Genomic DNA, 374147 nt, shown 5'->3' with positions numbered 1-374147 from the left:
CGTCAAAACTTCTCTTGAGAGATAATAGTTGCGTTGTGAGCGCCATGCAGGGTTCCTGCCATAGGGTTCCTGGCATGGCGCGACCTCAAAGCGAGTCCATCGTCAGGCATGGCTCGACCGTTCGGCGAGAACGCCGCGTCCGATCAGCGATGTCAGAGATGGAGGGGTCGCGAGGTCAGCGCGTACTCGGCGCTCCGTCACACGCGGGAGGCTGGGTGTCCGACGGATTTAAAACGGCATCGTTGGAATGGGAAACCTGTTTCAATACCGCGTTCTGTCCGTAAGACATGATACCTCCCCGTCCTGCCGTGATTGCTCACGGCAAGGTCCTGCGTGTCCTGAAGACATCCGCGGCTAAAGTCGCCGATGTCCTGCCCGTCTGCACTGTTCGTTCGCCCGGCTTCGCCAATCACGCGTGTCGGGGTAGTCTCAAGATGTCTCTCGTTTGCGCTTGGATCTCGCTTGGAGACATTCAGACAAAGAGCTACCATTCCCATGTTGCTATGGGTTTTGAACCGACAATCGCTTGTTGAAGCGTCGCCAACGTGCACACCGCCGCCGATTTGCACGCTCGCCCCGTTTCCAAAACCGCGCTGGTCTCAAGATCGTGGGCGCCGCGAACGACTTAAGGAATACACTAAGCGGAAAGACTCGCAACGAAATTGATTCACACTCGATGCATCAAAAAACTTGACCAGCGTTAACGCCGCGCGCGACTTGTGCACAGGCTCGTGACCAAGTTTTTGGATTCGTGCACAGAATCGAAAATGCGCCGCGTCATGTGACAAATCCTCGTCACAGCCAAAAATTTTTTACAGAATCGTCACGCGCGCGACGTGCAGACGAATTTTTCAAATGCTTGCGATCGCTATGTCGATAAGTGATTAGCGAGACACCGTTTTTTGAGTCTCGTTTCACAGGGTAACTCCATCGCACGATGTGTCCCGGTGAAACTACGGTGTGCAGAACCTGGCGCGCGTGCAGGTGCGAGTTGGGCCCGCCTCGCAAGGGTTTTTCGCAGCGCAGCGCAGCGAAAGTTTCCGCTGTTGCAATATCACCCGCAACGAGGCTGGAGGTAAAATTGCGGAACGCATCATAGTGCGGAGATGCAAATCCTCCAATCGAGGATTGGCGCGTGACTGCTTGCGTGAATATGACAGGCAGCAAAAAGCCCGGCGCGAGGCCGGGCTGATTGACGAACGTGATGTCGAGCGGATCAACCGATCGGATGATTGCAACCAGTCGCTTGGCGAGCCTGGTCAGCGAACTTGCTTCGCCAACTTACTTGGCGAGCTTGGCGATCTGCGCGGTGAGCCGCGAGACTTTGCGGCTGGCATTGTTCTTGTGAATGATGTTGCGCTGCGCGGCGCGCATCAAGGCGGGCTCGGCATTCGCCAGCGCCTTCACGGCGGCGGCGCGGTCGCCGGTCTTGATGGCTTCCTCGACGTTGCGCACGGCGCCACGCATCTGGGTGCGGCGCGACTTGTTGACGGCGGTGCGGCGGGCGATCTTGCGCGTCGCTTTCTTGGCGGAGGTGGTATTGGCCATGGTCTCAATGTCCTTTGCGGGTACCGGTCGCGTCTTGGTCGGGTAGCGCCGGCTTGCTTGACCGCGTAATCGACGCTCGGATTTAGGGTGTTCGGTTCAAGGCTGTTCCCGGAACATGAGGCCTCAAAGAGCCTGCAACTGCTCAAAGAACAGCGGCGGCAGGATTGCGCCCGCCGCCAGTTGGCGCCCTTATAGAGAGGGTCTTTGGCACCGTCAACGCTTTCAAGACCCGGAAAACCGGCTCTGGCGGCCTGAATGGGTGCCGTAACGCCCTGAAGAGGTTGAATTTCTGCCGTCGCCCGGCTATTGGCTGGCGGCGTTTCTTTGGGTCCTCCGACCGGACGACCATATAAGGTGAGGCATGATCCGCGGCTTTTTCCGACTGATTGGGCTGTTGCTGCTCGCCGGCGGGTTCATCTTCATGGTCTATGACGGCGCCCGCTGGGTGGCCGACCAGACCCTCAAGTTCACCCGGTTCGGCCAGTTCTGGAACGACATCAATCAGGCCAGCCAGTCGGCGTTCCGGACCTGGGTCGAGGCCAAGGCGCCCTGGCTCTGGACCTCGGTGATCCGCCTTGTGCTGGATCAGCCGGTGTTTGCCGTCCTCGGCATCCTGGGCATCCTCCTGATGATCCTGTTCCGCCCGCGCAAGCCGCTGATCGGCTATTCCCGGGACTGAGTCCCGCGCGCGGCGCCGCGTAACAAGGCTGCCCCTTCGCGCGTAAACGCCTATATTCCCACCTGATCGCGAGCACGCCGCCTGAGCGCCTGGCTTTTCGAGTCGGCACAAGCGACGGACAGCTCGTTCTTCGGAGATCCGACCATGCTGTTCATGCGCAAGACCACCGCATTGCCGAGCGCAACTGAGGCGCTGCCGGGCCGTGCGCAAGCCATCCCGACCGCGAGCACCCATTTCGTCAACGGTAGCAAGTTGCAGCCGCCTTATCCCGCCGGCCTCGAGCAGGCGGTGTTCGGGCTCGGCTGCTTCTGGGGCGCCGAGCGCAAGTTCTGGGAGCTTGGCGATGGCGTTTACACCACCGCCGTCGGCTATGCCGGCGGCCACACGCCGAATCCGACCTATGAGGAGACCTGTTCGGGACGCACCGGCCACACCGAAGTGGTGCTGGTCGTGTTCGATCCGAAGAAGGTCTCCTACGAGAAGCTCTTGAAGACGTTCTGGGAGAGCCACAACCCGACGCAGGGCATGCGCCAGGGCAACGACGTCGGCACGCAGTACCGAAGCGCGATCTACACTTACTCGGATGCGCAGAAGAAAGCGGCCGACGAGTCGAAGGCGCTCTACCAGAAGGCGCTCGCGGCCAAGGGCCTCGGTGCCATCACCACCGAGATCGCGCCCGCCGGCGCATTCTATTTCGCCGAGGACTACCATCAGCAATATCTGGCGAAGAACCCCGCCGGCTATTGCGGCCTCGGCGGCACCGGCGTGTCCTGCCCGATCGGCGTCGGTGTGAGCGCGTAAGTCAGCTCCGGACTCGCTGCACCTCTCCCGCTTGCGGGAGAGGTCGGCGTGCCCGGGCGATGCGAAGCATCGTCCCGCGCGCCGGGTGAGGGCTCTATCCCCTGGGGGACTGTCCCGTTGTGGAGACACCCTCTCCCCAGCCCTCTCAGCGCGAGCGAAGCTCGTCGCGCCCCGCATCCGCCTTCGCCAAGGCTTCGGCGGACAAGAGCGGGAGAGGGAGCGCAGTGTGCCCGTTGCTCGCGGCGCTCCAGCCCCCTCAACGCTTTATTAACCATAACCGGTGCATCACTGGAGCCGTCTCGTTTCGAGGGATAGGTCCGGTGCCGGTTGCACGCGCGTTTCGATGGTCGATGTTGGCAGCGTCCGCCGCGCTTGCCCTTGGCGGCTGCATGCAGACCGCCGGCCCCGTCGCGGTGATGCAGCCGCGCGCCGATCTCGATTCGATGGCCTACGGCCAGCCCTACAACGCGCCGCAGCCGGTTGTCGTCGCCGACGGTGGCGGCGCCATCGGCGCGCTGCGCAACTCCTTTGCCTCCGCGCCTGCGCCGATGCCGGTCGGCTACGCCGCGCCGATGGGAGCGCCGGTCCGTTATGACGCCTCCTACCATCTCGATGCCGGCGACAAGCTGCGCGTCGTGGTCTATGGCCAGGAAGGTCTCACCAACAGCTACGCGATCGATGCCGGCGGCTCCATCACCATGCCGCTGATCGGCGCGGTGCCGGCCCGTGGCCGCACCACGGCGGGCCTCGCCGGTGAAATCGCCGCGCGCCTGCGCAACGGTTACATCCGTGAGCCCTCGGTCGCCGTCGAGATCGAGGCCTATCGCCCGTTCTTCATTCTCGGCGAAGTCTCGGCGCCCGGCCAATATCCCTACGTGCCGAACATGACGGTCGAAAGCGCCGTCGCCATCGCCGGCGGCTTCTCGCCCCGCGCCAAGCGCGACGTGGTCACCGTCACGCACACCGAAGCCGGCGGCTCGATGCGCGCCGTGGTTCCGCTCGGCACGCCGTTGGCACCGGGCGACACCGTGTTCGTCGGCGAGCGCTGGTTCTAGCTCTCTCGTCATTCCGGGGCGCGCGTAGCGCGAGCCCGGAATCTATTTCTCCACCATCTCTGACGCACGGTGGATTCCGGGCCTGCACCGCTGCGCGGCGCATCCCGGAATGACGGCAGGGATGATGTCGTCGACCTCGCGACCTATCTCCTGAAATCCAGCCGCCCTTCCGGAAAACATCCGTCGATGCGCGCGGCATCGACCACGCGCCCGACCCACGGCCGCGTGATCGCAGGGTTGGTCAGGTTGATGTACTTGCCAACCAGGCGATCCGCGCCCTCGCGCGCCGCATCGATCAGCCCGTGTCGGCGGCCATTGTCCCAGTCGAAACGCAGATAGATCCGGTTCTCCGCAACGCGAACGTCGGCGCGGCCCCGCTTCCATGTCTCCGGCGTGTCGCCGGCAATGGTTGGATCAGCGCCGCCGTTCCAGCGGCTTGCCCAGATGCCTTCAAGCGGATCGGCGCGCGAAGAAATGTCTGCCCAATGCGCCGCATTGCCGTCGGCTGCATCGCCGGAAAGCGTGGCGGCCGCGGCGTAGCTCATGACGTCAGAATCGTCCGGACCCGGGACGTCCATCGTGCCGAAAGGATTGCGGATGACGCGGTTCGTGTTGATCTGCTGCATGACGATCTCCCGGCGTGTGTTGGCTTGATCGGCCAGCTCTATCGCCGGGGGGGCAAGGTGCGGCCACCCGATTCCCGCTCTCTCCTCTGGTCATTCCGGGGCGCGCGTAGCGCGAACCCGGAATCCATCGCGCCACCATTTTCTGCGGCCCGATGGATTCCGGGCCTGCACCGCTTCGCGGCGCATCCCGGAATGACGGATGAGAGATGTGCGCCTTACGTCAAATGCTCCGCGAAGAATTCCATGCTGCGTGGCCAGGCGATGTCGGCACTCGCCTTGTCGTAGCTGGCGCGCTCGTCGCAATGAAAGCCGTGCTGGGCGCCGGGATAGATGAAGACCTCCACGTCCGGCCGTTTCGCCTTGACGGTCTCGACGTCGGTCAGGGGAATGCCGGCATCCTTCTCGCCGAAATGCAGTTGCGTCGGCACCTTCGGCGTCTCGTCGGCAAAGCGCACGACCGCGCCGCCGTAATAGCCGATCGCCGCCTTCAGGCCCGACAGCCGCGTCGCCGCGACGAAGGCGACGCTGCCGCCGAGGCAAAAGCCGATGATGCCGACCGGTCCGACGCCCTTCACCGCATCGATCGCGGCTTGGGTGTCGCGCAGCATCGCGGCCCAGTCGGGACTGGCGACGAACTTGCGCGCCTCGGCGATCTCGTCGGGCGTATAGCCCGACTGGAAATTGGGCGAGGTGCGGTCGAAGATCGACGGCGCGATCGCGACATAGCCTTCGCTCGCCAGCCGATCGCAGACCGAGCGGATGTGATGATTGACCCCGAATATCTCCTGGATCACCACCACCGCGCCCTTCGGGTTGCCTGCGGGATCGGCGCGATAGCCGCCCAGCTGGAAATTGTCGGAGGCCGTCAGTCTGATGTCTTGTCCCACGCGGGTTGTCCTTCTTTGTTATTGCGAACTCAGCTCTCTCCCCTCATCCTGAGGAGCGCGCCCTTCGCGCGCGTCTCGAAGGATAGAGGCCGAGCTGCGAGAGGCGGGCCTGCATGGTTCGAGACGCGCGTTCCGCGCTCCACACCATGAGGGGTGACAGTTATTCCCACATCCAGTTCTCGCCGTAGTCCTCCTTCCATCCCGCCAGCCGTCCGTGGCGGAATTGCAGGAACAGGCGGTGGCGGTAGGGGATCAAGCCGCTGCCGCCGATGTTGCGAAGCGCGAGGTAGATTTCGTTGCCGGGACGTCCCCGCACATATTGCAGCGGCTGCCCCAAAGCGCGTGCGGATTGCTCGGCGTCCATGCCGAAGGCGAGCGGTGTGTTGTTCGATAAGGTCGCGACGAAGGGCCGGCGCGGCGGCACGGTGCCAAACGGTTCGGCCTGAACAGGCGCCGAGAAAAGTGTCGCCACGACGCCCGCAACCAACATCGCTTGCTTCATCGGCTCAAATCCTCGTTCGGCCGGCCTATTGCGGCAAGTTCTTCAGGAAAGGCACGACCGCGTCAACAAAAGCCTTGGGCTGATCGATGTTGACGGCGTGTCCGGCGGCGGGGATCACGACCTTTTGTGCGCCGGGGATCTTGGCCGCCATGTAGTCGGATGCGGCCAGGAACGGCGTGTCGTCGGCGCCGACCACGATCAGCGACGGCACCGTGATATCGGGAAGTAGCTCGATCACCTTCGCATCGCGCTGGGTCAGCATGCCGCGTGCGGCGAGCGCCAGCCCGCTGGCGTTGCGATGACTAGCGGAGGCGCGCTCGCGCGTCGCCGCCTTCAGCACGTCGAGACCTTCGCGCTCGAGCCTGTCGGCGGTGGCAAGCGCCCGTGCGTTCCAGGCCTCGCGCGCATCGTCCTTCTTGAAGCCCGGGCCGGTGTCGATGATCAGCAGCGCGCGGACGCGTTGCGGATAAGCGCGCGTGAAGGCGAGCGACATGTAGCCGCCGAGCGACAGCCCGCCGATGACGGCGCGCTTCGAGCCGACGGCATCGAGGATCGCCGCCATGTCGCCGACGGTGAGCGCTTCGCTATAAGCCTTGGGGTCGTCGGGATAGTCGGACTGGCCGTGGCCGCGCATGTCCCACAAGACAAGCTTGTGGTCCTTCGCCAGCGCGTCGACCTGCTCACGCCACATCGCTGAGGTCGATGAGTAGCCGTGCGTGAGCAGCAGCGGCGGCCCGTCGCCATGGACCTCGTAATAGATTCCGACGCCGTCCCGATCGATCTTCGGCATTTCTCCCGCCTTTATTGTTTGTTTCGTCGCGGCCATCCTAGCCGCCGGGTTACCTCGAAGAAACCGCCTGAAGGCGATGGCATGCATGCTTGACGCGAGGTCTGCCGCTTTCCTTTGCATCATGCGCGCTGCGTCAGTTCCGTTCTCGCAACGCACAACATGCAAAGGCCGAGATGGCTTCGATCAATTCCAGATTGCATTTGCCTCTGCGGCGGAACGCGATCATTCTTGCGATCAAGGTCGACGCCAGCCCGGTGGGCGTCCGCCAATACAAGTTGCCGCCGTAAGCGGCTTCATGCACCGGCAGGGGAAGACGCCTATGCCAACTCTCACCATCAACGGGCGGAGTCTGTCCGTGGATGCGGCGAACGACACGCCGCTCCTCTGGGCTATCCGCGAGCAATTGCAGATGACCGGCACCAAGTTCGGCTGCGGTGCCGGCCTGTGCGGTGCCTGCACCGTGCACGTCAACGGCGAAGCCGTGCGCTCGTGCCAGACCATGGTCGGCGATGTTGCCGGCAAGAAGATCACCACCATCGAAGGCCTCTCCGCCAAGGGCGATCATCCGCTCCAGAAGGCATGGATCGCCGAGCAGGTTCCGCAATGCGGCTACTGCCAGTCCGGGCAGATCATGCAGGCAGCCTCGCTGCTCGCGAAGAATGCCAATCCGACCAAGGAAGAGGTCGTCGCACACATGGACGGCAATCTCTGCCGCTGCATGACCTATTCGCGGATCCAGAAGGCAATCATGCGTGCTGCAACCGAGATGCGCACTGCATCCGCCTCCGGCAATGAGCGGAGGCCCACATGAATAAGCACGTGAACAACGTCGCCCCCGGGACGACCGATCTCAGTCGCCGCTCCTTCCTCGTCGGCGCCGCCGCGACCGGCCTCGTGCTCGGCTACGCCGGCGTGCCGGGCGTCGGCGAAGCGCTTGCTGCGCCTTCGAACTTCGAGCCGAGCGTCTGGTATGCGATCTCGCCTGACGGTCTCGTCACCGTGACCTGCGGCAAGGCCGACATGGGCCAGCACATCGCCTCCACCATGGCGCAGATCGTCTGCGAGGAGCTGGGCGCGAAATGGAGCGACATGCGAGTGCAGCTCGCCTCCAACGATCCGAAGTTCAACGATCCCGTTCTGGGGGCGCAGATCGCCGGCGGCAGCTGGTCAACCATGATGAATTTCGAGGCGATGAGCCGGGCGGGCGCTGCCGGCCGTATCGCGCTGACGGAAGCGGCGGCCGCAGCCATGGGCCTGCCGCCCTACTTCAAGGACCAGCTGGTGGTGCGCGACTCCATGGTCTCGCATCCGAAGTCGAAGAAGCAGATGTCGTTTGCCGACATCGTCAAGAGCGGCAAGGCGACCAAGACCTTCACGCCGGACGAGCTCAAGGCGATCAAGCTGAAGACGCCGGATCAATACACCATGATCGGCGTGTCGGTGCCGCAGCTCGACATCCCCTCCAAGACCAACGGCACCGCCAAGTACGGCATCGACGTGATGCTGCCGGGCATGGTCTACGGCAAGGTGGTGACCCCGCCGGTGCGCTTCGGCGCCACGGTGAAATCGGTCGACGACAGCGAAGCAAAGAAGGTGCCCGGCTTCATCAAGGCCATCATCCTCGACGACAAGACCGGAACCACCTCCGGCTGGGTGGTCGCAGTGGCCGGCACCTATGCCAACGCGCGCAAGGCGGCGGATGCGCTGAAGATCGCCTATGACGGCGGTCCGAACGCCAAGCTGTCGAGCCAGTCGCTGCTCGACGAGGCCAAGCGGCTCCAGGGCCTCGAGGATTCCGGCCAGTTCTTCGTCAAGGACGGCGATCCCAATGCGGCCTTCGGTTCGGCGGCCAAGGTGGTGGAGGCCGAGTACACCACCAGCATCAACATCCACGCGCCGCTGGAGCCGATGAACGCCACCGCGGAGTTCAAGGGCGACATCCTGCACATCTATTCCGGCAACCAGTTCGCGACGCGCTCCGGCGCGATCGCCGCGGGCGCGGCCGGGATCGATCCGAAGTTCGTGGTGATGCACCAGCATTGGCTGGGCGGCGGCTTCGGCCGGCGTCTCGATGCCGACATGATGATTCCGGCCGTGCAGGCGGCAAAGGCGGTCGGCAAGCCGGTGAAGGTGATCTATTCGCGCGAGAACGACATGACGATGGATTTCTCGCGTCCGCTCACCTACCAGAAGGTGAAGGCCGGCGTGGACGGCGACGGCAAGCTCATCGCGCTCAGCCACGACGTCGTCTCCGCCTGGCCGACCGCGCGCTGGGGAATCCCCGATTTCCTGACGCCATCGGTCGACAAGAAGGGGCCGCTCGACAGCTTCACGGTGAACGGTGCCGACTTCTTCTACACCGTGCCCAACCATTATGTGCGCGCGATCAAGAACGAGCTCGCGCACAATGCGACGCCGTCCGGGCAGCTTCGCTCGGTGGCGCCCGGCTGGACCTTCTGGGCGGTCGAAAGCATGATCGACGAGATCGCGGCTGCGACCGGCAAGGATCCCGCGCAGTTCCGCATCTCGCTGCTCGACGGTGCCGGCAAGAACGACGGCGGCGCGCAGCGGCTGCGCAACACGCTGCTCGCCGCGATGGGACTGTCCGGCTACGGCACCAGGCAACTGCCGAAAGGCGAGGGCATGGGCGTCGCCTGCGTCTCGTCGCAGGAGCGCGCGACCGCAAGCTGGACGGCGTGCGTCGCCCATGTCGCGGTGGCGCCGTCGGGTGAGGTGACCGTGAAGAAGCTCACGGTCGCAACCGATGTCGGCACCCAGGTGCATCCCGACAACATCCGCGCCCAAGTCGAGGGTGCGGCGCTGTGGGGCCTGTCGCTGGCGATGTACGAGAAGGCGACGCTCAAGGGCGGTGGCATCGAGCAGACCAATTTCGACAGCTACACGCCCTTGCGCATGAGCCAGATGCCCGAGGTCGCGGTCACCGTGATCGCCAATGGCGAGAAGGCCACCGGCGTCGGCGAGCCGGCGGTGACGGTGATCGCCCCCGCCATCGGCAACGCCATCTTCAATGCTTCCGGCGCCCGCGTGCGCGCGCTGCCGATCACGGCCGAGGCCGTGAAGGGCGCAATGAAGGCGTAAGCCGGTCGAAGGCTGCCAGAGATCATCCGCCGGAGGGCAACTTCCGGCGGATTTGTTGTTATGCGGAACGCCGCATCCACATATTCGCTGTCATGCCCCGCGCAGGCGGGGCATCCAGTACGCCGCGGCCTTTCCGTATCCTCACGCTGCCTCTGGAATACTGGATCACCCGCCTTCGCGGGTGATGACAGTGGGACCCAAATTCCCCTTTATCTTCAATGGCCGTTCTACTGTGCATGGGGTTGTTTTTGACTGTTTTGCAGTTCCCGTCTCGGGAACAGAAATCCGTAAAATTGCGCGCAATTCCGGAAGGTTCCATTGAGCACGCCTCTTAAGGGCCGGAGAACCTGATCCGGCTTAGGCTTTCGCCCGAAACACTCCCGTTCTCTTGGGGAAGCCATGAACGCCTCAGTGAAACCCGCCGCCAAACGCCGGCTTCTGCTCGCCTCTGACCGGAGCGACGAGAGCACCGAGCTTGCCAGCATCCTGAAGGCGGTCGGCGACGTCTCGACGGTGACGACCCAGGACATCCCCGAGAAGCCCTCGCGCGATCTCTCCGGCCTCGTGGTCGACATCAATCTGCGCTCGCCCGAGAGCGTGCAGCGGGTGCGCAACAAGCTGCGCGGCGATGCCTATCGTTCGATGCCGCGGCTGTTCGTGCTCGCCGATGCCCTGCACCACGGCACCATGCAGGCCTGGGCGCTGGGCGCCACCGACACGATCTCGCGGCCGCTTCAGGCCGACGCGATCCTGCAGCGCATCCGCGCCGCGTTTCCCGACACCGCCACCTATGACGCGACCGATCGCGGCAAGACACTCAACCGCGGCGTCGAGGCGGCGCACGCGGTGCTCGCCAAGATGTTCGAGAAGCTGCCGCTCGGCGTGCCCCTGACCTTCGACGACGTCATCGCCGCCGAGAGCAAGATCCTGAAGGCGATGAAGCACTCCTCGCTGCGCGAGTGGCTCACCACGGTCGGCTGCCACCATGTCGGCAGCTATCGCCACTGCCTGTTCGTCACCGGATTTGCCGTCGCCTTCGCGCAGCATCTCGGCATGCGCGAGGACGACCAGCGCCGCCTGACCCGTGCCGCGCTGCTGCACGACGTCGGCAAGGCCTTCGTTCCTTCCGCGCTGCTCGACAAGCCCGGCAAGCTCACCGACGAGGAGATGGACGAGGTCCGCCAGCATCCGCGCCGCGGCTATGACGCGCTCGCAGCCCAGGGCGGCTTCCCGCCGGAGATGCTCGACGTCGTGCTGCATCACCACGAATTCCTCGACGGCAGCGGTTATCCCAACGGCCTGTCGTCGAACCAGATCAGCGACATCGTGCGGCTGACGACGATCGTCGACATCTACGCCGCCCTGGTGGAGAAGCGCGCCTACCGCATGCCCTTCACCCACTCCCGCGCCTTCACGATGATGGAAGGCATGGGCGGCAAGCTCGACCAGCAGCTGCTGCAGGCGTTCAGGCCCGTGGCGCTGGGGTCGTTTTGACTTCTTGACGAGTCATTCCGGGGCGCGCGCAGCGCGAACTATGGTGCGCAGTTGCGCACCTGAGAATCTCGAGGTTCCGGGTTCGGTGCTTTGCACCGCCCCGGAACGACTGTGGTCACCCCACCATCTTCCTCAGCTCCGCCTTCGCCACCTTCTCTAGCGTCGAGCGCGGCATGTCGTCGACCAGCCTGATCTCGCGCGGCACCTTGAAGTCGGCGAGGCCTTTGCGGCAGGCGGCCATCACGCTGTCATGCAGGTCCGGCGCTGCGCCCGCGACGCCGCCGTGCGGGATGATGAAGACGACCGGCACCTCGTCCAGCATCGGGTGCTTCTTCGCCACCACCGCCGCCTCGCGCACGCCGGGGACGAGCGCGATCACCTGCTCGATCTCGGAGGCCGCGACGTTCTCGCCGCCGACCTTCAGCATGTCCTTGGCGCGGTCGCCGAACCTGATGAAGCCGTTCGCCAGCCGCTCGACGCGGTCGCCGGTGAGGAAGAAGCCGTGCGCGTCGAAGCTCTCGCGCGTGGCTTTCTCGTTGTGGAGATATTCGGCGAACAGCGACAGGCCGCGGATGCCCTTGATCGAGAGATTGCCGGTGTCGCCGACCTCGGTCGGCCGTCCGTCATCGTCGGTGATCCGGATCTGGTACTCAGGCGCGGCGCGGCCGATCGACATCGGGATGTTGGGCTGATCGACCTCGCCGACGATGCCGTGGGTGATGGTCTCGGTCATGCCCCACCAGCCGATGATCTTGACGCCGAACGCGGCAAAGGCCGGCGGCTCGTTGACGGCGCTGCCCCACAGGCGGAATTTGTGGTCCTTCGGGATCTCCTGCTCGAGCAGCGCCTTCATGCAGAAGGGAATGGTCGAGGTCCAGGTCGAGCCGTGCTCGCGCGCGACGCGCCAGAACCGGCTTGCGGAGAAGCGCGGCTGAATCACGCAGGTCGCCCCGACCCAAAGCGTCGCCAGCATGGAGTAGGCCAGCGCGTTGGTGTGAAACAGCGGCAGATAGGCCTGGTGCACGTCGCCGGCGTGCAGATCCTCATGCGCGGCGTTGACCTTGGCGCCCCACAGCGCGTTGGCGTGGGTCCACAGCACCGCCTTCGGCCGCGATGTCGTGCCGGAGGTGTATTGCACGCTGCACGGCGCGAGCGGATCGGCCACGCGCCTCGGGCGGTCGGCGCTGTCGGCGAACAGCGCCTCGAAGCTGTCGCCGTGCGCGACGGGCTGTGCCGGCGCCGCGCCCGCATCGTGCGAGGTCACCGCGATCCAGCGCAGATTGCGGCAGTGCTTTGCAAGGATCTCGGCGTAGGACGGTTGCGTGATGGCGGCAACCGCGCCGCAATGATCCGCAAAATATTCCATCTCGGCCGGCGCCGAACGCGTGTTTGTGGTCACTGCGATGGTGCCCAGCTCGACGCAGGCAAACCAGGCCAGCAGCGCCTCGATGCAATTGTCCAGGTGAATGAGCACATATTCGCCCGGCCTGACGCCGCGCTTCGCCAGCCCCGCCGCGAGCGCGCCGACCCGCTCGTGAAACTCGCCATAGCTCCAGTGCCGCGCCGGCGCGTCGAACGGCGCCCAGATCAGGAACGGATGTGAGCTGCGCACCTCGGCGCGCATCTTCAGGAGCCAGGGCACATCCAGCCCGTCAAACGGGCCCACGATTCCGGCTGCGGTCTGTTGATTGGGCATGCGTCCTCCCGTGCAGCCTGCATCTTGATGGCGGCTGCCTTTTGATTATTGCGTCTTCCTGCCACCGGACGGCGCGGGGAGCAAATCGGGGGCGGTGTGCGCTGTGCAGTGGCCGCGCGCTCGTTCTCTCATTCGTCATTCCGGGATGGTCCGAAGGACCAGACCCGGAATCTCGAGATTCCGGGTTCGATGCTTCGCATCGCCCCGGAATGACGAGTCTAGTTTTCGTACGACGAGATCTCGATCAGGCTGCCGTCCGGATCCCTGCAATAGACCGAGCGCAGCGTGCCGCGGGCGCCCTGCTTGGGAACCGGGCCCTCCTCGATCGCGACGCCATGTGCCTGCAAATGCGCCACCACCTCGTCGGGCGCGGCGGAGGTGAGGAAGCACAGATCCTCGCTGCCGGCGGTCTGGTGATCGGCGGTGAACCACTCGACCTTGTCGGCATCGCGCGGCCGGACGTTGATCTTCTGGTTACCGAATTGAAGGGAAGTCCGCGGCGCTTTGCCGCCGCCGGGGTCGAACACCTTGACTTCCATGCCGAGAATCTTGCGGTACCACTCCGCGGTCACCGCGACGTCGGCGACGTTGATCACGAGGTGATCGAGGGCCTCGACCTTGACCGGCATGCCTTATCCTTTCGTCGCCATGTGCGTTGCGCACTTTCCGCGTGCTTCCGGCTTTGTTACAACGCCGCCGACGACGCTTTCAAGATATCTGGCTTTCAAGAACAACACGTTGGGAGAACCCTTGAAATGATCACTCGCCGTACCGCGCTGGGCCTGCTTGCCGCCACTCCTCTTGCAGCCAGCCCGCTGTCGAAGGCCCTTGCCGCCGATTATCCGGCTCGCCCGGTGAAATGGGTGGTCGGCTATCCGCCGGGCGGTGCCACCGACATCCTGGCACGGCTGATCGGCCAGCGGCTGTCGGAAAAGCTCGGCCAGCAATTCGTGATCGAGAACAAGCCGGGCGCCGGCAACAATATCGCCACCGAATCCGTGATCAATGCCGAGCCCGACGGCTACACGCTGCAGCTGGTCAATCCGGCCAACTACATCAACGCCTCGCTCTACACCAACCTGAAGTTCAACTTCGTGCGCGACATCGCGCCGGTCGCCTCGTTCCAGCGCGTGCCGAACGTGATGACCGTGAACAAGGACGTGCCGGCCAAGACCGTCGCCGAGTTCATCGAATACGTGAAGGCCAATCCCGGCAAGGTCAACATGGCCTCGTCAGGCAACGGCACCTCGGTGCACCTGTCCGGCGAGATGTTCATGGCGATGACCGGCTGCAAGATGCAGCACGTGCCCTATCGCGGCGCGGCGCCCGCGATCACCGACATGCTCGGCGGTCAGGTGCAGGTGATCTTCGACAACATGCCCTCGATCATCCAGCACATCCGTTCGGGCAGCCTGCGTGCGATCGGCGTCACCACCGCGCAGCGCTCGCCGCAACTGCCCGACGTGCCGGCGATCGGCGAGACCGTGAAGGACTACGAGGCGAGCGCGCTGTTCGGCATGGGGGCGCCGAAGAACACGCCGAAGGAAATCATCGCCAAGCTCAACGATGAGATCAACACGCTGATGAAGGAGCCCGACATGACCAAGCGTCTGGTCGAGCTCGGCGGCGAGCCGCGGGTGCAGACCCCCGAGGCGTTCGGCGAGGAGATCAAGGCCGAGACCGAGAAGTGGAAGAAGGTCGTCGAGTTCGCCGGCCTGAAGGTCGAGTAGCGATCTTGTGATGATCGGAATTGGAGCCCTGCCGTTCGGCAGGGCTTTTTTTCTTGCGCGCGTTGTCTCGTTGATCTGGAATAAAGCGGCCCGGCGAAACCTGATGATGTATGGCGCCGTATCTGGCGCCGTGAAGAGAGGAGTTGGGACATGCGCAAGACGCAACTGGTCCTGCTGACATTGGGTGCGACGGCCCTTGCCGGTGTCGTCACCGTCACGCCCGCCGCGGCGCGCGACTATCCCTGGTGCGCCCAGGGCGGCGAATATGATTATCCCGGCGAATGCGCCTACAGCACCTACGAGCAGTGTCTGGCCAGTGTGTCCGGCCGGCTATTGTACTGCGGCCCCAATCCGCTCATGGCCTATGGCCAGGTGCCGCAGCGCCAACCGCAGCCGCGCCGGCGCACGCGGCCCGTCGCGCCGTACTAGCCGCACGAAGTCATCGCGAAGCCCGCAGCGGCGCATTTTCGCGTGATCGCTCCGGAATAAACTGGCTCCGCGAGCCTTTCTCTCTGTGAGGTCGCATGTCGCGCGGCGAACATGGGAGGTCGGTCATGCGCAAGGCGCAATTCGTGCTGGGCACCATGGTCCTTGTGTGGCTCGCCGGCGGCAGCCCGGCGCGGGCGGACTATGCGTGGTGCATTCAGGATTCGGAATATGGCTATCCCGGCGACTGCTCCTATCAAACCCGGGAGCAGTGTCTGCTGAGCGCCTCAGGCCGCAAGGGCTTTTGCGGTCAGAATCCCGCCTTGGTCACGCGAGCGCCACCTCAGCCGGCTCCGCGAGCCCGGCACGCTCCGCCATACTAGCGGCGCCTCTCATTGACGTCTGCCTGATCACCTGATTGTGCAGATCCGGGCGCGCGGGTTCCTGCTTGACGCCTTCTCGTTCACGTCTATACTAAACCACATGGTTAAGTATCAGGACGAGACGCTGGACCGGACCTTTGCGGCGCTATCCGACCCGACGCGGCGTGCGCTTCTCGCCCGCCTCGGCGAGCAGGACAGCTTGTCGGTGAGCGAGCTGGCCGCGCCGTTTCCGGTCTCGCTGCCGGCGATCATGAAGCATCTCGATGTGCTCACGGACGCAGGCCTGATCGTGCGCGAGAAAACCGGTCGCACGGTCTCGTGCCGGCTCACCGCGCAGCCGATGGAGCAGGCGATGAACTGGCTCAATCGTTACGCGCAGTTCTGGTCCGACAATCTAGATCGTCTTGCCGCCTTCGTGGAGGAAGAGACATGGCCAACACAGCCGTCAACGCCGATTCCCGCAGCGCCGAGCGCCCGGCAGAACGTCCAAGCGAACGTCCAAGCCTCACGCTCACGCGCCGGCTCCGCGCGCGGCCGGAAAAAGTCTACGCCGCCTGGACGCAGGCCGCGCAGCTAGCGCAATGGTTCGGGCCGCCGAACATGAAACCGGCGACGCTGACCGCCGAGCTCGACGTTCGCAGCGGCGGTCGCTACCGCATCAGCTTCGTCAGCGACGACGGCGAATATTTCGAGGCCGGCGGCACCTATCGCGAGGTCGTGCCGAACGAGCTTTTGGTCTTCACCTGGGCCTGGCACTCGACGCCCGAGCGCGAATCGCTGGTCACGATCTCGTTCAAGCCGGATAGCGCCGGCACGCTGATGATCTTTCATCACGCCCAGTTCTTCGACGAGGCCGCACGCGACAACCATCGGCGGGGCTGGAGCTCGTTCCTCGACAAGCTCGATGCCTTCGTCGCCTGATTTCTGTCAGAGGAGACCGTCATGCAACCCCATCAGATCGTTTCGCGCGAGCAATGGATCGCGGCTCGCAAAACCCTTATGGCGCATGAGAAGGAGCTCACAGCGGCGCGCGAGCGCCTCGCCGAGGAGCGCCGCGCGCTGCCCTGGGTCAAGGTCGACAAGGATTACGTGTTCGACGGACCGAACGGCAAGGTGACGCTCGGCGATCTCTTCAAGGGGCGTCCGCAGCTCGTCGTCCAGCACGTGATGTTCGCGCCCGACTGGGAAGCGGCCTGCAAGAGCTGCTCGTTCTGGGCCGACGGTCTTGATCGCATGGTGCCGCATTTGGCCGCGCGCGATACCGCGACGGTCGCAATCTCGCTGGCGCCGATCGCAAAGCTCGAGGACTTCAAGGCGCCGATGGGGTGGACCTTCGACTGGGTCTCGTCGGGAAGCAACGACTTCAACCGGGATTACGGCGTGACGTTCTCGCCGGAGCAGATCGCCACGGGCAAGCCGATGTACAATTTCGGCACCACGAAGATCTACGGGCCGGAGCTGCCGGGCATCAGCGTGTTCTACCGCAACGAGGCCGGTGAGATCTTCCACACCTATTCCTGCTTCGCCCGCGGCCTCGACATGATGAACGCCGCTTATCAGTACCTCGACCTCACCCCGCTCGGCCGTCACGAGGAGGGGCTGCCCTATCCGATGGACTGGGTGCGCCTGCGCGACCAGTACGAGCCGCAGGCGACGAAGGGTGCGTGCTGCCACGGGTGAGGGGGGCGGGTACGCCCTGCCCACATCAAAGGTGTCATCGCCCGGCTTGACCGGGCGATCCAGTACTCCGAGAGGGGAGTGATAGAGACGAGAGGCCGCAGCGTACTGGATTCCCCGCCTTCGCGGGGAATGACAGCAGTGGTCGGCGCGGCAGCTTGCCTTGCTCGTGAGGGCTACCGCTTCGCGTCGGCCTGCTCCGTCGCGTTGCACGAGATCAGCATCGTATAGGGCCGCGCGTTGCCGGCGATGTCGGTGGTCTTGAGCTCGGCCTTAGGCTCGGCGGTCTGATAGGGCACCACGGAATTGTCGAGGAAGTCGCGCAGCACGCCGGTCTTGATGGCGAAGTTGATGTTCTCGGGAATGTTGCCGGTCGCTAGGGCGATGCGGAGCGCGTCGACCTTTCCGGTAACGACGCCCACGATCTGCCCGGTGGCGTCGAACAGCGGGCCCCCGCTGTTGCCGGGCTGCACTGGCGCACTGATCTGCAGGAAGCGCGTGTCGTTGCGCATGCCGCTGAGTGAGCTCACGATACCGGTCGTCACGGTGAAGTCCGAGGTCAGCATTCCATGGTAAGGAAAGCCGATCGCGATGACGGAATCGCCGGAGCGGATCGAGCGGTCGCGGATACGGGCAAAGTCCTTGAAAGCCGCCGTCGACGGCGCCTGCAACAAAGCGAGATCGTTGTTCGCATCGCTGGACACGACGCGCAGCGCCATCGAGGCCTCGCCGGTGAGGTTGCCCTTGATGTCGCCGACGCAGCCGTCGATCACATGGTTGTTGGTGACGACGTGGCCGTTGGCGCTGACCACGAAGCCGGTGCCGCTCTTGGTTCGAGCAGATTTGCCGCCGGTTGCCGGTGATGCCTGCTTGTCCGGCGCGGTCTGCGGCTTGGCGGCAATCTTTGTAAAATCGCCGGCCTTATCCAGGCCGTCGGCTTTGACTCTGGTCACACAATTGGTAATCGCAGCCACCAAAGGCGCAGTCGACGTCAGGCTGAACTGAAAGGGCGTACCTCTCGCCACCGCCACCATCAGACTCGCCTTCTGGAGCGCGCGGGCGACGTTGGTGGGCAGAACTGCCGAGACCATCACCTCCGAAAACGCGGTCGCGAAGAGTCTCACCTCGGCCTGACCGTCGAAGGTTACGTCGATCGTGAGGTTCTCACCCTTCTTGAAGCGAAATGCCGGATTGGCAAAGCCGAGCAGCCACGAGCTGTTTGCATCCTGGCCAACAAGCAAGGTAACGCCGTTGGCGTAAGGTGTGCTTGCGGCGCAGTGAGAGAACGCGCCGGTCGAATCATTGGAATAGGCGCCACCGTTCCAGTTGCCGACGCGGATCGTGCCGAAAGGCCCCGCCGCATGGGCCACACCGGCCAGGACCATCTGTAGCACGCACGCAACAACAGTCGTCTTGAACATCTCCACGCCCCCGGAACGCTATTGGCTCGTCTTATCCGGCCGGTCCCCATTGGTGCAACCGGCAGTTGTTCGGTTGGGGCGTGTTTCCTCGGGGCAGCCTTCGGGCTTGCGCTTACTTTGCAATGCTATATACTTTGCAATGCAAAGTAACGGATCCCGACAAGCGGGGTCGAGCGAGGTTCTGGCGTTGCCGATGCGCGATCTCGACAAGGCACTGGCCGACATCGTGGCGATCCGCAGCCAGATTGCGGCCGGCACGGCGTTCCGCGGCTACGGCCCGGCAACCATGGTCGCGACCGGCGGTGTCGCGCTGGTCACGGCAATCCTGCAATTCTGGCTGCTCGGCGACCCCACCGGAGAGCCGCTCGGCTTTTTCTTCGGCTGGTTCATTGCCGCCGTGGTCTCCGGCCTGATGATCGGGATCGAGATGCGCGCGCGTTCGCGCCGCCATCATTCCGGCCTTGCCGACGCCATGATCCACCAGGCGGTCGAGCAGTTCCTTCCGGCAGGCGTCGCCGGCGTGCTGCTTGCGGTGGTGATGTGGAAGTTCGCGAGTGAGACGCTGTGGCTGTTGCCGGGTCTGTGGCAGATCCTGGTGTCGCTCGGCATCTTCGCCTCCATTCGCTCGCTGCCGCGCACCGTCGCGCTCGCCGGCGCCTGGTATTTCGTTTCGGGTTTCGCGGTCGTGGTGCTCGCGAGCCAAACCCACACGCTGTCGCCGTGGACCATGGGCCTGCCTTTCGTGATCGGCCAGTCGGTGATGGCGGGCATTCTGTATTTTGCGTCCGGAGATCATGATGTCGAAGACTGACAGCGCGCCTTTTTCCTATGAAGGGCTCGACCGCGTCATCCACGAGAAGGCGAGGCTCGGGCTTCTGACCTCGCTGATGGCGCATCCGAAGGGGCTGGCGTTCGCCGACCTCAAGCAGCTCTGCGGCCTTACCGACGGCAATCTCAGCCGGCATCTCGCCGTGCTGCAGGAGGCCGGCCTCGTCGAGGTAACCAAGGGCTATGAGGGCAATCGCCCGCACACCACATGCCGGCTGACCAGGGCAGGCCGCCGCCGCTTCCTCGACTATCTGGCCGTGCTCGAGCGCCTGGTGCGCGACGCCGCCAAGGCCGCCGGTCGCGAAGCGCCGCCGCTCGGCCGTCTCGGTATCATCTCGACCTGATCCTCCCCTTTTTTGACCGGAGACTTTGCAATGCAAAGTGACATGACCTCTCGCAGCGAGAAGCTTCACGTCGGCATCATCATGGACGGCAACGGCAGATGGGCGACGCGGCGCGGCCTGTCGCGGCTGCGCGGCCACGAGGCCGGCGTCGAGACGATCCGCCGCATCGTCGAGGCGGCGCCCAAGCAGGGCATCGGCACGCTGACGCTCTATGCGTTCTCGACCGACAATTGGCGAAGGCCGAAGGCCGAGGTCGCAGCGCTGATGACCCTGCTGCGCTTCTATCTCGCCAACGAGGTGCAGAGCCTGGTGAAGAACGGGGTGCGTCTCACCGTGATCGGCCGCCGCGACCGGCTGCCTGACGGCATCGCGAATGCGATCGCGCGGGCCGAAGCGGCCACCGCCCACGGCAGCACGCTTCACCTGCGCATCGCCGTCGATTATTCCGCGCGCGATGCCATCCTCAACGCGGCGGCGAAGGCGGCGGCGCTGACCAGCCTCACCCGCGAAGCGTTCTCGCAGCTCGTCACCGGCGAGGCCGGTTTGCGCGACGTCGATCTCATCATCCGCACCTCGGGCGAGAAGCGGCTGTCGGACTTCCTGCTGTGGGAAGGCGCCTATGCCGAGCTGCACTTCACCGAGCGGATGTGGCCGGAATTCGATGCGGGCGATCTCGCCGAGGCGCTCGCCGCGTTCCACGGCCGTGAGCGGCGCTTCGGCGGCCTCCAGGCGATCATGCCCGAGGAGGTGCCGTCACTCTCGCGGGTATGACGCCAAGGCGGGGCAGAGCAAGGGTCTCCGCAGCAGTCACGCACGAATGTCTTCGGGTTCAGTCGGGGGATTGGGCTTCTTCATAGAAGTGGGACGGACGATCACGCCAACCAAAGCGGGAGCGAAAGTCCATGCGTGTTCTTCTTGTCAACGTGCCTCATCCCTCGATCGGAAGCCGAATTCCCGATGATCATCTTCCGCCGCTGGGTTTGCTCGCGATCGGCGGACCGCTGATCGACGACGGCCATGCGGTGCGGCTGATCGACGCCGAATTCGGCCCCATGTCGATCGCCGAGGTCGTCAGCGAAGCGACGGGCTTCGCCCCGGATGCCGTGCTGTTCGGCCATTCCGGCTCGACTTCCGGACATCCCGTGATCGCGGCGGTTGCTTGTGCCCTGGTGAAGGTCATGCCGCGCGTGCTGATCGTCTACGGCGGCGTCTTCCCGACCTACCATTGGCGCGAAATTCTGCACGATGAACCCTATGTCAGCGCGATCGTGCGCGGCGAAGGTGAAGAGACCGCGCGGCGCCTGATGCGCGCGCTGGAATACGGTCGCGATCTCGCCGACATAGCCGGCATCGCGTTCCGCGATGTCTCAGGTCCCCGCGCGACGCAGCCGGCGCCGGTGATCGCAAACCTCGACGCCTGTCGCATCGGCTGGGAATTGATCGATCATGCGCGCTACAGCTATTGGGGCGGCCTGCGCGCCGTGGTCGTCCAGTTCTCGCGCGGCTGTCCGCATCTGTGCAACTATTGCGGCCAGCGCGGGTTCTGGACGCGCTGGCGTCACCGCGATCCGGTCCGCTTCGCCAAGGAGCTTGCGCGCCTGCATCGCGAGCAGGGGGTCAAGGTCATCAACTTCGCCGACGAAAACCCGACCGTCTCGAAGAAAGTCTGGCGCGCGTTCCTCGAAGCGCTGATCGCTGAGAACGTCGACCTCATCCTGGTTGGCTCGACTCGCGCCGACGACATCGTGCGCGACGCCGACATCCTGCATCTCTACAAGAAGGCCGGCTGGCAGCGCTTCCTGCTCGGGCTTGAAAATACCGACGAAAGGACCCTGGAGTTGATCCGCAAGGGCGCGACGACGGCCGTCGACCGTGAGGCCATCCGCCTGCTGCGGCAGCACGGCATTCTGTCGATGGCGACCTGGGTGGTCGGGTTCGAGGAGGAGACCGATCGCGATCACTGGCGCGGCTTGAAGCAGCTGCTTGCCTACGATCCCGATCAGGTTCAGCTGCTCTACGTCACGCCGCATCGCTGGACGCCTTACTTCCGTCTCGCGGCCGAGCGCCGCGTGATCCAGCCCGATCGCCGGCGATGGGACTACAAGCATCAGGTGCTCGCCACGCGCCATATGGCGCCGTGGCGCGTGCTGGCCTGGTTCAAGTTCACGGAAATGGTGTTGCAGTGTCGCCCAAAGGCGATCTGGCGGGTGCTGTTCCAGCGCGACGCAGGCCTGCGCCACGCCATGCGCTGGTACACGCAGATGGGCCGCAGGGTCTGGCCGCACGAGATTCTGGAATTCTTGCGTGCACGTCGATTGAAATGGGGGCCTTCGGTCAGGGAGTTCTGGGGTGCTCCGCAGGACGACGAGGAGCAGTCGATGACAGCCACGCGGCCGGAGCGCCGCGTCGGGAGGCGAGAGGCCGCGTGACCGCGGCCTGAAGACGATCGCGCCCGCTTCGACGCTTTCACCCTCCCGTGTGTGACGCGGGGCACAGGGAGACGAGCTGTTCGTTTTTAGCCGCATGATTGGCAGCGATGTCCAAGCGCTGCGTGCACGGCCTCGGCTAGGTGTGCGGTCCACGCAACCTGCCGAGAGCGTCACGCATGCTACAGTTGTTTCCGGGGGCCGTCGTCGCGCCGGTTGAACTGGCCGAAGCGAAGGGGATGGTCTGCATCAGGACCGCCAGTGCGTCCGATGTGGAGGACCTGTCGGTCTATTTCGCCGGCCTGTCCACGTCATCGCGCAACAAGCGTTTCATGGGTGCGCGCGCCGACCTCGCCGTGGTCGCGGCCGAATGCGTGGCGAAGGCCGACCGTCCCGGTCACTTCACCTTGCTGGCCGAGTTCAGGCAGGAGGGGCAGCGCAACATCATCGGCGAAACGCACTACGCCTACGATGCGGCCGCACGGCACGGCGAGTTTGCCATCTCGGTCGCCGACGCCTTCCAGCGCCTGGGCCTTGGCCTCCAGATGATGACGGCGATGGAGACGCGCGCGATCGATCTCGGCCACGAGATGATCGCCGGCGAAACCGCGCGAACGAATGCTGAAATGCGCGGCCTGGCGAAGAAGGCCGGGTTCAGGGATACCGGGCTCGGCGACTGGCAGTCGGTTCACCTCGCAAAGCACCTGTCGCGATAGCTCTACGCAGGTCGAATTGCCGCGTGGCACGGATCGTGCTCTAGTAATCCCGGCAATGGGTATCCCCAGCGATGGGAGCTTTCGGCGATGCGCGCAGTCCTGGATTATTGCACCGGCGGAACGGAGCGGCAGGTTGCGGCCGGTACGGTCGTCGTCACTGAGGGCGGCACCAGCGGCCATCTCTATGTGCTGATGCAGGGCAAGCTCGAGGTGCTCAAGGGTGAGATGGTGGTCGCCACCGTCACCGAGCCGGGCGCGGTGCTGGGCGAAATGTCGGTGCTGCTGGGCCAGCCGCACACCGCGACGGTCAGGGCCTGCTCCGATGCAATCGTCTACGAGTTCGAGGATGCCGCCTCGTTCCTGAAGCAGGAGCCGGGGGTGGCGCTGCTGATCGCGAAGATGCTGGCGCAGCGGCTCAACGTCGCCAACACCTATCTTGCCGATCTCAAGCGGCAATATGCCGGCCACGGCACGCATCTGGCCATGGTCGGCGAAGTGCTTCAGAGCATGATCAACCTGCCGCCGCTTGAGGTCTCGCCAGGCTCGGATCGGCAATCCGATCCAAGAATGTAAGCCAGTCCGGCGGTGCCTCGACCAAGGCCGCCGGCCGCTTCAGCGGCGCGTCGAGATCGATCCATTGCGCCTCGCCCGCCGCCAGCCAGAACGCCTTGTTGGCATCGAGATCCAGCACGATATGCGTCGGCGGCCGGCCCGGTTGCAGGCCCGCGTTGAAGACCCAGGTCTGGCCCAGCCGGTCGAACCACGAGCCGTCGGTGATGAAGGGCGACTGATGCACATGTCCCGAGATCACCATCGACGGCTGATACTGCATGATCCACTGCACCACCTCGACATCGCCGAAGAAGCGCTTGCCGCCCCAGCTCGTCGGCGAATTCGCCGGCGGCGCATGATGCGCCCAGATCCAGCGCTGCGGCCGGCTCGCCGCGGCATCGCGGAGCTGTTCGGCGATGCGCTGCTTGACCAGCGGTCCATCCCACCACGGGCACACCGTGAACAGGGTGTCGCCGATGGTGAGGCTGTCGCCGTCGCAGGCGATCCCCAGCTCGCGCACCTCCGAGATCCAGCGCGAGATCTTCTCGCCTTCCGCGTTGCGCTCGTCGAGGTCGTGATTGCCGGAGCAGATGATCACGCGGGTCTTCCCGGCAAGCAGCGCGAGGTATTTCTTCACCACCACGATCTGCGCGCGAAAATCCACCATCGAGCCGATATCGAGCGCATCGCCGGCGAAGATCACCAGGTCGAATTGCGGCGCCGCGCTGACCAGCCAGTCGAACTGCGGCAGCGCGTAGTGCAGGTCAGCCACGACCAGGCAGCGCATTTGAAATCCGTTCGCGATTGAAATTGTCTGGGAATTCCAAAACGGCAAAAAGCAAGAAGCAGACCAGCACGGCCGCCCCCTCGCGTCAATCCAATGAGCCGGAGCATGCCGCGGCGTATCGCGGCATGCAGGGCATCGGGCGTCGCAGGTCTGGACCGGACCATCGAATTCTGCTGTCGTGGCATATCCTCAATCGCTCGTGTCCGCATGACCCCGTTCAAGACCATTCGTGCCCGCGCCGAGAAGCGCAAGGGCGGCCCCAAGGCGCTGGACAGGCTGATGCCCGACAAGCCCGACCTCAAGCGTCTGGCCAAGCTCGGCGACGACCGCATCCTCGCCGAGATGACCCGGCGGGTGTTTTGCGCAGGGTTTGCCTGGAGCGTGATCGACTCGAAATGGGACGGCTTTGAAGAGGCCTTCCTGCATTTCCAGCCGGCCAAGCTGACCTTCCAGCCGGAAGACTATTGGGAAGGTCTGCTGCGCGATGCGCGCATCGTGCGCAACGGCGCCAAGATCATGTCGGTGCGCGACAACGCCGCCTTCGTCCAGGCGATCGCAAAGGAGCACGGCAGCTTCGGCAAGTTTCTGGCGAAGTGGCCGTCGTCCGACGAAATCGGCCTGCTCGATCTCCTCACCAAGCGCGGCAGCCGGCTCGGCGGCAATACCGGCCAGATGCTGCTGCGCTTCGTCGGCTGGGACGGTTTCGTCACCTCCAGGGATGTCGTGGCCTGCCTGCGCGGTGCCGGCCTCGATATCGGCGAAGAGGTGAAGTCGAAGGGCGATCTCGCAAAAGTGCAGGCGCAGTTCAACGCGTGGGCCGAGGAGACCGGTCTGCCCTACACATATCTGTCACGCATCTGCGCGCTCTCGGTCGGCGAGGTCAGGAGCGAGTAACGGATCAAAAGGCATCAGGAGAAGCCTATCAGGCTGCCCATGATTTGCTCGGCGACGGCGCGGACCGCGACATCCGGATCGTCGAAGCTGCCGATTAAAGCCGCTCACAGGCAGATCGTGGACATCGTGTGGCGAACCCGTGCCGTGAGCGCGGCGGATGAAGCTCGCGATCACGAAATACATTTCACCGGAACATTTGTGCGCAGCACCCGTTCGGGAATTTGAGCCAGGCGACACAGGCGCAGGGAACGCCCGTCCTAGCTCAACTCAATGAAACCCGGCACGACAGAAACGGAGCAGCCCATGAAGCTCACATCCGAACAGGTGAAGCAGACCGTCAACCAACTCGGCGCCCAGGTGCTGCCCGACGAGCATCCCGCCATGCCGCAGCTCAACAGCATGTTCGGCGAGCACACCTTCTTCGTCGACGAGACGGGCCTGAAGGTCCTCGAGCCGACCCCGTCGCTTGGCGCCGAGCGCCAGACCGGCGAAGTCGTCAGCCTCGCCGACTGGAGCGATGCCGACCTCACGCGCCTGATGGCCCACGAGCCGGAGCCGACGGGTGTGATCGTCGTGTTCGAGCACGTGAGGCATTGACCATTGCTGGTCGTGAAGGAAGATCAGATCGGCGGGGGAGACTCCCGCCGTGAAGGTGTGGCGCCGTCAATCGATACGGCCGCCTTCATGCAGCCCCGAGCTTGAGATTTTCGCGATAGCGTGGGCGCTTTTCGCCTCAGGTCGCATCAATAAACGCCGCAGCGTCTGGCAAGGGCTTTTACTGGCGGTATGGCCGACGCGTCGGCGATATAATTCGCCTCCATCCATCCATGGAGGTCGAGATGCATCGTGCCGTTCCGATGCTTGCCACATTTTTATCCGTTGTATTCTCGGGGCCGGCCCAGGCCGCCGAGGCGGATCGTTACTGCCTGCGTGGTCGCAACTGGGGCTTTCCGGGCAATTGCCAGTTCGCCACACGCCCGCAATGTCTGGCTGCCGCTTCCGGCACGAACGCATATTGCGGCATCAATCCACGCTATGCCGCTCCGCGGCGGCGCTGATCACCCTCAGAGATAAACCGTTCTGCGGTTATCTGCGCGGCAGACGCGTCCAATCAGGAAAGGCACGCTCAGATGCGAAAGCTTGCACTGTTCGTCATCCTGCTCGCGTTCGCGGGAATGTTCCCTTCCAGCGAATCGTATCCTCAGAGCGCGCTTCGGGGTGCGGTCATCGGCGGTGCCGTCGGTGGTCGTCGCGGCGCTGCGATAGGAGCTACGGCCGGAGCGATCGCCGGCGCCCACCGGCGGCATCGGCATTGGCATAGATATTATTGGCGGAACGGCAGCTGCTGGTACCGCTCGAGCAGCGGAAGATCGCACCGCGTGTCGCATCGGTACTGCCGTTAAGTGGAGCGACGGATCGAGAACGGTAATTCAACGAGGGGATTGCAATGTTCTTCGTTCAAGAGGGATTCACGTACCGAAATTTCCTGATGGACATGATTGCGATATTCGCATTCGTCGTCTGGTTCTGGCTGCTCATCGTCATCTATGGCGACCTGTTCAGGCGCCACGACATCTCCGGGTGGGGCAAGGCACTATGGGTGCTCGCGCTGGTTCTGACCTCCTACCTCGGCATCTTTGCATACCTCATTACGCAAGGGCGAAGCATGGCCGAACGTAACGCCGAGCAAGCTCAGCGGGCGCGCGAGGAGTTGCGGCACATCGTCGGCTTCAGCGTTGCAGACGAGCTTACCAAGCTTGATCAGCTCAGAAAGGCGGGATCCGTAACGGATGACGAGTACAGGCGGCTTCGCACCAGGCTGGTTTCCTAGCCGTCGTTGCGCGCGGCACATTCGAAAGCGATTTTTGAAAAATCCCGTCACCGACCATCAGGTTCAGATACCGAAAGTCAGCTGCGGCTCCGGATCATCCCCGTCCTGGAGGGCAGACAGCGATACGCCCAACAGCCTGACGCGCTTGGGCAGCGGCATCTCGACTTCGAGCAGGCCGCAGGTCAGCCGCTCCAGATCGTCCCGGCCTGCAACCGGTGTTGGTGCGGACCTGCTGCGTGTGATGATCTCGAAGTCAGCAAATTTGATCTTCAAGGTGACGGTGCGGCCGCGATTGCCGGTCGCCTCGCAATGGCGCCAGACCTTGTCGACGAGAGGCTTGAGCGCGGCGACCAGCGCGTCGAATTCGTCGAGGTCGGCCTGGAACGTGGTCTCCGCGCCGATCGACTTGCGGATCCGGTTGGCCCGCACCGGACGTTCGTCGACACCGCGTGAGATCCAATAGTAATAGGCACCCGCCTTGCCGAAATTCGCGTTCATGAACTCCAGCGTCTGGTTACGCATGTCGCGACCGGTAAATATGCCGAGCGCGTTCATCTTCGCACTGGTCGCCGGGCCTATCCCGTGGAACTTGCCGACGGGCAGCGCCTCGACGAAGGCGGGTCCCATCTCCGGGGAGATCACGAACTGGCCGTTGGGCTTGCGATGATCGGAGGCGAGCTTGGCCAGAAACTTGTTGTAGGAGATGCCCGCCGAAGCGTTGAGCCCCGTCTCGGCCTTGATCTTCTCGCGGATCCGCAGCGCGACGTCCCGTGCCAGCGGAATGCCTTGCAGGTTTTCCGTCACGTCGAGATAGGCCTCGTCGAGCGACAACGGCTCGATGATCGGCGTGTGCTCGGCAAAGATCTCGCGGATCTGCCTGGAGATCGCCTTGTAGACCTCGAAGCGCGGCCTGACGAAGATCAGGTCGGGACATTGCCGCTTCGCCGTCACCGACGGCATGGCAGAGCGAACGCCGAACTTGCGGGCCTCGTAGCTGGCGGCCGCGACGACGCCGCGTTCGGCGGAGCCTCCGACCGCGACCGGCTTGCCGCGCAGCTCCGGATTGTCGCGCTGCTCCACGGACGCATAGAACGCATCCATGTCGATATGGATGATCTTGCGGACGGGCGAGGTTTCGCCCGTCACCGTGCCGGAATCGCTCATGGAGAGATGATACAATCGTGCAAGGAGAAGCGCGAGGCGATCGATGCTTTTCGCGCCTTACGCAGCCTGGGTCGCGTTGGCCGGCCTGCTCAATGCGGCCATCTGGCGTTTGAATTGAGGCGTTCAGTCTCGACCAGGTTCAAAGAACAGTCTCAGGCTTGTGAGTGGCAAGCAGGGGCACGCGATCTAATATGAGGGCGCGGAGGACAATCCATGCAATACAGCTCCGAGCTCATTCGCACGATGCGTCAAGCGCTGGAGACCGTGATGGCGAGCGTACCGGCCCATCAATCGGTCTTCGGTCTGAAAGCGGCTGTGGCCGAATGCATCCTGAAGGCCGCCGCACACGGCCAGACGTCCTACGACGGCCTGGTCGCGTCCGCCTCGGACCAGATCCAGACGATGATCTCGATGCTCAGCTAGGCGCTGGCGTGAAGACGGCGACAAGGCTGGCGCACCCGACACGATTCGAACGTGTGACCTTTGCCTTCGGAGGGCAAGGGTGATCAGATTGCGCTTGCTTACCTGAAATCCCTTGGAATTGATGACGCCTGGATATAGGCTAAATCAGCCTGATCTTGGGGGCTACGGTCGTTACCGCAGATTTCCCTCGCTTTCCGGCTCCTGCTTACCCGGTGCTTACCCGAGGGAAAATTGCCAAAGCTTACGAAACGCGCGGTCGATGCTGCGCAAACGATGGGAGCTGACGTCTTCCTCTGGGACGACGAACTGCCGGGCTTCGGGCTGCGTGTGAAAAAGAGCGGCGCCAAATCGTTCCTGGTGCAGTATCGCAACGCCAACGGCCGCAGCCGACGGTTAACCTTGGGCCGGTACGGTGTCCTGACCGCCGAAGAGGCTCGTAGAGACGCTAAGCTCGCTTTGGCGGATGTTGTCCGGGGGGCAGATCCCGTAGAGAGCAAGAAGCTCGCCCGCGGCGCCATGACGGTGGAGGAGCTTTGCAGGGAGTACTTGGAGAAGGCCGAACGCGGCCTGATCCTCACCCGGCGGGGCGAGACGAAGAGCAAGACGACCCTGTACAGTGACAAGGGGCGTATCGAGCGGCACATCATCAAGCTCGTCGGCAAGAAGACGGTGAAGGGCTTCACCTCCATAGACGCCAAGGGCCTTCAGCGCGACATTATCGCCGGCAAGTCCGCCGCCGACGTGAAGACCAAGACTCGAGGTCGCGCGATTGTGACGGGCGGGAAGGGGACCGCGGCTCGCACGATGGGTCTCCTCGGCGGGATATTCAGCTACGCGGTCGATGAAGGTTACCGATCGGACAACCCGATCAACGGCATCAGACGGCCGAAAGATCAAACCCGGGAATGGCGTCTGGACGACGTCGGTTATCGTCGTCTCGGGAAGTGTCTCACCGCGGCTGAGGCAAACGGCGAGCACTGGCAGCGCATCCTCGCGAGCCGCACGTCTGCGATGACGGGTTGCCGTCTGGACGAGGTGGAAAGCCTTCTGAAGACGGAAGTCGACCCAGTCGGGATGGCTCTTCGTCTGGGAGACAGTAAATCCGGAAAGAGCATTCGCCCAGTGGGGCCGGCCGTCATTGCAATCCTGAAGGTAGCGATGGCTAGGTCCAAGTCGAAGTATGTTTTTCCTGCCATCACAACCGAGGCGAAACACCACACAGGCTTGACGCGATGGCTTCAGAAGGTGTCGGGGAGGGACGTGCCTGGCATCACCAGCCATGGCTTGCGACATTCATTCAGTTCGACTGCTGACGATCTTGGCTATTCACTTCCAACCATCAAAGCCTTGGTAGGTCACTCTCGCGCAAGCGTGACCGAGGGCTACATTCACAAGATCGACTCTGCGTTGTTGGCTGCGGCGGACAAGATTGCGCGCCACATCGACGATGCCATGACGGGAAAGAAGTCGAGCAAGGTCGTCCAGTTGCGATCAGCCTCACCATCATCCGCGCGCGGCTAGGTTAACCCCTGCGGTCTGCAGAAGGCACGTCGAGTATGGCTCGCAAGAAATCAACCCCTGGAGTTGCCAAAACTGTACGGGACGTGGATCTATGCCTTCCGAGGGCCATACGAGACCGCGATTTGCAGGCTCTTTTTGAAGCATATGGTTTGACGTCCACTGAGCAGGATCAAGTGGCCGTCTTTCTGAAGACGCTTATCGATGAGTTTAAAAATGAAATGACTAGAATTCGCGGACAGCGGACGCGTGATGATGATCGCAAGCATCTAACGCGCGCGAAAGATTACCTATCGAAAGCGAAATATTACCTCGATGCTTGCGGCCTGATTGGCCGGACAATGACTCGTGACAGCATATCAGATTTAGGACAAATGCTGACTGCCGGGTGGATCAGCCACGCATCCCCGAAGTTTGGGCTTCCAAAGGAATCTTACAACATCGCCTCAAGGGGCCGAGAACTTCCTCGCGCCGAACGGGTTTATATTGAGGAGCATACTCTTCAGCATCGTCGCTTATTTGCTCGCAGCGAGAACATATCTCTTGTCTCTGCTGTGTTACGCGAGATTCAGTCTTCACTTGATGAGGCGCTTCGGCGAGGCACAAATCGCGGTGGCAGACGCGAAGCGGTTTTTCGATACTATTTTGTGTTGAACCTTGCCGAGGTGTGGAAGCAGATTGGGCGGGTCCTTCGGACTGCAGGAGATTTTCAGTTTCCGCAATTTTGCGAAGACGTTCTGGGTTACATCGGCTGGCCGACATCTGGGCTAAGAGCGATTGTTCGTAAGGCAGTCGCACATTCTATGTCGCGTCCGTAACCGATTGAAATTTGCGCACGGGTTACCGACCGGTCCTTCAAGATAGTGATTTATGTTTCCTCGCATAGACGGAGATTGTTCCGTGAAGATGCGAGGTGCAGATGGATACCGTCCTCAAGGGTTCGGCTAGACTGGGCCGTCTGCTAAGACGGACGGATGCGGCCAAGTATGTAAACGACACCTATGGAATCCCCTGTTCGCCAAAAACACTGGCAAAAATTGCTTGTGTAAGCTCGGAAGGGCCGCCCTTTCGGCTTGCAGGTCGCACGCCGTTGTATCCAACGTCTGGCCTCGACGAATGGGCGCAGGGCAAGATCGGGCCGTTAGTTCGGTCAACGTCTGAGGTCCACCGCCCGTCATCTCGCAAGGCCCGCGAGTGATGACCGAGGTCGTCATCATCGTTTCGCCGGCCTTCGATCGTCGCGGTAAGCGCCGTCATGACCGATTCGACGCCCGCGTCGAGGATACCGACGAGGTGATATGCCTGGGCACGCGACAACCTGTGTTGGATGGCAGCCGAGTTCTTCTCGACAAAGGGCATAGCCCTTCCACCGTAATCCGCATGGCGTACGCACATGCGCCAGCAGTGATTACCGGTTGGGCAATCATCGGCGAGGCCGCTCAGTATGACGTGATGGGGGAGAAGTTTGTCCGGCGAAAGACCACTGCAGGGTCTATGCCGAGCGCGCCCATCCAAATCGACGTATCGGCTGGGCCGAGAGAGCCTTCGGCAAAATGGCGGCCGCACGGGCTCGGCAGGACGAGTCGGCTCGATTTACGGCCGCATCGCCGATCACCTCGCCACCGACAGCACTGCTTGTCCCCGTCACCGTCATAGAAAGAAAATGAAAATGCCGACGTGAGAGGAAGCTCACGCCGGCGAAATGTCGTCCCTCAACCGCAAAGCAGAGACACAACAATGCGGAAGATACCGCGCAATCGGATACCGCGCAATCGGGTACAAAGTCAGTCCTCTTTCGATCTGACTCCTCTCGGCCAATATGCAGCCAATCGCGACGCCGCCGTCCTAACGCCGGGCGGGCGATATGTTCAGCGCCGCAGCTATGGCTTGCCAGCGAACCTCGCGAATTTATATGCCGCCATAAACGGCCTCGGCGAGGTGTGATGACCCGATCGATTTGTATACCGAGGCGGCAGAATGACAAACCGGCGTGACTACCATCAGCGCACCCGAAAAGACGTGCGAGCACGCGGGCGCTTTGTCAGTCTTACGGAACATATGCTCGGTTCGGCGGCGTGGCAGGCGCTCGACGGCAACTGCAGAGCGCTCTACGTTGAGCTGGCGAGGCGTTACAGGGGCCCGAACTCTAACAATGGTAAGATCCCCTACAGCGTTAGAGAAGCCGCCAAGGCGCTTAACGTCGGACGTAGTACGGCCCAGCGCTGCTTTCAGTGCCTAGTTGCCCATGGCTTCATTAGGATAAGCAAGAGAAGCGGTTTCAGCATGAAGGGCCGCGTTTCAACTGAATGGCTACTGACAGAGTTTCCGGATGACACTCAAACCACGCTTATGACAGCGAGCAAGGATTTCATGAGATGGAGACCCGATAATTCATTTCACAGTCCCATGTCAGACACTAACAGTCCCATGCCAGGGCCATGAATGGCCCTCAGGCGGGACCGTGTTGCGTAGGCGTCACTTTTATGGTGCTCAGACGGGACTGTGATGCTGCATTCATCACTTTCACAGTCCCACCACAAGGACACTACTCAATTTACCATGTGGTGTGTCTTGTTTAAGCTGGGCTGGATCAACGATGGCCACACCGATTCCGATGCTGCCGACCGCACGCGCCATCACCGCCAATGTCACCAGAATGGGCTTCGCCGCCGACCTTATCCTTGATTGCGGTCGCATGGCAGCCGCCGCGAGCGGGTTTGCTCTTCAGAGGTGCAGAACAACCGGCGCCTTTTGCGAGCCGTAGTATCTTCGGATCATTGGAGCTACAAACGCGCCCGGGCGCTGATCATGCGCAAGATGGCTGCCACGACGATACCTTCTCCTATGACATGCTCGCCGAGCTAGGACACGGCTACAATCCCCATCTTGATCGTCTACGCGCTGATCGTGCGTCTTACTCGCCGACGCACCCGATGACGCCGACGCCTATGATCTGGTGCTCACCCCCGCTGGATGAGTTGCGGAGCATCGACCTCGAAAGTCATACTGAAGTTCAAGGAGCGACCGACCGGTTGATGGCGGAGGAAGTGTGTCGGGCAACGTCCCTCGATGCCGCCGCTATGTTTCCCCGCTCTGGCAGTATTTTACCGGAATTGAGGGTGGGCAATACCTGTGTTGATTGAGCGTCAACCGAACATTTGAGGGCTCGGCACGAGCCGTCGCTCGATCATTGAACAACCCTCTAGACTCACCACTCTTGTAAGTTGTAAGCAGGGCATGTTTCAAGATTGTTGGATTGGGGGATAAAAGTGGCTGAAAAATCCAAAATACTGCTCTCGCTTGGCGCAGCGCTTGCGTCACTTACCGGTCTCTCGGTGCAGGGCGCGGAAGCGAAGCCGGCGGTCCTCAATGACGAGGTAACGCCAGTGAAGCAAGATTTGCATGCGAAGCCAGCGCCGAACGCTCACTTTCAGGTGGGCGAGGATCTTCTCGGGTTTGTCATGACGAAACAAGCTGACGGGACGATTGTCGCGGGCCACTCATCGCACGCATCGCACGCATCCCATTCGTCACATGCCTCTAGCCGCTAGGGATCTTGCGGCGACTCCGGTCGAAGTAGCTGTCGATTTCGATTCAAGCGTCCAAAGCCTCGGGGCTTTGGACGCGGCGATCTATCGTCTGATCGGAACGGCGACTTGCCGGGTTGAGCGGGTCGGCGAACGCTATGTCTGCCGCCTTGCTCCCACCGCTAATCCGCAAAAAGGCGCGCCATTAAGTCCGGACGACCTGAAGGAACGGTTCCTAAACCTGGTCGCCGACGAGAATTTGCGGACTCGCGTGGCTGAGAAGACCGATGGCATCCGGAACGTCATTCTTGCACTTGCCTTCGGGTCGTTGGCCGCTACCCAAAATGATGCGGGATAAAGTCCAGCCGGAGCACCATGGCACGTTTCTTACCTCCTGACGCCTTCAGCGCGGCGACAGAAGATCTTTCGTTGCTGCCATTCAATCTTGAGCGCATCGGAACACGCCAGTATCTCGTCGCCAACATAGTCGGCGATTTCATTCGCCTGACTGAAGATGAGCTGAACAGGCTAGTCGACCTTCGGATACGACCCGGCGACGGCCTCTACGAAAAGGCCTACGCGGCTCATCTGGTCACCAGGACCAACCAGAAAGCGCAACGGCAGCTTTTAGCGGCTCGGTTGAGAAGCCGGATGTCGTTCCTGCAACACGTAACCCCGCTGCATATTTTTGTCGTAACGCTACGGTGCGAACACTCTTGCCCGTACTGCCAGGTCTCGCGCCAAAGCACCGACCGCTCGCGCTTCGACATGAGCGAAGAAACCGCGATGCGTGCACTCGACATAGCGTTCGCCAGCCCAACGACACGGATCAAGATTGAGTTTCAGGGTGGAGAACCGCTTCTCAATTTTCCGCTGATCAGAAAGATTGTTGCCGCTGCGCAGCAACAGTCCGGCAAGAAGCTCGACTTCGTCATCGCCTCAAACTTGGCCTTGTTGGACGACACCGTTCTCGATTTCTGCAAAGAGAACAACGTACTGCTCTCAACCTCCCTCGACGGTCCAGCCGATCTGCACAACAAGAACCGTCCCCGACCCGGTGCAAACAGTTATGAACTAGCTGTTGCTGGAATCCGACAAGCCAAGGAGATTCTAGGTCCCGACAGGATCGGGGCCTTGATGACTACCACGGAGGCGAGCCTCGACCGCGTCGATGAGATCATCGACGAATATCTCCTATTGGGGCTGGATGGCATCTTCCTGCGCCCGCTTTCTCCGTTCGGATTTGCGATCAAAACGAAGCAGTTCGCCAAGTACGACGCGCAGAAGTGGCTTGCGTTCTACGAGCGGGGATTGCGCCGAGTTCTGGAGATTAACCGACAAGGTACCCCGTTCCGGGAGTTTTATGCGGCATTGCTTCTCACACGGATGCTCTCGGATCGCCCGATTGGTTACGTAGATTTGCGTAGCCCGGCCGGCGCTGGCCTTGGCGCGCTGGTCTACAACTATGACGGCAGTGTTTTCGCTTCGGATGAAGGCAGGATGCTTGCCGAGACGGGTGACGACGCTTTCCGGCTCGGTCACGTCGAACACGACAGCTACAATTCTCTCATCCTGTCGGACAAGCTAATTGGCGCGATTTCGTCGTCACTGACCCAGTGCGCGCCCGAATGTTCAACTTGCGTGTATGAAAGCCACTGCGGTGCGGATCCTGTCTATCATCACGCCACGCAGGGTGATGCGTTGGGAATTAAGCCTCTGTCGGCGTTTTGCGCCCGGCAAAAAGGCATCATGAGCCTGTTGTTAGATATTCTGGAGAACTCTCCGGAAGATGCTGCCATATTGCGACGGTGGGCCGCCGCATGACCCTTCTTCTCTATGGCGCAGCCTACCAGAGCGTTGGATTTTCCTCTGACACGGCGCGATCGGTCCTTAGGCTCCGGTCGGTCGACAGTGCCGCCGAACGTCATGTGGCGGATTTTGCGCTCGCCAGAACGCCAGACGAAATCCGGCGCGCGATAGAAGCCAATTGGCTGTCCATCTTTGTCGTCTCCGACGGTGCGATCGACCTACCCGGCACGTTCAATGGCCGGTTACTCGCGGTGCCGCCAAAATATGACTATCTCGCGGATGGCGACGTCATCGGCTTCGACCATGCATCGCGGAAATTCCGTACGTTGTATCGTCGGAATTCCGCGCACAACTCGTTTTTGGTTACGGAGCGGTGCAACAATTACTGCCTGATGTGCTCGCAGCCGCCGAAAGATGTCGATGACCGGTGGATTCTCGACGAAATCAAAGAAAGCTTGCCTCTTGTTTACCCAGCAACCCGTGCCCTGACATTCACTGGAGGAGAGACGCTGTCGGATTGGCAGAACTTCATTGCTGTCCTGAAAGAATGCCGCGACCGGCTCCCGGCGACCGCCATCCAAGTGCTCACGAACGGCCGCGCATTCGCGAACTCGCAAATCGTGGACGCGTGGAGGGAGATTAGCCATCCGAATCTGATGGCGGCCATCCCGGTCTATGCGTCGGTCGATCATATCCACGATCACGTCGTGCAAGCCAAGGGCGCATTTGATGAAACGATTCTTGGCATTCTGAAACTTAAAGATCGACGTCAACGGGTCGAAATTCGGATAGTGCTTCACGCATTGACGGTGCCGATGATCTCCGAGACATGCCGCTGGATTGCTCGCAATCTCCCGTTTGTTGATCATGTAGCGTTAATGGGGTTGGAGAACACAGGGTTTGCTATCGCAAATGATGACCTACTCTGGGTCGACCCAATGGATTATCGGGATAGCTTGGCGGACGGCGTGGACTTTCTCAATGCCGCAGGCGTCAAGGTGTCGGTTTACAATTTGCCACGCTGCGTGCTCAGGCGGTCGGTATGGCCTTACGCTGTTCAATCGATATCTGATTGGAAGAATGGCTATGTTGAGCAATGTAATCTTTGCACGGAGAAGCCTCGCTGCAGCGGATTCTTCACCTCAGGCCGTCCTCGGCACAGTCGCGGGATTGTCGCGATACATTGAGCGATTTCCAATGAGATTCTTATCTCTTTTGCTTCTTTCTCAAATCTTCATTGCCTTCGAGATCGTGCCATCGCGCGCAGAAGAGACGAGCAGATTTCGGTGCGCGAACCGGGACACATCTAACTCGAAGGTTTATCGTATTATCCAATACGTTGGGAGCGATCAAAAGTTTGGGGCAAGTTGGGGAGAAGAATTTAGAGAAGGGCAATATGCATCTTGCGGCTTCACCGACGGCCGCAAATTTCTGCTGACCGACATGAATTTGTACGTCGATAGATCGGGCGTAGCCGATAAAAGTGTCATGGTCTACCGAGGCACGGGAAACCATTGCTCAGAAGGAAAATTGCTGATCTTCAACGACCGCACAAACGCGGTCATGGTTTTGAAGGTTCATGATTTTAGTGCAGAAAAGTACCAATGTTCAAACCGGTAGCCAAGGCTCATCAAAACCCATTCCGTGGCAGAAGCTATGGTGGCATGGATGCTCGTTTAGGCTCGCTCTTCAAGATTTAGTGCGAGTGATAGCGTAACCGAATCTCCGACGCGGGGAAGAATAGGTACAGACAAGATCTTCAAATTGCTCTTGGCTCACGATTTGACGTAACCTAGCGTCAGAGTTCGTAACGAAGCATTTTCCGCCAGCTGATGCCGATATTCGTATGCCAGACATGAGACTGATCAGAGGGCCCGTAGCGGCGGTAACGCCGCGGCCGCCGGGATGGCCTTCCAAGCCCGCGGCAGGGAGGAAATGGAGCCGAAGGGGTGGGGCTGAGAATGAGATTGCTTCGCGGCACGGCCGGCGAACGGCAACGCCCGGTTAAACGCGGGGATTACGATTTCCAGCGGTTCTAGCAATCGAATGACGTGACTGCGGGAAGTGGGGGTATTGAAGCCTTGCCTGGTAAACCCGATCTGGACCCAGCTCTTATGGAACCCAAGCCCACAAAGCTTGTGGCGCCATCGAAATTTTCGGCCTGCTTGAATGCTCTGGGGACTTATAGCACCGAGCAATTCGTATTGCGTCTCAGTCCACGGAATCATCGACTGATCGACGAAATAACAAATGGTATCTACCCGCTTAGTGAGCTTTCTTTCGATACGATCCAAGCGTTTTCGACGTATCTTCACGAAACCGTTCACTGGTGGCAGCATGTGGGTTCGACATGTGGTCTCGTGCTTAGCTTGCAGTACCCTGCACAGGCGCACCAGAATTCGACCCAGCTTGAGCGAGCCATTGAGCATGTAGGCTTGAAAAAATCTCTAAAAAAATGGGCGGAGGATGCTGCGCGACGGGGAATGACCGTGGCTGAGCCCGGTCTTCGCGCTGCTAACATCGCAGTCAACAACGCGCTCGACGCTGAATTCTATAAGATTGTTACCATCATCCCAGAAACCGTTTCTGAATTGTTGGACGACCCCTATTTTGAAACGGTCGGCCATTGCTATTGGATGGCGTATGGCCATGCAGTCGGTCTTCTGTCATCGACGGTAGATCGAAAATGGAAGCATCTGCCAGATGCCCGCGAATGGGACGACCGATTTCGTGAATTGCGGGAAGCGAAAGTCGAAGGTTGGGCACGAAACGAGCCATTCAGGATTTCGCCGCTAGGACTGCATGCTCTTTTTGAGGGTCAGGCGCGAATGATCCAATTGCAGTATTTGACCGTTGGCCTGTCCAATCCGCCGACGCTTGAGGAGTTGCGGAAGTGGGGCTACTTTGAAAAGGAGTATGGGCAAGCATTCAACGCGTTTCTAACCATTCTCGCCGCGCCGTGGCCAAAACTGGTTGGCGATCCGCTCGTCGCACTTTTTCTGCTCATCATCGACGTTGCTATAAATCCAACGGCCGGATTCCCGCTTCAGATTGAAAGCTACGAGAACTTCATTTTCGATGTCGACCCCGGGATACGCTTCATCCGACTGAGCCAGGCAGCAAGAAGCCGGCCGGAACTCTTCACTAAAATCATTGATTATTCCCGTGAGGAATACATGGAGGTAGCTACCGTACTGACGGAGGCGTGCGAATACGACCACCCTGCAATCGGCTTGCAAGCAGTTATCGCTTGGGCCACAGATGCACCCGGCGTCAAGAAAATCCTGCAGGAAATGGATACGTTCAGATTCGAACCCGAAAATATTGTTGTCCGTGTACTGTTCTCTCACTTCGTCAAGTTTTGCCAGGATAGGCTGGCGAGACCGGAGTTCTTTTGCTGGCCCGGCGCATGGATGACCGGGGAGCGCGCCGATGAGAAAACCCAACGGTTATTTCTTCAACATCTTTCTCTCTTCACCGACAGGGAGGACGACGATGGAATATTCCCGAGGATGATACCGGGTAAGGAGGAGGAAGCGCTCGTCGAAACGCTGAGTACGTTCTTTGCGAACGTCGTCATCTACGATATTACACGACAATGGATCTTAGAGGACGGTCCTTTTCGATATGACTATCGTTGGCTTTCGCAAAAGCATCCAGTCCAAGAAATGAGTAACTTTGCCAAGGCTGGATTTCAGAAACTGTACGGCGCGAACCCAGACGACTTCGATATCTTAGCGAGCTAGGGTGCGAGGCTTGGTCTCACGGACCAACATCCGCAACACGTCCTCGTCGCACTGGCGCGGCTGGCTGAAGCCGGGAATTCGAAGGTCTTTATCCCAGCGATCCGGCAATCCTCCGCTACATAGCGGACACCGCCATAGGTCCGTAAGTGCGTCCGGCGGCGGCGCTGTCCACCAACGTGAGCGGATCGGCGGTTAGCACGCGCGAGCCTGAGTCGGGGAACGAGAAGGGTTTTTCGAGCCAAAGCTATGCCCAGAATGCGAAGCATCCGGCGATCTCAGCGCCGGCAGCCGCTCAATAGGAAAGCTGTGCCAGCAAACCGCCAGTTGACTGCCGGTTCTCCTTCGATGACCGGGCACTGATAGATCCGCATGGCTTCGTGGTGATTGTAGTTGGTCTGCTGCACCGCGCTCTTAGCGTAGGTGAGCTCGCAGTTGATGGCGTGGCCGAGTCCCCAGATCACGCCACCCTGCACCTGGTTCTCGAAATTGACGGGATCGACGACCTTGCCGACGTCGACCGCGACCCAGACCTTGTCGATCCTGATTTGCGCAGACTGCGATGAAGCGCTGAAGATCAACGCATTGGTGATGTCGCCCGGCCTTCTGTGGCCGAACCGTCCGCTTTATGCCGGATTGCGGTATAGTTTCCTCCCAACAAAAAATGAGAGGAAACCATGGCAAGTGCAATGACCTTTCCCCACAAGCAAACCCTCAACCGTCGCAACATCGTCAAAGGTGCTGCGGCGCTGGCCGCGACGGCGGTGAGCCTCAAAGCGGCCTCTGCGGCGACCGTGACGCCGTTGGGCCAAACGGGCGCTCCGACAACGGCGAGCGAGCCGTTGCCCTTGGGGCCGCTGCCCGGCGGCCGCTATCCGGACTCCCATCTGGAATCTGCCAAGAAGGGGCCACCATCGTTCGGGCCCCCCGATTTCCCAGCCTTCGCCGGCACTATGGCGGTTGAGCGCGTCGCAACCGGGTTCCGCTGGGCCGAGGGCCCGGTCTACTTCGCGGCCGGGCGCTACGTGTTGTTCAGCGACATTCCCAACAACCGCATCATGCGCTTCTGCGAGGACGACGGTCACCTCAGCGTCTATCGCCAGCCTTCGATGAACTCGAACGGCAACACCATTGATCGGGAAGGACGCCTGATCACCTGCGAGCATAGCGGCCGACGGGTCACACGAACCGAACTGGACGGATCGATCACGATTATCGCCGATAAATATAACGGCAAGAGGCTGAACTCGCCGAACGACGCGGTTGTCACGTCCGATGGCGCGATCTGGTTCACCGATCCCGTCTACGGCATCGGTGGCTATTATGAGGGTATCAAGGCCGAGCCCGAGCAAGAAAAGCACAACGTCTATCGTGTTGATCCCAAGTCGGGGGACGTCAAGGTCATCGTCGATGACTTCGTGGAGCCCAACGGCATTGCACTCTCGCCCGACGAGAAGAAGCTGTATGTGATCGATACCGGCTTCACGGATGGGCCGAACAACCCATCGCATATCCGCGCGTTTGACCTCGATGTCGCTGCCGGGAAGGCGTCGAACAGCAAGGTCTTTGCGGACATGCCCAAGACCAGCATTACCGACGGGGTACGCACTGACACCGAGGGGCGTGTTTGGTGCTCAGTGGGTTGGGGCGATCCGAATGAGGACGGCGTGCGTTGCTATACTCCCGCCGGCGAACTGCTCGGCAAGATCCACATACCCGAAACTGTCGCCAATCTGTGCTTCGGCGGTCAGCAACGAAACCGGCTTTACATCTGCGGCTCGACGTCGCTCTATGCCGTCTACACCAGTGTGCAGGGCTCTATGAAGCCGTGAGGCCAGCGATAACCCGATCAATCTTAGAAAGAGAGCCGCCCCTGGGCGGCTCTTAGGTTTTGCGTAGGTCTTGCGCTGATCAGATCCCAGGCATGTTCGAGAGGCATTAACTGCAATGACCGCGAATTAGGAATACGAGACTGGATGATTTTTGTCGCCTCTGGCTTGACGCCGCAACTAGAGCACAAAATAGCCAGTACGGGTGGTATTCTCTTCTAGGCCGCTTTACTGACTATGTCCGGTCTTGGCCCTCAGCGACCGAAATCCATGTCCGCTCGCACGTCAGCATTCAGGGCAAGAGCGGACTCCCTTTCCGCTAAGGGCGCACAGAGTGTTGTGCGCTGCACTAGCTGGGGAAAGCCCTTCGAAATATTCCGGACGGCACCGACGTTTGAAGTTAACTTCAACAATCGAGACGGCCGGTTGCGGCCTTCGGGTAATGGGGGAAAGGTCTTGGCATTAGCCGATTTGTCCGCGGCAGCTGTTCTCGCAGCGCTCGGCGAGTTCGACGAACTCGGCCGGGAAGCATTTTTGAAGAAGTACGGTTTCGGGAAGTCGCGGGGATATTTCCTCGAACACAACGGCAAGCGATACGACAGCAAGGCCATTGCCGGCGCTGCTCATGGGAAGTTGGGTCAACGCTTCGAGGCTCTTGCCTCCGCTGATTTCTCAGGGGGAGATAAGACGGTCGCCAAACGGTTCCGCGAGCTAAATTTCGTCGTCACCGAACCCTCGGATGTACAGCCCATCGGTATCCCATTCGAAGTTGGTAACCTCTATCACCGTCAGCGCGACATCCATCAGATTTTCGGTGGACAGGAGCGGGGCGGCATCGCAACGCCGGCCGACTGTCCGTTCGTTTTCCTGTTCACCGGCGAGTCCGGGGAGCAGTTTGGCTATTCCGATGGTTGGCGATCGGACGGGATCTTTGCCTACACGGGCGAAGGTCAAAAAGGTGACATGACGTTCGTTCGTGGTAACCGCGCCATCAGGGATCATCTGGCCGATGGTCGGGACCTCCTGCTCTTTGAGGCGACAAAAACTAAGGGCATTTACCGGTTTGTGGGGTGTTTTGCGTTTGCCGGATGGGAGACCATCCAAGCACCTGACGGTTATGGCCAGCTCCGAAGCGCAATTGTCTTCGAGCTTGTTCCCGTCGCCGACGCTGATTCCGTGCCAGCCGCCGAGAAGGACGAGGTTGATCTCAAGACCAAATCTCTGGCTGAACTCCGCGCGTTGGCTCTTGCTGCAGCAACGATCCCAAAATCGCCATCGAAGGAATCGCAGCGAACTTACTACGTCCGCAGCGCGAAAGTGAAAGCGTACGTTCTCAAGCGCGCCAACGGTCATTGCGAAGCTTGCAGGAAACCAGCGCCATTCCTTCGGAAGGATGGCAGTCCGTATCTGGAGCCGCACCACATTAGGAGGGTGGCGGACGGTGGGCCGGATCATCCCAAGTCGGTTGGGGCGATCTGTCCAACCTGCCATCGACTTATTCATCACGGAGAAGGCGGTTCGAAGCTAAACGTCGAATTGGAGCAGCACGTCTTGAAGATTGAGCAATCCCAAGATTTGGGCGAGGCTCCAGAGTAGCGCGACCAAGAGGCAGCACAGCGCTGGTCTTTGATTTTGGAGATATCGGAAATCGTGACCAGTGGACATGACCGCTTCTGATGCTGTGGCCGGCTCCTCCAACCGGCACGCGAGCGCGTCGATAGGGGACGTGCTGATAGCCAATTCGGTTGTCCGCTTTCGGACGTTAGAACGGAAAAACCCGCGACACGTCACTACGTCGGCTGTTGTCTCGAACATGGATCGGATAATTTCGTGATAAGCATGGATAAGGATAGCGAGACGCCCGATGCCCAAACTATCGAAACCGAAGCACGAAATTATCGCCAACGCCCTTGCGTCAGGGAAGAGCCAAGCGGAGGCCTACCGGGCGGCCGGTTACGTCTATAAACCAGCGAATGCGAGTAGGCTCTGTAGGAATCCGTCCATCGAAGCACGAGTTCGAGAGATCATAAGCGAGCGCGCCAACAGCGAGGCCGAGGCACGAGAAATCGGAATAGCGCGAGCCGCTCTTACGGAAGAGTGGATCATTCTCCGACTGAAGCATGTTATTGATTTGTCGATCCGCGGGCTCCCGGTATACGACCGGCATGGCGGCGCGATAGGAATCTTCAAGCCCGATCTGGATGCTGCCATAAGCGGGTTGAAGCTGGCCGCGAAGATTGCGGGACTTCTTGTTCACAGACATGAGATTGACCAGCCTGGAGTATTCGCGCGAATGACGGATGCAGAGCTGAACCAAGCGTTGTCCGAACAGTTCAAAGCGCTCGGTCTGTCCGAGCGTTCATTGGTGGAGATTCGGGCATCTGTTTTTGCTGAATGATCGGCAGCATCTAAAGGCGTGCGGCGGTTCAGGTTGGAGCGTGACGCACGTCCGTCGCCGACCATTGAAAGCGGAAGGGGGCTGGGCGACGGACCTGCGACATATGGCAGCCCCATAGAGCGTCCTGTGGTGGTGCCCTCTAGTGCAGCCGGCCGCATTGGAAATGAGCGACGGGCGAGGCTCCCAAAGGCCATAGAACCGGGATCGGGTCGCTAGCAAAAGAATCGGGAGACCGCGCCCAGACCTTAGCCATTAAACCCAGCGAACATTCAACAGATCGTGTTGGAAACAAATACACAGCACATCAAATGATAGGCCATGCGAAATCGAACGACGCCTAGTCAACGCAGGAAAAACCTAAGGTGCGGAGCTGTTTGTTACCCGTGAGAAAAAGCCGTAGCGAGCGAATAGGGCTTGGAGAAAGCTGCTTGTTACCGTGAGAAAAATCACCCACATTCACCTATCAGGCTGCACGTTCGAGAATTCGCTTCACGCTTTTCGCATCTATCTTTGCCAGGCCGAACTCTTCCGACCAGATCGCGGCGATCTCGCGAAGGCTCTTGCCTTCAGTCTGCAAGGCCTTCCCGCGAGTCAGTGCAGCCTGCTCAGCAGCGTTCGGCACAAGGCGCCTGTCCTTGCCCTCGCCCTCGACGTTGAAGCCGAAGGGCCGCTTGCCGCCGTTGAATAGGCGCTGCGAAGCACGGTGCTGCTTCACGTCGCGCACGCGCTCGCGGATCCGATCGCGCTCATTCTCGGCCACCGCCGAGAGGATAGTGAAGACCAATTTGCTGATGCCGTTGCCGGTTACATCACCACCGAGGTCGATCATGTGCAGGGCGACCTTGTCAGCCTTCAGCTGCTCTAGCGTACCAAGCGCGTCTGCGGCCGATCGGAAGGCCCGATCCAGCTTGGCGGTGATAACCACGTCGCCGGCCTGCAGCGTCGCAAGCAACCGCTGCCCCTCGGGTCGATCGGCAAGCGGCACGGAGCCCGACACACCGGCCTCGACGAAGAACCCGGCGACCGACCATCCCTTCATCATGGCATACCCGGTGATTTGCTGACGCTGCGTGTCCAGAGAGAGGCCCCCGTTGGCCTGCTCGGCGGTGCTGACCCGGCAATATCCGTAGACCTTCACGGCGTTCTCTGTGGCTTTGCTAAAGCAATGCCACATAATGGGCAATGCCACAGGGAAAATCAAGCGTTCCCCGGCTGGCGCTACCGGAAAAGCTCAAGGGGCGATCAAAGCGTCTTGCCATTGGGCTCCCTAGCGCTAAGAGGCCGACCGAGCCTTTCCGCTACGGCCGTTTGAGAAAGCCCCAGCAGGCTCGTATTGAATTTGCGCAAGAGCGTCGTTCTGTGAGGCCATCAGACCTGTGTAGCGATACATGCGGAGACGTGGACGCGAGACGGGGACCTGATACAACTTCTCGAATCACGGGGAGGAGTAGCATGGCGATTCCGCGTAGCGACAGGTCCCCGGCCGATGCATGCGGAGTTCAAATTGACGCAGACACGAGCCAGCAGACCAGCCAAGCGGCGGGGAGGAGGGCAATCGTCGATCCGAGACGATCTCTGGAAGGCGATGATGGATTTAAGCGGTCGCCAGTACGTCTGGGATCAGCCAGAAGGGATTGCACGCCCGGCCCGGTCGGATGACAAGCCGCCATATTTTCCAACCATGACGCGAACAGAACTCGCGAAATGGCGTGCTGAATTCGCGCAGAGCGTTACGGGTGGTTTGAGCGCGGACCAGAACGCGCTCGTTCGTCGTTGGGCGAAGGAGAACTTGCGTACTGCCGCCCTTCCGGCCCAGCTTCAACCACGCTGGAACCGTGAAATGACAAGACGGGTCCGACGGCGGCTTATGGATTTTTTCAGTTCCATACGACGTGCCACCGAGATTGATTTGCAAGACGCATCAACGACTGCGGATCGAGAGCCAGAGCCCGTTGATGAGATTGCCGCCGCGCGCGACGCAGGAGACTTTTTTTCAGTTGGCGAACTGCTGGCGACCAAATTGCACTCAGCTGACGCGCAAGCCGCCGGCCCTCTTCTAGCCCGCATCGCCGCCGCGTGGGCCGCTCCAAAAGGACCCCTTGTTGAGGTCACATCTCCAGTCGACCTCTTGGCCCGACTGGGGTCAATCTCCGAAGAAAATGCTGCCGCGGCTCTAATAAATGCAGTTCGGCGGTTACCTCGAGGAGCGAAGGATGATCTTCCTGTTGGCATTGGTGATCTCGCCTACCGTCTTCGCGACGCGATTGCTCGAATTTATGGTGTTGTGGACCAGAGATCGCCCACAAACGCCTGCGCAGCAGCAGCAGCAAAGGTCGAAGCCGCGCTCTACGATTTCGAGTCGTCAGTCCAACGGTTTTTGCGCACGAGCCCGGAGACGGCGAAAGGAAGTTCTGTCGAAGTGCTGAAGAAGCTGCACCCACTGCAGCCAATGCTTGTCCCTGCTGAACGGGAATTCCTCCATGACCTGGAGGTTATCATAGGTCCTGCTTTTCGGAGGCTGTTCGAGGCGTACGAGCGCAACGATGATGCGGAGGTCTTGAGAAGGGCCCCCGAATTCCTTGCGAACGTCAAGAGCCACACTCCCGTAGCCTCCGATCCACGTTTTCGCAGCGGGGCCTGGAACTCTACGGTTGCTCCTATTCTGGGCCATGTGTCCGGCCTAGTGACAGAAGCCATGTCGCGCGGTGAAGTTGCGCTTGCGCCAATCCTTAAGCTTCGGAATGGCACGACCAAGGCCGACCTTAGGCATCCCAATCGCCCTATCTATCTTTCGTTTGCATTGCGCAATTCTGGTCGCGGACATGCGCACGACGTGTCGCTGCGAAGCGGTCCTGCAGAACCTTCCGCGCCGCTGACGTTAGTCGAGCCCGCGGCGCCATTCGATGTTGCTCCAGGAGGAGAGCAGCTCGTCCGATTGAAACTCATCCTTTCTTCCTCGACGTCACACGTAACAGCCCCAGTCACTTGGCTATGCCAAACCTCCACAGAAAAGGAGACCAGCTTCGCCGACAAGATTAATGTGAACCAACAGGTCACAGAGCCGAACTGGGCGGAGCTTATCACGAGCCCACCTTACAGCCTAAATCCGATCAGACGTCCCGATCGCCTCTATGGGCGCGATGCCACCCTACAGTCCCTCATCCTTGCCGCGATGTCAGGCGCTTCGAAATTTGTGTGGGGACAAAAGCGGATTGGAAAGACCTCGCTCCTGCAAGTGCTGGCAACAAAATTGTCAGATATGCCCGATACCAAATGTGTATTATTCAGAATGGGGGAAATCGGCTCCCTCCACGAGGGCGAACTCGCACGGTTGATCGCACAGCGTCTCGCGGGTGAGAGTGATGCGGCGTCTGTGCCTCCGGCGTCGGAGTTCGGTGCTGGCATGGGCAGACTGGTCCCGTTTGTCGAAGGGCTTGTCGCGAGAACACCCAAACGCAAGCTTGCGGTAGTGATAGACGAATTCGACGACCTGGATCCCACCTTTTATACTGGAGAACGCGGTAAGCAATTTGTGAAGTCACTCCGCTCGCTTTCGGAAGTGGGCGTTACCTTCTTTTTCGTCGGAAGTGAACGAATGGAGGCGATCTTCACCCGCCACCAAGCGGACCTCAACAAATGGACGAATGTGAAGCTGGACCGAATCGATAGTCATAGCGAATGCCGCTCGCTTATTATCAATCCCGTCGCAGGCGAACTCGAATTTTCCGATCAGGCGGTTGATTTCATTATCGACTATTGCGGTGGAAATCCGTTCTACATCAACAATTTCTGCTATCAGATTTTCGAGCGCTGTCTCCAGGAGCATCGAACCTTCGTCGATGACAATGATACCGACGCTGTTAGGCATCAGCTACTGCGCGCGTTAGGTGCGACCAACTTTTCGCATTTCTGGGAGGACAATCCGCTGTTGACGGCCGAGGAACGCCGCAAAGCTAGCGCTGAAAACTGCATCGCGCTGGCCTGTATCTCCATACTTGGCGGCCGCTATGAGGATCAGGATGAGCTTCTAGAGGCGCAGCATGGATTGTCGCTGTCGGCCGCGCTGACCGCTTCGGACATCGAGCTAAGCCGCGCGTGCGCGAGGTTAACTGCTAGAGGGATACTGTGCGCCTCCCAGAAGAGTAGCGAATACTCTCTCGCGCTCAAGATTTTTCGAGAATGGCTTTCCGAAAATGCCGTCTCCAAACTTGTTCCTATTTGGATCGAGCACAAGGAAAACGAGCGATCTGCTGCGCTCGCGGAGCCGGTAAAAGCCGAGATGTCAGAGGTGGCGTCCGACTTGTCGGGTTTTGTGATCGCCGAAGATGATATTCTGGCTGTCTCGCAGCGTCTCATGTATTGCGGGCGTCAAAAGGATGTTGCGGAGCTGCGTTCTTGGTTGCGCCAATTCGATGACGATGCGCGGATCGAAGTGGCCTTTCTTCTTCTGAAAAGACTGGCCGATAAAGGCTTCATAAATGAAGGCATGAAAAGCCTCGCGCTCGGCAAATTGGATGAGATCATCAAATCAAGACGGCTTGAGGTGGGTGGTGGAGCATGGAAAATTGAACGCGGTCGTTTCGACAATCTGTGCCTAACATACGTAGACTCAGAGCTTAAGAGCGGCGCAAGTACCACCCGCGACTTGAAGAACATGCTGCGTCCGGGCAAGAGCGGTCAGACTTCCGAGATTGCAACGTGGATGCGCACTCACATTGAAGACGACCCCATGGTCGTCGTTGTGGATGACTTTGCGGGTAGCGGCGCGACTTTAGCCAAAGGAATAGAACGCTTTCGCAATCAGACCGATCGCGCACTTTGGCGTAGATACTGTGACGAGGGCCGGATTTCAGTTGTCATAATGTTCGCGTTCCCAGAGGCGATAGATCACGTCCGAAAAAGATGCCCGGGGATACACGTGGTACCTGCAAACATCCTCGGCGACGAATTGCGAGCTTGTGGAGAGGATGCAGACATTTTCGAAGGCGAAACTGAACTTCGGTTTGCAAGAGATGTTTTGCTTCAGATTGGACGAGAACTCTACCCCAGCGCGCCGCTCGGCTTCGGTGACATTGGTGGGCTGGTAGCCTTCCACAATACAGTACCGAACAATACGCTGCCGATTTTTTGGAGCAATGGCCGCGTGGGAGACAAGGAGTGGAAACCCATCTTCCCGCGGCCCTGAGCGCACTATGCAGAACGTGCCGCTACCGCACACTCGACCGCATCGACCACCCAGGGAAACTCAAGCAACACACCGTCCCCCGTGGTCTTCACGAGGCGACCGCCGTGTTTTGCCACGAGGGCGTCGGGAACCTTGCGGTGTTCGCGGAGTGTGCGGGCGGTGCCGACCTCGTCGAGCCCCATGAGCCGCGAGTAGTCCAGCCACGTCGGCCGCAACTATTGCTGCCAATCTGCGTCCGACACGAACTGGCTGCTTTTGCTTCATGGCCAAGCTGCCCCGGCGACACCATCCTTGCCCGGATGCCGCCTGTCGCCAGTCTGGGCCCAAGGGTTGGCCTCGTCAACAAATGGAACCGTTGGTCTTTCAAGGTCCCGCTTGATCAGCACTTGAGCCATCGAAGGCGCTATGGCCGACATCCTGAGCTTGAGCGGGCCAGACCGCCAGCGTGCGGTTGATGCCGTTATTGCAACCAACCCCTCTCAATTGGTCAGGGTACCGGCGCGCCATCTTCTGCGCGGTGACGTGACCGGGTCCGGGGAAGTCGTCCTTAGCGTCAGCGCTGGCGCCCGCACTCCGCGCGGCATGGTCGACGTTCTCTTGCAGAAGGCCGAACGCAAGCGAGCGGCCATTTGGAACGCCAAGACTATCATCGGAGTTCGCCGCGGCGCCGCGGTACCCGTCCAGCACCGGCGGGACGGATGCAGATGAAATTCCGCTGTCTGACCGCCTCCCGACATTCCACGAGCTGGCAGCGTTTGATGCCGGTAAGGCATGGGGCCGTCTGACCGTCGAGCAGCAGCGGGAAATCGGTATCCTCACCCTGCGCTTCGGCACAGTCGGGCAGTGTGAGGTGATTTCCACGAAACGATTGAGGGCGCCCGCAACGGTTTCTCGTCGAGCCATTGGACGCCCCAGGTTCAGGCGACGGCTGTTTGGCCGCGCCTGCATATTGGTTGAGAGCGCTGCCCGCGCCGCATTCGAAGCACTCTGCGAACACTTCGATCCCCTTTGGCCCCAACTGTTTGGTTGGCAAGCTCGAAAGGAGGTGAAGCAACCCTAGACCCGCCTGAACAGCGCGAAGGCTAAGCGAGGGCGGAACCTACCGCTCGGTCGTTCGCGAAGTGATCCAACTCCCATCAGCAGTGAGAGACGATATGAGCAACGCGGTATCAATCGCGAGGCAACGGGCGCGCATCCACACGTTGTCACTCTCAATTTGCGAACCAGATGCAATTCGCTACCGCACCATCGAAGTCGAAGCTCAACTTACTAAGTACATTTGGTGGCTTCGGTAGGCCATTAAACGCAATATTTTGAATTGCCGAGACTCCGCCTGAAAGTGTTTCCTCATAGTAGCAGCGCTGAAAGTTCGGCGTGGCCGTATCTCTCAACTCGAAATTCCAAGCAGTGACCACGCTCCCCGAGGCAAATCTGACAAAACGAAAGACAGTATAGCGCGTCGACGGCAACTCCTTGCTGGTGCTGATCGCGTCGACTTGCAATTGTTCCTTGCTCGGCTGAGGGACGTCGACTTTGAAGTCGCCCACAATTTTGATAGTCGTGTCGGGGGCAAGCCTCACTGTCGTGGAAGGATCTAGACTAACGGTTTGCCCGTCCGCGACGTGAAGCTCGGCTGTAGGCGCGAGCGTCATCGTTCCGCCAACGATAGTTTTGACTTGCGCTCTCGAAATACCCTCCGTCACGGCGGATGCTATCTTGTTGGCCGCGGCCTCGGAAGACGTGGTTTTGCTATATCCGAAGAAGGCAAGGCCGATCCCAACTCCCCAAAGTGCAGCACACAGACCAAGTCCAGCAGCATTAAGTCCGAACGCCTTCGCGCGAGCTATGCGCGCCTCAGCACCAATTCGCGCATTAAGTGTAGAGGAAAATCCTGCGAAATCGAATGACTCAGAAACGTCATTCATTTAAGCGTCCTTTCGGAACCAAACGCACCTTGCAAACGCGGCAGCAAGGTCAAATTTTGGAGGCACTTTGTCTTTCGTCATTAAGCCGTCGTCGCCGATATCGATTTTTAATGACACATCGGAGCTGTCGCCGCGCTCTGTAAAATAGCAATACTGATTGGTCGGTTCTTTTTGTGTGCTCGTGAGAAAGCGCCACCCCGTGGATACGGTGCCGCTTTGGAACGGCACAGATTTAAATATGGTGTAGTTCGTAATCGGCTGCGCTTTCGGCGCGGCTTTTGGCGTTGGCTGTGCCGGCATGGCAGAAATTGTAGGCAGTTGAATCCGCATGCTGCCCTCCGCTGTAACCTTAGCAGATGGATCTAGCTTCAGTCGCGACTCCTGAGACAGCGCAACTTTCTGGTCAGGCGCGAGCCGGATCTCCGACGGATGTATATCAACATTACCTACAGCTTGCCCGCGCAACTCAACTTGGGACAACGACTTTGAAATCGCCGCGGCAATCTTGTCGGCAGTCGTACGAGAGTCCGCGACGTATGAATAGCCAACAAACGCCGCTGCGACGGCCAAGCCCGCCCCCAGCCCTGCTAATCCAACGCCGATCGACTTTCGAAAGAACGATTGCCCGTCGATATATTTCAACTCAGCGCTGATACGCTCATCAAGTGAGTTGGCCAGATTAGCATTCAATCGCGATGAGAGTATTTTCACTGTGCGGACGCTTTCGGAGCTGCACTATCCTTCATTGCGGCATTGACAGCTTCGCGCGCCTCCTGACGTAGCGCAATTAGGAGTGGGCCGAACAGGTACGTCATGGCTTCATCAGGTAGCTCGATACTTGGATCTGTATCGGTAGTCTTGATCCGCCTCACGGCCGTCATGGCAATCAAGGTCGAGGAAAAAGCCGCGGCGATCGAAGATACAAAAATGAGATAGAACTCGACTCTCTTTATCTGGTCAGGAGTCACACTATTCGGGTCTACGCCGAAGATCATTGCCGCCAATGAATGTAGCTGGCTTTGAAAAATGGATTCACGATTCTCGGTCGCCACCTTCGAGATCTGCTCTTGTGTCTCACGCAATCCCTTGTCGTTGCCCGCCTTCGTATATTGGTCTTGCGCTTGTTTAAGCACAGCCTCCGCATCGTTTGCCTTGGTGCGTGCAATCGAAATCTCCGAATCTAGCCTCTTGATCAAAGGATTTTCTCGGCACACCTGTCTCGTCGAGGGGGGTGTCCCAGGCGGAGCGGCAGGGTTTGGAGCTACGGTCACAACGGCGCAATCCGCTGGCTTCTGCTGCGCGAGCTGAGATTGAAGAGACAGTACAGCAGACGCTGCAGCGTTCCGCTCCCGCTCCCGACGATCCATTTCCTCCCTTGCCGCTTCGATCTGGCTCTTGAACTGCTGCTGTCTGTCTTCAAGCTCTTTGATCAAACTATCTTTCTTATGAGTGTCCTCGAGCCGTGGTGTGAACGATGAGGCCCCGATTGAATAAAGCGAGTTCGAAGTCACCGCGACAGCACAAAGAACACCAAGAAGCGATGCGAGCTTTATGTTCCATGATGTCTGCGTGCGTACTGCTATAGCCAATGGCACCCGCGCCAATTCAACCATCGCCATGGCGATAGGAAACAGCATGGCTTGGATAATCTTCGCCGCAGCCGCATCGGGCAACTGGGCGACCATCAAAAGCGTATTTGTAAGAATGAGGCCGATGATTACAAATTCGACAGCAAATGCTAAGACGATCTGCTTCACATTGATCGAATAGCCTCGCTGACGATCTCGTGCAGCACGCAATTCACTGCGTGTGGGCGCCTCTCGTGGCGCCACATCGAGCACCCCTTCGCTGCCACGAACACGACCAGCTAGAACGTTCATGATGCGTGCCTCACCCCACTCGGTCAGCTTAGATCAATTCCCACAACTTCCGCTAGATCGACTAAGAGACGACGCTCGGCGGACAACACCATCAACGAAATCCACCACATGTAGTGGGTGTGGATGAGTTCAGCCGCTATTTATGATCGCTTGCGTTATCTGAGCACGCGGTTGGCCTGCCACCAGCTTTCAAACATGCGCGGTACTGCCAAGGCTCAACAAAGCTGCCAGACCATATTCCGCGCTCGCCTTTCTCAGCAGCGCGCTGGGCGTCCGCGTACCTGCCTTTCGAGTACAGTGGCCAGTCGAGCGCATGCCCATTAGCGACTAGCCACTGTCCGATATCAGGTCCCGGCTCCCCGAGCTGGCACGTCGCCACGGTTCGTCCGTATTGGTCTCGATCAATGGGGGTGCATTGGACCGGCCGCCTGATGGCCCAGAGCAGTCCTGCAAGCGCCGCGGCCGCTGCACGTCCGCACTGGTAGAGGTCGCTGTCGTCGCTCCTGCAAAGCTGCGTGCTTTCGGGCGCGTCGATTCCCCAGAGCCTGATGCGGCTGCCGCGGACCTCGATCGTATCGCCGTCGATCACGCTGGCTTGCCCGATCAAGTCATCCGCTTGGGCTGCGAGAGCGGCCAGAACAGAAATGGCAAGCACCACCCAGAAAATTCGATTTATTGCGAGTTTCGGAGGAATTTTTTGTCCTTTGAAATCAGGCCCCTGGGGCGATTCTGACGTGAAAAAAGTCTTCCATTTATGGAGTGGGTAAGTTCGGGGGCTTTTCATCCGGCCGAACCGCGGAATAGCTTTTTTTGAAGCTCGAAAGTAGGAGGCTGGGGCCCCAAAATGGGTGGGGGTACCTCTGAAAAAAATCAGTGCTTTGCTTCTTCATCCTCACTCGGCGCCGCCTTTCTCAAGACGGGCTCGTCTGGATTCATTCCGCCGTTCTTGGCTTCCGCGCGTCTAGGTCGCCACTTCGCTGTGCGGCCTCATCTACAGACGCTGAATAGTAGCGGACAAACCTGCTCTTCTGCGAGCGCGCAAAGAGGTCGTTGAGGGACCCGACATAGGGGATATGGGCCATCATTCTTACGCAGAAGAATTTATTCTTCCAGCGAAGTTTCATCGGGCCGATCATCTTGATCTTGGCTATCTCCTCTCTCAGTTTGCTTTCTGAGATGGGCTCATCTTCCGCTTCGCTCATCATCATGAGCGAAATCTTCCGTATTGCGCTTCCTACATCGTTTGCGTAGTCGTCCGTGAAGAAGGACTAAGCCACTGATCGGGAATCTCGATTTGGGCTAAGGGGCATTTCCAGATTGCAAGGTTTTGATGCTTTGGGCGTCAGAACCTTGCGATTTGGTTTTCGTGGATTCCCTCGAAGCGGGAAGCATGATTCCTTGTCTGCATCGGAGGGAACGATGCGGCCGAAGAAGCACAAGACGACGGGATCGAACGATCTGTTCCGGGCTCGGCTCGACCAGATCATCAATATGAAGCACGAGCTGGTTCTGCTCGCCGGCAAGGTCGATTGGGACTGGATCGACGGCGAGATCGCGCCGCTCTACAGCGAGAACGGCAGGCCCGGGATCGAGACGCGCTTCATGATCGGTCTGCTGTTGCTCAAGCACATTTACGGGCTGTCCGATGAGGAGGTGTGCGAGCGCTGGGTCCATGACCCATACTTCCAGTTCTTCACCGGGGAAGAGTTCTTTCAGCACACGTTCCCGCACGAGCGCTCGGACCTGAGCCATTGGCGCAAGCGGCTTGGCGACAAGCTGGAGTTGCTGCTGGCCGAGAGCTTGCGGGTAGCGCACGAGGCCGGTGCATTACGCAGCCAGGACCTCAAGCGGGTTACGGTCGACACCACGGTGCAGCCGAAGGCCATCACCTTTCCGACCGATGCCAAGCTGCTGCATGCGGCCATCAAGGGGCTCAACCGCCTGGCGATCAGGCACGGCGTCAGGCTGCGGCAATCCTATGCTCGCATCGCCAAGGCCGCCGCGATGATGGCCGGCCGCTACGCCCATGCCAAACAGTTCAGGCGGCATCAGCGGCAGTTGCGTATCCTGCGTAGCCGGCTGGGCCGGATCATCCGCGACATCCGCCGCAAGATCGAAGGCCAGCCAGCACTGGAGCAGGCGTTCGCCCTCCCGCTCGGCCGGGCCACGCAGATCCGCTCGCAGCAGCAGCGCCAGCGCGGCTGGAAGCTCTATTCCTTCCATGCCCCGGAAGTGGAGTGCATCGGCAAGGGCAAGGCCAGCGCGCCTTACGAGTTCGGCGTGAAGGCCTCCATCGTCACCAACAACCGCCGGGCTCCCGGTGGCCTGTTCGTGCTGCACGCCAGCGCACTGCCCGACAACCCCTACGACGGTCACACCTTGCGGGACGTCATTGACCGCACCGAGACACTCACCGGCTGTCCGATCGAGCGGGCCTATGTCGACAAGGGATACCGCGGCCACGACGCACAAAATCCCCGTCGCGTCTTCATCTCCGGCCAGAAGCGCGGCGTTTTCGGTGTCATCAAGCGCGAGCTGCGCCGCCGCTCCGCCATCGAGCCCATCATCGGACACCTGAAGGCGGAAGGCCACCTCGGGCGCTGCTACCTCAAAGGCCGCGCCGGCGATGCCGCCAACGTCGTCCTCTCAGCCGTCGGACACAACTTCCGCCGCATCCTCGCCTGGCTGAGATATCTCTTGTGCCTGTTCCTGGCCCAGCTATGGCGCACGCTCGCCCGGCCAGCCTCGATCAATCCGGCTTCTTAACGGACGACTGCGTAGCGAGCGGCCTCGATCATAGTGCAGGTAGCCATGACGATTAGACCAGCCGCGCAAAACATTAGCGCTTGCCACGTGGTTACGCGCAGCTCATTCCGTGGCGTTACAATGACGAGAATAACTAAAACGACGATGAATGCCTTCGTGAAGCTGAACAGGCGAAGCCACCATATCTTATAGTTGGTGGACTCTCTAAGCAAATTGCCGACCCTTTCTTCTAAGAAGGCTTGGAATTCGAAAAAGCTGAATTTCTTGTGATAAAATCTCCAAGCACCTGAGATCAACGATCGATGCTTCAGGGTCGAGTATGTCGCATCATAATTCATGCCGATCGGGATCAGCCGGCCAAGGAACAGGACTACTCTATACAGAATGTCCAATGAACTTAGCCCCACAACGAGCGCGGCGCCGAATAACGCATTCTGTACGTTCTTCTCGTCGAACTGGGTGCTTGCTTTCGCTATCGGCAAGCTGAGATCCAAGGAGAAGATGCCGCTGTTAGCCACGAAGCCTTCGATGAGGTGATAGTAGTAATCGCCGGAAACGAGTCGAATGAATAGTGCCAGAAAGATTGCAAGCACGATTCGACCAGCAAAAAAGTTTACGAAAGCGAGAACAGATTTTTCAATTTTATCAACTTCAAGCATGATCCGTCCCTAGCTGCGCTTGGACTTTTTCCTCAACCTGACGCCGGCTCCGCCTCCATTCTCTGGAATGAACTCGACGCCGGCCCTTTCGAGGGCTTTGGCGATAGCTTCGATTGTTTCTTCCGCGACTTTGATTGGACCGCCTGCCTCTGCACGTTTCAATGTCGGCACGGATACGCCCGCGGCCTCGGCGACTTCCGGCTGAGACAGGCCGGTCAGGGCACGCGCCGCTCTCAATTGAAAAAAATCCACCATGATGGACGCCGACAACTTTTCCAGTTGCGGTAAGAGCTCCAACGGCTTGCCTGAGCCGCTGGTCATTCGGAGGAAGTTCGCCGCAAATCTGCGAAGCTCACGGTTCAACTGGTTGTGAACCCGTTGTTTCCTGATTTCCGCTTCGGACTGCTCGCTTACGACACGCAACACCATTGCCCGGCGCTCCCCACAGCTCGCGCATGATTCCCCATCGCGGGCGCCGGAGCAACAGCAATGGGCGGCTCCTTCTGGAGCCGCGTAGGGTCGGTGGCGTATTTCACTTCTTCGATCCGGTCTTGGCAATCTCGATTGTCCGATATGCCGCCGCCACCCTGGCCGATACGACCAAGGGGTGCTCGCCTCCGGCTTTCGCGATGGATCCTTGCATCGTAGATGCATCAACCGCTGAAATCGCAAGGGCCTTACGAGCGCTCAGCAGTTCACGATCGGCAAAGGTTACCCTGGCGAACTTGCTCAGACCTGCATCTCTCATCCTCTTCCCTGCTGACGCCGTAATCATGGTGAGCGCCAGATTGCGATTGTCGCCGACGATATTGAGATCTGAGAGACAGAGCAGGGAGCATTGCTGGCCATCAGCAGTTACCGCGCAACTCGCCCTGGTAAACCCGATGAGTGTCGCAAAATCGCTCGACACCTGCGACGCCACTCGCTTTCCGACGGCTTCGTCGCAGTCGCCGAACGCCGGCACTATCGAAAGTATGGTAGCTACCGCTGCAAAGCCGGTTCGGGTCATCTGTTCCTGCTCTCCTTAGCGGTGATCCGAAAGTTGGATCGCGAAATGACCTGGTCAGCCCATGCGCACGTACCGGTCCCGCAGGACTTTCGTAGAATCCCGGGTTCCGGATAGGCGACTTCCCACCTAAACGTATAGGCCGATCCTTGCCGCGCTTATTCAAAAAGCTCCGCACAATCGTGAGAGGCGCATTGTTTTCAAATTTCATTGCAAGTGCCGGGAGGAGATAGCTCAGGGCCTCGTCCGAAATGCGATGCTTGGGGATATGCTGGTGGCAAGCGCGGATGAATCTTCCTTGGTCGTACTGCCGGACGAGGCACACTTCCTTGCTCTTTAGGTCGGGGCATAGTTCGAAGGTTTCGCTCATCATTCGACCCCAGCGATGCGGCGGATCGTTTGAGTGTCGCCACAAACTAACAAAGGAATTTGAGGCAGCCACAGCGCGTTACCGCGCCGCCAGTGGATCCAAAACTCGACATACTTCTTCCCCATCGCCTCGACCGCTAACCCGTCCTTGTATTTGGCTTGGACCCTGAGTTCCTTTTCTTCACTAGGCTTGAGCATGAAGGGCTTGAACGCCTCTTTGCCCAGTTGGCCTCGAACGATGCTTTCAACTTTCCCGCCGTCGGCGAGGAAATATACGCCCTTGCGCTCCGTGGCGTACGTGATCAACACGTCATAGTTTGTCGTGTTCTTGATCCGGACTAGGACGAGTGTATTGCCGAAGGAATTTTGCGTCGTAAGTGAGCCAACCGGCCGCCCCTTGTAGAAGCGGTCCCCAAATGATGCGAGGCCTCCGAGCAGGCCTACCACGCCTCCAACCATGCCAATCATGGCTGGCCATCCCAAGGGTTCTGCCATCTGCTCTCCGAGACTTTCTCCGAAAGGTCATAGCCAAAGAGACGGGTGAAACGAAAGTTCTAGCTTGATTGCAGCACAAGTGACGCGCAACGTACAAGTGCCTAGCTGATGCAGGCCCAGGACGCCGATGCGCGACGAACTGAGGAGGCGCGTTCTTGACGACGATCAGGCTTAAGCACGATTGGGTACTCGGCGACCGGCTCGGGGCCGGCGGCTTTGGTCAGGTATTCGCCGCTGAAAATCAGGACGGTCTGAAAGCCGCAGTGAAGCTCGTACCCAAAGTGCCCGGCGCGAGCAGAGAGCTGTTATTTGTGGATCTAAAGGGCGCGCGCGGGATCGTTCCGGTAATTGATAGCGGCGAACAGGATGAGCATTGGGTCCTTGTTATGCCGCGGGCCAGCAAATCCCTGCGCGAACATTTGGCAAGCGCCAAGGGGCCACTCAGCACGGCAGAAGCGACGTCTATTTTGATCGACGTCGCTTCTGCCCTCGCAGACCTGAATCGTAGGGTTGTCCATAGAGACCTGAAACCCGAAAATGTCCTCTATCTAGATAGCAAGTGGTGCCTTTCGGATTTCGGCATTTCAAGATACGCCGAAGCGACGACGGCAGCCGACACTCAAAAGTATGCTCTTAGTCCCCCTTACGCGGCTCCAGAACGATGGCGGGCCGAGAGGGCAACTGGCGCTGCTGACGTCTATGCATTGGGGGTTATGGCGTTTGAAATGCTCGCTGGCCGTAAGCCATTTCCGGGCCCTCACATTGAGGACTATCGAGAGCAACACCTTCACGATGAACCACCGTCGATCGACGCAGGGACACCGGTTCTGAAGGCCGTTGTTACGGAGACGCTGTTTAAGGCTCCCGGCGCTCGGCCTTCACCTGCGAATTTGCTTGCTCGACTGACACGATCACAACAACAACGCTCTGGCGGTCTAGCAAGGCTTAGCGAGGCACATCTTGGCGAAGTTGCCAAACAGAGCGAAGCGGAGCGGCAGGCGTCCGCGGCACGCTCGGTGGTTGAGCAACGTGCCGAGCTGTTTCGTGGCGCTTCCGCGCTCATCAATGCTGTCTACGGGGAATTGTCCGCCTCCATCTTGGAGGCCGCGCCAAGTGCTAGAAAGGGAAAAGGCGGAAAAAGGAACGGCATGACCATAGCGCTCGGTACAGCTCAGCTTGAGCTAGTGCCAGTCGTTAACACGCCGCCCAATCCTTGGGATTGGAGAGATGCTCCCGCATTCGATGTCATAGCTCAAGCTGGCGTCATCCTTCGCGTTCCGCGGGATCGATATGACTTCGAAGGACGAAGTCACTCGCTTTGGTACTGCGATGCCTTTGAAGCGGGTCGATACGAATGGATCGAAACTGCCTTCATGATTTCGCCCATGGTGCCAAAAATGACCACCATGCGCCCCTTCATGGCGGATCCTGGAATCGAGGCGGCCAAGGCTCTGGGGGCTGGAATGGCCGAATATCAACTGGCTTGGCCAATTGAGCCCCTGGACTCGGATGCATTTATCGATCGCTGGGCCAATTGGCTCGCTGATGCTGCGCAAGGTCGGCTGCAAGCTCCTTCGGCGATGCCGGAGAAGCCTACTCCTCGAAACTGGCGTCAGAAGTGACCACACTCGTCCGAGACGAGGCTTCGACGAAGACCGTTAACCGGTACAGAATCGGTGTGGGATTTGTTGATTGCTTGTCAAGGAACTTTGTGCATATATGAGCCATTAACTCGGTCGACGCCTACAAGCCTCTGATTCCAAAGAGACTTTTTGCTCCAAAGAAATCGGAATCTTTTCAGAGTCTTAGGGCGCGACGTGGGGGCGAGTTTAGGAGCTGATCCATGGGAACCGCGCTGGCAACGATCTTTGATTCGGACGTACAGGTTCACACGTCCTCACATGGCGACGCAGCAACTGGACTTAACTGGGACCTCCCCGACCAGGACAAGCGTACCATCGACGAAATCGAGTCGAACATCCGCTCTGCTGAACAGATGAGTGGCCGCCTCGTCGCCGGCTGATGGTGACGAATGGCGATCCGCGTTGTTGAGCTAGTAGACGCCCAACATTGGACCGATCTGGAGTCTTTCCTCGGTGCGGGGCAAGGCAACCCGCATATTACCGCGAACATCATCAGACATCTTCGAGAGCTGAATGCGCTTTCGGCACTGGTTGATGACGACTACATCGATCGCGATTTCAGCGAAGCGTTTAGTGCCTACTACGCCAAAACCTTCAAAAGGCACTCAAAGGTCTGCAAGCGCATTCTGTTCTTCTCTTGCGATCTGGGCGCGCTTGCATCGCAGAATATGGAGGCAGCTGCGAGACACCTCGAGGCGTTGAACGAGCATTTTCTCGGGTTCATCGTTCTTCGACCGATAACGAAGGCTCCTGTAAGTCAGGCAATCCTCAAGCCCCCGCCAGCTCCTGCGGGGTACGAACGCCATTTGCTCGTAAAAGCGAAATACACTGCTCACATTCTTGGCGCGGAATTGTCTGTTGAAGCAGTCCCTATGACGCAACAAGACTCGCGTGTTGGCGCATGCGCTCAAGCGAGTATCTGGGTTAGCGCTCGCCACATCCATGCGCGACATCGCGGTCCGTGGCTTTCTACAGTAAGCATCACGGATGCTGCTATCGTGCGGTCTGAGTCGCAAATAAACTCGACTTTGCCGGCTGGATCAGAGTTTCTCACAGTCAATAACACCGTATCGGCGCTTCGAGCTGCAGGTCGCGAACCGTTGATCTATGCGGCGAGCGTCGACTCAAAAGGAAGTTTACAGTGGGGCGCTCTGCGACCGAGAGAGATCATCAACCGTTATGTAGACTCAGGTATTCCAGTTTCTGTCTGGCTCGCATCTCCGGGCGACCTGATCTCGCACAGCATCGTGGCAACGGGACAAGTGCTTTCGCCGAATGCGCCAGGGGCGCTACCAACGCGGCCTACACGCGCTGAATATTGCGCGGCCTATCTTGTAAATGATGATCAGCGAGGATCTAACCTTCGCCTCTCCACGACGCCGGGCGGCTCGATCGCCGAGGTCTCGCGCAATGTTCTGGACAACACAGTTGTCCTCATAATTCCGCTACCATCGAAAGTGTACCTGCCCGCCGAGACGGCAGAGACAATTGCTTGGGCGATGATCGATCTATACGCCAACGATTGGTCATCTCATAAAGGGGCAAATGCCGGTAAGCTAGGTGCTTCGGAAGCGCTGGGCGACCAGGTCATTGCGGCAATTTCGTCGAACACGTTGGTGGCAAGAACCTATTTGACCTACGGATGGAAGTACAAGCATCGCGCCATCCGGAACAACCTCAGTGAACATGTAAAAAAAATTGTAAGGGGCCTCGATGTGCCTCGATACGTGTACGTCACGGAGTTCTCTCTGACATCACAGTTGGACGGCCGGCCGTTGCCAAAGCGTCGGATACTCGCGCACGTCGTCGTAGACGCTACTGCAAAGCATCACGACTTTGAGGCCGCGTTGCTCTTCCACGCGCCTGGTCTGTGCCTCTGGCACAGCCACGGATCAATGAACGACCTGGTTCGCTATGTCGTGGCGACGGCTGACGACAAGGAGTACTTCCCCAAGGTTCGCGGGGATGTGGAATTCGCTTCGTTCTACGCAACTTAGATGTCACGAGCCCTGTCAGGGCGCTTACCCAGTGCTTACCCGGTGCAGAGCGTGAGCGTCGCGAAGTGTAGGAAGTCCTTGATTTTGCTGGCGCACCCGACACGATTCGAACGTGTGACCTTTGCCTTCGGAGGGCAACGCTCTATCCAGCTGAGCTACGGGTGCAGTGGGCCTCATTTAGCCGATTGGCGAGGGGTGGGCAACCGCTTCCGCCGTGTTCGGCCACGTTGATTTGCGGGCAATGCGGCCAGGAACCGGCAGGCTGTCGCAGCCAAGCCGTATTGCCGCATAAAGCGCCTGGTCGGCCAGGCCCAGCAGCCGGTCGGGGGTGCCGTCGGCCTCGCCGGGAATGTGGCTGGCGACGCCGACGCTGAGTGTGACGTGGTCGCCGGCTTCCTGGCGCTATGGGCGATCCGCAAGGCCATGACGGCGATGCGGATCTCGCCATCTCAGGCCACCGCCGCCACCGGAACGGCGTGGCTCGGGCCGAACAGCTTTCGCACCTCGCTGGCGGGCTTCGGCGCGCTGAACAGATAGCCCTGCATCTCGGTGCAGCCGAGCGCGCGCAGCAGCTCGCGCTGGGCCTCGGTCTCGACGCCCTCGGCGACCGTGGTCATGTGGCTCGCGGCGGCGATGTTCACCACCGCCTGCACGATCACGGGCGCGCCGCTCGTCTCCGCGATGTCGGCGACGAAGCAGCGGTCGATCTTGATCTTGTCGAACGGGAAGCGCTTCAGATAGCTCAACGAGGAGTAGCCCGTGCCGAAATCGTCGAGCGCGATCCGCACGCCGATCGCGCGAAGCTGGTGCAGGATCGCGAGCGCCGCCTCGTCGTCGCGGATCAGCACGGCCTCGGTGATTTCGAGCTCGAGCCGGCGCGGATCGAGTCCGGAGGCGGCGAGCGCGCCGGCGATCCTGAGCGCCAGCGTGTCGCATTTGAGCTGCACCGGCGAGACGTTGACCGCAACCCGCACATGCGCCGGCCAGGTCGCGGCTTCGTTGCAGGCCATGCGCAGCACCCAGTCGCCGAGCTCGTTGATCAGGCCGGTATCCTCGGCGATCGGAATGAACTCCGCCGGCGAGATTCCGCCGCGTTCGGGATGGCGCCAGCGCAGCAGCGCCTCGCAGCCGGAGACCTCGCCCGAGCGCAGATCGACCAGCGGCTGATAGTGGATCTCGAAGCCGCCGTTCACCAGGGCCTGACGCAGATCCTGCTCCATGGTCAGGCGCGCCTTGGCGCACGCGTCCATTTCCGGCTCGAAGAAGCGGTGGGTGCGGCGTCCCTCGGCCTTGGCGCCGTACATCGCGAGGTCGGCGTTCTTGATGAGTTGGTCGAGATCGTTGCCGTCCTGCGGCGCCAGCGCGATGCCGATGCTGGCGTCGGTGGAGAGCTGGTGGCCGAGACAGTGATAGGGCTGCCGGATCGCCTCGTAGATCCGCGTCACGAAGGACAGCACGTCGGCACGGGACTGGATTCCGGTCTGGATCACCGCGAACTCGTCGCCGCCGAGCCGCGCGATCAGGTCGCTCTTCTTGAGGCAGCCACGGAGGCGGGTGGCGATCGCCTTCAACAGCTCGTCGCCGACGTGATGGCCGAGCGAATCGTTGATGCCCTTGAATTCGTCGACGTCGATGTAGAGCAGCGCGAACTGCCCGCCGTCGGCGACCTTCGCCAGCTCGCGTTCGATCTGCTCGCGGAACAACGTACGATTCGGCAGGTCGGTCAACGCATCGTAGTGCGCCATATGCGCGATCTTCTCGTGGGCGCGCCGCCGCTCGGTGACGTCCTCGACAACATTGATGATGTAGCGCGGCTCGCCGGACTTGTCGCGAATGCCGATCCGGGTCGAGGTGATGTAGCGCCGTCCGATGGTCGGGGTGCTCCAGATGTGCTCATCCAGAAATAGTCCGTCCGGCGATTGCAGCAGCTTGTCGTCGTCCCGGGTGATGATCTCGGCGGCGTCCGTCGGATAAAGGTCGAACGCGGTCTTGCCGACGATCGTCTCGGGGGCGGTGACGAGTTGCTCCTCGGCCACCTCGTTGGCCAGGAGGTAGCGCCGCGTGTGGGCGTCCTTCACGGTGATGCGCGAGGGAATATGGTCGATGATCTCGCGCAGGAAGGTGTGGTTGCGATCGCGCTCCTGTTCCAGGTTGCGGCGCTCGGTGATGTCTTCGATCGTGGCGACCCATCCGCCCTGCGCGAGCGGGGTGTTGATGACCTGGAAGGCGCGGCCGTTGGCGATCTGATGGGTTCTCGTGGAGACCGTGCCTTCGGCGACGGTCCTCATGACGTCGTCGCAAAATTCCTCGACGTCGCCGTCGAACGCGTCACGTTCCTTGCGATGGTACATCGCCTCGCGGATGTGACAGCCGGGCTTGATGACGTCGTGGGAGAGGCCGAACATGTCGGCGTAGCGGCGGTTGCAGGTGACGATGTATCCGGCGGCGTCGTACAGGATCAGCCCTTGCGACATGTTGTTCAAGGCCGTGTCGAGCCGCAGCCGCTCCGCTTCGATTCCCTCCTGGGCTTCGCGGTTCTGCCGGTTGATCTGGCGGATGATCAGAAAGAGGATCAGCGCGATCACCACGGCCGAAAGCGCGGCCGTCGTGACCATGAAGCCGGTCTGCTGCCGCCAGTCGGCAAGCGCCGCCGCCGTGGTGTTGGTGGCAACGATGACCAGCGGGAAATGGTTCAGCGACGCGGCTGAGCCAAGCCGCTCCTCGCCGTCGACCGGGCTCCTGACGCGAAGCGTTTGATGGCCGCCCTCGGTCAGCACCTTGTGCATCAGCGGCGCGGTCTTGAAGCTCCTGCCGATCAGCTCCTCGACATGCGGATATCGCGCCAGCATCTTGCCTTCGCGATCGAACAGCGAGATCGCCGTGCCTTCGGCGAGCGCCACGGATGCGAAATAGTTCTGGTAGCTGTCCGGATCGATCCGCCGGACCATCGCACCGACGAAGGTGCCGTCCGGCAGGCTCAGCCGGCGTGCGACGACCGTGGTCCATTTGCCGATGATGAAGCTGCGGACGGACTCCAGCAGCACCGGTTCGGCCATCGGGTCCGATTTGAAGGTCTGGAAGTAGGCGCGCGAGGAGATGTTGATCTTCGGCAACGGCTGGGCCCGCGACCAGTTGATCAGTTCGCCGTCGGCATCGTAGATCGCGATGTCTCCGAGATAGGAGACCGAGCTGACCTTGCTGCGCAGCATCTGGTTTGTGGCAGGTCCGTACATGCGCTCGCGGAACATCCCGGGCGAGGCGATGCCCGGCAGGTTCATCTGCCCGATCAGATCGGCGGCGACGACGTCGGAATCCTCGAATTGCTGATCGAAATGCCGCGCGATCAGCTGCACTGTGTTTTCCAGCTCGCGCTCGCGGTTGGTGAGGGTTCGCTCGCGGAATTCGCCGACGGCCATGGCGGTCACGGCGAAGATCCCCGCGACCAGCAACACGCCGCACAGGGTCAGCCACAGGACAGGACCACGCCGCGCCAAGGCCGCCCAGCCGTTCTTCGCGGCTAAGGACATTCCGGCTGCCACCGTGGAAAAGACCTGGCGCATTCCCCCTCCCTGGAGGAACATGAATACACCGCACAAATGGCCCAAACCTTAGGAAAGCCGGTTACCTGAGCATTAATGCGGTTGCACGGCCAGGCCGCATGCAGCTGGGCGGGAATCGCTCCGCGGTTGCGCGATGCGCGTAACAATCGCTGCGCTGCATCACTAACGGCAGCTTAATGCGAGGCGCCCGCGCTCTTGTCGCCGCCGCCACTGCGCAGCCGTCCGACCACGCCGGTCGGGAAGAAATAGACGCTGGCAATGAACAGCAGCCCGAGCCACAGCAGCCAGCGGTCGGGATGCAGAAGTCCCGGCAGCAGCGGCAAGCCGGCTTCCGACGCCGCCTTGGAGGCGACGCCCATCAGCGACTGGAGATAGTTCTGCGCGAGGATGAAGATGGTGGCGCCGATGATCGCGCCGTAGATCGTGCCCATGCCGCCGATCACCACCATCAGCAGGATGTCGAGCATGATCGAGAAGCTGAGCGAGGTGTCAGGGCCGGCGTAGCGCAGCCACAATGCGTTCAGGATGCCGGCGCTGGCGGCGACGAGGGCCGCGAGGCAGTTGGCGTAGGTCAGGTGGAACACGGTGCGGAAGCCGAGCGCCTCGGCGCGAAAACGGTTCTCGCGGATCGCCTGCAGCACACGGCCGAACGGCGAGTTCACCACGCGCAGCAATGCGAGGATCATCAGGGCCGAGATGGCGAGCACGAGGTAATAGGTGAGAATGCGGCCGTTGACCTCGAAGCCGAACAGGTTTCTGGAGATCAGCACCGTGCCGGGGCGCAGCAGTTCGGGCAGCTGGAAGCTGCGGCCATCCTCGCCGCCGGTCAGCCAGGACAGCTGCGAGGCCAGCACCTGGAAGGCGGAGGCGACCGCCAGCGTGATCATGGCAAAGAAGATCGCTGCGACCCGCAGCGAAAACAGTCCGATCGCGAGCGCGAGCAGGGCCGCCAGCGGCAGGCCGACGACGATGCCGGTTGCGACCGCGGCCCAGTTCGGACCCATCCCGTACAGCGCGATCGCGATCGCGTAGCTGCCGATGCCGTAGAACATGGTGTGGGCGAACGACACCGAGCCGGTATAGCCGAGCAGCAGGTCGTAGGAGGCGACCAGCGCGGCGAAGACGCAGATCTTGGCCGCAACGTTCAGCGCCTTGGCACCGGGAAACAGGAACGGCGTCGCCGCAAGCGCCAGGATGATGAGGACGAGGACGAGCGTGAGAACGCGGCTGCGCGGCGGATCGCCTGAGAGGATCATCATCGGCTGGTCACCGCATAGAGGCCGCGCGGCCGCCACATCAGAATGGCGACCATCAGCAGGATGTTGGAGACGAGGGCGAGTTTCGGCACCAGGAAGCCGCCGTAATTGGCGACCATCGCCACCAGGATCGCGCCGATGAAGCAGCCGCCGATCGACCCGAGGCCGCCGATGATGACGACGATGAAGATCAGCACGGTGAGGTCGTCGCTCATGGAGGCGTGGACCTGCTCGCGATAGAGCGCCCACATCACTCCGCCGAGGCCTGCGAGCGCGGAGCCCGTCATGAACACGCCGAGGAACAGGCGGCGGATGCGATAGCCGAGCGCCTCGACCATCTCGCGGTTCTCGACCCCGGCGCGGATCAGCAGGCCGAGCTTGGTGCGGTTGAGCACGAGCTGGATCGCGATGAAGACGGCAAGGCCGATCAGCGTCGCCAGCACGCGGTACTTGGCGATCGCGACGTCGCCGAGGATGAAGGAGCCGCGCAGCGAGGTGGGCAGCGGCATCGGGATGATCTGCGGCCCCCACAGCGCATAGAGCGTCTGCTCGGCGACGATCAGGCCGCCGGTCGTCATCAGGATCTGCTTCAGATGCTGGCCGTAGACCGGCAGGATCAGCACGCGCTCGACGACCAGGCCGAGCGCGCCGGACACCGCCATCGACAGCAGCGCAGCCGGCGCCAGCACCGCGAGGTTCATCCAGAGCGAATCGGCCTGAATGGACGCCGCAAACGGTGCCAGCACCAGGGTTGCGACATAGGCGCCGACGGCGATGAAGGCGCCATGACCGAAATTGAGCACGTCCATCAGGCCGAACACCAGCGTCAGCCCGGAGGCCATGATGAAGATCATCATGCCCATGGCGAGGCTCGCGGCGGTCAGCGTCAGCCAGGTGCTGGGCGAGCCGACCAGCGGGATCACCAGGAGGGCGAGCGCGATCGGCAGCAGGATCGGCGCGATGTCGCGCTTCGGCTTCGGCAGCGGATCGTTTGCGGCAAGTTCTGTCACTGATGCGCCTCCAGGCTCAGGCCGAGCAGCCGCTCCTGCAGCGGCACGTCGGCGGCGAGCGCCGCCATCTCGCCGCGATGAACGATGGTGCCGTTGTCCATGACCAGCACGTTGTCGCCGAGCTCGCGCGCGGCAAAGAAGTTCTGCTCGACCAGGAGAATGGTGGCGCCCTTGCGCTTGATCTCCTTCAGGCACTCGATCAGCGCCATGACGATGGCGGGCGCCAGCCCCTTGGTCGGCTCGTCGATCAGCAGCAGCTTGCGCGGCTCGATGATGGCGCGCGCGATCGACAACATCTGCTTCTGCCCGCCCGAGAGGCTTCCCGCGCGCGACAGCCAGAACCGGCGCAGCGCCGGGAAGAAGCCGAAGATCCAGTCGAGCTGAGCGTCGTCGAGCGGCCCGTCGCGGGCCGCCAGCACGAGGTTCTCCTTCACCGTGAGATCGGAGAACACCGCCATGCTCTCGGGCACGTAGCCGACGCCGAGCCGGGCGATGTCGGGCGTGGCGCGGCTCTCGATGCGCATCCCGGCGAGGCTGATCTCGCCCTTCGAGGCCTGCCACAGGCCCATGATGGTGCGCAGCGTCGTGGTCTTGCCGGCGCCGTTGCGGCCGAGCAGCATCGTGGTCTGTCCTTGCGGGACGACGAGATCGATGCCCTGGAGGATGTGATAGCGGCCGATATGGGTGTGCACGCCGGAGAGTTTCAACAGCTCGGTCATGCTGCGCTCTTCGGTGCGATGCCGAGATAGGCCTCCTGCACGATCGGCGAGGCGATCACTTCGGCAGGTACGCCGTCGGCGACGAGCTGGCCGTTATGCAGCACGATGATGCGGTCGGCCAGCGAGCGCACCACGTCCATCTTGTGCTCGACCAGGAGAATGATCTTGCTCCTGTCCTGCTTGAGCTGCGCGATCAGGTTGAGCACGACAGGCACCTCGTCGATGCTCATGCCGGCGGTCGGCTCGTCGAACATGAACACCTTCGGCTCCAGCGCGATCATCAGCGCCACCTCCAGCTTGCGCTGGTCGCCATGCGACAGCGCGGTTGCGGCGACGCCGCGGCGGCCACCGAGCGCGACCTGGTCCAGGATGGCGTCGGCGCGCGCGATCAGGTCGCGGCGGACCATCCACGGCTGCAGCATGTCGTAATGGGTGCCGTTCGCCGCCTGTACCGCGAGGCGGACGTTCTCTTCCACGGTGAGGTTCGGAAACAGGTTGGTGAGCTGGAAGGCGCGTCCGAGGCCCGCGCGGGTGCGCAGCGGCGCGGAATGCTGGGTGATGTCGGTGCCGTCGAACAGGATGCTGCCACTCGATGCGCGTAGCTGGCCCGAGATCAGGTTGAAATAGGTGGTCTTTCCGGCGCCGTTCGGCCCGACGATGGCGGTGAGCTCGCCGGGGCGGAACGTACAGGAGACGTTGTTGACCGCGACGTGGCCGCCGAAGCGGATGGTGAGGTCGCGGGTTTCGAGAGAGAGCGTCATTCGATGTTTCGACCGAGTTTGGCGAATAAAATGGAGATGTATCCGCGATCACGCTGCGCTCCCTCCCCCGCTTGCGGGGGAGGGTTGGGGAGAGGGTGTCTCAGCAATCGAGAACCCCCGAGCGAGAAGAGCCCCCACCCGGCCTCCCCCGCAAGCGGGGGAGGTGAAGCAAGAAAGCTCAGCGCTTGTTGCGGACGGGAACGTCCATGTCTTCGATCTTCAGCTCGCGCACCGGCTCGAGCACGGCCCAGGCGACGTTCGGATCGACCTTGACCTTGAAGTGATACATGCTCTGGAGCGCCTGATGGTCGTCTTTCCGGAACACCATCTTGCCCTTCGGCGTGTCGAACTCCAGGCCTTCCATCGCCGTGATCAGCTTCTCGGTGTCGGTCGACTTCGCCTTGGTGACGGCGGCGACGACGGACATCGCGGCGGCGAAGCCGCCCGCGGTGAAGAAGTCCGGCGGCGCGTTGAAGCGCTTCTGGTGCTCGGCGACCAGCCAGTCGTTCACCGGGTTCTTCGGGATCTCGTAGAAGTAGTAGGTGGCGCCTTCCATGCCGGGCAGGCCCTTATAGGCGGCGAGTGCCGGCAGGATGTTGCCGCCGGTGGAGAGCTCGATGCCGTAGCGCTTCGGATCCATGTCCTGGAGCTTGGCCAGCGGATTGCCGGCGCCGGCCCAGATCACCCAGATCACCTTGCGGCCCGGCTTGTCCTTCAGCGCGTCGAACAGGCGCTGGCCGACCGCGGTGAAGTCGGTGGTCGAGGTCGGGGCATATTCTTCGGCGGCGAGCGTCGCGCCGGTCTTGGCGAGTGCCTCCTTGAAGGTGGCGACGCCGTCGCGGCCGAAGGCATAGTCCTGCGCCAGCGTTGCAACGGTGACGCCCTGCTTGCCGATCGCGACCGCATTCGAGATCGCGTCCTGCGAGGAGTTGCGCGCGGTGCGGAAGATGTAGCGATTCCACTTCTCGCCGGTAATCTGGTCCGCGACCGCCGGCTCGACGATCAAGATCTTCTTGTTCTCCTCGGCGACCGGGAGAATGGCAAGCGCTGCGGCCGACGATGTCGTGCCGATCGCGATATCGGCCTTGTCGTCCTGATAGGCTTCCGCGAGCGCGGCCTTGGAGAGATCGGGCTTGCCCTGGTCGTCCTTGGTGATGACGACGATCTTGCGGCCGTCGAGCGTCATGGTGCCCTTGGTGGCGTATTCAAAACCCATCTGCAGGCCGGTCTCGGTCTGCTTGGCGTAGGCCTCGAGCGGACCGGTCTTGCCGTAGATCAGCGCGACCTTGAGGTCGTCGGCCCGAGCGGAGGTGCCCGCGGCGAGGGCGAGGATGGTTGTTGTTATGATGAGTGATCGACGCACGATGGTCCCTCCTGATTCAAAGTTTCTCGGTAACAGCGAGTTGCACAACGTTACGAACATTGCAATTCATCCTTCCGGCGGACTGCGCCGGCACATGAGCATGCATCATTTTTAGGCCTGCCGTGTCACGCGCGTGTCGCCTGATGCGGCGGGTCTGCCGGCAGACTCGATCTGCCGCCAGTACGACTGTGCCTCTTCCGCGCTCTCGAAGATGTGCGGCGCGACGCCGCGCTTCTCCAGGGCTTCGCCGAGCTTGATGCGCAGGAAGCCGGACGTGGTGTAGCGCGACACGCCGGAATAGAAGCGGTCGACGAGGCTGCGCACCATGGCCGAATAGTCGTCCATCAGCTCCGGCAGGATCGAGAAGTTGTCGTAGTTGACGATGGCGTAGACCCGGCGGCCGAGCGGGGCGAGCTTCGCCTCGACGAGCGCCGCGATCGCATCGATCTCGGCCTTGCTGCGCAGCGGATAGCGTTCCAGGTTGACGAAGAACAGGTTCTGCTGCTCGTCGAGCGTGAAGCGCTGGTCGAGCGGAATGGTCAGCAGTCGCTCGCGCAGGTCCATGGGGCCGTCGCGGAAGATGCGGGTGTCCATCAGGATAGGGTCGCGCGGGATCAATGGCTTGAAATCCATCAGGCGCAGGATGTCGCGCTCGATGTCGATGCCGGGCGCTATTTCCATGAGCTCGAGCCCGTCGGGCCGCAACGCGAAGACGCAGCGTTCGGTGACATAGAGCACGCGCTGCCCCCGTGTCGCGGCGAAGGGGCCGCTGAAGGTGACGTGCTCGACGCTGTCGACGAATTTACGAGACCTCGCCTCGTCGAGGATGGCGAGCTTTCCGTCGTTCACCGCAATGCGCTGCTTGCCGGCGCCGAACGTGCCGACGAAGACGACCTCCTTGGCGTTCTGGCTGATGTTGATGAAGCCGCCGGCGCCCGCGAGCTTCGGCCCGAACTTGCTGACGTTGAGGTTGCCGGCGCGGTCGACCTGGGCGAGCCCGAGGAAGGCGGCATCCAGGCCGCCACCGTCGTAGAAGTCGAATTGATACGGCTGATCGATCACCGCCTGGGTGTTGATCGCCGCGCCGAAATCGATCCCGCTCGCCGGGATGCCGCCGATCACGCCGGGCTCCGCCGTCAGCGTGATGAGATCGATGATCCGCTCTTCATTTGCGACCGAAGCGATCCCTTCGGGCATGCCGATGCCGAGATTGACCACGCTATTGGCCTTGAGCTCGAGCGCGGCGCGCCGGGCGATGATCTTGCGCTCGCTGACCGGCATCACGGGCAGGGAGGCGGCGCGGACCCGGATCTCGCTCGAGAAGGCCGCATTGTATTGCGTGCCGAAGGTCTGCCAGTGGTTCTCAGGTCTCGCCACGACGACGCAATCGACGAGGATGCCGGGAATCTTGACCTGGCGCGGATTGAGGCTGCCGCTCTCGGCAACGCGCTCGACCTGGGCGATGACGATGCCGCCGGAATTATGCGCCGCCATGGCGATCGCGAGCGCCTCCAGCGTCAGCGCCTCCTTCTCCATGGTGAGATTGCCGTCGGGATCGCCCGTCGTGGCGCGGATGATCCCGACTTGAATCGGAAACGTCCTGTAGAGCAGGCATTCTTCGCCGCCGATCTTGATCAGCTCCACCATGTCCTCGGTGGTGCGCGCATTCAGCTTGCCGCCGCCATTGCGGGGGTCGACGAAGGTGCCCATGCCGACGCGGGTGATGTGGCCGGGCCGGCGCGCGGCGATGTCGCGGAACAGATGCGTGATGACGCCCTGCGGCAGGTTATAGGCCTCGATCTGATTGGCGATCGCAAGCTGCTGGAGCTTCGGGGCAAGGCCCCAGTGCCCGCCGATCACGCGCCGGACCAGGCCTTCATGCGCGAAATGATTGAGGCCGCGATGCTTGCCGTCGCCCTGGCCGGCCGCGTAGACGAGCGTCAGATTGCGCGGCTTGCCCTGCGTGTAGGGCGCATCGCCCTCGTGTGAGAGATAGAGCTCCTCCAGTGCGATCGCGATCTCCTCGGCAAAGCCGATGCCGACGAAGCCGCCGGTCGCGACGGTGTCGCCGTCGCGGATCAGCATGACCGCTTCGGCCGCCGTGACGACCTTGCCTTTCTCGGAATTGCGCAGATAGGGCAGAGCTGGATGATGGCTCACGGCGTTCCTCCCGATCCCTGGACGGTATGCCGTCGTTGCTGTGCGTCGATCCTAGCGCGGGGAGCAGGCCCGGAACAGGCTGCTCCTCGCGACAAGAGGTATCGTCAGGACGTTCAGGACTGCACTATCTTGCGTGTTTCGGTGGCGAAATAGACCGACACGACGGTGATGATCGCCAGCGCGATCATGTAGAGCGAGATCGGCCAGGTTGCCGGCGCGTACGCCGTCATCAATCCCGTCGCGATCAGCGGCGACAATGCGCCGGCGAAGATCGAGGCGAGGTTGTAGCCGAGCGAGACGCCGCTATAGCGCACCTTGGTGCCGAACAGCTCCGACAGGAAGCTCGCCTGCGGGCCGTACATCGCGGCGTGACCGACGGCGAGGCCGAGCACGATCGCGATCCAGGCATATTGCGGGTTCTTGGTCGAAAGCAGCATGAACAGCGGGAACGACATCAGCGCCGAGAACACCGCGCCGAAGATGTAGATCGGCCGCCGCCCGAGCCGGTCGGAGAGCGCGCCGAAGGCGGGAATGGTGAAGGTCTCGATCGCCGCGCCGATCAGCACGCCGTTGAGCATGTCCTGCTTGTTCATGCCGAGCGATTGCGTCGCATAGGCGAGCACGAAGGTCGCGTAGATGTAGAAGAAGCCGTTTTCGGCAAAGCGCGCGCCCATCGCGAGCAGGATGTTCTTGGGATACATCCGGATCGCCTCGAGGATCGGCATCTTGACCTCTTGCTTGGTGTCCTTGACCTTCTGGAACTCCGGCGATTCCGCGATGGTGAAGCGAATCCACAGGCCCACGAGCACCAGCGCGATCGAGAACAGGAACGGGATGCGCCAGCCCCAGGAAAGAAGCTGTGCGTCGGTCAGCATCGCGGACACCACCGAGAACACCAGCGTGCCGAGCACGAGACCGAGCGGCGCCCCGAGTTGCGGCCAGCTGCCGTAGAATCCCTTCTTGTCCGCGGGCGCATGCTCGACCGCCATCAGCACCGCGCCGCCCCATTCGCCGCCGAGGCCAAAGCCCTGGATCAGCCGGCAGGTCACCAGCAGGACCGCGGCCCAGATGCCGGCGGTCTCGTAGGTCGGCAGGAAGCCGATCGCGGCGGTCGCCGCGCCCATGATCAGCAGGGTCAGATAGAGCATGGTCTTGCGGCCGATCTTGTCGCCGTAGTGGCCGAACACGACGCCGCCAAGCGGACGCGCGATGAAGCCGAGCGCGTAGGTCGCGAACGCCAGCAGCGTTCCCATCATGGGGTCGAAGGTCGGGAAGAACAGCTTGTTGAAGATCAGCGCCGCGGCGGTGCCGTAAAGGAAGAAGTCGTACCACTCGATGGCTGTGCCGATCAGGCTCGCGGTGGCGACGGTCACGTGCGAGGGCTGTCTCGCCTCAAGCTGATGGACTGAGATCGCTTCACTCATCTTGCGTCCTCCCTGGTTGCGAATGCGCATGTGCAGCATGCGTCATTGTGCAGGGCGAAGAGCAAGCTCCGCGCCAGATGCCGCAGGTTTGCGCAGAATGGCTGAAAACCCAGCAGTTTCAGCGCCCGCCCCGGGACAGAGCGGCAGCGCGCCGTGTCTGGAGTCCGAGACTCCGGACACGCGATGTCTCGCAACTCAGACGGATGCGGCTCCCGAGGCGAGGCCGAACTTGGCGAGCTTCTTGTAGAAGGTCGCGCGCGAGATCTGGAGCATCTTGGCGGCCTCCGAGATCTGGCCGTTGCTGGCGGCGAGCGCCTGTTCCAGCGTGTGCTTCTCGAACTCGGCCTCGGCTTCCGCATAGGGCAGGACGAGGCCGGCCGGCCGCGATGGTGCCGTGGGCACCGTCTCCGCGCCGACGGGGAGAATGCGATCGAAATCGTCGCTGGTGAGGCGTCCCGAATCGCTCAGGATCAGCGCGCGTTCCAGGATGTTGCGCAGTTCGCGGACATTGCCGGGCCAGCCATAGCGCGCAAGCGCAGCCAGACCGCTCGGCGTGATCCTGGCATTGAGGTAGTCGCCGGATGCGCTGATGTCTTCGAGCAGCCGTCCGCAGATCTCGGGCAGGTCGTCCAGGCAGTGGCGCAGGGGCGGCAGCTCGATCGAGAGCACGTTCAGCCGGTAGTAGAGATCCGCCCGGAATGTCCCCTCGCTGACCCGCTTGTGCAGGTCGACATTGGTGGCCGCAATCACGCGCACGTCGACCCTGGTGACCTTGTCGGAGCCGAGTGGCTCGATCTCGCGCTCCTGCAGCACGCGCAGCAGCTTGGCCTGCAATTGCAGCGGCATCTCGCCGATCTCGTCGAGAAACAGCGTGCCCCCGTCGGCGATCCGGAATTTTCCGTCGCGACCCTTGCGGTCCGCGCCGGTATAGGCGCCCGGCGCGGCGCCGAAGAACTCCGATTCGATCAGCGTATCCGGGATCGCCGCGACGTTGACGCTGACGAACGGCTTTTCGGCGCGGGCGGAGGCGTTGTGGATGGCCTGCGCCAGCATCTCCTTGCCGGTGCCGGTCTCTCCGGTGAGCAGAACGGTGACGCTCTGGCGCGCGGCGCGCGCTGCAAGCTCCTTGGCCTGTGCGATGCCGGCGGTTGCACCGACATAGTCGTCGAAAGTGAACCGGGCGGCGCGCGCATGCGACAATTGCCGCCGCGCCAGCCGCAGATCGTTTTCGAGCTGGGCGACGCGACCGAGCAGCGGCTTCAGGCCCTCGAGGCGGTCGTAAAGCACGAAGCCGATCGCGCCGATGATATTCCCCTTCTCGTCCTCGATCGGCATGCGGGTTACGACGAGTTGCTCGCCGCCGAGCTCCATGATGTCGAGGATGATCGGTTCACCCGTTTCCACGACCCTGCGCATCAGGCTGTTGGGGATGACCTCCTCGATCGGGCGGCCGAGCGCCTCGGATTCGTGCGAGAGGCCCATCGCAGTGACGTATTTTTCGTTGACATACACCACGCGTCCGCTGCGATCGATCGCGATGGCGCCCTCGCACAGATGCTCCAGCCGCTCGAACAGCGTCTCCATGGCGCGTGCGCGGATATAGGCGGGATCGCTGACGACGGAAGAGGGACCGGACATGGCGTGCCTCGCGGGAAGCCCGCCTGTTTATTACCAAAAGGGCAGCAATTTCAAAGGGGAGAATTGGCGCTGGCTTCGCGACCCATTCTCGGTCGTCGTCCTGGACAAGCGAGCAAAGCGAGCGCCGATCCAGGACCCATTACCCCAGGAAGCTGTTTGGCGAAGACTCGTGGTCACCATCCCGCGCCACGGCACCTGCCTGGGGTAATGGGTCCTGGCCTTCGCCAGGACGACGGCGGTGTTTGTTGCGCCGCTGTCGCCCTACCGCCGATACCCGCCCGCCCGCGAATAGCCGTGTCGGTTCTGCTGCATCGGGCGGCTGGCCACGCTGGCGCGGGACTCGCTGGCGACGGGTGTTGCGAGCTTCAGCTCCTCCAGGAAGATCGGCCGCGAGAAATAATAGCCCTGCGCGTAGCGGATCTTGGTCGCGGCCTGCAGGTAGGCGAGCTCCTCGTAGGATTCGAGGCCCTCGGCGATCACGGTCATGCCGAGCGCTTCGCTCAAGGATTCGATCGCGCGCAGGATGCCCTGGCTGCGCGGCCGCTTATGGATGTCGGTGATGAAGGAGCGGTCGATCTTGATCTCGTCGGCCGTGATGTCGGCGAGCGCCGAGAGCGAGGAATAACCGGTGCCGAAATCGTCGATCGAGATGCCGACGCCGAGCTTGCGGAACATCGGCAGGATTTCCGACTGGAAATGGCTTTTGGCGACGAAGGCCTCTTCCGTCAGCTCGATCATGAAGCGTTGGGGAAAGCCGGTGTTGTCCAGCGCCTGCGCGAAGCTGCGCATGAACTCGGGATTGCCGGCCTGCCTGGCGGCGACGTTGATGCTGATGGAGGCGTCCGCGCCGAACGTGTCGTTGATCAGGTCGATCGACTTGACGATCTCGGCGAGCACGAGATGGGTCAGCTCGTCGATCAGTCCGAGCTCGCCGGCAAGGTTGATGAACGAGCCCGGCGCCTGGATCACGCCTTCGTCGTCGCGCAGCCGCACCAGGGCCTCGATGCCCTTCACGGCCTGCGTGCGGATGTCGACCTTGGACTGGAACGCGCAGCAGAAGCGCTTCTCCAGGATGGCGAGCCGCAGCGACTGCTCGATCTTGGTGCGCGCCAGCGCCTCGCGCTCCATGCTGGCGTCGAAGAAGGCGGCCGATCCCTTGCCGTCGTTCTTGATGCGGTACATCGCGATGTCGGCGTTCTGACGCAGCATCTCGAAGCTGCTTCCGTGATCGGGATAGATGCTGATGCCGACCGAGGTCGAGGCGAAGACCTCCGAATGGTCGATGAAGAACGGCGCGGTCAGCCGCTCCAGCGTCGCTTGCATGAATTCGGCGACTTCCTCCTGGCCCTGGATCGGGGAGAGCAGCAGCAGGAATTCGTCGCCCGAGATGCGCGACAGCATGTCGGAATCGCGCAGGTCGCGCCCGAGCCGCTTCGCCAGCTCGACCAGCAGCGCGTCGCCGACGGCGTGGCCGTAATAGTCGTTGATGTGCTTGAAATTGTCGACGTCGAGAAAGGCGAGCGCGAAGCGCTCGCCGCCATCGCGCGCGAGCAGGTTGTTGGCGCGGTGCTCGATCACGCGCCGCGAGGGCAGGCCGGTCAGCTCGTCGAAATAGGCCGAGCGGAACAGCTGGTCCTCGAAATTCTTCTGCTCGGTGATGTCGGAGGAGGCGGAGATCAGGAGCTCTCGTCCGGCGAGGCGAACGGGGCGATGGGTCGTGAGCAGCACCTGGCGCGCCGCGCCGTCGTGCAGGGCTTCCTCGGTGACGACCGCCTGGCCGGCGCTCAGCGCCCGGCGGCAGGCTTCCCGGCGCGGCGTCAGATCGGGCGAGGGACGGCTGCCGTCCATGCCGAGCTGCGCCGCTGCGGCATCGTTAACCAGCAGAAGCTCGCCATGGGCGTCCTGAACGGTCAGGCCGGCCGGCAGCATTCTAACGATTTCCTTGAGGAATCCGAGTTCGGCTTCGCTCGCGCCGGAATATCTGTTGTCGTTCATAGAAGTCATGAATCTTGTTGTTTCAGCGCGCCTTTGCAATGGACGCGATCTTGCGTGGTTCCCTCTTAAGTTTGGTTAAGGGGTCCGGAGAAATACGGTGGTGTCTTGCGGCGATGCGGCACGCGCGCCGATCGTCATTAACAGAGGGTCAATGCGCCCAGCGAAATCGCGAGCGGAGCGCGCGGGTCTGCTTTCGCTTTAGCGGCTTTCGCCTTGGGGGATGCGGCATTGCATGATGCAATGCAGCCCGGTCTTCAGATACGAGATCTCGGTCCTGCCATCGAAGGCGGAAAGCGCCGATTTCAGCAGCTTGGTGCCGAAGCCAGGCTCGGACACCTTGTCCACGGTTGGCCCCTCGGTCTCGTCCCAGGTGATGGTCAGGCGATCGTCGCTGACGGTCCACGACACCTGCAGCAGACCGCGCGGCGCAGAGAATGCGCCGTATTTGCCTGCATTGGTAGCGAGCTCGTGAAACATCAATGACAGCGTGACCGCGAGCTTCGCCGGCAGGAACAGCCGGTCGCCGTTGAGGGTGAAGCGGACGTGGCCGTAGGGGCCGAGCTCCGAGATCAGGAGATCGCGGATGTCGCAGCCGGCCTTGTCGATCCGCGAGATCAGATCGTCGGTTGCGGCCAGCGATCGCAGCCGCGGATCGACCCGGGCCCAGACCTGCGGCTGGTCATGCAGCACCTGGTGAATCACGGCGTGCACTGTCGAGAGCTTGTTCTTCAGCCGGTGCTGGAGCTCGTCGACCAGCAGCTTGCGATAGTCTTCTTCCTCGATCAGGCGCTTGGAGATCCGGCGCTGCTCCGCCAGCATGGTGCGGTAGTGCTCGACGCCCCAGATGGTCAGCGCGCTCACGGCCCAGTAGAGCGCCAGCAGGGCAAAACGCGCGCGATCGGCAAGCGCATCGCTGAAATTCACGACGACGCCGAGCACGCCGCCGACGATCGCCGTCACGATGCCGATCCGGAAGCCTCCGAACGCGGCGGCAAAGAACACGGCCGGAAAGTACGGGGTGAAGTAGACGTCGGGCCGCACTTGCGCGAGGCCCCAGCGCGCCAGCGTCGCAACGAGCAGGCAGGCCACCGCAAAGGCAATGCTCAAGCCGAGCGACGGAGGTGCCGCGCCCTGCCAGCCCTTGCGGAATTCGTCGATCAGCTTCTCCATGCGCCGCCCGGTTGCGAGGTGCGTTCGTTGCGAATGTTACGCATCTCGCCAGCGCAAGCAAAGCTTGCCTTGTCGGGAGCCGGCAGGAATAGTGACCGTCGCGGTGCCGACTGTCGCGGCGCCGTCGTCGATCGGTATCCGCCATTTGGCGTCAAGAGGTTCGAAAACAGGGACATTCCATGGGCAGGCTGGACGGAAAGGTCGCGGTGATTACGGGTGCGACGAGCGGGATCGGATTGCGGACCGCTGAAGTCTTCGTTGCCGAAGGTGCCAAAATTGTGATCGCGGGGCGGCGCCTACCGGAAGGCGAGGCGCTGGCGAAGCAGCTCGGGGCCAATTGCATCTTCCGCCAGACCGATGTGACGGTCGAAGCGCAGATGCAGGCGCTGATCGCGCTCGCGGTAGACAAATTCGGCCGGATCGATTGCCTGTTCAACAATGCCGGCGGGCCGGCGCAGACCGGCGGCATTGAGGGCCTCGAGGTCGAGCGCTTCGACGCGGCGATGGCGACGCTGGTGCGCAGCGTCATGCTCGGCATGAAGCACGCCGCGCCCTACATGAAGAAGCAGGGGTCCGGCAGCATCATCAACAATGGCAGCATCGCTGGCCGGCTCGCCGGCTTCTCCTCGTCGGTGGTTTACGGCGCGGCCAAGGCGGCGGTGATCCATCTCACCAAATGCGTGGCGATGGAGCTCGGCGAATCCAACGTCCGCGTCAACTCGATCTCGCCCGGCGCGATCGCGACCGGCATTTTCGGCAAGGCGCTTGGGCTGGCGACCGACGCCGCGGAGAAGACGCCGGCGGTGATGCGCGAAGTCTACAAGACCGCCCAGCCGATCCCGCGCGCCGGCATTCCCGACGACATCGCCCATGCCGCGGTGTTCCTGGCGAGCGACGAATCCAGCTTCATCAACGGCCACGACCTCGTCATCGACGGCGCCATCACCGGCGGCCGCAACTGGAGCCAGCAGCAGCAGGGGTATGTGGCGCTACGCAAGGCGTTCGATCAGGGGGCGTAAGGCGGCCCAGCTATTTGCTGTCATTCCGGGGCGCACGAAGTGCGAACCCGGAATCTCGAGATTCCGGGTTCGCACTTCGTGCGCCCCGGAATGACGGTGTTTGTCATCACACCGCCTTCACCCGCACCTTCAACCCGTCCCGCGGCTTCGGGATCGGCCACATCTGCCAGTCCGGCTTGTAGCCCGGCGCCAGCGACACCTCGATGTTCTGCAGGAAGTGCCGGGCAAAGCATTTGGCCTGCATGTAGGCGAAGTGCAGGCCGAGGCACATATGCGCACCGCCGCCGAACGGCACCCAGGCGAAGCGGTGGCGGTTGCGCTGGGCCTCCTCGGTGAAGCGCAGCGGATCGAAGCGGTCCGGCTCCGGCCAGATGTCCTTCATGTGATGCGTATAGAGCGGATTGACGCCGACCGCGGTGCCGGCGGGAATCCTGAAACCCTTGAAGGTGAAGTCGCGCATCGCGCGGCGCGGCATCGACGGCACCGGCGGCTTGATCCGCAGCGCTTCCTTGAACGCCATTTCGGACAGCGGCATCTTCTCGAGATCGTCGAAGCTGCTTGGCGCGCCCGGGGCGAGCCCGAGCGCCAGAACCTCGGCGCGCAGCCTGTCCTGCCAGTCCGGGTTTGCGGCGAGCTCGCCGATGAAGGAGGTGAGCGACGAGGTCAGCGTGTCGTGCGCCGCCATCATCAAAAAGCTCATGTGGTCGATGATGTCCTGCTCCGACAGCAGCGCACCGTCCTCATGGGTGGCCCGGCAGAGCTGCGAGAACAGATCATCGCCGCCGTGATTGCCGCGGCGGAGCGGAATCTGCTGGCGGAAATAGGCGACGATGCGCTTGCGGCCCGCGACACCGCGCGCCATCTGCGTGCCGGGCAGGGGACGGCGGATCGGCGCGACGGCGGCCGCGACCATGTCGACGAAGGCGCGGTTGATCTCGTCGACCTCCGGCCCGATATCGGCGCCGAGAAAGGACGCGGCGGCGAGATCGAGCGTGAGCTGCTTCATCGCCGGATAGAGCTGCATCTCGCCGGGCTTGGCCTTCCACTGCGCGACGCGCGCGGAAATGCCGCGGTCGAGGTCGCTGAGATAGGATTTCATCGGTCCGGACTTGAACGCGACCGACAGCGCCTTGCGGTGCAGCCGGTGCTCGTCGAAATCGAGCAGCATCAATCCGCGCGGAAACAGCAGGCCGAGCACCTTGTTCCAGCCGTGCGTCGACGAGAACAGTTTTTGCTGGTCGAACATCACGAGCTCGTTGGCTTCGGGTCCGAGCAGCACGACATTGGTCTCGCCGAAGACATGGGTGCGGTAGACCGGGCCGTATTTGGCGCCGTTCGCCTCGATATGCCCCTTGGGGTCGGCCAGCACCTGGAAGGTCTTGCCGATGACCGGCCAGCCCTCGTCGCCCGGGATGTGCGTCAGCTCGTTACGCCTGGGGGCGGTGAACTGAAGCGCAGGGGCGGCCACATTCTGCATCGACATGACGAGTGCTCCGGTTGGCTGACCGAACGGACATCGCGCGACCGCAACTTTATTGCGGCCTGCGCCAGCTGACCGGGGCAGCATAGCACAGGGCGATATCGCTTGCTTGACATCGTGGTTACACGTGTAACGCCAACGAGCCCTACCGCTTCGCCGCTTCCTTCTGCAGATCCGGGGCGTTGACGGCGGGAATGGCGACGCGGCCGGGTCCGGTGACCTTCAGCGCTTCGGCAGCCTTCTCGTTCTCCATGATCTTGGCCATCACGGCCTGGCCCGCGCGTTCGAAGATCGCGCGGTTCTCGATCACGAATTTTTGCGACTTGCGGAGGCCATCGATATAGCCGTTGATCTCCGGCACGACATAGCGCGCGACCAGGTCCCAGCTCCGGCGCGTGTTCTCCGGGTTGGCCCAGTCGTGCACGAAGCCGATCACGGCGCCGACGCCGCCGGAGACCTGCATCACGTTCTTGATCATTTTCACGAGGTCGTCGGGCGTGCCGATGACGGAGGCGGCGCCCTCGACGAAGGCGGTCTTGTCCACGGCTTCGTCGGGCGAGGTGAACGCGGTGAGGCCCGGCCGCTGCAGCGTGCCGACATTATATTCGTTGTGCCAGCGCATCAGGCCGGCGCCGGCCTCGCGGCGGGCCTGCTCGCGGGTCTCGGCGACGTGCCAGGTCAGGAGCACGCGCCAGTCGGCGCGATTCACCGTCGTGCCGTGCTTCCTGGCGGCATCCTCGGCGAACTGCCATTGCTGCTGGAGCGACATCAGGCCCTGTGTCGTCATCGAGCCCAGCGAGATGATGCCGATGCCGTATTTGCCGGCGAGCGTCATGCCGGAGGGCGAGATCTGCGAGGCGACCACGAACGGCATTTCCTCCTGCAAGGGCAGGAGCTGGAGCGCGGCATCGTTCATGGTGAACCAGTCGCTCCTGGCGGTGACGCGCTCGCCGTTGAACAGGCGGCGGATCACGCCGATCGCCTCGTCCTGGCGGTCGCGCTGCGTCATCGGGTCGATGCCGAGCGTGTGCGCGTCGGAGGCGAGCGCACCGGGACCGGAGCCGAAGATGGCGCGGCCGCCGGTCATGTGATCGAGCTGCACCATGCGCTGGGCGACGTTGAAGGGATGGTGATAGGGCAGCGACACCACGCCGGTACCGAGCCTGATCCGCTTGGTGCGCTCGCCGGCCGCGGCCAAAAACATCTCGGGCGAGGCGATCATCTCCCAGCCGGAGGAATGGTGCTCGCCGCACCAGAACTCGTCATAACCGAGCGCGTCGAGCTGCTCGACCAGGTCGAGGTCGCGCCGGAACTGGAGCATCGGATGCTCCCCGATCGGGTGATGCGGGGCAAGGAAGGCTCCGAACTTCAGGCGCGCCATGGCGTTCTCTCCGGCTGGATTTTTTGTTTGTTGAGACGGTGAGGCTACGTGCCCGATGGCGCGAACGCAATCGCGCGATGTCCCGCGCGGCGGAATGCAGGCATGCGCTCATCTTCTCCCTCTCCCCGCTTGCGGGGAGAGGGTCGGGGTGAGGGGGAGTCTCCGCGGGGACGGAGGCAGTGGGGTTTCGAGATGCCTCACGCCGTCATTGCGAGCGCAGCGAAGCAATGACGTGTCGAGGGGGCGTCGTTCCAATGGACAGTCGACTCGCGGAGACTCCCCCTCACCCGGAATTCAAACTGCGTTTGAATTCCGGCCTCTCCCCGCAAGCGGGGAGAGGCGAAGGAAGATCACCGCGTCATCCTGTTCCACGCATCCAGGCCGGCGATCTTGTACGCCTCCGCCAGTGTCGGGTAGTTGAACGTGTTCTGGATGAAATAGTCGATGCCGCCTTTGAGGTTGAGCACGGCCTGGCCGATATGGATCAACTCGGTAGCGCCTTCGCCGAGGATGTGCACGCCGAGCAGGCGGCGCGTCTTGGTCGAGAAGATCATCTTCATCATGCCGCTGTTCAGCCCCATGATGTGGCCGCGCGAGGTCTCGCGGAAGCGGGCGATGCCGACCTCGTAGGGAATGCCGCGCGTGCGCACCTCTTCTTCGGTGAGGCCGGCGGTCGAGATCTCCGGCACCGAATAGATGCCGTCGGGAAAGAACTCCGGCGGCGCCAGGGGCTCCATGCCGAGCGCGTGACAGGCGGCGACGCGGCCCTGCTCCATCGAGGTCGAGGCGAGGCTCGGAAAGCCGATCACGTCACCGGCCGCGTAGATGTGGGGCACGCTGGTCTGCAATGTCACGGGATCGACCGTGATGCGCCCGCGTTGATCGACGGCGATGCCGGCGGTCTCGAGGTTGATGCTCGAGAACCTCGACCTCGTGATCGAGGGTTTTCTGCAGCCGCGTCATCAAATCGCTTGCCGCGATGTCCTGCTTCACCCGGTAGGAGCGGCCGTAGAAGCCACGCTCGCGCCAGCCGGACAGATTGAGCACGGTCTCGCGCAGGGTTTTGGAGGGAATGGTGCCGGTGTGGACGGAGACGCCGCCGACCCGCCGGCCCTTCTCCACCACCAGCACCGCCTTGCCGAGCTTGGCGCATTGCACTGCGGCCCGGCGCCCCGACGGGCCCGAGCCGATCACCACCATGTCGTAGTCGTACATCGGAAGACTTCCGAACCCCGCGAGACCAGCGGGAACCGACATGCAGCAATCGGGCCAAGGCGGCAAGAAGGCGGCAAGTCCTACCTCGGAGGTAATCGCGCCGATGACGCCGATCTGCGAGCATCGCGCGCAAATAAATTCCGGAAGGGCCGCGCGCCGATGCATCAAACCGTCACAAAGCAGATCGATTCGTCGCGCCGCTGGTGGGTGCTCGGCATCGTCGTCGCCGCCCAGTTCATGTTCGGCGTCGACGCCTTCATCGTGAACGTCGCCATTCCGACCATCGCCGTCGATCTGCACGCGACGCCAGCGCAGATCGAATCCGTCATCGCGATCTATCTGATCGCCTATGCCACGCTGGTCGTCACCGGCGGCAGGCTCGGCGACATCCACGGGACCAAGAACGTATTCCTGGCCGGCGTGCTCGGCTTCACCCTGACCTCGCTGTGGTGCGGGCTGGCGCAATCAGGCGCGGAGCTGATCATCGCGCGGCTGGCGCAGGGCGCCACCGCCGCGCTGATGGTGCCGCAGGTGCTGGCGACGCTGCATCTGTTGTTCACCGACGGCCAGCGCAACCGCGCCTTTGCCGTCTACGGCATTGTGCTCGGGCTTGCGGGCGCCGCGGGCTTCCTGCTCGGCGGGCTTCTCGTCACGCTCGATCTCGCCGGCACCGGCTGGCGCTCGGTGTTCTTCGTCAACGTTCCCAGCGGCCTCGTCATCGCCGGTGCTGCCTGGCGCATCATGCCGTCGGTGCCTCGCCGGGCCGGTACGAAGCTCGACATCAAGGGCAGTGTTGTGCTGTTCGCAGGGTTGTTGTGCCTGATCGGTCCGCTGCTGTTCGGCCACGACGTCGGCTGGGCGCCGTGGCTGTGGGCGGCGATGGCGATCGGCGGGGTGATCCTCGCGCTATTCCTGAAGCTCGAGCACGCAGTCGGGCGCGCCGGCGGCATGCCGCTGATCGATCTCACGCTGCTGGCGGATGCGGCGTTCCTGCGCGGCCTCGGCGCGGCCTTCTTTTTCTTCGTCGCCAATCTCTCGTTCTATCTCGTCATGACGCTGTTCATGCAGCGCGGCCTGAAGATCCCGCCGCTCGAAGCCGGCATGGCCTTCATTCCGCTCGCGTTCGCCTTCATCGTGGCCTCGCGTCACAGCGGTGTGCGGGCGCGCCATCGCGGCACCAAGGTGTTGATCGAGGGCTGCGCGCTTCAGATCGCGGGCCTCGCCGCGCTCGCGCTTGTTGTAGTCGATCTCGATGCGCCGACGCCGATCGGGCTTGCGCTCACCATGATCATCTTCGGCTACGGTCAGGGCCTGGTGATGGCGCCGCTGTCCGGCGCGGTGCTTTCCACCGTGAAGCCCGTCGCCGCAGGCTCGGCGTCCGGCATGTACGGCACCATTGCGCAGATCGGAAATGCGGCCGGAGTGGCCGCAATCGGCGCATTGTTCTTCGCCCTCGAAGCTCTGCAATCACCGCGCGCAGGATTTCTCGTCTCGCTCGCGCTGTTTGTGACATTAATAATGATCTGCGCCGCATTTCTGGCGTGGATGCGCCGCGCATCTGCACGAAGTTGAGGCATTGCGGTTAATGCGTGCGGTTTCTCCGTGAATTTCTGGTAATTGACAGCACACACACTTTTCATTTTGCAGTGCAGCAACTATCTGGTTTGGGTGGACGTTGAACGTCGCCTGCCAGGAGTTGCCGTGTCGCTTGCCAGAAATATCGATCTCTTGAGACGCCTGCCGAAGGTGGATGGTCTGCGCTTTGCCGACTTCGGCCGCAGCGCGGATGCGCCCGGTCCATTGCAAGAGGTTGCGGACTTCGGTGACAATCCCGGCAATCTTCGCATGTTCGCGTTCGCGCCGGCGCAGTTGCAGATGCCGCGCGCGCTCGTCGTCGTGCTGCATGGCTGCGGACAGACCGCAGCGGCTTACGATCTCGGCGCGGGCTGGTCGACGCTCGCACGGCACTACGGCTTCGCGCTGCTGATGCCCGAGCAGCAGCGCGTCAACAACGGCAACACCTGCTTCAACTGGTTCAATCCGGAAGACACTGCGCGCGACAGCGGCGAGGCGCGCTCGATCCGCGAGATGATCGCGCATATGGTCAAGACGCACCGCATCGATCCCAGGCGCGTCTTCATCACCGGCCTCTCCGCCGGCGGCGGCATGACGTCCGTGATGCTCGCGACCTATCCGGAAGTCTTCGCGGCCGGCGCGGTGATCGCAGGCCTGCCCTATGGCATCGCCTCGAATTTGCGCGAGGCGCTGGACGGCATGTTCCATTCGCCGGCGCGTCCCGCGCGCGAGCTCGGCGATCTCGTGCGCAACGCTTCCGATTATCGCGGCCCCTGGCCGAAGATGTCGGTGTGGCACGGCAGTGCCGACCGCACCGTCAATCCCGGCAATGCCAACGAGATCGTCAAGCAGTGGCTCGACCTGCACGACCTGCCTGACGTGCCGATGGCCGAGACCAATGTCGACGGCTATCCGCGCCAGGCCTGGTGGAACAAGGACGGTGAGACGCTTGTCGAGTCCTACGCCATCACCGACATGGCGCACGGCACGCCGCTCGGGCTAGCCGACAACGACCAGCGCTATGGCGTCGAAGGCGCGTTCCTGATCGAGGCCGGCATCTCCTCGTCCTACCACATCGCAAAGTTCTTCGGCCTGACCGGCTGGATTCCGGACGCGGCGAAGAAGAAGGCGGAGGCAAAGCCTGGAGCGCCGAAGCCGGCGCTGACGCCAGCGCCGCATCTGGCCCGCTCGATCCGCGACGCGGTCGCCGAACCGCCGGCTGAGCCGAAGCGCGAGGACGCCCGCGGCTTCGACCTCGGCCAGATCATCACGCGCGCGCTCACCGCCGCGGGGTTGATGAAGTAGCTCAGCCCTCACGCGTCGTCCCGGATCTGCGCTTACGCTTGTCCGGGATGACAGCTCTGTTTGTGGCGACGCCGCTGCATCGCTGAATAGAGCTTACATCTCGCCGGTGATGAACGGATTGGTCATCCGCTCCTGGCCGATGCTCGAGCCGGCGCCATGGCCGCAAATGAAGCCGACATCGTCGCCGAGCGGCAACAGCTTGGTCTTGATCGAGCTGATCAGCGTGGCGTGACTGCCGCCGGGCAGGTCGGTGCGGCCGACGGAGCCTGCGAACAGGACGTCGCCGACATGGGCAAAACGTAATTCCTTGTTGAAGAACGCCACGCTGCCGGGCGAATGGCCGGGGCAGTGCAGAATGTCGAACTGCAAGCCGCCGATCGACACGGTGTCGCCCTCCTCTAACCAGCGGTTCGGTGCGAAGTTGCGCACCCCGGTCATGCCGAAGCGCGCGCCGCTCTCCACCACATTGTCGAGCAGGAACTTGTCGGCTTGATGCGGTCCCTCGATCGGCACCTTCAGCGCATCGCGCAATTCCGCGGCGCCGCCGACATGGTCGATATGGCCGTGGGTCAGCCAGATCTTCTCCACGGTGACGCCGGTCTGCTTGATCGCCTCCAAAATCTTCGGCACGTCCCCGCCGGGGTCGATCACCACGGCCTTCTTGCCGGGTTCGTCCCAGATGATGGTGCAGTTCTGCTCGAACAGCGTCACGGGGACGATGATCGCGCCGGCCTTGGCTTGCGAGGACTCTTGCGAGGATCCTTGGGTATCATTTTGCTCGGTCATGGCGCCACAATGCCGATTTTTGCCATGCCGCCAAGCAAAAGATTCGTGGCCCGGCCCCGGAACAGCCGCCTCGGCCGTCACACGGCCGTCCCAATTGGCCTGCTGGTTTGAACCGGGGCGTTGCTTCCGCGTTCTCTCGCGCGAGGCGGATTTTCGGGTGGGTTCTCCGACATGGCACAGGGCGAGGTGAATTGGTGGCGCGACGGCATCTTCTACCAGGTCTATCCGCGCTCGTTTCAGGACAGCGACGGTGACGGCGTCGGCGATCTCGCCGGCATCTTGCGGCGGCTGCCTTATGTGAAGTCGCTCGGCGTCGACGCGATCTGGCTGTCGCCGATCTTCCCCTCGCCGATGGCCGATTTCGGCTACGACATTTCCGACCATACCGGCATCGATCCGCTGTTCGGCACGATGGCGGATTTCGACGCGCTGCTCACGGCCGCGCATGAGCATGGTCTCAAGCTGATCCTCGACCTCGTGCCCAACCACACCTCGGACCAGCATCCCTGGTTTGTCGAGAGCCGGTCCTCGCGCGACAATCCCAAGCGCGACTGGTACGTCTGGCGCGATCCGGCGCCCGATGGCGGCGTGCCGAACAACTGGCTGTCCGAGTTCGGCGGCAGCGCGTGGCAGTTCGACGAGACGACGGGTCAATATTACTATCACGCCTTCCTCGCCCAGCAGCCGGACCTCAACTGGCGCAACCCGGACGTCCGCGCGGCGATCTACGACGCGATGCGGTTCTGGCTGGACAAGGGCGTCGACGGCTTTCGCGTCGACGTGATCTGGCACCTGATCAAGGACGCCGAATTCCGCGACAATCCGCTCAATCCTCACTACGTCGAGGGCCGTCCGCCGAACGAGAAGATCCTGACGCAATATTCCACCGACCAGCCGCCGTTCAACTTCGCGCTGCTCTCGACGTTCTGGAGCGCGCGCTCGATCGAGACGATCATCGACGACTACGAGAAGGCGCTGCCGAAAGGCGCCTGGCCGAACTGGGTGCTCGGCAATCACGACCGCCCGCGGGTCGCCAGCCGTGTCGGGCCCGAGCAGGCCCGCGTCGCCGCCATGCTGCTGCTGACGCTGCGCGGCACGCCGACGCTCTATTACGGCGACGAGATCGGCATGCATCAGCTCGCGATCGCGCCCGAGGACGTGCGCGATCCCTTCGAGAAGAACGTGCCCGGCATCGGCGTCGGCCGCGACGGTTGCCGCACGCCGATGCAGTGGGATTCCTCGAACTTCGCCGGCTTCTCGAACGTCAGGCCGTGGCTGCCGCTGCCTGAGGATCATATCCACGAGAATGTCGTCAATCTCGAAGCCGACACGCGCTCGATCCTCAGCCTGTACAGGCGGCTCATCGTGCTGCGAAAGAGCAGCCCGCCCCTGGTGGCCGGCAACTATCATCCGATCGCTGCGCAGGGCGATCTCCTGATCTACCGCCGCGAGGCCGAGGGCAGGGCGGTGATCGTGGCCCTCAATCTCGGCCCCGACCCGATCGCCGTCACCACCAGCGCGATCCGCTTCGGCAGCGAGATCCTGCTGTCGACGTTCCTGGATCGTGAGGGTGAGCGGCTGGAAGGGGTGCTGGATCTGCGCGGGAATGAAGGGGTGATCGTGCAGCCGCCCTAAAAAGTAGGGCGAGGCGACAGCGTCATTCTCCAACGTCGTCCTGGACAAGCGAAGCGCAGATCCAGGACCCATTACCACAGGACGCAGTGTGGCGGAGGCTGGTGGTTATCAGCTCACGCGCCAACGACCTCTTGGGGTAATGGGTCCTGGCTTTCGCCAGGACGACGGCGGAGTGTGTGGATGCACCTACCCCGGATGCTTGTTACCCGCAGTATCCCCGTCGATATCGCTCCGCTTCAAGAGATAATCCAACCCGCCGACCCGATACCAGCGATAGCCATACGGCTCCAGCACGACGCGGTGCTGGCCGCGCTTGTCGGCGTGGCTGTGGTCTTCCGCGAGCAGATTGATCAGGTGCGCGCCGGCATCATCAGGCAGCCCCGTCGAGAACGCGATCTCGCGTGGCTTCTCATCGAGATTGTGCACGAACAGCACCGAATTGTTGCGCCAGTCATAGCGCATGATGAAGACGGCCGGATCACGCGTCGCAATGACCGCGAAATCGCCCCAGCCGATCTCCGGCACCTCCTTGCGCATGCGGACGATGCGTTCGGTCCAGTTCAGCATGGAATTGGCATCGCGCCGCTGCTTGGCGACGTTGACGTGCGGAAAGCCATAAGGGCCCTTGTCGATGACGGGACAGGCCGGCTTGTCGTTCTTGGTGAAGCCGCCATGCGGCTCGGTCGACCATTGCATCGGCGTGCGCGCGCAATTGCGCTCCGGCAATGAGAGATCGTCGCCCATCCCGATCTCGTCGCCATAGCGGATCACGGGCGTTCCCGGCAGCGTGCACATCAGGCTGTAGGCAAGCTCGAGCCGCCTGCGGTCGCCGCCGAGCATCGGCGCGAGGCGGCGGCGAATGCCGCGGTCGTAGAGCTGCATGTCCTTGTCGGGGCCGAAGCTCTTGAACACGGTGTCGCGCTGCGCCGGGGTCAAGCGCCCGAGATCGAGCTCGTCGTGATTGCGCAGGAACAGGCCCCATTGCGCCGAGCCCGGCCGCGGCTTGGTCGCCTTCAGCGCCTTTGCCAGCGGTCGCGAGTCGGCCGACGCCAGCGCATAGAACAGATGCTGGTTGACGTGGAAGTTGAACATCATGTGCATGCGGTCGGCATCGCGGCCGAAATATTCCATGTCGGTTTCCGGCAGCACATTGGCTTCGGCGAGGATGATGGCGTCACCCTGGCGCCATTGCAGGAATTCGCGGAACGCGCGCAGCATGTCGTATTGCTCGACCGGCTTCTTCACCTTGGCGCCCTTGGTCGCGATCACGAAGGGCACGGCGTCCATGCGGAATCCGGAGACGCCGAGCTGGATCCAGAAGCCCATGATCTTCAAGATCTCGGCCTGCACGTGCGGGTTCGAGGTGTTGAGGTCGGGCTGAAAATCGTAGAAGCGATGAAAATACCAGGCGCCGGCGTCCTTGTCGCGCGTCCAGGTCGATTTCTGCACGCCGGGAAACACCATGCCCTTGTTGGCATTGGCGGGCTTCGTGTCGGACCAGACGTACCAGTCGCGATAGGGCGAGTTCTTGTCGCGCCGCGCGTCCTTGAACCAGCGATGCTGGTCCGAGGTGTGGTTGACGACGAGGTCGATGATGATGCGGATGCCGCGCTGCTTGCAGCCATGGGCGAATTCGACGAAGTCGCCGAGCGTGCCGTAGCGGGAATCGACGCTGTAATAGTCGGCGATGTCGTAGCCGTCGTCGCGGCCGGGCGAGGTCTGGAATGGCATCAGCCAGATCGTGGTGATGCCGAGGCCGTGCAGATAGTCGAGCCGCCGCAGCAGGCCCTTGAAGTCGCCGACGCCGTCGCCGTCGGCATCCATATAGGTGCCGACGGACAGGCAGTAGATCACGCCGTTCTTGTACCAGAGATCGTCGATCATGCGCGAGCGGCCTCACAGGTCCCGCCGGGGTGCGGCGGCTGCGTGATAAGTGCGAGGGCAGGGGGAGGTTCCTGCGCCACCGTCGTCCCGGGGCGCGCGAAGCGCGAGCCCGGGACCCATAGCCACAGGGAGTAGTTTTGCGAAGACTCGGAGTTACCTGTCCTGCGCCACAACCGCTCCCTGTGGTTATGGATTCCGGGCTCGCGCCAAGCGGCGCGCCCCGGAATGACGGGTGGAATGGAATCGGCTAAACTCGCGCCATGGACAGCAGCGCCCGCAACATCGCCCTCGTGCCGCCGCCGGACCGCCGTCAATCCGAGACGGCGCTGGCGATCGCGCGCGGCACGGCGCGGCTGCTGCGCTCGCTCGGATTTTCCTGCATCAGCGAATTGCCGCTGCCGTCGGGCCGGCGCGCCGATCTGGTGGCGCTGAACGAGCGCGGCGAGATCTGGATCGTCGAGATCAAGTCGTCGGTCGAGGATCTGCGCGCCGATCAGAAATGGCACGAATACCGCGCCCACTGCGACCGGCTGTTCTTCGCCTTCACGCAGGACCTGCCGTGCGAGATCTTTCCGCAAGGCACCGGCCTCATCATCGCCGACGCCTATGGCGCGCATCTGCATTGCGAGGCGCCCGAGCACAAGATCGCGGCCGCCACGCGCAAGCAGATGACGGTGCGTTTTGCGATGGCGGCGGCTTTGCGGATCAACCGGCTGGTCGATCCGCAGGGGCACGCGGATTTCTGGGAATGAGTCCGTAGGATGGGTAGAGCGAAGCGAAACCCATCACTTTCGGTCAGGTAAGCAAGGCGGTCAGGTAAGCAAGGAAGGTGGGTTTCGCTTCGCTCTACCCACCCTACGAAACCGTTACCGCGGCGCGCGCTTGGCCAGGATCCGCTGAAGCGTCCGGCGGTGCATGTTGAGCCGCCGCGCCGTTTCCGAGACGTTGCGGTTGCACATCTCGTAGATGCGCTGGATGTGTTCCCAGCGGACGCGGTCGGCGGACATCGGGTTGGTCGGCAGCTCGGATTTCTCTGCGCTGGTCGACAGCAGCGCGGCGACGACGTCGTCGGCATCGGCGGGCTTGGAGAGATAATCGATCGCGCCCATCTTCACCGCGGTCACCGCGGTGGCAATGTTGCCATAGCCGGTCAGCACGATCGCGCGTGCATCCGGGCGCTTCTTCTTCAGCGCCGAGACCACGTCGAGGCCGTTGCCGTCGCCGAGGCGCAAATCAACCACGGCGAATGCCGGTGCCGCCTTGCCGATCTGTGCGAGACCGTCCGAGACGGTGTCGCACGATGTCACCGCAAAGCCGCGGGTCTCCATCGCACGCGACAAGCGCTCCAGAAACGGCTTGTCGTCCTCCACGATGAGAAGCGAGCGGTCGGTCTGTTCGTTCAGTTCGGCGATGGCGTTCAAGGTTTCGTCCTCTCTCCTGCGCATCCACATATGGCGTCGCAAACGGGCGGCGCCAAGGCCGCCAATAGTCGATCAGCCGGCCTGTGCGACGCAAGGTCGCGGCCTATCCTATTGTTTCTTCAAGCGTCTCGATAGCCTCAAAACGCTGTCGCGGCCACGTTATCTGGACCACCGCGCCGTGTTCCGGAAAGATCCGGTTGGTAAACGAGACCTTGGCGCCGGTGCGTTCGAGCAGGGTGCGCGCGATGAACACGCCAAGCCCGAGGCCGCGCCGTTCGCCGCCGGCGTCATCCGGGGTGCGCCGCCGCGACAGATAGGGCTCGCCGATCCGGTTAAGGATATCGGGCGGAATGCCGGGGCCGTCGTCGGAGATCAGGAGCTCGATCGTGTCCTTGTTCCACCAGGCGTTCACCTCGACGGTGGTGTGGGCGAAATCGACTGCGTTCTCGACGATGTTGCCGACGCCGTAGAGGATCGCCGGGTTGCGCGAGCCGACCGGCTCGGCGAAGGCGGCCACCGCGATCCGCACCTTGATGTCGACGCCGAAATCGCGGTGCGGGGCCACCACCTCCTCGATCAGCTCCGACAGCTTCATGCGGTCGAACGGCGCGCCGGTGGAGGAGAGCTGGGTGATCTTGCTAAGGATGTCGCGGCAACGCTGGGTCTGCTCGCGCAGGGTTTTCAAATCGGCGGCAAAGATCGGGTCCTTCACCGTCTTTTCCAGCTCGCGCGAGATCAGGAAGATCGTCGCGAGCGGCGTGCCGAGCTCGTGCGCGGCCGCGGCGGCGAGGCCGTCGAGCTGGGTCAGATGCTGCTCGCGCGTCAGCACCAGCTCGGTCGCGGCGAGCGCATCCGCGAGCTTGCGCGCCTCCTCGGTGACCTGGAACGAGTAGAGGCTGGTGACGCCGATCGCGAGCACGATCGAGAGCCAGACGCCGACGAGATAGATCGGCGGCAGCACCAGCGGATCGTCGGAATCCCAGGGCAGCGGCAGGTGGAAGAAGAACAGGACCGAGGCGCAGGCGACCGCCAGCACGCCAAGCCCGAAGGTGAAGCGGGCCGGCAGCGCGGTTGCCGAGATCAGCACCGGTGCGAGGAACAGGAACGAGAACGGGTTCTGGAGCCCGCCGGTGAAGAACAACAGGCCGGCCAGCTCCACGATGTTCAGCGCAAGCAGTCCGGCCGCCTGCATCGGCTCCAGCCGCTGCAGCGGATTGGACACGGTCTGGAGCGCCAGATTGAGCGAGGCCGACAGGGCGATGATGCTGACGCAGGGGACGATCTCGACGTTGAACTCCAGCCCCTGCGCCACGATGAAGATCGCGGCGAGCTGGCCGAGCACCGCGAGCCAGCGCAGCCGCAGGATGGTGTCCAGGCGGATATGCCGCTGCGCGGGGCGAAAGTCGGAAGCGGCAATTTCGGTCATGTCGGCCAATGTGGCGGTGCCTTCTGGTCACGAACGCGCGGCTGGTGGAACCACCCGGATTACAAGCCTTGCGCTGTCAGCTGCAATAGCAGAAGAACGGCTCAGCATGACCGGGAACGACAAAGCTTCAAGTCCGCCGACTGTCGCGGAGCGCAGCTCCTCTGCGGCAATTGCGGTCGATCACCTCGTCAAGGTCTACAAGCAGACCCGCGCCGTCGACGATATCTCCTTTTCGCTGCCGCGCGGCAGCATCACCGGGCTCCTGGGCGGCAACGGCGCCGGCAAGACCACGACCATCGCGATGATCATGGGCCTGGTGCTGCCGACCTCCGGCCGCGTGCAGGTGCTCGGGCATAAGATGCCCGAGGAGAGCGCTTCCGTGCTGGGGCGGATGAATTTCGAAAGCCCCTATGTCGACATGCCGATGCGGCTCACGGTGCGGCAGAACCTCACCATCTTCGGCAAGCTCTATGCGGTGAAGAATCTCGCGGGCCGCATCGCCAGGCTCGCCGACGATCTCGACCTCACCGAATTCATCGACCGTGCCAACGGCAAGCTCTCCGCCGGCCAGAAGACCCGCGTCGCGCTGGCGAAAGCGCTGATCAACCAGCCCGAGCTGCTGCTCCTGGACGAGCCGACCGCCTCGCTCGACCCTGACACCGCCGATTGGGTGCGAGGCCATCTGGAGCGCTATCGCAAGGAGAACAACGCCACCATCCTCTTGGCCTCGCACAACATGCTCGAGGTCGAGCGTCTGTGCGACCGCGTCATCATCATGAAGCGCGGCCGCATCGAGGACGACGACACGCCGGAGGCCATCATGGCCCGCTACAACCGCACCACGCTGGAGGAGGTGTTCCTGGACGTTGCGCGCGGCCGGGTGAACGGAGCTCAGGAGGCGGCACGATGAGGGAGTCCCGATCTTTCGGTCCTAGCCCGGATGGATTCCGTCATCCCGGGGCGCGACATAGTCGCGAGCCCGGGATCCATAACCACAGGATTGAATTTGGCGAAGACTCGGGGTTACCGGCCTCGCCCCACAATCGCCGCCTGTGGTTATGGATTCTCAGATGCGCAATTGCGCATCATAGCTCGCGCTCCGCGCGCCCCGGAATGACGAAGCTTCATCCGGGCTGCACGGTGCCGCGATGACTGACATCACCCTCCATCGCGGCATCTCCATGCAGCGCATCGGCGCGATGATCCTGCGCTACTGGTACCTGTTGATGTCGTCCTGGCCGCGGCTGCTCGAGCTGCTCTACTGGCCGGCGCTCCAGGTCATCACCTGGGGCTTCCTGCAGCTCTACATCGCGCAAAACGCCAATTTCTTCGCGCGCGCCGGCGGCACGCTGATCGGCGCCGTCATCCTCTGGGACATCCTGTTCCGCGGCCAGCTCGGCTTCTCCATCTCCTTCCTGGAGGAGATGTGGGCGCGCAACCTCGGCAACCTCATGATGAGCCCCCTGAAGCCGATCGAGTTTCTGCTGTCGCTGATGATCATGAGCCTGATCCGGCTCGCGATCGGCGTGATCCCGATGACGCTGCTCGCGCTGTTTTTGTTTCACTTCAACGTCTACGCCCTCGGCCTGCCGCTGATCGCGTTCTTCTGCAATCTGATCTTCACCAGCTGGTCGGTCGGCATCTTCGTCTCGGGACTCGTGCTGCGAAACGGTCTCGGCGCCGAGAGCATCGTCTGGACCCTGATGTTCGCGATCATGCCGCTCGCCTGCATCTACTATCCGGTCAGCGTGCTGCCGGTCTGGCTGCAAGCTGTCGCCTGGACGCTGCCGCCGACCTACGTTTTCGAGGGGATGCGGGCGCTCTTGATCGAGAACACCTTCCGCACCGACCTGATGCTGGAGGCGCTGGCCATCAATTTAGGGCTGCTGATTGCATCTTTTTGGGCATTCCTTGCCCTTTTGCGCAGCGCCAGGAAGAACGGCTCGCTGCTGTCCAGCGGCGAATAGTTTCACTTTCCCGTGGATTCAGGCTGATTTAACCGTCTCCGCCACGTAGATGTACGGGGACGGTGCATTGACGCAATATTACGCATTCGGCAGTATGCTGCGATGCGAAGAGGGATATAGCGATGCCTATTGGTGAGTTTGGCGGCGCGCCGCCCCTGGCTGCAGAAGGCAGTCCGGTCCTGACGACGCCGATGTACTGGATGTACGAGATGGCCCACGCCTCTCTCAATCCGGCACGTGCGGTCACCGACGCGACCAAGTTCCTGTTTCAGAATCCCCTCAATCCCTGGGCGCGCACCGAGGTCGGCAAGTCGGTCGCCGCGGCCTGCGAATTGTTCGAGCGCACCACGCGCCGCTACGGCAAGCCGGAATGGGGCCTCAACGACACCGAGGTCAACGGCATCCGCGTCCCCGTCGAGATCCGTTCGGTCTGGGAAAAGCCGTTCTGCCGGCTGCTCTACTTCGATCGCAAGTTCACCCGTCCGCTGCGCAGCCCGCAGCCGCGCGTGCTGATCGTGGCCCCGATGTCCGGCCACTATGCGACGCTGCTGCGCGGCACGGTCGAGGCGTTGCTGCCCGCGCATGATGTCTACATCACCGACTGGGCCGATGCCCGCATGGTGCCCCTCAGCGACGGCCGCTTCGATCTCGACGACTACATCGACTACATCATCGAGATGTTGCACGTCCTCGGCGGCAACACCCATGTCATGGCGGTGTGCCAGCCCTCGGTGCCCGTCGTCGCCGCCGTTTCGATCATGGAAGCGCAGCGCGATCCGTTCGTGCCGACCTCGATGACCCTGATGGGCGGCCCGATCGACACCCGCCGCAATCCGACCGCGGTGAACAACCTCGCCCAGGAGCGCGGCATCGACTGGTTCCGCAACCACGTCATCACCAAGGTGCCGTTCCCGCATCCGGGCATGATGCGCGACGTCTATCCGGGATTTTTGCAGCTCAACGGCTTCATCAGCATGAATCTCGACCGGCACATGGATGCCCACAAGCAGCTTTTCGCCCATCTGGTGAAGGGCGACGGCGATCTCGTCGACAAGCATCGTGAGTTCTATGACGAATATCTCGCGGTGATGGACCTCTCCGCCGAGTATTACCTGCAGACCGTCGACACCGTGTTCGTGAAGCACGCGCTGCCGAAGGGCGAGATGACCCATCGTGGAACCCGCGTCGATCTCTCCAAGGTCAAGCGTGTGGCGTTGATGACGGTCGAAGGCGAGAACGACGATATCTCCGGTCTCGGTCAGACCGAAGCAACGCACACACTGTGCCGCTCGATCCCCGATCATCGCCGCGTTCATTACGTCCAGAAGGGCGTCGGCCATTACGGCGTGTTCAACGGCTCGCGTTTCAAGTCGGAAATCGTGCCGAGGATTCACGACTTCATGGTCTCCGCTGCGAATCCGAGCTCGTTGCAGGCTCTCGCGGCCGAATAGAGCGTTTTCGAGCGAAGCGGGACCGGTCCGCGCAAAGAAAACGCGTCAGAAGTGGAATCGAGAGCCATCTCCGTTCGATCACATCGGAGCGGACATCGCTCTCGACGCGTTTTTCGGCTTTCCCGTCGAAAATTCGGGTGCTGCCGGAGGTTCCGGCAGGGCTTGGTTCCCTCCAGATTCGCGGTATTTAGGTAGCTTTATAGGAGTGAGTCAGCCCTCACCCCTTGGGGGTGTCGCATGCGTCCGGAGGGGGCGAAAAAAGCGGGTTCCAACCCCAGTCTGTAGGGTCTCCCGGACGCCAGACCCCTGTATATTGGGCAAATGATTTGTTTTTGCGCCGAGCGCTTTCCCTGGCGGCGGTTATGGCAGAATCCGGGCGAACTCCTGCTCCCCGGACTGACAGACATGGCCACTCGCGCACTCCTCTATCGGCGGCCCCACGAGCCAAAGACCCTCGTCATCACCCATGGATCGCAGTTTTTTGCGATTCGGCTGCGCCGGCACAGGCGTGCGCGCCGCTACACGCTCAGAATTCATCCGAGCGATCGCGAAGCCATCCTCACCATGCCGCCGCGCGGCACGCTCGCCGAAGCAAAAGACTTCGCGCAGCGTCACGGTGCATGGATTGCGGCACGTCTCGGGCGTTTGCCGAAGGCCGCGCCGTTCCAGCCTGGCACAGTGATACCGCTTCGCGGTGTTCCCCATCGTATCGTTCATCGCGCCGGTGCGCGCGGCACGGTGTGGACCGAAGTGCGCGACAGCGGTGAACGCATTCTCTGCGTCGCCGGCGGCGTCGAGCATGCTGACCGCCGCGTCCATGACTTCCTCAAGCGCGAGGCGCGCCACGATCTTCAGCGTTCGGCCGAAGCCTATGCCGCCGAGCTTGGTGTCAGGGTCAAGCGGCTGTCGATCCGCGACCAATCCAGCCGCTGGGGCTCCTGCACCTCGGCCGGCTCGCTGTCGTTCTCCTGGCGCCTGATCCTCGCGCCGCCCTTCGTGCTCGACTATCTCGCCGCCCACGAGGTCGCCCATCTCGTCGAGATGAACCACTCGGCGCGGTTCTGGCGCGTGTGCGGCAAGGTCTGCCCCTCGATGGAGCGCGCCAAGAAGTGGCTCGACACGTGCGGGAACGACCTGCACCGGTACGGGGTCGAGGATTAGCGTCGGCTGCTAACCAAATTGGAGCTGTCATCGCCCGCGAAAGCGGGCGATCTAGTATTCCGAGGCGGTTGTTATTGAATCGAGAGGCCGCAGCGTACTGGATTGCCCGCTTTCGCGGGCAATGACGGCGGAGAGTGGGGCGACGTCAGCGCCTTGCGCTACGGCTTTTGATTTGCCCGACGTATCAATGACCTCGCACAATCCACCCAGCATCACGCCGCCAATCACCGGCTACTGTGCATGGGGTTGTTTTCGCAGTTTTTGTTTTGAGGTCATGGAGACCTCAAGCCGAACCTATCGATTGCCGCCAAACAGCCGGTCCATCAGCCAGCCATCCAGCCCCGCCGCCGCTTCCGGCCGCGCATTGGCGCGCGTCGGTGGCGGGCGATAGCCGCCATTGCTCGCCGGCGCCGGTCCGGGCGCGGCCGCCGTCGGCGGCGACACCTGCGATGCCGCCTGCGCGAGGTTCGACAGGCCCCAGCTCGCTTGCGAGTTCGGCAAGTTCGCGACCGGCACGCCCTCGTGCGCGGTGCGCATGAAGCGCGACCAGACTTCGACCGGCAGGCCGCCGCCGGTGGCCTTCTTGGTCGGCGCGTTGTCGTCATTGCCGAGCCAGACGCCGGTGACGAGGTTGGCGGTGTAGCCGATGAACCAGGCGTCACGGTAATCCTGGCTGGTGCCGGTCTTGCCGGCCGCCGGCCAGCCGGGGATCTCGGCCTTCTTGGCGGTGCCTGATATCAGCGTTTCCCGCATCATTGAATTCATCATGCCGACATAGCGCGGGTCGATCACCTGGTTGCGCTCGTCGGGCTGGCGCATGTAGAGCAGCTTGCCACTGAGCGTCCTGATCCGCGTGACGACATGCGGCGTCACCGCGAAGCCGCCATTGGCGAAGGGCGCATAGGCGCCGACCAGCTCGACGACCGAGACTTCGGAGGTGCCGAGCGCGATCGAGGCATTGGGCTCGAGCTTCGAGGAGATGCCGAGCCGGTGCGCGGTGCGCACCACGTTCTTCGGCCCGACCTCGAGGCCGAGGCGGATCGCGACCGTGTTGAGCGACATCGCCAGCGCCTGGGTCAGCGTCACCGCGCCGAAATATTCATGGGTGTAGTTCTCAGGTCTCCAGCCCTTGACCTCGATCGGCGCGTCCTGGCGCACGGTATCGGGCGTCAGGCCCTGCTCGAGCGCGGTCAGGTACACGAACGGCTTGAACGAGGAGCCCGGCTGGCGCTTGGCGGTCACCGCGCGGTTGTACTGGCTCTCGGAATAGTTCCGCCCGCCGACCATGGCGCGCACGGCGCCGTCGGGCGTCATCGCCACCAGCGCGCCCTGGCTGACATTGAACTTCACGCTCTTGGCCGCGAGTTCGTCGATGATGGCGGCTTCCGCCACGCCCTGCAGCTTCGGATCGATCGTGGTCTCGACCTTGATGCTCTCGTCGATCTGGCCGACGAGGTCGTCCAGCACCTCGCCGATCCAGTCGGCGACGTAATTGACCGTGCCGGCGCCGACCGGCTTCACGTTGTAGGAGGGATGGCCGATCGAGGCCTGCGCCTGCGCTTCGGTGATGAACCTTGCATCCGCCATCGCCGTGAGCACGATTTGCGCGCGCGCTTCCGCGCCTTCCGGGTTGCGGTTCGGCGCAAGCCGCGAGGGCGATTTGACGAGGCCGGCCAGCATCGCGGCTTCCGCGATGGTCACGTTCTTCGCCGACTTGCCGAAATAGCGCTGCGCGGCGGCCTCGACGCCGTAGGCGCCGGAGCCGAAATAGACGCGGTTGAGATAGAGCTCCAGGATCTCGTCCTTGGAATGCTTGCGCTCCAGCCAGATCGCGAGCTCCGCCTCCTGCAGCTTGCGCTGCATGGTGCGCTCCTGGGTCAGGAACAGGTTCTTCGCGAGCTGCTGCGTCAGCGTCGATCCGCCCTGCGACACGCCGCGATGGAGCACGTTGGTGACGAGGGCGCGCAGGATGCCGACGGGATCGATGCCGAAATGCGAATAGAAGCGGCGGTCCTCGATGGCGATGAAGGCCTTGGGCAGGTATGGCGGCAGATCCTTCAGCGCGACATTGGCGCCGGCCATCTCGCCGCGCTGCGCCAGCATGCTGCCGTCCATGCCGACGATCTGGATCGTCGGCGGACGCTTGGGAATCTCCAGCGACTGGATCGGCGGCAGATGGGCCCCGACATAGATCACGACGCCGACCACGGCGATGGCGCCCCACAGGCCCACCACCGCGCCCCAGTAGACCAGGCGGCCAAGGCTGGCGCCGATACGCGACTTCGACCGGCGCTTGGCGCCGCTGCGGCCGGCCGGTGGCTTCCGCTCGCGCGGCGGCTCGTCGCCGGAATCCTCAGCTTTGCGCTTGGCGGATGATTTCGCTGACTTCTTCGGTTTGTCCTCGCCGCCCGGGACGCGGTCGGCCGCGGTCAGGCGCAGGTCGGCGAGCGCCGCGGGCAAGCCGAACAGCGGCTCCTTCCGCCCACCCTTTTTCTTTCCCCACGCCATACGCAAAACGCCCGGTCAGCCCGCCCCGCCGCACGCTAGCGGTCGCTGTTTAAGGCCCGGTTACCCAGGCGTTAACGCGCGATTAGGAGGTGCGGCATTCGTCCGCCGCAGTTCCGCTGATCGGACGGCGAAGCTAGGATCGCCGCCACAAAACAAGAGGGAACACACGAGGGAGTACCTATGGGCCACATCGATCCGACCAAGGAGATTTTCGCGCAGTTCCGGGACAACGATCGCCCGGGCCCGATCCACATGCTCAATCTGGTGCGGCTGCGCAAAGACGCCGTCTACCCGGACGGCCGCAAGGCGAGCGGCGCGGAGGCCTACGCGGCCTATGGCCGCGAGAGCGGCCCGGTGTTCGAACGCCTCGGCGGGCGCATCGTCTGGCAGGGCAGGTTCGAGCTGATGCTGATCGGCCCGCAGGAGGAACGCTGGGACCATTGCTTCATCGCCGAATACCCAAGCGTCGCCGCCTTCGTCGAGATGATCCGCGATCCCGTCTATCGCGAGGCGGTGAAGCACCGCCAGGCCGCCGTGGAGGATTCGCGGCTGATCCGGCACGCGGTGCTGCCGGTGGGGAAGAATTTTGGCGAGGTGCCGACTTGAGAGCCGCGGAGCGACACTCTCTCTGCCGTCACGGCCGGGCTTGACCCAGCCATCCACGCCTTCTTGTTCAGTCATTCCGGGGCGGCTCGAAGAGCCGAACCCGGAATCTCGAGATTCCGGGTTCGATGCTGTCGCATCGCCCCGGAATGACAGCGGAGGAAACTAACCCGCCGGCCCCGCATCCTCCAGGATCGGGCCGAACAACTCCCAGCGCTCGCCGTTGAACTTCATCATCTGAAGCTGCTTGTTGACGCGGTAGTCGGTCGGCGAGGTGTTGGCCTTGATGCCCGGCAGCGCGATGTCGCCGGTCACGTCCTTCAGCGACGCCGCCTGCTTCATGACGTTCTCGCGCGTCAGGTTGTCGCCGCACTGCTGGAGCACATGGGCCAGAAGCTGCGCGGTGCCGTAGCCGTAGGTGTTGAAGTTCGAGTCCTTGTCGCCGTCCGGGTAGTATTTCGCCATGAAGTCGAGATACCGCTTCATGCCGGCATCGTCCTTCCAGGTCGGATCGAGCGGGTCCTTGCCGTAGTTGACGCTGATGACGCCCTTGGCGGCATCGAGCCCTGCCGGCTTCATCACCGCGCCGACCGAGGTCGCGTTGATGTCGACGATCTGCACCGGATGCCAGCCGAGCTCGGCGATCTTCTTGATCGCCTGCGCCGCCTGCTTCGGCGTGGTCGCGCTGAAGAACAAATCGGCGCCGGCATCCTTGATCTTGAGGATCTGCGAATCGACGGTCGGGTCGGACACCTCGTAGGACGCCTCCGTCACGATCATCTTGGCAGCCTTGTCGCCGAGGCCGGCCTTGATGCCGTTCAGATAGTCCTTGCCGAGGTCGTCGTTCTGATAGAGCACGCCGATCTTGGCGTTCGGATGCTCCTTCAGGATGTATTGGCCATAGATGCGGCCTTCGACGAAATAGTTCGGATTGTAGCCCATGGTCCACGGGAAGTTCTTGGGGTCCGTGAACTTCGAGGCGCCGGTGGCCGCGAACAGCTGCGGCACTTTCTTGGAGTTGAGATATTTCTGCACGGCCGCGTTCGACGGCGTGCCGATGATCTGGAAGGTGAGCAGCACCTCGTCGCTCTCGACGAGCTTGCGGACCTGCTCCACCGCTTTCGGCGGCGAATAGGCATCGTCGTATTGAATCAGATTGATCTTGCGGCCGTTGATGCCGCCCTGGTCGTTGATCATCTTGAAGTAAGCGGCCTGGGTCTTGCCGATCGACGCATAGGCCGACGCTGGCCCCGAGAACGGCACGGTCTGGCCGACCTTGATCTCGGTGTCGCTGGCGCCCGGATCATATTTTTTCTGGGCATTGGCCGCAGAGACCGACAGCGCCAGGGTCAGTGCCGTTGCCGTGGCCAGATGCAGCATTCCATTCCTCATTCGCAATTTCCTCAGCTTGTTATTGCCGATGATCTGCCGGACGCACTGTTGCGCGCCCGGCGCCATCGCTGCCGGGGAGTGTGGAGGAGGCGTTGCTGCAACGCAAGGCGGGGATGTGCCCGCAGTTCGTAGGGTGGGCTGCGGTTCGCCAACCCACCCTGTGACGTCTCCGAGTCGCTAGCCCGACGGACCGTTGTCCTCGATGATCGGTCCGAACAGCTCCCAGCGCTCGCCGTTGAACTTCATCATCTGCATCTGCTTGTTGACGCGGTAGTCGTTCGGCCCGGTGTTGATCTTGATGCCGGGCAGCGCGAAGCTCGGGGTGAAGTCCTTGATGTTGGCGACCTGCTTCATGACGTTCTCGCGCGTGAGGTCGTCGCCGCATTGCTTCAGGACCTGCACCAGCAGCTCGGCCACCGAATAGGCATAGGTGTTGACGGTGTTGAGCTTGTCGCCTTCCGGGAAGTACTTGTCCATGAAGGCGAAGAAGGCCTTCACGCCCGGATCGTCCTTCCACTGCGGATCGCTGGGTTCCTTGCCATACTGGGTCGAGATGATGCCCTTGGAGATCTCGAGGCCGGCCGGCTTCAGCGTCGCCGAGATCGGGCTCGCATTGATGTCGAGGATGTGCACCGGCGTCCAGCCGAGGTCGGCGAGCTTCTTGATGGCCTGCGCGGCGAATTTCGGCGTCGAGGCATCATAGAACAGGTCGACGCCCATCGACTTCAGCTTGACCACCTGCGAATCCACGGTCGGATCGGTGACCTCGTAGGACACCTCGCCGACGATCATGCTGGCGGCCTTGTCGCCGAGGCCGCTCTTGAGTCCCGCGAGGTAGTCGCGGCCCATGTCGTCGTTCTGGTAGAGCACGCCGATCTTGGCGTTCGGATGCTCCTTGAGGATGTACTTGGCGTAGATGCGCCCCTCGGACACGTAGTTCGGATTGTAGGCAATGGTCCAGGGATAGTTCTGCGGATCGTTGAAACGCGCCGCGCCGGTCGAGGCCAGCAGCTGCGGCACCTTCTTGCCGTTGAGATATTTCTGCACGGCGGCGTTGGCCGCGGTGCCGATGAGCTGGAAGGTGAAGAGCACCTCGTCGCCTTCGACCAGCTTGCGGACCTGCTCGACGGTCTTCGGCGGCGAATAGGCGTCGTCATACTGGATCAGGTTGATCTTGCGGCCGTTGATGCCGCCCTGGTCGTTGATCATCTTGAAGTAGGCGGCCTGGGTCTTGCCAATATTGGCATAGACGGAGTAGGCGCCGGAGAACGGCACGGTCTGGCCGATCTTGATCTCGGTGTCGCTCGCACCGGTGTCATATTTCTTCTGTGCGATGGCTTGGCTGGCGGAGAACGCGAAGGCGAGCGCCGCCGTGGCAGCCATGAAGACTCTGCGATTGCTCATGTTGGGTTGTTCCTCCTGACGGAATTTTCGGCCGATGGTCTTTTCCGTTGGTTGCAACGGTCGCCATCGCTGCCGAAGAGTGTGGAGGAACGTTCGCCGCCGCGCAAGGATCGCGGCACTGCGCCGTAGCGTCTCAGGCCAAGGATCTTAAGGCCAAAGATCCTGGGCCAAGGATCTTAGGCCAGCGGTCCTAGGCCAGGAACAATGCCACCAGCGCGATCGCCGCCGGCAGTGCCTGCACGAGCAGGATGCGCGTGCTGACGGTCGCCGCGCCATAGGCGCCGGCCACGATCACGCAAAGCAGGAAGAACGCCTTGATCTGGAATGCAAAGGCCGGGTTGCCGTGAAGCAGGCCCCAGATCAGGCCGGCGGCAAGGAAGCCGTTATAGAGGCCCTGATTGGCAGCCATCACCTTCGTGATCGCGGCCTTTTCCGACGTATTGCGAAAGACCTTCAAGCCCTGCGGCTTGTCCCAGAGAAACATCTCCAGGATCAGGAAGTAGGCGTGCAGTGCGGCGACCAGCGCCACCAGGATATTCGCGATCAGACTCAAGTTGAGCTCCCCCAAAGCGTCAGCTTTCGGGTGGACGGTAGCACGCCCGGCATGGCAAGTGCGATCCCATGATTTGAAGTGATGGAGTCGCAATGGCCGCTCGATCAACCAGCCTGCCGGAACGCTTCGGCCTCGATCGTCTGGCGACGCCGATCGGAACCGCCCTGCTCGTCACCGATGCCGAGGGCGCCTTGCGTGCGCTCGACTGGGACGACTACGAGCACCGCATGCGCGAGCTGCTGCGCCTGCACTACGGCGCGGTGGATCTGAGCCAGCGCTCCGCGCCGGCAGCGATCAAGGCCGCGCTGTCGGATTACTTCGCAGGTAACCTCGGAAGGCTATCAGCGATCGCATGGCGCATCGCCGGCACACCGTTCCAGCAAAAGGTCTGGACCGCGCTTGCGCAAATCCCCGCCGGCACCACGATGAGCTACGGCGCGCTGGCCGCAAGGATCGACATGCCCAGGTCCATTCGCGCCGTCGGCCATGCCAACGGCTCCAACCCGATCAGCGTGGTGCTGCCCTGTCACCGCCTGATCGGCGCCGACGGCTCGCTGGTGAAATACGGCGGCGGGCTCGAGCGTAAGCGCTGGCTGCTGCGGCACGAGGGAGTGGAGGTCTAGGTTCTCACTCCCGTGGTCATTCCGGGGCGCGCGTAGCGCGAACCCGGAATCCATTTATCCGCGTCACCAGTGGCTCGATGGATTCCGGGCTCGCCGCTGCGCGGCGCCCCGGAATGACGAGGGGAGAGAGGTGCGCGCGACCGCCGTCACGCCGCGGGCTGAACCGCCTTGTCGCCGGCCATCACGTGGGTCAGCGCGCTCTTGATCGCGGACTGGCGGGTCGGCGCGTTGATCTGCGCGCCGAGCAGGTCGGTGACGTAGAACACGTCGCGCGCGCGCTCGCCAAAGGTCGCGACGTGGGCGGAGGCGATGTTCAGATTGAGCTTCGAGATCGCGGTGGTGAGCTCGTAGAGCAGGCCGGGCCGGTCGAGGCCGGATACCTCGATCACGGTGTAGCGGTCGGACCACTGGTTGTTGATGGTCACTTCAGGCTCGATCACGAAGGGCCGTGCCTTGCTGCGCACCGTGCGCCGCGCCACCACCTCGGGCAGGCGCAGCTTGCCTTCCAGCACGTCCTCGATCATCTCGCCGATACGGGTGGCGCGCCTTCCCTCGTCCTCGTCGCGGTCGTATTCCCGGGAGATCGAGATCGTGTCGAGCGCGCGGCCGTCGGTCGTGGTGTAGATCTGGGCGTCGACGATGTTGGCGCCGGCGGAGGCGCAGGCGCCCGCGATGATCGACAGCAGCCAGGGATGGTCGGCCGCGAAGATAGTCAGCTCGGTGACGCCGCGCACCTCGTCGAAGCCGACATTGATCGCGAGCTTGTGGCCGGCCTGCTCGCTGGAGCGGACGAAGCGCGCGTGGCGGATCTTGCGCGGCAGCTCGACCTTGAGCCAGTAGGCCGGGTAGTGCCGGGCGATATAGGCGTCGAGCTCGTCCGCCGGCCATTCGGCGAAGGCGTTGCGGAATTCGGCGTATGCGGCCGTGAGGCGCTTGCCGCGGTCGACTTCCGAGAAGCCGCCGGTCAGCACCGGTTCTGTCTCGTAGTACAGTGAACGCAGCAGCTGCGCCTTCCAGCCGTTCCACACGCCGGGACCGACGCCGCGGATGTCGGCGGTAGTGAGGATCGTCAGCAGCTTCATCTGCTCGACCGACTGCACCACGGCAGCGAAATTCTCGATCGTCTTGCGGTCCGACAGGTCGCGCGACTGCGCGACCGTGGACATGGTCAGATGCTCCTCGATCAGCCAGGCCACGAGCTCGGTGTCGGCCGGGCTGAAGCCGAGCCGCGGGCAGAGCCGCCGCGCCACCTTGGCGCCGGCGATGGAGTGATCCTCCGGCCGGCCCTTGGCGACGTCGTGCAGGAGCGTCGCGATGTAGATCACCGAGCGATGCTCGGGCCGGATCTTGCGCATCAGGTCGCTGGCTACGGCGAATTCCTCGATGCCGCCGCGCTCGATGTCCTGGAGGAAGCCGACGCAGCGGATCAGATGCTCGTCGACGGTGTAGTGATGATACATGTTGAACTGCATCATCGAGACGATCTTGCCGAAGGCCCGGATGAAGTGGCCGAGCACGCCGGTCTCGTTCATCCGACGCAGCACGATCTCCGCGTTGTCGGAGGTGAGGATCTCCATGAACAGCCGATTGGCTTCGGGGTTCTCGCGAAGCTGGGCGTTGATCAGGCCGAGCGAGCGCGTCACGTCGCGCATCGCATCCGGGTGGAAGGCGAGGTTGTGCTTCTGCGCCAGGCGGAAGATGCGGATCAGGTTGACCGGATCGTGCTTGAAGACGTCGGGCGCGGCGACGTTGATGCGGTTGTTGTCGACGATGAAGTCGTCGCTGTCAGGCACGCGCCGCTTCGCGGGGGTCGGGCGCAGCCGCGCCATCATCCGGCTCAGGACCGGCGCGGGCTTGGCCTGCTGGTCCTCGAGCTTGGCGCAGAGGATGGCGGTGAGGTTGCCGACTTCCTTGGCGACCAGGAAGTAGTGCTTCATGAACCGCTCGACGTCCTGCATGCCGGGATGCGAGGTGTAGCCGAGCCGGACCGCGATCTCGCGCTGGAGATCGAAGGACAGGCGCTCTTCGGCGCGGCCGGAGTAGAAGTGCAGGTTGCAGCGCACCGACCACAGGAAATCGGCGCAGCGGCGGAACGTGCGGTATTCCTGCGCGTCGAACACGCCGCGCTCGACCAGCTCGTCGGTGTCGCGGACGCGGTAGACGTATTTGGCGATCCAGAACAGCGTGTGCAGGTCGCGCAAGGCGCCCTTGCCGTCCTTGACGTTGGGTTCGACCAGGTAGCGCGACTGGCCGCCGCGCCGGTGCCGCTCCTCGCGCTCGGCGAGTTTTGCGGTGACGAATTCGGACGCGGTGCCCTGCACCACTTCCTTGTCGAAGCGTTCGACCAGCTCGTCATAGAGCGGCTGGTCGCCGGTCAGGAAGCGCGTCTCCAGGATTGCGGTGCGGATCGTCATGTCGCCGCGCGCCTGCCGGATCGACTCGTCGACCGAGCGCGTGGCGTGCCCGACCTTCAGCCCCATGTCCCAGAGGCAATAGAGGATCGCCTCGGCGACCTGCTCGCCCCAGGCGGTCTGCTTGTAGGGCAGGATGAAGAGCAGATCGATGTCCGATTCCGGCGCCATCAGGCCGCGGCCATAGCCGCCGGTCGCGACCACCGCCATGCGCTCGGCGCCGCTCGGGATCGGCGAGCGGTAGAGATGGCGGGTCGCCGCCGAATAGAGGATGCGGATGATCTCGTCCTGCACATGGCACAGCCGCTCGGCGCAGCGACGGCCATGGCGGTCCTTCAGCAGGATCGCCTGTGCGGCGGCGCGCGCCGCGATCAGCTCGGCCTTGAGCAATTGCGCCATGGCCGTGCGGAACGCGTCCTCGCGTCCCTGGTGCTTTTCGGCAAGCGCATCGACCGCGGCGGTGATCCGCGCGGTGTCGAAGCGATCGTCCACCTCTTGCTTGTGCTCTGTCGTGACGCTGTCCATGTCACACCGGATATAAGAGGTGACAGGCGCTGTCACCCGCCATTCGCTGGCAATAGTCGTTCCATGCTTGAAAAGCCCGGCATCGGGCAAAGTTGTTCTCGGGCGACCCGCTTTCAAGGGAGGGATTTTCTCGTTGACCTCTAGGTATAACTCATTGAAAAACAATGAAGTTTTTGAGGAGGGCGGGCATGACCAAGGTGACACGACGCATTCTGCTGGTGGGCGCGATGGCGCTCGCCATGACCCCCGCGGCGCGGGCGGCCGATCCGCTCAAGGAAATCCGCATCGACTGGGCGACCTACAATCCGGTGTCGCTGGTGCTGAAGCAGAAGGGGCTGCTGGAGAAGGAGTTCGCCAAGGACGGCATCACCATCACCTGGGTGCAATCGGCCGGCTCCAACAAGGCGCTCGAATTCCTCAATGCCGGCTCGATCGATTTCGGCTCGACCGCGGGCTCGGCGGCGCTGGTGGAGAAGGAGTTCGCCAAGGACGGCATCACCATCACCTGGGTGCAATCGGCCGGCTCCAACAAGGCGCTCGAATTCCTCAATGCCGGCTCGATCGATTTCGGCTCGACCGCGGGCTCGGCGGCGCTGGTGGCGAAGATCAACGGCAACCCGATCAAGTCGATCTATGTCTATTCGCGTCCCGAATGGACCGCGCTGGTGACGGGCAAGGAGTCCAGGATCGCAAGCGTTGCGGATCTCAAGGGCAAGCGCGTCGCGGTGACGCGCGGCACCGATCCGCACATCTTCCTGGTGCGCGCGCTGCTTGGCGCCGGCCTCACCGAGAAGGACATCACGCCGGTGCTGCTCCAGCACGCCGACGGCAAGACCGCGCTGATCCGCGGCGATGTCGATGCCTGGGCCGGGCTCGATCCGATGATGGCGCAGGCCGAAGTGGAGGAGGGCGCCAAGCTGTTCTATCGCAAGGCGGACGCTAACACCTGGGGCATCCTCAATGTGCGCGAGCAGTTCCTGAAGGACTATCCGGACGTGGCCCGCCGCGTGCTCGCCACTTACGAAGAGGCGCGCAAATATTCGCTGGCGAACTATGACGAACTGAAGAAGACCTTCATCGCCGTGACGAAGCTTCCCGAGGCCGTCGTCGACAAGCAGCTCAAGGAGCGCACCGAGCTGACCCACAGCCGCATCGGCTCGCCCCAGCGCGAGTCGATCCTCGCCGCCGGCCTGGCGTTGCAGCAGGCGGGCGTCGTCGACGCCAAGGTTGACGTGAAGGCGACGCTGGATGCGCTGATCGACGACCAGATTCCGCTGCCGACGAATTAGTCGGCAGGAAGAGGCAGCCGCGCGTGCATCAAGCTCCGCCGTCGTCCCGGCCTAGTTGCGCAATTGCGCACGGGGGGCCGGGACCCATCACCACAGGGAGTGGTTGTTGCGCGAAGGCGGTCATTCCGAATCCCCGTAACCACTCCTCCCCGTGGTTATGGATCCCGGATCGGCGCGCGCTTGAGGCGCGCTTGTCCGGGACGACGGTCGTGGGTGTGGCGACACTGTTGCATTCCCTCACAAGACGCGCTTGCTATGGCCATGATCTCCGACGCGCCTGCCTTGCAACGATCCTCTGAACCGGCCGAGGGCGCCGCCGCGCCCTCGCGCATCGCGCGTTACGCGCGGCCGGTGCTGGGTGTGCTGTTGCCGCTCGCGCTCGCGCTCGGCTGGGAGCTCGTGGTGTGGTCCGGCTGGTCCAACGGCCGGCTGGTGCCGCCGCCCTCGCGCGTCTTTGTCACCATCACTGACCTCGCCCGCTCCGGCGAGCTGGTCCGTCACATCGCCGCGACGCTGTGGCGTGTCGGCCTTGGCTTCGCGTTCGGAGTGGTCGCCGGCACGCTGCTCGGCGCGATTTCCGGCTATTGGTCGCTGGCGCGCCGGCTGCTCGATCCGACCGTGCAGGCGCTGCGCGCGATACCCTCGCTGGCCTGGGTGCCGCTGTTCATCCTCTGGCTCGGTATCTTCGAGACATCGAAGATCGCGCTGATCGCGGTCGGCGTGTTCTTCCCGGTCTATCTCGGCGTGATGGGTGCCATCCTCTCGGTCGATCGCAAGATCGTCGAGGTCGGGCGCACCTTCCGCCTCTCCGGCCCGGCGATGATCCGCCGCATCCTCTTGCCCGCGGTGCTGCCGGCCTATGTGGTGTCCTTGCGCGTCGGCCTCGGTCTCGGCTGGATGTTCGTGGTGGCGGCCGAATTGATCGGGGCGTCCGAAGGTCTCGGCTATCTCCTGCTCGACGGCCAGCAGCTCGGCAAGCCCGCGCAGATCCTCGCCGCGATCGTGATCTTCGCCATGCTCGGCAAGCTCACGGACTGGCTGATCGAGGTCGGGTCCGCGCCCTTCCTGCGCTGGCAGGACGGCTTCGGGCGTCCCAGGGGAGCGTAACGCGATGCTCGCGCTCGACAGGGTCAGCAAGACCTATCCCAACGGCGTCGAGGCGCTGGCGCGTTTCTCGGCCGCGATCCGCCAAGGCGAGATCGTCGCCATCATCGGCGGCTCCGGCTGCGGCAAATCAACATTGCTGCGCGCCATCGCCGGCCTCGATCGCGCCAGCTCAGGCACGGTGACGCTCGACGACGAGGCGATCGCCTCGCCGCATGCCAAGATCGGCATCATCTTCCAGGAGCCGCGGCTTTTGCCCTGGCTCGGCGTCGCCGACAATATCGGCTTTGGACTTGCCGATCTGCCCGCGGCCGAGCGGCGCGAGAAGGTGGCGCGCGCGCTCGCGCGCGTCGGGCTCGCCGACAAGGCGCAGGCCTGGCCGCGCGAGCTCTCCGGCGGGCAGGCGCAGCGCGTCGCGATCGCCCGCGCGCTGGTGCCGCAGCCCGAGGTGCTCTTGCTCGACGAGCCGTTCACCGCGCTCGACGCATTCACCCGCAGGGATCTCCAGGATCATCTGCTCGATCTCTGGGCCGACACGCGCCCGACCTTGATCCTCGTCACACATGACGTCGACGAGGCCGTGGTGCTGGCAGATCGCGTGCTGGTGATGCGGCCGCGGCCGGGCCGCCTGTTCGACCAGATCGAGATCAATCTGGGGCGGCCGCGCGACCGCAATTCGCCGCTGTTCGAGAACTTCAAGCGAAGTGTGCTGACGTCACTCGACCGTTCGCTCGACCGCAGCGTGCCCGACCGTGACGCAACCCAGGGTCCCGGTCAGGCCATGTGGTGGTGACAATTTCTCCTCAAGCCGGTACATCGAGGGGCGATTTTTCCGGGAGAGAACGAAAATGGACGCTGCCCAACTGCGCCAGATGCAGGCCCCGATCAAGGAACGCTACAAGACCGATCCCAAGACCGCGCTGATCACGTTGAAGGCCAAGGGCTCGACCGACAGCGACGGCATCGCCTGCAAGGTCGAGACCGGCCGGGCTATCGCGCTTGCCGGCCTGCATCCGGCCACCGGCGGCTCCGGCCTCGAACTCTGCTCCGGCGACATGCTGCTCGAGGCGCTGGTTGCTTGCGCCGGCGTCACGCTGAAATCGGTTGCGACCGCGATCGAGGTGCCGCTCAAGACCGGCAACGTCTATGCCGAGGGCGATCTCGATTTCCGCGGCACGCTCGGCGTCGACAAGGAGACGCCGGTCGGCTTCGCCGAGATCCGCCTCCGCTTCGAGGTCGACACGCCGGCGCCGCAGGACAAGCTCGATCTGCTGCTCAAGCTCACCGAGCGCTATTGCGTGGTCTACCAGACCATCAAGAACGGCCCGAAGGTTTCGGTGTCGATGCAGCGGATGTGAGGCGCGAGAGTCGCTGCTCTACAATTGGTGTCGTTCCCGCGTAGGCGGGAACCCATAACCCCAGGCCGTCGTGATTTCGGACGGTCGTAGCTCCAGCTCTCGAATCACAACGCCCTGTGGCTATGGATTCCGGGTTCGCGCTTCGCGCGCCCCGGAATGACGGACAGAATGCCTTCCTTCCGGATCTGCGCTTCGCTTGTCCGGCACGACAAACAAAAAAATGTCCCCCGAGCTCCACTTCATCCTCTTCCTGCTCCTGCGCATGGCGATCGCGGCGGCGTTCGTCGTGACGGCCTCGATCATCACCGAACGCTCGGGTCCGGTGATCGGTGCGCTGATCGCGACCCTGCCGGTCTCGGCCGGTCCGTCCTACGTCTTCCTCGCGATCGACCATGACGCCGCCTTCATCGCGCAGGGCGCGCTGGCGAGCCTGCCGGTGAACGCGGCGACCATCTTCATGTGCCTCACCTATGTCGTGCTGTCGCAGCGGCACAATCTCGCGGTGAGTTGCGGCAGCGCCGTCGCGGTGTGGATCGGGCTGGCCTCGATCATCCGCCAGTTCGACTGGTCGCTCACCGCCGGGCTTGCCGCCAATCTGATCGCATTCGGCATCTGCATTCCGCTGCTCGCAGGCTATCGCCACGTGAAGATGCCGCTGGTGACGCGGCGCTGGTACGACGTCCCGATGCGGGCCGCGCTGGTCGCGACCCTCGTCGCCATCGTGGTCTCGACTTCCAGCTGGGTCGGCCCCCGTATCAGCGGCATCATCGCGCTGTATCCCGTGGTGTTCTCAAGCATGATGGTGATCCTGCATCCGCGCATCGGCGGCCCGCCGACCGCCGCCGTACTCGCAAACTCCGCCTGGGGCCTGCTCGGATTCGGAATGGCGGTCGCCGTCATGCACGTCGCGGTGGTGCAGTTCGGCCTGGCCGTCGGCTTGAGTCTTGCGCTCGGTACCTGCGTCACCTGGAACCTGACGCTGTGGGGGATCGGCCGGCGCGCGATGCGCAAGGCTCGGCAGAAGCCGTGAGACCACGGATGAACGCGAGATGACGTCGAAGACATATCTGCGGCTAGTTCATTCGAGCAATCAGCGCGGCGTCCCGCAAGCCGTTGAATGACAAATCTCATTTCAAATTCGGGCCGAGACCGCCGCGGGGCGCCGTGTGCACCGGCGATTTTCCCCGGCTGCTGCTTTCCGACATTTCTATTAGAACTTTGTTCGAGCTTTTCCCGTACGAATCAACTTGCATACCCGCGTCCGACACCGCCCGCGTATATTTTGGCGGATCTCTATTCAAGCGATCGGACCTGCGGGAACCGCTGATTGGAATACGGCATCGCTGCCGCGCGGTCACATCCCCCTGGTTCCGACGGGCACGTCCCGATCGGTGTTATTTCGAGATGGAGATTCTTTGATGTTTGGTCGCAACTCCCGCAGTGATGCAGACGCACAGCTCGCCGCGATCGGCCGGTCGCAGGCCGTGATCGAGTTTGCGATGGATGGCACGATTCTTACGGCCAACCAGAACTTCCTGAAGGCGCTCGGCTACTCCATCGACGAGATCAAGGGGAAGAAGCACGCCATGTTCGTGCCGGCCGATCAGCGCGACAGCGCCGAATACAAGGCGTTCTGGGCGCAGCTCAACCGCGGCGAGCCGCAGGCCGCCGAATTCAAGCGAATTGCCAAGGGCGGCCGCGAGGTCTGGATCGAGGCGTCCTACAATCCGGTGCCCGACAATGCCGGCAAGCCGGTCAAGGTCGTGAAGATCGCGACCGACATCACCGCCAAGAAGGTCCGCGCCATGACGGAAGCCTCCAAGGTGTCCGCCATCAGCCGCGCCCAGGCCGTGATCGAGTTCAAGCTCGACGGTACCGTCGTCACGGCCAACGAGAATTTCTGCAAGGCGCTCGGCTATTCGCTGGCCGAGATCGAGGGCAAGCACCACAGCCTGTTCGTGGCTCAGTCCGAGCGTGACGGCGGCGCTTATCGCGAATTCTGGGCCGCGCTCAACCGCGGCGAATACCAGGCCGGCGAGTTCAAGCGCATCGGCAAGGGCGGTCGCGAGGTCTGGATCCTCGCCTCCTACAATCCCCTGCTCGACGAGAATGGCAAGCCGTTCGGCGTCGCCAAGTTCGCGACCGACATCACCGCGGAGAAGCTGAAGAACGCCGATCTCGCCGGTCAGATCGCGGCGATCGACAAGGCGCAGGCGGTGATCGAGTTCAACATGGACGGCACCATCATCACCGCCAATGCCAACTTCCTCGGAACGCTCGGCTATTCACTCGCCGAGATCAAGGGCCATCATCACAGCATGTTCGTCGAGCCTGCCGAGCGCGACGGCGCGGCCTATCGCGAGTTCTGGGCCGCGCTCAACCGCGGCCAGTACCAGGCGGCGGAATACAAGCGCATCGGCAAGGGCGGCAAGGAGGTCTATATTCAGGCCTCCTACAACCCGATCCTCGATCTCAACGGCAAGCCGTTCAAGGTCGTGAAATATGCCACCGACACCACGAAGCAGGTGCTCGTCCGCATGGGCAACGAGCGTGTCCGCGGCATGATGGAATCGGTCGCCGCGGGTTCGGAGGAACTCAACGCCTCGGTGCGGGAGATTTCCGAGGCGATGACCAAGTCGCGCGAAACCGCGATGAGCGCGGTGGATCAGGTCGCCGCCGCCGACGCCCAGGCGCAGCGCCTCACCGAGGCCGCGCAGGCGATGAGCGGCATCGTCGAGATGATCAACAGCATCACCGGGCAGATCAACCTGCTCGCGCTCAACGCCACGATCGAATCCGCGCGCGCCGGCGAAGCCGGCCGCGGCTTTGCCGTGGTCGCCTCCGAGGTGAAGAGCCTCGCCAACCAGGCCAAGCAGGCGACCGACAAGATCGGCCAGGAGATCGGCAGCCTCAACGGCATCTCCGGCGACGTCGTCAGCGCGCTCGGCTCCATCAAGCAGGCGATCAACAATGTCAGCGAATACGTGACATCGACCGCCGCCGCCGTCGAGGAGCAGAGCACGGTCACGAACGAGATGTCGACCAGCATGCAGCGCGCCGCGGCGGAAGCGGCCGCGATCGCGGCGCGGGCGTAGGGCAGTATCGTAGGGTGGGCAAAGGCGCGCGCACTTCGCGCGCCGTGCCCACCATCCATCCGCGAATTCGTCGTTGCATGGTGGGCACGCTACGCTTTGCCCACCCTACGGCGCCGTTACTGCTTCGGCAGCTTGGCCTTCAACGCATACAGTGCATCGAGCGCTTCGCGCGGAGACATCTCGTCGGGGTGCAGCGCCTTCACCGCGTCCATCAGCAGCTCCGCCTCGCTCGGCGGCGCGGCTTCCGCGGCGGCGCGTGAGGGCACGGCGAACAACGGCAGATCATCGGCGAGGGCCCGCGCGGTCTGGCCGCGATCCTGCGCCTCGAGTTTCGCCAGCACGGATTTGGCGCGCGTGATCACGGCCGGCGGCAGGCCTGCGAGTTTTGCCACCTGGATGCCGTAGGAGCGGTCGGCCGAGCCCGGCAGCACCTCGTGCAGGAACACGACATTGCCCTGCCACTCCTTGACGCGCACGGTGGCGTTGAACATCCGCGGCAGCTTGGCCGAGAGCGCGGTCAGCTCGTGATAATGCGTCGCGAACAGCGTGCGGCAGCGGTTGCTCTCGTGCAGATGCTCGATCGCGGCCCAGGCGATCGAGAGGCCGTCGAAGGTTGCCGTGCCGCGGCCGATCTCGTCGAGGATCACGAGCGCGCGCTCGCCGGCCTGGTTCAGGATCGCCGCGGTCTCGACCATCTCCACCATGAAGGTGGAGCGGCCGCGCGCGAGATCGTCGGCGGCGCCGACGCGCGAGAACAGGCGATCGATGATGCCGATGCGGGCGCGCGTCGCCGGCACGAAGCTGCCGATCTGCGCCAGCAGTGCGATCAGCGCGTTCTGGCGCAGGAAGGTCGATTTACCAGCCATGTTGGGACCGGTCAGCAGCCAGAGCTGGCCGGACTTTTGCGCGGGCGCCGGCGAGAGATCGCAGGCATTGGCAATGAACGGCTCGCCGTTGCGCTTCAGGGCCTGCTCGACGACGGGATGACGGCCGGCTTCGATCGCAAAGCCGAGCGAGGAGTCCACTTCCGGCCGCACATAGTTCTCGTCGACTGCAAGCTTGGCCAGCGAAGTCGCAACATCGAGCAGCGCAAAGCCTTGCGCGGCGGCGCGCAGGTCGTCGCTGATCTCGAGCGCCTTGGCGCAGAGCCGCTCAAAGATCTCGAGCTCGAGGCCGAGCGCGCGGTCGCCGGCATTGGCGATCTTGGCTTCGATCTCGCCGAGCTCGGAGGTCGTGAAGCGGATCTGGCCCGCAAGCGTCTGGCGATGGATGAAGGTCGCGTTGAGCGGTGCCGACATCAGCTTGTCGCCATGCTGCGCGGTGACCTCGACGAAATAGCCGAGCACGTTGTTGTGCCGGATCTTGAGGCCTTTGACGCCGGTGTCGTCGGCGTAGCGCGCCTGCATCGAGGCCACCACGAGGCGCGAGGCGTCGCGCAGGTTCCGGGCTTCGTCGAGCGCGGGCTCATAGCCCTGGCGCACGAAGCCGCCGTCGCGCTTGATCAGCGGCAGTTGCTCGTCGAGCGCTGTCGCAAACTCGGCCGCGAGCTCGCGCGATGGTCGCGTCAAGGCCGCCATCACCGCCGCGATCTCCTGCGGCGGCTGGTCGAGTTCGCCGAGCCGCGCCAGCACCTGGTCGGCGGCGATGATGCCGTCGCGCAAGCCCGCGAGGTCGCGCGGTCCGCCGCGGCCGACCGAGAGACGGGCCAGCGCCCGCGACATGTCGGGCGCGCCGCGCAGGATGCTGCGGATGTCTTCGCGCGCGGCGGAATCGGCAACGAAGGCGCCGACCGCGTCGAGCCGCCGCGCGATCGCCGGCGCATCCGTCAGCGGCGCCGCCAGCCGCTGCGCCAGCAGGCGCGAGCCCGCCGAGGTCACGGTGCAGTCGATCGCATCGAGCAGGGAGCCGCGGCGCTCGCCGGCGAGCGTCCGCGTCAGCTCGAGATTGGCGCGCGTGGCCGGATCGATCGCCATGGTCGCGCCCGAGGCTTCGCGCGCGGGCGGTGACAGTGGCGGGTGCCTGCCGACCTGGGTGCGGTCGACATAGGTGACGGCGGCGGAAGCGGCCGTCGCTTCGAGCCTGGTCAGCTGTGCCAGCCCGTCCATGGTCGCGACGGCAAAGTAGTCGCACAGCCGCTTCTCGGCGGTGGCGCCGTCGAAGACGTCGCGGGTCAGCGGCGTCACCGCCGGCAATTCGCGCAAGGTCTGTCCGAGCTCGTTGTCATTGTAGAGCGCGTCGGTGACGATCGCCTCGTTCGGATTGATCCGCGCCAGCGTTGCGGCGAGCTCGCCGCCCGAGCATTCCGTCACCATGAATTCGGCGGTCGAGATGTCGATCCATGCGAGCCCGAAGCGGTCGCCGCCGGTGGACGAGCGGGCGCGCGCGATCGCCAGCAGGTAATTGTTGGCGCGCGCATCGAGCAGCGTGTCCTCGGTCAGCGTGCCGGGCGTGACCAGCCGCACCACGCCGCGGCGCACCACGCTCTTGTTGCCGCGCGCTTTCGCGGCGGCGGGATCCTCGGTCTGCTCGCAGACCGCGACCCGGTGGCCGGCCGAGATCAGGCGGTGCAGATAATCCTCGGCGCGCTCGACCGGAACGCCGCACATCGGGATGTCCGCGCCCTGGTGCTTGCCGCGCTTGGTCAGCACGATGCCGAGCGTCTTGGAGGCGATCTCGGCGTCCTCGAAGAACAATTCGTAGAAGTCGCCCATCCGGTAGAACAGCAGCAGGCCCTGATGCGCCGCCTTGATCTCCAGGTACTGTTCCATCATCGGCGTGACGCGCGCGGCGGCTTCCGCCTGCGGCGCGGGCGTTTCGTCGGGCGGCGGTACGGGTATCGGCTGTTGCATCGTCATGGGCGGCGCAACCTACAAAATTTCGTCCCGCGCTCCTATCGGTTTGGCCGGGGAAGGGAGGTTTTCCACGCTGTCCGCACTGCGGCATGCGTGGCAGGCGTGCACGCCCCTCGGAACACGCGCGTATCAGTCAATTGACCTGCCGCGGGCGCCCTCCTAAAACTCCGCCGGAATTGAAGAATTTGGCCGGACCGCGGCATTCAGGGAGAACAACGATGCGTGACGTCTTTATCTGCGATGCCGTGCGGACCCCGATCGGCCGTTTCGGCGGCTCGCTCGCCAAGGTGCGTGCCGACGACCTCGCCGCCGCGCCGATCAAGGCGCTGATGGCCAAGCACCCCAATCTCGATTGGGCGCAGGTGGACGAGGTGTTCTTCGGCTGCGCCAACCAGGCCGGCGAGGACAACCGCAACGTCGCACGCATGGCGTTGCTGCTCGCAGGCCTCCCCGACTCGGTTCCCGGCCAGACCCTGAACCGCCTGTGCGCCTCCGGCCTCGATGCAGTCGGTGCCGCCGGCCGCGCCATCCGCTCCGGCGAGATCGAGCTCGCCATTGCCGGCGGCGTCGAATCCATGACCCGCGCGCCCTTCGTGATGGGCAAGGCGCAGGAGGCCTTCTCCCGCTCGGCCGAGATCTTCGACACCACCATCGGCTGGCGCTTCATCAATCCGCTGCTGAAGGCGCAGTACGGCGTCGATGCGATGCCGGAGACCGGCGAGAACGTCGCCGAGGAATTCCAGGTCTCGCGCGCCGACCAGGACGCCTTCGCCATCCGCTCGCAGCAGCGCGCAGGCGCCGCGATCGCGGCCGGCTATTTCGCCGAAGAAATCACGCCGATCAGCATTCCCGGCGGCAAGACCGGTCCGATCACGGTGGACAAGGACGAGCATCCGCGTCCCGAGACCACGCTGGAAGGTCTCGCCAAGCTGAAGCCGATCGTGCGCAATCCCGGCACGGTCACCGCCGGCAACGCATCCGGCGTCAACGACGGCGCGGCTGCGATGATCCTGGCGTCCGAAGCTGCCGTGAAGAAGCATGGCCTGACGCCGCGCGCCCGCATCCTCGGCCTCGCCTCGGCCGGCGTGCCGCCGCGCATCATGGGCATTGGACCCGTGCCTGCGACCCGCAAGCTGATGGAGCGGCTCGGCAAGAAGATCAGCGATTTCGACCTGATCGAGCTCAACGAGGCCTTCGCCTCGCAGGGCATCGCCTGCATGCGCCAACTCGGTGTTGCCGACGATGCCGACTTCGTCAATCCGCATGGCGGCGCCATCGCGCTCGGACATCCCCTCGGCATGAGCGGCGCGCGCCTGGCGCTCACCGCCGTGCACGGCATGGAGAAGCGCGGCGGCAAGCTCGCGCTCGCCACCATGTGCGTCGGCGTCGGCCAGGGCGTTGCCGTGGCGATCGAGAAGCTGAACTGACGGGACGCTGCGCGTCCCGTCATCCCGGAGCCGCTCGTTAGAGCGGAATCCGGGATCTCGAGATTCCGGGTTCAGCCCTGTCGGGCTGCCCCGGAATGACGGGCGACCGGGAGGCAAGCATGATGATCGAACGTGAACAGGACGTCACGGCCGCGGCACTGGCGGTGATGGAGCGGACGTCCGATCCGCGGCTTCGCCAGATCATGGTCTCACTGGTCAAGCACCTGCACGCCTTCGTCCGCGATGTTCGCCTGACCGAGGCGGAATTCCGCGACGCCACGGCGATCGTGGCCGAGCTCGGCAAGCTGACCACCGATACGCATAACGAAGTCGTGCTGATGGCCGGCTCGCTCGGCGTCTCGCCGCTGGTGTGCCTGCTCAACAATGGCGATCAGGGCAATACGGAAACCGACCAATCGCTGCTCGGACCGTTCTGGCGGTTGAACTCGCCGCGGGTCGAGAACGGCGGATCGATCGTTCGCTCCGAGACCCCGGGTGCGCCGCTGTTCGTCAGCGGCCGCGTCGTGGACAAGGATGGCCGTCCCGTCACTGGGGCGGAGGTCGATGTCTGGCATGCCTCGCCGGTCGGTCTCTACGAGAACCAGGACCCCGAGCAAGCGGACATGAACCTGCGCGGCAAGTTCACGACCGACCAGGACGGGCGCTTCGCCTTCCGTTCGGTGATGATGGTTGGCTATCCCATTCCGACCAGTGGTGTGGTCGGCCGCCTGCTGAAGGCGCAGAGCCGGCATCCCTATCGTCCCGCGCATCTGCACGCGCTGATCTTCAAGCCCGGATTCAAGGTGCTGATCTCGCAGGTCTACGACCCCGCCGATCCGCATATCGACAGCGACGTGCAGTTCGGGGTGACGCAGGCGCTGATCGGCAAGTTCCTGCGCCACGATACGCCGCATCCGACCGCGCGCGACGTCGCGACGCCCTGGTACTCGCTCGACCACACCTACCGGCTCGAGACCGGCGAGGCCGTGCTGCCACGTCCGCCGATCAAATAGGGCGCGCCTGTGCCATGTGCCGGCGCAAAGAGGCCGCCAAACCCGCTTCCCCCAATTAGTTATATCCTATAATGATTGGCGGAAGTGTTGACCGGCCGGACCGAAAATGGCCGGGGGAGGAGTTCGCCAATGACATTCATCTATCCCGTCGATAGCAACAAGGCGCATCCGCTGCCGCTGTCGCCCGAGTACAAGAGCTCGATCAAGCGCGCACCGAACAAGCCCTTGATCCCGATGCGCCACACGCTGTCGGAATTGACCGGCCCGGTCTACGGCCACGAGACCGTGCGCGAGGGCGACAACGATCTCACCACACAGCATACCGGCGAGCCGATCGGTGAGCGCATCATCGTGCACGGCCATGTGCTCGACGAGGACGGCCGCGGCGTGCCGAACTCGCTGGTCGAGATCTGGCAGGCCAATTCCTGCGGCCGCTACGTCCATGTCCGCGACCAGCATCCGGCGCCGCTGGATCCGAACTTCACCGGCGCAGGCCGCACCCAGAGCGATGCCTCCGGCTACTACCGCTTCGTCACCATCAAGCCCGGCGCCTATCCGTGGGGCAATCACCACAACGCCTGGCGTCCCGCGCACATCCATCTCTCGGTGTTCGGCCATTCCTTCGTCACGCGCCTGGTGACGCAGATGTACTTCCCGGCCGATCCGCTGTTCCCGTTCGATCCGATCTTCAATTCGGTGCCGGACGAGAAGGCGCGCGCGCGGATGGTTTCGTCGTTCGATCTCGAGAACACCCAGCCCGAATGGGCGCTGTGCTACCGCTTTGACATCGTGCTGCGCGGCAAGAACGCCACGCCCATGGAGAGCCACTAAAGTGCAGGATTCTGTGAAGCCCGAGGGGATCACCCCATCGCAGACCGTCGGTCCGTTCTTCAAATACGGCCTGACGCCGACCGGCGACTACGCCTGGAACGACGCGTTCACCAACTCGACGCTGACGCCCGACGTCACGGGCGATCGTGTCCACATCGAGGGCCGCGTGCTCGACGGTGACGGCGTCGCCGTGCCTGATGCCATGCTGGAGATCTGGCAGGCGGATGCTCAAGGGCGCTTCGCCGACCCGCAGGACAAGCGCGCGCTGCCGAATGCCAGCTTCCGCGGTTTCGCCCGCTGCGGCACCGACAAGGACGGCAATTACGCCTTCGACACCGTCAAGCCGGGCGCGGTGCCCGATCTCGACGGCAAGCTGCAGGCGCCGCATATCCTCCTTGCGGTGTTCGGCCGCGGCATGCTGCGGCATCTCTACACCCGGATCTATTTCAGCGACGAGGCCGGCAATGCCGCCGATCCCGTGCTGGCGCTGGTGCCCACTGAGCGCCGCGCCACGCTGATTGCGACGCGCGAGGCGGGGAAGGCGGTCTATCGCCTCGACCTGCGTTTGCAGGGCGACAACGAGACGGTGTTCTTCGACGTGTGAGGCGGCACGCGTGGCGGCGATATCGACGGCCGGCACGCGTTTCTCATCCAGCGCAACCGAGTCGGCTGCTGCTCCGCATCGGGCCTGAGTCGTTTCTCTTCGCGCCGTGAGTCGGTCTCGCTGCCTGAAAACCGACCGTTCGACATCCAATTCCCGTAATTTTCCGGTCTCCGCGGAATACAATTTCCGCGCGAAGCAATCCCGTGTTTACCGCAATCGTTTAGGGTCCGTTCGGATTTCGACCAGCGGCATTGGATTGTTCCATGAAATTTCGTCTCTCGCTTTCTTCTGCGGTCATTGCATTCGGGATCGTTCTCGCCATCGGCTTCACGGCGGTCGTTTCCACCAGCCTCTACGCCCTGCGCGAGCTCAAGGTCGGCGGTCCGCTCTATTCCGACATCAAGCTGGGCAACGACCTCATCGCGGACATCCTGCCGCCGCCGGAATATGTCATCGAGGCCTATCTCGAAGCGACCCTCGCCATGCGCGAGCCGGATCAGCTGGCGGCCCATGGCGAGCGCCTGGTCCAGCTCCGCAAGGATTACGACGAGCGCAAGGCATTCTGGATCGCCTCCAGCCTCTCGGCCGATCTGAAGAACGCGCTGGTGTCGAAGTCCGATGCCGAGGTGCAGAAGTTCTGGAAAGTCCTGTCCGATCAGCTCCTGCCGGCCCTCAAGGCCAAGAACAGCGCCGCTGCCGAAGGCGCCTACGCGCAGCTCAAGGACGCCTACACGGCCCACCGCGCCGTCATCGACAGCATCGTCGAGAGCGCCAACAAGCAGAACGCCGACATGGAGAAGCTGGCCGCGGAGCGCGACAGCACCATGCTCTATATCCTCCTCGGCGTCTCCGCCGCCGTCCTGGCCTTCGTTGCCGCAGGCCTGCTTGGCGTTGCCCTCGGCGTGGTGCGCCCGATCGTGCGCATGACGGATACGATGCAAAGGCTCGCGACCGGCGATCTCGCCGCCGACATTCCATTTGCACACCGCCAGGACGAGGTCGGCTCGATGGCGGGCGCGCTTGTGGTGTTCAAGCAGGCGGCGGCCGAGAATTCGCGGCTGCGCGAGGAGCAGTTGCAGAAGGAGCAGGAGGCCGCGCTCGCCAAGCGCGGCGCCCTGCACCAGATGGCCGAGACCGTCGAGCGCGAGACCGGGCGCTCGGTCGACACCGCGAGCGCGGCGAGCCAGGGCGTCGAGCGGGCCGTCTCCAGCCTGTCCGAGATCGCGCGATCGCTGTCCTCGGAGTCGCAGGCGGTGGCCGCGGCCTCCACCCAGGCCCTCGGCAGTTCCCAGACCGTTTCGGCCGCGGCCGAAGAACTGAGTGTTTCGATCCGCGAGATCGCGGGCCAGGTCGCGCGGACCAGCACGGTCACCAGATCGGCCGTTGCCGGCCGTGAGCAGGCGCGTTCGACCATTCAAGCGCTGGCGGGATCGGTGAAGAAGATTGCCGAGGTCTCCGATCTCATCGGCGGCATCGCCGGCCAGACCAACCTGCTGGCGCTCAACGCCACGATCGAGGCGGCGCGCGCCGGCGAGGCCGGCCGCGGCTTTGCGGTGGTGGCCGCCGAAGTGAAATCCCTGTCCGACCAGACCGCCAAGTCCACGGAGGAGATCGGGCGGCTGATTGCCGAGATCCAGGCCTCGACGCAGGCCGCGGTCGATGCCGTCGAGACCATGGGGGGCCACATCGTCGAGATCGACGGCGTGGCGTCCTCGGTTGCTGCCGCGATGGAACAGCAGGACGCCGCGACGCGGGAGATCGCGCGGTCGATTTCCGAATCGGCGTCCGCCGCGAAGGAGGTCTCGGCCAAGATCGGCAATGTCAGCCGCGACGCCGCCTCCGTGAACGAGCGCGCCGCGGAGGTCAGGCAGGCGATCGCCGGCATGGCGTCCAATCTCGAACAGCTGCGGTCGGTCGTGGTCCGGACTGTGCGCGACTCGACCGCCGCGGCTTGAGCCCGGCATCGCGTCGGCCGCTGGTGCCCGGGGGCGTGATCGTGCAGTATGGCGCGGGACAGGGGCATCGTGGCTATGACATCTCCACAATTGCCGGCGGTCGTTGAGTCCGCCCAACTGACGGCGGCGCTGCGCAGGGGCGGCGTGCTTGACGCGGGCGCGGTGCGCGAGGTGAAGGTGCTGCATCAGCGTGACACCCTCGTGTCACAGATCGTCAGGCTCGGGCTGCGCTATGTCGGCGAGTCCGCTGGCGCCCCGCAGTCGCTGATCCTCAAGACTCCCAATTCCGCTTTCGCCGAGAGCCTCGCCAATGGCGGCCGGCGCGAGGTGGACTTCTACACGCAGCTTGCGCCGAAGATGCCGCCGGGACTGGTGCCGCGCTGCTTTGACGGGCATTTCGACGAGGACGGCCCCACCTGGCACCTGCTGCTCGAGGACCTTACCGACAGCCATGAGATCGCAACGAAGTGGCCGCTGCCGCCGTCGCGTGAGCAGGCGATGGCGATCGTCACGACACTGGCGCGCTGGCATGCGGCATGGTGGGACCATCCCGGTCTTGGCGACACCGTCGGCACCTGGGCGAGCGCCGAGGACCGCGCGCAGCACATGGAAACCTTCGCCGGCCATTACGACCGCTTCGCCGATCTGCTCGGTGATCGCCTCGGCGAAGAGCGCCGTACCCTCTATCGCCGCCTGATCGAGCACTCGGCTCGGCTATCCCAGCGCTATCATTCGCGGCGTCACATCAGCATTGCCCATGGCGATGCCCATATCTGGAATTTCATGCTGCCGCGCCCCGGCGTCGCGGATACCGTGCGCATCTTCGATTTCGACCAGTGGCGCATCAACGTGCCGACGAGTGACCTTGCCTACATGATGGCGATGCAATGGTACCCGGACCGCAGGCAGGCGCTCGAACGGCCGCTGCTCAATCGTTATCACGAGACGCTGGTCGCCAACGGCGTCAGCGGCTACACGCGCGGCGCGCTCGATCAGGACTATCGTCTGTCGGTGCTCTGGCACATCACGGGGCCGGTCTGGCAGTGGAGCATCAACATCCCGCCGCTGATCTGGTGGAACAATCTGGAGCGGGTGATGATGGCGGTCGAGGATCTGGGGTGTGAGGAGTTGTTGGGGTAGGCGACGCTACATACTTGCTGTCGTCCTGGCGAAAGCCAGGACCCATTACCCCAGGGCGAGGTTGTGGCGCGAAGCTGGTAATCACGAGTCTTCGCCAAACTCCTCCCTGGGGTAATGGGTCCTGGATCTGCGCTTCGCTTGTCCAGGACGACGGCGGAGCTTGTGACGCCCCTCCCCTTACTCCATCACCGCATGTTCCGGCCCCGCGGCCTGCCTGCGCAGCGTGGCCTTGGTCGAGCCGATCAACAGGGCGAGCGGGATGGTGCAGAGGATGAAGACCATCACCAGCATATAGTCGTGCGCGAAGGCGATGATCTGCGCCTGCACGCTGACCATCCTGTCGGCCATGGCGCGGCCCGCGTCGGTGGATAGGTTGATCATGCCGCTGACGCTGGGCATCTGGAGCGCGTGGTTGAACGGGTTGACGTGCTCGGACAGGATCGCATAGGTCCGCCGCGTGCCCTGCGTCAGCTGGGCGATGACGACGGAAATGCCGACCGAGCTCGCGACGTTGCGCATCAGGGTCAGCATCGCGGTGCCGTCGGTGCGCAGCTCGTTCGACAGCGTCAGGAACGCAACGGTCGAGAGCGGCACGAAGACCAGGCCGAAGCCAAAGCCCTGGATGACGCTGACGGTCACGATCTCCGGCACCTGGGTCAGGTCGGTCCAGCCGGTCATTTGATACAGCGAGCCCGCGGTCAGCGTCAGGCCGGAGATGATCAGCGTGCGTGCCTCGAAATAACGCATCATGCGGCCGACCAGCATCATGGCGAAGAAGGTGCCGAAGCCGCGGCTCGCCAGCAGCAGGCCGGCGGTGATGATGGGGTAGCCGATCACGTTCTGCATGTAGGGCGAGGCCAGCGCCATGGTCGAGAACAGCACGAGCCCCATCACGACCATGAACATGCAGCCGGTGACGAAATTGCGATCCTGGAACAGCGCGAAGCGGATGAACGGCGTCGAGGTCGTGAAGGAGTGCGCGACGAAGAAGTAGAACGCGACGGCGGAGACGATGAACTCCGCGACGATCTCATTGGATTCGAGCCAGCCCAATTGCTCGCCGCGGTCGAGCGCGAGCTGAAGCGAGCCGATCGCGACCGCCAGCGCAGCGAAGCCGAACCAGTCGAATTTGAGGCTGATGTCCTTCCTGGTCTCGTCCATGAAGATGATCAGCCCGAGCACGGTGATGGCGCCGAACGGCAGATTGACGAAGAACACCCAGTGCCAGGAATAGGTCTCGGTGAGCCATGCCCCTAGCGAGGGACCCATGATCGGGCCCATCATCACGCCCATGCCCCAGATCGACATCGCCTTGGCGCGTTCCTGGAGCGTGTAATAGTCGAGCATCACCGACTGCGACAGCGGCACCAGCGCCGCGCCGAACACGCCTTGCAGCAGGCGGAACAGCACCATCTGGTTGATGTCCTGCGCGAGGCCGCACAGCACCGACGCCATGGTGAAGCCGGCGGAGCAGATGATGAAGATGCGCTTGCGGCCGAAGCGGTTGGCGATCCAGCCCACCGGCGCCGTCATGATCGCGGCGGCGACGATGTAGGAGGTCAAGACCCAGTTGATCTGGTCCTGCGAGGCCGACAGCGTGCCCTGCATGTAGGGCAGGGCGACATTGGCGATGGTGGTGTCCAGCGCCTGCATGATGGTCGCGGTCATGGCGCAGATCGTCACCATGTTCCGGCGCAGGCCGGGGACCATCAGGCTGGCATTGGGGCCGGACATCGGATCAGTCCTTGTCCTGGCCCGCGGTCGCCGACAGGCCGAACAGGCCGGCGAGCGAGCGCCGATGGCCGGTGTCGATGGTGGCGTAGACGCTCATGCCGGCCTTCAGCTTCCGCACGTATTTGTCGGTCTCGTCGAAATAGATGCGGATCGGCACGCGCTGCACCACCTTGACGAAATTGCCGGTGGCGTTCTGCGGCGGCAGGATCGCGAACTGCGCGCCGGTACCGGGCGAGAGCGAGCCGATCTTGCCCTTGAACACGTGGTTCGGGAACGCGTCGACCTCGAGGGTAACAGGCTGGCCTTCGGTGACGTAGGTGAGGTCGCTTTCCTTCGGATTGGCGTCGACCCAGGGATGGGCGACGTCGATGATGGAGAACACCGGCGTGCCGGCCGTGACGTAGCGGCCGAGCTGAATCTGCTCGACCTGCGTCGCGACGCCGCCCATCGGCGCGCGCACCACGGCGTGATCGAGATTGCGCTCGGCGTTGTCGAGCTTGGACTTGGCCTGCGCGTAGGGCGGGAATTTCTCCAGCGGCAGGTCGGTATCGCCGAGCAGTTGCGTCTTGGCCGCCGAGATCTGCTGCTTGACGTATTGCGCGATCGAGCCTGACGTGACCAGCGCGTTCGCCGCGTTGTCGAGGTCGAGCTGCGAGCCGTAGCTGTTCTTGACCAGCGCCTGCTTGCGCTCGACGTCGCGCTGCTTGAGGTCGACGCCCTGCTGGGCGAGGCTCAGCATGTCGCCGTAGATCTTGATGTTGGCGCGGAGATTGTCGTAGGTCGACTGCGCCTGCGCGAGCTGCGCCCTGGCCTCGTCCACCGCGAGGCGGAACGGCACGGGATCGATCTCGAACAGCTCATCGCCCTGCTTGACGAGCTGACCTTCCCTCACGACGACCTTCTCGATCTTGCCGGAGATGTCGGGCGTCACCAGCACCTTCTGCGCACCGACATAGGCGTCATCGGTACCGACATAGCGGCCGCCATTCAGATAGAGGGTCAAGCCGCCAATGGCGGCGACGATCGGCAGCACGACCATCAGCAGGAAGCGGCGATAGCGCCGCAGGCCTGCGATGATGCGGCGGCGGGGATCGGTGCCGGCTTTCTTGGTGGGCTTGCCGCTGTCGATCTTCTGCTCGGGCTGGAACTTGATGACTTGATCAGCCATAGCGCTGCTCCTTACGTGCTTGTTCCGCTCCGGATGTCTGGATCGCGGTACGCACGTTTTCCTTGATTGCTTCGAGTTGGGTGAGGAGGCGATGGGCATCCGCCGGATTGATACCGTCGAGCGCGTTGGCCGTGATTTCGGACCTGAGCCCGCTCATCTTGCCGAGCAATTGCCGGCCGGCCTTCCTCAGGTAGAGGCGCTTGACGCGCCGGTCCGAGGCGTCGCTGCGGCGCTCGATCCAGTCATTGTCGCAGAGCTTGTCGATCAGGCGCGTCAGCGTGATCGGCTGCACCTCGAGGAGCTCGGCGAGCTCCGACTGCTTCATGCCCTCGCTGCGCTCGACCTTGGCCAGCACCGCCCATTGCGCGCGGGTGATGCCGAAGCGCGACGCCTCCTTGTCGGCATAGACGCGCAGCAGGCGATAGAGCTCGGCGAGCGTAAACAGGAAGTTCTGGTCCACGGGCCCGCGGCTCATGAGCTTGGTCTCCTATAAGCTTGAGATACTATAAGCAAGCTTATGATTTTTTCATGGCGGGGTAACGGGACGCTGTCCCGCTGCAAGAGCATGGCTGACCGCCGTTCGCCGGTCGTGCTTTGGGTTCCCTCGCCGAAATGCTAGAAGGCAGGCCAAATGACCCTCGCAAAGCCGGCATTCCCCGCGCCCGACCACGATCACGGCCGCTGCACTGCGGACGCGCTGGCGCATGCCGAGGAGGTTTGCGAGCAGCGCGCGCAGAAATTCACGCCGATTCGCCGCCAGGTGCTCGGGGCGCTGCTCTCCAGCCACCGCCCGCTCGGGGCCTACGAGGTGATCGACGAACTCGCCAAGTCGATGCCGCGGCCGGCCCCGATCACGATCTACCGTGCTCTCGATTTCTTGATGGCCAACGGCCTCGTGCACCGCATCGAAAGTCGCAACGCCTATCTCGCCTGCGCCGCCCACGACCACGATGCGACCTCCGCGGTGGCGTTCCTGATCTGCGAGCGCTGCGGTCTGGTCGGCGAGATCCCGTCGGCGTCCTTCGCCAAGGATATCAACGCCGCTGCGCGCAGCTCAGGTTTTGCCCCCAAATTGTCTGTGGTGGAGATCACGGGCATCTGCACCCATTGTCAGAAAACTGCATAAAGCAACAACGGCGCAAAGCCGATATCGGGAAGAAATGTCCTCACCTCAAGCCATACCGTCCGCCGGTCGCCCCCTCAGTGCCGGCGCCATCGCCCTGATGCTGATGCTGTGCCTGACCTGGGGGTTCAACCAGATCGCGGTGAAGCTGGTGCTGCCGGACATCCCGCCGATGCTCCAGGCGATGATCCGCTCGATGGGCGCGCTGCCGGTACTCTTCATCATCGGCACGCTGCGCGGCGTCAAATTCTTCGAGAAGGACGGCACGTGGAAGCCCGGCCTGATCGCCGGGCTGATGTTCGGCATCGAGTTCGTGCTGATCTTCCAGGGCCTGCGCCTCACGCCGGCGTCCCGGGCCGTGGTGTTTCTTTACACCGCACCGTTCTTCGTCGCGCTCGGCTCCTACCAGGTGCTCGGCGAACGGCTCGGCGGCACGCAATGGCTGGGGCTCGCGGTGAGCTTTGCCGGCGTCGCGCTCGCGATCGGCGTGCCGCAGCCGGATGTCGATGCCAAGGTGCTGCTCGGCGACCTCATGATCGTCGGCGGTGCCGCGCTGTGGGCGGCCACCACGCTGGTTGCCAAGGGCACGCGGCTGCGCTTCGCCGCGCCGGAGAAGGCGCTGGGCTACCAGGTTGCGACCTCGATCCCGATCCTGGGCCTGGCGGCCTGGTTGTTCGGCGAATCCATCACCCACACCCCGGCGCCGCTGTCCCTCGCCCTGATGGCCTTCCAGGCGATCTGGGTGGTGGGAACCACGTTCACGCTTTGGTTCGCGCTGGTGAAGGCCTATTCGGCCAGCAAATTGTCCGCTTTTACCTTCATCACCCCTCTGTTTGGCGTGGTGGGTAGCTATTTCATCATGCACGACACCTTGAGCCTGACATTCGGGGCCGCCGCGGTCCTTGTAATTGCTGGGCTTTTTCTGGTTAACCGTCCCAGCCAAACGGCTGCGGCGCCGCGCGATGCATTGCTGAACGTCACCAAAACCTGATATTTGGACCCCATGAACAAGCTCGAAAACACCATCGATTCAGACATCGCGGGCCCCGCGCCCCGGCACCGGACCACCCAGGTCAAGGTCGGAGACGTCGCCGTTGGCGGCGGTGCGCCGATCGTCGTGCAGTCGATGACCAACACCGACACCGCCGATATCGACGGCACCATCGCCCAGGTTGCAGCGCTCGCGCGCGCCGGCTCCGAAATGGTCCGCATCACCGTGGATCGCGAGGAGGCCGCGGCCGCCGTCCCGCACATCCGTGACGGCCTCGCCAAGCGCGGCATCACCACGCCCCTGATCGGCGACTTCCATTATATCGGCCACAAGCTGCTCGCAGCCTATCCGGCCTGCGCCGAGGCGCTCGCCAAGTACCGCATCAATCCCGGCAATGTCGGCTTCAAGGACAAGCGCGACACCCAGTTCGCCGATATCATCGAGATCGCGAACAAGAACAGCAAGCCGGTCCGCATCGGCGCCAATTGGGGTTCGCTCGACCAGGAGCTGCTGACCAAGCTGATGGACGAGAACGCCGCGTCCGCCAATCCGCGCGACGTGCGCGCGGTGACGCGCGAGGCCATGGTGCAGTCGGCACTGCTCTCGGCCGCGCGCGCCGAAGAGCTCGGCATGCCCAAGGACCGCATCATCCTCTCCGCAAAGGTCTCGGCGGTGCAGGATCTGATCGCGGTCTACCAGGATCTCGCATCGCGCTCCGACTACGCCATCCATCTCGGTCTCACCGAGGCCGGCATGGGCTCGAAGGGCATCGTCGCCTCTTCGGCCGCGCTCGGCATCCTGCTGCAGCAGGGCATCGGCGACACCATCCGCATCTCGCTGACGCCGGAGCCCGGCGGCGACCGCACCCGTGAGGTGCAGGTCGGCCAGGAGCTCCTGCAGACCATGGGCTTCCGCACCTTCGTGCCGCTGGTCGCGGCCTGCCCCGGCTGCGGCCGCACCACCTCGACCACGTTCCAGGAGCTGGCGCGCTCGATCCAGGATTTCATCCGCGACGAGATGCCGGCCTGGAAGACGAAATATCCGGGTGTGGAAGAGCTCAACGTCGCGGTGATGGGCTGCATCGTCAACGGCCCCGGCGAATCCAAGCACGCCAATATCGGCATCTCCTTGCCGGGCACCGGCGAAGCGCCGGCCGCGCCCGTCTTCGTCGACGGCAAGAAGTTCCGCACGCTGCGCGGCCCGACCATTTCCGACGACTTCAAGGCGCTGGTGATCGACTACATCGACCAGCGCTACGGCCAGGGCGCCAAGGTACCGGTGACCGCGGCGGAGTAGTCGTTCCCAAACATTGGAATCGTGAGGCGGGTTCGCGAAGCGTAACCCGCCTTATTTTTTGCGCGGGTCGTAGCCCAGATTGCGCTTCGCTCCATCCGCGCTACGATGTCTCCAATCAAAATGATCGGGAGACACGCCATGAGCTCACTCGCCGGCAAGCAGGGTCCGCGCTATCGCCACATGGCCGAGGACGGCGCGCCTTACGAAACCATCGCGGTCGAAAAGCTCACACCGATCATCGGCGCGGAAATCTCCGGCGTCGACATCGGCAGGCTCGTCTCCGATGACGTTCGTTCCAATCAACAGATGGACGAGATCCATCGCGCGCTCGCGGAAAATCTCGTCATCTTCTTCCGCGACCAGCACATCTCGCCACAACAGCATCTCGCCTTCGGCCGCAAGTTCGGCGAGCTGCATTTCCATCCCGCAGCGCCGCACGAGGACGAAGACCCGGCACTGATGAAGATCTATGCCGACAAGAACTCGCCGCGCGCCAACGGCGAGGGCTGGCACTCCGACGTGTCCTGCGACCTCGAGCCGCCGATGGGCTCGATCCTCTACATCAAGCAGTGCCCGCCCCGCGGCGGCGACACGCTGTTCGCCAACATGTATGCGGCCTATGAGGCGCTGTCGGATCGCATGAAGGCCTATCTCGACGGCCTGACCGCACTGCATGACGGCGAGCCGATCTATCGCGGCCTCTATGCCAACTATGGCGTCGCCGATCGTCCATCCTATCCGAACGCGGAGCATCCGGTGCTGCGCACGCACCCGGTCACCGGCAGGAAGGCGCTCTACGTCAACCGCGGCTTCACTCGCCACATCAACGGCATCCCGCGCGACGAGAGCGACGCGATGCTCGCCTATCTCTACCAGCACGCCGAGAACCCGCTGTTCCAGTGCCGCTTCCGCTGGACCGAGAACGCCATCGCCTTCTGGGACAACCGCTGCACCCAGCACCGTGCGATGTGGGACTACTGGCCGCACACGCGCTCGGGGACACGGGTGACGGTGAAGGGGGAGCGGCCGGTTTAGGCATGGCTGCCGTAGGGTGAAAATGGCGCGTCAGCGCCGTGCCCGCCATCTCGCTGTGCATGCAACAGGACGGTGGGCACGACGCGCGAAGAGCGCGCCTTTGCCCACCCTACGAAACCGTTCTTGCGTTGACGTCGTCTCACGTCCGCGCCAATCTTCCCAAAAACAAATCGGGAGGATTTTCCATGCTCCGCGCAGAGGACAATAAATTCCTGACCGAGTCCGGCCCCGGGACGGGCATGGGCGAGCTGCTGCGCCGCTTCTGGATTCCTGTGCTCCTGTCGAAGGAGCTTCCTGAAGCCGATGGCGAGCCGAAGAAGATCGTCGTGCTCGGCGAGGAGCTGCTCGCCTTCCGCGATTCGCGCGGCGTCGTCGGTGTCATCGATCAATACTGCCCGCATCGCGGCGCCAATCTCTGGCTCGGGCGCAATGAGGAATGCGGCATCCGCTGCGTCTATCACGGCTGGAAGTTCGACACGGACGGTCGCTGCGTGGACATGCCGACCTCCTATCCCGATCTCAACGCCAAGGATCTCATCCGCATCAAGTCTTATCCGGTGCGCGAATGGGGCGAGATGATCTGGGCCTATATGGGCCCGGCGGACGTCATGCCCGAGCTGCCCGATCTCGAAATGGCGATGCTGCCGGCCTCGCATCGTTACGTCAGCAAGAAATGGCAGGACTGCAACTGGGTGCAGGCGCTGGAGGGCTCGATCGACACCGCGCATTTCACCTTTGCGCATCTCTCCTTCGACAAGGAGGAGAACGAGATCCTCGACATCAAGAAGCATTTTGTGAATCCGATCGCGCGGATGTCGAGCGACCACATGCGCTGGATCGCCGAGGACCCGCGGCCGGTGATCAAGATCGCCCCGCACGACGCCGGCCTCTCCATTGCCGGTGGCCGGCTCACCGGCAGCGACAACATCTATTGGCGGATCGCGCAGTTCCTGATGCCGTTCCACGCCTACGCACCGAGCGCGATGCCGGGCGAGAACATCTTTGGCCAGACCTTCGTGCCGGTCAGCGATACCAATTGCTGGATCTACACCTACGCCTGGAATCCGGAGCGGCCGCTGACGCAGGCCGAACGCGACGCCTATGACCGCGGCAATGGCGTGATCGCGGAGGTCGACGACAATTACGTGCCGCTGCGCCACAAGGGCAACGACTATCTGATCGACCGCAAGCTCCAGAAGACGAGGAGCTATACCGGCATCAAGGGCGTCTCCGAGCAGGACGCCGCCGTGCAGGACAGCCAGGGGCCGATCGCCGACCGCACCCGCGAGCATCTCGGCCCGACCGATCTCGGCATCATGCATTTCCGGAAAGTCGTGATGGATCTGGCCCGCGCGCTCCAGCGCGGCGAAGCGCCGCCGCAGGCCGCGCATCAGGATCGCTACGCGGTGCGCTCCGGCGCCTGCGTCACCAGCAAGGCCAAGGACCTGCCCGCGGTGATGCTGGAACGTTTTGGCGATGTCGCGGGCTTCGTCGGCCGTCCCAAGGTCGCAGCAGCGGAGTAGCGCTTGGGCCAATTGCGCAGCATCATCGCCGGATTGGTCGCGTCGACCCTGCTGTCGTCGCTTGCCCCTGTCGAGCGCGGACATGCCGCTGCCGCGCGAACAATGACGAAGCCGCCGGCGTCATCGGCCAAATGCGAGATGCCGAAATTCCGGATCGTCGTGGATGTCGGGCACACCCCGGACTCCTATGGCGCGCTGAGCGCACGCAATGATCCGGAATTCGGCTTCAACTTCCGGCTCGGACGGCTGATCACGGCGAAGCTCAGGGACCAAGGCTTTGCCGCAGCCCGCCTGCTCGTCACTGACGGCAAGGCGCGGCCGAGCCTGTTCAAGCGCGTCAGCGCCGCGAATGACGGTCGGGCCGATCTCCTGCTGTCGATCCATCACGACTCGGTGCCGGACAAGCTGCTCGAGACCTGGGAATTCGACGGCGCGATGAGCTATTTCAGCGATCGGTTTTCAGGCCATTCGCTGTTCGTCTCCGAACGCAATTCGCACTTCGCCACCAGCCTGTTGCTGGCCCGGATGATCGGCCGGCAGTTGAAAGAGCAGGGCCTGCACTATGCCAGCCAATACACCTTGCCGGAGATGGGGCGCTACCGGCGCCAGTTGCTGGACAGGGATTTCGGTGTCTACCGCTACGACGGGCTCGTCGTGCTGTCGCGAACGAACAGCGCCGCGGTGCTGCTCGAAGCCGGCTCGATCATCAACCGCGACGAGGAGATGGCGATGAACTCCCTGGAGCGGCAGGAGCTGATCGCGGGAGCCGTCGCGGCGGCGATGGGGAAATTCTGCGAGAAGTGGTAGCTTGCGCAGCCGGTTCAGCAATGACGAGAAGCTACAGCGGCACGCCCCGATACTCCCGGTTCGCCAGACTCGCCTCCTCCAGATCCAGATCCCGCTCGATCCGGCGCCGCGTCTCGTCGGTGATCTGGCCGTCGCGCAGGAGGTCGTGGATGAATTTTCGTTCGGCGGCGATCAGCTCGCGGGTCAGCGCGGTGCCGGCGGCGGAGACGTCGTGATGGGTGGGATCGAGTGAATCAGGGAGCTGGTTGACGCGGATCTCGTGGCGGGCGCGCAGCAGCCGCATCACCTCGTCCGACACCTCCTTCGCCTCGGTCAGCGCATCGAGCGACTTCAGCGCAGCGTCGAGCGCCTGGCGGCGTGCCGCGATCTCGGCCTCATGCTCGGCGACATGCTCGTTGCGGCCGGCTTCGGCGACGCCGAGCCAGCGCACCACCGGCGGCAGCGTCAGTCCGACGCCGATCAGCGTGACGAAGATGACGCCGAAGGCGACGAACAGGATCAGGTCGCGATACGGAAAGGCATTGCCATCAGGCAGCGTGAACGGCAGCGCCAGCGCCGCCGCCAGCGACACCGCGCCGCGCACGCCGGTGAAGGCGAGCACGAACGGCCATTGCCATGGCGGCGACGGGTCGCGCTTGCGCAGCGATTTGGAGAGGATCCGCGGCAGATAGGTCGCGGGATAGAGCCAGGCGAAACGCGCGGTCACAATGATCGTCAGCACGACGGCGGTCGCGATGAGAATGTCGTCGAGCGGGAACGCCTTCGATTTCTCGTAGAGCGCGCGCATTTGGAAGCCGGTGAGCAGGAACAGCAGGCCCTCGATCAGGTAAATGATGAGGTCCCAGAAGAAGATGCCTTGCAGGCGCGTCGCCGAGGAGATCAGCAGCGGGCCGTTCCAGCTCACATAGAGGCCGCAGGCGACGGTGGCGATCACGCCGGAGCCGCCGACATGCTCGGGCAGCCAGTAGGAGACGTAAGGCGTGATCAGCGACAGCGTCAGCTCGACCTGCTGATCTTTCGCCCATCTGCGGAAGCGCAGGGAAAGCCAGCCGACGCCGATGCCGAAGGCGATCTCTCCGGCGATAATGAGGACAAACTCGCCGGCCGCCATCGGAAGCGATAGATGGCCGACCATGATGGCGGCGAGCGCGAAGCGGTAGAGGATCAGCGCGGTGGCGTCATTCGCGAGCCCTTCGCCTTCGAGTATGACCAGGAGGCGGCGCGGTATGTTGAGCCGTCGCGCGATCGCGAGCGGCGCCACCACGTCGGGCGGCGCGACGATGGCCCCGAGCAGGAAACCGATGGCCCATGGCAGGCCGATCAAATAGTGCGTGGCGGCCGCCACCATCGCCGCGGTGAAGATCACCGCGCCGACCGCGAGCAGCACGATCGGGCGCAGATTGTTCCGGAACTCCCGCCAGCTCATGGCGACGCTCGCCGAGTAGATCAGCGGCGGCAGCACCATCAGCAGCACCAGCTCCGGCGGCAGTTCCACCGGCGGCATGCCCGGCACGAAGGCGAGGCCGACGCCGGACAGCATCAGCAAGATCGCAGGCGCGATGTTGAAACGGCGGGCGACGAGCGCGGTGCCCGCCAGCACCGCGAGCAGGATGAGGAAGGTCTGGAATTTCGCTGCGATCATGGCCTGTCTTCGCCCGGAAGCGGCCAAGAGGTCAATGCGGGGGCCTTACGCCAGGCGCCCTGCCACCATGCGTCCGATGCGCGCGAACACGGCCTCGATCTGCGGGGCAGTCGGCGAGCCGCCCTGGGTGTAGGCCGCGATCAGGATCGGCGCATCGGGCTTAGTATCGGGCTTAGTATCTGGCTTGGGCCAGGCGACCGCGATATCGCCCGATGCGTCCTTGCCGTTGTTGCCGGTCTTGTCGCCGATGGTCCAGCTCGCGGGCAGGCCGCCGCGCAGCCGGTTCGCACCGGTCTTGCAGCCCACCATCCATTCGGTGAGCTGGGCGCGCGACGCCGGCGACAATGCCTCGCCCGTCACCAGTCGCCGCAGATTGCCGGCCATCGCCGCCGGCGTCGTGGTGTCGTGGGGATCACCGGGCGGAGAGCGGTTGACCTCAGGCTCGTTGTGGTCGATCCGTGAGGTGGTGTCGCCAAGCGATCGCCAGAACGCCGTGAGGGCGGCCGGCCCTCCGATCCGTGCCAGCAGCAGATTGGCGCAGGTGTTGTCGCTGAGCTCGACGATCGCCTTGCACATCTCGGCGACCGACATCTTGCCGGCCGCGAGATTTTGCTTGGCAACAGGCGCATAGCTCAGAAGGTCGGCCTGGCCGTAAGGGATCACGGCCGCGAGCTGCTCCTGGCCGCGATCGACCCGCGCCAGCACGCAGGCCGCGAGCGAGGCCTTGAATGTCGAGCACATGACGAACCGCTCGTCGGCGCGCCAGGCGATCTTCGCGCCGGTCGCCAAGTTTTCCGCATACAGCCCGATCCGTCCACCGCTTTCGCGCTCATAGGCTTCGAGCTCAGGCGGCGCGTCGGCGGCGAGCACGGGAGTGGCGGCCATCCAGCACAGCGAGGCGAGGAGGGAGCGGCGGTCGAGCAGCATGGGGGACCTTTGGGACAGATGGAACAGGGGGAGGGAAGGTCGCGCACGATTGTCCCACCATTGCGAGCGTAGCGAAGCAATCCAGTGTGTTTCCGCGGAGAGATTCTGGATTGCTTCGCTACGCTCGCAATGACGGAGGATGGGCATCGAGCGCGGCAGATATTGGGCAGCGGGAGATTGAGGCTCCCTCACTCCCTCAGGTCATACCGGTACGATTTCGACACGATCTGCCAGCCGTCGGCGAGCTTCATCGCCACCAGATAATCGGTGAAAAAACGTGGCGGCAGTTGGCACCGGACCTTGATGAAGGCGGTCTTGTCGTCCGAACGGTCGATGGTGACGATGAAATCCTCGCGCGGCTTGCCTTCCGCCTTGGCCGAGGGGCGCTTGCGCACCCAGGCGAGCCAGTCCGGCACGGTCAGGATCTTCAGCTCGCCCTTTTCCACCCAACGCAGATCGGCGGACGGATGGAAGACGTCGCCGAGCTTGTCGGCGTCGCCCTCGTAGAGCCCGTCAAAATAGCTTTGCACGACGGCCTCGACGCTCGAACGATTCTGGCTCATGGGTCATCCCTTTGAATGATGGCTCGGCGGGAATTTAGTCGTACGCATAAAAATGCGCTATGGGTGTGTCAACCATTTGCACGCAGGCGTTGCCATGACCGGATCAGAAAATTCGAATGCTCGTATCCTCACCGGCGAATGCTACTGCCGCGCCGTGCGCTACGAGGTCGCGGACCAATTCTCTTACGCCATGAACTGCCACTGTTCGAATTGCCGTCGCACCACCGGCTCCGCCTTCAAGCCGTTCGCCGGCATCGCGCAAGAGAAGCTCCGCATCGTCCGGGGTGACGACCAGCGGATCATTTTCGGGGACGACACCACCCATGACGCCCACTGCGCCCGTTGCGGCTCGCTGCTTTATTCCCGGGTGCGCGACGGAAAATGGGTTCATGTCGCCATGGGAACCCTGGTCGATGCCCCCTCGATCCGGCCGAGCGCCCACATTTTCGTCGGCTCGAAGGCGCCCTGGCATGAGATTACGGACAATCTGCCGCAATATCGGGGGCACGTCGGGGACGGATAAGGGAACCCAGCCGGGACCCCAGCGAACCGCGATGGCGCTGGCGCGACAAACCAAAGGGGGCATTCGATCTGACAAGCACCGGCGCTGGAGCCTGCTAGAACGATCCCAAAGGGGGCTCGAACGGCCCTGAACTTCGGAATTCGTGTCATGCGCAATTTGCTCAGACTTTGCCCGCTTCTCCTCGCCCTCGCGCTGCTGTTCGGCGCAGAACCTGCTTTTGCCGGAAAGCGCGTGGCGCTGGTGCTGGCCAATTCGGCCTATCAGCACGCGCCGTCACTCACCAACCCTGTCAATGACGGTTCGGTGATCGCGAAGACGCTGAAGGATGCCGGTTTCGACATTGTCGATTCCCGGCACGATCTGTCGGCCCTCGAGACGCGGCGCGTGCTGCGCGACTTCGCGGACGCGACCCGCGATGCCGACATCGCCGTGGTCTACTATGCCGGTCACGGCATCGAGGTCGAAGGCTCCAATTATCTGATCCCTGTTGACGCCAGGCTCGAGCGCGATACCGACGTCTATGACGAAGCACTCTCGCTCGACCGCGTCCTGGTCGCCGTCGAACCCGCCAAGCAGCTCCGCCTGGTGATCCTGGATGCCTGCCGCGACAATCCGTTCGGCAAGACCATGAAGCGCTCGGTGGCCTCGCGCGGCATTGGCCGGGGCCTCGCCCAGGTCGAGCCGACCAGCCCCAACACGCTGATTGCCTATTCGGCCAAGGCCGGCTTCACGGCGCAGGACGGCGACGGTGCCAACAGCCCGTTTACGGTTGCGTTGTCGAAGCACCTGACGACGCCGGGCCTCGATGTCCGCCGCGCCTTCGGCTTCGTGCGCGACGACGTGCTCAAGTCGACCGGCAACAAGCAGGAGCCGTTCGTCTATGGCTCGCTCGGCGGCGACGACGTCCCGCTGGTGCCGGTCAAGGTGGCGGCTGCAGCGTCGCCCGTGGCGAACCCGCAGGCCGACATCCGCCGCGACTATGAGCTCGCACTCCAGGTCGGCAACAGGGCGGCATGGGACGCCTTCCTCGCCCAGCATCCGGACGGTTTCTATTCCAGCCTCGCCAAGCTTCAGCTCGAGAAGATCGGTGCCGAGCAGGCCCATGCGGCGGCGATCGAGAAGGCGAAGCAGGCCGAGGCCGAGCGCGATCGTCTTGCCGCCGTCGGCGCGCAGAAGGATGCGCAGCTCAAGGCTGCGGCCGATGCGAAGGCCGCCGAGCAGGCGCAGCTTGCCGCCCAGAAGGCAAAGGAGCAGGCGCAGCAGCAGGCGGCCGCCGCCGAGCAGCAGCGCGTCAACCTCGCCGCCGCGGCCCCGAGCGCTGCGCCGGCCAGCACGGCGAGCCCCGCCGGGACCAACGTTGCGTCCCTGACGCCGGCGACCACGCCGGCCGATCTCAGCCGCTCGGTCCAGACCGAGCTCGGCCGCGTCGGCTGTTTCTCGGGCCAGGCCGACGGCAACTGGAACACGTCCTCGCAGCGGTCGCTGTCGCAGTTCAACCGCTATGCCGGCACCAAGCTCGACGTGAAAGTGGCGAGCACCGATGCGCTCGATACGGTCAAGTCGAAGCCGTCGCGCGTCTGCCCGCTGGTCTGCGAGCACGGCTTCAAGGCCGACGGCGACAAGTGCACCAGGATCGTCTGCGGCGACGGCTATGCGCTGAACGACGACAACGAATGCGAGAAGAAGCGCGCCGGCAAGCCGACGGCTTCCAAACCTGCGACCTCGCGGCGTGACGACAGCGAGGATCGCCCGGCACGGCAGCGTCCGCAGATCGGCGCCGCGGGCGGCCTCGGTGGCTTGGGCGGCGACGCTGCCGGCATCGCGACCGGTGCGCGGCGCGCCTCAGGCGGCGGGCAGGTCTTCTGCACTAATGGCGGCTGCCGTCCGGTCAACCGCGGTTGCCATCTCGAGTATCGCGGTGGCGGCGGCCCCGGCAACGATGCCAACGCCGAGGTGTGTAATTGAAGCCGAGATGATTCCACATGGTCGTCGTGGCGAAAGCCAGGACGACATCTAAGTCGCAATCGCGCTCGCCGCGATGTTCACCGTCAGCGCCAGCAAGGCCGTGTTGTAGATGAACGAGATAATGCCGTGCGCGGTCGCGGTGCGGCGGATGGTCTTGTCGGTGATGCCGACATCGGAGACCTGCGCGGTCATGCCGATCACGAACGAGAAATAGACGAAGTCCCAATAATCGGCGTGATCTTCCTTGTCGCCGCTCGGGAATTGCAACCCGCCCGGCGGGTGCCGATAGTAATCATGGGCGTAATGCAGCGCGAAGGTTGTATGCACGGCGGCCCATGACAGCGCGATGGTGGTGATCGCGATCGTCAGCTCCGTGGCGCCGCGATGGGCGCCGAGTTCGGCGACGATCGCCGCGATGCTCGCGAATGCGCCGATCGCCGTCACCAGCAGGATCACGAAGCGGCCGTCGTCCTGCATCGCAGCGTTGCGGCGGATGTGCTGGTGGTCGTTGTTCAGCATCATCACGTAGACCAGCACCAGATAGGCCGCGATCAGCGCATCCCAGCCGAGCACGAGCCGCGTCGCCAGCCGCAGGGAGCCGGGCAACAGCAGGCAGACCAGAATGCCGAAGCCGAGTGAAATGAAAGTCCGCGGCCGCGCGTAAATCACGCGCATCGGCCGCGACATTCTCTGGAAGCGCGCGAGGACGGGATCTTCCTTGTCGATGCCCGTCATCGCCCGGTCAGTTCTTGCGCTCGGCGACGAACCGCGCGGCGGCTTGCAGCACGGCGGCGCGGTCGCCGAAGATCGAGACCGCGCTGTCGGCCCGCGCGAGCAGGTCGCGCACGCGCTGCTTGGCGCCTTCGATGCCGAGCTGGGTGACGAAGGTGGTCTTGCCGAGCGCAGCATCCTGGCCCGAAGGTTTGCCGAGCGCCGCGGCATCGCCTTCGACGTCGAGCAGATCGTCGGCGATCTGGAAGGCTTCGCCGAGCGCGCGGCCGTAATCGTCGAGCGCCTGATATTCCTTGGCCGTGGCCTGGCCGAGAATCGCGCCGGCGATGCAGCCGTAGCGCAGCAGCGCGCCGGTCTTCATCTGCTGAATGCGGGCGACATCGATCGGCTCGTTGCCGCCGAAACGGCCTTCGCCTGCGAGGTCGAGAATCTGGCCACCGACCATGCCGCCGATGCCGGCGCAGCGCGCCAGCGCGCGCGTCAGCAGCAGCCGTACATTGGCGTCGCGATGGATCTCGTCGCGGGTGACGATATCGAAGGCGAGCGTCAGCAGGCCGTCGCCGGCGAGGATCGCGGTCGCGTCGTCGGTCTTCTTGTGCAGGGTGGGCCGGCCCCGGCGCAGGTCCGAATTGTCCATCGCCGGCAGGTCGTCATGGATCAGCGAATAGCAGTGGATGCATTCGAGCGCCGCACCGGCGAGCAGCGCCGCCTCGCGCGGCACGCCGAACACGGCTGCGCTTTCAACCACCAGGAACGGCCGCAGGCGCTTGCCGCCGTTCAGGCTCGAATAGCGCATTGCGTCCATCAGTCGCTTGGGACGGGCGATTTCATCGGGCAGGATGTCGTCCGCGAGGAGGCGCCCGAGCAGGGCCTCGGTATCATCAGCGGTCTTGTCCAGACGTTTGGCGAAATCGGACGGGGACGTGCCGGTCATCAAGAAGGGCTCCAGAACTAAAATTCGGCGGGACAATCCTTTATGAGCCCGCCTCAGTCAATCGTTTGGAAGGCCTAAAAAGTGCTGGAAAAGACCCGAATTATCACAGACTTAATGGCTGGGCCCGTGGCTGCGTTTCATTTTGCGCCGGAAAGGTCGATTTGCGCATCGTTAAAATCCTGCTGGTAGCGCTCGCGGTCGTGGTTCTCGCGCCCTATGTGATCGCGCCGTTCTACCGCACCGGCCATCCCGTTTCGACGCTGATGGCCTGGCGCAGCTTGCGGGGCGCGCCGATGCAGCGGGAATGGATCGATCTCGCGGCCATGTCGCCCTACCTGCCGCGGTCGGTGGTGGCGGCCGAGGACGCTCATTTCTGCAAGCATCACGGCATCGATTGGGGCGCGTTGCGCGAGGCGATCGACGACGCGAAGGAGGACGGCACCGCCTTCCGGGGCGCCTCCACCATCACCCAGCAGGTGGCGAAAAACCTGTTCCTCTGGCAGGGGCGGGACTTCATCCGCAAGGCGCTGGAATTCCCGCTGGCGTTGTGGATCGATTTCGTCCTGCCCAAGCCGCGGATCCTGGAAATTTACCTCAACATCGCCGAGCTCGGTCCGCAGGGCCAGTTTGGGGTGGAGGCGGCCAGCGCCTATGCGTTCGGTAAATCGGCCGCCAGCCTCTCCCCCCGGGAGGCGGCACTTCTGGCCTCGATCCTGCCGAATCCAGTCAAACGCAGCGCCAGGACCCCCGGACCGGGCGTCCGGCGGCTCGCCGGGACCTATGTGGCAAGGGCGCAGGCCTCGACGCTTGCGACCTGCTGGCGAGAAAATCGCTGATTTCGGGCCCTTTTCGGGCGCATTTTCCGGCCCAAGAGCCTAGCTTTGCGGCCAGCCTTCCTCTATAAGCGCGGCCTTGATCGGCATTCAGCTCGCCTCGTATTGCGGGTGCTGAGCCGTCCCTCGCGGACGATGCCCTGATGACACCAATCCCTAGAGGATACTGAAATGGCCGTTCCGAGAAGAAAAACCTCGCCGTCGCGCCGTGGCATGCGCCGCTCGGCAGACGCCATCAAGAAGCCGACCTATGTGGAAGACAAGGACTCCGGCGAGCTCCGTCGTCCGCACCATCTCGACCTCAAGACCGGCATGTACAAGGGCCGTCAGGTCCTGAAGAAGAAAGAGTCCTGAGGTCGGACTCTTCTTCGGGCAGGGTTATCCTCAATCAGGATGACGTGACCTGCCTGATTTCGGCCAACCCATGAGATATGACGGTGACGGCGGCGGAGCGAATGCTTCGCCGCTGCATTGTTCTGTCCGGATATCTTGATCGAGAAGGCATTTCGCCGATGGTCGGTTTCCCGCTGCTCCTGATTCCGCTCGCGGTCTACAACATCATCGCCTTCCTGATGCCCAGCGTGTCCTTCTCGGACGTGCTGTTCAAGGTGCCGATGATCACGGGCGAGACTTGGCCGGTCACGCTCGCCGATCTGATGCTTGCGCTCGGTATCGTGCTGCTGCTGCTCGAGGTGGTCAAAGGCGCGCGGCCCGGCTCGAAATTCCTGATGGATCATCTGCTGTCGCTGATCGTGTTCGGCGCGGCCGCCGCCGAATTCGTGATGTGGCCCAAATTCGGCAACTCCACCTATTTCCTGCTGGTGCTGCTCGCGATGGCCGATTTCCTCGGCGGCATCGCCCAGCGCACGCGCCGCCGCGTCACCTATGTCGCCGAGACGACGGTGCCCGCGCCGCGCAAGGCCAAGCGCCAGGCCGAGGCGCCGGCGGATGACGTCGCGTCCGAGCCCAAATTCGAGCCGGTGTCGGCACCGCAAGCAGCCCCGGTGCCGCCCGCGCCCACCGCGCAATCGGTCGCCGAATCCGTGCTGATGGACCATCCGGCGCCGAAGCCGGTGAGCCCGCCCTCGCCGGAAATTCCCTCGCCGCATCTGCAGCCGGGCAATGGCACGCCGTCGTCGCCGGACACGCCGCGCTGATCGAGCGCGTTACCCCTGTTGCCGCTTTGACGGTGTGCTCCCTCTCCCGCTTGCGGGGGAGGGTTGGGGAGGGGGTGTCTCCGCAGAGGGAATCCCCAAGAGGAGAGAGCCCTCACCCGCCGCGCTCTTCGAGCGCGTCGACCTCTCCCGCAGGCGGGAGAGGTGCAGCGAGCGTGAGGCAACAATTGTCCTGCAAGTTGGATTAAGCCACCTGCCGCGTGCGCGCGCTGACGCTTCCGAGCGGGCGCTTGCTGCCATAGGCCATCCGCGCATCTTCAGGGGAGGCGCGGCGGAGCCGGCTGGCCTGGGGCAAATGCTCGGCATTGGCGATGAGTTGGGTGACGAAGCTCGGATCGGGGCGAGGCAGCGGCGCCTTGATAACCCACTGCAACGTCGGCAGCAGCGGCACGAGGGCCGAGCCTGTGCCGTAGTCCGCCAAGTCCGATCGATCAGTACTCAACATCGCAATCACCGTTGATCCGGCGAAGATCGTCGCGTTTCGGGACGCGGGCGCCGGTGCGAGTCACGTACTCGCAAGGCCTATGCCGGCCGGGCCGGTTTGGTTCCGCGCTGCCCCGAAACATGGTTTCCAAATTGTTTATCAACTTTGCCTAGGGTTGGGGGCGAATCTGGCTCTATCCTGTGCCGGCTCAGGACTCCCCGCTGTCCCGAAATGAGGCGATTTTGACCCCCGCATTGCCACAAGCCTCCGACATCCTGGCCGCGCTCGGCCAGGCCGTGTTCGCCTGGGACATCGCCAGCGACGTCATCGTCTGGGGGGAGCACGCCGGCGCCGTCTTCCCCGGCATCCCCGCCGAGCGGCTCGCGACCGGCGCCGAATTCGCCAAGCTGATCGAGCCCGCGCCGTCGCTGCGGACCGCCGCGCTGGCGCAGACATCCGCCGTGCACGGCGCCGACGGCACGCCCTACCGGGTCGAATACGGCGTGCGCATGAGCACCTCCGATCCCGTGGTCTGGGTCGAGGAGACCGGCCGCTGGTTCGCCGGCCCCGACGGCCGCCCGGTCCGCGCGATCGGCTCCGTCCGCATCAACAATGAGCGCCACGCCCGCGACGAGGAATTGACCAGGCTGGCCCGGCTCGATCCGCTGACCGGCGAGCTCAACCGCTCGCATCTGATCGCGGCGCTGGCCGAGGCGATCGAGGAGACGACCCGCTTCCGCTCGACCTCGGCCTTCATGCTGGTCGGCATCGATCATCTCGCCCGCGTCAACGACGCCTTCGGCTTCGACGTTGCTGATGCCGTGATTCTCGATGTCGGCAAACGCATTCGCGCGCGGCTGCGCGGCGGCGACGTGCTCGGGCGCTTCTCCGGCAACAAGTTCGGCCTGATCCTGAAGAACTGCACCATCGACGACATGAACGTCGCCGCCGAGCGTTTCCTCGCCGGCATCCGGGACGAGGTGGTGCCGACCAAATCCGGCCCGGTCTCGGTCACCGCGTCGATCGGCGCGGTCAGCGTGCCGCGCTATGCCCGCAACACCGACGAGGCGGTCAACCGCGCCCATGAGACGCTGGACGCCGCAAAGCGCCGCCGCGCCGGGTCGTTTGCAGCGTGGCGTCCGGATGCCACGCGCGACGCGCAGCGCCGCGTCAACATCCGCGTCACCGACGAGATCGTCACCGCACTGAACGAGCGCCGCATCAAGCTCGCCTATGAGCCGGTGGTCTCGGCCGTCTCGCGCGAGCGCGCATTCCATGAATGCCTGGTGCGGATGGACCAGGGTGACGGCCAGGTGCTGCTCGCGCCCGACATCGTGCCGGTTGCCGAGCGCCTCGGCCTGATCCGCCTGGTCGATCACCGCGTGCTCGAGCTCGTGGTCGCCGAGCTTGCGGCCGCGCCCGATGTCAGTCTCAGCCTCAACATCTCGCCGGACACCACCATGGATCCGGACTGGTGGGCGGGAATCGAGTCGCTGATGCTGGCGCATCCCGGGGTCGCCGAGCGGCTGATCGTCGAGATCACCGAGACGGTCGCGATCCAGGACATCGACGATGTCCGCGGCTTCGTCACGCGGCTGAAGAATTTCGGCAGCCGCATCGCCATCGACGATTTCGGCGCCGGCTACACCTCGTTCCGCAATTTGCGCAAGCTCGGCGTGGACATCGTCAAGATCGACGGCGCCTTCGTGCAGAACATTACCCGTTCCGCCGACGATCGCGCCTTCGTGCAGACCCTGATCGATCTCGCCCGCCGCCTCGATATCAAGACGGTGGCCGAATGGGTGCAGGACGACGAGGCCGCAAACATGCTGCGCGACTGGGGTTGCGACTACATCCAGGGCCGTCTGATCGGGCTGGCGTCAGCCGAACGCCCGTGGAGTGCGCCGCCGGACAGCGCGCTGCCTGCGGCGGGGTAGGAGTTCATCGTTTAATCGCGCTGCGATCTCGCTTCCCCTCCCTCACGCTCCCTCATCCAGCGCCACCAGCTCGCGCTTCCTGCGCAGCGACGGCAGCAGCGGGGCGACCAGCAGCGCCAGCGCCAGCGCAAGGCACGCCGCCGAGATCGGCCGCTGCACGAAGGTCCAGAGATCGCCCTGCGACAGGATCAGCGACTTGCGCAGATTGTTCTCCAGCATCGGTCCGAGCACGAAGGCGAGCACCAGCGGTGCCGGCTCGTAGCCGAGCTTGCGCATGAAATAGCCGATGATCCCGAACGCGATCATCACGTAGACGTCGAACACGTTGTTGCTGGAGCAGTACACGCCCAGGATCGTGAACAGGATGATCAGGGGAAAGAGGATGTTGTAGGGCAGCTTCAGGAGCTGCACCCACATGCCGATCATCGGCAGATTGAGGATCAGCAGCATGACGTTGCCGATATACATGCTGGCGACGATGCCCCAGAACAGGCCGGGGTTTTGCGTGATCAGCAGCGGCCCCGGTTGCAGGCCGTGGATGACGAAGGCGCCGAGCAGCAGCGCCATCACCACGTTCGGCGGGATGCCCAGCGTCATCAGCGGAATGAACGCGCCGCCGGCCGCCGCGTTGTTGGCGGATTCGGGGCCCGCGACGCCCTCGATCGCGCCATGGCCAAACCGTTCCGGCGTTTTCGACAGCCGCTTCTCCAGCGCATAGGACGCAAACGAGGCCACCACCGCGCCGCCGCCGGGCAGGATGCCGAGCAGGAAGCCGAGCAGCGTGCCGCGCGCGACGGGGCCGGCGCTGGCCTGCCAATCGGCCTTGTTCGGCAAGAGCTGCGTGATCTTGGCGTTGATGATGTCGCGCTTGATCGCCTGCTCGGTGTTGAGCAGCACCTCGGCGACGCCGAACAGGCCCATCACCACGGGCACGAGGCCGATGCCGTCGATCAGCTCCATGCGGCCGAAGGTCAGGCGCGGCTGCGCCGTGATGCTGTCGAGCCCGATCAGCCCGAGCACGACGCCGATGCACGCCATCAATAGCGCCTTCGGCATCGAGCCCTGGGTGAGGAAGGTGAGCACCACGAGGCCAAGCACCATCAGGCTGAAATACTCGGCCGGGCCAAATGCGATCGCAATGCTGGCAAGTCTCGGCGCCACCAGCATCAGCGCCACCAGCGCGAACGTGCCGGCGATGAAGGAGCCGAAGGCGGAGATGCCGAGCGCGGGGCCGGCGCGACCCTGCTTGGCCATCTGGTGGCCGTCGATGCAGGTCACGACGGAGGCCGCCTCGCCGGGGATGTTGACCAGGATCGAGGTGGTCGAGCCGCCATACATCGAGCCGTAATAGATGCCGGCCATCATGATGATGCCGGATTCCGGCGTACCCGACAGCGTCACGGGCAGCAGCAGCGACATCGCCGAGATCGGCCCGATGCCCGGCAGCACGCCGACCAGCGTGCCGATGAAGACGCCGATGAAGCAATAGAGCAGGTTGATCGGCAGCAGCGCGACGCCGAACCCATGCGCGACGTTGACGAGCGTATCCATGCGATCAGCCGATCCCGAACAGGCCGGAGGGCAACTGGATCAGGAGCAGGCGCTTGAGCACCCACCACATGCCTGATGGCACCAGCACGGCGATCGGGATCGCCAGCGTCCAGCGCACCGGATCGATCAGCCGCAACATCAGCAGCAGCAAGGGGATCGACGACAGCAGAAATCCCAGCGGCTCCAGCGCGAAGGAGAACGCGACGAGGCAGGCGATGACGAGCAGCGGCTTGCCCCAGCGCACATTTTCCCAGCGCGAGGCCAGCGTCGGCCCGCCCTCGGCGACGGCCGAGACGATGATGGAGGCCGCGAACACGCACATCAGGATGCCGGTGTAGAACAGCACGTAGCCGGAGCCGGGATCGTTGATCGTGCCGAGCTTCAGCCTCAAGCCCTGCCAGATCACAAAGCCGCCGAGCCCGAGCCCGATCAGCCCGCCCCAGAGTTCGGAGTTGGAGAGGCGGAGTTTGACGTTGGTTTGGTCGCCCATGTGAACCACTCCTAGACCACCGTCACCCCCGCGCAACGGCGAAGCCGGTGTCGCTGAGGCGGCCGCTTCTTCAGCGGCCCTCGAAGGGCGACGGTGCCCGTGTCCATCCTTCGAGGCGAGCCGCAAGGGCGGCCCGCACCTCAGGATGACGTCAGAATTTGCAGTAGCCCAAGTTGTTCTCGCGATTCTACTTCTTCGCGAGCCCGAGCGTGTCGATCACCTTGCGCTCGGACTCCGTGACCTCGACGACGAACTTCCTGTAGTCCTCGGTGTTCTTGTAGTTCGGCACCATGTCGTACTTGGCGAGCGTGGCGATCACCGCGGGATCTTCGACGGCCTTCTTGAAGGCGTCGTGCAGCTTGGCGACGATCTTGGGGTCCATGCCCTTCGGGCCGGCGATACCGAACGGGGAATCGTAGACCATGGGGTAGCCGAGCTCCTTCAGCGTCGGCACGTCGGGATAGTTCGGCGATCGCGCGCCGGTCCACACCATCAGAAGCTTCAGCTTGCCGGCATCGACCAAGGGCCGCCATCCCGTGGAATCGGCCTGGAGCATCGTGTGCTGGCCCAGCACTGCGGCGTTGGTCTCGGCGCCGCCCTTGAACGGCACCTGCGTGAGCTTGATGCCGGACATCGCCGCGATCTGCTCCATGCCGATATGGAGCGAGGTTCCGGTGCCCGGTGTCGCATAGGTCACCTTGCCCGGATTCGCCTTCGCGAACTCGACCACGTCCTTCCAGGACTTGAACTGCGACTCCGCGCTGGTGGTCACGCCGAACGTGTAGCCGGTGAGGTGAATGATATAGGTAAAGTCCTTCGCCGGGTCCCATGACACGTCCTGCATCAAGGGCAAGCGGAAGACGGTGATCGGGATCTGCGAGATGGTGTAGCCGTCCGGCTTGGCGGCCGCTGCCATGGTCGCGGGGCCCACCGTGCCGCCGCCGCCGGCCTTGTTGTCGATCACGATCGGCTGTCCCAGCACTTTCGAGGCGCTGTCCGCGATCGCGCGCATCGAGATGTCGGTCGAGCCGCCGGCCGGCCATGGCACGATCAGCGTGACCGGCTTGCTCGGATAGTCCTGCGCGCCGGCCGCGGTCGCGAGCAGCGCTCCCACGGCAATATGTATGGCGGCGAATACAGCCGTCCTCAGCCCATACCGCGACATCGGGTTACCTCCCCCGCGGCGGCCTCGTTCGGGCCGCCGTCTCTCTTTGTTATGACGGGATTGTCCCTGAAATCACCAGAGAAGAAAAGCGCATTGCGCGGACCGTGCGCAGCGGTCGACGCGGCTATCCAGCTGGAAACGGTATGTGCGACAATTGGTCGTTTGGAGGCGTGCCGAGGCACGGAATTTGACGTGGGCGTCCTTACGCCACGCGGCGAACCGCGTTCAGCGTCTCGATGGTACGTGCAACCTCGGCCGCCGGGCACGGTCTGCCGAAGTAATAGCCCTGCACCGCGGTGCAGCCGCATTCGCGGACGAAGTCGAGCTGCTCCTCGGTCTCCACACCCTCAGCCGTGGTCTCGACGCCGAGCACGGAGCCAAGGCTTGCGATGGTGCGAACGATGGCGACGCTCTCCGGGCTTTCGCCGAGCGTGCCGACGAAGGAGCGGTCGATCTTGATGCGGTCGAACGGAAACTTGCGCAAATAGCTCAGCGAGGAATAGCCAACGCCGAAATCATCGAGGCTGACGCGCACGCCGAGCGCGCGAAGCTGGTGCAAGATCTCGATCGTCGCCTCGCTGTCGTCGAGCAGCGCGGTCTCGGTGACCTCGAGCTCGAGCCGCTGCGGCGGCAGGCCGGCTTCCGCGAGCGCGCTTGTGACCATCGCCGCCAGCCCGCGCGCGCGGAACTGCACCGGCGACAGGTTCACCGCGACCGTGACATCGGGCCATGACGCCGCGGTCGCACAGGCCGTGCGCAGCACCCATTCGCCGATCGGAACGATCAGTCCGTTCTCTTCGGCGATCGGAATGAATTCGGCCGGCGAGACGAAGCCGCGCGAGGGATGCTTCCAGCGCAGCAGCGCCTCGAAGCCGGTGAGCTCCGAGGACTCGAGCCGCACCTGTGGCTGGAACACCAGGTGGAATTCACGCGCCTCCAGTGCGCCGCGCAGGTTGTGCTCGAGCGCGTGCCGGCTGCGGGCCTCTTCCTCCATCTCGGGTTCGAACAGCTGATAGGCGCCGCGCCCCCTTGCCTTGGCCTGGTACAGCGCGAGATCGGCGCATTTCATCAGCTCGTCGGCATCGAGCCCGTGGTCGGGCGCGATCGCGATGCCGACGGAGACGCCGACATGGATCGACTGGCTTTCCAGCGGCGGCGGGTGGCCGATGATCTCGACCAGGCGGCGGGCGAGCTTTTCGGCCGACTGTGGCTGCGGGCCGCGCTGGAGAACGGCGAACTCGTCACCGCCGAGGCGGGCGACGGTGTCGTGCTCGCCGACATTCTCCTTCAGGCGCGCGGCGACCCAGCGCAGCAAGCGGTCGCCGGCGGCATGGCCGAGCCTGTCGTTGACGGTCTTGAAATTGTCGAGGTCGAAGCACAGCACGGCCATGGCGCCGCCGGCGATCGCGACCTGGTTCAGTCCCTCGCCCATCTTCTCGCGGAACAGCGTGCGGTTGGGCAGGTCGGTGAGTGAATCGTGCCGGGCCATGTGCGCGACGCGGGCCTGGGCTTTGTGGCGCTCGGTGACGTCCTCATAGGTGACGACCCAGCCGCCAAGCTCCATCCGCTTGTGGTTGAGCTTGATGATACGGCCGTCGCTCAAATGGCGGTGCAGCGTGTGTTCGCCCTCGCGCAGCCTTTCGACATAATCGGCATAGAGCTTGGCGCCGGTCGTGTCCGGATGGATGCCGAGCTCGCAGCTGTGATCCATGATCTCGCGCATCGAAATGCCCGGCTTCACCACGTCGGGCGACAGCCCGTACATCTCGATATAGCGGCGATTGCAGACGATCACGCGCAGGCTCGAATCGAGCATGCACAGGCCCTGGCTCATGTTGTTCAGCGCCGCGTCGAAGCGGCGATACTGTTCGCTCAGTTCCTCGATCGCGCGCTCGCGCTCGGTGATGTCTTCATAGGTGGCGACGAAGCCGCCCTCGGCCAGGGCGCAGTAGCGCACCGAGATCACGGTGTCGTTCGTCATGCGCCGGCGCATCGGCGAGGAATCGCGGTTCGCGATCTTCGCGCTGGCGGCTTCCAGGAGCTGTCGCGGACTGTATTCCGAAACGAACGCGCCGTTCGCCATCGATCTTTCGATCAGCTCGCCGAGATGCGTGCCGGGCCTGGTTTCCTCCGGCGACAGCCAATAGATCTTGCGGTAGGTGGTGTTGCAGACGCGCAGGCGCATGTCGCTGTCGTAGAAGGCGAGCCCGTGCGCCATGTTCTCCATCGCCGCGTCGAGGATGAAGTTCTGCTGCCTCAGCGTCTCCTCGTATTTCAGCCGCTCGGTGACGTCTTCGTGCACCGTCACCCAGCCGCCGTCGGGCAGGAAGCGGGAGACCGCCTGCACCATCCGCCCGTCGTAGCGCATCACCAGCAGCGTCTTCGCCTTCCGGCTGCGCACGTCCTCGAGCCTGGTGTCGTGGAATTCGTCGGCCGACATGCCCGGCGTGTTGCCGCGCGAGAGCCAGTGTTCGATGGCCGCGCTGTGCGTGACGCCCGGCTTCACGACTTCTGGGTCGAGGTTGTAGAGTTTCAGGAAGCGTTCGTTGCAGACGACGACGCGGCTGTCGGCGTCATACATGATGAGGCCGTGAGACATGTTGGCGAGCGCATGCTGGCTGCGTTCTGTCTGCACGCGCAATTCCGCCTCGAGCCGGGCGAGGCGGCTGACGTCGTCACAGATCGTCATCCAGCCGCCGCCGGGAAGCGGCTTCAGCTCGAGTGCCATGACGAGGCCAGTCGCCAGCCGTTGCTCGGTACGGAACGGCTTGCCCGCCGCGATCTGCGCGATCCGCGTCGAATACAGCGAGTCGAGCTCGCTTTCCGGAAAATTCCCACGCGTCGCGCTGTGCGCGAGCACCTCGCGATAGCTCGCGCCCACCCGCACGACATCGGCCGACATGTCGAACAGCGACAGGTAGCGCTGGTTGACCAGCACGATCCTGTTGTCGGCATCGTAGACGCAGACACCCTGCTCCATGTGGTCGAGCGCAAGCTGGCTCAGCGCGACCAGGGCCTCCGGGCCCTGCTCGCGGCGTGCACCAAGCTCGTTGTCGCGGGTCGACGTCATGGGGTCGGCGTGATCTCGGCGGGCAATAGACTTAACGCAGCGTAATTCGAGCGCCGAGGGTAACGGAGACCCCGGAAAATTCCCTTAAGCGCAGTAGTTTACGGAGGGTGACCGGCGGTGGAGAGCGTCTCCGGATTGCAAAGGTGCCTGCAAGAGTTGGCCGAGAGGGCGCAACATATTTTCTGGTGTCGTCCCGGCGAAGGCCGGGACCCACAACCATAGGGAGAGGTTTGGCGAAGACTAGTAGTGAACAGGTTTTCCCGCGGTACTAGCACCCTGCGCTTACAGACAGATCACGCGGTATGGGTCCCGGCCTTCGCCGGGACGACACTGAGTGTGGCGGCATCTGCCCTCACGGCCCGTAGAGCACGAGTTCCGTGTCGGTGAGATCGGCGAGCTGCGGCTGGTGCGGACCCTTGAAATATTTGCGGCCACGCCGCTCGGTATAAATACCGACGAGGCCGGGAACCGGGCCGTTGGCATCGACCGCCACCGAGATCTTGCCGAGCCGCAGCAGCAGCCGGCCGATGCGGCCTGCGCAGGCGGCGTATTCGGCGGCGCTGCGGCAGTAGATCAGCTTCATCGCGGGCGGCGCGATGAAGCCGCGGCGGATGCGCACCGGTTGCAGGATGAAGGGGAAGGTTCCCTGCGGCGTGCGGCAGACGAGGCTAAGGCAATTGTAGCGCGCATGCCGCGTCAGCAGTTCGGTCTCGGCCTCGGAAAGTCCCTCGATCGTCTTGGCGTGCTGCGAGATGACTTCGATCTTGCTCCAGCGCGGGGGCCGCGCCAGCGCTGGCACCGAAAAGAATATGCCGCGGCAATAGGCACGGAAGCCCTGCGTCTCGATGATCGGCCAGGTCCACGGCGCCGGGCTGATGTTGAGATAGGTCACGTCCTTGTGCCGCTGCGCGATCTTGGTCAGCAGCGGGGCGTAGTTGCGATACGCCGGATCGACATACCAGCTCGACAGGTTGCACTGGATCGCGGTCTCTTCACCGTTCTTCCGTGCCGTGTAGATCAGCAGCAGCACGCCGACCGGCGTGCCGTCATTGTCGATCATGTAGCCGAAGCGCGGATAGCCCTCCGGCACCGGCCGGAAGGCCTGCCGGCGCAGGCCCTGGATCCAATAGTTGCGCGAGCGGCCCACGAAGCCGCGCGTCAGCAAGTCCGCGATGGCATCGACATCGGACTCGGTAATCTCGCGGCATCGAACCTTGGTGTGGATCACGCTCGTCTTACCCGTGGAAATGGTCGGCCTCGTTTGGTCTATCGTTTCAGCATGATCTTTTCGGAAAACCGCTTCGCACTTTTCCGGATCATGCTCTAGCGCCAGCCTTCGCCATGGGCGCCGGCCGCAACATGCGGCTGCAGGCCCAGGATGTCCCGCACCTTGGCGGGCCAGGCGGAAAGATCGGTGCCGTGGGTGTGGAACATGGCGACCGCGAGCCGGTCCATGCCGAAGGCGACGCAGCCGGTGTGGGCCGGCTCGCCATTGGCGTCCTGGATGCCCCAGGTGGTGCCGAAATGCTCGCGGTGATAGTTGAAGCTCATGCAGGCGGTCGGCTGCTCTTCCGAGCGCAGCGGGATCAGGAGCTCGAACTTGAGCTGCTGCTGCTTCTGGCTCACCGCCTTCATCTGGCCGACGCGGCCGAAGAAGGGATCGCTGGCGTAGTCGACACGGAAGGTCAGGCCGAGATCGCGGGCGATCGCCTGCGCGCGCACCATCCAGCGCTCGCGGAAATCGGAAACGTCGTCGGGCGTGCCGATGCAGACATATTCGCGCATCCGGAACGATTGCAGCCGGTCGAGATGCTTCGACGGCTCGCGGCGGAAGCAATCGGCGGCGACGTCGAAGCGGAGACCGCCCTTCGGCAAGGGGCCGCGGCTCGCCGCGATCGGATAGACAGGGTAGCAGGCGGCCGGCGACAGCACGAGGTCGGCCGGCGACAGTGACGTGGTCCAGTCGCCGCCGGCATCGAAACGGCTCACCGCGGCGTTGATCTCACGCTCGGTGCCGTGCAGGCCGCAGACGCATCCGAGCAGGTTCGGAAAGCTCTTGAGATAGCCGGACTTCTCGAGCTGGGCGCGGCTCATCACAGGTGGGAAGCGCAGCGCTTCGGTGCCGGCTTCGCGATGGCTGGTGATCAGCGCGGCGAGCCGCTCGACGATGCTCTCATAGAGCGCGGTGCGGGCGTAGACACCGTCCGAGCCCATGCTGTGGAACAGCTTGTCGGCGAGATGATCGAGCGGATCGGCGATTTGCGGTGCGGTGTCAGGCGAGTTGGGGAGAACAGCAATGTTCATGTTCGACTTCCTGCTATCTGAAATTATTCTTGTTGGACGAAGGCACGTCAGTCTCGAAAACTTGTCAGTCCCGCAGGCTCGCCGGAATGCCGCTCATCAGCGTCGAGGTCGCAGCGTTGGCCAGGATACGGTCGTTGTTGATCATGATCGGCGACGACAGCACGTCGCGCAGGTGGCGGCCCATGGTGAACTCGCCGTCGTTGCGGTAGCCGGAGAGGCCCGCGGTGCGCATCGCATGCATCACGGTCTCGACCGCGAGCTCGGAAGCTTGCACCTTCAGCAGCGTGATCGACGACTGGAAGTCGAGCGAGCCGAGTGCGCGCTCGTCATGCTCGGCGCGGGCGAAGGCCTCGATATTGGCGGCGATCAGCGCGCGGAGCTTTGCCAGCGACATTTTTGCCGCGGTGAAGTGCGCTGCTGCCGGCGGCATCTGGCCCCCGGAGCTGCGGGCCGCCTTGCGGATGAAGGCCTGCGCGCGCGTCACGGCCGCGGCGGCAATGCCGGCCCAGGCCGAGGACCAGCACAGATGTGCGAACGGCGTCATCGTCTGGGCATGGATCTTGTCGTAGGCTTCCGGGAAGACGCGGTCGGTCGGGCAGTCGACCTTCAACTCGAATCCGGTGGAGCAGGTGCCGCGCATGCCGAGCGTTTCCCAGCCCAGCGTACGCTTCAGCGAATAATCGTCCTTGGCGAGCGCCAGCAGCACCTGGTCCGAGGCGGCGGCGTCGGTGGCGCGGCGGGCGATGGTGACGAGGCCGTCGGCCTCGGCGCCGTAGGAGATCACGGTGGCGTCGCGCACCAGCGAGACGGTGTCGCCGGCGACGTCGACGGCGGCAGCGCTGGCGCGGATGTTGCCGCCGTTCTGGCCTTCTGTGGTGGAGGAGGCGAGCAGCCACTGGTCGCGGGCGACCCGGCGCATCATGGTTTCCATCCAGGGAATGCCGTGGCCGTGCCTGATGACGCAGGCGACCTTGGTCTGGTGCATCGCGTAGATCATCGCGGTCGAGGCGCAGGCGCGCCCGAGCGTGTAGCAGATGTCGGTGACGTCGTAGATCGAGGCGCCGAAGCCGCCGAACTCGACCGGGATCATGACGCCGAGCAATTTCTGCTCACGCGCGACGTCGAAAGCCTTGTGCGGGAAGCGGGCGTCGCGATCGACCCCGTCTGCGTCGGCCGCTGCCGCTACCGCGGTTCGGGCGACGCGCTCGATCAGGGAGGGGCCCTGCTCGAGGAGGTTCGTCTGCGTTTCGTCGACAGTGAGAACTGCTTCACGCACGTTCATGCTCGTCCGCCTCCGGTTTGCCGTTCGAGATCGCCGACATCATTCGCGATGCCGCGTAAGCGATCCTCCGGCCATCTTTGCTTGTGAGACGAGGCTACGGATTTAATTCAAATTCGTCGATGAAATACAGGGTAAACAAAGCCAAATTCCGAACGAACAGTTAAGGTCGGGTTGTTGGCATGGCCGGAATTTCCGCGATCGCGTTAGGGATCTGGAAGATGTCCGGATTCCCGACAATCTGAGTCATCGTTTACTAAGAAACGCGAAGTAATGGTGCCGGCCATTGCGGGATCGGCCGTCCCTGACCATCGTAGGCGGCAGTCCGGACCGACCAGACAAACGGGAATTTGCCGATGCAGGCCTTCAATACCGACGTGCGCAATCGCATCATCAAGCTGGTGAAGGGCATCCTCGAACAGAACGCGCTCGCCGCGGACGTCACGCCGCAGGCCAAGCTCGTCGATGTCGGCCTGACCTCAATGGATATGGTCAATCTGATGCTCGGCGTCGAAGCCGAATTCGATTTCACCATTCCGCAGTCGGAGATCACGCCGGAGAATTTCCAGTCCGTCGAGACGCTGGAGCGGATGGTGATGACCCAGCTGCAGCCGGCGACCGCGGCTTAGCTAAGCGCACAGCTGTCTCCCCGGGATCGTCCTGGCGAAAGCCAGGACCCATTACCCCAGGCAGGAGTTTGGCGAAGTTTGGTCGTTCGGGATTGATATCGCGCCCCATCGATGGACCTCGCGGTATGGGTCCTGGCTTTCGCCAGGACGACACCGAACGTGTTACGAGCGCCTCACGCCCCTCACGCGCATCGTTCCCCCACCCCCGTTCCAAAACCGCCGCAAAACTGGCATAGCTTAACCATGTCGCACGTAGCGGACAGGGTGGAGCAGGCATGACGCAGGCGGTATTGGGCATCATCGGTGGCTCCGGCATCTATGACCTGCCGGGCCTCGAGGGCGCGCACGAAGAGGTGATCAAGAGCCCGTGGGGCGAGCCGTCGGCGCCCCTGCGGCGCGGGACCATCGCAGGCCTGCCGATCGTGTTCCTGCCGCGGCACGACAAGGGCCACAGGCTGTCGCCCTCCGACATCAACTACCGCGCCAATATCGACGTGCTGAAGCGCGCCGGCGTCACCGACCTGATCTCGCTGTCGGCCTGCGGCTCGTTCAAGGAAGAGATGCCGCCCGGCACCTTCGTGCTCGTCGATCAATTCGTCGACCGCACCCACAAGCGCGAGAGCTCGTTCTTCGGCCGCGGCTGCGTCGCGCATGTGTCGATGGCCCATCCGGTCTCGCCGCGGCTGCGCATCCATCTTGCCGCGGCGGCCGAGGCCGAGGGTATCGCAATCGCGCGCGGCGGCACCTATGTCTGCATGGAGGGGCCGCAGTTCTCGACCTATGCGGAGAGCATGACCTACAAGACATCAGGCTATTCCGTGATCGGCATGACCAACATGCCCGAGGCGAAGCTCGCGCGCGAAGCGGAGATCTGCTACGCCACGGTCGCGATGGTGACGGATTTCGACTGTTGGCATCCCGACCATGACGCCGTTACCGTGCAGGACATCATCCGCGTGCTGACCTCGAACGCCGACAAGGCGAAGGCGCTGGTGGCGCGGCTGGCAAAGGATTTCCCGCGCGAGCATGAGCCGTGCCCGATCGGTTCGGACCGCGCGCTCGACACCGCGCTGATCACTGCGCCCGAGGCGCGTGATCCCGAGCTTCTGAAGAAGCTCGATGCCGTAGCAGGGCGCGTGCTACGTGGCTGAGACGAAAGGCAGAAAGCCATGAAGGTTGACGGCAAGCATTTCCGCAGCATCTGGCGCGAGCGCGACGGCTGGTCGGTCGGCGCGATCGACCAGCGCCGGCTGCCGCATGAGTTCGTCGTTGCAAGGTTGACCTCGTGCGAAGACGCGGCCGTTGCGATTCGCGACATGCTGGTGCGCGGCGCGCCGCTGATCGGCGCGACGGCAGCCTATGGCATGGCGCTCGCGATGCGCGAGGATGCTTCCGATGCGGGCCTGAAGCTTGCCTACGAGACGCTCGTCGTGGCACGCCCGACCGCAATCAATCTGAAATGGGCTCTGGATGAGATGCGTGCGACCCTCGCGCCGATCGATCCGGTTGAACGGGCCGAGGCGGCCTATGCGCGCGCCGACGAGATCGTCGAGCAGGACGTCGAGATCAACCGCGGCATCGCCGCCAACGGTTTGGCGCTGATCGAGGCGATCGCGGCGAAGAAGCCGGGCGAGGTCGTCAACGTGCTGACTCATTGCAACGCCGGCTGGCTCGCCACCGTCGACTGGGGCACCGCCACGGCGCCGATCTACCTCGCGCATGAGCGCGGCATCAAGGTCCATGTCTGGGTCGACGAGACGCGCCCGCGCAATCAGGGTGCCTCGCTCACCGCCTGGGAGCTCGGCCATCACGGCGTGCCGCACACGGTGATCCCCGACAACACCGGCGGCCATCTGATGCAGCACGGCATGGTCGATCTCGCCATCGTCGGTACCGACCGCGTCGCCGCCAATGGCGACGTCTGCAACAAGATCGGCACTTACCTCAAGGCGCTCGCCGCGCATGACAACGGCGTGCCGTTCTACGTCGCGCTGCCGTCGCCAACGATCGATTTCGCCGTCCATGACGGCATCCGCGACATCCCGATCGAGCAGCGCAGCGGCGTGGAGGTCACCGATATGACCGGCCGCACCGCCGACGGGAGGCTGGAGACGGTGCGCATCGTGCCCGAGAACTCGCCGGTCGCGAACTACGCCTTCGACGTGACGCCTGCTCGCCTCGTCACCGGTCTCATCACCGAGCGCGGTGTGCTGAAGCCCGACCGCGCCTCGCTCGCCGCAGCGTTTCCGGAGCGAATCTCCGCCGCGGCGGAGTAGGCTCTCGTAGGGTGGGCAAAGGCGCGAAAGCGCCGTGCCCACCATCTGCTTGTCCCAATGGAATTGGTGGGCACGCTTCGCTTTGCCCACCCTACAGCCTTCGCGAACTATGTCAGCTTCAACCCTGTCGCCGCCTCGAGCTCGGCAATCGCCTGGGCGCCGCTGGTGACCTTGATGGTGGTCATACCCATCTCACGCGCGGGCTTCAGATTGACGCCGAGATCGTCGAGATAGACGCAATTTCCCGGATCGACCTTCAGCGTCTCGACCATCATCTTGTAAATGCGTGGGTCGGGTTTGCGCAGGCCGATCTTGGCGGACTCGATGACGTGGTCGAACAGCACCATCACCTCGGCGATGTAGAGCGAGCGCCCGGTCATGCTGCCGATGGCGTTGGCAGGCAGGTTGTTGGTGATGCAGCCGGTCTTGAGCCCGGCCTTGATTCGCTTCAACGCTTCGACCATCTCGGGACGCAGATCGCCCTGAAGCAGCGGCAGCACGTCGCGGCCGCGCACCTCCGCGCCGAGCGCGCGCGACTCCTCCGCGAACAACGTGTCGAAGGTGTCGATGTCGACCTCGGCGCGCTCGAACCTGGCCCAGGCGTTCTCCAGATGGTTGGCCGCGTTGGTGCGCCGGATGATGTCGATGGGCAGCCCACGCTCGGTCTCGAACCGCGCGAACGCCTCGAACGGCGAGCTCGTCAACACGCCGCCAAAATCAAAGATCACCGCCTCGATCGCCAATGTCTTGCCCTCGTCAATTCCTTTCCAAGAGGGCTAGCATGCGCTATCGGCAAGAGCCAGTCCGAAGCAATCCGCCCTCACCGAGGCTGCCGCCAAAGCGTGTTCCCATGAAGAAGCTTGCAACTCCCATCATCGCGGCGCTGCTGCTCGCCACGCCCGCCCATGCCATCGTCGGCGGCGGCACGCCGCAGGCTGATGGCGTTGCGCGCGCCGTCGTCACCATCGTCGGCTCGCGCGGCAATTTCTGCACCGGCAGCCTGATCGCGCCAAAACTCGTGCTTACCGTCGCCCACTGCGTGCAGCCCGGCGCGGACTACAAGATCGTGGATCGCGGCACCGACGGCCAGCCGCAATTGCTGAACGTCCGCACCGTCGCGATCCATCCGAACTTCAACATGCAGGCGATGCAGGCGCATCGCGCCACCGCCGACGTGGCGCTGCTGCAACTGGAAATTCCACTCAAGGGAAAATCGGCGGTGCCGGTTGGCATGCCGAATATTCCAATTCAGGTCGGCAGCCGCTTCGTCATCGCCGGTATTGGCGTCACCGTGCGCGGTGATGGCAAGAGCGGCGGCGCGACGCGGGTCGCGGGCCTCGTCGCCACCGGCCAGCCCGGCACGCTTCAGATCCGGCTGGTCGATCCCGTAACCAACGGTGTTCGCGATGGAATCGGCGCCTGCACCGGTGATTCCGGCGGTCCCGTGTTCGAGGACAAGCCGAACGGCGCCATGCTCGTCGGCCTCATCAGTTGGTCCACGGGGCCGAATGGCGCGGCTGGCTGCGGCGGGTTGACCGGCGTCACGCCGCTCACGCTCTACCGCGACTGGATCTTGCAAACCGCGCGGAGCTGGGGTGCGGCGCTGTGATTTGACCGCAACTTGATCTATGTCATTTTGTAGCGGAAGCGCGATGGGCGACCATGCCTGTCGCGGAGGAAACGCGTCGCTCAATCAAGGGCGGCCACAAAAGCAAGCAAGGCATAGAAGCAACAATGAATGTCGCTGTTCGCAGTCACGCCACGGCCAAACAGGTTTCAGAGCATTTCGACGTGCTGATCGTCGGCGCCGGCATCTCCGGCATCGGCAGCGCCTATCACGTCACAAAGCACCTGCCGGGCACGAGCTACGTCATCCTGGAAACGCAAGCGACGTTCGGCGGCACATGGAGCACGCATCGCTATCCCGGCATCCGCTCGGACAGCGACCTCCACACTTTCGGTTATAGCTTCAAGCCCTGGGTCGGGCCGCCCATCGCGACCGCCGAGGAGATCCTCGCTTATATGAACGAGGTGATCGAGGACAACGATATCGCCCGCCGCATCCGCTACAAGCACAAGATCAATTCCGCGAGCTGGTCGAGCGACCAAAACCTCTGGACCATCGAAGCGGTCACGACCGATACCGGTGAAGCAAGGACCTTCACCGCAAACTTCCTCTGGATGTGCCAGGGCTATTATCGCCATTCCGAGGGTTACACGCCCGAGTGGAAGGGCATGGATCGCTTCAAGGGCCGCATCGTCCATCCGCAGACCTGGCCTGATGACATCGACCTCACCGGCAAGAGGGTCGTCGTGATCGGCTCGGGCGCGACCGCAGCGACGCTGGTGCCGAACATCGCGGACGATTGCGCGCATGTCACCATGCTGCAGCGCTCGCCGACCTATTTCCGCCTCGGCCGCAACGCCATCGAGATCGCCGAGGAGCTGCGTCGGCTCCAGGTGGATGAAGCATGGATCCACGAGATCGTTCGCCGCAAGATCCTGTTCGAGCAGGATGCGTTCACGAAGCTCTGCGTGTCCAAGCCGGAGCAGGTGAAGAAGGAACTGATCGGCCAGATCAGCGCGGTGCTTGGTCCGGATTACGACGTCGAGACGCACTTCACGCCGAGCTACCGGCCGTGGCGACAGCGCATCGCCTTCGTGCCCGATGCCGACCTGTTCAAGGGGATTGTCAGCGGCAAGGCCTCCGTCGTCACCGACGAGATCGAATGCTTCGTCGAGAACGGCATCCAGCTCAAGTCGGGCAAGCTGCTGGAAGCCGATATCATCGTCACCGCGACCGGCTTCAATCTCGCGGCGCTCGGCGACATCGCCTTCGAGATCGACGGCAAGCCGCTCGCCTTCGGCGACACCGTCACCTATCGCGGCATGATGTTCACGGGCGTGCCGAACATGGTCTGGGTGTTCGGCTATTTCCGCGCCAGCTGGACGCTGCGCGTCGACCTCGTCGCCGATTTCGTCTGCCGTCTGCTCGGACATATGAAGGCGAAGGGCAAAAAGAAGGTCGAGGTGAGCTTGCGTCCCGAAGACCACAACATGCCGATCCTGCCCTGGATCGATCCGGAGAACTTCAACCCCGGCTACATGATGCGCAACATGAACCTGCTGCCCAAGCGCGGCGACAAGCCGGAATGGCAGCACAGCCAGGATTACTGGACCGAAAAGGACGAGATCCCGAAGACGGATCTGGATGACAAGGCGTTCGTGTACGGGTGAAGGGGTTGTTCCTGTAGGGGCGATGGCCGTTGTCACGAACGCCACTGTCGTCCCCGGGGCGCGAAGCGAGCCCGGGACCCATACTCCCAGGCAGTGGTCGTAGGGTGAGCAGGTAACTCCGAGTCTTCGCCAAACGTCTCCCTGTGGTTATGGATCCCGGATCGGCGCTCCGCTCTAGACAACGCTACGCGTTGTCGAGAGCTTCGCTTGTCCGGGACGACACTGTTTGTTGGGTTAGCGGTGTCCCAACTCATTGGCGCCGCGGCTACGAATTCCACTGTCGTCCCGGGGCGCGAAGCGAGCCCGGGACCCATACTCCCAGGCAGTGGTCGTAGGGCGAGCAGGTAACTCCGAGTCTTCGCCAAACGTCTCCCTGTGGTTATGGATCCCGGATCGGCGCTCCGCTCTGGACAACGCTACGCGTTGTCGAGAGCTTCGCTTGTCCGGGACGACACTGTTTGTTGGGTTAGTGGTGTCCCAACTCATTCGCGCAGCGGCTACGAATTCCGCCTTGTCGCGCTCGTCGCAATCGCCGCCGCCGCTGTCCGGTTCTCCACGCCCAGCTTCGCATAGATCTGCTCGAGATGCTTGTCGACCGTGCGCGGGCTCAATCCCAGGATCTGCGCGATGTCGCGATTGGTCTTGCCCTTGCTGAGCCAGGCCAGCACTTCCCCTTCGCGGGTGGTGAGGCCGAGCTCGCTGGTGAATTCCGGCGGCAACGCGGTGCCGGATTCCTTGGACAGCCGTAGCAGGAACTCGTTCGGCGCGGTTTCGCCCATGTAATAGAACCGGAGTTGCGGATTGTCGGGCAAGGAAGCGCCTTGCGACTTCGAGCTGCCCTTGCCCTTGGCCTGCTCCAGCCAGTGTAGCAGTGATGGCGGAAGGGCAAAGTCATCGGCCTGGGCCCCGTGGTGATCGGACAGCAGCTTCTGCGCCTGCGGGGTCGCCCAGAGGATGCTGCCCTGCCGGTTGACCGCGAACAGGAAGCGGCCGGAGACGTCGAGCGCGGCGCGCGCGCTCTGGGTCAGGCGGGCGTTGCCGAGATGGACACGGATGCGCGCCAGCATCTCCTCGATCACGATCGGCTTGGTCACGTAGTCGACGCCGCCGGCGTCCAGCCCGCGCACGATATGCTCGGTCTCGGCGAGGCCCGTCATGAAGATCACGGGGACGTTGGCAAGGCCCGCATCGCGCTTGAGGCGGCGGCAGGTCTCGAAGCCGTCGATGCCGGGCATCACCGCATCGAGCAGCACGATGTCGGGCGTGATCTGCTCGACGATGCGCATCGCCGCCGCGCCGTCGAGCGCCACCATCACCGTCATCCCGGCGCCGTCGAGCGCGTCGGTGAGCAGCCGCAGCGTCTCGGGAGAGTCATCGACAACGAGCGCGACGTCGCGCTTCTTCGACTCAATGCTCATGCGCATGCAACGTCTTCAATGTGGTCATGTACTGGTCGAGATCGAAGCGGTCGACCAGCGATCGCATCTGGGCGACGAAGTCGGCATGCTCCGGATGCTCGCTGCCGATCTCGTCGAGCTTCAGCTGGATGCCCTTGACGTAGCCGATCTGGCCGAGCCCGATCAGCTCCTCGATGTGTCGCACCGGCGGCCGTGAGCCGCTCTCGGGCTGCCAGAACGGCACCGCGATCTCGTCCGAGCCGTATTGCCATTCGATCTTGAGCAGTTGGCGGATCGTCTCCAGCAGCCGCGGAATGTCGATCGGCTTCATCAGATAGCCGTCGTGGAACGGTTGCGCCAGCGGCGTGCCGTGAGCCTCCAGCGCGCTCGCCGAGACCATCAGGATTCGGGCCTGGTGATGGCCGCTCGCGCGCAGCGTCTCCGCGACCGTCCAGCCGTCCATGCCGGGCATGGAGATATCGAGCAGGAACAGATCGGGCCGGCAATGCTGCGCCAGCGCGAGGCAGCCCGGGCCGTCTGCGGCGCTGAGCAGGATGAAGCCGAGCGGCGTCAGCACTTCGCGCAGGAGGTCGCGATGAACGGGGTCGTCGTCGGTGATCAGGATCGTCTTGCGCGCGCCGTGATAGCCGGAGACCGGCGCCTCCACCGGCGCGATGCGCTGGGGATTGGCGACCTCCGACAGCAGGATCTTGACCTTGAACGTGCTGCCGGTGCCGACCGTGCTCATGACCTTGATGTCGCCGCCCATGACGCCGGCGAGCAGCCGGCTGATGGTCAGCCCGAGGCCCGTTCCGGTCTGCGGCTGCGAGACACCGAGGGCGCCGCGTTCGAACGGCGCGAAGATGCGTTCGAGATCGTCGCCCTGGATGCCGGGACCGGTGTCGATCACTTCGAATTCGGCAACGGGGCTGCGATAGTGCACGACGAACTGCACGCTGCCGGTCTGGGTGAATTTGATCGCGTTGGAGAGCAAATTGATCAGCACCTGGCGCAGCCGCTTCTCGTCGGCATAGACCACGACCGGCAAGTGGGCGGGACGCCTGAACACGAAGTCGATGCCCTTGGCGGCGGCCTGAAGGCGGAACATGCCGACGAGCTGGTCGAGGAATTCGCTGAGCCGCACCTCGTCGCGCGAGAGATACAGCCGCCCCGCCTCGATCTTGGAGATGTCCAGGATGCCGTCGATCAGGCCGGAGAGATGATCGGCGCTGCGGCGAACCACGCGGACCTGGTCGCGCGGCTTGGTGTTGAGCGTCGTATCCTGCTCGAGGAGCTGCGCATAGCCGCTGATCGCATTCAGCGGCGAGCGCAGCTCGTGGCTGAGGCCGACGACATAGCGGCTCTTGGCGAGGTTGGCGGATTCGGCGACCTCCTTGGCGCGCTGGAGTTCGGCGTCGGTGCGCTTGTGCGCGTCGATCTCCTGGATCAGCAGCGTGGTCTGCCGCCGCGTCTCGGCCTCCGCGGCCCGCCGGCTCTGCTGCGCCAGCACGAACAGCCAGGCCACCACGCCGATGATGATGCTGAGCGAGAAGAACACCTTCCACAGCACGTCGGAGACGAGCATGTTCTCGCCATGCGCGCTCGCGGAGGTCTGGAGATAGATCAGCCCCAGCACGAGCGCGACGAGGCCGGCCGAGATCACGAACACGCCGATGTAATGGCCGAGCTGCGAATTGATCCGCTGGTAGATCGGCTGCGGCAGGATCTTGCCGAGCGTCTCGGAGAATTGCGTCTGTACGCGCGCATGCGGCTTGCAGAGGTCGTGGCAGCGGGCGTCGAGCGAGCAGCACAAGGAGCAGATCGGCCCGGCGTAAGCGGGGCAGGAGGCCATGTCCTCCGGTTCGAACGAGTGCTCGCAGATGCAGCACTGGATCGCCTCGATGTTCTGCCAGCTCCGCTTCGGCTTGCGCGCGATGTAGTATTTGCCACCGGTCGCCCATGCGATCAGGGGGGCGGCGAGGAAGGCAACCGCCAGCGCGATGAAGGCCGACAGCGCCTTCGCGGTCGGCCCGAATAGGCCGTAGAAGGCACTGATGGAGATGATGGTCGCGATCGTCATCGCACCGACGCCGACCGGATTGATGTCGTAGAGATGCGCGCGCTTGAACTCGATCTGCTGTGGCCGCAATCCAAGTGGCTTGTTGATGACGAGGTCGGCGACCAGTGCGCCGACCCAGGCGATCGCGACGTTGGAATAGAGCGCCAGCGTCTGCTCCAGCGCCTTGTAGACGCCGATCTCCATCAACAGCAGCGCCACAATGACGTTGAAGACCAGCCAGACCACGCGGCCGGGATGGCTGTGGGTCAAGCGCGAAAAGAAGTTCGACCAGGCGATCGAGCCGGCATAGGCGTTGGTGACGTTGATCTTGACCTGCGACAGGATCACGAAGGTGCCGGTCAGCGCCAGCGCGAGGTCGGGCTGTGACAGCACGTATCGAAATGCTTCGAGATACATATGCGCCGGCTCGGCGGCCTCTTCGGGCGGCACGCCGTGGCTGAGCGCGAAGAAGGCGAGGAACGAGCCGGCCAGCAATTTCAGCGCGCCGAGCACGATCCAGCCGGGGCCCGCGCTCATCAGTGCGATCCACCAGGAGGTCCTGGAGGCCCGACGGTCGCGCGGCAGGAATCGCAAGAAGTCGACCTGCTCGCCGATCTGCGCCACCAGCGAAAACACGACCGAGGCCGCAACACCGAACAGCAGCAGATCGAAATGTCCGTTGAGGTCGCCGTGCTCGCCCGAGAACTTGCGCCACTCCGTGAACGAGTAGGGGTTGGCCCAGGCGATCGCCGCAAAGGGCAGGATGTGCAGAATGATCCAGAGTGGCTGGGTCCAGAGCTGGAAGCGGCTGATCAGCGTGATGCCGTAGGCCACCAGCGGGATGATGACGACCGCACTGATGAGATAGCCGACCGGCCTCGGAATCCCGAAGCACATCTCGAGCGCGGACGCCAGGATCACCGCTTCGATCGCGAAGAAGATGAAGGTGAAGGACGCGTAGATCAGTGAGGTGACGGTCGAGCCGATGTAGCCGAAACCAGCGCCGCGCGTTAGCAGGTCAATGTCGATGCCGCATTTGGCGGCATAATAGGCAATCGGCACGCCGCAGCAGAAGATGATGGTCGAGACCACGAGGATCGCGGCGGTGGCGTTGGTGACGCCATAGTTCAGGGTGATGGTGCCGCCGATCGCCTCCATCGCCAGGAACGAGATCGCGCCCAGCGCGGTGTTGGCAACGCGGGCGGTGGACCAGCGACGCGCGCTCTTGGCCGTGAAGCGCAGCGCGTAGTCTTCCAGCGTCTGGTTGGCGACCCATTGGTTGTACTGGCGCCTGACGCGGTCTATTCGCTGCCGCCCTGCCACTTAATCCCACTCCCGATACGACCCGGATCCCTCGCAAATCCCGTACCAAAAGCCTACGTCGGCATTTTGCGGTGCAGTATACGCGATCTTGCGTATGCTTGCGCTGCACAAATTCGAGCCATCCTCACGGCACCAATCGCGTGTCCTCGAACAAAAGTGGGGTGCTCATGTCAGACGAAGCAAACAAGGGCCTGTTGTCGCCGCTCCGGCGCAAATTATTGATGGGAATGGCGGCGGTGCCGGCCATCACGATGCTGCCGCGGGCGTCTTTTGCACAGGCCCCGGCGACCTCGGCGGTCAATACCACGGGTCTCGCGGTCACCGACACCGAGGTGACAGTCGGCATCCTGCATTCGGCGACCGGCACCATGGCGATCTCCGAGACCGGCTCGATCGAAGCCGAAAAGCTCGCCATCGAGCAGATCAACGCCATGGGCGGCGTGCTCGGCCGCAAGATCAAGTTCATCCAGGAGGACGGGGCCAGCGATTGGCCGACCTTCGCCGAGAAGGCCAAGAAGCTGCTGGTCAACGACAAGGTCGCGGCGATCATGGGCTGCTGGACCTCGGCCTCGCGCAAGGCGGTGCTGCCGGTCGTCGAGCAGTATAACGGCATGCTCTACTACCCGACCTTCTACGAAGGCCTCGAGCAGTCCAAGAACGTGATCTACACCGGCCAGGAGGCGACCCAGCAGATTCTCGCGGGCCTGAACTGGATCGCCAAGGAGAAGGGCGCGAAGTCGTTCTTCTTCATCGGCTCCGACTACATCTGGCCGCGCACCTCGAACAAGATCGCGCGCAAGCACGTCGAGAACGTGCTGAAGGGCAAGGTCGTCGGCGAGGAGTATTATCCGCTCGGCAACACCCAGTTCAATTCGGTCATCAACAAGATCAAGCTGACCAAGCCCGACGTGATCTTCACTGACGTCGTCGGCGGTTCCAACGTCGCGTTCTACAAGCAGCTCAAGGCTGCCGGCATCGACCTCGCCAAGCAGCCGCTGCTGACGATCTCGGTGACCGAAGACGAGATCGACGGCATCGGCGGCGAGAATATCGCAGGCGCCTATGCCTGCATGAAGTACTTCCAGTCGCTCGACAATCCGAACAACAAGACATTCGTGCCCGCGTTCAAGAAGATGTGGGGCGAGAAGACCGTGATCGGAGACGTCACCCAGGCTGCCTATCTCGGCCCGTGGCTGTGGAAGTTGACGGTCGAGAAGGCCGGTTCGTTCGACGTCGACAAGATCGCGGCGGCTTCGCCGGGCGTCGAGTTCAAGGGTGCTCCGGAAGGCTATGTGCGCATCCACGAGAACCATCACCTCTGGTCGAAGACCCGGGTGGGCCGCGCCAAGCTCGATGGCCAGTTCGAGCTGATCTACGAGACCGCCGATCTCGTCGAGCCGGATCCGTTCCCCAAGGGCTACCAGTAAGAAGCGCTACCAGTCAGAACGCGGCCTCTGCCGCGTCTCCCTCGAGGCAAAACCGCTCCCTGGCGTGGATCGCAAGTCCATGCCCAAGACCCCCGCGTCGCGAACCTGCTCGCGACGCGGGACCCTTTCCCTGACGGAGGACATCGATGTTCGGCGACTACTCGATTGGCGACCTCGGCTCCATCTTCGTCATGCAGGGTTTTGCGGGACTGATCCTGTTCTCGGTCTACGTGCTGATGGCGCTCGGTCTTGCGATCATCTTCGGCCAGATGGGCGTCATCAACATGGCCCATGGCGAGTTCATGATCCTCGGGGCGTACGTCACCTGGATGACCTCGAATTTCTTCCAGTCCTATTTGCCGAGCCTGTTCAGCGGCTACTTCTTCCTCGCGATGATCCTGGCCTTCGTCGCGTCCGGCGCGCTGGGAATGCTGGTGGAATGGGTGCTGATACGGCACCTCTACAAGCGCCCGCTCGATACGCTGCTCGCCACCTGGGGCCTCAGCCTGATGTTGCAGCAGGCCTATCGTTCCGTGTTCGGCGCGCGCGAGGTCGGCGTCGAGCTGCCGCAGTGGATGCTCGGCTCGCTGCACGTGACCGACAGCATCGAAGTGCCGATCAACGGCGTCTTCGTGATGTGCCTCACCGTGCTGATCACGCTGGGCGTCGCCTATGTGATGTACAAATCGCGCTGGGGCCGGCAGGTGCGCGCCGTCGTGCAGAACCGCATCATGGCCGGCGCCGTCGGCATCAACACCGAAAAGGTCGATCGCTATACCTACGGCCTCGGCTGCGGCATCGCCGGCATCGCGGGCAGCGCCTTCACCATGATCGGTTCGACCGGGCCGACCTCCGGTCAGCTCTACATCGTCGACACGTTCCTGGTGGTCGTGTTCGGCGGCGCCGCGAGCCTGCTCGGCACCATCGCCTCGGCCTTCTCGATCTCGCAGACGCAATCCACCCTCGAGTTCTTCATGTCGGGCTCGATGGCCAAGGTGCTGACGCTGCTCGCCGTTGTCGGAATCCTGATGCTGCGGCCGCAGGGGCTGTTCGCCCTCAAGGTCCGGAAGTAAGAAAATGGGGCTGATGCAATGACCGACAATCGGTTCTTCAATCGATCGGAGCTCATCGGAATTCTGGTGCTCGCGGTGTTCCTGGTGGTGGTGCTGCCGCTCTCGCTCGATGTCTTCAGGCTCAATCTGGTCGCGAAATACCTGACCTATGCATTCGTCGCGCTGGGGCTGGTGATCTGCTGGGGCTATGGCGGCATCTTAAGCCTCGGTCAGGGCGTGTTCTTCGGGCTCGGCGGCTACTGCATGGCGATGTTCCTCAAGCTCGAGGCATCAAGCGTGGAGAACACCAAGATCCAGTCGACCCCCGGCATCCCCGATTTCATGGACTGGAATCAGATCACCGCGCTGCCGTTCTTCTGGAAGCCCTTCAACAGCCTCACCTTTACCATCGCCGCTATCATTCTCGTGCCCGGCATCTTCGCTCTCATCATCGGCACCGCGATGTTCAAGCGCCGGGTCGGCGGCACCTACTTCGCCATCATCACCCAGGCCGTCGCTGCCATCCTCACCATCCTGATCGTCGGACAGCAGGGTTACACCGGCGGCATCAACGGCATGACCGATCTGCGCACGCTGAAGGGCTGGGACATCCGGCCCGACCACGCCAAGATCGTGCTGTACTTCTTCGAGGTTGGACTGCTGTTCGCCTGCATCATGATCGCGCAGTTCGTCCGGCACTCCAAGCTGGGGCGCATCCTGGTCGCGATGCGCGAGAAGGAGGACCGGGTTCGCTTCTCCGGCTACAGCGTCGCGAACTTCAAGATCTTCGCCTTCTGCATCGCCGCGGTCTTCGCCGCGATCGGCGGCGCCATGTTCGCGCTGAACGTCGGTTTCATGTCGCCCTCTTTCGTCGGCATCGTGCCCTCGATCGAAATGGTGATCTACACCGCGGTCGGCGGCCGGCTGTCGATCCTGGGCGCGATCTACGGCACGCTGCTGGTCAACTTCGCCAAGACCAGCCTGTCGGAAACCTTTCCCGAATTGTGGCTGTTTGGCCTCGGCGGATTGTTCATCGCCGTGGTCCTGGCCTTCCCGAACGGCCTTGCCGGGATCTGGGGCGACTATGTGCAGCCGCGCATCGATCGCCTGATCTCGTCACGCAAACCGAAACCCGAGGGCTGGACCGACAGCTCGGTCGCCGACGGCGCTCCGGCAGAGTGAGGAGATCATCATGCTCGTAGGTCACCACGATGCCGATGCCATGCTGGCAGTGAGGAGATAGGTCATGCTCGTCGGTCATCGCGATGCCGATGCCACGCTGGCAGTGAGGAGATAGATCATGCTCGTCGGTCACCAGCCCAAGGAATTCCTGCTCGCCGTCGAAGCGCTCACCGTGTCGTTCGACGGGTTCAAGGCGGTCAATGATCTCTCCTTCTACGTGGACGAGAACGAGATCCGCGTCATCATCGGCCCCAACGGCGCCGGCAAGACCACGGTGCTCGATCTGATCTGCGGCAAGACCAAGGCCACGTCAGGCTCGATCCAGTTCCGCGGCAAGGAGCTGACGCGGATGAAGGAGAACGAGATCGTCAAGACCGGGGTCGGCCGCAAGTTCCAGAACCCATCGATCTACGACGATCTCACGGTGTTCGAGAATCTGGAGATCTCATATCCCCGCGGCCGCTCCGTGTTCGGCGCGCTGACCTTCACCCGCGACGCCGCCGTGCGCGACCGGGTGCACGAAGTCGCCGAAATGATCTTCCTGAAGGATCGGCTCAACGTGAACGCCGATCTGCTCAGCCACGGCCAGAAGCAATGGCTCGAGATCGGCATGCTGCTGATCCAGGACCCGGACCTCTTGATGCTGGACGAGCCCGTCGCCGGCATGAGCGTGTCCGAGCGCGCCAAGACCGCCGAGCTGCTCAATCGCATCATCAAGAACCGCTCGGTGCTGGTGATCGAGCACGACATGAAGTTCGTCGAGGACATCGCCCACAAGGTCACCGTGCTTCACCAGGGCCAGATCCTCTCCGAGGGGACCATGGAGAAGGTGAAGAACGACCCCAAGGTCGTTGAAGTCTATCTGGGCCATTAGGGAGACGCGACGATGCTGGCAATTTCCGATCTTCACGTCGCCTACGGCCAGAGCGAGGTGCTGCACGGGCTCAACGTCAAGGTCGCGCCGAACGAGATCGTCGCGATCATGGGCCGCAACGGCATGGGCAAGACCACGCTGATGAAGTCGCTGATGGGCATTCTGCCGACGAAAAGCGGCTCGGTGACCATGGACGGCGCCGAGCTCGGCGGTCTGCCGAGCTACGAGAGGGTGGCCAAGGGCCTCGCCTATGTGCCGCAGGGCCGCATGATCTTCTCGACCATGACGGTGAAGGAGAACATCGAGACCGGCCTCGTCGTCTCCGGCGGCACCGAGGTACCCGAAGACATCTACGAATTATTCCCGGTGCTGCTGGAGATGAAGGGCCGCCGCGGCGGCAATCTGTCCGGCGGCCAGCAGCAGCAGCTCGCGATTGCGCGGGCGCTCGCGACCAAGCCGAAGGTGCTGCTGCTGGATGAGCCGACCGAAGGCATCCAGCCCTCGATCATCAAGGACATGGCGCGCACCCTGAAGCGCATCCGCGACGAAAAGGGCCTCTCGATCGTGGTGTCCGAGCAGGTCCTGAGTTTCGCGCTCGATATCGCCGACCGCGTGCTGGTCATCGAGAACGGCGAGATCGTCCGCGACGATCCGCGCGACGCCGTCGATGCCGCGCAGGTCTCCAAATATCTGTCCGTCTAACCAACCGTAGTAAAAGGGGAGCATCTCGATGCCAGAGACACTGATCAAGGTCGATCTCACCAAGTCGGCCTACGAAAATGACATGGTGCATAATCGCTGGCACCCCGACATTCCGATCGTGGCCTGGGTCAATCCCGGCGACGATTTCATCATCGAGACCTATGACTGGACCGGCGGCTTCATCAAGAACAACGATTCCGCCGACGACGTGCGCGACATCGACCTGTCGATCGTGCACTTCCTCTCCGGCCCGATCGGCGTCAAGGGCGCCGAGCCCGGCGATCTCCTGGTCGTTGATCTGCTCGACGTCGGCCCGCTCAAGGAGAGCCTGTGGGGCTTCAACGGCTTCTTCTCCAAGCAGAACGGCGGCGGCTTCCTGACTGACCACTTCCCGCTGGCGCAGAAGTCGATCTGGGACATCAAGGGCCTCTACACCTCGTCGCGTCACGTTCCCGGCGTCAACTTCGCCGGCCTGATCCATCCCGGCCTGATCGGCTGTCTGCCCGATCCGAAGATGCTGGACACCTGGAACAAGCGTGAGGCCGAGCTGATCTCGACCAACCCGACCCGCGTGCCCGGCCTTGCCAATCCGCCATTCGCGCCGACCGCCCATGGCGGCCGTGCCAAGGGCGACGTCAAGGCGAAGATCGGCGCCGAAGGCGCGCGCACGGTGCCGCCGCGCGAGCATGGCGGCAATTGCGACATCAAGGACCTGTCGCGCGGCTCGAAGATCTACTTCCCGGTCTATGTGCCCGGCGCCGGTCTCTCGATGGGCGACCTGCACTTCAGCCAGGGCGACGGCGAGATCACCTTCTGCGGCGCGATCGAGATGGCCGGCTGGCTGCATCTGAAGGTCGAGGTGATCAAGGACGGCATGGCGAAGTACGGCATCAAGAACCCGATCTTCAAGCCGTCGCCGATCACGCCGAACTACAAGGACTACCTGATCTTCGAGGGCATCTCGGTCGACGAGGCCGGCAAGCAGCACTATCTCGACGTCCACATCGCCTACCGCCAGGCCTGCCTCAACGCCATCGAATATCTGAAGAAGTTCGGCTACTCCGGCGCGCAGGCCTACTCGATCCTCGGCACCGCGCCGTGCCAGGGGCACATTTCCGGCGTGGTCGACGTGCCCAACGCCTGCGCCACGCTATGGTTGCCGACGGAGATCTTCGACTTCGACGTGATGCCGTCGGCGGCAGGTCCCATCAAGCACATCACGGGCGATATCCAGATGCCGATCTCGCCGGACAAGTAATCCCTGCGCGACGGGATGCGGGACGGCGCGTATCTGCCGCCCCGCATCCGCCGCCAGGTGTGTTGAACAGGCAAGAGCGTGGGGATGATGCGATGCCGGTCTATGAATATCTCTGTGACGATTGCGGTCCCTTCAAGGACCTGCGCCCGATGGCGGAATGCGACGATCCGCAAAGCTGTCCGCATTGCGAGACCATGGCGCCGCGGGTGATCCTGACCGCGCCGAATTTCTTCTGCATGCCGGCGGAGAAGCGCAAGGCGCACGCCGTCAACGAGCGCAGCACGCATGCGCCGCAGACGCTCGCGCAATACAAGGCCTCGCACGGCCCCGGCTGCGGCTGCTGCTCCACGGGCAAGACGGTCAAGGACAAGAGCTCGGCGGACAAGAGGAAGCCGGCGCGGTTGATGACCAAGAGCAGGAGCGGCGCCAAGGGTTTTCCAACGGCCCGCCCCTGGATGATCAGTCACTAACCCACGCGACCGCTCGATCGGCGGCCAACCCAGAACAACAAGTCAAGAACAGGAGCGGTCAAAATGCTTCACGGCGACATTTCCAGCAGCAACGACACCGTCGGCGTCGCAGTGGTAAACTACAAGATGCCCCGCCTTCACACCAAGGCCGAGGTGCTCGACAACGCCCGCAAGATCGCCGACATGGTGGTGGGCATGAAGGTCGGCCTGCCCGGCATGGACCTCGTGATCTTCCCCGAATACTCCACTCAGGGGATCATGTACGACTCCAAGGAGATGTATGAGACCGCCTCGGCGGTGCCCGGTGAAGAGACCGCGATCTTCGCCGAGGCCTGCCGCAAGGCGAAAGTGTGGGGCGTGTTTTCGCTGACCGGCGAGCGCCACGAGGAGCACCCGCACAAGGCGCCCTACAACACCTTGATCCTGATGAACGACAAGGGCGAGATCGTCCAGAAGTACCGCAAGATCATGCCCTGGGTGCCGATCGAGGGCTGGTATCCCGGCAATTGCACTTATGTCTCCGAGGGCCCGAAGGGCCTCAAGGTCAGCCTGATCATCTGCGACGACGGCAACTATCCGGAGATCTGGCGTGACTGCGCCATGAAGGGCGCCGAGCTGATCGTGCGTTGCCAGGGCTACATGTATCCGGCCAAGGAGCAGCAGGTCCTGATTTCCAAGGCCATGGCATGGGCCAACAATGTCTATGTCGCGGTCGCCAATGCCGCCGGCTTCGACGGCGTCTATTCCTATTTCGGTCACTCCGCGATCATAGGTTTCGACGGCCGCACACTCGGCGAGTGCGGCGAAGAGGATTACGGCATCCAGTACGCCCAGCTGTCGAAGCATCTGATCCGCGACGCGCGCCGCAATGGCCAGTCGCAGAACCACCTCTACAAGCTGGTCCACCGCGGTTACACCGGCATGATCAATTCCGGCGAAAGCCCGCGCGGCGTCGCGGCGTGCCCGTACGATTTCTACAAGAACTGGATCAAGGATCCCGAAGGCACGCGCGACATGGTCGAGGCGATGACCCGATCGACGCCGGGGACAGACGAGTGCCCGATCGAGGGCATCCCCAATGAGGCAGCGGCCAGCAACTACTGAGCTGTCGCGGATGTCGCAGGGTGGGCAAAGCGTTCGCGTGCCCGCCCCTCATCGCGAACCCCCGGACAGGGGCGCCAAGTGTGTTCGCGGCGCAGCGCCAAGCCCCGACTGGCGGGGCAGTTCTACTGTGCATGGGGTTGTTTTCGAGATTTTTTGGCGGAGGGGCGGATCGGCTCGCCACGCCTACCGCTTCTTCTGCTCGGGCTTGCGCGGTGGCCGCGGCGGCACGGGCGTGCCGGCCATCTTGTTGGCGGTCTCGCTGACGTCGAGCAGCGAGCGACGAATGTCCTCGATGTAGCTCGCCGACTTCTTCCTCATGGTGTCGGTCAGCTCGCGCAGCCCCTGCACCGTCTCGAACAGCTCGTCGGCCCTGCCATCGACGAAGCCTGGCACCACGCCCTCGATCTTCGTGACCGCCTTGTCGAAGCCTGCGAAGGCGCTGTCGACCTTGGCCATGACGGAATCGATTTCGCCGCCCTTGCTCCTGAGGTCGGCGCTGGAGTTCTCGAATGTGCGGAGCCCCTCCTTGATCGCAGGGGCGTTGCTCACGATCGTGCGGTCGACACTGTGCAAGGTGTCGACGATGGATTCGACGTCGCTGAGATCGGCGGTGAGCACGGGAATGCCGTCCGAATCAAGCGGCACCGGCGGTGCGGAAGGCGCGCCGCCGATCAGGGAGACCGCGGCGACGCCGGTGAGACCCTGGAACTCGATTCCCGCCACGGTGTCCTTGCGGATTGGCGCGGAGTTGTCGAGCATCACCAGCGCCACGACCTTGCGGGGATTGTCCAGCTTGATCGACAGGATCTGGCCCGCGAGCACACCGTCGAAATTGACCGGGCCGCCCCGGCGCAGGCCGCTGGCGGAACCGCCTTCGAACACCACGCGCAACTGGCTGCGACTCTGGATGGTGCGCCATTTCTGTACGCCGAGCAGGCCGCCGAACGCCACGGCGATCACCGCCAGCGTCGCCGTCCCGATCACCAGATTGCTCGCGCGTGCCATGCGGGTGCGATTTTACGACCAAAGCGGGGAAGTTGGAAGGAGTCCGAACGACCGCAATGCTAACGCGGGCGGGTTAACGACTTGTCCGCCGTAGCTCGAAGAGCGAAGGCGGAAGTGTAACCCGCCACTGCTCTCCGCCGTGCAAAATGGCGCGCTAGTCCGCCCAACGCGACATCAATGCCCGGCCGCGCGCTTTGCCGCGGCATTGTTCAGCACGATCAGGGCATCGACCGCCACGCCCGTCCTGGTGTTGATCAGGAACGGATTGATGTCGATCGAGGCGATCCGGTCGCCGGCATCCGCGATCAGGTTGGACAGGCCGACCAGCGCCTTCACCGCGGAGGCCTCGTGCAAGGCCGGCTTGCCGCGATAGCCGCGCATCTTGATGCCGGCCTTGGTGCGGCCGATCAGGAGCCGCGCCTCGGCCTCGTCGAGCGGCGCGCCCGCGAGCGCGACGTCCTTCATCAGCTCGATGTCGATGCCGCCGGTGCCGAACAGCACGACCGGACCCATCTCGGCATCGAGCGAGGCGCCGACCACGAGTTCGAGGTCGGCCTTGACCTGCTGCGCGATCAGGATGCCGTCGAGCCTCGGCTTGCCCTTCAGCCGCTTCACCCGCGCGGTGATATCGGCGAACGCCTTCTTCACCTCGGCCGCATTGCTCAGGTTCAGCACCACGCCGCCGATGTCGGACTTGTGCAGGATCTCGGCGCTGACGACCTTTGCCACGACCGGGAAGCCGATCTGTTTCGCGATCTTCACGGCTTCCGCCGCGGTCTGTGCGGTCGCTTCCTTCGAGGTCGGGATGCCATAGGCCTTCAGGAGCTTCTTCGAGGCGACTTCGTCGAGCGCGGCGCCGTTCGCCGATGTCAGCGCCTTTTCCAGCACGGCACGCGCGGCGGGTTTCGAGCTCGAGACGATGTCGGGTACTTCCTTGCGTAGCTTCGCATAGGCGAGCAGTGATTTGATCGCGGTGACCGCGCGATCCATGCCCTGCATGACCGCGAGATGCGGCAGCGATTTGCGCAAGGACTTGGTGAACTCGGTGAAGCCGATCGACATCGCGCTGATGTAGATCACGGGCTTTGAGGCCCGGCTCGCCATCTCGTCGACGATGCGCAGGTTACGCTCGCGCAGCTCGTGCGGCGCCTTCGGCAGCTCGGCATCGATGATGACGATGTCGATATCGGGGTCGTCGATCATCAGCTTGATCGACTTCATGTAGACGGAGGGATCGACGACCGCGGCAAAGCCGGCGTCAAGCGGATTGCCTACGATCGATCCGGGCCCAAGCATCCTCGCCAGCTCCGAGCTGACATGCGGGCTGAGCGGTGCGAAGTTCAAGCCTTCCGCATAGAAGGCGTCGATCAGCATGCCGCGCTTGCCGCCGGACAGCGTGACCGCGGCGAGCCGGTCACCGTTGGGTACGGCGGCGTGGACGAAGCATTCGGTGGTCTCGATCAATTCGTCGAGCCCGCCGACCCGGATAACACCTTCACGCGTTGCGATTGCGTCGAACGTCTCGATCGAGCCCGCCAGCGCTCCGGTGTGCGCCATCGCCGCGGCGCGGCCGCCCTCGGATGCGCCGAGCTTGAGCGCGATCACGGGCTTGCTCGCCGCGCGCGCCGCCTTGCAGGCGTCGCGAAAGGCCTTTGTGTTGCGCACGCCCTCGAGGTAGACCACGATCACCTTGACGCTCGGATCCTCCGCGAAATAACGCATCAGGTCCGGCGTCTCGAGCCCGGCCTCGTTGCCGGTCGTCACCATGTAGCCGACACCGACACCGCGATCCTCCAGCGCCTGGCGGATCGCCATGACGATGGCGCCGGATTGCCCGGCGATCGCCACCGCGCCCTGCTCCATGGTGACGATGCGGTCGTCGATATTGGTGAAGAGCTTTTCGCCGGCGCTCAAGTTGCCGAGGCAATTCGGGCCGGTGACGGCGAGGCCGGTTTCGCGGATGGCCGCTTGCAGTTCGGCGGCGAGCTGCTGGCTCTCGTCATCCTGCAACTCGCTGAAGCCGGAGGTGACGATGGTGGCCGAGCGCGCGCCGGCCGCGGCGGCATCGCGGATCACCTGCACGGCGAAACGCGCCGGCACCAGCACCAGGACATGATCGGGCTTTTCCGGGAGGGCTGCAAAATCCTTGTAGCAGGGCACACCCCAGATCGTCTCGCGCTTGGCGTTGACCGGATAGAGCCCGCCCTCGAAGCCGTATTTGACCAGATTGTTCCAGATGCGCTCGGCATAATTGCCGGGCTTGTCGGTCGCGCCCACCAGCACGATGTTGTGCGGGTGCAGCATGGCATGGATGCCTTTTACGATGTCGCTGGCGTCGGGCGATGGAGACCATGGGCGCGGAGAGGAGAATGCAGCAGATACGCGAGCTTCCATGGTGTGACCTCACCTGTTGTTCTTCTTGGTGGCGCGTCACTCTGTTCTATGGCGAGTTCTTCGCAGTAGCAACCACATGGTATGCCGTGTGATGGAATGAGCGATGCATCGCTGCTATTCATTCGCTCCCATCAGCACGCCATGCAGGACATAACGTTCGGGACCGGACGTGACGGCGTCGAACGGCCAGCAGGTGGCGAGCACGAGCTCGACATCCTGTGTCGCGGGATCGATGCCCGATGCGTCGAAACGGACAACGGTCGCAGAATCCACGCGATAGCGGAAATGCCTGCCGTCGCGGCGGGTGATCTCGATCACGTCTCCGATCGCGACATTCCGCAAGAAGCGGAAATGCGTATCGCGATGGGCGGCATAGACGGCAACGCCGCGCTCGCCGGCATCGACTGTCCGCTCGATATGGCCGGGTCCGAAAGCAAGCGCCTGGCCGCTCGTGCCGTCCAGAACGATCGCGCTGGCGCCGATCCGCTTCACCTCGATCCGGGCGACCGGCCAGGTATCGGCCCATGACCATGGCTTGACCACCTCTCCCGTCGCGACGCTTCTGTCGAACGCGCGTTCCAGCAGCACCTGCGCGAGCCAGGCTTTTGCATGGATGTAGGCGCCGTCGCCGAACAGGACGGCGCCGATCAGCGCGAGAACCAGGGGAGAGATGAGGCGGGGCATTGAGTATCTCTTGTTCGTCGTTCCGGGGCTCGCGTAGCGAGAACCCGGAACCTCGAGATTCCGGGTTCGGCTCTACGAGCCGCCCCGGAATGACATTCCCCAAAAAGGCGCGCGCGGCCGTTGGGTAGGGGACGGGCAGCCGCGCGCGCTAACAGAGGAGTTCGGGGAGGCTCCTCTCTCAAGCGGCGTCAGTGAGCAAGGGCTGACGCCGGTTGAACACGAACAGGATCAGGGCGAGCACGATCAGGACCAGACCTCCGATCATCTTCAGCTCGGCCGAGGTGGCGGTCTTGGGCAGGCGGATCGCGTCGGGCGCGGCGGGGGTCGGCCGCCTTGCCGCCGGCTGGTTGCGCGCATCGGCATGGCGTTCGCGCAGCTGCGTCGGCACCAGCTGCGGCCGTTCGCCGAAGATCTTCTCGAAATCCCAGCCGGCCGGCAGATTGATCGGCAATTCGCTGAGCTTGAGCGGTTCGCCTTCGGGGCGGCTCGGCGTCTTGTCGATCGCGACGAGGCTGGTGAGCCGCGTGACGATCTGATGGTCGAGCGCCAGCGCCAGGATCGCCTTGTCGGCCTCTTCCGGCGTCATCTCGCGCATCGTGCGCGCCACTTCGGCGTCGCCGATCTTGCGCCTGGCCCAGAGTTTTGACAGGCCCTTGCCTTCGGCGGCATTCTGCAACGGCAGCGTCACCGACCACGGACGGTCGCCGACGCGTCCCTTGATCTCGAGCGAGCCTGCGAGCTTGTCGAGCCTGGCCGCCAGCACCAGGGGCTCGTCGCGATAGACGTCCGGAATGATCGCCGGGGTGACGTCGGCCGTGGCTTCGGAGAACTTTGCGCTGAGGCCGGTCACCGCCGGATTTTCCAGCTTCGCGAACAGGCCGCGCATGCGCTCCTCGACCTGCTCGACAGAGCCGATATGGGTGAAGGCGCCGCGGCCGAGCTCGGAAGCGCGCGTCATCAGATAGGTGTTTGGCGCGGACCCGATGCCGACCATGAATACGCGCGAGCGGCCGCGCATCGCCGTGATCGTCTCGAACAATTGCTGCTCGTTGCCGATCGCGCCGTCGGTCAGGAACACGACCTGGCGAACCATGCCGGTGTCACCGATCTTGTCGGTCAGCGCGGCGCGCATCGCCGGCACCATCTCGGTGCCGCCGCGCGCCTGCAAGGCGCTGACGAACGAGGTCGCTTCGCCGACATGGGCGGCATCCGCCGGCACGGAGGCCGGAAACAGCACGTCCATGGTATCGTCGAAGCGGATGACGTTGAAGCGGTCGGCCGGCTGGAGGCGGCCGAGGGCGTAGAGCAGGCTCGCCTTGGCCTGGACGATCGAGGTGCCGCCCATCGAGCCCGAATTGTCGATCACGAACACGACCTCGCGCGGCAGCGGCTTCTGCGTTGCCTGCTCGGCGCTCGGCGGCGTGACGAAGGCGAGCAGGTAATCGGCATCGCCGACATGCTCGCGGAACAGGCCGACCGACGGTGCTTTCTGAGCCGCCGGCTTCCACGTCAGTTCGAAATCGCGGTCGGCGGGCACCGCGCCGTCGGCGAGCGTGACGATGCGCGTCGCGTTGTCCGGGCTCTCGATCTTGACGCTATGATGGTGGCTCTTGACCTCGCCGAGCGCAAAGCCGGCCTTCAGACGCACTGTGATGCTGGTCGGGTTAGCGGGCGCATTCCTGGCGGGATCCAGCACTGTCGGGGAAATACGCTCGCGGTCGGGCACGGGATCGGACGTGGCGGCGCCCCAGCCGGAGCCGTCGTTGCGGAAGTCGACACTCTGTACAATCGGCGCCGGATTGTAGCGCGGGGCGACCACCAGCGGCACGCGGAGCGAATATTCATTGCCGGATTGATGCACCGGCTCCTGATATTCGATCTGCACCAGCACGGTTTCGCCGGGACCGATATTCGCAACCGAGTTGGTGAAGATGTTGGGCCGCTCCTGCTCGGTGAGCGCGGCCTTCTGGCCGGCGCTGCGCGCCTGTTCGTAGATCACGCGCGCCTGTTGCCGCTCCTTGATGTCGCCGACGATGACGCGGTCGCCGACCACCATCTTCAGCGTGTCGACGGCGCCATTGGTCGCGAGCGGATAGACATAGGTGGCCTCGACCCAGTCCTTGGTCGGATTGCGGAACGCCTGGGTGACGCGGGTGCGCAGCGTCGGGCCCGATACCGTGATGTCGATATCGATGCCGAGGCGGATCGCTTCGGTGGTGGCGCCATCTTCCTTCAGGAGGAGGGTGCCGGACCTGGCATCGCCGGGCTGGAGCAGGCTGGCCTGTTCGGTCGTTGCTGACCAGCTCGTCCCGAAGCTCACCAGCAGGGCCACGAAGGCGACCAGCATCACTGCGATGCCCTGCGCGAGAAGAAACAATCCGAGCTTGATCAGCCGGCTCAGCATGGGATGTTCGTCGCTGTCGGCTGTGTCGTAGGTATTCATTTGGCCTGCTCCCGAAGGATGTTTGCAGGCTCAGCATCCGCCGGGAGGGCCTGATTTCGCGAGCAGAATGATCGGCAATGTTCCGCCGCGGCCGGCCCGGGCGGGCGGCGGACGGGTGGCCATGTGCGGTTTTGTGCTGGTTTGTCCGGCCTGCTAGAGTGGTGCTCCCAAGGCAGGGGTGACGATGCAGACGCAGGGCGACAAGCAGCTTTCGGACGAGCAGTGCCGCGAGATCGCGGAGACCATTCGCGAGGAGCTCGCCAGGCGCCGGATCTCCCGGCAGGCGCTGGCCGAACAGGCCAAGCTCAGCCTGTCGACGCTGGAGAAGGTGCTCGGCGGCCGCCGGCCGTTCACGCTGGCGACGACGGTCCGGCTGGAGCAGGCGCTGGGTGTGTCCCTACGCAAGAGCGTCGTCGTCGTGGCGCCTCCGGCCGCGAACGATGTCGCGCCCGACAGCCTCGGCTCCTATGCGCATCGCGCGGTGACCTGGCTCGAGGATGTCTACATCACGCTGCGGCCGTCGTTTGGCGACAAGGACGCGATCTTCGCCTACCGCACCGAAATCTTGTGGGAGCCGAAGGTCTCGTCGCTGGTCTTCCGCGAGGGCGATCGGACCGATGCCGCCTATGAGCATACCGGCGAGGTCGCCGTGCCGCATCAGTCCGGCTTCATCTATCTCGTCATCATCAAGCACGGCCAGCATCGCGTGATCACGGTGTCGCGGCCGACGGTCGCCGGCGAGATGTACGGCATCATCTCGACGCTCCGCGCCGGTCCCGGCTCGCAGCTGACGCCGATTGCAGCACCGATCGCCTACGTGCCGCTCAGAAACGTTCCGACGCCGTCCTTGGGACGGGTCGCGTCCGGCGACGCCAACTATGAGCTGTACCGAAAACACCTGCGCCGCACGGTGGAAGAGCCGTTCGCGCTGTTCTTGCCGGCATAGGTTCACCCTTGGTTCACCCTGGAGATCCGCGGACAAGGAGATGGCGGACTCGCGGCCGCCATCCCCCATGCACGGAGAGTTCGCCGAGAACTAGCCGCTCGGCTCCGCGCTGATGATGGGGCCGAACAGTTCCCACTGGCCGTTCTTGAACCGCCACATCTTGAGCTGTTCGATCGGCGCGAAGTCGGTGGGCGAGGTGTTGATCTTGATCCCCGGGATCAGCGTATCGGGGGCGAAGTCCTTCAGGCTGGCGGCCTGCTTCATCACGTTCTCGCGGGTGAGATTGTCGCCCGCCTGCTTCAGCACCTGCACCATCGTCTGGGCCGCGGCATAGCCGTAGACCAGATTGGCGTCCGAGATGTTTGCGCCGGGCATGTATTTGTCGATGAAGGCCATGAACTTCTTCATGCCCTCGTCGTCCTTCCATTGCGGATCCGACGCGTCCTTCAGATAACCGGCCGATAACACGCCCTCGGAGGCTTCGAGGCCGGCGGGCTTCATCACCGCGCCGATGGACACCGAGACATCCGTCATCAGGTGCATCGGCTTCCATTCCAGCTCCGCGATCTTCTTGATGGCTTGCGCCGCGAATTTCGGGGTCGAGATGTTCACGAAGACGTCCGCGCCGGTGCCCTTGAGCTTGACGATGTGCGAGTCGATCGATGGCTCCGAGGTCTCGTAGCTCTCTTCGGCCACGATCAGCTTCGATGCCTTGTCGCCGAACACGTCCTTGATGCCGGCGACGTAGTCCTTGCCGAAATCGTCGTTGGCATAGAAGATCGCGACCTTCGCGTCCGGCTTCTCCTTCAGGATGTACTTGGCGAAGATCCGCGCCTCGACCCGGTAGCTCGGCTGGAAGCCCATGGTCCACGGGAAATTTTGCGGGTCGTTCCACTTGCTGGCACCGGTGGCGAGGAAGAGCTGCGGGATCTTCTTGGCGTTGTGATATTTCTGCACCGCGGTCTGGGTCGGCGTGCCGAGCGCGTTGAACACCAGGAACACTTCGTCGCTCTCGATCAGCTTGCGGACCTGCTCCACGGTCTTGGGCGGCGAGTAGCCGTCATCATAGGAGATCCAGTTGATCTTGCGGCCGTTGATGCCGCCCTGGTCGTTGATCATCTTGAAATAGGCTTCCTCGGTCTTGCCGATGACGCCGTAAGCGGAGGCGGGGCCGGAATAGGCCTCGACATTGCCGATCTTGATCTCGGTGTCGGAGGCGCCGGTATCGTACCTCTTCTGTGCGTAAGCCCCTTGAACCGAGAGCAATGTCAGGGCCGTCGCCGCCGCGAGCAGGACGCGTTTCTTGTTTTTCATGGAAATTCCTTGGGTTTCTTGTGGGTCGGAGCAGGCACTACAAAAGGAAAAAGCGCCCGCGAGAGGGGCGCTTTGGTCAGGCGTTGGCGACTCTCTTGTCGACTTCGGAGGCCGCCGAGAATTCCTTGCGCAAGGTCGGCTTGTGGATCTTGCCGGTGGCGTTGCGCGGCAGCGCATCGACGAAGCGAATTTGGCGTGGGCATTTGAAGCGCGCGAGATTGGCCGCGCAATGTGCGAAGACGTCGGTTTCCGTCAGCCTTTGTCCTGGCTTGACCGCGACGATGGCAAGGCCCACCTCGCCCCATTGCGGATCGGGAATGCCGATGACGGCGGCTTCGGCGATGGCGCCAAGCTGGTGCAGGACGTTCTCGACCTCGGCCGGATAGACGTTCTCGCCGCCGGAGATGTACATGTCCTTCCAGCGGTCGACGATGTAGTAGAAGCCTTCCTCGTCGATTCGCGTCGCATCGCCGGTGTGGAGCCAGCCGTCGGTGAAGGAGGATTTGTTCGCCTCCGGCCTGTTCCAGTAGCCGGGCGTGATGTTTGGTCCCTTCACCCAGAGCTCGCCAAGCTCGCCGACATCGGCGTCGCTGCCGTCGGGCCGCACGATCCGCACCTCCGTGTGCAGCACCGGCTTGCCGGCGGAGCCGGCCTTGCGCGCCGCATCCTCGCGGTCGAGCACCAGCACGGCCGGCGAGGTCTCGGTCATGCCATAGCCCTGCTGGAGTGCGACGCCGCGCGCCTCCCAGACCTTCAGCAGCGGCACCGGCATTGGCGCGCCGCCGACACCGCCGACGATCAGCCGGGTAAGGTCGGTCGTTGCGAAGGCGGGATGCTGCGCCATGAACTGGTAGATCGCGGGGACGCCGAAGAACACGTTGATGCCCTGCGCGGGATCGTTGATCAGGCCGAGCGCCGTGCCGGGATCGAAGGCCCGCATGATCATCACGGTGCCGCCGGCATGCAGCACCGGATTGGTGTAGCAATTCAGCCCGCCGGTATGGAACAGCGGCAGCACGGTAAGCAGCACCGAGGACGGTCCGATGCAGGCGGGACCGCCGAGATTGACGCAATTCCAGAACGTCATGCCGTGGGTGATGGTCGCGCCTTTCGGATGACCCGTGGTGCCGGACGTGTACATGATGGTCGAGACGTCATCGAGTGTGACCTCCTCGATCCGGTCGAGCGGCTTTGCGGCGGCGATGCCGGCCTCGTAGGCCCCGCCGGGGCCGAGCAGCAGGCTGGTCGCTACACCGCAGAGCTTGGCGACGCTCAGCGCCGTCTCGGCGAGGTCGGCATCATGGATCATCACCTTCGGCGCGCAATCAGCGGTGATGAACTGGAGTTCGGGAACGGTGAGGCGGGTGTTCAGCGGCACGAAGATCGCACCTAACCGCCCGCAGGCAAACTGCACCTCCAGCGTATCGGTCGTGTTCAGCGCCAGCACCGCGACGCGGTCGCCGCGCGAGACCTTCAGCGTGTGACACAGGAACGAGGCGAGACGCGAGACCCTCGCATCCAGCTGCGAATAGGTGAAGCGGCGCTCGCTCGCGAGGTCGATGACCGCGACCTTGCCAGGCGTGCGGCGGCCATGATGGGCGATCCAGTCGTAGTAACGAACGGCCAAAAAACCCTCCCTCGGCGGTCTTGTGCCGCCTGTATCCCTATTGCCGTGCACCATGCCCGGCGTGGCCCTGGGGCCAGCCGGAGTTTGTGCAACACGTCTTTTTTGATTTGGAGTTGGCGCGCGAGGGGCGAAAATCGTCTTGCGTTGAGTTGCTAGGTGATGGCCTGCTGAATGGCCTTACCGGGTCAGCCACTCCGCGCAAGTGAGCTGCCCAGGTTCCAGCCATGGTGGATGAGACGAATCCGTCCGCGAGGCGAGAGTGCGATGAAGAGCCCGTTCTATACCGCCGAGCACGATGCCTTCCGCGACGTGATGCGCCGCTTTGTCGAGAAGGAGATCTCGCCCTTCGCCCATGAATGGGACGAGGCCGGCGAATTTCCCCGCGCGCTCTATCGCAAGGCGGCGGAGATCGGCCTGTTGGGGTTGGGATTCCCCGAGGAATATGGCGGGATTGCCGCCGACCAGTTCATGAAGATCGTGGCGAGCCAGGAGCTGGCGCAGGCCGGCGCCGGCGGCGTCAGCGCCAGCCTGATGAGCCACACCATCGGCTCGCCGCCGATCGCGCGTGCGGCGCGGCCGGAGGTGAAGGCGCGCGTGCTGCCGCAGGTGCTGGCAGGCGAGAAGATCTCCGCGCTCGCGATCACCGAGCCGGGCGGCGGCTCGGACGTTGCAAACCTTCGCACGCGGGCGCGGCGGGACGGCGATCACTACGTCGTGAGCGGCGAGAAGACCTTCATCACCTCGGGCATGCGCGCCGATTATCTGACCGTCGCCGTGCGTACGGGCGGCGAGGGCGCCGGCGGCGTCAGCCTGCTCCTGATCGCGGGCGACACGCCCGGCCTGTCCAGGACAAAACTGAAGAAGATGGGCTGGTGGGCCTCCGACACCGCGACGCTGCATTTCGACGACTGCCGCGTGCCGGCCGAAAATCTGATCGGCGAGGAGGGCCAGGGCTTCAAGATCATCATGCAGAATTTCAACAGCGAGCGCATGGGTATGGCGGCGGGCTGCACCGCCTTCGCACGCGTCTGCCTCGACGAGGCGATTGCCTACGCCAAGGAACGCAAGACCTTCGGCAAGCCGCTCGCCCAGCACCAGGTCATCAGGCACAAGATCGTCGACATGGCGCAGAAGGTCGCGGCCTCGCAGGCGATGCTGGAGATGTTGGCCTGGCGCCTGGAGCAGGGCGAAAGTCCGGTCGCCGAAATCTGCATGATGAAGAACCAGGCAACGCAGACCATGGCGTTCTGCGCCTCGGAAGCCGTGCAGATATTCGGCGGCGCCGGCTTCATGCGCGGCATCAAGGCCGAGCGCATCTACCGCGAGGTCAAGGTCAACGCCATCGGCGGCGGTACCGAGGAGATCATGAAGGATCTGGCGTCGCGGCAGATGGGGCTGTGACCTTCGCCGTCATTCCGGGGCGGCGCGAAGCGTCGAACCCGGAATCTCGATATTGTAGGACTCATCTCTGGATTCCGGGTTCGCGCTTCGCGCGCCCCGGAATGACGAAGGGAAAGAAATGCTATTCACCGCCGACCACGACGACATCCGCCGCTCCCTGCAAAAATTCATCGCGAACGAGATCAATCCGCACGTCGACAAATGGGAGAAGGCCGATATCTTCCCCGCGCACGCGCTGTTCAAGAAGATGGGCAGCCTCGGCTTCCTCGGATTGAACAAGCCGGTCGAATTCGGCGGCTCGGGGCTCGACTATTCCTATGCGCTGATGATGGCGGAGGAACTCGGGGCCATCACCTGCGGCGGCGTGCCGATGGCGATCGGGGTGCAGACCGACATGGCGACGCCGGCGCTGGCGCGGTTCGGCTCCGACGAGGTGCGGCGCGAATTCCTGGCGCCCTCGATTGCGGGTGATTTCGTCGCCTGCATCGGCGTCTCCGAGCCCGGCGCCGGCTCCGACGTCGCCTCGATCAAGACCGCTGCGCGCTCCGACGGCGACGACTATGTCATCAATGGCGGCAAGATGTGGATCACCAACGGCACCCAGGCCGACTGGATCTGCCTGCTCGCCAACACCGGCGACGGGCCCGTTCACCGCAACAAGTCGCTGATCTGCGTGCCCATGAAGGCCAAGGGCGTCACGGTCGCCCGCAAGCTCGACAAGATGGGCATGCGCTCGTCCGACACCGCGCAGATATTCTTCGACAATGTCCGCGTGCCCAAGCGCAACCGGATCGGCGAGGAGGGCAAGGGTTTTACCTACCAGATGATCCAGTTCCAGGAGGAGCGGCTGTGGGGCGCGGCCGCCTGCCTCAAGGCGCACGAATACATCATCAACGAGACCATCGAATACACCCGCAACCGCAAGGCTTTTGGCCAGAGCATCCTCGACAACCAGGTCGTGCACTTCAAGCTCGCGGAGATGCAGACCGAGGTCGAGCTGCTGCGCGCACTGATCTATCGCGCCGGTGAGGCGCTGGTGGCGGGTGAGGACGTGACCAGGCTCGCGACCATGGCCAAGTTGAAGGCCGGCCGGCTCGGCCGGGAGCTCACCGACGCCTGCTTGCAATATTGGGGCGGAATGGGCTTTACCAACGAGACGCCGGTCAGCCGTGCCTATCGCGACAGCCGTCTGACCTCGATCGGCGGCGGCGCCGACGAGGTCATGCTGATGGTCCTGTGCAAGATGATGGGCACGCTGCCCGGCAGTAAAGGGAATGCATCATGATCACGCTCTATCACTGCGATGCCGCACGCTCGTTCCGTCCGCTCTGGATGCTGGAGGAGATGGGGCTGCCGTACGAGTTGAAGATGCTGCCGTTCCCGCCGCGGGTGTTCGCCAAGGAGTATCTCGCGCTCAACCCGCTCGGCACGATTCCCTTCATGATCGACGGCGAGACGAAGATGACGGAGTCCTCGGGCATCTGCCACTACCTCGGCACCAGATACGCCCCGACGCCGCTGATGGTGGACGTCGAGGATCCCGCCTATGGCGCGTTCCTGAACTGGATGTATTTCAGCGATGCCACGTTAACCTTCCCGCAGACGCTGGTGCTCCGCTACACCCAGCTCGAGCCGGAGGAGCGCCGCAATCCGCAGGTCGCCGGCGACTATGCCAAATGGTTCCTGGGCCGGCTGCGCGCCGTTGAGGCAGCGACCGCGAATGCCGAAACCTTGTGCGCCGGCCGCTTCACCGCCGCCGACATCGTGATCGGCTACGCGCTCCGCCTCGCCGACAACATCGGGCTCGCCAAGGATTTCGGGCCAAACGTCGCAGCCTATTGGGCGCGATTGCAGCAGCGCGAGGGCTTCAAGCGCGCCGTTGCTGCGGAGCAGAAGGCTGGTGTCGAGCAGAATGTCGCGCCGCGGGTAAGGGCGTAAGGGACGCTGTCATTCCGGGCCGATGCGAAGCATAGAATCTCGAGGTTCCGGGTTCGGTCCAACGGACCGCCCCGGAACGACTGCGCATGTTTCCCTGACAGCGCTATCCCTTCGTGACAGCGCTCAAATTTGCGCTAAGGTGATCTTCGTCCGCAGCGGCCAGAGAGCCGCGCGAGGAGGACCCCAATGGAAGATAACGGTCGCGAATCCGACCATCTGATGCTGATCACGCCGGAACGGGTGTTTTATGCCGGCCTGCTCGGCCGCCCACGCAAGCGGACCCCCGGCTGCTGCCATGTCTATGTGGCGGTCAAGGGCAACCTGCACCTGACGATCGACGATGTCCTCGCCACCGCCGAGCTGTTCGTCACCCTGCCGAACCAGCGGCATTCCATTGCCGGCGACTACCGCACTGCAATCAGCGTGACGCTCGAGCCCGAAAGCATGCCGGATGGCGTGATCGAGGCTTTGGCCGAGCGGCTGACCGGACCGGACCGGGCCGTCTATGCCCGCAAGATCCTCGCCGCCTACGCGCTGCTGCGCCAGCGCCGCTACGGCGACATCACCACCGCCGAATTCGACGAGATGTGCTTCGGCGAGGCGCTGCCGCGCCGCGTGCTCGACCCGCGGGTGATGCGCGCGGTCGCGCGCATCGGGCGCTTCTCCGGCGAGCCGGTGACGGCGGATACTTGCGCGGCAGAAGCAGGTCTTTCCGCCTCGCGCTTCCTGCATCTGTTCAAGGAGGAGACCGGCATCTCGTTCCGCTCCTTCCGCGCCTGGAAGCGCGCGCGGCACTTGCTGCATTTCGCCAACCAGGACCTCAACCTCGCCCATCTCGCGCAGGACATCGGTTATCCCGATAGCACGCATTTCAGCCACTCGATCCGCCGCTTCTACGGCTTGAAGCCGCGCGCGATCTTCGTCGGCTCGCGCGATCTTGCGATCTATCGCAGCACCGAGACGGTGAGGCTCGCGGAAGCGAGCTAGGCTCGCTCTCGTAGGGTGGGCAAAGCGAAAGCGTGCCCACCATTTTCACCGAATACCAAGACGTGGTGGGCACGGCGCAAGAGCGCCTTTGCCCACCCTACGCACCTACAACTCGCTATTTTCCAGCTTCTCCGCGCAAGAAGCCGCATGCCGCGCGTCACATGATCGCAAGCGTTGAATTCTCAACGTGCGAGACATCCAAGTCATGAGCGTCAAGGCATGAGCGACAAGGCCGTCATCACCTGCGCGCTGAATGGCGTGCTCACCGACCCCAAGCAGCACAACGTGCCGGTGACGCCGGAGCAGATGGCGCGCGAGGCCAGGGCTGCGTTCGATGCCGGCGCCAGCATCATGCACATCCATCTGCGTCAGCAGGCGCCGAACAAGGGGCACCTGCCGTCCTGGGAGGTCGGCGTCAGCAAGGAGATCCAGCAGGCGATCCGCGAAGCCTGCCCGGGCGTGATCATCAACCACACCTCGGGCGTGTCGGGGCCGAACTATAGCGGCGCGCTCGACTGCATCCGTGAGACGAAACCGGAGATCGCCGCCTGCAACGCCGGCTCGCTGAACTATTTGAAAGTGAAGGCCGACAACACCTGGGCCTGGCCGCCGATGATGTTCGACAACGCCGTCGAGAAGGTGAAGGACTATCTCGACGTCATGAACGCGGTCGGCACCATCCCCGAGTTCGAATGCTTCGATGTCGGCATCGTCCGCTGCGTCGGCATGTACACCCAGGTCGGCATGTACAAGGGCCCGCTCGAATATAACTTCGTGATGGGCGTCGCCTCCGGCATGCCGTCGGATCCCGACCTGTTGCCGATCCTGATCAAGCTGAAGCGTCCGGAGGCGCATTGGCAGGTCACGGCGATCGGCCGCGAGGAGATCTGGCCGCTGCACCAGCGCTGCGCCGAGCTCGGCGGTCACCTGCGCACCGGCCTCGAAGACACCTTCTATCTCGCCGACGGCACGAAGGTGACGTCGAACGGCCAGCTCATCGAAGCCGTCGCCGCCTGTGCCCGCCGCGCCGGCCGCGAGATCGCAAGCCCCGCCGAGGCGCGGAAGATCTTTGGGACGAATCGGTAAGCCACACTCCGTCATTCCGGGATGGCCCGAAGGGCCAGGCCCGGAATCCATAACCACGATCGGGAATATGGATTCCGGGCTCGCGCTACGCGCGCCCCGGAATGACGGGAAGGAGCATTAATGTCCATTCTCGAAAACACCATTTCCCCCGGCAGCGCGGCCTACCACGCCAACCGCGACGGCATGCTGGGTTTGATCGACCGCATGCGCGCGCTGGAAGAGCGCACGCGTGCCGCATCGGCCGCGGCAAAGGACCGCTTTCACAAGCGCGGCCAGCTGCTGCCGCGCGAGCGCGTCGCGCTGGTGCTCGATCCCGGCGCGCCCTTCATCGAGCTGTCGACGCTCGCCGGCTACATGTTCGACGTGCCCGATCCGAACAAGAGCGTGCCGGGCGGCGGCGTCATCGCCGGCATCGGCTTCGTCTCGGGCATCCGCTGCATGGTCAGCGCCAGCGATTCCGGCATCGACGCCGGCGCGCTGCAGCCGTTCGGCCTCGACAAGACGCTGCGGGTGCAGGAGCTCGCGCTGGAGAACAAGCTGCCCTACGTGCAGCTGGTCGAAAGCGCCGGCGCCAATCTGCTGCGCTACCGCGTCGAGGATTTTGTTCGCGGCGGCAACATCTTTCGCAACCTGGCGCGGCTCTCGGCGGCGGGTCTCCCGGTCGTCACGGTGACGCACGGCTCGTCCACCGCGGGCGGCGCCTACCAGACCGGCCTGTCCGACTACATCGTCATGGTGCGCGGCCGCACCCGTGCCTTCCTCGCAGGGCCGCCGCTGCTGAAAGCCGCAACCGGTGAGATCGCGACCGAGGAAGAGCTTGGCGGCGCCGAGATGCACACCCAGGTCTCCGGCCTCGGCGACTATCTCGCCGAGGACGATCGCGACGCGCTGCGCATCGCGCGCGAGATCATGGCGGCCCTGGAGTGGGAGCGGCCGGACAGGGCGGCTGCCCAATTCAAGCCGCCGCGCTACGACCAGGACGAGCTGCTCGGCATCATGCCGATGGACCACAAGCGCCCCGTGGACATGAAGCAGGTGATTGCCCGCATCATCGATGATTCCGACTTCACCGAGATGGCGCCGAATTACGGCCCGGCAACCGTCTGCGGCCATGCCCGCATCGAGGGCCAGGCGATCGGCATCATCACCAACAACGGCCCGCTCGATCCTGCCGGCGCCAACAAGGCAACGCATTTCATCCAGGCTTGCTGTCAGACCCGCACGCCGATCCTCTATCTGAACAACACCACCGGCTACATGGTCGGCAAGGCCTATGAGGAAGCCGGCATGATCAAGCACGGCTCCAAGATGATCCAGGCGGTGACGTCGGCGACGGTGCCGCAGATCACCATCTATTGCGGCGCCTCGTTCGGCGCCGGCAATTACGGCATGTGCGGGCGCGGCTTCCATCCGCGCTTCTGCTTCTCCTGGCCGAACGCCAAGACGGCGGTGATGGGCGGCGAGCAGGCCGCCGAGACCATGGCCATCGTGACGGAAGCCGCCGCCGCGCGGCGCGGCAAGCCGATCGAGAAGGACAAGCTCGATGCGATGAAGGCGCAGATCGTCGGCGTGTTCGATGGTCAGATGGACGTGTTCTCGACCAGCGCGCGCGTGCTCGACGACGGCGTGATCGATCCGCGCGACACCCGGGCGGTCCTCTCCGAAGTGCTCGCGATCTGCCGCGAAGGCGACGCACGCAGGCCCCAGCGCATGCAGTTTTCGGTGGCCCGGCCATGAGGAACGGATCAGTGCAGCACCGGCCGTTCTTCAAGGTCCTGATCGCCAACCGCGGCGAGATCGCGTTGCGGGTGATGCGCAGCGCGCGCAAGCTTGGCCTCGGCGTCGTCGCGGTCTATTCCGACGCGGATCGCGATGCGCTCCATGTGCGGCAGGCCGATCAGGCCGTGCGCATCGGCGAGGCGCTGCCGGCGCAATCCTATCTCAACATCCCCGCGATCATTGCCGCGGCGAAAGCCAGCGGCGCGGATGCCGTCCATCCCGGCTACGGTTTCCTCGCCGAGAACGAGGACTTTGCGCAGGCCTGCAAGGACGCCGGTCTCGTCTTCATCGGCCCATCGCCCCAGGCGATCGAGGCGATGGGCAACAAGGCCGGCGCCAAGGAGATCATGCGGAAGGCCGGTGTGCCCTGCGTGCCCGGCTATCAGGGCCTTGAGCAAGGCGACGAGGTCATGCTCGCGGAGGCCAGGAAGATCGGTTTTCCCGTGATGATCAAGGCGGTGGCCGGCGGTGGTGGCCGCGGCATGCGGCTCGTGACCGATGCTGCATCCTTCCCCGACGCGCTGCGCAGCGCGCGGTCGGAGGCGAAAGCCGCGTTCGGCGATGCCACGGTCATTCTCGAACGCGCGATCCAGAATCCACGCCATATCGAAATCCAGGTGTTCGGCGACAACCACGGCAACGCCATTCATCTCGGCGAGCGTGACTGCTCCGTGCAGCGGCGGCACCAGAAGCTGATCGAGGAAGCGCCGTCGCCGGCCGTCACGCCGGAGCTGCGTGCGAGAATGGGCGAGGTCGCCGTCGCCGCGGTGAAGGCGCTGCGTTACGAGGGCGCCGGCACGCTGGAATTCCTGCTCGATGCGAGCGGGGAGTTCTACTTCATGGAGATGAACACCCGTCTCCAGGTCGAGCATCCCGTGACCGAGGCGATCACGGGGCTAGATCTCGTCGAGCTGCAGCTGCGCGTCGCGCGCGGCGAGCAATTACCGGTGAGGCAGCAGGACATCCGCTTCGCAGGTCACGCCATCGAGGTGCGGCTCTGCTCGGAAGATGCCGCGCAGGATTTCATGCCGCAGTCCGGCAGCATGGCGCGCTGGCAGGTGCCGGATGGCATCCGCGTCGAGCACGCGCTGCAATCAGGCTCGGAGATCCCGCCGTTCTACGATTCCATGATCGCCAAGGTGATTAGCCACGGCGCGACACGCGAGGAGGCGAGGGGACGGCTGATCGTCGGCCTGGAGCAGCTCACCGCCTTCGGCGTGACCACCAACCAGGCCTTCCTGATGTCCTGCCTGCGTCATCCCGGCTTTGCCAGGGGCGAGGCGACGACGGCGTTCATCGGCGCGCATCGCGACGAGCTGCTGGCTCCCCCGGCGGACGCGGCGTTCGGCACGGCGCTGGCAGGCCTGCTGCTCTACGTCACAAATCCGCGCGCGCCGTCATGGCGGGGCGGCCGGAGCCTGTCGGCAACGTTTCCGCTTCCTGCGAAAATCGAGATCGCCGGCCAGGCGCGCGAACTCGAAGTTACGCGAGAGCGGGATGGTGGGTACACCGTCGCCACCGACGGCCGGCAGGACAAGTTCGAAATTGATCAGCTCGATCCTGACGCGATCCGCTTCCGTAACGACGGCATGATGGACAGCGCCAAATTCCTGCGCGATGGCGATCGGCTCTATCTCCAGCATCGCGGCTTTCCGCTCGCGGTGACCGACTTCACTCTCGCTGCGCCAAAGGCGGCGGCAACCAACGGCGGCGACGGAAAAGTCCGCGCCGCCATGAACGGCCGTGTCGTCGCCGTCCTGGTCAAGCCGGGCGACCGCGTCGCCGCCGGCCAGCCTGTGCTGACGCTGGAAGCGATGAAAATGGAGCACGTCCACAAGGCCGGCATCGACGGCGTGGTCGCCGCGATCGACGTCACCGAGGGTGAGCAGGTGACCACGGGCAGGATCGTCGCGGAGATCGGAGCGGGGTAGCGCGGCAAATTCGATTGCGAGCGCAGCGAAGCAATCCAGAATCTTTCCGCGGCGGCAGTCTGGATTGCTTCGCTGCGCTCGCAATGACGACGGAGATGCTGCCCCGAACTCAACTCGCTGCGGGTTGCTGGCTTCCGTCTCGTATGGAATCATAAATAATTTCAAAGAGATGTTAGAAATTTGCATCGATAGCGCGATTCGCCTTGAACAATGTTCATTAGTGGATTACCAATGCTGAACATTGTTCAAATACGGAGCTCCCATGTTGTGCGCACATGACCACGCTCAAAAGCCCAATGTCACGTTCCCCTCAACGCCCCGTCGGTTCGCCGCACCTACAGTTCGCGAAAAATACCTGATCGGCGCGCTCTTCGTTCTGGCCCTGGCGGCGCTGCTGGCGCCGACCCTGCCCCCCGGCGCGTGGCACATCCCGCATTTCGTCGACGCCCGCTCCTGGCTCGGCGTGCCCAACGCCGGCGACGTACTGAGCAATCTCGCCTTTCTCGCGATGGGCGTCTGGGGCTCGGAGCGGCTGCGCGCCCGTCATGATGCACCCGTGGGAGCAAGCTGGTTTTTTGTGGGACTGATCCTCACTTGCTTAGGCTCGGGCTTCTATCATCTGGACCCCGACATGCCGCAACGGCTCGTGGCCGATCGTCTCGGCATGGCGGTGGCGTTCGCAGGATTCCTGGGCATCGCGGCCAGCGAGCGCATCAGCGTGCGCGCGGGCGAGGCGGTGCTGGTGCTGATGATGGTTGCGGGCCTGCTCGCGGCCTGGGTGGCACGCGACAACCTCACGCCATGGGTGGTCGTGCAGTTCGGCGGCATGGCGTTGGCCGTGGGACTGGCCCTGACACGGCCCCGGCCTGGTGCGCTTGGCGTGCCGCTCGGCGGCGTGATTTTCTTTTATGTGCTGGCCAAGCTCTTCGAGCTCGGCGACGAGGCCGTTTTCGAAGCGACAGGGCATATCGTCTCGGGCCACACACTCAAGCACCTGGCTGCTGCGCTGGCGGCTTGGCCGGTGATCCGGGCGTTGGCGCCTGCTGCTATTGGCCCCGCCCAGTCCCGTCATTGAGCAAACACGCCACCTGGTGCCCGTCGCCCGCATCTAACAGCGCCGGCCGCTCCGTCCTGCACCGGTCCATCGCGAACCGGCAGCGCGTGTGAAACGCGCAGCCGGATGGCGGATTGACCGGGCTCGGCACGTCGCCGTCGACCAGCGGCGCGAGCTTCCTCGCGAGCGGGTTGGCGATCGGCACCGAGGCGAGCAGGGCCTGCGTGTAGGGATGGCGCGGGTTCCTGAACAGCTCGTCCTTGGCGGCGATCTCGACGATGCGGCCGAGATACATCACCGCGACGCGGTGGCTGATATGGGCGACCACGGCGAGGTCGTGCGCGATGAAGAGATAGGAGAAGCCGTGCTGGCGTTGCAGGTCGATCAGCAGATTGATCACCTGCGCCTGGATCGAGACGTCGAGCGCGGAGACCGGCTCGTCGCAGACGATCAGGCGCGGCCCCAGCGCGAGCGCCCGTGCGATGCAGATGCGCTGGCGCTGGCCGCCGGAGAATTGATGCGGAAAGTTGCGCATCTGGTCGGGCCGCAGGCCGACCTGCTCGAACAGCTTTGCAGTCCGCGCTTCCAGCTCCTTGCCGCTCGCGAGCCCGTGCACGGCCAGCGGCTCTCCGACAATGTCGCCCGCGGTCATGCGCGGATTGAGCGAGGCAAAGGGGTCCTGGAACACGATCTGCATCGAGCGACGGTGCGGGCGCAGCGCCGCCTTGGAAAGATGCGTGATGTCCTCGCCCTCGAGACGGATCTGGCCCGAGGTCGGTTCGACCAGCCGCAGCACGCTGCGCGCCACCGTCGACTTGCCGCAGCCGGACTCGCCGACCAGCCCCAATGTTTCGCCGACACCAACCGTGAACGAGACGCCGTCCACCGCGTGCACGGTGCCGACCTGCCGGCGCAACACGCCGGCGCGCACCGGGTAGTGCTTCCTAAGGTCGGTGACCTCGAGCAGCGCTTCGGTCATGCGACCTCCGCGACGTCAGCCGCGCGCCAGCAGGCGGCGAGATGGCCGCCGCCCCAATCCTGCAATGGCGGGTACTCCTCGCAGCGCTTGATCGCGAGCTTGCAGCGCGGCGCGAAGGCGCAGCCCTGTGGCAGCCGCACCAGCGATGGCACGGTGCCGGGAATTTCGTTGAGCCGCGCCTGCGTCGCGGCGCCGGACGCCGGCACCGACGGAATCGAGGCCATCAGCCCGCGCGTATAAGGGTGCTTGGGATCGGCGAACAGCGCCTCGACGCTGGCTTCCTCGACCTTCCTGCCCGCATACATCACGATCACGCGCTGCGCGGTCTGCGCGACGACGCCGAGATCATGCGTGATGAGAACGAGCCCGGTGCCGAGCTCCTTCTGGAGGTCGAGGATCAGCGCCAGGATCTGCGCCTGGATGGTGACATCCAGCGCAGTGGTCGGCTCGTCCGCGATCAGCAGCGCCGGCCGGCAGGCCAGCGCCATCGCGATCATCGCGCGCTGACGCATGCCGCCCGACAACTGGTGCGGATATTCCCGCGCGCGCCGTGCCGGCTCTGGAATCCGTACCAGCCGCAGCATCTCGACTGCGATGTTCCGGGCTTCTTTGGCCGACATCACCCGGTGCAGCCGCACGGCCTCGACGATCTGGTCGCCGATCCGCATGACGGGATTGAGCGACGTCATCGGCTCCTGGAAGATCATGGAGATGCGGTTGCCCCTAACGGCGCGCATCTCCGCCTCGTCCAGCGTCAACAAATCGGTGCCTTCGAGCGAGACCGACCCGCCGACGATGCGGCCGGGCGGATCGGGCACCAGCCGCATCAGCGACAGCGCGGTAACGCTCTTGCCGCAGCCGGACTCGCCGACGATCGCCAGCGTCTCGCCGCGCCTGACGGTGAAGGAAACATCATCGACGGCCTTGAAGAGACCGGAGTTCGTGAAGAACACCGTCTTCAGGTTCTTCACTTCGAGCACGAGATCGGATTTATCAGCCATCAGCCGCGCTGCCGGGGATCGAGGATGTCACGCAGGGCGTCGCCGAACAGGTTGGCGCCGAACACGGCGAGGCTGATCGCGATCCCCGGGAAGATCACCAGCCACGGCGCGGTGCGGGCATATTCGGCAGCGGATTCCGACAGCATGCGGCCCCAGGACGGATAAGGCTCGGGAATGCCGAGGCCGAGGAAGGAGAGCGAGGCTTCGGTCAGGATCGTCGAGCCGAGCTGGGCGGTCGCCAGCACGATCAGCGGCGCCAGCGTGTTCGGCAGCACGTGGCGGAGCGCGATGCGCACCTCGCTCATGCCGATCGACTTGGCAGCTTCGATAAAGGGTAGCTCGCGCAGCGCCAGCGTGTTGGCGCGGACGACACGCGACACGGTCGGGATCAGCGGAATGGCAATGGCGATGATGACGTTCGGCAAGGACGGACCGAGTGCGGCGGTCATGATCAACGCCAGGACCAGCAATGGAAGCGCCTGGAGGACGTCGGAGACACGCTGGAACACCAGATCGACCCAGCCGGAGAGATAACCGGACGTCAGCCCGACGATCACGCCGATCGTGCCGCCGAGCGCGGTCGAGCCGATCCCGACCGCCAGCGAGATCCGCGAGCCATGAATGATGCGGCTGAAGACGTCGCGGCCGAAAGAGTCCGTTCCCATCCAGTGCGCCAGGCTCGGGCGGGCCAGCGCACGGGCGGCGTCGATCGTCAGGGGGTCATAGCGTGCAATGAAATCGGCAAAGATTGCGGTCAGCACGAACGCCGTCATGATGACGAGCCCCGCAGCGCCGAGCACATGCCGCTGCGCTAGAAACAGCACACGCCGCCAGCCCCCGGTCGCATGCATGCCGGCGCGCCTGAGTTCGAGATCATAGTCGATCGTAGCCATGTGAGCTCTATCTTCCCCCTCTCCCCGCTTGCGGGGAGAGGGTCGGGGTGAGGGGGGCTCTCCAAGGGGGAGGTGAGAATTGGACCCGCGGAGACTCCCCCTCACCCGAATTTGCGCTTTGCGCAAATTCGACCTCTCCCCGCAAGCGGGGAGAGGTGAAGGGGAGCGCGCTCGCGGCGTGAGCAATAGTCATCAGATCAATCCGTGTACCGGATACGCGGGTCGAACACCGCATACAGCATGTCGACGATGAAATTCGCGCTGACCACCACCACGGCGATCAACATCACGAGGTTCTGCACGATCGGATAATCGCGCCAGCGGATCGCCTCGACCAGGAAGCGTGCGACGCCGGGGATGTTGAACACGGTCTCGGTGACGATCAGGCCGCCGATCAGGAACGCCGCCTCGATCCCGATCACGGTGATGACGGGCAGGATCGCGTTCTTCAGCGCGTGCTGGTAGTTCACCGCGGCGTCGGACGCACCCTTGGCGCGCGCGGTGCGGATGTAATCCTGCCGCAGCACCTCCAGCATCGAGGAGCGGGTGATGCGCATGGTCAGCGCCGAACTGCGGAATCCGACCACCATCGCCGGGATGCAATAGGTTGCAACCGCCTCCCCAAAACTCTGGGGGTTCGGATTGAAGAGCGGCATCTGGCCGAACATCGCCACCGACGCCGTGAGGACCAGCAGCCCCAGCCAGAATGACGGCAGCGACAGGCCGGAAAGACTGACGACACGCAGCGCGTAGTCGAGCCGCGTTCCCTGCTTCACCGCGCTGATGACGCCCAAGGGAATCCCGATCGACGCCGAAAACAGCAGTGCCAAGCCGGCAAGCCGCGCCGTGATCGGGATCCGCGGCAGGATCTCCTGAAGCGCCGGTTTCTCGGAGACATAGGAGTAGCCGAAATCGCCGCGCAGGAAGCCGCTGATCCAGTGCCAATATTGCACCACCAGCGGCTGGTCGATGCCGAGCTCCTTCTCCAGATTGGCCTTGTCGGCGGGATCGACATAGCCGGCCGCGGCGAACAGGATGTCGACGATGTTGCCGGGCACGATGCGCAGCAGGAAGAAGATGACGACCGAGATCCCGAACAGGGTCACGAGCATCAGGAACAGGCGCCGCACCAGATAGGCAAACATCCCGCGCCCTCCCGTCGAACCGTTAGCGCGCTACTTGTCCATCCAAACGTCTTCGTACCGGTATCCATTATAGGAGCTGTTCGACATCACCGTCACGCCCTTGACATAGGGCTGCCAGCAGCTGCCGGTGCGCGCGTGAAAGATGATCGGGCGCGCGACGTCCTCCTGCAGCTTCTTGTCGATGTCCCACACCAGCTTCTTGCGTTTGGCGATATCGGTCTCCTGCGACTGCACGTCGAACAGCTTTTCGATCTCCTTGTTGCAGTAGTTGGTGTAATTGCGTTCGGAACCGCAGGAATAATTCTCGTAGAACGACTGGTCGGGATCGTCGACCGCGTTGCCGGTCAGGTTGAGCCCGAGCATGTAGTCCTTGCGCGCGATCTTCGGAAACCAGTTCGCGGTCTCGACCACGTCGAGCTCGCCGTCGATATAGATGCTCTTGAGCTGGTCGATCAGGATCACCGCGGGATCGCGGTAGACCGGAATGTTGCGGGTGGAGATCTTGACGGCGAGGTGCTTGTCCGGGCCGTAGCCGGCCTTCTGCATCAGCTTCTTGGCTTCCTCGCGGTTGGCGTTCACATCGGGGCCATAGCCCGGAATGGTCTCGAGCATCTCCTTCGGCATGCCCCACAGCCCGTTCGGCTGCGGCAGCATGGTGCCGCCGACATCGCCCTGGCCCTCGAACATGATCGAGATGAAAGCCTTGCGGTCGAGCGCCAGCGCCATGGCGCGGCGGATGTCGATGTTGTCGAACGGCGGCGAGGAGGAGTTGACGATGATGTTGGTCGCGACATTGTTGGGCTCGACCACGCAGACCGCGTTCGGCGCCTGGGATTTCACGTCCTTGAGCAGCGGAATGCTCACCTCCGTCGGGAAGGTCATGTCGAACTTGCCGGCGACGAAGGCGAGGATGGCGGTCGAGCGGTTCGGAATGATGGTGAGCTCGATGCCGTCGAGATAGGGCCGGCCCTCGCGCCAATAGTCGGGATTGCGGGTCAGCTTGATCGATTCATTGGCCTTGAACTCGACGAACTTGAACGGGCCGGTGCCGATCGGGTGCGTACGCATGTCGCCGGGCGAGACATGGCAGGGATAGACCGGCGTATAGCCCGAGGCGAGCAGCGCCAGCAGCGAAGGCTGCGGCCGCTTCAGGTTGAAGGAGACCTCGAGATCGCCGTCGGTCGAGATGTCGTTGACCTGGTCGTACCAGGTCTTGCGCGGGTTCTGCCGGAACTTCTGCTGCGATTTGCCCATCAGCATGTCGAAGGTGCATTTGACGTCCGCAGAGGTGAACGGCTTGCCGTCGTGCCATTTGACGCCCGGGCGCAGCTTGAAGGTCAGTGTCTTGTTGTCGTTCACCCATGCCCAGCTCTCCGCGAGCTCGGGGACGATGGTGTCCATGCTGTTCTGCGCCACGTCCTGCTTGTAGATGACGAGGTTGTTGAACACAGGCATGAAGGGAACGTTGAGCGAGTAGGTCGCGCCTTCATGGATCGAGGCATTGCCGGGGCTGTCGCGGTGATACATCCGCAGGATTCCGCCCTGCTTGGGCCCGCCGGCCAATGCGATGGTCGAAAACGCCAGCAAAGATAGCGCCGCCGTCGCGGCAAGCGCCCGCACGCTCCGCATCCTCGTCCTCCCTGGACAACAGCCTTTTGCGGCCTGTTGAAGCGACGATAGCGACGCGCGCGCAGCGAGGCAACCGGCAAGGGTGGCGGCGCTCTCGACAATTCGGATGACGGAAGGCCGCAGGTCTCACTCTTTCACAATGAAAGAGTTCCCCCGGCGTCGTCCTGGCGAAAGCCAGGAGCCATTACCCCAGGGAGGTGTTTGGCGAAGATCGTCGTCCGGTATTGCGACCTACAACAATCGCGAGATCACGCGGTATGGGTCCTGGCCTTCGCCAGGACGACGCTGAATGTGTGGCGCAGGATTGCCCAAAACCCCTCACACAATCCGCGACGACTTGTTCCCCCAGTACCGGTCGCGCAGCAGCCGCTTGTACAGCTTCCCCGTCGGCAGCCGCGGCAATTCCTTCTCGAAATCGACCGAGCGCGGCACCTTCTGCCGCGACAGCGATTGGCCGCAGAAGGCGATCAGCTCCTCGGCAAGCGCCTCGCCCGGCACCACGCCCGGCATCGGCTGCACCACCGCCTTCACCTCTTCGCCGAGATCGGGATTGGGCACGCCGAACACGGCGGCGTCCGCAACCTTCGGGTGCGTGATCAGCAGATTTTCGCATTCCTGCGGATAGATGTTCACGCCGCCCGAGATGATCATGAAGGTCGCGCGGTCGGTGAGGTAGAGGAAGCGGTCGGCATCGACATAGCCGACGTCGCCGACCGTGCTCATGCTGCCGTCGGCCGAGCGCGCCTCTTTCGTCTTCTCCGGATCGTTGAAATATTCGAACGGCGAGGCGGTCTTGAACCACACCTGGCCCGGCGTGCCGGTCGGGCATTCCCGCATGTTCTCATCGAGAATGTGGAGGTCGCCCAGCAGCACCTTGCCGACGGTGCCGCGATGGCTAAGCCACTCCTCGCTGTTGCAGGCGGTGAAGCCGAGGCCCTCGGTGGCGCCGTAATATTCGTGGATGATCGGCCCCCACCATTTGATGATGTCGTCCTTGACGAGGGCCGGGCAGGGCGCCGCGGCATGGATCGCGATCTCGAGCGAAGACAGGTCGTAGCGCTTTCGCACCTCTTCCGGCAGCTTCAGCATGCGCGAGAACATCGTCGGCACCAGCTGGGTGTGCGTGATGCCCCATCGCTCGACGAGCTGGAGGTAACGCTCGGGATCGAACGTCTCCATGATGATGACGGTGCCGCCCATGCGGATCGTGAGGTTCACGGCGGCTTGCGGCGCGGAGTGATAGAGTGGCGCCGGCGACAGATAGACCATGCCCTCGCGGTAGTGCCAGAGCTTCGTCAGGAAATCGAACAGCGGCAGATTGTGTTTCGGCGGCTCCTCCGGCAGCGGCCGCAGGATGCCCTTCGGCCGCCCTGTCGTGCCGGATGAATAGAGCATCGCGGTGCCGAGCCACTCATCCGCAATCGGGGTCTTCGGCAGACCGGCGGTCACTTCGGCAAGGCCGACGATGCGGTCACTCTCGCCGGGACCGTCGGCGACGATACAGAGCCTGATGTCGGGGCAGGCCTGGATCGCCTCGCGCGCGATGTCGAGCTTCGCCACGGAGGTGATCAGGATTTTGGACTGGCTGTTGACCAGGAGATAGGCGAGCTCGCCGGGCGTGAGGAAGGAGTTGATGCAGGTGTAGTACAGCCCGGACCGCTCACCGGCGCCGCAGGCCTCGAGATAGCGCGAATTGTTCTCCATGAAGATCGAATAGTGATCGAGCCGCTTCAAGCCGTGCTTGCGGAACAGGTGCGCCAGGCGGTTGCTGCGCGCCTCGAGCTCACGATAGGTGACGGTCTCGCCGGTCGCCGCCATGATGAAAGCGGGCTGGAGCGGGCGCAGGCGGGCATGGAGACCAGTGTACATCGATCCTCCGGCTTGAGATTATGCGGCGAGAAGCAGGATTTCGCGCAACTGCGCGGGGCCTTCGATCTTGCGCGGGTTGCGCGGCACCCAGGGCGTGCGCATCGCCTGCTCGGCGATGGCGTCGAAATGCTCGGGCGAGACGTGCACCTCCGCGAGGCTGCGCGGCATGCCGAGCGAGCGGATGAAGGCGTCCAGCACATCGGCGGCGTTGTGGCCGGGAAAGCCCATGGCGGCGGCCACGATCATCTGGCGCTCGGCATTGTCGCGCGCATTCCAGCGCATTACCGCCGGCAGCATGATGCAGGAGGTGTAGCCGTGCGGCACGTCGAAGGCCGCACCCAGCACGTAGCCGATGCCATGGCTCGCCCCCATCGGCACGCCGGCCGCAAGCGCGCCCATCGACAGCCAGGTGCCGATCTGCGCATCCATCCGCGCGTCGAGGTCGGCAGGATCGGCCTTCACCCGCGGCAGCGCGTCGGCGAGCATGGCGAGGCCCTTGACCGATTGCGCGTCGGCATAAGGGTGCGTCTCGCGCGAGCAGATCGCCTCGACGCAATGGTCCACGGCGCGGATGCCGGTGGACAGGAATAGCCATTCCGGCGTGTGCACGGTGATGGCGGGATCGAGGATGGTCGCGCGCGGCACCGTGAGCGGATGCCGCAGCATCTGTTTCACATGCGTGCTGCGGTCGGTCACGCCCGCGATCGCGCTGAACTCGCCGCCGGCAATGGTCGTCGGCACGCTGATCTGTCGTACGGTCGGCGCGTTCATCTCCGGCGCGACGCCCTTGTGCACGCGGATGCGCTCGATGCCGTCGACATCGTCGATGCCGTTGGCAAGGCAGAGCTGCACCGCCTTGGCGCCGTCGGTGATCGAGCCGCCGCCGACCGTGACGATCAGGTCGGCGCCCACCTCGCGGGCCGCATTGGCGGCGGCGATCACCGCCTCGCGCGGCGTGTGCGCCGGCATGGCGTCGAACACGCCCGCACAGCGTGCGCCGAGCGCCTGTCTGATCTTCTCGATTTCGTCGGTCTGCCGGTTCAGCGTGCCGGAGACCATCAGGAAGGCACGGCGCGTCCCCAGCCGGTCCATCTGCGCGACGATGGCGCCTGCCGCAGGATGGCCGAAGACGACCTCCTCGATCGCGCCGTAAACGACACGTCCCTGGTGCACGTCTGTCCTCCCGGACAATTCGTCTTGTTCTTGTAGAGGTAATCTAGCCGAGCCTGCCCCGCCCGTCATGCGCGAAGACGCTGGCTACTCTTCTCCCTCTCCCCGCCTGCGGGGAGAGGGTTGGGGTGAGGGGGGCTCTCCGCAAGGGAGGTGACAGTTGGACTCGCGGAGACTCCCCCTCACCCGGATCGCAACTTGCGATGCGATTCGGCCTCTCCCCGCAAGCTGGGAGAGGCGAAGGAGCGCCATCTCCCTCCCTGTCAACCCATCATCAGGCTAGGTCCTCTCGCCGAGCGTTGCGCGAGCCATCGTCTTGAAGATTTCATTATGGCAGCCCATCTTGTGTCCCCCGCGGGTAGGCGAGTACCCTGCGTTTTCTGCGGCTTTTATGCGAGGACCTTGGATGAGCGGACCGGATGGAAGCGAGCAACTTGTCAAAACGCACGATTTCGTTCGGCCGCGGCCTTACGCCATCGCCGGCCTTCTCGCCGCGGCGTTTGCACTCACCGGTTGCGGACAGCCGACCTCGCAGGCCGCGGCCCCGCCACCTCCGCCGGTGACGGTCGCCCAGCCGGTCAAGCGCACCGTCACCGATTGGGACGAATTCACCGGCCGCTTCGAGGCCGTGGAGGAGGTGCAGGTGCGCCCCCGTGTCGGCGGTTTCGTCAACTCCGTCGAATTCCAGGACGGCGCCATCGTGCACCAGGGCGATCTGCTCTACGTCATCGACCCGCGCCCGTTCGAGGCGGTGGCGGAGCAGGCGGACGGTCAGCTCTCCGATGCGCGCGCCAAGGTGGAGCTTGCCAAGCGCGAGCTCGATCGCGGCCTCAACCTGGTGCAGACCAGCGCCGTCTCCGAGCAGGTCGTCGATCAGCGCCGCCAGGCCTTGCAGGCCGCGCACGCGGCGGAAGTGCAGGCCGAAGGCGCGCTCAAGGCCGCCAAGCTCAACATCGAATTCACCCATGTGACCGCGCCCCTCACGGGCCGCGTCAGCCGCCATCTCGTCAGCCCCGGCAATCTCGTGCAGGGCAGCGACACCGGCACCTCGACGCTGCTCACCTCGATCGTCGCGCTCGATCCGATCTACGTCTATTTCGACATGGATGAGACGACGTTCATCAAATACAGCAAGCTCTGGTTCGAAGGTAAGCGCCCGAGCTCGCGCGATACGGCGAACCCGGTGCAGGTGACGCTGGCCGGCGAGACCAAGCCCTCGCATGAGGGCACCATCAACTTCCTCGACAACCGCCTCGATGTCTCCACCGGGACCCTGCGCAGCCGCGCCGTGATCAAGAACACCGATCTGTCGATCCTGCCCGGCCAGTTCGGCCGCGTCCGCCTGATCGGCAGCGCGCCCTACGAGGCGCTGCTGATCCCGGATGTCGCCGTTGCGACCGACCAGTCCCGCAAGATCGTGTTCGTGGTCAAGCCTGATGACACCGTCGAAGCGCGTCCCGTGGTGCTTGGGCCGATCGACGATGGCCTGCGCGTGATCCGCGAAGGGTTGAAGGCTGACGACCGCGTCATCGTCAACGGCATCCAGCGCGCCCGCGTCGGCGCCAAGGTCGCTCCGTCTCCCGCGCCCGCGCCGGCCGGCGGCAAGCCCGGTGACAAGTCATGAACCTTGGCCGCCTCTCCATCAACCAGCCCATCCTGGCGATGGTGCTGTCGATCGTGCTGCTGATTGTCGGCGCGCTCGCCTATACAACGCTGCCGGTCTCTGAATATCCGCAGGTGGTGCCGCCGACCGTCGTCGTCACCACGCAATATCCCGGCGCCTCCGCGCAGACCGTGTCCGACACGGTCGCCGCTCCGATCGAGCAGCAGATCAACGGCGTCGAGGACATGCTGTATCTCTACAGCCAGGCGACCTCGAACGGGCAATTGACGATCACCGTCACCTTCAAGCTCGGCACCGACCTCGACAAGGCACAGGTGCTGGTGCAGAACCGCGTCGCGATCGCGCAGCCGCAACTGCCGGACGAGGTGCAGCGCAACGGCGTCGTCACCCGCAAGAACTCGCCCGACATCCTGATGGTCGTGTTCATGCTGTCGCCCGACGACAGCTTCGACCAGCTCTACATCTCCAACTACGCGCTGCTGCAGGTCCGCGACCAGCTGCTTCGCATCGACGGCGTCGGCGACATCCAGATCTTCGGCGCGCGCGATTATTCGATGCGGCTGTGGCTCGATCCCGACCGGATCGCAAATCTCGGTCTGACCTCGACCGAGGTGCTGGCGGCGATCCGTGCCCAGAACGTGCAGATCGCGGGCGGACAGATTGCCGAGCCGCCGATCGCCGATCGCGCCTTCCAGCCGAACCTCACCTTCACCGGACGCCTGAAGGACCAGAAGCAGTTCGAGGACATCCTGATCAAGGCCGGCTCCGACGGCCGCACGGTGCGGCTGCGCGACGTCGCCCGGATCGAGCTCGGGGCGCTGGCGTATTCCACCAACAGCTTCCTGTTGCGCAAGTCGGCGGTCGCGATGCTGGTGACGCAGCGACCGGGATCGAACGCGCTCGCGACGGCCAAACACATCTCCGACACGATGACGAAGCTCAAGGAGAGTTTTCCAAAAGGCCTCGACTACAATATCGGCTACAACCCGACCGAGTTCATCGCGCAGTCGGTCCACGAGCTGATCAAGACCATCTACGAGGCCATGCTGCTCGTGGTTATCGTGGTGCTGGTGTTCTTGCAGGGCTGGCGGCCCGCGATCATTCCGATCATCGCGATCCCGGTTTCGCTGGTCGGCACCTTTGCGGTGATGGCGGCGCTCGGCTTCTCCATCAACAATCTCACGCTGTTCGGTCTCGTGCTCGCGGTCGGCATCGTGGTCGATGACGCCATCGTGGTGGTGGAGAATGTGGAGCGCCATCTTGAGCACGGCCTGAGCCGGCGCGATGCCGCGCTGAAGACCATGGAAGAGGTCGGCGGCGCGCTGGTCTCGATCGCGCTGGTGCTGTGCGCGGTGTTCGTGCCGACCGCATTTCTGGGCGGCATTTCCGGGCAGTTCTTCCAGCAATTCGCCGTCACCATTGCGGTTGCGACCGCGATCTCCTGCTTCTGCTCGCTGACGCTGTCACCGGCGCTGGCCTCGCAGATCCTGACGCCGCACGAGGAGAAGCGGCCGCCGGCGAGCTGGAACGTCGTCGCGCGCGGCTGGAATGCCTTCACCGGCGTCTTCAACCGCACGTTCGACCGTCTCGCGCATGGCTATGCCGGCCTTGCCAATTTCGTGATCCGGCACTCGGTGGTGATGCTGCTAATCTATGTCGTGCTAATCGGCAGCGCAGGCTGGCTGATCGGGACGACGTCGCAGGGCTTCATCCCGGCGCAGGACCGCGGCTACGTCATTATCTCAGTGCAGTTGCCGGGTGCGGCATCGCTGGCGCGGACCACCGAGATTGTCCGAGAGATCGAGCGGATCTCGCTGGACACGCCAGGCATTATCCGCGTGGCCGCCTTCGCCGGCTTCTCGGGCGCGACACGAACGCAGGCCGGCAATGCGGCGGCGCTCTTCCCCGTGTTCGATGAGCCCGAGGTGCGGCTGAAGAAGGGCCTGACCGCGAATGCCATCACGGCCGAGCTGCGCAAGCGCCTCGCCGCGATCCAGGGCGCCTTCATCATCGTGATTCCGCCACCCGCCGTGCCCGGAATCGGCACGGGCGGCGGCTTCACCATCCGCATCCAGGACCGCCAGGGCCGAGGGCCCGAGCTGCTGGCATCCGCGACCGACGAGCTCGTCGCCGCCGCCCGCAAATCGCCCTCGCTGCTGGCTCCGACGGTGTTCTCGCCGTTCTCAGCCAACACGCCGCAGCTCTTCGTCGACATCGACCGCACCAAGGCGCAGAAGCTCGGTGTACCCATCGCCAACATCAACGACACGATCCAGACCTATTTCGGATCGACCTATGTCAACGACTTCAACCTGTTCGGCCGCACCTACCACGTCACCGCGCAGGCCGATTTCCCGTTCCGCAAAGAGCCGAGCGATCTCGCGCGGCTGCGCACGCGCAACGCCTCCGGCGACATGGTGATGCTCGGCAGCGTGGTCGACTTCAAGGATGTCTCGGGGCCCGACCGCGTCGCGCGCTACAATCTTTACGCGGCGTCCGAGCTCCAGGGCGAGCCGGCGCCTGGGACGAGCTCGACCACCGCGCTCAACGCCATCAAGAAGCTCGCCGACGACACCCTGCCGAGCGGCTTCACCTTCGAGTGGACGGATCTCTCGTACCAGCAGGTCACCGGCGGCAACGCGGGCCTGCTGGTATTCCCGATCTGCGTGCTGTTCGTCTATCTCGTGCTCGCCGCGCAATATGGCAGCTGGACCCTGCCGTTCGCGGTGATCCTGATCGTGCCGATGTGCCTGCTAGCGGCCACCATCGGCGTCCGCATCATGGGGCAGGACGTCAACATCCTCACCCAGATCGGCTTCGTCGTGCTGGTGGGACTGGCGGCGAAGAACGCGATCCTGATCGTCGAGTTCGCGCGCGACATCGAGAACGAAGGCAAGCCGCGGTTGGAGGCCGTGATCGACGCCTGCCGCCTGCGTCTGCGGCCGATCCTGATGACCTCCTTCGCCTTCATTCTCGGCGTGCTGCCGCTGGTGGTCTCGACGGGCTCCGGTTCGGAAATGCGCCAGGCCGTCGGCGTCGCCGTCTTCTTCGGCATGCTCGGCGTCACCCTGTTCGGGCTTCTGTTCACGCCGATCTTCTATGTGGTGGTGCGCAACCTGGCTGAGGGGAAGAACGACGGGAAGCCGAAGGTCGCAATGTGATGTTTCTCCAGCGTCGTCCTGGCGAAAGCCAGGACCCATTACCCCAGGGAGAAGTTGCGGCGCGAGCAGGTTGCGACCACCGGTCTTCGCCAAATTGCTCCCTGGGGTATTGGGTCCTGGATCTACGCTCCGCTTCGCTGCGCTTGTCCAGGACGACGGTTTTTTGTGGTGCCGCCCTTCATACTAACGACCAACACGCAATGGATGGGCATTCCCGGGGTTCTTCACTAGTATCCGCGCGATTTCAAAACAGAACACTGCTGGGAGCCAACACATGAAATCAGCCCTTTTGGCCGCCGTCGCAACCTCGGCCCTGCTGCTGGCAGCACCGGCCTCCGCGCAAGGCGTCAAGATCGGCATCCTCAACGACCAGTCCGGCGTCTATGCAGACTACGGCGGCAAATGGTCGGTCGAAGCGGCCAGGATGGCGATCGAAGATTTTGGCGGCGAGGTGCTCGGTCAGAAGATCGAGCTCGTCACCGCCGACCACCAGAACAAGCCGGATCTGGCGAGCTCGATCGCGCGGCGCTGGTACGATGTCGAGAACGTCGACATGATCACGGAGCTGACGACCTCCTCGGTCGCGCTCGCGATCCACGAGCTCTCCAAGGAAAAGAAAAAGATCGACATCGTGGTGGGCGCCGCGACCTCGCGCCTCACCGGCGATGCCTGCCAGCCCTACGGCTTCCACTGGGCCTATGACACCCGCGCGCTCGGCGTCGGCACCGGCGGCGCGCTGACCAAGGCCGGCGGCGACACCTGGTACTTCCTCACCGCGGACTACGCCTTCGGCTACGCGCTGGAGAAGGACACCAGCGAGATCGTCACCGCCAATGGCGGCAAGGTGGTCGGCTCGGTGCGCGTGCCGCTCAATTCCTCGGACTTCTCTTCCTTCCTGCTGCAGGCGCAGAGCTCCAAGGCCAAGATCGTGGGCCTCGCCAATGCCGGCCTCGACACCACCAACTCGATCAAGCAGGCGTCCGAGTTCGGCATCGTCGCCAGTGGTCAGAAGCTCGCGGGCCTCTTGATGACGCTGGCCGAAGTGAACGGCCTCGGCTTGCAGGCCGCGCAAGGCCTGGTGCTGACCGAGGGCTATTACTGGGATCTCAACGACAAGACCCGCAATCTCGGCGAACGTTTCCTCAAGCGCACCGGGCGGATGCCGAGCATGATCCATGCCGGCACCTATTCGGCGACGCTGAGCTATCTGAAAGCGGTCAAGGCCGCCGGCACCAAGGATCCGGAAGCCGTCGCCAAGAAGCTGAAGGAGCTGCCGGTCGACGACGACTTCGCGCAGGGCGGCAAGGTTCTCGAGAACGGCCGCATGGTCCACGATATGTATCTGTTCGAGGTCAAGAAGCCCGCGGAGTCGAAGAAGCCCTGGGACTATTACAAGCTGCTCGCCACCGTCCCCGGCGACAAGGCGTTCTTCACCGCCAAGGACAGCGGCTGCCCGCTGACGAAGTGAGGCGTAGCGTCATTCCGGGGCGATGCGAAGCATCGAACCCGGAATCTCGAGATTCCGGGTTCGGCGCTGGCGCGCCGCCCCGGAATGACGGCTTGCAATTCATCCCTCACACCAGCCGCGACACCGCCGCCCCGATCGCCCCTACCCATAGCGCAATGGCTGCGATGGCCTGGATCAAGAAGCCCGGGCCGCGCTTTGCGGCGGCCTGCGAATAACCGATGAAATAGACGATGCGGCCGACGATCCAGAGCGCGCCGATCCCGGCTGCGAGGGCGTCGCTGATGTAGATCGCGAACAGCCAGAGCGACGGCAGGAAGATAGGCATCCATTCCAGCGTGTTGACCTGGATGCGGAAGGCGCGCTCGAAGTCCGGGTGTCCTGAGGTCGCCGGCACCTTGATGCCCGTCCTCGCTCGCGCGCGCGAGACGTTGATGGTGGCGAAGAAATAAAACGCAATCGCCAGCAGCGTGACGAGGGCGGTGAGGTGATACATCGCTCGCTTCCTTGAAGAGGTCGCGCTTCAATACCCGGTCAGCTCGAGATAGCCAACACCGTCATGCGTGCCGGCAAAGCTGATCGGCCCTTCCCAATAGGAGAAGCCGGTCCCCATCCAGGCCTTTGGATTGAGCGGCTTGCATTGGATTGAGAACGAGCGCGAGGGGATGGCGATTTGCCACTCCACCGGCAGCTTGCGCCCCGCGACCTCGGCGGTCGCCTTCGGCGTCATCTGGATGTCGCTGCCCGAGATCATCTGCGTGCTGCCGGTGGCGGTGATCCAGTTGCCGAACGGATAGTCCTTGCCGTCCTTCTGCCGCAGCCGGTACAGCATCAGCTTGTCGCCGGATGCAAGATGCAGCGACAGCCAGTCCCAGCCGGTCTGGTCGGCGTCGAGCGGCTGGCTGCTCCACTCGCGGTCCATCCAGGCCTGCCCCGACACATCGACCGGCTTGTCATCGATGGTGAGCGTGCCGCGCGCGCGGTAGAACGGCTGGCTGTAATAGTAGGAGGCCTGGCCGCGCTCCGACTTGCGGCTGAAGCCGCCGTCACCCTGCAACACCACCGCACGATCGGCCTCCAGCGTCAGCGCATAGCTGAAGTTCGTGCCGGAGGCCTTCAGCGTCAGGGGCGCCAAAGTGCGATCGTCGGTGCGCTCAAGACCCTTCATCTCCCAATCGTCGATCCACGCCGTGAAGGGCTTCGCTTCGACGCCGGCCTGTCCGATCCCGCCGCGCGAAAACAGCTCGCTGAAGCGATGGGTATCGGCGCGCGTCACCGCCGCATGCGCCATCCAGATCTGCTGATTGGCCCAGCCTTCGCCTTGCGGTCCCGGCTGCGCCGCCTGGCGGAACAGCGTCCATTGCAGGCCGCAAGCCGCACCGCTGCTGTCGACGATGTTCGCGGTGAGATACCACCACTCGATGCGAAATTCCGGATGCGGCCCGTGATCGGCGGGGAAGGCGAACGTCTTTCCCGGCGTGACCTTCGCAAAGCCGTCGGCCGTCTCGCCGAGCCCGGCATAGCCTTGCGCGCCGGCGTGGCGCGCAAGGGCGAGCGCGGCAATGCCGCCGGCAAATGCGCGCCGCGAGATCTTGTCAGCGCTCATTGGCAAACACCTTGACGAGGTTCGCCGGCTGCATCCGCGCCAGCCGTGCGACCGGCAGCAGCGCGGCCAGCAGCGAGGCGACCAGCGCGACCGCGACCAGCTCGACGAGTTGCAGCGGGAACACATGGAACGGCAGCCGCCAGCCGAACGCCTTCACATTCACGATCGCAATCAGGCACCACGCCACCAGCAGCCCGAGCGGCACGGCCAGCAGCGAGGTGAACAGCGCCACCGACAGCGTCTTGGTCAATTCGATCGCGGCGAGGCGCGGCCGCGTGATGCCGATCGCCCACAGCGGTGCGAGCTGCGGCAGGCGGGAGTTGGCCAGCGTCAAAAGACTGGTCAGCAGCGCGATGCCGGCGACACCGAGCGTGAAAGCGTTCAGCGCCGATGTCACCGCAAAGGTGCGGTTGAAGATGCGGATCGATTCCGCCTTCACCGTCGCCTGGTCGGCGACGCTGCGGTCGTCGAGTGCAAACCGCTTCTGCAAGGCCGCGATCAAGTCCGGAATCTTGTCCCGCGCGACGATGAGGCCGATCCGCGTCTGTGGCGTCTGCGGAAAGTGACGGATCAGCGCCGCGACATTCACGGCCAGCTGTCCCTTGGGATTGCCGTAATCGGCATAGATGCCGACGATGTCGAGCTCCCAGGTCCCGCCCGGCGCCGGCACCTCGACGACGTCGCCGACGCGGACGTTGAGGCGGCGGCTCAATTGCTCGCTGATGAAGGCGGCATTGCCCGGCACCAGCTGGGTCCAGGCGCGTGGCGCAGTCTCCAGCAGCGGCCAGCGCTCGCGATAGAGTGCGTGATCGGGCAGGCCGAACAGCTCCACCGGCTGGCCCTGGACTTGCGTCTCGGCGCGGCCGCCCGACAGGATCGCCTGGACTTCGCTGCGCTCCTTCAGCCAGTTCCGGATCGCGACGCCTTGCGCATTGTCGGAAGCGCTGATGTAGACGTCGGCCGCGAGCCGCCCGTTGAGCCAGCCGACGAAGGTGCGGCTGAAGGTTTCCACCATGGTGGAGACGCCGACATTGACGGCGAGCGCGAGCAGCAGCGCCATCAGTGCCAGCGACAGCCCGGAGAGCTGCTGCCGGCTGTCCGCCCAGAACCACAGCGAGAGCGGTCCTCGCGCTGCGCGCTGGCCTATGAGCAGGATGATGTCGAGGAAGGCCGGCAGGATCAGTGCCGCGCCCAGCATCAGCGCCGCCAGCACGCCGAAGCCTGCGATCAGCGATTCGCCATAGTGAAGCAGCAGCAGCGCGACCGCGAACACCATGCACGCCGCAATGCTTTGCAGGATCAGCCAGCGGCGCTGCCTCTGCTGCCAGGCGTACGGCTGCGCGGTCGCCAGCACCGGCATCCTGATCGCCTTGATCAGGCTGGTCGCGGCCGCAACGAGCGCGCCGGCAACGCTGATGCCGATGCCGGCGAGCCACCATTCGGGCTGCAAGCTGAGTTGCCCCGGGATCTGCGCGCCATAGAGCCCGCGCAGCGACGCCGCGACGTCGGGCAACAGCGCGGCCGCGATGAAATAGCCGCAGACGAGCCCGATCAGTCCGGCGACCAGCGCCAGCGCCACCAGCTCGATCACCAGCACCGTGTTGACGAGGCGCGCCGAGGCGCCGCAGGCTCGCAACGTGCGCAGCATCGGCAGTCGCTGCTCGAAGGCAAGACCCACGGCCGAATTGACGATGAACAGGCCGACGAAGAACGACAACAGGCCGAAGGCGGTGAGGTTGAGATGGAAACTGTCGGTGAGACGCTCCAGCTCCGTCTCCGCATTCGGCTCGACCCGTTGCAGCCGGTCGCCGACGACGCTCGCCAGCGGCGCCGGCTTGCCCTTCGGCTTGCCGATCAGCAATCGCGAGACTTGGTCCGGCTTGTTCAGGAGCTTCTGCGCCACGCCGATATCGACCACCAGCACGTCGGGCACGAGCTGCGGCTGCACGTGCAGCGGCGGCAGTGTTGCGCCGCTGCTGATCGGCGGCGCCGCGCCCTCCTGCTCCTGCAAGTCGTTCAGCGTCTCTTTCGCCACCAGCGTCCGGCCGGGCGGCGCGACGAAGCTCGTCAGGTCCGCGGCACCAAGGCGTGGCGCGTTGCCGACATCCACCGGCAGCGTCACCGGCTCGATGCCGAGCAGCCGCACCGAGCGCCCGTTGATCTGGACGCGGCCCTCCAGCACCGGCGAGACCGGCCAGCCTGCGCGGCGGAGCCTGACGAACAGGTCTTGCGGAAAGGTCGCCGCATTGGGTGCGACCAGCATCGGCGTCCGCACGCCGCCGAACGTCGCCGCGGCGCGGTCATAGGCATTGCGGGCCTGCTGGTTGATCGCCTGCACGCCGCTCCACAGCGCAGTCGCGGCGATCAGCCCGATCAGAAGTGTCGCGAACTGCATCCTGTGCCGCCGCCAATGGCTCAGGAGCACCGCGAGGACCCACAGCGCGCGCCTCATGCGATTCGCCCCGCATGCAAAGTGAGGTGGCGGTCGAGCGTGCCGGCCAGATGCAGGCTGTGCGTCACCATCAGGAATCCGCAGCCGGTGCGCGTGACGAGGTCGCGCGTCAGCGCCAGCACGTCCTCGGCGGTCGCTTCATCCAGATTTCCGGTCGGCTCGTCCGCGAGCAGCAGCGAGGGTCTTGTCGCGAGCGCCCGGCCGATCGCGACCCGCTGCTGCTGGCCGCCGGACAATTGCTCGGGATAGCGCTTCAGGAGGGCGCCGAGCCCGAGCCGTTCGACCAGTTCACTGGACCAGGCTGCGTCGTGCCGGCCGGCGATCCGCGCCTGGAAGGCCAGATTGTCGGCAACCGACAGGCTCGGGATCAGGTTGTACTGCTGGAACACGAGGCCGATCCGGTCGCGCCGCAGGCTGGCGCGCCCCGCGTCGGACAGCTTGGTGACCTCGGTGTCTTCCAACCGGATCGAGCCGCCATCGGCGGCATCGAGCCCCGCGATCAGGTGCAGCAGCGTGCTCTTGCCGCTGCCGGATTCGCCGGTCAGCGCGACGCGTTCACCGGCCTTGAGGTCAAGGTCGACGCCGCGCAGCACGTGGACCGGTTCGGCGGCCGAGGAGAACGTCTTGGAGAGATTTCGGATGCTCAGCACGATGAATGGCGCCGGACGGAATTAACGGAAATGCTGCGTAGCACACCTGCCGCGGAAATGCCGGGGTTGCGTTGCCGTCGAAGCCGTTGTTAGCTCCAACAACGGCCAAATCAAAAAACTGCCAAAAAGACAGACGGGGAGAACGATGAGCGCTCAGGGAACGCCCATGGTGGCGGGCAAGACGACGACATCCAGGGAAACACCAAAGGGCGCCTGGACGGTCACCTTTCTGCTGTTTCTATTTATGCTGGTTAACTTCGCCGACAAGATCGTTGTCGGCCTCGCCGGCGTGCCGATCATGGCGGACCTGAAGCTCTCCCCGGAGCAGTTCGGCCTGCTCGGGTCTTCGTTCTTCTTCCTGTTCTCGATCTCGGCCATCGTGGTCGGCTTCATCGTCAACAAGGTGCCGACGCGCTGGGTGCTCCTGACGCTGGCGGTGGTCTGGGCGCTGGCGCAGTTTCCGATGGTCGGCACCGTCTCCTTCACCACGCTGCTGATCTGCCGCATCGTGCTGGGCGCCGGCGAAGGCCCGGCCTTCTCGGTCGCCGCGCACGCCATCTACAAATGGTTCCCCGACGAGAAGCGCACGCTGCCGACTGCGATCCTGTCGCAAGGCTCGGCTTTCGGCGTCATCCTGGCGGTGCCGGCGCTGAACTGGGTCATCGTCAATCACTCCTGGCACTACGCCTTCGGCGCGCTCGGCGTCGTCGGCCTGATCTGGGTCTGCGCCTGGCTCGCGCTCGGCAAGGAAGGCCCGCTGGAGGACACGCACACCCTTGCCGCCACCGAGACGAAAATTCCCTATCTTCAGCTTCTCACCTCGCGCACCTTCGTCGGCTGCGTCGCGGCGACCTTCGGGGCCTATTGGGCGCTGTCGCTGGGGCTGACCTGGTTCACGCCGTTCATCATCAAGGGCCTCGGCTTCTCGCAGAGCCAGGCCGGCTGGATTTCGACCCTGCCCTGGGTGTTCGGCGCCACCATCGTGATCCTGACGGGTTGGATCTCGCAACTGATGATGGCCCGCGGATCGACCACGCGCGTCGCCCGCGGCGTGCTCGGCTCGGTCCCGTTGATGGTCGGCGGCCTGATCCTGGCTGCGATGCCGTATGTTCAGGGCGCCGGCCTTCAGCTCGCCTTGCTCGTGGTCGGAACGGGCCTGTGCGGCGCGATCTACGTCGTCTGTCCGCCCATGCTCGGCGAATTCACGCCGTCGTCGCAGCGCGGCGCGATCCTGGCGATCTACGGCGCGCTCTACACGCTCTCGGGCATCATCGCGCCCGCCGTGATGGGCACCGTGATCCAGCGCGCCGGCAGCATGCTCGACGGCTACATGACCGGCTTCACCATCAACGCCGTGATCATGGTCGGCTCCGGCCTGCTCGGCCTGGCCCTGCTCTGGCCGAACAGCGAAAAGGCTCGGCTGACGCGCGCTGCCGCCCCGCAGGCAGCGGCGCTGAAAGGCGCGGTGTCGCCGACGTAAGGGGTGGCAGGCGTTCAAGGCCCGCCACAAACACCGCTGTCGTCCCGGCGAAGGCCGGGACCCATAACCACAGGGAGTGGATTGAGGCGAAGCTGATAACTCCAAGTCTTCGCAAAACAATTGCCGGGGCGTATGGGTCCCGGCCTTCGCCGGGACGACACCGAATGTGAGGCGCGGCCTTCGCGTCTCACATGCATCCTACCGCGCTAGTTCACCACCCCCTGCGCGCCACGAATCAACTTCCCCGGCCGGCGCCCCGTGGCCGCGCCATGCCGCCGCGTCACCACGCCCGACACGATGGTCGCTTCATAGCCGTCGACGTCCTGCAACAGCCGCCGCCCGCCGACCGGCAGATCGTAATGCACCTTCGGCGGATGCAGATGCAGGCGGTCATAGTCGATCACGTTGATGTCGGCCTTGTAGCCGGGCGCAATCAGCCCGCGATCGGTGAGGCCGACCGAGAGCGCGGTCTTGCGTGACTGTGCCGCGACCACGAACGGGATCGACAGCTTCTCGCCGCGCGTGCGGTCGCGTGTCCAGTGCGTCAGCAGATAGGTCGGGAAGCTCGCATCGCAGATGATGCCGCAATGCGCGCCGCCATCGGACAGGCCCGGCACCGATTGCGGATCGATCAGCATCTCGCGCGTCGCATCGAGATTGCCGTCGGCATAGTTGAGGAACGGCACGTAGAGCATGCCGCGGCCTTCGTCCGACAGCATCGCGTCATAGGCGAGCTCCTCGGGCTTCCGGCCCTGCTTGCGCGCCTGCGGCCCCAGCGCGTTCTCCGGCGGCTGCTCGTAATCGGGAGGATCGCCGAGCAGGAACATCTTGTCGTAGTTGGGCCGGAAGAACAGCGGATCGTCGGTCGCGGTCGCCGTCTCGCTGAGGATCGCCTGGCGGACCTCCGGTTGATGCAGCCGCGCCAGCCGCTCCTTCAGCGGCAGATGCGCGATCGCCCTGTAGCTCGGATGGGTCTGGAACCGGTTGCGCGACAGCTCGAGCCCGAGCAGCAGGCCGACCGGGCGCGCCGCGATCTGCGCGGTGATGGAGAGGCCGCGCTGTGCGGCGGCATTGATCTCGTCCAGCGTCTGGCGCCAGCGCTGCGGCGCCTTGTCGTTCTGCGTGATCGAGAACGAGATCGGGCATTTCGTCGTGTCGGCGACCCGCAGCATCATCGGCAGGTCGTCGTCGATGGTGGAGAGATCGAGCACGAATTGCAGCACGCTGCGGCCCTCGCGATGCATCGCACCCGCGATCGCGGTGAGCTCGTCCTCGCCGGCCTTCAAGGTCGGCGTGAAGTCGCCGGTCGAGGTGCGGTGGTTGAGCGTGCGCGAGGTCGAGAAGCCGAGCGCGCCGGAGCGGACCGCTTCGCCCGCGAGCTTTGCCATCGCCGCATTGTCTTCCACCGTGGACGGATCGCGGCGCGCGCCGCGCTCGCCCATGACATAGACGCGCAACGCCGCATGCGGCAGTTGCGCGCCGACGTCGATGTCGAAATCGCGCTTCGACAGCCAGCCCATGTAGTCCGGAAAGCTCTCCCAGGCCCAGGGAATGCCGGCGCTCAGCACCGGCTCGGGAATGTCCTCGACGCCTTCCATCAGCTGGATCAGGCGGGTGTGGTCGGCGGGCTTGCACGGCGCAAAGCCGACGCCGCAATTGCCCATGATCGCGGTGGTGACGCCGTTCTGCGACGACGGCGTGATGTCCTGGCTCCAGGTGACCTGCCCGTCATAGTGCGTGTGGACGTCGACGAAGCCCGGCGTCACCAGTTTTCCGCGCGCGTCGATTTCTTCTTTGCCCTTGCCGGAGATCTTCCCGACCTCGCTGATCCTGCCGCCGGTGATGGCGACATCGGCCTCGAACAGCTCGCCGCCGTTTCCATCCGCGACCATGCCGCCGCGGATCACGAGATCAGGATTGGTCATGAGGTTTCTTCCCGTTTTGTTTTTGTTACACGCAGTTCTCTCTACTCGTCGTCCCGGATGTCAGCGCAGATACGGGACCCGTAACCACAGGGAGTAGTTTGGCGAAGACTCGGAGTGACCAGTCTCGCGCGACGGATTCTCCCTGGGGTAATGGGTCCTGGCTTTCGCCAGGACGACAGTTGAATTTGTGGCTACGCCGCAGCCTGCCGCTTCCGCTCGGTGAACGGCGACAGCACCACCGTCGCCAGCATGAAGATCACGGAGGCGCCGAACACCCAGTGCGGCGCGCTCTGGTCCATGATCCAGCCGAACAAAAGCGGGCTGACGATGCCGCCGAGATTAAAACCGGTGGAGACGATGCCGAAGGCGCGCCCCGCAGCGCCGGCGGGAGCGGCATTGCGCACCAGCATGTCGCGCGAGGGCGCGATCACGCCGGAGAGGAAGCCCGCCGCCGTCATCGTCGCGGTCAAAGCCCAGCCGGGCAATGTCACCAGTGCGATCAGGAGCACGATCGCCGCATTTGCGGCAAAGCAGGCGGCGGCGACATAGCCGTGACGTTCGGTGTGGTCGGCGAGGAAGCCGCCTGCGAGCACGCCCGCGGCGCTGGCGCCGAGGAACGCGGTCAGCGCGACGTTGGCGATCGAATAAGAGGCGCCGTAGCCGCTCATCAGCGCCACCACGCCGAAATTGTTGATGCCGGCCACCGACAGGCTTAGCAGCATGAACAGCGCGGTCAGCGTGATCAGCGCCGGCGTTATCACCGCCTGCTTCGGCGCGCTCTCGTGACCGGGCTTTTTCTTGTGCGCGCCGGCCTCGGGAATGCTCATGGCGACCAGCAGCAACGCCACCAGCACGCCGATCGCGCCCGACGCGATCAATGCGCCGACGCCACCCGATACGGTGACCAGCGCGGCGACGATCGCCGGCGTCACGGCGCCGCCGAGATAGCCGGCAAAGGTGTGGATCGAAAAGGCGCGGCCCATCCGCGCCTCGTCCATGTGCTCGGTCAGGATGGCGTAGTCGGCGGGATGATAGACGCTGTTGGCGAGCCCGAGCAGCACGGCGCAGGCGATCAGCGAGGCGTAGCTCAAATGCAGGCCGAGCAGGATCAGCGCGAAGCCGCCGAGCGTCAGCCCGATCAACAGGATCCTGCGCGCGCCAAAATGGTCGACGAGATAGCCGGTCGGCGCCTGCGTCAGGCCCGATACGACGGCAAGGGTGGTGAGCGCGAAGCCCAGCTCGACATAGCCGACGCCGAGCCTGTCCTTCAGGAACGGAAACAGCATCGGCAGGACCAGCAGATGGAAATGGCTGACCCAATGCGCGATCGAGATTCCCGTCAGCGTGCGCAGCGCGCTGTCCGCCTTGCCTTGCTGCGGTGCGGCGAGAACATCGACCATTGCAGTTCCGTTTCACTCCCTGAAGGGAGCGCAAACTATCGGGGACAGCGGTTATTTGTCCATGAACGCAGGCGCATGGCAGGTAGCGCGGGTGGCGCCGCTGTCTCAATCATGACTCGACGATGCGATCGGGCACACTGCGCTCCCTCCCCCTTGCGGGGGAGGGCGGGGGAGAGGGGTAGCCCAGCAAAAGGTCTATCCGTGGTCGATGCAAAGATCGTCGGGCTCTCGAAAGAGTGTGCCGTGTGGCACCCCTCTCCCTAACCCTCCCCCCGCAAGGGGGAGGGAACGCACCATTCGTGGGGCAGGCTTCAACTCACAACGGCTCGTCATCGGGACCGTACCGGTCACGCTTCGGCGTTGCGATGTCGCCGTCTTCGTAATCGTCGTCGTCGGTGTCGCGCGGCAGCGGCTTCTTCGCCTTGTCGTCCGCCAGCTTCTCGCTGGCGGTTTTGGGCGGCGCGCTCGGCTTGGCGGTCTTGTTGACGGTCTTGGCCATGGCTGTTCCCGGATGGTGATGCTGCATCCGATCCTAGTCCCAATATGTGGGCGGTTCCTGACTTATCTCAAGAACGGCGCGTCGGGGCGTCAGTGCACCACCGGTCCGCCCGCCTTCTTCCAGGCATCGATACCGCCGGCGATATGGGCGGTATTGGCGAGGCCCGCCTCCTTCGCCGCCGCGACGGCCATCGCCGAGCGTTCGCCGAAGGCGCAGAAGAACACGATGCGGCGGCCGGTGGCGGCCGCGACCTCGCGCAGCATGCCGCCGGGCTTCAGGCTCTCCTCGACGGACGGATAGGGCGTGTGCAGGGCGCCCTCGAGCATGCCGTGTTTCATCCGCTCGTTGGTCTCGCGCAGATCGACCAGCAGGATGTCAGGCCGGCCCAGGACGCGGATCGCCTCGCTGGCGGTTAGCGCGCGGCCCTCCTTTTCCAGCTCCTCCTGATGCAGGCCGACGCGCATGTTGGCGGGCACCGCCACGTCCATCATCTTCGGATTGGGCAGCTTCAGGTTCGCCATCAGCTCGATATATTCGTCGACCGAGCGCACCTGGAGCCGCGGATTGTAGCGCTTCTCCTCGCCGATGGTGGAGACGGTGTCGCCCTTGTAGTCATGCGCCGGGAACACCATCGTTTCGTCCGGCAGCTTGAGTAGGCGATTGAAGATCGAATCGTACTGCGCGCGCGAGGAGCCGTTCTGGAAATCGGTGCGGCCGGTGCCGCGGATCAGCAGCGTGTCGCCGGTGAAGACGCGGTCGCCCATCAGGTAGGAATAGGAATCGTCGGTGTGGCCGGGCGTGTACATCACGTCGAGCGACAGCCCCTCGATCGTCACCTTGTCGCCGTCGGCGACACGCATCGCCACCACGTCGGCCTTGGTCTGGTCGCCCATCACGGTCATGCAATGGGTGCGGTCGCGCAGCTCGCCGAGGCCGGTGACGTGGTCGGCATGAAGGTGGGTATCGACCGCCTTGACCAGCTTGAGGTCGAGCTCGCGCAGCAATTGGCAATAGCGGTCGACCTTCTCCAGCACGGGATCGAGGATCAGCGCCTCGCCGCCGTGGCGGCTGGCAAGGACGTAGCTGTAGGTGCCCGAAACACTGTCGAAGAGCTGGCGGAAGATCATGGCAAGACCCGGCGTGGAACTGGCTTCCAAGATTCTACTATGTTCCGGGTCAGAAAGAGAAGCAATTCACTGTGTGAACAGGTAAATTTGGAAGATTTTTATTGCTGGCGAGGCGGGGATAAGCGCCACACACTCAGTGTCGTCCCGGCGAAGGCCGGGACCCATACCGCGCGTGATCCTTCGGGAGGGGCGGTGGGAGTACCGAACGACTGATCTTCGCCAAACACCTGCCTGGGAGTATGGGTCCCGGCCTGCGCCGGGACGACAGGGGAGTGTGACGCCCTGGCGCCCCCTACGGCCGCACCACCGTGTACCCATTCTCCGCCAGGAACAGGATCTGCCCGACCCCGACCTGCACCGGCGTCGCGGCGGGGATGAACTCCGGCCGCTTGCCTGTCTCCCGCTCGACCGTGTCGACGGTGTTGAGGCAGATGTCGAAGCGCACGCCTTGCGCGATCAGGCTCTCGACCTGCTTGCGGCGCTCGCTGTTCGACAGCAGCAGGTCGATGCCGGGTCCGAATGCCACCACCTCGATCGCGACCTTGTCGGGGGCGTAGGCCTTCAGGAGATTGTTGGCGACGCTGAGCACCAGCGCCTGCTTCCTGGCGTCGCCGTCGGAGAGCTGCAGCACGATCTTGTGCTCGGCGAACGGCTTGTCCTGAAGCGGCACCTGCTGCGCAAAAGCCGGCGGCATCGCGGCCAAGGCGAGCATCGCCAGCATCATCGCGCGAAACATTTGCGAGCGCGTCATCCCTGTCCCGCAATGCCCGGATTGTTCTCGACGCCCTTCAGCGTGACGCCGGAGCCGAGCCGCTCCGAAAGCATCCGGCCCGAGCGCAGATATTTGGCCACCACGTCCCACACCGGTGCGCCCTGCTGGCCGTTGACCGAGGCCCAGCCCGCGACCTTGTAGCGGTGGTTGGCGCTGATCGCCTTGCCGTTGTTGAGCTTCAGCTCAGAGATGCGGCCGCCGATCGCCCCCGCCGGCGTGCAGGTGTAGCTGAGGCCGCCGGCGCGCACCATGTCGCCGCCCTGCTGGTAATAGGGATCGGCGTTGAAGAGATTGTCGCAGATGTCCTCCAGCACGTCCTTGATCTGGGCGCCGGTCATTTCCTGCACATAGGTCTCGGGATAGCTGATCGCGGTTTCCGCGAGCACGTCCTCCATGGTCAGCGCCTGGCCGGACAGCGCGGTGACGCCCCAGCGGAAGCCCGGCGACAGCGCGATCTCGGCGTCGAGCTCGCTGCGCAACGCGGTGCAGATCAGCTCGTCGACCGGGCCGGAGAAATTGCCGCGGCGATAGAGCAGGCGGTCGAGCGTTGCGATCTTCTCCGACCAGTCGGCCACGTGCGGCGCGCGAACCCGGCCGATCAGCTCGGCCATCGCCGGATCAGGCTTCAGCAGCTCGGAATAGACCGGCAGCAGGTGATATTTGACGCCACTGACCTTGCCCTTGTCGAGCGCGAGATCGAGCACGCCCAGAAATTTCCCGTTGGATCCGGCATTGGTGACGAGTGTCGTTCCGCCGGCGTTCGTCACAGGAATCGGCTGCGGCACGGCGTCGTGGGTGTGGCCGCCGAGGATGACGTCGATGCCGGTGACGCGGCTCGCGAGCTTGAGGTCGACGTCCATGCCGTTGTGCGACAGCAGGATGACGGCATCGACCTTGTCGGCGGTGCGCAAGGCATCGACATGCTTCTGGAGCTCTTCCTCGCGGATGCCGAAGGTCCAGTCCGGCGTGAACCGCTTTGGATGCGCGATCGGCACGTAAGGGAAGGCCTGGCCGACGATCGCGATGCGATGACCGCCGAGCTCCTTGATCACGGAGGGCTTGAAGACGCGCCCCGTCGCCTTGTCGAAGGCGCGGGCGTCGTTGAACGCGGCTTCCTCGGTCAGGAACACGTTCTGCGCCAGGAACTCGCCCTTGAAGCGCTCGAGATTGTCGCGCAGCGCCTGCTCGCCATAGGTGAATTCCCAATGCCCGGTCATCGCCTCGATGCCGAGCAGATTGGCGACCTCGACCATGTCGCGGCCCTGCATGACGTTGGCGAGCCCCGTGCCCTGCCAGAGATCGCCGCCGTCGACGAGCAGCGAATCTCTTTCGCCGACATCGCCGCGCAAGCGATCGACCAGCGTCTTCAGATGGGCAAAGCCGCCGAGCTTGCCGAAGCGCGCCGCAGACTTCTCGAACTCGAAGCAGGTGAAGGCATAGGCATCGGCGCTGTCGGGCCGGATTCCGAACCGCTCGAGAAAGGCGCGGCCGACCAGATGCGGCGGCCGTCCCGCCATCTCCCCGATGCCGATATTGACGCTGGGCTCGCGGAAATAGACCGGGTTGAGCTGCGCATGCGTGTCGGTGATGTGCAGGATCCGGGCATGGCCGAAACGTTCGAGGTCGTAAATGCTCGCCGCTTCAGTGCCGCGCGCAAGCCGCGGCAGGCCGAGCGATGCTGCGGCAACGCCTGCACTCTTCAGGAAATCACGGCGGCGGATCGCCATCCAGAATCCTCCGCGCCTCATCGGCAGTTCAACTGAGGTCCAGTCTAGCGGATTTCCATCGCCTTCCAGGCCTCTTTTTCGGACGTGGCCTGGAAGATCGACGCCTTCGCCAGCGCCTCGGCCTCCTTGGCTGCGGCCAGGGCGCGGTCGAAATCGCCGCCATCGGCTGCCTTCTTCGCCGCCGCCAGCGTCGAGACGGTCACGGTCCACTGATTGCGCATGCCGGCTGCCTCCTTGGAGGCGGCTTCGGCGGCGGCATAGGCCGCCTTGTAATCCGCCTCATTCGCCGCGCGCGCCGTTGGCGCAAGGCTAAGGGCGAGCAGCATGGCGAGGGGAAGTGACCGCTTCATGGCCGCGCTCCCGGTCCTGATATCGGCAGGCCGTTGGCGACGTAGGAGAGGAAATATTCGACGTCGCGATATTCATCCGCCTGCGGCTCCAGCGGAACCGCCCGGGTCTGGCTGTTGCAGGTGACGAAGCGGCGGCTGGTCGTGCCCATGCCGCTCCATTCGGAGCGGTAGATCGGCATCGCGTTCAAAATGCCGAGCGCCGGCGCCAGGATCTCGGCGCGGATGCGCTCGCCCGGGCTCTGCACATGGCAGCTCGCGCAGGAGAAATTCATCTGGCCGCGCCGCGTGTAGAAATAGCGCTTGCCGTTCTCGAACGCGGCGAGCGCGCGGGGATCATCGGGGATCTTGATGTCCATCGGCTTGCCGCGCGAGGTGAAGGCCATGTAGGCGGTCAGCGAGGCCATCTCGTCCTTGACGTAGGAATAGGGCGCCTCACCATTGGCCTCGCGGCAGCGGTTGAGCGCGAGCTCCAGCGTGACGACCTTGCCCTCCTTCTCGTCGAAGTAGGGGTAGTTCTGGCGGATGCCGATGCCGCCATTCGGGAAGCAGTCGGCATAGGTCTTGCCGTTCTTGAACGGGGTGGCGAACATTTCCTTGCCGGCGTCGAGCGCGAACTCGTAGGGCGGGAATTCCTCCTTCTCCCGCCACTGCCGCTTCATGTCCTCGTTCATGGAATAAGGACCGTTGACGAAATCCTCGTGCTTCACGGTCGGAAACTTCTGGAAGAAGAAGTTCTGGAACGCTTTTGCGTCGGCAACTGGATCGACCTTGTCGGCCGCGATCACGCGCGGCGAGGTGAGGGCGACCGCGACGAGCGCGGCGCTGAGCGAACCAAGCAGGAGGGCGGAGCGGGCCTTCATCACGCGATCTTCGCGGTGGTCGTATCCGACCCGCCCTTGTTGTCGGTCCAGGAGATCTTGATGTCGTCGCCCTTCTTGGCGCCCTTGAAGCTGAACTTCACATAGGGGTCCTTGGAGATGGCGGTGCCCCAATCGGCGACGAAGACGTCCTTGCCGTTACATTCGAACTTCAGCTGCTGGATGAAATGCGCGGGGATCACCTCGCCCTTGGCGTCCTTGACCAGGCCGGTGTCCATGGGGTGCTGGATCAGCGCCTGCACCTCGGTGATGTCGCCGTTTGCGGTCGCGCGCACGCGAATGCTGGATGCCATGTCGATCTCCTTAGCCGCCGCAGCCGCCGACGGTGACTTTGACTTCCTTGGTCGCGCTGTAGAGCTTGCCGTCGGCTTCCACGATCGCGGTCACGTTGGTGGTCTTCGCCATCTTCAGCCGGTTGGCGACAGCAGGGATCGTGCCGTCGGGAATCTTGTAGGACGCGGCGAGCGCGTTCGGGTTCTCGGCCACGAAGAACGAGATCGAGGTCACCTTCTCCAGCGTCGTCGTCACCGAGATCGGAACCACGCCGCCATTCTCGGCGATCTCCGGCGCATCCAGCTTGACCTTGTCGGAGGGCTCGGCGGTCTTGCCGTAGAGCGCCTTGATCGCGTCCGCTTCGTTCTTCAGCTTGAACGCTTCTTCCGGATATTTGTCGTTGGCCGCGGCGTACGCGGGCGCCACGCCGAACGGCAGATTGCCGAGGCCGAGCAGCGCGACGGAGGCTGCGCCCTGAAGGATCAGGCGCCGCGTCGCAAGGGGGCCGGTGGTCGTGGTCATCTGAGCTCTCCTGGCGTGCCTGAAGTCACAGGGTTTGCAGGAAATCAACGATCGCGCTGATCTCCTGGTCGGTCAAAATCCGGTTCCGGCCGAACGGCGGCATCATGGTCTGCGGATTGCGTTTGGTCTCGTCGAAGATGATCGCGGCCAGCTCGTTGCGATCAGGGTATTTCGCCTTGAGGTCCTTCAGCTCCGGGCCGATCGTTCCCGGCAGGTCGCCGCCCTTGATGACGTGACAGGTCAGGCAATTGCCCTTGCCACGGTCGAAGGCGAGCTTCTGGCCCTCGGCCACGGCGGATTGCGCCCGCGCCGGGCTGGCGAGGCCGGCGGCGAAGGCCAGCAAAAGGAGCAGGGCAGGCATCCGGGAAAAGGCGGTCAAGGCGTCATTCCGAGGCGTTATGGCGATGCACTCGATCGCGGAAATAGCAGCGTTCCAAAGCACAAAGGGCATCACCTGACAATCAGGACTATGCACGCGGCAAAATGGAGTTAATATCTTCCGCATTGCAACTAAAGAGATTATTTGTTCGGCCGATTTGGCCGCGAGAGTAAGGTCCGTGAACGCGGGCCGGCTGTTTCGAGGGCGTTTGGGCGCTCCTGCTGTTTTCATCGTGTTCTCGTTTTTTCAAGGGGACGTCACTTGGCTGAATATGTCGTCGAATTTGGCAGGGACGGCGGACGGGTCGAGCCAGATGGGCGGCTCGATGCACCGGCATTCCATCGCAATCACGAGCCGCTCCGGGCGGCTCTGGAAAAGCACCTTGCCGGCTGTTCCGGAAACGTTGTCGAGGTCGGCAGCGGAACCGGCCAGCACGTGGTCCATTTCGCCCGCCATACGCCCGACCTGGTCTGGTGGCCGAGCGACCTCAACCAGCGGCACGTGAAGAGCATCGAGGCCTGGCGCGTCCATTCGGGCCTGCCAAACATCCGCTCGCCGTTGCGGATCGATCTCTCCGATCCCGGCTGGTGTCCGGAAATGCGAAGCGGGCAGGGGCCGACGAACCTCGCCGCCGTGTTCTGCGCCAACGTCATCCATATCGCGCCATGGACCGTGGCCGAAGGCCTGTTCGCCGGCGCCGGTCGCTATTTGAGGGCCGACGGCAAGCTGTTCCTCTACGGCCCGTTCAAGCGCGACGGCAAGCATACCGCGCTCAGCAACGCCGTGTTCGACACCTCATTGCGCGAAGGCAATCCCGACTGGGGCGTGCGCGACATCGGCGATGTCGAGACGCTCGCGCGAGGCGCCGGCCTTGGTCTCGTCGATACGATCGAGATGCCGGCGAACAATCTGACGCTGGTGTTTGCGCGCTAGGTTGGCGCTTCTGACTTGGGTTCGGGTGCACGCCACAGCGGCGGTGCGCTCCCTCCCCCCTTGTGGGGGAGGGCGGGGGAGAGGGGTGGCCCAGGAAACGGTCTATCCATCTGCGACCGTGCCGCGCGTGCAAGTCGAGAGAGTCCCCGTGTGATACCCCTCTCCCTGCCCCTCCCCCGCAAGGGGGGAGGGAATGAGAGAGTGGTGCCCGCCTCACATCGTGATGGTGAGAGTTCGAAGAGGCAGCGCAATCACGCCTCCCCATCCTTCCATCCGATCTTGTCCCTGAGGAATCGAAAGCCCAGCACCTCAAAACCGGCGCGCTCCTTGTTGTCCTTGCCGTAGCCGTGACCGCCCGCTGCCGGCTCGTAGAACCAGGCCTCATAGCCCATCGCCTGGAGCTTTGCCGCCATCTTGCGGGCGTGGCCGGGATGGACGCGGTCGTCGCGCCGCGTGGTGGCGATCAGGATCGGCGGATAGGCCTGGCCGGGCTTTGCGTTGTGATAGGCGGAGTAGGTCTTCAGCCACTCCCATTCGTCGGGCTTGTCGGGGTCGCCATATTCCGCGATCCAACTCGCGCCTGCGAGCAGCTTGGTGTAGCGGCGCATGTCGATCAGCGGGATGGTGCAGAACAGCGCGCCGAAGCGTTCGGGGTAGCGCACCAGCATGTTGGTGATGAGGATGCCGCCGTTCGATCCGCCCTGCGCTGCGATGCGCTTCGCGCTTGTCACGCCGCGGCGGACGAGATCGGCGGCAACGGCGGCGAAATCGTCATGCGACAGCTTCTTGCCGGCGAGCCGGCCGGCATCGTGCCAGCGCGTGCCGAATTCGCCGCCGCCGCGCAGATTCGCCTGCACCGTGGTGCCGCCGCGCTCCAGCCACAGCTTGCCGAGCGATGGATTGTAATACGGCTTCACCGCGACGGCGAAGCCGCCATAGGCGCTCATATAGACCGGCGCATCGCCGGTCTCCTTGGCAGGACCGGTCTGCACATAGGGAATGCGCTCGCCGTCGATCGAGATCGCCTCGTGTTGCGTCACCACGAGGCCGTCGGCGGTGAACGTCTTCGGCGCCTGCTTCAGCACGGTCGGGCTTGCGAGGCCGCGCTCCAACAGCAGCAGCGAGGGCGGCGTGAGCGGATCCTGCACGTTGGCGAGCAGGTCGCCATTGCTCTCGGAGGGATGACGGTCGAGCGGCCAGATATCGACGACGCCGATCTGCGGTAGGCCGGGAAGCGTGGCGCGGCTCCAGCCCGCGGCGGACGGCGTGCAGATCTCGAATTGCGGCTTGAGCTCGTCGAGGATCGACAGCACCAGCTTGCTGCCCGCCCAGAACAGGCCCTGCAATGCGCGCCGCGGGCCGGGCTCGAACAGGACCGCGAAATCGCGGCTGCCGGCGAGGAACGCCGAGAGCGAGATGCCGAGCACGGTGTCGGTGGCAAAGGTTCGGCCTCCGGCCGACCAGTCCTTGCGCAGCTTCATCGCGAACCAGTCGCCATGCGCCTGCATCCAGACGCCGGTCGGCAGGTCGAGCTTCGTCGTCGCACCGGTCGCATCGCGCAGCCAGATCGCGTGATTGAAGAAGTCGATCTGATCGACGATCCAGACCCGCGGCGCCGATCCGGTGTCGTCGGCCATGCCGGAGACCGCCATGTGATCGGCGGTGGTCTCGATGATCACCTGCGCCCGATCGGCAGGCTGGCCACGCCGCCACAGGCGAACGGTCCGCGCATATCCGGAGCTCGTCGCCATCCCCTCGCCATGCGCGCTCGACAGCAGCAGCGTGTCCTGATCGAGCCAGTCAACGCCGCCCTTGGCTTCCGGCAGCGTAAAGCCGTCCGCCACGAAGCTCTTCGTGTCGAGGTCGAATTCCCGCAAGGTGACGGCGTCGCTGCCGCCGCGCGACAGGCTCAGAATCGCCCGCGAGCTTGCCGGCATCGTGACGATCGAGCTCAGCAGCCAATCCTCGCCCTCCTTTGCCGCGAGCTGGTCGATGTCCAGCACGATGTCCCACGCCGGGCTCGCTTTGCGAAACTCCGCCAGATTGGTTCGCCGCCACAGGCCGCGCGGGTTGGTGGCGTCCTTCCAGAGGTTGTGCAGATCGCTGCCGCGCCGGCTGACATAGGGGATGTTGTCGGGACGATCGTAGATCGCCGCGAGGATATCGCGGTCGCGCGCGAAGGCCGCTCCGCCGAATGCGTCGAGCGTCAGGCTGTTCTGCCGCTCCACGAAATCGAGCGCGTGCTTGCCTTCGATCTCCTCCAGCCAGAGCCAGGGATCGTCGTCGGGAGCGCTGAGCGTAGGCCTGTCGTCGACCGTCATGAACGAAACTCCCAAAAGTCGCGGCGGATAGGATTTGATCGAGCGCAAGCCGTCAAGAGCGCAGCCCGCTATCATCTGCCCGATTGCGTCAGAGGCATGGCCTGCGCCCGTTTGCGCCGGTTGCCCACCCTCCCGCGCCGCTCCATAGTGCCGGGAATCAACAAAGCCCTTGTGAGCCCGTTGGGGCGGAAATGCCGATGCTTGACGTGACTTCAGCCAATCAGATCGCCGCCGACGCCCGCGTGCGTGCCAATGTGGTGCGCCTTGCTGCCGCGCAGGCGCTGACCGGCGCCAACTCGGCTGTGATCTTCGCCACCGGCGCGATCGTCGGCGCTACGCTCGCGCCCGACATGTCGTTCGCGACCGTGCCGATCTCGATGTATGTGGTGGGCCTTGCCGCCGGCACGCTGCCGACCGGCGCGATCTCGCGCCGCTTCGGCCGCCGCGCCGCCTTCGTCATCGGTACCGGTCTGGGCGCGCTCACCGGCCTGCTCGGCTCGTTCGCCATCCTGCACGGCTCGTTCGCGCTGTTCTGCATCGCGACCTTTCTCGGTGGCCTCTATGGCTCGGTGGCGCAGTCCTATCGCTTCGCCGCCGCCGATGGCGCCAGCGTGGCCTACCGGCCCAAGGCGGTGTCCTGGGTGATGGCGGGCGGCGTGTTCGCCGGCGTGCTCGGTCCGCAGCTCGTGCAGTGGACCATGGATGTCTGGCAGCCCTATCTGTTCGCCTTCAGCTTCCTGGTGCAGGCTGCGGTGGCGCTGGTCGCCATGGGCATCGTCGCCGGCGTCGACATGCCGAAGCCGGCGCCGGCCGATCTGCATGGCGGCCGGCCGCTGCTCACGATCGTGACCCAGCCGCGCTTCATCGCGGCGGCGCTGTGCGGCGTCATCTCCTATCCCATGATGAATCTGGTGATGACCTCGGCGCCGCTCGCCATGAAGCTGTGCGGCCTCAGCGTCAGCGATTCCAATTTCGGCATTCAATGGCACATCGTCGCCATGTACGGGCCGAGCTTCTTCACCGGCGCGCTGATCGCGCGCTTCGGCGCACCGAAGATCGTCGCCGCCGGCCTGCTGCTCGAGGCCGGCGCGGCCACCATCGGTCTCTCCGGCCTCACGGCGATGCATTTCTGGGCCACGCTGATCGTGCTCGGCGTGGGGTGGAATTTCTCCTTCATCGGCGCCTCCGCCCTGGTCTTGGAGACGCACCGGCCGCAGGAGCGCAACAAGGTGCAGGCCTTCAACGATTTCCTGGTGTTCGGCATGATGGCGATCGGCTCGTTCTCGTCAGGGCAATTGCTCGCCAATTACGGCTGGTCCGCGGTGAACATGGTGGTGTTCCCGCCGGTCGTGCTGGGGCTTGCCGTGCTCTCGCTCGTCTCCTGGGCGCGCCGCCGCAAGGCGCGGCTGGACGCCGCCATGGGCGAGTTCCCGGACGCGGTCTGATGGCGGGAGGCTGTCAGCAACGTTGATACTTCGATCCGGGTCGAAGTGATTTTTGGGAGCCGCGTTGTTACATGATGCTCGTCATGAACAGGCTCGTCAGGCCAGCAACGTCCTTCATTTTCTGCCGTCATTCCGGGGCACCCGAAGGGTGAACCCGGAATCTCGAGATTCCGGGTTCGATGCTTTGCATCGCCCCGGAATGACGGCGAGGAGCAAAGAAATGCTCGACAATCCCCGCCACGCAGCTCCGATCGACGAATCCTCCCTCCGCTATGAAGGCTGGCGCATCGTCGCGGTTTGCTTCCTGCTCGCGACCTTCGGCTGGGGGCTCGGCTTTTATGGCCAGAGCGTCTATGTCGCCGAGCTCCAGCGCGCGCGGGGCTGGCCGGCCTCGCTGATCTCCGCGGGGACGACGTTCTTCTATCTGTTCGGTGCGCTGCTCGTCGTCTTCGTCGGCGAGGCCGTCCGAAAATACGGCCCGCGCCTCTGCCTGATCGCGGGCACGCTGGCGATGGCCGCCGCGGCGGTCGCGATCGGCGCGGTGCGCGAGCCCTGGCAGCTTTATCTCGCCGACGCCGTGCTCGCCTTCGGCTGGGCCGGCACCAGTCTCGCCATGATCACCAACACGATCAGCCTATGGTTCGACCACAAGCGCGGCATGGCGATCAGCCTCGCGCTGAACGGCGCCAGCTTCGGCGGCATTGTCGGCGTGCCGCTGCTGGTGACCATGATCAGCCATGTTGGATTCGCGACGGCGATGTACGCCACCGCAGGCGCCATGCTGGTGCTGCTCGTGCCGGTGATCCTGCTCGCCGTCGGCCGGCCGCCCGAGCACCATGGCTGGCATGCGGCAGCGAAGGCAAAGCCGCAATCGTCGGCGCAAATCCGCGCGCACGCGCTGCGCGACGTCGGCTTCCTCACGGTGACGATTGCCTTCGCGCTGGTGCTGTTCGCGCAAGTCGGCTTCATCGTGCACCTGATCTCGTTCCTCGACCCGGTGATCGGCCGCGAGCGCGCTGCGGTAGCCGTCGCCGTGCTGACGGCAATGGCGGTGGTCGGCCGCGTGCTGTTCTCGATGGTGATCGACCGGCTCAACCAGCGCCTCGCCTCGGCGCTGTCGTTCCTGAGCCAGGCCGCGGCGTTGTGCGTCGTCATCAACCTGCACAACGACTACGTGCTGATTGCGGCTTGCGCCGTGTTCGGCTTCTCGGTCGGCAACCTCATCACGCTGCCCTCGCTGATCGTGCAGCAGGAGTTCGATTCCGCCTCGTTCGGCGTGTTGATCAGCCTGAACACCGCGATCAACCAGGTGACCTACGCGTTCGGCCCCGGCGTGGTCGGCTTCCTGCGCGATTTCTCCGGCGGCTATGCGCTGCCGTTCTATCTGTGTGTCGCGCTGGAGGTGGCGGCGGCGGCGCTGATCATGGTGCGGGGGAAGCCTCATAGGGTGGGCAAAGGCGCATAGCGCCGTGCCCACCATCTTCTCAACGAGTGCCGCGAGAATTGGTGGGCACGCTTCGCTTTGCCCACCCTACGACATCACGCCTCCCGCTGCCGCAACAACGCCTCGACATCCAGCCGCTTCGTAATCATCGCAAGCTTGCCATCCGGCCCGAACGGCCATTGCTCCCTCGGCCGATCCCAGTACAGCTCGACGCCGTTCTGGTCGGGATCGCGCAGGTAGAGCGCCTCGCTGACGCCGTGGTCGCTCGCGCCGTCGAGCGCAATGCCGGCCGAAAGCACCCGGTGCAGCGCATCCGCCAGCGCGGGGCGCGTCGGGTAGAGGATCGCGGTGTGAAAGAGCCCGGTCGTGCCCGGCGGCGGCGGCGAGCCGCCCTTGCTCTCCCAGGTGTTGAGCCCGATGTGGTGATGATAGCCGCCGGCCGAGATGAAGGCCGCGCCAGAGCCCATGCGCTGCATCAGCTCGAAGCCGAGCACGCCGCAATAGAAGCCGAGCGCGCGATCGAGATCGGCGACCTTGAGATGAACGTGGCCGATCCGGGTGCCGGCATGGACGGCTGGGTTCTGCGACATGGCAATGCTCCGTTGATCAACCCCACATAGGCCGCGCCCCGGGACAGTGCCACTGGCCTATCCCGAAACCCAGCGTTTCCGGATGGGAAACTAAGAGAGCTCCGGCTCCTCGCCCTCGGGCAGCCCGAACTCGAACGTGTTCAGCGTCATCGACACCATTGTGTAGTAGCCGCACAGCCCGATCACCTCGACCACGCCGCGTTCGCCGAGCAACTTCACCGCCTCATCATAGAGGCCCTTCTCGACGCCGCGGCCCTCATGCAGCGACTTCGCGACGTCGTAGATCATCCTGGCCTTGGGGTCGTCGAACTCAGGCGTGCGGCGGTCGCGGATCGCGTCGATGATTTTTGGATCCATGCCGCCCGCAAGCGCGAGGCGCTTGTGCGCGTACCATTCGTAATGCGCGGTCCAGTGCCGCGCCGTCACCAGGATCGCGATCTCCGAGAGCTTGGCGGGGAAAATCGTGTCGAAGCGCAGCACTTCGCCGAGCCGCGTCGCGTGACGGGCCATCTCCGGGCTGTTGAGCCAGGCCATCATCGGTGCCGGCGGCTTGCCGCGCTTGCCGGCAATCGACTCGTCATAGGTCTGCCGCTGGCTCTCGTTCATTTCGCCAGGCGAAAGAAGTGTCAGGCGCATTCTCGTTTCCTCTTTGTTTTCAAGCACCGTCGTGGTCGCGACTATAGCCGAATGCGCCTGCGGAAGTGGTTGAATTCCACGGTGCGATGGCCCAGAGTCGCGCCCAACAAGTCGATTTTGATTGATGGAAACGACCAATGACTGACTCTAAGACCAGCGATTCTGAAACGGCCGATCTCGAAACATTCCGCAACGAGACGCGCGCCTGGCTTGAAGCCAACTGCCCGCCGGAAATGCGCAGGCCCGCAACGTCGGACGCCGACGTGTTCTGGGGCGGGCGCAATGCAAAATTCTCGTCCGAGCCGCAGCGCATCTGGTTCGAACGCATGCGCGACAAGGGCTGGACCGTGCCGGATTGGCCGAAGGAATATGGCGGCGGCGGATTGAGCGCTGCCGAGCACAAGGTGCTGCGCGCGGAGATGGCCAAGATGGGCGCGCGGCCGCCGCTGTCGAGCTTCGGCATATGGATGCTCGGGCCGGCGCTGCTGAAATACGGCAACGAGGCGCAGAAGAAGGAGCACCTGCCAAACATCGCGGCGGGCCTGATCCGCTGGTGCCAGGGGTATTCCGAGCCGAACGCCGGCTCCGATCTCGCTTCGCTCCAGACCCGCGCCGAGAGCGACGGCGATGATTTCGTCATCACCGGCTCGAAGATCTGGACCTCCTACGCCAACTATGCCGACTGGATCTTCTGCCTCGTCCGCACCGATCCCGCCGCTAAGAAGCACGACGGCATCAGCTTCATCCTGTTCGACATGACCTCGAAGGGCGTGACGACCAAGCCGATCCTCCTGATCTCCGGCTACTCGCCGTTCTGCGAGACCTTCTTCGACGGCGTCCGCGTGCCGAAATCGCATGTGGTCGGCACCGTCAACCGCGGCTGGGACGTCGCGAAATATCTGCTCCAGCACGAGCGCGCGATGATCTCGGGCATGGGCGAGCGCGGCGTCGGCCGTCCGCTCGGCCAGATCGCAGCCGATTCCGTCGGCAGCGATGCGCAAGGTCGCCTCGACGATGCGATGCTGCGCGGCAAGATCGCGAGCTTCGATGTCGATGAAGCCGCGCTAGCCGCCTGCGCCGAGCGTGCCGTCGATCTCGCCAAGGCGGGGCAGGCGCATCCGGCGTTCTCCTCCGCGATGAAATATTACGGCACCGAGCTCAACAAGCGCCGCTACGAGATCCTGATGTCGGCCGGCGGCGTCGATGCGCTGGAGTGGGAGAGCGACCGCTCCAGGCAAGGCGCCCGTCCGCGCGCCTGGCTGCGCACCAAGGCCAACTCGATCGAGGGCGGCACGTCCGAAGTGATGCTCGGCATCGTCGCCAAGCGTATCCTCGATCTGCCGGGGGCCTAACTCCGCCGTCGTTCCGGGGCGGTCCGCAGGACCGAACCCGGAACCTCGAGATTCCGGGTTCGCGTCTTCGACGCGCCCCGGAATGACACCAACAGATTTACAAAGACGCTAGAGACTGAAGCCATGGCCCTCGTCCTCACCGAAGAACAATCGATGCTCCGTGACTCTGCGCGCGGGCTGATCAGCGACAAGGCGCCGGTGTCGCACCTGCGCCACTTGCGCGACTCCAAGGATCCGACCGGCTTCTCCAAGGAGTTCTGGCATTCCTTCGCCGAGATGGGCTTTGCCGGCCTGCTCGTGCCGGAAGAGTTCGGCGGCTCCGGTCTCGGCTTCGTCGAGGCCGGCGTCGTGATGGAGGAGATCGGCCGCACCTTGATGCCGTCGCCCTTCCTCGCCACCAGCGTGGTCGCAGCCTCGGCGTTGAACCGCGGCGGCAATGCCGCGCAGAAGTCGGAATATTTGCCGAAGATTTCCAACGGCTCGCTGCTGGCGACGCTCGCGATCGACGAGGGCGCCAAGCATCGCCCGCTCCGGACCAGCCTCCAGGCCGTGCGCGCCGGCAACGGCTTCAAGCTCTCCGGTGCCAAGGCCCTGGTCGTCGACGGTCACGTCGCCGATCTCCTGATCGTCGCGGCGCGCACCGCGGGCTCAGCCGGCGAGCGCGACGGCTTGACGCTGTTCCTGGTCAACCCCAAGGCCAAGGGCGTCGCGATCGAGCGCACCATCATGGTCGATGCGCACAACGCTGCGCGGATCGAGCTTGCCAATGTCGAGGTCAATGCCGACAGCGTGCTTGGCGAGGTCGATCAGGCCGCCGGTCTGCTCGACGGCGTGCTCGACATCGGCCGCGGCGCGGTGGCCTCCGAAATGGTGGGCCTCAGCGACGAAGTGTTCAATCGCACCGTCGAGTACCTGAAGAGCCGCAAGCAGTTCGGCAAGCTGATCGGCGAATTCCAGGCGCTGCAGCACCGCGCCGCCGAGCTCTATGTCGACATCGAGATCACCCGCGCCGCGGTGATGAAGGCGCTCCAGGCGCTGGATGCTGACGTCGCCAAAGCCACGTCAGCCGTCGCGGTCGCAAAAGCCCGCGCCGGCACCACCGCCACGCGCGCGGTCCAGGAAGGCGTGCAGATGCATGGCGGCATGGGCATGACCGACCAGTTCGACATCGGCTTCTTCATGAAGCGCGCACGGGTGTGCGAGGAGCTGTTCGGGGATGCGAACTACCACACCGAGCAGCTGGCAAGGGCGCGGGGGTATTGAGGCGGGTGGACGTGAGGCGCAGGACGCCGCCTCACAATCAGTGTCGTCGCCCGGCTTGACCGGGCGACCCAGTACGCCGCGGCGTCTCGATCAACAACAACTGGCTCTGGAATACTGGATCGCCCGCCTTCGCGGGCGATGACGGTTGAGAGTGTGGAAAGCTCGCGCCTCATCTCGTCATTGCGAGCGCAGCGAAGCAATCCAGACTGTCACCGCAGAGGGATTCTGGATTGCTTCGTCGCTGCGCTCCTCGCAATGACGGCGGAGGAACCGCCGTTACCGCATCGGCGGCGCGTACTGCACGCCACCGGCGTTCCACAGCTGGTTCATGCCGCGCGGGATCTTCAGCTTCGACTTCTCGCCGATATTGCGCTCGTACATCTCGCCGTAATTGCCGACATTGCGGATGATGCGGACGACCCAGTCCTTGGTGAGGCCGAGCTGCTCGCCGTAATTGCCTTCCGTGCCGACGAGGCGCATCACTTCCGGCTTTTTCGACTTCAGCGCCTCGTCGATGTTCTCGGAGGAGACGCCGAGCTCTTCGGCGTTGATCATCGCGTAGAGCGTCCACTTCACGATCATCATCCAGTCGTCGTCGCGCTGGCGCACCACGGGGGCGAGCGGCTCCTTGGAGATCATGTCCGGCAGGATCATGTGATCGCCGGGCTTCGACAGGTTCAGCCGCAGCGCGTAGAGCTGCGAGACGTCGGCGGAGAGCGTATCGCACTTGCCGGTGTCGTAGGCCTTCACCACGTCGTCCAGCTTGTCGAACTTCACCTCTTCGTACTTCATGTTGTTGGCACGGAAGTAGTCGGAGACGTTGAGCGCCGTCGTGGTTCCGGTCTGCACGCAGACCTTGCTGCCGGTCAGGTCCAGCGACGTTTCCTTGTTGCGCGAACGCGGCAGCATGAAGCCTGCGCCGTCGTAATAGGCGACGGCGGGGAAATAGAGGTCGTAGTCGAGCTCACGCGCCATGCTCCAGGTCGAGTTGCGCGAGAGGATGTCCACCTTCCGGCTCTGCAATTCCTTGAAGCGCTCGCTGGCGTCGAGCGCGACGAACTTCGCCTTGGCCGGATCGTTGAAGATCGCCGCCGCCACCGCGCGGCAGAAATCGACGTCGAAGCCGGTCCAGTTGCCCTTGTCGTCGGGGATCGAGAAGCCCGGCAGGCCCTTGTTGACGCCGCACAGCACTTCGCCGCGGCGAACCGTACGCTTCAGGGTGCGGGTGTCGTAGAACTCGTAGATGACGGCGAGCACGCCGACCAGCACGGCGACCGCGAGCCCGATGAGCAGGCCGCCTCGAAAAGTGCGCATGATGTCTCTCTCTCGAAATAATCGGGAAGAAAAGGAAGTGTTGCGAAGGCGGGGAACTTAGAGTTCGGGCTTCTGCCGGATGACCACCTTGGTGCCGACAGGGACGCGATCGTAGAGATCGGCGACGTCGTTGTTGACGAGACGGAAGCAGCCCGAGGACACCTTGGTGCCGATCGTATCGGGACGGTTGGTGCCGTGAATGCGGTACACGGTGGTGCCGAGATACATGGCGCGGGCGCCGAGCGGATTGCCGGGGCCGCCGGCCATGAAGCGCGGCAGATAGGGCTGGCGCTGGATCATCTCGGGCGGCGGCGTCCAGTCCGGCCATTCCTTCTTGTTGGTGATGTTCACCAGCCCCTGCCACTGGAAGCCGTCGCGGCCGACGCCGATGCCGTAGCGGATCGCGCGCCCGCCCGGCTGCACCAGATAGAGGTGGCGCTCTGCGGTGGAGATGATGATGGTGCCCGGCGTCTCGGTGGTGCGGAAGTAGACCACCTGCTTCTGCCATTCCGGCTCGAGCTGGTAGGCGTCGTCAGCGACCAGACCCGGCTCGTCGCCGCGGTCGGGCTGCTGCGCGATGGCCTGTGGTGCAGACAGGATCAGGCCGATCGTGGCCACGAACATCCCGGTCAGGCGACGAAAATCCGTCATTTCAAGCTCTCCCCGCTGCCACAGCGCAAATCATTCAAAGCCATCAAATCTCAGGGGCATGTTCATGGCAAGTTGATGGCGCGCCCGGCTGGTATGTCACGAGAATGCTTTGCTTTTTTGACGGGCCCACGGCAATGCCACAAACAGGGGATGGCGCGAAAAGCCTAGATGGCGGCCGCGAGGCCGGTGCGCTCCCTCCCCCGCTTGCGGGGGAGGGCTGGGGTGGGGGTGTCTCCGCGTCGGGATTGCCTGGGATTGCGGAGAACGTCCCTGCGTGGCGAGAGCCCTCACCCGCCGCGCTCGGGACGATGCTTCGCATCGCCCGGGGCGCGTCGGCCTCTCCCGCAAGCGGGAGAGGCAAAGGGACCTCGCCAGGCGGCGACCCGTCAGATCTTGTTATTCTCCGCCGCGATCCCGAGCCGCCGCACGATTTCGGCTCCCACGGCGCGGGCCTCGAGCCGCGAGCCGATGCGGGGGCTGCGAAAGCGTCGGCCCGAGCGCAACCGGATCGTGACGATGCAGTGCTCGTCCTCGGACCGGCCGCGGCGGTCGACGGTGATCGTCTTCACCTCGTGCCCCTCGATATGGTCGGTGCGCGGCTGGCCGTCGCCCCACAGGCGTTCGACGCGGATGTCGCCCTCGCGGATGATCCAGAACGCGCCGGTCACGAGGTTGGCGTAGCGATACACGGCGAACGCCGCGATCGCGCCGAGCGGCAGCAGCAGGATATCGACATGGCTCGGCGGCCATCCGCGCCAGAGCTTGTAGGCGTAGGGCACGGCGGACAAGGCGACGGCGATCAGTGCGACGATCCTTATGTCCCGTGCGGAAAACGCCTCGAGCGGCTCGCCGAGATGCATCTCGGAATTGCTGGCATCGAGCGGATTGACCGGCTCCTCGACGTGGGGAACGTCGAATTGCGTGGCGATCCGTGCCACGGTGTCGCGCACATGCGTGACATCCGAGATCGGCGGCGACGTCAGGCGCTCGCCCGAGACAAGCGTGAAGACCAGCTGAAAGCGGGCCTTCACCCGCTTGCTGCCGGGAACTTGCAACCCCGTGATGTCGTCCTTCGGAACGATCCGCGTCTGGAGTTTTCCGAAGGGACGCTGATGCCCGATCAGGATCTCGTCGGGTGTGATGATCCACACCACCGCCGGCGCCATCATGATGCCGACGACAAATCCCGCTCCCACCAGCAGCGCGACCACCGAGATGATGATTTCCAGCGTGTCGTGCGTGAACAGGCCGGGCGTGAAGCAGAGCGCAACGGCCGCCGCAGAGCCGGCCACGACCAGCCGCTGCGCGATCGATGAGCCTTCACGAAGGCGGATGTCGTTGCTGGTGGTCGCGTCGTCCATTGCGGGCGGCTGATTGCGTCGGTTGCGAAACTCCACGGACGGGTCCGTGGAGTCAAGCAACAAGGCCGTCAGGTGAAACCAGCCGCGCGATGTCCGTGCCGCGTCAGCTGCTGGTGTTCAGCAGCCTCGCCACCGTCCGGTCGATCTCGTCGTAGCGGCCTTCACCGGCATGCTGGAACACGATCTTGCCGGTCTGGTCGATGATGTATTGCGCCGGCCAATACTGGTTGCTGTAGGCGTTCCAGGTCTTCGAATCGTTATCCTGCGCCACCGGATAGGTGATGCCGTGACGCTTCAGGGCGGCCTGCACATTGGAGGCAGAGCGCTCGAACGGGAATTCCGGCGTGTGCACGCCGACCACGACCAGGCCCTTGTCCTTGTATTTTGCATAGAGGTCGGTGACGTGCGGCAGCGTGTTGACGCAGTTGACGCAGCCATAGGTCCAGAAATCGACCAGCACGACCTTGCCGCGGAGATCGGCGATGCTCAGCGGCTTCGAGTTGAACCAGGTGTTGATACCGGTGAAGTCGGGCGCGGTCTGCTGGCTTGCGGCCGCGCTGACGACAGGCGCAGCGCGTGCGGCCTCGTCGCAGATGCCGGGGATCACGGCGCCGGTCACGGCCATGCCGATCAGGGCTGCGGATACGGCGAGCAGTTTCAAGGTCATGGAAGCGTCCTCCGTTGAGATGCGAAGCAATCACAGGCCGATCTGGCCGGTGGGATAGAAGCCGGTGAGCCACGCCACGATCAGCGTGTCGTATTGGAAGTAGGCGGCGACCGCGAAGCCGATCACGACGACGCCAAAGCCCTGCTGCAGGCGTGGCGAAATGCGCGCGAGGCTGCGCACGCGCGTCGTCGCGGCCTGTCCGCCATAGGCGATCGCGAGCATCGGGATCGCCGCGCCGATGGCGTAGGCGACCAGCAGCGTGCCGGCCCAGGTCGCATTCTTCGTCGTCGCCACCAGCGTCAGGATCGAGCCGAGCACGGGCCCTGCGCAGGGCGTCCAGACCAGGCCCAGCGTGGTGCCGAGGATGAGCCCGCCAAGCGCGCCCTCGCGCTGCGCGGCGCTCGCAGCACCAAGATCGAGCCAGCCATTGAGTCGGATCGACAGCCATTCGAACGGCGCCGGCCACAGCATCAACAGGCCGAAGCCGAGCAGCAGGATGGACGCCGCTTCGCGCAGCACGTTCGGATCGAAGTCGAACAGCCGGGTGATCGCGCCGAGCAGCAGCGCTGTCGCCGAGAACGAGATGACGAATCCGAGCGCGATCATCGCCGGCCGCAGATGCCCCGCGCGTCCGATCGAAGCGCCAAGCAGGATCGGCAGCATCGGCAGCGTGCACGGCGCAGCGATGGTGAGGACGCCGGCAAGGACGGCGAAGATCAGGTCGAGCATGGGCCACTCGCGAGGGAGGTCACGAGGGCAGTTCGGGATGGGAGGGGCAGTCGTTACGTGGCGTCACGGCTTCGTGACGGGGTGCCCATCAGGGTGACGGTGCGCTCCCTCCCCGCTCGCGGGGGAGGATTGGGGAGAGGGTGTCTCCGCAACGGGACACTCCCCGAGAGGAGAGAGCCCTCACCCGCCGCGCGCGGGACGATGCTTCGCATCGCCCGGGCACGTCGGCCTCTCCCGCAAGCGGGAGAGGCGGGGCTCGTGGTGGCCACCTCAGGCCCAAACACAAAACGACCCGGAGGGGGGCATCCCGTCCGGGTCGTTGGAAGTCTTGGGAGGTTTAAGCAAAACCGTATGTGAGCTTTATAGGAGGGAAGTTTTTCCGCCTGATGTTGTGGTTTGTTTCAATTGTTTCGTCCGCGGTAACACTTCCGTGTCCGGGAATAGGGCCGCTGGTCAGGTCCTATCCCTTTGAAATCATGAGCTTTCAGGCAGCGAAGCGGTCGACGCCGCAGCCCTTAAGCAAATCCGCCAATTGCTTGCGGGCATAGAACATCCGCGTCTTCACCGTGCTCTGGGGGATGCCGATGATCCGACCGACCTCCTCCACGGACTTCTCGTGGTAGTAGACGAGGGTGATGATCTCGCGATGCGCGGGCGACAGTTTCTGCACGCAGGCGCGCAGGATGGCGCTGGTGTCGCTGCGGTCGAGCGAGGTCTCGGGGGTGTCGGTGTCGTCAGGGATCTGGCGCACGTCTTCCTGGTCGATGTCCTCGAAGCGGCGCTGGCGCATCGCGGTCAGCGCCTTGAAGCGGGCGATCGACAGCAGCCAGGTCGAGACCTGCGAGCGGCCCTGGAACTGGCCGGCGGTCCGCCACACGTCGAGGAACACCTGGCTGACAAGGTCTTCCGCGGTGGTGGCATCACGCACGATACGCAGGATGAAGCGGTAAACCCGCACATTGTGCCGGCAATAGAGGATGTGCATCGACGTCCGGTTGCCGTCGGCAATGCTTTCCAGAAGCATATCGTCCGAAGTCGCCTGAGCGGCGATGATGCTCTGGCTGGCCTGGGCGTTGATGGCGATGACGTTCGGCATAGACTTGGCTCCCCGTAGCGCCGCAACCGAGCGGCGTTTCCTTGGACCAAAGTGTTAATCAGCCACCGTTTCGGGACGTCTGCGCGAAAAGCGGAAAATGGTTTCGTGCGCCGCCAAATTGTTTCGTCGGACAGGGCGCGACGAAACATTCGGGGCAAAAAAGCGTGGAATTTCAATGTACGGAAAATACGGGGGTGGGGATTTGGCAGCGAGCGGAGGCGCCGGGAACGAATTTTCGGGGTTTGCGTTCAGTCGCGCCCCGCACTCCGCCGTCGTCCCGGACAAGCGCGCCAAAAGCGCGCGCCGATCCGGGACCCATAATCACAGGGAGGCGTTGTGGCGCGAAGCTGGTAACTCCGAGTCTTCGCCAAACCCAATTTCGTGGCTATGGGTCCCGGATCTGCGCTGGCGCTTGTCCGGGACGACAGCTGTATTTGCCTGGCGCCCCTACGTCTTCTCGCCAGCCGGCGAGAACAGATAGCCGCCGCCGCGGATGGTGCGGATCACGGCGGGTTTTGCCGGGTCGGGCTCGATCTTGCGGCGGATGCGCATGATGCGCAGGTCCACGGCGCGGTCGAAGGCTTCGGCGTCGCGCGCATTGGCCAGTTCGAGCAGACGTTCGCGCGACAGCACGCGCTTCGGATTGGCCGCGAACACCTTGAGCAGCCCGAACTCGGATGCGGTCAGCGGATGCTCGTTGCCCTCGTCGTCGCGCAGCGCCTGGGCTTCGAGGTCGAGCCATTTGGTGCCGAAGCGGACCAGCTGATCCTTGTCCGATTTCGCCGCCGCAGCCTCCGGCGCCGCGGCCTTGGCCGGCCCGCTTCTGCGCAGCACCGAGCGGATGCGCGCCATCAGCTCGCGCAGCTCGCAGGGCTTTGCCACGTAGTCGTCGGCGCCAAGCTCAAGCCCGACGACGCGGTCGATCGGGCTCGCGGTCGCCGTGAGCATGATGACAGGCACGTTGATGCGGCTCTTGAGGTCGCGGATGATCGACAGCCCGTCTTCCTCGGGCATGTTGAGGTCGAGCACGACGAGATCGGGCATGCCGCCGTCGATCGCGGCGCGCAACGACTTGCCGCCGTCGCACAGCGTCACGGTGAAGCCGTGCATCTTGAGGTAATCGCCGACCATCTCCCGGGCCGGGGCCTCGTCGTCGACGATCATGATGTGCTGGCTTTGGGTCATGGTCTTGAGATCACGGCAGTTCGGTCGCGGGGAGGGTGATGGTGAAGGTCGAGCCCCTGCCGGGGCCGTCGCTGTCGGCGGTCACCTCTCCGCCATGCATGTCGATAATACGCTTGACGATGGAAAGCCCAAGCCCCGTCGAGCTCTCGCCGGCGGTCGGTTTTGCCGACAGCCGCTGGAACCGGCCGAACAGGCGGCCGAGATCCTCCGGCGACAGGCCGGCGCCCTCGTCGCTGACGCGGACGATGGTCTCGCTGCCCTCATGGGCGACGGCCACGCTGATCTTGCCGCCGATCGGTGAGTACTTGATGGCGTTGCTGATGAGGTTGTCGATCGCCTCCCGGATGCGGTCGGTGTCGCACATGGTGACGATGTTGGACGGCGCGGCGACGCTGATCGCCTGCTGCTTGTTGACGGCGAGCGGCTGGTTGGCGTCGGCGACCTCCTTGACCAGGGCGGCGACGTCGACCGGCTCGCGGCGGATGGTGATGTCGAAGGCATCGGCCATCGCGTCCGAGATCAGGTGATCGACCATCGTGGTCAGGCGCTTGGTGGCGTCGCGGATGTGATCGACCTGGGCGACCACGCCGCTGGACGAGGCGCCGGTCGAGATCAGCTCCTTCAGCATCTCGGTGCGGCCGAGGATGACGCCGAGCGGATTCTTCAGATCGTGCGCAACGGTGCCCAGGATCTCGTTCTTGAAGCCGTTGGCGCGCTGCAGCCGCAGCCACTGCGCCGAGAGGCGGCGGTTGGCCTGCATCAGGGCGCGGGTGCGCTGGGCGACGCGGTCTTCCAGCTGCGTGTTGGCGTCCTGGAGCTGCTGATAGAGGATGACGTTGTCGAAGGCGATCGAGAGCCGGCTGGAGAAGATCTCGACCAGCGAGCGGTCGGTCTCGGACAGCTCGCGCTCGGCCTGCAGCAGCACGACCACCTCGCGGCCGCTTCCGGTGCGCAAGTAGATCACGCTGCGGTGGTCGGCGAATTCGTTCTTGCGGCGCTGGAAGGCGGCCTCGACCATCTCGCGCAGGTCGGGGTCGAGCGCCTTCGACGTCGTGGTGCCGATGAAGCGGCTGTAGCAGCCGCTGCCGGCGAGCACCGAGAGCTCGGGGTCGACGCCGCCATTGTCGCGCAGGACCAGTATTCCGGCGCAATCGACATTGAGCAGCGAGGCGAGCTGGGTCAGCACGCCCTCGGCGAGCCGCTGCATCGACTTGAAGTCGTACAGCGTCGAGGCCGCGTCGATGATGATCTCGAGCCCGCGCCGCGTCTGCACCATGCGCTCGAGCTGCTGATAGGAGCGCAGCGCCGCGGTCAGCGAGGTGAACAGCTTGTCGGCGGTGAGCTCGGTCTTGGCCTTGTAGTCGTTGATGTCGTACTGCACGATCACGCGCCGCTCGGGCGCCTGGCCGGGCTGGCCGGTGCGCAGGATGATGCGCACGGTCTCGTTGCGGATCTCGTTGCGGATGAACTCGACCAGCTCGAGGCCGGCGACGTCGGTCTCCATGATGACGTCGAGCAGCACCGCGGCGATGTCGTTGTGCGCGGCCATCAGCTTGCGGCCTTCGGCCGCGGAATAGGCGGAGAGGATCTCCAGGCCCTGGCCGTTGAGGCTGTAATCGGACAGCGCGAAACGGGTGCCGTCATGCACGGCCGGATCGTCGTCGATGACGGCGATCTTCCATTTCCGGGCGTCCGTATCCTCCGACGCGGTGCCGGTGTCGTCGATCAGGTGGAGGACATCGTCCTGTTCGGCCATTGAGAAGTCCCGTCAATCTCTGTGCTTTGCGCGCCGCCCTTGGCGACCCGGGGCATGATAATGCGAAAAGTAGTGCCTTGTCCCAGCTTGGATTCCAGCATCATCCGCCCGCCGAGCTGCTGGGTGACGAGGTTATAGACGATATGGAGGCCAAGTCCCGTACCACCTTCATTGCGCCGGGTGGTAAAGAATGGGTCAAAGGCCTGGCGCTGCACGTCCGGGGTCATGCCGGCCCCGTCATCGGTGAAGATGATCTCGATGTCGTCGGCCCCGCGCGGCCGCGCCGAGATCGTGATCGTGCCGGCGCGCCCGTCGGCGAAGGCGTGGTTGGCGGCGTTGAGGAAGAGGTTGGTCAGGATCTGGCCGTAGGAGCCGGGGTAGCCGTCGAGCAGCAGGCCCTCGGGTACGTCGACCTGGAGCGTGATCGGCGAGCGCTTCAGCACCGGGCGCAGGCTGGCGATGATCTGGTCGGTGGCTTCGCTCAAGCTGAACTGCCGCCGCTCGGCATGGGAGCGGTCGACCGCGACCTGCTTGAACGACTGGATCAATTCGCCGGCGCGCTGGAGGTTGGCGACCAGCTGCTGCGAGGCATCGCGCGAGGCCTGCACGAACTCCTCGAGCTGCGAGCGGCGCAGGCCGCCCTCGCCCTTGAGCTGCGCCTCGAAGATATCGCTGCGCCGGGCAAAGCTCGACGCAACGGTGAGGCTGATGCCGATCGGGTTGTTGACCTCGTGCGCGACGCCGGCGACGAGGCCGCCGAGCGCCGCGAGCCGCTCGGCGTCGATCAGGTTCTGCTGCGCGGTGTTGAGCTCGAGCAGCGCGCTCTCGGCCTTCTCCTTGGACGCGCGCAGCTCGTCCTCGGTCTCACGCTTGGCGATCGCGTTCTCGCGGAACACCTCCACCGCGCGGGCCATGGCCCCGACCTCGTCGCGTGCCTTGGTGCCCTGCACCTCGCGGTCGAGGTCGCCGAGCGTGATCGCGCGCATCGCCGCCATGATCTGCTGCAGCGGCAGGCGGATCGACAGCGCGATCAGCACGCCGGCGGTGAGGATGATGCCGAGGAAGATCACCGCGATCGACAGCACGCGCCGTGAAATATCCGCCAGCGTGCGGTCGAACGTCTCCTGCGCCTTCTGCTCGCGCTGGCGCATCTTGGTGGAGAGGTCGTCGATGGCGCCGATCGCCTCGGCCTGGCTGGCGTCGATGGTGTTGCGCAGCAGCTCGGTGCGGCTCATCAGCTGCTCGGAGAGTTTTGCAAAGCCCTCGCGCAGCGCCACGGTGCGGGTCGCGAGCCGTTGCAGCGCCATGCGCTGGAGGTCGTTGTCGGCGAGGTCGATCATCACGGGGATGGTCTTCTCGATCGTCTCGGTGTTGTGGCGCGCGTCGTCGGCCGCGCCTGACGACTGCGACAGATAGTAGGAGTTGGCCGCGACCAGCATCGCGGTGAAGGCCTCGCGCGACTTGCCGAGCGAGGGCCAGATCAGCGCGTCGCGATGGCCGGTGGCGCCTTCGATGATGGAATACAGGCCCGCCATGTCCCTGGCCGGGCCCTGCACCTGGTCCTCATAGGTCTTGGCGATGGTGGCCTGGACGCTGCGCAGCTCGCCGAAGCCGTTGAGGAAGCGGTCGGTGGTGCGCTCCAGCTCCTCGACCGAGCCCGACAGCATCGGGTCCTTGGCGGCGCGGTTGGCCAGGGTCCCCAGCACCGCCTCGCGCAGCAGCAGGATCTCGGCGAACAGATCCGGGCTCGGCTGGTTGATGTAGCGGTGGATCAGATTGTGCAGCCGCCCGGTCTCGCTTTCGAGCAGCGCCAGGATCCGGTCGGACTCGCGCACCTGGCGCACGTCGTCCCAGGCCGAGCCCAGCACCTGCGAGCCGTTCCAGATCAGCGCCACCAGCACCACCACCACGGCGGAGTTCAGCGCCGCGATCGACAGGATGCGCCAGCGGATCGGCACCGCCCGGAGCGCGCCGACGAGGCGCGCGCGCAGCCGCCCGAGCGGCCCGGGCTGCCTGTCTGCGTGCTCGCTGTGTCCAGACGCGGGCAACGAGGCTCACTCCACCTTGCGAATGCGTTCGATCAGTGCGGCCGCGGCGGGATCGCGCCCGGCCTTGGCGTAGATCGCCGCCATCGCGCCCTCGAACGGCTTGCGATCGATATCCCTGACGATGGTGACGCCGGCTTCCTCCGCCTTGCGCTGCGACTGCTCCTCGAGGTCGCGCCACTTCTCGCGCATGAAGCGGCTGGAGCGCTGCGCGGCCTCCCGGAAGATGGTCTGGTCGTCCGCCGACAGGCTGCTCCAGGCCTTGAGCGAGATCACCAGCACTTCGGGGCTCATCGTGTGCTCGGTGAGCGCGAGGTAGCCGGCATGTTTGTAATGGTCCGTCGTCACGAAAGATGGCCAGTTGTTCTCGGCGCCGTCGATCAGATGATTGGCAAGCCCGGCGAGCACCTGCCCATAGGGCATCTCGATCGGCTCGGCGCCGAGCGAGCGCATCATCTCGCTCATCAACTCCGATTGCTGCACCCGGATCCGCAGGCCCCGGAGGTCTGCGATGCTTTTGACGGGGCGGGCGCCGTTGTAGATCGAGCGGGCCCCGGAATCGTAGAAGGCGAGCCCGACGAAACCGTAGGGCTCGAAGCTGCCAAGGATCTCGCTGCCGATCGGCCCGTCCAGCACCTTCTGCATGTGCTCGATGGACCGGAACAGGAACGGCATGGCGAGCACGTTCATCGCCGGGACGAAATTGCCGATCAGCGCCACATTGGTCCGGTTGAGGTCGATCGCGCCGGCCCGGGTCTGCTCGATGGTCTCCTTCTCCTCGCCGAGCTGGCGGGAATGAAAAACCTTGATCTCGTGCCGGCCGCCGGTGCGCTCGGCGATCAGCGCGCCCATGTAGCGCAGCGCCTGGACGGTCGGGTAATCCTCGGTCTGGGTGTCGGCGGCGCGAAATTCACGCGCAACGGCGCTCGTCGCGCAAATGGCGAACAAAAGCGCGATGAAAATCACCCCGGTCCGTGAGAGTTCGGCACGGTTCAACACTGGCACACTCAACCCCTCAGTGGTGGAGTCTATGGCGAGACCAAAAGGTTCAATGCAATCTAGCAGATGGTTAAGGGAAGGCCATCCCGCCGCGGCCCGCGGGGTGATTGTGCGGCGCGGCCGGCCCTCATTCCCGGTTGAAACTGGAAATGCCGCGCCGTAAGCAGGACGGGGTCGCCTTTTGCCGCGCGACATGGAAAGAGCCATCGTGATTTCAGCATTGCGCTGTTTGCAGGTCGTTGCCACCGCCGCGGCCTTCACGTTCACCGCGCAGGCCAACGCCGCCACCGACATCGCGTGGTGGCACGCCATGTCGGGTGAGCTCGGCCGGCAGCTGGAAAAGCTCGCCGCCGACTTCAACGCCTCGCAGTCCGATTACCGGATCGTGCCTGCTTACAAGGGCAACTATACCGAGACGGTGACGGCGGCGATCTTCGCCTTCCGCTCGCGCAGCCAGCCCGCGATCGTCCAGGTCAACGAGGTCGCCACCGCCACCATGACCGCGGCCAAGGGCGCGATCTATCCGGTGTTCAGCCTGATGCGGGACCAGGGCGAGCCGTTCTCGCTCAACGACTACCTTCCCGCCGTCTCCGGCTACTACACCGATGCGGCCGGCAATCTGTTGTCGTTCCCGTTCAATTCGTCGACGCCGATCCTCTACTACAACAAGACCATGTTCCGTGACGCCGGCCTCGATCCGGAGGCGCCGCCGAAGACATGGCCGGAGCTTGGCGCGATCGCAAAGCGTCTGCGCGACCGCGGCGCTCCTTGCGGCTTCACCACGTCCTGGCCGTCCTGGATCCACATCGAGAATCTCTCCGCCTTCCACAACCTGCCGCTCGCGACTCGCACCAACGGCTTTGCCGGGCTCGATGCCGAGCTGACCATCAACAATTCGGTCGTCGTCAAGCACGTCGCCCAGCTGGCTGAGTGGCAGAAGACCAGGCTGTTCGACTATGGCGGCCGCGGCCAGTCGGCCGAGCCGCGCTTCCAGAACGGCGAATGCGGCATCTTCATCGGCTCCTCGGCGACGCGCGCCGACATCAACGCGAACTCGAAATTCGAGATCGGCTACGGCATGATGCCGTACTGGCCCGAGGTGAAGGACGCGCCGCAGAACTCGATCATCGGCGGCGCCACGCTGTGGGTGCTGCGTGATCGGCCGCGCGCGGAATACAAGGGCGTTGCGCGGTTCTTCGCCTATCTGTCGCAGCCCGGCGTGCAGGCGGCCTGGCACCAGAACACCGGATATCTGCCGATCACCCGCGCCGCCTACGAGCTGACGCGCGCGCAAGGCTTCTACGAGCGCAATCCGGGCTCGGCGATCTCGTTCGAGGAGATCACGCTGCATCCGCCGACGTCGAACTCGAAGGGCATCCGGCTCGGCTCCTTCGTGCTGATCCGCGGCGCGATCGAGGACGAGCTGGAGCAGGCCTTTGCCGGCCAGAAGAGCGCGCAGGGAGCGCTGGATTCCGCCGTCGAGCGCGGCAACAAGCTGCTGCGCCAGTTCGAGCGCGCCAGCCCGGAGCGATAGGCGCTGCTCGGCCCGCAGCGCGCGCACGCGACTCCACATCACGAAATTTGAAGCGATGCACGGATCCGCGGGCGGGCCGCAAATCCACGCTCTCGAAACAATGACGCCCGTGTGAGCCACATCACTTGTGCCGCGGGCGCGCAGCGATAATCTTCAGGTTGTTTCATCTATCATTTTTTCGGAAAAGTTGTGATGGAGATCGCTTATGCCTTGCTCATGTTGCATCATCCCGAACGACGTTCTGACCAGACTTTCCCAGGACAAGAAGCTGTCCGCCGTGCTTCGCAAGCAGATGGTCGACACCGTCCAGGTCAGTCACGAACTGCGCGAATTGCGGACGCAGACGGCGAAATTGACCAGCGTCGTGGCGGCGCGCGCCGCAGGTCTGGTCACGCTGGCCGCGGCGCCGACGGTCACGGTCTACGACTGCAAGCACACGCAGACGCTGCCCGGCACGCCCGTGCCGAAGCCGAAGACGTCCTCGGACGGCTCCGTCAAGCGCACCTTCAACCAGACCACCAAGGTGGCCAGGTTCTACCAGCAGGTCTTCAACCGGAATTCGATCGACGATCACGGCATGACCATGATGTCGTCGGTTCATTTCGGCGAGAAGTACAACAACGCGATGTGGAACGGCTCGCAGATGGTCTATGGCGACGGCGACGGCAGCATCTTCGTCGACTTCACCCGCGGCAACGACGTCATCGGCCACGAACTGACCCATGGCGTGACCCAGCATAGCCTCCAGCTCGCCTATAGCGGCGATGCCGGCGGCCTGAACGAGAGCATCTCCGACTGCTTCGGCTCGATGTTCCGGCAGTGGGAGGCCAAGCAGGACGTCAAGAAGGCTGACTGGCTGATCGGGCGCGACATCATGGGGCCGGCGGCCAAGAAGAAGGGGTTCGCCTGCCTGCGCGACATGGCCGATCCCGCCGCCAAGCACTGCCTGGCGCCGCAGCCGACCAAATATTCGCAAGTGACGCCCGGCATGGACCCGCATTACGCGAGCGGGCCGCCGAACCTCGCCTTCTACACCGCCTGCACGACGCTTGGCGGATACAGTTGGGCCAGGATCGGGCAGGTGTGGTATCATTCGCTCACTGGTTTCGGGCCGGCGCCGAACATGACGATGAAGGCATTCGCGGCGCGGACCCGGCAGGGTGCCCACACGTTGTATCCTGGCGATGCCGCAGTCCTCGCCGCCGTCGATACCGGATGGAAGAAGGTCGGGCTCTAAAACGTGCGATACGGAAGGAAGGAAGCGTGGATCGCTTGAAGATCGAGCGCGTCGGAGGGTTCGCCGGCTTCGGCGGCCCTCACCTCAAGAGCCGCGGTGAAGTGGCATTGTCGGATCTGTCCGCCGCCGATCAGAAGACGGTGGAGCAGCTGTTTGCCGATCCGAAGAAGGTCGCGCCCGCGCATCCAGGTCAGGCCGACGCGTTCAGTTACCGGATCACGCGCGGTGCGCAGACCATCGAAGTCCCCGAGCATGCGGTCCCCTCGACCATCAAGAACAGCGTCAAGGATGTCCTGGAATAACACCGGACGGAGCCGGGCGCTGTGATGGAGGAGTCGCTGCCGCCGGATTCAGTCGGTGCTTGGGGCATGTCCGCGTCGACGAGCCTCGAGGCCTACCGTGCCTTGCGCGCCGACCAGTCCCGATGGCTGCCGATCGCGCTCGACATCGCGCGCAGCCACGGCCTCGACGTCGGCGCGCCGCAGGTGTTTGTAACAGGTACCAATCTCGTGGTCGGCCTCGGTGAGCGCCTGATCCTGAAGATCTTCCCGCCGCTGCTCCACGCGCAATTCGTCTCCGAGCGCGGTTCGCTGACGCAGCTTGCGGCACGTCTTTCCTTGCCAATTCCGCAGGTCGTCGCGGAAGGGATGCGCGACGGCTGGCCCTATCTCGTCATCACGCGTCTTGCCGGCACGCTCGGCTCGGAGGTCTGGCCGTCTCTGCCGGAACAGCAGAAGGAGCGCCTGCTGCGCCAGATCGGCGAGACCATCGCGGCCGTGCAGCGCGCGCCGCTTGGCCCTCTCGCAGCAATAGAGCCGCGCTGGGACGAGTTCATGCGCGCCCAGATGCAGGGGTGCCGCGCCAGGCACCAGCGTCTCGGCCTTGCGCCCAAATTCCTTGGAGGCCTCGACGATCTCCTGCGCGATGCGGCCCGCCTCGTTCCGATGGACGCGCCGCCGGTGCTCCTGACCGGCGAATACATTCCGGAGAACTTTCTGCTCGCCTGCCATGACGGGCAATGGTCGCTCGCCGGCCTGTTCGACTTCGGCGACGTGCGGGCGGGATGGCGCGACTACGACCTGCTCGGCCCCGGCGCCTTCATGGCGGCGGGCCGGCCGGGGAGGGTGCGCAGCCTGCTCGAAGGGTTTGGCTATGCGAAGCTGGACTATGCGCTCAAGCGGCGCCTGATGGCCCTGATGCTGCTGCACCACGCCAGCGATCTCAACAGCCACATCTGCATCGAGGGCTGGCAGGACAAGGCGAAGGATCTCGTCGAGCTGCAGGACCTGATCTGGGCGGAGTGAGTGCTCCGGCCCCACCGCTCTCCGTCATTCCGGGGCGCCGCGAAGCGGCGAGCCCGGAATCCATTTTCCCACGCATTCTGTGGCCCGATGGATTCCGGGCTCGATGCTGCGCATCGCCCCGGAATGACGGCCGGGCCTGGTGGCTTCAGCACGGGCGCCGCGCTATCTGCGCGATGAGTCCTGCCGTCGCCTCCCGAATGGGCTCTCACGCTTTATCGATGAAATTTTGAGCAATTCTCCGTCTTTGTATGCAAGAAGGAAGTGCGCCGCTCTCCGGAAAATCAGGCAAAAATCAAAAAGATCAAGTGATATCAGTTGATTAGCGCGAGGCTAACGTCTCGTTAAGCTCTGGCACGAACCTTGCGAATCCAGTTCCAACCAGAAACTTTTGCGTTGGAGCGATTTCATGAAGCGCCGCGATTTCCTCAAGTCCGTTTCCGGATTGGCCGCAGGCGCGGCGCTTCCGGCCATGCCGTCGGTGATCTCCTCGGCCAAGGCCGACGCTCGCTCGGAGACGCTGCTGATCGTCTCGGAGGGCGGCCCCAACAATCTCGACATCCATGGCGTCGGCACCAACGTGCCCGGCTATGAGGTGTCCTGGAATTGCTACGACCGGCTGATCAGCCACGAGATGAAGAGCGGCCCCGGCGGCGTGCCCTATTACGATCGCGACAAGTTCAAGGGCGAGCTCGCCGAGGACATGAAGATCGACGACATGTCGGTCACCTTCAAGCTGAAGAAGAACGCCAAATTCCACGATGGCGCGCCGGTCACCGCCAAGGACGTGAAGTGGTCGTTGGACCGTGCCGTCAGCGTCGGCGGCTTCCCGACCTTCCAGATGAGCGCGGGCTCGCTGACCAAGCCCGAGCAGTTCGTCGTGATCGACGACTACACCGTGCGCGTCGATTTCCTGAAAAAGGACAAGCTGACGATTCCCGATCTCGCGGTGATCGTGCCCTGCATCGTCAACTCCGAGCTGGTGAAGAAGAACGCCAGCGAGAAGGATCCCTGGGGTCTCGAATTCACCAAGCAGCAGACCGCGGGCTCCGGCGCCTACAAGGTGACGAAGTGGACCGCCGGCACCGAAGTGATCATGGAGCGCAACGAGGATTGGGTCGGCGGGCCCTTGCCGAAGATCAAGCGCGTGATCTGGCGCATGGTGCCGCAGGCGGGCAATCGCCGTGCGCTGCTGGAGCGCGGCGACGCCGACATCTCCTACGAGCTGCCGTTCAAGGATTTCCAGGAGATGAAGGCGAGCGGCAAGCTCAACGTGGTGTCGCTGCCGTTCTCCAACGGCATCCAGTATATCGGCATGAACGTCACCAAGCCGCCGTTCGACAACGTCAAGGTGCGGCAGGCGATCGCCTATGCGCTGCCCTACCAGAAGATCATGGACGCGGTGCTGTTCGGGCTCGGCAATCCCATGTTCGGCGCCGCCAAGGACAAGCCGACCGAGGTCGCCTGGCCGCAGCAGCACAAATACAACACCGACATGGAGAAGGCGAAGGCGCTGCTGACGGAGGCCGGCTACGCCAACGGTTTCGAGACCACGATCTCGTTCGACCTCAATTTCGCCGGCGTCAACGAGCCGCTCTGCGTGCTGGTGCAGGAATCGCTCGCCCAGCTCGGCATCAAGACCACCATCAACAAGGTGCCCGGCGCCAACTGGCGCACCGAATTGAACAAGAAGGAGATGCCGCTCTTCACCAACGTGTTCTCGGGTTGGCTCGATTACCCCGAGTACTTCTTCTATTGGTGCTATCACGGCAACAATTCCGTCTTCAACACCATGAGCTACAAGTCGGCGGAGATGGACAAGCTGATCGACGGCGCGCGCGTCGCGGCCGCGAGTGGCGACACCGCGACCTACGACACCGACGTGAAGGGTTTCGTCGATCTCGCCTACAGCGACATCCCGCGCATCCCGCTGTACCAGCCCTTCGTCAACGTCGCGATGCAGAAGAACATCAGCGGCTACCAATACTGGTTCCATCGCCGCCTGGACTACCGCGCGATGGCAAAGGGGTGAGGTGTCATGCTGATGGTCGGCGACGCATCGGCATGTGTTGGTCTCTTCCACTGGAGTGAGGTGGGCACTGTCATCTCATTCCCTCTCCCCTTGTGGGGTCCGAGGCGAGCGAAGCTCGCTCTCGAGGGCAGGGAGGGGGGTAGCCACGAACTCCGACCCCTCCCGGAGCCACCCCCCTCCCTAGCCCTCCCCCACAAGGGGGGAGGGAACGCAGCTGAGCAGGTCGTTCGAATTTGCTTCCAATGGCTAGGCAGAAGGAGAGCACTCCCATGCTGACCATGATCGGCAAGCGCCTGATGTTCGCGATACCCTCGCTGATCGGCGTCGTCATCGTCACCTTCCTGCTGACGCGCGCGCTGCCTGGTGATCCCGCCGCGTATTTCGCCGGTCCCGCCGCGACGAAAGAGGCCGTCGAGCAGATCCGGAAGAAGCTCGGCCTCGACCGGCCGCTGATCGAGCAGTTCTTCCGCTACACCAACGACCTCGCCCATGGCGATTTCGGCAACTCGCTCACCACAGGCCAGCCGGTCGCCGCCGAGATCCGCAACCGCCTGCCGGCGTCGGCCGAGCTGACGCTGCTCGGCCTCATCGTCTCGATCGTCATCGCCATTCCGCTCGGTGTGCTGGCGGCGACGCGGCCGGGATCATGGGTCGATCACCTCTGTCGCGTCACGACGACGGCCGGCGTCTCGCTGCCGGTGTTCTTCACCGGGCTCGTTCTCGTCTACGTTTTCTATTTCCGGCTCGGCTGGTCGCCCGCGCCGCTCGGCCGTCTCGACGTGTTCTACAGCGCGCCGCCGACGGTGACCGGTTTCTATCTGATCGACACCCTGATCGCGCGCGACCTCGAGGCGTTCCGCTCGGCGCTGAGCCAGCTTATTTTGCCGGCCACCACGCTTGCGATCTTCTCGCTGGCACCGATCGCGCGCATGACCCGCGCCTCGATGCTGGCGGTGCTCGCCTCCGAATTCGTCCGCACTGCGCGCGCCAGCGGCCTGTCGCCGGCGACCGTCATCGTCACCTACGCCTTCCGCAACGCGATGCTGCCCGTGATCACCACGCTCAGCATGGTGTTCTCGTTCCTGCTCGGTGCGAACGTGCTGGTGGAAAAAGTGTTCGCCTGGCCCGGCATCGGATCCTATGCGGTGGAAGCGCTGATCTCGTCGGACTTCGCGCCGGTGCAGGGTTTCGTGCTGACCATGGCGGTCATGTACGTGCTGCTCAATCTCGTGATCGACATTTTGTACGGCGTAATCGATCCGCGCGTCAGGTTGGAGGGCTAAATCATGAGCTCCGTTGCGCCTGCTGTTGAACCCGTCGGTCCCGCCCGTACCTCGGGACTGGTCGCGATCCTCGAACAGACCCGCTACGTTCTCGGCGAAAACAAGGTCACGGGTTTTGCCTTCGCCCTGCTGATTGTGATCCTCATCGCCGCGATCTTCGGTCCCTATGTGGTGCCGTATGATCCGCTCGCCTCCGACACCGCCGCGGCGTTGAAAGCGCCCTCGGCGGCGCACTGGTTCGGGACCGATCAGCTCGGCCGCGACATCTTCAGCCGCGTCGTCGTGGCCACGCGTCTCGATACCTTCATCGCGATCGCCTCCGTCGTGCTGGTGTTCCTGATGGGCGGCCTCGCCGGCATCGCGGCCGGCTATTTCGGCGGCTGGACCGACCGCATCGTCGGCCGCATCGCCGACACCATCATGGCGTTTCCGCTATTCGTGCTGGCGATGGGCATCGTCGCGGCGCTCGGCAACACGGTGCAGAACATCATTCTTGCGACCGCGATCGTGAACTTCCCGCTCTATGCCCGCGTCGCGCGTGCCGAGGCCAATGTCCGCCGCAATGCCGGCTTCGTGCAGGCCGCGCGCCTGTCCGGCAACGGTGAATTCCGCATCCTGCTGGTGCATATTCTCCCGAACATCATGCCGATCATGATCGTGCAGATGTCGCTGACCATGGGCTACGCCATCCTCAACGCCGCCGGCCTGTCCTTCATCGGCCTCGGCGTCCGCCCGCCGACCGCCGAATGGGGCATCATGGTCGCGGAAGGCGCGGGCTTCATGGTCTCAGGCGAATGGTGGATCGCGCTGTTCCCCGGCCTCGCTTTGATGATCGCCGTGTTCTGCTTCAACCTCCTCGGCGACGGCCTGCGCGACATCGTCGACCCGCAGCGGAGGACGTGATGGCAAAGCCCCTGCTAAGATTCCCCAATGATTCCAACGCCATTCTACTGTGCATGGGGTTGTTTTCGCACTTTTTGAGTGACGGGAGCCATCTATGACGGCCCAGCCCTTGCTCGACGTCCAGGACCTCACGGTCGAATTCACCACCCGCCGCGGCATCGTGAAGGCGGTGCAGCACGTCAACATCTCCGTCGCCAAGGGCGAGACGCTGGCGATCGTCGGCGAGTCCGGCTCCGGCAAGTCGGTGACGTCCTATGCGGTGATGCGCATCCTCGACCGGGCGGGGCGGATCGCCGAGGGCTCGGTGATGTTTTCCGGCATCGACGTGAAGGCTGCGACCGAAGACCAGATGCGCGACCTGCGCGGCCGCGAAGTCTCGATGATCTTCCAGAACCCGCGCGCTGCACTGAACCCGATCCGCAAGGTCGGCGACCAGATCGAGGACGTGCTGCGCACCCATGTGCAGCAGGCCCAGGTCGCCGATCACGGTGAGAAGGCGATCGAGGCGCTGGAGCAGGTCAAGATCGCCCGCCCGCGCGAGCGCTACCACGCCTATCCGTTCGAACTGTCCGGCGGCATGTGCCAGCGCGTCGTCATCGCGCTGGCGCTGGCCTGCAACCCGCAGCTCCTCATCGCGGACGAGCCGACCACGGGCCTCGACGTCACCACCCAGAAGGCGGTGATGGATTTGATCGTCGAGCTGACCAGGCGCCGCGCGATGTCGACCATCCTGATCACGCATGATCTGGGTTTGGCCGCCGCCTATTGCGACCGTGTCGTGGTGATGGAAAAGGGTCGCGTGGTCGAGACCGCCACGGCCGCCGACATTTTCGCCAACCCGCAGCACCCCTACACCAAGAAGCTGATGCGCGCGACACCGCGGCTCGGCGTGAGCCTGCGGGATCTGCTGCCGGAGGAGGAGGGGGCTTCCTTCGCCTCTCCCCGCGTGCGGGGAGAGGCCGACGCACGAAGTGCGGGGGGTGAGGGGGACTCTCCAAGCACCGTGCTCGCGGAGACGCCCCCTCACCCCAACCCTCTCAGCGCGAGCGAAGCTCGTCGCGACCCCGCAAGCGGGGAGAGGGGGAAGAGCGAACAGCCGCTCCTTCTCATCGAAAAGCTCGTGAAAGAGTATCCCCGCCAGGGCGCCACGGCCACGCTCGGCAAATTGTTCGGCCGCAAGCCGCCGGTGGAGCCGGATGTATTCCGCGCCGTCGACGGCATCAGCTTCTCGATCGGCCATGGCGAGAGCGTCGGCCTGGTCGGCGAATCCGGCTGCGGCAAATCGACCACCTCGATGATGGTGATGCGGCTCCTGGACCAGACCTCCGGCCTGATCCAGTTCGACGGCGAGGACATCGGCGGCATCGCGCCGGCCTCGTTTGCCCGGCTGCCGCAGCGCAGCCGCATCCAGATGGTGTTCCAGGACCCGACCGACAGCCTCAATCCGCGCTTCACCGCCGCGCGCGCCATCGCCGACCCGATCATGCAGCTCGGCGACGTCAGGGGCCGCGATGCGCTGCGCGCCCGCTGCGAGGAGCTGGCCACCATGGTCGGCCTGCCGCACAATCTGCTGGATCGGTTTCCGCACCAATTGTCCGGCGGCCAGAAGGCCCGCGTCGGCATCGCCCGGGCGATTGCCCTGCACCCGAAACTCGTCATCCTGGACGAGCCGACGGCGGCGCTCGACGTCTCGGTCCAGGCCCTGGTCCTCAATCTGCTCCAGGACCTCAAGGCGCGGCTAGGTATGAGCTATCTGTTCGTCTCGCATGATTTGAACGTAGTGCGCTTGCTGTGCGATCGTGTCATTGTGATGCGGACGGGTCGAATCGTCGAGGAAGGCTCTTCCGAGAGGGTTTTGAGCGATCCGCAGGACGACTACACCAAGGAGCTGCTGACGGCGATCCCTCATCCGCCGTTGCCGGTACACTGATTGTTTGGGAGCGTGATGGCCGAGCCGCTGGACGATTATATCGACGCCGTATCGAAAGCGCTGGCATTGCCGATCGAGGAGGCCTGGAGGCCGGCGGTTCGCGCCAATCTCGAAGTGTCGCTGCGGCTCGCCCGCCTCGTCGACGAATTCGCGCTGCCGGACGAGACCGAGCCGGCGCCGATCTTCTCCGTCTGACGCCGCCATGACCACCAAGCCAGAGATGAGTGCTGCCGATATCGCCAAAGCGGTGGCTGGCGGCAAGATGTCCGCCCTCGCTGCCATCGAAGCCGCGCTTGCGCGCATCAAGCAGCACGACACCATCCTCAATTCCTTCACCGACGTCACCGCCGAGCGCGCCCTTGCGAAAGCGCGTGCGATCGACGCCGACATTGCCGCCGGCAAGGAGGTCGGCCCGCTCGCCGGCGTGCCCTTCGCGGTGAAGAATCTGTTCGATGTCGCGGGCCTGCCGACGCGTGCCGGCTCGAAGATCAACCGCGACCTCGCGCCCGCCAAGCGCGACGCCACCTTGATCGAGCGGCTGGAAGCGGCCGGCGCGGTTCTGGTCGGCGCGCTCAACATGGGCGAGTACGCCTACGACTTCACCGGCGAGAACATTCACGACGGTCCATCGCGCAATCCGCACGACACGACGCGCATGAGCGGCGGCTCCTCCGGCGGCTCCGGCAGCGCCGTCGGCGGCGCGCTGGTGCCGATTGCGCTGGGCTCGGACACCAACGGCTCGATTCGCGTGCCGTCCTCGTTCTGCGGCATTTTTGGTCTGAAGCCGACCTATGGTCGGCTGTCGCGGGCGCGGTCGTTTCCGTTCGTCGCCAGCTTCGATCATCTCGGTCCGTTCGCGCGCACCGTCACCGATCTCGCGCTCGCCTACGATGCGATGCAGGGGCCGGATGCGGGCGATGCCGCCTGCACCACACGCGGTCTGGAGCCGACGGTGCCGCTGCTCGCCAATCCGGTCTCGGACCTGCGCATCGCGATCGCCGGCGGCTACTTCCAGAAGAACGTGTTTCCCGAGGCCGTCGAAGCCGTGAGCCGCGTCGCCAAGGCGCTCGGCGCGACGCAAATCGTCGAGGTGCCCGAAGCCGCGCGTGCCCGCGCGGCGGCTTACGTCATCTCCACCACCGAAGGCGCTTCGCTGCATCTCGATCGCCTGCGCAAGCGTCCGAACGATTTCGATCCCGCCGTGCGCGACCGCCTGATCGCGGGCGCCATGGTGCCCGCGCCGCTGGTGGATCGCGCGCAAAAATTCCGCCGCTGGTATCGCGCGCAGTTTTCCGAGATCTTCAAATCGGTCGACGTGCTGCTGGCGCCGGCGACGCCGTGCACTGCGCCAAAGCTCGGGCAGGTGAATTTCAATCTCGACGGCGTCGAACTGCCGGTGCGCGCCAATATCGGCATCCACACCCAGCCGATCTCCTTCATCGGCCTGCCCGTGGTCGCGGTGCCGGTGCCGCTCGAGCCGCTGCCGATCGGCGTGCAGATCATCGCCGCGCCCTGGCGCGAGGATATCGCGTTGCGCGTCGCGCATACGTTGGAACGGATGGGCGTTGTTGCAGCGCCAGCCCCGAGAGGATTCTGAGATGGAGATCGATCTCCCAGAGGTGATCGCGGAAGTCAAAGCCGCATTCGATCGTTATGAGCAGGCCCTGGTCACCAACGACGTAACCGTGCTCGGCGAGCTGTTCCGCAACGATCCCCGCACGCTGCGCTACGGCATCGGCGAGAACCTCTATGGCTATGAGGCGATCTCCGGCTTCCGCGCCGGCCGCTCGCCGGTCGGCCTCAACCGTCGCACCGCGAAAACCGTCATCAGCAGCTATGGCCGCGACACGGCCGTCGCCTCCACCCTGTTCTATCGCGACACGGCGCCCGGCAAGGTCGGCCGGCAGATGCAGACCTGGATTCGCTTCCCGGAGGGCTGGCGCGTCGTCGCCGCCCATGTCAGCATCATCGACGAGTCGAAAGAGACCTGATCGAATGACGCTTGACGACCTTCCGCAGGGAACTCTGCCGGCCGAGTCGGTGGTGCCCCGCGTCGACCGGGCCCTGCCGTCGGTGCAGAAGGTCACGCGCGCCGAGGAACTGCGTCTTCAGCTCGCCGACGAGATCGTGCGCGGAGCCCTGGCCCCCGGCTCGCCGCTGGACGAGACCGACATCGCGCGGCGTTTCAACGTCTCGCGCACGCCGGTGCGCGAGGCCCTGCGCCAGCTGGTGGCGAGCGGCCTCGTCGAGGCCCGGCCGCACCGCGGCGCGGTGGTGGCGCAGCCGTCGATCGAACGGCTGAAGAGCATGTTCGAGGCGATGGCGGAGCTGGAAGCGCTGTGCGCCGGCCTTGCGGCCGAGCGCATGTCCGCCGCCGAACGCCACGGTCTGGAGGCCATCCACGAAGAGCTGCGTGTCCTCAGCTACACCGGCAATCCCGATCGCTTCCACGAGGTCAACGAGCGCTTCCACAACGCGATCTATGCCGGCTCGCAGAACGGTTACATCGCCGAGATCACGCTGGCGACCCGCGTCCGCGTGCAGCCGTTCCGCCGTGCCCAGTTCCGCAACCTCGGCCGTCTCGCCAAATCGCAAGCCGAGCACGACCGCGTCGTCGTCGCCATCATGCGCGGCGACAAGCAGGGCGCCGCCGCCGCCATGCGCGCCCACATCGAGTTGGTGCGCGGGGAGTACGAGATCTACGCGGTGTCGGTTTAGCGCCGCGCACTCGTGTCGTAGGGTGGGCAAAGGCGCAAAGCGCCGTGCCCACCATCTATCCTAGCTAATGGTAATGGTGGGCACGCTACACTTTGCCCACCCTACGAGAGCTACGCCGTGGCCGCCTCCGCCATATACGCGCGCCAACCGCCGTAGCTTGTGATGTCTCGCGCTTCGCCGAGCACTTCCGGCTCGACGAGAAAGCCCTTCACGCTGCGGCCGTCGGCGAGCCTGATGGTGCCGATCGCCATCGGCGCCGGAATCGCGTTGACGAACTTGCCGAACGCAGCCGCAGAAAGCGACCAGATCTCCAGCTCGATGGCCGCGCCTTTGCCGGCTGCGACGCGCAGCATGCCCGGCTTCGGTGGTGTGGTCGGAAGCGCATAGAGTTTGTAGTCCGCCGCCGTCCTGGTCGCCTCGATCAGCTTTCCGTTCAGCGCCTTCAGCTCGCCGTTCAGCGCCATGCCGGACAGATGCGCGCCGACGACGGCGATCGGAATCTCGTCGATGCCGCCTGCGGCAAGCGGCGCGAGCGCGGGTTGCGCGACGCCCTTCGCGCCGACGCTCAGCCTGGTATCCGCATGGAACACGCGGCCGATGCTCGCAAGCAGCGCATCGCGGCCGGCCGGCGCCAGCAGCGTGATCCCGAACGGGATGCCGTCGGCGCGCATCGATGCCGGCACGGCGAGGCCGCAGAGGTCGAGCAGGTTGACGAAATTGGTGTAGGTGCCGAGCCGGCTGTTGAGCTCGATCGGGTTGGCCAGCACCTGCGCGGTCGTATACGCGGTCGGCGCCGTCGGCAGCACCAGCGCATCGATATTGGCAAAGGTGCGCTCGGCGATCTTGCGCAGGCCCTGCAGGCGATAGAGCGCGGAGAAGGTGTCCGCCGCCGTCAGCCGCGCACCGGCCGCGGTGATCTCGCGCGTCACCGGATGGATCATATCGGGCGCGGACGCCAGCAGGTTCTTGATCACGAGATAGCGCTCGGCAACCCAGGGCCCTTCGTAGAGCAGTCGCGCCGTCTCGTAGAACGGCTCGAGGTCGAATTCGACCAGCGTCGCGCCGAGCGCAGTCCAGCGCTTCAGCGCCTCGCCATAAGCGGCTTCCGCCTTCTTGTCGCCGAAGAAGATCAGCTGCCCGTTGCGCGGCACGCCGAGGCGCAGGTTTGCGGGGAACGGCGTCAGCGCGCCGAGCGGCCGGTCGCGCGAGAATGGATCGGCCTGGTCAGGTCCCGCCATCACGGAGAGTGCGAGTGCAGCATCGTCCACCGTCAAGGCGAATACCGAGATGCAGTCGAGCGTGCGGCAGGCAGGCACGAGTCCCGCGGTCGAGATCATGCCGAGGCTTGGCTTCAGCCCGACGATGTTGTTGAGCATGGCCGGCACGCGGCCGCTGCCGGCGGTGTCGGTGCCGAGCGTCAGCGGCACCAGCCCGGCGCCGAGGGCGGTCGCCGAGCCCGAGCTGGAGCCACCGGGAATCAGATCCTCGCGAATCGAATTTTTGGGAATGCCGTAGGGCGAGCGTACGCCGACGAGGCCGGTTGCGAACTGGTCGAGATTGGTCTTGCCGATGATGATGGCGCCGGCCGCGCGCAGGCGCTCCACCGCGGTCGAGTCATGGGTCGGTGTGTAGGAGAAGGCGGGGCAGGCCGCCGTGGTCGGAAAGCCCAGCGCGTCGATGTTGTCCTTCACCGCGACCGGGACGCCATAGAGCGGCATGCTGGCGGCATCCGGGCGCGCGGCAAGCTTTTCAGCTTCCGCGATCGCGTCCTTCTCGTCGCGCAGGCTGATGAAGACGGCGGGATCGTTGTGGTCGCGGATGCGCTGGTAGCTGCGCGCGATCGTCTGTGCCGGCGTGAGCGTGCCCGCGCGATGCGCGGCCACAATCGCGGCGATCGTTTCAGGCTGTTCAGCCCCCATTTTCAGCCCTCATGGCGACAAAACTCCGGCAACATGTCCTCACCCGGATTGAAGCAAGCGATGTGCCATTGTGTACAGAATCCGGGCAGCGCGGCTGCTCCGGATATTATCGGGAGATCAGTAGGTTGGGGGATATTTCGGCGGCCGGGCGGGGCATCGCGCCAACGCCTTGTTCCGGGCATTTGCGCAAATTTTGGGCAGTCTGGATCAGGTGAAGCCAGCGAGGATCTGGAGCAGCCGCTCCCGGTTCTCCTTGCCGATCTTCGCCTCGACATGGCGCTCGTGCTCGTCGGCGAGCCGCTTGAACTTCGCCAGCGCCGTCTCGCCCTGGGCGGTGAGGTGCAGGGCGTGGGAGCGCCGGTCCGCCTTCGACTTGACCCGTTTCACCAGCTTGCGGTGTTCGAGGCTGTCGAGCAGATGCACAAGCCGGGCGCGCTCGATGCCGAGGCGCTTGGCCACCGCCATCTGCGACAGGCCCGGATTGGCGCCGATTACCGTCAGCACCGAATATTGCGTCGGCCGGATGTCGACCCCGCCCAGCGTCTTGATGAAGTCCTGAAAGATCCAGATCTGGAAACGCCGCACCGCGTAGCCGGCGTGTCCGACCAGCGCGTCGAGCCCTATCTCGTCCGCGTCGTTCCGCCGCGCCGCGCCGTTGCCGGCGCGTTTGCGTGGGGAAGTTTGGGCTACCGTGGCTGTCACGTCGCGTCTCCTGCCATGCATCCCTTGTAGCGCCTCGGACGGCCGTGCGGAAGATTGTTGTTGACGACAACAATTGTCGTGCCCAACATTATGGCCAAGGCAGAATGGCCAAGGCAGTCCGGAACGAGGCTGCGGCCGATCCGGACATCCGGGCGGAGGAGGAAACACATGACAGCCGCCTTACGCGGTGACGCGTCAAGTCTGTTCGCAGCGCCCAAGACGATCGCCGAGCATCGCGCCGACGGCAGCATCGTGCTGCGCTCGCCGGAGCCGTTGCACGACAGCGCGCGCTGCATCGGCGACTGGCTGGAGCAATGGGCGCGGCAGACGCCCGATGCGATCTTCCTCGCCGAGCGCGGCAATGCCGAAGCGCCATGGACCACGGTCACCTACGCGCAGGCATTGCGGCAGGTGCGTGGCGCGGCGTCATGGATCCTGTCGCAAGGCCTCAGCGCCGAACGCCCGCTCGTGATCCTCTCCGACAACAGTATCGACCATGCGCTGCTCGCGCTTGCGGCGCAGCATGTCGGTGTGCCCTCCGCCGCGATCTCGCCGGCCTATTCGCTGATGTCCAGGGATTTCGACAAGCTCAAGAGCATGATCGCGCTGCTCGAGCCGGGCGCGATCTACGTCTCCGCGACGAAGCCGTTCGCGGCGGCGCTGGCTGCGATCGAGCCGCTGCACAAGGCGCAGATCATCAGCGGCAACGGCGCTGACGCCGACGCACTCGCCTTCAGCGCCGTTGCGGCAACGCCCGAAATTGCCGACGTCGCAAAAGCCTTTGCCGCGGTGACGCCGGACACGATCGCAAAATTCCTGTTCACGTCAGGCTCGACCGGCACGCCGAAAGCCGTCATCAACACCCAGCGCATGCTGACCTCGAGCCAGCAGGCCAAGGCGCAGACCTGGACCTTCCTCGAACAGGCTGGCAGCGATCTCGTCATTCTCGACTGGCTGCCCTGGAGCCACACCTTCGGCGCCAACCACAATTTCAACCTGGTGCTGCGCAACGGCGGCTCACTCTATATCGACGGCGGCAAGCCTGCGCCCGGTCTCTTTGCGACGTCGCTCGCGAACCTGAAAAGCGTGATGCCGACGGTCTATTTCAACGTGCCGCGCGGCTTCGACATGCTGATCGCGGCATTGCGCGGTGACGAAGCGTTGCGCCGCCGCTTCTTCAGCGAGGTGAAGTTCGCCTTCTACGCGGGCGCAGCGCTGCCGCAGAACCTGTGGGACGCGCTCGAACAATTGTCCGTCGAAACCGTCGGCCGCCCGCTGCCGATGGTATCGGCCTGGGGCTCGACGGAAACCTCGCCGCTGGCGACCGACTGCCATTTCCTCGCCGAGCGCTCCGGCAATATCGGCGTGCCGATACCCGGTACCGAGCTGAAGCTCGTCACCTCCGGCGACAAGCTGGAAGTGCGCGTGCGCGGCCCCAACGTCACGCCGGGTTACTGGAAGGCGCCCGAGCTGACCAGGCAGGCGTTTGACGACGAGGGCTTTTATCTCATCGGGGATGCGGTGAAGCTTGCTGATAGCGCGCGGCCGGAGCGCGGCCTGTTCTTCGACGGGCGTGTCGCGGAGGACTTCAAGCTCAATTCCGGCACCTGGGTCAGCGTCGGCACGCTGCGGCTCGCCGGCATCGCCGCGCTGGCGCCGCTCGCGCAGGATATCGTCGTCGCCGGTCATGGCGGCGACGAGGTGCGCTTCCTGGTGTTCCCGAACATCCTGGCGTGCCGTGGGCATGCCGGTTTGCCGGAGACGGCCGATGTGAATGATGTGCTGGCACATGACAAGATCAGGGGTGCGATCGCTCAGGGGCTTGCGAAGCTGAAGCAGCAGGGCGCCAATTCCTCCGGCCACGCCACGCGCGCGCTGCTGCTCGCCGAACCGCCATCGGTCGACGGCGGCGAGATCACCGACAAGGGCTACATCAACCAGCGCGCGGTGCTGACGCGGCGCGCGGAGGCGGTGGCGCGGCTGAATGACGATGCGGCGGGGGAGTGGATTGGGTGCGTCGGGTGAATTGACGCGGAGGCGGCGCCTCATCGAGGCGATGACGCAACCGCGCAATAGCGCAGTCCTGGTCGTCTCGATGTCATTCCGGGGCGCGCCTCTTGGCGCGAACCTGGAATCCATTTCACCGCAGGGGCTGTTTCACGATGGATTCCGGGTTCGCGCTACGCGCGCCCCGGAATGACGAGCTGAGTGTGAGACAGACTGCCAATAGGCCAGCCAACCTGCCGCAATATCCTGCTCGATTCTTTTGTTGCCTAAGCAACTAATTTGTGCGAACCGTTCCGGACAAGGATGACGGTGGACGAACCGCCGCGCCTGATCTCGGAGGAAACAATGCTCGGCAGGAATGGTGCCGCGGGCAAATGCCGGCGCATGCCTGAAAGCGGCGATGCGGCGCGCTTCACGCGCGGTGCGTCAGGCGGTGCTGCTGCCCGTCACCGCGCCGAGATTTTCGTGCAGCCGGCGGAGCAGATCGATCAGCACGTCGCGCTCGTCCTTGCTCAGGCAGGACAGCAGGCGCCGTTCGCGCTCGAACGCCGCGACGATCACCTTGTCATGGGTGGCGCGGCCTCTCGCCGTCAGCGCGATCGAATGGGTGCGGCCGTCGTTCGGGTCGGTGCGGATCGACACCAGCCCGCGCTTCTCAAGGCCGGCAAGCGTCCGGCTCACCGGCCCCTTGTCGAAGCCGATGACGTGGCAGATGCGCGAGGCGGGAATACCGGGCTCGATCGCCAGCAGCGACATGATCCGCCATTCCGTGACGTTGACGCCGAACTCGCGCTGGTAGAAGGCGGTCGCGCTGTTCGAGAGCTTGTTGGCGATGAAGGTGATGAACGCCGGGACGTAACGATCGAGATCGAGCGTCGGCCCGGTCTCGGCGGGCGCGGGCTTTTGGCGGGCTCTGGTCGAGGACGGCGGCATATCGGGCTTTTGACTCGCGTGGTGCCCGAAGACCTAAGGGCAAGCGCGGCCCTTTCACAAGATCAAAATGAGGGAGGACTTCCATGAGCGCACCCGGCTCCGCGGCATCAGGCGTCCCGCATCTCGACGTCGATCCCTTCGACATGAACTTTTTTGCCGACCCCTATGCCGCGCACGAGCTGCTGCGGGAGGCGGGGCCGGTGGTCTATCTCGACAAGTGGAACGTCTATGGCGTGGCGCGCTATGCCGAGGTCCACGCCGTGCTGAACGATCCCGCGACGTTCTGCTCCAGCCGCGGCGTCGGCCTCTCCGATTTCAAGAAGGAGACGCCGTGGCGGCCGCCGAGCCTGATCCTCGAGGCCGATCCGCCCGCGCACACTCGGACCCGCGCCGTGCTGTCAAAGGTGCTGTCGCCGACCGTGATGAAGCAGGTGCGCGACCGCTTTGCCGCGGCGGCCGAGGAGCGGGTGGACGCGTTGATCGAAAAGCGCAGCTTCGATGCGATCGCCGACCTCGCCGAGGCCTATCCGCTCTCGATCTTCCCGGATGCGCTCGGGCTGAAATCCGAGGGGCGCGAGCATCTGATTCCCTACGCGAGCGTCGTGTTCAACGCGTTCGGGCCGCCCAACCAGTTGCGCCAGGAGGCGATCGCGCGCTCGACGCCTCATCAGGCCTATGTCGCCGAGCAATGCCAGCGCGAGAACCTCGCGCCCGGCGGCTTCGGCGCCTGCATTCATGCCCAGGTCGATGAGGGCGCCATCACGGCCAGCGAAGCGCCGCTGCTGGTGCGCTCGCTGCTCTCGGCCGGCCTCGACACCACCGTCAACGGCATCGGAGCGGCCGTCTATTGCCTCGCGCGCTTTCCGGAGCAATGGCAGCGCCTGCGCGGCGATCTCTCACTCGCGCGCAGCGCCTTCGAGGAGGCGGTTCGCTTCGAAAGCCCGGTGCAGACCTTCTTCCGCACCACCACACGTGAGGTCGAACTGTCGGGCGCGACGATCGGCGAAGGTGAGAAGGTGCTGATGTTTCTCGCCGCCGCCAATCGCGATCCGCGCCGCTGGGACAAGCCCGACAGCTATGACGTCACCCGCCGCTCATCCGGCCATGTCGGATTCGGCTCCGGCATCCACATGTGCGTCGGCCAGCTCGTCGCGCGCCTCGAAGGCGAAGTGATGCTGACGGCGCTGGCGCGGCGCATCGCGAAGATCGAGATCACGGGCGAGCCGAAACGCCGCTTCAACAACACGCTACGCGGGCTCGACGGCCTGCCTGTGACCATCACCCCGGCCTGACGAGGAGCCTCGATGCCCGCGATTACTTTCATCCATGCCGACGGCAAGTCCGACCGTGTCGAGACCTCGGGCGGCGAGAGCGCCATGCAGGCCGCGACCCGCCATGGCCTCGACGGTATCCTGGCCGAGTGCGGCGGCAATGCCATGTGCGCGACCTGCCACGTCTATGTCGATGAAGCCTGGCTCGCGCGCCTGCCCGCGATGGCAGATGACGAAGACGCGCTGCTCGACGGCACCGCCACCGAGCGACTGCCGAACAGCCGGCTGTCCTGCCAGATCATGATCACGCCCGCGCTCGACGGGCTCGTGCTGAGACTGCCGGAACGACAGGTCTGAATTCCAAACGTGCCGGCGACGACCGGCGCGACACACATAAGGGGAGGGAACGATGAAACACCTGAAATGGACGCTCGCGCTGGCCGCAAGCCTCGTGACCGGCGCAGCAAGCGGCGAAATCTCCGACAACGTCGTGCGCATCGGCGTGCTCAACGACATCTCCGGCATCTTCCAGGACACCAACGGCATGGGCTCGGTCGAATCCGCGCGCATGGCGGCCGAGGATTTCAACGGCGGGGGTAAGAACATCAAGGTCGAGATCGTCTATGCCGACCACCAGAACAAGGCCGATGTCGGCAATGCGATTGCGCGCAAATGGCTCGATGTCGAGGGCGTCGATGCCATCGTCGACGTGCCGAATTCTGCGGTCGGCCTCTCCATCAACACGCTGCTGCGCGACAGCCGCATGACTTTCCTGGCGTCGTCCACGGCGAGCTCGGATCTCACCGGCAAGGCCTGCTCGCCCAACACCATCCAGTGGGTCAACGACACCTGGGCGACCGGCAACACCACGGCGGCCGCGATGGTGTCGCGCGGCGGCAAGGACTGGTACTTCCTCACGGTCGATTTCGCGCTCGGCAAGGGCATCGAGGCCGAAGCGCAGAGATATATCGAGGCGCATGGCGGCAAGGTGATCGGTTCCTCCAAGCACCCGCTCGGCACGTCGGACTTTGCCTCCTTCCTGTTGCAGGCGCAGAACTCGAAGGCGCAGGTGATCGGCCTCGCCAATGCCGGCGGCGACACCATCAATGCGGTGAAACAGGCCGCCGAGTTCGGCATCCAGCAAAGCGGGCAGAAGCTCGTCGCCTTCCTGCTCTTCATCAACGATGTCCACGGCATGGGCATCAAGGTCGCGCAGGGCCTCCAGCTCATGGAAGCCTTCTACTGGGACATGAACGACGACACCCGCGCGTTTGCCAAGCGCTTCGGTGCGCGACCGGGGATGAACGGCAAGATGCCGAGCGGAAACCAGGCCGGCGTCTATGCCTCCACGCTCGCTTATCTCAACGCGGTCGCGGCGACCGGCAGCGACAACTCCAAGGACGCCGTGCCCGAGATGAAGAAGTTCAGGGGCAAGGACAAACTGTTCGGCGACACCGCCATCCGTCAGGACGGCCGCGTCGTGCATCCCATGTATCTGTTCGAGGTGAAGAGGCCGGAGGAGTCAAAATACCCTTACGACTATTACAAGCTGGTCTCGACGATTCCGGCGGAGCAGGCGTTTCGCCCGCTTGCGGAGGGCGGTTGCGAGTTGGTGAAGTAATTGCTCTTTGCCTCTCCCCGCTTGCGGGGAGAGGCCGGATTGCATCGAAGATGCAATCCGGGTGAGGGGGTGCTTCCGCGAGTCACATGTCCGCGGGAACGACGATCTTTCAACGCGTCATTGCGAGCGCAGCGAAGCAACCCAGAATTCCTCCGCGGGAAGACCCTGGATTGCTTCGCGGCGCTCGCAATGACGGTGGGGGAGCATCGAAGGATTCGACTCCTACTGTCCCCGCGGAGACTCCCCCTCACCCCCGACCCTCTCCCCGCATGCGGGGAGAGGGAGAAGCCGTCACCCCACCACCTTACTACTCCCCTGCGTAATCAGCCTCGCAGCGCGCTGATCTCGCGCGTAGATCCAGAGCCAGCTCAGGGCGACGCTGAGGCGGTGGCGGAGGCCGATCAGGAAGTAGATGTGGGCGATGCCCCAGATCCACCACGCGATGGTGCCGCGCAGCTTGATGCGGCCGAAATCGATCACCGCGAGGCGCTTGCCGATCTGCGCAAGGCTGCCAGAGTGCTTGTAGCGGAACGCTCCCTTCGTCTCTCCGCGCAGGCGCGCCTTGACGGTCTCGGCGACGTGCCGCCCCTGCTGTTTGGCGGCGGGCGCGATTCCGGGCACCGGCTTGCCCTCCCAGGCACTGATCGTCACGGTGTCGCCGATGGCAAAGATCTCGGGATGGCCGGGGATCGTCAGGTCGGCCTCGACCTGCACACGGCCGGCGCGATCGGCCGGCACGCCCAGCCATTCGGCGGCGGGCGAGGCGCGCACGCCCGCGGCCCAGATCTTGGTCTTCGCGTCCAGGCGCGTGCCGCCATAGACCACGCCGTCGCGGTCGATCTCGGTGACGGGCTGGCCGAGCACGACCTCGACGCCGATCTTCTCCAGCGACGCCTGTGCATAGGCCGAGAGCTCGTCGGCGAAGCCTGCGAGCACGCGCGGCCCCGCCTCGATCAGCACCACGCGCGCCTTGGTCGTATCGATGTTGCGGAAATCTTCCGGCAGGGTGTGATGCGCCATTTCGGCGATGGTGCCGGCGAGCTCGACGCCGGTGGGGCCGGCGCCGACGATGACGAAGGTCAGCCGCGCCGCGCGCTTGGCCGGATCGGTCTCGCGCTCGGCGCGCTCGAACGCCACCAGGATGTGACGGCGCAGCGTGGTCGCGTCCTCCAGCGTCTTCAGGCCGGGCGCGAACTGCTCCCATTCGTCATGGCCGAAATAGGCGTGACGCGCGCCGGTCGCGAGCACCAGCGTGTCGTAGGGCACCTCGCTGCCGTCGTCGATCAGCACGCAGCGCCTCGTCGCATCGACGCCGCTGACCGTCGCGAACAGCGTCGTCACCTCGCGCCGGTCGCGCATGAGATGGCGGACCGGCCAGGCGATCTCGCTGGTCGCAAGCGATGCGGTCGCGACCTGGTAGAGCAGCGGCTGGAACAGATGATGGTTGCGGCGGTCGATCAGCGTGATGTCGACCGGGGTGCCCGCCAGCCGGTAGGTCGCCTCCAGCCCGCCGAAGCCGGCGCCGACGATGACGACACGATGGGGTGTGGTGGTCATGATGCGCCCTCGACTCTTGCTGCTTCTCTGTTTCATTTAAGTGCGGAAAGTGACCCGCGGTCCAATAGCCGTCATCAATCGCGGAATAGGCTGGGCGTATCGTCGTGCCGCGAAAAAGCGCCGCAGCCTCCACCGAAGTGAGTAGAATTATATTTCTTGCCATCGCCGATGGGGGCGAAATATGGTGCAGGGACGGGTGCTGAGCCATTGGCGGCTCGACAGATTTTGCGTTCAATAGAGACAGGCCCGGGGCGGCGATCACCCCGTTTCCCGGATCAATAATAAGGAGGGGAGTGGTTATGAGGACGGCATTCTGGCTGGCGGGCGCAGCGGCGCTGGTGCTGGCAAATCCGGCATTCGCCGGCGACACCATCAAGATCGGTTTCGTCTCGACCTTCAGCGGCCCGACCGCCGTGATCGGCAATGACATGCGCAACTCGTTCGAGCTGGCGCTGGATCATCTTGGCCGCAAGATGGACGGCAAGCCGGTCGAGGTGATCTACGAGGACGACGGCCAGAAGCCCGATGTCGGCAAGCAGAAGACCGAGAAGCTGGTGCAGTCCGACAAGGTCGATTTCATCGTCGGCTATATCTGGTCGAACGTGCTGCTGGCTTCCTTGAAGACCGCGGTGGACTCGCAGACCTTCCTGATCTCGGCCAATGCCGGCCCGTCGCAGCTCGCCGGCGAGCTCTGCTCACCTTACGTGTTCTCGACCTCCTGGCAGAACGACCAGACGCCGCAGGCCATGGGCCTCTACATGAACCAGAAGGGCGTCAAGAGCGTCTTCCTGATCGGGCCGAACTACGCGGCCGGCAAGGACATGCTCGCGGGCCTCAAGAACACCTTCAAGGGTGAGATCAAGGGCGAAGAATACACGGTCTGGCCGAGCCAGCTCGACTTCTCCGCCGAGCTCTCCAAGGCCCGCGCTTCCGGCGCCGAGTCGATCTTCGTGTTCTACCCCGGTGCCGCCGGCGTGCAGTTCCTCAATCAATATACCCAGGCCGGCCTGAAGAGCACGATGCCGCTCTACACCGCCTTCACCGTCGACGAGCTGTCGTTGCCGCTCCAGAAGGAGAACGCGTTAGGGGTTCCCGGCGCGCAGCAGTGGGTGAACGACCTGCCCAACGAGCAGAACAAGCGCTTCGTTGCCGACTACCGCAAGAAGTACCCCAATCTGCGTCCGACCTATTACGGCGCCCAGACCTACGACGCCGCCCAGCTCATCAACAGCGCCGTCGTCGCGGTGAAGGGCGACACCAGCAAGAAGGACGCGATGAAGGCCGAGATGGAGAAGGCCAACTTCAAGTCGCTGCGCGGTGCGTTCAAGTACGGCAACAACCACATCCCGGTGCAGAGCTTCTATCTCCAGGACGTGGTCAAGGACGCCGATGGCCAGCTCGCGCTGAAGACGGTCGCCACCATCGTCGAGAACGACCAGGATCGCTTCCATCAGAAGTGCGCGATGAAGTGAGCTGGTTGGGCGAGCTCTCTCCTCTCCCTCTCCCCGTTCTTACGGGGAGAGGGGCGGAGTGAGGGGCTGTCTCCGCGAGGACGGAGCGAGTCGAATTCCTCGAAATTCCCCACATCGTCATTGCGAGCGCAGCCAGAGCCTTTCCGCGGAGGGATTCTGGATTGCTTCGCTGCGCTGGCAACGACGTATTGAGAGAGTGGTGCTCCCGATTGTCATGTCTCTCGCGGAGACTCCCCCTCACCCGGAATCCGCGCTACGCGCGAATTCCGGCCTCTCCCCGCGAGCGGGGAGAGGTGAAGAGCTACACCCGCGGCATGCTCGCGGGCCGCACTTCGCGTGATTGCGCCGCGAGCCTGATCCCGGCATTGGCCGCGCCGAAGCCCTGATAATTCCTTCGTTCGACGATCTCAAAGAAGAAGCGCTCGTCGAAGATGTGGGTGTAGACCTGGAAGAACTCGCCGTCGCCCTCGCGGTCATAGAGGATGTGGTTGGCGCGTAGCTGCGCCATCAGGTCGGGCGCGAGGTCGTATTTGGCTTCGATGTCGTCGTAGTAGTTGTCGGGAATATCCAGAAAGCCCGCGCCGCGGGCGCGCATCGCTGCGACCGCTGCAAAGATGTCCCGGCATGCAAACGCGACGTGCTGCACGCCTGAGCCGAAGAACTCCGAGATGAAGCGGGCCGGCAGGGTGCGGTTGGCGGAGGAGCCGTTGAGCACGAAACGCAGGCTCTGGTCGCCGTTGATGACGGCCTGGCTCTGCACGAGGCCCCTGGGATCGGCGATCTCCATCTGCGGCAGGCGCTTGAGGTCGAGGATGCCGGTGTAGAACAGCAGCCAGGACAGCATCTCGTCATAGGGCATCGACTGCGCGATATGGTCGACGGCGAGCAGCGCGTCCGCGCTCGCCTCGCTCGCAACCGGTTCGAAATCGGTGTCCCAGTTCTTGCCGGCCTGATCAAGGAAATAAAGCAGGCTGCCGCCGACGCCGTGGATCGCCGGAATCTCCAGCTCGCCCGGCCCGACCGGCTGGTAGAAGGTGCGCGTCTTCAATGCTTCGGCGCGCTGCATGGCAAGGCCGGCATTGTCGACGTCGAGCGCGATGGCGCAGACGCCGGGGCCGTGCGTGACGTAGTGCGAATGCGCGAAGCCGTCGGTCTCGCAATTGATGACGAGCTCGACCTTGCCCTGCGACCAGCGCTCCACCGCCTTGCTGCGATGCTCGCCGGTCTTGCGGAATCCGAGCTGCGACAACAGGCGGGCGAGTTCGCCGGCCTTGGTCTCGTTGACGGCAAACTCGATGAAGCCGGTGCCGTGACTTTTGGCCTTCGGCGCCAGTGGTTCGCTGACGAGCTTCGGCCAATCCGGTGCAAGCTGGTCCTCCAGCAGAATCAGCGAGCGCAGGCCGTCGATGGCGGTCTGGGCCGCCGAGCCGGCGCGGAACTGGTCGTTGAAAATCTCCAGCGACAGCGGTCCGGCATAGCCGGTCGCCGCGACCGCCGCCATGAATTCGCCGACCGGCAGATCGCCCTGGCCGGGGAACGAGCGGAAGTGCCGGCTCCAGGACAAGATGTCGAGCTCGAGCTTTGGTGCGTCGGCGAGCTGCACCAGAAAGATCTTGTCGCCGGGGATCGAGGCCATCGCGCGGACCGGAAAGCCCGGGGCGAGTGCATGAAAACTGTCGAGGATGACGCCGATCGCGGGATGATCGGCGCGCCGCACGATCTCCCAGGCATCGCGGTAGTCGTTGACGTGCCGTCCCCAGGCCAACGCCTCGTAGCCGACGCGCAAGCCCCGCTTGGCCGCGCGATCGCCGAGCTCGCGAAAATCGTCCGCGGCGCGGTCGATGCCGCCGAGCGAGCTGGGGGAGACGTTGGAGCAGATCAGCAGCAGGTCGGTGCCGAGCTCCTGCATCAAGTCGAACTTGCGCTCGGCGCGGGCAAAGTTGCGCGCGCGCTGCGGCTCCGGCATGCCCTCGAAATCGCGGAACGGCTGGAACGCGCAGATCTTGAGGTTGAGATCGCGGCAGAGCTTTGCGATGTCGCGCGGGCCTGCGCCGAACGACAGCAGGTCGTTCTCGAAGATCTCGACCTCGTCGAAGCCGGCGGCTGCGATGGCGCGCAGCTTTTCATCCAGCGCCCCTGAGAGAGAGACGGTCGCGATCGAGCGCTTGTTCATGCTGCTGTCTCCTCCATGGCTCCCCCTAGGAAGAGCTGGCCGATGCGGGGATCGTTCAGGATGCGCTTCGCGCCGTCGACCATGCGGGTCTGGCCGAGCTCGAGCACGATGCCGATATCGGAGATCTCCAGCGCCGAGCGCGCGTTCTGCTCGATCATCAGGATAGTGACGCCGCGGTCGCGCAGGCTCTTGAGGATGTCGAAGGTCTGCTGCACCATCAGCGGCGACAGGCCGATCGAGGGCTCGTCGATCAGCACGAGCTTCGGCTCGAGTAGCAGCGAGCGGGCGATCTCGAGCTGCTTCTGCTCGCCGCCCGAGAGCGTCGATGCCTGCTGTGCCGACTTGCGACGGAGCGCCGGAAACAGGTCAAGTGCCGCCTCGATCCGCTTGGGCAGGTCGAGACCCTTTCCGGCGGCGACGCCGCCGAGCTCGACATTGTGGCGCACCGACAGCTCGGGGAAGATGTTGCGGCCCTGCGGAACGTAGCAGACACCGGCATTGAGCAGCGCGCGCTGGCTTAAGTTCGTGACGTCGCGACCGGCAAAACTGACCTTGCCCTCGCGCAGCTTGAGCAGGCCGAAGATCGCCTTGAACACGGTCGACTTACCGGCGCCGTTGGGGCCGATGATGGTGGTGATGGTGGCCTGCGGAACGGAAAACGTCGTGCCGTTCAGGATCGTCATCTTGCCGTAGCCGCCGACGAGATTGTGAACCGAGAGGATCGGGTCGCTCATGGCTCGTGCCCTCAATGTCCCAGATAAGCTTCGATCACGGCCGGGTTCTTGCGGACCTCGTCCGGCCGTCCCATCGCCAGCACCTTGCCTTCCGCCATCACCATCACGCGCGAGCACAGCGACATCACGAACTCCATGTTGTGCTCGATCACGACGAAGGTCGCGTTCTTCTGGCGGTTGATCGCGACCAGCCGGTCCTTCAGGTCCGCCAGCATCGACGGGTTGACGCCGCCGGCGGGCTCGTCGAGCAGCACGAGGCGCGGTCCGCCCATGAAAGCCATGGCGGCATCGAGCAGCTTCTGCTGGCCGTAGGAGAGGCCGCCGGCAGGTTCAGCCGCGAGGTGATCGAGCTTGAAGAAGCCGATCATCTGGTTGGCGGCCTCCGTCAGCCCGGCATCGGAGCGGCCGACCAGGCGCGAGGCCATGTTGCCCTGGTGCTCCTGTCCCGCGAGGATCAAATTCTCGCGCACCGACAGTTTTGGAAATACCTGCAACAGCTGGAAGGTGCGGCTGACACCGAGCTTGTTGAGCTCGGAGGGGCGCAGCCCCGTGACCACCTTGCCGTCGAGCTTCACTTCGCCACCGGATGGCGTGAGCTGGCCGAGAATGCAGTTGAATAGCGTGGACTTGCCGCAGCCGTTCGGTCCGATCAGACCGAGGATCTCGCCCTCGCGCACGTCGAAGCTGACGTCGGCGACGGCGCTGATGCCGCCAAAATTCTTCTTGATGTTGGTGACTTCGAGGACCGCACTCATTGCACCGTCTCCAGCCGGGATTTTGCCACGGCGCGCAGCGCAGAGGCCGCCTTGGTGCGGCGCTCGGCGAGATAGCGGTCGAGGATTCCCAAAATGCCGGTCGGCGACCAGATCAGCAGCAGCATCACCGCGATCGCATAGAGCATCAGGTAATACCCTTCCGTGAAGCGCAGCCATTCCGGCAGCAGCACCGCGATCATCGCGCCCAGGAAGGGACCGAAATAGAAGCCGGCGCCGCCGACGATCACCATCATCAGTAGATCGAGCGAGAGCGACAGGTTGAACGGCACCGGATCGATATATTGCGTCAGCGGCGCGTAGAGCGCGCCGGCAACGCCGCCAAGCGCCGAGCCGATCGCAAACGCCATCAGCGTGTAGCGCCTTGTGTCGATGCCGAGCGATTGCGCGCGCAGCGGGTTTTCGCGCAGCGCCATGAAGGCGCGGCCCCAGGGCGAGCGGATCAGCCACCACACCGCGAGCGAGACGATCGCGAGCGAGCCGAGGCAGACATAGTAGAAGGGCAGGGGCTTGTTGGTCGCGATTCCGAAGAAATGCGGGCGCGGAATGTTGGAGATGCCGTAGATGCCGCCCGTCAGCCAGCTCTCGTTGCGGAACACGAGGAAGGCCAATGTCGAGAAGGCGAGCGTGACGAAAGCGAGGTAGTGGTGCTGCACGCGCAGCGCGGGATAGCCGAGCACCCAGCCGACGCCGAAGCTCAAGACGATCGCAACCAGGATCGCGACCGGCAGCGGCCAGCCATGGGTGGTCATGATCGCCGCCGCATAGGCGCCGATGCCGACGAAGGCGCCTTGGGCAAGCGAGACCTGGCCGGCATAGCCGAGCGTGAGGTTGAGGCCCATCGCGGCGATGGTCATCACCGCCCACTGGCTCAGGATGAACAGGCCGTAGCGGTTGAAGTTCATGGGGACGATGATCAGGCCGGCGATGACGATGAGGCCGAGCGCGATCTTCAGGGGTTTGCCAAAGCTGCTCATACCGTGCGCTCCTCGGCGCGGCCGAGCAGTCCTTGCGGCCGGAACAGGATGACGACGATCAGGAAGATCAGCGGCACGGCCGCGCGGTATTGCGTCGAGACGTAGCTTGCCGCGAGATTGTCGAGCACGCCGATCAACAGGCCGCCCGCGATCGCGCCGCGCACCTGGTTGAAGCCGCCGACGATCGCCGCGATGAAGGCGGCCTGGCCCAGCACCTCGCCGGACGAGAATTTCGCGAGGTAAATCGGCGTGATCAGCAGCGAGGCCAGCGCGACCAGGAAGGCGTTGATCAGGAAGGTCAACAGGATCATGCGCTCCACGGGCACGCCGATGATGCGCGCCACCGTCGGATTCTGGGCGGCCGCCTGCATCTGGTGGCCGAGCGAGGTGCGGTTGAGGAGCGAGGTCAGGCCGAAGACTGCAAGAATGGCGACGACGAGGACGCCGATGCTTTGCAGCGAGACGGCGTGGCCGAGGATGGAGATATCGCCGGTCGGCACGATCGAGGGGAAGGGCGAGGCCTCCGCGCTGAAGAACTGCTTCACCGATTCCTTGATGCCGATCGCCAGCGCCATGGTCGCGATCGCCAGCGGCAGCACGCCATGGCGCATCATCGGATCGACCAGCAGCATCTTGAAGGCGAGGCCGAGCAGGATCATCGAGAGCAGGATGCCGAGGATGATCGCGAGCCAGAACGGCGCGCCAACATGCATCGTCGCGAGCATCAGGAACGCCGGCAGCATCACGAACTCGCCCTGCGCGAAATTGATGGTCTGCGAGGTCTGCCACAGCAGCGTGAAGCCGACCGCGACCAGTGCATAGATGGCGCCGGTGGCAAGTCCTGCGACCAGAAGATCGAACAGATTGGACATTTTCCCCTCTCTCCTCTCCCTCTCCCCGCTTGCGGGGAGAGGGTCGGGGTGAGGGGGAGTCTCCGCGAAGTCAGTGACAGTTGGACTCGCGGAAGCTCCCCCTCACCCGCCGCGCTTCGCGCGTCGGCCTCTCCCCGCGTGCGGGGAGAGGCAAAGAAGCCTCACTTCACCTTCGGCAGCACCTGCTTCACCACCTGCTTGCCTTCGACCACTTCGACCAGAAAACTCTGGCGGTCGATGTCGCCGGTCTCGCTGAAGGTGACGTCCATCAGGATGCCCGGCTCGTCGGCGGCCTTGATGGTCAGGCCGTGCAGCGTATCGGCGAACGCCTTGGAATCGACCTTGCCCATCTTTTCGGTGGTGGCCTTCACCATGTAGACGGCGAGGTAGCCCTTCAGGCCGTTGTGGTCCGGCACGTAATTGTACTTCTTGGAAAACTTCTCGCGGAACGCCTTGATCAGGTCGACCGGTGCGTCCGTGGTGAGGCCGACATGGCCGCGCGCGCCGTTGGCGGCATCGCCGGCAAGCTCGATCACCTTCTGGCCGATCAGCGTGGTCTCGCCCATCAGCGGCGCGGTGACGCCCTGGCGCTTCAGCTCTTTCAGGATGCGCGCGCTCTCTTCCTCGTTGAGATAGACGAATACGGCGTCGGGATTGGCAGACTTGATCTTGCCGACGTCGGCGGCGAAGTCGGCCTGGCCTGCTTCGGTGGAGAGATCGGCGACGACCTTGGAGCCGAGCCGGTCGAGCTCCTTCACGACGACGTCGCGTCCGCCGCGGCCGAAGTCGTTGTTGACCCAGACCACCGCGACCGACTTCGCCTTCATCTCGTCGTGGATGTATTTCGCGACCTTCGGCATCGAGGATTGCTGGCCGAACGAGGTGCGGAACAGGAACTTGTTGCCGGCTTGCGTCAGCTCGGCGGCTTCGCCGCCCATGATCTGCGCGATGCCGGCTTCGGCCGCGAGCGGTGCGGTGACCTTCACCGAGCCGGAATAGCCGGGTCCGAGCAGCACATAGGGCTCGGCATCGAGTGCCTTCTGCACTTGCGCGCGGGCAACGCCCGGATTGGATTGCGAGTCGGCATGGGTGACCTCGAGCTTGCGGCCGAGCACGCCGCCCTTGGCGTTGATCTCCTCGATCGCGAGGTCGATGCCGTTCTTCCAGTTGGTGCCGACGGTGGCGCCGCCGCCCGACAGCTCGGCGACGTCGGCGAGCTTGATCGCCTGTGCGTGGACGCTGGTTGCAGTCGCGAAGGCAAGCAGGGCGCCTGCCAGAATAGTCGATTTCATCGTCTCTCCTCCCGTTCCCTCTGATGTTGTTGTCCGCGGCCTTGTGTCCGGCCGCTTCGGTTACGCTGCGTGATAGGCTGAGCTTCGTGCCGCCATCACCTCGTCAAAAGCCTCTCCCATGACTTCGGTCGATGGGGCAAGGCCGGTGAACAGTTCGAAAGCGTCGGCGGCCTGGTAGATCGCAAGCTCCCGCCCGGTCATGATCTTCGCGCCGCGCTCCTGCGCCGCGGCCAGCAGCGGCGTGATCAGCGGCGAATAGACGGCGTCGGCCACCCAGAGCTTCTCGTGCAGCAGCGCAGCCGGAACAGGCATGCCGCGGTTCGGCAGCATGCCGACCGGCGTGCCGTTGACGAGGCCGGTCGCGCCGTCGAGCGCGTCCTCGACGCTTTTCGCGACCCTGGCGCCGCCATGCTTGGCAAGCAGTGCGGCAAGTTTTTCGGCCCGCGCCGGTTCGGAGTCGAAGATGCGGAGGTCGGCGACCTCAAGGCTCGCCAGTGCGAAGGCGATCGCCTTGCCGACGCCGCCCGTGCCGATCACGGCAACCGCATTTCCAGACGGCGCCAGCAGCGGCGCCACCGCGCGCGCAAAGCCGGTGGTGTCGGTGTTGTGGCCGGTCAGGCGGCCGTCCCTGACAACGACGGTGTTGACCGCGCCCATCGCGGCGGCGCCCGGCGCCAGTGCGTCGAGCAGTGGGACCACCGCTTCCTTGTAAGGATAGGTCACGTTGACGCCGGCAAAGCCGAGCCGCCGCACGCCTTCGAGCATCAGCCTCAGTCCGGCCGCGTCGGCGCCTGCGACCTCGATCAGCTGGTAGTGACCGCGCAGGCCGAGCGCCTCGGCGGCGCGCTCATGCATGGCGGGGGAAGCGGAATGCGCGATCGGCGCGCCGATCAGGCCGGTGAGGAGTTTCTTGCTGGCGGCGTATCCGCGCTTCGACATGGTTCGCTATCGTCTCGTTGGGAGCGTTCGGTCCCGGCCATTAGCGGGGAGACCTGCGCAATTCCAAGGGGGCTTCCGCGTGCGACGATAGCCCTTCCCTCGCCTAACACAATTACCCTTATGCCCCGCAAACCTAACATCATGTTATTTCTTCCGTCCGCGCGCAGGCGCAGCCCTGCCGTTGCCGCGGGACGGCTCGACCGCGCGCATCTCGGCGCGCAGGGATTCGATGAAATACTCGACGTGAAGCGACAGCGGTGCGCCGCGCTTCACCGCGATATAGGTGTCGAACCGCGTCGGCTCGGTGATCTTGAGCAGCTCGATGCCGGGATAGCCGCCATGGGCCACCGTGAACTGGTCGATGACGGCGATGCCGAGCCCCGCTTTCACCAGCGCGCAGACCGTGGTGCCGAAGCGCGCGCGGATGGTGATGTTGTAATCGAGCCGGTTGCGCGAAAAGATCCCGGCCATGATCCGGCCGTAGGGGTCGTTCGGATCGATGCCGATCAGCGGGTAGCGGGTGATCTCGGCCGCCGACACCTGCTTGCGGCCGGCCAGCTCGTGGCCGGGCGGCACGATGCAATAGAGCTCGCCCGAGGCGAGCGGCAGGAAGTCGAGCCCGGAATGCTCGAGCCGGTAGCTCATCGCCACGCACTCGCCGCGGCCGAGCAGGAGATAGTCGATGGCCTCCTCGAGCTTGAGGATGTTGATGTCGATGCCGAGATCGGGATAGCGGCGCCGGACGCGCTCGATCGCGCGCGGCACCATCACCTGCGAGATGCTCGGCACCGAGCCGATGCGCAATTCCGACAGGCCGCCGCGGCCGATCTTGGAGATGATCTCCGAGAGGTCGTCGACCTTCTTGTAGACGCCGTTGATCTGCTCGAAGATGTTCTCGGCTTCCGGCGTCGGGAAGTAGCGGCCGTTCTGGCGCTGGAAGAAGCGGATGCCGAGCGAGCGCTCGGTGTATTTGACGAGGCGGCTGATCCCCGGCGCCGAGACGTTGAGCAGCTTCGCCGCACCGCCAATGGTGCCCGTCACCATCACGGCACGGATCACTTCAACCTGGCGCAGCGTCATCATGTCCCGGGCTTCCGAAAGAGGATCGTGCGGCGATCATCTCACGAGAGAAGCGAGGTCAGCCAGCGGCAAATGGCGAGCCATGGCAGCGCAGCGAGCGATTCCCATGCCCTCCAGGGGAGGGTAAGGGCGCCGCTCATTCGCTGACGATGATGGCGGAGTAATTTCGCGGTTGGCGTGTTTCGACTAAAATCTGCGCGTTCAAATGGAAGGGCGGCGGCGTCGCGCGATCTGTTGCATCGGCGTCGTCTGCTAGCTCGCCGGCCCTTCGGGCGATACGCTGTTCGCGAACTCGGCGCGCTCGCTCTGTAGCACCTCGCGCGCGAACTCGATGATCCTCTGCTTGTTTGCCGTTTCACGGACGGCGAAAAACACGCGGTTCAATTCCAGGCCGAGCACGCTGTTGAGGGCGATGTTCTCGTCGTCCATCGTGGTTTTCCCGCTTTGTACGTCACAGGTGTAACTTGACGTCCCTTCTTCCACAAGTAGATTAAAGCTTCGGAGCAGGCGGTTACCGGAGAACTACGGAAGCAGCGAATTGAGGCAGCCCCCAAATACGTGCTATAGCGGACGACGAGGGTCAGGAAACGCACCGATGTCCGCCGTCGATTATGGCCGGGAAGCGCTCGACTTCATCGAAGGCCTGGGTGTCTATCGCAAGGTACCGGACGCCATGAACGCGCTTGAAGCGGCCTTCGGCCGTTTCGGCTTCGAAACTATCATTGTGACGGGATTGCCGAATCCCGATCAGCGGTTTGCGCAGATGGTGCTCGCCAAGCGCTGGCCGGCGGGATGGTTCAATCTCTACACTCAGAACAACTATGACCGCTTCGATCCCGTGGTGCGGCTGTGCCGGCAATCGGTCAATCCGTTCGAGTGGTCGGAGGCGCCCTATGATGCCGAGCTCGAGCCGAGCGCGGCCGAGGTGATGAACCGCGCCGGCGATTTTCGCATGTCGCGCGGCTTCATCGTGCCGATCCACGGGCTCACCGGCTATGAAGCCGCGGTGTCGCTCGGCGGCGTCCATCTCGACCTCAATCCCCGCAGCAAGCCGGCGCTGCACCTAATGGCGATGTATGGCTTCGACCACATTCGCCGTCTGCTCGAGCCGACGCCGTATCCGTCGACGCGTCTCACCCCGCGCGAGCGCGAGGTGATCTCCTGGGCTTCGCAGGGCAAGTCGGCCTGGGAGATCGGCGAGATCCTGCACATCACGCAGCGCACCGCCGAAGAGCATCTTGCAACTGCTGCGCGCAAGCTCGGTGCGGTCAACCGTACGCATGCGGTTGCGCTGGCGATTCGCCACAAGATCATCAATCCCTAAGCGACGTACTGGGAAATTTCCCAATATCGAACCTGCCTCTTTTCGCAGAGGCTGCCCCCCATTGAGGCTGAATGGGGGTTTCCATGATTCACGCAATTTCCGCGGTCAATCGCCACTTATACGAGGACGTACTCGAGCAGCATTTCCGGCTGCGTCATGACATCTTTGTCGAGGAGCGGCACTGGGAGACGCTGCGCAGGCCGGATGGCCGCGAGGTCGATTCCTATGACGACGAGGATACCGTCTATCTGCTTGCGCTGGAGGGACGGCGCGTCGTCGGCGGCCACCGGCTCTACCCCACGACCAAGCCCTCGATGATGAGCGAGGTCTTCCCGCATCTGGCGGCGGTTCGCGGCTGCCCCTCGGATCCGCTGATCTGGGAATGGTCGCGCTACTTCGTCGTCCGCGATCGCCGCGACGGCGCGCTCAACCTGCAACTGATGGCGGCGGTGCAGGAGTTCTGCCTCGACCAGGGAATCGCGCAGGTCAGCGCGATCATGGAAACCTGGTGGTTGCCGCGCTTCCACGAGGCCGGCTTCGTCGTGACGCCGCTCGGCCTGCCGGCTCTGGTCGAGAACGCCTGGACCATGGCGGCCACCGTCGACATTCGTCGCCAGACGCTCGATGTCCTGCATGATCGCATCGGCATGCCTTCCATCGTGCAACAGGACGGCCCGCGTCTGGACGCCGTCGCCCGTGCCAACCTTTGCGGCCTCGCTGCCGCGCAACGAAAGAGCGCCTGAAATGTCGAATATGATGCGGGACAGCCAGATCATGGCGCAAATCAACGACGAGAATCTCGGCTACATGTCCGACATGGCGCTCGAGCTGGCGCAGATGGCGGACGACTCCGGACTGACGACGCTTGCCTATCTGTTCCGGATGGCCGCACTGGAGGCCTCGACGGCAAACAGCGTGCTCGCCGAGCCGGGCGATCTTCCCCGGCAGATGACGTCGCACTAGACGCAACCTTCTTCACTTCTTTCATTCCGACGACGTCCTCACCCTCTCCCCGGCCTACCCGGGGGGAGGGTGATCGTTTGGGTGCGGCAGGTTGCCCCATGCTGCGCGGCAGCCTTCTTGCATCGCAGGACAGGTTTCGGCCGTGTGCGCCGGGATGCAACAAAGTGCATGTTTGGTGTCAAATCGCTCTTGCCTCTGAACGATACTGCCATTACCCAGTTTTCGGCCTTGAAGAGGCAGGGGGAGCTCTTTCACTGATGGCGACCGTGTTCGAACATCGGCGCGACGCTGCGTGCGCCTGAAAGAGTCTTGATGCTGCTCGTCGTCGAACAGTTTCTGAACGGATTGCAGTTCGGCCTGCTGCTGTTCCTGCTCGCCGCCGGCCTGACGCTGGTGTTCGGGATCATGGATCTCGTCAACCTCGCGCACGGCTCGCTCTACATGATGGGCGCCTATTTCGCCGCGACCTTCGCGGCCTGGACCGGCAGCTTCCTGCTCGGTGCGCTGATGGCGCTCGGAGCAACGCTCGTGCTCGGCATCGTGCTCGAGATGACGGCGCTGCGGCATCTCTACGGCCGCGACCATCTCGACCACGTGCTCGCGACCTTCGGCCTGATCCTGTTCTTCAATGAAGCCGTGCGGCTGATCTGGGGCCCGGCAGGCCTGGCGCTGCCGCTGCCGGCCTGGCTCACCGTGCCGGTGCCGATCCTGCCCGGCATTCACTATCCCGCCTATCGCCTCGCCATCATCGTGGTGGCGCTGCTGGTCGCGCTGCTGCTCTATCTCGGCGTGATGCGCACCCGCATCGGCATGCTGATCCGGGCCGGCGCCTCCAACCGCGAGATGATCGGCGCGCTCGGCATCAACATCAAGCTGCTCTACACGCTGGTGTTCGGTCTCGGTGCCGCGCTCGCCGGCCTTGCCGGCCTGATGCAGGCGCCGATCCTCACCGTGCAGATCGGCATGGGCGAGAACATCCTGATCCTGGCCTTCGTCATCATCGTGATCGGCGGCATCGGCTCGATCCGCGGCGCGTTCCTGGCCGCGATCTTCGTCGGCATGATCGACACGCTCGGCCGCGCCTTCCTGCCGAACCTGCTGCGGCAGGTGCTCAGCGGCGCCGCTGCCTCCACCGCCGCGCCCGCGCTGTCGTCCATGCTGATCTATCTTGTGATGGCGATCGTGCTGGTGGTGCGGCCGGAGGGGCTGTTTCCGGCCAACCGTCGATGAAGGCTTTCACGGTGAGCAAGGCCGTCACGGCCCTGATGCTGGCGGGCCTCGTGCTGCTGCCGCTCTATTCGCAAGCATCCGGCAACGTCTTCATCCTGACGCTGTTCACCCGCATCGTCATCCTGGCGCTGGCCGCCGCGAGCCTCAACCTCATCATGGGTTTTGGCGGCATGATGAGCTTTGGCCACGCCGCCTATCTCGGCATCGGCGGCTACGCCGTCGGCATGCTCGCGCAGGAAGGCGTAGGTTCCGGCTTCATCCAGTTTCCAGTCGCGCTGGCGGCCTCTGCGATCTACGCGCTGGTGATCGGCGCGCTCTCTTTGCGCACCCGCGGCGTCTATTTCATCATGATCACGCTGGCCTTTGCGCAGATGGCCTATTACGTCGCCTCGGGGCTGGCGCGTTACGGCGGCGACGACGGCCTCACCGTCTACAAGCGCAGCGACTTCTCCGGGCTGATCAATCTCGGCAATCGCGTGCAGTTCTATTATCTCTGCCTCGCCTGTCTTCTCGGCGTCCTGTTCCTGATCTGGCGCATCGTCAATTCGCGCTTCGGTCTCGTCGTGCAGGGCCTGCGCTCCAACGAGCAGCGCATGCAGGCGATCGGCTTTCCCGCCAAGCGCTATCAGTTGGTCTGCTTCGTCATCTCCGGCATGATGTGCGGACTTGCCGGCGCGCTGCTCGCCAACAACACCGACTTCATCAGCCCGGCCGTGATGTACTGGACGCGTTCCGGCGACCTCATGGTGATGGTGATCCTCGGCGGCATGGGTACGCTGTTCGGCCCGGTGATGGGCGCGGTGGTGTTCCTGCTGCTGGAGGAGTTCCTGTCGCAGATCACCGAATATTGGGCGCTGATCATGGGGCCGCTACTGCTGCTGATCGTGCTGTTCGGGCGCGGCGGCATCATGGGCATGCTCGGGAGGGCTGGCCGTGGCTGAACCCTTGCTCCGCGTCGAGAAGCTGGTGCGCCGCTTCGGCGGCATCATCGCGACGGACAACGTCTCGCTCGACGTCGCGGCCGGCGAGCTGCACGCCATCATCGGCCCGAACGGCGCCGGGAAGACCACGCTGATCAGCCAGCTCACCGGGCATCTCGAACCGCATTCCGGCAGCGTCTCGCTCGGCGGGCGCGACATCACCTACCTGCCGGCCTATCGCCGCTGCGCGCTGGGGCTGGCGCGGTCGTTCCAGATCACCTCGCTGCTGCTCGACTTCACCGCCGCCGACAACGTCGCGCTGGCGGCGCAGGCCCATGCCGGCACCTCGTTCCGCTTCTTCGCCAACGCGCGCAAGGAAAAGGGCTTGCGCGACGCCGCCCATGCCGCGCTCGACCGCGTCGGCCTGTTGCATCGCGCCGACGTCGTCGTGAACAGGCTCAGCCATGGCGAGCGCCGCGAGCTGGAGCTTGCGGTCGCGCTCGCCAGCAAACCGAAATTGCTCCTGCTCGACGAGCCCATGGCCGGCCTCGGCGTCACCGAATCCCAGCGCATGGTCAAGTTGCTCCAGGAGCTGCGCAGGGAGGTCTCGATCGTGCTGGTCGAGCACGACATGCCGGCGGTGTTCGCGCTGGCCGACCGCATCTCGGTGCTGGTCTATGGCCGCGTCATCGCCTCGGGCGATCCGGCCGCGATCCGCGCCAACGAGGACGTCAAGCGCGCCTATCTCGGCGACCAGCATGTGGTGACGCACCATGGCTGACACGCTGCTCGACGTTGACGGCATCGAGACCTGCTACGGCCTCTCCCAGGTGTTGTTCGGCCTGTCGCTGTCGATCAAGCCGGGCGAGATGGTCTCGCTGATGGGCCGCAACGGTATGGGCAAGACGACGACCATCCGCTCCATCATGGGCCTGACACCGGCGCGCGCCGGGAGCATCCGTTTTGCGGGCTCCGAGGTGCGAACGCAGCCGTCCTACAGGATCGCAAAACTCGGCGTCGGCCTGGTGCCCGAGGGACGCCAGATCTTCCCGAACCTCACCGTGCGCGAAAACCTGGTCGCGGCGGCGGCCGACCGCTTCGGCAGCAGCAATCCCTGGACGCTCGCGGCCATCTACGTGATGTTCCCGCGCCTCGCCGAACGCGCGTCGAACATGGGCAACCAGCTCTCCGGCGGCGAGCAGCAGATGCTGGCGATCGGCCGCGCGCTGATGACCAATCCGAAGCTCCTCATTCTGGACGAAGCGACCGAGGGCCTTGCGCCATTGATCCGCGAAGAAATCTGGAACTGCCTGTCGCTGCTCAAGAGCCGGGGCCAGTCGATCCTGGTCGTCGACAAGAACGTCGATCACCTCGCCCGCATCTGCGACCGCCACTTTATCATCGAGCGCGGCAAGACGGTGTGGAGCGGCACGTCGGACGAACTGATGGCCGAGCCGGATCTGCAGCACAAATATCTGGGGATCTAGCGGGCTCGGCGAGGTGAGGGGCAGAGCGCTCCCGCCGATCTCTCGGTGTCGTCCTGGCGAAGGCCAGGACCCATACCGCGGAATCCATCGATTGCAGGTGGTATCCGTACCGGACGACCCGTCTTCGCCAAACTGCTCCCTGGGGTAATGGGTCCTGGCTTTCGCCAGGACGACGCCGGGGTGCGAACCAATCACCAATAAATCCCATGCCGGTGCAGCTCGCGGATCACGCGGGCCTCGGTGGACGGCTGGCGGCGCTTTGGCTTCGCCGTTTCGGTCGTGCTGGCCACCGGTGCGGCAGTGGACTGAGTGGGGGGCGTGGCAACCGGGCCGGTCGCGACCGGTGCGGCTGCTGTCGGCGGCGTCGTAGCAGTGATTGCGGCTGGCGGTGTTGAGGTCGGCGCGGTCGTCGCCGTCTGCAGATTCGGCGCCTGCGTTGCCGCCGGAGCCTGCGTCGTCTGCGCCGGCACGGTTGCCGTCGCGGCCGGCGGCTCGGTGGCCTGCTGGTTCGAATTGGTTGCCGCAAGGCTCAGGCTCCGCGGACCACCGGCATAGGCCTCGGTTGCGACCAGCGACATCACGGCGATCAGGATCAGCTTGCGCATGAGAACCCCCGTTATCTGGCCAATATGTCTTACCCAATTCGCACGCGCCGGCGCCTAACGCGACAGGTGGTGCGTGCCGATTTCGATCAGGGTGGCCCGGCAGGACAAGCGATAGATCAGACTGAACAATCGACCCAACATGACCGAACTCCGTTGTTGATCATCGGCAGGGACTCTAGACCCCGTGTCTTTCCGGCTGTTTTCGAGGGGGGAGGAAAATGGCTTCGTCGGATGGTGGGGAGATGTCGTCGGAACAGGCGGGACGAAGTCGCCTCACAGCGGCGTGAGCCGTGCGCTATGGTGCTCCCCAAGGCCGCCCGTCGAGAGGGGTGTCAGAACATCTCGAAATATTCGCGGTGCTCCCAGTCGGTGACCTCGGCGAGGAAGCGGTCGATCTCGGCGTTCTTGATGTGGGTGTAGTAGTCGACGAACTCCGCACCGAACTTCTCGCGGAAGAACGGATCCTCCTTCAGCGCCGCAACCGCATCGCGCAGTGACTTCGGCAGCAGCGGCGCCTTGGTTTCGTAGGGCGTGTCGGCCGACGGGCCGGGATCGAGCTTGCGATCGACGCCGTCGAGGCCGGAGAGGATTTGCGAGGCCATGTAGAGATAGGGATTGGCAGCCGGCTCGCCGATGCGGTTCTCAAGGCGCGTGGCGGCATCGCCGGCAGCCCCGAGCACGCGGATCATCACGCCGCGATTGTCGCGGCCCCAGATCGCGCGGTCGGGCGCCAGCGAATAGGAGCGGTAGCGCTTGTAGCCGTTGATGGTCGGGGTGGTGAACACGGCGGACGCGCGGGCGTGGTCGAGCAGGCCGGCAAGGTAGGCGCGGCCGAACGCGCTGAGCGGCTCGCCGCCTGCCTGCGCCATGAACTGGTTTTCGCCGCTGGTGCGCGAGACGATCGACTGGTGCAGATGCCAGCCGCTCGCGAACAGGTTCGGCAGTTTGGGGCGGCACATGAAAGTGGCGTGATAGCCGTGGCGCCGCGCGATCTGCTTCACGGCCGAGCGGAACAGCACCATGTTGTCGGCGGGCTCGAGGCCCTTCCTCGGCGCGAAGGTGAACTCGCACTGGCTTGGCCCGAACTCGACCTCGACCGAGCGCAAGGGCAGGCCGAGTGCGACGACGTCGCGGCGCAGGATCTCCAGCACCGGCTCCATCTGATCGAAGCGCTGCTCGGTGAGGTACTGGTAGCCGTGGCTGAGCAGGCTCACCGAGGGCGGCGTCCCGGGCTGGCCGGCGTCCTCCGCACGCATATGCGGATCGTCGAGCTTGAAGATGTGGAACTCGACCTCGAGCCCGGCGACGAAATCGTGGCCGCGGCCAGCAAGCTCATCGAGCACCTTGCGATAAAGCCCGCGCGTTGCGAACGGCACGGGGCGGCCGTCATTGAAATGGAGATCGCACAGCACCCAGCCCGTGGTCGGCGCCCATGGCAGCACGCGGAAGGTGGTGGGATCGGCAACCATCAGCACGTCGGCTGCGCCCTCCATCTCCTTCATGCCGAACCCGCCGCCCGATGTGAACACCGGGAACACCGTGCGGTGCGAGGTGTCCTTGGCGAGCATGGTGGTGGTGATGGAGCAGCCGCTCTCCAGCGAGGCGATCGCCTCCGCGGCGATGATGGTCTTGCCGCGCAGGATGCCGTGCTGGTCGGGGAAGGCGAGGCGGATGACCTCGAGGTTCTTCTCCTCGACGATGCGGCGCATGCGTTGCGCCGCGTCCTTCTGTTCATCCGACCACAGCGCATGACGCGCGACGAAAGTCACTGCTATTGCTCCCCGATAGCTGTCGTTCCGGGATGGTCCGAAGGACCAGACCCGGAACCTCGAGATTCTCAGGTGCGCAAGTGCGCACCATAGTACGATGCTATCGCATCGCCCCGGAATGACGATGCCCCAAAAATCACTCCGCCGCCGTCAGCCGATGCACCTTGCCGTCGATCTCCTTCGGCACCGGCGCGGTCCACGGCGCGCCGCGGCGGCGCTTGACGTCGACTTCCATCCAGTAGGTCTCCCAGCCCCGCGTCGGCCCGATGCCGTCCATGGTCGCCGGTCCCTGGATGCTGCGCGCGTTGGCCTCGTCGAGGAACAGCATCGGCTTCTCGCCGCCGCCGACTTTCTCGATCTCCTGCCGCAGCAGGCGGCGGTATTGCACGATTGCCTTGTCGCTCTGGCCGAGGTGCTCCTTGGTGCGGTCCTGGATCGCGCCCATCGACTCCACCGCCCACTGGTCGTGGACGTTGATGTCGTTGCCCATGCCGGTATAGGTCGCGGTCTGCTGCTCGTGCGGATCGAAGCCGTAGTCGTTGCCGCTGTTCTTGCGCGATTTGTAGTCGGGCAGCTCATAGAGCTCGAGCCGCTGGTCGCGCATCTTCTTTTTGTCGACGGGGTTCGTGTAGCTGGTGAAGATCGCGTACCAGTAGCAGTTCTCGTCGTCGACCGGCACGTGCCACTGCGTGATCGTCATCTCCGTGCTCATGGGGATGACGAAGCCGTGCGGGAACAGCTGGTTGGTGACGCGCACATGGGTGCGCTCCTCGTCGATCTCGCGCAGCGCGATCAGCCGGAGGCCGTATTCGGTGTGCTCGACATTGATGATCGGACGGTCGTATTCGCGCAGGATCTTCGTCATCGGCAGGTCGCTGCCCGCGGAGGCGCCGCGGAACTGCTTGCCGTAGGCGGTGGAGGTATCCTCGTCCTCGAAGAAGCGGTGCAGATAGGAGGCGTGCGCGGGATCGATGCCGACCTCGAGCGCCTGGAGCCAGTTGCAGGCCATGTGGCCCTTGAACGCGAACGTGTGAGTATCAGGCGCGACAAAGCAGTCGATCTCGGGAAATGCAGGCGGCTCACCCTCGCCGAGATAAGCCCAGAGGATGCCGCTCTTCTCCACGACAGGATAGGAGCGCTGGCGGATGTTCTGGCAGAGCTTTGAATCCTTCGGCTCTGCCGGCGTCTCGATGCACTGGCCGGTGGCGTCGAACAGCCAGCCGTGGAAGGCGCAGCGCAGGCCGCCATGCTCGAGCCGCCCGAAGGCGAGGTCGGCGCCGCGATGCGCGCAATGGCGATCGATCAGGCCGTAGCGCCCTCGCTCGTCGCGGAACAGCACGAGGTTTTCGCCGAGCAGTCGCACGGGGCGGATCGGCCGCGCGCCTTCCAGCTCGTCGACCAGCGCCGTCGGCTGCCAGTAGCTCCGCATCAGCTTTCCGCAGGGGTCCTTCGGCCCGGTGCGGGTGATCAGGTCGTTCTGCTCCTGGCTCATCATGGCGAGTGCATCCCATATCTCGGAGTGGCGTTTGTTCGCCTATTGAACGAATGGGCGAATTATGACATGCCTAGGATCGGCAGCAAGCACTATTTTGCAGGAAAGTCCCGACGCCATGCCCAAGCTGAAGCGAAGCGAGACCGATGAGCGTGCGACGGATTTCGTCGAAAGCCTCGATCGCGGCCTGCGCCTGCTTCAATGCTTCGGCACGACGGTCGGCCCGATGACCCTGAGCGACCTCGCCCGCGCCGCCGATCTTCCGCGCGCCACCGCCCGGCGGATGCTGTTCACGCTCCAGCGTGGCGGCTTCGTCGGTGGTGACGGCAAGCTGTTCACGTTGACGCCGCACGTGCTGACCCTTGCGGCCTCGTATCTGCGCTCCAACCAGCTCGTCGCGGTTCTGCAACCGGTGCTCGATCGCGTTGCGACCGCGGCAAATGAAATTTCATCGCTCGCGGTGCTCGATGGCGACGACGTCGTGTTCGTCGCGCGCAGCAGTCCGGCGCGGATGTTTTCAGGCGGGCTCGAGATCGGCTACCGCCTGCCGGCGTTCTGCACGTCGGTCGGCCGCGCCATGCTCGGCCAGCTCGATGATGCCGAGCTCGCCCCGCGCCTGAAGACAATGACGCGCGAAGCGCTGACGCCGCAGACGGTGACCGATCCCAAGGCGCTGCTCGCGCGCATTACGGCCGACCGTGCGCAGGGCTATTCGCTGGTCGATCGCGAGGCCGAGCCGCATTTCCGCTCGATCTCGGTTCCCGTGCGGCGCTACGATGGTGTGATCGTCGCCGCCGTCAACATGGGCGCCCATGTCGACCGCGTGCCGGCGCAGGAGCTGATCGACCGCTTCCTGCCGCTGCTGCGCGAGGGCGCCGAAGCAGTGCGTTCGCAGTTGCTGTAGCTACAGCGCACTTCGCTCTTCCTGCCTGGCAGGCTATAATGCGCGCGGCACAAGAGAACAGGGAGGATGCCATGCAACACACCATGGTTCCCAGTGATCGCGTGGAGCACGTCGCCGTCTACGGGCGCGACGGCACGAAGCTCGGCACGATCGAGCGGCTGATGCTCGACAAGGTCAGCGGAATGGTCGCCTATGCCGTGATCAAGACCGGCGGGCTGCTCGGTGCTCATCACCATTATCCGGTGCAGTGGAGCGCGCTGAAATACGATCGCGGCCGTCAGGCGTTCCAGGTCGAGCTGACGATGGACGAGTTCAGCAGCGGTCCATGCGAGTTCGATGGCGACGAGTTCGATTGGGGCGACCGCTCGCGGTCCTACCCGCATCCGAATTACTGGTCGGTCTGAAGAGCCGGACGGGTTCGCAGCCGCATCGCTCTTGCGGGCTCGATTGAGCATTGCCCCGCCCACCGAGCGGCATCCGAAGCAACCGTCTGGCCTATCCCGGCAGCGACTCTTCGCCGACCTTGGGCCAATAGGTTCCAAAGCTCCAGAGGCCGCCCTCGGGATCGCGCGCCGCGAAATCGCGGCTGCCATAATCGGTATTGTAGGGCTCCATTTCGATCGTCGCACCGGACGCCTTCACCTTCTCATAGAGTGCGTCGGGATCATCGACAGCCAGATAAATGGCATCCGTACGGTGGCCGCCGATGTCGCCGACCCGCTTTGCGTACGCATCATCGCGATGCGCACCGAGCATGAGGATTGATGATCCAAATGCCAATTCGGCGTGAACGACCGTGCCCTCCTTGCGATAGACCACGCGTTCGGCGAAGCCGAGAACGTTTTTCAGCCAAGCGATCATCGCCTCCGGATCCTTGCAGCGCATGGTGTGGTACAGGCGCGGTGCTTCATAGCCATTCTGCTGGTTCATGAAATTCTCCAGGAAATTATCCAGGAAATTATCCAGGAAATTATCCAGGTCTATTGCAACGCCAAGCCTAGTTCGGATCCCGCCAGCCGGGCTTGAACAAATGGGACCAGACGCTACCCGCCGCCGTCCCGCATCAGGCGTGGATCCGCAAAATCGAGCCGCGCGGCCCATCCGGTCGGCGTCTCGCCGCTGAATATCCGGAAGTCGCGGGCAAGATGCGCCTGGTCGGCATAGCCGGCGTCTGCCGCGACGGCTGCCCAGCCGCCTGTCCCGTCCGTGCGGGCCAGTGAGCAGGCCCGATGAAAGCGCAGCATCTGGGCCATTGTCTTCGGCGGTACGCCGATCTCGTTGTGGAAGCGGCGCGTGAGATGCTTGCGGCTCCAGCCTATGTCGGTGGCAAGCTCGGTGATCCGGACCGCGCCTGCCCGTCGCCAGAGCGTATCGAGGGCGAAGGCGATCGCCGGCGAGGGCTCATGCACAGCGCGACGAAGCACGAAGTCTTCCACGATCTCAAATCGTCGCTGCCATCCGACCGCCTCGGCAACCCTGGCGCGGAGGTTCTCGCCATCCCGTCCCAGAATGTCGCCCAGACCGACCATGCGCGCGGTCAGATCCGGCACTGCTCCTCCGAAGAAGCGATACGCTCCAAGCGGGGTGAAATCGACCTGAACGCATTCGGCGCGGCCATCGGATTCGATGAGGACCGGTCCGGGAAAGAGACCAGCCGCGAAACTCGGCTGAGCGTCGGCAACATCCGGCTCGCGCCCAAGCGCAATGCGGAAGGGTGTCCCCAAATTCACGAGAAGAGGCAGCGCAAGCGGCGCCGCGTGCCGGAAGCCGGCCAACCCGACGCCGCGCTCGCGATAGAACGAGATGCTGGAGACCAGCCGCGCAAGGCGTGGCGAGGCGGGCCGACGGATGACATCGGGGTTTGCGGCAGCGTCCATCGCGCGCAGCATAGCGCCGCAGCGGTGCCCCTCCAAGTGGACGGCGCGCCCGGCCTTGCCCGTGTGGTGGCTAGCGGTTGCGCATCCAGTCGGCGAGGCCGGACAGCGCCTTGTCGAGGTCTTGCCGCGCGGCAGCGTCCGCGACCGTCTCCTCCAGCGCGCCGCGCATGCAGGTGAGCCACGCATCGCGTTCGGCATCACCGATGGCAAAGCCGATGTGACGCTGGCGCAGCCGTGGGTGTCCCTTTTCGACGGAATAGAGTCTTGGGCCGCCGGTCCATTCGGTGAGGTAGCGCTTCAGCACGTCCCTGATCAGGCCGAGATCGGCTGCATGCATGGCGCGGATGACTTTCGCCTCCGGCAGCGTGTCCATCCGTTCGTAGAAGCGATCGACCAGAAGGTCGATCGTGGCACTGCCGCCGATCCGCTCGAACATGGAGATTGCGACGTCGCTATCGGTCATCATTTGTCTCGAGGCTTGCTTGCTGATCGTTGATACAGTGTTGCTGGAGGTCGCGCAAAATCCTTGCTGTCGTCCCGGACAAGCGCAGCGAAGCGGAGCGCTGATCCGGGACCCAACCAAAGGGGGTAGTTTTGCGATGACTCGTGGTTACCAGCTCGCGCAACAACTTCTCCCTGGGGGTATGGGTCCCGGATCGGCGCGCGCTTGTGGCGCGCTTGTCCGGGACGACAGTGGAGTGTGTAGCTGTAGCGAGCTCGAAACGACCTACAGCGCCACGCTGCGCAGACCAAAACTGCGCGCTTCGTTCTGGAGCACCGGGCGCACCGCGTCGATCAGGCGCGCGGCGGCGGCATCGACGGAGAGGCCCGCCGTGTCCACCACCGCCGTCGCACGCGAGTACAGCGGCTCGCGGCTCAAGAGGATGTTGCGCAGCTCGGCCATCGCGGAGCGGTCGTCCGCCATCGGGCGCAGGTCGCCCTGGCGACGGACGCGGGCCATGTGCTCCTCGGGCTCGGCCTTCAGCCAGATCGTGTAGAACGACGACAGGATCTGGTCGAAGGTCAAAGGCTCGGAGACGATGCCGCCGCCGGTCGCAAGCACCATCAACTCGTTGCGCGCGAGCAGCTGTTGCAGCGCCGCCTGCTCCATGCGGCGAAAGCCTTCCTGGCCGTAGAGCGCGATGATCTCGGCGACCGAGAGGCCGTTCTGCTGCTCGACCTCCTTGTTGAGCTCGACGAAGCTCCAGCCGACCTTCTTCGCCAGGATCTTGCCGAGCGTGGACTTGCCGGCGCCGCGCAGGCCGATCAGCGCGATGCCGCAGAACGGCGCGCGCCGCGGCGCGGATGCGCTGCCGCCGGCGAGCACGTCCTTGGCCTGCGCGATCTGCGCGGGCGTCGCCTTGCGCAGGAGATCGCGAAACATCTGCCAGTCCGGCGTCGGATCGGCGCTGGGCAGCAGATCTTCGAGATGCGCGCCCATCGCGTCGGAGACGCGGCGGAGCAGCACGATCGAGACATTGCCCTTGCCGCTTTCGAGCTGCGCGATGTAGCGCTCCGAGATTCCTGATACCTTGGCGAGCACTTTGCGCGACATGCCGCGCAGTGCGCGCGTGGTGCGCACACGCTGGCCGAGCTGTTCGAGGAAGCGGGATTCGGCGTCGGGACTGTCGGTCATGAGCCTTCTTTACAGATGTCCTGCGGCGCGTTTTAATGAAACATAATGCCTGCTGGCATTGACAGCAAGCCGCCGCGGTGTCTTTCTATGAATTATAATTCTAAATTCAGGGGAGAAGTCCGTGAGCGAGGGATCCTATAACGCGGTGACCTGGCTGCTCGACCGTAACGTCGAGGAGGGGCGCGGCAACAAGCTCGCCTTCGACGACACCGTCTCGCGGCTGACCTATGGCGAGCTCCAGCGCGAGAGCCGCCGCGCCGCCAACATGCTGCGCCGTCTCGGCGTCCGCCGCGAGGAGCGCGTGGCGATGATCATGCTCGATACGGTCGATTTCCCGATCGTGTTCCTGGGCGCGATCCGCGCCGGCATCGTGCCGGTGCCGCTCAACACGCTGCTGACCGCGGACCAGTACGCCTACATCCTCGCCGACTGCCGTGCCCGCGTGCTGTTCGTTTCCGAAGCGCTCTATCCCGTCATCAGGGACGTCGTCGGCCGCATGCCGGATCTCGAGCATGTCGTCGTCTCCGGCGCCAAGCAGAATGGCCACAAGCAGCTCGCCGAGGAGCTCGCTGATGAGAGCGACCAGTTCACCACCGCCGCGACTCATCCGGACGAGCCGGCATTCTGGCTGTATTCGTCCGGCTCGACCGGCATGCCCAAGGGCGTGCGCCATCTGCATTCGAACTTGCAGGCGACTGCGGACACCTACGCCAGGCAGGTGCTCGGCATTCGCGAGAGCGACGTCTGCCTCTCCGCCGCAAAGCTGTTTTTCGCCTATGGTCTCGGCAATGCGCTGACCTTCCCGATGTCGGTCGGCGCAACCGTCGTGCTGAACAGCGAGCGCCCGACGCCGGCGCGCATGTTCGACCTGATGAACCGCTACAACCCGTCGATCTTCTACGGCGTGCCGACCTTGTTCGCGGCGATGCTCAACGACGAGACGATGAAGAGCGAGCGTGGCGGAAAGAGCTTGCGCATCTGCACCTCGGCCGGTGAGGCATTGCCCGAGTCTGTGGGCAACAGCTGGAAGGCGCGCTTCGGCGTCGACATTCTCGACGGCGTCGGCTCGACCGAGCTCTTGCACATCTTCCTATCGAATGCGCCCGGCGACATCAAATATGGCTCCTCCGGCAAGCCGGTGCCGGGCTATGCGGTGCGGCTCGTCAACGAGGCCGGCCAGGACGTGGCCGACGGCGAGGTCGGCGAGCTCCTGGTCGATGCGCCCTCCGCCGGCGAAGGCTATTGGAACCAGCGCCACAAGAGCCGCCGCACCTTCGAGGGCCCGTGGACCCGCACCGGCGACAAATATGTCAGGGATGCCGAGGGCCGCTACACCTTCTGCGGCCGTGCCGACGACATGTTCAAGGTCTCCGGCATCTGGGTCTCGCCGTTCGAGGTCGAGAGCGCGCTGATCACGCACCCGGCGGTGCTGGAAGCCGCCGTCGTGCCCGAGGCCGATCCGGAAGGCCTCTTGAAGCCGAAAGCCTTCGTCGTGCTGCGTCAGGGCGCGAAGACCGCGAACTTGCAGGAGATGCTGAAGGAGCACGTCAAGCAGAAGATCGGCCCGTGGAAATATCCGCGCTGGATCGACGTGGTGGACTCGCTGCCGAAGACGGCGACGGGGAAGATCCAGCGGTTCAAGCTGCGGGAAGGGGCGAATTGATTGGCTTCGTCATTCCGGGGCGCGCGAAGCGCGAACCCGGAATCTCGATCCGCAGACTGCAATCTCGGGATTCCGGATCAACTCGCTTTGCGAGTTGTCCGGAATGACGGAATGAATGGAACCGACAGCATGACCAACCTCACCCCCACGGGCTTCCTCAGCGTCAGTGGCGCCAGCCTCGAATATAAATGGCTCGCGCCGCAATCAGCGGAGGCACCGACCATCGTCATGCTGCACGAAGGTCTCGGCTCGGTCGGGCTCTGGGGCGACTTCCCGGAACAGCTTCGAGAGGCGACCGGTGCCGGCATCTTCGTCTATTCGCGTGCGGGCTACGGGCAGTCGAGCCCGGTCGCGCTGCCGCGGCCGCTGGATTACATGCACCGCGAGGCGCTGGAGGTGCTTCCGAAACTGCTCGATGCGATCGGCTTCAGGCGCGGCCTCCTGCTCGGCCATTCCGACGGTGCCTCGATCGCGACGATCTACGCCGGCGCGCACCAGGATCATCGCCTGAACGGCCTCGTGCTGATCGCGCCGCATTTCATCGTCGAGGACATCTCGGTGAAATCCATCGCCGCGATCAAGACCGCCTATGAGACCACCGATCTCAAGCCGAAGCTCGCGCGCTGGCACAAGGACGTCGACAACGCCTTCTACGGCTGGAACGGCGCCTGGCTCGATCCGAAATTCCGCGACTGGGACATCTCGGAATACCTCGCCTATATCCGCGTCCCTGTCATGGTCCTGCAAGGCGTGGACGACCAATACGGGACGCTGCGCCAGGTCGAAATTGCGCAGGAAGAGTGTTACTGTCCGGTAGATTTGAAAATTATTTCAGGCGCGGGCCATTCCCCGCATCGTGAAGCGCCGGGGGCGACGCTTGACGCAATTGAGCAATTTGCAAAGGCGGCCCTGCGCGACGATCAGGGACTTCAGGGACGCGCCGCATGATGTTGCGGAGGCGCGCCTCGCATGAGTGCGCCGCCGAATGCGAGCGGCCCGCTGCCGTGGCCGCAATGGGCCTATGTGCCGGGCGAGGCCGGGCTCGATGCCGACTACGAGACGCTCGCCATGGCCAAGGCGCTGGTGCCTTCGGCGTTTCGCGGCCATGTGCCGGCGCGCCATCCGGCGCTGCGCTACGGGCTCGCGCTCAACGACCGCGGCTATTTCTGGGAAGCGCAGGAAGTGCTGGAGGCGGTGTGGGCCGCAGCGCCCCAAGGCGGCCGCGAGCGCATTCTGCTGCGGGCCTGCATCCGCATCGCCAATGCGAATTTGCGGTTGCGCATGCAAAGGTCGCATTCGGCGGCACGGCTGTTTGGCGATGCGCTGGCGGAGCTGCGCGCGCTGAGCTCGCGCAAGGCGGCGGCCGGCGACGGCTTTGTCGAGAGCTTTCCCATTGCTGCGCTGACGGCCTTGCTCCAGGCCAAGCTCGGTCGTCCCCAGCTCTCCAAGGCCGACTGGATCGCACTCGGCGCCATCGTGCGGCCCTAGGCGCTGGCATGAAACAAAGTGCATGTATTGGCTGGTAAGGACTAGACTTGCTCTGAAATATGCACTATTGTGCATCTAACGTTAAAACCAAGACGAACTCAAGGGTGGCCCATGGCCGGGGAAGATCGGCGCCTCGCAGGCGGCGCGACATTCATCGATTTCCAGACCGAACCGTCCCGCTACAAGCACTGGAAGCTCGCGGTCGACGGTGACGTCGCGACCCTGACCATGGACGTCGACGAGAACGGCGGCCTGTTCGAGGGCTATCTGCTCAAGCTCAATTCCTACGACCTCGGCGTCGACATCGAGCTTGCCGATGCGATCCAGCGGCTGCGCTTCGAGCATCCCGAGGTGAAGGTCGTGGTGATGCGCTCGGCCAAGAACCGCGTGTTCTGCGCCGGCGCCAACATCCGCATGCTCGCGGGCTCGACCCACGCCCACAAGGTCAATTTCTGCAAGTTCACCAACGAGACCCGCAACGGCATGGAGGATTCGTCCGAGAATTCCGGCCAGCGCTTCATCACCGTGGTGAACGGCTCGGCCGCCGGCGGCGGCTATGAGCTCGCGCTCGCGACCGACCACATCATCCTCGCCGACGACGGTGCCTCTTCGGTGGCGCTGCCCGAAGTGCCGCTGCTCGCGGTGCTGCCGGGCACCGGCGGCCTCACCCGCGTCGTCGACAAGCGCAAGGTGCGCCGCGACCATGCCGACTTCTTCTGCACCATCGAGGAAGGCGTGAAAGGCAAGCGCGCCGTGCAGTGGCGTCTCGTCGACGAGATCGCGCCGAACTCGAAGCTGGAAGGCAAGATCGCCGAGCGCGTCAAGGAATTTTCCGCGGCCTCCAGGCGCAGCGGCAGCGGCAAGGGCATTGCGCTGACGCCGCTCAGGCGCATCATCGACGAGACCAGCCTGCGCTACGGCTTCGTCACCGTCGACGTCGATCGTGCCGCCCGCATCGCCACCATCTCGATTAAGGCGCCGGAGGCGGCGGCGCCGGCCGACATCGACGGCATGATGGCGCAGGGCGCTGCGTTCTGGCCGCTCCAGGTCGCGCGCGAGCTCGACGATGCCATCCTGCATCTGCGCATCAACGAGCTCGAGATCGCCATGCTGGTGTTCAAGAGCCATGGCGACCGCGCCCATGTGCTCGCATCCGATGCCTTCCTTGAAGCCAACAAGGCGCACTGGCTGGTCAACGAGATCAGGCATTACTGGAAGCGCGTGCTCAAGCGTATCGACGTCACCTCGCGCACGCTGGTGACGCTGGTCGAGCCCGGCTCCTGCTTTGCCGGCACGCTCGCCGAGCTCGTCTTCGCCGCCGACCGTTCCTACATGCTGATCGGCACCCGCCAGGGCGACAACCGCCCGCCGCCCGCGATCGAGCTGTCGGCGATGAATTTTGGCCCGTATCCGATGAGCCATGGTTTGACGCGGCTTCAGTCTCGCTTCCAGGCCGACCCGGCCGATCTAGAACGCGCCGAAGCCACCATCGGCACGAGCCTGGACGCCGAAGAGGCCGAGGAGCTCGGCCTCGTCACCTTCGCGCTCGACGACATCGACTGGGACGACGAGGTCCGCGTGTTTCTGGAGGAGCGCGCCAGCTTCTCGCCCGACAGCCTCACCGGCATGGAAGCGAGCCTCCGCTTCGTCGGCCCGGAGACGATGGAATCAAAGATCTTCGCGCGCCTCACTGCCTGGCAGAACTGGATCTTCCAGCGCCCGAACGCGGTCGGCGAGGAGGGCGCGCTCCGCCGTTACGGCAGCGGCCAGAAGCCGAAATTCGATATGACAAGAGTTTAGGGAGAAGCACGGCCATGAACATGAACATCATGAACGTCGACTACTCGACCAAGATTCCGAACAACGTCAACCTCGCCGAAGACCGCCAGGTGCTGAAGGCACTCGAAGGCTGGCATCCCGGCTACATGGACTGGTGGAGCGACATGGGGCCGGAAGGCTTCCAGGAGTCGCTGGTCTATTTGCGCACCGCCTACTCCGTCGATCCGCGCGGCTGGGCCAAGTTCGACTATGTCCGCATGCCCGAATATCGCTGGGGCATCCTGCTTGCGCCGCAGGAAGAAAATCGCGTCGTTCCGTTCGGCGAGCATTTTGGCGAGCCGGCCTGGCAGGAAGTGCCGGGCGAGCATCGTGCCATGCTGCGCCGCCTGATCGTGATCCAGGGCGACACCGAGCCCGCCTCGGTCGAGCAGCAGCGCCATCTCGGCAAGACCGCGCCCTCGCTCTACGACATGCGCAACCTGTTCCAGGTCAACGTGGAAGAGGGCCGTCACCTCTGGGCGATGGTGTATCTGCTGCAGAAATATTTCGGCCGCGATGGCCGCGAGGAGGCCGACGATCTGCTCCGCCGCCGCTCCGGCGATGCGGACGCGCCGCGCATGCTCGGTGCCTTCAACGAGGCGACGCCGGACTGGCTGTCGTTCTTCATGTTCACCTACTTCACCGACCGCGACGGCAAGATGCAGCTGCACAGCCTCGCGCAGTCGGGCTTCGATCCCTTGTCGCGCACCTGCCGCTTCATGCTGACCGAAGAAGCGCACCACATGTTCGTCGGCGAGACCGGCATTACCCGCGTCGTGCAGCGCACCTGCGATGCGATGCGCGAAGCCGGCATCACCGATCCCACCGACATCGCAAAAGTCCGCGCGCTCGGCGTCATTGATCTTCCGACCATCCAGAAGAAGCTGAACCTGCACTACACGCTGTCGCTCGACCTGTTCGGCTCGGAGGTCTCGACCAACGCGGCCAACGCCTTCAATGCCGGCATCAAGGGCCGCTATCACGAGACCCAGATCGAGGACGATCACCAGCTCAAGAACGCCACCTATCCGGTGCTGAAGTTCATCAACGGCGAGATCAAGCTGGTCGACGAGCCGGCGCTGACTGCGCTCAACATGCGCCTGCGCGACGATTACAGCCAGGATTGCGTCAAGGGCATGCTGCGCTGGAACAAGGTGATCTCGACCGCGGGCTACGACTTCAAGCTGACCTTGCCCAACGTCGCCTTCCACCGCCACATCGGCGAGTTCAAGGACGTCCATGCGACGCCCGACGGCATTTTGATCGACGATGCGACCTGGGCGAAGCGCAAGGACGAGTGGCTGCCTTCGACAGCCGACGGCGACTTCATCACCTCGCTGATGCAGCCCGTCACCGAAACCGGCAAGTTCGCCTCCTGGATCTCGCCGCCGAAAGTCGGCATCGACAACAAGCCCGGCGATTTCGAGTACGTGAAGATCGAGTCGTAGGCGCGGCCTGCGAGACGCGACGACCGCGCCATACGAAGACTGTCATCACCCGCGAAAGCGGGTGATCCAGTATTCCAGAGACAACGCAAGGATACCGAGAAGCCGCGGCGTACTGGATGCCCCGGTCAAGCCGGGGCATGACAGCGGAGTGTGAGGCGCCGCCGCCTGCCCTCCCTAATCCCCTGACGCGCGACGCCTACCCCGCGATCTCCAGCCCGGCATTGGCGTAGACCACGCCGCCGTCGACGGCGATGGTGTTGCCGACCACGTAATCGCCCGCACGCGAGGCGAGATAGATCGCGACCCCTGCCATGTCCTCGTCGGTTCCGATGCGCCGCGCCGGAATGCGCTTGGCGACATCGTCCGCATGGTCGCGCGCGGCCCGGTTCATGTCGGACTTGAACGCGCCCGGCGCGATCGCGGTGACGTTGATGTTGTCCTTGATGAGTTTCGTCGCCATGCGCCGGGTCAGATGGATCACGGCGGCCTTGCTGGCGGCGTAGGAATAGGTCTCGCTCGGATTGACGAAGATGCCGTCGACCGAGGCGATGTTGATGACCTTGGCCGGACGTTCCGCGCTTGCCGCCGCGCGCAGCGGCTTCGCCAGCGCCTTGGTCAGGAAGAACAGCGACTTGACGTTCAGGTCCATCACCTTGTCCCAGCCGCTTTCCGGGAATTCGTCGAACTCAGCGCCCCAGGCGGCGCCGGCATTGTTGACGAGGATGTCGAGCTTCGGCTCCAGCTTGATGATTTCGCCGGCGAGCTTGTCGCAGCCTTCGACGGTCGAGATGTCGATCGGCAGCGCGATGCACTCGCCGTCATAGAGAGCCGAGAGCTCTTTCGCCGTCGCCTCGCACGGGCCGGCCTTGCGCGCGGTGATGTAGACCTTCGCCGCGCCTTGCGCGAGGAAGCCCGCCGCGATCATCTTGCCGATGCCGCGCGAGCCGCCGGTCACGAGTGCGATGCGGCCTTTGAGCGAGAACAGATCGTTGAACATGGTACCTCCCTTTGGTGGCGCTCGTTTTGGGCGGGGAGGGGGAGGGAGTCAATCTTGTCGTCGTCCTGGCCTTCGCCAGGACGACGGCAGAGATTGCGGTGACAGCGGTGGACGACAGAAACTTAAGCCGCCGCAATCCGGCGAAAGCCGTTCCACATCGCGGTCGCGGCGCCCGAGGTCAGCACCGGCAGGATCCGCGTGTCCTGGTAGTTGCCGTTGAGCGAGATGCGCGGCAGCGCGGTCATGTGGCCGGCGTTCTCGGCGAACAGCATGCCGGGCCGCGTCGTCACCGCGGTCTTGAAGCCGGCCGATGCGGCCAGCGCAAATTCGCGCATCCCGGCCGCCTCGCGGTCGCCATAGGGATAGGCGAAGTGCAGCACGGGACGCGCCAGCACCCGCTCGATCCGCGTGCGGCTCACCGCCATCTCCTGCGCGGCGATCTCCTCGCTCTGCCTGGCGAGATTGCAATGGCTGATGGAGTGCGCGCCGATCGTGACCAGCGGGTCTGCGGCCAGCTGCTTCACCCCGTCCCAGGACAGGCAGAGGGTGTGGCACAGCGCTTCCATGTCGACGCCGTGCCTGGCGCAGAGCGCTGCGATCTCGCGCGCGAGATCGTGCTCGCCCGGCAGCGCGCGCAGCCAGTCATGCAGGCGGTCGAACGCCGCCTGTTTCGCGGCAGGCGTCGTCGCGTCGAGCCGCAGCGCGGAATTGCCGATCTGCACCTCGATCTGCTCGGCCCTGGCGATCACGGCTTCCAGCGCGGTCCACCACAGCCGCCCCGTGCCCTCGGCGAAATCGCTGGCGACGTAGACCGCCAAAGGCGCGTCAAATTCGCGCAGCACCGGCAGCGCATAGTCCAGATTATCGCGATAGCCGTCGTCGAGGGTGAAGGCGGCGAAGCGGCGGGTGAACCTGCCCTGCACCAGCCGCTCATGCAGCTCGTCCATGCTGACGATGTCGATGTCGCGCGAGCGCAGATGGCTCAGCGTCGCGCGCAGGAAATCCGGAGTGACTTCGAGATGTCGGTTCGGCTGGAACGTGGCCTCGCGAGCCGGCCGCACGTGGTGAAGCATGAAAATGGCGCCGACGCCCGACAAAAGCGGGCGCAACAGGTGGTGCGCCCCGCTGAAATAGAGTGCTCCCAGCCCGGCGCGGATGACGTTGTTACGAAGTTGTTTCATGACCCGCTGGCGGACTCTGGCATTCCGTCCTCAACTTACGGAAGAACCCTTGAAGAAAAAGTTATTCCAATTGTCCACGCAAAGGCCTTGCGAGGGCCGCCATTTCCGGTTTGACAGCCTGCCAAGGGTTTGTTTTGTCTCCGGTTCCAGAGTTCGGGTCGTCGAATGCAGAAGCTTTTCAGGTGGGCCAGCAAATGGTGGCCAGGGCTGATCCCCCTGGCCGTCATGTGGGGATTTGCGGCCTGGAATAACACCTTACCGGTCGAGGCGGACCTGTCCGCCCGCAGCTCGGCGGCGCTCAAGGAGACCGTTCTGGACAAGACCCGGATCGCGGTGGACGGCCGCGATGTCAGCCTGGCCGCGGACGCCTTTTCCGAGGAAGGGCGCCGGGACGCGGTAATGGCGGTGGAGATTGTCCCGGGCGTGCGCCTGGTCGACGACCGGACCCGTCTCGTTGCCGAGGCAAAACCCTTCGTCTGGAACGCCGAGCGTGACGTGGTGCGGGTGACGCTGTCGGGCTCCGCGCCCTTGCCGTCGATCAAGGCCCGCCTGACGGAGGCGGCACGCAAGGAGGTCGGCGGCGTCGAGGTCGCCGATCAGATGGGGCTGGCACGTGGCGCGCCGCCGCGCTTCGAGGCCGCCGCGATGCTGCTGCTCGACCAGATCGGCAAGCTCAAGGACGGCAAGATCACGATCTCCGACACCAAGATCAACCTGTCGGGCATGGCGCGCGATCTCGGCGGACGCGAGGCGATCGCGGCTGCGCTGAAGAACTTGCCGGAAGGGTTCTTGATCGCCGCCAACGACATCAAGGCGCCGCCCTATATCTTCCAGGCCTACAAGGATCCGGTTGCCGCGACCGTGACGCTGACCGGCTATGTTCCCGACAACAACGTCCACGCGGCGATCGCAACCAGCGCGTCGCGAAAATTCTTCAACGAGAAGGTCGTCGACAATCTCAAGGCCAGCCTCGGCGCCCCCGGCGCCTTCAACCCCGCCGTGGTCGCAGCGCTCGGGGCGCTGTCGCGGCTGTCGACCGGCACGCTCGTGGTGTCCGATCGCGAGGTGAAGCTGTCGGGCGATGCGCTCTATGAAGGCGCCGGCAACGACATCCGCGCGGGCCTTGGCAAGGACTTCCCGAAAAACTGGCAGTACAAGCCGGAAATCACGGTGAAGCCCGCGGCAGGCCCGGTCGACGGCACCGTCTGCCAGCAATTGTTCTCCGAGCTCCTGAATAAGGGCAAGATCCGCTTCGCCACCAAGCGCGCCGACATTGATCCGGACTCGGCGGGAATCCTCGACCATCTGATCGAGACGGCGCTGCGCTGTCCCACCACCAATATCGACGTCGCCGGGCACACTGATGCCGACGGTGAGGACGCGTTCAACCAGGCACTCTCGGAGAAGCGCGCGCAGGCGGTGATCGACTATCTGGTCAAGGCCGGCCTGCCCGCCAGCCGCTTCACCGCGATCGGCTACGGCAGCACGCAGCCCGTCGCCGGCAACGACACCGACGACGGCAAGGCGCAGAACCGCCGCATCGAATTTCTGGTGAGGTGACGATGCCCTATCTCGTTTCGTTCCATCTGGGCTGGCTGATCGGATCGCTGGTGCTGGGCTTTTGCATGGGCTGGATCTCGGTGGTCCAGCGCGGCAACGGCACCTCGAAGGTCACCGCGCGCTGGCTCGCCGCGCTCGCCGTAGCGCTGGTCGCGGCCTCGCTCGCGCATGTGGTCCCCGGCCGCTTCGGCTACTGGCTCGACCTCGGCCTCATCATGTTCGCCTGCTACCTGGTCGGCTGCACCATCGGCGCCTGGTTGCGCGACCGGGTGGTCTCGCGGAGCCAGCCGGCGGCTTGAGTCCTTGGTTCGCGTGAGGCCATCGCTCTCTCGTTCCCTTCCCCGTAAGGGGGGAGGGAACGTACCGCCATCGGCGCGGTAGGCGAGGCTCATCCCATCAGTTCCAGATCCAACATTGCGATAACAGCCTGATCGGAGTGTGAAATCGCCGAGCGATGAAACTACGCTTGACACTAATACGTACGTACGTATTATTCTGCTCATGCCAAAGCCCTCGCTCAAAGACGCCATCCTCGACGCCGGCCTCAAGGTCATGTTCCGAACCGGCTATCACGGCACCAGCGTGCGCGACGTCACCGCTGCGGCGGGCGCGCCGCAGGGGTCCTTCACCAACCATTTCCGCTCCAAGGAAGCGTTCGCTTCGGAGGTGCTCGACCGCTACTTCGACGTCACCAGGGGGCTGGTCGCAGAAGCGCTTGAGGACACGACGCTGACGCCGCGCGCGCGCCTCAAGCGCTATCTCGACATCATCACCGGCCGGCTCGAGGCCGACGGTTATGGCCGTGGGTGTCTGATCGGCGATCTCAGCCTGGAGGCGACCGGCAGCAGCGAAATGCTGCGTACGCGCCTGACCGAGATTTTTGCCGAATGGCGCGTGCCGTTCGCGGCCTGCATCGCCGAGGCTCAGGCGCGCGGCGAGATCGCATCCGATTTCGAGCCCGGGGAGCTTGCCGACTTCCTGCTCGCGTCCTGGCAGGGCGCGATCCTGCGCATGAAGGTCGATCGCAATCCGAAAGCGCTCGAACGTTTCAAGACCATCGCATTTCAGACCGTGTTCAAGGAGCTGACATGAGCAAGCCAATCGAGATCGAGATTCGCAGAGCGCCCGTGCTGGGAAGCAGCATGGCTTACCGCGAGACGGGTGCGCAGGATGCGCCGGTCGTGCTGTTCCTGCACGGCAACCCGACCTCGTCGCACATCTGGCGCAACATCCTGCCGTTGGTGTCACCGGTCGCGCATTGCATTGCGCCCGATCTCATCGGCTTCGGCCAATCCGGTAAGCCTGACATCGCCTACCGCTTCTTCGACCATGTCCGCTATCTCGATGCGTTCATCGAACAGCGCGGCGTCACATCGGCCTATCTCGTCGCGCAGGACTGGGGCACGGCGCTCGCATTTCATCTCGCCGCGCGCCGGCCGGATTTCGTACGCGGATTAGCCTTCATGGAATTCATCCGCCCGATGCCGACCTGGCAGGATTTCCACCATACCGAGGTCGCGGAGGAGCAAGATCATGCCGAGGCGGCGAGGGCGGTCTTTCGCAAGTTCAGGACGCCGGGCGAGGGTGAGGCCATGATCCTCGAGGCGAATGCGTTCGTCGAGCGCGTTCTGCCCGGCGGAATCGTCCGCAAGCTCGGCGACGAAGAAATGGCGCCCTATCGCACGCCGTTCCCGACGCCCGAGAGTCGCCGCCCCGTTCTTGCGTTTCCCCGCGAGCTGCCGATCGCAGGTGAGCCTGCCGATGTCTATGAGGCGCTCCAATCCGCCCATGCGGCGCTGGCCGCATCTTCCTATCCGAAACTGCTGTTCACGGGCGAACCGGGCGCGCTCGTCTCGCCGGAATTTGCCGAGCGGTTTGCGGCCTCGCTGACGCGTTGCGCGTTGATCCGGCTCGGCGCGGGATTGCACTATCTGCAGGAGGACCACGCTGACGCAATCGGCCGATCGGTGGCCGGCTGGATCGCCGGCATCGAAGCGGTGCGTCCGCAGCTCGCCGCGTGAGGAGGATGAGATGTCGGATGTGACGATCGTCTATTGCCGTCCCTGCGGCTACGAGAAGCGTGCGAAGGAAGCCGCCGCAGCGCTGCGCCGGCAACTGGCGCTGGAGGCGGATCTCGTGGCTGGCAAGGGCGGCGTCTTTCAGGTCAAGCTCGGCGACAGGATTGTCGCCAGCCGCAGCAAGGGCCATTTTCCCGGCACCGACGAAATCGTCGCAGCCGTCACCGCGGCGCGGCATTGATCCGGGGAGGCACGCAGATGCCGGTCGTCTGGAACGAAGATCCGGCGGCAATCGACTGGAACGAGCTTTCCGCGCTCTACCGCACCGCACCGCTCGGCAACAAGACACCAGCCGATCTCGCGCTCGTGTTCGGCAACAGCATGTTCTGTGCCTTCGCTTACGACCAAGGCCGGCTGGTTGGTGCCGGCCGAGCGCTGGCGGACGGCCGCGACTGCGCCTACCTCTGTGATGTCGCGGTGCGCCCGGACTGTCAGGGGCAAGGCCTCGGCCGCGAGATCATCGAGCGGCTGCTGGCGCGATGCCGCGGACATCGCAAAATCATCCTCTATGCGGTGCCTGGCAAAGAGGGCTTTTATGAGCGTCTCGGCTTCCGCCGGATGACGACGGCCATGGCGATTTTCGACGACCAGGCCAGTGCCCATCAGCGCGGCTATCTGACCGCCCCTTAAGCTGCTGTTGCGCCGCACCTGTTTGGTGCATCGGAAAATCCGTCCAGAACGACCCCGTCGCCCCTCTTTCAACAGCCGGGCGCGGCCCATAGATTGACGTCGGCTTAAAACGTGACGGAACATTGCGCGGCCGAAATCATCAAAACTTCATGGCGTCTGCGCAGGATTGCCATGGAGATTCGCGTCAGCCTTGCCGCCGAAAGCGCCAAACCGTGCATCCAGAGCCCGCAACCCTGCCTAAAATATTGAAGGCACGTGATTTTGTTCGAATTGGCGAATTCCACTCCGCCCCAAAACGCGCTAGTGGAGGGTTAGGGGGCATGCGCGATGCCGGAGCCGGCGGCGAGGGTTCGTTGAGTGCCTGTGCGTCGTTTGCCTGTTCGCCGGCCGTCCTGGCCGCTGAAGCGTTGTTCGAGGTCTAGATGCTGGAAGCCATACGCAGGGCGATGACGTTTCTGCGCCAGAAGCAAGTCCTGCATAAGCTTGGAGTTGTGATCAGCGTCGCGGTCATCGGCATCGCTTGCTATGTGCTCTACCACATGCTGCGCGGCATCGACTTCAACGAGGTGATCGAGGCGATCAAGAGCACCGAGCCGAGCCAGATTGCGATGGCGGCGCTGTTCGTGGCCGCGGGCTATTTCACCCTGACCTTCTACGACCTGTTCGCCGTGCGTGCGATCGGCCACGCCCATGTGCCTTACCGCATCAATGCGCTCGCCGCCTTCACCAGCTATTCGATCGGCCACAATGTCGGCGCCAGCGTCTTCACCGGCGGCGCGGTGCGCTACCGCATCTATTCGGCCTATGGGCTGAACGCGATCGATGTCGCAAAGATCTGCTTCCTCGCCGGCCTGACCTTCTGGCTCGGCAATGCCGCCGTGCTGGGCCTCGGCATCTCCTACCATCCGGAGGCGGCGGCCTCGATCGACCAGCTTCCGCCCTGGCTGAACCGGACGCTGGCGCTGATGATCATCGTGGGACTGGTCGGCTATGTGGTCTGGGTCTGGACCCAGCCGCGGGTGGTCGGCCGCGGGCCCTGGACCGTGGTGCTGCCGGGCGGACCGCTGACACTGCTCCAGATCGCGATCGGCATCATCGATCTCGGATTCTGCGCGCTCGCGATGTACGTGCTGGTCCCGGACGAGCCCAATCTCGGATTCGTCGTGGTTGCCGTGATCTTCGTCTCGGCCACCCTGCTCGGCTTTGCCAGCCACTCGCCCGGCGGCCTCGGCGTGTTCGACGCCGCCATGCTGGTCGGCCTCTGGCAGATGGACCGGGAGGAACTCCTGGGCGGCATGCTCCTGTTCCGCGTCCTCTATTATCTGTCCCCCTTCGTCATATCTGTAATCTTGCTGACGTTTCGCGAAGTTATAATCGGCGCCCGATCGAAGCGTTTGCAGCAGGCGGCGCTCAAGCTCGACCCCGGCCCGGCGCGTGAAGCCGCCTATGTGAGAGAGCGCAGCGACGGCACCGCCTGACGGCGCCAAGCCTTTAGGACGAAGCCGTTAGGACAAGCCCCTAGGAGAAGCCCGCCCCGATGGCGATTGACGCCCCATCTTCTCCCACCGCGCAGCCCTGGTCCGACCGGCTGCGGCACTCGACGATCATCCTGATCGCCGCGGCGCTGGCGCTGTCGGTCGTGGTCTCGCTCGGCGAATTGTCGGTGTTGCACGCCGTTGCCGTGTTCCTCTGCATCGCCGCTGCGGCGCTGATCCCCTGGCGGCTGCACGACACCGCCGCCTCGCGCGACGATGTCAGGCGCATCAACCCGGTCGAGAGCGCCGCAGTGGCCGCGGTCGTCGCCGGCATGCCGGATCCGGCGGTGCTGCTCGACCGCGCCGGCCGCGTCATCCATCTCAATGCGGCTGCCGCCCAGCTTGCCCCGGCGCTGCGCAGGAACGAGCTCGCCCAGTTCGCGCTGCGCTCGCCGGAGATCATCACCGCGCTGCGCGAGTCGATCGCGACCACCGAGCCGCGGCGCGCGACCTATCTCGACCATGTCCCGGTCGATCGCTGGATGGAGCTGATCATCACGCCGGTGCCGGTGCCGACCACCTTCGGCGGCGCCGACAAATGCATGCTGATGACCTTCCACGACCAGACGCCGCTGCGCCGGGTCGAGGAGATGCGCGCCGACTTCGTCGCCAATGCCAGCCACGAGCTGCGCACGCCGCTCGCCGCGCTGTCGGGCTTCATCGACACGCTCCAGGGCCAGGCCAAGGACGACCCCAAGGCGCGCGAGCGCTTCCTCGGCATCATGCACAACCAGGCCACCCGCATGGCGCGCCTGATCGACGATCTGCTTTCGCTGTCGCGGGTCGAGCTGTCGGCCCATGTGCGCCCCGACACCCTGGTCGACCTGCTGCCGATCATCCGCCAGGTCGCCGACGGGCTCGAGCCGCTGGCGCGCGAGCGCCAGGTCGAGGTCGAGATCCATCTGCCGGAGCCGCCGGTGATGATCGCGGGCGACCGCGAGGAGCTGCTCCGCCTGTTCGAGAACCTGATCGAGAACGCGCTCAAATACGGCGCCTCGGGAGGACGCGTCATCGTGTCACTAACCTCAGGCGCCGCCACTGATGGAACTCAGGAAATCCGGGTCATGGTCCGGGATTTCGGCCCCGGCATCGCGCCCGAGCACCTGCCGCGGCTGACCGAGCGGTTCTACCGGGTCGATGTCGGCGACAGCCGCTTGCAGGGCGGGACCGGGCTCGGATTATCGCTGGTGAAACATATTCTTAACCGGCATCGCGGCCGGCTTTTGATCGAAAGCGTGCCCAAACAGGGCGCCACTTTCACCGCCTGTTTTCCCCAGATCAGGCCCCCGGTGACAGTCTGAAATTCAAGCGATTTCAATCGCTTGGGGCTGTCATCCGACTGTCACGAAACCTTCGTAAAAGCACAGCCGACCGCTCCTAAAGGGGCGGCACGGGGAGCGCGATCGGGCGCGGATGGCGCTTCGCTCCCCTGTATGGAGACCAGCATGAATTTCCTCAAAACGATCGTCGCTGCCGGCTTGGTCGCCGCATCGACGACGGCGGCCTTTGCTGCCGATATCACCGGCGCCGGCGCGACGTTCCCGTTCCCGATCTATTCCAAGTGGGCCGACGCCTACAAGAAAGAGACCGGCAACGGTCTGAACTACCAGTCGATCGGCTCCGGCGGCGGCATCAAGCAGATCCAGGCCAAGACCGTGACCTTCGGCGCCAGCGACGCGCCGCTCAAGGCCGAGCAGCTCGAGAAGGACGGCCTCGTCCAGTGGCCGATGGTGATGGGTGCCATCGTTCCGGTCGTCAACATCGAGGGCGTGAAGCCGGGCGAGATGGTGTTCGACGGCGAGACGCTCGCCAGCATCTATCTCGGCAAGATCACCAAGTGGGACGATGCCGCGATCAAGAAGCTCAATCCGAACCTGAAGCTGCCCTCGGACGCGATCACCGTGGTTCGCCGCTCGGACGGTTCGGGCACCACCTTCAACTTCACCAACTACCTCTCCAAGGCCAGCGCGGACTGGAAGAGCAAGGTCGGCGAGGGCACGGCCGTCGAGTGGCCGGTCGGCGTCGGCGCCAAGGGCAACGAGGGCGTGTCCGGCAACATCGGCCAGACCAAGAACTCGATCGGTTACGTCGAGTACGCCTATGCCAAGCAGAACAAGCTGACCTACACCGGTCTCGTCAACAAGGCCGGCAAGCCGGTGCAGCCGACCGTCGAGGCCTTCCAGGCGGCCGCCTCGAACGCCGACTGGGCCAAGGCGCCCGGCTACTACGTCATCCTGACCGACCAGCCCGGCGAGAAGTCCTGGCCGATCACGGCGGCGACCTTCATCCTCATGCACAAGGATGCCACCGACAAGGCAGCCTCGCAGGAAGCCATCAAGTTCTTCCGCTGGGCCTTCAAGAACGGCGGCAAGGCGGCCGAAGAGCTCGACTACATCCCGATGCCCGAGGGCGTCGTGACCCTGATCGAGAAGACCTGGGCTGCCGAGATCAAGAGCTAAGCGCTGCTGTCCCGGACTGGGTGCCTGGATCTCAAAAGACCTCCGCTCCGGATCGGCCTCGTGCCGCATCCGGAGCGCAAGACCAACAACAAGCGTATATAACGGGTACAGGGGATCGGCGTGGCAGAGATGGCCGTTCAGAGCGATGTAATCGACGACGCCGGACCGTACGATCGCGCCAAGGCCTTGAGCGCGTTCAAGCTCGGCGACGTCACCTTCTACTGGATCACGCGGCTCTCCGCGATCTCGGTGCTGCTGATCCTCGGCGGCATCATCGTTTCGCTGATCGTCGGCGCTTTCCCGGCGATCAAGGAATACGGCTTCTCCTTCCTGTGGACGCAGCGCTGGGCGCCGTCGGCGGATCCGCCCGTGCTCGGCGCGCTCGGGCCGATGTACGGCACGCTCGTCACCTCCTTCATCGCGATGCTGATTGCCATTCCCGTTGGCCTCGGCATTGCGATCTTCCTCACCGAGCTCTGTCCGCAATGGCTGCGCCGCCCGATCGGCATGGCGATCGAGCTGCTCGCCGGCATTCCCTCGATCATCTACGGCATGTGGGGCTTCTTCGTGCTGGGCCCGTTCCTGGCCAACACCTTCCAGCCCTTCATGATCAAGATCTTCGACGGCGTTCCCGTGCTGGGCGCGATCTTCGCGGGTCCCCCGTCCTATCTCAGCCTGTTCAACGCCGCGCTGATCCTCGCCATCATGGTGCTGCCCTTCATCACCTCGATCTCGGTCGACGTATTCAAGACGGTGCCGCCGGTGCTGAAGGAGGCCGCCTACGGCGTCGGCTGCACCACCTGGGAAGTCGTGCGCAGCGTGGTGATCCCCTACACCCGCGTCGGCGTCATCGGCGGCGTCATGCTGGCGCTGGGCCGCGCGCTCGGCGAGACCATGGCGGTGACGTTCATCATCGGCAACTCGTTCCGCATCTCCTCCTCGATCTTCGCGCCGGGCACCACGATCTCGGCGGCGATCGCATCCGAGTTCGCCGAGAGCGACGGCCTGCACCAGTCCGGCCTGATCCTGCTTGGCCTTCTGCTGTTCGTGCTGACGTTCTTCGTGCTCGCAGCGGCACGGCTGATGCTGATGCGGCTGGAAAAGAAGGCGGGGAACTAACGCCATGAACCCGATCTATTCACGCCGCCGCCGCAAGGACATCGTCGTTCGCGGACTCTGCATCGCCGCCGCCGCCTTCGGCGTCACCTGGCTTGCGCTGATCCTGATCACGCTGCTTTACAACGGCATCGCCGGTCTGAACCTCGAGATTTTCGTGGCAGATACGCCGCCGCCGGGCTCGACCGAAGGCGGCCTGCGCAACGCCATCGTCGGTTCGATCATCATGACCGTGCTCGGCGTCGGCATCGGCGCGCCGCTCGGCCTGTTCGCCGGCACCTATCTCGCCGAGTACGGCCGCAACGACCGCCTGACCTCGGTGATCCGCTTCATCAACGACATCCTGCTCTCGGCGCCCTCGATCATCATCGGCCTGTTCATCTACGGCGCGGTGGTGGTGCCGATGCGCGGCTTCTCGGCGATCGCAGGCAGCCTCGCGCTCGCCGTCATCGTCATCCCGGTAGTGCTGCGCACGACCGAGGACATGCTGCTGCTGGTGCCGAACGCGCTGCGCGAGGCGGCGTCCGCGCTCGGCCTGCCGCGCTCGCTGGTGATCAAGCGGATCGCCTATCGTGCCGCCCGCTCCGGCCTCATCACCGGCGTGCTGCTCGCCACCGCCCGCGTCGCCGGCGAGACCGCGCCGCTGCTCTTCACCGCGCTGTCGAACCAGTTCTTCAGCCTTGGCCTGAACAAGACGATGGCGAACCTGCCGGTCACCATCAACAACTTCGTCCAGAGCCCCTACGCCTATTGGAAGCAGCTCGCCTGGAGCGGCGCGCTGCTGATCACGATTACCGTGCTTGCCCTGAATATTGGCGCGCGCATCCTTGGCGCCGAGAGGACCGCAAAATGAGTGAGCTTTCCGTATCGATGAGCGCGGCCGGTGGGCTGCCCCAGGCGCCGCTGCTGCCGGAAGCGCCGGCCAAGGTGACGGTGCGCAACCTCAACTTCTATTACGGCGAGCACCACGCGCTGAAGAACATCAACCTGACGCTCGGCACCAACCGCGTCACCGCGTTCATCGGCCCGTCCGGCTGCGGCAAGTCAACCCTGCTGCGCATCTTCAACCGGATGTACGACCTCTATCCGGGGCAGCGCGCCACCGGCCAGCTCATGCTCGACCAGACCAACATCCTCGACGGCAAGCTCGACCTCAACCTGCTGCGCGCCCGCGTCGGCATGGTGTTCCAGAAGCCGACGCCGTTCCCGATGACGATCTACGAGAACATCGCCTTCGGCATCCGCCTCTACGAGAAGATCTCGAAGTCCGAGATGGACGACCGCGTCGAGAAGGCGCTGCGCGGCGGCGCGCTGTGGAACGAGGTCAAGGACAAGCTCAACGCCTCCGGCCTGTCGCTCTCCGGCGGCCAGCAGCAGCGCCTCTGCATCGCCCGCACCGTCGCGGTGCGGCCCGAGGTGATCCTGTTCGACGAGCCCTGCTCGGCGCTCGACCCGATCTCGACCGCCAAGGTCGAGGAGCTGATCCAGGAATTGTCCGAGAACTACACGATCGCGATCGTCACCCACAACATGCAGCAGGCGGCGCGCGTCTCCGACAAGACCGCGTTCATGTATCTCGGCGAGCTGATCGAGTTCGACGACACCAGCAAGATCTTCACGTCGCCGAGCGACCGGCGCACGCAGGATTACATCACCGGCCGGTTCGGCTGAGGAGACGGGACATGGGTTCTGAACATACCGCAAAGGCCTTCGACACCGACCTCCAGGAGCTCACCCGGCTCGTCGCCGAGATGGGCGGGATCGCCGAGCGCATGATCGTCGATTCCGTCGACGCGCTGATCCGCCGCGACGTCGCGCTCGGCCAGCGCGTCGTCGCCACCGACACCGAGCTCGACGCGCTGCAGAAGCGCATCGAGGAGCGCGCCGTGCTCACCATCGCCCGCCGCCAGCCGATGGCGGTCGATCTGCGCGAGATCGTCGGCGCCATGCGAGTTGCGACCGATCTCGAGCGCATCGGCGACCTCGCCAAGAACATGGGCAAGCGCGTCGCGGCGCTGGAGACGGATTTCCATCCGCTCAAGCTGTTCCGCGGCCTCGAGCACATGACCGACCTCGTGCAGCAGCAGGTCAAGTCGGTGCTGGACGCCTATGCCGCGCATGATCTGCCGGCGGCGATGGCGGTGTGGAAGGGCGACGAGGAAGTCGACGCCATCTGCACCTCGCTGTTCCGCGAGCTCCTCACCTACATGATGGAGGATCCGCGCAACATCTCGTTCTGCATCCATCTGATGTTCTGCGCCAAGAACATCGAGCGGATCGGCGACCACGCCACCAACATCGCCGAGACCGTGTTCTACATGATCGAGGGCCAGGCGATCACCGACAAGCGGCCGAAGGGCGACATGACGACCTTCGCCACGACGGTCCCGAATACCTGAAGACTTAAGGAGCGACGACACCATGGGCGCACGCATTATGGTGGTTGAGGACGAGGAAGCTCTCACCGAGCTTCTCCGCTACAACCTCGAAGGCGACGGCTATGATGTGGAGACGGTGATGCGCGGCGACGACGCCGACACCCGCCTCAAGGAACACATCCCCGATCTGATCGTACTCGACTGGATGCTGCCGGGACTGTCAGGCATCGAGCTGTGCCGCCGGCTGCGGACCCGGCCCGAGACCAAGCAGCTCCCGATCATCATGCTCACCGCGCGCGGCGAGGAGAGCGAGCGGGTGCGGGGTCTTGCGACCGGCGCCGACGACTACATCGTCAAGCCGTTCTCGGTGCCGGAGCTCCTGGCGCGCGTGAAGGGCCTGCTGCGGCGCGCAAGCCCGGAGCGGCTCGCAACGGTGCTGGCCTATGGCGACATCGAGCTCGATCGCGACAAGCGCCGCGTCGCGCGCTCGGGCCGGCCGATCGACCTCGGCCCGACCGAATATCGCCTCTTGGAGTTCTTCCTGGAGCATCCCGGCCGCGTGTTCTCGCGCGAGCAGCTGCTCGACAGCGTCTGGGGCCGCGACATCTACATCGACGAGCGCACCGTCGACGTCCACATCGGCCGCCTGCGCAAGCTGCTCAATCTCGGCCGCGAGCAGGATCCCATCCGCACCGTCCGCGGCGCCGGCTACGCGCTGGATGATCGCTTTGCGAAGGCGGAGCAGACGTAGGGTTTGCAGGCGTTGGTTTAGCGGGCTACAGCCACACTCTCAGTGTCGTCTCGGACAAGCGTAGTCGTCCGTGAAGAAGGACTAAGCCACTGATCGGGAATCTCGATTTGGGCTAAGGGGCATTTCCAGATTGCAAGGTTTTGATGCTTTGGGCGTCAGAACCTTGCGATTTGGTTTTCGTGGATTCCCTCGAAGCGGGAAGCATGATTCCTTGTCTGCATCGGAGGGAACGATGCGGCCGAAGAAGCACAAGACGACGGGATCGAACGATCTGTTCCGGGCTCGGCTCGACCAGATCATCAATATGAAGCACGAGCTGGTTCTGCTCGCCGGCAAGGTCGATTGGGACTGGATCGACGGCGAGATCGCGCCGCTCTACAGCGAGAACGGCAGGCCCGGGATCGAGACGCGCTTCATGATCGGTCTGCTGTTGCTCAAGCACATTTACGGGCTGTCCGATGAGGAGGTGTGCGAGCGCTGGGTCCATGACCCATACTTCCAGTTCTTCACCGGGGAAGAGTTCTTTCAGCACACGTTCCCGCACGAGCGCTCGGACCTGAGCCATTGGCGCAAGCGGCTTGGCGACAAGCTGGAGTTGCTGCTGGCCGAGAGCTTGCGGGTAGCGCACGAGGCCGGTGCATTACGCAGCCAGGACCTCAAGCGGGTTACGGTCGACACCACGGTGCAGCCGAAGGCCATCACCTTTCCGACCGATGCCAAGCTGCTGCATGCGGCCATCAAGGGGCTCAACCGCCTGGCGATCAGGCACGGCGTCAGGCTGCGGCAATCCTATGCTCGCATCGCCAAGGCCGCCGCGATGATGGCCGGCCGCTACGCCCATGCCAAACAGTTCAGGCGGCATCAGCGGCAGTTGCGTATCCTGCGTAGCCGGCTGGGCCGGATCATCCGCGACATCCGCCGCAAGATCGAAGGCCAGCCAGCACTGGAGCAGGCGTTCGCCCTCCCGCTCGGCCGGGCCACGCAGATCCGCTCGCAGCAGCAGCGCCAGCGCGGCTGGAAGCTCTATTCCTTCCATGCCCCGGAAGTGGAGTGCATCGGCAAGGGCAAGGCCAGCGCGCCTTACGAGTTCGGCGTGAAGGCCTCCATCGTCACCAACAACCGCCGGGCTCCCGGTGGCCTGTTCGTGCTGCACGCCAGCGCACTGCCCGACAACCCCTACGACGGTCACACCTTGCGGGACGTCATTGACCGCACCGAGACACTCACCGGCTGTCCGATCGAGCGGGCCTATGTCGACAAGGGATACCGCGGCCACGACGCACAAAATCCCCGTCGCGTCTTCATCTCCGGCCAGAAGCGCGGCGTTTTCGGTGTCATCAAGCGCGAGCTGCGCCGCCGCTCCGCCATCGAGCCCATCATCGGACACCTGAAGGCGGAAGGCCACCTCGGGCGCTGCTACCTCAAAGGCCGCGCCGGCGATGCCGCCAACGTCGTCCTCTCAGCCGTCGGACACAACTTCCGCCGCATCCTCGCCTGGCTGAGATATCTCTTGTGCCTGTTCCTGGCCCAGCTATGGCGCACGCTCGCCCGGCCAGCCTCGATCAATCCGGCTTCTTAACGGACGACAAGCGTAAGCGCAGATCCGGGACCCATAATCACAGGGCGTGGTTGTCGCGCGAAGAAGGTAACTCCGAGTCCCCGTAGCCACATCTTGCGGTGGTTATGGGTCCCGGATCTGCGCGCGCTTCAGGCGCGCTTGTCCGGGACGACATCGAGTTTGTTGGGCCGTCAACGCGTGACGGCCGTCACTCGATTTCAGAACAAACTCACCGCGAGGGCTTCGCCGGTGCGCGCCGGCGATCCGCGGCGGGCTGATATGCCACGCGCGAGTGCTGCGCGCAGTAGGGCAGGCCCGACAGCGCCCTGCCGCCGCAGAAGAAGAAATCCGGGCTCGAGGGATCGCCGACCGGCCAGTGGCAGGTCGCCTCGTTCAGCTCCAGCAGCGACAGCCGCTGGCTCATCGGCACCACGTTGTCGTAGGTGACCGGTTCGGCCTCCACCTCGACCTCGAAGGCCTGCGCCAGCGCGGTGTTGCCGCGCGCAATGGGGCGGCTCACCCGCATCATGTGCTGCGCGGGGCGCGCCTTGCGCGGCCGCGGAGCCGCCGATGAGGGGCTCTTGGCGCGGCCGGATAGGCCGAGCCTGTGTACCTTGCCGATCACGGCATTGCGGGTCACGTTCCCGAGCTCGGCTGCGATCTGGCTGGCCGATAATCCGGCCTCCCAGAGCTTTTTCAACTGCTCGACGCGATCGTCGGACCAGGTCAAAACCGTCATTGCACCCTTTCCCTCGCCGTGCGGCTGCCATCCTGGCGCCTCGCGGCGAATGCCTAAGCCTCGAAAAACCCGTGCCGTCAGAATCCCTTAAGGCTCGCCGGGCGCGCCGATAACGCCCGAACGTCTACGCCGGTACATGAGGACTTAGAGGATCAGAAACACTGCACGAGATGTCGTATCTGACAAGCCAAACGCTACAATATGGCGTGACTCACGCGCAAGAGTCCGCCGACTCGCTTCCACATGTTCCGTGGCGAAAACCCCGCAATTTCGGCTCCGCAAGACTACGGATTCAGCGTTTCGCGAGGCTTTCGGGCGGCATTGACACCGGTTTCACCAGGCATAAGATAGTGTCACGTGCCGCCCTTAAAAGGCGGCACGTTTCGTTTTCCGGGCCGGTCAATGGTGCGCTGCGTGAGCGTGTTCAGGCCGTCCGCAACATCAAGTGATCGTCATGACTAACAGCGCAGCGCCGCATTTGCTTCCCGTTTTCGCCAGATCCGACCTCGGTTTCGAGCGCGGCGAAGGCTGCTGGCTGATTGCGACCAATGGCGATCGCTATCTCGATTTTACCTCGGGCGTCGCCGTGAACGCGCTCGGCCATGCCCATCCCGCGCTGGTCAAGGCGCTGCAGGAGCAGGCCACAAAACTCTGGCACATGTCGAACCTGTTCCAGAGTCCGGACGGCGAGAAGCTCGCGACGCGCCTGTGCAATGAAAGCTTCGCGGACTTCGTGTTCTTCTGCAATTCCGGCGCCGAGGCGCTGGAAGGTGTGATCAAGCTGGTCCGCCATCATCACTTCTCCAAGGGGCATCCGGAACGTTACCGCATCATCACCTTCGAAGGCGCCTTCCACGGCCGCACGCTGGCGACGCTGGCTGCGACGGGATCTGCAAAATATCTCGAAGGGTTTGGTCCGCCGATGGATGGCTTCGACCAGGTCCCGCATGGCGACATCGAGGCCGTGAAGAAGGCAATCGGTCCGCAGACCGCCGGCATCCTGATCGAGCCGATTCAGGGCGAGGGCGGCGTGCGTTCCGCAACGCCTGCGTTCCTCAAGGCATTGCGCCAGCTCTGCGACGAGAAGGGCCTGCTGCTCGCCTTCGACGAGGTGCAGACCGGCATGGGCCGCACCGGCGATCTGTTCGCGCATCGGCGTACCGGCGTCACACCTGACGTGATGTCGCTGGCCAAGGCGCTCGGCGGCGGCTTCCCGATCGGTGCGATCCTGGCCACCGCGGACGCGGCGGCCGGCATGGGTCCCGGCTCGCACGGCTCGACCTTCGGCGGCAATCCGCTCGCGATCGCGGCGGCGAATGCCGTGCTCGACGTCATGCTGAAGCCCGGCTTCTTCGATCACGTGCAGAAGATGTCGCTGCTGCTCAAGCAGAAGCTCGCCTCCGTGATCGACCGTCATGGCGATGTCGTCAGCGAGGTGCGCGGCGAGGGCCTCCTGATCGGCATCAAGGCCGTGGTGCCATCAGGCGATCTCGTCGCGGCGCTGCGCAACGAGAAGCTGCTCACGGTCGGCGCCGGCGACAATGTCGTGCGTTTCCTGCCGCCCTTGATCGTCACCGAAGCCGAGATCGAGGACAGCGTCGGGCGGCTCGAACGCGCCTGCGCCGCGATCTCGTCCAGTCAGACCAAGCGGGCGGCAAGCTGATGAGCAAGTCGCCGAAGCACTTCCTCGATATCAACGAGCTCCCGCTGTCGGAGCTCAAGAGCATGCTCGATGCCTCCTCCGCCATGAAGGCGAAGCAGAAGGCGCATCAGCCGGTGAGGCCGCTCGAAGGCAAGACGCTGGCGATGATCTTCGAGCGCCCGTCGACCCGCACGCGGGTGTCGTTCGACGTCGCCATGCGCCAGCTCGGCGGCGAGCCCATCATGCTCACCGGCGCCGAGATGCAACTCGGCCGCGGCGAGACCATCGCCGACACCGCGCGCGTGCTGTCGCGCTATGTCGATGCCATCATGATCCGCATCCTCAACCACGACGCCCTGCTCGAGCTTGCGGCCAACGCGACCGTGCCCGTCATCAACGGCCTGACCCGGCGCTCGCATCCCTGCCAGGTGATGGCCGACCTTCTGACCTATCAGGAGCACCGCGGCCCGATCGAGGGCCGGACGGTGGCCTGGACCGGCGATGACAACAACGTGCTGGCGTCCTGGGCGCATGCCGCGGAGCGCTTCAAGTTTCAGCTCAACGTCGCAACGCCTCCGGAGCTTGCGCCGAAGAAGGCGATGCGCGACTGGATCAAGGCTTCAGGCGCGCCGATCATGCTCGGCACCGATCCGGAAGCCGCCGTGCGCGGCGCCGATTGTGTCGTCACCGACACCTGGGTGTCGATGGGCGACAAGGAAGGCGAGCACCGCCACAACGTGCTCAAGCCCTACCAGGTCAATGCCAAGCTGATGTCGCTGGCCAAGCCCGACGCGCTGTTCATGCACTGCCTGCCCGCCCATCGCGGCGAGGAGGTCACCGACGAGGTGATCGACGGCCCGCAATCGGTCGTGTTCGACGAGGCCGAAAACCGCCTGCACGCGCAGAAGGGTATTCTGGCCTGGTGTTTTGACGCGGTGAAGTAAGTTTGGGGTAGGCTTGGCGGCCGCCTCGCATGCAACTGTCGTCCTGGCGAACGCCAGGACGACGCGGAGGTTGCCGTCCTTGCATACGTCCATTCTGCATTGCCGGATGCAGCCGGAACCCCTTCCATTTCCCACCCACCGACCCCAGATAGACGGCCATGGATTCCCAATCCCCTGACATGAAAACCAGGCCAGAAGGCCCGGTTCGCGCACCATCAGCGGTTCCGATCGACGACGCCGTGCTGCCCTACGAGGTCGACGCGCTCGACGTGCGCGGCCGGCTGGTGCGGCTCGGTCCGGCGCTCGACGACATCCTGACCAAGCACGATTATCCCGCGCCCGTCGGCAAGCTGCTCGGCGAGGCCATCGTGCTGACGACGCTGCTCGGCTCGGCGCTGAAATTCGAGGGTCGCTTCATCCTCCAGGCCCAGACCGACGGCCCGGTGTCGTTCCTGGTGGTGGACTACAAGGCGCCGGACCAGCTTCGCGCCTATGCCCGATTTGACGCCTCGCGCCTGGGCACGGCGAAGGATTCCGGCGCGCTGCTCGGCCGCGGCCATCTCGCCATGACCATCGACCAGGGCCCCGACATGAGCCGCTACCAGGGTCTGGTCGCGCTCGACGGCGGCAGCCTCGAAGACGCCGCCCACGAATATTTCCTGCGCTCCGAGCAGATCCCGACGCGCGTGCGTCTTGCGGTCGGCGAGGAGTGGCGCTCGAACGACGGCGGCAGGCATCGCTGGCGCGCCGGCGGCATGTTGATGCAGTTTCTGCCGAAGGCGCCGGAGCGCGCGCGGCAGGCGGACTTGCATCCCGGCGATGCGCCCGAGGGCGCCGAAGTGCACGCCGTCGCCGAAGATGACGCCTGGGTCGAGGCGCGCTCGCTGGTCGAGACCGTCGAGGACGTCGAGCTGATCGATCCGGAACTGTCCGGCGAGCGGCTGCTCTACCGCCTCTTCCACGAGCGTGGCGTGCGCGTATTCAAGCCGCTGGTCCTGAAGGCGCAATGCTCCTGCTCGCGCGATGCGGTCGCCGCGATGCTGAAGAGCTTCTCGCCGGACGATCGCGCCGCGATGGTCAAGGACGACAAGGTCGTTGTCACCTGCGAGTTCTGCTCGTCGGTGTACGATTTCACGCCCGATGAGGCGGGCGTGGAGGACGCGTAACTCTATCCTCCGTCATTGCCAGCGCAGCGAAGCAATCCAGAGTCTTTCCGCAGTGGCCGTCTGGATTGCTTCGCTGCGCTCACAATGACGACGGGGAAGCAGCCTGCCAAGTGCTCGGACATCGTAGGGTGGGCAAAGCGTAAGCGTGCCCACCATCTTTCTGCGTCACCACCGAAATGGTGGGCCCGCTTCGCTTTGCCCACCCCACGGCCCCGCCCCTAGTTCAACACCCGCTTGTTGTCCGGGCTATCCAGCGAAAACGTCGGCACGTCGATCTCGAAGCGTTCGCCGCTTTCGCTGACCATCTGGTAGCGGCCGGTCATGAAGCCGGAGGCGGTCGAGAGCGGCACGCCGGAGGTGTATTCGAAGCGCTCGCCGGGGGCCAGGGTCGGCTGCTCGCCGACCACGCCCTCGCCCTTCACCTCCTGCTGGCGGCCGGTGGCGTCGGTGATGATCCAGTGCCGCGTCTTGAGCTGCACGGTCTCCTCGCCCGAATTGGTGATGACGATGGTGTAGGACCAGAAGTAGCGGGAGCGGTCGGCCGACGACTGTTCCGGAACAAAGTTCGGCTCGACGGTCACTTCGATCTGGCGGGTCACGGCGCGGTACATGGCTGCCATCATAACGAAAACCCGGCCGGGAACCAAACGCCGCAAGCGGCTTTCGCGACATCGTCCCGCCAGAATTCGCGGAGAAAGACACCCCAAAGAAAGACACCCTTATGTGATCCGGCCGCTTTGCGAGACGACGGCCGGACCGGTACAATCCTTATAACGTCGCGATTTGTGTGAGGGTTTCCAGGCCCCGATGACCATTGCGGACCAAGTGACGGGATCGACGATCGCGGGGGCCAAGCCTGCGGATGCAAAGCCGCGTGCGGCCGCGCCGGCCATCTCGCTGCCCGCCATCGGCGAGCGCGAGCTCCGGCTCGACCTGTTCCGCGGCCTCGCGCTGTGGCTGATCTTCATCGACCATCTGCCGTCGAGTCTTTTGACCTGGTTCACGATCCGCAATTACGGCTTCAGCGACGCCACCGAGATCTTCATCTTCATCTCCGGCTACACCGCCGCCTTCGTCTACGGCCGCGCGATGCTGGAGAGCGGCGTCGTCATCGCCACCGCGCGCATCATGCGCCGGGTCTGGCAGATCTATGTTGCCCACGTCTTCCTGTTCACGATCTTCCTCGCCGAGATCTCCTACGTCGCGACCAGCTTCGAGAACCCGCTCTACACTGAAGAGATGGGCATCATGGACTTTCTCAAGCAGCCCGACGTCACCATCGTGCAGGCGCTGCTGTTGCGCTTCCGTCCCGTCAACATGGACGTGCTGCCGCTCTACATCGTGCTGATGCTGGCGCTGCCTTTGATCCTGTGGTCGATGAAGTGGAAGCCCGATGTCACGCTCGGCCTCTCGGTCGTGCTCTACGCGGTCACCTGGGAATACGACCTCTACTTCTCCGCCTATCCGAACGGCTTCTGGGCGTTCAATCCGCTGGCCTGGCAATTGCTTTTCGTCTTCGGTGCATGGTGTGCGCTCGGAGGTGCGCGGCGCATGTCGCGTATTCTGGCTTCACCGGTGACGATGTGGATCGCGATCGCCTATATCGTCGCGGCGTTCTACGTGACGCTGACCTGGTATGTGCCGCAGCTCTCGCATCTGATGCCGAAGCGGCTCGAGCAGTGGATGTATCCGATCGACAAGACCGACCTCGACGTGCTGCGCTTCACGCATTTCCTGGCGCTGGCAGCGCTCACCGTGCGCTTCCTGCCGCGCGACTGGCCGGGCCTGAAATCGCCCTGGCTGCGGCCGCTGATCCTGTGCGGCTCGCATTCCCTGGAGATCTTCTGCCTCGGCGTCTTCCTGGCCTTCGCCGGTCATTTCATCCTGGCCGAGGTCTCCGGCGGCGCCGTCATGCATGCGGTGATTAGTCTCTCCGGAATCCTGATCATGTGGGGCGTGGCCTGGGTGATTTCGTGGTACAAGCGCGTAGCTGACAAGAGCGGTGCGAAAACCAAGAACGCCGTCGGCAACGCCGATCTGGCGGGAGGGGGCTGATGAAGGCGAAGGTTCTCCTGAGCCTGATCCTGCTATGCGGTGGCCTCGCCGCGCCGTCGGCGCGCGCGGAGGATGCTGCGCCGCCCGCTCCGGCCGCGCCCGCAGCCTGCGAATTGCCGTCCTATCTGCTCACCAGCGAAAGCCAGCTTCCCAAGGTCGCCGACGCCATCAAGGCCGGCAAACCGCTCGAAATCCTGGTCATCGGCAGCCGTTCGACCACGATTCCGGCCTCCGAGGACGCTTCCTATCCGGCACGCATGCAGGTCATTTTGAAGGACAAGCTGTCGCCATCGGAAGTTGTGCACGTCTCCGTAGAAATACAGAGCAAGAAGACGGCAGAGGAGGCGGCCGCCAGCTTCGTTAAGCTGATGGAAGCAAAAAGGCCTACTTTGGTCATCTGGCAGACCGGGACCGTGGATGCTATCCGAGCAATCGATCCCGACGATTTTCGCGGTGCGGTGACCGGAGGGGTTTCCGCATTGCAAAATGCAGGGGCTGACGTCGTGTTGATGAACTTGCAGTACAGCCCGCGTACCGAAACCATGATCTCGGTGCCGCCCTATCTCGACAATATGCGGGTGGTGGCACAGGAGCACGACATCCCGCTGTTCGACCGTTTCGCGATCATGCGGCAGTGGAATGATCAGGGTCAGTTCGACCTGTTCAGCCCGTCCCGCGGGCCTGAGCTCGCGAAACAGGTCCACGATTGCCTTGGCCGGGCGTTGGCACAGTTCGTGATCGACGCAGCCCATCTGGGGCCGGCCCAGCAGCAAAATTGAGGTCTAGTGTTAATGAGTTCTATCCGCCCTTTTTGCCTGACGTCATGGCTGGCTGCACCCGTGGCGGCGGCGCTGCTGTTGCTGACTCCTGTTTCGCAGTCGCGCGCGCAGGCGCAGGCAACGCCCGCGCCCGCGCAGGCCGCTAATCCCGCTCCGGCATCGCCCTCCCAGACCACCGTCGCCGCGACGTCTCCCGAACAGCGCAGCATCACCGCGCGCGCCATCGACAAGGTGAAGCAGGTCGCGAAATCCGCCGGTGATGTCTTCAACCGCGTCCCCTGCCTGCCGCCGAAGGGCGGCGCGAAGGCGATGGGGTCGCTGCCGCATGTCGCAAGCAAGCTCGTCGCCGGCAAGCCTGTCGTGATCGTCGCGTTCGGCTCGTCGTCGACCGCCGGCTACGGCGCAAGCTCGCCCGATTTCAATTATCCGAACCGTCTTGCGGCGCAGCTGCGCCGGCAATATCCGACCGCGGACATCACCGTCATCAATGCCGGCGTCGGCGGCGAGGACGCGCCCGAGATGATGAAGCGCCTCCAGAAGGAGGTGATCGACGTGCATCCGGACATGGTGATCTGGCAGGTCGGCACCAACGCCGTGCTGCGCAATCTCGATCCCGGCGACACCGCCAAGATGGTCGAGGACGGCATCGCCCGCATCCAGGCCGCCGGCGGTGCCGATATCGTGCTGGTCGATCCGCAATATTCGCCGGCCGTCAACCAGCGCAAGGAGAGTGCCGGCAAGATGGTGAAGCTGCTCGGCAAGGTCGCCGAGCTCCGTCACGTCGGCATCTTCCCGCGCTTCGAGGTGATGCGCGACTGGCACGAGAATCAATCGATCCCGGTCGAGAGCTTCGTGATTGCCGACGGCCTGCATATGAACGATTGGGGCTACGCCTGCTTTGCCCAGCTCCTCGGCGACGACATCATCCGCTCCGTCGGCCAGATCAAGCTCGGGGTCAACGTGCCCGGGGACGTGCGGGCGTACCGGCCGATGTAGTTCGGCTGCGTAGCCGTAGGGTGGGCAAAGGCGCGCTCTTCGCGCGCCGTGCCCACCATCTATCGCCAGCTCGGTGGTGAATGGTGGGCACGCTTCGCTTTGCCCACCCTACGGAGCTCGATCGCCTCACGCCTTCTCCAGCGCCGCCGTCAGATCCTCGATCAGATCGTCCGCATGCTCCAGCCCCGCGGAGAAGCGGATGAAGCCCTCGCTGATGCCGAGCGCGGCGCGGTCTTCCGGCTTCAGGCGCTGATGCGTCGTGGTCGCCGGATGGGTGACGAGGCTCTTGGCGTCGCCGAGATTGTTCGAGATCTTCGCAAGCTTGAGCTCGTTGAGCACGCGGAACGCGGCCGCCTTGCCGCCCTTGACCTCGAAGCCGACCAGCGTCGAGCCGCCGCGCATCTGCTTCTTCACCAGCGCTGCCTGCGGATGATCGGCGCGGCCGGGATAGATCAATCGCGAGATCTTCGGATGGCCGGCCAGCACTTCCGCAACGCTTGCCGCGGTGTCGGTCTGCGCGCGCACGCGCACGGCCAGCGTCTCCAGGCCCTTAAGCAAGACCCAGGCGTTGAACGGCGAGATCGACGGCCCGGTCTGGCGCATGAAATTGTGGAGGTGCTCGGCGACGAAGGCTTCCGACGACAGGATGATGCCGCCGAGGCAGCGGCCCTGGCCGTCGATGTGCTTGGTCGCGGAATAGACCACGACGTCGGCCCCGAGCGCGAGCGGGCTCTGCCAGATCGGCGTCGCAAACACGTTGTCGACGACGAGCCGCGCGCCGCCCTTGTGCGCGATCTCGGCGATGCCGGGGATGTCGAGCACGTCGAGCGTCGGGTTGGTCGGGCTCTCCAGGAAGAACGTCTTGGTGTTCGGCCGCAAGGCCCGCTGCCACTGGTCGAGATCGAGGCCGTCGACCAGCGTGGTTTCGATGCCGTAGCGCGGCAACAGATCCTGAATGACGTAGAGGCACGAGCCGAACAGCGCGCGGGAGGCGACCACGTGGTCGCCGGTCTTCAGCGGCGCCAGGATCGCGGTCGTCACAGCGGCCATGCCGGTCGCCGCCGAACGCGCCGCTTCGGCGCCTTCTAGCTCGATCATGCGGCGCTCGAACATCGAGATGGTCGGGTTCGAATAACGCGAATAGATGAAGCCGGGATCCTCGCCCTTGAACCGCGCCTCGCACTCCTCGGCGCTGTTGTAGACGTAGCCCTGGGTCAGGAACAGCGCCTCCGACGTCTCGCCGAATTGCGAGCGCAGGGTGCCGGAATGGACCAGGCGGGTTTCGGGACGGTAAGTGGCAGGCGACTTCGACATAGGTACCTCCGACATGACCGTCTCGTCGAAAACGGTCACAAAAAAACCGGCCTGGATATATCCACGGGCCGGGATCACAGAGGTCCCCGGCCTGTTTAGCGACTTATTTAACGTGGCTGCAAGCCGGCCGGCTCAAATCACCACGGGATAAGTGATGCTCATATTCCGCAATGGCCTTTCCGTCAAGGCGTCCATCGGATAGCCGTAAAAGGCTAGTATTTCCCGCACGTCCGGATGCGTTTGACCCCTGACGAGGACCCCCGGTTGAGCTTCACGATCGCCGCCGACGCCAATGGTATCCTGCCCGACCGCATGATCGCGGCGATGGCGGAGGCGGGCCTCATCCTGCCCGCATACGATTTCGTCGAAAGCCAGATCCAGCCGGCGAGCCTCGACCTCCGCCTCGGTGACATCGCCTATCGCGTCCGCGCCAGCTTCCTGCCTGGTCCCGGCGCCACGGTGGCCGAGCGCATCGACGAATTGAAGCTGCACGAGTTCAGCCTTGCCGACGGCGCGGTGCTGGAAACCAACTGCGTCTACATCGTGCCGCTGCTCGAGAGCCTGGCGCTGCCGCCGGAGATCGTCGCGGCTGCGAACCCCAAGAGCTCCACCGGCCGCCTCGACGTCTTCACCCGCGTGATCGCCGACGGCACCCGCCGCTTCGACATGATCGGCGCCGGCTATCACGGCCCGCTCTATGCCGAGATCAGCCCGAAGACATTTCCGGTGCTGGTGCGCGAGGGCTCGCGCCTGTCGCAGGTGCGCTTCCGCACCGGTGACGCCATCCTCAATGCCGACGAGCTCGATGCGCTGCATGCGTCCGAGCGCCTCGTCGACATCGACGATGCCGATCTGGCCGGCGGCGTCGCCGTCTCCGTCGATCTCTCCGGCGAGAAGGCGAGCGGCTTCGTCGGCTACCGTGCCAAGCGCCACACCGGCGTCGTCGATGTCGATCGCCGCTCCGGCTATTCCGTCGAGGACTTCTGGGAGCCGATCTCGGCCCGGCCCGACGGCAGCCTGATCCTCGATCCCGGCGAGTTCTACATCCTCGCCTCGAAAGAGGCCGTGCAGGTGCCACCCGACTTTGCAGCCGAGATGGTGCCCTTTGATCCGCTGGTCGGCGAATTCCGCGTGCACTATGCCGGCTTCTTCGATCCCGGCTTCGGCTATGCCGGTGCCGGCGGGTTGGGATCGCGCGCCGTGCTGGAGGTGCGCTCGCGCGAGGTGCCGTTCATCCTCGAGCACGGCCAGATCGTTGGCCGCCTCGTCTACGAGAAGATGCTCGCCCGCCCCGACGCGATGTACGGCCAACGCATCGGCTCGAACTACCAGGCGCAGGGCTTGAAGCTCTCGAAACATTTTCGGGTGTAGCGACATCTCCAACTGTCATGCCCCGGCTCGACCGGGGCATCCAGTACGCCGCGGCGTCTCGATTCAATCATAACTGTCTCTGGAATACTGGATCGCCCGGTCTTCGCCGGGCGATGACACCGAGTCTGTGGCTGGTTGCGCCGCCCCAGCCGCGATGACACACTCCCGTAAAACAACAAGCCGGGAGCGAACATGACCGCCGCAGCTGACTCCGCGCAGGAAGCCCAATGGAAGCGCTGGCGCGCGGTCGCCGATCTCTATCACGCCTATTTCACCGGCCTTATCCTCACCGTCGTCACGCGGCGCGGCACCGCGGATGCCGCGGAGTTCGTCTTCCGCGTGTTCCGCCGTCAGCAGCAGGAGCGCTTCCTGCCGGGGCTGGAAAAGCTCGGGCTCAGCCATCTGCCGCCGGCGGTCGCGGCTGCGCAATATCACTACCTCTCCAACTGGCTCGGCGGCGTGCATGTCGAATACATGTATGAGAGCGACGTCAAGGCCTGGATCCGCTATCCGCCGCCGCGCTGGATCTGGAAGGGCACCGCGATCTGCGGCGTGCCGGGCGAAGTCTCACGCGCGATGCTGCGCGGCTGGCACGCCAATAACGGGGTTGCGCTCGGAGATCTTCACCTCGGCTTCGTCTGCACCAAGCAGAGCGTCGACGGCCAGGACGGGCTCGAAGGCTATTATCATCAATACGACCATCCGCTCGAACTCGACCAGCGCCTGGTGTTCGCGCGGCATCTGGAAGCGCCGCCGTTCGATGCGAAGACCGCGCCGGCGCTGCCGGTCGCGAGCTGGCCGAAACCGCGGCTTGAAAAAGCCTATCGCAACTATGCGATGGAATATGTCCGCACCGCCGCGCCCGTGATGGTGCAGCTGTTCGGCCCGGAGGACGCCGGTTATCTGCTGCATCTCACCGGCAAGCTGATCGGGATGCAGTATTTCGACGAGGCCGCGGCCGCACTCGCGACGAGCCGCGGCGGCGCGAGGGAATTCGCATCGTTCCTGAACGCGCTGTTCGCTGCCCAGGACGACAATGCTGAGATGACGCAGTCCGAAGGCACCTTCGAAATCCGCCAGCAGAGCTGGAAGCTGATGGACGACGTCGCTGATTGTCACCGCGCCTGCGCCAAGGTGCTGGAGGGATTGTTCGAGGGATTGGCTGCCGGCTGCGGCCGGCATATCGGCATCCGCATGCGCCCGGCCGCAGGCGGCCGTCCGCCGCTGGTCTGGACGATTGGGTGACGAGAACGGCGCGGCCACTTCGCCTCTCCCCGCGTGCGGGGAGAGGCCGGATTGCATCGAAGATGCAATCCGGGTGAGGGGGACTCTCCGCGAGTCCAACTCGCATCGTTTTCGCGGACGCGGCCCCTCACCCCAACCCTCTCCCCGTAAGAACGGGGAGAGGGAGACGAGAGACCGCAATTCCACGGGCTGAAATGCGCTGCCGCAGGGCACGCCTGCATCAGGCGCAGGAGGAATCGGCAATTGCCGTGCTAACAAGCCTCTCGCTGCGCCTTCTGCGCGAAGAAATTCATTGGCACATCTAGTCATTGCCGCGCCGCAAATGGCGCTCGTGCCCGGGAGAGGACATGTCCGACATCGCCGAAATCCCGGTCGATGAACAAGAGCGCCCGCCGCCTCCGCGGCCGGTGAGGAGCGCGCTGATGGACGGGCCGATCCTGCGCACGCTGCTCGGGCTTGCCTGGCCGAACGTGATCGCGCTCTCGGCCGGCACCTGCACGGTGATCGCGGAGACCTCCTATATCGGCCGGCTCGGCGTCGAGGCGCTGGCCGCGATGGCGCTGGTGTTCCCGACCGTGATCCTGACCATGACGATGTCGGGCGGCGCGATGGGCGGCGCGGTGGCCTCCGCCATCGCACGCGCGCTCGGCGCCGGCGACCGCGAGCGCGCCGGCACGCTCGCCGCGCATGCGCTGCTGATCGGCATCACGTTCGGTCTCGTCTTCATGCTGGGCATGCTGATCTTCGGGCCCAAGGTGCTCGAGATGCTCGGCGGCCGCGGCGATGTGCTGACGCACGCGATCGCCTACACGCAGGTGTTTTTCGGCGGCGCCGTGCTGCCCTGGCTGCTCAACACCATGGCGGGCGTGCTGCGCGGCACAGGCAATATGAGGCTGCCCTCGTTCCTGATCCTCAACTCCGCGGCCTGGCAGATCGTGCTCGGCGGCACGCTGGGTCTCGGACTCGGACCGGTGCCGCAGTTCGGCATGCGCGGCGTCGCGGCCGGTGCGCTGATCGCCTATTGCATGAACATCGGCGTCATGGGCTGGTACCTGTTCTCGGGCCGCGCGCGCGTCGTCCCGAAGCTGCGCGGCCTGCGCATCCAGTGGGCCATGTTCTTCGACATCCTGAAGGTCGGCGCCATCGCCTGCTTCTCGCCGCTGCAATCGGTGCTGACGATCTCGATCTTCACCCACATGCTGGCGAAGTTCGGTACCGCGATCCTCGCCGGCTACGGCATCGGTGCGCGGCTCGAATTCCTGCTGACCTCGATCGCGTTCTCGTTCGGCATCGCCTCGGTGCCGATGGTCGGCATGGCCGTCGGCGCCGGCCGCATCGCGCGCGCCCGGCGCATTGCCTGGATCGCGGGTGCGAGCGCATTCGTCGCCGTCGGTGCGCCGGCGTGCCTAGTCGCGCTCTTCCCCGATCTCTGGGTCAACATCTTCACCGACAGCGCGACCGTCCGCGCGGCCAGTCACCAATATCTGTCGACGGTGGCGCCGTTCTACGCCTTCATCGGGCTCGCCTCGACGATGTATTTCTCCTCGCAAGGCGCGGCCAAGGTGATCGGCCCGGTGCTGGCGCAGACCGCGCGGCTGATCTACATCTCGGCGACCGGCTGGTGGCTGTCGACACATGAGGCGACCGCGCAGAGCTTCTTCTGGCTGGCCGCGAGCTCGATGGTCGTGCTCGGCCTGCTGTCGTGCTCCAGCGTGGTGCTGACGCGCTGGGGACCGCGCAAGAGCAAGCCCGCGATCAGGCCGGCTCTCTCAGGCGTCGCGGATTAGCGATGCTTGTGGCGGCGATGGCCGCCACCGCCGCCGACATTGGCGAGCCGCATCAGCTGCGGGATCATCGCCATCATGTCGCCGCCACTGGTGCCGCCGAGCATGCCCATGATGTCGCCGCCGCCCATGCCCGTTGGCATATAGCCGCCTCCGCCCATCGGGCTGTAGCCGCCATAATTGGGCGCACCAAAGCCGCCGCCGAGATTGCTGCCGCCGAGGCCACCGCCGCCCATCATGCCGCCGAAGCCGCCGCCACCATTCTCCATCATGCGGCTCATCATCGGGCCCATGGTCTGCATCAGCATGGCGAAGCGGCGCTTGCCCATCTTCGCCTTCATCATCTCCAGCATCGGCGCCATCTGGGTCATCATGTCCTCGCCGCCGGCGCCTCCGCCGCCACCGAAGCCCGCGAGCTGCGCCTCCGCCGGCGTGCTCGCGACCGAGAACAGCAGCAGCACGACGGCCGCCTGGCAGATCACCTTGTCCGCACCTCTCATGGCATGCTCCTCGCGTGCGTGGCTTCGCCGGGAGAGCGGAGCCAACCGGACGCACGCGGACATGGTTACGGCCGAGGAGGCGAGGGCTCTGTGAGAAAAGTCACAGAGGTCAGTCAGGCGGCCGCGGCTGGAAACGCCTTGTGCATGGCGGCGACGGCTTCCTTCGTCTGCCCCTGGACATACGGCGCAAGCTCGTTCGGCAGCATGTCGATGATCCAGACCAGGCGGCACAGCGCATCGCCCTCGGCGATCACCTGCACCGAGGCGCTGTAGTGCTTCAGCCGCTCGTTGTTGATGGCATAGACGAGGCGCTGCCGCGCATCATTGCAATCGACCAGCACCTCGCGCGCGACGGAGCCGTTGGCGAAGGTGACGATGCGTGCATCGCCATCGAGCGTGCAGGCCGTGACGAAGCCCGGCACCAGCCGCTGATGCAGCGCGCCGAAATCGCGCACCGCGTCCCAGACGTCGCGCGCAGAGGCGTTGAGGGGAATGTCGTTGTGGATGGAGGCCATGAAGGTGTCCTTGGTTGAAGGGGTCGTAGGGTGGGCAAAGGCGCGCTCTTCGCGCGCCGTGCCCACCATTCATCGGCACCGTCGCACGTGGCACCCTACGAATGCTCGTGCGTGGGGCGCTTGCTCACACGCAAACCGCCTCGACATTGTTGCCGTCCGGATCGATCAGAAACGCCGCATAATAGGTCGGGCTGTAGTCCTTGCGCGGGCCCGCGCCGCCATTGTCGTGTCCGCCGCTCTTGAGGCCCTCGCTGTGGAACGCCTTGACCGCGTCATGATTCCCGGCGCGAAACGCGATATGCGCGCCGTCGGCCTTCCGCCCCTTGTTCAGGTGCAGCCACAGCGCCGGCGCGCCCTTCGGCCCGAAGCCGGCATAGCCGTCGCCGCTCGAGCACAGGACGTAGCCGAGCGGCGCCAGCACCGCGGTGTAGAAGCGCGTGGCGGCATCGAGATCGGCTACGCGAAGTCCGATGTGGTCGTACATGTTCGTCTCCATTGCAAAGCGCGCCGCGCGTGGCGCAGGCCGGAGACGAACCTAGTCAATTGAGGGCAAACCGCTCTTGGAGAATCTTGCGCATCTCGCGGAACGGTTGGATCGCGATGCTAGACCGGGTAGCGCCATTTCAAGGCGCGGCGCAGCAGCAGGATAATGACGGTCAGGATGCCTACGAGCGGCCAGAAGAGCCATGGAATCGGTCCCTGATGCCCGAGATGAACCATGTACAGGACCAAGCCGAGCAATGTCATTGTGAGCGTCGCGGCCGACCAGTACAGCGGCGAGCGCAGCATTCCGGTTGCGGCATGCTCGCTGGCTTGTTCGTGAACTCGCCTCGTAACCCAGACGAAGAGCGCGAAAACGCCGATGGTCAAAACCAGTCCCATGGCGGCGCCCGGCTAGTTCGCCGGTGCCTCCGCCTGCCAGCGGACCACCCGTTTCAGGTGATAGACCTGCACCCACATATTCGTTCCAATCACGCTGATCGTCGCGACGATCAGGGCTGTGAGCTTCTGCGGTGCATGAAGGGCGAGGACGAGCAGGAACATGGAAAGGGCCGCCGTGACGCCGAAGCTGAACCAGAGCCCAACGAGGCGTGGTGCAAACCAGGCCGGCTGACCGTCGGTGTCCCACTGCATCGGAATCCTGCGCGAGCTGATCTGGCGGCCGTAATAGACGGCACAGCCCGCGATGAAGGCGAGGCCGACGACAAGCGCGATCAGCGTGGCCGCAATCACGTCAATCGAGGTCCTGTCCATTTGCCGGCTCGCCGCCTTGAAGGAGCGCCAAATCGCCCTTCGGTTGTAATACCGCGCGGGGTACCGCAAGTGCCAGTGCATCGCACCCGTCTGGTCAACAGACTGTTACTGGCGAAGCGGCCCGTGTGTCTCAGTTGAGGACGAGTCGTTCCCCGAAGATCCTGCGCTCGCCCTTCGACGCCTGCCGGAACTTCGTCGGCGACACGCCGGCGGCGCGATGGAAGGTGCGGACGAAATTGGAGAGATCGCCGAAGCCGACGTCATAGGCGACGTCGGTGACCGCGATGTCGTCCTCGGTGAGCAGGCGCGCGGCGTGCCGCAGCCGCGAGCGCACCAGATATTGATGCGGGGTGACGCCGAGCACGGCCGAGAACAGCCGCAGGAAATGGAACGGGCTCAGTCCCGCGTGCCGCGCGGCCTGTTCGAGGTCGACCTCGGCATGCGAGTTGGCGTCGATCCACAGCGCGGCTTCGACTGCGCGGCGGCGGTCGCGTGCGGTGGGCGTGGCTGGCTTGCGCGCCTTGCCCGAGACGACGTCGACGAAACGGCCGGCGAGGATCTGGCCGATCTCGTCGAGGCCCAGGTCGCTGTTGCCATCTGCCGCCGTCTGGGCGAGCTCGCCCAGCACCATCAGCTCGGGCAACGGCGGTGTCGCGCCGACCTTCCAGATCTCGTGCCGTCCCCCGAGGGCATCGACCAGGTCCTCGCTGAAGAAGAAGCCCAGGCAGACGTCGCCGCTGACATGCTCATGCGTGCAGGTGTATTCCTCGCCGGGGGCGCCGACCAGAATTGAGCCTGCCACCAGTTCGAAGAAGCCGGCGCGGCAATGGCAGCCGAAACTGCCGGAGCGGACATAGGCGATGGAATGCCCGGTGCGGCACTCCGCGAACGGCGTGTCGTCCGGCCCCGCATCGCAGCGGAACTCGGAGACCGTGATCGAGCGTGTCGTCAGCAGCGTGGTCGCATCCATGCGACCTTATCTAGGTGGGCGCCCGAGGCGGGGCAACGGGCAGCAACACCTCGAACAGCGTCTTGCTGGCGACGGGATGGGCACCCTCGAGCGCCAGCAGCCGCCGCTTGGAGATCACCCCGCCATAGGGCGAGAGACGGTCTGTGTAGTTGCCGGCCTCCAGCACCCGGTGGCAGGGCACGATCAGCATGTAGGGATTCTTCGCGACCGCCTGCGCCACCGAATGCGCCGCGCCGGAGGCCCCCAGCGCCTTGGCGATCTCGTGATAGGTGCGCGTCTCCCCGCGCGGGATCGTGCAGGTGTACTCGTAGACCCGCCGGTTGAAGCCGGGCACGCCGCCGGCATCCAGGCTGACGTCGGAAAAATCGGGATCGCTGCCCTGCAGCAGGCCCACGATGCCCTCGATCGCAAGCTCGGCATTCAGCGGAGGCTGCTGCTCGCGCGCACCGGGATGGACTGCGAAAATCCGGCGGCGGGTGTCGATCTCCCGCGCCTCCGGCAATTGCACGGCCACCACGCCGGTGCTGCTCCAGATGATGCCGCAGCGCCCTATGGCCGTATCGAATATCGTATAGCCACGCCCCACCATGCACACGCCCCACTCAGTGCACGTCACTCCCCCGACAGCTTGATCATAACACCGCCACAATCCGGCGCACCCAAAATCTTGCCAGGACGTTAACAACCGTCCGGCTGGGTGCGCCAAACCGCTTGGCGAGACGCGCCGTCTCGGCTAATCAGGACGGGCGTGAGCAGCGCATCCGCGGGCGTAGTTCAATGGTAGAACGGCAGCTTCCCAAGCTGCATACGAGGGTTCGATTCCCTTCGCCCGCTCCATCCTGCTTCGCGCGAAGGCGCTTCGCAGGATTTCCATTCTTCGGCAACGCGATGCAGGATGCCCTTCGAAGCTTTAGCGGAGAAGGGTGCTAACCTGGCAAGCTCCGCAAAAATTCGACGATCGCTGCGTTCACCTCCGTGGGCCGCTCCTGCTGCGTCCAGTGCCCACAGCCCGGCAGTATCTTGATCTCGCGCAGTTGCGGCACGAATTGCTTCATGTTGGCGAGATGCTCGGCGGCGCCGGGGAAGGCGATGACCATGTCGTGGTCGCCGGCGATGAAGAGCGAGGGCACCACCACCTTCACGCCCTCGAAGGCCCCCATCAGCTCCCAGTTGCGATCGATGTTGCGGTAGTAGTTGAGCGGCCCGCGAAACCCGCTGCGGGCAAATTCGGCGCTGTAATAGTCGAGGTCGGTGGCGCTGAGCCACGACGGCAGCGGCACCTGAACCTTCGGCAACATGCCGTCCTTGCGCGAGACCATGCCGACGCCGACGGTTCTGCCGGCGCGCTCGGCGCTCGCGCGGATTGCCGCCGCCCCTTCGCCGGAACCGCCATAGAGCATGGCGCCGAGCGTTGCGCGCGGATCCCGTTCGAACTCCGCTTCGGCGACCCCCGGCTCCTGGAAATACAGCTGGTAGAACTGCGCATCTGCCGTCTGCGGCATGACACTCGTCGGCCGCGCCTCGCTTCGCGGCCGATAGGGCACGCTGAGGATCGCGGCGGCGCGGAAGCGATCGGGCCGCAGGCGCGCCGTGTGCCAGGCGATCGTCGCGCCCCAGTCATGCCCGACGATGACGGCGTCCTTCACCTCGAAGGCGTCGAGTACGCCGACAAGATCGCCGACCATGTGGAGGATCGTGTACTGGTCGATCGCCTCGGGCCGGTCGCTCTTGCCGTAGCCGCGCATGTCGGGCGCGACCGCGTGGTAGCCGGCCGCCGCCAGCGCCTCGAGCTGATGCCGCCAGGAGTACCAGCCTTCCGGAAAGCCGTGGCAGAGCAGCACCATCGGCCCCTTGCCCTGCTCGGCGACGTTGAGGCTGATACCGTTGGCCTTGATCGTCCGTTGCGTTGGCTCGCCCATCTCGTCGCCTCCGGATCATTTGTGATTGGGGCGCATCCTAACCGACCCTACGAGCTCTGCGAAGATTCTAATATATTAGACTGCCGCTCACGGCGTTCGCCTCCGTCCGCGCTAAGCTCCCTCTCACCCTGATGGGTGGTGCGGTCTGTGGCCGGGCAATGTTCGGATGAAGACCATGGACCAGCAGAAACTCGACCGTGCGATCGGTCGTCGCTTGAAGACCCTGAGGACGCAGGCGGGCATGACGTTGAACGAACTCGCAGGCCGCTCCGGCGTCAGCCGGGCCATGATCGGGCGGGTGGAGCGGGCGCAGAGCAGTGCGACGGCGGCGCTGCTCAACAAGCTCTGTGCGGCGCTCGACGTCACGCTGAGCGACGTCGTCGCACTCGCGGAGAAGCCGCCCGAGCGGCTGATGCGGCTTGCCGACCAGCCGCATTGGCGTGATCCCGACAGCGGCTACCGCAGGCGCCATGCCTCGCCGCCGGATGCGGCAAGCGGCATCGAGATCATCGTCGTCGACCTGCCGGCCGGCGCGCGCGTCTCCTACAGCCCCTGGGGCCGCAACGCCTTCACCCAGCAGCTCCTGATGCTGGAGGGCGCGGTCTGCGTGCATATCGACGCCAAGACGGTTCGCTTGCGCGACGGCGACTGTCTCGACTTCGACGTGATGCGTGCGGTGACCTTCGAGAACGAAACCAGACAGGACGCGCGCTACGTCATCATCACGCGGCGCGGCACTTCTTACGGGAAAATGTGATGTCGCTGATCGTGCGGGACGCAACGCTCGAGGATGCCGAAGATATTTTGGCCATCTACAACCATGCCGCGATCAACACCACGGCGGTCTGGACCGACGGCCCGGTTGATCTCGATTCGCGGCGCGCGTGGATCCGCGCGCGACGGGAAGCCGGCTACCCCGTTCTGGTCGCGATGAAGGGCAGGGATGTGGTCGGCTTCGCGTCCTTCGGCGATTTCCGTCCCTGGCCCGGCTATCGCCACACGGTCGAGAATTCCGTCTATGTCGACGAGCGGCATCATCGCGCGGGCATCGGCCGCGGCCTGATGGTTGCGCTGATCGAGCGCGCCACGGCGCTGAACAAGCACACGATGGTCGCCGCGATCGAGGCCTCGAATTCCGCCTCGATCGCGCTGCACGCCTCGTTCGGCTTTGCCGAGGTTGGCCGTATGCCGGAGGTCGGCTGCAAGTTCGGCCGCTGGCTCGATATGGTCCTCATGCAGATGCGGCTTTCCAGCGGAGTGAGGCCGTGACGATGCAGATCCGTCCCGGCGACACTTTCGATCCGCGCGTCGTCGCGCTGCTCGATCATCACGTCACGGCGGCGCGGGCGCAGACCGCGCCGGGCAGCGCCCATGCGCTCGATCTCGCCGGCCTTCGCGCGAGCGACGTCGCGTTCTGGACCGGCTGGGACGGCGAGACGCTGGTCGCGACCGGCGCGCTGAAGACGCTTTCGGCCACCCATGGCGAGGTGAAGTCGATGCACACGCTGCAGACCACGCGGCGGCGCGGCTTTGGCGGCGAGATGCTCCGCCACATCATCAGTGAAGCCCGCGCGCGGGGCTTGACGCGGCTCAGCCTCGAGACCGGCTCGTGGGACTATTTCAAGCCGGCCCACGCGCTGTACCAGGCGCATGGCTTCGTCCTCTGCGGCCCGTTCGAGGGCTATGTCGAGGACCGCAACAGCCTGTTTCTGACGCTGGATCTGAGCGGCCGCTGAGCTCTCCGGCCGACTGCCGCAGTGCAACCGGGGGCCGAAAATTCTTTCGCGCCCCTCAAAATGAGTTGCGTACCTCAAAAAACCTCTGCTAGCCTTCAGCCATGGCCGATACTCTCACCGCCGCCGCGCTGACGCTGAAGGACATCGCCCGCGAGGCGGGCGTCAGTCTCGCGACGGTGGATCGTGTGCTGCACAACCGCCCGGGCGTGCGGCCCGATACGGTCCGGCGCGTCAAGGCGGCGATCGAGCGCAACGCGTTCCAGCCGCACGTGGCCGCCGCAGAGCTCGCCCGCGGCCGCGCCCGCCGCTTTGCCTTCGTGATGCCGTCCGGGCCGAACCCGTTCATGCAGCAGATCGAGGCCTATCTCGGCGAGATGTCGGCCTGGCTCTCGGCCCGCCGCCTCGGTGTCGAGATGGTCGCAACCGACGTGTTCGATCATTCCATGCTCGCAGCCTCGCTCGAGGCGCTGTCGGGCGATTACGACGGCGTCGCCGTGGTGGCGCTGGATCATCCCGGCGTCCGCGCCGCGATCAACGATCTCGTCGATGCCGGCACCAAGGTGGTGACGCTGGTCTCGGACGTGCCGTCGTCGCGGCGCCACCATTATGTCGGCATCGACAACATCGCGGCGGGGCGCACCGCCGGCGCGCTGGTCGGGCGGCTGGTCGGTCAGCGCTCCGGCAAGGTCGCGATCGTCGCGGGCTCGCAGGGCCTGCGCGACCATGCCGAGCGCATCTTCGGCTTCAATCAGGTGATGGCGGCGGAATTCCCTGGCCTCAGCGTGCTGCCGGTGCTGGAAGGGCGCGACGAGGACGAACGTTCGGAACAGGTTCTGGCCCGGCTGCTCGGCAGGCATGCTGACATTGTCGGCCTTTATAATGTCGGCGCGGGCACACAAGGTGTCGCCAAGGCGTTGAGCGATGCCGGCCGCGATAAGCAGGTGGTGTTCGTCGGGCACGACGTCACGGCGCTGACGCGCCGGCTGCTGTTGCAGGGCGTGATGGATGCCGCGATCTCGCAGAATCCGGGACATGAGGCGCGCGCCGCCGTGCGCGTGCTGCTCGCGCTCGCCCGTGGCGAGCCCATCCTGCACGAACAGGAGAAGATCAGGATCGACATCGTGATGCGGGACAATCTGCCTTAGCGGCAGCGGATTTCGAACGGCCCGTTGCGGGCAAGGCGACGAAAAGATCGCACACGGCCACAGGCGAAAGGGAGGACGGCGTGTATCTCGGATTGGACATCGGCACGTCCGGTGTGAAGGCGGTGCTCGTGAACGATGCCGGCGCGGTTGTCGCGACGGCGGCGCGCGAGCTTGCGCTGTCGCATCCGGCACCGCTGTGGTCCGAGCAGGATCCCGACACCTGGGTCGAAGCGGCGACCGGCGCCGTCGATGATCTCGCATCCTGCCATCCGCGCGAAGTCGCGCGGGTAGCCGGCATCGGACTATCCGGCCAGATGCATGGCGCGACGCTGCTCGGCGAGGATGGACGGCCGCTGCGCCCCGCCATCCTCTGGAACGACGGCCGCTCGCAGGCCGAATGCGTCGCACTGGAGCGGCGCTGTCCGTCGCTGCACACGATCGCCGGGAATTTGGCGATGCCCGGCTTCACCGCGCCGAAGCTGCTCTGGGTCGCGCGGCACGAGCCAAAGATCTTCGCGCGTGTCGCAAAGGTGCTGCTGCCGAAGGCCTATGTCCGCTATCGGCTGACCGGCGAGATGGTCGAGGACATGTCGGACGCGGCCGGCACGCTGTGGCTCGATGTCGGCCAGCGCCGCTGGTCGGCCCTGCTGCTGCATGCGACCGGCCTCGATCTCCACCACATGCCGCGCCTCGTCGAGGGCAGCGCGGTGAGCGCGGTGCTCGCGCCGGAATTCGCGCAGCGCTGGGGCATGGCAAAGGATGTCGTAGTCGCGGGCGGCGCCGGCGATAACGCCGCCAGCGCGATCGGGCTTGGCGCGATCGCGCCCGGCGATGCGTTTTTGTCACTGGGAACGTCAGGTGTGATGTTCCGTGCCACCGACCGCTTTGCGCCGGCGCCGGCTTCAGCCGTGCATGCGTTCTGCCACGCGCTACCCGGCCTGTGGCACCAGATGGGGGTGATGCTGTCGGCGGCGGCCTCGCTCGCCTGGCTCGCGAGCGTGATGGAGACGCCGGCCGCCGCGCTGCTGGCGCCGCTCGGCGAGCGCGTCGATGGGCCGAGCCCGATAAGATTCCTGCCATATCTCGACGGCGAGCGCACGCCGCACAACGACGCCGCCGCCAGCGGCGCCTTCGTCGGTTTGCGCGGCGCGACCGGGCGCGGCCAGATCGTGCAGGCCGTGCTCGAAGGCGTCGCCTTTGCCGCGCGCGACAATCTGGCGGCACTGAGCGCGGCGAGCGGGCCGATCGTGGAAGTCGATCTCGTCGGCGGTGGCTCGCGCTCGCCGCTCTGGGCCCAGATCTGCGCCGACGTGCTCGGCATTACCGTCCACCGCGTCGAGGAAGGCGAGGTGGGTGCCGCGCTCGGCGCCGCGCGGCTCGGACGCCTTGCCGCCACCGGTGACGATCCTGCTGAAGTTTGCACGCGCCCGCGCCGGCTCGCGAGTTTCGCACCCCGCGCATCCGTGACCGCCGCCTATGACGAGGCCTATCGCCGCTGGCGCGCGCTTTATCCCGCGTTGAAGGAGTCCGCTTAAGTGAACGTGTCAGCCAAATTCTTCGAGGAAAGCACGCCTGTCGCCTTCGCCGGCCAAGATGCCGGACCAGCGCCCGCCTTCCGCTGGTACGACAAGGACCGCCTCGTCCATGGCCGCCGGCTCGAGGATCACCTGCGCTTTGCGGTCTGCTACTGGCACTCCCTCTGCTGGCCGGGCGGCGATCCCTTCGGCGGCGAGACGTTCCTGCGACCCTGGCATCACGGCACCGATGCGATGGCGCAGGCACGGGCCAAGGCTGATGTCGCTTTCGAGCTGTTCCGGCTGCTGGACGTACCCTTCTTCACCTTCCACGACGTCGATGCGGCGCCGGAGGGGGCTTCGCTCGCGGAGTCGGTCGCCAACCTCAACGCGATCGCCGACCTGTTCGAAGCGAAGATGGCCTCGGCCAAAGTCCGGCTGCTCTGGGGCACCGCCAATCTGTTCACGCATCGCCGCTACATGGCGGGCGCCGCGACCAATCCGGACCCTGACATCTTCACTTATGCCGCCGGCCAGGTCCGCGCCGCGCTGGAGGTGACACACCGGCTCGGCGGCCAGAACTACGTGCTGTGGGGCGGCCGCGAGGGCTACGAGACGCTGCTCAACACCGATCTCAAGCGCGAGCTCGACCAGCTCGGCCGCTTCGTCTCGCTCGTCGTCGAGCACAAGCACAAGATCGGCTTCAACGGCCCGATCCTGATCGAGCCGAAGCCGAAGGAGCCGACCAAGCATCAATATGATTTCGACGTCGCCACCTGCTACGGCTTCCTCGCGCGCTACGACCTCCTCAAGGACGTCAAGCTCAACATCGAGCAGAACCACGCCATCCTCGCCGGCCATTCCTTCCATCACGAGGTTGCGCTCGCCGAGGCGCTCGGTGTCTTCGGCTCGCTCGACGTCAACCGCGGCGACGATCTGCTCGGCTGGGACACCGACCAGTTCGCGATGAACGTGCCGGAACTCGCGTTGGTGTTCCACGAGATCCTGAACCGCGGCGGCTTCACGTCCGGCGGGCTCAATTTCGACGCCAAGATCCGGCGTCAGTCGATCGACCCCGACGACCTGATCCACGCCCATGTCGGCTCGATGGATGCCTGCGCGCGCGCCTTCCTTGCCGCTGCCGACATGCTTGATGCCGGCGCCCTCACCGCGCCGCTCGACAAGCGCTACGAAGGATGGGCCGGCCCCGAGGGCCGCGCCATTCTCGGCGGCCAGCGCTCGCTCGCCGATCTCGCCGATCGTGCGCTCGGCCCCGGTTTCGACCCGCAGCCACGCTCGGGACGGCAGGAATATCTGGAATCCCTCGTCAACCGCTATGTCTGAGGAAGGCCGCTGATGACAAGTGCTGAGGCAACACCGGTGCTCCAACTCTCCGGCATCGGCAAGGAGTTCGGCGCGATCCGCGCGCTGCATGACGTCGACATGCAGGTCTTCCCCGGCGAGGTGGTCGGCCTGATGGGCGACAACGGCGCGGGCAAGTCGACGCTGGTCAAGATCATCGCCGGCAATTTCCGCCCCAGCCATGGCGAGATCCGCTTTGCCGGCAGCGCGGTTCATTTCAACCGGCCCGTCGATGCCCGCACGGTCGGGATCGAGGTCGTCTATCAGGATCTTGCGCTGGCCGACAATCTGACCGCGGCCGCCAACGTCTTCCTCGGCCGCGAGCTGAAGCGAAAATTCGGCCCGTTCGCCTTGCTCGACCACAAGGCGATGGCGGCGCGCGCGCTGGAATTGTTCGGCGAGTTGCGCTCGGAGACGCGCCCCGACGACCTCGTCAAGCAGATGTCGGGCGGCCAGCGCCAGGCGGTCGCGATCGCGCGGACGCGGCTCTCCAATGCGCGGCTGGTGATGATGGACGAGCCGACCGCCGCGATCTCGGTCCGCCAGGTCGAGCAGGTGCTGAGCCTGATCCACCGGCTCAAGGAGCAGGGCGTCGCCGTGATGCTGATCTCGCACCGCATGCCCGACGTGTTCGCCGTATGCGACCGCGTGATCGTCATGCGCCGCGGCGAGAAGCGGGCCGACAAGGCGATTCAGGCGACGTCCCCCGAGGAAGTCACTGCCCTCATCACCGGCGCGAAGGAGGCGGCGTGATGGCCATGCCCCTGGAATCCCCGATCACCTTCTCGAATGTCGGCAAGATCAAGTGGTGGCAGCGCGGCATCTTCGCCTCCCAGACCGGCTACGTGCTGCTCGCGCTGGCCGTGCTGCTGGTGATCATGCATTTCGCCAGCCCGTATTTCTTCACCCAGGGCAACATGCAGAACGTGGCGAAGAACTTTTCCTTCATCGCCATCGCCACCCTCGGCGTCACCTTCGTGATCATCACCGGCGGCATCGATCTCTCGGTCGGCTCGATGATGTGCTTCTCGGCCATGATCACCTCGATGGTCATGACCGAGCTGTCGACGCCGGGCGGGCTCGGCGCCTCGCTCTTCGTGCACATGGCGGCCGACGGCAAGACGGTGCTGGCCAATGTCCCCGGCCTGATCCTGCTGATCTCCGTCGTCGCGGGCCTTGGCGTCGCGCTGATCGCCGGTCTCGTCAACGGCTTCTGCATCGCGGTGCTGGGCCTGTCGCCGTTCGTGACCACGCTCGGCATGCTCTCGATCGTGCGCGGGCTCGGCTATGTCGTCTCCAACGGGCGCGGCAGCTTTCCTGGCGGGCCGGACGCCGATTACTTCTACGCGCTCACCTCGGGCGACGTGCTCGGCGTGCCCGTACCGTTCATCTATCTCGTGATCCTTGCGCTGGCGATGGCGGTGGTGCTGCACCACACCTCGTTCGGCCGCCACGTCTTCGCGCTCGGCGGCAACGAGAAGGCGGCCGAACTGACCGGCATCCCGGTCGTGCGCGTGAAGATCGAGGTCTATGTGCTCTGCGCGCTCGCCGCTGGCCTCCAGGGCATCATCATCTCCGGCTGGCTCGGATCGGCACCCGCCAACATGGCGACCTCCTACGAGCTCAACGTGATCGCGGCGGCCGTCATCGGCGGTGCCAACCTTGCCGGCGGCATCGGCGGGCCGCTGGGGGCCATTGTCGGCTGCGTGCTGCTGGAGGTGATCCGCAACGGTCTCGTGCTGGCACAGGTCAGCTCCTACTGGCAGCAGACGCTGGTGGGCGTGATCATCATCCTGGCCGTGCTGGTCGATCGTGTGCGCTCGCGGATGATCTGAAAGTGACGTCGTTCGGGAGGATCACGAAAATGCCGCCTGTCCGCTTCCCGGACGAACTTGAGAGGACAGGCGCCAAAGAAGGGTGGAGGAGACGATGAGGAAACTTCTTCTTGCGGGCATCGCTGTCGCGATGATGGCGACGCCGGCGTTCGCTGCGAACTATCGCTTCGTGATCGTGCCCAAGGCGATGAACAATCCGTTCTTCGATTTTGCGCGCGACGGCTGTCTGAAGCGCGCCAAGGAACTCGGCAATATCGAGTGCGTCTACAAAGGGCCGGTCGAGCACGAGCCGGCGACGCAGGCGCAGATCATCCAGGACTTCGTCACCCAGAAGGTCGACGGCCTCGCCATCTCGGTCGCCGACGTCGCGGCCATGACCAAGTCGATCGAGGCGGCGACCGCGGCGGGCATCCCCGTCATCACCTTCGATGCCGATGCACCGGGATCCAAGCGCATCGCCTATATCGGCACCAACAACAAGGAATTCGGCGTCGCGCTCGGCAAGCAACTCGTGAAGATGCGGCCTGACGGCGGAAAGTACGCGATGGTCTCGGGCGGCCCCGGTGCCAAGAACCTTGCCGAGCGCGTCGATGGCGTCCGCGAGGCGCTGAAGGGCTCGAAATGGACCGAGGTCGCGGGCTCGCCGACCTTCTGCAACGACGATCCGGCACTCGCGGTCCAGCAGATGACGGATATGCGCACCGCAACGCCCGATCTCGCCGCCATCGTTCCCATCGGCGGCTGGCCGATGTTTGCCCCCGAAGGCTTCAAGGCTTTCGCCAGCAGGAACAAGAAGGACATCGATTCCGGCAAGTTCACGCTGGTCGTTGCCGATACGCTGAAGATGCAGCTCGAATTGCTGCGCGACGGCTATGCCAATGCGCTGGTCGGCCAGCGACCGTTCGAGATGGGCGAGAAGGCGATGGACACGCTGCTCGCCATCAAGAAGGGCGAGAAGGTGCCGGAGATCGTCTATACCGGCCTCGATCTCGTCACCAAGGACAACGTTGCGCAGATGCTGAAGTAGGAGCGCCGCCAGCCCCGCACTCCTGCTCCTGCGTGCCTCTCCCGCTTGCGGTTTCCGCAAGCGGGAGAGATGATTTGGACTGCCGGAAGGAAATTTGGAATGAAACGGTCGCGGCTCGGCTCTCTCGACGTCACCTCAATCGGCCTCGGCTCCGCCCCTCTCGGCGGATTGTTCACCCCCGTCAGTGATGCCGATGCGCAAGCGACGCTCGAGCGGGGTTGGTCGGCCGGCATCCGCTTCTACGACACCGCGCCGCTCTACGGCTTTGGCCTGGCGGAACGGCGGCTCGGCGCATTCCTGCGGCAACAGCCGCGTGACTCCTACGTCATCTCGACCAAGGTCGGCCGCCTGCTGCGCTCGGGCGATGGCGCTGCCGCCGAGGACGAACATTACAAGAGCACGCCGCGCGAACGGCCGGTGTTCGATTTCAGTTACGACGGCGTGATGCGCTCGGTGGAGGAGAGTCTTGCTCGCCTCGGGCTCGACCGCGTCGATGTCCTGCTCGTGCATGATCCCGACGATCATTATGACGACGCCGTCGCCGGCGCCTTCCGCGCGCTCCAGCGCCTGCGCACGGAGGGCACGGTCAAGGCGATCGGCGCCGGCATGAACCAGTCGGAAATGCTGGTCCGTTTTGCCGAAACCGTGCCGGTGGACTGCTTCCTGCTCGCCGGCCGCTACACGCTGCTCGACCAGGGCGCGCTGGATGCGCTGTTTCCTGTCTGCCAGGCAAAGAACATCGGCATCCTGCTCGGCGGCATCTACAACAGCGGCATTCTGGCCAACCCGCACACCGGCGCGAAGTTCAACTATCAAGACGCCGACGCGGCGCTGATCGCGCGGGCGCTCGAGCTCGACGAGCTCTGCCGCAGGCACGGCACCGAGCTGAAGGCCGCCGCGCTTCAATTCTGCATGGCCCATCCGGCCGTGACGGTCGCCGTGCTGGGCGCGCGCAATGCCGGCGAGGTCGCCGACAACATCGCGATGTGGCAGGCGCCGGTGCCGCCGGCCTTCTGGCAGGAGCTGCGTGCGCGGAAGCTCGTCGACGCGCGGGCGCCGCTGCCGGGTGGAGTGTAGGGCATGGTGATCGACGCCCATCAGCATTTCTGGGATCCGGCGCGCGCCGACTATCCCTGGATGGACGCGCCCGAACTCGCGCCGATCCGCCGTGCCTTCGGCCCCGCCGATCTCGCGCCGCTGTTGAAGGCGAATGGCATCGACGCGAGCATCGTGGTGCAGTGCCGCTCGGCGCTGGAGGAGACCGAGGAATTCTTGCGCATCGCGCATGCGACGCCCTCTGTCGTCGGCGTCGTCGGCTGGGTCGATCTGACCGATGGCGCGCTTGGGGACACGCTCGACCGGCTGCGCGCCGCGCCGGGCGGCGACAAGCTGGTCGGCATCCGCCACCAGGTCCACGACGAGGCCGATCCAGATTGGCTGCTCCGCGAGGACGTCCGGCGCGGGCTTGTCGCATTGTTCGTCCGCGATCTCACTTACGACTTCCTCGTCCGCACCCGCGAATTGCCGGCGGCGATCGCAACCGCGCAGGCCTTTCCCAACGCGCGCTTCGTGCTCGACCATGCCGCCAAGCCGCCGATCGCTTCCGGCGGAAGCGCCGAATGGGCTGATCGCATCAAGGCGCTCGCCGCTTGCGGCAATGTCTGGTGCAAGATCTCCGGGCTCGCGACGGAAGCGGTCTGGAGCGACTGGGACGCGGATCGGCTGTTGCCGTTCGTCCAGCACGCCGCGACATGTTTCGGTGAGGATCGTTTGATCTTCGGCTCCGACTGGCCGGTGTGCCTGCTTGCGGGAAGCTATGCCGAGATCAAGGGCGCGCTGGAGGCGTGTTTGGCGAAGCTCGGGCCGGGCGCGCGGGACAAGGCGTTCGGGATGAATGCGAAGGCTGCGTATCGGCTAGCGATTGCTTAAGCCGAGCTCGCCCCAACCAAGGTGTCGTCCCGGCCTAGTGCGCAATTGCGCACGGGGGGCCGGGACCCATAACCCCAAGGGAGTAGTCTGGCGAAGACTAGTCGTTCGGTACTCCCACCGCGCGCAGTCCGAGAGATCACGCGGTATGGGTCCCGGCCTGCGCCGGGACGACGACGGAGCTTGAGGCTGCGCTCGCCCCTCACGCGCCCGCGGGCACCTGGTCCAGAAATCCCGTGATGCTTCTGATGCGCCCGTCCTTCAGCACGGCGAAATCGGTGCCCTTGATCGGGCTGTCGGCGCCATCGGGGCCGAGGCCCCAGCTGAAGCGGAGATGATCGCCGTAGCCGTTGGGCTCGCCGAGCAGCTTGAACTTGAAATCGGGAAAGCGCTGTTGCACGCCTGATATCAGCGCGTCGATGCCGTCCTGGCCGTCGCCCTTCATCAGCGGATCGACATAGCTCGCATCCGCCGTCCAGTTCTGGCTCAGCAGCTCGCGCCGGCGGCTTGTCGTGCGCTCGTTCCAGAGCTCGATGTAGTGGCGGGCAATGGTGACGTGGTCGGTCATGGGGTGCTCCTTCGATGACGCCGTGTTCGGCTGATCGTCACTATCGAAGGTTCGCGCACGCCGATCGATTACCTCTGAGGTCATCGGCGTGCGCAAAAAAATGAAGCGCGATGATGTTCTCATCGCGCTTCGGTCGCATGCGAATTGTTCGCGAAGATTACTTCGCGGCTGTGACCATGATCTCGACGGTGTATTGCGGCGCGGCCAGCTTGGCCTCGACGGTGGCGCGGGCCGGGGTATTGCCGGGGGAGACCCAGGCGTCCCACACCGCGTTCATCTCGCCAAACGTCTTCATGTCGGTGATGTAGATCGTGGCCGAGAGCAGCTTCGACTTGTCGGTGCCGGCCTTGGCGAGATGGCCGTCGATCGTCGCCAGGATGTCCTGGGTCTGCTTCGTCACGCTTTCGCCGGCGGCTTTGCTCGCGACGACACCGGCGAGATAGACGGTGTTGCCGTGCACGACGACCTGGCTCATGCGCGGGCCGGTTTCAAAACGCTGAATGCTCATTTGGGATCTCCTGGTGGAATGGCGGCCCTGTCTAGCCCAGCACCTCGCGCTCAGCCACCCCAGGCACGCATGCGTTGCCAGGCACGCATGCGTTGCCAGGCACGCATGCGTTGCCCGTGGCGCATGCGTCGTGGGCGTTGCACGCGTTCCCTACGGAAACTGACTGAAGAACGTCCAGATCGTCTCGGCGCCGTCGATGTCGCTGTTCTGAGGCCCGAGCAGGCTGGTTGCGACCTTGGGGAAGCGGGCATCCGGCGCGAAGCCGGGCATGCGATGGCCGCCATGGTTGACGCGATAGAGCACGACGTCGTGCCCCCTGGGGCAGCGCGAGGAGATCCGCGTGACCGTGGACTGGTCCGCGGGTGCCCTGTCGGGCATTTCAGTCAGATTGGCATCATCGGTCTCGCAGCCGTTGAGCTTGCGCCAGAAGGCAAACGTCTCTTCGGTCGACCAGAACCCGTCCGCGGCAAAATAGCTCGATCCGCGTCCGCCCTCGTAGGGCACCAGCGGGTCGGCCGTGCCGTTCATGATCAGCATCGGCAGCGGCCGCGACGGATGGCACGTGACCGCGGCTTCGTCGGTGAGGTTCATGATCACGCTCGCGCCTGCCGTAAACAGATCGGCGCGGGCGCAAGCAAGCGTCATCGCCATGGCGCCGCCATTGGAGATGCCGGCGACGTAGACGCGGCCAGGGTCGGCCGTGCCGTTCGTCACCAGTTTCTCGACGAGCTTGGCGATGAAGGCGACGTCGTCGGTGCCCTCGGGCGGGCCTCGGAGCGCGGGTCCCGCCTTCGTCCTCGCATCGGCCCAGGCATGGTTGAGCCCATCCGGAAAGACCACCGCGAAACCTTCGCGCTTTGCGACCTGCGGCCACGCCGTCCGCGCGACCATGTCGGCGCCGCGCTGCGTCTTGCCATGCAGCACGACCACCAGCGGGACAAGTCGCTTGGCCGGCAGTTGCACGGTGTAGGACCGCATCACGCCGTTGACGTCGATGGTGTCGGCGGACGCAGCCGGGGCGGTGGCGAAGCCCGCGAGAAGCGCCCCGATATGCATCCACCGCCGCACGATCTAGCCTACCGCCTTCGCCGCCGCACGGCCCGCATTGCGGCCCGAGAACAGGCAGCCACCGAGGAAAGTGCCTTCGAGGGAGCGATAGCCGTGCACGCCGCCGCCGCCGAAGCCCGCGGCTTCGCCGACCGCATAGAGGCCGGGAATGATACTGCCCTCGCCGCCGAACACGCGCGAGTCGAGATCGGTCTCGAAGCCGCCGAGCGTCTTGCGGGTGAGAATGTTGAGCTTGACCGCGATCAGCGGTCCGTGTGCGGGATCGAGGATGCGATGCGGGGAGGCGGTGCGGATCAGCTTGTCGCCGATATAGCGGCGCGCATTGTGGATGTTCATCACCTGCGCGTCCTTGACGTAGGGATTGGCGATCTCGCGGTCGCGCGCCTCGATCTGCATCTTGATGTGCTCGAGCCTGAGGAGGTCGCTGCCGGCAAGCTTGTTCATCGCCGTAACGAGATCGTCGATCTTGTCGCGCACGATGAAGTCGACACCATGGCTTTTGAATGCTTCCACCGGCGCCGGCGCGCCCTTGTTGGTGGCGCGGCGCAGCGTCATGCGCCAGCTCTTGCCGGTGAGGTCAGGGTTCTGCTCCGAGCCCGACAGCGCGAACTCCTTCTTGATGATGCTCTGGGTCAGGATGAACCAGGAATAATCATGGCCCGTCGACATGATGTATTTGAGCTGGCCGAGCGTGTCGGAGCCGGGGAACAGCGGCGCCGGCAAACGCGTGCCGGTGGCGTCGAACCACATGGACGAGGGCCCCGGCAGGATGCGGATGCCGTGGCGCGGCCAGATTGGTGACCAGTTCTGGATGCCCTCGACATAGTGCCACATGCGATCGCGGTTGATCAGCCGCGCACCCGCCTGCTCCGTGATGCCGATCATGCGGCCGTCGACGTGTTCGGGCACGCCCGAGATCATGAATTTTGGCGGCTCGCCGAGCCGCTTGGGCCAGTTCTGCCGCACCAGCTCGTGATTGCCGCCGATGCCGCCGGAGGCGACGATCACGGCCTGCGCCTTCAGCGCAAACTCCCCGACGACATTGCGCGAGGAGCTCTTGCCGCGCTCGACATTGTCGGGCGCGAGAACGGCGCCGCTGACGCCATCCACCGTGCCATTGGTGATGGACAACGCGTCGACGCGGTGGCGGAATTTGAAGATCAAGCGGCCGCTCTTCATCGCCTCGCGCGCGCGGCGCTCGAACGGCTCGACGATGCCGGGCCCGGTTCCCCAGGTGACGTGGAAGCGCGGCACCGAATTGCCGTGGCCCATCGCGTCATAGCCGCCGCGCTCGGCCCAGCCGACCACGGGGAAGATGCGATGTCCCATCGCGTGCAGCCAGTCGCGCTTCTCGCCGGCCGCGAAGGCCACATAGGCCTCGGCCCATTTGCGCGGCCAGTGATCCTCGTCGCGGTCGAAGCCGGCGGTTCCGAGCCAGTCCTGCATCGCGAGATCGAAGGAATCCTTGATACCGAGCCGGCGCTGCTCGGGCGAATTGACCAGGAATAGTCCGCCGAACGACCAGAACGCCTGGCCACCGACCGACTGCTCGCCTTCCTGGTCGACCACAATCACGCGCTTGCCCGCATCCGCGATCTCGGTTGCGGCCACGAGGCCCGATAGTCCGGCGCCGACAACGATGACGTCTGTCTCTTCAGCCATGCGCGTCCCCCTCCATAGGTTCCCCCCTGTAGTTGCCCGGATTGAAGCCAGCGGTTCTAACTGAGATCAAGGGTGTGGCGCGTAAGACATCATTAACTTGTTCCACTTTGGGATAGAGCCCGGCCAAGTGCAGCGCGGACGCAACACTGGATTTGAATTTGTTTTGAGTCAGCCGGCCTGCCTAGACAAAACCTCGGTTACGACGGACGCTAGCCGTGCATCACCACCTGACACGCAGATTCGAATTCGACTGGGGCGGGGGACAATGAAGTTTCTGACGGGGTTGCTGGCGGCGGTTGTGCTCATCGCTTGCATGGGGGCTTCTCACGCGGTGGTTCGCATCGCGGATGACCGCGGCGGCCGGATCGGAACCTACGTCGACAAATACCAGGACCTGCGGCAGTCCGGCGAAACCGTCATCATCGACGGCCTCTGCGCCTCCGCCTGCACCATCGTCCTCGGCGCCATCCCGCACGACCGCATCTGCGTGACCTCGAGCGCGACGCTCGGCTTCCATGCCGCCTGGGATTTCGGCACCAATGGCCGCGCCGTCACCAATTCCGAAGCAACCCAGATGCTTTACGCAATGTATCCCTCGCAGGTGAGGCGCTGGATCAGCCAGCGCGGGGGCCTGACCCCGCACATGCTTTTCCTGAGGGGCAAGCAGCTTCAGGCCATGTACAAGCCCTGCTACATGGACGCGCAGGCCTCGGCGATCAAACCGACCCGCCGGTCTCTCCCGCAATCGGACCAGCTCGAGTCCGCCCGGGGCCAGCTCCTGCACTGACATCCTCGGCACGACGGGTTTGCTTTAGCCCGCCAGCGGCGCCTTGCCCGCAGGCGGGCTAAAGCTTATCTCAAAGCTAGGGAACCGGGGCTTTCGCCCCGATCGTTGTCATGGCTCAACCAGTGCACCCGGCCCATCCGTTACAGGACAATTCGCCCACTGCCGGCCGGACGCCGTCTGTGCTGCTGTTGGCTGGCACAGGTGTCGGCGGCCTGGTCGTGATCGGCGCGCTGGCGCTGTGGTTCCACTATGGCACCCAGGTGTTCTTCGAAATGATCAGGACCGGCTTCATTGCCTGCTTCTGACCCCCGACAGGAAGTCTTCCGCCCATGAGCTCCGCCACCCGCCCGCTGGTGATCGCGACCGCCTTCGCCGCAAGCCTGATCGTCGGGCTGCTGATCATGTTCTGGGCCATGGGCGGGGTCGGCAAGGTGGCGCAACCGGCTGCGATCGGCGGCCCGTTCCAGCTCACCGACCAGAACGGCAAGGCCGTCACCGACAAGAGCCTGAAGGGCAAGCCGACCCTGATCTTCTTCGGCTACACCCATTGCCCCGACGTCTGCCCGACCTCGCTGTTCGAGATCTCGGAAGTGCTGCGCGCGATGGGCAAGGACGCCGACAAGGTCAACGCCATCTTCATCTCGGTCGACCCCGAGCGGGACACGCCGGCGACGATGAAGAACTATCTGTCGAGCTTCGATCCGCATCTCGAGGGCCTCAGCGGCGATCCCGCCGAGATCGCCAAGGTGATCACGTCCTACCGGGTCTACGCCAAGAAGGTCCCGACCAAGGACGGCGACTACACCATGGACCACACCGCGCTGATCTATCTGATGGACCGCGACGGCCGCTTCGTCTCGCCGTTCAACCTGAAGCGGACGCCGGAAGAGGCCGCGGCGGACCTAAAGCGTTATCTGTAGTTTGGTGGATCGGTCGGACCGCGTCCTCGGTGTAACCTCTCCCGCTTGCGGGAGAGGTATAGGCCGCTTTTGGCGGCCGTCCTCTAAGACGCCGAGGCAAAGCCTCGGCTATGGCAGAGCGCCGGGTGAGGGCTCTCTCCTCTCGGGGATTGTCCCTCCGCGGAGACACCCTCTCCCCGCCCCCCTCCCGCAAGCGGGAGAGGGAGCGCACCTTCACCCTGACCGCAATCGGCGCTCGCGTTCCCGGGCGGATGGTCTATAAGGCCCTCCGATCCCAACGAAATTCGTTCATTTCCGGCCGATGGCTCCATCGCAACAGGCGAAATCGTCCAAATCTGCCCGTGGCTTGCTGACAGGGCTGGCCGTCGGCGCCTGCCTGTTCGCCGGCTTGCCCGGCGCGCAGGCGCAGGCCCCGGCCAAGCAGCCTCCGGCGGCGCCCCAGGTCACCCCGCAGGTCGCGCCCCAGGCGGCCCCGCAGGCCGTGCCCGGCTTCTGGGACCCGCGGCGGCGGCCGGAGCGGCCGGACCTGTCGCGCCTGACCGTGATCCGCTTTTTGACCGAGACCGACTATCCGCCGTTCAACTACACCGGCGCCGACGGCAATCCGGCCGGCTTCAACGTCGATCTCGCCCGCGCGCTCTGCGAGGAGATCAAGGTCACCTGCACGGTGCAGATGCGCCGCTTCGAGACCCTGGTCGACGCGCTCACCTCGAACCGGGGCGATGCTATCATCGCCTCGATGGCGGTGAGCCCGCAGCTCCGGGCCCGCGTCGACTTCTCCGATCCCTATTACCGCGTGCCGGCGCGCTTTGCCTCGCGCAAGGATGCGGTGATGCCGGAAATCCGCCCGGAATATCTCGAGGGCAAGAAGGTGGGCGTGATCGGCGGCTCCGCGCATGAAGCCTATCTCAAGGCGATGTTCACCGACGCCGAGCTGCACCCCTATCCCAACGACGACGCGATGCGCGCCGCGCTTCGCAAGGGCGAGGTCGACTTCATTTTCGGCGACGCCATCTCGCTCGCCTTCTGGATCAACGGCACGGATTCGGGCGATTGCTGCGCCTTCTCCGGCGGTCCCTTCGTTGAGAGCCGCTTCTTCGGTGAAGGCATCGGCATCGCCGTGCGCAAGGGCAACGACGTGCTGCGCCAGGCCCTGAACTGGGCCCTGTTCCGCGTCTGGGAAAAAGGCCGCTACACCGACCTGTGGCTGCGGTATTTTTCAGTGAGCCCGTTCTAACCATCGATCGTCATTCCGGGGCGCGCGAAGCGCGAACCCGGAATCTCGAGATTCCGGGTTCGATGCCGCGCATCGCCCCGGAATGACGATCAAGACCATTTTTGCATTCTGCCGGGAAATCGCTATTTTCCGCGGCCCGGAGGCCCCTGATGTCCGTTATCGATCTTGCCGCGAATCCGAGCGACCTGCGTGCGCTCGCCGAACAATCCAACGCCTGGCCGTTCGAGCAGGCGAAGGCCATTGTCGCGCGGCTGAAGAAAAGCCCGAAGGACGAGGTGCTGTTCGAGACCGGCTACGGCCCCTCGGGCCTGCCGCATATCGGCACGTTCGGCGAGGTCGCGCGCACCTCGATGGTGCGCCATGCCTTTCGCGTGCTGACCGAGGACAAGATCAAGACGCGCCTGCTCGCCTTCTCCGACGACATGGACGGGTTTCGGAAAGTGCCCGACAACGTCCCCAACAAGGAAATGCTGGCTGCGCATCTCGGCAAGCCGCTGACGCGCGTGCCGGATCCGTTCTCCAACGAGTACCCGTCATTCGGGCACCACAACAACGCCCGCCTGCGCGCCTTCCTCGATCATTTCGGCTTCGACTACGAGTTCGCGAGCTCGACCGACTATTATACGTCCGGCCGTTTCGACGCGACGCTGCTGAAGATGCTCGCCGCCTACGACAAGGTCATGGCGATCATCCTGCCGACGCTGGGGCCGGACCGCCGCGCGACTTATTCGCCGTTCCTGCCCATCAGCAAGACCACCGGAATCGTGCTCCAGGTGCCGATGATCCGCCGCGATGTCGCGGCCGGCACGGTGACCTATGTCGATCCGGATACCAACCAGGAAGTCGAGACGCCCGTCACCGGCGGCAACGTCAAGTGCCAGTGGAAGGCCGACTGGGCGATGCGCTGGGTTGCGCTCGGCGTCGACTACGAGATGGCCGGCAAGGACCTGATCGATTCCGTGAAGCTCTCGGGCGCGATCGCCAGGGCGCTCGGCGCCACGCCGCCCGAAGGCTTCAACTACGAGCTCTTCCTCGACGAGCAAGGCCAGAAGATCTCGAAGTCGAAGGGCAACGGCCTCACCATCGACGAATGGTTGCGCTACGCCTCGCCGGAATCGCTGTCGCTGTTCATGTATCGCGAGCCGAAGGCGGCCAAGCGGCTGTACTTCGACGTCATCCCGCGCAACGTGGACGACTATCAGCAGTTCATCGACGGCTTCGCGAAGCAGGATGGCAAGCAGCAGCTCGGCAATCCGGTCTGGCACATTCACAACGGCCATCCGCCGAAGGGCGACATGCCCGTCACCTTCCAGCTCCTCTTGACGCTGGTGTCGTCGTCGAATGCGGAGAATGCCGAGACGCTGTGGGGCTTCATCGGCCGCTATCGCCCCGGCGTGAGCCCCAAGACGCATCCCAAGCTCGATGCGATGGTCGGCTACGCCATCAACTATTACCGCGATTTCGTGGCGCCGACGAAGCAGTTCCGCGTGCCGACCGAGACCGAGCGCGCCGCGCTGCAGGATCTGCGCGATGCGCTGTCGCAGCTTCCGCAGGAATCCTCGGCCGAGGACATCCAGAACGTCGTCTACGAGATCGGTCGCCGCGAGCCGTTCCTCGACCAGGTCAAGAAGGGCAAGGACGGCCGTCCGGGCGTGACGCTCGACTGGTTCAACATGCTCTACCAGGTGCTGCTCGGCCAGGAGAAGGGTCCGCGCTTCGGCTCCTTCGTTGCGGTGTACGGTGTGCAGAACGCGGTCAACATGATCGACGGCGCGCTGGCGCGGAGCGCGTGAGGCAGGTAGCGAGGCGCGACCCTAAAGCGGCTCGCCCGCCTTGGTCGTGAATTTGTAGACGCCATCCGGCCCGAGCACGGCGTGCATGTCGACGTCGGGATAGCTGATCACGTCGTCCGGCGTGCGATCGCCGATCACGAGCAGCCTGACGTCGCGTGTGGTGCGATTGACGAAGCGGTGCGCATCGCCGCTGCCGGCGGGGAAGCCGGCGCACATTCCCGTCGTCAGCACCTGCGCGCCGGAATCGGTCTCGAGCACCACTTCGCCCTCGATCACGAAGACGAACTCGTCCTGGCGCGAATGCGCGTGCCGCAACGAGGATTGCCCGCCCGGAATGATCCGGGTCAGGTTGACGCCGAAATTCTTCAGCCCCGCATGCTCGCCGAGCCGGCGGTTGTAGCGCATCTGGTTGGCGGCCCGGTGCAACTGCGGATAGCTGGTGAAATTGCTCTCGCTGACGTCCTCCGGATCGAATGCGGGGAGTCTCGGTTTCGCTGGTGTGGTCATTTCGCTTTCTCGGTCAGGCCGGGAATCGGCACGGCGCCCGCCGCGCAGAACCTCCGCAGCATCGCAGTAGGGCGCGTGTTCCCCGGCAGTATTGGCTGAAATTGCGGCGTCAGCCCGCTCGCGCGGCCTGCGCAAACTGCAAGGGCGTGATGCCGTAGCAGCGCCTGAAATGCTTGTTGAGCGCGGCCTGGTCGCAGAATCCCGCCGCCAGCGCGCTGTCGGCCAGCAAATGGCCACGCCTCAAGAAATGGCAGGCCGCGTTGAGCCTGATGTGGACGAGATAGGCGTGCGGGGTGAGGCCAACCGTGCGCTTGAACAGCCCGATCAGCTGGAAACTGGTGAGGCCTGCGAGGCCGGCAAGCTGGTCCAGGCTCAGATTTTCGGCATGGCGCTCCCGCATCAGGGCGATCAACCGCGACACGACGGCGTCGCGGCCGGCAGGGATCTTGCTGCGGCGTCCGTCACCATAGCGCTCGAACAGACGGCCGAAGGCATCGGCGACCAGCTCATCGGCCAAGAGGTCGTCCTGTTCGGTTTCCAGCACCCGGTGCAACCGGTCGAAGCGCCCGATCAGATCGCCGTCGTCGAGCATGCTCTCCTGGAGGTGGGGCAGGGTGTTCGTGCCGAAGCGCCGCGCGAGGTCGCCGATTGCAGGCTGGGCGAGATAGAAGGCGCGATAGCGCCATCGTCCGCTATCGCCCATCCGGGCCGACTGCCGCTCGTCCGGATTGGAGACGAACAGCGTGGCGGCGCCGACCTTTCGCACGACATTGCGGTTGCGGATTTCGGCGCCGCCGGACTCCGTTACCGCGATCACATAGGCATCATGGGTGTGCGAACCGTAGTCGTGGTGACGGAAATCGGCGCGCAGCAGGCTCATGCCGGGAATCCGCCGGCTGTGCCAATAGCTCGTGTGGTTGCCAGTGTGCCGGCGCGCCATCGTCGGTCCGTGTGCTCCGTCTCTCGCACATCATGACGCGACGGGCGGTCCTGGACGAGAGGCAAAATCGGGATGGGAGCGTTGCCGCAATTTCAGCCAATACGGCGCAGGGGGTGTTCCCGCAAGACTCGGCCTTGCAGGCTTCGGAGAGAAGGATGATCGCTCGCATCTGGCGTGCGGCGGCCACGCGCGACAAGGCCGCCCTCTATCAGCATCACTTTGCAACCCGGGTGGTGCCGCACCTTGAGGCCATCGACGGCTTTTCCGGCGCCTCGCTGTTGCGCCGCGAGGTGGAGGGGGGCACCGAAATGCTGGCGCTGACGCTGTGGCAGGGCCTCGACAGCATCCGCGCCTTCACGGGGCCCGATCCCGACAAGGCCGTCGTCGATCCTGAGGCGCAGGCCATGCTGACGGCCTTCGATGCAACGGCCGCCAACTACGAGGTCGTCGTGGACATCAGACAGAACGTCCGAGGCGCCGTGGCTGCGCCTCAGGTCGAGCGTAGCACGTAACGCCGGTTGTCCTTCTGCACCGGCCGCGCGTTCATCGGATAGAGCTTTGCGAAGGCGGCGACGTCGGCGGCCGAGACCTGGATCGGGGTGGTCAGCAGCAGCCATTCGACCACTTCCGAGCAGGGCGGCGTCGTCAGCGAGCCGGGATAGCGGAAGTAGCTGAGCCTCGTTGGCAGCATCGCGAGGGGATCGATGCTCGCGTCGGCTTTCACCGCCGGGCCGTCCGCCGCGGGCATGGTCTTGACGATCTTGCCGAAGGCCGGGTTCGGCTTGCCCTCGGCCATCAGCACGCCGACCACGGCGAGCCCGCCGGCATCGTTGCGATGGACGAAATGCGCCTCCATCGGAAAATTCTTGCCGCCGATCATGTGCTCGCTCGGCCGGTGGAAGTGCACCTGGAGCAGCTTGTATTTGACGTCGCCGAGCGTGAGCGTGCTGCCTTCGGCGAAGTTGAGCTGGATCGTGTGCCCGTTGTTGACGATGGTGTCGGCGCTCTTGCCCCAATTCAGCTTCAACGTCGGCAATTGCGACTTGATCGTCGCCTCGATGTCGATCGGCGATTGTTGCAGGCCGACCGCGCAGGCCTTGTTGGCCGCGTCGAGATCGCCCCATTTGGCAGGAGCTCCGGCGCCTTCATAGCTCCAATGCACGCCTTCGGCGGCGAAGGCCGGCTTGCAGACCGGACAAAGCGCAAGACCCGCGAGGGCCTTCAATGCGTGACGGCGATTCATCATATTCCCCCAAGATGAATTAGATCGGCGATGCGCGCGCAACCTAGGCGAGAGGCGCGGTGAGTCGCAATGGCCGTCGCGCGTTGAATTTATTGGCTCGCCCACACGATCCTTGCGACCCACGCGAGCTCACCCGCCGCGATCGTGCGCTCGGCCTGCGAGGCATCGAGCGGCAGCAAGTCCAGCGCCTTGGCCGTGCGGCGCTTCAACGTTGCGACCGTCACCTCGCCCGCCTTGGTCGTCACCACGACACGATCCCCCTTGCGGATCGGCGTGCCGGGTGAGACCAGGATGACGTCGCCGTTGCGATAGGTCGGGGCAAGCGCATCGCCGGCAATCTCCAGCGCAAACGTCTGGCTGTCCTCGGCGGTGGGAAGCGCGAGCTCGGTCCAGCCCTTGCCGGACGGAAGGCCGGACTCGTCGAAAGCGCCGCTCGCGCCCGCCTGTGCGAGCCCGAGCAGCGGCACCGAGCGGCTGTTGCCGGTCTCGTCGCTGATCAACCCGGCAAAGACATCGATTGAGGCGCCGGCCGCTGCCAGCGCTTTTGCGATCGATTCGGTCGAGGGCCAGCGCTCGCGGCCGTCCGAGGTGACGCGCTTGGACCGGTTGAAAGTGGTGGGGTCGAGCCCTGCCCGCTTGGCGAGGCCGGACGGAGACAGCCCGGCGCGCGCCGCCAGCCGATCCAGCGCGACCCAGATCTGGTCGTGAGTCAGTATCCTCTGCGCTTTGGCCTGTCTGACCATGGAAGGTCCAGCCCGTCGCAACTCAGGAAAACTGTCCTCAAATCAACCGGTTTTCCGATTTTCGCGCAAGAGGCGACGGCGGACGCGCTTTCAAGCGAAGGGGATACCGGTTCGCGTCAAGAATACGCGTCAAAACAAGAATTTAGAGCCCGTTCCGATTTCATCGGAATGGAATAGGCTCTAGTCTTGAGTTCGGAAGGGGCCGCCTTTACGGTCGCGCCGGGTTTTGAGACCCGCAAGAGACGAAAAACCCCAAGAGACTCAACGAGCTGACTCAAAGAGCAAACAGGGCTCCACATCAGGTGGTCAACAAGATCTACAAAATCTGTCCGGCCTCGGCCTGGCGCGAGGCGGAACGGCAGGGCGTGTACCGCGGCAGCGCGGACGACGCGCGCGACGGCTTCATCCATTTCTCGACGGCCGCCCAGGTTCCCGAGACCTTGCGCAAGCATTATTTCGGGCAGCGCGCGCTGTTCCTGGTCGAGGTCGACGGCGATGCGCTCGGCAGCGAATTGCGCTGGGAGCGCTCGCGCAATGACGAGCTGTTTCCGCATCTCTATGGCGAGCTCGATTTCGGCGCGGTCATCTCGGTGGTGAACCTCAACATGCGCTCGGACGGCGGCCACGACATGCCGGAGCTTGCCCCGTGATTCGCGCCTTCGATGCTCTTTCGCTGCCGGTGCTGCGCTGGCTCGATCCGGAGGATGCGCATCGCCTGGCGATCCAGGGCCTGCGCTTCCTGCCGCCGGTCAAGCCGCGCGCTGACGATCCCAAGCTCGCGGTGCGCGCCTTCGGGCTCAACTTTCCCAACCCGATCGGCATGGCCGCGGGCTTCGACAAGAGCGCGGAGGTGCCGGATGCGCTGCTGCGCCTCGGCTTCGGCTTCGTCGAGATCGGCTCGGTGACGCCCAAGCCGCAAAGCGGCAATCCGCGGCCGCGGCTGTTCCGGCTCGAGCGCGACGAGGCCGTCATCAACCGCATGGGCTTCAACAATGACGGCGCGGATGTCGCGCTGCGCAGGCTCGCCGCGCGCGCGCAGCACGGCGGCATCGTCGGCGTCAATGTCGGCGCCAACAAGGATTCGCCGGACCGCGTTGGGGACTACGTCAAGCTGATCGAGGCCTTTGCGCCGGTCGCGAGCTATTTCACGATCAACGTCTCCTCGCCGAACACGCCGGGCCTGCGCAACTTGCAGGAAGGCGCGCTGCTCGACGACCTCCTCGCAAGGGTGATCGACGCGCGCGAGCGGGTGCGCCAGAAGGCCGGCGACACGCCGGTGCTGCTGAAGATCGCGCCGGATTTGAGCCTTGCCCAGCTCGACGACGTCGTGCAGGTCGCGCGCTCGCGCCGGGTCGACGGCATGATCGTGTCGAATACGACGATCGCACGGCCGAGCACGCTGCGCGAGGAAATGCGGGCGAAGGAGCAGGGCGGCCTGTCCGGCCGGCCGCTGTTCCGCCTGTCGACGCGCATGGTCGCGGAGACCTATGTGCGCGTCGAGGGCGCGTTCCCGCTGGTCGGCGTCGGCGGTGTCGATTCCGGCGGCGCCGCGCTGACGAAAATCCGCGCCGGCGCGAGCCTGATCCAGCTCTATTCGTCGCTGGTCTACAAGGGCCTCGGCCTCGTCGAGGAGATCAAGCGCGACCTCACCTCGACATTGCTGCGCACGGGCCGGGATTCGCTCTCCGACATCGTCGGCGCGGATGCTGCGACGCTGACGGCGGAAGACTGGCCGGGGATGTGAGGCGCCGTTCTTCGCCTCTCCCCGCTTGCGGGGAGAGGCGAAGAGAAAGCCGCTCCATCCGGGCCACGATTGTTCTACGATTTCGGAAACGTCGCCCCATACAGCGCCGGATAGCGCGCGCCCTGCAGGCCGCCGCGCGCGACATAGAAGGCGATCAGCGCGCACCATAGCCCGGCATTGCCGAGGGATTGCAGCGCCCACCAGGTGAAGAGGAAGATCGCCAGCGAGGCCAGCATGAGATTGCGCATCTCGCGGGCCCAGGTGGCGCCGATATAGATCCCGTCGAAGCCGAAGGCGAACACGCCGGGCACCGGCGCGAGCACGATGAAGGGCAGGAAGTCGCGCGCGGCCCGGCGAACGTCTTCGCTCGCGGTCATGACATTGATCAGCGCCGTCCCGAACAGCGCGAACAGCACCGCGACCACCAGCGCGAAGCCGAGCCCCCACGCGAGCACCAGCCGGGTCGAATCCGCAAAACCCCTTGCATCGCGTGCGCCAAAGGTGCGGCCGCAGAGCTGCTGGGCCGCGTTCGCAAGACCGTCGAGGAAGAAGGCGCTGACCAGCAGGAAATTGTTGAGCACGGAATTCGCGGCCAGCGTGACATCGCCGGCGCGCGCGCCCTTCGCGGTAAAGAACAGGAACACGGCGATCAGCGCCGCGGTGCGGATCATGATGTCGGAGTTCACCGCCAGCATCCGCATCAGCTTGGCCCGGTCGAACAAGGTGGCGCGAGGCACGCCAAAGCCGCCGTCCGCATAGCGGCGGCAGACGATCACGCCGAGCGCGAAGCCGATGGTCTCCGAGAGCAGCGCGGCGATCGCAGCGCCCGCGATGCCGGTGTCGTAGACCAGCACGAGCAGGATCGTCGCCGCCATGTTGACGAGATTGATGACGATCTGAAGCAGCAGCGCCGGATTGGCGCGGGCCTGCCCCACCAGCCAGCCGAGGATGACATAGTTGGCGAAGGCCAGCGGCGACGACCAGATCCGGATCATGAAATAGGTCTTGGCGGCGCGCGTGACGCCTTCGCTGCCGCCCATCAGGTCGAACAGCACGGCCGCCAGCGGCAGTTGCAGCGCGATCAGAGCAGCCCCGATCAGGCCCGCGACGATGAAGCCGCGCATCAGGATCGCGGTCAGCTCGCGCGTCTCGCCGGCGCCGAGCGCCTGCGCGGTGAAGGCGAGCGTGCTCATGCGCAGGAAGCCGAACAGCCAGAACAGGCAGTCGAAGATGACGGAGGCCATCGCCACGCCGCCGAGCAGCGCGGCATCGTCGAGCCGCCCGATCGCCGTGGTCGAGACCACCCCGATCAGCGGCGTGGTGAGGTTCGCAACCATCGCCGGACCCGCGATGGCGAAGACCTGGCGGGAGCCGATCTTGAGGGGAACGGGCGCGTGCATGTCAGAACACGAGCACCATGCCGTCTTCGGCGGCGAGATGCTCGATATCGACGAGGCGCGACAGCATGTCGTCGCTCATGTGGGTGAGGACGAGGCGTTTGGCGCCGATTGCCGGCAAATGCTGTTCCAAGGTCTTCAGGCTGAGATGGTTCTTGACTACCTTCTCGTACATATAGGCTTCCGCGATGAAAAGGTCCGCGCCATGCGCCAGCGGAATGAGCGTCTCCGTCCATTCGGTGTCGGCGCTGTAGGCGAGCGTGCGGCCCTCGGTCTCGACGCGGTAGGCCAGGAACGGGCCACCGGATTCGCCGTGCACGACCGGGTAGGGCGTCACCGTCACCGCGCCGAAATCGCGCCTTTGCCCGGACGCGAGCTCGACGACGGAGAGCTCGAAGCGCTGCCTGGTCTTCGAGGAATGCTCGAACAAAACCTCCATCACCTCGCGCAGCCGCGTCTCGATGCCTTGCGGGCCCGCGATCGTCAGCGGTCGCGTTCGCCGCGAGAACTGCGCGTCGAGCAGGACAAACGGCAGGCCTGCAAAATGGTCGCCGTGGAAATGCGTGATCAGGATCAGATCGATGTCGTTGCGGTCGATCTCGAGTCGCTTCAGCGCCGGCAGGGCCGACGCGCCGCAGTCGATCAGGAAGTTGGCCTCGCGCCCCGCAACGTGGAAGCAGGTGTTGAGCCTGCCGCCCGAGCCGAAGGCGTCGCCGCAGCCGACAAAGCGTAATTGCATCGGCTGAGGGCTCCCCGAGCTTGACCCGGATTTAGCGGCGCGGCGCGCCGAAGACGCGCGACAGCAGCCAGATCGGAATCACGATGACCGCGCCGAGCAGGAAGTAGCGCCACAGCCAGTTCACGGCATCGAAGCCGAGATCCCACAGCCGCTGGAACAAGAGGCGAATGCTGTAGATGATATTCCAGGGATCGAAGCCGATCGCCGCCAGCACGACGCCCACCAGGATCGAGAGCAGGACGAGGCGAAACGCGACCGCCAGCGGCGAGCCGCCGAGAAAGCGGTTCAGGCCATCACTGCGGCCGGCCGGCAAATCTCTGACGTCTTGGACCATCGCAAAAAACTCCTCGCGGGATTCGACCCGATTATAAGTCACGGCGGGGCACATGGGGAACCCGTAACCGGCCGTCAATCAGCTTACCGCATTTTAATTTCGGCAGCGCGCCAGCGATTTGGGTGCACGCCGGCGGCTGGGCTCACCTCTCCCGCTTGCGGGAGAGGGGGCGCACCTTCGCCTTGGCGACAATCGAGCCTCGTCTCAGCGCGCTTCAAGCCTCAACCTCCGCCGCTTCCGCCTTCAGCATCTTTTCCAGGGTTTCCAGCCGGTCGGCCTCCCGCGGCGGCTTGTCCCACCGCAGTCGGCTGATGCGGGGAAAGCGCATCGCGACGCCTGATTTGTGCCGCGGCGAGCGCTGCAGCCCTTCGAACGCGACCTCCAGCACCAGCCCCTTGTCGCCCTCGTGCACGACATGGCGCACCGGGCCGAACTTTTCCGTGGTGTTGCGGCGGACGAAGCGGTCGATCTGGAGTAGTTCCTCGTCGGTGAAGCCGAAATAGGCCTTTCCCACCGGTACCAGCTCGTCGCCGGTCTCACCTTCGGTCCAGACGCCAAACGTGTAATCGGAATAATAGGACGAGCGCTTGCCGTGGCCGCGCTGCGCGTACATCAGCACGGCATCGATGATGTGTGGGTCGCGCTTCCACTTCCACCATTGGCCCTTCGGCCGGCCGGGCAGATAAGGCGCATCGCGCCGCTTCAGCATCACGCCCTCGACGGCGTCGGCATCCTCGCCGGCGCCGGCACTTGCGGGGTCGGCGCGCGCGGCGGTCAGCGCCTCCCAGCTCGCGAAGGGCACGATGGGCGACAGATCGATGCGGGGATCGCCGAGCTTAGTGATGAATGTTTCCAGCCGTTCCCGCCGCTCCGTGAACGGCAATTCACGCAAATCGTTCTCATCGTCGCCGAGCAGATCGTAGGCGCGCAGATGGATCGGGAATTCCTTGATCAGCTTTGGCGAGACCGCCTTGCGATTGAGCCGCTGCTGGAGAACGTTGAAGCTCTGCACGCGGCCCTCGCGCAGGATCAGAAGCTCGCCGTCGATCGCGCCCGGCAGGCGCAGCGACGGCACGAGATCCGGAAAGCTCCCCGTGATGTCCTCGCCGGTGCGCGAATAGAGCCGGGCAGTGACGTGGCCGCGGTCGTCGCGGCCCGCAACCGCCTGCACGCGGATGCCGTCCCATTTCCATTCGGCGATGTAGTCGGCGGGATCGAGCGCGACGAAATCGGTATCGTCGATCGCATGCGCGAGCATCACCGGGCGGAACGGCGCGGGATCGCGATTGACCGGCTTTTCGCCGCGGCCTTCCAGCCAGGCGAACAGGTCGAGATAGGGTGGCGCGAGCCCCGGCCAGATCAGCTCGACCTCATGCGGGTCCTTGTCGCCGAGCGCCGCCGCGGCGGTCTTCGCCAGCCGCGCGGAAATGCCGATGCGAAGCGCGCCGGTGACGAGCTTCAGTAGCGCCCAGCGGCCGGTCTCATCGAGCTCGTCGAGCCAGCGTTCGAGCTGTTTTGGCAGCTCGGTCTTGCCGAGGGTGCGGAGCGTGGTGACGACTTCGGTGAGGGTTGGGGGAGGTGGGTTGTTGTGGTTGCTTGGGTGGAGCGCATCGCTGGCATCTCGCCCGCGGTACCCCCCTCCCTGACCCTCCCCCGCAAGGGGGGAGGGAACGGTGAGGCTCGTGCCTCCATCACTTTGGGAATCGCTATTAGTTGTTGTGCTCGCTGACAGCGCCGCGTACTGCTGCGCTCCCTCCCCCCTTGTGGGGGAGGGCGGGGGAGAGGGGTGGCCCGGAAAAGATTCGTCGCTGCTTGCGCTGCGCTTCGGCCACATCAGCGCCACCGTCTCCGAGAGATCGCCGACATAATCGTAACTCAACCCGAACAGCACCTCATCCGTGCGCGACGCGATCAGGTCGCGGATCAGCGCCGGCTTGGCGTGCTTGAAGCTGAGCGCGCCGGTCAGTGCCGCCAGCGCGTAGCCGCGATCGGGATCGCCGACCTCGCGGAAATAGCCGGTGATCAGCCGCAGCTTGTTGTTGCGTCCGGGCTCGTAGGCGAGACGGTCGAGGAGTTCGGCGAAGCGGTTCATGCTTCGGCCTCGTCGGCAATCGGCGTCTCGCTCTCCTCCTCATCGCCATAGCCGACCAGATCGAGCGGCTGCGCCCTCAGGCCGCGCGATTGGCACCAATGCACCAGCGCGTCTTCCTGGCCGTGGGTGACCCAGATCTCGCCGGCGCCGGTCGCCGCGATCGTGGCGGTGAGGCCGTCCCAGTCGGCGTGGTCGGAAATCACGAGCGGCAATTCGACGCCGCGCTGCCGCGCGCGGGCGCGCACGCGCATCCACCCTGAGGCGAAGGCGGTGACGGGATCGGGAAAACGGCGCGTCCAGATATCTGATGTCGCTGACGGCGGTGCCAGCGTGATGGTGCCGGCGAGCGCCGCCTTCTTCACGCCCATCACCGGCCTGAGATCGCCAAGTGCGATCCCGCGGCTCTGGTAGTAATGCGTGATCGTCTCCATGGCGCCATGCAGATAGATCGGTGCGTCATAGCCGGCCTGCCGCAGCAGCGCGATCACGCGTTGCGCCTTGCCAAGCGAATAGGCGCCGACGAGATGCGCGCGTTCGGGAAACAGCGCGACCGAGGCGAGTAGCTTCTTCACTTCATCGGCCGCATCGCCATGCCGGAACACCGGCAGGCCGAACGTCGCCTCGGTGATGAAGACGTCGCAGGGCACCAGCTCGAACGGCGCGCAGGTCGGATCTCGCGCGTCCTTGTAGTCGCCGGAGGCGACGATGCAGGTGTCTTTGCATGTCACCGCGATCTGCGCCGAGCCCAGCACATGCCCGGCCGGGTGGAATTTCACGCTGACATCGCCGAGCCGGATCTCCTCGCCGTAACGGATGGCTTGCGTCGAGCCGGCGAAATTCTCGCCATAGCGCAGCCGCATCATGTCGAGCGTTTCCTGCGTCGCCAGCACCGCGCCATGGCCGGCGCGGGCATGGTCGGAATGGCCGTGGGTGATCAAGGCCCGCTCGACCGGGCGCACGGGATCGATGTGGAAGCTGCCGGGCTTGCAGCACAGGCCGGCAGCAGCTGGCAACAGGATGTCTTGCGGGCGCATGACTGCTATATAGGCTGCCTCACCGCATCTTCGAGTCACCACCCGCTTCCTGGTTCCCAATGCCCCTGCGCCTGTTTCTGTCCTCCGGCGATCTCATGGCCGACCGCCGTTTCGAGTTCGCGCGCGACCTCCAGCTCAAGGGCGATCTGCCTGCCGCCGCCGATCTCCTGGAGCAGGCGATCGAGCTCGCACCGAATTTCGCCTCGGCCTGGTTCACGCTCGGCGAGATCCGTCAGCAACTCGGCGAGCGCGACAAGGCCATCGCGGCCTTTCGTAAATCGCGCGAGTCCGATCCTGGGGATCAGCACGGTGCCGGCCTGCATCTGATACGGCTCGGCGACGCGCAGATGACGGAGATGCCCAAGGCTTATGTGCAGGCTCTGTTCGACCAGTACGCGCCGCGTTTCGAAGACGTGCTGATCAACGATCTCGGCTATCGCGCCCCGGCGCTGATCTTCAAGGCGGTGCTGGCCGCGCGCGTTGCCGCGAAGAAGCCGGCTTTCTTCAAGCGCACCATCGATCTCGGTTGCGGCACCGGGCTTGCGGCCGCCGCCTTCGCCAAGCAGGTCGATCATTTCATCGGTATCGACCTGTCGCCCGGCATGATCAGGGTGGCGCGCGCGACCGAGCTCTATGCCGAGCTCGAGGTCGCCGACATGATCGAGGGCCTGCGCAGCAAGGGCGATGCGAGCGCGAACCTCGTCGTGGCCGCGGATGCGTTCGTCTATCTCTCCGATCTCGCGCCGGTGTTGGCCGAAGCCGGGCGCGTGCTTGCAGCGGGCGGCGTGCTTGCCTTCACGCTGGAGACGCATGACGGCAGCGGCATCGTTCTCGGCGAAGGCCTGCGCTATGCCCATTCGGCGGAATATGTGCGGGGCGCGATTGCGCAAGCCGGACTGAAGCTCCTCACCCTGGAGCCGGGCTCTCCGCGCAACGAGAACAACGAGCCGGTGCGCGGCCTCGTCATCGTCGCCGAGAAAACTTGAGTCTAGGCGCTAAACGCCCCGCGATTTGAGCGTCATTGCGTCGCAAAGCGACGACTTCGGACTTGCGAGCCGTGCTGCGATGCCAGCACAATGCGCGCGCCAGGGAGAAACAAATAATGACCAAGAATCCATCGCGGCGCGATTTCAGCGCCGCCGCGCTCGCCACCATCGCCGCATCCACCTTGCCCGCGCCGTATGTCTGGGCCGCGGAGAAGAAATACGATGCGGGCGCCAGCGACACCGAGATCAAGATCGGGCAGACCGTGCCGCATTCCGGCCCCGGCTCGCTCTACGGCGTGCTCGGGCGTGTCGGCGAGGCCTATTTCCAGATGCTGAACGAGAAGGGCGGCATCAACGGGCGCAAGATCAAGTTTCTCACCATGGACGACGCCTACAGCGCGCCGAAATGCGTCGAGGCGACGCGGCGCCTGGTCGAGCAGGAGGAGGTGCTGGCGCTCTACGGCTCGCTCGGCACCGCGCCGCAGACCGCCGTGCACAAATACCTGAACTCCAAGGGCGTGCCGCAGCTGCTGCTCAACACCGGCGCGTCGAAGTGGAACAACCCGAAAGAGTTCAAGTGGACGATGGCGGGCCTGCCGCTCTATCCGACCGAGGCGCGCATCCTGGCGCGGCATGTCGTCAGCGTGAAGCCGAACGCCAAGATCGGCATCCTCTACCAGAACGACGATTTTGGCCGCGACTTCCTCGGTCCCTTCAAGAAGGTGCTGACTGACGCCGGCGGCACCGCGCAGGTGATCATGGAGCAGACCTACGATCTCACCGAGCCGACCGTCGATTCCCAGCTCATCAATCTCTCGAAGTCGGGCGCCGACGTGTTCTACAACATCTCCACCGGCAAGGCGTCGTCGCAGTCGATCCGGAAAGTGGCCGAGCTCGGCTGGAAGCCGCTGCAACTGTTGTCCGCGGGCTCGACCGGCCGTTCGATTCTGAACGCCGCGGGCCTCGAGAATGCCGCCGGCATCGTCGCCATCCGCTACAACAAGGAGGTCGGCCTGCCCAAATGGGAGAAGGACCCCGACGTGATGGCGTTCGAGGAGCTGCGCAAGAAGTACACGCCGGCCATCGACCCCGACAACACCATCGCCTTCGCCGGCTACGGCCAGGCCGTCACCATGGGCGAGATCCTGCGCCGCTGCGGCGATGATCTCACGCGTGCCAACGTGCTGAAGCAGGCCTCGACTCTTGCCGGCTTCCACTCGCCCTATTTCCTCGAGGGCGTCACCTACAGCTACACGCCCGAGGACTACACGCCGATGAAGACGCTCTTCATCTCCACCTTCACCGGCAAGGATTGGGATATCTCCGACAAGCCGATGTCGGAGTAGGAAACGGGCAGGACGTCGTAGGGTGGGCAAAGGCGCCCTTGCGCCGTGCCCACCATCTCTCCAGGTACCCATACGCGAAGGGTGGGCACGCTACGCTTTGCCCACCCTACGAGACCTCCCTCCACCCCTCGACGAACCAGCCTCCACGGCTTACCTGTGATGCCGTGCCGCCCCGCATCCACAAAATCCCGGCCGAGCCGGCCGCGCCGCTGCCCGACCGCTTCGAGGCGTGGTTCGCGGCGCGCGGCTGGTCGCCGCGCGCGCATCAACTGGCGCTGCTGGAGAAGGCGCGCGAGGACCGCTCCGCGCTGCTGATCGCGCCGACCGGCGCCGGCAAGACGCTGGCGGGATTTCTGCCGACGCTGGTGGAGTTGTCTTCTTTCTCTTCTCCCTCCCCCCTTGTGGGGGAGGGGCGGGGAGGGGGGTGGCCACAAGCACCGCTCGTGGCGCTACCCCCCTCCCGGCAGCCTGCGGCTGCCGACCTCCCCCACAAGGGGGGAGGTGACAACAACAGCCTCGTCTCCACCGGCCGCAGCGTGCAGCGTAGCGCTGGCCTCCACACGCTCTACATCTCGCCGCTCAAGGCGCTCGCCGTCGACATCGCGCGCAACCTGGAGCGACCGATCGCTGAGATGGCGCTGCCGATCAAGGTCGAGACCCGCACCGGCGACACGCCGGTGTCGCGGCGGCAGCGGCAGCGGCGCTATCCGCCTGATATCCTGCTGACGACGCCGGAGCAGCTCGCCCTTCTGCTCTCCTCCGACGACGCCCCGTTCCTGTTCTCCTCCTTGAAGCGCATCGTGCTGGACGAGCTGCACGCGCTGGTGACGTCCAAGCGCGGCGATCTGCTCTCGCTCGGGCTGGCGCGGCTGTGGCGGCTGGCGCCGCAGATCCGCGCGATCGGATTGTCGGCGACCGTGGCCGAGCCTGATCAGCTCGCGCGCTTCCTGGTGCCGCAGCCTGGCGGCAACGAAGTGGCCGCCGACATCGTGATCGCCGGCGGTGCCGCGCCGCCGCTGGTCGAGATGCTCGATACGCGCGAGCGGCTGCCCTGGGCCGGCCATGGCGCGCGTCACGCGCTCAGCGAGGTCTATGAGCTGATCAAGGCGAACAAGACCACGCTGGTCTTCGTCAACACCCGCAGCCAGGCGGAGATGTTGTTCCAGGATCTCTGGCGCATGAACGACGACGGGCTCGCGATCGCGCTGCATCACGGCTCGCTCGACGTCGCCCAGCGCCGCAAGGTCGAGGACGCGATGTCGGCAGGTAAGCTGCGCGCCGTGGTCTGCACCTCCTCGCTCGACCTCGGCGTCGACTGGGGCGACGTCGATCTCGTCGTCAATATCGGCGCGCCCAAGGGCTCGTCGCGCCTGATGCAACGCATCGGCCGCGCCAATCACCGCCTCGACGAGGCCTCGCGCGCGGTGCTGGTGCCGGCCAACCGTTTCGAGGTGCTGGAGTGCCGTGTCGCGATCGATGCCATCGCCGAGAATGCGCAGGACACGCCGCCGCTGCGCACCGGCGCGCTCGACGTGCTGGCCCAGCATGTGCTCGGCTGCGCCTGCGGCGAGCCGTTTCTCTCCGACGAGCTCTATGACGAGGTGCGCACTGCCGCGCCTTACGCCGGTCTGGCGCGGCAGGATTTTGACGATGTCGTCGATTTCGTCGCCTCCGGCGGCTACGCGCTGAAGACCTACGAGCGCTTCGCCCGCATCAGGCAGGACAAGCAGGGGCGCTGGCGCGTCGCCAATCCCAAGGTGCGGCAGAGCTATCGTCTCAATGTCGGCACCATCGTCGAGGAGCCGATGCTGAAGGTGCGGCTGGTGCGTTCCCGCTCCACCGGCAGCGGTTCGACCGGCGCGATCGCGCGCGGCGGCCGCGTGCTCGGCGAGATCGAGGAATACTTTATCGAGGGGCTGACCGCCGGCGACACCTTTGTGTTCGGCGGCGAGGTCGTGCGCTACGAGGCGCTCGCCGAGGATCAGGTCTATGTTTCCCGCGCCAACGACAAGGATCCGAAGGTGCCGTCCTATATGGGCGGCAAGTTCCCGCTCTCGACCTATCTGGCGGAGCGTGTGCGCCGCCTGCTCGACGACAGGCGCGCATGGAACGGTCTGCCGGAGCAGGTGCGCGACTGGCTGTCGTTGCAGAAGGACGTCTCGCGCGTGCCGGGTGTCCGCGAGCTTCTGGTTGAGACCTTTCCACGCGGTAACAAGCATTACCTGATCTGCTATCCCTTCGAAGGGCGCCTCGCGCACCAGACGCTCGGCATGCTCTTGACGCGTCGTCTGGAGCGTGCCCGCGCCCGGCCGCTCGGCTTTGTCGCCAACGAATATGCGGTGGCGATCTGGGGGCTGGGCGACGCCTCCTTCATGGTCCGCAACGGTGAGCTCAATCTCGACGCGCTGTTCAACCCCGACATGCTCGGGGACGATCTCGAAGCATGGCTGGCCGAATCCGCGCTGATGAAGCGCACCTTCCGCAACTGCGCGCTGATATCAGGCCTGATCGAGCGCCGCTTCACCAATGAGGACAAGAGCCGCCGCCAGGTACTGTTCTCGACCGATCTCGTCTACGACGTCCTGCGCAAGCATCAGGCCGATCACGTCCTCCTGCGCGCCGCCCGCGCCGATGCCGCCACCGGGCTGCTCGACCTGCGCCGTCTCGGCGGCATGCTGGCCCGCATCCAGGGCCGTATCACCCACCGGGAACTCGACCACGTCTCCCCGCTCGCGGTCCCCGTGATGCTGGAAATCGGCCGCGAGTCAGTCTATGGCGAAGCAGCAGACGAGCTCCTGGCCGAGGCCGCCAACGAGCTGGTCAAAGAGGCGATGGGATAAGAGCAGGTTTTGACGTGACGGCAGGCGCGCTGGTTTCAGGAGATGTCGAGGACATGCGCGTTTCCAGAGTCACCATCAGCGATGTGACGTTCGCCGCCGATCTCTCCGGCGCCCTGTTCTGGGAAGAGCAGCGCCTGCTCGTCGTCTCCGACCTGCATCTCGAAAAAGGCTCGAGCTTCGCCAGCCGCGGCGTGCTGCTGCCGCCTTACGATACGATCGCGACACTCGGCCGGCTCGCTGCTGTCATCTCCCGCCATGATCCGCGCACCGTCATCGCGCTTGGCGACAGTTTTCACGATCGCACCGCGCATGAGCGACTCTCCGCGGAGGATCGCGACGCCGTCGCCGGACTCCAATCCGGTCGCGACTGGATCTGGATCTCCGGCAACCACGATCCGATGCTGCCGCGCGATCTCGGCGGCACCGTCGCCGACGAGGTCGCGATCGGCCCGATCACGTTCCGCCACGAGCCGACCGGCGCGCATGGCGAGATCGCCGGCCATCTCCATCCCAAGGCCCGCGTCTCCGCGCGCGGCCGTTCGATGGAGCGCCGCTGCTTCGCCAGCGACGGGATGCGCGCCGTGATGCCCGCCTTCGGCGCCTATGCCGGCGGCCTCAGCATCCGCGACGCGGCGTTTGCAAGGATCTTCCCGAAGAACGGTTTTGTCGCCCATCTGCTCGGCGACCGCCGCGTCCACGCCATCGCCGCGTCGCGGTGTTATTGAGCTGAACACTCTTGCCACGCACACCGCTGCGCTCCCTCTCCCGCTTGCGGGGGAGGGCTGGGGTGGGGGTGTCTCCGCGTCGGGATTGCCTGGGATTGCGGAGAACGTCCCTGCGTGGCGAGAGCCCTCACCCGCCGCGCTCGGGACGATGCTTCGCATCGCCCGGGGCGCGTCGGCCTCTCCCGCAAGCGGGAGAGGCGGAGCAAACCCGCGGACAATCATCGTGAAATTCACATGCGATAGCCCTGCGCAAGGGGGGAGGGAACAGACCGACCTCGTGGCGACTAGGCCGCCTTCGCCTGCACATTGTCGCAGAACTCCGCGAGCCGATCCGCGAGCCGCAGCGTTGCCGGGCTCGCATCCGGCGCGGCCATCAGCGCCACCTCGGTCTTGTTGATCGGCGCAAAGCCGTCCTTCGCGGTCAGCACGCGATGATCGGCCTGGATCGACATCTCGGACAGGATACTCAGCCCCATGCCGGCGGCGACCGCGGCCTGGATGCCGGCGAGGCTCGATGACGTGTAGGCCATGTGCCAAATGCGGCCCGCGCTCTCCAGCG

General features: G+C 64.4%; 333 protein-coding genes, 2 tRNA genes, 3 pseudogenes and 1 riboswitch (1 of these 339 only partly in view). Of the genes and pseudogenes, 185 read left to right on the top strand and 153 right to left on the bottom strand.

Going from position 1 to position 374147, the window contains the following annotated elements:
• Positions 1-1281 precede the first annotated feature (1281 nt).
• On the bottom strand, positions 1282-1548 hold the full coding sequence (gene rpsT / locus AB5K84_RS43080; protein WP_011083654.1) for a 30S ribosomal protein S20: 267 nt from the start codon (positions 1546-1548) through the stop codon (positions 1282-1284).
• Positions 1549-1909: 361 nt separating this feature from the next.
• On the opposite strand from rpsT, the gene AB5K84_RS43075 reads away from it, so the two are divergent.
• The 3 genes from AB5K84_RS43075 (at position 1910) to AB5K84_RS43065 (ending at position 4083) form a co-directional block, all read left to right on the top strand.
• Entirely contained in the window at positions 1910-2227 is a 318-nt protein-coding gene (locus AB5K84_RS43075) for a hypothetical protein (RefSeq protein ID WP_011083655.1), read from the top strand.
• Between the two features lie 144 nt (positions 2228-2371).
• Complete coding sequence (msrA, locus tag AB5K84_RS43070; protein WP_011083656.1) at positions 2372-3028, top strand: peptide-methionine (S)-S-oxide reductase MsrA; 657 nt, start codon at positions 2372-2374, stop codon at positions 3026-3028.
• Positions 3029-3378: 350 nt separating this feature from the next.
• Positions 3379-4083 carry a polysaccharide biosynthesis/export family protein gene (locus AB5K84_RS43065; RefSeq protein ID WP_231166607.1) on the top strand — a complete coding sequence of 235 codons (705 nt, stop codon included), beginning with the start codon at positions 3379-3381 and terminating at the stop codon, positions 4081-4083.
• Positions 4084-4226: 143 nt separating this feature from the next.
• Here AB5K84_RS43065 and AB5K84_RS43060 read toward each other — a convergent pair whose 3' ends face one another.
• The 4 genes from AB5K84_RS43060 to AB5K84_RS43045 all read right to left on the bottom strand — a co-directional run bounded on the left by AB5K84_RS43060 (position 4227) and on the right by AB5K84_RS43045 (position 6888).
• On the bottom strand, positions 4227-4709 hold the full coding sequence (locus AB5K84_RS43060; RefSeq protein WP_441232781.1) for a hypothetical protein: 483 nt from the start codon (positions 4707-4709) through the stop codon (positions 4227-4229).
• 215 nt (positions 4710-4924) lie between these two features.
• Positions 4925-5596: a dienelactone hydrolase family protein gene (locus tag AB5K84_RS43055; protein ID WP_011083659.1), complete on the bottom strand. Its 672-nt coding sequence runs from the start codon at positions 5594-5596 to the stop codon at positions 4925-4927.
• Between the two features lie 160 nt (positions 5597-5756).
• Positions 5757-6098, bottom strand: a complete 342-nt coding sequence (locus tag AB5K84_RS43050) for a hypothetical protein (protein ID WP_011083660.1) — start codon at positions 6096-6098, stop codon at positions 5757-5759.
• Between the two features lie 25 nt (positions 6099-6123).
• On the bottom strand, positions 6124-6888 hold the full coding sequence (locus AB5K84_RS43045; protein ID WP_011083661.1) for an alpha/beta fold hydrolase: 765 nt from the start codon (positions 6886-6888) through the stop codon (positions 6124-6126).
• A 319-nt stretch (positions 6889-7207) separates the two neighbouring features.
• Here AB5K84_RS43045 and AB5K84_RS43040 point away from each other — a divergent pair, with 319 nt between their 5' ends.
• The 3 genes from AB5K84_RS43040 to AB5K84_RS43030 all read left to right on the top strand — a co-directional run bounded on the left by AB5K84_RS43040 (position 7208) and on the right by AB5K84_RS43030 (position 11481).
• Complete coding sequence (locus AB5K84_RS43040; protein WP_038965172.1) at positions 7208-7699, top strand: (2Fe-2S)-binding protein; 492 nt, start codon at positions 7208-7210, stop codon at positions 7697-7699.
• Entirely contained in the window at positions 7696-9987 is a 2292-nt protein-coding gene (locus tag AB5K84_RS43035) for a molybdopterin cofactor-binding domain-containing protein (RefSeq protein ID WP_441232780.1), read from the top strand. The genes AB5K84_RS43040 and AB5K84_RS43035 overlap by 4 nt, the downstream gene beginning before the upstream one ends.
• A 399-nt stretch (positions 9988-10386) precedes the next feature.
• Positions 10387-11481 (top strand): HD-GYP domain-containing protein, encoded by a 1095-nt coding sequence (locus AB5K84_RS43030; protein WP_011083664.1) that lies wholly within the window; start codon positions 10387-10389, stop codon positions 11479-11481.
• Positions 11482-11596: 115 nt separating this feature from the next.
• On the opposite strand, the gene AB5K84_RS43025 is transcribed toward AB5K84_RS43030, so the two are convergent.
• The gene (locus AB5K84_RS43025; protein ID WP_011083665.1) at positions 11597-13177 is read right to left on the bottom strand and encodes an ATP-dependent acyl-CoA ligase; all 1581 of its coding nucleotides are present in this window, start codon (positions 13175-13177) and stop codon (positions 11597-11599) included.
• 218 nt (positions 13178-13395) lie between these two features.
• On the bottom strand, positions 13396-13806 hold the full coding sequence (locus AB5K84_RS43020; protein ID WP_011083666.1) for a VOC family protein: 411 nt from the start codon (positions 13804-13806) through the stop codon (positions 13396-13398).
• A 126-nt stretch (positions 13807-13932) separates the two neighbouring features.
• On the opposite strand from AB5K84_RS43020, the gene AB5K84_RS43015 reads away from it, so the two are divergent.
• From AB5K84_RS43015 to AB5K84_RS42990, 6 genes and pseudogenes are all read left to right on the top strand, one after another.
• Positions 13933-14907: a Bug family tripartite tricarboxylate transporter substrate binding protein gene (locus AB5K84_RS43015; RefSeq protein ID WP_011083667.1), complete on the top strand. Its 975-nt coding sequence runs from the start codon at positions 13933-13935 to the stop codon at positions 14905-14907.
• A gap of 150 nt (positions 14908-15057) precedes the next feature.
• Entirely contained in the window at positions 15058-15336 is a 279-nt protein-coding gene (locus tag AB5K84_RS43010) for a DUF3551 domain-containing protein (RefSeq protein WP_028172563.1), read from the top strand.
• A 95-nt stretch (positions 15337-15431) separates the two neighbouring features.
• Complete coding sequence (locus AB5K84_RS43005; RefSeq protein ID WP_342714264.1) at positions 15432-15716, top strand: DUF3551 domain-containing protein; 285 nt, start codon at positions 15432-15434, stop codon at positions 15714-15716.
• Between the two features lie 37 nt (positions 15717-15753).
• Positions 15754-16293 (top strand): ArsR/SmtB family transcription factor, encoded by a 540-nt coding sequence (locus AB5K84_RS43000; protein ID WP_011083668.1) that lies wholly within the window; start codon positions 15754-15756, stop codon positions 16291-16293.
• A gap of 11 nt (positions 16294-16304) precedes the next feature.
• A pseudogene (locus AB5K84_RS42995) lies at positions 16305-16637 on the top strand (SRPBCC family protein); the annotation flags it as partial.
• Between the two features lie 21 nt (positions 16638-16658).
• On the top strand, positions 16659-17396 hold the full coding sequence (locus AB5K84_RS42990; RefSeq protein WP_011083670.1) for a DUF899 domain-containing protein: 738 nt from the start codon (positions 16659-16661) through the stop codon (positions 17394-17396).
• A 173-nt stretch (positions 17397-17569) separates the two neighbouring features.
• On the opposite strand, the gene AB5K84_RS42985 is transcribed toward AB5K84_RS42990, so the two are convergent.
• On the bottom strand, positions 17570-18814 hold the full coding sequence (locus AB5K84_RS42985; protein ID WP_441232779.1) for a S1C family serine protease: 1245 nt from the start codon (positions 18812-18814) through the stop codon (positions 17570-17572).
• A gap of 193 nt (positions 18815-19007) precedes the next feature.
• On the opposite strand from AB5K84_RS42985, the gene AB5K84_RS42980 reads away from it, so the two are divergent.
• From AB5K84_RS42980 to AB5K84_RS42955, 6 genes are all read left to right on the top strand, one after another.
• Positions 19008-19625, top strand: coding sequence for a hypothetical protein (locus AB5K84_RS42980; protein ID WP_038965182.1), 618 nt, complete (start codon positions 19008-19010; stop codon positions 19623-19625).
• Positions 19612-19986 carry a winged helix-turn-helix domain-containing protein gene (locus tag AB5K84_RS42975; RefSeq protein ID WP_038965183.1) on the top strand — a complete coding sequence of 125 codons (375 nt, stop codon included), beginning with the start codon at positions 19612-19614 and terminating at the stop codon, positions 19984-19986. The genes AB5K84_RS42980 and AB5K84_RS42975 overlap by 14 nt, the downstream gene beginning before the upstream one ends.
• 30 nt (positions 19987-20016) lie before the next feature.
• The gene (locus AB5K84_RS42970) at positions 20017-20757 is read left to right on the top strand and encodes a di-trans,poly-cis-decaprenylcistransferase (protein WP_011083674.1); all 741 of its coding nucleotides are present in this window, start codon (positions 20017-20019) and stop codon (positions 20755-20757) included.
• A 131-nt stretch (positions 20758-20888) separates the two neighbouring features.
• Positions 20889-22415, top strand: coding sequence for a magnesium-protoporphyrin IX monomethyl ester anaerobic oxidative cyclase (bchE, locus tag AB5K84_RS42965; RefSeq protein WP_011083675.1), 1527 nt, complete (start codon positions 20889-20891; stop codon positions 22413-22415).
• Positions 22416-22591: 176 nt separating this feature from the next.
• Positions 22592-23128 (top strand): GNAT family N-acetyltransferase, encoded by a 537-nt coding sequence (locus AB5K84_RS42960; protein ID WP_038965175.1) that lies wholly within the window; start codon positions 22592-22594, stop codon positions 23126-23128.
• Positions 23129-23215: 87 nt separating this feature from the next.
• Positions 23216-23701, top strand: coding sequence for a Crp/Fnr family transcriptional regulator (locus tag AB5K84_RS42955; protein WP_011083677.1), 486 nt, complete (start codon positions 23216-23218; stop codon positions 23699-23701).
• Here the strand turns inward: AB5K84_RS42955 and AB5K84_RS42950 are convergent.
• Entirely contained in the window at positions 23640-24467 is an 828-nt protein-coding gene (locus AB5K84_RS42950; RefSeq protein WP_011083678.1) for a metallophosphoesterase family protein, read from the bottom strand. The genes AB5K84_RS42955 and AB5K84_RS42950 overlap by 62 nt on opposite strands.
• Positions 24468-24674: 207 nt before the next feature.
• Here AB5K84_RS42950 and AB5K84_RS42945 point away from each other — a divergent pair, with 207 nt between their 5' ends.
• The 4 genes from AB5K84_RS42945 (at position 24675) to AB5K84_RS42930 (ending at position 27192) form a co-directional block, all read left to right on the top strand.
• Entirely contained in the window at positions 24675-25361 is a 687-nt protein-coding gene (locus tag AB5K84_RS42945; RefSeq protein WP_038965176.1) for a DNA-3-methyladenine glycosylase I, read from the top strand.
• Positions 25362-25664: 303 nt separating this feature from the next.
• On the top strand, positions 25665-25958 hold the full coding sequence (locus AB5K84_RS42940; protein ID WP_028172575.1) for a hypothetical protein: 294 nt from the start codon (positions 25665-25667) through the stop codon (positions 25956-25958).
• A 242-nt stretch (positions 25959-26200) separates the two neighbouring features.
• Complete coding sequence (locus AB5K84_RS42935; RefSeq protein WP_162494045.1) at positions 26201-26419, top strand: DUF3551 domain-containing protein; 219 nt, start codon at positions 26201-26203, stop codon at positions 26417-26419.
• Positions 26420-26808: 389 nt separating this feature from the next.
• Positions 26809-27192: an SHOCT domain-containing protein gene (locus AB5K84_RS42930; RefSeq protein ID WP_011083682.1), complete on the top strand. Its 384-nt coding sequence runs from the start codon at positions 26809-26811 to the stop codon at positions 27190-27192.
• A 63-nt stretch (positions 27193-27255) separates the two neighbouring features.
• Here AB5K84_RS42930 and dinB read toward each other — a convergent pair whose 3' ends face one another.
• Entirely contained in the window at positions 27256-28356 is a 1101-nt protein-coding gene (dinB, locus tag AB5K84_RS42925) for a DNA polymerase IV (protein WP_011083683.1), read from the bottom strand.
• A 37-nt stretch (positions 28357-28393) separates the two neighbouring features.
• On the opposite strand from dinB, the pseudogene AB5K84_RS42920 reads away from it, so the two are divergent.
• The 10 genes and pseudogenes from AB5K84_RS42920 to AB5K84_RS42875 all read left to right on the top strand — a co-directional run.
• Positions 28394-28474, top strand: a pseudogene (locus AB5K84_RS42920) (tryptophan-rich sensory protein); the annotation flags it as partial.
• A 95-nt stretch (positions 28475-28569) separates the two neighbouring features.
• Positions 28570-28779 carry a hypothetical protein gene (locus AB5K84_RS42915; protein WP_011083684.1) on the top strand — a complete coding sequence of 70 codons (210 nt, stop codon included), beginning with the start codon at positions 28570-28572 and terminating at the stop codon, positions 28777-28779.
• Positions 28780-29010: 231 nt separating this feature from the next.
• Positions 29011-30300: a tyrosine-type recombinase/integrase gene (locus tag AB5K84_RS42910; protein ID WP_441232778.1), complete on the top strand. Its 1290-nt coding sequence runs from the start codon at positions 29011-29013 to the stop codon at positions 30298-30300.
• Between the two features lie 122 nt (positions 30301-30422).
• Positions 30423-31115: a hypothetical protein gene (locus AB5K84_RS42905; protein ID WP_441232777.1), complete on the top strand. Its 693-nt coding sequence runs from the start codon at positions 30423-30425 to the stop codon at positions 31113-31115.
• A gap of 2451 nt (positions 31116-33566) precedes the next feature.
• On the top strand, positions 33567-33848 hold the full coding sequence (gene hxsA2, locus AB5K84_RS42900) for a His-Xaa-Ser repeat protein HxsA2 (protein WP_441232776.1): 282 nt from the start codon (positions 33567-33569) through the stop codon (positions 33846-33848).
• 67 nt (positions 33849-33915) lie between these two features.
• On the top strand, positions 33916-34182 hold the full coding sequence (locus AB5K84_RS42895; RefSeq protein ID WP_441232775.1) for a hypothetical protein: 267 nt from the start codon (positions 33916-33918) through the stop codon (positions 34180-34182).
• Between the two features lie 17 nt (positions 34183-34199).
• Positions 34200-35648: a His-Xaa-Ser system radical SAM maturase HxsB gene (hxsB, locus tag AB5K84_RS42890; protein WP_441232774.1), complete on the top strand. Its 1449-nt coding sequence runs from the start codon at positions 34200-34202 to the stop codon at positions 35646-35648.
• Positions 35645-36820 carry a His-Xaa-Ser system radical SAM maturase HxsC gene (gene hxsC, locus AB5K84_RS42885; RefSeq protein WP_441232773.1) on the top strand — a complete coding sequence of 392 codons (1176 nt, stop codon included), beginning with the start codon at positions 35645-35647 and terminating at the stop codon, positions 36818-36820. The genes hxsB and hxsC overlap by 4 nt, the downstream gene beginning before the upstream one ends.
• A gap of 10 nt (positions 36821-36830) precedes the next feature.
• Positions 36831-37253 (top strand): hypothetical protein, encoded by a 423-nt coding sequence (locus AB5K84_RS42880; protein ID WP_441232772.1) that lies wholly within the window; start codon positions 36831-36833, stop codon positions 37251-37253.
• 431 nt (positions 37254-37684) lie between these two features.
• Positions 37685-39379 carry a hypothetical protein gene (locus AB5K84_RS42875; RefSeq protein ID WP_441232771.1) on the top strand — a complete coding sequence of 565 codons (1695 nt, stop codon included), beginning with the start codon at positions 37685-37687 and terminating at the stop codon, positions 39377-39379.
• 275 nt (positions 39380-39654) lie between these two features.
• On the opposite strand, the gene AB5K84_RS42870 is transcribed toward AB5K84_RS42875, so the two are convergent.
• Positions 39655-39957, bottom strand: a complete 303-nt coding sequence (locus AB5K84_RS42870) for a molybdopterin cofactor-binding domain-containing protein (protein ID WP_441232770.1) — start codon at positions 39955-39957, stop codon at positions 39655-39657.
• Between the two features lie 96 nt (positions 39958-40053).
• Between AB5K84_RS42870 and AB5K84_RS42865 the strand changes: the two genes are divergently transcribed.
• From AB5K84_RS42865 to AB5K84_RS42855, 3 genes are all read left to right on the top strand, one after another.
• Complete coding sequence (locus AB5K84_RS42865) at positions 40054-41208, top strand: SMP-30/gluconolactonase/LRE family protein (RefSeq protein ID WP_441232769.1); 1155 nt, start codon at positions 40054-40056, stop codon at positions 41206-41208.
• 453 nt (positions 41209-41661) lie between these two features.
• Positions 41662-42801: an HNH endonuclease gene (locus AB5K84_RS42860; RefSeq protein ID WP_441232768.1), complete on the top strand. Its 1140-nt coding sequence runs from the start codon at positions 41662-41664 to the stop codon at positions 42799-42801.
• Between the two features lie 268 nt (positions 42802-43069).
• Positions 43070-43603, top strand: coding sequence for a hypothetical protein (locus tag AB5K84_RS42855; RefSeq protein WP_441232767.1), 534 nt, complete (start codon positions 43070-43072; stop codon positions 43601-43603).
• Between the two features lie 463 nt (positions 43604-44066).
• Here AB5K84_RS42855 and AB5K84_RS42850 read toward each other — a convergent pair whose 3' ends face one another.
• Positions 44067-44741 (bottom strand): recombinase family protein, encoded by a 675-nt coding sequence (locus AB5K84_RS42850; protein ID WP_441232766.1) that lies wholly within the window; start codon positions 44739-44741, stop codon positions 44067-44069.
• 450 nt (positions 44742-45191) lie between these two features.
• On the opposite strand from AB5K84_RS42850, the gene AB5K84_RS42845 reads away from it, so the two are divergent.
• Complete coding sequence (locus tag AB5K84_RS42845; RefSeq protein ID WP_441232765.1) at positions 45192-48788, top strand: phosphoribosyltransferase-like protein; 3597 nt, start codon at positions 45192-45194, stop codon at positions 48786-48788.
• A gap of 1211 nt (positions 48789-49999) precedes the next feature.
• Here AB5K84_RS42845 and AB5K84_RS42840 read toward each other — a convergent pair.
• The 5 genes from AB5K84_RS42840 to AB5K84_RS42820 all read right to left on the bottom strand — a co-directional run bounded on the left by AB5K84_RS42840 (position 50000) and on the right by AB5K84_RS42820 (position 53801).
• Positions 50000-50713 (bottom strand): hypothetical protein, encoded by a 714-nt coding sequence (locus AB5K84_RS42840; RefSeq protein WP_441232764.1) that lies wholly within the window; start codon positions 50711-50713, stop codon positions 50000-50002.
• A complete protein-coding gene (locus tag AB5K84_RS42835; protein WP_441232763.1) occupies positions 50714-51424 on the bottom strand; it encodes a hypothetical protein in 711 nt (236 codons plus the stop codon). It lies immediately after the preceding gene.
• Positions 51421-52593: a hypothetical protein gene (locus AB5K84_RS42830; RefSeq protein ID WP_441232762.1), complete on the bottom strand. Its 1173-nt coding sequence runs from the start codon at positions 52591-52593 to the stop codon at positions 51421-51423. Before AB5K84_RS42830 ends, AB5K84_RS42835 begins: the two co-directional genes overlap by 4 nt.
• 136 nt (positions 52594-52729) lie before the next feature.
• A complete protein-coding gene (locus tag AB5K84_RS42825) occupies positions 52730-53377 on the bottom strand; it encodes a thermonuclease family protein (protein ID WP_441232761.1) in 648 nt (215 codons plus the stop codon).
• Positions 53378-53525: 148 nt separating this feature from the next.
• Positions 53526-53801, bottom strand: coding sequence for a hypothetical protein (locus tag AB5K84_RS42820; RefSeq protein WP_441232760.1), 276 nt, complete (start codon positions 53799-53801; stop codon positions 53526-53528).
• Positions 53802-54012: 211 nt separating this feature from the next.
• Here AB5K84_RS42820 and AB5K84_RS42815 point away from each other — a divergent pair, with 211 nt between their 5' ends.
• On the top strand, positions 54013-55359 hold the full coding sequence (locus AB5K84_RS42815; RefSeq protein WP_011084757.1) for an IS5-like element ISBj5_B family transposase: 1347 nt from the start codon (positions 54013-54015) through the stop codon (positions 55357-55359).
• On the opposite strand, the gene AB5K84_RS42810 is transcribed toward AB5K84_RS42815, so the two are convergent.
• The 4 genes from AB5K84_RS42810 to AB5K84_RS42795 all read right to left on the bottom strand — a co-directional run bounded on the left by AB5K84_RS42810 (position 55356) and on the right by AB5K84_RS42795 (position 57888).
• The gene (locus tag AB5K84_RS42810) at positions 55356-56018 is read right to left on the bottom strand and encodes a hypothetical protein (RefSeq protein ID WP_441232759.1); all 663 of its coding nucleotides are present in this window, start codon (positions 56016-56018) and stop codon (positions 55356-55358) included. The two genes, AB5K84_RS42815 and AB5K84_RS42810, sit on opposite strands and share 4 nt — an antisense overlap.
• 9 nt (positions 56019-56027) lie before the next feature.
• Positions 56028-56447, bottom strand: a complete 420-nt coding sequence (locus tag AB5K84_RS42805; RefSeq protein WP_441232758.1) for a helix-turn-helix domain-containing protein — start codon at positions 56445-56447, stop codon at positions 56028-56030.
• 103 nt (positions 56448-56550) lie between these two features.
• Entirely contained in the window at positions 56551-57027 is a 477-nt protein-coding gene (locus tag AB5K84_RS42800; RefSeq protein ID WP_441232757.1) for a hypothetical protein, read from the bottom strand.
• A 366-nt stretch (positions 57028-57393) separates the two neighbouring features.
• Entirely contained in the window at positions 57394-57888 is a 495-nt protein-coding gene (locus AB5K84_RS42795; RefSeq protein ID WP_441232756.1) for a hypothetical protein, read from the bottom strand.
• Between the two features lie 155 nt (positions 57889-58043).
• Here AB5K84_RS42795 and AB5K84_RS42790 point away from each other — a divergent pair, with 155 nt between their 5' ends.
• The 3 genes from AB5K84_RS42790 to AB5K84_RS42780 all read left to right on the top strand — a co-directional run bounded on the left by AB5K84_RS42790 (position 58044) and on the right by AB5K84_RS42780 (position 61528).
• Entirely contained in the window at positions 58044-59510 is a 1467-nt protein-coding gene (locus tag AB5K84_RS42790; protein ID WP_441232755.1) for a serine/threonine-protein kinase, read from the top strand.
• A gap of 221 nt (positions 59511-59731) precedes the next feature.
• On the top strand, positions 59732-59911 hold the full coding sequence (locus AB5K84_RS42785; RefSeq protein ID WP_441232754.1) for a hypothetical protein: 180 nt from the start codon (positions 59732-59734) through the stop codon (positions 59909-59911).
• 9 nt (positions 59912-59920) lie between these two features.
• Complete coding sequence (locus AB5K84_RS42780; RefSeq protein ID WP_441232753.1) at positions 59921-61528, top strand: hypothetical protein; 1608 nt, start codon at positions 59921-59923, stop codon at positions 61526-61528.
• A gap of 88 nt (positions 61529-61616) precedes the next feature.
• Here the strand turns inward: AB5K84_RS42780 and AB5K84_RS42775 are convergent.
• The 12 genes from AB5K84_RS42775 to AB5K84_RS42720 all read right to left on the bottom strand — a co-directional run bounded on the left by AB5K84_RS42775 (position 61617) and on the right by AB5K84_RS42720 (position 78584).
• Positions 61617-61693 (bottom strand) — tRNA-Arg (locus tag AB5K84_RS42775).
• Between the two features lie 284 nt (positions 61694-61977).
• On the bottom strand, positions 61978-65088 hold the full coding sequence (locus tag AB5K84_RS42770; protein WP_038965178.1) for a bifunctional diguanylate cyclase/phosphodiesterase: 3111 nt from the start codon (positions 65086-65088) through the stop codon (positions 61978-61980).
• Between the two features lie 173 nt (positions 65089-65261).
• Positions 65262-66347 carry a branched-chain amino acid ABC transporter permease gene (locus tag AB5K84_RS42765; RefSeq protein WP_171463731.1) on the bottom strand — a complete coding sequence of 362 codons (1086 nt, stop codon included), beginning with the start codon at positions 66345-66347 and terminating at the stop codon, positions 65262-65264.
• A complete protein-coding gene (locus AB5K84_RS42760; protein ID WP_011083706.1) occupies positions 66344-67354 on the bottom strand; it encodes a branched-chain amino acid ABC transporter permease in 1011 nt (336 codons plus the stop codon). Before AB5K84_RS42760 ends, AB5K84_RS42765 begins: the two co-directional genes overlap by 4 nt.
• On the bottom strand, positions 67351-68073 hold the full coding sequence (locus AB5K84_RS42755) for a branched-chain amino acid ABC transporter ATP-binding protein (protein ID WP_011083707.1): 723 nt from the start codon (positions 68071-68073) through the stop codon (positions 67351-67353). Before AB5K84_RS42755 ends, AB5K84_RS42760 begins: the two co-directional genes overlap by 4 nt.
• Positions 68070-68834 carry an ABC transporter ATP-binding protein gene (locus AB5K84_RS42750; protein WP_011083708.1) on the bottom strand — a complete coding sequence of 255 codons (765 nt, stop codon included), beginning with the start codon at positions 68832-68834 and terminating at the stop codon, positions 68070-68072. Before AB5K84_RS42750 ends, AB5K84_RS42755 begins: the two co-directional genes overlap by 4 nt.
• A 178-nt stretch (positions 68835-69012) precedes the next feature.
• Positions 69013-70197, bottom strand: a complete 1185-nt coding sequence (locus AB5K84_RS42745; RefSeq protein ID WP_038965179.1) for a substrate-binding domain-containing protein — start codon at positions 70195-70197, stop codon at positions 69013-69015.
• Positions 70198-70308: 111 nt separating this feature from the next.
• Entirely contained in the window at positions 70309-72357 is a 2049-nt protein-coding gene (locus AB5K84_RS42740; RefSeq protein ID WP_011083710.1) for an acyl CoA:acetate/3-ketoacid CoA transferase, read from the bottom strand.
• A gap of 113 nt (positions 72358-72470) precedes the next feature.
• Positions 72471-73781: an MFS transporter gene (locus AB5K84_RS42735; protein WP_039186767.1), complete on the bottom strand. Its 1311-nt coding sequence runs from the start codon at positions 73779-73781 to the stop codon at positions 72471-72473.
• Between the two features lie 195 nt (positions 73782-73976).
• Positions 73977-75419 (bottom strand): sigma-54 interaction domain-containing protein, encoded by a 1443-nt coding sequence (locus AB5K84_RS42730; RefSeq protein ID WP_011083712.1) that lies wholly within the window; start codon positions 75417-75419, stop codon positions 73977-73979.
• A gap of 261 nt (positions 75420-75680) precedes the next feature.
• Positions 75681-77414, bottom strand: coding sequence for a putative bifunctional diguanylate cyclase/phosphodiesterase (locus tag AB5K84_RS42725; RefSeq protein ID WP_038965180.1), 1734 nt, complete (start codon positions 77412-77414; stop codon positions 75681-75683).
• A gap of 198 nt (positions 77415-77612) precedes the next feature.
• Positions 77613-78584 carry a sensor histidine kinase gene (locus AB5K84_RS42720; RefSeq protein WP_011083714.1) on the bottom strand — a complete coding sequence of 324 codons (972 nt, stop codon included), beginning with the start codon at positions 78582-78584 and terminating at the stop codon, positions 77613-77615.
• A gap of 179 nt (positions 78585-78763) precedes the next feature.
• Between AB5K84_RS42720 and AB5K84_RS42715 the strand changes: the two genes are divergently transcribed.
• Positions 78764-79603, top strand: a complete 840-nt coding sequence (locus tag AB5K84_RS42715; protein WP_038965181.1) for an SDR family NAD(P)-dependent oxidoreductase — start codon at positions 78764-78766, stop codon at positions 79601-79603.
• 106 nt (positions 79604-79709) lie between these two features.
• Here AB5K84_RS42715 and AB5K84_RS42710 read toward each other — a convergent pair whose 3' ends face one another.
• The 3 genes and pseudogenes from AB5K84_RS42710 to AB5K84_RS42700 all read right to left on the bottom strand — a co-directional run bounded on the left by AB5K84_RS42710 (position 79710) and on the right by AB5K84_RS42700 (position 83679).
• On the bottom strand, positions 79710-81086 hold the full coding sequence (locus tag AB5K84_RS42710; RefSeq protein ID WP_038965184.1) for a cytochrome P450: 1377 nt from the start codon (positions 81084-81086) through the stop codon (positions 79710-79712).
• A 142-nt stretch (positions 81087-81228) separates the two neighbouring features.
• Complete coding sequence (locus AB5K84_RS42705; protein WP_011083717.1) at positions 81229-82464, bottom strand: LLM class flavin-dependent oxidoreductase; 1236 nt, start codon at positions 82462-82464, stop codon at positions 81229-81231.
• A 350-nt stretch (positions 82465-82814) separates the two neighbouring features.
• Positions 82815-83679, bottom strand: a pseudogene (locus AB5K84_RS42700) (FAD-dependent oxidoreductase).
• 159 nt (positions 83680-83838) lie between these two features.
• On the opposite strand from AB5K84_RS42700, the gene AB5K84_RS42695 reads away from it, so the two are divergent.
• Both AB5K84_RS42695 and AB5K84_RS42690 read left to right on the top strand, forming a co-directional pair.
• Positions 83839-85251, top strand: a complete 1413-nt coding sequence (locus AB5K84_RS42695; RefSeq protein ID WP_011083720.1) for an MFS transporter — start codon at positions 83839-83841, stop codon at positions 85249-85251.
• A gap of 129 nt (positions 85252-85380) precedes the next feature.
• The gene (locus AB5K84_RS42690) at positions 85381-86559 is read left to right on the top strand and encodes an extracellular catalytic domain type 1 short-chain-length polyhydroxyalkanoate depolymerase (RefSeq protein WP_038965185.1); all 1179 of its coding nucleotides are present in this window, start codon (positions 85381-85383) and stop codon (positions 86557-86559) included.
• A gap of 93 nt (positions 86560-86652) precedes the next feature.
• On the opposite strand, the gene AB5K84_RS42685 is transcribed toward AB5K84_RS42690, so the two are convergent.
• Positions 86653-87345 carry an MBL fold metallo-hydrolase gene (locus tag AB5K84_RS42685; RefSeq protein ID WP_011083722.1) on the bottom strand — a complete coding sequence of 231 codons (693 nt, stop codon included), beginning with the start codon at positions 87343-87345 and terminating at the stop codon, positions 86653-86655.
• Positions 87346-87516: 171 nt separating this feature from the next.
• On the opposite strand from AB5K84_RS42685, the gene AB5K84_RS42680 reads away from it, so the two are divergent.
• Complete coding sequence (locus AB5K84_RS42680; protein ID WP_011083723.1) at positions 87517-88980, top strand: alpha-amylase family glycosyl hydrolase; 1464 nt, start codon at positions 87517-87519, stop codon at positions 88978-88980.
• A 186-nt stretch (positions 88981-89166) separates the two neighbouring features.
• Here the strand turns inward: AB5K84_RS42680 and AB5K84_RS42675 are convergent, their stop codons facing one another.
• A complete protein-coding gene (locus AB5K84_RS42675) occupies positions 89167-90864 on the bottom strand; it encodes an alpha-amylase family protein (protein ID WP_011083724.1) in 1698 nt (565 codons plus the stop codon).
• Positions 90865-91124: 260 nt separating this feature from the next.
• Here AB5K84_RS42675 and AB5K84_RS42670 point away from each other — a divergent pair, with 260 nt between their 5' ends.
• Complete coding sequence (locus tag AB5K84_RS42670) at positions 91125-91616, top strand: MmcB family DNA repair protein (RefSeq protein WP_011083725.1); 492 nt, start codon at positions 91125-91127, stop codon at positions 91614-91616.
• A 114-nt stretch (positions 91617-91730) separates the two neighbouring features.
• Here the strand turns inward: AB5K84_RS42670 and AB5K84_RS42665 are convergent, their stop codons facing one another.
• Together AB5K84_RS42665 and AB5K84_RS42660 are read right to left on the bottom strand one after the other, a co-directional pair.
• Positions 91731-92285 (bottom strand): ActR/PrrA/RegA family redox response regulator transcription factor, encoded by a 555-nt coding sequence (locus tag AB5K84_RS42665; RefSeq protein ID WP_008141807.1) that lies wholly within the window; start codon positions 92283-92285, stop codon positions 91731-91733.
• A gap of 103 nt (positions 92286-92388) precedes the next feature.
• On the bottom strand, positions 92389-93711 hold the full coding sequence (locus tag AB5K84_RS42660; protein ID WP_011083727.1) for an ActS/PrrB/RegB family redox-sensitive histidine kinase: 1323 nt from the start codon (positions 93709-93711) through the stop codon (positions 92389-92391).
• Positions 93712-93817: 106 nt separating this feature from the next.
• On the opposite strand from AB5K84_RS42660, the gene AB5K84_RS42655 reads away from it, so the two are divergent.
• The 4 genes from AB5K84_RS42655 to AB5K84_RS42640 all read left to right on the top strand — a co-directional run bounded on the left by AB5K84_RS42655 (position 93818) and on the right by AB5K84_RS42640 (position 98290).
• Complete coding sequence (locus tag AB5K84_RS42655; protein ID WP_038965188.1) at positions 93818-94621, top strand: ABC transporter ATP-binding protein; 804 nt, start codon at positions 93818-93820, stop codon at positions 94619-94621.
• Between the two features lie 238 nt (positions 94622-94859).
• The gene (locus AB5K84_RS42650; RefSeq protein WP_011083729.1) at positions 94860-95678 is read left to right on the top strand and encodes an ABC transporter permease; all 819 of its coding nucleotides are present in this window, start codon (positions 94860-94862) and stop codon (positions 95676-95678) included.
• A 122-nt stretch (positions 95679-95800) separates the two neighbouring features.
• Positions 95801-97129: a polyhydroxyalkanoate depolymerase gene (locus AB5K84_RS42645; protein WP_011083730.1), complete on the top strand. Its 1329-nt coding sequence runs from the start codon at positions 95801-95803 to the stop codon at positions 97127-97129.
• A gap of 321 nt (positions 97130-97450) precedes the next feature.
• Positions 97451-98290: a M48 family metallopeptidase gene (locus tag AB5K84_RS42640; protein ID WP_011083731.1), complete on the top strand. Its 840-nt coding sequence runs from the start codon at positions 97451-97453 to the stop codon at positions 98288-98290.
• A 294-nt stretch (positions 98291-98584) separates the two neighbouring features.
• Here the strand turns inward: AB5K84_RS42640 and AB5K84_RS42635 are convergent, their stop codons facing one another.
• Positions 98585-100798 carry a transglycosylase domain-containing protein gene (locus AB5K84_RS42635; protein ID WP_011083732.1) on the bottom strand — a complete coding sequence of 738 codons (2214 nt, stop codon included), beginning with the start codon at positions 100796-100798 and terminating at the stop codon, positions 98585-98587.
• A 180-nt stretch (positions 100799-100978) separates the two neighbouring features.
• Here AB5K84_RS42635 and AB5K84_RS42630 point away from each other — a divergent pair, with 180 nt between their 5' ends.
• Positions 100979-101404 (top strand): DUF1330 domain-containing protein, encoded by a 426-nt coding sequence (locus tag AB5K84_RS42630; RefSeq protein ID WP_011083733.1) that lies wholly within the window; start codon positions 100979-100981, stop codon positions 101402-101404.
• A 162-nt stretch (positions 101405-101566) separates the two neighbouring features.
• Here the strand turns inward: AB5K84_RS42630 and AB5K84_RS42625 are convergent, their stop codons facing one another.
• The 3 genes from AB5K84_RS42625 to AB5K84_RS42615 all read right to left on the bottom strand — a co-directional run bounded on the left by AB5K84_RS42625 (position 101567) and on the right by AB5K84_RS42615 (position 104744).
• The gene (locus AB5K84_RS42625) at positions 101567-102793 is read right to left on the bottom strand and encodes an ABC transporter substrate-binding protein (RefSeq protein WP_028172601.1); all 1227 of its coding nucleotides are present in this window, start codon (positions 102791-102793) and stop codon (positions 101567-101569) included.
• Between the two features lie 177 nt (positions 102794-102970).
• Complete coding sequence (locus tag AB5K84_RS42620; RefSeq protein WP_011083735.1) at positions 102971-104197, bottom strand: ABC transporter substrate-binding protein; 1227 nt, start codon at positions 104195-104197, stop codon at positions 102971-102973.
• Positions 104198-104387: 190 nt separating this feature from the next.
• Positions 104388-104744 (bottom strand): DUF1304 domain-containing protein, encoded by a 357-nt coding sequence (locus AB5K84_RS42615; RefSeq protein WP_182869854.1) that lies wholly within the window; start codon positions 104742-104744, stop codon positions 104388-104390.
• Between the two features lie 98 nt (positions 104745-104842).
• Between AB5K84_RS42615 and AB5K84_RS42610 the strand changes: the two genes are divergently transcribed.
• Positions 104843-105373, top strand: coding sequence for a methylated-DNA--[protein]-cysteine S-methyltransferase (locus tag AB5K84_RS42610; protein WP_011083737.1), 531 nt, complete (start codon positions 104843-104845; stop codon positions 105371-105373).
• Between the two features lie 146 nt (positions 105374-105519).
• Here AB5K84_RS42610 and AB5K84_RS42605 read toward each other — a convergent pair whose 3' ends face one another.
• Positions 105520-108309 carry a [protein-PII] uridylyltransferase gene (locus tag AB5K84_RS42605; protein ID WP_038965190.1) on the bottom strand — a complete coding sequence of 930 codons (2790 nt, stop codon included), beginning with the start codon at positions 108307-108309 and terminating at the stop codon, positions 105520-105522.
• 188 nt (positions 108310-108497) lie between these two features.
• Between AB5K84_RS42605 and AB5K84_RS42600 the strand changes: the two genes are divergently transcribed.
• From AB5K84_RS42600 to AB5K84_RS42575, 6 genes are all read left to right on the top strand, one after another.
• Positions 108498-109598, top strand: a complete 1101-nt coding sequence (locus AB5K84_RS42600; protein WP_063921374.1) for an aliphatic sulfonate ABC transporter substrate-binding protein — start codon at positions 108498-108500, stop codon at positions 109596-109598.
• 261 nt (positions 109599-109859) lie between these two features.
• A complete protein-coding gene (locus AB5K84_RS42595) occupies positions 109860-110705 on the top strand; it encodes an ABC transporter permease (protein WP_038965193.1) in 846 nt (281 codons plus the stop codon).
• A gap of 4 nt (positions 110706-110709) precedes the next feature.
• Entirely contained in the window at positions 110710-111495 is a 786-nt protein-coding gene (locus AB5K84_RS42590) for an ABC transporter ATP-binding protein (RefSeq protein ID WP_011083741.1), read from the top strand.
• 55 nt (positions 111496-111550) lie between these two features.
• Entirely contained in the window at positions 111551-112060 is a 510-nt protein-coding gene (locus AB5K84_RS42585; RefSeq protein ID WP_027542149.1) for an OsmC family protein, read from the top strand.
• Positions 112061-112280: 220 nt separating this feature from the next.
• Complete coding sequence (locus tag AB5K84_RS42580) at positions 112281-113090, top strand: hypothetical protein (RefSeq protein ID WP_011083743.1); 810 nt, start codon at positions 112281-112283, stop codon at positions 113088-113090.
• 388 nt (positions 113091-113478) lie between these two features.
• The gene (locus AB5K84_RS42575; protein WP_171463733.1) at positions 113479-115155 is read left to right on the top strand and encodes a methyl-accepting chemotaxis protein; all 1677 of its coding nucleotides are present in this window, start codon (positions 113479-113481) and stop codon (positions 115153-115155) included.
• 116 nt (positions 115156-115271) lie between these two features.
• On the opposite strand, the gene mutS is transcribed toward AB5K84_RS42575, so the two are convergent.
• Positions 115272-118010 carry a DNA mismatch repair protein MutS gene (mutS, locus tag AB5K84_RS42570; protein WP_011083746.1) on the bottom strand — a complete coding sequence of 913 codons (2739 nt, stop codon included), beginning with the start codon at positions 118008-118010 and terminating at the stop codon, positions 115272-115274.
• 215 nt (positions 118011-118225) lie between these two features.
• On the opposite strand from mutS, the gene pcaF reads away from it, so the two are divergent.
• From pcaF to AB5K84_RS42540, 6 genes are all read left to right on the top strand, one after another.
• Positions 118226-119434 (top strand): 3-oxoadipyl-CoA thiolase, encoded by a 1209-nt coding sequence (gene pcaF, locus AB5K84_RS42565; protein WP_011083747.1) that lies wholly within the window; start codon positions 118226-118228, stop codon positions 119432-119434.
• 119 nt (positions 119435-119553) lie between these two features.
• Complete coding sequence (locus AB5K84_RS42560; protein ID WP_038965199.1) at positions 119554-120447, top strand: dioxygenase family protein; 894 nt, start codon at positions 119554-119556, stop codon at positions 120445-120447.
• A 129-nt stretch (positions 120448-120576) separates the two neighbouring features.
• Positions 120577-121278, top strand: a complete 702-nt coding sequence (pcaH, locus tag AB5K84_RS42555) for a protocatechuate 3,4-dioxygenase subunit beta (RefSeq protein WP_038965195.1) — start codon at positions 120577-120579, stop codon at positions 121276-121278.
• Position 121279: 1 nt separating this feature from the next.
• Positions 121280-121882: a protocatechuate 3,4-dioxygenase subunit alpha gene (gene pcaG / locus AB5K84_RS42550; RefSeq protein ID WP_011083750.1), complete on the top strand. Its 603-nt coding sequence runs from the start codon at positions 121280-121282 to the stop codon at positions 121880-121882.
• A gap of 263 nt (positions 121883-122145) precedes the next feature.
• A complete protein-coding gene (locus AB5K84_RS42545; RefSeq protein ID WP_011083751.1) occupies positions 122146-123837 on the top strand; it encodes a methyl-accepting chemotaxis protein in 1692 nt (563 codons plus the stop codon).
• A 48-nt stretch (positions 123838-123885) separates the two neighbouring features.
• Entirely contained in the window at positions 123886-124977 is a 1092-nt protein-coding gene (locus AB5K84_RS42540; protein ID WP_011083752.1) for a phosphotransferase, read from the top strand.
• Between the two features lie 177 nt (positions 124978-125154).
• Here the strand turns inward: AB5K84_RS42540 and AB5K84_RS42535 are convergent, their stop codons facing one another.
• Genes AB5K84_RS42535 through AB5K84_RS42525 form a run of 3 tightly spaced genes read right to left on the bottom strand, consistent with a single transcriptional unit; the run spans position 125155 to position 128354 of the window.
• Positions 125155-126711, bottom strand: a complete 1557-nt coding sequence (locus tag AB5K84_RS42535; RefSeq protein ID WP_011083753.1) for an MDR family MFS transporter — start codon at positions 126709-126711, stop codon at positions 125155-125157.
• A 4-nt stretch (positions 126712-126715) separates the two neighbouring features.
• Complete coding sequence (locus tag AB5K84_RS42530; protein WP_011083754.1) at positions 126716-127879, bottom strand: HlyD family secretion protein; 1164 nt, start codon at positions 127877-127879, stop codon at positions 126716-126718.
• Complete coding sequence (locus AB5K84_RS42525; protein WP_011083755.1) at positions 127872-128354, bottom strand: MarR family winged helix-turn-helix transcriptional regulator; 483 nt, start codon at positions 128352-128354, stop codon at positions 127872-127874. Before AB5K84_RS42525 ends, AB5K84_RS42530 begins: the two co-directional genes overlap by 8 nt.
• 156 nt (positions 128355-128510) lie before the next feature.
• On the opposite strand from AB5K84_RS42525, the gene AB5K84_RS42520 reads away from it, so the two are divergent.
• The 6 genes from AB5K84_RS42520 (at position 128511) to AB5K84_RS42495 (ending at position 134654) form a co-directional block, all read left to right on the top strand.
• The gene (locus AB5K84_RS42520; protein ID WP_011083756.1) at positions 128511-129005 is read left to right on the top strand and encodes a Fur family transcriptional regulator; all 495 of its coding nucleotides are present in this window, start codon (positions 128511-128513) and stop codon (positions 129003-129005) included.
• A gap of 34 nt (positions 129006-129039) precedes the next feature.
• Positions 129040-129993: a DMT family transporter gene (locus AB5K84_RS42515; protein WP_011083757.1), complete on the top strand. Its 954-nt coding sequence runs from the start codon at positions 129040-129042 to the stop codon at positions 129991-129993.
• A gap of 12 nt (positions 129994-130005) precedes the next feature.
• Complete coding sequence (gene ispG / locus AB5K84_RS42510) at positions 130006-131289, top strand: flavodoxin-dependent (E)-4-hydroxy-3-methylbut-2-enyl-diphosphate synthase (RefSeq protein ID WP_011083758.1); 1284 nt, start codon at positions 130006-130008, stop codon at positions 131287-131289.
• A gap of 138 nt (positions 131290-131427) precedes the next feature.
• Positions 131428-132324, top strand: coding sequence for a TauD/TfdA dioxygenase family protein (locus AB5K84_RS42505; RefSeq protein WP_028172619.1), 897 nt, complete (start codon positions 131428-131430; stop codon positions 132322-132324).
• A 185-nt stretch (positions 132325-132509) separates the two neighbouring features.
• Positions 132510-133847: a Rieske 2Fe-2S domain-containing protein gene (locus AB5K84_RS42500; RefSeq protein ID WP_011083760.1), complete on the top strand. Its 1338-nt coding sequence runs from the start codon at positions 132510-132512 to the stop codon at positions 133845-133847.
• 3 nt (positions 133848-133850) lie between these two features.
• Positions 133851-134654, top strand: a complete 804-nt coding sequence (locus AB5K84_RS42495; RefSeq protein ID WP_038965197.1) for an N-acetylmuramoyl-L-alanine amidase — start codon at positions 133851-133853, stop codon at positions 134652-134654.
• Between the two features lie 31 nt (positions 134655-134685).
• Here AB5K84_RS42495 and AB5K84_RS42490 read toward each other — a convergent pair whose 3' ends face one another.
• The 3 genes from AB5K84_RS42490 to AB5K84_RS42480 all read right to left on the bottom strand — a co-directional run bounded on the left by AB5K84_RS42490 (position 134686) and on the right by AB5K84_RS42480 (position 137786).
• A complete protein-coding gene (locus AB5K84_RS42490; protein WP_011083762.1) occupies positions 134686-136296 on the bottom strand; it encodes a Na+/H+ antiporter in 1611 nt (536 codons plus the stop codon).
• A gap of 45 nt (positions 136297-136341) precedes the next feature.
• Entirely contained in the window at positions 136342-137223 is an 882-nt protein-coding gene (gene bla, locus AB5K84_RS42485) for a class A beta-lactamase (protein WP_038965202.1), read from the bottom strand.
• 188 nt (positions 137224-137411) lie between these two features.
• Positions 137412-137786, bottom strand: coding sequence for a nuclear transport factor 2 family protein (locus AB5K84_RS42480; RefSeq protein WP_011083764.1), 375 nt, complete (start codon positions 137784-137786; stop codon positions 137412-137414).
• Between the two features lie 94 nt (positions 137787-137880).
• Here AB5K84_RS42480 and AB5K84_RS42475 point away from each other — a divergent pair, with 94 nt between their 5' ends.
• Both AB5K84_RS42475 and AB5K84_RS42470 read left to right on the top strand, forming a co-directional pair.
• Positions 137881-138309, top strand: coding sequence for a GFA family protein (locus AB5K84_RS42475; protein WP_028172624.1), 429 nt, complete (start codon positions 137881-137883; stop codon positions 138307-138309).
• 147 nt (positions 138310-138456) lie between these two features.
• Entirely contained in the window at positions 138457-140274 is a 1818-nt protein-coding gene (locus tag AB5K84_RS42470) for a caspase family protein (protein ID WP_441232752.1), read from the top strand.
• 48 nt (positions 140275-140322) lie between these two features.
• Here the strand turns inward: AB5K84_RS42470 and AB5K84_RS42465 are convergent, their stop codons facing one another.
• Complete coding sequence (locus tag AB5K84_RS42465) at positions 140323-141009, bottom strand: DUF1345 domain-containing protein (RefSeq protein ID WP_011083767.1); 687 nt, start codon at positions 141007-141009, stop codon at positions 140323-140325.
• 7 nt (positions 141010-141016) lie between these two features.
• On the bottom strand, positions 141017-141940 hold the full coding sequence (locus AB5K84_RS42460; RefSeq protein ID WP_011083768.1) for a polyprenyl synthetase family protein: 924 nt from the start codon (positions 141938-141940) through the stop codon (positions 141017-141019).
• A gap of 161 nt (positions 141941-142101) precedes the next feature.
• On the opposite strand from AB5K84_RS42460, the gene mtgA reads away from it, so the two are divergent.
• From mtgA to AB5K84_RS42445, 3 genes are all read left to right on the top strand, one after another.
• On the top strand, positions 142102-142776 hold the full coding sequence (gene mtgA, locus AB5K84_RS42455) for a monofunctional biosynthetic peptidoglycan transglycosylase (RefSeq protein ID WP_028172627.1): 675 nt from the start codon (positions 142102-142104) through the stop codon (positions 142774-142776).
• Between the two features lie 168 nt (positions 142777-142944).
• Positions 142945-143127, top strand: a complete 183-nt coding sequence (rpmF, locus tag AB5K84_RS42450) for a 50S ribosomal protein L32 (protein ID WP_007598106.1) — start codon at positions 142945-142947, stop codon at positions 143125-143127.
• A 158-nt stretch (positions 143128-143285) separates the two neighbouring features.
• Complete coding sequence (locus AB5K84_RS42445) at positions 143286-143930, top strand: hypothetical protein (RefSeq protein WP_028172628.1); 645 nt, start codon at positions 143286-143288, stop codon at positions 143928-143930.
• 202 nt (positions 143931-144132) lie between these two features.
• Here AB5K84_RS42445 and AB5K84_RS42440 read toward each other — a convergent pair whose 3' ends face one another.
• A complete protein-coding gene (locus tag AB5K84_RS42440; RefSeq protein WP_038965203.1) occupies positions 144133-144393 on the bottom strand; it encodes a hypothetical protein in 261 nt (86 codons plus the stop codon).
• A 221-nt stretch (positions 144394-144614) separates the two neighbouring features.
• On the opposite strand from AB5K84_RS42440, the gene AB5K84_RS42435 reads away from it, so the two are divergent.
• A complete protein-coding gene (locus AB5K84_RS42435; RefSeq protein WP_038965204.1) occupies positions 144615-146309 on the top strand; it encodes a bifunctional diguanylate cyclase/phosphodiesterase in 1695 nt (564 codons plus the stop codon).
• Between the two features lie 42 nt (positions 146310-146351).
• Here the strand turns inward: AB5K84_RS42435 and AB5K84_RS42430 are convergent, their stop codons facing one another.
• From AB5K84_RS42430 to AB5K84_RS42400, 7 genes are all read right to left on the bottom strand, one after another.
• The gene (locus AB5K84_RS42430) at positions 146352-147860 is read right to left on the bottom strand and encodes a tripartite tricarboxylate transporter permease (RefSeq protein WP_011083773.1); all 1509 of its coding nucleotides are present in this window, start codon (positions 147858-147860) and stop codon (positions 146352-146354) included.
• A gap of 4 nt (positions 147861-147864) precedes the next feature.
• On the bottom strand, positions 147865-148350 hold the full coding sequence (locus AB5K84_RS42425) for a tripartite tricarboxylate transporter TctB family protein (RefSeq protein WP_038965205.1): 486 nt from the start codon (positions 148348-148350) through the stop codon (positions 147865-147867).
• Between the two features lie 187 nt (positions 148351-148537).
• Positions 148538-149515 carry a tripartite tricarboxylate transporter substrate binding protein gene (locus tag AB5K84_RS42420; protein WP_011083775.1) on the bottom strand — a complete coding sequence of 326 codons (978 nt, stop codon included), beginning with the start codon at positions 149513-149515 and terminating at the stop codon, positions 148538-148540.
• Between the two features lie 202 nt (positions 149516-149717).
• Entirely contained in the window at positions 149718-152585 is a 2868-nt protein-coding gene (locus AB5K84_RS42415) for a PAS-domain containing protein (protein WP_011083776.1), read from the bottom strand.
• A 352-nt stretch (positions 152586-152937) separates the two neighbouring features.
• Complete coding sequence (locus AB5K84_RS42410; protein ID WP_011083777.1) at positions 152938-153813, bottom strand: hypothetical protein; 876 nt, start codon at positions 153811-153813, stop codon at positions 152938-152940.
• 95 nt (positions 153814-153908) lie between these two features.
• A complete protein-coding gene (locus AB5K84_RS42405; RefSeq protein ID WP_011083778.1) occupies positions 153909-154889 on the bottom strand; it encodes an amino acid--[acyl-carrier-protein] ligase in 981 nt (326 codons plus the stop codon).
• Positions 154890-154953: 64 nt separating this feature from the next.
• Positions 154954-156171: an acyl-CoA dehydrogenase family protein gene (locus tag AB5K84_RS42400; RefSeq protein ID WP_011083779.1), complete on the bottom strand. Its 1218-nt coding sequence runs from the start codon at positions 156169-156171 to the stop codon at positions 154954-154956.
• 353 nt (positions 156172-156524) lie between these two features.
• On the opposite strand from AB5K84_RS42400, the gene AB5K84_RS42395 reads away from it, so the two are divergent.
• From AB5K84_RS42395 to mtnA, 3 genes are all read left to right on the top strand, one after another.
• Positions 156525-156797 (top strand): phosphopantetheine-binding protein, encoded by a 273-nt coding sequence (locus AB5K84_RS42395; protein ID WP_011083780.1) that lies wholly within the window; start codon positions 156525-156527, stop codon positions 156795-156797.
• Between the two features lie 275 nt (positions 156798-157072).
• A complete protein-coding gene (locus AB5K84_RS42390) occupies positions 157073-157948 on the top strand; it encodes an S-methyl-5'-thioadenosine phosphorylase (protein ID WP_011083781.1) in 876 nt (291 codons plus the stop codon).
• Between the two features lie 18 nt (positions 157949-157966).
• Positions 157967-159073, top strand: coding sequence for an S-methyl-5-thioribose-1-phosphate isomerase (mtnA, locus tag AB5K84_RS42385; RefSeq protein WP_011083782.1), 1107 nt, complete (start codon positions 157967-157969; stop codon positions 159071-159073).
• A gap of 107 nt (positions 159074-159180) precedes the next feature.
• On the opposite strand, the gene AB5K84_RS42380 is transcribed toward mtnA, so the two are convergent.
• On the bottom strand, positions 159181-159816 hold the full coding sequence (locus tag AB5K84_RS42380; RefSeq protein WP_028172637.1) for an HAD-IA family hydrolase: 636 nt from the start codon (positions 159814-159816) through the stop codon (positions 159181-159183).
• A gap of 107 nt (positions 159817-159923) precedes the next feature.
• On the opposite strand from AB5K84_RS42380, the gene AB5K84_RS42375 reads away from it, so the two are divergent.
• Positions 159924-160682: a S1 family peptidase gene (locus tag AB5K84_RS42375; protein WP_038965209.1), complete on the top strand. Its 759-nt coding sequence runs from the start codon at positions 159924-159926 to the stop codon at positions 160680-160682.
• A gap of 125 nt (positions 160683-160807) precedes the next feature.
• Positions 160808-162310, top strand: coding sequence for a flavin-containing monooxygenase (locus AB5K84_RS42370; protein ID WP_441232751.1), 1503 nt, complete (start codon positions 160808-160810; stop codon positions 162308-162310).
• A 497-nt stretch (positions 162311-162807) separates the two neighbouring features.
• On the opposite strand, the gene AB5K84_RS42365 is transcribed toward AB5K84_RS42370, so the two are convergent.
• Both AB5K84_RS42365 and AB5K84_RS42360 read right to left on the bottom strand, forming a co-directional pair.
• A complete protein-coding gene (locus AB5K84_RS42365) occupies positions 162808-163734 on the bottom strand; it encodes a response regulator transcription factor (protein ID WP_161532938.1) in 927 nt (308 codons plus the stop codon).
• Complete coding sequence (locus AB5K84_RS42360) at positions 163718-167089, bottom strand: hybrid sensor histidine kinase/response regulator (protein ID WP_011083787.1); 3372 nt, start codon at positions 167087-167089, stop codon at positions 163718-163720. The genes AB5K84_RS42365 and AB5K84_RS42360 overlap by 17 nt, the downstream gene beginning before the upstream one ends.
• 167 nt (positions 167090-167256) lie before the next feature.
• Here AB5K84_RS42360 and urtA point away from each other — a divergent pair, with 167 nt between their 5' ends.
• The 8 genes from urtA to AB5K84_RS42320 all read left to right on the top strand — a co-directional run bounded on the left by urtA (position 167257) and on the right by AB5K84_RS42320 (position 175158).
• Positions 167257-168516 (top strand): urea ABC transporter substrate-binding protein, encoded by a 1260-nt coding sequence (gene urtA, locus AB5K84_RS42355; RefSeq protein WP_038965210.1) that lies wholly within the window; start codon positions 167257-167259, stop codon positions 168514-168516.
• A gap of 146 nt (positions 168517-168662) precedes the next feature.
• Positions 168663-169589 carry an urea ABC transporter permease subunit UrtB gene (gene urtB / locus AB5K84_RS42350; RefSeq protein WP_011083789.1) on the top strand — a complete coding sequence of 309 codons (927 nt, stop codon included), beginning with the start codon at positions 168663-168665 and terminating at the stop codon, positions 169587-169589.
• A gap of 18 nt (positions 169590-169607) precedes the next feature.
• Complete coding sequence (gene urtC / locus AB5K84_RS42345; RefSeq protein ID WP_011083790.1) at positions 169608-170750, top strand: urea ABC transporter permease subunit UrtC; 1143 nt, start codon at positions 169608-169610, stop codon at positions 170748-170750.
• Between the two features lie 118 nt (positions 170751-170868).
• Entirely contained in the window at positions 170869-171624 is a 756-nt protein-coding gene (gene urtD, locus AB5K84_RS42340) for an urea ABC transporter ATP-binding protein UrtD (protein WP_011083791.1), read from the top strand.
• 12 nt (positions 171625-171636) lie between these two features.
• Positions 171637-172326, top strand: a complete 690-nt coding sequence (gene urtE, locus AB5K84_RS42335) for an urea ABC transporter ATP-binding subunit UrtE (RefSeq protein ID WP_011083792.1) — start codon at positions 171637-171639, stop codon at positions 172324-172326.
• 28 nt (positions 172327-172354) lie between these two features.
• The gene (gene fmdA, locus AB5K84_RS42330) at positions 172355-173584 is read left to right on the top strand and encodes a formamidase (protein WP_008540630.1); all 1230 of its coding nucleotides are present in this window, start codon (positions 172355-172357) and stop codon (positions 173582-173584) included.
• Between the two features lie 92 nt (positions 173585-173676).
• Positions 173677-174054: an FmdB family zinc ribbon protein gene (locus AB5K84_RS42325; protein WP_038965211.1), complete on the top strand. Its 378-nt coding sequence runs from the start codon at positions 173677-173679 to the stop codon at positions 174052-174054.
• Between the two features lie 63 nt (positions 174055-174117).
• Positions 174118-175158, top strand: a complete 1041-nt coding sequence (locus tag AB5K84_RS42320) for an aliphatic amidase (protein WP_011083793.1) — start codon at positions 174118-174120, stop codon at positions 175156-175158.
• A 183-nt stretch (positions 175159-175341) separates the two neighbouring features.
• Here AB5K84_RS42320 and AB5K84_RS42315 read toward each other — a convergent pair whose 3' ends face one another.
• The 4 genes from AB5K84_RS42315 to AB5K84_RS42300 form a co-directional block, all read right to left on the bottom strand.
• Entirely contained in the window at positions 175342-176163 is an 822-nt protein-coding gene (locus AB5K84_RS42315; RefSeq protein WP_011083794.1) for an MlaD family protein, read from the bottom strand.
• Positions 176164-176337: 174 nt separating this feature from the next.
• Positions 176338-178557 carry an acetate--CoA ligase family protein gene (locus AB5K84_RS42310; protein ID WP_011083795.1) on the bottom strand — a complete coding sequence of 740 codons (2220 nt, stop codon included), beginning with the start codon at positions 178555-178557 and terminating at the stop codon, positions 176338-176340.
• A gap of 114 nt (positions 178558-178671) precedes the next feature.
• The gene (locus AB5K84_RS42305; protein ID WP_011083796.1) at positions 178672-179241 is read right to left on the bottom strand and encodes a class GN sortase; all 570 of its coding nucleotides are present in this window, start codon (positions 179239-179241) and stop codon (positions 178672-178674) included.
• A 178-nt stretch (positions 179242-179419) separates the two neighbouring features.
• On the bottom strand, positions 179420-181684 hold the full coding sequence (locus AB5K84_RS42300; protein WP_011083797.1) for a marine proteobacterial sortase target protein: 2265 nt from the start codon (positions 181682-181684) through the stop codon (positions 179420-179422).
• Positions 181685-181868: 184 nt separating this feature from the next.
• Here AB5K84_RS42300 and AB5K84_RS42295 point away from each other — a divergent pair, with 184 nt between their 5' ends.
• Positions 181869-182630 (top strand): helix-turn-helix transcriptional regulator, encoded by a 762-nt coding sequence (locus tag AB5K84_RS42295; RefSeq protein WP_028172650.1) that lies wholly within the window; start codon positions 181869-181871, stop codon positions 182628-182630.
• Between the two features lie 90 nt (positions 182631-182720).
• Here AB5K84_RS42295 and AB5K84_RS42290 read toward each other — a convergent pair whose 3' ends face one another.
• Complete coding sequence (locus AB5K84_RS42290; protein ID WP_038965212.1) at positions 182721-183944, bottom strand: ABC transporter substrate-binding protein; 1224 nt, start codon at positions 183942-183944, stop codon at positions 182721-182723.
• 76 nt (positions 183945-184020) lie between these two features.
• A complete protein-coding gene (locus AB5K84_RS42285; RefSeq protein WP_038965213.1) occupies positions 184021-185571 on the bottom strand; it encodes an acyl-CoA synthetase in 1551 nt (516 codons plus the stop codon).
• A gap of 264 nt (positions 185572-185835) precedes the next feature.
• Between AB5K84_RS42285 and AB5K84_RS42280 the strand changes: the two genes are divergently transcribed.
• From AB5K84_RS42280 to AB5K84_RS42245, 8 genes are all read left to right on the top strand, one after another.
• Positions 185836-186972, top strand: coding sequence for an acyl-CoA dehydrogenase family protein (locus AB5K84_RS42280; protein ID WP_028172653.1), 1137 nt, complete (start codon positions 185836-185838; stop codon positions 186970-186972).
• A gap of 118 nt (positions 186973-187090) precedes the next feature.
• The gene (locus AB5K84_RS42275; protein WP_038965217.1) at positions 187091-188257 is read left to right on the top strand and encodes an acyl-CoA dehydrogenase family protein; all 1167 of its coding nucleotides are present in this window, start codon (positions 187091-187093) and stop codon (positions 188255-188257) included.
• Positions 188254-188910: a glutathione S-transferase family protein gene (locus AB5K84_RS42270; RefSeq protein WP_011083803.1), complete on the top strand. Its 657-nt coding sequence runs from the start codon at positions 188254-188256 to the stop codon at positions 188908-188910. The genes AB5K84_RS42275 and AB5K84_RS42270 overlap by 4 nt, the downstream gene beginning before the upstream one ends.
• A gap of 186 nt (positions 188911-189096) precedes the next feature.
• Positions 189097-189897, top strand: coding sequence for a helix-turn-helix domain-containing protein (locus tag AB5K84_RS42265; protein WP_011083804.1), 801 nt, complete (start codon positions 189097-189099; stop codon positions 189895-189897).
• A gap of 219 nt (positions 189898-190116) precedes the next feature.
• Positions 190117-190983, top strand: a complete 867-nt coding sequence (locus AB5K84_RS42260; protein WP_011083805.1) for a 3-keto-5-aminohexanoate cleavage protein — start codon at positions 190117-190119, stop codon at positions 190981-190983.
• Positions 190984-191103: 120 nt separating this feature from the next.
• The gene (locus AB5K84_RS42255; protein WP_011083806.1) at positions 191104-192720 is read left to right on the top strand and encodes an acyl-CoA carboxylase subunit beta; all 1617 of its coding nucleotides are present in this window, start codon (positions 191104-191106) and stop codon (positions 192718-192720) included.
• Positions 192717-194693, top strand: coding sequence for an acetyl/propionyl/methylcrotonyl-CoA carboxylase subunit alpha (locus AB5K84_RS42250; RefSeq protein ID WP_011083807.1), 1977 nt, complete (start codon positions 192717-192719; stop codon positions 194691-194693). The genes AB5K84_RS42255 and AB5K84_RS42250 overlap by 4 nt, the downstream gene beginning before the upstream one ends.
• Positions 194694-194955: 262 nt before the next feature.
• Positions 194956-195768 (top strand): hypothetical protein, encoded by an 813-nt coding sequence (locus tag AB5K84_RS42245; RefSeq protein WP_011083808.1) that lies wholly within the window; start codon positions 194956-194958, stop codon positions 195766-195768.
• Here AB5K84_RS42245 and AB5K84_RS42240 read toward each other — a convergent pair.
• From AB5K84_RS42240 to AB5K84_RS42210, 7 genes are all read right to left on the bottom strand, one after another.
• Positions 195740-196726: an ABC transporter ATP-binding protein gene (locus tag AB5K84_RS42240; RefSeq protein WP_011083809.1), complete on the bottom strand. Its 987-nt coding sequence runs from the start codon at positions 196724-196726 to the stop codon at positions 195740-195742. The genes AB5K84_RS42245 and AB5K84_RS42240 overlap by 29 nt on opposite strands.
• Positions 196723-197727, bottom strand: coding sequence for an ABC transporter ATP-binding protein (locus tag AB5K84_RS42235; protein ID WP_011083810.1), 1005 nt, complete (start codon positions 197725-197727; stop codon positions 196723-196725). The genes AB5K84_RS42240 and AB5K84_RS42235 overlap by 4 nt, the downstream gene beginning before the upstream one ends.
• Positions 197727-198620: an ABC transporter permease gene (locus AB5K84_RS42230; RefSeq protein ID WP_028172662.1), complete on the bottom strand. Its 894-nt coding sequence runs from the start codon at positions 198618-198620 to the stop codon at positions 197727-197729. Before AB5K84_RS42230 ends, AB5K84_RS42235 begins: the two co-directional genes overlap by 1 nt.
• A gap of 197 nt (positions 198621-198817) precedes the next feature.
• A complete protein-coding gene (locus AB5K84_RS42225) occupies positions 198818-199765 on the bottom strand; it encodes an ABC transporter permease (protein ID WP_011083812.1) in 948 nt (315 codons plus the stop codon).
• 30 nt (positions 199766-199795) lie between these two features.
• Positions 199796-201394 (bottom strand): ABC transporter substrate-binding protein, encoded by a 1599-nt coding sequence (locus AB5K84_RS42220; RefSeq protein ID WP_011083813.1) that lies wholly within the window; start codon positions 201392-201394, stop codon positions 199796-199798.
• A gap of 318 nt (positions 201395-201712) precedes the next feature.
• Positions 201713-203263 (bottom strand): AMP-binding protein, encoded by a 1551-nt coding sequence (locus tag AB5K84_RS42215; RefSeq protein WP_011083814.1) that lies wholly within the window; start codon positions 203261-203263, stop codon positions 201713-201715.
• Positions 203264-203281: 18 nt separating this feature from the next.
• A complete protein-coding gene (locus AB5K84_RS42210; RefSeq protein WP_038965219.1) occupies positions 203282-204436 on the bottom strand; it encodes an iron-containing alcohol dehydrogenase in 1155 nt (384 codons plus the stop codon).
• 403 nt (positions 204437-204839) lie between these two features.
• Between AB5K84_RS42210 and AB5K84_RS42205 the strand changes: the two genes are divergently transcribed.
• From AB5K84_RS42205 to AB5K84_RS42195, 3 genes are all read left to right on the top strand, one after another.
• Positions 204840-206057: an efflux RND transporter periplasmic adaptor subunit gene (locus tag AB5K84_RS42205; protein ID WP_028172666.1), complete on the top strand. Its 1218-nt coding sequence runs from the start codon at positions 204840-204842 to the stop codon at positions 206055-206057.
• A complete protein-coding gene (locus tag AB5K84_RS42200; protein WP_011083817.1) occupies positions 206054-209218 on the top strand; it encodes an efflux RND transporter permease subunit in 3165 nt (1054 codons plus the stop codon). The genes AB5K84_RS42205 and AB5K84_RS42200 overlap by 4 nt, the downstream gene beginning before the upstream one ends.
• Positions 209219-209492: 274 nt before the next feature.
• Positions 209493-210686, top strand: a complete 1194-nt coding sequence (locus AB5K84_RS42195) for an ABC transporter substrate-binding protein (RefSeq protein ID WP_011083818.1) — start codon at positions 209493-209495, stop codon at positions 210684-210686.
• Positions 210687-210792: 106 nt separating this feature from the next.
• Here the strand turns inward: AB5K84_RS42195 and AB5K84_RS42190 are convergent, their stop codons facing one another.
• Genes AB5K84_RS42190 through AB5K84_RS42175 form a run of 4 tightly spaced genes read right to left on the bottom strand, consistent with a single transcriptional unit; the run spans position 210793 to position 215391 of the window.
• Entirely contained in the window at positions 210793-211179 is a 387-nt protein-coding gene (locus AB5K84_RS42190; RefSeq protein WP_011083819.1) for an MAPEG family protein, read from the bottom strand.
• A 27-nt stretch (positions 211180-211206) separates the two neighbouring features.
• Entirely contained in the window at positions 211207-212289 is a 1083-nt protein-coding gene (locus AB5K84_RS42185; RefSeq protein WP_011083820.1) for a lipocalin-like domain-containing protein, read from the bottom strand.
• Positions 212279-214741: an ABC transporter permease gene (locus AB5K84_RS42180; protein WP_011083821.1), complete on the bottom strand. Its 2463-nt coding sequence runs from the start codon at positions 214739-214741 to the stop codon at positions 212279-212281. Before AB5K84_RS42180 ends, AB5K84_RS42185 begins: the two co-directional genes overlap by 11 nt.
• Entirely contained in the window at positions 214738-215391 is a 654-nt protein-coding gene (locus AB5K84_RS42175) for an ABC transporter ATP-binding protein (protein ID WP_011083822.1), read from the bottom strand. The genes AB5K84_RS42180 and AB5K84_RS42175 overlap by 4 nt, the downstream gene beginning before the upstream one ends.
• Positions 215392-215536: 145 nt before the next feature.
• Here AB5K84_RS42175 and AB5K84_RS42170 point away from each other — a divergent pair, with 145 nt between their 5' ends.
• Positions 215537-216871 (top strand): MFS transporter, encoded by a 1335-nt coding sequence (locus AB5K84_RS42170; protein ID WP_011083823.1) that lies wholly within the window; start codon positions 215537-215539, stop codon positions 216869-216871.
• A gap of 206 nt (positions 216872-217077) precedes the next feature.
• On the opposite strand, the gene AB5K84_RS42165 is transcribed toward AB5K84_RS42170, so the two are convergent.
• From AB5K84_RS42165 to soxX, 11 genes are all read right to left on the bottom strand, one after another.
• The gene (locus AB5K84_RS42165; RefSeq protein WP_441232750.1) at positions 217078-218796 is read right to left on the bottom strand and encodes an N-acyl-D-amino-acid deacylase family protein; all 1719 of its coding nucleotides are present in this window, start codon (positions 218794-218796) and stop codon (positions 217078-217080) included.
• A gap of 191 nt (positions 218797-218987) precedes the next feature.
• Positions 218988-220196: an MFS transporter gene (locus AB5K84_RS42160; RefSeq protein WP_011083825.1), complete on the bottom strand. Its 1209-nt coding sequence runs from the start codon at positions 220194-220196 to the stop codon at positions 218988-218990.
• Between the two features lie 316 nt (positions 220197-220512).
• Positions 220513-220695: a hypothetical protein gene (locus AB5K84_RS42155; protein WP_038965223.1), complete on the bottom strand. Its 183-nt coding sequence runs from the start codon at positions 220693-220695 to the stop codon at positions 220513-220515.
• A gap of 89 nt (positions 220696-220784) precedes the next feature.
• Positions 220785-221822 (bottom strand): MBL fold metallo-hydrolase, encoded by a 1038-nt coding sequence (locus tag AB5K84_RS42150; protein ID WP_011083827.1) that lies wholly within the window; start codon positions 221820-221822, stop codon positions 220785-220787.
• Positions 221823-222114: 292 nt separating this feature from the next.
• Positions 222115-222573 carry a DsrE family protein gene (locus AB5K84_RS42145; protein ID WP_011083828.1) on the bottom strand — a complete coding sequence of 153 codons (459 nt, stop codon included), beginning with the start codon at positions 222571-222573 and terminating at the stop codon, positions 222115-222117.
• Positions 222570-224321: a thiosulfohydrolase SoxB gene (gene soxB / locus AB5K84_RS42140; RefSeq protein ID WP_038965224.1), complete on the bottom strand. Its 1752-nt coding sequence runs from the start codon at positions 224319-224321 to the stop codon at positions 222570-222572. Before soxB ends, AB5K84_RS42145 begins: the two co-directional genes overlap by 4 nt.
• Positions 224322-224365: 44 nt before the next feature.
• On the bottom strand, positions 224366-224671 hold the full coding sequence (locus tag AB5K84_RS42135) for a hypothetical protein (protein ID WP_011083830.1): 306 nt from the start codon (positions 224669-224671) through the stop codon (positions 224366-224368).
• Positions 224668-225531 carry a sulfur oxidation c-type cytochrome SoxA gene (gene soxA / locus AB5K84_RS42130; RefSeq protein ID WP_038965225.1) on the bottom strand — a complete coding sequence of 288 codons (864 nt, stop codon included), beginning with the start codon at positions 225529-225531 and terminating at the stop codon, positions 224668-224670. The genes AB5K84_RS42135 and soxA overlap by 4 nt, the downstream gene beginning before the upstream one ends.
• Positions 225531-225842 carry a thiosulfate oxidation carrier complex protein SoxZ gene (soxZ, locus tag AB5K84_RS42125; protein WP_011083832.1) on the bottom strand — a complete coding sequence of 104 codons (312 nt, stop codon included), beginning with the start codon at positions 225840-225842 and terminating at the stop codon, positions 225531-225533. Before soxZ ends, soxA begins: the two co-directional genes overlap by 1 nt.
• 10 nt (positions 225843-225852) lie before the next feature.
• Positions 225853-226344, bottom strand: coding sequence for a thiosulfate oxidation carrier protein SoxY (soxY, locus tag AB5K84_RS42120; protein ID WP_011083833.1), 492 nt, complete (start codon positions 226342-226344; stop codon positions 225853-225855).
• Positions 226345-226369: 25 nt separating this feature from the next.
• Positions 226370-226723 (bottom strand): sulfur oxidation c-type cytochrome SoxX, encoded by a 354-nt coding sequence (soxX, locus tag AB5K84_RS42115; RefSeq protein ID WP_028172677.1) that lies wholly within the window; start codon positions 226721-226723, stop codon positions 226370-226372.
• A gap of 261 nt (positions 226724-226984) precedes the next feature.
• On the opposite strand from soxX, the gene AB5K84_RS42110 reads away from it, so the two are divergent.
• Positions 226985-227656 (top strand): DUF938 domain-containing protein, encoded by a 672-nt coding sequence (locus AB5K84_RS42110; protein WP_038965227.1) that lies wholly within the window; start codon positions 226985-226987, stop codon positions 227654-227656.
• A 251-nt stretch (positions 227657-227907) separates the two neighbouring features.
• On the opposite strand, the gene AB5K84_RS42105 is transcribed toward AB5K84_RS42110, so the two are convergent.
• A complete protein-coding gene (locus AB5K84_RS42105; RefSeq protein WP_063921376.1) occupies positions 227908-229977 on the bottom strand; it encodes a prolyl oligopeptidase family serine peptidase in 2070 nt (689 codons plus the stop codon).
• A gap of 197 nt (positions 229978-230174) precedes the next feature.
• Between AB5K84_RS42105 and AB5K84_RS42100 the strand changes: the two genes are divergently transcribed.
• Both AB5K84_RS42100 and AB5K84_RS42095 read left to right on the top strand, forming a co-directional pair.
• Entirely contained in the window at positions 230175-231422 is a 1248-nt protein-coding gene (locus AB5K84_RS42100; protein WP_063921602.1) for an MFS transporter, read from the top strand.
• Positions 231423-231642: 220 nt separating this feature from the next.
• Entirely contained in the window at positions 231643-232887 is a 1245-nt protein-coding gene (locus tag AB5K84_RS42095) for an MFS transporter (protein WP_038965231.1), read from the top strand.
• Positions 232888-232961: 74 nt separating this feature from the next.
• On the opposite strand, the gene AB5K84_RS42090 is transcribed toward AB5K84_RS42095, so the two are convergent.
• Complete coding sequence (locus AB5K84_RS42090; RefSeq protein ID WP_011083839.1) at positions 232962-233456, bottom strand: VOC family protein; 495 nt, start codon at positions 233454-233456, stop codon at positions 232962-232964.
• 90 nt (positions 233457-233546) lie between these two features.
• Positions 233547-234092 (bottom strand): carboxymuconolactone decarboxylase family protein, encoded by a 546-nt coding sequence (locus AB5K84_RS42085; RefSeq protein ID WP_038965232.1) that lies wholly within the window; start codon positions 234090-234092, stop codon positions 233547-233549.
• A 137-nt stretch (positions 234093-234229) separates the two neighbouring features.
• Between AB5K84_RS42085 and AB5K84_RS42080 the strand changes: the two genes are divergently transcribed.
• Complete coding sequence (locus AB5K84_RS42080; protein ID WP_011083841.1) at positions 234230-235444, top strand: acyl-CoA dehydrogenase family protein; 1215 nt, start codon at positions 234230-234232, stop codon at positions 235442-235444.
• A 123-nt stretch (positions 235445-235567) separates the two neighbouring features.
• Positions 235568-236707 carry an acyl-CoA dehydrogenase family protein gene (locus tag AB5K84_RS42075; RefSeq protein WP_011083842.1) on the top strand — a complete coding sequence of 380 codons (1140 nt, stop codon included), beginning with the start codon at positions 235568-235570 and terminating at the stop codon, positions 236705-236707.
• 276 nt (positions 236708-236983) lie between these two features.
• Here AB5K84_RS42075 and AB5K84_RS42070 read toward each other — a convergent pair whose 3' ends face one another.
• From AB5K84_RS42070 to AB5K84_RS42025, 10 genes are all read right to left on the bottom strand, one after another.
• A complete protein-coding gene (locus AB5K84_RS42070) occupies positions 236984-238021 on the bottom strand; it encodes an amino acid ABC transporter substrate-binding protein (RefSeq protein WP_011083843.1) in 1038 nt (345 codons plus the stop codon).
• Positions 238022-238078: 57 nt separating this feature from the next.
• Positions 238079-238672, bottom strand: coding sequence for a L,D-transpeptidase (locus AB5K84_RS42065; RefSeq protein ID WP_011083844.1), 594 nt, complete (start codon positions 238670-238672; stop codon positions 238079-238081).
• Positions 238673-239058: 386 nt separating this feature from the next.
• Positions 239059-240033 (bottom strand): hypothetical protein, encoded by a 975-nt coding sequence (locus AB5K84_RS42060; protein ID WP_038965233.1) that lies wholly within the window; start codon positions 240031-240033, stop codon positions 239059-239061.
• A gap of 103 nt (positions 240034-240136) precedes the next feature.
• Positions 240137-240700 (bottom strand): thioredoxin family protein, encoded by a 564-nt coding sequence (locus AB5K84_RS42055; RefSeq protein ID WP_011083846.1) that lies wholly within the window; start codon positions 240698-240700, stop codon positions 240137-240139.
• A 30-nt stretch (positions 240701-240730) separates the two neighbouring features.
• A complete protein-coding gene (locus AB5K84_RS42050; RefSeq protein ID WP_011083847.1) occupies positions 240731-241429 on the bottom strand; it encodes a cytochrome c biogenesis CcdA family protein in 699 nt (232 codons plus the stop codon).
• Between the two features lie 484 nt (positions 241430-241913).
• Positions 241914-242525, bottom strand: a complete 612-nt coding sequence (locus tag AB5K84_RS42045) for a sigma-70 family RNA polymerase sigma factor (RefSeq protein ID WP_011083848.1) — start codon at positions 242523-242525, stop codon at positions 241914-241916.
• A 447-nt stretch (positions 242526-242972) separates the two neighbouring features.
• Entirely contained in the window at positions 242973-243710 is a 738-nt protein-coding gene (locus tag AB5K84_RS42040; RefSeq protein WP_011083849.1) for a response regulator, read from the bottom strand.
• Positions 243711-243720: 10 nt separating this feature from the next.
• Positions 243721-245466 carry an ATP-binding response regulator gene (locus AB5K84_RS42035; protein ID WP_011083850.1) on the bottom strand — a complete coding sequence of 582 codons (1746 nt, stop codon included), beginning with the start codon at positions 245464-245466 and terminating at the stop codon, positions 243721-243723.
• A complete protein-coding gene (locus AB5K84_RS42030) occupies positions 245436-247514 on the bottom strand; it encodes a sensor histidine kinase (RefSeq protein ID WP_028172690.1) in 2079 nt (692 codons plus the stop codon). The genes AB5K84_RS42035 and AB5K84_RS42030 overlap by 31 nt, the downstream gene beginning before the upstream one ends.
• A 6-nt stretch (positions 247515-247520) precedes the next feature.
• Positions 247521-248516, bottom strand: coding sequence for a TRAP transporter substrate-binding protein (locus tag AB5K84_RS42025; protein WP_011083852.1), 996 nt, complete (start codon positions 248514-248516; stop codon positions 247521-247523).
• A gap of 187 nt (positions 248517-248703) precedes the next feature.
• On the opposite strand from AB5K84_RS42025, the gene ugpB reads away from it, so the two are divergent.
• The 12 genes from ugpB to AB5K84_RS41965 all read left to right on the top strand — a co-directional run bounded on the left by ugpB (position 248704) and on the right by AB5K84_RS41965 (position 261448).
• The gene (gene ugpB / locus AB5K84_RS42020; RefSeq protein ID WP_038965236.1) at positions 248704-250044 is read left to right on the top strand and encodes a sn-glycerol-3-phosphate ABC transporter substrate-binding protein UgpB; all 1341 of its coding nucleotides are present in this window, start codon (positions 248704-248706) and stop codon (positions 250042-250044) included.
• Between the two features lie 205 nt (positions 250045-250249).
• Positions 250250-251281 carry a M4 family metallopeptidase gene (locus AB5K84_RS42015; RefSeq protein ID WP_011083854.1) on the top strand — a complete coding sequence of 344 codons (1032 nt, stop codon included), beginning with the start codon at positions 250250-250252 and terminating at the stop codon, positions 251279-251281.
• 35 nt (positions 251282-251316) lie between these two features.
• Positions 251317-251583 carry a protealysin inhibitor emfourin gene (locus AB5K84_RS42010; protein ID WP_028172692.1) on the top strand — a complete coding sequence of 89 codons (267 nt, stop codon included), beginning with the start codon at positions 251317-251319 and terminating at the stop codon, positions 251581-251583.
• 66 nt (positions 251584-251649) lie between these two features.
• Positions 251650-252585: an aminoglycoside phosphotransferase family protein gene (locus tag AB5K84_RS42005; protein WP_038965240.1), complete on the top strand. Its 936-nt coding sequence runs from the start codon at positions 251650-251652 to the stop codon at positions 252583-252585.
• 406 nt (positions 252586-252991) lie between these two features.
• A complete protein-coding gene (locus AB5K84_RS42000) occupies positions 252992-254614 on the top strand; it encodes an ABC transporter substrate-binding protein (protein WP_011083856.1) in 1623 nt (540 codons plus the stop codon).
• Positions 254615-254883: 269 nt separating this feature from the next.
• Positions 254884-255897, top strand: a complete 1014-nt coding sequence (locus AB5K84_RS41995; RefSeq protein WP_011083857.1) for an ABC transporter permease — start codon at positions 254884-254886, stop codon at positions 255895-255897.
• A 3-nt stretch (positions 255898-255900) separates the two neighbouring features.
• Complete coding sequence (locus AB5K84_RS41990; protein ID WP_011083858.1) at positions 255901-256800, top strand: ABC transporter permease; 900 nt, start codon at positions 255901-255903, stop codon at positions 256798-256800.
• 94 nt (positions 256801-256894) lie between these two features.
• Complete coding sequence (locus AB5K84_RS41985; protein ID WP_011083859.1) at positions 256895-258730, top strand: dipeptide ABC transporter ATP-binding protein; 1836 nt, start codon at positions 256895-256897, stop codon at positions 258728-258730.
• Between the two features lie 15 nt (positions 258731-258745).
• A complete protein-coding gene (locus tag AB5K84_RS41980) occupies positions 258746-258925 on the top strand; it encodes a DUF4089 domain-containing protein (protein WP_028172697.1) in 180 nt (59 codons plus the stop codon).
• Positions 258926-258932: 7 nt separating this feature from the next.
• On the top strand, positions 258933-260327 hold the full coding sequence (locus AB5K84_RS41975; protein ID WP_038965237.1) for an AtzE family amidohydrolase: 1395 nt from the start codon (positions 258933-258935) through the stop codon (positions 260325-260327).
• A gap of 1 nt (position 260328) precedes the next feature.
• The gene (gene hpxZ / locus AB5K84_RS41970) at positions 260329-260721 is read left to right on the top strand and encodes an oxalurate catabolism protein HpxZ (RefSeq protein WP_011083862.1); all 393 of its coding nucleotides are present in this window, start codon (positions 260329-260331) and stop codon (positions 260719-260721) included.
• A gap of 4 nt (positions 260722-260725) precedes the next feature.
• Positions 260726-261448: a GntR family transcriptional regulator gene (locus AB5K84_RS41965; RefSeq protein ID WP_038965238.1), complete on the top strand. Its 723-nt coding sequence runs from the start codon at positions 260726-260728 to the stop codon at positions 261446-261448.
• A 110-nt stretch (positions 261449-261558) separates the two neighbouring features.
• Here AB5K84_RS41965 and atzF read toward each other — a convergent pair whose 3' ends face one another.
• Together atzF and AB5K84_RS41955 are read right to left on the bottom strand one after the other, a co-directional pair.
• A complete protein-coding gene (gene atzF / locus AB5K84_RS41960; protein WP_011083864.1) occupies positions 261559-263367 on the bottom strand; it encodes an allophanate hydrolase in 1809 nt (602 codons plus the stop codon).
• Between the two features lie 207 nt (positions 263368-263574).
• On the bottom strand, positions 263575-264090 hold the full coding sequence (locus tag AB5K84_RS41955) for a MarR family winged helix-turn-helix transcriptional regulator (protein WP_011083865.1): 516 nt from the start codon (positions 264088-264090) through the stop codon (positions 263575-263577).
• Positions 264091-264237: 147 nt separating this feature from the next.
• Here AB5K84_RS41955 and AB5K84_RS41950 point away from each other — a divergent pair, with 147 nt between their 5' ends.
• Positions 264238-266094, top strand: a complete 1857-nt coding sequence (locus tag AB5K84_RS41950) for a feruloyl-CoA synthase (protein WP_063921377.1) — start codon at positions 264238-264240, stop codon at positions 266092-266094.
• Positions 266095-266502: 408 nt separating this feature from the next.
• Here AB5K84_RS41950 and AB5K84_RS41945 read toward each other — a convergent pair whose 3' ends face one another.
• A complete protein-coding gene (locus AB5K84_RS41945) occupies positions 266503-267009 on the bottom strand; it encodes a MarR family winged helix-turn-helix transcriptional regulator (protein WP_011083867.1) in 507 nt (168 codons plus the stop codon).
• An 83-nt stretch (positions 267010-267092) separates the two neighbouring features.
• On the opposite strand from AB5K84_RS41945, the gene AB5K84_RS41940 reads away from it, so the two are divergent.
• The 3 genes from AB5K84_RS41940 to AB5K84_RS41930 are packed head-to-tail and all read left to right on the top strand — an operon-like array spanning position 267093 to position 269901.
• Complete coding sequence (locus tag AB5K84_RS41940; RefSeq protein ID WP_011083868.1) at positions 267093-268301, top strand: cytochrome P450; 1209 nt, start codon at positions 267093-267095, stop codon at positions 268299-268301.
• A gap of 12 nt (positions 268302-268313) precedes the next feature.
• A complete protein-coding gene (locus tag AB5K84_RS41935; RefSeq protein ID WP_011083869.1) occupies positions 268314-268637 on the top strand; it encodes a 2Fe-2S iron-sulfur cluster-binding protein in 324 nt (107 codons plus the stop codon).
• A 52-nt stretch (positions 268638-268689) separates the two neighbouring features.
• Complete coding sequence (locus AB5K84_RS41930; RefSeq protein WP_011083870.1) at positions 268690-269901, top strand: ABC transporter substrate-binding protein; 1212 nt, start codon at positions 268690-268692, stop codon at positions 269899-269901.
• Positions 269902-270192: 291 nt separating this feature from the next.
• Here AB5K84_RS41930 and AB5K84_RS41925 read toward each other — a convergent pair whose 3' ends face one another.
• Positions 270193-271458 (bottom strand): NAD(P)/FAD-dependent oxidoreductase, encoded by a 1266-nt coding sequence (locus tag AB5K84_RS41925; protein WP_038965243.1) that lies wholly within the window; start codon positions 271456-271458, stop codon positions 270193-270195.
• 299 nt (positions 271459-271757) lie between these two features.
• Here AB5K84_RS41925 and AB5K84_RS41920 point away from each other — a divergent pair, with 299 nt between their 5' ends.
• Positions 271758-272930 (top strand): ABC transporter substrate-binding protein, encoded by a 1173-nt coding sequence (locus AB5K84_RS41920; RefSeq protein WP_028172709.1) that lies wholly within the window; start codon positions 271758-271760, stop codon positions 272928-272930.
• Positions 272931-273231: 301 nt separating this feature from the next.
• Here the strand turns inward: AB5K84_RS41920 and AB5K84_RS41915 are convergent, their stop codons facing one another.
• The 9 genes from AB5K84_RS41915 to AB5K84_RS41875 form a co-directional block, all read right to left on the bottom strand.
• A complete protein-coding gene (locus tag AB5K84_RS41915) occupies positions 273232-275103 on the bottom strand; it encodes a bifunctional sugar phosphate isomerase/epimerase/4-hydroxyphenylpyruvate dioxygenase family protein (protein WP_011083873.1) in 1872 nt (623 codons plus the stop codon).
• A complete protein-coding gene (locus AB5K84_RS41910) occupies positions 275100-275837 on the bottom strand; it encodes an ABC transporter ATP-binding protein (RefSeq protein ID WP_011083874.1) in 738 nt (245 codons plus the stop codon). The genes AB5K84_RS41915 and AB5K84_RS41910 overlap by 4 nt, the downstream gene beginning before the upstream one ends.
• A gap of 11 nt (positions 275838-275848) precedes the next feature.
• Entirely contained in the window at positions 275849-276592 is a 744-nt protein-coding gene (locus AB5K84_RS41905; protein WP_011083875.1) for an ABC transporter ATP-binding protein, read from the bottom strand.
• Positions 276589-277587, bottom strand: a complete 999-nt coding sequence (locus AB5K84_RS41900; RefSeq protein ID WP_011083876.1) for a branched-chain amino acid ABC transporter permease — start codon at positions 277585-277587, stop codon at positions 276589-276591. The genes AB5K84_RS41905 and AB5K84_RS41900 overlap by 4 nt, the downstream gene beginning before the upstream one ends.
• The gene (locus tag AB5K84_RS41895) at positions 277584-278459 is read right to left on the bottom strand and encodes a branched-chain amino acid ABC transporter permease (protein ID WP_011083877.1); all 876 of its coding nucleotides are present in this window, start codon (positions 278457-278459) and stop codon (positions 277584-277586) included. The genes AB5K84_RS41900 and AB5K84_RS41895 overlap by 4 nt, the downstream gene beginning before the upstream one ends.
• Positions 278460-278620: 161 nt before the next feature.
• On the bottom strand, positions 278621-279751 hold the full coding sequence (locus AB5K84_RS41890; RefSeq protein WP_011083878.1) for an ABC transporter substrate-binding protein: 1131 nt from the start codon (positions 279749-279751) through the stop codon (positions 278621-278623).
• 60 nt (positions 279752-279811) lie between these two features.
• Positions 279812-280690: a shikimate dehydrogenase gene (locus AB5K84_RS41885; RefSeq protein ID WP_011083879.1), complete on the bottom strand. Its 879-nt coding sequence runs from the start codon at positions 280688-280690 to the stop codon at positions 279812-279814.
• 144 nt (positions 280691-280834) lie between these two features.
• Complete coding sequence (locus AB5K84_RS41880) at positions 280835-281773, bottom strand: LysR family transcriptional regulator (protein ID WP_011083880.1); 939 nt, start codon at positions 281771-281773, stop codon at positions 280835-280837.
• A 249-nt stretch (positions 281774-282022) separates the two neighbouring features.
• Positions 282023-282199 carry a hypothetical protein gene (locus tag AB5K84_RS41875; protein ID WP_165448134.1) on the bottom strand — a complete coding sequence of 59 codons (177 nt, stop codon included), beginning with the start codon at positions 282197-282199 and terminating at the stop codon, positions 282023-282025.
• Positions 282200-282365: 166 nt separating this feature from the next.
• On the opposite strand from AB5K84_RS41875, the gene AB5K84_RS41870 reads away from it, so the two are divergent.
• The 7 genes from AB5K84_RS41870 to AB5K84_RS41840 all read left to right on the top strand — a co-directional run bounded on the left by AB5K84_RS41870 (position 282366) and on the right by AB5K84_RS41840 (position 287694).
• Entirely contained in the window at positions 282366-283094 is a 729-nt protein-coding gene (locus tag AB5K84_RS41870) for a helix-turn-helix transcriptional regulator (protein ID WP_011083882.1), read from the top strand.
• Between the two features lie 83 nt (positions 283095-283177).
• Positions 283178-283837 carry an acyl-homoserine-lactone synthase gene (locus AB5K84_RS41865; RefSeq protein WP_028172715.1) on the top strand — a complete coding sequence of 220 codons (660 nt, stop codon included), beginning with the start codon at positions 283178-283180 and terminating at the stop codon, positions 283835-283837.
• Position 283838: 1 nt separating this feature from the next.
• Positions 283839-284057 carry a hypothetical protein gene (locus AB5K84_RS41860; RefSeq protein ID WP_028172716.1) on the top strand — a complete coding sequence of 73 codons (219 nt, stop codon included), beginning with the start codon at positions 283839-283841 and terminating at the stop codon, positions 284055-284057.
• A 312-nt stretch (positions 284058-284369) separates the two neighbouring features.
• A complete protein-coding gene (locus AB5K84_RS41855; RefSeq protein ID WP_011083884.1) occupies positions 284370-285287 on the top strand; it encodes a branched-chain amino acid ABC transporter permease in 918 nt (305 codons plus the stop codon).
• Positions 285284-286228, top strand: a complete 945-nt coding sequence (locus AB5K84_RS41850) for a branched-chain amino acid ABC transporter permease (RefSeq protein ID WP_011083885.1) — start codon at positions 285284-285286, stop codon at positions 286226-286228. Before AB5K84_RS41855 ends, AB5K84_RS41850 begins: the two co-directional genes overlap by 4 nt.
• Positions 286221-286988 (top strand): ABC transporter ATP-binding protein, encoded by a 768-nt coding sequence (locus AB5K84_RS41845; protein ID WP_011083886.1) that lies wholly within the window; start codon positions 286221-286223, stop codon positions 286986-286988. The genes AB5K84_RS41850 and AB5K84_RS41845 overlap by 8 nt, the downstream gene beginning before the upstream one ends.
• A complete protein-coding gene (locus AB5K84_RS41840; protein WP_011083887.1) occupies positions 286981-287694 on the top strand; it encodes an ABC transporter ATP-binding protein in 714 nt (237 codons plus the stop codon). Before AB5K84_RS41845 ends, AB5K84_RS41840 begins: the two co-directional genes overlap by 8 nt.
• Before the next feature lie 191 nt (positions 287695-287885).
• On the opposite strand, the gene AB5K84_RS41835 is transcribed toward AB5K84_RS41840, so the two are convergent.
• The 3 genes from AB5K84_RS41835 to AB5K84_RS41825 form a co-directional block, all read right to left on the bottom strand.
• Positions 287886-288299, bottom strand: coding sequence for a hypothetical protein (locus AB5K84_RS41835; RefSeq protein ID WP_011083888.1), 414 nt, complete (start codon positions 288297-288299; stop codon positions 287886-287888).
• Between the two features lie 332 nt (positions 288300-288631).
• Positions 288632-290068, bottom strand: coding sequence for a glutamine synthetase family protein (locus AB5K84_RS41830; protein ID WP_011083889.1), 1437 nt, complete (start codon positions 290066-290068; stop codon positions 288632-288634).
• Between the two features lie 136 nt (positions 290069-290204).
• The gene (locus tag AB5K84_RS41825) at positions 290205-291563 is read right to left on the bottom strand and encodes an aromatic ring-hydroxylating dioxygenase subunit alpha (protein WP_011083890.1); all 1359 of its coding nucleotides are present in this window, start codon (positions 291561-291563) and stop codon (positions 290205-290207) included.
• A gap of 115 nt (positions 291564-291678) precedes the next feature.
• On the opposite strand from AB5K84_RS41825, the gene AB5K84_RS41820 reads away from it, so the two are divergent.
• Positions 291679-292464, top strand: coding sequence for an IclR family transcriptional regulator domain-containing protein (locus AB5K84_RS41820; RefSeq protein WP_011083891.1), 786 nt, complete (start codon positions 291679-291681; stop codon positions 292462-292464).
• A gap of 71 nt (positions 292465-292535) precedes the next feature.
• On the top strand, positions 292536-292868 hold the full coding sequence (locus tag AB5K84_RS41815; RefSeq protein ID WP_028172723.1) for a PRC-barrel domain-containing protein: 333 nt from the start codon (positions 292536-292538) through the stop codon (positions 292866-292868).
• A 91-nt stretch (positions 292869-292959) separates the two neighbouring features.
• Here the strand turns inward: AB5K84_RS41815 and AB5K84_RS41810 are convergent, their stop codons facing one another.
• The 4 genes from AB5K84_RS41810 to AB5K84_RS41795 form a co-directional block, all read right to left on the bottom strand.
• A complete protein-coding gene (locus tag AB5K84_RS41810) occupies positions 292960-293394 on the bottom strand; it encodes a VOC family protein (RefSeq protein WP_038965247.1) in 435 nt (144 codons plus the stop codon).
• Between the two features lie 113 nt (positions 293395-293507).
• Positions 293508-294353 (bottom strand): helix-turn-helix domain-containing protein, encoded by an 846-nt coding sequence (locus AB5K84_RS41805; protein ID WP_011083894.1) that lies wholly within the window; start codon positions 294351-294353, stop codon positions 293508-293510.
• Between the two features lie 58 nt (positions 294354-294411).
• Positions 294412-294804: a group II truncated hemoglobin gene (locus AB5K84_RS41800; RefSeq protein WP_038965250.1), complete on the bottom strand. Its 393-nt coding sequence runs from the start codon at positions 294802-294804 to the stop codon at positions 294412-294414.
• Positions 294805-295068: 264 nt separating this feature from the next.
• Positions 295069-295977: a helix-turn-helix transcriptional regulator gene (locus AB5K84_RS41795; RefSeq protein WP_011083896.1), complete on the bottom strand. Its 909-nt coding sequence runs from the start codon at positions 295975-295977 to the stop codon at positions 295069-295071.
• A 121-nt stretch (positions 295978-296098) separates the two neighbouring features.
• Between AB5K84_RS41795 and AB5K84_RS41790 the strand changes: the two genes are divergently transcribed.
• From AB5K84_RS41790 to boxB, 5 genes are all read left to right on the top strand, one after another.
• Positions 296099-297640: a benzoate-CoA ligase family protein gene (locus AB5K84_RS41790; protein ID WP_011083897.1), complete on the top strand. Its 1542-nt coding sequence runs from the start codon at positions 296099-296101 to the stop codon at positions 297638-297640.
• A gap of 129 nt (positions 297641-297769) precedes the next feature.
• The gene (locus AB5K84_RS41785) at positions 297770-298588 is read left to right on the top strand and encodes an alpha/beta fold hydrolase (RefSeq protein ID WP_171463734.1); all 819 of its coding nucleotides are present in this window, start codon (positions 297770-297772) and stop codon (positions 298586-298588) included.
• A gap of 21 nt (positions 298589-298609) precedes the next feature.
• A complete protein-coding gene (locus AB5K84_RS41780; RefSeq protein ID WP_011083899.1) occupies positions 298610-299128 on the top strand; it encodes a DUF309 domain-containing protein in 519 nt (172 codons plus the stop codon).
• 111 nt (positions 299129-299239) lie between these two features.
• A complete protein-coding gene (boxC, locus tag AB5K84_RS41775) occupies positions 299240-300928 on the top strand; it encodes a 2,3-epoxybenzoyl-CoA dihydrolase (RefSeq protein WP_063921378.1) in 1689 nt (562 codons plus the stop codon).
• Positions 300929-300942: 14 nt separating this feature from the next.
• On the top strand, positions 300943-302394 hold the full coding sequence (gene boxB / locus AB5K84_RS41770; protein WP_011083901.1) for a benzoyl-CoA 2,3-epoxidase subunit BoxB: 1452 nt from the start codon (positions 300943-300945) through the stop codon (positions 302392-302394).
• A gap of 196 nt (positions 302395-302590) precedes the next feature.
• On the opposite strand, the gene AB5K84_RS41765 is transcribed toward boxB, so the two are convergent.
• Together AB5K84_RS41765 and AB5K84_RS41760 are read right to left on the bottom strand one after the other, a co-directional pair.
• Complete coding sequence (locus AB5K84_RS41765) at positions 302591-303391, bottom strand: SDR family NAD(P)-dependent oxidoreductase (protein WP_011083902.1); 801 nt, start codon at positions 303389-303391, stop codon at positions 302591-302593.
• Positions 303392-303513: 122 nt separating this feature from the next.
• On the bottom strand, positions 303514-304572 hold the full coding sequence (locus tag AB5K84_RS41760) for a polysaccharide deacetylase family protein (protein WP_011083903.1): 1059 nt from the start codon (positions 304570-304572) through the stop codon (positions 303514-303516).
• Between the two features lie 165 nt (positions 304573-304737).
• Between AB5K84_RS41760 and AB5K84_RS41755 the strand changes: the two genes are divergently transcribed.
• The 15 genes from AB5K84_RS41755 (at position 304738) to AB5K84_RS41685 (ending at position 318658) form a co-directional block, all read left to right on the top strand.
• Entirely contained in the window at positions 304738-306132 is a 1395-nt protein-coding gene (locus AB5K84_RS41755) for an OmpA family protein (RefSeq protein WP_011083904.1), read from the top strand.
• Positions 306133-306134: 2 nt separating this feature from the next.
• Entirely contained in the window at positions 306135-306431 is a 297-nt protein-coding gene (locus tag AB5K84_RS41750; RefSeq protein ID WP_028172731.1) for a hypothetical protein, read from the top strand.
• A gap of 202 nt (positions 306432-306633) precedes the next feature.
• Positions 306634-307224 carry a TetR/AcrR family transcriptional regulator gene (locus AB5K84_RS41745; RefSeq protein WP_028172732.1) on the top strand — a complete coding sequence of 197 codons (591 nt, stop codon included), beginning with the start codon at positions 306634-306636 and terminating at the stop codon, positions 307222-307224.
• On the top strand, positions 307221-308153 hold the full coding sequence (locus tag AB5K84_RS41740) for a haloalkane dehalogenase (protein ID WP_011083907.1): 933 nt from the start codon (positions 307221-307223) through the stop codon (positions 308151-308153). The genes AB5K84_RS41745 and AB5K84_RS41740 overlap by 4 nt, the downstream gene beginning before the upstream one ends.
• Before the next feature lie 10 nt (positions 308154-308163).
• Positions 308164-308391 carry a SelT/SelW/SelH family protein gene (locus tag AB5K84_RS41735; protein WP_028172734.1) on the top strand — a complete coding sequence of 76 codons (228 nt, stop codon included), beginning with the start codon at positions 308164-308166 and terminating at the stop codon, positions 308389-308391.
• Between the two features lie 17 nt (positions 308392-308408).
• A complete protein-coding gene (locus AB5K84_RS41730) occupies positions 308409-308840 on the top strand; it encodes a GNAT family N-acetyltransferase (RefSeq protein ID WP_011083908.1) in 432 nt (143 codons plus the stop codon).
• A 422-nt stretch (positions 308841-309262) separates the two neighbouring features.
• Positions 309263-310318 (top strand): lysylphosphatidylglycerol synthase domain-containing protein, encoded by a 1056-nt coding sequence (locus AB5K84_RS41725; protein WP_011083909.1) that lies wholly within the window; start codon positions 309263-309265, stop codon positions 310316-310318.
• 59 nt (positions 310319-310377) lie between these two features.
• Entirely contained in the window at positions 310378-311676 is a 1299-nt protein-coding gene (locus AB5K84_RS41720; protein ID WP_011083910.1) for an ATP-binding protein, read from the top strand.
• A 144-nt stretch (positions 311677-311820) separates the two neighbouring features.
• Positions 311821-312834 carry a phosphate ABC transporter substrate-binding protein PstS gene (pstS, locus tag AB5K84_RS41715; protein WP_038965256.1) on the top strand — a complete coding sequence of 338 codons (1014 nt, stop codon included), beginning with the start codon at positions 311821-311823 and terminating at the stop codon, positions 312832-312834.
• Positions 312835-312963: 129 nt separating this feature from the next.
• Positions 312964-313953, top strand: a complete 990-nt coding sequence (gene pstC, locus AB5K84_RS41710) for a phosphate ABC transporter permease subunit PstC (RefSeq protein ID WP_028172738.1) — start codon at positions 312964-312966, stop codon at positions 313951-313953.
• A gap of 4 nt (positions 313954-313957) precedes the next feature.
• Complete coding sequence (gene pstA, locus AB5K84_RS41705; RefSeq protein ID WP_011083913.1) at positions 313958-314803, top strand: phosphate ABC transporter permease PstA; 846 nt, start codon at positions 313958-313960, stop codon at positions 314801-314803.
• A complete protein-coding gene (gene pstB, locus AB5K84_RS41700) occupies positions 314800-315621 on the top strand; it encodes a phosphate ABC transporter ATP-binding protein PstB (RefSeq protein ID WP_011083914.1) in 822 nt (273 codons plus the stop codon). The genes pstA and pstB overlap by 4 nt, the downstream gene beginning before the upstream one ends.
• Before the next feature lie 11 nt (positions 315622-315632).
• Entirely contained in the window at positions 315633-316349 is a 717-nt protein-coding gene (gene phoU, locus AB5K84_RS41695) for a phosphate signaling complex protein PhoU (protein ID WP_011083915.1), read from the top strand.
• A gap of 22 nt (positions 316350-316371) precedes the next feature.
• Complete coding sequence (gene phoB / locus AB5K84_RS41690; protein ID WP_008143479.1) at positions 316372-317079, top strand: phosphate regulon transcriptional regulator PhoB; 708 nt, start codon at positions 316372-316374, stop codon at positions 317077-317079.
• Positions 317080-317311: 232 nt separating this feature from the next.
• Positions 317312-318658 (top strand): IS5-like element ISBj5_B family transposase, encoded by a 1347-nt coding sequence (locus AB5K84_RS41685; protein ID WP_011084757.1) that lies wholly within the window; start codon positions 317312-317314, stop codon positions 318656-318658.
• Between the two features lie 208 nt (positions 318659-318866).
• Here the strand turns inward: AB5K84_RS41685 and AB5K84_RS41680 are convergent, their stop codons facing one another.
• The gene (locus AB5K84_RS41680; protein ID WP_011083916.1) at positions 318867-319376 is read right to left on the bottom strand and encodes a GcrA family cell cycle regulator; all 510 of its coding nucleotides are present in this window, start codon (positions 319374-319376) and stop codon (positions 318867-318869) included.
• Positions 319377-319830: 454 nt separating this feature from the next.
• Here AB5K84_RS41680 and AB5K84_RS41675 point away from each other — a divergent pair, with 454 nt between their 5' ends.
• The 3 genes from AB5K84_RS41675 to AB5K84_RS41665 all read left to right on the top strand — a co-directional run bounded on the left by AB5K84_RS41675 (position 319831) and on the right by AB5K84_RS41665 (position 323128).
• On the top strand, positions 319831-321039 hold the full coding sequence (locus AB5K84_RS41675; protein WP_038965252.1) for an aspartate aminotransferase family protein: 1209 nt from the start codon (positions 319831-319833) through the stop codon (positions 321037-321039).
• Positions 321039-321962, top strand: coding sequence for an ornithine carbamoyltransferase (gene argF, locus AB5K84_RS41670; protein ID WP_011083918.1), 924 nt, complete (start codon positions 321039-321041; stop codon positions 321960-321962). The genes AB5K84_RS41675 and argF overlap by 1 nt, the downstream gene beginning before the upstream one ends.
• A gap of 158 nt (positions 321963-322120) precedes the next feature.
• Entirely contained in the window at positions 322121-323128 is a 1008-nt protein-coding gene (locus AB5K84_RS41665; protein WP_011083919.1) for an Hsp33 family molecular chaperone, read from the top strand.
• 218 nt (positions 323129-323346) lie between these two features.
• Here AB5K84_RS41665 and apaG read toward each other — a convergent pair whose 3' ends face one another.
• Positions 323347-323739, bottom strand: coding sequence for a Co2+/Mg2+ efflux protein ApaG (gene apaG / locus AB5K84_RS41660; protein WP_028172741.1), 393 nt, complete (start codon positions 323737-323739; stop codon positions 323347-323349).
• Between the two features lie 196 nt (positions 323740-323935).
• On the opposite strand from apaG, the gene AB5K84_RS41655 reads away from it, so the two are divergent.
• From AB5K84_RS41655 to AB5K84_RS41645, 3 genes are read left to right on the top strand one after another with little or no spacing between them, the layout of a single operon-like run.
• On the top strand, positions 323936-325183 hold the full coding sequence (locus AB5K84_RS41655; RefSeq protein WP_011083921.1) for an OpgC domain-containing protein: 1248 nt from the start codon (positions 323936-323938) through the stop codon (positions 325181-325183).
• Positions 325183-325962 carry an SGNH/GDSL hydrolase family protein gene (locus tag AB5K84_RS41650; RefSeq protein WP_011083922.1) on the top strand — a complete coding sequence of 260 codons (780 nt, stop codon included), beginning with the start codon at positions 325183-325185 and terminating at the stop codon, positions 325960-325962. Before AB5K84_RS41655 ends, AB5K84_RS41650 begins: the two co-directional genes overlap by 1 nt.
• 12 nt (positions 325963-325974) lie before the next feature.
• Entirely contained in the window at positions 325975-326958 is a 984-nt protein-coding gene (locus AB5K84_RS41645) for an SGNH/GDSL hydrolase family protein (RefSeq protein ID WP_038965253.1), read from the top strand.
• Positions 326959-327084: 126 nt separating this feature from the next.
• Here AB5K84_RS41645 and AB5K84_RS41640 read toward each other — a convergent pair whose 3' ends face one another.
• A complete protein-coding gene (locus tag AB5K84_RS41640) occupies positions 327085-328272 on the bottom strand; it encodes an O-succinylhomoserine sulfhydrylase (RefSeq protein ID WP_038965254.1) in 1188 nt (395 codons plus the stop codon).
• A gap of 74 nt (positions 328273-328346) precedes the next feature.
• Positions 328347-328426, bottom strand: a riboswitch (SAM riboswitch).
• Between the two features lie 80 nt (positions 328427-328506).
• On the opposite strand from AB5K84_RS41640, the gene AB5K84_RS41635 reads away from it, so the two are divergent.
• From AB5K84_RS41635 to AB5K84_RS41625, 3 genes are all read left to right on the top strand, one after another.
• Positions 328507-329643 (top strand): 2'-deoxycytidine 5'-triphosphate deaminase, encoded by a 1137-nt coding sequence (locus tag AB5K84_RS41635; RefSeq protein ID WP_011083925.1) that lies wholly within the window; start codon positions 328507-328509, stop codon positions 329641-329643.
• A gap of 192 nt (positions 329644-329835) precedes the next feature.
• Positions 329836-330888, top strand: a complete 1053-nt coding sequence (locus AB5K84_RS41630) for a hypothetical protein (RefSeq protein WP_011083926.1) — start codon at positions 329836-329838, stop codon at positions 330886-330888.
• 347 nt (positions 330889-331235) lie between these two features.
• Entirely contained in the window at positions 331236-332675 is a 1440-nt protein-coding gene (locus tag AB5K84_RS41625) for an MATE family efflux transporter (protein ID WP_011083927.1), read from the top strand.
• Here the strand turns inward: AB5K84_RS41625 and AB5K84_RS41620 are convergent.
• From AB5K84_RS41620 to AB5K84_RS41590, 7 genes are all read right to left on the bottom strand, one after another.
• Positions 332672-333172: a hypothetical protein gene (locus AB5K84_RS41620; RefSeq protein ID WP_038965258.1), complete on the bottom strand. Its 501-nt coding sequence runs from the start codon at positions 333170-333172 to the stop codon at positions 332672-332674. The genes AB5K84_RS41625 and AB5K84_RS41620 overlap by 4 nt on opposite strands.
• Before the next feature lie 113 nt (positions 333173-333285).
• Entirely contained in the window at positions 333286-333687 is a 402-nt protein-coding gene (locus tag AB5K84_RS41615) for an SRPBCC family protein (RefSeq protein WP_038965260.1), read from the bottom strand.
• 124 nt (positions 333688-333811) lie between these two features.
• Positions 333812-334171 (bottom strand): VOC family protein, encoded by a 360-nt coding sequence (locus AB5K84_RS41610; protein ID WP_038965261.1) that lies wholly within the window; start codon positions 334169-334171, stop codon positions 333812-333814.
• Between the two features lie 119 nt (positions 334172-334290).
• A complete protein-coding gene (locus tag AB5K84_RS41605) occupies positions 334291-334569 on the bottom strand; it encodes a hypothetical protein (protein WP_011083930.1) in 279 nt (92 codons plus the stop codon).
• A 12-nt stretch (positions 334570-334581) separates the two neighbouring features.
• Positions 334582-334941, bottom strand: a complete 360-nt coding sequence (locus AB5K84_RS41600) for a hypothetical protein (protein ID WP_038965259.1) — start codon at positions 334939-334941, stop codon at positions 334582-334584.
• 130 nt (positions 334942-335071) lie between these two features.
• A complete protein-coding gene (locus tag AB5K84_RS41595) occupies positions 335072-335911 on the bottom strand; it encodes a helix-turn-helix transcriptional regulator (RefSeq protein WP_011083931.1) in 840 nt (279 codons plus the stop codon).
• Positions 335912-335921: 10 nt separating this feature from the next.
• Positions 335922-336500, bottom strand: a complete 579-nt coding sequence (locus AB5K84_RS41590; RefSeq protein WP_011083932.1) for a methylated-DNA--[protein]-cysteine S-methyltransferase — start codon at positions 336498-336500, stop codon at positions 335922-335924.
• 174 nt (positions 336501-336674) lie between these two features.
• Here AB5K84_RS41590 and AB5K84_RS41585 point away from each other — a divergent pair.
• Positions 336675-336748, top strand: a tRNA-Gly gene (locus AB5K84_RS41585).
• An 89-nt stretch (positions 336749-336837) separates the two neighbouring features.
• Here the strand turns inward: AB5K84_RS41585 and AB5K84_RS41580 are convergent.
• Positions 336838-337830 carry an alpha/beta fold hydrolase gene (locus tag AB5K84_RS41580; protein WP_011083933.1) on the bottom strand — a complete coding sequence of 331 codons (993 nt, stop codon included), beginning with the start codon at positions 337828-337830 and terminating at the stop codon, positions 336838-336840.
• Positions 337831-338005: 175 nt separating this feature from the next.
• Here AB5K84_RS41580 and AB5K84_RS41575 point away from each other — a divergent pair, with 175 nt between their 5' ends.
• The 11 genes from AB5K84_RS41575 to AB5K84_RS41525 all read left to right on the top strand — a co-directional run bounded on the left by AB5K84_RS41575 (position 338006) and on the right by AB5K84_RS41525 (position 348378).
• Positions 338006-338587: a helix-turn-helix domain-containing protein gene (locus tag AB5K84_RS41575; RefSeq protein ID WP_063921603.1), complete on the top strand. Its 582-nt coding sequence runs from the start codon at positions 338006-338008 to the stop codon at positions 338585-338587.
• Positions 338587-339099 (top strand): GNAT family N-acetyltransferase, encoded by a 513-nt coding sequence (locus tag AB5K84_RS41570; RefSeq protein WP_162494049.1) that lies wholly within the window; start codon positions 338587-338589, stop codon positions 339097-339099. The genes AB5K84_RS41575 and AB5K84_RS41570 overlap by 1 nt, the downstream gene beginning before the upstream one ends.
• Positions 339100-339101: 2 nt before the next feature.
• A complete protein-coding gene (locus tag AB5K84_RS41565) occupies positions 339102-339566 on the top strand; it encodes a GNAT family N-acetyltransferase (RefSeq protein WP_038965264.1) in 465 nt (154 codons plus the stop codon).
• 101 nt (positions 339567-339667) lie between these two features.
• The gene (locus tag AB5K84_RS41560) at positions 339668-340711 is read left to right on the top strand and encodes a LacI family DNA-binding transcriptional regulator (protein ID WP_011083937.1); all 1044 of its coding nucleotides are present in this window, start codon (positions 339668-339670) and stop codon (positions 340709-340711) included.
• Between the two features lie 80 nt (positions 340712-340791).
• The gene (gene xylB, locus AB5K84_RS41555) at positions 340792-342246 is read left to right on the top strand and encodes a xylulokinase (RefSeq protein WP_011083938.1); all 1455 of its coding nucleotides are present in this window, start codon (positions 340792-340794) and stop codon (positions 342244-342246) included.
• The gene (gene xylA, locus AB5K84_RS41550; protein WP_011083939.1) at positions 342247-343569 is read left to right on the top strand and encodes a xylose isomerase; all 1323 of its coding nucleotides are present in this window, start codon (positions 342247-342249) and stop codon (positions 343567-343569) included.
• A 12-nt stretch (positions 343570-343581) separates the two neighbouring features.
• Positions 343582-344340 carry an ATP-binding cassette domain-containing protein gene (locus tag AB5K84_RS41545; protein WP_011083940.1) on the top strand — a complete coding sequence of 253 codons (759 nt, stop codon included), beginning with the start codon at positions 343582-343584 and terminating at the stop codon, positions 344338-344340.
• Positions 344340-345422, top strand: coding sequence for an ABC transporter permease (locus AB5K84_RS41540; RefSeq protein ID WP_038965265.1), 1083 nt, complete (start codon positions 344340-344342; stop codon positions 345420-345422). Before AB5K84_RS41545 ends, AB5K84_RS41540 begins: the two co-directional genes overlap by 1 nt.
• 94 nt (positions 345423-345516) lie before the next feature.
• On the top strand, positions 345517-346449 hold the full coding sequence (locus tag AB5K84_RS41535; protein WP_038965268.1) for a sugar-binding protein: 933 nt from the start codon (positions 345517-345519) through the stop codon (positions 346447-346449).
• Between the two features lie 99 nt (positions 346450-346548).
• The gene (locus tag AB5K84_RS41530) at positions 346549-347526 is read left to right on the top strand and encodes an aldo/keto reductase (RefSeq protein ID WP_011083943.1); all 978 of its coding nucleotides are present in this window, start codon (positions 346549-346551) and stop codon (positions 347524-347526) included.
• A gap of 3 nt (positions 347527-347529) precedes the next feature.
• On the top strand, positions 347530-348378 hold the full coding sequence (locus AB5K84_RS41525) for an amidohydrolase family protein (RefSeq protein ID WP_011083944.1): 849 nt from the start codon (positions 347530-347532) through the stop codon (positions 348376-348378).
• 199 nt (positions 348379-348577) lie between these two features.
• Here AB5K84_RS41525 and AB5K84_RS41520 read toward each other — a convergent pair whose 3' ends face one another.
• The 4 genes from AB5K84_RS41520 to AB5K84_RS41505 all read right to left on the bottom strand — a co-directional run bounded on the left by AB5K84_RS41520 (position 348578) and on the right by AB5K84_RS41505 (position 352181).
• Positions 348578-348943 (bottom strand): nuclear transport factor 2 family protein, encoded by a 366-nt coding sequence (locus AB5K84_RS41520; RefSeq protein ID WP_038965266.1) that lies wholly within the window; start codon positions 348941-348943, stop codon positions 348578-348580.
• A 157-nt stretch (positions 348944-349100) separates the two neighbouring features.
• On the bottom strand, positions 349101-349451 hold the full coding sequence (locus AB5K84_RS41515) for a RidA family protein (RefSeq protein WP_011083946.1): 351 nt from the start codon (positions 349449-349451) through the stop codon (positions 349101-349103).
• A gap of 150 nt (positions 349452-349601) precedes the next feature.
• The gene (locus tag AB5K84_RS41510; RefSeq protein WP_011083947.1) at positions 349602-350519 is read right to left on the bottom strand and encodes an alpha/beta hydrolase family esterase; all 918 of its coding nucleotides are present in this window, start codon (positions 350517-350519) and stop codon (positions 349602-349604) included.
• Between the two features lie 3 nt (positions 350520-350522).
• Positions 350523-352181, bottom strand: a complete 1659-nt coding sequence (locus tag AB5K84_RS41505) for an FAD-binding dehydrogenase (protein ID WP_097531896.1) — start codon at positions 352179-352181, stop codon at positions 350523-350525.
• A 265-nt stretch (positions 352182-352446) separates the two neighbouring features.
• On the opposite strand from AB5K84_RS41505, the gene AB5K84_RS41500 reads away from it, so the two are divergent.
• The 5 genes from AB5K84_RS41500 (at position 352447) to AB5K84_RS41480 (ending at position 356918) form a co-directional block, all read left to right on the top strand.
• A complete protein-coding gene (locus AB5K84_RS41500; protein WP_038965271.1) occupies positions 352447-352968 on the top strand; it encodes a hypothetical protein in 522 nt (173 codons plus the stop codon).
• A 110-nt stretch (positions 352969-353078) separates the two neighbouring features.
• A complete protein-coding gene (locus AB5K84_RS41495) occupies positions 353079-353273 on the top strand; it encodes a hypothetical protein (protein WP_038965272.1) in 195 nt (64 codons plus the stop codon).
• A gap of 24 nt (positions 353274-353297) precedes the next feature.
• The gene (locus AB5K84_RS41490) at positions 353298-353888 is read left to right on the top strand and encodes an SCO family protein (protein ID WP_011083950.1); all 591 of its coding nucleotides are present in this window, start codon (positions 353298-353300) and stop codon (positions 353886-353888) included.
• A gap of 301 nt (positions 353889-354189) precedes the next feature.
• On the top strand, positions 354190-355125 hold the full coding sequence (locus AB5K84_RS41485) for a transporter substrate-binding domain-containing protein (RefSeq protein ID WP_011083951.1): 936 nt from the start codon (positions 354190-354192) through the stop codon (positions 355123-355125).
• A gap of 149 nt (positions 355126-355274) precedes the next feature.
• Positions 355275-356918: a lysine--tRNA ligase gene (locus AB5K84_RS41480; protein ID WP_011083952.1), complete on the top strand. Its 1644-nt coding sequence runs from the start codon at positions 355275-355277 to the stop codon at positions 356916-356918.
• Between the two features lie 21 nt (positions 356919-356939).
• Here AB5K84_RS41480 and AB5K84_RS41475 read toward each other — a convergent pair whose 3' ends face one another.
• Together AB5K84_RS41475 and AB5K84_RS41470 are read right to left on the bottom strand one after the other, a co-directional pair.
• Positions 356940-357425, bottom strand: a complete 486-nt coding sequence (locus AB5K84_RS41475) for a cupin domain-containing protein (RefSeq protein ID WP_011083953.1) — start codon at positions 357423-357425, stop codon at positions 356940-356942.
• A 109-nt stretch (positions 357426-357534) separates the two neighbouring features.
• Complete coding sequence (locus AB5K84_RS41470; RefSeq protein WP_011083954.1) at positions 357535-358365, bottom strand: AraC family transcriptional regulator; 831 nt, start codon at positions 358363-358365, stop codon at positions 357535-357537.
• Between the two features lie 155 nt (positions 358366-358520).
• On the opposite strand from AB5K84_RS41470, the gene AB5K84_RS41465 reads away from it, so the two are divergent.
• Positions 358521-358877: an antibiotic biosynthesis monooxygenase family protein gene (locus AB5K84_RS41465; protein ID WP_051000236.1), complete on the top strand. Its 357-nt coding sequence runs from the start codon at positions 358521-358523 to the stop codon at positions 358875-358877.
• Here the strand turns inward: AB5K84_RS41465 and AB5K84_RS41460 are convergent.
• On the bottom strand, positions 358856-359608 hold the full coding sequence (locus tag AB5K84_RS41460) for a carbonic anhydrase (protein ID WP_038965276.1): 753 nt from the start codon (positions 359606-359608) through the stop codon (positions 358856-358858). The genes AB5K84_RS41465 and AB5K84_RS41460 overlap by 22 nt on opposite strands.
• An 89-nt stretch (positions 359609-359697) precedes the next feature.
• Positions 359698-360351, bottom strand: coding sequence for a S24 family peptidase (locus tag AB5K84_RS41455; protein WP_011083957.1), 654 nt, complete (start codon positions 360349-360351; stop codon positions 359698-359700).
• A 302-nt stretch (positions 360352-360653) separates the two neighbouring features.
• Between AB5K84_RS41455 and AB5K84_RS41450 the strand changes: the two genes are divergently transcribed.
• The gene (locus AB5K84_RS41450; protein WP_011083958.1) at positions 360654-361001 is read left to right on the top strand and encodes a DUF952 domain-containing protein; all 348 of its coding nucleotides are present in this window, start codon (positions 360654-360656) and stop codon (positions 360999-361001) included.
• The gene (locus tag AB5K84_RS41445; protein ID WP_011083959.1) at positions 360998-362095 is read left to right on the top strand and encodes a quinone-dependent dihydroorotate dehydrogenase; all 1098 of its coding nucleotides are present in this window, start codon (positions 360998-361000) and stop codon (positions 362093-362095) included. Before AB5K84_RS41450 ends, AB5K84_RS41445 begins: the two co-directional genes overlap by 4 nt.
• A 74-nt stretch (positions 362096-362169) precedes the next feature.
• Here the strand turns inward: AB5K84_RS41445 and AB5K84_RS41440 are convergent, their stop codons facing one another.
• The 5 genes from AB5K84_RS41440 to AB5K84_RS41420 form a co-directional block, all read right to left on the bottom strand.
• A complete protein-coding gene (locus tag AB5K84_RS41440) occupies positions 362170-363495 on the bottom strand; it encodes an MATE family efflux transporter (protein ID WP_011083960.1) in 1326 nt (441 codons plus the stop codon).
• Between the two features lies 1 nt (position 363496).
• Entirely contained in the window at positions 363497-364231 is a 735-nt protein-coding gene (locus AB5K84_RS41435; protein ID WP_011083961.1) for an MBL fold metallo-hydrolase, read from the bottom strand.
• A 31-nt stretch (positions 364232-364262) separates the two neighbouring features.
• Positions 364263-364565 (bottom strand): DUF6460 domain-containing protein, encoded by a 303-nt coding sequence (locus AB5K84_RS41430; RefSeq protein WP_028172810.1) that lies wholly within the window; start codon positions 364563-364565, stop codon positions 364263-364265.
• Between the two features lie 214 nt (positions 364566-364779).
• Positions 364780-366657 carry an ATP-dependent DNA ligase gene (locus tag AB5K84_RS41425; protein WP_011083963.1) on the bottom strand — a complete coding sequence of 626 codons (1878 nt, stop codon included), beginning with the start codon at positions 366655-366657 and terminating at the stop codon, positions 364780-364782.
• The gene (locus AB5K84_RS41420; protein ID WP_011083964.1) at positions 366654-367691 is read right to left on the bottom strand and encodes a ligase-associated DNA damage response exonuclease; all 1038 of its coding nucleotides are present in this window, start codon (positions 367689-367691) and stop codon (positions 366654-366656) included. Before AB5K84_RS41420 ends, AB5K84_RS41425 begins: the two co-directional genes overlap by 4 nt.
• A gap of 59 nt (positions 367692-367750) precedes the next feature.
• Here AB5K84_RS41420 and AB5K84_RS41415 point away from each other — a divergent pair, with 59 nt between their 5' ends.
• The 4 genes from AB5K84_RS41415 (at position 367751) to pdeM (ending at position 373588) form a co-directional block, all read left to right on the top strand.
• The gene (locus AB5K84_RS41415; RefSeq protein WP_011083965.1) at positions 367751-368677 is read left to right on the top strand and encodes a class I SAM-dependent DNA methyltransferase; all 927 of its coding nucleotides are present in this window, start codon (positions 367751-367753) and stop codon (positions 368675-368677) included.
• A 116-nt stretch (positions 368678-368793) separates the two neighbouring features.
• Positions 368794-370023 carry an ABC transporter substrate-binding protein gene (locus AB5K84_RS41410; RefSeq protein WP_028172814.1) on the top strand — a complete coding sequence of 410 codons (1230 nt, stop codon included), beginning with the start codon at positions 368794-368796 and terminating at the stop codon, positions 370021-370023.
• A gap of 164 nt (positions 370024-370187) precedes the next feature.
• Positions 370188-372863, top strand: coding sequence for a ligase-associated DNA damage response DEXH box helicase (locus AB5K84_RS41405; protein WP_011083967.1), 2676 nt, complete (start codon positions 370188-370190; stop codon positions 372861-372863).
• Positions 372864-372916: 53 nt separating this feature from the next.
• The gene (gene pdeM, locus AB5K84_RS41400; protein WP_051000237.1) at positions 372917-373588 is read left to right on the top strand and encodes a ligase-associated DNA damage response endonuclease PdeM; all 672 of its coding nucleotides are present in this window, start codon (positions 372917-372919) and stop codon (positions 373586-373588) included.
• Positions 373589-373872: 284 nt separating this feature from the next.
• Here pdeM and AB5K84_RS41395 read toward each other — a convergent pair whose 3' ends face one another.
• Positions 373873-374147: the 3' portion of a LysR family transcriptional regulator gene (locus tag AB5K84_RS41395; protein ID WP_038965283.1), read on the bottom strand. Its footprint extends 589 nt past the window's final position; 275 of the gene's 864 nt are visible here — the last part of the coding sequence; the start codon falls outside the window, past its right edge; its stop codon occupies positions 373873-373875.

The sequence above is a fragment of the Bradyrhizobium sp. 1200_D9_N1_1 genome, from assembly GCF_052075915.1.
Classification (GTDB): Bacteria; Pseudomonadota; Alphaproteobacteria; order Rhizobiales; family Xanthobacteraceae; genus Bradyrhizobium; species Bradyrhizobium diazoefficiens.
Note: the sequence above shows the minus strand (reverse complement) of the source record. Positions and strands in the feature narration are given on the sequence as shown.

What these genes read in the sequence shown, in the direction of transcription:
- AB5K84_RS41605 (WP_011083930.1), bottom strand. Translation starts at nt 334,569, where the DNA reads ATGGGACTGGTTTTGACCATCGGCGTTTTCGCGCTCTTCGTCTGGGTT.
- AB5K84_RS42580 (WP_011083743.1), top strand. Translation starts at nt 112,281, where the DNA reads ATGTCCCCCGAGCTCCACTTCATCCTCTTCCTGCTCCTGCGCATGGCG.
- AB5K84_RS42525 (WP_011083755.1), bottom strand. Translation starts at nt 128,354, where the DNA reads ATGAGCCGCGGGCCCGTGGACCAGAACTTCCTGTTTACGCTCGCCGAG.
- msrA (WP_011083656.1), top strand. Translation starts at nt 2,372, where the DNA reads ATGCTGTTCATGCGCAAGACCACCGCATTGCCGAGCGCAACTGAGGCG.
- AB5K84_RS41825 (WP_011083890.1), bottom strand. Translation starts at nt 291,563, where the DNA reads ATGATGAGCCAGGAGCAGAACGACCTGATCACCCGCACCGGGCCGAAG.
- AB5K84_RS42075 (WP_011083842.1), top strand. Translation starts at nt 235,568, where the DNA reads ATGGCCCTCGTCCTCACCGAAGAACAATCGATGCTCCGTGACTCTGCG.
- AB5K84_RS41505 (WP_097531896.1), bottom strand. Translation starts at nt 352,181, where the DNA reads ATGGCTGAAGAGACAGACGTCATCGTTGTCGGCGCCGGACTATCGGGC.
- mtnA (WP_011083782.1), top strand. Translation starts at nt 157,967, where the DNA reads ATGAAGGTTGACGGCAAGCATTTCCGCAGCATCTGGCGCGAGCGCGAC.
- AB5K84_RS42970 (WP_011083674.1), top strand. Translation starts at nt 20,017, where the DNA reads ATGCAAAGTGACATGACCTCTCGCAGCGAGAAGCTTCACGTCGGCATC.
- AB5K84_RS42685 (WP_011083722.1), bottom strand. Translation starts at nt 87,345, where the DNA reads ATGACCGAGCAAAATGATACCCAAGGATCCTCGCAAGAGTCCTCGCAA.
- AB5K84_RS41425 (WP_011083963.1), bottom strand. Translation starts at nt 366,657, where the DNA reads ATGAACCGCTTCGCCGAACTCCTCGACCGTCTCGCCTACGAGCCCGGA.
- AB5K84_RS42190 (WP_011083819.1), bottom strand. Translation starts at nt 211,179, where the DNA reads ATGTATCACCTCACCGCCCTCGTCACGCTGCTGGCGATTGCGTTTTAT.
- AB5K84_RS42240 (WP_011083809.1), bottom strand. Translation starts at nt 196,726, where the DNA reads ATGACCGAAGCGCTGCTCGAGGTCACCGACCTTAGGAAGCACTACCCG.
- AB5K84_RS41475 (WP_011083953.1), bottom strand. Translation starts at nt 357,425, where the DNA reads ATGACCACACCAGCGAAACCGAGACTCCCCGCATTCGATCCGGAGGAC.
- AB5K84_RS42500 (WP_011083760.1), top strand. Translation starts at nt 132,510, where the DNA reads ATGCTCCGCGCAGAGGACAATAAATTCCTGACCGAGTCCGGCCCCGGG.
- AB5K84_RS41885 (WP_011083879.1), bottom strand. Translation starts at nt 280,690, where the DNA reads ATGTCGAAGCGCGGATACGCCGCCAGCAAGAAACTCCTCACCGGCCTG.
- AB5K84_RS42530 (WP_011083754.1), bottom strand. Translation starts at nt 127,879, where the DNA reads ATGGCTGATCAAGTCATCAAGTTCCAGCCCGAGCAGAAGATCGACAGC.
- atzF (WP_011083864.1), bottom strand. Translation starts at nt 263,367, where the DNA reads ATGGGGGCTGAACAGCCTGAAACGATCGCCGCGATTGTGGCCGCGCAT.
- AB5K84_RS41780 (WP_011083899.1), top strand. Translation starts at nt 298,610, where the DNA reads ATGAGTGCGCCGCCGAATGCGAGCGGCCCGCTGCCGTGGCCGCAATGG.
- AB5K84_RS42980 (WP_038965182.1), top strand. Translation starts at nt 19,008, where the DNA reads ATGCGCGATCTCGACAAGGCACTGGCCGACATCGTGGCGATCCGCAGC.
- urtB (WP_011083789.1), top strand. Translation starts at nt 168,663, where the DNA reads ATGTTCGGCGACTACTCGATTGGCGACCTCGGCTCCATCTTCGTCATG.
- AB5K84_RS41975 (WP_038965237.1), top strand. Translation starts at nt 258,933, where the DNA reads ATGACCACCAAGCCAGAGATGAGTGCTGCCGATATCGCCAAAGCGGTG.
- AB5K84_RS41735 (WP_028172734.1), top strand. Translation starts at nt 308,164, where the DNA reads ATGTCGGATGTGACGATCGTCTATTGCCGTCCCTGCGGCTACGAGAAG.
- AB5K84_RS42270 (WP_011083803.1), top strand. Translation starts at nt 188,254, where the DNA reads ATGATCACGCTCTATCACTGCGATGCCGCACGCTCGTTCCGTCCGCTC.
- urtC (WP_011083790.1), top strand. Translation starts at nt 169,608, where the DNA reads ATGACCGACAATCGGTTCTTCAATCGATCGGAGCTCATCGGAATTCTG.
- AB5K84_RS41420 (WP_011083964.1), bottom strand. Translation starts at nt 367,691, where the DNA reads ATGCGCCCGCAAGACATCCTGTTGCCAGCTGCTGCCGGCCTGTGCTGC.
- apaG (WP_028172741.1), bottom strand. Translation starts at nt 323,739, where the DNA reads ATGTACCGCGCCGTGACCCGCCAGATCGAAGTGACCGTCGAGCCGAAC.
- urtE (WP_011083792.1), top strand. Translation starts at nt 171,637, where the DNA reads ATGCTGGCAATTTCCGATCTTCACGTCGCCTACGGCCAGAGCGAGGTG.
- AB5K84_RS42040 (WP_011083849.1), bottom strand. Translation starts at nt 243,710, where the DNA reads ATGACCCAAAGCCAGCACATCATGATCGTCGACGACGAGGCCCCGGCC.
- AB5K84_RS42625 (WP_028172601.1), bottom strand. Translation starts at nt 102,793, where the DNA reads ATGAGGAATGGAATGCTGCATCTGGCCACGGCAACGGCACTGACCCTG.
- AB5K84_RS41865 (WP_028172715.1), top strand. Translation starts at nt 283,178, where the DNA reads ATGATTCACGCAATTTCCGCGGTCAATCGCCACTTATACGAGGACGTA.
- AB5K84_RS42845 (WP_441232765.1), top strand. Translation starts at nt 45,192, where the DNA reads ATGGATTTAAGCGGTCGCCAGTACGTCTGGGATCAGCCAGAAGGGATT.
- AB5K84_RS41600 (WP_038965259.1), bottom strand. Translation starts at nt 334,941, where the DNA reads ATGGACAGGACCTCGATTGACGTGATTGCGGCCACGCTGATCGCGCTT.
- AB5K84_RS42490 (WP_011083762.1), bottom strand. Translation starts at nt 136,296, where the DNA reads ATGATCGCAGCGAAATTCCAGACCTTCCTCATCCTGCTCGCGGTGCTG.
- AB5K84_RS42000 (WP_011083856.1), top strand. Translation starts at nt 252,992, where the DNA reads ATGAAGCGCCGCGATTTCCTCAAGTCCGTTTCCGGATTGGCCGCAGGC.
- AB5K84_RS42540 (WP_011083752.1), top strand. Translation starts at nt 123,886, where the DNA reads ATGGCGCGGGACAGGGGCATCGTGGCTATGACATCTCCACAATTGCCG.
- AB5K84_RS42715 (WP_038965181.1), top strand. Translation starts at nt 78,764, where the DNA reads ATGGGCAGGCTGGACGGAAAGGTCGCGGTGATTACGGGTGCGACGAGC.
- AB5K84_RS43015 (WP_011083667.1), top strand. Translation starts at nt 13,933, where the DNA reads ATGATCACTCGCCGTACCGCGCTGGGCCTGCTTGCCGCCACTCCTCTT.
- urtD (WP_011083791.1), top strand. Translation starts at nt 170,869, where the DNA reads ATGCTCGTCGGTCACCAGCCCAAGGAATTCCTGCTCGCCGTCGAAGCG.
- pstB (WP_011083914.1), top strand. Translation starts at nt 314,800, where the DNA reads ATGAGTGAGCTTTCCGTATCGATGAGCGCGGCCGGTGGGCTGCCCCAG.
- AB5K84_RS41520 (WP_038965266.1), bottom strand. Translation starts at nt 348,943, where the DNA reads ATGACCGACCACGTCACCATTGCCCGCCACTACATCGAGCTCTGGAAC.
- phoU (WP_011083915.1), top strand. Translation starts at nt 315,633, where the DNA reads ATGGGTTCTGAACATACCGCAAAGGCCTTCGACACCGACCTCCAGGAG.
- AB5K84_RS42420 (WP_011083775.1), bottom strand. Translation starts at nt 149,515, where the DNA reads ATGTCGCGGTATGGGCTGAGGACGGCTGTATTCGCCGCCATACATATT.
- AB5K84_RS42945 (WP_038965176.1), top strand. Translation starts at nt 24,675, where the DNA reads ATGACCCCGTTCAAGACCATTCGTGCCCGCGCCGAGAAGCGCAAGGGC.
- AB5K84_RS42245 (WP_011083808.1), top strand. Translation starts at nt 194,956, where the DNA reads ATGTTGTGCGCACATGACCACGCTCAAAAGCCCAATGTCACGTTCCCC.
- AB5K84_RS41560 (WP_011083937.1), top strand. Translation starts at nt 339,668, where the DNA reads ATGGCCGATACTCTCACCGCCGCCGCGCTGACGCTGAAGGACATCGCC.
- AB5K84_RS41795 (WP_011083896.1), bottom strand. Translation starts at nt 295,977, where the DNA reads ATGACCGACAGTCCCGACGCCGAATCCCGCTTCCTCGAACAGCTCGGC.
- AB5K84_RS41415 (WP_011083965.1), top strand. Translation starts at nt 367,751, where the DNA reads ATGCCCCTGCGCCTGTTTCTGTCCTCCGGCGATCTCATGGCCGACCGC.
- AB5K84_RS41870 (WP_011083882.1), top strand. Translation starts at nt 282,366, where the DNA reads ATGTCCGCCGTCGATTATGGCCGGGAAGCGCTCGACTTCATCGAAGGC.
- pstS (WP_038965256.1), top strand. Translation starts at nt 311,821, where the DNA reads ATGAATTTCCTCAAAACGATCGTCGCTGCCGGCTTGGTCGCCGCATCG.
- AB5K84_RS43045 (WP_011083661.1), bottom strand. Translation starts at nt 6,888, where the DNA reads ATGCCGAAGATCGATCGGGACGGCGTCGGAATCTATTACGAGGTCCAT.
- AB5K84_RS42735 (WP_039186767.1), bottom strand. Translation starts at nt 73,781, where the DNA reads ATGAGTGAAGCGATCTCAGTCCATCAGCTTGAGGCGAGACAGCCCTCG.
- AB5K84_RS42185 (WP_011083820.1), bottom strand. Translation starts at nt 212,289, where the DNA reads ATGAGCGCTGACAAGATCTCGCGGCGCGCATTTGCCGGCGGCATTGCC.
- AB5K84_RS41810 (WP_038965247.1), bottom strand. Translation starts at nt 293,394, where the DNA reads ATGAACCAGCAGAATGGCTATGAAGCACCGCGCCTGTACCACACCATG.
- pstA (WP_011083913.1), top strand. Translation starts at nt 313,958, where the DNA reads ATGAACCCGATCTATTCACGCCGCCGCCGCAAGGACATCGTCGTTCGC.
- AB5K84_RS42720 (WP_011083714.1), bottom strand. Translation starts at nt 78,584, where the DNA reads ATGGAGAAGCTGATCGACGAATTCCGCAAGGGCTGGCAGGGCGCGGCA.
- AB5K84_RS42275 (WP_038965217.1), top strand. Translation starts at nt 187,091, where the DNA reads ATGCTATTCACCGCCGACCACGACGACATCCGCCGCTCCCTGCAAAAA.
- AB5K84_RS42505 (WP_028172619.1), top strand. Translation starts at nt 131,428, where the DNA reads ATGAGCTCACTCGCCGGCAAGCAGGGTCCGCGCTATCGCCACATGGCC.
- AB5K84_RS42785 (WP_441232754.1), top strand. Translation starts at nt 59,732, where the DNA reads ATGGGAACCGCGCTGGCAACGATCTTTGATTCGGACGTACAGGTTCAC.
- AB5K84_RS41490 (WP_011083950.1), top strand. Translation starts at nt 353,298, where the DNA reads ATGAGCTCCGCCACCCGCCCGCTGGTGATCGCGACCGCCTTCGCCGCA.
- AB5K84_RS42235 (WP_011083810.1), bottom strand. Translation starts at nt 197,727, where the DNA reads ATGGCTGATAAATCCGATCTCGTGCTCGAAGTGAAGAACCTGAAGACG.
- hxsB (WP_441232774.1), top strand. Translation starts at nt 34,200, where the DNA reads ATGGCACGTTTCTTACCTCCTGACGCCTTCAGCGCGGCGACAGAAGAT.
- AB5K84_RS41515 (WP_011083946.1), bottom strand. Translation starts at nt 349,451, where the DNA reads ATGAGCATTCAGCGTTTTGAAACCGGCCCGCGCATGAGCCAGGTCGTC.
- soxB (WP_038965224.1), bottom strand. Translation starts at nt 224,321, where the DNA reads ATGGCGATCCGCCGCCGTGATTTCCTGAAGAGTGCAGGCGTTGCCGCA.
- AB5K84_RS41545 (WP_011083940.1), top strand. Translation starts at nt 343,582, where the DNA reads ATGACAAGTGCTGAGGCAACACCGGTGCTCCAACTCTCCGGCATCGGC.
- phoB (WP_008143479.1), top strand. Translation starts at nt 316,372, where the DNA reads ATGGGCGCACGCATTATGGTGGTTGAGGACGAGGAAGCTCTCACCGAG.
- AB5K84_RS43025 (WP_011083665.1), bottom strand. Translation starts at nt 13,177, where the DNA reads ATGCCCAATCAACAGACCGCAGCCGGAATCGTGGGCCCGTTTGACGGG.
- AB5K84_RS42880 (WP_441232772.1), top strand. Translation starts at nt 36,831, where the DNA reads ATGAGATTCTTATCTCTTTTGCTTCTTTCTCAAATCTTCATTGCCTTC.
- bchE (WP_011083675.1), top strand. Translation starts at nt 20,889, where the DNA reads ATGCGTGTTCTTCTTGTCAACGTGCCTCATCCCTCGATCGGAAGCCGA.
- AB5K84_RS42520 (WP_011083756.1), top strand. Translation starts at nt 128,511, where the DNA reads ATGACCCTCGCAAAGCCGGCATTCCCCGCGCCCGACCACGATCACGGC.
- AB5K84_RS42405 (WP_011083778.1), bottom strand. Translation starts at nt 154,889, where the DNA reads ATGAACATTGCTGTTCTCCCCAACTCGCCTGACACCGCACCGCAAATC.
- AB5K84_RS42610 (WP_011083737.1), top strand. Translation starts at nt 104,843, where the DNA reads ATGGCCGCTCGATCAACCAGCCTGCCGGAACGCTTCGGCCTCGATCGT.
- AB5K84_RS43020 (WP_011083666.1), bottom strand. Translation starts at nt 13,806, where the DNA reads ATGCCGGTCAAGGTCGAGGCCCTCGATCACCTCGTGATCAACGTCGCC.
- AB5K84_RS42250 (WP_011083807.1), top strand. Translation starts at nt 192,717, where the DNA reads ATGAGGAACGGATCAGTGCAGCACCGGCCGTTCTTCAAGGTCCTGATC.
- AB5K84_RS41995 (WP_011083857.1), top strand. Translation starts at nt 254,884, where the DNA reads ATGCTGACCATGATCGGCAAGCGCCTGATGTTCGCGATACCCTCGCTG.
- AB5K84_RS41815 (WP_028172723.1), top strand. Translation starts at nt 292,536, where the DNA reads ATGCAACACACCATGGTTCCCAGTGATCGCGTGGAGCACGTCGCCGTC.
- AB5K84_RS42320 (WP_011083793.1), top strand. Translation starts at nt 174,118, where the DNA reads ATGCTTCACGGCGACATTTCCAGCAGCAACGACACCGTCGGCGTCGCA.
- AB5K84_RS41675 (WP_038965252.1), top strand. Translation starts at nt 319,831, where the DNA reads ATGACTAACAGCGCAGCGCCGCATTTGCTTCCCGTTTTCGCCAGATCC.
- boxB (WP_011083901.1), top strand. Translation starts at nt 300,943, where the DNA reads ATGAACATGAACATCATGAACGTCGACTACTCGACCAAGATTCCGAAC.
- AB5K84_RS42300 (WP_011083797.1), bottom strand. Translation starts at nt 181,684, where the DNA reads ATGAATACCTACGACACAGCCGACAGCGACGAACATCCCATGCTGAGC.
- AB5K84_RS43050 (WP_011083660.1), bottom strand. Translation starts at nt 6,098, where the DNA reads ATGAAGCAAGCGATGTTGGTTGCGGGCGTCGTGGCGACACTTTTCTCG.
- AB5K84_RS42220 (WP_011083813.1), bottom strand. Translation starts at nt 201,394, where the DNA reads ATGCGGAGCGTGCGGGCGCTTGCCGCGACGGCGGCGCTATCTTTGCTG.
- AB5K84_RS42955 (WP_011083677.1), top strand. Translation starts at nt 23,216, where the DNA reads ATGCGCGCAGTCCTGGATTATTGCACCGGCGGAACGGAGCGGCAGGTT.
- AB5K84_RS43075 (WP_011083655.1), top strand. Translation starts at nt 1,910, where the DNA reads ATGATCCGCGGCTTTTTCCGACTGATTGGGCTGTTGCTGCTCGCCGGC.
- AB5K84_RS42480 (WP_011083764.1), bottom strand. Translation starts at nt 137,786, where the DNA reads ATGAGCCAGAATCGTTCGAGCGTCGAGGCCGTCGTGCAAAGCTATTTT.
- AB5K84_RS42415 (WP_011083776.1), bottom strand. Translation starts at nt 152,585, where the DNA reads ATGACGTCGACCCGCGACAACGAGCTTGGTGCACGCCGCGAGCAGGGC.
- AB5K84_RS43065 (WP_231166607.1), top strand. Translation starts at nt 3,379, where the DNA reads ATGTTGGCAGCGTCCGCCGCGCTTGCCCTTGGCGGCTGCATGCAGACC.
- AB5K84_RS41530 (WP_011083943.1), top strand. Translation starts at nt 346,549, where the DNA reads ATGAAACGGTCGCGGCTCGGCTCTCTCGACGTCACCTCAATCGGCCTC.
- AB5K84_RS41615 (WP_038965260.1), bottom strand. Translation starts at nt 333,687, where the DNA reads ATGGCCTCCATCCACAACGACATTCCCCTCAACGCCTCTGCGCGCGAC.
- AB5K84_RS41890 (WP_011083878.1), bottom strand. Translation starts at nt 279,751, where the DNA reads ATGAAATCGACTATTCTGGCAGGCGCCCTGCTTGCCTTCGCGACTGCA.
- AB5K84_RS41500 (WP_038965271.1), top strand. Translation starts at nt 352,447, where the DNA reads ATGAAGTTTCTGACGGGGTTGCTGGCGGCGGTTGTGCTCATCGCTTGC.
- AB5K84_RS42260 (WP_011083805.1), top strand. Translation starts at nt 190,117, where the DNA reads ATGAGCGACAAGGCCGTCATCACCTGCGCGCTGAATGGCGTGCTCACC.
- AB5K84_RS42770 (WP_038965178.1), bottom strand. Translation starts at nt 65,088, where the DNA reads ATGCGCCAGGTCTTTTCCACGGTGGCAGCCGGAATGTCCTTAGCCGCG.
- AB5K84_RS42035 (WP_011083850.1), bottom strand. Translation starts at nt 245,466, where the DNA reads ATGGCCGAACAGGACGATGTCCTCCACCTGATCGACGACACCGGCACC.
- AB5K84_RS42660 (WP_011083727.1), bottom strand. Translation starts at nt 93,711, where the DNA reads ATGACCGAAATTGCCGCTTCCGACTTTCGCCCCGCGCAGCGGCATATC.
- AB5K84_RS42195 (WP_011083818.1), top strand. Translation starts at nt 209,493, where the DNA reads ATGAAATCAGCCCTTTTGGCCGCCGTCGCAACCTCGGCCCTGCTGCTG.
- AB5K84_RS42605 (WP_038965190.1), bottom strand. Translation starts at nt 108,309, where the DNA reads ATGGACAGCGTCACGACAGAGCACAAGCAAGAGGTGGACGATCGCTTC.
- AB5K84_RS41565 (WP_038965264.1), top strand. Translation starts at nt 339,102, where the DNA reads ATGCAGATCCGTCCCGGCGACACTTTCGATCCGCGCGTCGTCGCGCTG.
- hxsC (WP_441232773.1), top strand. Translation starts at nt 35,645, where the DNA reads ATGACCCTTCTTCTCTATGGCGCAGCCTACCAGAGCGTTGGATTTTCC.
- AB5K84_RS42600 (WP_063921374.1), top strand. Translation starts at nt 108,498, where the DNA reads ATGACCAAGGTGACACGACGCATTCTGCTGGTGGGCGCGATGGCGCTC.
- AB5K84_RS42150 (WP_011083827.1), bottom strand. Translation starts at nt 221,822, where the DNA reads ATGATCTTCCGCCAGCTCTTCGACAGTGTTTCGGGCACCTACAGCTAC.
- AB5K84_RS42050 (WP_011083847.1), bottom strand. Translation starts at nt 241,429, where the DNA reads ATGCTCGACCTGATCTTCGCCGTCCTTGCCGGCGTCCTCACCATCGCT.
- AB5K84_RS41920 (WP_028172709.1), top strand. Translation starts at nt 271,758, where the DNA reads ATGAGGACGGCATTCTGGCTGGCGGGCGCAGCGGCGCTGGTGCTGGCA.
- AB5K84_RS42470 (WP_441232752.1), top strand. Translation starts at nt 138,457, where the DNA reads ATGCGCAATTTGCTCAGACTTTGCCCGCTTCTCCTCGCCCTCGCGCTG.
- AB5K84_RS41595 (WP_011083931.1), bottom strand. Translation starts at nt 335,911, where the DNA reads ATGGATGCGACCACGCTGCTGACGACACGCTCGATCACGGTCTCCGAG.
- AB5K84_RS42935 (WP_162494045.1), top strand. Translation starts at nt 26,201, where the DNA reads ATGCATCGTGCCGTTCCGATGCTTGCCACATTTTTATCCGTTGTATTC.
- AB5K84_RS42640 (WP_011083731.1), top strand. Translation starts at nt 97,451, where the DNA reads ATGATTTGTTTTTGCGCCGAGCGCTTTCCCTGGCGGCGGTTATGGCAG.
- urtA (WP_038965210.1), top strand. Translation starts at nt 167,257, where the DNA reads ATGTCAGACGAAGCAAACAAGGGCCTGTTGTCGCCGCTCCGGCGCAAA.
- AB5K84_RS41980 (WP_028172697.1), top strand. Translation starts at nt 258,746, where the DNA reads ATGGCCGAGCCGCTGGACGATTATATCGACGCCGTATCGAAAGCGCTG.
- AB5K84_RS42060 (WP_038965233.1), bottom strand. Translation starts at nt 240,033, where the DNA reads ATGGACGACGCGACCACCAGCAACGACATCCGCCTTCGTGAAGGCTCA.
- AB5K84_RS42325 (WP_038965211.1), top strand. Translation starts at nt 173,677, where the DNA reads ATGCCGGTCTATGAATATCTCTGTGACGATTGCGGTCCCTTCAAGGAC.
- AB5K84_RS41840 (WP_011083887.1), top strand. Translation starts at nt 286,981, where the DNA reads ATGGCTGACACGCTGCTCGACGTTGACGGCATCGAGACCTGCTACGGC.
- AB5K84_RS41485 (WP_011083951.1), top strand. Translation starts at nt 354,190, where the DNA reads ATGGCTCCATCGCAACAGGCGAAATCGTCCAAATCTGCCCGTGGCTTG.
- AB5K84_RS42815 (WP_011084757.1), top strand. Translation starts at nt 54,013, where the DNA reads ATGCGGCCGAAGAAGCACAAGACGACGGGATCGAACGATCTGTTCCGG.
- AB5K84_RS42515 (WP_011083757.1), top strand. Translation starts at nt 129,040, where the DNA reads ATGTCCTCACCTCAAGCCATACCGTCCGCCGGTCGCCCCCTCAGTGCC.
- AB5K84_RS42840 (WP_441232764.1), bottom strand. Translation starts at nt 50,713, where the DNA reads ATGAATGACGTTTCTGAGTCATTCGATTTCGCAGGATTTTCCTCTACA.
- AB5K84_RS42705 (WP_011083717.1), bottom strand. Translation starts at nt 82,464, where the DNA reads ATGGCGCGCCTGAAGTTCGGAGCCTTCCTTGCCCCGCATCACCCGATC.
- AB5K84_RS41590 (WP_011083932.1), bottom strand. Translation starts at nt 336,500, where the DNA reads ATGGTGGGGCGTGGCTATACGATATTCGATACGGCCATAGGGCGCTGC.
- AB5K84_RS42465 (WP_011083767.1), bottom strand. Translation starts at nt 141,009, where the DNA reads ATGACGGGCATCGACAAGGAAGATCCCGTCCTCGCGCGCTTCCAGAGA.
- AB5K84_RS42225 (WP_011083812.1), bottom strand. Translation starts at nt 199,765, where the DNA reads ATGTTTGCCTATCTGGTGCGGCGCCTGTTCCTGATGCTCGTGACCCTG.
- AB5K84_RS42710 (WP_038965184.1), bottom strand. Translation starts at nt 81,086, where the DNA reads ATGTCGATGCAGAATGTGGCCGCCCCTGCGCTTCAGTTCACCGCCCCC.
- AB5K84_RS42855 (WP_441232767.1), top strand. Translation starts at nt 43,070, where the DNA reads ATGCCCAAACTATCGAAACCGAAGCACGAAATTATCGCCAACGCCCTT.
- AB5K84_RS41800 (WP_038965250.1), bottom strand. Translation starts at nt 294,804, where the DNA reads ATGACCGATAGCGACGTCGCAATCTCCATGTTCGAGCGGATCGGCGGC.
- AB5K84_RS41985 (WP_011083859.1), top strand. Translation starts at nt 256,895, where the DNA reads ATGACGGCCCAGCCCTTGCTCGACGTCCAGGACCTCACGGTCGAATTC.
- hpxZ (WP_011083862.1), top strand. Translation starts at nt 260,329, where the DNA reads ATGGAGATCGATCTCCCAGAGGTGATCGCGGAAGTCAAAGCCGCATTC.
- AB5K84_RS41460 (WP_038965276.1), bottom strand. Translation starts at nt 359,608, where the DNA reads ATGAATCGCCGTCACGCATTGAAGGCCCTCGCGGGTCTTGCGCTTTGT.
- AB5K84_RS42695 (WP_011083720.1), top strand. Translation starts at nt 83,839, where the DNA reads ATGCATCAAACCGTCACAAAGCAGATCGATTCGTCGCGCCGCTGGTGG.
- AB5K84_RS41725 (WP_011083909.1), top strand. Translation starts at nt 309,263, where the DNA reads ATGCTGGAAGCCATACGCAGGGCGATGACGTTTCTGCGCCAGAAGCAA.
- AB5K84_RS41945 (WP_011083867.1), bottom strand. Translation starts at nt 267,009, where the DNA reads ATGCCGCCGTCCTCGACCAGAGCCCGCCAAAAGCCCGCGCCCGCCGAG.
- AB5K84_RS42280 (WP_028172653.1), top strand. Translation starts at nt 185,836, where the DNA reads ATGAAGAGCCCGTTCTATACCGCCGAGCACGATGCCTTCCGCGACGTG.
- ispG (WP_011083758.1), top strand. Translation starts at nt 130,006, where the DNA reads ATGAACAAGCTCGAAAACACCATCGATTCAGACATCGCGGGCCCCGCG.
- ugpB (WP_038965236.1), top strand. Translation starts at nt 248,704, where the DNA reads ATGGAAAGAGCCATCGTGATTTCAGCATTGCGCTGTTTGCAGGTCGTT.
- AB5K84_RS42305 (WP_011083796.1), bottom strand. Translation starts at nt 179,241, where the DNA reads ATGCCCCGCCTCATCTCTCCCCTGGTTCTCGCGCTGATCGGCGCCGTC.
- AB5K84_RS42595 (WP_038965193.1), top strand. Translation starts at nt 109,860, where the DNA reads ATGATCTCCGACGCGCCTGCCTTGCAACGATCCTCTGAACCGGCCGAG.
- soxA (WP_038965225.1), bottom strand. Translation starts at nt 225,531, where the DNA reads ATGAAGGCCCGCTCCGCCCTCCTGCTTGGTTCGCTCAGCGCCGCGCTC.
- AB5K84_RS42265 (WP_011083804.1), top strand. Translation starts at nt 189,097, where the DNA reads ATGGAAGATAACGGTCGCGAATCCGACCATCTGATGCTGATCACGCCG.
- AB5K84_RS42215 (WP_011083814.1), bottom strand. Translation starts at nt 203,263, where the DNA reads ATGTACACTGGTCTCCATGCCCGCCTGCGCCCGCTCCAGCCCGCTTTC.
- AB5K84_RS42800 (WP_441232757.1), bottom strand. Translation starts at nt 57,027, where the DNA reads ATGACCCGAACCGGCTTTGCAGCGGTAGCTACCATACTTTCGATAGTG.
- AB5K84_RS42475 (WP_028172624.1), top strand. Translation starts at nt 137,881, where the DNA reads ATGACCGGATCAGAAAATTCGAATGCTCGTATCCTCACCGGCGAATGC.
- AB5K84_RS41835 (WP_011083888.1), bottom strand. Translation starts at nt 288,299, where the DNA reads ATGCGCAAGCTGATCCTGATCGCCGTGATGTCGCTGGTCGCAACCGAG.
- pdeM (WP_051000237.1), top strand. Translation starts at nt 372,917, where the DNA reads ATGCGCGTTTCCAGAGTCACCATCAGCGATGTGACGTTCGCCGCCGAT.
- AB5K84_RS41620 (WP_038965258.1), bottom strand. Translation starts at nt 333,172, where the DNA reads ATGAGAGGTGCGGACAAGGTGATCTGCCAGGCGGCCGTCGTGCTGCTG.
- AB5K84_RS42400 (WP_011083779.1), bottom strand. Translation starts at nt 156,171, where the DNA reads ATGAACGTGCGTGAAGCAGTTCTCACTGTCGACGAAACGCAGACGAAC.
- AB5K84_RS42645 (WP_011083730.1), top strand. Translation starts at nt 95,801, where the DNA reads ATGCCTATTGGTGAGTTTGGCGGCGCGCCGCCCCTGGCTGCAGAAGGC.
- AB5K84_RS41430 (WP_028172810.1), bottom strand. Translation starts at nt 364,565, where the DNA reads ATGGTCCAAGACGTCAGAGATTTGCCGGCCGGCCGCAGTGATGGCCTG.
- soxZ (WP_011083832.1), bottom strand. Translation starts at nt 225,842, where the DNA reads ATGGCATCCAGCATTCGCGTGCGCGCGACCGCAAACGGCGACATCACC.
- AB5K84_RS42460 (WP_011083768.1), bottom strand. Translation starts at nt 141,940, where the DNA reads ATGACCGGCACGTCCCCGTCCGATTTCGCCAAACGTCTGGACAAGACC.
- AB5K84_RS41635 (WP_011083925.1), top strand. Translation starts at nt 328,507, where the DNA reads ATGCGTTTGACCCCTGACGAGGACCCCCGGTTGAGCTTCACGATCGCC.
- AB5K84_RS42065 (WP_011083844.1), bottom strand. Translation starts at nt 238,672, where the DNA reads ATGACGGATTTTCGTCGCCTGACCGGGATGTTCGTGGCCACGATCGGC.
- AB5K84_RS42200 (WP_011083817.1), top strand. Translation starts at nt 206,054, where the DNA reads ATGAACCTTGGCCGCCTCTCCATCAACCAGCCCATCCTGGCGATGGTG.
- AB5K84_RS42255 (WP_011083806.1), top strand. Translation starts at nt 191,104, where the DNA reads ATGTCCATTCTCGAAAACACCATTTCCCCCGGCAGCGCGGCCTACCAC.
- AB5K84_RS42045 (WP_011083848.1), bottom strand. Translation starts at nt 242,525, where the DNA reads ATGCCGAACGTCATCGCCATCAACGCCCAGGCCAGCCAGAGCATCATC.
- argF (WP_011083918.1), top strand. Translation starts at nt 321,039, where the DNA reads ATGAGCAAGTCGCCGAAGCACTTCCTCGATATCAACGAGCTCCCGCTG.
- AB5K84_RS42085 (WP_038965232.1), bottom strand. Translation starts at nt 234,092, where the DNA reads ATGCGCCTGACACTTCTTTCGCCTGGCGAAATGAACGAGAGCCAGCGG.
- AB5K84_RS41410 (WP_028172814.1), top strand. Translation starts at nt 368,794, where the DNA reads ATGACCAAGAATCCATCGCGGCGCGATTTCAGCGCCGCCGCGCTCGCC.
- AB5K84_RS41730 (WP_011083908.1), top strand. Translation starts at nt 308,409, where the DNA reads ATGCCGGTCGTCTGGAACGAAGATCCGGCGGCAATCGACTGGAACGAG.
- AB5K84_RS42780 (WP_441232753.1), top strand. Translation starts at nt 59,921, where the DNA reads ATGGCGATCCGCGTTGTTGAGCTAGTAGACGCCCAACATTGGACCGAT.
- AB5K84_RS42680 (WP_011083723.1), top strand. Translation starts at nt 87,517, where the DNA reads ATGGCACAGGGCGAGGTGAATTGGTGGCGCGACGGCATCTTCTACCAG.
- AB5K84_RS41955 (WP_011083865.1), bottom strand. Translation starts at nt 264,090, where the DNA reads ATGCATGGCAGGAGACGCGACGTGACAGCCACGGTAGCCCAAACTTCC.
- AB5K84_RS41525 (WP_011083944.1), top strand. Translation starts at nt 347,530, where the DNA reads ATGGTGATCGACGCCCATCAGCATTTCTGGGATCCGGCGCGCGCCGAC.
- AB5K84_RS42160 (WP_011083825.1), bottom strand. Translation starts at nt 220,196, where the DNA reads ATGGTCGATGTTCTCGCCGCACCGCAGCAAGGCAAGGCGGACAGCGCG.
- AB5K84_RS42055 (WP_011083846.1), bottom strand. Translation starts at nt 240,700, where the DNA reads ATGACCTTGAAACTGCTCGCCGTATCCGCAGCCCTGATCGGCATGGCC.
- AB5K84_RS41610 (WP_038965261.1), bottom strand. Translation starts at nt 334,171, where the DNA reads ATGTACGACCACATCGGACTTCGCGTAGCCGATCTCGATGCCGCCACG.
- AB5K84_RS41880 (WP_011083880.1), bottom strand. Translation starts at nt 281,773, where the DNA reads ATGATGACGCTGCGCCAGGTTGAAGTGATCCGTGCCGTGATGGTGACG.
- AB5K84_RS41455 (WP_011083957.1), bottom strand. Translation starts at nt 360,351, where the DNA reads ATGGTCAGACAGGCCAAAGCGCAGAGGATACTGACTCACGACCAGATC.
- AB5K84_RS42375 (WP_038965209.1), top strand. Translation starts at nt 159,924, where the DNA reads ATGAAGAAGCTTGCAACTCCCATCATCGCGGCGCTGCTGCTCGCCACG.
- AB5K84_RS42370 (WP_441232751.1), top strand. Translation starts at nt 160,808, where the DNA reads ATGAATGTCGCTGTTCGCAGTCACGCCACGGCCAAACAGGTTTCAGAG.
- dinB (WP_011083683.1), bottom strand. Translation starts at nt 28,356, where the DNA reads ATGAGCGATTCCGGCACGGTGACGGGCGAAACCTCGCCCGTCCGCAAG.
- AB5K84_RS42650 (WP_011083729.1), top strand. Translation starts at nt 94,860, where the DNA reads ATGACTGACATCACCCTCCATCGCGGCATCTCCATGCAGCGCATCGGC.
- AB5K84_RS41750 (WP_028172731.1), top strand. Translation starts at nt 306,135, where the DNA reads ATGCCCTATCTCGTTTCGTTCCATCTGGGCTGGCTGATCGGATCGCTG.
- AB5K84_RS41640 (WP_038965254.1), bottom strand. Translation starts at nt 328,272, where the DNA reads ATGTCGAAGTCGCCTGCCACTTACCGTCCCGAAACCCGCCTGGTCCAT.
- AB5K84_RS42810 (WP_441232759.1), bottom strand. Translation starts at nt 56,018, where the DNA reads ATGCTTGAAGTTGATAAAATTGAAAAATCTGTTCTCGCTTTCGTAAAC.
- AB5K84_RS42930 (WP_011083682.1), top strand. Translation starts at nt 26,809, where the DNA reads ATGTTCTTCGTTCAAGAGGGATTCACGTACCGAAATTTCCTGATGGAC.
- AB5K84_RS42445 (WP_028172628.1), top strand. Translation starts at nt 143,286, where the DNA reads ATGGTCGGTTTCCCGCTGCTCCTGATTCCGCTCGCGGTCTACAACATC.
- AB5K84_RS41805 (WP_011083894.1), bottom strand. Translation starts at nt 294,353, where the DNA reads ATGCTGCGCGCGATGGACGCTGCCGCAAACCCCGATGTCATCCGTCGG.
- AB5K84_RS41760 (WP_011083903.1), bottom strand. Translation starts at nt 304,572, where the DNA reads ATGAAACAACTTCGTAACAACGTCATCCGCGCCGGGCTGGGAGCACTC.
- AB5K84_RS42090 (WP_011083839.1), bottom strand. Translation starts at nt 233,456, where the DNA reads ATGTCGCAGAACCCAGCCGTCCATGCCGGCACCCGGATCGGCCACGTT.
- AB5K84_RS42805 (WP_441232758.1), bottom strand. Translation starts at nt 56,447, where the DNA reads ATGGTGTTGCGTGTCGTAAGCGAGCAGTCCGAAGCGGAAATCAGGAAA.
- AB5K84_RS41540 (WP_038965265.1), top strand. Translation starts at nt 344,340, where the DNA reads ATGGCCATGCCCCTGGAATCCCCGATCACCTTCTCGAATGTCGGCAAG.
- AB5K84_RS42315 (WP_011083794.1), bottom strand. Translation starts at nt 176,163, where the DNA reads ATGGCACGCGCGAGCAATCTGGTGATCGGGACGGCGACGCTGGCGGTG.
- AB5K84_RS42730 (WP_011083712.1), bottom strand. Translation starts at nt 75,419, where the DNA reads ATGTCCGGTCCCTCTTCCGTCGTCAGCGATCCCGCCTATATCCGCGCA.
- AB5K84_RS42390 (WP_011083781.1), top strand. Translation starts at nt 157,073, where the DNA reads ATGACGCAGGCGGTATTGGGCATCATCGGTGGCTCCGGCATCTATGAC.
- AB5K84_RS42015 (WP_011083854.1), top strand. Translation starts at nt 250,250, where the DNA reads ATGCCTTGCTCATGTTGCATCATCCCGAACGACGTTCTGACCAGACTT.
- AB5K84_RS41965 (WP_038965238.1), top strand. Translation starts at nt 260,726, where the DNA reads ATGACGCTTGACGACCTTCCGCAGGGAACTCTGCCGGCCGAGTCGGTG.
- AB5K84_RS43040 (WP_038965172.1), top strand. Translation starts at nt 7,208, where the DNA reads ATGCCAACTCTCACCATCAACGGGCGGAGTCTGTCCGTGGATGCGGCG.
- AB5K84_RS41755 (WP_011083904.1), top strand. Translation starts at nt 304,738, where the DNA reads ATGCAGAAGCTTTTCAGGTGGGCCAGCAAATGGTGGCCAGGGCTGATC.
- AB5K84_RS42630 (WP_011083733.1), top strand. Translation starts at nt 100,979, where the DNA reads ATGGGCCACATCGATCCGACCAAGGAGATTTTCGCGCAGTTCCGGGAC.
- AB5K84_RS41765 (WP_011083902.1), bottom strand. Translation starts at nt 303,391, where the DNA reads ATGTTCAACGATCTGTTCTCGCTCAAAGGCCGCATCGCACTCGTGACC.
- AB5K84_RS42310 (WP_011083795.1), bottom strand. Translation starts at nt 178,557, where the DNA reads ATGGAAGCTCGCGTATCTGCTGCATTCTCCTCTCCGCGCCCATGGTCT.
- AB5K84_RS41910 (WP_011083874.1), bottom strand. Translation starts at nt 275,837, where the DNA reads ATGAGCGACCCGATCCTCTCGGTTCACAATCTCGTCGGCGGCTACGGC.
- AB5K84_RS41575 (WP_063921603.1), top strand. Translation starts at nt 338,006, where the DNA reads ATGGACCAGCAGAAACTCGACCGTGCGATCGGTCGTCGCTTGAAGACC.
- AB5K84_RS42985 (WP_441232779.1), bottom strand. Translation starts at nt 18,814, where the DNA reads ATGTTCAAGACGACTGTTGTTGCGTGCGTGCTACAGATGGTCCTGGCC.
- AB5K84_RS41470 (WP_011083954.1), bottom strand. Translation starts at nt 358,365, where the DNA reads ATGGCGCGCCGGCACACTGGCAACCACACGAGCTATTGGCACAGCCGG.
- AB5K84_RS41935 (WP_011083869.1), top strand. Translation starts at nt 268,314, where the DNA reads ATGCCCGCGATTACTTTCATCCATGCCGACGGCAAGTCCGACCGTGTC.
- soxY (WP_011083833.1), bottom strand. Translation starts at nt 226,344, where the DNA reads ATGACCACGACCACCGGCCCCCTTGCGACGCGGCGCCTGATCCTTCAG.
- AB5K84_RS41905 (WP_011083875.1), bottom strand. Translation starts at nt 276,592, where the DNA reads ATGAGTGCGGTCCTCGAAGTCACCAACATCAAGAAGAATTTTGGCGGC.
- AB5K84_RS41900 (WP_011083876.1), bottom strand. Translation starts at nt 277,587, where the DNA reads ATGAGCAGCTTTGGCAAACCCCTGAAGATCGCGCTCGGCCTCATCGTC.
- AB5K84_RS41625 (WP_011083927.1), top strand. Translation starts at nt 331,236, where the DNA reads ATGTCCGACATCGCCGAAATCCCGGTCGATGAACAAGAGCGCCCGCCG.
- AB5K84_RS41630 (WP_011083926.1), top strand. Translation starts at nt 329,836, where the DNA reads ATGACCGCCGCAGCTGACTCCGCGCAGGAAGCCCAATGGAAGCGCTGG.
- AB5K84_RS42080 (WP_011083841.1), top strand. Translation starts at nt 234,230, where the DNA reads ATGACTGACTCTAAGACCAGCGATTCTGAAACGGCCGATCTCGAAACA.
- AB5K84_RS42590 (WP_011083741.1), top strand. Translation starts at nt 110,710, where the DNA reads ATGCTCGCGCTCGACAGGGTCAGCAAGACCTATCCCAACGGCGTCGAG.
- rpmF (WP_007598106.1), top strand. Translation starts at nt 142,945, where the DNA reads ATGGCCGTTCCGAGAAGAAAAACCTCGCCGTCGCGCCGTGGCATGCGC.
- AB5K84_RS42440 (WP_038965203.1), bottom strand. Translation starts at nt 144,393, where the DNA reads ATGTTGAGTACTGATCGATCGGACTTGGCGGACTACGGCACAGGCTCG.
- AB5K84_RS42825 (WP_441232761.1), bottom strand. Translation starts at nt 53,377, where the DNA reads ATGAAAAGCCCCCGAACTTACCCACTCCATAAATGGAAGACTTTTTTC.
- AB5K84_RS43010 (WP_028172563.1), top strand. Translation starts at nt 15,058, where the DNA reads ATGCGCAAGACGCAACTGGTCCTGCTGACATTGGGTGCGACGGCCCTT.
- AB5K84_RS41925 (WP_038965243.1), bottom strand. Translation starts at nt 271,458, where the DNA reads ATGACCACCACACCCCATCGTGTCGTCATCGTCGGCGCCGGCTTCGGC.
- AB5K84_RS41860 (WP_028172716.1), top strand. Translation starts at nt 283,839, where the DNA reads ATGTCGAATATGATGCGGGACAGCCAGATCATGGCGCAAATCAACGAC.
- AB5K84_RS41850 (WP_011083885.1), top strand. Translation starts at nt 285,284, where the DNA reads ATGAAGGCTTTCACGGTGAGCAAGGCCGTCACGGCCCTGATGCTGGCG.
- AB5K84_RS42960 (WP_038965175.1), top strand. Translation starts at nt 22,592, where the DNA reads ATGCTACAGTTGTTTCCGGGGGCCGTCGTCGCGCCGGTTGAACTGGCC.
- AB5K84_RS42940 (WP_028172575.1), top strand. Translation starts at nt 25,665, where the DNA reads ATGAAGCTCACATCCGAACAGGTGAAGCAGACCGTCAACCAACTCGGC.
- AB5K84_RS41665 (WP_011083919.1), top strand. Translation starts at nt 322,121, where the DNA reads ATGGATTCCCAATCCCCTGACATGAAAACCAGGCCAGAAGGCCCGGTT.
- AB5K84_RS43005 (WP_342714264.1), top strand. Translation starts at nt 15,432, where the DNA reads ATGTCGCGCGGCGAACATGGGAGGTCGGTCATGCGCAAGGCGCAATTC.
- AB5K84_RS42830 (WP_441232762.1), bottom strand. Translation starts at nt 52,593, where the DNA reads ATGAACGTTCTAGCTGGTCGTGTTCGTGGCAGCGAAGGGGTGCTCGAT.
- AB5K84_RS42795 (WP_441232756.1), bottom strand. Translation starts at nt 57,888, where the DNA reads ATGGCAGAACCCTTGGGATGGCCAGCCATGATTGGCATGGTTGGAGGC.
- AB5K84_RS42005 (WP_038965240.1), top strand. Translation starts at nt 251,650, where the DNA reads ATGTCCGCGTCGACGAGCCTCGAGGCCTACCGTGCCTTGCGCGCCGAC.
- fmdA (WP_008540630.1), top strand. Translation starts at nt 172,355, where the DNA reads ATGCCAGAGACACTGATCAAGGTCGATCTCACCAAGTCGGCCTACGAA.
- AB5K84_RS41820 (WP_011083891.1), top strand. Translation starts at nt 291,679, where the DNA reads ATGCCCAAGCTGAAGCGAAGCGAGACCGATGAGCGTGCGACGGATTTC.
- AB5K84_RS42070 (WP_011083843.1), bottom strand. Translation starts at nt 238,021, where the DNA reads ATGCGCACTTTTCGAGGCGGCCTGCTCATCGGGCTCGCGGTCGCCGTG.
- AB5K84_RS41680 (WP_011083916.1), bottom strand. Translation starts at nt 319,376, where the DNA reads ATGACGGTTTTGACCTGGTCCGACGATCGCGTCGAGCAGTTGAAAAAG.
- bla (WP_038965202.1), bottom strand. Translation starts at nt 137,223, where the DNA reads ATGCTGCTCGACCGCCGCTCCCTCCTCGCCTCGCTGTGCTGGATGGCC.
- AB5K84_RS42655 (WP_038965188.1), top strand. Translation starts at nt 93,818, where the DNA reads ATGACCGGGAACGACAAAGCTTCAAGTCCGCCGACTGTCGCGGAGCGC.
- AB5K84_RS42290 (WP_038965212.1), bottom strand. Translation starts at nt 183,944, where the DNA reads ATGAAAAACAAGAAACGCGTCCTGCTCGCGGCGGCGACGGCCCTGACA.
- AB5K84_RS42820 (WP_441232760.1), bottom strand. Translation starts at nt 53,801, where the DNA reads ATGATGATGAGCGAAGCGGAAGATGAGCCCATCTCAGAAAGCAAACTG.
- AB5K84_RS41435 (WP_011083961.1), bottom strand. Translation starts at nt 364,231, where the DNA reads ATGCAATTACGCTTTGTCGGCTGCGGCGACGCCTTCGGCTCGGGCGGC.
- AB5K84_RS42635 (WP_011083732.1), bottom strand. Translation starts at nt 100,798, where the DNA reads ATGGCGTGGGGAAAGAAAAAGGGTGGGCGGAAGGAGCCGCTGTTCGGC.
- AB5K84_RS42750 (WP_011083708.1), bottom strand. Translation starts at nt 68,834, where the DNA reads ATGACGCTCTCTCTCGAAACCCGCGACCTCACCATCCGCTTCGGCGGC.
- AB5K84_RS42095 (WP_038965231.1), top strand. Translation starts at nt 231,643, where the DNA reads ATGCTCGACAATCCCCGCCACGCAGCTCCGATCGACGAATCCTCCCTC.
- AB5K84_RS41915 (WP_011083873.1), bottom strand. Translation starts at nt 275,103, where the DNA reads ATGAACAAGCGCTCGATCGCGACCGTCTCTCTCTCAGGGGCGCTGGAT.
- AB5K84_RS42165 (WP_441232750.1), bottom strand. Translation starts at nt 218,796, where the DNA reads ATGACCAATCCTGATCTCGTGATCCGCGGCGGCATGGTCGCGGATGGA.
- AB5K84_RS42755 (WP_011083707.1), bottom strand. Translation starts at nt 68,073, where the DNA reads ATGACCGAGCTGTTGAAACTCTCCGGCGTGCACACCCATATCGGCCGC.
- AB5K84_RS42545 (WP_011083751.1), top strand. Translation starts at nt 122,146, where the DNA reads ATGAAATTTCGTCTCTCGCTTTCTTCTGCGGTCATTGCATTCGGGATC.
- AB5K84_RS42990 (WP_011083670.1), top strand. Translation starts at nt 16,659, where the DNA reads ATGCAACCCCATCAGATCGTTTCGCGCGAGCAATGGATCGCGGCTCGC.
- AB5K84_RS43030 (WP_011083664.1), top strand. Translation starts at nt 10,387, where the DNA reads ATGAACGCCTCAGTGAAACCCGCCGCCAAACGCCGGCTTCTGCTCGCC.
- AB5K84_RS41570 (WP_162494049.1), top strand. Translation starts at nt 338,587, where the DNA reads ATGTCGCTGATCGTGCGGGACGCAACGCTCGAGGATGCCGAAGATATT.
- AB5K84_RS42135 (WP_011083830.1), bottom strand. Translation starts at nt 224,671, where the DNA reads ATGAAGCGGTCACTTCCCCTCGCCATGCTGCTCGCCCTTAGCCTTGCG.
- AB5K84_RS41720 (WP_011083910.1), top strand. Translation starts at nt 310,378, where the DNA reads ATGGCGATTGACGCCCCATCTTCTCCCACCGCGCAGCCCTGGTCCGAC.
- AB5K84_RS41785 (WP_171463734.1), top strand. Translation starts at nt 297,770, where the DNA reads ATGACCAACCTCACCCCCACGGGCTTCCTCAGCGTCAGTGGCGCCAGC.
- AB5K84_RS42395 (WP_011083780.1), top strand. Translation starts at nt 156,525, where the DNA reads ATGCAGGCCTTCAATACCGACGTGCGCAATCGCATCATCAAGCTGGTG.
- AB5K84_RS42560 (WP_038965199.1), top strand. Translation starts at nt 119,554, where the DNA reads ATGATGATCGAACGTGAACAGGACGTCACGGCCGCGGCACTGGCGGTG.
- AB5K84_RS42675 (WP_011083724.1), bottom strand. Translation starts at nt 90,864, where the DNA reads ATGATCGACGATCTCTGGTACAAGAACGGCGTGATCTACTGCCTGTCC.
- AB5K84_RS41650 (WP_011083922.1), top strand. Translation starts at nt 325,183, where the DNA reads ATGAAGGCGAAGGTTCTCCTGAGCCTGATCCTGCTATGCGGTGGCCTC.
- AB5K84_RS42915 (WP_011083684.1), top strand. Translation starts at nt 28,570, where the DNA reads ATGCAATACAGCTCCGAGCTCATTCGCACGATGCGTCAAGCGCTGGAG.
- AB5K84_RS42155 (WP_038965223.1), bottom strand. Translation starts at nt 220,695, where the DNA reads ATGGCCAAGACCGTCAACAAGACCGCCAAGCCGAGCGCGCCGCCCAAA.
- AB5K84_RS42765 (WP_171463731.1), bottom strand. Translation starts at nt 66,347, where the DNA reads ATGATGATCCTCTCAGGCGATCCGCCGCGCAGCCGCGTTCTCACGCTC.
- AB5K84_RS41950 (WP_063921377.1), top strand. Translation starts at nt 264,238, where the DNA reads ATGACAGCCGCCTTACGCGGTGACGCGTCAAGTCTGTTCGCAGCGCCC.
- AB5K84_RS42100 (WP_063921602.1), top strand. Translation starts at nt 230,175, where the DNA reads ATGCTTGACGTGACTTCAGCCAATCAGATCGCCGCCGACGCCCGCGTG.
- AB5K84_RS42865 (WP_441232769.1), top strand. Translation starts at nt 40,054, where the DNA reads ATGGCAAGTGCAATGACCTTTCCCCACAAGCAAACCCTCAACCGTCGC.
- AB5K84_RS42620 (WP_011083735.1), bottom strand. Translation starts at nt 104,197, where the DNA reads ATGAGCAATCGCAGAGTCTTCATGGCTGCCACGGCGGCGCTCGCCTTC.
- AB5K84_RS41440 (WP_011083960.1), bottom strand. Translation starts at nt 363,495, where the DNA reads ATGCACGCGCCCGTTCCCCTCAAGATCGGCTCCCGCCAGGTCTTCGCC.
- AB5K84_RS41480 (WP_011083952.1), top strand. Translation starts at nt 355,275, where the DNA reads ATGTCCGTTATCGATCTTGCCGCGAATCCGAGCGACCTGCGTGCGCTC.
- AB5K84_RS41855 (WP_011083884.1), top strand. Translation starts at nt 284,370, where the DNA reads ATGCTGCTCGTCGTCGAACAGTTTCTGAACGGATTGCAGTTCGGCCTG.
- boxC (WP_063921378.1), top strand. Translation starts at nt 299,240, where the DNA reads ATGGCCGGGGAAGATCGGCGCCTCGCAGGCGGCGCGACATTCATCGAT.
- AB5K84_RS42950 (WP_011083678.1), bottom strand. Translation starts at nt 24,467, where the DNA reads ATGCGCTGCCTGGTCGTGGCTGACCTGCACTACGCGCTGCCGCAGTTC.
- AB5K84_RS42365 (WP_161532938.1), bottom strand. Translation starts at nt 163,734, where the DNA reads ATGCGCATGAGCATTGAGTCGAAGAAGCGCGACGTCGCGCTCGTTGTC.
- AB5K84_RS42180 (WP_011083821.1), bottom strand. Translation starts at nt 214,741, where the DNA reads ATGAGGCGCGCGCTGTGGGTCCTCGCGGTGCTCCTGAGCCATTGGCGG.
- AB5K84_RS42425 (WP_038965205.1), bottom strand. Translation starts at nt 148,350, where the DNA reads ATGGGCGACCAAACCAACGTCAAACTCCGCCTCTCCAACTCCGAACTC.
- AB5K84_RS41685 (WP_011084757.1), top strand. Translation starts at nt 317,312, where the DNA reads ATGCGGCCGAAGAAGCACAAGACGACGGGATCGAACGATCTGTTCCGG.
- AB5K84_RS42585 (WP_027542149.1), top strand. Translation starts at nt 111,551, where the DNA reads ATGGACGCTGCCCAACTGCGCCAGATGCAGGCCCCGATCAAGGAACGC.
- AB5K84_RS41465 (WP_051000236.1), top strand. Translation starts at nt 358,521, where the DNA reads ATGATCGCTCGCATCTGGCGTGCGGCGGCCACGCGCGACAAGGCCGCC.
- AB5K84_RS42430 (WP_011083773.1), bottom strand. Translation starts at nt 147,860, where the DNA reads ATGGATACGCTCGTCAACGTCGCGCATGGGTTCGGCGTCGCGCTGCTG.
- AB5K84_RS42105 (WP_063921376.1), bottom strand. Translation starts at nt 229,977, where the DNA reads ATGACGGTCGACGACAGGCCTACGCTCAGCGCTCCCGACGACGATCCC.
- AB5K84_RS42975 (WP_038965183.1), top strand. Translation starts at nt 19,612, where the DNA reads ATGTCGAAGACTGACAGCGCGCCTTTTTCCTATGAAGGGCTCGACCGC.
- AB5K84_RS41495 (WP_038965272.1), top strand. Translation starts at nt 353,079, where the DNA reads ATGGCTCAACCAGTGCACCCGGCCCATCCGTTACAGGACAATTCGCCC.
- AB5K84_RS42170 (WP_011083823.1), top strand. Translation starts at nt 215,537, where the DNA reads ATGAGCGCTCAGGGAACGCCCATGGTGGCGGGCAAGACGACGACATCC.
- pstC (WP_028172738.1), top strand. Translation starts at nt 312,964, where the DNA reads ATGGCCGTTCAGAGCGATGTAATCGACGACGCCGGACCGTACGATCGC.
- rpsT (WP_011083654.1), bottom strand. Translation starts at nt 1,548, where the DNA reads ATGGCCAATACCACCTCCGCCAAGAAAGCGACGCGCAAGATCGCCCGC.
- AB5K84_RS42295 (WP_028172650.1), top strand. Translation starts at nt 181,869, where the DNA reads ATGCAGACGCAGGGCGACAAGCAGCTTTCGGACGAGCAGTGCCGCGAG.
- AB5K84_RS41645 (WP_038965253.1), top strand. Translation starts at nt 325,975, where the DNA reads ATGAGTTCTATCCGCCCTTTTTGCCTGACGTCATGGCTGGCTGCACCC.
- AB5K84_RS43060 (WP_441232781.1), bottom strand. Translation starts at nt 4,709, where the DNA reads ATGCAGCAGATCAACACGAACCGCGTCATCCGCAATCCTTTCGGCACG.
- pcaF (WP_011083747.1), top strand. Translation starts at nt 118,226, where the DNA reads ATGCGTGACGTCTTTATCTGCGATGCCGTGCGGACCCCGATCGGCCGT.
- AB5K84_RS41895 (WP_011083877.1), bottom strand. Translation starts at nt 278,459, where the DNA reads ATGTCCAATCTGTTCGATCTTCTGGTCGCAGGACTTGCCACCGGCGCC.
- AB5K84_RS41930 (WP_011083870.1), top strand. Translation starts at nt 268,690, where the DNA reads ATGAAACACCTGAAATGGACGCTCGCGCTGGCCGCAAGCCTCGTGACC.
- pcaH (WP_038965195.1), top strand. Translation starts at nt 120,577, where the DNA reads ATGACATTCATCTATCCCGTCGATAGCAACAAGGCGCATCCGCTGCCG.
- AB5K84_RS42230 (WP_028172662.1), bottom strand. Translation starts at nt 198,620, where the DNA reads ATGGCTACGATCGACTATGATCTCGAACTCAGGCGCGCCGGCATGCAT.
- AB5K84_RS42145 (WP_011083828.1), bottom strand. Translation starts at nt 222,573, where the DNA reads ATGACGCGCTCGCAAATGTTTCGCGCGATGATGCTGGCGATGCTCGCC.
- AB5K84_RS41580 (WP_011083933.1), bottom strand. Translation starts at nt 337,830, where the DNA reads ATGGGCGAGCCAACGCAACGGACGATCAAGGCCAACGGTATCAGCCTC.
- AB5K84_RS42670 (WP_011083725.1), top strand. Translation starts at nt 91,125, where the DNA reads ATGGACAGCAGCGCCCGCAACATCGCCCTCGTGCCGCCGCCGGACCGC.
- mutS (WP_011083746.1), bottom strand. Translation starts at nt 118,010, where the DNA reads ATGACGATGCAACAGCCGATACCCGTACCGCCGCCCGACGAAACGCCC.
- AB5K84_RS41940 (WP_011083868.1), top strand. Translation starts at nt 267,093, where the DNA reads ATGAGCGCACCCGGCTCCGCGGCATCAGGCGTCCCGCATCTCGACGTC.
- AB5K84_RS41990 (WP_011083858.1), top strand. Translation starts at nt 255,901, where the DNA reads ATGAGCTCCGTTGCGCCTGCTGTTGAACCCGTCGGTCCCGCCCGTACC.
- AB5K84_RS42205 (WP_028172666.1), top strand. Translation starts at nt 204,840, where the DNA reads ATGAGCGGACCGGATGGAAGCGAGCAACTTGTCAAAACGCACGATTTC.
- AB5K84_RS43035 (WP_441232780.1), top strand. Translation starts at nt 7,696, where the DNA reads ATGAATAAGCACGTGAACAACGTCGCCCCCGGGACGACCGATCTCAGT.
- AB5K84_RS41655 (WP_011083921.1), top strand. Translation starts at nt 323,936, where the DNA reads ATGACCATTGCGGACCAAGTGACGGGATCGACGATCGCGGGGGCCAAG.
- AB5K84_RS41745 (WP_028172732.1), top strand. Translation starts at nt 306,634, where the DNA reads ATGCCAAAGCCCTCGCTCAAAGACGCCATCCTCGACGCCGGCCTCAAG.
- AB5K84_RS41535 (WP_038965268.1), top strand. Translation starts at nt 345,517, where the DNA reads ATGAGGAAACTTCTTCTTGCGGGCATCGCTGTCGCGATGATGGCGACG.
- AB5K84_RS42535 (WP_011083753.1), bottom strand. Translation starts at nt 126,711, where the DNA reads ATGTCCGGCCCCAATGCCAGCCTGATGGTCCCCGGCCTGCGCCGGAAC.
- AB5K84_RS41740 (WP_011083907.1), top strand. Translation starts at nt 307,221, where the DNA reads ATGAGCAAGCCAATCGAGATCGAGATTCGCAGAGCGCCCGTGCTGGGA.
- AB5K84_RS41875 (WP_165448134.1), bottom strand. Translation starts at nt 282,199, where the DNA reads ATGGACGACGAGAACATCGCCCTCAACAGCGTGCTCGGCCTGGAATTG.
- AB5K84_RS42725 (WP_038965180.1), bottom strand. Translation starts at nt 77,414, where the DNA reads ATGAACGACAACAGATATTCCGGCGCGAGCGAAGCCGAACTCGGATTC.
- AB5K84_RS42575 (WP_171463733.1), top strand. Translation starts at nt 113,479, where the DNA reads ATGTTTGGTCGCAACTCCCGCAGTGATGCAGACGCACAGCTCGCCGCG.